This window comes from Candidatus Roizmanbacteria bacterium (assembly GCA_016700135.1).
Lineage (GTDB): Bacteria > Patescibacteriota > Microgenomatia > UBA1406 > GWC2-37-13 > UBA1450.
Genome location: CP065004.1, coordinates 57672 through 514256, shown reverse-complemented (window position 1 = coordinate 514256; position 456585 = coordinate 57672). Strand labels below are relative to the sequence as shown.

Genomic DNA, 456585 nt, shown 5'->3' with positions numbered 1-456585 from the left:
ACGGATTAAGTTTGTATTCGGAGCTAGCCGAGAAATCAACAAACTCACCTCCTAAGTTCTTACACAGTGTCCGGTATTCATTCTCGGGGTCAAGGATGATCACGTCAACCTCCATCATAAGAGATCTCAGTGCCTCAAGCTTGACCATAAAACTCTTTCCTCCTCCTGATTTTCCCAAAATGACGGCATTGGCATTTTCCAGAGTGAACCGATCAAAAATGATCAGACTTCCGTCATGCTGATTCAAACCGTACAAAATCCCTTCATTACGAGTCAAAGAGGCCGTTGAGAAGGGAAACGTCATCGCTAAGGAAGTCGTATCCATATTTCGCCAGACACTGAGTTTATCACGGAAAAGAGGAAGGGTTGATTTGAATCCCTCTTCCTGTTCAAGTGTTGCCTGCTTGGAGACGATAAGGAGAGAAGAGAGTGTCGAATCAATCTCTTTTGTGACCGTATCCAGTTCTTCTTCCGAATCTGCAGGGATTGTGACATACAATCCGAACTGGAAAAACCGTTCGGCACCTTTGGCAAGTTCTGCCTGCAGAGCCAGTGCATCATCGAGAGCTACCTGCACTGTCGGATCAACGACTTTTCCGGCTTTCATGTCGGCCTCAATAGTAGCCTGCATTTCAGCGATCTTCCGTTTTAATTCATTCAAAATTTCTTTTGATTCCGAAGGGTAAATAAACATGGAAACATTGAGAGGATGATCATAGGTGATAAGAGAGTGGAGCCAGTTTGCGGATACATACCGGGGATAACCGACAACAAATAAGGTTCGGTAATACTTTGCATCGACTTTTATGTGGTTGAAATCGACTTCTACATATGAGGGTGCAATCAGATCTTTTACTCCCACATCTCCTTTTGCCAGTACATCGGCAACTTTTTTTGCACCGCTCGGTAAAACGGCCTTTCCTTTCGGCTGTTTTGCCTCATCTTTTGTTTTTTTCTTTCCGAATAAACCCATAAATACTATAAAATTAGCCGTTTGTGACAACCACGTCGACATAACTGTCAATCGGAGCCAGCTGCTTACCGGTTGCTGACGGGTTGTAAAGATTGTAGAACAACTCCGTTAACTCCTGCTTTTGCAGTACGGTCGGCTTAAGTCCTACTTTTGCAAGGAGTCTCAATAAATGATCACGCTTCGGATACAGCGAGGTTTTTGCCCTGTTGAGAATATATTCTCTACCGTACTTCTGAGCTTTCATCCCCGTCACTCCCATCTCAAGGGGATTGAACGGAACGGAAAAGAAAAATCTTTTTTCCATGACCGTATTCTTCTTGACAACCATTTTGATAAATTCACGGTAATCCTCAAGACGTGTTCGGATAACCTCATTTTTCTGATTTTCAATCTTTGCCTGCAGATACTCAATATATGAAGCAATATTCATCATTTTTGAGATAATAACGATCTCGACCGGAAAGGATAGAGAGTTCAGCAGACTTCCGTATGTATAGATCATAGACATCTGATCTTCAGCGGATAATAGCCAGAAATTGACCGCACCCACTTCAATGATGGTTGCTGCTGAAAAGTCCTTCATCAGAACAATATCGTCTTTGATATCTTCGATTTCGATAAAGTCCTGTGTCGTTGATTTTTTCGGTGATGTCGGTTTCGTTTTTGTCATAAGACTTCCTTTGAGTAAAACATGATGGGATTCTGCTTTCCGGGCTGAATATGTACATTCATTGTATCAAAAAAGTAGTTGCCGTTTGGATCAGAGATCTCGAATGAATAGTCGCTCTCAGGAAGCGGATTATACGTGGCAAATATGCCGTGCGGATTGGTCTTCAACAGTCTCAGTTGCTGTCCGTTTTGATCTTTTATTGACACCAGAATTCCGGGTAGCGGAATATTTCTGCGGTTTTTGATGATGCCAGTCACAAAAGGCTGTTTCACTGACGGCTGTGCCTGCGGGTTTGAGGTTTGTCCTTTCAATGTTCCCTGACCTTTTTTTATTTGCGTCGGATCAATGTGTTTCGTTTGATGAAGTAAGTCATCAATATGGACTTGTTGTTTTACCCGTTTCTGATCAGTGGGAGCACCCGGTTCCGCTATCTGCTTTGCCGCCAGATACTTATTGAGTTTTTCTTTTGTATCTACATGCGAAACTGCCAAATGAGGATCCGAGGCATAATATAAATCTTCCAAAAATGACACTGAATTATTATGTTTTTTGTATACATACTGTGTGGGAGAATTGAGCCGCTTGATAAAATTGCGAATCCATTGTTCCATCGGTCTGTCCTGGATCGGAATAAATGCGAACGCTATCCCCACAGCACCGACAAGCACTCCCAGAAGGACGTTCAAAAAAGCAACGGGAACTACTTTATAGATGATAAATCCTATCGGAAAGAAAATGGCAAGATACAAAAACTGCTTCAGGGTCATAAACCCGATCAGTTTAAATTCAAATGTCGTAATCTGACGTGGTATAGGATGCTGGTCCATATATATCAGTATAGCGGAGAGAGAAGTTTGTAGCTAGTAGTATGTAGCTTGTAGGAACTAACTTTCCTCGGTACCAGCCGCCTTCTACAGCCTGCAAGTTCCAAGGTTATCTGCCGAGAGCTTTTTTCACCAGGGCGTCTGCTTCTGAGTTTTCTGCGCGAAGAACATGCTTGTAAGAAATCGGGACTCCAAGTTCCATTTCGAGGACTTTTACCTGATTAAAAAGCGTGCGGATATCCGGATTTTTGACTTTGTAGAGTCCCGTGACCTGTTTGATCATAAGTTCAGAGTCCGCGATGACAAGAATTCGTTCTACGTTCAGTTCTTTGACAGCTATTTTATCTCTCAGATAGGTCAAAGCACGAATAAGCGCAGTATATTCCGCAACGTTGTTTGAGGCAATACCGATTGCTTCACTGTGGTCATGAATTCTGCGGGATCCTTCATCTATATGAAAACCTATTGCGGCCTGTCCGGGGTTATTGAGTGAGCCGCCGTCTGTGTGGACTGTAATATTCATGAAGAAAGTATACCAAGATTACAGCTCGCCGAGTTTCTCTTTTCGGTCTGCTTCCTGTTTGACAAGGTTGAGAAACCTTTCGGTAGAAGAGATTCGTCGGTGTCCGACGATATTTGAGATGTATTCAAGAGTTGCACCGTTTCTCAGCTGATGAGCGATGAATGTGTTGCGAAGGTCATTTACTGTGGCATTTTCAATACCGACTTCCTGGAAACAACGGTCAATAATCTGTCGGATGTTTCTGATAAGAAGCGGATTCCCAGTTCTGGTGATAAAAACATGATCCGATTTAGCATTTTCACCGCGGTCTTTGATATAAACTTCCAGAGCCTTAGCGGCTGCATTATTCAACGGGACATCACGCTCAATATTTTTACCGTATTTCTGAATATGAATGACGTTACTATTGATATCTCCGACGCGAAGTGTTGCAAGTTCTCCGATCTTAATACCGGTCTGAAGCAAAACTTCAACAAGAGCATAGGTGCGGGGATCTTCTTTTGCAACGTCCCGAAGTGCACGATACTCCATCTTTGAAAGAATGCGAGGCGGAGTTTGTACATATTTCGGATGTGAGATGTCAAATGCAGGATTTGCACTGATGACGCTTTCATGCTTCAAAAATCTGAAAAAAGTTCTGATGGAATTGAGCTTACGTGAAGCGGATTTTTTAGTGTATTTCTTTTCAAGCAGATTCTGGATGAAGCCTTCAATATCCTCTTTTTTTACGTCACGAATATCGGACTTCTCATGAGAAGCCAAATAGCCGATAAATTGCTCAATATCTTTCTTGTAGGCAACTACCGTAAACTTTGATTTTCCCTGGTCATTCAGAAACGAGACAAATCGTTCCAAAAGCTTCGGAAGAAAATATTCATCCATATGAGCCTATAATATACCACATTCTTCACGAAATAACAACACGTTAACGTTCGTAAAATGTATATAGAATGTGCGTTGATATTGCAAGTATACCTGAAATTTCGAAAAATACAGAGGAAAATCAGATATTTCCCTTCATTAAAACGAATACTATAGACATAATCATAACACATAATTAAGAAACTTGATTAAATATTCATTGAAAAACTGATACCGGATCGTGTACAATGTCATACCGTTAATATTTAACAAAAGAATATGGCCGCAGTACAAGTAACATCAGAAACATTTCAAAACGACGTTGTTGATCACAAAGGCGTAGTAGTCGTAGATTTTTATGCCGAATGGTGCGGCCCATGTAAAGTTGTTGCTCCGATACTTGAAGAATTGTCTGAAGAGATGAAAGATGTAAAATTTGTTAAAGTTGACGTAGATGCAAATCAGGAACTTGCCGGCAATTATTCAGTATTTTCAATCCCGACCTTTTTAATCTTCAAGGACGGTACAGTAAAGAACCAATTCGTCGGAGCCCATAGTAAGGAAGGCTTTGAGGAAGAAATTAAGCGGGTTACAAACGAATAAATCGGCAATCCTCCAACCGGCAGCATCGCCATAAACGGTGGAACATCACCGGCCGGTTACTTTTGAATCACTCTTACTACTTTTCCGTGCACCCGTTTCAGGGCAAGATGTGCCCTTTTGAGCATGAATAGAGCAAACTCCGCCAGCCAACGGAAGGAAGATGACAACGGTTCATCCAGTCCGTTCATAATCTCTTCATCTGCAATAGGCAACCGCACCCTCTGTTTCGGATCAAGAGATGTCGTGTCCAGCGCCTGCAGTCCCGCTTTTTTAAGATCAGGGTGAATCTCCGGAACATCACGTTCAATCTCAATATATTTTTCCAGTTCTTTGTCTTCTATTGTCGGTTCGTTTTCCGGTGCAATATACTCTTCATCCCGCAGCTTCTCAACCGAACGGGGCCGCGCAGGTTCACCCTCTTTGGAATGAGAACTCTGATTTGAAGCATGGTGGTCATCAATCAGGTGCTTTATCGATGTATGATTGTCGGTTACGTTCTTTGTGTCTGACATACTTTAAGTGTAAATCAATATCGGGAAAAGGTGAAGGCTGAAACTGATCTTAGCATTTATACGGTGCCGATGCCTTGCAGTTGGGACAGGTGATTTTATTGTTTTCAATTCGGGCCGCAACTTTTTTATCACAATTCGGACAGGTGCATTCGAGTGTTTTTTTACTTTTTGATTCACCTTGCATAAAACTCTGAATTGCCGTATTGAAGGACATGCCGGATTCACTAAACCCTGATAAGCTCTCCATCGCAGATGTAGAATTCAGACTGGGACAGGAGGTGCCTCCTGTAATTGTGGCTCTTTCCGATTGCCGGATTGCTTCTGCATGTGCATAATACTGCATGGGATCAATCGTTTGCAGTTTCATGATATCACGAACGGTTTGTCCGACATCGGTATTCCAGTAATTCGTCTGCAGTTCTCTTCCGATCCTTTTTGCAAAACTGAACATGGTATGTAAATGAGCATCTAATGCATGTTTTTTTTCTTCATACGGCCATTCATGCTTTTCGCTGCTGCTTAAATAGGACAGTTCGTCTACCTGACGCAGATACTCCTGTATCATCGGCTCAAGCACTTCACGTACTTCCTGCTCAAATCGTTCGGAGTAAACGATGTCATTCTCATCGACACCGATGCTGGTGACAGCACGGGCAAGACTGTCACTGTCTTCTGTATGATGAACTATTGGATTGGTAATAAAGTCTTCCGGACCGGAAAAATGAGCGATATCATAATGCTGTCCGGCGTTTTGAGCAAGATTCTGATAAATTCCGCGACTTACCTCGAGAGAACCCATCTGTTCATCGCGCCTTGATACAATCTGACTGACCGGCCGCCCGCCGATTCTGGGGTCATAATCATCAATATACAGAGAAAATGTCAGCATATAGTCCGCAATTGCCGGTGGAGATACGATATCGACTCTGTTTGCTCCCCATTGTATAGAATCAATTGCTTTTTGCCAGCCGATGAGTTCGCTCTCTTCCCTTGATCCTTTTCCCGCAATATCTGCCGCTTTTTCAGCCATTTGCAGGACATCCATATTACAGATTTTCAGTCTCCCGGTATCGGTAACAATTCCCGGAATTTTTTTGTACGGTACTTTACCTGCAAATTCACATAAAAAACAGACTAAATTTTCCCTCTGGTAGTAGTTGAGCTGTTCGGGAGTTAGGTAATCCGGGTCTGTTTCACTTTTTGTGCGATTTATCGCCCGAAACTCTATCTCCGGATCAAGAGGGAAAGTACTCTCGAGAGGCAATTCTCCGATAATTTGCGGTTCTTGTTCTGGCAAGACGCATGTCTCGCATTCGACGACAGATGGTGACATAGATATCCCTGCTCGGGGTAGAGGACTTGGTCGGTCTTCGGACTTATCCGATCAAAATCGGAATTACCGCTGCGGCACAGTTGAGGAATTACACCTCATTCCCTGATACTTAGCATCTTTTCCCTTACTCGGCGGGATGATGCTTACCAAGCATTTATATTTTTAACGTATAGTAAAATTACACCATCATGCATTAAAAATCAACCCATACTTATGAATAATCTTACTCAAAAAAAATGTGAAGCCTGCTCAATTGATACACCTCCTATGAAAAGGGAGGCAATTATGGAAAACCTCGGAAAACTGCACAAGGATTGGAGCGTTGTAGATGAAAGACAAATCAGTCGTGATTTTACTTTCAAAAACTTCCGAGAGGCTATTGATTTCGTGAACCAAGTTGCAGAACTGGCCGAAGAAGAGGGGCATCATCCGGATATCTATGTCCATAATTTTCGGAATGTACTCATTGATCTTATGACTCAGAAAATTCAAGGCTTAAGTCTTAATGATTTTATTATGGCAGCTAAAATTGATGAGCTTAGGTAAGGTGTTCTTCCGGAGTATATTTCCTGGCTAACATAAACAAGAGATCGGAAAGGCGGTTGAGATACTGTACCGCCATCATATCATCGGCAGTTTGTTCTGTTTTACGGTCTACATACGCCGTTACCCGCCGCTCTGAGGATCGAACCATCGCACGTGCTATCTGCAACCGTGATGCCTCCTCGCTCCCTTGCGGAAGAATGAACCTGGTCAGTTTCGGCAACGTATTTTCAAGACGGACAATTTCCTTTTCTATACTTTTTAAGTGATCTTCGACTTTATTGCGATCCATCTTGTATCCGGACAAATGTGCCATAAGAATATATAAAGTAAGCTGCACATTCGTAAGGAGGCCTGTCACATCTTTATCGGAAATCGCTTCAATTGCCGATCCGATAAAAGAGGTTGCCTCATCCACAGAACCATAAGCTTCCACCTGCGGATCGTATTTTTTTACCCTTTTACCTCCGAAAAGCGCGGTTTCTCCTTTGTCTCCTGTTTTTGTCGTTATGCTCATAATAGTCTTCTAATCTACCAACTGGACTAAAAGTCTATTATAATCAATTCATACATGAAAAAAACAGATGTTCGGCTTATGATGGTTAGCATTCTTTTTATCATTGCCGTAATTATCAGTATTTCCGTTTCTCAATACACTTCCGAAAGAGGAAAGCTCTTTACGACCGCCAGCAAAGCATCTGAATCAGTTGAAGAGTGCACCTGTGATGATCAGGATATCTGCTACCCAGATGGCTGCACGCGCAAACCGAAAACACCGCAAAATACTTACGATGATGACCGATATTCATATGTCTGTGATCAGAATAAGCCCCGTTGGCCCCCCAACAACAGAGTATCAACGTTACTATTGTTCTCAACATCAGCCGGATTGCTGCGCAGACATGGTCCAATATCAGGATTCGAGATTTTGCTGTTTTATGGAACGATGGCACTGTCACCCGAATTACTGTGATTTGCTTTCAGGCGACAAACGAGATTGTGGTAAATACTGGGGACTTCCCGGTGGTTTTAACGAATACGGATGTGTAAAGAAAGATGAAAACGGGAATAAGGTCCCCAAATACGGTCTTGCTCCGAATATGCCGGGAGGAAATCCTACTCCGACAAACACACAGGCACCCCCGCCGCCTACTGCCACCAATACCCCGCGACCCACCACTCCACCGCCGACAGCAACTCCAAGACCGAATGAGCCGACTGCAACTCCAAGACCACAACCGCCAACGGCCACATTGAGGCCCAATCAGCCCACACCGACGACCAGACCGGGAACAACAAATCAGCCTACTGTCCCGCCGGGACAACCGACAAATACTATTCCTCCGGCGGATCCAAACGCAACATGGACACCTGTACCTACATGGACACCTGCCCCGACATGGACCGGTATGCCCGGAAATCCCTACGATCCTCAACCGACCGAATCAAGTCCTTTCTCACTTCCCTGGTTCGGACGGAAAGATCCGAATCCCTCTGACCCGCAACAAGTATCAGAACCTATCGAAATTAAATCGCCGAAAGAACTGGCACGTGAAGTAGTAAATCCCGAAAATGTACAAAAGCTTGATCAGGCGACTGAGAAACCGCTTACAAAAGCTAAGGAAGGATTTGATACCGTGAAAAAGTATGACCGCCAGCTTGAGAGTTATTTTGAAGGCTGGATCTTCAGGATCAGAGTATGGATGAGTCAAGTACTTCGGTAATCTATATTCCTAACAAAGTAATTAACATTAGTGAGTGAAACGGATGTTTGATCCGCCGGCTGGCGGAGAGTTTACTTCCGAACAAAGGGTTTTCTATAGATGAAATTCTCGGATAACGAAGTGATAAAAAAATCGATTACAACAAGATTTGCTCTTTCTGAAAGTCTCGCATACCCATTGTTGTACTTTTTCAAGGCGCACGATCAAGATGTCCCACCACGTAGTATATTTTCGCCAGCGTGAAAAAGCTCCAAAATGCATATGCTTCAACTTTCCTCGGCCGGGAAACAAACTACTCTTTTCAAAAAAATACCCCGCCTGTAAAAAGCGGGGTATTTTACTTTCTTAAGCAACCCCTAACAATTGCTTATGTTGGTTAACATTCTGCATAACCGCAGCCATAGCACTTTGCACAACCTTCTTCACGTGCAAGTAATGCCTGACCGCATTCTTTACAGATGTCAAAATGCTTTTCTTTCGGTACGTCTGCAGCAGCAACCAGTTGCTGACCTTGTTCGGCAAGAAGTGCCGGCTGTTCGACTTCACTCACTAGCTTCACTTCTGTTGTATGGCCGTTGCCGTTTTGAGTCTCTGTTCGTTGTTTATTCAAGTACTCAAAATGCATTTTCAAGACTTTGGCTACGGCATCAGGCATACTGCGGACACGTTCTTTTCCAAATCCCATCGTGCGCCCGCCGCCGATTCCCTGAAGCTCGTTGATGACGTTTTTGATGCGCTCCTCAGCCGGAAGATGAGCGGTAGATCTAAAGTACATAGAGATCATACGACCCAGCCCTTCTGCCATGGCAAATACATCTGTCCCTGCTTTACCGATTGTCATAAATACTTCATGTGGTTCATTATTGCCGTTGGTATTTATGGTGACATATGCCCGTCCGACCGGTGTATCGATTTTGTATGTCGATCCGTGAACAACCATCGGTCGCGGTTTTACTGTCGGTATCTGCATTTTCGGCTGTTCTGCTTTGTCCGGCGCAGCTTTGGCATCAGGTTTTCTCTCAAGAACACCGGCACGGGATCCCTCTCTCATATAGGCAATACCCTTCAATCCCTGTTCATATGCCAATGTATAGAGTCTTTTTACATCGTCAACCGTGTGTGTGGTCGGGGCATTGACAGTCTTCGAAATTGATGCATCAACATATTTCTGAATGACAGCCTGAACCATGACATGATCTTCAGGAGAAAGATCATTTGCTGATACAAAGTACTCCGGTCTTTTGATTGTTCCGGCCTTCATCTCAGCTTCATGTTTTTTGTACCATTCATCATAGAGATGATGCCGTATGGCATGTTCTCCAAGACGATCTCGCCTTATGAATTCAAATTCATATACAGGCTCTATTCCTGATGTTGTACTGGCCATAAGGGAAGTTGATCCCGTGGGAGCCTGCATGAGAAGCACTGAGTTTCTAATGCCGTCTTTTTTTATTTTCTTTCTGATTTCGGCAGGAAGAGTTTTCATGAAACCGCTCTTCACAAATTTAGCACCGTCAAATTTCTTGAAGGACCCCTTCTCTTTCGCATTATCAGAAGATGCAAGGTATGATTCATGTGCAATCATCTTGTAAACTTTCTCGATGAACTTCAAAGACTCTTCTGAACCGTAACGAATATGAAGCTTAATAAGAGTGTCCCCGAGCCCCATAGTCCCAAGACCAATTCTTCTTTCTCCTTCAAGCTGGGTCTTCTTTATCCCCGGAAACACGTACGGATCCATATCTACAACATTGTCCTGGAGTCTTACTGCAATGCGTACTGTCTTTCGAAGTTCCTCAAAATCAAATGTTCCGGCACGATCAACCTCATATCCTTTGACAAAGGCTGAGAGATTGATAGAACCAAGATTACATACTCCCCATCCCGGAAGACCTTCTTCTCCGCATGGGTTTACGCAGATGATTTTATTCCAGTAGTAGTTATTGTGCATTTTGTTGTATCTCTCCATAAACACTACTCCGGGCTCTGCAGACTTCCAGGCAGCTTCAGCAATAAGATCCCAGATCTTTCTTGCTTTGACAACTTTATACACTTTGATTTTCTTTCCTTTCGCTTTCCAGCCCTCAATATCCCCGTCCCACACTTCGTCATATTCAGGATCATTTTTATCCGGGAAAATAAGAGGCCAGTCCTCATCTTTCTTGACTGCTTCCATAAAGGAGTCTGAAACGGCAACGGAAAGGTTTGCTCCGTTGATGCGTGAAAGATCTTGTTTTACAGTAATAAATTCTTCGATATCAGGGTGCCAGTCCCAGAGCATAAGCATAAGAGCTCCGCGACGGGTACCGCCCTGCTGAATAATATCTTTAGTAGCAAGTGAGAATATCTCTGCCCAGTTGCAGGGCCCCGAAGAAAATCCGTTTACTTTCTCAACCCGTGCCCCTCGTGGTCGAAGTGTGGAAAGGTTAATTCCGACACCGCCTCCCCGAGCCATAATCTCAATCATTTCTCCCAATGTATTCAGAATTCCTCCACGGGAATCTTTCGGAGACGGAATCACAAAACAGTTATAAAAAGTTACCGAATAGCCTGTACCTGCGCCTGCAAGAATGCGGCCTCCGGGAACATACTTAAAATCCTCCATTGCATTATAGAATGCATCAGCCCATTTCTTGCGCTGTGAAGGCTTTTCCTGCTCGGCGACAGCATTGGCGATACGGCGCCACATCTCATCCGGTTGTGCTTCAACTGGATTGCCCTTTATGTCTTTGAGAGAGTATCTGTCAAGGAATACTTTCTCTGAAACACCTGTCAGTTTCATAATAGTTGTATCTAATTTATAATATTTGGACTTCTTGAGGTTGTCATGAGAGCTTTCTCAGCTCCAATTCAAACTCTTCAACATCGACAAATCTTCTAAACACTGATGCAAACCGGATGTACGCGATCTTATCTATGTTTTTCAGTTGGTAAGCAACCATACTACCTATCTCACTGCTGCTGACTTCCGTTTTGCCTGCCTGTGTAATATCCTGTTCTATCTGGTTTACGATATCTTCGACCTGATCTGCTGTCACCGTCGTCTTCCCTACTGCTTTAAATATGCCGTTCATCAGTTTCTTTCTGTCAAAACGCTCTCTTCTCAGATCTCTCTTGATAACCAGTATCGGCAGCTCCTCTATGCGTTCATATGTCGTAAATCTTTTCTTGCACTGCGGACAAGAACGGCGCCTTCTGATAGCGGTTCTGTTTTCTGAAACGCGCGTTTCAATGACTTCAGTATTCGTGTGTTGACAAAAAAGACACTTCATATGTACAATCTTACGTACCTTCCGCGTGATATCCCGCTAATTCTTAATCCCCTTTTCTTCATATCTTGGGTGCATTACAAATGTATACCACTATCTGTAGTATTGCAAGTTGATTTACCATATCAAAACATATCAGCAAAATGCGGTATATGTTGCTAAAGATCCTGTAATAATATATGAATCTTTTTATGTATTTCTTGAACAGATGTTGTACATCAGGACATTGGAGAAATATATACTTCTCTCTTATTCACGGGATCTGTGAATGGCTTGATCTAAAAATCTGTGCAATATAGTGCACGGGCACTTTTATCAATTCTTACACTTTCGATGTGTAAAGCGGGAAAAGTGAGGGATATAGAAATATCGGAATATATATTGATACAAGGCTCTTTATAAAATCAGCACCGTGAGATAAATAATTAAAAAATCCTTTCCTAAAGCCGAAAAACTCACTATTTCCGGAGTGAAGAAATAACCGAAAAGAACATCCCTGCTATAATACTTGTATGAAAAGCTATATTATTGACACAAATTTGTTCTTCAACATGGAAGCCGCACTCGGTCTAGGGGAGACTACGGCAGATATTGTAAAAAACATAGTCAGGGCAGTACAAAAAGCTCCTGATGGGGAGGTCGAAATCGTCGTGCCTCCTACAATAGTCCAAGAAATCACATCTTTTTTTGACAGTCCGGACGATCCGTTGCTAAAATCGCTCTTTGGCTCTGTTACGGTTAAATCTCCCAGAACGTCAGAACAGTCTGTTTCGGCAGTCATTATTGAGCGTCTTATCGAAGATTATAGAGATAGAGCCTACCGCGCCATGAAAGTTGCGGAAGAAGAGATTATACACACAGCAGAAATGTTTATGGGAAAAGAGGTACTGCCGCATAAAGAGTTTCAAATTGCCTGCGGTAAGATTCTTACCAAACTGCGTGAACGGTATCGGAATGCCACACGCACGGGAACCATCGACAGCAAGGCTGATTTTGACCTCATTATGCTCGCAAAAGAACTCGACGGGTATCTGGTCACCACTGATGAAGGAGTCACATACTGGGCTCGTTTGTTGGGCGTGAAGGAGATGTCTTCTTCTGTCTTTGGAAAAAAGATGCAAGAGTATCTTTAACCTCATCAATTTTGCTTTCCTCTTTAGGCTTCATGGTAATCTTTGCGGGGACGTCTTCACCCTCTTCCTCATCGGGAATAAGATAAGATAGAAGATTTATTAATCTGTCTGTAAGTCCAAGCTGTGGTTTTTCCTGATACACAATATGCTCCGCGAGAATCTTCATGACATCTTTTTTGATACGTTCTTTCGGTATGACAAGATAGGCATGCATGTAGTAGGGAGGCTGTGTCACAACGGTCAGTATGGTGAAATTGAAACGCTCCGTAAAATAAAAATGTGAAAGTACGTCCCATTTCAACGTGATTCCGGCCGTTTCAAGACCGAATTTTGTGATGCGGTTTTCTACCTGCGGAGGGGGAGTAATGGTGAGAATATAAAAAAGAAACAGTATTGACCAGATAGGAATAATAAGTATCCTGTCTCCCAGGAAAAATATGATCACAGTAAGAAGCATCGCTACGGCAACATAAAATCGCAACACATATCGGCTCCTTTTTTTGTATGCCCGCAGGGGAGCTTTCCAGCTATAAAGGACCTGGGGATTCAAAGATGGAGGTAATGGTGTCGCCTGTTGAAATATTGCTTCCTGCTGTTGTGGCATACTTCATTGTTCTATGTTTTCGTTGGATTGTCAAGCTGTACGGATAGGATAATTACGGCTTTAAAATCATCTGCTGATCTTAAACGTATTTGATAACCGTGTTAACATACCGTAAGAAATGAGCTCAAATCTTGCTCTTTTAGCTATCAATAACTATAATAGGGTCTGTCATAATTTGTTTTTAATTTATGCTAAAAAATGCATTACAGAAGTTGGTGGGCGGGAAAACAGACTTTGAGACCTACACGCTGCTCCGGATGCAGGCGAAGACATACCGTTTGGTAAAAAACTATGTCGCACCGGTCCTGGCCAAACACAAATTATCGACACTGGATTGGAGTTTATTGGGTCTTTTGCGTGAATATCCTCAGGGCTGCAGGTTTATACAAATATCACAACAGATGGGTGTAGAGCCTCCTTTTATTACGGAGCTCGTCTCCTCAATCAAAAAAAATAAGTTGATAAGAATCGATAATGATCCCGATGATAAACGTGCTAAGATTTTACTGCTTACAAAAAAAGGAGAAGAGTTAGTGGATTCATTGGAAAAACAAATTCAGGAACGGTTGGTTAATTTACTGAATGATGCATCCTCCTCCGATTTCACCGGATATATAAACATCATGAATCATTTTTCAAAGAAAATTGAAGAAAAAGAATTAATGTAAGAAGTTGTTAAGATAATTAATATCCTACTTGCACGGAAGCTGAGTCATATGTCTCAGGCTAACGGGCATTCAATCTTTCCGCCAGTCGATTTTGTTCTTCGGCAAGATTGGTATCTTCCTTTATCCAGGATTTTTCTTGTTCAGTCAGCCATTGATTTGCCTCCATACGCTGAATAATTTGTGAAAAACGGGCTATTCGGATGTCGAGTATTTCATTGATCCTATCAATATCAGCCTTATTCTGAGAGTACAAATCGTTATAAGATTTAAGCTGCTGCCACCCGGGTTGGATCTTTCGCAGTCTTGAGAGACCGTCTTTCCAATCCGATATCTGTGATTGTGAGTAGTCGGGCGGGACATATCCTGCCAGGTGCTGAACTACCACCTGTACCGGGCAGTTATTGAGTTCTCCGACAAATGTTGAAACACCGATTTCATCATAGTCTTTGTTTAAAAGAAACTCTGAAGCACCGGGCTGTTCCATAAAAGCATCATACAATTCTTCCGCGTCATAGTACCCGATCATCGGAAACTCACCGTATACGATGTTTGAGTAATTGGCGTCACTCATAGCATCTTTCATGGAATATCCGCTGTGCGGAGCATCGGAATCAAACTCATTGTATTTCAGCATGACTTCTGCCCGGTACTGTGCGGACCGTTCCAGCTTGGGCTGGTACTTCAGTTCAGAAAGATCGTTTTCCCGCCGTTTTTGATTGAGAAGGAACACAAAATCATCGACATTAAACAGTGATTCGTTCTCTGTATCAAAGTCATGTGATGAGTCGCGCCAGCGATTTGCAAACTCATTTTCCTGCTTCTCGTACGGGATATAAAACTGGACATCCTGTACTGAAACAAGCCCTATCTGCCGGGAATCCATACTCAATTTTCTATTATCTCCCAACACAAACAGCTTGCCTTCCGGGACTTTCACAACTTCGCAATCCTGGATTTCTTTCCCTCCGAACGTGGAGCGGGGCTTCAGGGTATACGGTTCTTCAAGACGCTTCCCGTTGACATAGACAAAACCGTCGCGAATCTGCACGATATCTCCGGCCACTCCTATAACGCGTTTTACAAATCCGCTTGAGTCTTTCTGCTGCTTTTCCAGTTCTTCATGCGTTTCGTCATTCTCAAAAACAACGATGTCCCCCTTTGCAATCGTTTGAGGAATAAATTTCTGAACCCGCCCGTCATAATAAAACCGCTGAAACGGGACATACCCTTCCTCAGGCAACGTGGGAAGCATGGAAGCACCGGACACCGGAACCTGTACATTCAGGACTCCGACCATTTGCAGGACGAACCAACCCGCAAAGACAAACGCCGCAAAAAAAAGGAGTTGGAGAATCATCCCCACGAATTTCAATGGCCAGATAATCAAAGCATTTACGAATGAGTTGTCGTCCTTGGACATGATAAAATGATGAATAGTTTAGTATTTACCTATTATTGTACCTCAATGATGAAAGAGAGAAACACGACGATTGACTTTTTACGCGGTCTTGCTGTTTTGCTGATGATTCTTATACATGCAACGGCATATTTTCTTGGTGATCCGACCGTATATGCCGTTTGGGATTATACTCATTTTGCCGTTCCTCTCTTTGTCTTTTGCTCAGGATATATTTTTTTCGCAAAAGACAGTATAACAACTCTTTCAGTTTCATATGTGGTAAAAGGGCTGAAACGCCTTGTAATTCCTTACTATCTCTTCCTTATTCCTTTTTTTATCCTTGTGTTTATAAAAAATCCTACATCCTTCAATATAAAGCAGATGACGGAAAAAATACTTTTGAGCGGTGGCCGTGATCTGAGCTGGCTGGTAATTCTCTTTATTTACTTTTTGTTCCTGATCCCGGTCATTCATTTTATGTATAGACAGAAAAAATGGCTGTTTTATATTCTGACAGGAACGGCTTTCGTGAGTACTGTTCTGCTTTTAATCTCCATCCCGCCCGTGCCCTTCCGATATGTCATGTGGCTGCCGTGGACATTCTTTCTTATTTTTACCCTGCTTTTTACCAATCACAAAGAAAATCGGTATTTCTTTATAGGGACGATACTGCTGTCTGTCATGACTTTTTTTATAACGAGAGATTTCCTTCAAAGCCAAGGAAAGACGTTGGTACTGACTGAAAACAAATATCCGCCGAACCTGTATTATTTGTCATACGGGATCTTTTTTACGACAGTCATGTACTGGGTTCACCGTCTTGTCTCCAAGAACAAGCTGTACATGACATACCTGCAAAAGCCGTTTGATTTTTTAAGCGCACATTCATACTCTCTCTTTTTTATTCATTTTCTATTTGTAAAAATATTCGTGGATTACGGATTTCATAAGATAATCGGTCCGTGGTGGTTTTTTGTCGTACTGCTTTTCCTTTCTGCTGCGGTACAAAAGGGTATATTGTTGATTCGTGCCGGAAAGTAGCGGCTACGATTTCTCTACCGCTTCTTCTCCCGTTCCTTTTACGGTTCCTCTCAATGTTGCCTCACCGAGAATGTGATTCTGAACATCATCTGACAGAGCTTTATAATCAGCATCCATCGGGATATCAGGAACCGAATCTATGGCAATAAGAGTGAAGTCGTAAGAATGATTTCCCGTAAAATATTTCGGACACGGCCCCTCATAACCATACGTGCCGCCGTTACACATCCCTTCTCTGGCACCCACCGGGATAGAACCCTCCTCAATCTCTTTCGTATCTGCCGGAATATTGTAAATAAGCCAGTGAATCCACGGTTTGGGTTGTGCGTTTATATCCTTCACAACAAGAATCAGACTTTTTGTGTCGGAAGGAACTCCTATAATTTCAAGAGGAGGACTAACATTCAACCCTTTGCAGGTATAAGGTTCAGGAATGGTATTGCCGTTTTCAAATGTCGGACTGGTAAGTTTCATACATGAGCAGTATATATTCTCGAACGTAAAAAACCGTCAGACTCATGTAAGAATGTTTATTTTTTTTCGATATTGAAGAATGCAAATCCTTTTTGAGGAATACGAATAAAACCAGGTGCCCTTAAGCTAAAAGCTTTTTTAAATTCCGCCCCAGTCATACTAATACCATTTATTATTACTGTGTTTGTTGTTCCATTACCTTGAGTTAAGGACACACTATTAGCTTGACTTATTCCTCCATACTTTGAAGCAATATTCTTCAATTCTTCTATACTATAGGGATTACCACTCCAACATTCTGTGGTAATTGGTGAAATACGAGATACCTCATCGCTATTTCCTTTTGTTAGAATTAGATGAGCGTTAACAATATCTGCCATTTCTTCAGGAGAAAGCCAAGGGTTGGAACGTCCACATGTGCCTCCTTTAGCCCCATATTCTCCAAATACATCTACATACCAAGCAGAGTATACCCATGGTGAACCTCCTACAGTTTCGTATGACTTTTCGATAAAATTCGAGCCACCTTGACCATCGTTGGTATCCCAACCCGTATTATTAAGCCATCCTCCTGTAGTTGAGGAATACTTGAAGCTACCAGGTCCACCTGTCATTATCATACCTTCAGTTTCCTTCACCGCAGCTTTCCACTCCTCAGTATTTTCTTCACGCTTAAACTCTTGACAACCTTGTCCTGGACAAATAGAAGATTTCCCATATGCATAACTACGTGCAGCTATGGCTTGTGCTTTTAATACTTCTTTTGGCCATGAGCCTGGCATTTCATAAATATGCTTTAAATAATCTTCTAATTGGAAAGATTCATTATTAAAAGTTTGTCCATATGTATTCGTTCCGTTTACGCTAATACTTTGATTTGTGTCAACTTTAGATATCTGCACCCCTGGGTAATAATATTGGAGTATTTGTTCTGCATTTTGACCTTGTTTAACTCTTCCCAAAGCTCCATATTGACTCATACCATCTCTGTGTGTATAGGCCCCGAACGAAAAGACGGCAAAATATCCCCCTGGTGCTGAGGCAATAAATTCTGCACGAGATGATACTCCTCCTGATGCAAAAGCTCCCGAACCGATATTTACAGTAAACCCTCCGCTACGGGCATTTATGATTTCCTGCTGTCTGGCAGAAAGTGCCGCTATCTCACTTTTCAAACCCTCCTGGAATTTCTTTGCACTGATCACTTCACCTTCCAAAAACTCCGACTGCTCATCAATGGCCTGCTTTATCGGAATAAGGCGTTCCTTTTCACTCTCAAGTGTTTCTTTCTTTTCCTCAATATCTTTAACAAGAAGAACCACGCGGACTATTGCTTTACGGTCATCATCAAGAAGATTTTGCTGGTAAGTGAACTGTTTTAAAAACTCAGTAAAACTATCCGAAATGAGAATTTCAAGAAGTGCGTCTTTTGAACGCCCCTTTTGCTTGTAAAAAGAAGCCACCCGCTGGTCCAGTAATTCTTTTTGTGCCGCCAGTTTTTCCTCGCCGACTTTGATATCTTCTTCCTTTTGCACAATATCATTTTCGATCTTCGTAACCTGTGCTTTGATATTGTTGAGTTGCTGATTCAGACTTGCAAGCTGTTGTTCGTTTGTAGCCGTTGCTTTTTGTGATGAGTCCAGAGATTTCTGCAATTCATCCAGCTTTTTATTGATGTCTTCCAGCTCGTCGGCACGCACCAAACCGTATCCCGCCGATGTCAGGACCAGAGTTGAAGCCAGCAGAATTGACAGAAAAACGCGTTTCATATCTATCATTATAACTTATTAGGATTTGGAAAATCTAAGCCACATACGGAGGAATAGGATATACTGTAAATTGTATGAAAAAGCTCCTGTTATTTTTAGCCGTATTCAGTATTTTGTTTTTCCCGGCAAACGATGTATCCGCTCAAAGGATCGCCGAATGTGATGCCTGCGGTTACTGTAACGGCAGAACTCCTCCTGAAAACTGGGCGGATTGTGCGCAGTGTTTATACCCTGCTCAATATGCAATTACCACTGATCCCACAGCCAATGAGACACTAAAAATCAATGAGGATAAAGCTGCAGCCAATTACAACAAACCGCCTGTCCCGGCTGCCGGGAAGTACTTCACTCAAATCGGCTGTCTGGGCACCGACATCAGTTCTTTTACTGATGCAAGTGCCGGCGGAGGGGTACTTAATTTTTTGCTGAATAATCTTATTTTTCCTGCAGTAGGTGTCCTTGCCTTCGGAGTAATTATTTACGGAGCCTTCCTCTTGGTAACGGCACAGGGAGACCGTTTCAAAATCGCACAAGGCAAACGGATGATCACCAGTGCCATCATCGGTCTCATTTTCACATTCGGGGTTGTATTGATTGTAAATATTATCGGAAGCGATATCCTCCGGATCCCGGGATTCAGCCGAGCCGATCAGGTCACAATATCAGCTCGTGCTTCGGCAACCACCGAACCAGGCGGTCAAGTATATCCGATTATGGAGTTCTATCACAATGGAAAACTATTAAAAACGTATACGACAAAAGATAACGGATCTTATTACGCCGTTCTTCCCAAAGACACACCTCTTACTGACGATATTCGTGTCCGTTTTACCAATGACTGGTGCCCGGGCTGCTCGGGAGGGATAAACGGCTCAACGGGTGATCGGAATATTTTTATTGATAAATGGCAAATAGGAAATAAAGAATGTAAGACATTCACTTACTATCATGAAAATGGAGGGGGAATAACCACACACACCGGAACTGTCGGCATGTACTACAAAGGATATATTACCTGCAATGCCTACTAGAATACGTAAATAAGAAGAAATATCATAAATCCCCACAGGAAGATTGTGATGAGCAGCGGTTTATCTGTCGTAATGATTTTTTCAGGTCTTTCTCCTTCTTCTTTTTCATACAGAAGCTGAGCATATCGTGAGATTCCGTATACGACAAACGGGATCGTCAACATCATCAGTTTCCTTGCTTCAAGATTCGGAAAGTATTCGGAAATATTCGTGATAAGATTTTGCTTTTCGCAGTTTTGGATATCTTTCGGTTTTTGATACAGCTGTTCACAGATTGATGATCCGCTATACGTACTTTGCTGCGACGGATCAATATACAGCGTATAGGTATATAAAGCATATGATACGATCGTCAGTGTCGCAAAAGTCGTTGAGAGAAAGTACAGCATATGATTTTTGTACCGATACAAAGATTCCCTTGTATCGCTTCCGTGAGTGACAAGCTCGGCATGCCGTTTGACAGATGCCATAAAAAGAGAGATGAAAAAGACTGTCATAAGAAGCCATATCGGGACGTGATACCCGGTTGCGACCACGCCGGCAAGGGTTCTGAGGACAAAAGACAAGGAAATCGTAAAAATATCAACTACCGGATACCGCTTCAGGTATAGAGAATAGTAAAAATGAAGAAGAAGGAAGAAGAGCGACAGAAAAAAGAAATTGAGAGAATATGCGAGAGATATTAGAAGCGAAACAAGTGTCAGAATGAATACGATAAAAGTCGCCTGAGGGATTGAGATAAGACCTGAAGCAATAGGGCGATGTTTTTTTGTCGGGTGTTTCTTGTCGTACTGGTAATCAATAATGTCGTTCAGGACATATGACGTAGACGACAACAAACAGAAAATAAAGAAAGCTCCGATTGTTTTGGAAAGAAGTTCTAAATCAAAAAGCTCTCCCGCAAATAAAATTGCCGCAAAAATTATGAAATTTTTGATCCATTGATTGACACGAAGCGCCCGAGCATACACGAGGATTGTTTGTTTCATGCTGTACTGATTATACACTATTTTCAGGCATCAAATGACCTTGAGGAGACGGAACAGCAAAAAGCTTAAGAAATAGAAGATAATAACCTGAAATACCGGGAGATATAATGTCAGAAAAATTGAGATAACAGCCAGTATAAAAAATGCTTCGTTGTGGATTGCCGGAAGCAATCCTTTGGTAATAAGCATAAGAATAACCATCGTCAAAAGAACCTGCTTGTCAAACCACCAGATTTCCCAGCCGAAAAGAAGAGCAAACCCGATTAGGAAACTGGCGACAATAAGAAATATTTCTTTTGTATCAAAGAAAAACGGTCCGAAATACATATATATTTCATTCTATATAACTTATAAATTTTTCACAACAGAAATTATTCCAACGGGACATATACTTCAACCGTCCGCCCGTCGTCGAGCGTAACAATCTTTTTTTCCAGTTTTGTACCCTCTTCAATCCTGATATATCGTTTTCCTGACTGATCCGCTTCTGACGCATATACGCCTTTGGCAACCGGCTCGTAATCGAGACCGGCGGGATGCACTACTCTTGGGATTTCTGCAGTCATCTGTTCCTCTTTTGAGGATGATTCTCCTCTGAACATAGCCACAAAATCACCGGGAAGAGCGCCTAAGTCTGTCAGGAAATTCGGGTTAAGCTCTGGAGAACCTGCTAAAAAGATTCTGGGGGTTATACCGACCACAATTGCGAAAGACAGCACTAATGCCATTCCCATTCCTAATCGCTGATATAATCGTTTCGGTTTTTTCATAGCTGCTGAATAATAATTGCGAATCTTCCGTCAGGTGTTTGAATCAACTCGCCGGCTGTATCGGCTCCTGACGTGGTCCGGAACGTCCCATAGGACTGTACCGGGGTAACTGCCGTTGTTGGAGTCGGGCAACTTGTTCTTCCTGTACATCTGTTCAGGGAGGTACACCAAACCTCCGGACTCGCACACTGGCCCGAAGACGGAGTAGGCGTCGCTGTCGGACAAGCCGTTCTCCCCGTACACCTATTCAGGGAAGTACACCAAACCTCCGGACTCGCACACTGACCCGAAGGCGGAGTGGGCGTCGGCGTCTGACATTGATCCTGAAAGTCGACGCAGATATTTGTTCCGGGACATTTTGTCTGTCCTGGTCGACATGAAACTGGTGTTGGTGTCGGAGAAGCTGTGACTGCTGTGGGTTGGACAGTAGTCGGCTGAGGAGTTGTTGTTTGAGCAGTAGTCGGCTGAACATCCTTTGAAGGAACACCTTCCCAGTAAACGGGCTTTGAGGTTGTTATAAACGGACCGTTATCGCGAACCCCGACAATAACACTTGTGCCCGTTGCCTTACCGAGTATCTGTCCCGGCCTCACCATCGGCAACTGTATAGGATTTTTATCGGCTCCGGCGCTTTGCTGTGCCGCTTTGACATTGTTATACGCCTGCTGAATCTGCTTATCAACACAAATACCCTTTACATAAATCCAATAACCGCCGCTGCAGGTCCCACCATTACAATTGTTCTGTCCGCTCCCTACAAAATATTCATGTCTTCCTATATGGATAGTTACTCTGTCAGCTGTGGCAAAAACAACCATCGCTTCATATCCGCCGCCGATGTCGTATCCCGTCGAAGGAACTTTTACCGCAGTGTTCCCTGCTTCTGTCGGAATTTCCAGAACTGGAGCATCTCCTTTTATGGCAGTATCATTCCCTTGAGGGACACTTCCTCCGTATGAAACATCATGTGCTGCCGTCAATTTTGTCGGTTTGTATCCGAACATCGAACCCATAAACCCGTTCATTTTGGAGTCAACCGCTCCTCCATCCTGCTTTGTGAGATTCAAAACATCCTGATTTGTATTGGGTTTTAGGACATAATACCCCGGTCCGAGGACATCGTACTCATGAGGATGAGCGCTGATCGGCCACCGATTCTCCATATTTGAGGCATTCGTCTCGGTACTACCCAGTGAGAGCGCCTGTCCCGAGTCAAAATTGCAGCTCTCGGAAGCTTCCGAACGGGGATCCTGCACGTTCCGGTTTAATGTAGTTGTCACAAGAGCTACCGCACCAAGAAGTACCAAAAGACCGACAACGACGATTGTAGAAATTTCTCCACGAGAACCGATTAAGCGTTTTCTCATTACATCATTAAATATACCGCATGCTAAGGGCAACTTCAATTGAATACCCGGCTAAAATCCGCTATGATGTAGGCGTAAATTGCATAACATATGACGAGACCTTACCTTATCATTCCCGACCTCATTGAACAACCCACTTGGGGCGGTCATTATATTCTTGAACTGAAAAACTGGCAAAACAGACCGGAGTTTCAAAATATCAAAATCGGACAGAGTCATGAACTCTGGGGAAAATCTTATTTGGCAGTTGATATTTTTGATTCTTCGGATCCGCAGTTCGGGCCGAATACGTATAATATAAACAAAATCCCGATTCAGGAGGTTCTTGCAGACGGTGAGACAATGCCGCTTCTTATCAAACTGAATCAGGCATTAGGCAATTCTTTTCAGCTTCATATCCGACCCGAGGAGAAAAGTGACCGATGGCTTCCGAAACCGGAGTCATGGTATTTTCTCGAGAACGGATTCATTTCCCTCGGGATAAAAAATGACATTTCCGTTGATGAATATAGAAAAACATGTATTGATATCTATCGCTATATGCAGGATCTCAGCGGAAAAATTTTAAGCCAGGAGATTACTTTGGATGAAGCCAGAAAGCAGGCAAACGAATATATTAAAGAAAAAAATCCCTGGCAGTTTGTCAATCTCTATCCTACCCGGAAAAATGATCTGATAGATCTGTCAATGGGTGCAATTCATCATTCATGGGAAGAAAATAGGGAAAAAGCACCGCTCGGCAACATTGTTTTTGAGGTGCAGCTTGATGCCAGCGATGATGCCGCAACAATCCGCAGCTTTGACCAGGGCAAAATAAAAGACGACGGCACTATCAGAACGCTGAATATTGAAGATTATTTTGAGCATTTGGATCGCGATCCCGGGCATAATAAGCTTGAGTATTTAAAACGAACGGCAGACGGGGAAAAATTGCTGAAAACCCGCTTCTACTCTGTCAATTTGCTTGAAATCTCAGAAAAAAGACAGCAATCAACAGACGGCAGATTCCATCATTTGTATGTCCGAGACGGTGATATTCACGTTTCAGCCGGAGGGACAACAATACGGATCACACGAGGACACTCCTGCTTTATTCCTTCAACATGTGAGAAATATGATATTGAGACAAACACTGAAAAATCAGTTGTAATACAGACATTCGCGTAGACAGTTAATAAATTTTTTTACGTTCCGTCACTATGTACTTTCAATACAAAAATTCAACAGGACTCTCCGATGAACAAATAAGGGAAACATCTCCAAAACTCGACGAATATAAAGATAAGCTTAAGTCGGTAATACAATCGGGAACGTATGAAGCAGCGGAAAGCTCCGTAAACCTTTCAACCGATGAAACATTATTAAATACCGTACAAAATCTTGTCGAGAAAAAGAAAACCGTCACCTTGAAATACATTGTCGTAATCGGTATCGGAGGTTCAAATCTCGGCACAAAGGCAATTTACGATGCAATCCACGGATACTATGATTTATTCGAACCGGCCCGCTTCCCAAAAATGATCTTCCTTGACACTCAGGATGAAAACGTTCTTTCAAAAGTTGTTCCACTCCTCTCTTCATGCTCCTCAACGGAGGAATTTCTCATCAACGCAATCAGTAAATCTGGCGGTACGACGGAAACAATGACCAATCTCGAAGTCCTCTCCTCTTCTCTATCTCAGAAATTTTCAGACATTACCGATCGGATTGTTTTTACAACGGATGAAGGTTCGAATATGCACAAAAAAGCCACGGAACTCGGCTTTGATGCAATCCTCATGCCCAAACAGGTGGGAGGACGCTTTTCCGTCCTCTCTGCCGTTGGACTCTTCCCTCTCGCTCTGGCGGGATTTGATATTGTGAAATTACGAAGAGGTGCGGCAAATATGCGGGATATATGCGGGAAAAGAGCTTTTACAGAAGATAATCCTGCTATGATTTCGGCTTCAATCCTCTATTTATTGTCAGAGCAAGGCAAAAATATTAATGACAATTTTACGTTCCTTCCGCAGCTTGAATCATTGGGAAAATGGTACCGTCAGCTTATGGGGGAGAGTGTAGGAAAAGACGGAAAGGGGATAACTCCGACAGTCTCTGTCGGTTCAACCGATTTGCACTCGGTCGGACAGCTGTACCTTGGCGGGCCTAAAGATAAAATTACAACCTTTATATACTCAAGGGAGCAGCTCACAAACTTAGCCGTAGCGGAAAATCTACAATACAATCTTGTTCCCGTTATAAAGGGAAAAAAGATTCATTCAATCATGAATGCAATCGTACAGGGTACCAAAATTGCATATAAAAACCAGGGTTTGCCGTTCATGGAAATCGGTTTTGAGAAGACGGATGAAGAGTCATTGGGTGAATTTATGCAGTTTAAAATGATAGAAATAATGTATCTCGGACATCTGATGGATGTAAACACCTTTGATCAGCCTCATGTTGAACTCTACAAAATTGAGACAAAAAAGATTTTGGAAGAGTAATTACCGCATATTAACCGCTGTATTCACTCATCATTTACCAAAGGTTGTCAGAAAGGGGATATACGTCAGAAATCGGTTTTTGATGAGGAAATTCACGACGAAGATATTCAATGTCACGATCTGAAAGCTCCCAATCGATAGCCCCGAGGTTTTCTTCCAGGTGTTTCCAATCTCTCATAGTAGACATTGTTACCACATTGTGTTGGGAGATAAGCCAATTTATTGCTACTTGTGCCGGTGTTTTTGTATATTTTTTACCGATATCTCTCAGTATTTCCGCACCGTCTGTCAAAATAATACTTTTCTGAAGCGGTCTCCAGGCAGTAATCATGACATCGTGCAGTTGATAATATGACAGGGCCCCGTTTTTTTCGATTTCCCGTATCTCAAGGTTGTAATGAACCTGGTTCGTCACAATCTTATGACGTGCGTATTGCTGTGCCTGCTCAAACTGCTTCACGGAAAAATTACTGAGTCCGATATTCTTCACGAGTTTTTGATCCACAACGTCATCCATAGCCCGCATCGTCTCAGAAATATGGACCGATTCGTCCGGGGCGTGTATGAGGTATAAGTCAAGATATTCCGTACCTAACCGCTTCAGAGATCCGTGAACGGCATGCATAACTCCATCGTATGTCTGATTCCCGTCCAGTACTTTTGACGTCAGAAACAGACGATTTCGATCAAAACCGCTGATTGCCATACCGACCAGTTCTTCGGCATGACCGGCCGCATACATTTCAGCCGTGTCAATGTGACTAATCCCTGCCTCTATTGCACGCTTTATTGCTTCAATGTCAGCCCCATCATTATTTTCGGGATTTCGTTCTTCCCGTCCTCCCATCTGCCAAGTACCAAGTCCGAATACCGGCATTTCAAAACCGGATTTGAGCTTTTTTGTCGGAATAATCACTACCTTATTATAATTCAAATAATTCCCGCATAATTAACGAATTATTACCGCAATCAGTTACTTTTTTACATATCTCCGTAAAAGAAAAAGTCTGAAACAGTAGGATACATCATGGCTTCCGTTGCTTCATCGCGTTTTAGCCCAATGTAGCTTTCCAAAATTTCTTTTGGGAAAACGCCTGATTTTTTATACACGCTGTCTTTCTCAAAAGCATCAAGTGTTTCAAACAATGTTTTCGGCGTCTGACGGATATTTTCGGTTTCCCAGATATTTACATTGTCATACGGTCCAAATCCCATGTTTACCGGATCCATTTTCTTTTCCATACCCTCAATACCGGCGACAAGCTGAGCCGCAAAGGCAAGATACGGGTTGCAGGTCGGATCGGGACAACGGAATTCTACCCGTTTTGCTTTTTCCGAAGCATGATACATCGGGATTCTTACTGCCGCACTGCGGTTTCTGGCTGAAAAAGCAACGGCTGTCGGCGCCTCAAAATGGGGAACAAGTCTGCGATAGGAATTGACCGTAGGATTTGTCACCCCCAGTAAACCGTCAATATGCGTCAGTAATCCGGCTACATACGCATGCCCGAGATGAGAGAGTCCTCCGTATCCCTTTTTGTCGAAGAATACATTGCTTCCGTTTTTAAAGATGCTCTGGTGTGTGTGCATACCGGATCCGTTATCTCCATAAATCGGTTTGGGGAGAAAGACGGCAACGAGCCCGTGTACTTTCGCAAGATTCCGTGCTACATACTTGTAAATCATTAGTTTGTCAGCCATTGTTACCAGAGTATCGTATCTGAGATCAATTTCCACCTGTCCTGCTGCTGCAACTTCATGATGATGCACTTCAACTTCTATGCCGATTTTTTCAAGAATTTCAACCATTTCCGATCTGAATCTCTGCAGTTTGTCAAAGGGAGCAGCCGGGAAATATCCCCGCTTCATGGCCATATGATATCCGTCACCGGGAGATCGGGAATCAAAGTCATCTGCAGGAATTTCAGAGCTTTCGAGTTCAATAAGCTGTCTGTAGGGGGAGAAATGAATATTGAGGACATCAAAGAGGAAAAACTCCGCCTCAGGACCCCAATATGACGTGTCTCCGAATCCTGATTTTTTCAGATATTTCTCTGCTTTTTTTGCGATATGGCGAGGGTCTTTTTCAAACGGTTTCCCGGTCATCGGATCGACGATACCGCAGATACATGAGAGTGTTTTTTCAAAAAAAGGATCTTTAAAGATTGTTGTCGGATCGGGAAAAAGAAGCATATCGCTGTCATATATATCCTGAAAGCCGCGAATACTTGAACCGTCAAACCCGATGCCGTCTTTTATCGCTGTATTGAAGTCCCTTGCAGCAATGGTCATATGCTGCCATACTCCGCGAATATCGGTAAACTTCAGGTCTATAAACGCAACTTCTTTTGACCTAATCAAAGATGTTGCTTCTGCTAACGTAATCATAGTAATAGTGGTTGTGTTCGCGGTCGTACAAGTGAACGTGTTTATGAAATGTATTAATAAAAACCCGCAAACACAAAAACGCGTTCACTGATTTGAAGGAGCATCATTGTCCTGTCATGGATTTCACAAACACTGTGAAGTAAAGAAGAGTTCTCGCCAATGAGAAGAATACTTAGATTATAACCATGAGGAAGAAAATTTCAAGCAGACATTTCCCGCAAATTAAACGCATTATTCACGCATTCTGATCAATCTTACCGTATCCTGCCAGTTTTCTGTGCTTGTGACGGGGATTCCATACTGTCCGATACTGAAGAAGAGGTATGTTTCGGGGTGAGCGGAATCATACCAGAAATACCTGATCCCGTTTGTTTTTGCGTAGTCCTCCGAACAGTATTTCGTTTTTTCAAACATTCCTTCCAGCCCGTTGGACTGATCATAAGAGAAATCAATAATTGCCGTTGTTATTGACCCTTCTGTTTTGGTTACCGTCACATAACATCCATCTTCTTTTCCGGCCAAAAAATGCTGTGTTATTGCCTCCTCAAGCGTGGCGTCCGGATTTTTGCTGAAAACTTCCACCCATTGACCGTCCTCAGGCTCAGTATTCGTCATAAAAACATATATTTTATTTCCTGTCTCTTTTACATCAACCGATTGGATATTTTGTACTTTTTGCGGATAGAAAAAACCGATGCCGAGATCCGGAGATGAAAATGCAAGCGCTCCCGGCGGAGGAGAGGGCATAACCGTCATTTGTGCCTCTTCAAATGTGATTGTTTCCAGCATTTTATCTATTGTTTGCCTGTATTCTTTTTCGGAAGGACCGTCTGCGCTGGTTACTATTTGGTAGACGTAATCTCCTTTTTCCGTAATGTAATAGGTAAAACACCCCAATCCGCAGGTATATACTTTCAGATACTCGATGCCGTTTATCGTTTCGTTTGAAAACTCAAGAGGCTGAGACTCATCCACATGATGAGTGGTGTAATAGTCTTTTGCCCATGTCTCGTAGTCTTTTTCAACGGTAATAGGATTTGCAATTGTAAGGGTTGCTCCGTCATAAAGTTCAGTGGCTTCTCTCTGAGTTTCTCCCATGATCATGACCCCGAAGAGGTCCCCGTTTTCAAATGACTGTCCGTCTGTCTTTTTCCAATTTGGAGGATACTGGATTGAAATGCCGAAATCAGTACTTGTAAATGTTTGCCAGCCGTTTGTATCTGTATCCTGAGGAGTTGGACTTACCGCGTCAACCGCCGTGGGAGTAGGTGTCGGTTCTCCGGGTCCTTTTGCAGACTGAATATAAGCCAGTACACCCAGAACGGTAATAACGATAAAGAAGAGGACACTAAAAACTATAAGAACGGTACGTACAATCCGTTTCTGTTCGGGAGTGGGGCCGGTTTCCTGCGGCTTTGCGGATTGTTCTGGTGGTGGCGTTTGTGATTGGTCGCCAATATCGTCCATATAATAATATTACTGTAGTTATCACCCCCATACAAGAAGAATTGCATCTGCAATCTCCCTCATTGTTTTCCGTTTTTTCATTGCTTCTCGCCTTATGACCGCATATGCTTCTTTTTCTGATAATGTATTTTTATTCATAAGAATGCCCTTTGCTTTGTCAATTATTTTTCTGTCTTCCAGTTTTGTCTGAAGTGTAGACACCTGTCTTTCCAGAGCGACTTTCTGAAATGCCGATGAAACTATTTTTACCATAGCCTCTAATATCACGATTTGTTCTTTCTCGAACTCATAAGGTGAAATGTTTTGAATATTAATTACGCCGACAACACCTGACTTATCGATAATTGGAACAGAAAGAAATGCTTCATATTTGTCTTCAGGCAACTCTTTAAATTGTTTAAAACGACTATCTTTATAGGCCTCTTTCTTCAATACAACCGTTTTCTTGTGTTCGGCGACCCAGCCCGTTATGCCTTCACCCGGTCTCATCTTGATTTTGCCCAAAAGCTTGCCGTGCGGTTTTTTTGATGCCGTGAGAATAAGTTCCTGATGCGCCGTGTCATAAAAATAAATAAGACACGAATCTGCCGGAATACATTTCAGGATCAGTTTCATCAGCTTCTTCAAAAATTCACTGAAATCATATGTCTCAAATACGACCAGTTCCGAAAGAAGATTGACGGTCTCAAGTAATGAATTATTCTTAGGCATGGTTTATTATAGTAACCTTTTTTACAATATTTCCCGCAATATTAACGCAGTTTTCACGCAGGTTGTTGGTCCCGCTGCTTTGCAATATGGGGATGAAGATATTCCTGAACAATGGTTTCCGTAAAAAGGAGAATCGGGATAGCCAGAAGAACACCCAAAACGCCTCCCATACGGCCTCCGAGAAGAAGGGCAAGAAGAGTAAGAATTGGGTTTATGCCGACCGCTTTTTTCATAATCATCGGGACAATAAGGTTGTTTTCAAGCTGCTGTACTACAATGTACAGGGCAAGGGCGGAAAACCCGGCAAAATACGAACTGCTGAATCCGATAATGATAGCCGGAATAGAAGAAATCACGGGACCGATATTCGGGACAACCTCCAAAAGCCCCGCAAGCACCGCCAGGGGAAGGGCATACTTAACTCCGATCAGAACAAGTCCCAGGTATGTCAACACTCCGACAACTGTCATGAGGGTTATTTCTCCCCAAAACCATGATGACATTCTCATCTCTGCTTTCGAAAAAGTTGCGGAAATTTTATCGGCACGGTCTTTTGAGATATACCGATGAAGGAACTTATTCACCAGATTTTCCTCAATCAAAAAATAAAGACTAAAAAAGAGTGTTGCAATAACAAAAAGAGTGTTAGAAAAGAGTCCTGATATAAAACCGAACAGGTTGTTCGTAAGATTCGGGATATATGAAGTAGCGTTAGATAAATCAACATACTCTTCCAGCGACGGTGCCACTTCTTCCAGGATAAACGGAAGGCTTCTTATCAAATTGGTTGTTTCATATACAATCGGAGGGATAATAATTGAGATCAGAGACAGAAAAAACAAAATAAATGCCGAAAAAACCAATCCGATAGAAAGACCTCTCGGTACTTTTTTCGAGACGAAATAGTTAACACCCGGCCGCAGCGAACTCATGATAATAAATGCGATAAGAAGGGAAAACAGAATATCACGAACAGACCAAAGTAAATACAGAGCCAGGGGAATCAGGGTGAAAAGCGCAATGGAACGGGGAGAAATTACGATAAATGTTTTATCTTTTGCGTCCATAATATATGTATTAGTTATTATACAGTATTATCCTTCCTGTATGCGCACCGGCATAATAATATGAATAAAAGAATTGTTCTTCGGAATTTTAAAGACAACCGGAGCATCTGATCTCAACAGTTCAACTTCGATTTCTTCTGCATCGATATGATTGAGGAAATCTACAACATACTTATAATTAAATGCAACCCGGATTTGATCACCGTCAAACGATATATCCTGCGTAGTTGTGTTGTCCGCATTTGCTTCTTTTTTCGGAGACAGAACAAGTCCGTCTTTTGAGAAATCGTAGATAATAACGTTCGAGTATTCGCGTGCAAAAATTGAAATAAGCTTCGTATTTCTCAGTAAATCCTCTTTTTTTAGAACTGCTGTTGCTTTCTTTTCTTCCGGGATGACACGTTCGTAGGGAGGAAACTCTCCGTCAATAAGACGTGAGTAAAACTCCGTTTCTCCGACTTTAAACAATACTAAGTGTTCTTTTTCGGAATAGGTGAAAGATACTGTTTTTGCATCTCTGACATATCTGATAACCTCTTTCAAAAAATCGGCCGGAATAATCATGGATGAAAACGTTCCTTTTCTTTTTTCTTTTACCAAAGAAAGTCTGAAGCCGTCTGTCGCAACAAGAGTAAGATCTTCCTCAGAAGCAACAAAGTTTATCCCAGTCAAAACCGGTCTGGCGTCATCGCTCGAGGCGGTAAAAAGGAGGAACGGAAGATTATTAAGTAAGAATTCAGGCTTCACATCCTGTGCTTCTTCCTTAAGTACGGGCGGCAACGGAAAATCTTCAGCGACAATGACTGGAAAAGCTCCTTTAGTTTTTTCCTGCTGGATGACGATTGAGTTGCTTTCTATAGTGATGTTTATATCTCCCTGCTGTAAAAACTGAACAAACTCCAGTATCTTTTTCGGTTCGATTATAAGATCTATTGATTCGTCTGCTGATAGATCCGAAGATGTGTGGCAGTAAGTATTGAGGTCTGTTGCATAAAAATGAATCTTTTTCTTTTCTATATGTATATATACTCCCTGCAGAGCTGCAGATGTGTTCAGTCTATCGGAGGTAAATTTCTGGACAGTATTGATTTGATTGAAGAAGATGTCCTTATCAATTGTGAATTTCATAGTTAGTTATATATAAAATAGTAGTAATAGGAGCTGTGCATAAGTGTATAAAATAGAAAAGGGATTTTCAAGACAAAACAAACCGGCAAAAAACGTGTGTTTATAACGTGTGGAAATCATGTTGACGACTGCAATGACTTCGTTATCATTTCAATTTCATGCCTGAAAGAATCATCTTTCATACTTCTTTCACGAACCTTATTGATGGCGTGAATAACTGTAGTATGATCCTTTCTCTTTACAAGATATGCGACCTCTTCAAGGTTCAGATCAAGTTCTGTTCTGAGAAGATACATCACAATCTGACGGGCGAGCGCTATTGTACTTTTCCTCGTTGCGCCCTTAATATGTGACTGTTTTATATTGTAAAAAGAACAAACGGTTTTAATGACATCCTGCGGAGACATTCTTTTTTTGACGTGTTCTGTTTTCGCATGGAAAAAATCTTCAACAACACTCAAATCTATGCGATTCAAGTTGGAAGTAAGGGTTCGGGCGTACAATGAAAGAAGTGTCCCCTCAAGAGAACGTGTATCAAGGACGGTTTCGGCAATGATTTTTGCCGCTTCCATATCAATCGCGATGTTCTTTTCTCTTGCTTTAATGAGGAGAATGGCGGTGCGTAGCTCAAAATCGGGCTGTTGGATATCTACAATAAGACCGCCGGAGAAACGGGAACGAAGACGGTCTTCTAAATTCCTGATCTCAAAGGGTGGTCGGTCAGATGTCAAAACCACCTGTCCGCCGGCAGAGACAATACTGTTGAACGTGTGAAAAAACTCTTCCTGAACGGTTTGTTTCCCGGCCAGAAACTGAATATCATCAACAATAATAAGATTGAGGGAACGGTATTTCTTTCGGAATCGGGCAGTAGTCTTGGCACGGATTGATTCAATGAGTTCATTCATGAATTTCTCACTGGAACAGAAATACACATTGTTTTCCGAGTCCTGGTCAAGAATGACTTTGGCAATAGACTGTGCCAGATGGGTCTTACCGACCCCAACCCCCCCGTAAAAAAACAAAGGATTGTAGGATACACCCGGAGACTTGGCAACTGATTGTGCGGCAGCAAAAGCAATTTGATTCGTCGGTGAAACGGCAAAATTTTCAAAATTGTAGTTGATATTTAAACCCGACTTCCTATATATATCTTCTTTTGAGGGCTGAAAGTCCAAAAGAGGGGCTGTCCCGTCAAGTTTTTTTTCCTGTATGACGATTTCAACGGAAGTTTTTTTACCGGCCTTGAAGGAAACAAGATCTTCAATTTCCTCTTTCTTTTTATCAAGATAACTCTTAGCTCCGTTGCTACTGCAGGATAAAACCAAGATATCTCCTTTAATCTCAACTGGCTGTGCATCTTTCAGAATGGAGAAGAATATCGGATTTTTTTCTTTTTTTTCGGATATTGATTCCAAAAAAGAATCCCAAAAAGACGACAACATAGCCATAAGTGAACAATACGAATAAAATGTGGATAACTTATCCACAAATAATAAACATATTAACATCAATTTACAAGCAATCAAAATGTATCAAAAAGAAGTTAAGTGAAAACTGTTATACTCTTATGTATATCCGGTATGTTACTCGACTTATTATTCCCAAAATACTGTATAGGCTGTGCAAAACTCGGTCGGATATTGTGTGATACTTGCCGAAAAGAAATCAAACCTTCCGTCCTGGATGTTTGTCCATACTGTTACCGTAACTCACCGGGAGGAAAGACACATGAAAGGTGTCAAAAACGAAACGGACTCGACGGCGCAATCTCGATTGTCAGGTACAATGCAATCGCAAAAAAAATCGTAAAAAACATAAAATATAGACTTGCATATGATACTTTTAATCAGATTGTTGAACTTTTCCCGGATCACTGGTGGAGAACGGAGATCTTTCAGAGACTTCCCCGGGAGGAAGTACTTATTCAACCTATTCCTCTCCATTCTGCGAGGCTGAAACTGAGGGGATTCAATCAGGCAGAAATTGTTGCCCGCCATCTTTCAAAAGAAACAGGGATTTCAATAACTGACTGTCTTAAGAGAATTAAAAACACACTTCCTCAGGCAAAAATCGCAACCAGAAAAGAACGGGAGGGAAATATCAAAGGAGCATTTGCTGTGACAAATGAAGATCTCATCCGCGGGAAAACAATTATTTTAGTGGATGATATTTTCACCTCTGCAAGTACGGCTAAAGAGGCGACAACCGCATTGAAAAAAAGGGGAGCCGCAAAGGTTTTTTTGTACGCATTTGCACACGGTTCCTAATACCGCATTAGGATCATCAAAACTTCGTAAGAAACCGTTGTAAACAGTATCCTATAATGATATAATACACTCTATGGAATTCAACAAACTCGTTTCACTCGTACTCGGATTTATCGTATTGATCCTCATTTTTGTGTGGATCAGCAACCGTGTCAGACAACAGTCCACCGTTGCCGACGGGAATAATGTAACCGTGACGGTTACTCCTACCTCTACTCCCTCAGAAGCAGAGGAGAGAAGTGGTTGGAATCCTTTTGCATTCCTTTTTAACAACGAAGAAGAAACCCCGACTCCTACTCCGACAAAAGCGGGAAGTATGGTCGAAATTCTTTCGGGAACACCGACTACAACACCGGTTCAGATAAAAGTAGTTGAAAGCGGTTCCCAAACTGGAACACCGAACAACGGAACAAAGACGATCACCTATGTAAATACAAACAATACTAAAGGTGGCGTTAATCAAATTCCGGAAACAGGTGCCGCAACACTCATGTTGCCCCTCTCTCTTGCCGCAATGACTGCAGGCATTTACCTGAGAAGAAAATAATAGACAGGTAAGACTTCGATAAGAAACACTTCTTTTGTTATATCATTACGCAATCATTGGATTGATTTTTGTTTTTTTGTCTGCAATAATGTGTGCAATTACTATTTGAATATATGTATGGCAGTAAAAAAAACAACTGATACTCCTGAAAGAAGCGCAAAAAACAAAGCTATTGACCTTGCAATTGAACAAATTCAGAAACAATTCGGGAAGGGTTCGATTATGAAAATGGGAGAAGGACCCTCCACCGTTGTAGAAACCATATCAACACGAATTCTTCCACTTGATATTGCCCTCGGCGTAGGAGGAATTCCTAAAGGAAGAATTATTGAAATATACGGTCCCGAAGCTTCAGGTAAAACAACCATTACGCTCTCGATTGTCTCTCAAGTACAGCAATCAGGCGGGACAGCCGCATTTGTAGACGCTGAACATGCTCTTGATCCTGCCTGGGCAGAGGTTTTGGGAGTGAACCTTGATGAATTGTTGATATCTCAGCCGGATACCGGAGAGCAAGCCTTGGAAATAACGGAAACATTGGTCCGCTCGGGAGCAGTTGATCTTATTGTAGTTGACTCTGTTGCCGCACTTGTGCCGCGCGCTGAGATTGAAGGTGAAATGGGAGATGCTCAAATGGGACTTCAGGCAAGACTTATGTCCCAGGCGTTGAGAAAACTTACAGCAGTCGTATCAAAATCAAAAACTACCATTATCTTCACCAACCAGCTTCGTATGAAGATCGGAGTAATGTTCGGAAACCCGGAAACAACAACGGGAGGGATGGCTCTTAAATTTTACGCATCCGTGCGCATGGATGTCCGCAAAATCCAAACACTCAAAAAAGGCGACGAAGTACTCGGTGCCCGTGTGCGCGTGAAAGTCGTCAAAAATAAGATTGCACCTCCTTTTAAAAAAGCAGAATTTTCAATATTACCCGACGGAGTTGATAATCTCGGATCTCTGGTGGATATTGCTGCTGAGAAGAACATTTTGGATAAAAGCGGTGCCTTTTACAAATACGGAGGAACCGTTGTCGGCCAGGGAATGGAGCAGACGAAGGAAACTCTCAAGCAGGATGACAAACTGAGACAGGAGCTGACAAAGAAAGTCTATGAAGTTCTGGATGTCAAAAAAGCAAAAACAGAGAAGATTGATATAAAAGCGGAATAAGTCATCAGAATATGTCAAAAGAACATAAAGATAAGCTTCTTAATAAAGCATATTTTTATCTTTATCTTCGCCAAAGAAGCGAAAAAGAAATGCTTGATTACCTGAAAAAAAAGGCCGATCAATATCACGCAACTGATGATGATATTAAAGAGGTCATGCATGAACTGAAACTTCAGAAGTATCTTAATGATGATTTATTTATTGAATCTTATGTCAGATATCGGACTACCGCAAAACCTAAAGGTATGTACGCTCTGAGGTTGGAACTTCTTAAAAAAGGCCTGCCGGAGGAAAAAATAAGTGCTTACTTTGAGAAAAGCGAAATACATGAAGATTTTTTAGCAAAAGAAGCACTCAAGAAAGCATGGGCACGGTATAAAAATCTTGATCCTCTCAAGCGAAAAAAGCGCGCAATTGATTTTCTTTCCCGCCGCGGATTCTCATTCGATACCGCAAAAGAAGCACTGGATGAACTCGAAAAAAATATGGAATAGAACGATTGTATTGAAGAAACAGGTAAGAGGAGGTACAATAGAAGGGTTAATAATTGATGAAGTTGGGTGTTAACAACATAAATTAACTTATATTAGTATGCGACTACAAATCTTTTTATCTTATTACAACAATACAAAAACATCATAATTCCTGGCAATACAGGAACTTGGTTCTGATGCAGAACTCTTCTGCATATTGTATATAGAAAGAGATCTCGGTACGCATACATACTTCCACCCCTTCACCACACAAATTGTATGTTTAAGTCACTCATAAATTCCATCTTCAAACAAGAAAGACAGGAAGAGATAATAAAAGCAAAGCAGCAGGCAAAGGAAGTCATTTTGCATGCTACTGAGGAAGCGTTAAAAATCAAGCAGGATGCTGAAAAAGAAGCCCGCAAAATCATGAGCGATAGTCTTGAAATTGAAAAAAGACTGTCCCGTAAAGAGCAAACGATTGCGGAACGTGAAAAAGCCGCTCAAAGTAAAGAGCAAAGTCTTCGTGATAAAGAACAGCTTGCCGAAAAAAGAAGAAAAGAATATGAAGAATCCAAAGATAAAATCATTATAAAGCTTGAAAAAATTGCTCAGATGACGAAAGATGAAGCACGAAAGCTGCTTCTTACAGCTTGGGAAGACAAGCTGAAAGGAGAAATCGCTAAAAAAATTCGTGAGTCAGAAGAAGAAATCCAGAAAACAGCATCCGAAAAAGCAAAGGAAATTCTTGTTGATTCCATGCGCTACGGAGCAACTGATTATGTTTCTGAATACACATTAGCAGTCATTCAACTCCCAAGCGACGACTACAAAGGAAGAATAATCGGCAAAGACGGTCGAAATATTCGGGCTTTTGAGCTTGCAACGGGTGTTGATGTTGATCTGGAAGAAGAAGGTGTTATTCGCATATCTTCATTTGATGCAGTCCGCCGTGAGATTGCCCGAGTCTCAATGGAGAAGCTTATCAAAGACGGACGTATTCAGCCGCAGCGAATTGAAGAAATTGTTAAGAAAGTACGAAAAGAAGTTGATGAAACAATCTATAAAGCAGGTGAAGATTTAGTTCATCGCGTAGGTGTGTTCAATTTACCGCATGAGCTGGTGAAACTTCTCGGACACTTTAAGTTCAGGTACTCATACGGTCAGAATATGATCCTTCATACCCTTGAAGAAACCCGTATCGGTATAGCAATAGCACAGGAACTCAAAGCAGATGTGAATACCGTAAAAATCGGTTGTCTCCTGCATGATATCGGGAAAGTTGTGACGGATAAAGAAGGTTCTCATGTCGATCTCGGTGTGGAGCTATTGAAAAAACACGGTTTTGCAAAGAAAGTAGTGGACTGTGTAGCTGCTCATCATGAAGACATTCCGTTTCCATCTATAGAAGCAATCATTGTGTATATTGCTGATGCAGTCTCAGGAGGACGGCCCGGTGCAAGGCATGAAGACTTTCAAGAATATCTGAAAAGAATCAAAACAATCGAGGAAACGGCAACAAAACAAAAAGGAGTGCGTGAAGCATATGCTTTGCAGGCCGGTCGTGAGCTTCGGGTTATCGTCAGACCTGATGAAATCTCAGATGATGATGCGACCATTTTGGCATCAAAACTAAAAGAGGAATTAGAGAAAAAATTCGATGTATTCCCCGGGCAGATAAAGATCACAGTGCTCCGGGAATACCGTGCTGAAGCGACGGCAAAGTACAATTGATATAGATTGTAGCAATACGATCAACTAAGTACGGATTGACAAGAGGCCCAGTAGGAGATAAGCTGTAAAGGAGATTATGTTATATCTTACTCCTACGCTCTATCTTCGTCCATCAGACGATCGGCCTATGGCTGAAGAGAGTAGAAGCATACACAGTCAAAGAAGGGAGGTGAAATAATACATGACAAAAGCTGACCTTATTGCTCAAGTAGCAAAAAGAGCCGGACTCACCTCCAAAGCAGCAAAAGATGCAGTCAATGCAGTCTTTGACACAGTCGCTGAAGCAATGGAGCGAGGTGAAAAAGTAGTGGTTACTGGTTTCGGAACATTCCTCGTAAGAGGACGAGCAGCCAGAAAAGGACGCAATCCTCAAACTGGTGCAGAAATCAAAATCCCTGCAACAAAAACACCGGGCTTTACCGCTGGTAAAAGTCTTAAAAGAAGAGTTAAATAACTCGTAAATATAGCCCCGCTCACATCGAAGATTTTTTCAAGAAAGAGCGGGGTTATTATTTACATAATTTTGGTTTATGAAACAGTTCGTTATTATTGTTCTTGCGTTTCTGTCTGCACTTTTTTTCGTTCCTTCGATTTACAACATTACGCAATCTCAATCCATCAATATAGAAGAAAAAGAAGTTCTTTACCAGCTTCCGTATCCCGGTTTGCTGCCGGACCATCCGCTGTATCTTGTCAAAGTAATGCGTGACAATATCCTTCTTTTCACAACCCGTGACAACTACAAAAAGGCTAATTTGTATCTGCATCTTTCTGATAAACATATGTCCGCCGCCATGGAGCTTGCTAATAAAGGGACAGAGCAGCTTGCTATAAAAGAACTGATGAAAGCCGAGGACAAATTCCTGCACATCCCAGAGCTTCTTAAAGAAGTAAAAGAACAGGGCGGTTCATACCCGAGTGATTTCATGCCGGAGCTGTATCAAAGCAATGCAAAACACAAACAAGTTATAACCGATGTTATGGAAAAAACGACACAGGCAGAAATAGATACCCTCCAATCACTTCTTAAAAAAAATGAAGAGGCAAAATCTTCCCTCGACAAACTCCGATAAAAAGGCGTTCTTTACGGAAAAAACGTTGTATTTTACCCAAAATGTGGTATAGTAATAACCTATCCCCAAACGGGGGAAGGAGAATAATTTATGGCAAAAAATCAACCAAAAAAACAAACAACAACAGGAAAGGAGGCCCATCCCATGGAAGCGCTGCTTCAGAATCAGGCAGTGTCAAACATACAAAAAGGAAAAGAAATGGATGCCCGCATTCTTACTCTTTCCAAGAAAAATGTGTTGTTTGATGTCGGTGCTAAAGCACACGCAGTCCTCGGTGAAAAAGAACTGAAGGAAATTACTACATACCTTCCATACTTGAAAGAAGGAGACAAAGTACATGTCCGTATCATCTCAGAAGAATCACGGGAGGGCTTTCCGGTTGTTTCCATGAGAACTTTCTTTGAAAAGGGTAAATGGGACATCCTGCAGCAGAAAAAGAAAAATGAAGAAGATATTGATGTCATCTGCGGTGAATATGGGAAAGGCGGCGTATTTGTCGATTTTATGGGTATCCGCGGAGTAATCCCGAAGATCCAACTCACAACAGACTTCCTGGAGGATCCGTCAAAACTTGAAGGACAGAGAATTAAAGTAAAAGTGCTTGAAGTTGATGAAGAAAAAAACCGACTTGTCGTTTCTCAGAAAGCGGCAGTACTGAATATTTCACAGAAAGACCTTAAAGAAAGATTTGATAAAATCAAACTTAACGAAGAGTATGAAGCAACCGTACTTGGTGTTTCGGAATTCGGCATTTTCTGTGAAGTAAACGGTGTCGAAGGACTGGTTCACATCTCAGAAATTTCCTGGGAAAAGGTAACCAATGCATCCGTGTACGTCAAACAGGGTGAAAAGATCAAGGTTCTTGTCGTTGAAAAGAACGAAGACGATCTGAAACTCAATCTTTCCATAAAAAGACTCGAAAATGATCCGTGGAAAGAAATAGAGGAAAAATATCCGAAAGAGAAAGAGCATGCCGGAGAGATCGTCAGAAAAGAACGATATGGATATTTTGTCAGATTGGAACCCGGTGTTGAAGGACTTATTCATGTAAGTAAGCTTTCAGGTCAAGAGGAATTCAAGATGGGAGACAAAGTCAAAGTCTTTATTGAAAGAATCAATAAAAAAGACAGAAGAATGAGTCTTATCTTGCCTCAAAGTGAAAAGCCGGTCTTCTACCGCTAAATATGAATTTCGGAAAGGCAGCTTGACTAAAAATCAGGCTGCCTTTTTTAGTGTGTAAAATGCTTAAGAGAGGGGAAGGGAATCAATCCACACCGTAAGTTTTTTTGTTTCTTCTTGAGGATTAAAGTAAAAATTATCCAGCTTCAGTGTTTCTCCGATATTTTTTGCTCCGCGTTTTGTAAAAAAGTCCTCAAGGGTATCAATGGCAAGGCAGAAATGGGCATAACTTGAGTCTCCCAATCCCACAAAAGCGCATGAAAGGGCAGAAAAATCATCGTTTGTGTGCTCGTCCATATATTGTAAAAATGCCATATGAGGCTGACCTTCCTGTCCTCGGTCAAACCAGCTCGGTGTGGCGAAGATTACCAGATCATGTTTCTCATTCATAAACCCCATATTATCTTTCATTCTCGTTATGTTGACGGTATGACCTTTCTCAGTCAGCTGTTTGGCAATAATACCGGAAACGGTTTCCGTCGAACTTGAGTAAGTTTCATAAATAGTGAGAATATTCATGTGCTATTTTTTCTCTGCCCAAAAGAAGGTGCAACCTTCTTTTCCGACAACGGCAGAATGTGTAATATTGCCGGGAATTACTATTTTATCGTATTTTTTACATAGATATTTCTGGTTCTGAACTACAACCTGCAACTCTCCCTGAAGTACTGCAATAAGCTTTGTTTCGGGATGTTCATGAGGAGAGTACACATACCCGGGAGCATTACTTATACGAAGCGGTACGAAACCCTCCTTCTTTATGTGATGTTCGATTTCTTCGTCGGAAAGATTCTTATAGAAAAGAGGAGAATGCATAAAGAAATTAATCTGTATCTTCATCAACGCCCCAGTGGCCCGGTTCTCCGACCTCAACACCGCCTTCATTATCTTCATCAACAACATTCTCATCTTCTTCGTTATCAACAATATCTGCCATATCATCATCACTTTCATCAAGGGGGTTTTCACCTGCAATATCCGTCGTTTCTTCCTCGTCTGTTTCCAGACCGTCGAAATCACGCTGAAGATCAACGGTATAGTATTCACCGTTTTCGGGAATAATATCCTGTACTCCGTGGTCTTTCAAATCCTTATCCTGATTTTGTGTGTCATCTTTTTGCTTTTGCATATGTTCTATAGTATTGCAGAGATGAATTAAAATGACAAGGAAATAGTGTAAAATGTTGGTAAGAAGGAGTATACAATTTATCTTCGTCGTATGAATGAATCCTGTGCAGTCCCGTCTGAGGAACGCACTTCCCGTACTCAGCGTATCATTACAGCAATCCTTATATCTATCATTGTGATGGCGGGATATCTGATGCTCACTGAGGTGAACGTCATTCCTCCAATTGATAATGTTAAACTTACATTACCAGTTGTTTTCGTCTTGGGGCTTGTTGCTTCAATATCTTCTTGTATGGCAACATCAGGGACTGTATTTTTGTCGACGATCGGAAGATTAAATACGAATAAAATTTGGCCGGCACTGGCGTTTAATATCGGGAGAGTGGGTGCATATGCATTGTTTGGTTTCCTGTTGGGATGGGTCGGGCAAAAAGTAAGCGTGAATTACCAGAATGCGGTTTTACTAAATATGACAGTCAGTGCCGTTATGGTTTTTATTGCTCTTGATATGTTGGGGATTGTATCACTTTCATCAATACTTCCGAATAAACGGTTTACCAAAGTTTTTTGGAAAATTGAACAGCTATTTGCTAAGCAGCCAAAAAAAACGGCTCTTCTTTTGGGAGCACTCACCTATTATTTGCCCTGCGGATTTTCCCAGACCGTTCAGGTCTTTGCGTTGGGCACAGCCGACCCATGGTATAGCATGATGCTGATGGGAGTCTTTGCTTTGGGAACCGTCCCTGCCTTAATGGCACTTAGTTTTACGTCATTCTTTACCAAAACATCCTGGTATCCCTGGTTTATGAAAACGGTGGCGGTTACGATCATTCTTGCCAGTGTGGGGTATATTATCAACACAGTCAGATTGTATACAGATATCGGTAATTTCGGGGGAGAAAGCTATACGAAAAAAGAAGGTAGTGTAAGCTTTGAAAACGGATTTCAGGTAGTGAAAATGGATGTCTTATCAGACGGTTATCATCCGAACACGTTTCGGCTTCAGAGAAACATTCCCGTCAAGTGGATCGTAAACGGGATTAATGTATACGGATGTCAGGGCTTCCTCAATGTTCCGAAACTCGGGATAGCTCAGGCGCTCGAACCAGGTGACAATATTTTTGAGTTTGTGCCGAAAGAGACAGGAACGATCAGTTTTTCATGCAGCACCAATGCAAGGCAGGGGGTTCTTTACGTTTTGTAAAGTCCGTTTTTTTCATAATGATCTTTTAGTATTGTGTAGTTTTTCGCATGCGCTCTGAATGTAAAATCAAAGATATCTCCGATAAGAGGAATACTTCCGAGAGCAAAATCAAGTCCCAAGTTCCAAAGCATTTCAAAGAGTTTGTTGATGGGAATATTTATCCGCAGGCCAATCCAGACAAAATATAGGCCGAGAATGACGGTAATAATATCCCCGGCACCCGCAACAAGACCGACTATGGGATCAATTCCGAATTCAAATCCGAATAGTTTAAAACGGCGTTCAAGAATATCCGTCATGACTTTTGCGGTCCAAAGGTGTTTTTCCATAGGGTATAGCTTAGCAGAGAAGTGTAAACGGAACGTAAATATTAGTTTTTTTCTTTTTTAATTTCATCAATATCCTGATGAAATTCTTTTTTCAATTGTTCGACCGCCTGTTTTATTTTTTCTTCTGACTTCTCAATTTTTTCTTTAAGAAGGTTCCATACGGAGTCATGATTTTCATTATGAACATGTGAAAGGAACATTTTTTTATCCTCTTCAGGAAGTTCTGACAGGACTGTATCGATTACGACGTGATGAATTGTAGAGTGAACAATTTCAACCAGTTCATCTTTCTCATGTTTGTGCATGGGAAGAGTATCAAGTTCCGTATAAATGGTTTCGATTTCGACTAAATGTGTGTAAAAGTGTTTTTTCATAAATATGAATAGGTCGCGCCTCAGTATCACGTTTTTTTACTCTGTGGGCGTGCTCATCCGATAATGATCGGATTGCGCACCTCCCAAGTCGTTCAAAACGGATACTTTCGCCGCTTCTTTGTTATAACTCAACCGGCCCTAACCGAATTTTATCTTCAGGATCGTCGATAAAAAAGTATAACACGGGGCCTTTTGCTCCGCCGTCTTTCCGTTCAAGATGTGCCATCACTTCAGGCGATCCTCCCAGGTGTTTGCCGGTAAACGGCGCCGGGCCGGCATCGCCGATCACAACCACTATGGCTTTCCCGTTTTCCGGATTGACAACCAGCATTTTCCTGTATTTAAAAAACTTGTATAGTTCATTCGGATTTTCCTGCCAACCCGGTGCAAGAAAAGTCTGTACGGCAATATAATATTTTTCGCGATCAACATCCCGTTGGGTCATAGTATCCCGTGAATCGGTAAAATATCCCCATGCTCCGCGTCCCGGAGCCATCCCTGAAGACCAGTATTTCGTATCTTCGCTTGACTGAAAGTGCGTGTCCATGGTATCCCCCGGGTATCTCATCAGATGCTGCTCAGCACCGATTATGCCGTAGCTCCTGTTGAGGCTTTTGCCTTCAAGTGTGGAGGAAACAGTCATATTAAAAAAGGTTGATAATGTATGGCCTACTGCGATTTGTTGTTCTGCCGACAATTCCTGCACGGTCTCGGGAAGCTGGGCTTTGAGCTGACTGATAAGGTCCTCTTTCGTGTATGCTTTCCGTTCTTCTGCAGGAGGGGGAGGCAGGAGGTTCTGAGTGAGGACGGTTGCATTCGCAGGGTGTGCCAGCATCAAAAGTCCTGTCATGGAGCCCACGGCAATATGTTTTGAGTTATCACCGATCCACTTCATGGATTCAGTGTGCTTTTCTTTAATCTTTTTTTGGATCTCCTGATGTTTTTTGATCCATCGTTTTTTAAGTGCGTTGAAATGGTGAGTCTGTGGATGCTTTGACATAGTCATTATGAGGATTGTTCTTCACTTTGTGACATCATCGAGGCAAGCTTATTATTTATTACTTCTACTTTGACGGGGCGTACCATCTGGATCCCGAGCGAGGCAATTTTGTAGCCCACATTCAATAAAAACATCATCAGAAAATAATATACGGTAATGTTCAGCATTTTGTATATGGCTTCCGGGCTGATTACTTCAAGGCCGGGAATACTACCTGAACCGGAATCGAGTAGTGCCGAAATGTCCCCTTGCTGCAATTTTTCCAGAAGATCTGTCGTAGATGGTTGTGTTTTCGCTGAGGTTTTTTCAACTTTAAAAACCTGAATCGGTGTTGCTTTCCCAGTAAAGACGGAAAAAATCTGGAAGGTGGTAATAATGATCATAATAATTCCGATTCCAAGAAGGGTATATCCGATTATTCGTTCAGACATAGATGTCGTAAATTATAAGTATAGTTCCATGATACACGAAAATATGGTACAGTAATACACTACTATGCACGACTTCTCAACACCCATGATGCAGCAGTACATGGAAGTGAAAAAGCAGTATCCGGATTGTCTGTTGTTTTTTCGCATGGGGGACTTCTATGAGCTGTTTTTAGAAGATGCCGAGATCGGTGCAAAGGCTCTTGAGATCACGCTCACCAGTCGTGCGCGCGGGCAGGACGGCCGGATACCAATGGCCGGAGTTCCGTATCATGCGGTGGATTCATACCTTGCGAAACTTATTAAATCAGGATTTAAAGTCGCAATCTGTGAACAGGTAAGTCTTCCTGATGGAAAAGGATTGGTTGACCGGAAGGTAATTCGCATTGTCACGCCTGGTACTGTCCTTGATGATCAATCACTTAACCAAAAGGAAAATAATTATATTATGTCTTTGTTCTTTCACAACAACACGATAGGCTTTGCCCTTGCTGATCTGACGACAGGACATTTTCATATGACGCAGTTTGACGGTGCGGACGGCACTGTCCTTGATGATGAGATCGTGCGGTTGAGACCGTCTGAATGTGTCCTTTTTGACGAACAATACAATGATCCAGATATTCTAGGTCGTCTTTCCCGACATGACGGACTCAACATCAATACCTTCGGGTCTTCGAAACAGTTCAAAATGAAAGCCCGGGAGATATTGTCAGCACAGTTCGGCCGTCAGATCGAACTTTTTGATGTCTCAAAAGACAAACGGGCTGTTTACGCAGCTGGCCTTCTGCTGCATTATTTGCAGTACACCCAAAAAAGCAGTATTCCTCATTTTAAAACTATAACTCATGTACCGAAAGCGCATCATATGTATCTTGATCGGGCAACGATCATCAATCTTGAATTGTTTTCGACGATCAGAAACAGAGAGACTCGCGGAAGTCTGATTCAGTACCTTGACAGGACTGCGACTGCCATGGGCGGCCGGAAACTGCGGACCTGGCTTAAAAATCCTCTCATTGAAAAAAATGAAATACTTAAAAGGCACGAAGCAGTAGAGGAATTGTTAAAAAATCACGACATCAGGAAATCTCTGCGCGAGCATTTGCGGCAGACTCACGATGTTGAGCGTACCATTGCCCGAATATCTCTTGAAGCTGGGAATGCCCGTGATTTGGTCAGTCTTCAGGATTCCTTGTCTCATATTTTTCAAATAAAAAAAGCGATTGCAAAAGCGAAAAGTCCTTTGCTGCAGGAGCTGTATAAGTCAGTCGATGAAAAAGTACAGGAAATAATTACGTTTATTGAAAAACATATTGTTCGTGATCCTCCGTTTGACCTGAAACAAGGCGGCCTTATCAAAGAGGGAGTGGATTCAACTTTGGACAAACTGCGCAGCATAATCGCAAAAGACAAAGAATGGCTTCAAATTCTGGAAAAGCAGGAACAGGAGAAAACCGGAATATCATCTCTTAAAGTAAAGTTCAATTCGGTATTCGGCTACTACATTGAGATAAGTAAATCGAATTTGCATTTGGTTCCGGAAGAATATATCAGAAAGCAGACTTTAGTAAACGGGGAACGGTATATTACCCAGGAATTAAAAGAAAAAGAAGAGTCTATTCTGACGGGAGAAGAGAAATCACACGACATGGAATATGCAATTTTTTGTGAAGTCCGTGAGTGGGTGGTTGATCGTATTACGTTGATACAGCAGGCAGCGGATGCCATTGCGGTACTTGATTGTTTGTTGACATTTGCGGATATTGCCGAGCAGGAGCAATTTGTCAGACCGATACTTACCGACGAGAATGCCATTACCATTATGGCCGGCCGACATCCGGTTGTTGAGTCAATCTTTGAGGATCGGCAGTTTGTGCCGAATGATGCGCTTCTTGATGACGGAAAGCATCAGGTGACAATTATAACCGGCCCCAATATGGCCGGAAAATCCGTTTTCTTGCGGCAGGTTGCAACAATAGTTTTGTTAAGCCAAATCGGTTCGTTCGTGCCGGCAAAAGAAGCAAAGCTCTGCGTCGTTGACAGAATCTTTGTCAGAAGCGGGGCATCCGATATGATCGCAGACGGGCTATCCACGTTCATGGTGGAGATGGTAGAAAGTGCACAAATTCTGCACAAAGCAACATCAAAAAGTCTCGTGATTATGGATGAAATCGGAAGAGGAACAAGTACCTACGACGGTATCAGTATTGCCTGGGCAGTTGCCGAGTATTTAGTTACGGGTACGGAAAAACCCAAAACTCTTTTTGCAACTCATTATCATGAACTCCAGGAGTTGGAGGACAACTATCCTGACCGCATTTCCAATGCTCATATGGCAGTTACGGACCAGGACGGGGAACCGGTATTTCTGTAACGATACAGGAAGGGGCGGCATCTCATAGTTACGGTGTGGCGGTTGCCAAACAGGCCGGCCTTCCCGAAACAGTCATTGATACTGCCTGGAATAAGCTTCATGAGCTTGAAACCGGTGAAAAAAGGACAAAAAAGCAAACTAAAGTTTCACAAAAGAATAAAACGACAGTTGAAAAGAAATTACAATCTTTGGATATTAACGGACTTACACCTCTTGATGCCATCAACATTCTCGATGAGTTGAAAAAGTCAGTGTAAGATATAAGCTATGGGAATTATTCATCACCTTCCTGATCATCTGATCAACCAAATAGCCGCCGGTGAGGTGATTGAACGGCCGGTTTACATCCTGAAAGAGCTTCTTGACAATGCAATAGATGCTTCTGCAAAATCGATTATTATCAGGCTGTCAGGTTTCGGGATGGAGGCAATTGAAGTTATTGATGACGGAATCGGTATGACCCGGGAAGATATAGAACTCTCATATCTCCGGCACACTACCAGTAAGATCTATGATGAAGATGATCTTCAAAACATTCAATCGTTCGGTTTCCGCGGTGAAGCTTTGGCGAGTATCGCATCAGTATGCCGTCTTTCTATAGCAAGCCGCACTCCCGATGATATCGCCGGGTACCGAGTCATTATTGAAAACGGAAAAAAAACGGATGCCAGAATTGTCCCTATGCCTCAAGGTACCGATATCTCGGTCAGTCATATTTTTACCAAAACTCCCGCCCGAAAAAAATTTTTACGATCGGAGCAGACTGAATATCGACACATTATATCCATGATCAGCTCGTACGCACTGAGTTTTCCCGCAATCAGATTTCAGATTTTTCATAACAATAAACTGACTGCAACATATCCCGCTGTCTCGGATTTTGAAGCACGGTTGGAGCTTCTTCTTCCCGGATCCGTTTTGAAAGAACTTATTCCCGTGAGTGAAGTGCAGGAATATCTTTCTCTGTCAGGATATATATCAAAACCACAACTTACCTACAAAACGACGAAACAGTATTTTTTGTATTTAAACGGACGGCCTATCACAGATACGACAATAGCAGGTGCCATTAAAGATGCCTACGGGACGCTCCTTTCACCGACTGATTATCCGCAAGTGATCATACATCTTGAAATTCCACATCATCTGGTCGATGTAAATGTCCATCCGAGAAAAGAGGAGGTGAAGTTCATGCAACCGAAAGCAGTCTATCAGGCGGTGTATGACGGTATTGTCAAAAGCTTGAAGAGTCAAAACCTAAGATTTTATGATAAAAGGTGGCAGAATACGGAGAATGCTCCCGAACTTCAGATCCGGGACGGAGGAACACAGACATATGCTGCGCACAGACTCAAAGAGCAAGTCCTAGGATCACCGAAAGATTTTGATACGAAAGATCTTATGCAGATCCATGACACATATATCCTGTTACAGGCGAAAGGCGGCTTGCTTCTTATTGATCAGCATGCAGCACATGAGCGAGTGTTATATGAACGGTTCCTCAAGGCATATGAAGAAGGACTCTCCCAAAAAGATATTTATACGTACAAACAACCAATATCACTGGATTTGTCGCTATCGGAACAGGAAACGGTAAAAGAATATCAGGAACGTATTATAAAATTCGGAATTATGCTGCAAGCTAATAATAATAAATGGGAGCTTTGTTCCGTTCCTGATCTGATGAAAGACCGTGATCCCTTGTCTCTTCTGAGGGAGATGCTCGAGATCCTGCAGGAAAGCGAGAGCATGCAAACCGTAGATTCCTATGCTCATAAGATGATTACTTACCTGGCATGTCGAAGCGCTATTAAGGCAGGAGATCCGCTCACAAAAGTACGGATGAAAGAACTTATTGATTCTCTGAAGAATGTAGAGAACCCCTATACCTGTCCCCACGGAAGACCGCTTCAAGTATCAGTTGATCTAAAAACTATCGACAAGATGTTTAAGCGGTAACATTGTCTTGTAGTAAATTTATCCACAGGATGTGGATAAATTGATTTTCAATATATAATTATTGTTATGACAATCTATAATAATATCAAACAAGTTAAAAACCTAATTAACGAACATGTTAAAAATGGAAAATCTATAGGATTTATTCCTACGATGGGTGCGCTTCATATAGGGCATCTTTCTTTGGTACAACAAGCCAGAAGGGAGAATGATATTGTCGCGGTTTCGGTTTTTGTAAATCCAAAGCAATTCAATAATCCTGATGATTTGAAAAGATATCCACGAACAATAGAGCATGACAAAAAGCTCATTGAAGATTATGCTGATGTTTTATTTATACCTGAAGCAGATGAAATATACCCTGAGGGCTTCGGCACCACAGTTCATGTCTTCCCGCTAGCCGATATCGCAGAAGGAGCTTTCAGACCCGGACATTTTGACGGAATGTCAACAGTTGTCCTCAAACTTTTTAATCTGGTACAGCCGACACGTGCATATTTCGGAAAAAAAGATTATCAGCAGTATCTTATTGTCAGGCAAATGGTCCGGGACTTGAACGTCCCTGTTCAGATTGTGGGTTGTGATACAGTGAGAGAGTCTACAGGTCTGGCGCTTTCTTCACGAAATATGCGTCTGACGCCTAAAGAGCGTTTGAAAGCGGCAGTTATATATCAAGCCTTATCAGAAGCGAAAAAATGCATTATAAATGGAGAGAGAGATACTCATGTTATTCGGGTAAGAATCGAGAAGATGCTGTCTGTGGAACCGTTATGGAGAACGGAATATATTGAAATACGTTCAATACAGGACTTTTCTGAACCCCTTCATATCATGTCGGATTCGGTGATTCTCATAGCCGGCTATATGGGTGAAGTTCGTTTGATAGATAATATTGAAATACCTATCTCATGAAATACGACGTTGTTGATCTCCATCTTCACTCCCACTATGCATATGCCACAAGCAAGGATCTCACACTTGAGGGATTGTATTACTGGGGGAAAATGAAAGGGGTGACAATTATCGGCACCGGCGATTTTACACATCCTGCATGGTTCTCGGAACTCTCTGAAAAGCTTGTGCAGTCACAAGGCGGCTTTTATACCTTGAAAGATGATATTTCCCGGGGAATTGATGCAAGTTTACCGCAGTCTGTAAGAGAGAATCCCTGTCTGTTTGTGCCCACAGTTGAGATTTCGTCTATCTACTCACGACATGATAAAACACGCAAAGTCCATAGTTGTATTGTGGTCCCTTCTTTGGAAAAAGCCGGTGAGTTGAATGCTAAATTTTCCAAGATCGGGAATCTGGCTGCGGACGGCCGTCCGACGTTAGGTCTCGATACACGGGATCTGTTTGAAATTGTACTCAATCTGCATGAGGATACTCTCTTTTTTCCGGCACATATCTGGACGCCGTGGTTCGGAATATTCGGTTCTAAATCAGGATTTGATTCTCTTGAGGAGGCATTCGGAGATCTGAGAAGTGAAGTGTATGCGATCGAAACAGGTCTTTCATCAGACCCGTATATGAATTGGCGGGTTGAAGATCTGGAGCCTGTAACAATACTTTCAAACTCAGATGCTCACTCTCCGCAAAAAATCGGCAGGGAAGCTACCGTTATTGCAACTGATTTGAATTATAAAACTATGGTTCATGCAATTAAAACAAATAATGGCAGATTGCGGGGGACGATTGAATTTTTTCCGGAAGAGGGAAAGTACCACTTTGACGGCCATCGTAAATGTGCCGTACGACTTTCTCCGAAACAAACGGAAGAACATGGCGGAATTTGTCCGGTTTGTCATACGAGAGTGACTGTCGGGGTTGAGAATAGAGTGGATTCGCTCGCCGCCCGTCCTGATTCATATAAGCCGTCTCACAAACAAATCGAATACATCGTCCCGCTTTCAGAAATACTAGCGGAAATTGAGGGCGTGGGAGTCAATACCAAAACAGTTAAGAGGATGTATCAGGAAATCATTATGGCACTTGGATCGGAGTTTGAACTTCTGCGGAGCGTCCCCGTATCTGAGATTGAAAGTGCGGGATTTTATAAACTGTCAGTTCTTGTGGAGCGCATGCGTAAAAAAGATCTGATTATCGAACCTGGTTATGACGGTGAATACGGGACAGTCAGGTTTTTCCAAAGCACTAAAGAAAGAGAATCACTTGGTGAGCAGGCAAATCTGCTGTAGCCATTTCCCTCGTATTGAAAAAAGTAGGCTTTCTCTCTATGCTTATAATAGATTGATATATCGATATTATATGAAAAAGCAATCAGGTTTTACTCTTATTGAACTCATCATTGTAATCAGTATCATCAGCGTACTGATGACTCTCGGTATCGGTTCATATGCACATGCTCAAAAAAGCGCCAGGGACGCGAAACGAGAAGCAGAAATGAAAGAAATCATGTTCGCATTGACCAAATATTATGTCGATCACGGGCAGTATCCCCCGACGCCGCCCTCATATGGAGAGAACAACTGTTCAGGATGGGATACATCAAATACAGATGGGGACAATGACGGAATTTTCTTTTTAGATCCCCTTGTGGAAGGCGGGTATCTGGACAGATCATATCGGGATCCGTTGGACACCCGCAGCACTTCCTGCGGCGGTCATGGTACAGCACAAGGGCACAACTACTTCTATTACCGCTATACGGCGGGACAGTACGGTTGCCCGGCAGCACGCGGCCAATATGTAGTTCTTGGTTTCGGAACGGCAGAAACTTCAAACGGGCCTCATCCACACAGTGAAGGGCTTATCTGTTCAGGCCATGACTGGCACGATACTCTCGATTTTGTGATGCATCGCTTCGAGAGATAATTATTACATAAACTTTACCTCTCTTTTTCATCATTACCAAACTTGGCGGGTATAGTTGTGGTATTAATAATTAATTTATTTCTATGTCACAAACAGTAATCGGAGTTTTTAAAACCCAGAACGAAGCTGAACATGCCATTAATTCTCTCAAAGATCTGGGGTATGAACCTCAGAATATGTCTATTATTATGAAAGATATTAAAAAAGCGGAAGAGGTCGGTGAGAACACAGGAGTACACGTTGCAGAAGGAGCGGCCTCTGGTGCCGCAACGGGAGGAATAATCGGCGGTCTGATCGGTCTGTTGGCAGGGATCGGAGCGATAACAATCCCCGGATTGGGAGCCGTGCTCATCGGAGGTCCCATTGCAGCCGCGCTCGGACTCACCGGTGCTGCCGCAACAACTGCGTCCGGAGCAGTTACGGGTGCACTTGCCGGAGGTTTGGTGGGAGCGCTTGTCGGACTTGGTGTTCCTGAAAATGAAGCTAAAGAATATGAAGAGCACATCCGTGCAGGAGGAATCCTTCTTGCTGTAGCGACTCATGATACCCGTGTTGATGAAGTACGGGATATTATGGCAGACAACAATGCCTACGGAGTCCGTCAAATCAATTTGCCATCAGGTAGAGATGCAGCAGCGCATATGTCATCAGCCTAAAGAAACGTGAAGGAAATTTTCTGTATACTGTAAAGCGTTAGTATTTATACGGTACTATGCTTACAAAAATTATCAGTGTTTCCTTATTGGTTATAGCGTTTGTCGTTGTATCGTTCGTTTTTCTTAGACCCACCAATCAGCCGCAGCCCAAGCGTGAAGTGGCAATTTCAGAAGAGGCGGCGAGCACAGTCGATAATGTCAGTGCCAGACAGCTTACTCCATATTCACAGGAAAATCTGGCAACAGCGACGGCTAACGGCGGGAAAGCACTCATCTTTTTCCATGCAGGGTGGTGCCCATTTTGTATTGCGGCTGAAAAAGATATTCTTTCCAAGTTTGAACAGATACCTGATGATGTGACGATTATGAAAGCTGATTATGATATGGAAAAAGATCTCAAACAAAAATACGGAGTTACCACACAGCATACGTTTGTACAGGTAGATCAGGACGGGAATGAGATCACTCAATGGGTGGGAGGGGAGAATCTTGAAGATATTCTCTCAAGACTGCAATAAATTCCGTTAAGGATTTGTGATTCAAAGAAGGATACAGTAGTATAGAAGTACTGTTACTAGTCACGAATTACTTATGCTGTTTCCTTTCGGTTTTATCATACAGACGCTAGGAGAAATGATGGTCGGATTTACTGCAATTATGGTGCATCACCGTGTTTGGAAAGAACACAAAATTGACGAGAAAGTATTCCTTGAAATGAAAAGGGAACGTCAGATCGGAATTATCGGACTTGCTCTCATCGTCATCGGTTTCACTATTGAACTGTTGGCGCGTATGGCAGCATAGCCCTTTCAATTAAATGAGCAGGTCGAGGAACAGAAACGAAAGAATTGATCCGAACACGGCCATGGATAATCCCCAGATCATGAGCCTTTGAAAAAGCTTCTGCCGATCTTCTTTTGCATTGGCAATACAAAGAGCTCCGAGTGTCGAGAGCGGGCTGACATCAACCATATGTGATCCGACAGCTATTGCAATGAGCATTGTCACAGGATTCCCGGCTCCCATTTTTTCAATAATACCAGGGATAAGAGGTATAAAAGCCGGCATGACGACTCCTGAAGAACTGCTGTAGGCAGAGACGAGTCCGGTGATGAATGCAAGAGCTGCATGGATGAGTCCTTGCGGGGTATACGCCGCAAGAATATCGGTTGCCATTTCCAGACCTCCGGCTTTTTCCATCACTCCGATAAGGATGCTGACACCGGTGACAAGCAAAATGGTTTCCCAAGGAATTCTTGCAACAACTTTTTCGGCAATGTTCGTGTCAAAAAGCATAAGGAGAAGAGCTCCGGTAAAGGTGGCAAGACCCAGCGAAACATCAAATAGAATTGTTGCAGCAAGCACAGTCAGAATGGCACCCACGGAAAGCCACTGATATGAGGTGAGAGGAATACATTCTTCACAGGGAATTTCTTTCGCGGGCTCCTGTTTCTTTTGTATCCTGTTGAACAAAACATACGCCAAAAGAGCAGATACGGATTGGATCAGTGCAGACATTGCAAAAACCTGCAGAATCGTTTTTGTTTCTCCGGCTTGTATGTCTGATGCAAGTCCGCTCAAAATCACCCCGGTTGGCGCAACCGGAGAAAAGGCCCCGGCATTCGCTCCTGTTACAATAAGTATTGCCATGAGAAGCTGGTTAGCTTTTAGTTTATAAGCAAGCCCCATCCCGATAGGTGCAAGAACTGCAGTTGCGGCGATGTTTCCGGGTCCGATTGCAGAAAGGACAAACGAAAAAATAAAGAAAACAATCGGAAGAAGTTCTCTCCTGCCGCGAATCAGCCGGATACTCCGGGCAGCAATTCCGTCCAATAATCCGTTCTGCTCGGCAACGCCGAAGAATGAAGTAACGCCGACAAGCATCAGAAACAGATTGGAAGGAAAGAGTACGGCAATTTCTTTGTCGGTCAAACCGGCAAAAAATGACCCGACGAGAAAACTCAGGGCAATTGCAATCAGTCCGACGTTGAGCTTGGGTTTCAGAATTCCAAGAACAATCGCTAAAACTAATGCGATTATTGACACAACCGCAACACTGTTCATAGGTCCAAGTATAGGAGGACACTGAGAAAAGAGTGATATGTAAGGAAACTGTATATGCATTCGAATCTTGAGATATATAATCTGCTGCTGATTCAATTTGCTTATGGAGAATCTTTGGGGATTGAGTTTTTAATTAATCTTCGATATAGTTGTCACAAATACTATTGATATGCAAATACTATATCTTTCGATTGCAGGATTTATCATTAAACTGGTATTTCACCGGTCATCCGATAAACAGAATAAAGTGACTCCGGAACGGTTCTGTAAAGAGATTTTTCTCCATAATGAAGGTTTTATCATTGATTTCGAACCGTCTTCAACGGATTTTATTATTGAATTTTTAGAAGCTAAAGGTTTTGATATCTATGAAAGTCCTAAAAAGAAAGGATTTATTCATTTTTATTCCCCTGTTGCATACAATCATATTTCCACGTTCTATCATATAAGCAGAGTACAGTTTATTTATTTACTGAAATCTGCGGTCGGGCAATTGTTGTCAAAAACAGGTTTTGTGATGCACTGTTCTGCAAATCTGGTCAATGGGGAAGCCGCGATTTATATCGGAGAGTCAGGAATAGGGAAAACCACCCTCGTATCAATGTTGAAGAAGGAATATCCCATACTTGCAGATGATGAAGGGTACATCAAACAGGAAGGTGAGGCATTTTACTTCTATCAGGGGCCGTTCCTCGAAAGAGATTACAACTTTAGCAAAACATACAAACGGTATGCAATCTCTACAATCTTTATTCTAGAACAGGGAAATGCCTGTCAGATATCCCAACCAACAACTGATGAAATAAGACGTGTCTCATTGCAGTTGATATCTGCCCAGAGTCAATTATCCGAAACGCGGAATTTACTGTCAGCACTTGAAAGTACTGTTCCTCTTCAGAAGATTATTTTTACAAAAAGAAAGAAGGAATTAATGGATTGCGTTCTCAATCATCCCCCATTTAATAATACGCCGTGCCTCAATACGAAGTAATTCAGGAATGAGAGCTTTATAGACCGCACAGTAGTCAGGCTGAGCATGACTTGCCTCTTTATGGAGATAGGCGAGAGGGCAACCGCCGCAGCAGACCTGTCTCCATGGACAGGTTTGACAACCGGCAGCAATCTCCGTAATGAGTTTTTTCCCGTAAATAAAACTTTTTTTGATCATGGTATGCACAATGTCTTCATCGTTTATGGATCCGACGGGATCAGAAATCGTCATCGGGCAAATAGCCACATCTCCTTTATGTGAGATGGTGATGTAGTTATTCCCGATACCGCAGGCACGATTGTGAGCACGGGAAACCTGTACTCGGTCAAACATACTGTCAACCAGCACGGCAAAATACTCCGGATCATTGATCTCTGGTACATATTTGTATGCCAGTTTAAATGACTTTTTCAGATACTTCGCAGCGTCATTCATATCCATCCCCAAGTCAGAATATGCACAGGGATTATCACGGAACAAATTAGTAGCAAAGATGATTCTGTTTTCAAGACAAAATTTAAAAAGATCGGGGATGTTTTTAATATTGTGTCTTGTGATTGTCATCAATAGAAAGACTTGGTTGCCGTGTTTCTGGAGTGTTTTAATGCCTCGCATGATATATTTGAATGTTCCTGATCCGTCGGCAAATACGCGCTGCATATCATTTGATTTTCCGAAGCCATCAAGAGATACTGCGACCTGAATATTATATTTTTTAAGTGTTTTTGCCACTTTATCGGTAATAAGCACCCCGTTTGTCACGACTCCAAACTCAATCTTAACACCGAGCTCTTTTGCCTTTTCTGTACCGTATTCCACAAAGTGAATGAGTCGTTTAAACTCAAGGAGACATTCTCCGCCTGCGAACGAAAGTTTCACGGTATTAAATCCGTTCTTCTTTCCGTCAGTGAGCAGTTTATCAATGGTCTTTTCACCAATAGCATCGGTCATTTTATGTGCCGTTTTGGAGATATAACAGTAAGTACATCGCAGGTTGCACTGATTGGTAATATGAAACCAGGCAGTCAATCTGCGCTGAGCAGGGAATGCCGCTTTATATTTCGGTCGCAGTTCATCACCGTATACGATCTCAGTATTTACCAGATCTTCAATAATTTTTTCAATATCTTTCAATGTGACGGCGGGATCCTTTTTTTTGGCTGCTTTGAAAATATCCCCGACTGTCCGTTTATCATTTATGAGATTGAAGACAAATGCAGAGGGCTTATTCAAAACAGTTACACCACGCTCAGATACCGGTTTAAATACAAACTGGTAATCGTCAACCTTGTCGGTGTAGAGATTTCTGTGGCGATGTAATACTGTAGTTTCTGACATACTTTATGTTAGATACAGACGCCGGTACAATTGCATTGCGTGCATTGACAAATGGTGTATCCGCATCCGGACTGGGCAAGAAGTGCATGTGACAGCAGCATTTCGCCGTCGATGACACGAGATGACTGGAAAAAGTTCACCTGTACTTTTTTTGAACGGATGGCCGGCTTCTTAAATACTTTTTTCATACGGGATTGACTACAATCTCGGTAAAATATTGATCTAATTTGTAATTGTAACTAGCAGAGTAGTGCTAAACTAGAGGTATGGTTTGTAACAATAGGCCGATATCAAAATACAAGAGAAAAAGATACTATGGTGTTTTGCACACGATCTGAGTGCTACACAGACCTCTGGTATTTTGGGTCTCAACCGCAATACAGTCAACAAATATTACAATAATATTCGTCAACTCATATATCATCACCAAGTGCACCAGATGCAACGATATGTTGGTGGTGAGATAGAAATTGATGAATCATACTTTGGACCTCGAAGGATGAGAGGCAAGTCAAATAAAAGAGGTCGTGGGACGTCATTTAAGCAGGTAGTATTTGGGATATATGAGCGTCAAGGACGTGTATTTACTCGTATCATTCCAAACTGTAAAAGAAGAACGCTACATGCTGTTATGAAGGAAAGATTGACTTGAACAGTACTGTATATTCAGATTCGTGGAGCGGATACAACGGACTTGTTGATGTCGGGTATGACAAACATTTGAGAATCAATCACAAGAAAAATGAGTTCTCAAATACAAAGGGGTCCATATCAATGGCATAGAGTCATTCTGGTCCTTTTGTAAAGACGTCTCGTTAAGTTCAATGGTGTAAAGAAAAACTTTCCATTACACTTGAAAGAGTGTGAATGGAGATGGAGCAAATCCCCATCGATCCTTTACAATGAACTATTACAAATTGTTAATGTGCTAGTCTAGAGCCTTTGTAATTGTAAATGTAAACGACAGACATTTGATCGCCTTGCTTAATAGTATGATAATCAATCGGTTTCCCGTTTTCATCTACAAACTTTGTATTTTCGAAATAAGCTTTGATTGTACTATTCTCATTACCGGTGCTCATTGTATTCATCTCAAAAGTTATGGATTCCTGTTCAAGTTGCGGTTGTTTAACAAGGTATCCCTGCAGTGTAGTCCTGATTTCCCCTGCTGCAAACATCGGGCTTGCTGATGACAAGTAAATTCCGAGTATCTTATTCACTTTCAGTGTATCCTGCTCCGTTTCACGGGAAGAAGAAGGGGTAGATGCGGTAGATACGTCCGAAGCCGTTTTTGCAACCGTTGCAGTCTCTGTCGTTGCTTTCGTTTTAAAAACAAACAGATATACAGCTTCCGCGACTATGGTAAAAAGGAGTAATACAGTGGTACCTATCAGAACCTTTTTAAACATACTTTCATTATAGCACTGATTTTTACCCGTACTAAATACTGTTTACGATCCTTGAAGATTCCCTATATAAAATTCTTTTAGCATGCTTTCGGGTTCTGATTGTCCGCCATGTTGGCCGTTGAATCCTTGAGATCCGTCTATCCCGCAGATCTGAGTAATTTTTTCCGGTCCGCCTGGATGCTGATTAATCCAGTTTGTAAGATCATATACTTTGCCGTTAACGGCACTCCAGCAACTTGATTCAGTACCATGTGCCCGGACATCGGCGATCGAGTACTCATTCTGAATCTGGTCCGAAGAGGTTGCCTGATTTGTAGTTTCAGTCTGTTGTGTTTGAGTCTTTATATTTGACTGTTGGTTCTTCGGAGTAAGAAATACGACTCCTCCAAGAATAACGAGAACCACGATTGTTAGGATAATGATTGTATTTTTGTTCATAGGGTTAATTATAAGAAGGAACCTGAAAATGAGCTGAAACGAAGTTTCTAGTAGTGCTGGGCGTGTCGGACTAGAACCAGATCGTCCTTATAGCGTTCGAATCTCAACTTCAGGCGGAACTCGGATTCGAACCAGTTTAGCCTTATAGTTCAAGTATACAATGTCTCATATTTAAGCTCAAATGAGACATTTGAGACAGTTTAAAAAAGATTTTGAATAAAATTGCGCTTGCAATATTGTTTAAGTAAATATAAGATAATATAGATATGGAGCAATTACTAACTATTACAGAAGCAGCAGACCTAATTAATGTGCATCCGGAAACACTTCGTAGATGGGATCGTGAAAAAGTATTGATTGCTGTAAAGATAAACGATAGAGGTGATAGACGCTATCGTAAAACTGATATTTTGAATTTTATGTCCACTCACAAGACTACAGTCTCTCATGCTAAATCTATTAATATTAATGGATATAACGTTAGATGGTGGGGTGAAGAAGGGTTTAAAACCGTTGAAAGGAATTTTCACCTAATTGGTAAACCATATGCCGTTAAGGATAAAGAATTCATAGGTTTTGCTTTTTTTGTAGATTATTTGAAAAAAACGACATCCAGCGTTAATGAAGAAGAATTGGACAAATTAGCGATAGGAAAAATTAAGGAATATATAGAATCAAAAAAAGTTTTTGATGGTGATATTGTTACTTTTGAATTTTTTAATCGCTCCTTTTTAGAAGTACAGAACCCAGAATGGTGGGAAGAAAAATACAGTAAGACATTAGTACCTGGTTTAAGAGTTGAAGCACATGCTGCACATTCAGTTACTAAAGAAAATAAAGCATGGAGGGTTATCTTATACTTTAAATCCAAACAAGGCGATTCATGGCTCCCTACGAACTTCGGTCCTAATCATAGTTCTATTGAATATTTCGTTTGGATTGATGCAAATGAACTTGCTAGTTTTGATCTCCCTAACAGTAAAAAGGGTGCTGAAGTTTTAGCAGTTCAATTCGGTATTGATAGATTTGAAGAAACGAAAGATGCTAATGGTAATAGATCCATTGATAGAATAACTGAAAAAAATTCAGCACGTTTTGAAGGAAAATGGGTAAAAGATAGTTTACTGCCCGACGAATTTATGAAGTAATAGTATATGAATATACCTTGTAAACAAATCTCTTTGCTCCCTTGGATAGAGCTGACTGATATTCAGATTGGCAATGCTATTTTCTGGAAATACGATACTTCTGTTATAAGCGACACTGATACCAAAGCATATTTGGAAAAGTACGTAAAGTGTTACGTCGATAAACATCAACAACCAGTTAAAACAATCAGTATCGCTTCATATAGGGATAAGAACTACTTTGAGCCATTAACCGCCGAAGAGTATGAAGAATTAAATTTTGCTCGCAATATCCTGTGCTTCTTATGTATCGGTGAGCAATCAAGGATTGCTCTTGCGAATAAAAACAGCAGTATTGGCCCTCCAAGTAGTGATATTTTCGACATGGTCTCTCAAAACTTCATACCGGGAACGGAAGATATCGCAGTTAAGTCTGGGAGTACGATGAGTGGTGGATGGACGTTGGATGAAATTCATTTCCAGGAGCCTTGGTCTACGGGTGGATTCTTCAAGAATATGAATGTCCATGTACTTAAGGCAATTAACAAACTCCTTACTCTTTCAAGATCTGAAGATTTTAAAAATAGACTGTTGCGATCTAGTGAGTGGTTCCGTTTGGCACATCTGGAAAACGGGTCAATCTCTCCGCTGTTTAGGGCAGTCATGATGGCAACGGCCTTTGAAATCATTTTCGACATTCCTAATGTTCGAGATAAAGCTGGATTTCTCTCTGACAAAATTGATGAAACGATAGCCCGAACTGGTTTCATTCAAGCTACTAGGCAGTATGGAAAGAATAATGAAAAAAGTAAGACAAGAAGTGTTGCAGCTTGGTGGGGTTGGGATTTCTATAAATTAAGAAATTCTGTAGTTCATGGAGATAATATACCCATGAGTGATTTAATTTATTCAGATTGGATTACACATACCATTGTCGCGGACATGATGTTTTATGCTTATGTTGTCTATTCGTTACAAGAGGCTGGTTGTATGGAAAATGAATATAGTAATCCTGAATTTACTGAGGTATTTTCCCTATTTAAGTGGATCTAACTTTCTATCACTTATTAACTCTATTCTGCCATATAGTCTTTGTACTCTTCGACATAGTTCGGAATATTTTTATTTAAAGTAAACAGTCTACTCTTTAATAATTTAAAATTTCTAAGTAGTTCCTGATCTTTAATACCCTGTATACTTTTTTCTAATTTTTTCAGTGTGATAAAAGCTTCTATATATCGGTAGGAAAGTAAATAGTGATTTACTAGATTATTCAAACAATACGAGACAGAATCATTATCTCCTACCTCTTTGAAAATGTTTATTGCAATTTTGAGGTCAGAAACTGCCTCCCGATCATAATGATAAATTTTTCTTAAGTCTTCTTTGCTGTATTCCATCATGTCTCGTAATCGACCATGAGGTAGAAAACCAATAGTTCTGGTCATTTGCTCAACTCTTAGATCAGAATATCTATTCTTCCAAATGGGAGAACGGTAAAGGTAGATCATACCGAGAAGTTTTTTATTATTAGCCAATTTAGCGTTTTTTAAAGATTCTGAACAAAGAGTATCAACTTGTTGTTCGATATCTTTTATTTTCTTATCCAATTCTTTATATCTTTTTTCTTCCTCTTCTGTTGAAAAACCGAACCAATCTGGCGAGAGCTTAAACATCTTGCGAGTATATTTCCAGCCACCTATTTTTATAGACATTGCACTAGCTTTTCTTATCTGGAAGTAAGCTAGGTTGTCCATTCTTTTCTGAGTTTGAGAAATCTTTATTCCGTTATCACATAAAATCATGATTACTTTATAGTCTTTTATTTGATCTAGGATAGACAGTAAAGCATCATAAGCTTGAATTTTCATCTCATCGTCCTTTGAATTAGCCAAGACAGAAAATACCTTAGCGGCTTCGTCTTTATTACCAGCATTCATTAAATGAACGCCATATTTTAGTATTTTCTCATCTTCCATAGGTATTTGATTCTAAAAATCATTTCACCCAATTTATGCTTTAGTACTCTAAACATAAACATTAAACTTAGTGGATATTTACTAAACCAAATGAATTTTGTCTTAGGCTCATTTAAAAGAAAATATTTGTAGGCATGATGTCGAACCATTCTATTGTGCTCTTGAACTCGCGCGTCTGTTGTTTTTATGTATCCTCGAAGGTTTTGCCAACTAAATATTGCCATCGTGGTGGGAGAAATAGTGATGCTTAATTCAATAGATTTTTGTGCAAGACCATATCCATAAAATTTTTGCCATTGTAGCTCAGGATTGAACATGATACATGGATCATCACAAGTTATATATCCTGGGGACTTATTGTCCGTACACATAAATGCTAAATTCATTTTTGTAAGAACTTCAGCTATATCAGGAAGGATATTGAAGATTCCTAATTTGTGACTATTCTGCTTGAGCTTTTATAGTCCTCCAAAATCTTGCTCTTTGCGTTATGAGCCTCATCCATTTTCTCCATTTTTTCAATCACCTCGCTCAGGAATTTTTCGACAGAGTCTTTATGTCTTAGTGTCCGTTGCATAAGAGCTCCTATAAATATGCATAGGACAGCATGATCCTTGTTACTTAATGGAAGTCTTTTGGCAATCTTCTCTCTATACACTGTGGTATATTCTGCCTCTATATTTCCCAAACTTTTTTCAATTGAATAATCTTTATTTCCACCGACATCGAGGGTATATAAATCCTTCGCAAACAAGACATTTTTAACTTTGTCTAACCTTCCTTTACGTTCATTCTTAGGGAAAATCCATATGAGTGGTTCTTTATCGTTAATCGATTCGGCTGTTGCAAATGTCTTCAAGTAACATTGAGGTACATAATGTTGCTTTGTCGGTTTATTTTTCATAAATTTATAATTAAATAAGATCACTGTCTTTGCCACTAATTGTTTTTTTAGTCTTCTTATCTTTTTTAGGATATTTCTTCAAGAATCTTTTATTTTCACTGTTAAGATAAATAGTGTAATAAATTGATCTATTTTCTCTTTTCAGATCACGCCCATAAAGTACTCCTTCGCGACGTAGCTTTCTGATTGTCGATGGATGGACACCTAGTTTATCAGTGATTTCATTTTTTGTAAAAAATTCCTTTTCCCATCTTCTTTTGTCAAGGTTTAATATCGGAATTACACCTTCTTGAATATTTCTCCAACAATCCCTACATCGTAATCCATCTAGTCGCCACCAAATATCTTCACCATCATGTGCATCAAAGCAAATACCACATGTATATCCTTGACCACCATCATTAAGAAAAAAACCATCTGGTTCTTTTTCTAATCTTCGTTTCCTTGTCTCTCGTATCCCATCCATTTCTCCTGATAGTTTGGCAAGCTGTACTAAATTATGACTCATGTATTTTGCACGTTGTTCAGGATCAATTTTTGATTCAGGAGGATTCTTTTCTTGTTTTCCTAAAAGTTCCATTAAATCTTCCGCCTGTTCATATGCTTTAAGCGTGCCAGAAAGATATCCTAAACGATAATGTACCCCATCACTCATTAGCCTCCAATTTGTATCTTCCAAAGTATCTTTTATGAGTTTTTTTAGCTTAGCTTCACTTATATTGGGATTCCTAGTTGAGTTAGCATCTAAAATACTAAAAGGAATCGTTACAAATCTTCCCATATCTGGTTTATCAAGAGTGAATTTAACATATTTTTCCTTTTCTAACGATTCAGATAATAATTCTTCAAGTTCCAATATTGTGAGTTTCTTTAAGCTCATGGCTATCTGATAAGATTGATTATCATACTTCCGTTTTTCTTCTTCATACACCTCATGACCTACTTCCATCGCTTCAAGAGTTTCTACATACTCTTTTCCTTCTTTATCTGTCAAACAAAATTCTTCTCGATATTTTTTTAACAACTTATTATCTTCAACTTCCTTTTTCTTTTGCTTTTCCAGCCATTTCTTATGTTCTTCATCATGCTTTTCAAAATCGTCAATTTCAGTTTTTGTATAACTACAGCTTTTACATTTGTGTTTCCAAGTAATAATTTTGCCTTTACGTGTAGCTTTGATATTTAATTCTGATTTACATTTGGGGCAAAGATCAGGGTTAGAAACGCGTATTCCTCCGTCATCATATACCCATTGCTGATTTTTACAATCATTGCACTTAAAAAGAAACATCATTCGAATTAACGCGCTGTCGTAAGTATGGTCAAGATGCTTTGTAGAATTAAAATGCATTTGACCATTGCAAAGTGGACACATTATTCCTTCAGGTACGGGAGTGTGATCTTGTTTATCCTGTTTGAGTCTGTCTTCTTCCATCCATTCGTGAACAGTTTCTTGTTTTTTCTCATATCTCTTGCCCTTAATAACGAAAAGGGTTCTATGGAGCATTAGATTTACATTTCTTAATTTTTCTTCTTCTGGTAAATCTTTTAACTCTTTACTCGTTAAACTCTTTTTATATACTTCTTGATACATTTTTACAGTATTGAGGCATTCTTCAATGGTATTGAGGTCGTAGCGGTCGATGTAGTGTTGTTCATTTTGTAAGTATTCCATTTGCTCAAAATAATTATGTATCTAACCACGTTTCTAATTGTTTAGATGTTTTAAAACGCTCATAATATTTCGTTTGGTAAAACTTATACAGACAACCAACAACCAAGGATTTGATTAATTGGATATCATCTTCTGATACTTCAGTGCCACCTCGATGTACAATTGCTGAACGGAGTTTGTAAAGATGATCAAATTCATTAAGTGCTTCAATTGTATTACCCAAATAACTCCCATGAGTAAAAAGAAGCTTATAAGCTCTTTTTTTTAAATTTTTCATTAATTCTTCTTTAAAATTATTTTCATAAAGAATAGCCTCGAAAGCTAAACAATAATATAAAAATATTTCTTCTTCTGTATTTTGACTAATGGCTCGACCAGTCCATTTAAGTGCCGGAAATATACGATCAGTATAAAGTTTATCTTGCATTATTTTTAATTTAGTACTGATTTTTATAGGCTTAAACAATTTGATAAAAGAATTGCTCTTTAATACATGAGGACTAAATCCAGCAAGATTATAGCTCATAGATCTACTCCAACCTAATAAATTTCTACTCTTTCCAACAAATGTAAAAGAGTGAATCTTTTCACCAATTCCACCATATGAAGATAAAGAGGTATTATGTTTTGATATCCCACTGATTACTCCTAATGCATTTATAGTAGATATATGAAGATCAGCAATAGGCTTAGCAATATTTATAGCTGAGCTATGATCTATTGCTTTTACTTGTATATATATAAAACAAGTTACCGAACCTAACTCTGGCATAAAGCTTCTATTTTTGAATGAATTCAGTAGTTTCCTATTTCTTATGGTTATAAATTTTGCTTTACCAAAGTTCCATTCTGTCCTTTTATGCAATAATAATCCTGTTACTGGGAAATATATATCCCAATTAGATAAACCGATTGTATATTTATGCTTAATATGTTGTGACCCTTCTAATGCCGCGCCATTTATATCTTTATCTGATTCCACCACTTTCCAAATAGCATCTATTAATATAGTTTCAGCATATTTCTTACTATAGTTTTTACTTTTAGTAAAGACTTCTGATAATTGCTTTATAATCTTTCGGTATTGATCATATTCCTTATCAATCAAGGTAATTCCTATCCCTTCTTTGCCGAGCAATAGTCTATTATGATTTTGTAAAGCTTTTAATTCATCTTTCGCTCTATTTTTACTTTTTAGATTAATCAACAATGTTTTAAAAAACCTCTTAAGATCTTTCTGTAATGTTATGTTTATTTCTATTTGCGAATTATCGTTCATATATAAATCAATTGCTTTCAATAAAGACTCTTAAAGATAATTAAGCAGTATCATTATAGAACAAAATCTTAATATTGTCTGTCACATCAATCTATAAAATCAATATTTGACAAATTGAATTAAAAAGTATATCCTTTTTGCAATTCTCTCAACCTCATCAAAACGGGGGGAGAAGTAGAGGTGTACTCTATAAAGGACTCATGCAAACAAAAGACAGTTTTGTTTGTGGGGGAGTCCTTTTTTATTAATAATTTTCATTTTGTATGAACAATCACATTAAAGTCGTGCAGGTCAAGATATCAGATCTTAACCCAGCACTATATAACCCGCGGTCCTGGAGTGAAAAAGCGATTCAAGATCTCACTCAAAGTATTAAAAATATGGATTTGTAGATCCTCTCATTGTAAACAGTTCACCCAATCGAAAAGATATTGTTATAGGTGGTCATTTCCGTTTAGAGATAGCAAAACAGCTCAGATATACAGAAGTACCTGTTGTATATGTCAATATTCCCGATGAAGATAAAGAGAAGGAGTTGAACCTTAGACTTAATAAAAATACTGGGAATGGGACTTTGAAAAGCTGAAGTCATTCGATATTGACCTTTTACTTGATATTGGTTTTGATAATAGCGACCTTTCACAAATATGGGACGAACATTTATCTGTAGAAGATGACAACTTCGATACTGAAAAAGAATTAGAAAAAATTGACGAGCCTAAAACAAAGCCCGGTGATGTTTATGAGCTAGGAGATCATCTTCTAATTTGTGCAGATTCAACAAAAATATGCATAAATGTACCAGGTATAAAAATGGTCTATTCGGACAGTCCTTACAATATTGATCTTGATTACAATAAAGGTCTAGGAGGTGCCAAACAGTACGGTGGAAAGACACAGGATAATAAATCAGATTCAGAGTTTAAACAGTTTCTAACAGAAATTATCCAAAATGCTCTGGCTTCCGTTGAAAAAGATAGTCATTTCTTTTACTACTGTGATCAAAAGTATATTGGGCTTTTACAACAAATTTATCAAGAACAAAGTATAGATCATAAGAGAGTATGCTTATGGATTAAAAATGGGCATAATCCAACTCCACAAGTTGCTTTTAACAAAGCATATGAACCATGTGTGTATGGAACACGAGGTAAACCATTCCTCTCTTCTAAGCTACATAATCTTAATGAGGTCTTCAATAAAGAAGTAGGATCCGGAAATCGTCTTACTGATGATATTCTCGATCTATTTGATATCTGGCTTGCTAAACGGAAAGCAATGAATGAATACACACATCCTACTGAAAAACCTCCTACTCTTCATGAGAAGGCAATAAGAAGATGTACTCAACCGGGAGATATTATATTGGATCAATTTGGAGGAAGTGGATCTACCTTAATTGCATGCGAACAATTAAAAAGACGGGCAATATTAGTTGAGATCGAACCTGTCTTTTGTGATCTCATCATAAAACGATATGAACAATTTACTGGTAAAAAAGCCAGAAAACTTAATTAAATATGGAGATATGTTTGAAATGAATGGACACTATCTTATAAATGGTGATGCAACCGACCTTTCTATCATCAATAAGATATTAAATAATGTGAAGATTAGTGCGATAATATCCGATCCGCCTTACGCTATCGACTATGTTGCGTCAAAAGCAAATTTTCAGAATGTTTCCAAACCGAAAGATATACTGACAGATCATTTTCAAACAGATACAGAGTATTCTGAATTTACTTATAAATGGCTAAGTCTCGCTCTTCCTTTCATGAATATACCAAATAGCATTTATATTTTTAATTCAGACAAAATGATATTTGCCCTTCGAGACGGGATGATTCAGGCAGGAGTAAAACTTTCACAACTTCTTATTTGGGTAAAAAATAATTCTGTTGTGGGCCGACTTGATTACTGTCCTAAACATGAGCTTATTGCCTATGGATGGTATGGGAGTCATAGGTTTAGAAAAAGTAAAGATCAAAGCGTACTATTCTTTCCCAAACCAAATAGAAGTACGTTGCATCCAACAATGAAGCCAATATCTCTTATGAGGCATCTCATACTTAATAGCAGCAATATCAATGACATTATTTACGATCCATTCGGTGGGTCAGGTTCTACCCTACTTGCCGCAGAACAGACGAAAAGAAAATGTGTAATGATCGAACTTGATCCTGAGTATTGTCAGGTAATTATTGATCGTTGGGAGAAGTTGACTGGATTACGAGTTAAAAAAATCTATGGGTGATACCATTACAGAACGCCAAGGCAATAATAAACAACTTGTTATAGAACAAAAAAAAATTCCGATAATCCAGATAGTTTGCGAAAAGGTTGGAATCGGGAGAGCTACATATTATCGATGGCGGAAAGAGGACAAAATTTTCAAGAAAGAAACTGATCAAGCTATTCAGGAAGGAAAATTTTTCATAAATGATTTGGCAGAAAGCCAACTATTGTCTGCCATCAAAAACGGGAATATGACAGGAATTATTTATTGGCTCAAACATCATCACCCTGACTATACCAACAAACTGGAAATTACTACTAAACAATTAGAGGATGAAAAATTGTCTCCAGAACAAGAGGAACTCATTAAAAACGCATTACAAATATTACATAATGATAATGAAAAGCTTGAAGGATAAAATCATTAACGATCCGAAAGTAAGAAAGAAGCTAGCATGGGAAAGCCATTATTACTTCTTTCATATCTATTTTAGTGAACACATTACCTACCCAACTGCACCATTTCATGAAGAATTATTTCGCATTTCTGAGAATATTAAAAGTCAGTTCGATGAAGTAGTAACCTTTCGAGGTTCAGCCAAAACGACCATATTTTCTATGTCACTCCCAATATGGAGTATTTTAGGTAAACATCAACTGAAACATATTGTTCTTATTAGTAGAACTCAAGGACAATCGCGCCAACTACTCATGAATATCAGATCGGAATTAGAAAATAATGAACTTCTAAAACGAGACTTCAATCTAAAAATTGATTACCAAGAAGAATGGAGTGTTTCATCTTTAGTTCTTTCTCAGTTTGGAGCTCGTATTTCAACATATTCAGTAGGAGAAAGTATCAGAGGAGTAAAACACCGTCAGTATAGGCCACAACTCATCATTTGTGATGATATTGAAGATTTAAGTTCTATTAAAACAAAAGAAAGTCGAGATAAAACGTTCAACTTTATATCGGGTGAAGTAATACCTGCAGGAGATATGGAAACGAAAATAATAATGGTAGGCAATTTGCTACATTCCGATTCTGTCATGATGAGATATAAAGAACTAATTGAAAACAAAGAATTAGATGGTTCTTATCACTTTTATCCTCTCCTTAATGATGATGGCATAACTGTATGGCCGGGAAAATTTACAAATCAAAAAAGCATAGCGACATTACAAAGTAAAGTTGGCAATATTAAAACATTTCAACGGGAATATTTACTCAAAATTGTTTCAGAAGAAGACCAAATAGTCTTGCCTGAATGGATTAAATATTATGAAGAACTGCCACTACATCGTGCAGATATGCAATATGTAGCCCTTGGTGTAGATCTTGCGATTTCACAAAAAGATACCGCAGATAAAACAGCTTTTGTATGTGCATATATATACGGTGCAGAAGAAAATTTAACCGTTTATATTAGTCCATATATTATGAATAGACGGCTAACCTTCCTTGAAACACAACAAGAACTAGAAAAAGTTGTGGAGAGTATTGGAAATAAAAAAAGTATGCAAATAGATATTGAAGACGTAGGATATAAAAGAGCTGCGATAGAAGAATTGAAAAAAAGAACTATCAGGTAGAAGGAGTATCTGTGTTTCAATCTTCTAAAGCAGATAGACTCTCTATTGCTGCTTCTCTACTTCAAAATGGTAAAGTCTACTTTCCCCAAGGTTCAGATGCACAAACTCTAATCCAGCAACTAACTTATTTTGGGACTGAAAAGTATGATGACTTAGCAGATGCATTTTCCTTGCTAATGCAAAAAATTATTGAGAAAGATAAAAAATATACTGGACCATTCAAAATGAAAGGCTTTCGCCGACCTTCTGTAAACTATAGAACCAGTACTAGTAATTTCCGAAGAATTTATGGAGACTAATTATTCAAAATCAAATAATTCAGACAACTTTACCTCTAATGCCCTTGCAATTTTATATGCTGTTTTAATAGATATATTCCGACCAGTTTCAATATCCCAAAAATACTCCCTATGCAGACCTGCATCTTCAGCAAGTTTTTCTTGAGTCAACTTCTTTTCCTTTCTTATTTTTTCAATGTTTTCACCCAGTTTTTTGTATAGATGATTGTAGTTCATACGACTTAGCAAAAAGCTTACTAAGTCGACACATATTTATTTACTAGATATATCTAGCTTTTTTTCGATTTGTCCTGTATTATAGGGATAGATAATGCAAGATATATCTAGCATTATCTATTGATAAATTAAATTAGAGAGGGGGTGTATATATGAAAAAAATACTTAAGTGGGGAGGAATAGCGCTGGTAGTAATTATTATTATTGCTGCACTCAGTGGATCTGGTGACAAAAATAATAGCTCTGGATCGAATGGCTCCGGAACTAATAATGAAGCAGAACCGACCCCTACTCCAATGGTAATAGAAGCAAGAACTTTGGCTGACGCATTTGATGCTAATCAAGTTGCTGCTGAAAATGAATGGCAAGATAAATTTGTACAATTTACTGCTGAGATCAGTAATATTACAGATTCAGGACTATCATTTACAAACATCGCTACTAAAGAGTTCTCTTTAACTCAAATTAGCTGTAAAGTAAAAGATAAAGATCAACTACTACCATTAACGAATGGTCAAACTGTGACCGTTCAAGGTGTTGTTGGAAACCAAACAATTGGAGTAATTGAAGTTAAAGAGTGTGAAGTGATTCAATAAATAACGGATCCGTTATTTACTAAAACCCCTCGAAAGAGGGGTTTTTATTGCTATAATAGTCTGATTTATTTTATATCTATATATTTATGATTAATAACGATATTAAAAACATATTTACTAAAGAGCTAATGCCAGATTTAGAGCCTATTCTTCAGTATATTTTTATTGCATTAATATTTATATTTCTTACATCTTCTTATTTTGCTTACCACGGTTCTCAACTTGCTCAAGGTATTGCAATTGAATCCTTAAGTTTAACTTTTACTATTTTTATAATTGATTATATAAATGAACAAAGAGCTCGGAAAGAATTAAAGTCTAGACTAATCCGTCAAATTGGTAGTAGTGATAATGGACTGGCATTAAATGCTCTTGCGGAATTAAAAGCAAATAATTGGCTCGAACAAGATTGCATTTTTAAAGATGCATGGCTTCGTAAAGCAAATCTACAAGATGCAGTAGCATGGGGTGTAGACTTTAGCGGAGGACAATTAGAAGAAGCCAATTTTATAAAAGCTAATTTAACGAATTCAAAATTTATAGTTGTTGACTTAAGGTTGGCTATTTTCGATGAAGCCAAATTAATCGGCACACAATTTAAAGCGGACTTAATAAAAGCTTCGTTTAAAAATGCACACTTACAGCATTCCATATTTGATAGTTGTACTTTATATAAAACAAATTTTTCAGGAGCTAATTTACAAGGAGCAGTTTTTAAAAATTGTAAAACTGAAAATTTAAAACTAATAGGAGCAATTTATAACAGCAAAACTCAATTTCCTAAAAATGTAAATCCTGAAAAATTAGGTGCTAAATTTATTGAAAAATCAATTCCATTCATTGATAAAAGATATATGTAATATTTAAACTTGACTTCCTCAATCTTCTCTGGCCTCATTGTGTTGTATGAAACAACAAACAAAAGCTTTCATAGTATCTATAGAAATAACAATAAGTGGCTATGTGTATTATCACAGTTGGATCATTAATACCTTTAATCATTGTTACGCTGAAATTCTACTTGAGCAACACGTAGAAAATTTATATAAGGATCAAGAGTACGAATATAGTATTTCTGGTGTTTATGCAGTTGATAAGAAGGATATTGCCACCATTAAACAATTCATTCCAGCAATATGAGTGATACTATTGGATACTGTCTTTATGCCAGAAAATCATCAGAATCTGACGAGCGTCAGGCAATGAGTATTGATTCGCAAATAAAAGAGATGACCCTTATTGCCGAAAAAGAAGGAGCTACAGTCAAGGAAATAAGACAAGAAAGCCATTCTGCGAAGCAATCAGGACAAAGACCAGTGTTTAAAGAACTTATTGCAGATATCATGCTTGAGAGTTTAATGCTATCCTAACATGGCACCCGGATAGATTATCAAGAAATGCAGGTGATCTTGGAGTCATAGTAGATTTAATGGATCAAGGGAAATTAAAAGAAATTCGGACTTATTCCCAAACCTTCCGCAATACTCCAAACGATAAATTCTTACTCATGATCTTGTGTTCACAAGCAAAATTAGAGAATGACAATAAAGGAATTAATGTAAAAGAGGATTAAAAGTAAATGTGAGATGGGATGGAGACCTGGTCCTGCACCTCTTGGTTATTTAAATCGATCTTTAGGAGGCATGAAAGACATAATTATTGATCCAGAGAGCAGAGATCGTAAAAGGTGCATTTGACCGTGTTGCATATATGTACCATAGCTGTCGTATGGTAAAAGAATGGATGGATAAGCAAAAATTTACTACTAGGACGGGTAAAAGATTACCAACAGCATGGTTTATCTTATGTTAAAAAACCCATTTTATTACGGTTACTTTGAGTTTCCTTAAAAAGTGGTAAAATGGTATAAAGGATCTCATGAACCTCTCATTACAAAAGAAATATTTGATGAAACCCAAAAGAACTAAGCTTGCCAATGAAGAGAAAATGGGGATATAAATTCTTTATTTTTAAAGATATTTTTATCTGTGGAAATTGTGGTTCTAAGGTAGTAGGAGAGGAAAGGTACAGAAAACTGAAGTCAGGTGGTACTCATCACCATATTTATTATCATTGCTCACGATTTAAGAATAAAAATGTAAAGAACCTTATGTTAAGGAACGAGTATTATTGCACTACATAAATAAAATTATTGAAAAAATGGATGAAAAAGATATACGGATACCTGAAAAGCTTCAAATCACTATGAATGATTATAAAAAACATGTCACGGATGCTATTTACTTAAATACTGACAAATTCATAGAAGACATTAATATTGGAGTGAAAGATTTTGCAAAATATATATTACGAGAAGGAACACCAAAAGCAAAACATGACTTTATCAAATATCTGCCGATTTCAAGACGATTACGTAATAAAACTTTAATATAGAAGTGCGTCATTTATACAGTAAAGTCAGTCGTCCATCCCTATGGATATGTATCAAGAATGAAAAATTAATCTGAACAATTAATGCTAATGTTATTAGTATAGCGGGATATGTCATAGTTAAAATCTCCTTTCCATTTTGTAAAAGGTTTATAATAATTTTTGATTGGACTAATATCTGAATCTCTGTTCTCTTATCCTGAATTCGACACACAGATGGATTCGAACCATCAAACGACGACGATGACTTTACTGTATAAATGTGAAAGTGCTTAAGAATATTAATTCTACCATTAAGTTGAAGAGCTTACTATGAGGACAATAAATCTACCTCTAAGTATTTATATGATTGAGGCGGAATAAAATTATCGAAATATTCATTTGGCTCAACGGGATTTTTAAATATATCTATTTTATCAATCTTTATCGCATATCCTTTTTCTCTATCTTCAAAATAGGTAAAGAAGTCTTCTTTAGAGATACCAGAATGATCTTTACAAGTCTCCCATAAATTATAAGGATGATCTTCAATAATCGTTTCAATTGTAAAATATCCGACAATCTTTTTTACTGGACTAGAACAATATATATACACCCTCCAAGGAGATTTATTCTTAAAAATGATTTTTCTAAATTCATACTTCTTAATACTTTGCACTATCTTATCGACATACTTAGGTTTTATCGACAGTAAAACGTTCATAAATTTGAGCTTTATTCTTAATCTCTAAATATTTTTGATGATCTATTTTCATTATAGACTGAGGTGCAGCTTTTAGTAAAGAAGAATCACGTAAGAGCTTGAGATCCATTGGCTTATTGAAATAAAAATGATGTCTAAATAAAAGCACAAGTGCTTTTTTTCTCGCAAGTTCTTCTAATTCAGATAAGCTGTAGACAGTTCTTTTACCGACTTTATTTGCAATTTCTGTAGCTTCATCTTGATTCGTATATACTTCTTGAATTACACCAATGGATGTAAGTGCTTTTAAAGTATCTGAACAATAAAAAAGTATAATATCCCCTTCCTGTAGACCAGTAATTCTTGAATTACAAATATAGGCTTTCTTAACTGTATTCTGTTCTACAATGGAGTTGCTATATTCTGCCAAAGCAAGCTGACGATCATGTTTCCCGACGAATAATCTATCATGGTACTCTGGTTTGATTGGAACAATATATTTATTTACTTCTGGCCCATCGTAATATGTAGGGAACAAATACCTACTGATATCTTTTCTAGTCGAAAACTCTTTAGTTAATTCTAGATATTTGATAAATATTGGTTCCCCAGTACTGGCTTTTTTTGATTTTTCTATAAATCCGATAGATTTAATTAGTGATACAAGCCTATCATTATCCTCTATAAAATGAGTTAAATATATTTCAGGAATATTTTTTTCTACAGCGTAATCAATTGCAATTCTTAAAAACAACTCGCCGATTTTTTTACCTGTATCATTCACTTTTAATGTACATATCTTCAATCGTTTAGCTTTTTTAATTGCTGGAGTACTATCATCGATGGGTTCATTTTCTTCTTTTATTACTAAAAGAGAAGCTATGGTTCCATCAGATAATTGATGTACAAAGCCTTTTCTGCCTTCTTTAGAAATCTTTTCCCACCAATCTTTAAACTCAGGATATGATGATTTTAGTGAATCGAAAAATGTATCATCAAAATTTAAGGTTGATAATGGAACTTCCTGCAAATGTATTGGTGTAGCGACATAGGAATAGAATAGATTATTAAAATATCTATTTGCTTCAATAATATTCATTACCTTATCATCTATTCCGATACGACTTGCTTTACTCAATAATCCCTTATCCTCTGTGATTAATAGATTTACTGCATTTCGCTTTATACAATAAAGTAAATTATCATCAATCTTGTCTTTCCCTTTTAAACTCCCTAGTTCAGGGAATTGACTAATGTCAGATAAAATTTTTGGAGATTCAAGTTGTGAATATGAAGATATTTTTGATAGTGAAATTTTTCTCCTTTCTTGATTAGTATCCTTTTCAATCTCTTTTATTGTTAACGGATGAATAAGGAGATTTATTTTATTATCTTGAGCTATACGGAACAAATCTTGGCATTTTTTATCCAGAATTGTATTATTTTCCCGATCTATAACAATATTTGTATCTAATAAAGCTCTCATTAAGTACTATATATATTTTTTCTGAATTTGAATTATATTGTCCTGTTAATATATATTCAAAATAGTATAACAAAACGTATCAATTTCGACTATAGGAATAATTGGTTCGAATCCTAACTAGGGTCAATCATGTTCGATTTAGACTTTGCTGTCAATATAAAATGAGCTTTATTGGTATCTCGATGAGTTTAGAACCGATGAAGAAAATTATGGAAGTGTTTTGACTATAGCTTACTGTAATAGTCTGATCTTTACTGTCACTCCCGTCCGAATCCAGTTTTGCTGCCCAGCTTGGATTCGAACCAAGATAAACAGATCCAGAGTCTGTTGTCCTACCGTTAGACGACCGGGCAAGGTAAGCACTATTTTACCACATGTTCATGCTTTCGGAGAAGTCCAAATACGACAGGGAGCAGTAGAAAATTCTGCTGCAGTGTCAGCCAGTAGTGATCAAACATACCGGTAAGCAGAAGCACAAAGAGTACAGCGTGTACTTGCGGATTACTGAAATACACTTTTATATACCGCAAAAACACATAAGAAATGAAAAAAAATACGGGTATGCCTGCCTCTGCTATAAGGAGTAAAAAAACATTATGAACAGGCTGCAAAAAAACATATGTATAAGGTATCGGGAATACAGACTGTGCATACAGGTAGTTCCCGAGACCGGCTCCCGTCCACGGGTATGACGTGATAATTTTTACGGCTGAATCGGTAAGCCACACGCGTTTTTGCAACGATTCCGTATCCCCTTGTGTGCCGAAAATAATGATTGCCAGTACGAGCGGTACCGTCACTCTTGAGAGTGTACACACCGTGCAATTTTGGAGATTCCGGATGGCATAATATGCAGACAGGAGAAGTACCCCCAGGATGGCTACTTTTGAAAAAGACAGGACAATGAGCATCATACATATTCCCAGAAAAAGGTACTTCCAGATGCCTGCCGATTTCGGAGCGTAAAGGACAAAAGCATACAGCAGCAGGTAGAAGCCGGCAAGAGAATTCGGGTGAGAGAATGTCCCGTACCCGCGAAGTACTTCTACACCTGAAATGGCTACTTTTGCTATCCCCGGTGTGGAAAGTGAAAAAGAACGTTCTCCCAAAAAATATGCTCCTCCCTGCACAGAATGGCCCGTCAGGACATGATATAGCGCTATACTCAGTTGAGTGAGCGCAGCTGAAAAAAGTATTTTTAACAGCAAGGGGGCCGGTATTTCGGATTTGCGAAAAATGAAGAACAAGAAAAGTCCTTCAATTACCTTTGCCGTCCGATATAGTGCGATGACAGGCTGTATTGCCGTATCTATCTGAATAAGCACAATTAACAGAGAAGCAAAGACCAACCATTTGATTTGTGTATATTTTATTATCTCATCACGTATGGTTTTCCAGTGTACGGCAATGAGCATGCAGACTAAGAGATCGGTCATATATAAAGCCGGAGCCAGATAGTCAATACGGAGACCGTCAATGTATGATATCGGGAGAAAGAAAAAAGTACCGAGCTGGACAGGAAGAAAAAACAAGAAAACGTACAAAGCGTACTTTCTAATACGATCTGACTTTATCTGAGTGAATAATGTATTCATCTCAACTTACTCCAGCTGGCGTCCTTCCTGTGTGATAGTAGAGAGGTAAGGCACAAGGTCATAATAGTACTCAGGATAGAACACGACATACAGCGATGCTCTTTGGTAATCCGCAACAGGACGATATCTTTTAATATTGGTGAGCGGTGTATTTGAGATCAGATTTCCGACCACTTTCAGAGGTGTTGTGCTGGTTGCTGCGCCGTATGCGAGATCGAAGTTGTTGGCGATAAACACCCCGTTCATTTCATTTATTGAAGGATTTACATTGATTTGACCTGTGACAATGAACCCCCAGGATCTTCGCGCCTGATTGAAGTTGTTCCCGGGGGCACTCTGAATTGTCAGATTGCCCTGGACGATTAACACCATGTTGTCTCGGGAAGGATTGATGGTGTTGTTTTGAAGGGTCAGGTTTCCCTGAAAAATATTGATTTTATTTGATTCCAGATCATTGATATTGGTTATCGTTTTTATTTCCTTTTTAGCTCTGGCATAAGATAGGAAAGATCCGAGATTGGAAAGATATCCTTTGTTTGCAGAGTATGTGAGCTTTGCCCAGTTTTTCTGGGATACAGCCGGGACGGTAGCTCCGTTACCAGGACCAAGATCAATCCCGCCCCCTGATGTTACCAGCCCCACCCCATCCGGTTCAGCTGCCTGGCGAATATTCAGGAGTGGTTGGTTTGTATCATAAGCGTCATAAGGGAGGGTATTCACCGGAATAAAGTTGACGATCGCCCCTTGTTTAGTAAAGGATGCCTGTTTTAGTCGATACCAACCGATATACTCCCAATAATGCCACCAAAGGTCGCTGTATCCGCCGGCAGGAGAATTGAAAGTAGCGGCATTTCCCATAGTTATACCGCTTGTATGGCAATTTGTAGCATTGAAACAAAGAGTATATCCGACGGCGTAGTTTACGGCAGGTTGTGTCACTGATACCGTATAGGTGGGCTGCGGATCAAGATCAAGAAAGTAATAGGGGTTAGCAGTCGTCGTGGCTATTGTTGTTGCGCCATTTGCAAGAGTGACCGTCTGATTATCGGTTGACGGACTGGTATAGTTTCCTGGCATTTTGACTTTAAAACCCTGAATGTCGGTGGTAGCCAGAACCATCTGTACATTCAGATGGTATCTCCCGCTAGAGTCATCCTGTAAATCAGAATTCGGAATTGTCACCCGAGGCCCGACTCCGGAAAATGTCTCGCCGTCTCCCGTATCGATATATGTCCATTCCGTCAGATTCGGGTCATATGGAGGATATGTCCATACATCAATATAGACAAACTCGTTCGGAGGTAATGTGTCACAGCGATATGTTCTAATTTGAGCAGTCGCTAGGTTGTCCCGACAAATCCATCTCCTCCAGTTGCCGCTACCATCAACCCAGTTGTCCATAGGTGTATCCGGGAGATCAGGTCGGCCTACTTGTACAGGTGCTCTCTCGGGAGGCGGACGGCATCCTGAAAGCTGTACTGTCTGTCCTCCGTCAGGGGCGTTCGTAGCCCATATATTGCCGTTTTCATCATAAAAACGCACATTCAGATAGTGCCGATCATCTTGTGTCCCACACTGTCCTGCAGCAGAGACGCCTTTAGCATAGGAAAGGGCAAGCGACGATACAAGAAGGAAAAAAAGCACCCGCACTACTCGATTAGCTTGCTTATGCATACTTATTATAATAGCAACTAAAATGTGAAAAAACCACATTCACTGTATACTTTAAGTCAATGATTACAAAACTTCGCGTCATTTTGTTTTATCTTTTTTTGTTTCTCCTGTATCTTCTCAATTTGTGGGGATTATTCCTGGTGAGAACAACACAATGATACTTCTTTATATTACTCCTTTTTGCTTTTTTAGTACGTATATCCGATCCAAAGTACAGATACGAATTCTTTATAACTTGGGATTATTAATGATCCTTTTTATCATTACAACACTGTTGTCAGCAATTTATGCCGTACATATCCAGACAGCATTTGAATATTTCCTCTATATAGTTTCTTTTTTTTTTGATATTTATCTATGTTTACAACAATGCAAATCAAATACAGAAATACGTAGTCCCGTTTATTGTGGTATCTTCACTCCTCAGCTTGTTGTATAGCGGATTATTATTAACGGAGCATCCTATCTTTTCTAATATAGTACCAACTCATGATGATCAGCTTATCTATCGCGTAGTAGATTTAACACATTATCCCCAAGGAGTATTTGTATTCTTATTGCTGATAATTTCCTTCGTATATATGCGCCATAGGCGAACGACAGCATCTATCGTATCAGTATTTTTATTATCGATACTGTTGTGGCTGAGCTATCTGCGGTCAGCGTATCTTGGGATGTTGGTAGTTATTATGGTCGATTATCTCACGAACAATGCTGTCTTCAAGAGCATCAGAAACTATAAAATTTCACTGCTAGTAGCGCTAGTAACAGTCCTATTTCTTCTCATTCCGTTTGCAGACCAAACAGAAATCCCGGTTATTTCTCAACTTCGTACAGTTGTCATCCGTGACGAAACAGCTTTTCACTATAAAGATTTTGATAACGGAAGAATAGGGTTTATTACGACAGCACTGCAAGCCATTCGAGAACGCCCTTTAACAGGCTATGGTGGAGGGAATTTTTACTACGCCAGTCTTTATTATTCTAAAAACATTGATTATGTCGTCAGCACAAGCCATAACTTATTTATCGATATCGCTGCTGAACATGGGATCGTTTCGTTTCTGACGTTTGCACTCATCATATTTGTGGTGACTCGTAAGGTAATCCGTCAAATGCGCAGGAAACGAGTTATTAATAATGTAATCGGCTCAGTTTTTATTGGATTGTTTGTCCTCTTTGAATTCAATTATTATCACCTTATGGCATTTTTGTTTGTATTCTTTTTTATTTGCGGAGCTCTTTTATACGAAGAAAAAGCATCTATTCATGGTTCGATACTATTGAAATCAGTATCCTTCCTTGTTGCTCTATTTGGTGTAGGAATATTCGTATCTTCGTACGTAAATGCGCGGGGGAATTCTTCTTTGGCGTTACGGCTCTATCCAATAAATGATAAGGGGTATCGTTATCAGATTGCGGATTTATATAGAAATCAGAAATTTAATCAAATGGAGATATTAATTAACAAGTATGCGTATCTCTATAGAGATGTCCCTTTTGATATGTCATTTCTTGGAAGATTCAATTCGTCAATAGGAAATAATTCAAAAGCATTGCAGTACTATCTATCAGCACTAAATCGCGCCCCCCGGGATACCGGCTACGTAGTAAAGGTGTTTGAATTAATGTCGCTTGTCCGCTCAGAAGAAGATGCACGGTCATATGTTGAGAAGCATCTGCGGGAATATACGATTCTTTATCCCGAAATGCAGTTTGAAGATAGAGATTGGTTTTCAGCTTGGTGTCATGCGAACAATCTTGACTGCTATTATGAAAAATCGGTAAGAAATCAGTAGTAACTAATATATATAACTATTCTAATTTTCGGGAAGCATTATTTTAATGTATCATGATAAAGATAGATAAACAGATTTTCTTTATTGCTTTATGAAAAAAATATATTTTTTACCTGCTGTGATCGTTCTGTTATTGATTGTGATTGTAGTGGAAGCAGGAATTATTCTATATAGAAAAGGAAATGCTTCAGGGACTGTAGGCAGCAAACTCAGTACCGCATCGCCTATACCGAAGCCTGAACAAAAAGGAAGGCAGGCTGTCTATATCGCAGAAACTGCCGGTCTGGAATCCGCATCAGCTTCCCTTGTGTACAGGGGGACTGTACTGGGTTTGAGTAAGAATGATTCATCTCAGATAGCAGAACTGACCGTGAAAGTTGTTGGTGTGAAGGAAGAGGTTTCGTTTTACTTCGATCAGGCAACCATCGATAAAACTGTTATTCTAACTTCCGAGGACGAAAAGCAGCCTGCGACATATGAGAAGATGCAGGAGTTGATCACGGCGGGTACCGTAATCCGAATAATATTTGATTATAATATTCTAAGTAATTCGGCGAGCTCTATCAGTTTGGAACTGCTTTAAAGCTATGCAAAAAAAGAAATTTATTCCACCGTCGGTATCTGTCGAGGAAATACAATTAAATCTGTTCTCAAGGTATCACGACGATACGTTACTTGAGGGTTTACTTATGAATGAGGTATATGCCGCAAGCAACAGCCTGTATCTGCCGATTATTTATTCGGATAAGTCGTTAAAGGTTTCTGTGAAGCCTCTCAAGAACTCAATTTCACGAGTGATGAAGTTGGAGCCGGTTACGTACACATGGAAAGGGACTTCAAAGGAGTCGGCAGGGCTGATCGCCCAAAATGTTCGGGATGTTCTCCCGGAGTCTGTTGTTGAAACATCCGGCCTGTTGAGGGTAGATTATGCCGGCGTAATATCACTTCTTGTGCAGGCGGTCCAAGATCAGCAGAAAGAGATTGATTCTTTAAAAAAACGTCTTACTGATAAGAGCTGACTAATCCTTCAATAGTTTTTATAGCAGTCTTCTTCGGAGTTTCAAGAATGTAGTGATCTACAAAAGCTAAAAATTCAAAAAGATATGTTATATTTTTTTTTGTGAGACCGTTTCTTATGAGTTGGTCAAGAAGCTTTTTACTAGCCTCTGTAGAAGAGATTTTCTGTAATTTGGTTTTTTTGCTTTGAGACAGATAGAATAATGCCCGAATCGGCATTTTTGAATCTGGGATCTTTTTATAACGTTTTTTTTCCAAAGGAAGCTGAAAAGCGTACCACTCCCGTTCAATTTTCCTGACAATCACCATATCGTCTGCATAGGGACGATATTTTTGTGAAAGGTTATCTACGATGGTAGATTTTCCGATCCCGTTCGGACCTAAAAACAGAAATGCATGCTGATCGTCTGTGATTCCGGAGGAGTGAAGTATGAAACCCTTTCGGGACCCGAGAATCGATTGTAAGATTAATTTTAAGAAGAATTGGAATTGAGCAATACTTACATGATAGTGGATTTTTGCCGAGTCCTCTCCAATGCTAAAGGTTTCCAAGAAGTAGTTAATACTGGTTCCTTTCCTTATTTGCTGTTTTACAAATCGGTATTCTTCATCAGCAACGTAGTAAATGGTGAAATCCGGTTTCTTCTTAAAATTCCTAACAATCTCCATCTTATAGAACGTAGAGATTTGATCCGAGAGCGCTTTTAAGATATCAGGATCAGCTATTCGTGATAAATCGATAGCAATATATATAGCGGCAGTATTCAGGATAATTACGGAGTTCTTCATAGAAATGTACGGAGTAATTTTTTACATCTTGTTGTAACGTAATAGTATACAAGCCATACCATCATGAAAATGACTGCAGGTTGTAAAAAAACGAGTATTTTTTTGTACCATGGATTATATGAAAGAATATATAGATGTGTAAATAATAAGATCCCGGCGCGGGTAGCGTTGTATTCTTCATAAATATGCTCTGTGAGAAAGTAGTTTTTTAAATAATTACATTGAGCTTTGCCCGGTCGTATTTTATTCAAGAACCATTGTGGAATACTTGTTGCCGGAAGGTATTTTTCTAAACTTATAAATGTTCCGTAAATATATCCTTGCAGACGATACTTGTGAATGATAGAAAAAACAGATTTCCAGAATCCGTGACGCTTTGCTCGTGGAATTGATTGAATTAGCGCTGCGATTAGGTTTAGTCGATGAAGACTTTTAAAATTATGATGAAAAAAATGTAGAGAGAGATATACGAAGAGATACTCATCAGTAAGCAACTGACATTTAAGATCGTGTTCCTGAAAAGTGACGGTATTGTTAAAAAGTTCCTTTGTGAATCCGTCAATGTAGCTCTGATGATATAGAGGGTTGAGTGTTCCGATCTGAGTCATCATAAATACAGCTTCATAATGGATATCAACTGCGATATTAAATCCTTCAAATTTCTTCATACATGTTTCTTCGATAGATTTGTTCATAAGTCTTTCGTGGGTTGGTGAAAGGAAATCATATCGTCTTTTAAAACCGAGATCATTCAGTATTTTCATAAGTACGTCTCTATCTGTGGGAGAAATAAGAATATCAAAATCAAAAAAACCTTTTCGCGGGTGTTCCTGGTGATATTTTAGATGCAGAGGGAGTCCTTTTAGCAATACATAGGAGATCGTATGGCGCTCCATTTCCTTAATCACGGAATGTATATGTTGGTAATATATTGAAGACTGGAGGAGGTAATAGGTTTCAGGGATAAACGTTACTTTGCCTCGTTGTACTTTATTTACAACACCGATGATTGATTCAGGCAAGAGCGGCTCGTCAATTTCTAAATTATTATCTCCCTTTGTAATAATATAATCCGAAGTTTTATATATAACTCTATGGGTGACATAAAGGTTGTTCTTTTGGGAGATGATTATGTCATTCAGTTTGATTTTTTGATAAGGAGTTTTTTTGTAATAAATAATATCTCCGTTGTGAAGAATCGGGTACATGCTGTGGCCGAATGACTTAATGTGATCGGTAGTTCTTAGATCAATTGTTACATTATTTTTTGCAGACATGTGAAAAATAGTATACTATACCCGATATGGCTGAAAAGAAATATGAAATCAGAAAGGGAGCTATTGTTCAGAAGGTTCCGGAAGGAATAATTATTTTTGATGCTGGAGAGTCAAAACTCTATACGTTTAACGAAACGGGTTCTATCATTTTTCAGTCCCTGAAAGAAAAAAAAACATTGGTGCAAATAATAGCTTCATTAACGAAGGAGTACGAGATATCAAATAACAACGCCAAAAAGGAGGTTAAGACATTTATCCAGTCACTGGTCAAGTTACATATAGTTGAGAGCGTATGAAGAAATCAAAATATAAACTCAAAAAAGACCTCGTTGTCCAGCAGGTGAATGAGGAGGTATTTATCTTCGACGGTGAAACCTCAATTTTGCATACCCTCAACGAAACGGCTGCTGATCTTTTCAAGCAGCTAAAAAAAGGTGCGACTTTTAGTGATCTTGTAAAATATCTGGTCGATGAGTATGAAATTAATCAGGAGAAAGCCCTGAAAGATACGAAAGAGTTTGTAGACAAACTTATGAAGAAAAAATTACTAATCGAAAAGAAACCCACAAAATCTTCTCATGCATAAGCTGCCGATTATTCCCGGCGATCCGACGATTATTCAGTCAGTACATTCAGTAAGCGTTATAAAGGAATGTTCTTTTTCAAGTGTACTGAATACTGTCCTCCATCAGGGTGAAGCCGTAGTCGTGTCTATTCCTGAAATGTTTCATACAAAAGTTCTTGATTTGATTACGCTCGCACATCGAAAAGCCAGTCTTCCTGCACAAAAGAACTGGGATTCTGAACCTGCGTATTCACGTGTTCTTGTATTTGATAAAAAAACAGATTCTTGGACGTTCTGGGGAACCAAGCAGTTTGCAGCTGTACCGTTCGGAGATAAACTTGCCGAATATCGAGAAGAGGATAACCCGGAGGTAGAAGCGCTTCATGACTGGCCATATTACTCGGGGAAGCTGCTTCCGCAAGCCATATGCATTATAAATAGCGGAAAAGGAGTGGGAGCAACTTCTGTTATACACTCTCTTGATATGGATTTTTTTCCGGAGGATACGACTCCTAAACAAACCTTAATTTTTTCTCCCGGTACTGCTTTTGCAGATCTGAAGCATAAATCTCGGGAGCAGTTTGGAGGAGGTATTTCATTTAAAGGTCAGTATCCGCACGCTGTTCTCCTTAACTCTAGCGAAAAACCGTCATTCCTGTTGTCAGAAAAAGGAGATAATTATTACGTGAAGGATAAAAGCCTTCATATCGTAGTGCATCATGAGTACACCTTTTCTCGTGTTGAAGTGGCAGTGGGGGATACCAAAGATACAGGAATATTCAATAAAGATGGGCATTTCGGAACATTGGGAAGTGCTAAGTTAAAGATTGATTTACTCAGTAGAAACCATGTTCAGAATCTGGCACAGAATCTGAATATTCCTCCGCAGGGTGTCTTGAAGGCCTCTGCAAACAAAAAGTTATCTGTTTCACCGGGAGATGAGTTTATTATTTCCGCAAAGATAGATCCCGCCTATGTGATGGGTGTCAGGATACAATAAATCATATGTTTTTTCGGCATAATCCCTTTTATTCCGTTATTGTTTTGTCAGATACACAACTCTATGCGTCGAAATATCCTGAAATTTTTTCAGCACAACTGGATTGGATATTGAAGGAAAAGGAGAAACTAAACATCCGATTCGTTTCGCATTTGGGGGATATCGTTGATGATAATTCAGCGGATCAGACACAATGGCACAAAATGGCGGCAGAACTGTCCAAGCTTGATGGAGTTATTCCTTATGCTTTGGCGCCCGGGAATCATGATGCTGATTTTTATGACGATGAACAAGTTTCTTTCCAGACTTATAATCATTTTTTCCCGATAAAGAAATTCCGAAAACAATCATGGTACGGAGGAGGATACCTCGGGAATCAGAATAGTTATCAGCATATTGTTGTTGACACATTCTCTCTCCTTTTTATTCATCTGCAGATTGATCCGTCAGATAAGATTCTGCAATGGGCTGACAACATCTTGAAACGGCACCGTGATACAATGGCCGTAATTGCGACACATGCATTTGTCTACGACGATCTGCCGTACCGGAGCGATATATCTCATTATGGCGGTCTCGGTAATGCCGGTGAGGATATCTGGCATAAACTTATCAAGACAAACTGCAATATCCGTTTAGTTCTCTCCGGTCATTTTCATACACAAACGGGAGAGAATTATATAATGAGTGCTAATACGTGCGGAGAAGCAGTTCATCAAGCCGTACAGAATTTTCAGGATCTCGAAAAAGGCGGAAACGGGTTTTTACGGATTTTTCAGTTCTTTCCGAACAAGAAAGAAATCAAAGTCTCAACATATTCTCCCTATATAAAAAAATTTAAACGGGGAAGGAAAAGCAATTTTATGATTCGTTACTGATGAAATTACCGAAACTCACAAGTAAACAACTACAGAGAATGTTAATAGAGCGAAAGCTTGAAGACCTTTCAGCCTTGAAATGCATTGAGTCTTTTTTGAAGGAGAAGCGGGGATATGTTTTCCGCATGCCTCAAAAAGGAGAATCGGTAATCCTCACCGTATCCGGTGGTTTGGACTCTACTATACTTTGGGGAATGCTTCTTGAAGAGTATCAGATGCAGGTCTACCCTGTTTTTTTCCGGAGAGGACATAAGCGCATCCAACGGGAAGAAAATGCAGTACGGTTCTTCTCTCAGTTTTTCCAGAAAAAATATGCTAAGCTTTTTCAGACAGTCCAGTACTTGGATGTTCCTATGCCTCCGAAAGAGATCAGATGGAAGATCACCGAGCATTCTCAGGAGGTTGTAAGTAGTGACACAAATCAGAGGAAAGGCTTACCTCTTTACAGCGGTCTTTTAGCCCTGAATGCTGCCGAGTATGCGCTTTTTCTTCAGGAAGAAAAGAATGTATCAATCCGCACGATCTTCTCTGCATTCGTCACGTCAGACGGAGAAAGTTTGAAGTATGAGACGCTGACGGCGATGCGAAGCGTGATGCAAAATCTTTGCATTTTGACCGGTGACATGAACTGGCAGTATACATCCCTTGCTTTAGAGAAAGAACTCGGATTTTTTTGGGACAAAGATATTTTGATACGTTGGGCTACTGAGAAAGGATATCCGCTCGAAAAAATGTTTAGCTGTATCAGTCCGATAAACTACAAAATTCACTGCGGCAGATGTTATTTCTGTCAGTATAGAAAACAAAGTTTTCTCCGGGCGGGTATCTCTGACCCGACTGAATACAAATTTCATTCCCGCGGACCGCTTGCATATTCCTGATCCCATCGGGGCATGAAAAACAAGGGATACAACAAGTATTCTTTGTTGTTTATCGTATATTTTCGGAGATGCAGCCCATATCGTGTACAGAATGATTGAGGAAGCGCTTCATGTACTAATATGGCGGCATGGAGTGAATCGCTGTCAGTTATTACTCTTGCATCCGGAAATTTTCTTCGCACTTCGCTTATTATCCTATTCTTGCGATGTATTTCTTTCTTAAGGATACGGGAAAGTTTGGTAAATCCATACTGATGGATACTCATCCAGGCTGCTATTGGAGCAATTCCGTTTCGTGAACCGAGGAGAGTGCTGTCACCGGTTGACAGGTAAGGGATAGTCGTTTTTATCGGTCCCGCCAATTCTTTTCGGTAGAGAACAAATCCTGCCGGCATCGGGACGCCGAGAGCCTTATGAAAGTCAACGACAACCGTATGGATTTCCTGAGAGAAATAGGATCTATAGTCATTCTTAAGAAACGGTATGGTAAGGCCGGAAAGTGCGGCATCGATCCAAAGGAAATACTCAATACCCATTTTCTCTTTCAACCGGCGTAGTTCCTGAACAATTGTTTGAACGTCATCATTTGTCCCTCCGACTGTGTATCCGAGAGTGAGAGGTATAAGAAATTTTGAAATACCTTTTTTCTTTAATTTGACGACTGTTTTTATGAGTTTGTCGGTATCCGTGTTCCAATCTTTGGTATTGACCGGGATGGATTGAACGGTTAGACCGGTTACGTCTGCTGCCTTGAAGATAGAGTAATGGGCGAGGTCATTGGCAAGAAGTATGATAGGAGATTTCACGGGTTTCTTTTCAAGATATTTACGTCCCAGCCATGCAGAAAAAATATTTCCTTCCGTCGCACCGGATGTCATATATCCTCCATATGCGGCAGGGTTTTCGAAATATAAATCAACCATTTTTTCGATAAGATCAAGTTCGATTGCGGCTGCTGTATGCCGAAGGCTTTCAGGTTCTTCAGTCCAGTTTCCGATGTTATTGGAGGAGTATTCCGCCAGCCTTTTCCATACTGTGACCGCGTGAGGATTCGGATACAGATACATCTGTCCGATATTTTTTATCTGATGCTCTGTCTTAAGTTTTTCCGCGATCTCATGGAGTATCCCGTTAAGAACATTTGTGGGTAGCGGTTTTTCAGGGAACGTACTCTTTTTGTACTCCGTCAGAAGTTCTTGAACCATCTCGTGCTCACCAAGTTGTGACTGTATATATATTAAAAAGAGTACAATTTCCTTATTACTCGTTATTGATCGTGCTTTTTCCATCAAGACCTTCGCTTTTGTCAAATTGCCTGAAAGTAGCTCCACGAGGCCCAGGCCAAAGATTGCATAAATATTTTGAGGATCAATTTGCTGCAGTCGGGAAAATTCTGTTCTTGCACTTCTCAAGTCACCTTTCAATATGAACAGAGGACCGTCAGTCATGAAAAAACTTGCGTATGTCGGATTCAGTGCTAAAGCAGACTGATAATATTTTTTCGCCTGCTGCAATGTATTATCTTTGAAATATTTCCAGAACGAAGTAAAAAAATTTCCAGCGATAATTCTTTGATGAATACTGTCCTTTTGAGTTCCCAAAATATGTAAAATCTGATCTCCGAAATGGCGATATCTCATAGGAGTCCAGCCTCCGGTTGTCGAGTAGCAAAGAGTAGTCAATGCGGCACTTTTTACCAACGGTTTTATTGTCTTTGCAAAATACTCAGTAGAGATCCACGGCGATCTTTTGCCAATATTACGTACCCGATCGGCCGTAAGACAGGAAGAAAAAAACATAAAATCGAGATCAATATCGATGACATATGGTTCTTCGATAGTCTTCGGTAGTAGTCCTAAGGGGCATACGATCAAGCGAGTTTGGTCAATAAGTGTCGTTAGTCCTGATTTTGCTTGTACTATTTCTTCGTGAATCCCTGCAGAACGCAGTTTTTGTTTGATCGCTTGCCGCTTGCTTGTAAACTGTTTGCCGCTTCCCGGCACTATCCAGTAGATCGTTTTTGCAAGATGTTCTTTAACTGCATGCTTTAGATAATTCCCGATATGAAGTCCGGCACGATCGTTTCTGTAATCTAAATGTGCGTCTATATGCAAAACAATTGCATTTTTGATGTTGTGATCTTTCCACAGTATATAAGCCTCATCGTTGTTCTCAATGGTTTGAATGATGGGATGAATCTCTGACATACGGATTATGATTAGGCTATAATGGGTCTGATTATTATACAAGGATCTATGAGTACTTTTTATCTGAATATTATCGGCTTTTCAATTAAAGTCGTTATGATCAAGCCCCGTTTTACGGTGTTTCTTCGCGACAAATTGCAGCGAGAGATAATGATGCTTTTTCGCGACTTTGTCTCTATGGAAAAGCCCAAAAAGGTTGATTATACGATTGAGTTTCGGGAAAGCAATATCATGAGTGTCATTCCCGGTATTCAAAGCAAATTTCACTTTATCAATCTCTATGAGCAAAAATCTCCGAATCGTATCCGAACTTATTATTCCATAAGCACGTCTCAATTTCATTATATTATTACGGAAATTCTGAGTATTCTCATAAAAGATACCGGATTTTTTCAGCATGCATCAAGCATTATTCACGAAGGAAGAGCATATCTTTTTTTAGGAAAATCCGGGGCGGGGAAGACTACAATCAGTACACTCCTACGGAAAAAGTTCCACCGTTTTGCTGATGATTTGTCCTGATTAAAGATTGGGAATACCTTCCATTGCTTCCAAAATCCGTTATGGGAAAGGAATTGGTGGCTAACTAAGCATTCGGAAAGCTATCCTCTCAGGAAAATCTTCTTTTTGAGAAAATCGAGCGAATGTCAAAGTCACAAAACTGGAAGACAATAAGCAGATACTGAATTTATTTTTAGGTGATTTTACTTATGACGGTGTGCAGGTAAAAGACAAAATGGAAATATTTCTGAAGTTTGTAGCGGAGTTTAATCACTTTTATTACCTTGATTTCCCCAAGGACGAGGAAAAGGTTATATCATTTTTCAAAAACGGAGACATCTTACATTAGCGTTGGTTATGTACCAGTACATTTTCTGCAAAATAGTTGTGTTCTTCTCCTTCCAGCTCAAGATTGTATACTGTCTCTACTGCGGAATAAGACTCGATATCGGAAATTTCCACTTTTTCACCTGTCGGTGTAAGCAGCCAATCTCCTACCTTTATCTCGTGGGCTCTTGTCCATCTTTCTCCGTTTACCCAGAACGGATGTTCTGCGGTTGTCTTGATATTCCCGTTGATGATAAAGTACTGTACTTTTGCATCAAGATGAATAATTTGCTCCATGACTTTGCTCTCAGTCAATCTATTCTCATCAAGATTGTATGAAGTCACCGTGTCTCCTTCTCGAATATCTCTTATCGATTTCGTATTGTTGCCGGGAAGGAGTACTTTCGTATAATCAGGGAAACAGCTACAAGAGCCGGACCGTGCAAGAATCCTAACATCCATCATACCGGCAAGAAGATCCTCACCGTCATACATTCTTTTACTGTAAAAAAAATTACTCTTGATTTTTTTTGAAGTGATTTTCGGCTTCGAATAATTATGAATTTTTGTTCGCATATAAATCGTTATGAATGATATTAGTTTATTTTGGTTATGACTGTCTTAATTCTATTAAATCCCCAAGATTTGGTCAAGAAACCATCCTGTCCTGCAGCCTCATTCGGAATAGAGACGGTAGCATCAATAGTATCCTCAACAACAATCGTGTCTCCTACCTTAAGGATGTCCGTACTTGCAGTTTGAATTTCCTCATCAAGGTCGATGAAAACATTTAGCCTTTTCAGATCCTCTTCACTGAAGTTGAGGGTGATTCCAATATTCGGATTATCCGAATTGACCAGTCTGATTGTAAGGACAGAATCATAATACCCGTAAAAAGCTTTGCGTGGGGTACGATCGATTTGAGAGATCCTTCCCTGATGAGTATTTTGTATGACCGATTTCTGGGTAACACCTTTTTTTATAAAAGATGTGACTGTAAATCACTTTAGGATCAAGGGCCATATTGGGGTTAATGTCGTAATAAAATTGGTCAATACTTTCCAGCCGATTTTCATCAATCTCAATCTCTGACGGTTCGGACGGAGTTGCTGTAGGAGACCTTGTGATTGCTGTTTGTGCAGTGTTCTGTTTCTTAGGACCAAACTGAAAGCCTTTGATCACGAACAAATAAAATGCTTCGGCCAGTACCACGACAAAAAGAAGAATGATGATGTACTTGAGAAGTTTCATAGATATAGTTATACATTATCAGTTTAGGCTTTACTTATCAACCGATACTGCCAAAAATCACCGTGTAGATTATGGGCTCCTTTTCCAGGTTGATATCCAGCACTTTTTCAAAGTATGTATCAACGATGCCGGCTGCGCCGCAGCAATTCAGACTGATTTGATTGGAGATCAGATACATATTCTGCCCCATATGGCCGGCTTCGATATGCGCAAATCGATAGCTTCTCTCACCGTATTTGATGAATATTCTATCGATAACGGCTGTCATCACAATCATGAAGCCCATATTCTTAGCCCATGTTTGATTGTAAGGGGTAAATGCTTTGTGAAAATCTACGGTATCTATCGAAAGGAGTTTTTCGAGAGAATGTCCGGGAACATAGTAATGATACACACCGTTTTCAAGAGAAGTATTTGTTGAAATGAGATACGTCTCTAAGCCATATCTTGCCCCGCCGGAAGGGTAAAATCGTTTATTTTTATTATGTTCTCCGGCAGAGAAATGGAGAAGTGTGCTCAACTGCTTCATTGAAACCGGTTTGTTGGAAAAGGTTCGGGAAGAAGTTCTTTGCTCAAAAGATTCGCTCAGTTTTCCCAGCTTCATGTCCGGCGTCGGAAGTTTGATCTCCGGGAATCGCGGATACGACTTATAGTAGGTTTTCGTAGCTGCTTCAGGCAGTTCATCAGGCATAAACTCAAATTGAGGAATGGACGAAAGAATCGTTTTCTTATGAAATCTTTGGTACGCATGACTTCTTGTCTGAGTGAGCTCTTTTATATCAATTTTTTTCATGGTATCGGATGGGGAATGGGATTTAAGGTATAGGTGTGTTTATTAAATTTTTTTGATACCGTCTCTATCCTCTTTTTATAAATAAATGGTTTAGTCCGATCATCATAAAATGGCTGAAGCGTAGGCATAACAGCTCTTCGCACCACTATTCCTGCATCTTGCAAAGGCTTTGGAGTGATATTTACATTATACAGAGGAATCTTTCTTTTCTTACACAAAGAGACAAAATCGGAGAGCTTTTGTATCGGATTATCGGGATGTTGATAGGGAAGAGGATCTTGATCAATCCAGAACGATAATTCATTAATCTTATCCAAAGCGCTCCAGTACATTTGCATATATGTATTGTCGATAATTTCGCTTTGCTTTATATTGAATTCGGTCGTACGTAGCTCATTCATTTTCCGTTTTATGAGAAATCGGAATGCCAGCGACTCTTCAATACTGTGAATAATAGCACTTTCAATCTCGGGTGAGCATCCCCCACCCACTGAAACAGCGGCTCCGTACCCCGTCTTGTCTACCAGTATTGTCATAGCGACAGGAATCTGTAAATCGGTCTGTATGATGAAAATATACGGCGTCAGGAGATATCTTCTGCAGAGATTTATTATCCTTTTTATCTTTTGAAACGGTAAACTTCGCGTATCTATCGGATGCAAAGGTACCGAGTTGAGGTAAAGTGACATGAGAGCATCCCGTTCTACAATCTCACAAATACCGGTCATGAGGACCTTTTCTTCATCAAAACCGGCCGCAGTACCGGTGGAAATATCCGGGGTAAAAAGTGTTTCAGTATGATTTGTCAGTTTATGGTACGACTCCAGGTATACGTATTGTGCAGGGACCTCCGCAGGTTGTCCTGTAATCATATCCATTCCTTCCACAAAGCCGAATTGTAACGGCTTGAGTTTAAAGTTTAAGTCTTCAGATTGGAAAAAAATTGAAGCCTTTTGTTCGGAGACAGATAGAGTTCGGTACCGTATCCGATCAGTAGGGACGGATCTTTGAGAAAAACGCTCAACCGCTTCCATTATTGATTTTAAAAGTGCATGATAGGGTGATTCAAAAGATATTCCCACTCCGATTGACTGTTCGGAATGATAAAAGTAATCCTTCCTCAGAATTTTTTCATAATCAGAAGATAACACAGTCCCAAAGTAAAAGTGCCTTGGCTCATCATAGAAACGCTCGGAATAATTATCTATTCTCTCAATGATGTCTATGTCTTGCAGCCTAGTAAGTGTTTCGATTGTAGTCGTTTTAAGATCCCGCATAGGTATGAAAAATGTGACACATGCTTTGGAGCTAGTATATTATATATAACGATCACTTATGAGACCTATATTTCAAGCTCTTCTACTCAGTACCGTCATTATAGCGGGCGTATGGTTTCTTTCGTACAAAACCAGAGATCTGCGACATCCCGATTTAAATATTGTGCTGATTTCCGTGGATACTGTCCGACCTGATCATCTCTCAACCTACGGATATGACAGAGAGACAGATCCGCACCTGAAAAAATTGTCAAAACAGGCGACGGTATTTCAAAACGCGTATACACTGATACCTCAGACATATCCGTCATTTGCTATGCTGTTTACCGGAAAATCTCCATCACAGACAGGTATTTTTTCTAATGCCAGTCCGCAGCACGCCGATGAGGGCGGATTATTTACGAACACGGAACGTCTAAATGACACGGAGACACTTGCTGCCATTCTACAAAAGAACGGGTATAAAACCGTTAGTTTTGTAACATCGGGGATACTTCATGACGATTTCACGGGTTTGAGCCGAGGGTTCGATTCGTTTAATATTTTTGAGCAGTATGATATCAATGCATGGAAGCAGAATAGAGAACAGTATGAAGAGTTCGTTGACAAAAGTGTCTCTTGGTTTGCTGACAACAAAGAAGATACATTTTTTTACTGGATCCACCTCATGGACCCGCACAGTCCGTACTATCCTCCGAAGGAAAACAGATGCATGTTTCAAAGCGATTTGGATTGCGGGTTATTGCAATCTCAGCAATTTAAAGAGGTAAACAGTTTTGAAAATCCATACTATGCTTGTTCACAAGAAGAGGCTCCCGCTGAACTAATCAAGCGATATGAAGCTTTGTATGATGCTGAAATCTCATCTTCAGATCGTCAGGTAGGTAAAATTATTGATGCACTCGAGAAAAACAATCTCATGGAGAATACACTTGTTATCTACTATGGCGACCACGGTGAGAGCTTTGATCATCAGTATTATTTTGCCCATGGTGAAAGCCTGTATGACTCAACGGTCCGCATCCCTTTTGTTATCTATAATCCCGTGCAAAAAGCGCAGCAGTTTCTTACGAAGCGGATAACAAACGTTGACATCCTCCCAACGATTCTTGATCTTGTTCAGATTCCTTATACAAAAGAACAGTTTACGGGAAAAAGTTTATGGCCGGAAATGACCCAGGTTCAACCGCAACCAGCATCCGACGAATACATTTTCTTTTCCAACTACAATCTCACCAAGTTTGCCGTAATGAAAGGCTCGTACAAATATATACTTTCATTACCCAATGCATGTCTGTACGGAGGACAACGGGAAGAACTGTATGATATCGTTTCTGATCCGGAAGAACAGCGCAATCTTGTTACAATAGAAAATGAAATAGTGTCAGATTTACAGACAGCTATGCAAAAATACATTTCAGAACTCAATATTGAAACATATCAGGAAGAGACGAAAAATAACAGCACTCTGATTGATGAATTGAAAAGTTTAGGATATTAATATGAAATACTGGCATTCCGTAATCATTCCCATAATCCTATTCGGAGCCGGGTTTTATTGGTGGAATATCACAAATCCGATTCCTGAAACGGAGGTCAGGGAATCAACCTATGTCGTAACGGGCTCCGCCAATCCGGGAGAGATCGTTCTATATAAAGCTGAGAATGACACCCTAATCGAGCAGAAAAGAGTAGACACAGGATATAAATTTGTATTTACGGTCCGTATCGGAGACATTTACCATACTGGGGAAAATACCATTATCGCCGGTGTGGGAGACAGTTTTTACAAAGATCCGTACGGTTGTCATGTCGTATCATATGATCTTGAGCTTAAAATAACGGAGACGATTGATACCTTATCCGATCTTCGTTGTAAAGATTTGACGATCGCAGATATGGATCGGGATGGAGAAAATGAAGTGATCCTTGCGACTCACGGACAAGGGAATATCCTGATGTATAAACATGTTGCAGGTGAGTGGCAAAAAGAACAAATTGAACACAACTATATCGCAATGTTTGATGAGCAAAACGGTCAGAATCATCGAGTCCCGAATGAAGATCTACCGTGTGAATCCTGCATAGTGCAGTCAGCAGTGCATATTGTAAAGGCAGCAGATATTGACGGAAGGGGAGATTTAGAGCTTCTGGCAACAATTTCTTCGCCGCTTGAACTTCAAGAGGTGGATGAAGTTAGTTTTATTATGATGTACCGCAGAAAGGAAGGCGTTTGGGAAAAAGAGGTCATTGATCAGGCGAACAATCTTGAATTCCGGAGTATCGAACTGGGAGATATTGATCAAAATGGAGTACAGGATATTATTGTCGGGACAGGAAGCCCTCGGGAGGTTCCGTCATCAATTATCGCTTATGAGTATACCGATGGAGTATGGCAGAAAAAGGAGGTCTATACCGATCCTAAAGTCAAAAATATGAAAGGTCTGGCCATATCCGACTACGAACAGGACGGGCGTGATAGTATCATTCTGGCTACAGGATTTCCTGAGTCAATACTGTATCAGCTTGCCTGGGACGGTGCGGGCTTTTCTGTAAAAGAGCTTGCTAAGATCTCATCGGTAGTCCAAAACGGAGGACAACACAACGCAATGGCAGCAGTGGTGCTTCCTCAAAGTAAAAACATTATCACTGCAGGGATGAGTACATTTCCGGAAAAAAAGATCGGTTGGGAAGCGTCGGATACGGGCTTTCTCGTTTATCACACAAATAATAATGGTACACTTTCCTCACAGATTATTGATACGCCCAATATCCTAGGAATGGATCTTTTTACGAAATAATATGTCTTTCACTCCCGACTTATCCAAAGGAAATACGATTAAAACCTTCGGCAATAGCATGGCTCCGATTTTTGTTAACAATGACATTCTTTATTACAAGAAAGTCGCATTTAGACGTATCAAAACAAATGACATTATTATCGTAAAAAAAGACCGGAAATATGTCACTCATAGGGTTATTTATATCGGAGACTCATATCTCGTCACAAAAGGAGATAATAATCTACATACGGATGGGAAAATATACCCTGATGACATTATCGGCAGAGTGTATCGAATTAAGCGTAAAAATAATTACTTTGCCCCTCAGGATCTCTACAGTACTCAGTCATTGTTCTATTTCAATGAGGTAAATGCAATCACCCGGGTATTGCGGCGTCAGAACGTACCCTTTCTATTTCTGAAAGGGCTTCCGTTGTATCTTTATTACACGAACAATAACCCTCAAAGGTTGTATTCTGATTGCGACATATTAGTGAAACCGAGTGATTTTCCGAAAACGAAAGAAATTCTGGAGAAAGCCGGATATTTCCACATAGAAACGACCCCGATCAGGTTTTCCCGCGGAGGGATCCGGCCGGAGTATGCATTTTACAAAAAGATACACGGTTTCCCGGTCCTCTTTGATGTACACACCGAACCGGTCTTTCTTATGGCGAAAGTACCGACCGAAAATCTGTATCCGGAAAGGTATATCGATGCGATGACAACGGAGTATCTCAACGGATGCCGAATGATCACTCTGGACGGTCAGAAATACCCGCTTCTTTCACCGGTGCACCTGATTGTATATTTGGCTCTCCACTTCTTCCATCATAATTATCGCGGAGCCTATCGGATGGCTCTTTTGAATCTTGTCATCCATGAAGAGCTTAAAGGCAAGAACCAGAAGGAAATAGCTGCATTATGGGATGATATTATCGATCACATCACAGATTATCGAATACAGAATATTGTCTATCCGTGTTTCATCTTCCTCAGAGAGTATTATCAGACGGCTATTCCTGAGAACATCTTTCAGAAGATCAAACCGAAAGGTTATGCTGCATGGTACATTCAAAACAAGATTTTGACTATTGATCCTTTTACCGATCAGACGGCTATAGAGTCAGGTATTGAACGATATAAAAGTGTATTATTCTTGACTCCGGAGTCGCTTATGAGAAAATTGCTCACAATCTTTGATATCCGAGTACTATCTCTTGCCCTTGATGTAATATCGGGAAAACTTGCGAATACACTTCGGCGAATGAAAGTAAAATCTTAATTTCCGCTCAACTTATCGTAGGGTATAATGATACGTAATGAAATCCTTCAAATTCCTGAAAGCACTGCAAAAAGTTATCCGTCAGAACATTCCCATTGTTATCTTTATCGGAATTATTTTTTTTGTAGGACTTGTCGTTTTTATTAAATTATTTGCTGCCAAGGATGAGACGGTATATGCAAAAGTAAAAGTCTCTCAAGGCCTTTGGTGGGCCAGCACGGCAAAACCATCGGCTTGGCTTGCTCAATCAGTAAAAAAAGGAATGGTTGAAACGAGTATATCCGGAGAACCGATCTTGGAGATTGAATCTGTGCGGTACTATCCTTGGTGGAACACTGAACAGTATGACGTGTATCTGAATGTAAAAATTAAGGCAGGGAAGAATGAGAGGACGAAAAAATATACCTATAAACGTGCTCCCTTAGCTGTCGGTACGCCTATAGATTTTGAATTTGCTAATGTACAGTTAAGCGGTACCATAATGTCTCTTTCAGATAGTCCTTTAGAAGAAAAAAGAGTTGAGAAATTGGTGACATTGGAAAAAAAATATGCGGATAAATGGGAAGTAGATGCCATTCAAGTAGGCGATATGTATTTTGACGGTGAAGAAAAAGTTGTCGAGGTGATAGATAAGCAAATTATTCCTTCATCAGAAGTTTTTATTCGAGTCGGTAATAATTTCCCTTATGATTCTGAATCGACAAATACAGTGATTGTTACAGTAAAATTACATGTCATTGAACAGCCGAATAAAGAACTGATTTTTCGTGAAGAGCAGCCGGTACAACTAGGGCGAAACCTTAATCTACAAACTTCCCGGCTTGTTTTCCAAGACTATATAATCTCCGCAATTCAATAAAAGAACCACGCAATCGATATACGCATGCAGTGTGTATTATTATGGGATAAACCCTTGCGTTATGATTCGAAGCCTAATATACTATAGGGTATATAAAGTTTATTATATACTTATGTCACATAATCTCGAAGCAAATAACGGAAATAATGAAAAATCAATTTTTAACAGATCCTTTTCCCGAAGAAGATTTTTACAGGGAATGGGAACAACAGCAGCGGCTCTTGCTGCTATGAAGTTTGCACCTGCTATCGCGGCACCAGAAGCTCAAGATATAGGAGCTGAACAGGATGGAAACGGTTGGGGAGAACTTCCTATCGTATCAGGCGAGCCTGCTCGAGAAGGACAGGTTGTAATGCCTGAGGCAGGTGTCATGAGATTTGATAACGGGATGAACTCACGTGACAAAAATACAACGGTGGGTACAACGAAAACAGCCCGACAAGCCGGTACCTTTTTTGAAGTAAAACCAGGAGAAGAGAATATGCTTGATGCTGAAAATGACCCGAGATATACATGGACGGGAGGAGATATAGTCCTGGATCCGACAGTTGGTGTCATAGAAGATCCCGCGGCCCGCGAACATATCTATGTCGCAAATAATCAGGGAAATACAACACTTCTTACAGAAGCCAATCAGCTTCCAGGTGTTCTGCAGGATCTATATAGAGTACCAGCGGAGGCAGTTCCGGCAACATCAGAGTTTGCCGTATCGGGAATAACTGCGGTTTTTGATAAGTTCGGTGGTACTGAAGAGTTTTCTGAACAGACAGCAAAAGCCTGGGGAGTAGAAATTCCGGATGGAACGACCTTTTCGGAGATGACCGTTGATTCACCTTTACATGCATGGCAGTATGCCACGGCAATCGCTGCTTCTGGAACGTCTCCTGAAGCACAAAATGAAGTTGTGGATGTAGGCTTTCTTGCAGGCGAAACATCTCCGCTCGCTTTTTATAGACATATAAACAAAGATAACACCGTTGACGTCATAGGACGTGCAATAAATGCTGATGCAGATGACAATAATGATATTTTCATTATTACTCGATATGAGAATAGTCCGGTAGTAGGCACACGTGTACAAGGAGTAGGATTCACAACTCCTGAAGGTTTAGCAGCTGCCTACGGAGATGAAGCTGGGACTATTGCAGACAGTGTGACAGCCCTTTCCGGAACCGGAACGGAAGAACTTATGACTGAACTGAATGATCCAAAAAAGACCAAGAAAACACGTGTATTTTTAGCAGGAAAAGATATTGACAGTCAGTTTGCTCCGAAAGTAACCGGGAATGGGGACTTCCGATACGAAAGGAGAGGTGACTATTATTTCGCAGTAGATCATACGACCGGTAAAGAAAAGATATACGTCCCGAACCAAAAGGAATGGGTAGTCCTCGGAGAACCGGAAAAAATGAGAGAGCTTGTTGATATGCTTGACATTTCTGTCGGAAATCAAACGTTGTGGGAAGGTCTTGTGGACGGAAGAATTTCCAAAGAGTATATGAGTTCATTACGTCACATGAATCAGGTAGTGATAGATGGAGATATTGAATGGAATAAAGTATATCCAAACGGTCAAGAGCTTGTACGCTCTGATCGTGCAGACAAAGTGATTGAGTTTGCCGATATGAATAAAATGGCGATTCAAGGACATCATCTTGTATGGGGGCTACACTCACCCGGCTTCCTTTCTAAAGTTCCGGATTGGCTTGCCAATGGGTCATTTACTCGGGAGCAGATCAATGCGATTATATCTGGTCACATTGAACAGACAATAGCTTTTTATCCAGAAGTATCTTCCTGGTCAGTAGTGAACGAACCGCGGCTTGACAATATTGATATATTTACAAAACACGGCGGCACCGAAAATGTCACTGTTAACGGAGAAACATTTACGATTCCGGCTTACATCAGGCCGGCCTTAGAAGCAGCAAGAATTGCTAATCCTACCGCTACCTTGTTCATAAACAAGGGAGGAACTATCGGTCCGGATGCCGGAGATCTGACGTTCAATATAGCCCGTGCACTGAGGGGACAAACGGTTGAGATTAACGGACAATCATATCCCCTTATTGATGCGGTTGGAGAGCAGGGTCACATAGATGGCGCCAATGCACCTTCTTATCAAGCTATGAAAGACCGCTTCAGCAAATTCTTAGGATTGGGTCTGGACGTGAAAATTACCGAACTTGATGTAGACATGTCAGCATACTACGGAGCAGATAAGCTTCAGCAGCAGGCACGCGTCTATGCAGACGTTCTGAATGCATACTTTGATGCACTATGGGAGAACAGAGGAAGTATTGAGAGTGCAGATATATCTTTTTTCGGAGTATCGGACAAAGTCTCCTGGTTCGAGTTTACCGGGAAGCCTGATGCTAATGCGACATTGCTGGATGATGAATTTAAACAGAAACCGGCATATACAGCTGTCATGGATGTCTTTAGAGCACAGTATGCAAAAGCTATCACATCATCAAACCAAAGCGCGTAACAGAAAAAAGAGCGTGTAATAGGAGAGGTTTGTGCCGGGAAAGAACTGGAGCATAACGACAAGTGTCCAGAAGGAAATGATGATAGCCTTTTTGTCAGACCGCTGAGAATGCAGAGTCTGTATGTCTTTGCGTAGAAAGACAAGTAACATCGCAACTAGTGCCATAAGACCAGGGAATCCCGTCTCTCCCAGTGTCTGGAAAAAGATATTGTGAGGACCTGCTGTGATAGCTCCTTCGGCTATGACTTCTCTTGATGAAAATAATGTGTAATTGGTGTTCCTGAAAGGAAGATAGTCCTGAAAATTTCCAAGACCCACTCCGGTGGGAAAAGTCTTTGCCATCTCAATTGATTCCTTTGCCATCTCTAATCTCCAGACAAGGCTTGACGAATCCGTAACAGAACTTCTGAGCAGAAAGCGATCGATGATTGTGAATGCAGAGGTTTGTAAAAAAATAAAATCCAGTAGAATAAGTAACGAAATAAAGGTAGAGATCATTAGAATTGGTAGAAAAATCTTTAATCGATGCTGAGTAAGTGTGATAAAAGATGCTGCCAGTGAGAATAATGCTGATACCAGGCGATACCGGAAGTTAGAAATAAACGAAACGATAAATGTCACATAAAGCAGGGTTGTAGAAAGGCCTCGAAGAAGAACTGTTTGTCCGGCCTGCATCTGATAAAAGGCAATCGGAAGGACTGATTCTATATAAGTATCATCAAACAGTTTATGATACGTGATATTTGCTTCCGTCACAGAAGTCAAATTGACCTGCTGAAAGAAATTCATCACTGTGAGGTATTGGTCAGGAGCAATGTACAGTATGATTTGAAAAACAACAGTTATTGCCGAACTGATAAGGAGTGTATTCAGGATATAAGGATAAAGAGAATATTTATGAAGAAATCGTTTGGTAACCATAAAGAGAAGAAGCGCGATGCTCAGTTTGACAAAACGATTAAGAAAGCTGCTGATACTTACGGTGTATAGAGCGGAGAGACCTTGTGTAAGAAAGAACGTAAGAATTACAACCGTTTCTGTACTGAGAGAAACCAACGGTTTCTTCTCTCGAAATGTATTGAAAATAGCCTTAGAAAACAGGAAAAGAATTACGGCTACAGCCAGGACATGGGTAGAGAATAGCGGTATTCCCTGTATGCTTATAATAGGTACGCGAAGAAGGAATATACTGAGTAGGTAAAACAGTAACTCGAGCTTTTGTTTTTTAAGGATATTCACGCATAAATTATATATGAACAATCTGCAAAAGAAACAATTGGTAATTGTCATAAATAACATTGATGGCGGGACGGGCACTTATCTGAAACAGCTCTATAGATTACAGGAGTTAATGCCGGGATATAAAATAAGGACGCTCTGTATACACGCACCACAGTATAGAAGTAATGATTTACCCAATATTTCTTTTTTTCAAAATGACAGCATGCAGCAGGAAAAATTTTCCCTACGCATTGTAACTATACAGAAATATTTTCGGGTGGCAATGTGGCTACAACGTCAGCTGAAATCGCATTCTCCAGAATATATCATCAGTGTCGATATTTATTGCAATATTTTGGTAGCATTATTATACCTTTTTCCTTTCAATAACAGGCCGAAACTCATTCTGACAACTCATATAAACCTGAAAGAAAATATTAGGCACCGATCCAGCAGACTTCTTCAGAGTATATTAAAAACTTTGGTTTCGAATTTATACAATGTAGCCGACAAAGTTGTAGCTGTTTCTTCTGATATTACAAAGCAGCATATAACATACTTTGGTATAGATAAAACAAAATGTATTACTATCCCGAACGGAGTACGGACCGTTGGGGTTAGTCGGGTTAGGAATCATACATATCGCTTGGTTACTGCCGCTCGTCTCGTGTCACAGAAGGATTTCTCCACACTCATTTCCGCTGTCAAGCTAGCTGCGATGACAATACCGGAGATACAGCTTTTCATCTATGGAGACGGACCAGAGCGAACCAAGACGGAAAGAATGATAGAAGAAAATACTGCAAATGACAGTGTTGTTATGAAAGGATGGACGCAAAATGTTCTGAGGGAGTTTGATAACGCTGACGTATTTATCTTTTCTTCACATCGTGAAGGCTTTGGATATGTAATAGTAGAGGCGATGTCGCAAGGTCTACCTGTCATATCAACGGATACGCCTCATGGACCTGCAGAAATTCTGAATAAGGGTGAATTCGGGATATTGGTCCCCATGAAGAATCCGAAAGCTATGAGCGATGCAATTATTGCATTATGTACTGACGCTGAAAAGTATTCATACTATAGTAATAAATCTCTGCAGAGAGCTTCATTCTACTCAGAGGATGCAATGGTACAAGCATATTGTCATTTACTGCAGGAAACCTCTAAATGAAACCGAACATTACAATTATTACTCCGACATATAATCAGGGTCCATTTATTGCTGACTGCATCGAAAGTGTTCTTGCACAGACATATCCCAACTGGGAGATGATTATTATTGATGATCACTCTACCGATGACACGAGTAAGATTGTCCCTCAATATATGAAAGACGAAAAGAGAGTAAGGTATATTCGGCATACTCGTAACTGGGGTGTTTCTAAACTGAGAGACACATATAATGAGGCTTTGCAGAAAGCACAAGGGGAATATGTCGCAATATTAGAAGGTGATGATATGTGGCCGAAAGACAAGCTGGAAACTCAATTAAAAGCTTTTGATTCTCAAAAGGTTGTTCTTGCATACGGTGATTGGGTAATTATTGACAAAACAAACAGAGGATTTTATATCGGTAGCTACAATAAACCGATACATCAATTAAATAATATCCCCCGAGAGTCAATTTTCAAATTATTCGCCCAATTGGATTTTTCTATTATTCCCGTCACCGTTATGATAAGAAAATCAGCCCTTGATGAAATAGGAGGATTTCAAAGCATGTCTGAATATCCTTTTATAGATATACCCACTATATTTACATTGGCTCGAATTGGAGAATTTAAGTACCAGCAGTATATACTAGGGTACTATCGAAAACATGCAGGTTCAACATGGTATGACTATGCAAAAAAAACGAAAACAAATTTCCGCAATGAAATACAATATGTACTGCATCGGCACATGGGAGGGGTGAGTAGAGAAGTACAAAAAAACATAATGCCAGGAAACTCAGATAGAAGACTGGAGAGTGATTTTTTACACTCTATTATTTTTGCAAAGAAATCGGATATAAGAGTGCTGGCAAAAAAAATTCTGGATCAAAAACAGGGTAATATAAAGATACAATTACTTGCTTTTATTTCGATTATTTTTCCGCAGCTTGCCGATAGCAGTCTGCGAATGAAGTTTATGGTGGATCATTTTATATATAGTTTTTTTAAACAGAGACATCATGAGTAAAACAACACTATTTATAGCTATAGTAGGTGTACAGGGGGTCATTGCTCTGTTTCTTTTATATCGAATTTTTTCCAAACCGGATGTTTTCGGGACAGCTATCTCAGTTGCTCCGATGTCTAAGGAGTTGTTGAAAGAAAATGTCCAAAGTCGTCTTAAACACTATTATGAGCCGGCCCCAAACTCGACTATACGTGATCCTGACTGGTCAAAACTATATCATGGTGAGTACAGAATAAACGGTGATTCACTGCGTGAAGATCAGGAATATTCAGTAGACAAAGATGCAGATGTTTTCAGAATCATTGCATTAGGAGATTCTTGGACATACGGTCTGTTTGTAGACGGCGATAATATCTGGCCAGAATTTCTAGAGCGAAAACTAAATGATTCCGAGCGGTGTAATGTTTATGAAAAATATGAAGTCATCAATCTTGGTTTCCCCGGGTACGATATCCAATACGGAGTAGAGCGATTCAGACTCCGGGGACAGAAATATGATCCGGATTTAGTAATATGGCTGTTGAAAGACGATGATTTTTTGGAGATGAGAGATAGGACCAGCGAGAAAGAAGCAGAACTTATCCAGGAAATGAAGGCTTCAGGAGAGTATGACGCTCTCGTAAAAGAAGGCGTACCCTATCCGCAAGCCGAAAAGATGTATAAGTTTTCATTGGAGCTTAGAGATGAAGTCGGGACTGATACCTTTCTTCAGCAGCAAGAAGAATATTTTAACGAGATCTTTAACTATTACGATAATAAATTGGTGGTGATGAATCTTTATATCAAGGATCCGAAGATGTTGTCTATACTTTCCCGAAAGGTAAAAGAAAGAGAGATGGCCGTTTTATCCGAGTTCTCCAATGTAACTAAAATTCCTGACGCTTCATTTATCCCTGATGATTATCATCCTACGGCCAAGGGGCACGAGTTACTTGCGGAGGAATTATTCAACCAGCTCTATGAAAACAACATTATTCCCTGTGAAGAATAAACGGCTGTTTATTGGATTGGTTTATTTCCAACTAATCATCATAGCATTGATAAGCAGCTATCTCATCTATAAGAACAATGTCCTTGGAGTGACGGTAGTCAACAGAATTCCGAAGGAATCTATTGCTTCCAACATCGTTAGCGATCTTGTGTACTACTATGAACCCAAACCGGATCGGAAAGAAACCGTAAATGAATGGGGCCCTTCTCAGGCTACTTATCTTATTAATCATGATACATTCAATGAACGATTTAACTACGAAATTCAGAAAGACCCTTCCACTTTTCGTATCATAACATTGGGAGATTCATATACTTACGGTCTTTATGTGAATACATCCGATAACTGGCCGGAACAGCTGGAAGACTTATTAAATAACAATTGTAGTAAGTACAAGAAGTATGAAGTGATCAATTTGGGAGTCCACGGATATGACATTGAGTATGCTGCGGAGCGGTATAGATTGCGGGGGCAGAAATATCAGCCTGATTATGTGCTGTGGTTACTCAAAGATGATGACCTTTTTCAAGTTAACGAGATAATGCTTTCAAATCTTGATGAAGATAACCAAAGAAAAAATGAACAGGAAGCATGGATTCGAGCATATAAACAAATGATTAGCGATTACGGTCCGGACTACACAACTCACTATCAAAAAAAGGTTATTGAGGAGTTTGTTGCGGGTTATGGAGGAAACCTTGCAATTATGACATTTCCTCGCATAAATAAATTTTCAGTGGATCTAATCTCCGAGGACTTTTCTCATTCTCGTCAGATCAGTCTGATTGAACTGGAAGATATTTATGCAGATAAAAGCCATTATTATCCGAATGATTATCATCCTACTATTCAAGGTCATACGGTTATTGCAGAGGATGTATTGATCTTTTTTAAGGAGAATAACTACTGTCACTAGCCTTTCTCTACAAAATAATTACCGATCACAAGATAATCTAATTTCGTATGTAGTAAGTCATATACTGCCTGTTCGGGGTTTTCCACAATCGGTTCAATTTTCGTGTTAAAACTCGTATTTAAAACACAGGGGATACCCGTTTTTTTGTAAAAGGCCTCGATAAGGTCGTAATAAAGCGGATTTGACTTCTTCGTCACTGTTTGTATCCGGCAGGTATTATCAGCGTGGACGATGGACGAGATGTCGTTGCGTCTTTCTTTTCTTACTTGAAACACGAAGTTCATAAACGGAGATGCATGATTTTCCGGTACTTCAAAAAGCTCATGTACATGATCCTGCAAAACAGATGCGGCAAAAGGTCTGAATTGCTCTCTCATCTTCACTTCATTCACACGGTTCTTCATATTTTTGTTTTTCGGATTTGCAAGAATAGATCGTGATCCGAGGGAACGTGGTCCGAACTCCATTTTTCCCTGATACCATCCGATGATCTTATCTTTCGTAAGGAGATTCACAGTCTTTGTTATCAATCCATTCTTTTCCAGTTTCGTATACTTGAGTTTATTCTTCTTTAACACGTCTTCAATCTGCTTGTCAGTATATTCCGAACCGAAGTATAGTGTGTCTGCGATCCGGCGTTTACCTTTTTTCAAAACGGAATGATAGGTGTAAAGTGCGGCTCCGAGTGCCGCACCGTTATCTCCGGGTACGCCGATTGCATAGATGTTCTTGAAAGGAGTACTGTCATAAGCTTTGCCGTTGGCGAGTGAATTCAGGCCGACTCCGCCGCTTATGCATACATCTGTCTGTTTTGTCAGATCAGCCAAATGCTGCAGTATCCGGAAATACATTATTTCAGTCACTTTTTGGATACTGGCTGCAATATCTTTATGTCTTTTGGTAAATGGGTCATCTTTCATTTTCGGTTTCCCAAATAACTCTTCAAATTTCCGGCTCCACATCTGAAAAGATTCTCTGTATGAAAAATACTCCATATTCAGTCTAAAGCTCCCGTCATCTCCTACATCAAGCAGTTTCCATACACCTGTTTCATATGTCGGTTTGCCGTAGGCAGAGAGCCCCATCATTTTCCACTCGTCATTATTTACCTGAAAGCCAAGAAAAGCAGTAAATGTCGAGTAAAGAAGACCTAATGAATGCGGGAAATTGATTTCTTTGAGGGGCCTTATCATTGTTCCGTCACCAAGCCAAAGAGCCGTAGTCTGATACTCTCCTACTCCGTCGATGGTCAGAATTGCAGCTTTTTTATAAGGGGAAGGATAAAATGCGCAGGCAGCATGAGACAGATGATGAGGTATAAAATAGATAGGTCCGTTGTATTTCAGTTTTTTTCTGATAATATCTTCTATTCTGATTTTTTCACCAAGCCATTCGGGTATTGATCGTACAAAGGGTTTGATCGAAAAAGGGTACGTCTCAATAAAAGTTTCCAGTATGCGCTCAAATTTTAAAAGAGGCTTTTCATAGTAGGCGACTGCATCGATAGTATTAATTGTCAAATTGTTATTTCTGAGGCACCTTTCAATTGCCCGGAACGGGAATGAATTGTCATGTTTTTTCCGGGTGAATCGTTCTTCTTCGGCGGCAGCAATGATTTGGCCGTCTTTCAAAAGGACTGCTGCACTATCATGGTAGAAAGCTGAAATCCCAAAAATATACATAGATTAGTACGGAGAGGTAAAATCACTCGTAATCTGAAACGGCTCCCAGAATGATTGATCTGATATCCTCTTCTTTCTCGTGGCAATATGGATGAGGAAGGCAGCGCCGATTATGAGGAAGTAGAACGGCACAAGTATGATTGTCACAATACTCATATTTATTGCGATGATTAGTTTTTTCAGCATTAGATGAGCGGATATAAAAATATCGGGACAGGTGATGTCTGAGCGGCAATCACAATCAATGCAATGATCACAAGGGAAAGGATGACAGGGATAATCCAGATTTTGTTTGATTTTGTCAGCAGAATCAGCAGCTGTCGGATAGATGCTATCATGTTTTTCTCATTATATATGCTTTCAGATTCCGAATCAAAAGCTTCAATAGAAGTAATACGGTCAGAAATGCGATCTTCAAGTCGACAAGCCACGATTTATGATTGGCGTACCAGAGATCAAGCTCCATCCATTCTTCAAATGAAAGCGTATGTGTGCCTTTAACAACCCACAGAGATGTAATTCCGGGAAGGACTTCGAAACGTTTATGATATTTTTTTGGAATCACTCTTGCCTCACTCACCGGGAGTGGTCGCGGTCCGACAAATGCCATTTCTCCCTTGATGATGTTGAGAAGTTGAGGAAGTTCATCAATTCCTGTGTGTGAAAGGAACTTTCCGATTGCCGTATAACGTGGATCATTCCGGATTTTAAAAACCGGTCCTGTGGATTCGTTCAGTTTCGCATAGTTCTCTTTTATTTGTTCAGCGTTTTCCCGCATTGTTCGCATTTTGTAGATCACAAATTCCTTGCGATTTTTCCCCATTCGTTTCTGCGTAAAAAGAAACGGGCCTGAAGAATTAACTTTGATCACCAGCGCACAGGCAAGAAAAAAAGGAGAAAAAAGAAGAAATAAAACAAAGGCAACGATACGTTGAATCATAGTGAGTAGTATACATGATATTCTGTTCTGACGCGATATCGGATAATAATTATGTAAACAGGTGTATAATAGGATTATGCCTTTTTCTATGGATCCGTTTACAGTCCTCATCATTCTCGGGATAGCTGCAATTATTATAGAGATCATAATCGGTGCCGCAACAGGTTTCGAACTTCTGGTACTCGGAGTTGTTTTTATACTGGGAGGGATTGTCGGAATGCTTACTGATTCAATGCCTTTTGCACTCACAACCGTTGTCCTCCTGACACTTGCATACATCTTTTTTGCCCGACGATTGATCCAGCAATCTCTTCATATCACCACAAAAAAAACGAATGTCGAATCAATCATCGGAAAGACTGCACGGGTCGTCGGAGATATCACTCCTGATGAACCGGGACAAGTCAAAATTGACGGAGAAGTCTGGAGAGCTGAGGCTGACTCGGAATTTTCAAAAGGAGATACGGTCACCATCAGATCTGTAAGCGGTGTTACTGTCAAGGTTGAGAAGCTCACATAATTATTAATTACTTATAATCATATGCCGTTTTTAGTCATATTGTTTATTTTTGCCGTTATTACCCTCTTTGCCTCGGTCAAAATCGTCCAGCAGCAGGAACGCGGGATTATTCTTCGCCTTGGGAAATATAAATCACTGGCGGACCCGGGTTTGAATTTGGTTTTGCCGTTTATTGAATCGATGATCAAAGTAGATGTGCGTGAAAAGGTTATCAACGTTGAACCGCAAAAAGTCATTACGGAAGATAACGTTTCGGTAATTGTAGATGCTGTCATTTACTACAAAATCGTCGACCCAGTGAAGGCTGAGTTTGAAGTCGAGGACTTCGGGACAGCCGCGACAACACTTGCTCAGACCAATCTCCGAAACATCGTCGGTGACAAGACTCTTGATGAGTCTCTCACTGCGCGCGATCATATCAATACAACACTTCGTGTTGTCCTTGATGAAGCGACAAACGGCTGGGGAGTGAAGGTGACGAGAGTCGAAGTACAGAAAATTGATCCGCCTCCTGAGATCACAGAGGCGATGAGTCTGCAGATGAAAGCCGAGCGTGAAAAACGGGCTGCTATTTTACAGGCAGAAGGTGTGAGACAAAGTGATATCCTTCAGGCGGAAGGCCAAAAATCTGCTGACATTCTGGAAGCGGAGGGAGCTGCACAATCGAAACTTCTCAGGGCAAAAGCCGAAGCCGAAGCGATAAAACTTGTGGCTGATGCCGCAAACACGCACTTTGATGAGAAAGCACAAATCTGGCAAAGACTGCAGGTCTCAGGTGAAGTTTTGAAAAACAATACAAAATACGTCCTTCCGACAGGAAGTGAGATTGTCAACGTCCTCAATCTGGAAGGAAAAGATGACAATTTCACACCGATCAGGCATCCGAGAGCAAAATAAGGCTGTCTCTATCCCTCAAACGTGGTACAATCGAGGGATATGAAAGTCACCAACAGGAATTTCCATCGTGAGTATGAAGCAGTCGATACCTATGAAGCGGGAATCTCTCTTGTGGGTGCGGAAGTGAAATCCATAAAGCAGGGAAATATTAAGCTGGAAAACGCTTTTGCAAAGATTTCAGAAAACGGAGAAGTATATCTTACAAATGCCGAAATACCGATTTACCGGTTTGCAGTGCCTCAGGGTTATGAGCCTACCAGACGCCGTAAACTCCTCCTTCACAAGAAGGAAATTATTAAACTTCAGACGAAACTACAGTCCGGTGGCAGGTTGACTATTATACCTATAGCATGTTATACTAAAGGACGTCACATCAAGATTTCTATTGCTTTAGCACGAGCGAAAGGTGAAATAGCAAAGAAGAAACTTGAAAGAAGTGAAGATATAAAAAGAGAACAGGAACGGGAAATGAAAGAGTATATAAAAAAGTAGGGGATGACAAGGCCTCGACGTGAAGAATACGCACTTTTATAAATGGCAGGGGCGCACCTATGCGTCAAATGGAAAACAATAACTGCAAACGTCAAAGACGCAACTGCAGAACTTCGAGCACTTGCAATGGACATGCTTGGACTTAATGCTCCTCAAAGAGCATTTGCCACTGTCTAACGACAAAGACTCTTAGTTTTCTCTTTGAGTGACCTCCGATAGCTCATTGAGGTACAACCTTCGGGGTACAGCCGCAGAAAGTTACCAATCTTGATGCGGCTCGAAAAGTTAAAAATTGGCAGCCTGACGGTGGTTTGCATATCTCCCGCACCGGGCTTGAGGAAAAAATATGCTATCTCCTGCAAAACATTTTTAAAAATGCCTTTACGGACCCGGGTTCGACTCCCGGCATCTCCACAAGCTGGTAATGCTCCTCAGGTTTAACACATAATAGCCTGGGGAGACAAGCCAAAATAACGGTTCCAAATCCTTCTTCCAGATCATACGCAATTCTATCTTTGAAAAACATCTCCAGGAGTAGTCGTTTGTCTTTATAATTCTCACTTCGCCACATCAGTAGCGGATTTTCTATTCGAGAAAGAACAATATTACATGCGGTTCCAAAGTTTTCACTTGAGTATGTTTTGATAGCTTGCTGTTTAAGATTTTCGATCTCAGTAAGAATATTCTCTATTTGAAACTCATATTCTTTCTTTAATATATTGCTGGTAGTCTTTGTCATTTGCTTGATTAAATTATCTTTCTGTTCAGTGAGCTCTATGAGTTTAATGCTATTCTTCCGCTGCTGATTTGCCTCCAATGTGCTTCTGTTATTCCAGATGTCTTCTAGTACTGCTTTTGCCAGTCTCATCACTTCTGGACTAGGTTTTATGAATTGTAGAAGCATCTCAAACTGTTTATGCATCTTTCTATTGTCTACATTCTTAGTAAGGTTTCGTGGAAGTTGATTTCTATTCACCCAACACTTTGGGTTCTTGCAAAAGTAATGTGCATATTTCTTTACTCTCCCTTTATGCCAACTAGCAGTCATAGGCTGTTTACAGTGACTGCACAAGACAAATCCTCTTAAGGGGAAGTCATAGTTGTAGTCTTTACGAATTGGAGCTTTTATACCTCTACTAAGTTTTTCTTGGACTTTATTATACGTTTCAAGGCTAATTATTCCTTTATGATGAGCTTTAATGAGTGTGATGTCCCATTTTGGATACTCGATATAGCCAGTGTAGAAAATTGTGGTTAGTATACGTTTGACTTTATTTAGAGTGACGGTATCTTTGTGATTTTTCCTTTTATATTCTTGTTCTATAAAGTTTTTGACTTCAAGTTGAGTATTTAGCAATCCATTTGCAAATCCCTCAATAGCATCTTTATAGATTGAGGATAGTGGCCGTGTAGGGTGAATAATCTTTCCATGAATCACGTCTCGCTTATAAATGTATCCTGAAGGAGGAGATTTAAAACAGTAGTAACCGCTTCCGAGCCGTGCTCGCATCTTTTGATTTACTTGTCGAGTATTCTGGTTCCTTTCCAGTTCAGCAGTAGCAGCTAAAATCGTCTCGACGTATCTTCCTTCCGGTGTTTCTTCAAATCGGAAATTCGGGCTTTCTAGCCTGCTTCCTCTACCATAGATCTCTTGTTTAATTAGAAAGTGTACAGAAGTTTCTCTAGCTATTCGTTTAATATCATCAACAACAATCACGAATTCTTTATTAGGAAACCGATCAAGATACCGAAGGAGTTCCTTCATCTGAGGTCTATCAAATAATCCTCCAGAGATGCCTTCTTCTCTAAATATTCTTTCCTTTTTATATTCTTTGCTTTTTATATACTGCAGACATCTCTCTACTTGTGAATCTAAACCATGTCCTTCGTTAACTTGTCTTGCTGTCGAAACGCGTGCATAAATGATTGCTAGAGTCTCTGCCATGGGTTATTTGAAAATGATTATCAACTAATTGATTGGTAAGCGAATATAGTTGATTACGCAAAGTTTCAATCTCATCATCATTTAATTGATCTGAAAGCTTTCCTAATATTTTTCTACATTCACTTATTGAAATCATTGTATCTTATAATATGACTAATGTTGGATATTTTTTTTAAAAAATATTTGTTGCGTCAAATTTATATTATTTATGCATATATGAATTAAAAAGGGATATCTTCTAGTTCATCTTCTTTATTCGTAGAGACTTGCTGATATATAGAAGATTCTTCATTAGAAGAATTATTAGATTTAGAATCAGTATGGCTTTTTCCAGCGTTTTGTTTTGTAAACTCTTCATACGAAACTGCATTAGTTCTTAGTATTATTGCAAGATAGTTTTTCAGCTTTGAAGAATCAAATTTTGCAATTTTGCCTATGTTACTGCTGGTATATAGATCAAGGAATTTAACATAGGTGTATCGTTCTATTTGAAACAGTAGGCCCTTTCGAATGAGACTTGTTCTATGTCTGTAAATTGTTGATTGGTTTGATCCAATGCCCACAGCAATTTCCTTATCTGTTCTCAGTATTTGCCCATATGTTGAATGCCTATTATCAAAATCAGCATTCATTACAAGAATAAGGTAAGCTGCAAATTCAGTCATTGTCAGCGTTTGATCTTTCAGATACATCTGAGTAATTCTCAAGAGACTTATATACCCCTTGTAGTTGATCGAGTATTTTTTATACATGTTGTTATGTGAATTTTTAACAATCACTATGATTTGATTTTGATTCAATGGAGCAGGGATAACAATAAAATGTAGAGAAGAGGAAAGCCTATCAGAGTATGCAATTATGCAAGTATTCGGGGATAATGTAGGGATAACTAGGGAAAAGAGTTAGTCTTGAACCTTTATTGGGAGAGAAATCAAATATCCACCAGAGCAGGTTTCGACTAGTCCCTTACCAAATTTATTGCGGATGGACTTAATGATATCTCTCAAACGATCTTTTTCTGAAGCTCCTTCTGCGTCTGCCCGAGGCTCATTCAGAAGTTGGCATAGTTCTTTTGAAGGAACGCAAAGAGATGGAGCTTTTAATAAATGGAATAAAATCTTTACTTCATTTGACTCCCTGGAATACGTATGAGTTTGATTGCTGTATTCAATTTTTCTTTTCTCAAAATCAACGTAAATGATGTTATCCGATCCAGATGTAGTATCCCTTATAACAGATCTATAAAGTGTTTCAAAGGACTCAAGAACGGTTATTTGATAATATAAAAAACCTATTGCTGAATCTTCTTTTAAGTGTATCTCTACAGGCCAAGGGGTCTCACTGAGTGATATATATCTTTCTTTAATAAGTTCGTCTAGGGCTCTATTTTGCCAAAAAGGGTCAATGGGATCAGATGATCCAATTGTGCGGTTGAATGCTACATTAGGGTTCTTGGTTTTTTGCTTGATTTGTTCTTCCTTTATTCGAAAAACAATATATTTTTTTGCTTCAATGAGTTTCTCTTCAGGTAGTAATTGTTCAAAATCAGAAGCCATTCTTGATGCTTTAGAAGCCTTTTAATAACTCAGAAACAGTCATTTTCATAGTATGTGCAAGTCGCCATACGGTATGAAGAGAAGGAGAGTATTTCCCTGCTTCAATTTTATTTACGTAAGTATGATAGTATCCAGCTTCTATTGAAAGTTTTTCTTGACTGATCCCTTTACTTTCTCTAACTTTGCGTAGATGATGTCCAAAAGCTATGGCAAATTCTTGCTTCTCTTGTCGTCTTTCTTCTGTAGAGATGGAGCGGTTAAACTTCATGCTACTATTACACTCCTACCACAATAGAAATATCATGCACTAGTATTGTGGATTTTGATATAATGCTTTCTATGAGGATGAAGAGAAAAATACTTCTAGGTATAGCTATTGTTATATGTGGATCTACGGGATATATCCTTTTTAATATGCTCTGGAGATCGATAGAGGAAGAAGGCTTTTTTGGATTAGGAATACTCTTTCTATTTTTTTTCTCACTCTTTTTCCTGTTAGATTCGTTTATCTACATAAAGGAGGCTTTGAAGATAGCAGAAAAGACTGCTGATGAATTTGCAAAGGAAAACAATCTTTCTCCTGATCAATACAGGGAATTAAAACAGCGATTAACAAAGAAGGCTTTAGAAATGTAATTTCTTTATGAATGAAGAAATTTTCGTATTCGGTCATAAAATAGATAAAAAGAATTTCCCCATCCTGTATAAATGGGCAACTACGGATATTAAAACGCTTGAAGATCAACTAGAGAGCCTTGCAAATAAAGCTTATGAGAGTGATATTGTAACTGCAATGCAGATGCTTGAAAGTGATCTGGAACATCACTCATGATAGAATAACTAAACTATGATTCTAAACAAGAATATACTTATTCTAGAAGATAATCTGAAAGTGCTCTCTCGGCTTCTGGATAAGCTTTTCGTCTTGGAACATGACCAGCCCTACTCTTTCTCTCTTATGATACTTACCAATCATGAACAGGTCTCAAATTTTGTGAACAATAATCCAAATGCAGAATTTGACATTATTATTCTGGATAGAGACTGCAAATTGGAAGGCTCTTTTCACATATTAGATATTGAAAGATTTGGATCAGAGAAAGTAATTGCTATCTCTACGGTAGAGGAGTATAACGAAGCAGCAAAAGAGAGAGGTGTCACGAGAGTCGTTCAGAAGGATCTATCTGATTTAGATAGGTTTTCTGAGAAGGTAGTAACACATGTAAATCAGATGATTAGTGGAATACGCTCAATATTATAGTATCTGTTTTAATTATTGATATAATAGTGCATTATGTCAGATGAAAGTTCAAATCAAACCAGTATAGATAAACAAGGTAATGATTACATTGAAAATGGATATAACGTAGAAGCTCCTTCAGACGAAGTTGATTCAAGTAGAGAAGATGAATAAAGATGATGAAATAATCAGACAAAGGAATAAAGATGTGCATCATAATGCTGCCTTACATTGGAATACTCTCGCGAATGAACAAGAGCTTGAACTAACAAGACAGTTACTATATTTTGCGACCATAATTTTTCCGATTACCGCCTCATTTGCTATCCTACGAAAAGATTTAATCACAACAGAGATCAGAATAATTCTACTCTTTACATGGTTTTTTTTACTTCTTTCAATAATTTTTGGCGTTATTCAGATTGTGATCAATATAAAATATTACGTATATCTTCTCAAAGACGAGAGCAAAAGAACGGGAATATGGTCAAAAAGTGTTGACGATATTAAAGAGCTTCAAGATGAAGAGAAAAAGTTAGGAAAGACAAAGGATAGCTCTGGAAATCTTTTTTTAATCCTACAGGGTTTATTTATAGCTTTGTCTTTTATTACGGTCTTAATAATCGCCATCATTATTTTGTTCCGGTAAATTAGTTTATTTTCCTACTCTTTACGGAAGCTCTGTATTGAAGATACCTTGTTTCAATTTTATTTATTTCTTCTGTCATAGCTCTTAGTTCTTCTAGAGATGTATCGGCTAGTGGTGATGTTTTTTCTATCTTTTGCTGAAAGTAATTCCCTTTAAGCTTGTGATAGGTGTGAATTGCCCAAATAGCTGTCTTTGTATCTCTTTCTAAGTAGTATGCCCTTTTTATATTCTGGCTCTTAATTTGGACGATTTCACATAGCTCATAGCTGTTACATTTTTTAAGTATAGACTTAATTCTAGAATCATTCAGAGAATCAGGGAAATCGATATGTTGAATAGTTTTCTTTTCTAGGAGCTCCTTATGAAGACGTAGTATTATATTTACCGGAAAAGCTTTTTCTACCAATGCTTGGAAAGATCGTGTCTTCATTACTTTTTGTGGATTCTTTGCATACGCTTTGCTATACCCTACGTCTCGCATAGCTTGTGATACTGAAATTCCACCATTTTCCATCATTTTCTGCAGGATCTTTTTGTGCTTTAAGTTGGTCATAATTTATAATATCTTTATGTAATGAGTTAATTCCTACATATATATTTATAACAAAACCTTCATAATTAATAGTGTACAATAGTTTTACGGATAGTTTGTGAATATAAAAAATCGCAATATATCCTTAATACAACCTATTGTAGAAGCATTTTGTAAAATTACGAAAATATGGCAAATATTAAAATCGTAGAAGCAGCAATAAGATCATATATAGAAGGGAACAATATACCATTAATTGATGTTCTGGATAAAGAGATTGTAGAAAGTAAAAAACGAGGTAACCATCATAAGGTAAAAAGATTAAAGGAATTACTTAAACTGCTCCCAAATAAACAGAAGTATATTGCTCAAACTAATAGTTTTGCTAATAGTTTTCAGACAGAATTATCTCCTTTATATCAAAGAGTCATTTCAAATATTCCTTTAGAATCAGTAGTACTGAACAAGTTCGCACAAGAAACAATTAGTAGGTTGTTATCTGAATGGGAAAAATACGAAATGCTAGCTAGGCACAACATATATCCCACTAACAAGCTACTTTTATACGGGCCTCCAGGTACTGGCAAGACTATGCTGGCCTATGCACTTGCTTATAAGCTTAATATGCCCTTAATTTTAGTAAGGCTAGATGAAGTTATTTCATCATATCTAGGTAAAACTGGGAAGAACATAAGAGAAATATTTCATATAGCAGAGAAAGAAAATGTGGTTATCTTACTTGATGAAATCGATACAATAGCAAAAAACAGAGACGATGAAAGAGAACTCGGAGAACTAAAAAGAGTTGTTACTGTTTTACTACAAAATATTGATAATTTTCCTAATAATTCGATATTAATTGGAGCAACAAACCATGAATCTATTCTAGATAAAGCAATATGGAGGCGTTTTACCATAAAGGTTCAATTTGACAATCCATCAGAAGAACTTAGAAAACTGCTTTTTAAACACTACCTTGAAGGTTTTAAAAGCGATATCGATTTATCACTTATTAGTAAGCTTTCAGAGGGTTTAAATGGATCCGCAATAAAAGATATTTGCGTCGACATTAAAAAGAGAGTTGTTCTTTCTGGCAAGTCAACAATTAGATCTGTTGATGCTATTCAAGTCATATTATTAATGTCGAACTATGCGAACAGCCAAAATAAAATACCTAAAAAAAAGTACTATTCACTATGCAAAATACTTAGGCAACATGGTATGACTTTATCTGAGATATCATCAATATCGGATATTCCTTATACTACATTAAGAGATAATTTGTAATAACTATGAATATTAATATACTAGTGCCGGCGAAAAGGGCAGAAAGGGTAAACTACAAACCAAAAGGTGCTGATTTCTGGAAGGGTATGTGGGAAAAATTTTCAGATGAAGAATTGTTTTTTAAGAGAGTTTCACACGTAAAGGAGACAGTGAATAAAATACTAGAAAAAAAAATCCCATTTGAAGAGAATTATTATATCGAAGTAAATCTAGACGAAAGATCTCGTTCAAAAACAGCTACTCCAAGTAGAGTTTGGTTAGAGGCAGATATTGATTTAGTTGGAGCTCCCAAGATAAATAAATTAATGGCTAGTGGGAAAAAACAAGATCTTGAAATCTTGGAATACTATGCTTCTACAGCTACATTTACGAAAGCAAAGTTTGGAGAAAATATTAAGCGAAAAGAAAAAAATATATATAGAGAAGTTTTTGCGATAACAGATATTGCTGATTGCAGTCTAACTCTTGATAGAGTAGATAAAGATATTGAAGAGCTAAAGCATAAGAATTACCATGGAGAAATTAAATGCATTGTTGAATTATATTCAAATATTCCTCGATCTAAATACGAGCATTATTTCGGATTAATTTCCCAGTTCGTTCCTAACAAACTTGTTAAGAGGGATATTGAGATGCTTTTTCATAATCTTTCTTATATTGCTTACTTAACGATAAGTGAAATTGAAGAAATACTCTCAAATTGTTCTTTCATAAAAAAGATTTTGATTTATCCTTCTTTTAAAGCATCTAGATGTATTCCTTCGGGTGACCTAAATGATGTTCGCTTGTTACCTCCAGAAACAAATGAAATTATTGGAATCCTCGATAGTGGTGTAAATCATGATCTGCTAAATTTCTATAAAAAAAGTAATACGGAAAAATATATTGGCAAAAAGAAGGCGAATTATGATCATGGTACTTTTGTCACAAGTAGAGCTTTATTTGGTGACGATATATTTGAAAAATTCGAAAAGACCAACCAACTGCAGCCTTGTGCTTATTTTATGGATTTTCAATTTCTTTTTGATGAGAATGGAGAGCCGGAACTAGACTATGAATCATTTAAAAAAGAAATTGAATCAATATTTAGAAAGTATAAGAAAGTTATTTCAGTGTTTAATTTCTCTGTTAATAGTAGGCAGAAAGATGAAGATATATCTGAATTGACAGAATTTTTAGATATTTTATGTCGGAAGTACGATATTATATTTATAAATAGTACTGGTAATCATGACTTTTTTGGAGGTATAAACAAGGATTATGAAGATATTTTTAGTAATAAGGGCTTCGATACTAAAGTAAAAGCTCCGGCGGATGGTTTAAATATAATAACTGTTGGATCAATTGCTCTTAAAGTAAGTAAAGATTGCATATGTACAGAACAGGGTTATCCTTCCCCTTTTACACGAAAGGGGCCTGTGCACTTTGAATGGAGGAAACCAGAGCTAGTAGCGCATGGAGGAAATGTTCTCAATATTCCTGGTAAAGATATTAATGACCGTGATGCTATTCTTGCCTCAAACAACAAAGTTGGTGTTGGTGGCATCAATATGCAAGGTCTAGCTACAGATAGAGGAACTAGTGCAAGTGCTCCATTAATCACAAGAGAGAGCGTCTACCTTGTAGATATGATTAAAAACGCCAATATAGGAGATGATATCGTTTTAAAAGGCAATAGAGCTAATTTAGTTAAAGCTATGCTAATTCACTCCACAGGTCTTAAGGAACAAGTGGAGATAAAAGAAAAAGAGGTGTCTCAAGCCTATGGTTTTGGACAACCAGACTATAAGAGAATATTTTAGGCTCTAGACTAGCAGAGTAGTGCTAAACTAGAGGTATGGTTTGTAACAATAGGCCGATATCAAAATACAAGAGAAAAAAGATACTATGGTGTTTTGCACACGATCTGAGTGCTACACAGACCTCTGGTATTTTGGGTCTCAACCGCAATACAGTCAACAAATATTACAATAATATTCGTCAACTCATATATCATCACCAAGTGCACCAGATGCAACGATATGTTGGTGGTGAGATAGAAATTGATGAATCATACTTTGGACCTCGAAGGATGAGAGGCAAGTCAAGTAAAAGAGGTCGTGGGACGTCATTTAAGCAGGTAGTATTTGGGATATATGAGCGTCAAGGACGTGTATTTACTCGTATCATTCCAAACTGTAAAAGAAGAACGCTACATGCTGTTATGAAGGGAAAGATTGACTTGAACAGTACTGTATATTCAGATTCGTGGAGCGGATACAACGGACTTGTTGATGTCGGGTATGACAAACATTTGAGAATCAATCACAAGAAAAATGAGTTCTCAAATACAAAAGGGGTCCATATCAATGGCATAGAGTCATTCTGGTCCTTTTGTAAAAGACGTCTCGTTAAGTTCAATGGTGTAAAGAAAAACTTTCCATTACACTTGAAAGAGTGTGAATGGAGATGGAGCAAATCCCCATCGATCCTTTACAATGAACTATTACAAATTGTTAATGTGCTAGTCTAGAGCCTATTTTATTCATCACCTGATGAAGTCCGTATTATGTATTCAGATCTGTTGACAAACACTAATAAAGCTCACAGATTTTCTTTTACTTTACCTACTTCTTTAATAGGTAAACCGCTTAAATTTGTCTTTACCAGTGTATATAATCCTATTGTTAATAAAAACTACCCCAGTGTATATAATCTTACACAAGTAACTTCAAATGTAAGATCAATAATCCCAGAATTCAATAAAGACAATGAAGTTGTGAAAAAAAATTAGATTATATCTCGCCAAATAAAGGGGATTGGCATAGCTATAAACATAGAAATTTCAATGTAGTGCATTTTATAAAAACAAAACAGCTTCATAGTCCAATTATTGAGATACTTAACAGATTATACTTTTCAAGCTTTCATCCAGATTCGCAAAATGAGGTGCAACCATATTCTTTTTTACTGTCAATAATAGATGAAAGCGGACAAGGCACTTTACGTAATGAGATATTATCAACAAATCAGTTCAAAGTAGTCATCGATAACAGAGTTAGTGTTTCTGAGCAAGATATTGAAGTTTAATTATGATACCGTATGAGGTTTCAAATATTGCAATCTTTATCAAGATGTAAGTATTTCTTCCAGCTGTTGTGTTTTATTTATAAAATCTCTAAAGGATGATTTAATTGGTCTGATGATACTTGGGAATATTTCATCGAGATTTGTATTTGCGTTAGGACTTACTACGTAGATGTCAGTCAAGTGAGAGTTCTTTTTAAGAATTGAGGTATAATTCTCATCACTTCCTTTCCATCCAATTGTGATCAGTTTATTTGCTTTTAATGTTGCCTCTATCATTTCTTCTTTCATTTCATTAGGGCATTCATCAAAATGCTGTTTATTTTTGTAAGGAATTGCAATTGCCGGAATATAACTTTTTTGGATACGTCTTGAAATGTTAGCCGGGTCAATAACACAAATTGAAGAGAGTGGTTTAATATCAATGAAGCTTTGAAACACCTCTTCTTGATTCCAATAAATATAGGGCTTTTCAGATTTATGGATTTCGTTTCCCCAATTAATAGAACCATGCGGTTTATATATCCTAAGGTTATTTCCTCTGTAATATGCAGTTAGTGGCTGATCACTTGTTTTATGGAACCAATCATACCCATAAACATTAGTCATAGCATGTTCAATAAGTGAGTCATAGTTAAAAACCACAATATCGACGAAACGATCGGAAGGATATTCATTTATCCAGTCTTTCAACTTATATAAAAGAGTGACATAGTTTGTGTGTCCATTTGTGCGTTTTAATGTTTCTTGTGTAAGAGCGAGAATTAATGAATGTATATAGAATCGAGCTTTAAATAGATTTTGAAGGTCGTTTGGATCATTTCTTTCTTTTGCAGTATCGAAAATTTCAGCTAATTCTTTTTCAATATCAAAATCGTGTTTTTTGGAATCTGCTAATAATCTTAATTTTGCTGCCAATCCCATTAAATTATACTGCTGTAAATAATGATTCTGAATTGCAAGTGGAGCAAACAACTCGTTTGCTAAAGGTAAACGCTGACCATTATAATTGTATACATGTTTTGGCCATGCATCATATGATGCTCCTGCTCCTATGACAACTAATACTCTCATATGGCACTATTATATACCCTAAAGATAAATAGATTTATATATCTTAATGTGAGTATAGAAGGCTCTTCTTTCTTGTGGTGATAGTCTCCTATGTAAATGCTTGTATCCTATTTCCCCACTCATTCACATAATCATACACATCGTTCCAACTCTCGGAGACGGTGTCCACCAACAAAAACCCTCATGAGAGGGTTTTTTTATGGGTATAGCTAATTTGAGCGTAAAACTGCTATAATACCTTCATGTCAGAGATACCTATAACATTTGCAACAAGTGATCAGACATATCAATTTACCGATCTTCATCGGCTATTTGCAGAAACTTCCTACGGAAAGACATTGGCACCCCGTGTCAGATACGGACGGTATCGACCGACAAGTATTTCTGAAGAAGAATGGCGGAATGCACTCGGTGCAGATGTAAATAACCTAGAGCATATGCGGCTAACGTACGGTCTGGCCCGACAGTTTATTCGGTATCAGAATATGTACGGTGAAGACGTCCTTTCACGCCCTGATCAGGAAGATCTTCTTCTTGCAGCAGTCTCTCATGATTGGGGAGAGGCAGTTGTGGGGGATGTGATGTTCGATCTCAAGACGGTTGAAGTCGAGAACGATGAATCATCAGCAATACGGGGTATCATTCATGAAATGTTCGGAAACGGAGGGGATGAGCTGCCGGAACGTGTTGAACGGGTTATTTGTGAGGTCGTAGAAAACCGTGATACGAGATTGGGGCAGATGTTCCGGGTGATTGAACAGATTGGGTATCTTCGCACCGGTCTGAATGCATTCGATCTCAGTCAGCAAATTGATAATCCTGATTTTAGAGACGGTCTTCAGTGGGCAGCCAGCAATGTTTTACAGAATCAAATTCCGTCACTTCTGCAGGCGGCAGAGCGGTATCCTGCCGTGTTTTTTTTCCTGAGTGAAAATGCAGATCTTATAACGGAGGCCTTTATTAAAATCCGGCAATCTGTTTTTGACAACTATGATGTAGGAGAGGATCAGAAAAATCTCCAAAAGTGGTGTGCTGCCCAATACATTTGGCAACAGGACGGATTTGCCTAAAACATATCCTATAGTATGGTATAATAATAGGATGTCAGGTGAAATTTTTACATCAGAAGAAACATCTCAGATTATTGCTGAACTTGAGGCAGAGCGGGATTACTGGCGGAAAGAGCCCGGGATATGTGTTGATCCGGTAACGGTTGCCACCCCCGGAAGTTTTTGGGGCCGCAGATGGTTTGAGTATGAGCGGATTCTTCATCATAACGGAGCTCCGAATACGTTATTGCAGGTCCTTGATCAAAGGAATGTTTCTCCCCGAATCGTAGATGCCGGTTGTGCGGCAGGATTGGCTCTTGCCGATCTCCGGCGTTACCTTCCTGATGCGGAATTGCATGGCATTGATGTACGAAACGCTTCTCTTTGGACTATTACAGATCAGAGTACGGGATGGAATACAACCGGCCGTAGATTATTTTCTGATCATCACATCGACTTTTACCAGGATAGTTATCATGTTGTTCCTGATTTAGTTCCCTCTTATGATCTCCTGTATTGTGTCGGGGCTATGCCTGATCGGAGTTCTTCACCTGCCAAGCAGTTATACGTATTGCAGCAATTCTATAAAGGGCTGTCAGAGGGCGGATATGTCCAGGTGCTCATGCAGTCTTCCGATAATCATTTAACCGGAATTATGCAAAAACTGATTTCTTCCGGAGTCGAGGTTCAGTTTACGCAAGGAGATAATCAGGTTCTTCAGGATAATTTTTTCGATTCTCAAAACGGCTTGTGGGGAACTCTCACCCTCGGCCCGAAATCAGGGAAATAACCCCGCAAACTCCCGGCTGAGTTGTTCGAAATTCCCTTCAAACTGATCCATAACTCCGCTTACATGATAGTTGAAGGTAGGACCTCTTTGAATACCAAGTCCTTTTCCTTCCTGCATTCCCAATGCAGCGAGCATCCCGAAAACATGACCGGCATTTAGTTCTTTGATGCCGCGATTCAGTGTCGGTGTATAAAAAGGTCCGACACCTGCTTTCATTCTTCCCTGAGAATCTACAGCATGTGTATATTCGTTGACTAACGCAGGATCAAGTTGACTTATACCCTGCGCTATCTTTAATAATTCATCATATCCCACTCTGCAAAAATCTATCCCCAGTTTGCCGTCCCGTTCCTGATCGACCCGATAACTAATTTTTCTGAACGTGTCACCGTTTCCCGCGATATTAATACGTGCCTGACCTTTCGTGTCGGGAGTATGGCGAATAAAAATATGTGCGTTTCTGGAAACAGATATCACGGTAGTATTATCTTCTTTATGTACTCTCAGCTTCGCTGGATCTGCTGATCCGATATCGCTCCAAAAACCTTTTAGTGTCCTCAGATACTCTCTATAATCAAATACATTTACTACAGCCGGCATATAAATACTCTCTGTAAAATTGGTAGCCTGCTGTTTTTCCAACATTTTTCTAAGATATGATTGGTATCTCTCAAGAACATTGGGTTGGCCTTGATAGGATGCCTGCCAAAGTGGGAGTAATTCATTGAATACTTGAGACCGTGGTCTATCCTTAGGAAACCGCAACTCAAGGGCATCGAAGAATACGGCACAAGGGGAACTTTTCAGATGAATAGCTAAAGCATTATATATCGCCAGTGCTTCAGTCACGGAAAGTGTGAGCTGATCTTCCCATGTCTGCAAAAAAGCAGCAAGCTCCGGTGACGGATTTTTATTTTGAATCTGATGAAAAAAAGCGTACATCCCAGTGAGAGCCTGATGAGCGTCTTCAACACCATCCGCGTACCAACGATCAGGTGAATCAGGTAGATCTTCATGTCGCACTGCATGATCGTATAACGACTGAGTGGCGGCAGCCACGATCGGACTGGTAGCTTCAAGATGCTGAGAAAGCTGGAGCATTTTCCTTCGGTTTGCTGAATCAGGCGGAGTATGAATATCCTGACCTACTAAATAGTACCAATAAAGGCCGCGGGCAGTGTTCGGCTTAACTTCCTCCGGATTGTTATAAAGATCTTCCTGTGCTTGAGCCAGCAGCTGCTGAAAGTAGGGATTATTCTGTTCTGATGGTTTTGGTTGTACTGTTTCCATGAGAGCTGTTTTGAAGCCCTAGTATACATTGTGAGATAGATATTTTCTATAGGAGGGATTATTTCTTTTTCAAAAACCGGTCTTTTGCCAGAAAGATCAAATAGGAAAGAGATAAATAACAAAACGGGAGAATAAGGATGAAATACCGTGAGAACGGAGCCTGTACTCCGAGATACACGAGATACACCAACGGAATGGACGAGAAGAAGAGTTTCGGTGTGATGTCCCATTTCAGAAGCGGTTTGATGCTCAACGAAGTTGATGCAACAAGGGATATCGGCCATAGCACTGACCAGATGTGAGTTCTTATGATTTCGTGTTCTCCCCACCAACTTTTGAAGAAACCGGTTGTGAATAAAATGAAAGAGGCAAATGGTATGTTGCTCACAGAATGATCAAGCCAGAATTTCAAAACTTTCAGCTGAAAAAAAACGATATTGAACTGGATTCCCTGTTTTACAAAAGACGTAATATACGTCAAGGAAAATGCCACAAAGGCGACTGCAAGATGGATGATATATTCCTTTATATTAAATTGCCTCTTTACAATCCGATATGCCACCGTTGCGGCGATGAAAAATAATGCTGCCCCCCAGAACTTTGTGGAAGCCAAAAGTCCGAGTACAATTCCCTGAAGAATCACTTTTTTCCGATAAAAGATCATAAGGATCAAATACGAAAGCAAAAAGACCGCCTGCCCGAGTTCATACGAAGCTTGAGAAGAAAGTTCCATAAACAGCGGATCAATAAGAAAAACAGAACTGCCGAGTGCGGCAACCAATTGAGATTTGAACAGTTTCAGACCGAGTATGTACACCAGGACAAGATAGCTCATTCCGAAAAGGATCTCCACATAAAACGGATTGTTGAAAAGAACGATGGAAAATCCGTAGAGTGTGGCAACAAACGGCATATGCTGAAAATCAATAACAGCGGGATCATGCCCTTTGGCGTATAGATACCCCGCTGCAATGTGAAGCTCTTCATCGGATAGCCATACTCGGGGACAGGGCGGTTCATACGGAATATCCTGTGAACAGAAATATCTGTCGATTAGTTCGTGATCAAACCGATAGGAGAACACTCGCGGGTGAAACAGTGCCAGAATAATAACATACATAAAAAGGAGCGGAAGTATGAAAAGTAGGTGCTTTTTCATTTGTTTCAGTATATCAAAAATGTGAGCGTATATTCTCAATCAGTATGGCTTTTCAGAGTGGTAAAAACCTGTTATAGTGAATACATGACGGCAAAAACTGTCGCTTTACCAAAACCTGCATTGCTTCAGCTTGATCTGGTTCTGACTGTCGGATCATTTCTAATTCCGCTGTTGGTCTCCGGCCCTCAGTGGCTTACCGGCACGCTGGTCAATTTCCTATTATTTGCTTTTGTATCGGAACTACCAAAAAAAAACATACTTCCGATTGTCGTACTTCCCAGTTTGGGTGCGGTAGCACACGGTGTATTGTTCGGGAGTTATACTCCGTTTTTATTATATTTCCTTCCCTTTATCTGGCTCGGAAATTTTGTGCTGGTCAGTACCTATAAAGCAATCAGCCGTTCCGTTTCACCGTTTGTCGGGGTTCTTTTGGGTTCGACTGCAAAAGTTGTCATCATGTATGCAGCCGCCCTGATCTATTTTCAGCTGAGCATTGTGCCTTCATTATTTTTGACCGCAATGGGAATGATGCAATTTTATACTGCATTGGCAGGCGGAACCTTGCTCATTATCGTACGGAATTTCATAAAATCAACATGACACAGGATGCCCAAACCCTTGTTGCGCTCTTGAAAGAAAAACAGCCGCTTGCCGCAATGGTCGCACCTTCATTTCCGATTATGTATAAAGAAAATGAGCTCATTGCAAAGCTTCGGGGAATCGGTTTTACGTATATCCTCGAAGTAGCAGCCGGGGCAAAACGCACCAATGAAGCGGTAGTAAAAGCCCTTCGGGATGATCCGAACGCCCGTTTTATCACCAGTCCGTGCCCAAGTTTTGTGCGGTTTGTCCGTACAAAATACCCTCAGTATGAGAAGTATCTTGCCGAACAGGTCGATTCTCCGATGATTGCAACAGCAAGAATTGCTCAGGAAACGTATCCCGGGTATCGTCCGGTATTCATTGGCCCCTGCAACGTGAAAAAACTTGAATCTTCACAGGATTATCCTGAATTGAATATTCTGGTTGTCACATACAAAGAACTGGAGGAAGTGTTTGCAGAATTACAAGCATTGTCCGGAGAACCTGGAAATAATGCGTTTGATGTTTCAGAGATATCAACCCGTATTTATCCGTATGACGGCGGTCTCACGGACAGCAGCGGAGTCCGCGACATCCTATCTGACGAAGAAATACGAATTGTTTCGGGATGGAAAGCCTGTGAGGAAGCTCTCAAAGAATTTGAAACTAATCCGAAAATCCGCCTTGTTGATATTCTGTTTTGTGAAGGCGGGTGTATCAACGGACCGGGTGTGGTCAGTACTCTTTCTTTAGAAGATAGAAAGAAGAAGATTCAGGAGTATTATACGATGAGCAAGCTCCGTCAGTATGCATCACCCCAGAGCGTTTTGGAATAACTCTTCAGTCACATTCAGTTTGTGTCTCACTTCATCAAGGTATGGATAAGGAAAACCGAGCTCCAGATCTTGCTTTAAGCCGCGGCGGGCAGCTTGTATCCCGGTTGTCAGGGTATGTCTTAGATAACGAACGGTATCCTCGTCCCAGCGATATTGCTCAATTTTCAGTTGTCCGTGCAATAGCACCGAATTCCGTGCCGTACGGTCAAGAAAGGGAATAAAACCCCAGTGGCCGGCGATAGGAAGCTTTTGAAGTCCTAATGTAATAACAGGCATAGCCGGATACGGTTGAAGCGGGACGCGTTTTCTTTTCTCCTGAAGGGTTGACCTGCCTCCGATTGTGGCGTCAAATCCGACTATGGCGTGCTGTTTATCATCAAGAAGGACAAGATCTGCCCCCTTTTGATTGTAGGGAGGATGGCCATTAGCAAAAGATTCAAGCGCCTCATCCGGAAGAAGAAGTCGATGTTGGTCATTCTCGGGAGGATGATCACGGCGTGAACCATCAAGTGAAGTAGTAGCCGGTACGATATGTAGTCCCTGGGCAGCAAGAATTTCTCCCATTTCCCGCCTCAACATATCCTCAAATGCAAGTTCAGACATAATCGTCCTTCCCCAGTTGTGATCGGTGACGCTTTGAGGATCAATGAGGTATTCATCAAGAGCGACACTCCTGTCATCAATTTGTTGGGAATCAGTCCCGTACGGAAGAGTGTAGTGGTGGTTTTGAATCTGTATCGTTTGTCTTGATCGCGTATCGAACCATTCGATAAATTGAGCCCGGTTTCTTCTCAGTTCATCCTGTGAAAGTTCTCTGACTTGCTTATTAAGGTTCTCTCCCATTCCCATACGTTATTATACTTATAGTTTCAAAGGTTTTTGAGTAAAAATACACACGGAGTATATCAGCTTTTATATATCCTATAGTAGTAGATAAATATGGCATTTTGTGGTATAATATACACATTGAGTGTGTAATGTAACACAAGCTGTTACTTTTCACCTCAACACAATTCGAATTCTACGTACTGATTATCTTCACTTAGATCCTTACCCCTGAAACAGCTTTTAGCGGGAATAGTGTCTAAACGAGATAACAAAGTCGCAGACTTGCTATTGTCCAACGAAGTTGAGCTCAAATTCAACGAAGTTGGGGCACATTAACAACTTGTGGAAAATGAAATAAGCTCATATTGAGCTTATACGAAATATGTCAATTTTTATGACAATATCATTTTTCTTAGTCTTTTGAGGTTATGATTGCGAAGTTTTGAGGCTAATCCCTTAGCTTTAGAATTCGCAATCATCTACCTTTGACACTCACTGTGTCAGGACGAAAGGAAGATGAAAATCATAAGAAAGGAAAAAAAGAATAGAGGATAAAGGGCAGAAATGCCCTGATCCCCGTACGTCCCGGAATGTGTTTCATTGCTATCATCCGGCCTTCAATTAACACAATCAAGTACAAGAGAGGATATCATGTATACCAAGAAGTATCAGGTCAAAGTAGCGGCGATGCCGCAGCGGAGTGTGAATTGGACCGTACTCGCGGCAGTCGCGGTGCTTATGGCACTTTTGGCTATGTTCGCGACCCACGTCTCGGCCTATGCTCAAGAAGTCGATTCGCAGCCCGTTCAGATCACCGATGAGGTGGTTTTGAAGGGTCTTCTCGAAGGCGACTTGAGCGTTTTGGAGAACGGCGAAGAAGTTCGGGCGGCGGCTGAACCCGTGATGGGCAGTAGTGTCCGACACCACTGGGGTTACCCTGGTAACCTCCAGGTGTATGTCAACAACACAAGCTCTACGGTGTTCAGTGACTTTGTCATCCAGGCCCGCCTCAAGAATGGCCAGATCGACATGCGTCAGCTTTCTGCTAACATGACACCCAAAAGCACCTACTTCGTTCGCAACGGACAGGAAACTGATCCTGTTGCGGTCCACGTGAGTATGTCTCATGGTGGTCAGACCAACAGCATGCATGACGCAACAACGTGCCTGAACGGCCCGATGGTCGTAATCAACCGTTGGAATGACGGCTCTACCTATCCGACTATCCAGAACATCTTTGTCGGGCGGGAGATCTACTATCGACTGGTGGGGGCAACTGATTGGCGCCAACTGGCTAACAATGCCTATGAAGGCTGGCGCCTGAATCAGAATCAAGGCAGCGTTGAGATCAAGCTACAGCCCACCGACCAGGCACCTTTGTGTCTTCTGGTCAGTTGGGACTGGACCTTGCCTGTGACTTTGACCATCCCCGATACGACAACCGTCGTGGGGAATGAGATCATGGTTCCGCTGGAATTCCGCAACAACACCGGTCAGATCTACAGCATCGATGCGCGGCTGCAGTATTCGCCGACGCATCTTTCGTTTGTGGGTATTGATCAGGCAGGAACGGCGACGCAGAACTTCCAGTACATCCTGAACACGGGTACTCCCGGCTCGATTATCATCACCGGACAGGGACAACAGCCGATCACGACCAATTCCGGCCTCATGCTTCGCCTGAAGTTTCGGGCGCTGCGGGCAGGGACCGTTCCTGTGATGCTTTCGGGCGTACAGGTGCCGGAGGTCTTGATCAACGGCGGTTCGATGCCCGTGGCGGGTGAATACGGTCAGGTGACCGTAAACGCCAGCCTCTGGACGGGCGCTGTCTACTTCTGGAACGGCAATAAGCCCATGAAGGATGTGACGGTCACTCTGTCTAACGGGATCGACGTTGTCACGGCCACGACCGGTTGGGACGGCGGCTACACTGCCGCACTCCCGACTATGGGAACGTGGACCGCGACTTTCTCCAAGCAGAAGTCCGAGTACGATCGGCATGCCGTAAGCTCTATGGATGCCGCACTTACTCATCAGCGGGCGGCTCTCCGCACCACCTTCGGTATTCCGTATATGGAGTGGAGCGCGGACGCCGACGATAAGCAACCCATCACGAGCTACGATGCCAACCGCATCCTGCGGTTCGCTGCGCGTTACAATGATTCGGATGCTGCTTGCGGCGATTGGCGCGGCGAAGCAATCACTGTTGAAGTGAACGGTCCGACAAGCAGTGGGCATATCACCAAGCTTTGGTTGATGTGTGACGTCACCGGCAACTGGTTGCCCGGTGATTCCGTTGCTGCGGCTGAAGTGGCAGAGACGCCCAACATCACGACGACCGTGATCAGCACACAGCCTCTGGTGGTCCGCATCAGCTCGGAACAGCCGTTTAGCGGCCTGGCACTCCAGTTTGATCAGAGTGTTCAGTCTGTGATGGCGGCAGGTTTCGACACTGTTCAACCGAACGCCGGCTTCGTACCCTTGGCTTCCATGACTGATCCTGTCAGTTCGGTTGATCTTACGATTATTCCGACGGAAGGCACGCAAGTGCTCACGTTGGAGTCAATCACGGTCGATGAGCTTTCGGCAGTCAACGGTCCGACAATGTCGTTGGATCCCCAGGACGAGATGCCGATCCTGCAGCTTGAGTTGTACCTTCCGCTGGTCTCCGCTTATGTCGAGGGAGCCTTAGGGGAAGGCCCCGATCCGCTGCAGTAGTTGTCTGAAAACTGAATAATCTCATCAAAGAAGATGGGAGCGGGCTGAGTGACCGCATAAAAGCACTCAATCACTAGTTCCGTTCAACACGGAACTCCACAAGTTGTAACAGCAAGAAAACAGGGCTCGCCTTAAACAGCGGGCCCTTTTTCGTGGGTGAAATCGTATGCCATAAAGTCCTATAGTCTTGATTTCCGGTCTTATCGGGTGTATTATTGAACTCACAATTCCTACTTACGATGTATTCTTCATCTTGTTATTACCATACATATAAGCATTGTATCGTGTAGTGGCAAAAAGAACGAATCCCATCCTGTAGACTTGCTTGTCCAGCTATGCCTATATATGCAAAGTTGGAGCACTTTAATAACATGCGATTAAAGCTGATTGCGGTATTTTGAGGAGAAGTTGAGACTCATGTCATTCCCGACTATGATCGGGAATCCAGTACAAATCCATGGATCCTGAATCAAGTTCAGGATGACAAATAGTGTTATCTTCAGAGTTCCGCAATCGGCGGGTCATAACGTTCACTAGCTAAGGAGGCTATCGTGAAAACAAGAAAGTGGTTCGGAGCTCTTCTTATCGCTATCGCTGCCCTCGGTCTTTTCGGGGTGGTAAACGCACAGGGAGAGGAGGAATCGGATTGCCCGGCAATCATGGGTGGTTCGATTCGGGGGTACGTCTACGGGCGTGCCTACGACAACGGAGTACCGGTCCCGGAAGGCTTGGAAGTCATCGCAGTCGACGATTCAGGATACGTCGTGGGCTGCGGGGAGACGCTGCAGTACGGCGTCATCCCTCTCATGACTGTGTACCAATCAGGACGGTTCGACCCCGGCGTCGAGTTTTTCGTAGGCGGCAAATTCTTTTTCAGCGACCCCATCATCGGAGAATGGTGGGGCAATATGAAGGAACTTCGGCTCACCTTGACGACGGAGCGGCCGCAAGGTCTTCCGGGCGTCACTGTGTCGCTGCCCACTGCAACCGTCACTACGACGTATGAGATCACGATCCCGCTCACCGTCTCGTCGACTGTCTCAGCCAAGCTCTTCGCAGGCGAAGTCCACTTTGATTCGGAGTCTCTCGAATTCCTGGATCTTGAAGGCGGATCGATTCTGCCTCGTAGTTCCGACATTGCGCTCAACGACATCCTCGTCAAGGAGGGTCGACTCGTATTCTACGGCGGCGGGTCGGATAAGTTCCTGCTTGATGGGGAGCTTTTGCTCCTCAGATTCCGAGGTATGGAGGTCGGAGCCTCCCACCTTCGCATTGAGAGTTTCGTAACCGACGCTCCGACGCAAACGGAGCTTGTAGACGGCGGCGTCACCATCACAGCAGAATCGGCCCAGAGTGAGGACACTTTTCTCTATCTGCCGTCCGTCACGACGGATTGACCCAGTCGCATGTTGAAGCAAGAAACGGGGCCTGCCCATACCGGCGGGCCCTTTTTCGTGGGTTAAAAAATCACGCTTTCGACAGGCGCATAGGAATCGGTAAAGATTGGAGTCTGTCCTTTCGGTCGGTAGTGCAGGATATTGTTCAGCAAACCTTGATTTGTCACTAAGCAGGTATTTTGCAATCTCACATCACCCTTTTCTGCAACGAGAATAAAACCTTGTGTCTCCTCAAAATCTTTATCTTTCATCACCTGATAGACGGTTATATTCCCAAACACTTCTTGTACTGTTTTCATCTCTACATCAACAAGTGTGGGTTTCTTATCATCTATGACCGACAGAACATTCATGATGAGAAGACCGTTTTTTTCCAGCGAATCGTACATTTTTTCAATTGCTTCTTTTGTCGTGAGTTGAAAAGGAGGTATGGAGTTGGCATATGCATCGACCAAGATGGTATCATATTTTTTGGTATTCCTATTCAGATAGACCCGCCCGTCTTCGTTAATAATCCGCACCTGTTCAGTATCGGCTGCAAGTTCGAAGTATTCCCGGGCAATACTCGTTAGCGCAGGATCGATTTCCACAGCATCCATTTCTCCGTCCGGAAATTGACTTGAGTAATAATTGGGGTACGTAAAGGCGCCTCCTCCTATGAGAAGAACGCGACTATTCAGGTTGTAGCACGCAGGCAGTGTGAAAAATCTGGAGTATGCAGCTGCAAGTTCGTCCCTGTGTCCCATTTTATGTTTAGACTGTACCCCGGCAAAATCAGTCATAAGCATACGAAAAATATCTCCATTATCTTCATACTGCAGAATAAAGTAATCACTATACGGTGTATGCTCGACTGCCATAACGTGGGTATCATACGGTATCTGGTAATACTTGGTCGGTGACAGAAAACCGAAATAAAAGGTGGAGATAATACTCATCCCAATCAAAGCTCTATAGTTTTTTTTCAGAAGTACTGCTGCATTTATCATCAATGCCACACTGATCAAAAAAATAAGCTGGAAACTTCCCATAACACTAAGCAGATAGTAACCTGCCAGAAACGTCCCGGTAATGCTTCCGATCGTGCCGAGAGCATACAAATTCCCAACGGTTCTTCCCGAACTTTTAAGTGAGTTTAATTGCAATTTAGCGGCATAAGGAGAGACAACGCCGAACAGTATACTGGGAATACTGAAAAGGAGAAATGTGGCAATAAGAGCCCCTAGGGATGTAAATGCGATAGTATTTGCGAGAAAAATCAGAATATATCTTGCTGTAAAAACAAGAAAAAGACAGGCAAACGCATTCAGCAGAAGTACGAAGCCGAGTTGTTCATATGAAGCCTTTTTGTCTGCGATGCGTCCCCCGATAAAATATCCGATACTTAAACAACCGAGAATGGTACCGATCATGGCAGTCCAGACATGCAACGATGAACCGAAATAAGGTGCAATCATTCTTGTCCCGATAAGTTCCAGAATCATGACAAGCATTCCTGAAATAAAGACGGTTGCCGGAAGAACCCACTTTTGCATACTCACATTGTAACTTATTTTTAACTGAAAAAACCCGGCTTCATGCTACAATAAGAAGATGAACAACATTATCAAGGTAATCAAATACGCAAAGCCGTATCATATCTACTTCTTAGTTATTGCCCTGATCATTATTCTGACAACGGCACTTGAGCTTGTGTCCCCGTATATCCTCAAACTGATTGTGGATCAGATTGAAATGCAGGTAACAAGCGGGACGGGAGATATTTCCCGCCTTTACTTTCTGATCGGCATTCTTGTTGCATCGGGTACTCTTGCTGCACTTTTTGAAGCGGTCAATCAAAGGATCGGAGACTATACAACCGCCCGGATGGGGAAGTTTCTGACGGAGAAATTCTATCGAAAAATTTTTACGCTTCCTCAACGATATTTCGATACTCAGATTTCAGGAAAAATTCTGAGTCTCCTTTCCCGAGGGATTGTTTCTCTTCAGGACTTCTTGGGAGCAGCTACTAATTTCATTATTCCTGCATTCTTAAGAAGCATTTTTATTATCGTAGTTTTGGCTTTTTACAGCTGGCCGATCGCGCTTTTTACAATGCTGGTCTTTCCGTTCTATGTCCTGGTAAGTCATTTTTCAACGAAAAAATGGGGAGAGTTCCAGATCAAGAAGAATCAGATTGAAGATGTGACACGGGGCCGCATCCAGGAGGTCATCACAAATATCCGACTTGTCAAAAGCTACAATACACAGAAAAAAGAATGGACTTTTGTATCGGATAACATGGAGAAGAGTGTGAAGATTTATGATAAACAATCATTGACGTATCACATTTTGAACTTCTTCCGCAACTTCGGGCTGGAAGTCGGACTGTTTATTGTTTCGATCATCGTATTCCGGAATACATTTATCGGAGTATTGAGTTTAGGAGAAATGGTACTGATCCTTCAATACCTTAATCAAATCAGACGGCCTCTTTTTGCCATGAGCTTTATTCTTGAACGGATGAAACAGGCCGAGACCGGTTCAAAAGAATATTTTGAGGTTCTTGAACTTGAGTCGACGGAAACATTGTCGGATAAGATAAAAAAACCGGTATTTGACCACCCCTCAATCACATTTGACCATGTTTCTTTTGAATATCCGGAAAGTGGTCTTGTCCTAAAAGATGTCAGCTTTACCCTTCCCGGGAAAGAAACGGTTGCATTGGTCGGTCACAGTGGAGCCGGGAAAACGACCCTTATCAATCTAATTCTAAAGTTTTATGAGCCGACGGAAGGGCAGATATTGATGGAAAAATCAAGTTACAAGGATATGTCTCATCAGGAGGTGAGATCCCATATCTCATTGGTATTTCAGGAAAACGAATTGTTCTCAACTACGATTTTTGATAACGTGGCATACGGCAGGACTGACGCGAAGGAAAAGGACGTCATCTCTGCTTTGAAAAAAGCAAATGCATATGATTTCGTGATGAAGTTCCCGAAAGGGATCCATGCCGAGATCGGAGAACGGGGAGTACGGCTTTCCGGAGGACAGAAACAACGTATCCAGATAGCCCGTGCCATCCTTGCCGATGCTCCGATTCTCATTTTAGATGAGGCGACCAGTTCTCTTGACGCCAAGAGTGAAAGACTGGTACAGGAAGCACTCGAGAAACTTATGAAAAACCGATTGGTTATTATCATCGCACATCGTTTTTCAACAATACAAAATGCAGACCGCATTATGGTCCTTGATCAGGGCAGAATTGTTGACTCAGGAGCACCGGGTGATCTTGCCAAGCGAAAGGGCGTTTATTCTGAGCTTCTCAGATATCAGATTGAAGGAAACAAAAAGCTGCTTGAGAAATACGAGCTTAGCTAGCATTATTTCTTTTCTTTCTTTTTGTCGAGCTTATCCAGGCCGAGTCCTTTGAATACGTAGTACACAACGGCTGCGATGATAACAAAATTGATAAGGACGCCGATAAACTGACCGTAATGAACTTCCGCTTTGCCGATAGTCAGTATAGCTGTTGCCAGACTTTCGGTTCTTCCTCCGGCAATAATACTGATTACCGGGTTAATAATATCCTCAACCAGCGATGTCACAACTTTCGTAACCGCGCCTCCCAGGATAAATCCGATAGCAAGACCGATGACTCCCTGTTCCCGAATAAATTCGATAAATTTACTCATAAGAAAAATTTTAAAATTATAATGGCATGGTGATTTTTTCCAGCCGATACAGCATATAGCGATCGTTAACTTCCCAGCTTTTAGTGACTCTTGACGGGCCGAAAGCAGTGTATTCCCACATTACCTGTTTTTGAATAGGATCGTCTTTACGGCTGATAAAATACAAAAGATCAATATTTGAATAATTCTCATACGGTTCAGGATGGATATCTTTAAGTAGAAGTGCATATCGAAGCGGCATCGCCCTGTTGTCCCCCTGTGCATGCATGGCAACATTGAATGAATCGATCGGGTTATCTTTCGAGATAATCTCTGCCGCCGTCCTGAAGTCGGCAATGTTAAGACCGTCCTGATCATAATGTTTGTCAAGATGCAGGTTCCAGGCCTGCATATTCAAAAGGATCAAAAGAGCTCCGACTGCAGTTATAAAAAAAAGCTTTTTTTTAAGAACATAATACAGAGCAAGTGCTGAGAGCAGGAAAAAAGCAGTGTGAAATGAAATCACGTAATGCAACTGCATATATCTGCCGTAACCAATCCCGACCAGAAAAACAAAAAAGAACAAAAGAAGTATCGGAATAAGGTTTTCAATCAGTCGCGGCTTTTTTTTGAGGATTGTATACAGGTATATCGGTAAGCTGATCATTCCCAATCCTCCCATCACAATATTATTCCCGAATATCAGATATCCGATCATCTTGGGCCAAATGATCAGTCCGTGCAAGAGACTTCTTTCCTGGAGGGGGGAGGCACTGAAATACCGAATCATCAGTTTGATATTCAGAAATTCATGACGTACTTCAAAAAGTAAAAACGGCGAAATCCCGATGATAAAACCGGCCAAAAGAAGAAGATAATAATGGACTTTTTTAATTTTTACTGAGGTAAGCCATGGGAAAGCAAGAGCTACGGCGACAAAAACGGAGGTAAAATAGTGCATTTGGATGATCCATCCGATACAAAGTCCAAGCACAGCATATCTTACCATCCGAAACCGTTCATCTATGGTAACAAAAAGATAGAGAATGAGTGTTGAGAAGAAAACTGCCGGATAGGAATTGAAAGCGGCTCGGGAATACTCTACCATCAGCGGAGAAATTGCAAACAAGAAAGCGGCAATAAGTCCCACCTCGGTATTTTTTATCTTTTTCCCGATCAAAAATATCAGCGGGATTGTCAGAAGTGATAAAGTCGTCTGGAATACCGTTCCCGAAAGAGGATGATTGTTCATCAAAAAAAAGAACGGAGCCATAAGATAGTAGACGATCGGTCCGTTGTAAAATCCTCCGACTGAAGTAATCGGACCGAGAAGCGTCAAATCTCCATGGGTAATATTAAATACTTTTGTAGAATCTGAAGCCTGATCTGCCAGAAAAACCGCTAATTCATCCATTCTGTATATCCGTAAGAAAGCTCCGATTAAGAAGATTGCCAGCAGTATAACGATTTCTTTTTTTATCTTCATGTCTGAAAAAGATTGGTAGATTCTTACATTATACCTGAAAAGTACGGTCTGGACAGTATATAATAGAGTAGTATGTCGCTGAAAAAAATGATGTCTCCTTTTTTTGTTATTATCCTTCTTGGTATCTTCATCCGGCTCAGTATTATGTTTGTCGATTTCAGCTTTGATGTGCTTAATCATATCTCCTGGGCAAAAGACGTATGGAACCGTGGGCTTTATGCGTTTTATGAAACGCGGTCAATCGACGTTTATGGTACGGAATACCCGAATTATCCGCCGCTTGCGATCGGATTGTTTGCACCGTTTTATCCGTTGTATCAATGGTTGTTCGGGACGTTCTGGCAACTCAATCTTACCGTTCCGGCATTTCCTTCTGTCGTTGTGATTTTTATGGAGCGTCTGCATTTTCAGGCAGGTCTGATGAAAATCCCGGCGATCCTTTCCGATTTCGGTCTTGCGTGGATCTTAGCACAGATCACCGAAAAACTTTATCCGAAAAGAAAACACCTGAAAGTCCTGGTCATGTCCCTAATTCTTCTTCATCCGACCTTCTTTTACAACAGCGCATTCTTCGGACAGATTGACAGTATCCCGCTGTTTCTTATGGCACTGGCGGTATATTTTAGTTTTTTTGTAAAGAAACCTTACTGGAGTTTCGTTATTCTGACAGCTGCCGTTCTTGTTAAACCTACTGTATTTGTTTTTTTGCCGGTTTTTATGATCTCATTTTTTTCAAGATACGGTTTGAAAACAACTTTGAAGGGTGCTGTGATAAGTATTTTGTTGTTCTGGCTTGCATTTCAGCCGATGGCACAGAAACCGGGAGACCCGCTGTATCCGTTTATTCTCTACAAAGAAGGAATACTTGATACGCAGAGTATCGGAGCGGTAACGAATGCCGCATACAATGCCTGGGCCCTGTATCCGCCATTGTTTTTCGTTCCGGCAGAGACTTCATTGATCGGCAGTATTACGTACGGGACTGTCGGGACAATTATCGCCGGAGGGTTTATCTTAGCCTTATCCGTTTTATATTGGAAAAACCGCTCGGGCAAGTTGTCATTGTTTATTGCACTTTCACTCTGTGCTTTTGCGTCATTCCTGTTTTTAACCAAAATGCATGAACGGTATCTTATACTTATTCTGCCGTTTCTTCTTGTCCCGGCAGTGAAATATCGTTCCATTATGTATGCATGGGGTATACTTTCACTTATTAGTTTTCTGAATTTATATAAAAGCTGGTCGGTTCCGAAAGTTGAGCCGATCGTGCAGGCTCTATCATCAGATCCGATAGTCATAATCCTTTCGGCAATCAATGTTTTGTTATTTTTGTATGTATTTAGATTCTTTGTATCACACAACCAGAAAGCGTCCTCTGCGGCGGACTGATGCAACAGTTTCCCTATTTTCACAATACAAATGGGCACTAGTCGCGCTGCTTTTCATATCTTTGTTTGTGACGTATCGGGTCAGGGCGACCGGTCAGGTACTCGGGGTAGTGATAATACCGACACTGACACCTACCCCTACGCAAACCCCTACCCCGACATTTACTCCTTCACCGACACTCACTCCCACCAACACTCCCACCCCGACCAATACTCCGAGTCCTACTCCTACTTCCACCCCGACTCCGATGCCGACCAGTGATTTTGAAAACTATTTCGACCAATACAGCAGACAGTATGGAGTGGACAAGGAAGTAATGAAAAAAATCGCATACTGTGAATCAGGCGGTCACCCTGGAGCAAACAACGGGGAGTATGGCGGCATGTTCCAGTACTCAGTGGAGACCTGGCAGGCAACCCGGGTTCAAATGGGAGCGGATACAAATCCGGATCTCAGATTCGGTGCAAAAGAAGCGATAGAAACAACAGCCTTCAAACTGTCCCGGGGAGGTGACAAAGCCTGGGTGAACTGTAGGTAGTATAATGCAACTCATATGAAACAGATTTTTTCCGTTAACGGACAGATCAAGCCTCTGTCAGAAGCTCAAATTCCTGCAGAACGTATTGAGACAATGTATGGTTTCGGTGTTTACGAAACCATGAAAGTACGAAACAGAACACTCTATTTTGCAGAAAATCATATCGATCGGTTGTTTCATTCTGCGTCGTGTATAGAGCTTCAACATCCGTTTACTGCAAAAGAAGTTGAGGCTTCGATCCATGCACTGCTGACTGAACTTTCCGAAGACGCACTCAACCTTAAAATGCTTCTCATGGGAAGTCAGAATCCGGAAGAGGCGACATTGTATTTGTTCCCGCTTGCTCCCTTTTTCCCGAAAAGGATATGGTACCGGGACGGAGTAAGTGTCTGCAGTTTCGTTTATGAACGGTGGATGCCGCAGGCAAAATCACTGAATATGCTTCCGAGTTATTATTACTTTACCCAGGCAAAAAAAGAAGGACATTACGATGCTCTTTTTGTTGACAACGCTCTTAATATCAGGGAAGGAACACGAACGAATTTTTATGTAATGAAAGGAAAAAAAATATTTTCCCCTCCGAAAGAAGACGTGTTGGAAGGTGTGACTATGATGACACTGGAAAAGGCCATCCGGGAATCACCTTTTACCCTACAATACAAACGCATTCCGTATACCTCACTTCTTTCATACGATGGGGCGTTTTTGAGCAGTACCAGTACCAAAATTATCCCTATTTCTCAGATAGACGGGAAGCCCTTGGAGATTTCGCCGCAGTTTCGTGAACTCATGGACCTTTACAATAATGCACTGGAACGTTCCGAGGGATTGATGTCAGGTATCTGAATAAGAATTTCAAATCAGTTCTTTCGCAATCATCTCTTTGACCCAGGGAGCCAGAATGGAGTAGAGAGGGCTTTTTTTATTTTTAATTTCTTCAACTTTCTGCAAAGAGTAGCCGTATGCAAACTCAAGATTGATTTTAGGAACGATTTTCGTACGGCAAGTATAAATATGACAGACTTCATGCTCAATGTAGTCGGAATGGGGATCTTTTGCTTTGTAATAAATAGAACCGTCGTGTACCGGTTTCTGAATCAAATGCTCCTCTGTCAAACCGAGTTCACGCTGTATCGTACGGTATAAAGTAATTTCATCAGCTTCAATTTCTCCGTTTATCATCAGCTGGTGAGAGGAAACTGAAAGATCAAATACATTGTCAAATACGGGATGCTTCCGATGCTGCAGAATGGCATAGTCGTTGTAGAAAACTGCCACAGTTATCGCACGGTGAAGAAGTCCCTTCTTGTGTGCTGTCCATTTTTCAACGGAGTCAAGAATAGTATCATGCTCATCAACGTGAGCAATTTCCTGTTGTTCATCATAATAACTCATGTAGGTATTGTATCAACTTCAGCCTCACTTGTCAGCCTTTTCTTGTAGTTTTGATTTAATGGCATTGATGGAATCGGCGGTCTGATCACCGGTCGGTTCGGGGGTGTCTACAGATTCGAGCTTTTCTTGGACGGCTTTGACTCGGTCTTCGATGCTTTTCGGAGCCTGTTCTTCGTCATCCAGATCCATGTGCATTTCTTTATTTTCTTCTTCTTTCTTTGCCACATCGACCAGGACTTCTTCTTCCTCGCCCTGATCTTTCTTCATCTGGTCTTTTACGGCTTCTTCGCGCTCGAGTATCTTTTGTGTCAATTTGGCGGCTTCGAGCTTCGCTTTCAGATACACGATCAGTTCCTCTCCCTTCAGGTTGTTGATCAGGAAAATCGGGAGGAGATAGCCGAGCTCGTCCAGTCCTTCCTGCTGCATACGCTCATCAGGTGAGAGGATTTTATTGAGGGTATTTGTGATATATACAATCTCCTGATCGACCCAGTCTTTTCGGGTTTGGATCGTATCCGTGACGGGAACTTCACCTTCCTCATAGTGCTTAGTCCACATGTCTTTCACTTCCTCATAGTCTTCGAGTGAGATACTCTGAGGAATCGAGATTGTTTTTTCGATATGTTTTTCCGGTTCGCTTGCTACTTCCATCTGCTTCTGCATGACATCGCTGACCTGCTGAGGTTCCATTCCTTCCTGTTCGGCTACCTGTGCCACGATCTGATCGGATGAGATGACGGAGTCAGCAAGGGTTATGAGAACTGTCTGGACACTTGCTTTTGGTATTCCTGATGATTCGTTGATTGTCTGGACAATTTTTTCTGACGGCTGATTGATGTTATTGGCATAGGTTGACATAATGTTTTTCACCTGCTGTGTTTTCAGCTGTGTCTGATTGGCCAGGTTTTCGACAAAGGTTTCGTTTTGGATGGCGGTCATCATAAGATTGTGGATAATCTTCTGTGATTCGGTCTCTGAGATATTTGATTGCTGTGAAACCTGTTTGATGATAGATGTCTCCGGTCCGGCAGTAGTTGTTACTGATTGAGGCATTGCATTGGCAATCTTCTGTACATTGCTTTCGGACATGTTCGTGGTTTGTGCGATCTGGGTGACAGTTTGCGGAGCATTTGTCAATATTTCAGAAGAAGACTGCATGATATTCTGGACCTGTTCCTGGGTCAGGTTAGTTTCAGTAGCCACGGATTTCACCAGTTCTGTCGGAGCCTCGGTCAGGTGCTGCGTATAACTGGCATATGCATTTTTGACTGTTGCTGCATCGATCTGAGTATGCTGTGCCACCTGATTTATAAGTTCTTCATTGGATGCAAATGTCTGGATGACATTGGTGACATCTCCTTCTGTCAAGGCTGTACTAGTCGCGGTATCCGTAATGATGGTATCTGCAACCGGGGTCGTATCAGTTTTTTGAGTGATAGTCGTGACTGATTGAGCAATCTGTTTGATTGTTTCAACAGGAGCATTCGTAATCTGGGTGATTTGTTCCTGATAGGTATTTGAATTTGAGACAGCGGTTGCAGCTGACTGAATAATTGAATTCACATGTTCTTCGCTCACCTTTGTGTCTGATGCCACTGATTTGATAATGGTGTTTGAGGATTCATTCAGATGGGTGCTGAATGACTGGAGGACCTGTGAGACAGTCTGCTGTTCCATATTGGTTTCTTCAGCAACCTGAGTAGTGAGGTTTGTGTTCTGACTGAAGGTCTCAAGAATCTGCTGAATAGTCGTACTTTCGCTGGATGAGGCGGTTGCAATGTTTTGGACAGCCGGTGCCGTTTTGTCTTTTGAAACCTCAACGGTTCTGCCTATGGACTGTGAAATCTTCTGCACGGTTTCATTCTGGACATTTGATGATTTTGCGATCGTTGCTTGTTCGGTCTTCGAGTTTGTTACTGCCTGTGAAACATTCTGCAGAATGTTCTGGACCTGTCCTTCATTTATTTGTGTTTCCTGTGCAATCTTGTGAGTGATATTCTCGGACGTTTGGTTCAGGTTATTGGCATAACTTTTGATGACACTGGAAACTTCATGTTCCTGCATGTTCGTTTGATTTGCGACGCTTTTGATTGTTGTTGGGTTGTTTGCAATTTCGTTGATGACATTTTGGATTGTTTTTGAAGTTACAGTGGTTTGACTTGATGCTGCTTTGACGACACCGGCAATGGCCGGCTGATTTGTCTGTACTGTTGAGACTTCTACGGCTTTTTCAATGACGGTCTGGACGTCATGAGTGGTGACATTATTTTTCTCGGCCACTTCTTTCACCAGAGTGCTGTTTTCCATTACTTTTGATGTCTGATTCAGGATACGGGAAACGGTACTTCTTTCGACTTTTGTCTCATCGGAAATTTTTTCTACCAATCTCGTTGCAGGCATACTCATGTTTTTGACGAAAGACTGGACGACCGCTTTGACAATTACTGTCGGCTGACCGGTCGGCGGTGCGATTTGCTCAATCACCTGTTCATTTGATACTGCGGAAGTAAAAGCCTGCTGGACAAGCTGTTCGACCTGAGGCGGCGGAAGTTGGGTAGTTGAGGCCACTGCCTGGACGGTAGATTCTTCACGGGTGACTGAGGATCTGATACTGGTCAGAACCTTCGTAATCTGTTTACTGTCCAGTTTTTCCACCGTGGCAATCTGTCGGAGCATATGTGCCTGTGAGCTGATTGTACCTGCCTGCTGGAGGACCTGTTTTACGGTACTCACTGAAGTGTTATTCTCTTTGGCAATATTGTTGACGACTTTGGATACTGGACTGTTCGTTGTCTTGTTATATGAGTTCAAAATGTTGTTTACAATCTGCGGAGGAGTGTTCGTGGATCTTGCAATCGATTCTATAGCTTTTGTATTGTTGGTAATATTCTTGGTATAGGTATTTGTTATATTCGTGACTTTTTCTTTCGGCACGTGGGTCTCTTCGGTCACAACCTGAGAAATCGTAATTGTCTGAGGCATTGATTTGATGATCGATTCGCGGATCTTTGTTTTCTCGGACACGGATGTCGAAGTAGAGGCAAGGATCGTGCGGGCCATTGAGTCATTCTTAATAGCTCGTGCAAAAAGCTCAGACCGCAGATTCATATACTGCTGTCTTTCGGCAGGTCTTTGCGCTTTTACTGGATTTGCGAGGAAGGTGAGATTTTGGTTCACGACACTTTGCATCTGCTTGTTTGTTTCGACTCTTGCGATATCCGTGATACGGGAAGCGGAAAGATTGAGGTTCTTCGCCAGATCGATTGTCATGGATTTCTTCATCTGGGCAAGTGATCCGAGAGAGACTTTAATATCGGTTTCGATCGGGATATTTCGATCCAACTTCATAGTAGGACCTGTGGGGCCGGATGGAGTAGGTCCTTTTGAAGGTCCGCCGCGCATGTTGTCATACATTGCCAGAAGAATATTCTTCATAGCATATATCCCATCACAGCAATAATCACGGAAAATTCGAAGGAGCCACCAGGGGAAGAATGTGACAGCCCACAGCATGAGAAGTGTGATGACATATTCGGCAAAGGTGTCGACATAGCTGCCGTTGTTCATGGCGCTAATAGGACGGGAAGGTATTTCTGAAGCGGCTCCATAGATTCTTTGAGCAGGTCCTCCGTATACGATATTTATACCTGTCGGATAAATATACCCGCCGATTTTTTCAACACGTGAAAAGTCAAAACTAAAGGGAATACCGTACTCCCAAATTTTTGCCATTGCACCTAAAAAGAGAGTGAGAAGAGGTCCGTAAAAAAGCCACTGAAAAAATACTCCGATCCAAATCCATCCCGTGTTCCTGATAAAAATAAACGGCATAAGAAGCGCCAAAAACGGCGATACAAAAAGCAAAAACCAGAGAAGAATTTTTCTCAAGAGGAGCATGCTTCCCATCACGTAGTAACTGACATTGGTCAGTTTCAGCATAAAGATTTCAGCATCGACTCCTTCCTGCACACGGATATTCAGGTCACGACAGCCGACGAATGTTGTGTAGCTGGCTTCAGTCCGGCCAAGAAGATTGTCGTCTGCCGCAAAGTATATATTAAAGAGCTTCTGACCTCCCAGATTTTCGTATGAAAATTTCATCAGGACCTCCGAGAACTGGATCAGGAAAAACACGATAGAAGCTGAGAAGGCCACATACAACAACATGGTTCCTATTTTGATAATCGTCGGCCAGATCCGGATTTTAAAGTCATAGTTTGTACGCTGACTGATGATATAGCCGATTCCGAAGACAGCTGCTACGAGTACTACACCGAAGAGAGCAAGCATCGCAGTATACTGCCAAATATCAGTAAGAACTCGTGCATTGTCAATTGCGCTGGTATTCAGGACCCAGTACAAAAACTGTCTGGCACGTTCATCGGCTTTTCCCTGAGCCGTAATGGCAGGGTCTTCTATCCAGTAATGTTTTGTTTTCGGATCTGTTAGGAAATCCGCGTAGCTCGTCGCACATATGTCTTTTTCCCCAGCATCACGCAGGGCCTGATATATCGGCTCGACTTCATTCGGACATGTCAGAGATTCGCGGTTTCCGCAGAAAATCGGAGGCTTATCAACAGGCGGAAAACCGTAAAAATCCATCTGTGCACTCACCGGTTTAGCCGGGACAAAAAAGAAGAAAAAAGCTGCGATGATGATGAGCTTACGTATGTTCATAAACAAAGGGTTAAGAGATATGCCTCTTATTTCATATTAGTATAGATAAAGAAGATTGACAATATTGTATTTCTCTGCAATTATGTAATTATGAGACATATACGCATTTTCCTTCTTTTACTAACCCTTTTAATTATTCCTCAAACCGTTTCGGCAGAAACTCCTCCTGCAGTGTGGCAGCCGCTTTGTGTGCCCTTCAAGCACTGTGGCGGCGGAGCAGGAAATGAGAACTGTGCCCCTCTTTCAAAAAATAATCCTCAGGCAGATCTGATTCATACAAGTTCGCACTGGGGACATCGCGCACAGCTTGATTTCCGGGGACTGTCAATTCCTGCGGGCCAAAAAGTCATTCTTATGGAATGTATAAAGCCTGATGAACCGGCACGTGATGATAACAATGACGGTGAAGCTGACTGGTACTGTACGACCGGTTTTTCGGAAAACGATAAACAATTTTATTGTGCTGGAGGAAGCGACAGTGCATCCTGTGACGTGAAATCATACCTCAATCAGCTTGATCGTGTCACATACGGAATAAACGGCGACACCGTCAAAAATCGTGACGGGGCTTCATTTGTCTTAAACGATACTCACGGATTTTTCTATAAATCCAATTCAGATCTGAATGATGTTAATGATCCGTTCAGACAAGCAGATGCGTCAACAGAACTGAAAACAGACGCAACCGGGAAGTTGAATGTCACGTTCGGAGAAGTACAGGGATATACGATGTATGCGGCAAGACGTAAATACGTCGTCTACTATGTTCCGGAGGTACTCCCGACACCGGCAAGCCGTGATGCATCGGGGACGGGCGGACAACAACAGGACCAATTGACATGGAGGGATGTCACGGAGTTCCAGCAGGATGAGTGTGATTTCGGACCGGGTTGGGATCCGTACGGTCGTGTCTTTGACTCTGTGTCACTTGAACCGATCCCGGGTGTTTCCGTTTCACTCCTTCAGAAAAACCCTCAAGGGGCATTTGATGCAGGATATGCAAAGCAGCGAAACAATCTGATTATGAATCCGTTTATGACAGGATCAGCCGGAGACTTCTCATTCTTTGTCGAGGACGGTGACTATCGACTGACACCGGTCTTGGCAAGTTATGTCCATCCTTTGACCAAAGACTGGACTCAAAAAGGAAATGCTGCCCAGATTTATTCTGACTTTTATCTCAATGATTCCCCGGCAATTCTTCAAAGAGGTGCTATCCAACACAGAGATATTCCGTTTATACCGACGGACGGCATTGGAAAAACTTATGATTTGGTTGTCCTGTCTTCCGAAAGTAAAACGGCAGCAAACGGAGATCTCATATTTCAGGGGCGCGTCTCACATCCGTTTGCCGAAGTTATTGTTGACACCTGTAGGCTGAACAACGGTGTTGAGGTCTGCGGTGACAGAAAAATCTTCGGAAAACTTAACGGTGGGGCTGACAAAGAAGGAAGATTTAATGTAACTTTGAAGCAGTCAGAGCTTCAACCCGGTGAATATTACAAGAGGTCATTCAGAAAGATAAATCTTCAGACAATGACGTCATCTGAGACAGAATCGTTGAAAGGCGGCTTTGCCCTCAATTCAATCCCTTCCTATCTGGAAGGTTATGCATACGATCAAGACGGAAAGCTTATCCGCGGAGGATATGTAGGCCTGTACCTCATCAGTATGCCGGTGCCTCAATATGTTGCGCCGATTGATAATAACGGTTTCTACAGAATTACATCAGAAAATATCCCGAAAGAACCGTATATCATCAAGTACCTGACAGCAGACGGAGAAGAGTACAAGCCGACTGCAGAACTCAGGATTGCAGATTATCTCAATCAGAATAAAGAGTTCCTGACGGCGGAGCAGATTGCTTTATACACTCCGGTTACCGCAACGACTAATCCGCGCCGCACAGTCACTCCGGAATTTGTACCCGAACAGCAGGTCAGTCCGATCATGACTGAAGACCAGACAAAAGACAAACAGGCTACTCAGCAAGCAGAAACGACTGAAGAAGGTGAGCGGAACCCGATGATCCTTGTTGCCGCAATCTTGCTTCTTCTTGTAGGAGGAGCCGGTGCGCTGCTAGCAGTATATGTCTACAAGAAAAAGGCTGCTGAAACAGAAGGAATGTAAAAAAACTCATACCCCGGAAACGGGGTATAGTTTTATTCTGTCATATATGTTATATAATTACATATATGCTTTCAAAAGTTACAGCCGGATCAACTCTCGGTCTTCACGGAGTGCTTGTAGAAGTTGAAGTAGACGTTGCCGGCCGCGGCTTTCCCACTTTTACTATTGTCGGCCTGCCTGGAAAATCAATTGATGAAGCAAAAGAGCGGGTCAGGACTGCAGTTTCCAATGCCGGATATGAAATGCCTGATTCTCGCATCACCGTCAATCTCGCTCCCGCCGATGTTCCCAAATCAGGAACTGCTTTTGATCTTGCGATTGCAATAGGTATTCTGACGTCTTCCCGGGTTTTGGAACAGTCCGCACTTAGAGAAAGCATGTTTATCGGAGAGCTTTCACTTCAAGGGCATGTACGGCGTGTGAACGGGATTATCCCGCTCATTATTCTGGCTAAAGAAAAACAAATTACCACAGTTTATATTCCGAAAGAAAATGTTGAAGAAGCATCAATTTTTGATGATATTGATATCTATCCGGTAGGTTCCCTTGAAGAATTGATATCTCATCTTACAGGAAAAGAACGTATAGACCGATATTTACACGTTGTTGACCGGAGAGAAAACGGAAACCCGCCCGGTTTGTATGATTTTTCTCAGATCAAGGGTCAGGAACAGGCAAAGCGAGCTCTTGAGATTGCGGCTGCGGGATTTCATAATGTGCATCTGAAAGGCTCACCGGGGGCAGGTAAAACTTTACTATCAAGATCAATGCCGACTATTCTTCCTTTACTTGATAAACGCGAGATGCTGGAAGTAGCCAAAATTTATTCCGTCACAGGTGAAATCTCAAGAGAGATTTTTGACGGAGTTCGTCCTTTCCGTGCTCCACATCACACGATATCCCGCGTCGGATTGATCGGCGGCGGGAGCAATCCAACTCCAGGCGAGATATCGATGTCCCACCGGGGCGTATTGTTTCTTGATGAGTTTCCCGAATTTCCACGAAGTGTCCTTGAGGCTTTGAGACAACCGATAGAGGACGGTATTGTGACGGTCTCCAGGGCTGCAGGCACTTTGACATTTCCGGCCAGATTTCTTCTTCTGGCGGCATCGAACCCCTGTCCATGCGGATATCTCGGACATCCGAAAAGAGCATGCAAGTGTTCACCAAGCCTTGTATACCGTTATCAGAAAAGATTGTCCGGGCCTCTTCTTGACAGGATTGATCTGCATATTGACGTGCAGCCTGTGGAGGTGGGAAAACTGTCCGAGACGTATACATCAGAATCGAGTCAAGAAATTCGTGTTCGGGTTGAAAAAGCTCGTTTCATGCAAAAACGGAGGTTCGATAAAACTAATATTTCGTTTAATAGTGAGATGAGTTCATCGGATACCAAAAGATGCTGCACACTTGAAGAACAGGCATTTCAGATACTGAATCAAGCTGTTGAGCGTCTCAGTCTTTCCGCACGATCATATTTTAAGATGATCAAAATTTCCCGTACAATTGCTGATTTAGATGGTTCTGAAAAGATTAGTACTCCGCATATCACCGAAGCTCTCCAGTATCGAGCAAAAGAGTCTTAAATCACGTGTTGACAAGAAGAGAAAAATATATATAGAATGAAGGAAATACCATTTTATTTATCTATGTCAAAACATTCGCTACTTTCCAAAATCTCACTTTTGTTTGTCATTGGAATTTTTGTATACGGATTTTTCCTTCCGATGGTAAGCTCAGGTGCGTCTGTTTTTGCTGTAGACGCAAATGCTGCAGCTCTTGATTGCCCGAAACAATACAATTCAAAAACAAACGCAGAACTTACTTGGAGCTCAAACGATGCAAAAAGCCGGTTTCCTTCCTGTACCAATATTGAGACAGGTGAGCTTGGGTTTCAGATACCGTCTTTGGGGGATATATTGACATTTGCGATCCGTGCATTTTTCGTGATTGCGGGCCTTGCAGCTCTTTTCTATATGTTGATCGGAGCATTTGCCTGGGTGACATCAGGAGGAGATAAAGATGCGGTGTCGGCAGCACGCGAAAAGATACAGGCAGCTGTAGTCGGAATGATTTTGATTGTTGCTGTACTAGCGATCATCTGGACATTGGAGCAGGTAATCTTCAAGAGAAGAGTTTGTCTCGGACTTTCCTGTCCTTTGACACTTCCCGGACTTATTGAGAGAACTACAGATGGTGATTATTGCTGTGTCTGTGTGAACAGAAATACGAATGCTCTTGGCCAGATTGTCAATACGGCAAAGTATAAATGTGATGATGCAGGGCAGGCCACGGCATTGTAATTATTTCTTTTATTATTAATTTTTTACATTTATTATCAGGTTATGAAAAATATTTATAGAAAACTGATGATGCACGGACTGGTACTGTCACTGGTCTTTACCGCATTCATCTTTTTAACAGGAGGAGACGTCTCAGCTGCATGTTCGGCCGCTAAATATCAAGAATACCCGGCATGTACCTCCATTCAGACGGGTGAACTTGGATTTCAGATTCCGTCACTTGGGGATATTTTGACATTTGCAATCCGCGCTTTCTTTGTGATTGCGGGACTTGCGGCACTGTTTTACATGCTGATCGGCGCCTTTGCATGGGTGACCTCAGGAGGAGATAAGGATGCAGTATCGGCAGCACGTGAAAAGATACAGGCAGCGGTAATCGGGATGATTTTGATCGTTGCGGTACTTGCCATCATCTGGACACTCGAGCAGGTTATTTTCAAGAGAAGAATCTGTCTCGGACTTTCCTGTCCTTTGACTCTTCCCGGACTTGTTGAGACAACAACAGGAGAAAATTGTTGTACCTGTGTCTCCAATACAGGGGGACTGTGTAGCGCTGTTAATGCAACTAACGGTTGTACCAATGTTGTCATCGACGCATTTGATCCGACCAAGACCTGTAAATAAGCAACTTGAAATTCATAAACTGCTGCAGGATATTTCTGCAGCAGTTTTTTTTGGCCTGCAACCGTTGCTATTCCGCCTTACATAATCTACACTAATGATATGAAATTCAAAACTGCGTATTGGTTAACCTCATCATTCATAATTTCTCTTTTTATTCTGATGCCGTATCAGGTATCCGCTCAGATCAAAGAATGGAATGATCTGGACGGGAAAGATACGGGATTACCGCCTGATGCTCCGGGAAATACCTGTCTTGTAAACGGGGTACCGACATTGAAATGTTTGGAAGTCGTGACGGGAAACCTGCTGTTGATGACTAACGCATTGATTCTGCTGGTAATCTTTGTAATGTTTGTCATCGGAAGCTACAAATATCTCTTATCTCTCGGTGACCCTGGGAAAGTGGAGGATGCGAAAAAGACCTTTACCTGGGCGGTGATAGGACTTGTCGTGTATGTGAGTGCGTATCTGATTCTCTTTACCATTGATCAGCTTTTCCTCGGAGGGAAAGGGGATATCTTCCAGCTCAAGATCGGAGAGTAATTATTTATCAGTCGGGGCGATCTGTATGACTTTGATTCCATCTTCAGGGATCGGTGAAATGGACGTTTGCTGTCCTGTGATCCAGGAGTAAATGCCGTAAACGACCAAAGCAAGGACTACAGAGATGAGTATGATTTTCCAGTTTTTCATAAGTTGACTTTTTCCTTGACCGTGAAGTGCGGACGATTGAGAACTTCCAGATATATTTTGCTTATATACTCACCGATGATCCCGATGGTGATCAGCTGGATTCCTCCTATGAACATGACACCGACAAAAAGTCCGGTCCAACCCGTGACCCACGGAATCGGTAACAAAAATTTTCCGATAATGGCATAAATCATGCCGATAAAACCGGCAGTAGCCGCTGCAAATCCCATATAACTTGCCATTCGGAGCGGTTTGACGGAAAAAGAAGTGATCCCGTCCATAGCAAAGCTCAGCATCTTTGAAAAGGAGTAATGAGTTTCTCCAGAAAAACGCTTTTCACGGACAAAGTACACATATTCTTCGGGATATCCGCTCCAGGCCACCAGGCCTCTTAGGAACGGTGAGTGTTCCGGAAGTGATGCAATAAAATCCACAACTTCGCGATCCATGAGTCTGAAATCACCGACATCTTCCGGGATTTTCCGATCGGACAGGGCATTCATAAACCGGTAAAAAAGCTTTGCGGTCATTTTCTTAAAAAGACTGTCTACATCACGCTTTTCCCGCTTTGCATAAACGATTTTTGCACCGCTTTTCCACTTCTCGACCATCTCAGGAATGATATCAGGAGGATCCTGCATGTCTGCATCCATACTGACTACCGTATCACCTTTGGCGAATCGATAACCGGCAATAAGTGCGGCCTGATGGCCGAAATTGCGGTTAAAGGAGAGAAGCTTGATTCGTTTATCTTTTTTTGCATGTTCTTTGATAATCTCCGGAGTACCGTCACGTGATCCGTCATTAACGAATAAAATTTCAAAATCAAACTTTTCAATTATCGGAACAAGTCTTTCAAGGAGAGGAGCAATATTGTCTTTTTCGTTGTAAACGGGAATAACGATTGAGAGAAGCATAAAGTTTGTCGGTAATCAATAAACAATTATTGAGTATATTATAAAACAAATTTGATCACCGCGAAGCAATATTTTCTTGTTCCGGGGCCAGGAGTTGAACCTGGCCTAGGAGATTATGAGCCTCCTGTGCAGCCGTACACTACCCCGGAAAGGGTCTACACTCAAGCGAGTATGAGTAATTATATCTATTTTAGCTTGATCTGTCAATTTGGATCACTTGAAGACGTCTATCCATTGCTGATAGTTCGGGACCGGTGTGGGAGTGGGCGTGAGGACGGTGGGGGTCGGGTTCGGGATTACGAGAATATACTCGTTGGATTTATGAAGATTCAGTTTGTCGCGAACGATTTTTTCAAATTCATTTATGTCCTGTGATTTTACCAGTTGTGTTTTCAGCTCGACATTCCGTTTTTTTTCGTTTTCGTATTCATTCTTGTAGTCCTGATAAAACTGCTGATTTTTCCCGTAATCGATGAGACTTCTTGTGAGAGAAGTGATAAAGAATAAAATAAGCAAATAAAGGAGCAGGCGTTTGATACGTTGCATACCTAAAGTTTAACACGAATCTGTCATTCCCGTGAAAACAGCAATCCACAAAAAGATTGGAACACAGGATGAGATTTATTGAAGAGATTTTACGACCGCTGCGATTCGTGAAGATTCAGCTTCTGATTTCAGCCGTCCGATGCACATGCCGATCATGGCATTCGGATTCTTTTTAAACATTTCTTCATTTTGCGCGATAATTTCCTGTACCTTTGCTTTCAGTTCGTCATCAGATAATTCTTTGGGAAGGTAGGCTGCTATGATTTCTGCCTGTTTGGCGTTTTCTGCTGCCAAGTCTTCGCGTCCGCCTTGTTTGAAAGCCTCAGCGGCTTCCTGCAGTTTCTTGTTTTCTTTTCTCAAGACATCGACTGCTTCTTCATTTGTAAGATCTTCTCTCTTTTCGATTTCTTTGTTTTTTATCTGTGCTAAAATATAACGTAAGGTCTGCAGTTTGTCGGTATCGTGAGCCTTCATTGCAGCGATCTGATCTGCCTGTATTGTTTGTTTTATCATTTCACTATTATACCGTATGAGAACACCGAAAAAAACAGATTTGTTCGAGAAAATACGGGATTTTCAACTGACTATTCTGTCGAAAAAACCCGCTTCACAGGAAATGATGCATGAAGTACGAATGATGAATTTTAAGCTTCGTCCTCTTTCCGGGAATGTCTCTGAACTTGACTTTTCCAATTTTGATTTTATCGATGCTTTGTGGAGTCTTGGAAAGCTGGACGAGTTTTTCCGCGAAGAATACAACAACGTTTCTGATGATGAGAAAGATGCATTTTATCGCCTGGTTGATGATATTCGTTTCAACTTTCAGCAGCAGCTGAATAAGGCAAATATTGCATCGATTGACTTTGAAGAAAGTCCGAAACACATGTTCGAAGTTGAGATTATCAAAGACAATAATCTGAAAATAAACTGATATGTCTAAGTTTCCGCTGATTCTTGATCTTGAGACAAAACACACGTTCCGCGAAGTTGATGATCCTCAGAAACTGGGGATATCGGTAGTTGCGGTTTATGATTATGCAACGGAAAAAGGACAGGTATTTACTGAGCAGGAACTGAATAGTCTCTTTCCGCTTCTGGAAAATGCATCATACATCATCGGCTACAATAGCCGGACTTTTGATCTTCCGGTCCTTCAGGCATACTATCCTGGGAAAGTGGATTCTCTTTCTCAATTTGATATTCTTGATTCGATCCGCGAGAAAATTGGACGTCGTATCGGTCTGAATGATGTAGCTTTTGCCACACTGAATGAGAAGAAAACCGGTCACGGTCTGATGGCAATTGACTACTACAAAGAAGGGAAGTGGGACGAGTTGAAAAAATACTGTCTTGACGATGTCATGGTGACAAAAAAGCTCTTTGATTACGGCATTGAGAACAAGGAAATCTTTTATATGAATGAAATGGGAAAAGTATCCATTCCGGTCGACTGGCAAAAGTATATGGAGGATTCAGGGAATGATCAGACCGAGCTCACGTTGCCTTTCTAGGTTGTTGTCATACTGAACTCGATTCAGGATCTCTTTTGTTTTGAAATCAGGCGAAAAATGGTATAATAGCCCTTATCATCCCCGATAGCAGAATATGCTGTCTGGGAAGCACTTTACAATCAATATCCCCGATAGCTCTCCGCCGGCCGGCGGAGGTAGAGCAGGAATGTTATTATGTTTTTTGTCTATGCTTTATACAATAAAAAGCATGATAAGATTTACATCGGACAGACGGAAAAGCTTGAAGAGCGAATAGATTTGCACAATAGAGGCATATTCAAAGGCTCATATACAAGTAGGTATGATGGAGAATGGATATTGATCTATCAAGAAGCATGTAAAACAAGGCAAGATGCTTTGAGAAGAGAAAAACAATTAAAAAGTTATAGAGGTAGGCAGCACATTAAAACATACATTCCACGATAGCTCTCCGCCATTCGCCAGCTGGCGAAGGCGGAGGTAGAGCAGGAATGAAACACGATCCCCGATAGCTCAACGGTAGAGCAGGAAGCTGTGAAAGATCGCAGCCTTCAGTAGAAATACTGAATGGAAAAGTGGGTGAATTCAGTGAAGCCTGAAATGGTAATACTGAGCCAAGGTTCGATAATTATCGGACAAGGTGCAGAGACTAGGTGAGTACACCTCCGCCAGTTGGCGGAAAGCGCCCACTACCTTCATCTCTTAGGAGAAAAGGTAAAGATATAGTCCATGCTTTGTGGAAACACAGAGATTACATGTAACTTCAAGGTTCGTGGTTCGAATCCACGTCGGGGAGCCAGATGGGACGAGCGGGCAACAAATTGCCCTTTTGCCCCGCAACATCGGTCTTTTTGTGATGTTCGAATTTCCCATTTTCAAAATCGTCGATTTTATCCACTTTCGAACAATTAGTCTCGTTGACCGCTTCGGAGAGTATCTTGAAGGCTTTGGAGTATTCCCAGGAGAGTTTTCCGTTATTAAGTATCAACTTGCCAAATACCAGTCTGATTAAGGCTCGTTGCTCGTCTAACATGTCTTTTGCTTTGGCTTGGAGATAGATTTCCCTGGCTCTTTGAGAGAGTTCATAGAGGTTTATGCCCAGGTTCAGGTAGCCTGTGCTGGCGGTTGAGTGCCTTTTCATTGATTCGGCGACTTCGTCTTTTTCCTCTGAGTATTGCTTGAATTTCCTAGCATAAAAGTCTGGGGTAATCTTTTCATCCAGCTTATCGTCGTATAACTTATCCATCCGCTTCTGAATTGCCTCGTAGCGGGCTTGTAGCTCGCCGACAGTGCTGTTATGGTATTCGATCTCGTCCTGATGGCTTTCTTTGAGCGCTTTCTTGAGCCAATCGACTATGCGGCTATTCTTAAGTTTCAATCCGTCAAAGCCTGAAAGTAGTTGTTCTTCAACCTCTGGTTCTTTAACCCAGCCTTCCTGGGTGCAGGCGTGATAATGATTGCAGTGTCCGTAATGATGCCCTCGGTGCATTTCCCAGGTGATTAAGCCGTCGCACTCAGCACAGCGGATCATTCCCTTGAAAAGGTAGTCGTGTTTGTTGTATTTGGGTGTTGTTTTGCTCACAAGTAGTGCCTGAACTTTATCAAACAGCTCTTTGCTAATCAAAGGCTGGTGTTTACCTTCATGAATTTCGTCGTTCCATCTTATTTTACCGATGTAAAAGGGATCTCGTAAGAGGGAGTGGAGACGGCTATTAACCAGCCTATTGCCTTGTGGAGAGCGCATGCCCTCGTCATACATGGTTTGCGCCAGCCTCTTTATCGAGTAGTCACCAGAGGCGTATAGTTCAAACATTTTCCTCACTAGGGGTGCTGAGCCTTCGTCTATGATGTGGATTTTGTGTCCAGTCTCACCAACAGTCTTATATCCTAGTGGGGGCTTGGTTGGTATCCAACCCTGGGCGAGCTTTTCTTTCTGTCCTTTCTTTACATTCTCGGAGAGCAAGCGGACATAATACTCGGCTGTCGCTACCTTTACCCGCCACATGAACCACTCGTGAGAGCGGGAGGCGTTGTGTAACACACAGCCTTCTTTCGCCAAATGGACTTGGTGTTGATCGTCTTCCATGATCCACTTGTCGATGGTTGGCACATCGGAGAAGTTTCTGGTAAGCCTGTCTGTGGTTTCAACGACGATGGAGCAGATATTTTTCTTTCTGACAAACTCAAGCATCTCATTGAAGGTTTTTCGCTGAATTTTGCCTGCAGCCGACTCGGAAATAGCAAATACCCTGCCGACCTCTAAGCCTTGTTTTTCGGCATACTCTCTGAGGAACTTCTCCTGGGCTGGTAAGGAGTAGCCTGTCTCCTCTTGTTCTTTTGAGCTGACACGGCAGAATATGGCAGTTTTCATAGTAATTTTGCAACACACAACATAAAGAAACTTTTAGGGAATATCAAACAGAGATGCCCTTCTTCTCGTATGTAGTGTGTTATATACGAGAATCTTTGTTTCAGTGATATTTTTTGCAAGATTAGATTTTTCATAGTTTTAGCTTTGAATTGTTGTTAATTTCATCCCTATTCTGCCCACTATTTGTCCTATTTCTGCCGTCATTCTGCCGAACTACTGCCGACCCATTGCCGTCGTTTCTGGAGAAGTTTTGGGGTAGTATTGGAGAATTCTCACCGCCGTTTTTTGGTGTAGCCTTGGTGTATCTTTGGCGTAACTTTACCGCCATTAAAAACGATGGGTTGTTGCGCCTTTGATCTGTAAACCAGAAGTATGTTTCCTTACATTGTTCCCTCGTCCATTTTTCCTTCCTTTTAACCCAGCGAAACCTACAACACCAGCGGTCAAGTGTTCTGCGGTATGGTAGTCCTCCTCTCCTGGTAAAAAAAGGCGCTTGTTTGTTATTGGCTAGTGCGGCAAGTTTGGCGCGTAGTTTTACAAGACTGCCAGCCTCACAATAAAGCTGAAGGTTTTTATATTGAGCCTCGGATTCACCTATTAACTGAGGAATTACTTCCTCAAAAGATTTTGGGACATGGCTCGGCTTGGGCTTACGAGATGACTTAAGAGTAACCTCCTCCGTTTTTTTCTTATAAGAGGGTCTGGTTTTTGTTATAAAAATCTTGTTAGAAAGCTGGTTCTGGTTATGTTGTTTGTTATTCATTTTGTGTTAAAGCTAAACGAGTTAACGAGCTTTTGCCTTATTTGAAGGAATTTCTCCATTTGTTCTTCACGACAACTGAGAGTCTTGGGATGGGGATTAAAAATAGAGACGATGTCTGGGTTAAGGTAGTATTTGTTGTTAGTGAAGACCCAGACTCCCTTCTCATTTGTCTTTCTCCCTCTTTCAACCAGTAAAACCACCTCATTCTGATATTCTTTTGTTTCAAGTCTGGCAATCCTTCTGCTGACACTGGCAGTATTCTTTATGCCTAGTATTTGTCCTAGTTTCTTCTCGGAGGGATAACAAACGCCGTTCTGATCCATAAACATTGCCAGGGCTGTTAATGTCTGCCAGTCTTCAGGAGAAAGGACGGTAAACAATCCTCCATAAAATATCGGATTTCTCCATACCTGGATATAAAGCTCTTCAGCTTGTTTTGATTGCTGGTTTTTTGTCATAGTCATTGATCGTCATTTTTATTGTTTCCTCTTTTTTGCCTGGGCAATTCCTCTCTTTATTGCCTGACTGAGAGCTGCCTTATAAGCCTTTTCAAGCATTTCTTTGGTTTGTTTGATGATAGATACTTGTTCGTTAGACATGGTTTTCACCTCATTTGCATAATTTTGTTGCCTCAATTTTTATAAGAGTCTCGGTAAACCCTAGTAATGTCATGGCAATCTCTGTAACTTCCTGGAGTGTCAATTTGAGCTGGTAGTCTTCTTCCAGGATCTGTTTTAGTTCTAGTAATAGGTTCCTACTTATCATGGTTATCCGTTTGCATATAAGCGCGCCTTAACAACGCGCAACTGATTAAAATAGACTTGTGGTGACACCTTGATTTCGTCGCGGTAATACTCGGCGACGAGATCCTGAAGTTTTTCCGTGTTTTGGAAAATAAACAAAGCCTTACGAGGATTAGATCGGTCAATGTCTTCGATGGGACACCAAAGAGAGAGGGTGGTAGCCAGTGAGAGGTCGCTGGTTGAGTAGTAATCGTTATTAAGTGTATTCATAGTTATTAGGCAACAAAAAAGGGGCTGCAACTTCTAAATACACGCGAGTGCGTATACTCAGAAGTCACAGCCCCGATCGTTTCGTTAGGCTTTACTTCCTATCTATCCTCATTGAAACAAATCCCAGGTGCCAATTCAAGATACCTTTTGTTCATATTTGTTTACATTATCTCCACTTTTGACCGTTTCTGGTTGTTATTTTTAATTCCCCTTGGAATTGATAGAATATGAGTAATTGCCTAAACCTCTTTATGGGGCATGGCAGATAAAAAATCCCGCTACAGGGTAGCAAGCTCCTCGTTCAGGAGACCTGTAGCGGGTCGTAGCTCGAAAGGGTTACGGGTAGCGAAAGCTACCGCCTGGCGGGGAGCTTTTTGCATTGATTTGACAATCTCCCCCAAGCGAAGTTAATATGCAACACCTCTAGGGTAAAGTTATTAATTTAGCCTGTAAGGAGGTAAAAATGATAATGAAACATAAAACAAAATCTCGAATTATTCCTGCAGTTTTATTCCTGGTTATTCTTATTATCTTGGGAGTTGTGTTAGCTCCTCGTTTTTTAAGCCAATCTAAGATAGGGCAATCTTTGCAGGAGAGTGTAAAAGACAAAGAAGTAGCCGCGCTCCTGGTAACCCTGAGCGCGAACCCTAATAAAGACTCTCAGGAGTATAAAGAAGCGCGTGAGAAGTTCTGTTTGTTAACCGCTCGTCCTGCTGCTGAGAGGGAGAAAGCTATTGCTAATATCCGTGAGTTTTTGGGGATGTCTGATATCCCTGTAGAATTCCTCTGTAGTAGGTTTAACAACAAGCCTGGTGATAATGGAACGGACTATAACAGCCCAGCTTCAGAACACTATGAAGCAGCTCGATTTGCCTTTACCATTGACCCTAAGACCAATTACATCGTAGAGGTAGGAGAGGCAGAGCGCCGTTGGGGAACAAAAGAAGACGGCACGCGCTGGTTTGAAAACATGCCTGAGTATGACAATACTCCCCGATATACGACCAAGGAGCAGGTTCGTAAGGTAGCTGAAGAGTTTATGACCAAGCATAAGGATATTTTTGGCGTTGATATCTCCAATATGACTTATGAATTTGAAGGCACAAAACCTGGCAACTTCTTCGTAAAGTGGTATGACTACTCAAAACCCTTCACTAAAGAATACGAGGAGTGTGGTGATGTTGATACTACTCGTGAGGGGGCGTATAAAAATGACCAAGGAGTCTGGTGTCTCAAAACCAAATCCACTCGTTACCCCATGGTCAGCCTAACAGTTACCCAAGGCGGTCAGGTGGCGGTCTATGACAACGAGGGTTGGGATATTGAAAAGCTATAATCAGAACAGTATGAAAAAGTGGTGGTCGGTTTTTGTAATCTTGGCGATCCTTCTTGTATGGTTTCTGCTTACTGCTGATTGTGTGATTAGCCGATTCACTAACTCTGGCATTCCTGTTGATTGGGCGAATATCAAGGATTGCAGTTATTGACTCCCAAATTTCCTCAACACAGCTCCAACGAGGCTTCTGAAGCTAAATTAAGGTAGTCTGATGCCACCCCAGGCACGAAAGTCCCACACAAGCCGCTACGCGCGGTCACGGGCGTGTTCGCTCCATCTGTTCTCTTACAGTTTCCTCATATTTCTTGTATAATTAAGTTGAGCTTTACATAAGAGCAACGCTCACCTGCCCTTTGTAGAGGGCAGTTTTTGTAAGCGAAAGATTAAAATGAGAATTAAAAAGGTTCGGATCAATAACTATCGTTCAGTCCAGAATTCTGGAGATATCTATCTTGAGGAAAAGGTTACTATACTTGCTGGGAAAAATGAGTCGGGGAAAACTGCGATATTAGAGGCGGTTGAAGATTTTGATAAAGACAAGGAAATTAGAAAAGAGGCTAAACCTATTTTTAATGAGGAGGCCGTATCACAGGTCGCAATTACCTTTACATTATCAGCAGATGAGATAAACCCTTTACTGCAGGCAATCGGACTAGAAGGTAAAGAGCAAAAATCTTGTGACCTTACGATTACTAAGACATTTCCTAAAACCTATGACCTCGATGGTGACACATCTAAGTGGCTAAATGGAAAATTAGATGGGCAAGCTAATGAAATAAGGAAAGCCATAAAAGGAAAGGCGTCTTCTGTTTCTTTAGTTCTGAAAAAAAATGAGGCAGTTGGTTTGACTTTACCAGAGCTGGATTTTAGTGATGCAGCGCCACTAGTAAAGCAATTAACTGATTTTCAACAACAACTAACCCCGCTTTTGCCAAAGATCGAGGATGAGGCACAGAGGAATACTGCCACTCAGTATATGGCCGAAGCCGTGAAGTTAGCTCAACAACTTCAGACAACTCTTGATCTAGAGAGAAAGTTTACAGACGCGCTGGTCAAATCGACCCCAAACTTTATCTACTTTGATTCTTTTGAAAATCTTTTGCCGTTTCAAATTCCCTTAGCTGAAGCCAAGAAAAACAAGGCGGTGCTGAATTTTGCTAAAATTTCTGAGATAGACCTAGACCTCCTTCTTAACGCAGAACGAACACGACAGCAAAACATCAACTACCTGAGTCGTAAATCGACCACGATTACGGGAGATTTCTTGGATTTTTGGAATCAAGATAAGGTTGAACTTGAAGCAATGCTTGACGGAGATAATTTGGTATTTGGCTTTGTTGAAGAAGGTAAAAGTGAAAAGTTCAGCATGCAGCAACGAAGTAAGGGCTTCCAATGGTTTCTCTCTTTTTATATCCAGCTCAAGCTTCATTATGAGTCTGGCACACAAAACTACCTTTTGGTTGACGAACCTGGGCTTTATTTGCATGCTAAGGCACAAAGAGATGTTCTGAGCGTTTTAGAGGATCGTTCAGCCAAGATGCCAGTCATTTTCTCCACACATTCTCCTTACTTGCTCGATCCAGACAAATTGGATCGGGTGCGTTTAGTTTTTAGAGGACGAGAGGATGGGACGACTGTTGAATCAAAGATTCACAAAGTGTCGGACAAGGAAACCTTAACCCCTATCTTGACTGCAATAGGACTTGAAATAACGAGTGGAATTACCAATCCTGACAAGCTCAATAATGTGGTGGTTGAGGGGCCTTCCGATTGGTATTACCTGACAGCTTTTAAGACGATCTTAGACGATGGGCAGTTAAACTTTATTTACGGTGGCGGTTCAGGAAATATGCCAAAAGTGGGAACAATCCTACATGGTTGGGGTTGTAAGGTGCTATACCTTTACGATAGTGACCAGGGCAAGAAGGATGGAGAGAAAAACCTAACAAAAAGGTGGCTAGTTGAAAAAGCACAAATCAAAGCGGTTTCGGATAGCGATGGCGTGCGGATAGAAGATTTGTTTACCCAAGAGGACTTTATAAATCATGTTATAGAAGACAGCTCAAAAACTTATAAATCCAGCAACTCAGAGTATGTCACCAAAGCCAAAGCTGACAAAGTTTTATTAGCTAAAAAGTTTTTATCTAGAGCTACTGAAGTAAAAGATAAACTTTCAAAGGATACCAAAGAAAACTTCAAGAAAGTATTCGATGTTCTAATTAAAGAGTTTTCTGGTGAGGAAAAAGCGAAGGCTTAGTTTAGTTACACTTCTTTGGTAACCAAGACTTCTTCTCCTAACATGTCAATGATTTTGACTGCCACTTTGGATGGTTTTTCTGTTATCTCAAGCTCGTATTCTCCCTTGACCAGGTCGCTCTGTTTCTCTGGGACATCAGAGAAGCCAATCTTGAACACTTCGTTGTCATAGTTTGTATCTACCAAAACGACATCGATCATTGATCTGAAGTCTGGAATCTTTTTTTGCAGTAGTCCTGGTTCAAGTTCCAAGCGTTTGATTATGGAAGGGGAGATAAAAGAGACAACCTTGATTTTAACTTTATCTTTATCTTTACCCGCTCTAGTAATCTCGACTTCAGCTTTTGAGGGTTCGTAGCTGACAAAGTTCTTGTCCTTAAGATCAAAGACAACGAACTGCCTCATGCGCTTACTGGTGCGTGCGTCTTTATGAGGTTGTTTTTTATTCCATTCCTCAACCCAGGAATCGACTTTTGTCTCTCTTCCTAGACAAATTACAACGATATCTCTGTCTTCTTCTGGTCGTTTATCGAGTTCGTCCTTGATAAGCTGCAGGTCAAGAAGTGTGAGCGGGTGATTGAAGTCTATGATTTTTACCAGTTCGCCACTATCTCTTAAACCATCAAAGAATGTCTCTGTTTTTGTTCTGGTGATTCCATATTGTTGGATTGCTAGCTCTTTGGCTTCAGTCTTGAGGATTCTCAGGTCATAGTTGTTAACTTTATAGATCCCCAATGCTTTACTAATTTGTCCGTCAATAAGTTTTTTCTGTTGTTCCTTGATAATCTTCTGCAATCTTTTGCTAGTTACTTGGATAGCGCCTTTGTTGACATCGACGCCAATCCATCGTCTAGCGAGCTTTTGAGCTACTGCACAAGTTGTGCCAGAGCCAATAAAACAGTCCATTACCAGATCTCCTTGATCAGAAGAAGCTTTAATAATTTTTTCTAGAAGCGCCTCTGGTTTTTGTGTGGCATAGTCCATCCTTTCCAAGGCCATTGCATTTATTGCAGGGATTCTCCACACATCAGTTGGCAACCTTAATTCGTTCTTAGCCCTAGTTGCTGATTCGACACCTGTAGCAAGTCGTCTTAATACTTCTTCTCCTCTTTTTTCAAGAATATCTTGCGCATTGAATGTGAACTTGTCGCTCTTTGTGTAAAAGAGTATGCTGTCATGTTTTTTCCCATATTCATTTTTGTTTACACCGCCTGTTTCATAGTTCCAGATAATTTCAGCCTTTAAGCCATCCTCTCCAAAGATTTCGTCAAGTAATACTTTGATGTAGTGAACCATGCGATAATCAAGGTGGACATAAATACTGCCTGTTTCGGCGAGCAGTTCTTTGAGGAGAATTAGCCTCTCATAAATAAATTGGAAGTATTCATCTCTCTTCCAAATATCTTCATACATTGTTTGTTGGATAATCGATTCACTATCCTCTTCTAGTCTCCCTAGGCTTTTCAAACCCCTTAGCTCAACCTTGCGCATGTAATCTTTATTGCTCGCAAAGGGAGGATCGATATAAATCAGATCAACCTTGCCTCTGAAACCTAACTCCAAGAGAGAGGCGAGCACTTCTTTGTTATCGCCATGAAAGAGAAGGTTGTGCCAGTTCTTTTCTAGCTTGCCGTATTCAGGCACTTTGAGCGCTTCTTTGTCTCCAAAGCTCTCGGTGAGTTGTGTCGGATAACCTGTAACCGATTCTAACGGCCTTTTATTCACCCATGTTAGCATAGGTCTGCCGTTAGGTGTGCCGATTTTTATTTTTTTGTTTGTGTCATTTGTCATAGTTATTTTTGGGCTTGGTAAATCCAATTAAAGACTGGCGTTACTTTACCAAACACCGATTCACCTTCCTCTAAGAGCAGGAGTTCATATTTAATTTTATCAGGATTTATCGCCTCTAGTTGTTTCATTTCCTTTTCTGCTGCCTCGTTTCTGTATGGCTTACCCTTGACTTCGACTATAAGCGACTTGCCGTCTTTCTTTCTGATCAAGAAATCAGGTGTGTATGAATGCCAGTCGCCTTTATTGTCTTTATATTCAAACGCAAAGTCTGTTTTCTCCCTATCCGTGAGTGCCCCTGTAAAGTAAATATCCTCAACATTATCTGGATCTTCGCCGAGTTTGTCCAATATTTGTTCAAAGAAAGCTCGTTCGTCTTCTGAATCGAAGTTGTAAGGGTCATAGTGGAAACCAAACAAAGGCATTTGACCCGCCTTCTTTTTATAAGTGTCGGTATCCAAGACATACTTTTCTAGATTGTCCTTATTGACCCTAATGTGGGTAACATAGGAGGTCTTGCCGTCTTCGACTTCTTCCTCAAAGCCTTTGGTCTTGATAAGTGCCAGGGCTTCTTCGATTGTCTCCGTAGTGACTTTGTATTTGATAACTTGCTTTTCTAGTTGTAAACGGACAAGCTCTAGGTCAACAGCAGACATCTCTCCATCTGGGTAAAGAGGTGCAAGGAGCTTATAAATCTCTAGAGAGTCAAGGCGATAAGTATGGGCAAGCAGGACTGCTGCCTGGTATAAATCAACCTTTACATCTCTGGGCTTTGATTTTTCGCTATCAACCTCAACCAGGACGCCTTTCCTCTGGGTTTTGGACATGGTGTAAACAGTCTTCTCAAGCCCCTCTACGGCGTCAGATTTGGGCTTCTCCACCTTCAAGGTGGTAGATGCATCGTTTTCTGGGACGATCTTTTGGATAAGCTTCTTGATGATAACTGGTTCGATTTCTAGTTTTTTGAGAGTAATCTTAACTGGGTAAGTATCGGTCTTGGCTCGATTGAGGTCATCCAAGCCCTCACCAAAGGTTTCCTGAAGCTGGCGGTCGAGCACTGAGACATTGGCTTTGGAGAGATAAATCTTGGCTTTCTTGGTATTGCCATTGACCTGCCTCAAGCACCTGCTGGCTGCCTGAAGCACAAAGTTATTGCTGGAAGAGAGTTTCCTTGCAAGTGCGGTGGCAAATAAGGACAAACAGTTCCACCCTTCAGTGCCTTTGTTGACTAGCAAGAACACCCTGTAAGGCAGGTGCGGGTCGTTGATGCGGTTGTCAAAGAGGTCTTTGATGTCTTCTGGTGATTTATTGTGGACTGGTAAGACAACTGATGGATCTAGTTTCAGAGAGATGAGCGTTTGCTCAACGATTGGTTTAGCCTGGTCTAGGTCATCAACCTGAGGGAAGTAGATTGCCAGTTTTGCGTATTCGCCGTTATTGACTCGAACATCTTTGTATTCCTGAAAGAAGTCTTTGACGATATCGATAACAAAGTCTTCCTCTGAAACCTCTTTGTAAGCAACAATGTTGCCTCGGACTTCCTTGAGAATGCCATCCTCAATGCCCTGGGAGAGTCCATACCAGTAAATAACATCTCGCAGGAGCTGTCTTTGGAAGTAAGGCGTGCCTGTGGTGTTAACAACTGCCAGAAGATTGGTTTTTTCACTGATGTAGTTAATGGTCTGGCGCACCCGCTTGAGATCCTCTGCTAATGCTTGTCCGTAGGTGTGATGCGCTTCGTCTGAAAAGACGGCTAAGTGAGGCAAGGAGGTGATTGATTGTAAGCGCAGATTGGCAACCAGCTCTTTGGCTTCTTCTAATCCTAGGCTCAGTTGTGTGCCGAGAAATGACTTGGGAATACTGTTTTTTTGTAGTCTGATTTTCTCGGTGTTGGTGACGATAACATTAAAGGAACTGCCTCGAATGACGGGAATGTCCTTTTCGCCATCCCTGGTATAGGTAAACTTCACATTGGTTACAAATGATTTGTAGAAGCGTGCAGGCAGGATCTTGTCGTATGGAGTATCGGCAATTTCCTTCAATGCTCCAAGGATGGTCTTGCCTGGCGCAAATACCAGAGCGTTTCTGACAAAAATACCGTCTTTCTCTTGATACTCTAGAGCCATTGCAAACTCAGTGGCAATGATGGAGGCAATAAGGATTGTTTTTCCTGCTCCCATTGCCAAAGCCAAGATGTAGCTTGGGTATGGAAGGGTGAGGGTTTCTCTTAAAGCTTCAAGCTTATACTTCTTAACGAAGACATTATCAGTTTTTACCTTTTCGAAGATTGCATCTATTCCGCCTCCAGCTAGCAACAAATCGGTCAGATCCTCCTCTGACAGAGAAATTCCAAGAGCTTTCAGGAGATCCTTGCCTTGGAAGTATTCTTTATAAAGCTCGAAGATATTGGGGGTGTTTTTAACCAGTCGCAAATACCAGTAAGTTTCGAGTGCCTCAAATTGTGCTTGTCTTAGAAAATTATTTTTATTGAAGTTTAGGATGGTTGCAATAACAGGGTAGGAGGAGGGATAACCCTGCTGTCTCCAGTTAATTACATCTGATTTTAATTGTTGATATAAGTTGCTCATATTATATTTTCATTAATTTTTCTATGTCTTCTGGTCGATAGCGCCTGTCTCCTCGCTCGTTTACCCTTATGGCTTTGAGTTTCCCGCGCTTGTCCCAACGCCTTAAAGTCTCCACATGCACATTCAGGATCTCTGAAGCCTGTTTTATTGTTAGCAACTTTGGCAATGTCGTGTTTTTCTTCGGCATACCTCAACAAAAGTATACTAAAACTAAGGAGAAAAAGTAATAGGGTTTCTTGATTCTTTCCCGTTGACTTTTCATCAACTGCTTTCATATAATATGAACATGGGTTCATACAGTTGTTGCTCACCATCAAGTAAGGAATCAAAACAAGTCGAGTCGTTATCCTCACTTCTTAAGTTGGTGTCCGAGGAAAGCCGTTTAAAGCTCTTGTGCATTCTTCGCCGAGGGGAGCATTGTGTGTGTGAGCTGATGGAGCATGTAGATATGTCCCAGAGCCTGATTTCCCATCACCTCAAGGATTTAAAGGATGCTGGTGTTGTTACGGACAACAAGCAGGGTTTGCGGGTGTATTACTCGCTTACCGATAAAGGCAAGCAGATTACCAATTTGTTATTTAAGATTTCTGAAAAGGGGGTGGCTTTATGAAAATCCAAGTCTTAGGTTCAGGCTGTCCTACTTGCAAGAAGCTGTATGAACTAACTCAGCAAGCGGTCAAAGAGCTCAATCTTAACGAGGAGGTTGAGTATATTACCGATGTCTCAAAGATCATTGAAATGGGAGTAATGTCCAGCCCTGTTCTTGCCGTTGACGGAAAGCCTGTCATGGTTGGTTTCTTACCCGATGTAGAGAAAGTTAAGAGTCTTCTTAAGGAGGCGCAGAAGTAATTTATGGATATTTTTAGACCCTTACAACTTTTTGCTGATCTTGCCACCTACGGGTGGCTCAATTTAGGCAGGCAGTCTTATTTGGGCAGTGCTGTCAATTTCTTCATTTATGATGTTCTAAAAATCGGATTGCTTTTGGTGGTTATCAACTACTTCATGGCGATTACCCGCTACTATTTCCCGATGGAGAAAGTGCGGGATATGCTTACCAAAAGACGCTGGTTTGGGTTGGATTATCTATTTGCTGCCGCACTGGGTGTTATCACTCCGTTTTGCTCCTGCTCTTCTATACCGCTTTTTATTGGCTTTGTGGGTGCAGGAATCCCTTTGGGGGTGACTTTTGCCTTCCTGATCAGCTCTCCACTGGTTAATGAGTCCTCTTTATATCTGTTTCCTGCAATGTTTGGTATGAAGGTAACTGTTTTATATAACCTGGTTGGTATTGCTGTGGCAGTTCTGGGAGGAATGTTAGTTCATCGGTTGCGAGTTGAAAAATATGTCAAACAAGAACTATTGAAGTTTAAATCCAGAAAACAAGTCGAGGAAGAACATGGAGGATTGGCATTACCCCCCAAAGAACTCCTGGGTTATTTTTGGAAAGACGGCATGGCAATTACCAAAGAAGTGTTTCCTTATGTGGTCTTGGGGGTTGGTATCGGAGCTTTGATTCATGGTTTCGTCCCTGCCCATCTGGTGGAACAATACTTGGCAGTCGAAACTTGGTGGACAGTTCCTTTAGCAACACTTTTTGGGTCTCCTTTGTATGCTAATTCGGTTAGTGTTATTCCTGTAATGGAGGCTTTAGTCCTTAAGGGTGTGCCTCTGGGAACAGCGCTGGCTTTTATGACGGCGATTGTGACTGTTTCTATCCCTCAAGCGATGATTTTAAAAAAAGTCATGAAATGGGAACTATTGACTTTATTTTTCGGAATTACAATCATCGGCATTATGGTCATGGGTTATTTATTTAACTGGATTTTATAAGTATGAAACAAGCTATTTTTACTATCGCTATCATCCTGGTTATCGTTGGTCTGCTTACTGCAGTGGTTTTAGGTAGTAAGGGCAGAAAAGCTGACACACAAGCCACACAGCAGCCTTCAGGGGCTGCTTCTTCAGCGACTCCCGCTCTCAGCATCCAAATGCCTATTTTCTTCTATGGTAATACCTGCCCGCACTGCGCCGATGTTGAGAAATGGATGCAGGAGAATAAGATTGAAGAGAAAATTGAAGTTGTTAAAAAAGAAGTGTATGACAACCGAGCCAATTCTCTGGAGTTGTCCCAAGCGGCAGAAAGCTGCGGTCTGGACACCTCTTCAATCGGTGTGCCGTTTCTTTTTACTCCTGAAGGCAAGTGTCTTATTGGCACGCCTGATATTGTTGGCTATTTAAGCGATAAAGCTGGTTTGTCTGGCAGTAATGAGGCAACCGAGTCTGGAAAGGAGGCTGAATGATGAAACTGCTTTTAAGTGTGTTTGCCATGCTCATAGCTTTCCTGATGACAGTTACGCAGGCTCATGCGGTCTGTCCTGTCTGCACGGTAGCGGTAGGAGCGGGACTTGGTATTTCTCGCTGGATTGGTATTGATGATAGTGTGACGGGTATTTGGGTTGGCGGGCTGATTCTATCCAGCGGTTTATGGCTTGCTGATTGGATTGGTAAGAAAGGGTGGAAAGTGCCATATAAAGAGGCAGTTTCTGTTGGGCTATTCTTTTTGTTTGTCATACCGCCCTTGTATTGGAGCAAGATGATTGGTCTTCCTGGCAACACCTTATGGGGAGTTGATAAGGTGTTACTGGGAACAGTGATTGGCTCAGTTATTTTTCTTGGCGGTGTCTGGCTGGATAAGTGGCTGAGAACAACTAATGGTGGCAAGGTGTATGTTTACTATCAAAAAGTGATTATCCCAGTGTTTCTCTTGTCGCTTGCCAGTTTTGTCTTTTATCTTATTACCAGTTAAAGGAGGTGAAACTATGAAAAACAAACAAATTCAGCCTGACATTAACGAGTTTATGGACAAGGTTAAAAAGATGGAGAGGGGAGAAAAACTCGATCTTTCATCAGACGAAGATCTTTCTATTGGTATTATGAACCTAATTTCAATGGAGGAGCATTTCTTCTTTTCCTACAACAAAACCAAAGATCCTAAATATCTTGATCTTTTAAACGAGATTCGAGAGATGCGAAAAAGCACCTTGAAGCGGATTATCAAAGACTATGAGGGAGAGGTCTGGTGTATCAGTAAACACTTACTGGCTGCCTCGATGCGTTTTATGGAGGTTGGCACAAAGGCGCTTACCAAGGGTGACAAAGGTGATGCTGAGGATATGTTCCAGAAGTCCTACCAGCTTTATAGCTTGTTCTGGGGATTAAATCTGGGCTTAGTGCAGACCAAGGACATAAAGCATACCGATTCAAAAGAGGTTGCTTTTGTCAGCGAAGATCCAAAGCCTTCAGTTAAAGGTTCGACAGGCATCTTTGAGAAGCTGGGTCAGTTGGTGCAAAAAGCGATTGATTGCTGTAAGGAGTAAGGCTTAGAAGTTAAGAAAACGGTTGACTTCCTTGTTGGTAAATTCAGGGTATTCCAGCTCAGTTGCCCAGTCTGTTCTTCTGAAAACATACCATCGTTCGAGCCAACTCTTTTTTATTTCAAAACCTAAATAACAAGAAATCACCCGCTATAATGTAAAGAATGGGAAAATTAATTTACATGGCTCTAGACTAGCACATTAACAATTTGTAATAGTTCATTGTAAAGGATCGATGGGGATTTGCTCCATCTCCATTCACACTCTTTCAAGTGTAATGGAAAGTTTTTCTTTACACCATTGAACTTAACGAGACGTCTTTTACAAAAGGACCAGAATGACTCTATGCCATTGATATGGACCCCTTTTGTATTTGAGAACTCATTTTTCTTGTGATTGATTCTCAAATGTTTGTCATACCCGACATCAACAAGTCCGTTGTATCCGCTCCACGAATCTGAATATACAGTACTGTTCAAGTCAATCTTTCCCTTCATAACAGCATGTAGCGTTCTTCTTTTACAGTTTGGAATGATACGAGTAAATACACGTCCTTGACGCTCATATATCCCAAATACTACCTGCTTAAATGACGTCCCACGACCTCTTTTACTTGACTTGCCTCTCATCCTTCGAGGTCCAAAGTATGATTCATCAATTTCTATCTCACCACCAACATATCGTTGCATCTGGTGCACTTGGTGATGATATATGAGTTGACGAATATTATTGTAATATTTGTTGACTGTATTGCGGTTGAGACCCAAAATACCAGAGGTCTGTGTAGCACTCAGATCGTGTGCAAAACACCATAGTATCTTTTTTCTCTTGTATTTTGATATCGGCCTATTGTTACAAACCATACCTCTAGTTTAGCACTACTCTGCTAGTCTAGAGCCTTAAAAATTCTTCTCTTTATTTCTCTCTTCATCGCGATTATCATCGCAGGGTATTTTATTTTCTTTTATTCAAACAAGACAGAACAGCAGATTTTAGAATCGACGTATGATCTATCAAAAGAGTACCTGTGGTTGCGCAATCGTACAGACAATCTCCTCATAAATGCCGAAAACTATCCCGACTATCAGACCTGGGACGACGAGATGACTGCTTTGATACACGATTGGAGTGATTTGGAAAAGCAAGTACATGAAATGGAAACAACAGCCGGCAAAAAGGCAGACGAACTGGCGGTAAATCGGCGACTGATCGGTACTGTTTATGCGTATACTTCAAAAGAAGTTACGGATATCTATGACAAAGCGCCGAAATTTAAAGGTATTGCAACGCTCGCCAAGCACTTGGGAGTAGATGCCAAACGGGCTCAGCTCATTTTAAATCAAGCTCAAGATGAAACAACTGCGGAAGTTTTTATTGAAGAGGGAGACGCATTTGAAAATCTGGAACATAAAGCGATCGTGGTCAAAGACGGCTGCAAGGTTGTCGGTTTTGTGGGGGGTGTAGTCTTGACCGGTGGCACGGCAGGGCTTGCTGCTGCCGGTACGATAGCTCAAGCAGGAACAGTTGTTGTGGGTGTGGATCTTGCTTTGGAAGTTACAGAGGACGGAGCACAAATAGCATTCGGTGATAGAAACAAAATCTCTTCTATCGTGAAAGATGTCAGAACCGTGACGGAACCTATCGCCAGTGTCATAACGATAACCAATGTTCCAGGTAATCTCGGTAATGCATACGGAAAGTTCGATAGCGTCATGGTCGGACTGGAACAGTTTAGGGAAACCGCACAGGAAGGAAAAGTCGTCGGTGTTGATTTGACTACTTTTGAGTACCACCCCCCGTTTCAACGTATCCGCCAGGCCAAATACCCGGGAACAGTGACGGTTGCCGAAATAGAAAAAGCTGAGGTTGAGGCGTGGTTGCAAAGCCTTAACAAAAAATATGAGCCGATGACGGAAGAAGAGGTGAAAGAGTTTTTGGTAAGTTCGTCTAATGAAAATAAAGGAAAGAAAGAAAGTGAAGTCAACACTAAATCCGTTGAAGAATCCGAAAAAAAGTCAGAGAAAAAAAGTCTAGCGAATACAGCATGGGAAGGGACGGTGGAGAGTATATCAGGAGGAAATGAAGAAAAACAAAGAATTGAGTTTGATTTTGTTTTGAATGAGGACGGTACGGTAAACGGCGGTAACTTTAAAAAATGGACACAGGAAGGTGATCGAATCAAAATATTCGGGGAGGATGAATCGAAGGGTTATTTCGAATTTAAGGTTGGAGAGAATGACCTCTTATTAACCGAAATGCGTATAGGCGACGAAGTAATACAACCCGGAGAAAAATATATGGGGGGAATTGCTCCCTGGGGTTTTTTGTACAAAAAGTCCGGTTCAAAAGAAGGAGATTCACAATCAGGTGGTGATGCAATGCCCATAAGTGAGTACAACGAAATGGACGAAGACGGTGATTTCAAAAATATTGCCCTAGTGACTGAAAAATTAGGAGAACCTGATGTCAAAACAACAGATGAAAACGGCAGAATTGTCTATGTGTATTATGATTTAGTCAAATATGATAGCGGAAATATGGGGAGTGTCAAAATGGCATTTTATAACGAAGCAGATTATAGATCCTATGTTACGGACACGGGTGGCAGTTGGGAATCAAATAAAGAAACCTGGGATGAATCCGGCGGCGGTATTAGAGCAAACAGTGAGGTAAAGCCGGGTGATACGCTCAAAAAAAGGTACGGACAATAATCTTCATTGTTGGACATAACACATTTGGTCTTCCTCGTGAAATAAATTGATGAAGTTCAGCAGCTTTTTGGTATACTTTTTTCATGGCAATTCAGACCTGCAAAAACGGGCATACATTCGAAAAAACGAGTTCATGTCCTGTCTGTCCGATCTGTTCTCAAAACGAAATGTCTGAAAAATACGGTGAAGAATTTCCTAAAATCGGAGCACCCGCATTCCGAGCGTTAGACAGTATCGGGATTACTCAGCTTTCACAACTTACAAACTATACAGAGGAACAACTCCTGGAACTTCACGGATTCGGACCGAGGGCACTCCGGTTATTAAAAGAGCGATTAAGAGAGAGAGGATTATTCCTTCGTAAATGATGTATCTGTCACGTTTAAGATTTATTCAGACAGAAAAATTGATAAGCATTTCCGTCAAATTACCTTCCTGAGTAGAAAAACCTTTTGTCTTTTGCTAGGCTTATACTATGCTGTCTCATATCATCATTTACGCATTATCCTTTGTCGGCATATGGATCGGTTCAGGCCTTGCAATCGGTTCTGTGGAAAGGCTTTCTAAAATTCTTCGTGTCTCATCCTTTGTCGTATCATTTGTAGTATTGGGGTGCTTCACATCAATCGGAGAATTATCAGTCGGGATAAACTCAATTTTCGAAAATGATCCGGAAATTTATGTCGGAAATCTGATCGGAGCGACGATTGTCATATTCATGCTTATTATTCCGCTCCTTGCCATAACGGGCAACAAAATAAGGATTCAACCAGAATTCCGCGGTTTCAATCTGCCGGCATCCCTTGTTGTGATAGCATTACCTGTCATAGTCGCAATGGACGGAAGAGTGGGACAAACGGACGCATATATCGCACTTGTCCTCTTTGCAATCCTGATCGTTGTCATCCAGACGAAACGAAGTCTTTTAGAAAAAATTAAATCAATTAATGCAAAGTCTTCCATTCGTGTCGGAAAAGAGATTCTGCGAATATTGTTTGGGCTTGCGATCATCTTTGTAGCAAGCCGGTTCATTGTTAATCAAACGGTATATTTCTCACAACTTATGAATGTGTCACCTTTCTTTATCAGTCTCCTTCTTATTGCGGTAGGAACGAATATTCCGGAACTATCGTTTGTCGTACGGTCAGTTTTCATTCCGAACAATCAGGTAGCATTCGGTGATTATGTCGGATCAGCCGCCTTTAATACGTTTCTTTTCGGTATTTTGACGCTCCTATATGGCAAACCAGTACAGCTTACAAACAGTTACCTTGTGAGTCTGTTATTCCTCATCGTAGGTCTGTTTGCCTTTTTCTACTTCGCGAGAACAAAAAACACCATCACCCGTCTTGAGGGATTGGCACTGCTTGGTATGTATATCCTTTTTCTTGCAACGGAAATTTATCTGCATAAAGGAGCACTCCTTCCGGGTGTTTAAGTAACCTCATATGATCAAAAAATCTCTATTGTAGGCGCTGAATCCACAGGCAAAACGACGCTTGCTGTCGCTCTTGCCAAACATTACCAAACATGCTGGGTGCCGGAGTATGGAAGGACATATACCGAAGGTCGTATCTATGCAAAACAGGAAGAATGGGAAACATGGGAGTTTGTGCATATTGCAAAACAACAAAATGCATTTGAAGATGCTCTGGAAAAAGATGCAAATGATGTTCTGATTTGTGACACCGATGCGTTTGCGACGGGGATATGGCATGAAAAATATCTGGGAACCGTATCTGAAGACGTTCAAAAACAGTACAAAGACAGAAATTATCACCTCTACATTCTCACTGATCCGGATACTCCGTTTTCACAGGATGAGATCCGTGTAGGGGAAGACAGCCGTCACTGGATGCATGAACGCTTTATCGATGAACTAACAAAGGAAAAGAAAAAGTATATAGTAGTTAAAGGAAATGAGCAGGAAAGACTCCAGCTGGCAGTAAAAGAAATTGATGGATTGAGTGTTTGAAATTGGATACAACTCCTTACGTAACCTTTACAAACCCTTTGTTACAATCGAATTACTATGGATACTCAACCAATCACCGTACAAACAATCATCAACGCTCCTATGGATAAAGTCTGGAACTACTGGACAGAGCCTGATCATATTACACGTTGGGCATTTGCTTCCGATGACTGGGAGGCTCCTTCTGCCGAAAATGATGTTCGGGTTGGCGGGAAATTCAAAACGGTGATGGCAGCAAAAGATAAAAGTACCAGTTTTGACTTTACGGGAGAATATACCGAGGTAGAAGAACATGGACGGATAGAATATGACATGGATGACGGTCGACATGTCTCTGTCATTTTTGAGACAGTTCCTGATGGCGTAAAAGTCACAGAGACCTTTGATCCTGAATCTGAGAACTCACGTGAGCTTCAACAGCAGGGTTGGCAGGCGATTATGGACAACTTTAAAAAACATGTAGAAAACAGTTGAACTGTTAGCTACCACTGTTTTGTATCTCAACAATCTCCTGGATTCCCGCTTCGAGTAAAGAGTTAAGAGCATTGAGACTTGATTTGTTCAGTTCTCTCAATTCACATTCAGATTTCAGATAGAAATACCGTTTTTTACAGAAGTTCTGCTTCATGAGGACATACTTATTCATTGTTACATCAGCAGATTGTCGCATTTCCGGTTGATCGGAAGATTGGATTGATTCAACAATCTGAAGTTTAAGCGAGATGGTGTTGATAATGTCTTTTTTTTCGTTCAGGAAATCATCCAAATGAGGAGATCCGAAGAGAAAGATTCCGATTCCGATAATGAAAACAATTACCAAAAGAAGCGTTTTTTTGAGGGTTCCTTTGAACATACGGCTATCTATAAGGATACCATTGATTGTACGGAGAATGCTATATCTATTTGAGCGGCTCACCGAAGTTTATTTACAAGGGTTGTCACCAGGACTATACTGTATGCATGTGCAAATCTTCAAGCGGAGCGGTGTACGGATTCGGCTTCATCGGATCTCTTATTTACAACATCCAGTATGCCGACGGATTCTCACAGATTCTGTGGGGGATCGTAAAATCCATCGTATGGCCGGCATACCTCGTGTATGAGGCCTGGTCCCGTCTTCAGATATGACATTATTTCAGCTTTCCGATTTCATAGTCGGGAAGAAGTGAACGCGCATATTCAGAGTGCGGCGGCTTATTGGCGAAATTTTCAGATGCATCGGTCCCGCAATCTTTAATCATAGCCCCTCCGCCCGGGTGTTCATCAGATGCGATATATGAAGTAAAGTCATAGACCGTACCGTCAATTGCCTGCCAACAGTCCGCTTTTGTATTGTGCTTTGCAATTTCTTCCAATGTGTACTCCGTCACAGGAGTCGGTGACGGCTCCGTCATTTTTTCTGCCGATTTTGTCTGAGTTTGCATTACTTTTGCACCAAGTCCGAAACCGATGACGAAAGATACAAAAACGACCACAACTGTATTCAGTGAGATCATAGGGTTTGAGGTTTTTTTCTGTTTTGGCATAGTTTGATAGTATCAGGAAACGGAGGAAAGGACAATATTTAAAACATAGCGCCTTGACGGGAAAAACGTTATACTAACGAATATGAATATTAATAAGGAATGGCATCTGGCACATAAGATGCCGAAAAACCCCACACTTGATGAACGTATTCAATGGCATAGCGAACACGTAAAAAACTGTCAGTGTCGCCCTTTGCACGGGAAAATATTGGAGGAAATGAAGAGAAGAGGATTGCTTTTGCCGTGAAAAATAGCTTTTTTTGCGTTATAATAGGATATATTGAAAACTAAATATCCCCAACTAACAAACCGGAAGTGCTATAAATGCGGCAAAAACATGCTCCTGATGAGCGTTACTGTGGAAAAAGTTCCCATGCAGCACAGTCCGGTCACAACATCGATCTACAAATGTTCTGATCCCGTTTGTCGCGAGGAATCAGAGAAAGATATGGAACGGACCGTGAAAAGAAGGAAAGACCAGGAAGCCATTCGAGAAGAGCGCATAAGCAATGCAAAAAAAAATAAAGCAGAAGCTAAGGCCGCCAAAAAGAAATAACCTATAGTTGTGTATTAGATTGCGATGTGGTATACTATCTTCATTATCAGATACCTTTTTCTCCTTAGACGCGAGATCTTCCATATATCAAATTGGGTTTAGGTCTTCCTCACTGAGTAATTTAGGTAACCCATTTATTTTTATGTCGTTTCAAAGACGTTCATTTCGTGGTCCCCGTGGATCACACAAACAATTTATTAACCGCGGAAAGTCATCTTTCCCAAGACAGACTGGCAATCGTATCCGCTACATGAGTGTGGATCCGCAAATGCTTATTAAAAAAGCGGAGCCTCAAATCAAGCGCGATTATGTTGCCACTCATTCATTTGCAGATTTCAAACTGCATCCGATTATTGAAAAAAATATTTCAAACAAGGGATATACGGCACCTTCTCCTATTCAGGATCAGGTTATTTCGACAATTCTTGAAGGTCGTGATGTGATCGGTCTTGCCTCAACGGGCACCGGGAAAACAGCAGCATTTTTGCTGCCGATCATTCAAAAGATAGTCAATGACCCGCAGCAGAAAGCGATCGTTATTACCCCGACCCGTGAACTGGCACTCCAGATCATGGACGAAGCAAGAGCATTCGCACAAGGCACCAGATGCTTCAGCACTCTTGTCATCGGAGGAGTATCAATCAGCCGGCAGATCCGTGATCTCCGACGGAATCCGAACATTGTGGTAGGGACACCGGGTCGTATCAAAGATTTGACGGAACGTCGCGCCCTTTATCTTGATCAGTACAAAACAATCGTGCTTGATGAAGTAGACAGAATGCTTGATATGGGATTTATTCATGATATTTCCCATATTATCTCGTTACTGCCTCAAAAAAGGCATTCACTTTTCTTTTCGGCGACGATGACTCAAAAGGCAAAGATGGTTGCAGCACGGTTTCTCACCAATCCGATAACGGTTGAAGTAGCCAGCCAAAAAGCCTCAACCAATGTCGATCAGGACATCGTCAGAATTTCAGGACAGAATAAAGTAGATGTTCTGCATGATTTGCTGATCAAACCGGGATTTGACAAAGTGCTGGTATTCGGCCGTACCAAACACGGTATGGAACGCCTGTATAAGCAGCTGCGAGACCGCGGTTTCGAAACGGCGACAATTCACGGCAATAAGTCACAAAGTCAAAGACAGCGTGCTCTTGATGCTTTTAAACAGAATCGTATACGCATACTGCTTGCAACTGACGTCGCTTCACGCGGAATAGATATTGATAATGTGTCTCATGTCATCAACTATGAACTTCCGGAGACCTACGATGATTATATTCATCGTATCGGCCGTACCGGTCGTGCGGATAAAACTGGAGTGGCGCTGACATTCATTGACTGAGTGTTGTTTTAATGAGCAATTTAAAAGGAGTATTGACCTAATCGTCAATACTCCTTAATCGTTTAGATAAGAAAATATTTAGGGACAGCGATGGTAAGTTTTTTTTCTTATCTTTCTCTTACATTTCATTTGCCATAATAAAAGTTCTTTATTAGTTCAGGATATGTATGGTGACGAATATTTTTGTAAATCTTCCGGTAAAAAATCTGACTGTTTCAATGGATTTTTTTAAAAAAATCGGTTTTACGTTTAACGAACAGTTTACTGATGAAACGGCCGCAGGATTGGTGCTTAGTGAAGGACATTATGTCATGCTCCTGACCCATGAGAAATTCAACAGTTTCGTAAAAAAGGAAATTGCTGATACATCAAAGGTTATAGAGTCAATAACTGCATTTCAGGTTGAAAGCCATGAAGAAGTAGATACTCTTATGGAAAAGGTACTTGAAGCCGGCGGTAAAGAGCAGCGCGACCCTTATGATTACGGATTTATGTATGGGCGGGCTTTTTACGATCCGGACGGTCATACATGGGAAGTATTCTTTATGGATATCAGTAAAATGCCGGAAAAGGAGGAATTACAATGAAAAAAATAAGAACACATCTTTGGTTTGATACTCAGGCGAAAGAAGCAGCAGAGTTCTACACTTCTTTATTTTCCGGATCAAGCATTGATCACGTATCCCGAATCACCGATACACCGTCAGGAGACTGCGATATTGTTTCTTTCACTCTTTCGGGAGAGCCGTTTATGTCAATTAGCGCCGGCCCGATTTTTAAATTTAATCCGTCAATCTCAATTTCTGTACAGTGTGAGACGGAAGAAGAGATCAAAAAACTACACAAAGCTCTTATGGAAGGCGGCACGGAGCTTATGCCGCTTGATACGTACGAATTCAGCAAAAAATTCGCTTGGGTACAGGACAAATATGGTTTATCTTGGCAGCTTAATGTGCCCAATGATTACAGCTCAGTTAAGCAGAAAATTTCTCCGTTTTTGATGTTTGTGGGAAAAGTCTGCGGGAAAGCCGAAGAAGCAATGGAGTTTTATACGAAGATTTTTGACAATTCCTCGATTGATCATGTATATCGAAATGAAAAAGATGAGGGTCAAAAGATGGTTGACCACGCAGAATTTACGCTGGACGGACAGGTATTTATGATCTCAGACAGTGCCTATGATCACAAATTTTCCTTTAATGAAGCGATTTCATTTATCGTAAACTGCCGTGATCAGCAGGAAATTGATTATTACTGGGAAAAGCTTTCAGCAGTCCCGGAAGCAGAGCAGTGCGGATGGCTCAAAGACAAATTCGGTGTATCCTGGCAAATTGTCCCGACCGCCATGGATGAGATGATGGGGAAGGGAAGTAAAGAACAGATGGAACGGGTAACAAAAGCATTTATGAAGATGAAAAAGTTTGATATCTCTGAACTGGAAAAAGCGTATAAAGGAAATGAATAACGTGATATTTGTAAAGAATTACCAATTATTAGAGACTTATGAAAAAAAATCCCGTAGTACATTTTGAAATGCCCGCCAAAGACCGTGCCCGAGTGAGCAAATTTTATTCTGAGGCATTCGGATGGGGGATGCAACAACTCGGACCCGAAATGGGAGATTATGTTATGGCCGCAACCAGCGAGGTTGGTGAGAACGGCATGCCCAGTGCTCCCGGGACAATCAACGGCGGTTTTTTCGATTATAAAGATGATGAACTGAACCGTGCTCCCCATGTAGTTATTTCCGTTGAAAATATTGAGGAAAGTATCGAAGCGGTAAAAGCAGCAGGAGGAGAGATCAAGACGGAGATAATGGATATTCCGGGAGTAGGGAAATATGTCTCTTTTCTTGATACGGAAGGGAATGTCGTCGGGATACTTCAACCCAGTCAGGGAATGTAATCATTATTGAGTACAATGCTCAAAGAAGGGAAAATCATATTTGTGGTTTAGCCCTTTATTTCAGACGCTTGAATACTCTCAGTCATACAATATTTTTTTGTTATACTTCTTAAGTGAAAACTTTTTATTGGCTTCTTGCCAACTCACTCATTGCCGGTGTTACGAATAATTTTGTCTGGTTTGCACTGACCTTTTGGATTTACTTGGAAACAAAATCAGTCCTTGCAACATCATACCTTGCCGGTATCTATCTGGTAGCAACAGCTGCCACCGGTTTCTGGTTTGGCTCGATCGTGGACCATCATAAAAAGAAAAGTGCCATGCTGATCTCAAGCGTTGCCACAGGAATATTTTTCCTGCTGGGATTAGCTTACTTCAGTATGACACCGCAGGAGTTATTTCACTCAGTACGGAATATCGAATTGTGGATACTCATGTTTCTCCTGATGAGCGGGGTTATTGCCGGTAATATCCGGAATATTACCGTTCCGACAACCGTTACGATTCTTGTCGAAAAGGATAAACATGACAAGGCAAACGGTCTTGTCGGTTCCATGATGGGAGTGGCATTTTCGGTAACTTCTTTTGCAAGCGGATTGGTGCTGGGCATTGGGGTATGCATGCGGTTTTATATCTTGCTGTCGGGTTTACGGTTTTAGCATTGGTACATCTCATGTTGATCCCGATGACAGAGAAAAAAATCGTTCATCTGGAAGATCAGCCGAAAAAAATTGATATTAAAGGAACCTTCAAAGTAATACGAAATATTCCCGGTCTTATTGCCCTTATCCTCTTTGCAACGATTAACAACTTTCTGGGCGGAGTTTTCATGTCACTTATGGATGCCTATGGACTTACTTTGGTCTCAGTACAGACATGGGGAATTTTGTGGGGATTTTTAAGTCTCGGATTTATACTCGGAGGACTGATTATTGCAAAAGTAGGTCTCGGCAAAAATCCGTTACGGACATTGTTTATCACTAATATTGCGATGTGGACCGTGGCGATGTTTTTTACCATACAACCTTGGGTATTTCTGCTTGCGGGCGGAATGGCACTCTGGATTACGCTTTCTCCGTTTGCTGAAGCATCAGAGCAGACAATCATACAAAAGGTCGTTCCTCCCGAGAGGCAGGGACGGGTATTCGGCTTTTCCCAGAGTGTAGAACAGACAGCTTCACCTCTCACTGCATTTCTGATCGGGCCGCTTGCAGAGTTTGTTTTCATTCCGTTTATGACGACAGGACGAGGCGTAGACCTGATCGGAGGTTGGTTCGGGGTAGGGCCGGGGCGAGGGATCGCCCTTGTTTTTACCGTGACAGGAGCAATAGGGCTTGTGGTAACCCTGCTTGCGATGCGTTCCAAACCGTACAAACTTCTTTCGGAAAAGTACCTTAAAGGCTAATCTGCTGATTCCATACAAAATCTTTACACTTATACCTTTACAATAAATCAACTTTATTATTTCTATTTCATGTATGTTAAATCTTAATTCTATGATGGTCGGAACAATGCAGCCTGATATAATGTCGGCTTTTTATGAGAAAGTATTTGATAAAAAACCGGATATGAAAGATGGTGGATGGTCAGGGTGGTCGGTCGGTGCAAGTTTTTTTAGTGTCGGACACCATTCCAAAATGGAAGGACAGGCTAAAGATCCCGGTCGGGTCATGTTCAACCTGGAGACAAAGGATGTTAAGGGAGAGTTTGACCGCATCAAGGGGATAGAGGGTGCAACAGTTATCAAAGAGTCCTATGGACTGACAGAAGACGGTGAATCCTCCTCTGACCCCGAAGCAATGTGGATTGCTACATTTGCCGACCCTGACGGTAATTATTTCCAGCTCATGAGTCCCTGGAAGGAATGAGATGTTAGAATAAAGGATGCAAATAAAATTCTTGGGTGCCGCAGGTACGGTTACAGGTTCTTCGTATGTCTTGACGTCCGGATCAGGGAATTCAATTCTTATTGATCTGGGGATGTTTCAGGGAACCCCTGATATCGAAAAACTCAATAATAATCCTTTTGAATATAACTGTTCAAAACTAGACGGTGTAGTCCTCACACATGCGCATCTTGATCATTGCGGCAGACTTCCCATCTTGATCCCGCGCGGATTTAAAGGAAAAATCTGGATGACCCCTCCAACCCGTGACCTTACGGAACTTTCTTTGCTGGACAGCGCAAAAATAGCAATACAGGACCACAAAAAAGCACTTTACGACAAAAATTTGGCATATAGAACTATTGATCGCTTCAAGACAATGGAGTACAGAGCTCCTGAGAGAATAGGAGATTTTGTTGTCACAATGCGGGATGCCGGGCATATATTGGGATCTGCCACACTTGAGATAGAAGATCTGAGACCGAATTCAGAAATCCAAAAAATTGTCTTTAGCGGTGATCTCGGGAATTATCCTGAAGATATTGTGAAAACTACCGAATTTATCGATGATGCTGATGCTGTAGTCATGGAATCAACCTACGGAGACAGATTGCATGCTGATGAAGATGCAACTGCAATGCTTCAAGCAGAGATCAATGCTGTAGAACAGTCAGGCGGCACTCTCCTTATTCCGGCCTTTGCACTCGAAAGGACACAGGAGATTCTTCACATGATCATGCATCTGAAAAAAGAAGGTAAAGTAAAAGCGCGTACTCCGGTGTTTTTGGACAGTCCGATGGCCGATCAGGCGACCCAGATCTATATGGATTATCCCGAAATGTTCAATATTCATATCACTGAAGACCTCGAGAACGGCGGCATTTTTGCATTCGACGGTCTTGAAATCATCGCCAAAAGAAGCGAGAGTAGAGGGCTTTATTTTAAAAACGATGCAAAAGTCATTATTGCCGGAAGCGGCATGATGTCAGGAGGTCGTATAGTCGGACATGCTGCTCACTATCTTTCGCATTCGAAAAACCGAATATTTATCGTCGGCTATCAGGGGGAAGGAACACTCGGCCGGGAGCTTATGGAAGGCCAGCGCGAAGTTCTCATTGACGGAAAAATGATTTCAGTCAGTGCTTCCGTAAATACGACACATGCGATGAGTTCGCATGCGGATCAGCAACAGCTTATGGATTGGCTCAAGCACATCAAACAAGTAAAGCACGTGATATTGACCCACGGAGAAGATCCTTCAAGAAACGCACTTTCAGAGCGGGTACAAAAGGAGCTGGGAATTGACCAAATTCACTTACCTCACTTACACGAAGAAATTTTTCTATAGCTCCCTCTTACCGTTTTACCGCGTTTCTTTCATATTTCCTTGAGGGAGAAATACTATACTGCTTTGCGGAGGCTTGATTATGATACAAAAATGGAAAATTGATCTGACATTTATTGAACAGGGAGATATTTATTTTTTCTATAAACCGAAAAAAGGGATAGAAACGGTTTCCGGTATGGATGATGTTTCACGATTTTTTATTGTGCTTGATCCGCTTGACGGTCCTGCACGGTATGTCGTGATGGGAAATAAAAAACTGCCAATCGTAAATGACGGGCGCGAAACGACCTGGGGATTCGTACAAATGGTAGGAGGACGCGGATTTCAAACATATAAAGAGCAAAAGGGGACTCCGCAAAAAGGAGCATCCCGTCCTGCCGGAGAAGGAATTTATGCGATTCTCAAACACAGAGATCACTCTCATTTACTGTATAAACTTGAACTTCCCAAACGCATCGGAGAAGTGCAGAAATCGTTTTCTATTGAAAAGGAAGGAAACTACATTCTGCTTCATCGACCGGCCCACCGCCGCCCTTCGTCTCCTGATGCACCTTTTTCCAATTATTCTCCCGTTTCAGTAACCCAAAGCCTAAACCAGAAAAGTACACAGATATTACTTGTGGGAGTAGGAGGAGATATCGGAAGACTGGGTATTCGGGCTGAACATGAAGAGGAATCAATGAAATCTGCTGATATTTTTTCCAAACTGAAAGTTGATACATCAAGACATCCGAGTACAGCACTGCTTTCCGGCAAGTGGGAATAGGATCTCTTTCTTTGATATTGACAAGAATGTGCGGAGATATATAATGGTTGTGTAAATTTCGTTTAAATCGAGAGAGATGGGGAGAGATTTGGCTCGCTGATCCATCCAGCAACCGAGTCCGATAATTGTCGGACAACGGTGCTCCACCCAACCCTGGACCAGGGAAGGATACGACTTGCTTAGAGCAGGTAAATAATCATGAACCTCTCTGTCCAGGAGAGGTTTTTTTTATGCCGTTATTATTTTAAATTTCTTTATGACAGAAGTCTATCACGGCAGTGTTCCTGCCAACTGGTATGTAAATACAGGTTTGAGGCGAGACGGAGTCAGGGTATCTGAATCGGTTACTGAGGGGCATCCTGATAAAGTAATGGACTGTGTTGCTGATGCCATTCTGGACGACATTTTGACACAAGCTCATACCACGAGACTTGCGTTGCAGGAGCAGGGAAATCCTGATTGGATGCTTGTCCGTCCCGATCAGGCACGGGTGGCGATTGAGGGCCTGGCAAAAGGTAGTCTCGATGGAAAATACCCCGGAGGTATGCTTGTTCTGGCAGGTGAGGTAACTGCACCTCATAAAGTACAACCGCGATATGAGGAGGTAGCACGGCGGGTGATTCAGGAGATCGGATACGATGATCCAGATGCCGGATTTAGTCATGCTCTTGATCACTTTTTTATGAATGTAACGACGCAATCAGCTGATATTGCAGCCGGTGTGGGAGAAGCAAAAGGTGCCGGAGATCAGGGAATATTTTTCGGTTATGCGACTGTGGAGGATCCAAGCCTGATGCCGCTTCCGATCCAGATTGCTCATAATCTGACTCATGCTTTGACTGAGGCGAGAAAAAACGGAGCGTTACCTTGGCTCAAACCTGACGGGAAAAGTCAGGTGGGACTCAGGTATGAAAACGGACAACCTGTTGAAGTAACAAACGTGACCTTAGCAGCTTCGCATGAAAAAGAAATCTCACTTTCCGATGTTCGTTTACAGCTTTACAACAATATTATCGTACCCGTTCTTGATCAATACAATTTCGGACTGAATATTAATGAGAAAGCACTCCTCGACGGATCAGGTCCGGTCATCATAAACGGTGCCGGCAGATGGGATTCCGCCTGGGGGCCGCTAGCAGATGCCGGTGTTGTCGGAAGAAAACTGGATGTAGATACTTACGGAGGGGCAGTCCCGCACGGAGGAGGAGCCTTATCGGGCAAAGATCCGACCAAAGTAGACCGTTCCGCAAAATACGGGGCGCGGTTTGTAGCCAGTAATCTTGTAAGAGAAGGACTTGCTGACAGAGCACAGGTATTTATGTCATATACCATCGGACAGGAACGGCCGGACAATGTCACTATTGATACGTTCGGAACGGAGAAACGCTCTCCGCACCAAATTCGTGAACGTGCAGTTCAGATTCTTGATCTGACCGTTCCTGGGATTATTGAGCAGCTGCAGCTGTTCGATCCGATTTATTCAAGGACAGCACAGAACGGCCATTTCGGTCATGACTTTCGCTGGGAACAGCCGGTAAAGTAAAGGGAAGAAATGACATGATATAATTTCGGCAATGCGTGAACTGGAAGAGGTGCCTTTACATTTAAAAGGGCTCGGCGAATTTGTGGATCACAGTATCAGACTTGAACGGTACGGAGACGACTGTCAGACCGTTTTTCTGGATCAGCTCCGATCAGGCTCTGTGATTGTGCCATTCAATCATCGGTCAATCATTGATCCATTGGTTGTTATGCGTGAGATGAGGAGGATGGGAGGATCATCCATTACGAAGTTAGTATTACCTGCTACGATGAAGTTCTTTGACGGACGAATGGGAGGTACGGCTGCGAAACTCATGCATTACGTCGCAAAAAAATACAATGCTGAGCTATTACCGATTATTCAGCACTACGATACCGAGTATTCTGATGAGGAAAAGTTCGCTAATCATCGCGGAGTTATTGAAACAATTCTGGGTGCTTTGGGAGAACAAGGAAGTGTCGTTGCTCTTTCTCCGGAAGGAACACGCAGTCCCACTGCACAGCTTTTACCGGCACAGAAAGGTATAGATTTGTTTATGAAGAAGTCCCCGGACAGTCTGGTCATTCCCATTTCACTTGAAGGAACTGAGAAAATTGTCGGACACGAGTACAAAACGGTTAATCCATTTCATAAGGCAGCGATTACTTTCGGATTTCCGATGAGTGCAGGGGAAATCAACGACTTCAGCCGGAATGCACAAATCCCTTCTCGGGATTTCGTAATGCTGCAGATTGCGGCACAGCTACCGCAACGTGACAGGGGATATTACGGTCCGTCACACTTTCCGTGGTTCTATGACTTCCTTGAGATGCCGTAACCGGGATTATTTGTATTTATTTTTGATCTGAAAGAGAATGTAAAAGCTGATAAGTGCTCCGATGACTGCGCCGACCAGATTGAACTGAAGCACGTTAGCAACGATTGAAACGAGCGATGCCCAATACATATACGTCCATCCCTGCTTTGTTTGTGCAAACAGCCCCGGAAGTGCCATTGCTTCAAGGATCACAACCGGAATCATCAGGATGATCCCAAGCCACATACCGGTAACTGCACGCATTGCATTTATGCCGCCAAACGGCGCCATCATTGATGCAAATCCTCCGATTCCCACAACTGCAAGGAGTCCGGGAATGGTAAACAACAATCCCAGGATGACGAGATACGGTGCGAATTTCACGATAAGGTCCTTGATATTGTCGGGCATTTGAGGTGCCTTCTTACCGAAATATTCATCTAATGTGTCCTCAAGTTGGGACAGGGTTTGAGAAAAGGATGATTTTGCCATACATATAGAATAGAGCGTAACAATGAGCTTGTCAAGAAGAAGATGAAACTTTTTGAACATGAAACAAATTCAAGCCGGTTTTTTGTTTATAAGCGGTTTTAAGGATTTACATAAAATAACCGCTAGGCCTATTTTTAAATCCAGTCAATCGGCTCTTTTCCGTGTTCTGCCAAATATGTGTTGCAGCGGGAAAAATGATGATTCCCGTGAAATAACTGTGCCGAGTACGGAGAGGGGTGACCTGATGAAAGAACAAGATTCCGATCACGATCTATAGAAGCTCCTTTTTCTTGAGCGTATTTCCCCCACAGCATATAGACGATGTTTTCTTTTTCATCATTCAGTTTTGCGATCACGGCGTCGGTAAATTCTTCCCAGCCGTGTCCTTTATGTGACGCCGGCGATCCCGCTCTTACGGTCAAAACGGCATTGAGCATAAGCACCCCCTGTTTTGCCCAGCGGCTTAAGTCACCTGAGTTTTTCGGAGTGATCCCGAGATCGGATCGGATTTCTTTGAATATGTTTTTCAGAGAAGGCGGAATCGGGACAGATGTATCAACAGCAAAACTGAGACCGTTTGCCTGACCTTTTCCGTGATACGGATCCTGTCCGACAATTACGACTTTCACTTTATCAAAAGGACAAAGATCAAATGCCCGAAAGACATTTTTCGGATGCGGATATACATTTGTTGAAAGATACTCTTCGCGGACAAATGAAGACAAATCCCGGAAGTATTCCTGAATGAATTCTTCACGGAGCGCTTCCTTCCATGAGGATTCTATCCGTACGTCTGTCATGACAGTATTGTATCAATTTTTTGGCGGATATCCCTTACCACATCTTCACTTTTCTCTTACCAAATTACGTATTTGGTACATATATAGTGAGTCTTCGCATGATTATATGCGTCTTTTTTTTATATGAACAAACAAGAGCAAAAAGTTGTTGTGGTAGTCCCAACCTTCAATGAACGGGATAACATTGAAAAACTGATCGGTAATATTTTTGAGCAGAAGAAATGTTTTGATTCTCACGGACTTGATGTCCTTGTTGTAGATGATAATTCCCCGGACGGAACGAGTGCGGTTGTCAGAAGACTTGCCCAGCACAATGAACATATTCATCTGATTCTCGGCCGAAAGGAAGGGCTCGGTATTGCATACATGAAGGGATATAAACATGCATTGGAAAAGCTGAATGCGGATATTGTAGTCGGAATGGATGCGGATTTTTCCCATGACCCGAACATTCTTCCGTTTCTCGTGCAGCAGGTGATTGACGGCCAGGATATAGCAATCGGATCAAGATATACTAAAGGAGGATCCCTGCCTACCGAGTGGTCGTGGCTCAGAAGGCTGAACAGCGCAGTCGGGAATCGGGTAGCACGTTATATCGGAGGATTACGAAAAGTAAATGACTGTACGAGTGCCTACCGGGCGATCAATGCAAATCTGCTTAAAAAGATTCAGCTGCGGTATATCGGAGCGAAGGGATATGTCTTTTTAGTAGGACTGTTGCACCATGCTTTTAAACATAAGGCAAAAGTAGCTGAGGTCCCGATACACTTCAAAGAACGTGAATACGGATCGTCAAAACTTCGGATTTCGGATATTGTTGAATTCATTCTGTATTGCCTGAACCTGAGATTGACACTCATTAAGCCGAGCTATCTGATACTATCATTTATCGGATTATTTCTCACGGGGATAGTATTTTTATATTTTCTGTTCCCGTTTACTCAGTTTCTCTCACTTGTTCTCTTTGGCTTCTCATCTATTGTTCTCGTGATGGGAATATTCAATATTTATCTCATGCTGTACTACTGGGAAGATGTGGATCGGATTCACACTAGTAAAGTTCCCGCCCGTTTTGCTCCTTCCGATTTGTCTTTCACTGCCATTTTACCGGCTCGGAATGAGAAAGAAGTTATTGGCGATACTATCCGCGCAATTAATGCGATTGATTATGACGATACAAAAAAACAACTTATTATTGTCTGCCGGTATGATGACATCGGTACTATCGAAAAAGTACATCATGTCATAAACAAGCTGCAGAACGATAAGATTCGGCTTGTGACATTTATGGACGGACCTATAAACAAGCCACACGCACTCAACATCGCACTACCGTATGTGAAAAATGATGTTGTTGTCATTTTCGATGCAGAAGATCAGCCCAATAAGGATATCTATAAAGTGGTCAATACCGTCGTACAGAAAGATCCGAAAATTGATGTTGTTCAATCGGGAGTACAGTTGATGAATTTTGACACTCACTGGTTTGCGACGTTCAATGTGCTTGAATATTTTTTCTGGTTTAAATCTACTCTTCACTTTTTTGCAAATAACGGTCTTGTCCCTTTGGGTGGCAATACGGTATTTTTCCGTAAAAAAATACTTGATGAAGTAGGCGGATGGGATGAACAGTGCCTCACGGAAGACGCTGATATCGGTATTCGGCTGAGTGCCGCAGGAGCCAAATTCCAGGTAGTCTATGATGAAAAACTGGCGACTCGGGAGGAAACTCCTCATACTGTCCGGGATTTTATCAGACAGCGGACGAGATGGATTCAGGGCTTTCTGCAGATCTTTCTGAAAGGTGAATGGCTGTATCTCGGAGGGGGAAGAAAAAAACTGCTGGCATCCTATGTCCTTCTCATTCCGTTTATTCAGAGCGTGACGATACTGATTATTCCCTTCATGGTCTATACGGCAATTGCCTATAAACTGGATGTGTATGTTGCGGTTTATACATTCATACCGCTCCTAACACTTATCTCACAGCTTGTTGTACTCAATATCGGATTGTTTGAATTTACCAGGAAATACAGCCTTCGGTATCCGATTTTTTCGTCGTTCAAATTGTTACTCTTTTTCTTACCGTATCAAATACTTCTCAGTATTAGTGCTATACGGGCACTTTACAGGCACAGAAGGGGATCCTCTTCCTGGGAAAAAACACAGCATCTCAACGTTCACCGTAAACCTGAACCCGTACGAAAATATCTTTTTCAGTAACCTATGCGTCGTATCATATCATTTTTCAACCGGAGGGAGAGTAGACTGGTACTTCTTGTTGTCCTCATAGGGGCGATAGCTCATGCCGTCAATATGTTTCATTTTCCATACTACGAAAATGATGAAGCAATCTATTTAGGAAGGGCCTGGTCGCTGATAAACCTGGGACAAATGGATGCTTACACTTACTGGTATGATCATGCGCCTCTCGGTTGGATGATGCTTGCAGGTTGGTATGCCATTATCCCTGACTTTTTCAGTTTCGGATTTTCCGTAAATTTCGGCCGGGTTTTTATGCTGCTTATGCATATGGCATCGAGCATCCTGGTGTACTTCATAATGAAAAAGTTGTCAGGAAGTCGTTTAGCAAGCGCTTTGAGTGTCATCATATTCTCATTTTCTCCACTTGCAATATATTTCCAGCGGAGAATTCTCCTCGATAATATCATGGTATTCTGGGTACTTGTTTCTCTTGCTTTTTTACTTTACTACAACAATAAGCTTCGTAATATTATGTTCAGTGCCATAGCATTCGGGTTTTCATTTCTTTCAAAAGAAACATCCGTATTTATGCTTCCCGTGTTTGTGTACATTGTGTATCTTCAGGTGCATAAGCATCATCGCTTATTTGCCGTCATCAAATGGATCAGCTATGTCGGACTGGTTGTTTCTCTCTATTTTTTGTATGCACTGCTGAAAGGGGAATTGTTCCCGGAAGGAATGTTCGGATCAGCAAATCATGTCAGTCTTATTGAAACTCTCATTTTTCAGGCGGAACGGGATGGGGGAAGTATATTCGATATTTCAGGAAGTACCTTCTGGCACAACTTCGGAATCTGGATGAGAGAAGATCCGGTTATCATACTGCTCGGATTTGGGACTACGCTCGTGAATCTGATCATCGGGATCAGACAAAAAGCTGCACGAATTCTCTCATTACTCACGTTATCGCTTATCGGTTATCTGGTCCGCGGCGGTATCGTCATTGAGTTTTATATTATTCCGCTTTTCCCATTCTTTGCAATGAATATTGCCTATGCCGGATACTATCTCGGAGAAGAGCTCTACCGCAATGTGAAAGCCAAAGAGTCTATAAAATGGATTCCGAATGCGGCATTCATGATTGTTTTGCCCATTGTGTTTGTAATATTGAGCTTCAGCATGAGGGACGGTCACAAGCTATATCTTTCCGATCAGACGGAACCGCAGATGGAAGCAATTGAGTATATGCTCTCGAAACAGTACCGGGATGCTTTTTACACGATGGATAATTACGGATTTGTAGATTTGATGGAAAAAAATAACGGAAATTTTGCGGAAGCTCACCATTACTGGAAGGTTGAGTATGACCCTGAAATCCAGCAGGATATTCTGAAAGGAAATCCCGGAAATATTGATTATTTTCTCATATCTCCGCAGCTTTTGAATGATGTCAATACCGGAGTGTTCCCGTTTGTCGGAGAAGCTCTTGCCAATTCCCGGCCGATTGCGACTTTCTCGCGTGACGGATGGGGTGTCGAGATCTGGGGTACGGAATATCCCCAACGGATACTGCAGGCGACATGGGCATCATACAAGGATGAGTTTATCCATGGAGGTCGTGTGATTGATCCCGCGACAAAGGACACAACGTCGGAAGGACAATCCTATGCTCTTCTTCGGGCCGTTCTTATGGATGATAAGAAAACGTTTGATCAGGTCTACTCATGGACAAAAGGACAGCTTCAAACCGATGAAAATCTGTTTCTCTGGAGTTTTAAAAGGAAAGGAGATGACAAAGGAACAGCTTCTGATGCAGATGCTGATATTGCACTGGCATTAGCATTTGCGTATAAACAGTGGGACGATCCGGCATATCTGAGCGAGTCTGAGAAAGTACTAAACGGTATTTGGGACCATGAGGTAGTAGTTATCGGGGATGATCCCTACATGACTGCCGGGAATTGGGCGTCAGGATCACAGTTTGCCACTATTAATCCTTCATATCTTTCTCCGTCTCATTACGAAATATTTGCCCAAATTGATAAAAGCCATGACTGGGGATCCTTAGTTGATACATCTTATGACCTTTTGCAGCGGTGCAGTTTCGGACTATCAGGAGGCAGAGAAGTGTTGCCGCCTGAATGGTGCGTTCTTGACCGGTCATCGCGTGAAGTGCGTCCGTCCGAGAAACCGGGTCCTGAGGGAATAGAATACGGGTACAATGCCATCCGGGTACCGATGAGAGTGGCACTCGACTATCAATGGTTCGGCAGACCTGAGGCAAAAGAGTACCTTTCATCACTTGCCTTTTTGGGAGAAGAATGGAACAGAAACGGTAAACTGTATGTCTCATACACCCATGATGGACAACCATGGGATCAGTATGAATCTGCAGTCGCATACGCAGGCAATCTCGGATACTTTCTTGCCGAAGATCCGAAGACAGCGGAAAAAATATATTCGGAAAAGATACTCAGCAAGTTGTACGAAAATAAGAAACATTCGTATTGGGAAGATCCGGAAAACTATTACACTCAAAACATTGTCTGGTTTGCTACAGCCCTTTATGGAGAACAATTCCCCAACCTCTGGAGTAGGTAACTATCGAAGATGTTCGGAAAAAAAGGTTACCGTTTCCTGCATGGCTTCACTAAAACCGGGATCGGAAATATTATGACCGCCTGACGGATGCTCAATTACTTCTACGGAAAAACCGGTACCTTCCGCCACTTTGAGCAGATTTCTGCTGTATTCGATACTGACGACATCATCGTTTACGGCATGATGTATTTGCAATGATCCCTTAATATCATCAAGATAATTTGTTGCTGCGACCTGTTTCCAGAATTCATTGTCAGGTGAAAATTCACCGACCTTTTCAAAAATACGCCTTCTTGTCTGTCGTGTAGGAGATCCCGATGGCGGCGGGACATAACTGCTGTCGCTTATTCCGTATCTTCTCATGTCTTCATAGGTATATACTGCGCCTGCCCAGATTACTGCGGCGGGAATATCAGGCCGTGCAGCCATACTTCTCAGAATTACATTTCCGGCCATACTGTGCCCCCAAAGGCCAATTGACTCAGGATCTACAAAATCCGTGTTCCGGAGTGCTGCATACGCATTGAGGGTGTCGATGACATAATCGGATGAATAATATGCTCCGCCGGGTGTACCTTCTGAGTCTCCGTGTCCGCGTAAATCAATTTTGAAAACAACAAAGCCGTTTCTGGCGAGATAATTGACGTAATCAGTATATTTTTCAGTAGTCTGATACTGAGCGGGAGGAATATATCCGTGAATAAAGACGATGGCTGGCCACCCGTTCTCCGGTTCTTCACCTGTCGGTATTGTGAGGAGTCCGTTGATTTTCAACCCGTCAGAGTCATACGACGTGAGGTACGAATCATATGATCCGTTGTTTTCAAATAAGGTTCTTTCTCCGAGAGTACTTGTGTAGGAACGTTCTCGGAGGTAGGGGATGGTAAGTTCGACAAACGATACAGGAGTAGGTGTCGCGATTACTTCCTTTATCGATGTGAAAGGATTCGATTCAGCTTTCCGGTTTAGAAAAAAGTATCCGGCAATCAAAGCGATAATCAGGATAGTGATTGGTAAAAAGCGTTTCATAGTTGCGAAAGATGATTAAACTTCCCGTCCCCATTCATCCATCGCATTAAATATTTTATTGAGTTTTTCTCCTTTTTCTGTAAGATAATACTCAACATGAAGAGGAACTTCAGGATAGACCTTTTTGGAAATCAGCTTCTTCCCTTCAAGCATTCGCAGCCGGTCAGTGAGAGTTTTAGAACTGATTCCGTCCATGGTCTTTTGAAGTTCACCGAAACGTTTCTTACCCAACATTAACTGATAGAGAATTGAAGTTGTCCATTTACCGGAGATTATCCTGATAGTCTTTTCTACATTGCATTCTGCCATAGGTATCCATTGTATCATACTTTACTTTTTGAAACTACTTTACAAAATAAAGCATCTATGACACAATTATTGCTGTCATTGAGACAAAATTAAAATTTTATTTTTTATTATGGAACAGGCAGCACAATCACCGAAAGGGAATAGCAATATGCTTATTATCGGAGCCGTTATTATCGTGGCAGTCGTTGCGGCCGGGATTTTTATGACACAGAACAATCAGAATTCACAGGCAGTCAACACAGATACGACAACGGAAACAGAAAGTCAGACGGATGACTCTATGGCCCCGGATACAACTACTTCCGGATCGGGAGAGCAATCGGCTGCCGGTACTTCAGAAGAAGCGGTACAGATTGTTGAAGTGGAAGCGGGAAGTTTTTACTACAAACCGAATGAAATCCGGGTAAAGCAAGGGGATAAAGTACGCATTGTAATGAACAGTGTCAGTATGATGCATGATTTTGTCATTGATGAGCTCGGAGTCAAAATGCCTGTCGTTCAGAACGGCGACACGGGAACGGTAGAGTTTACAGTCACGGAGAAAGGCACTTTCGAATACTACTGTTCAGTGGGTGAACATCGTGCGCAGGGACAGGTCGGTACGCTTATTGTTGAGTAACAGAAAGAGATTGGAGGCGGTCTTCGGCAATCTGTAAATTCTGATTGTAGTAGGCCGCTTTTTCATATTCCTGCTTTGCTAATTTGGGTTGATTTTGTTTCATGTAACTATCTCCCCGGATGATATACAGTTCTGAATATGCCCGGTTCTGGTTTTTCAGTATATTGTCAGTAATTGAGAATACCTTATCATAAGCCTGAAGTTCAAAGTAGGCGCGAATAGGCTCCGATTGATACCAGAGTGTCCGAAAAGGTAGTCTGTCACGTACTTTTTCGTATTCTTCGACTGATTGTTTATAATTCCCCAGATAATATTCCGCAACGGACAGATTAAAGCGGGCAGTTGTATCATCTGGGTTTTCTGCAAGTATCTTCTGTGCTTTTTGTTTTGCGTGTTCCCATGCTACGGTTTTATCTACTTCATCACCGAGGGCTTTCTCAACTTCGTTTTTCTTTTCCGGTGGGACAAGGACTAGATATTCATAACCGAATTTGCTCCACAATTCATCAAACTCTTCATAGGAATATCTTCTGTTTGGTCCCTGATAAGAGTCATCCTGAATAATTTCTCCCGATGTTTTGTCATATCCCGTGACTACCCGATAATGGCCGATATCTTCATCTTTCGTAAGCCATGTTCTCGTTATGACGGGCAGATCCAGTGCAATCAGACGGGTCAAAAGCTCGATATCACCGTCCGGCCGGTGAAAGGGAATAAGGTTGTAGTCAACTACTTTATTCCCTAATTCTTCCAATGTGACTGATTTATCATCATTGTCTCCTGCGGGGTTTTGATACGGTCGAAGAGCTTTCCCGAGCTCTTCCTGAGAGGCATTGATAGAATAATGTGAAAGAGCCATGGAAAGTGATGCGGGACCGCAGTTGTTGAATGATTGATAGATATGGTAATTGCTTTTCAATACTTTCTGATCCGGTATCCCGGTAGGTTCCTGTGACGGTGATATTTCCTGGTTGCTCTCTGATTTGACGGTGAGTTTCTGAATACCTGCATTACTTTTGAATACGACAAATGAAATGCTCCCCGCAAGCAATACCAGAATTGTGAGAAATGTATTTCGCATGCCGTATTTTAGCAAAAAGACCGTAACGTTTGATACAATGGCATGTATGAAAAAGGTAATACCTATACTGGGCGTCCTCACACTTATTCTCACCGGTATTGTCGTAACTCAATTTCAAAGCATTTCACGGTTTCAGGCAAAAAAAGACGTGATGAAGCCTGCTTATTGGTTTTTGCTTCATCGGAAATCAAATGTTGAGTATCTGTATCTCGGGAAACCGGGCGATATTCATGAAAGTGAGCTCATAAGGAAATTCACCGTGAAAACGGGTATCCCCGGTGAACGACCGACACCGCTTCCCGACCTTGTCGGGAGAGAGTACTGGGTACTGACTGACAAAATGGAGTCGACTAATAATCCTGAAACTGCTCCTTATTTTTTGATACTTGATGTCCCGACGCCGTCTGAAGCACCGTTCGGACCGTCACCGTATCTGGAGTGCGGAGGAGAACAGTGCAATTGGGAGTTACCGGGATATTTCGGACTTCACGGAGTAGCCGGAAACCCTGAGAAATTATCATCAGAAGATCCGGGCAGTTCGGGATGTGTCAGGCACAGGGATGAAGATATTACGTACTTATATGATCTTCTTGATCCGAAATCGGGAGAGATCCGATATTATGTGAAGGATATTTAAATTCAGGTATGAGTGATCTCGGGTCAATGTAAAGCATTGCCTGTCCGAATAGCGCCATCATTTTGATGATATACCACAGGAGAATGACGGTGTCGTCATATTTGCCGAATGTATCATTCTTCAATTCTTCGTCGGCCACTTCAGGGTTACTGTCAAAAAGAATATAGAACATCCCGTCCAGTTGTTCTTCAACGGCAAAATCTTCAATAACTTCGTTAATTTCAGCAATATGCATAGTCAGATTTTCAAAAAGTGCTTCATTCCAGACAAATACGATCACTTCGGGGAGGACATTATCTTCAACGAAGCTGCTTTCATCGGACACAGACTCTTCCATAGGGAGTACAAAAACGCCGATTGGCTCTTCCTGGTAGTTTTGATCTTCAATCCCTCTGAAAATCTGATCAACTACTTCCTGCTCAGTATTCAAAATAAGCGGAAACGGTTCAGGAAATGGTATTCCCGGAATTATTTCCTGATTATCGGGCTGCTCAGATATGATCTCGTCTTCTGAATCTTCATATACCTTAAAGTGAGCTTGAGGATCTTTTTCTGAGGTATCAGAAGTATTTTGGACAAGACCAGCAGCATCATACTCAATCAGTTGGGTAAGGTTAATGGATTCAAGAGGGACGTAAGGCAGATCAACAACTGGTGAGAGTCCATGTTCGGGATAAACTCCCGGGGTTAAATCTTCAGTTTTATTATCTTCTCTATGGGCATCTTTGTATGAGAAAAGGGTTATTGTCTGCTCGGTGAGAGAAACAGCCTGGGGCCCCGTTTCAAGTATGACTTCAGTATTGGGCGGTAAGTCCGCAATGTCTGTTCGTATAAGTTCTGAATCAGCAGTAATTGTTCGTTCATCCGATTCCGTTTGTGTTAGGGATACTGTTGACGTTTCAGTATCCGGGATATGAGTATCAGCGTTAAGGGCTTGTTCTGACAATAAATTTTCCTCATTTTCGGTAAAATCGGTAATTACAGATTCCTGAAAACCGCTCGGTGTATCTGTCTGATTCGGTGTTGTTTCCGTGGAAGCAGCCTCTTCGGCAGGTACTGTCATGAAAGAGAACTGTTCTTCAGCTGCAAACGGAGAAGTTTCCGATACGGGAGTTGAGATGTTGCTTTCTGGAAGCCTTTCTTTCGGCGTGTCCGTTATGACAGATACATCAGTCGGTTGCACTTCAGAAGGTGATGAAAATTGCTCCGCAGTGTCTTCTGATTGTCCGGTATGTCGTTTGATGGCAGACTCCTCAGGCGTGACGGGATGATCCCCAATGTGCATTTCAATCGACGGTTGGGGAATGACAAATCCCGATTCCATGACGTCGGGAAGAGATTCCTTCGGAACGTATGAGGCTGGTTCGGAGATCTGTGGAAGAACATCCGTTTGTTCTGCAACAAGCCTGGTTGAGGTAGTTACTCCAAAAACCCGTGACTCCTCAGGTTGAGCAAAACCTCTTGGGATCTCCATTCGTGTTTCTTCAGTAGAAGTTTCCGTCACGGGCGGTTTTTGATGTTCCCTAGCTGTGTATGTCGGAAGTTCAGCAATGTCGGTTTTATCGATCTTGGTAATTTCATAGGCTCTAGACTAGCAGAGTAGTGCTAAACTAGAGGTATGGTTTGTAACAATAGGCCGATATCAAAATACAAGAGAAAAAAGATACTATGGTGTTTTGCACACGATCTGAGTGCTACACAGACCTCTGGTATTTTGGGTCTCAACCGCAATACAGTCAACAAATATTACAATAATATTCGTCAACTCATATATCATCACCAAGTGCACCAGATGCAACGATATGTTGGTGGTGAGATAGAAATTGATGAATCATACTTTGGACCTCGAAGGATGAGAGGCAAGTCAAGTAAAAGAGGTCGTGGGACGTCATTTAAGCAGGTAGTATTTGGGATATATGAGCGTCAAGGACGTGTATTTACTCGTATCATTCCAAACTGTAAAAGAAGAACGCTACATGCTGTTATGAAGGGAAAGATTGACTTGAACAGTACTGTATATTCAGATTCGTGGAGCGGATACAACGGACTTGTTGATGTCGGGTATGACAAACATTTGAGAATCAATCACAAGAAAAATGAGTTCTCAAATACAAAAGGGGTCCATATCAATGGCATAGAGTCATTCTGGTCCTTTTGTAAAAGACGTCTCGTTAAGTTCAATGGTGTAAAGAAAAACTTTCCATTACACTTGAAAGAGTGTGAATGGAGATGGAGCAAATCCCCATCGATCCTTTACAATGAACTATTACAAATTGTTAATGTGCTAGTCTAGAGCCTTTCATATACGTTTGAGGCTTTTGCTTTTTCCTTTACAGTTTGTCCCGCCTGGTGGGGAGTTTCGGGCGGATACTCGGAAGGATTTGCCGTATGCTTAGTTTGCTGTACTTCCGATGTAGATTGTTGGAAATCCTCAAATTGTTGTTCTGTTTTGTCGATAGTTGCTGCTGTAGTTGAGGTTTCAGAAACTGCTACCTCTTTCACTCCAGTTTGTTGGTGGGTCTCTTTCTTTGGTTCATCTGATTCTTTGAGTAATGTGTTCTCTGTCAATTTTTCATTTGGTTTGTTCTGATGTTCAGATGCTCCTACAACAGGAGCATCTCCTGCAGAAGGTACGGATTGTTCAGCGGGAGGTGCTGATTGGTGCGCAGTTTCAGTGGGAGGAACGGTTCCGGTTTCCGCAGGGGTAGGGTCGTGTGGCAAAGATGCTATTGTATTTGGCTTTTCAACTGACAATGTAGGTTGGACTTTTGCTTCAAAATGAGCGACAGTTGTTTTCAGATCAGGTTTTGCAATTGGAGGAGGGGCGGCTTCGACAGGTTTCACGTTGGGGATTTCATTTTGTGCTTTGGAGGCCTCTTTCACGATCGATACGGGTTCCGGTATCACGGACGCAGCCGGTTTTACTGCCTCCTGTTTCGTCGGAGTAACTTCTGAAGAAGGAGTTATAACCGTTTCCGGTTGGATTTTTAATGCGTCCATACGCTCCCTGATAAGACTCTCTGCGTCGGGGCCTTTCAAAATATCCGGATTAGATTTTGTCAGTTCCTGAACTGCCTGTAATCGTCTCATCAACGGATTATTCCCTCCGTTTTTTTGTGCTTCACTGAAAAATCCGCAGGCTGCCGTGACGGCACATATAGTACAATCATGATCGGCAGGTATCCCTTCCTGTTGTTTCGGCAAACCGGGAATTTCCTGAGGCTTCATAAAGCTCGGAATCCCGTCAAGAGAGACACCCATGGTCTTGCCGAGGATATGGGCGGCATTTGTGACATCCGCGCTTTCACGTTCTTGAAGCTGTTCTTCACGCATTGTTTCAAATGATGAAGAATCCATGATGGCACAAAAAAACGACCGGAAAGTCAGGTCGCGGTTAAACTGATAGCTGTTATGACGAGGCCGGGAGCGGAACCTCAGATGAAAGACTCCCTTTATTCGAAAAACATTATTTTGACAATCTGAATTGACAAGTACTCTATTATAAAAAAGAAGAGAGAAGTGTGCAAGGGAAGATCTTAGATGACTCCGATGGAGTGTGAGAATGCTGTGACGTTTGCTATAAACCGTTCCCGGTCAACAGGAATATTTTTTTGAGAAATCAAATCAAATAGGTGTACAAGATACCAATCAGAATTATCCGGATTATAGTATGTATTTTTTATCTCATCAAAGCCCATTCGGGGAAGAGGAGATACCATCAAAGGTCTCATCAGAACTCCTCCGAAAAACATGAAGTGATTGTTAGCAAGCTTGTAATAAGACCGTAACCGCTCGGCATGAGACAGTGTATTTGCGGCTACAAATCCTGCAATTTCTCCCGTCAGACACAAGTGTGTCTTTGATCCCAGAAGTTTATCTCCCTGTTTTTCTTTCATGACGGCCGTAGTTGTCCAAAATTGATGAGGATCATGAGCGCTAACTACCTGAATCATTTTTGTCTGGAGCGGCTCTCCGTTTGCATAATGAAAATATTCCAACCAGCGCCATTCGGTATCCTGACAGGTCGGTGCGACATCGATATATCCGGGGAAATGAGGGCGTAATTCTGTAAGTGACATATCTGTTAAAAGGAAAGAATGAGGGAAGGCGCAAAGCGTCGGAGGGGGCACGGAGTGCCCCCTCCAACAAACTACGGTCAGAAAGGGCTTTGTTCAAAGCGGAAGCTCAGACAGTCTAGTCGGCAGCCTGCTCGGCTGCCTCTTCAGCGAGCATGTCTTCTTCGTCGCCTTCATCCTCTTCGGCCCAGCGCCGGTACTCCTCGTCCTCCACGTAGAGGTTCAGAGTCCGCATGGCGTGACCGATCATGCAGTCGTCTTCGCCGTACGCGCAGTCGCGCTCACCGTTCTCCTCGGACTGCAGGGCCATCATGGCCATGGCCATGATTGCGGCGAGTGCGTCTGTGCCGTCTTCGTCGTTTTCGTCGCCAAAGGGCGAGCTAAACGGTGAGCGGCGGCTGCGGAACGGGGACTCAAAGGGAGAGCGATCATACGGCGAGCGGCGCTGCGATGCCAGGAGGGCAGGCAGAACCTGCTCCAAGGTTTCGCGGACGGCGGTCTGCACGATCTCGCGGTCTGCCGCGACCGGGATGCTGTAGGTCTCCTCGATCGTCACCTGGATAGCATTGGGATCGACACTCTTGGACTTGTCGCCATTGCGGCGGTTGAACAGATCAGGAATGCTGCTAAACATGAGATTGCCTCCATTGAAAGTACTACGTCTTGGATAGTGATTGCGGTTTGAACATTGAGCTCTCACCGGCAGTTCCTCAGGATTACTCCTTTAGATTCGATTCGATCCGAAGATCTCTTCCAGGTTTCTGCTTCACCTGTACAACGTAGTTGAATGTCAGGCATTCTCCTTTCTTTTTTTGTAGTTGTTGGATTGCAAATAAAAAGAGCACTCATACATCTAGTGCTCGAATAACATCTTATAATATAAAATGTTACTAGGGCACTAGACAAGTGCTTTTATTATTATTAACCTTCCCTCATTATTAAAGTGCTATAGATTTCACAAACCACAGGAAGCAAATTCCCGGGTTAATAAAAACCTATAATATTACATCATATTCGATATGTAAATCAATATGATACTGCTTATGATAAGGGAGAGCAGGCAAAAAGAGAATTATGTTTAAGAAAGCAGAGATATTATGACTCGTTTCTTTTTGCCACGCGACGGTCAGCGATGGTGAGGTATTTTTTTCTCAGCCTCAGATTCTTCGGCGTGACTTCGAGAAGTTCGTCATCACCGATGATATCAAGATACTGTTCCAGTGAAAGTGTTGTAGGAGGCTCAAGGATTACTTTAACTCCTTCACCGGATGATCGATTGTTTGTAAGCTGTTTTGCTTTGCAGACATTGACCTCAATATCCCGTTCTTGAGAAGCCAGTCCGACCACCATTCCTTCGTAGACATTTACTCCGGGTCCATAAAACATGACACCTCTAATCTGAGCATTGGCAAGTCCGTAGGTGAGCGTCTCCCCGCCTTGTGTCGATATCAGTGCGCCTCGTCTGATGTTTTCCATATCTGTTCCCAGGGGTTCATAACCGAGAAGGTATGTATGCATGACTGCAGTTCCGCGGGTGTTGGTCAGTAGATTACTACGAATACCGATAAGGTTTCTACTTGAGATTTTATAAATCAGGCGAATTGCAGTATCCCCTTGGGGAGTCATGTTCATCATTTTTGCTTTTCTTTTTCCCAGTTCATCGGTGACCGCACCCATATAATCTTTATTGACATCAATAGTCAGTTCTTCATACGGCTCACATTGCACGCCGTCAATTTTTTTATAAATGACCTGCGGTTTTGAAACTTCCATCTCGTAACCTTCACGGCGCATGGTTTCAATAAGCACGGCAAGGTGAAGTTCACCCCGTCCTGAGACGATAAATGAGGTAGTCTCCTGATCGTCTTCAACACGTAGTCCGAGATCTGTTTCCAGTTCTTTATACAGCCTTGCTCTTATCTGACGGGAAGTTACAAAATCGCCTTCACGGCCTGCAAAAGGACTGGTGTTCGGACCGATTTTGATTTTAATAGTCGGTTCTTCTACTTTGATTTTCGGCAAATGTTCAGGATGCTCCGGATTCGTCACTGTCTGTCCGATGGTAAGCTCAGGAATACCGGCTAAAGCGGCAATATCACCTGAGATAATTTTATCGGTTTCAATTCTGCCTAATCCTTTACTGGTAAAAAGTTTGGTGGCGGTATATGTCCCTATAATCTCTCCGTCATCAACAAGTGAAATTCTTTGTCCTTTTGAGAGTGTCCCTCTTGTTACTTTTCCGATACAGATACGTCCGACATACGGATCATGATCAACGGTCGATATCAGCATCTGGAAAGGCTGATCTTCATTAATATTTGTGTTCGGAATTTCTTCTGCGATGGTATCAAGAAGGGGAGAAAGGTCTCCGGGAAGATCAGATGTATAGTTTGACGGAAGTTCTTTGAATGCTTTTCCGTCACGGCCTACACCGTAAAGAGTTGTGAAATTAAGCGCCGATTCATCATCAGCTAAATCCAAAAAGAGATTTTCTACTTCACGCTGAATTTCAATAGCGCGGGCATCCTTTTTATCGATTTTATTGATGAAAAGAATGACTCTGAGTTTGGCTTCCAGTGCTTTTTTCAGAACAAATCTGGTTTGCGGAAGCGGACCTTCCGCTGCATCGACGAGAAGCAGTGCTCCGCTTGCCATATTAAGAACCCGCTCAACTTCACTTCCGAAATCAGCGTGGCCCGGTGTATCGATGATATTGATACGTTCTCCCTTGTAATCAATTGCAGTATTTTTAGCCAAAATAGTGATACCTTTTTCACGCTCAAGGTCGTTTGAATCCATCAAAAGTTCCTCCTGCATTTCTTTCTGATTGTCACGAAAGATATGAGCTTGTTTGAGCATAGCGTCAACCAGGGTTGTTTTACCGTGGTCCACGTGAGCGATAATGGCAATATTTCGGATGTTCATAGGGAAAGGACAAGTATATCAGAATATATCGGAAAAGTCTTGCATATTAATTACGCAAGAACCTGAAATAAATTCGGGATGACAGTGCTACCGAATATTTGCTCCGTCAATCCCGAAAAACATTGTTGAGAGGTCAATATTCGCAAAATGCAGGTACCATTCATTCCAGACTTTGTACGCGATAATAATTGCCCAAATCAGGAAGAAATATTTCTTGTAGACCCGGTAAGCCTTTGATTCATCTTTTTGGAAAAGCAAAATCAACGCATAAATCATCATTAAAGGTTCCAGAAAATTCTGGAAATAGAAGAAAAAGAGTTCATTTCGTGTTAGAAAAAATAAAATCTGACCGATAGTTCTATATATAAAAAGTGCAATGACAGTTTTTTTGATCCGCCAGCGCATACCCAGAAGCAGCATGAAAATATAAGATACATAATCAGCCGTTTTGTCGACCGTCTGATAATTCATATCACTCATCCCGAGATACTGCAGAATGTCACCGTCAACTACATCCAATATATAGTTAGCCCAAAGTGAGGCAAAGGGGAAGTACAACATCAGTGCAGGGACAACAAATTTAAGAGCAATGACCAATGTAATAAAGAAAAAAGACATACCTTTATTATGCATGATTCTTGAGCGGTGTTACAATGAGAGTATGCAACCGTTATCAAAACAGGTAAAACAGTACATTTTGCTGTCATTCGGATTGAGTTGGGGATTGGCAGGGATGTATTATCTGACCGGTGGGAGGCTTACCCATCGGGGCGCTCTTCTCATGCTTATTTCCTATATGTTTATGCCGATGGTCTCCGCTGTGATTCTTCAGAAATTTGTTTATAAGAAGCCGCTCAAAAAACCGCTTCACATTTTTTTCAAACCGAACAAATATTTTGCTGCAGCACTTCTTCTTCCGTTTATTGTTTCAATAGCCGGGATGGGGGTAAGTTTGCTTTTGCCCGCAGTCTCTTTTTCACCCGGCATGGAAGGTATGATTGAGAAATACGCTTCGATATTATCTCCTTCTGATTTAGCAAAAATGAAGGAGCAGATTGCCTCTTCTCCTATTCATCCGTTCTGGCTGGCAATTATTCAAGGGTTAGTGGCTGCCGTGACGGTAAATGCAATCGCAGCCTTCGGTGAAGAGCTTGGTTGGAGAAGCTATCTTTACAACGAGCTGAAAAAATACGGTTTCTGGTACACGTCAATTTTTACGGGAGTTGTCTGGGGATTGTGGCATGCGCCGATCATTCTTCAGGGGTACAATTATCCTGATTCTCCGGTATTCGGAGTTTTGTTGATGACCGTTTTTACGTTGCTTTATTCACCTATTTTTACGTATATCCGTCAGAAATCGGGATCGGTAATTGCAGCTTCAATCCTTCACGGAGGGATCAATGCCAGTGCCGGACTTGCCATACTTGTGACACGAGGAGGGAACACTTTGTTGGTGGGATCATTAGGATTGTCAGGTTTTATAGTTCTTGCTGTAATGAACCTGGTGCTTTTTATGATAATCAAAAAAGATAAGAATACGCTTCTTTTGAAAGAGGAAGGGGAGAGGGGATAGAGAACGGAAATCTTCGTCTATATCGTTTGAACGCACTTTTCTAATCCGATAGAGGAGAGGTTGACTTTTTTATTTGACTATATTAGACTTGCATATAGTCTATGAGAAAAAACTTTCCGAGAATAGTGATCGAAAATTACTATGAACCCTGTATTTTATACCTCCTTTCACAAGGTCCGAATTACGGTTATAAAATACAGCAGCATATCGAAATGCAACTGAGTTGCAATGCAAATATCAGCAATATCTATAGATGCCTATCAAAATTGCACAAAGAAAAATGTGTAACAAAAACAAAAGAACCCGGCGAGAGCGGACCGGAACGGGTCGTTTATCGGATCACTCCTGACGGAGAGAAGTTGCTTAAGGAATGGGTAAAGGATTTACAGCGACAGAAGAAAATCGTAAATACACTTATTACCAGTTGTATTGAAACATGAAAAACATATCCCAATCTGATTTTAAAAAAGAAGTCGTCGAAAAAAAAGGCACGGTCGGTGTCATTATTCAGACAGAATGGTGCGAACCCTGCAAGCATCTCAGTCCGGTCATTGAAAAGCTTGAAGAGGAATATAAAGGAAAAGATCTCACTTTCGTAAGCGTTGATCTGGATTCCAATCCGAGCTTTACATCGTATTATCGGATCGCGGGATTACCGACGGTCATTTTCTTCAAAGACGGCGCCATGAAGGGACTCTATATGGGTGTAAAAACAGTAGAGGAGTTTCGGGAAATTATTACGGGAATTATTGAGGGAAAAAAGAAGGAAGGTCCTCAATCGGTAAAAGTCTTCTCTACCCCGACTTGTCCGTATTGCCACATGGTCAAAGCATATCTTGATCAGAAAGATATTGCGTATGAAGATGTTGATGTCTCAAAAGATCGGGAGGCGGCGATGCAGATGGTTCAAAAATCAGGACAAATGGGTGTCCCTCAGCTCTGGATTGATAATGAAGTGGTGGTAGGATACGACACAGCCCGTATTGATCAGCTTCTCGGCCAATAATTACTGGCATTTCGGGCATTTGCCGTAGAATGCAAGCGAGTGTCTGTTTATTTGGTAGGAAGAAACGGTATGTGCTTCCTCCAAAAGAACATGTTCTGATTCCAACGAGATATCCTCAATATTTCCGCACGCTGTACAAAGAAGATGATGGTGATGCGGTCGTCCTTTCATTTCATAATGCAGTTCCGTATCTTTCAAAGGTACTTTTTCGATAATATTTTCTGCAAGAAGGAAGTCAAGTTCACGGTATACAGTCGTCACATTCACATGGATTCCTATTCGTTCAAGCATTGTGTGAAGAGCTTTTGCTGAAGTCGGACGATCCGTATTCTCCAAAAGTTCTATAACAGCACTTCTTGCCTGTGTGATACGATGACCTTTGTCCTTTAATTGTTCAATATTGTCGTTTTTCATAAGTTATTGCAATATAGTTGCATTGTACGATAACGGGAAAAGAAATGCAAGAATCTTACCGTTTGAGGAAATCTTCGAGAAGTTTCTGCCGGATATTACTATCGAGCGGTTGGAGTCTTTTGTCACTGATTCGTTGTCTTGTCAATTCAAACAGAAAGATGCTGACGGTTACCGATACATTGAAACTTTGTACAAAGCCGCGCATCGGAATATACATCGTATAGTCAGAAAGCTCCGAAGCTTTTTCAGAAATCCCGCTGTGTTCATTGCCGAAAAGAAGCGCTATCTTTTCTTCCCGAAGATCTGCCTCATACAGGGATTTTGCCTTATCATCAAGAGTTGTTGCATATACTGTATACCCCTTTTTGTGAAGCTCAGTAATACATTCCTCAGTTGAATGATACATACGGAAATCCAGCCATTTGTTCGCAGATCCTGAGGATAATTTCCCGATTTTCCGGGGATTAAACTCTTCCTGATTTTCAAAAATGAAGTACACCTCCTGTACCCCGAATCCTTCACAGGACCTGAGAACGGCCGCCGCATTGTGAGGATCATGCAGGTCTTCTAACACAACGGTAATTCCCTTCTGTCGTTTTGAAACGACATTTTTCATAATTTGAGCACGTTTTTCAGAGATCATGAGAAAATTATAACATTCAACGGAAAAGTGATATACTATGATACATTATCCGAATGCTCTTCAAAGCTTGAGAGCCTGGAGGATAATATCGTATTCATCCGCATGAAATTGAGAAAGGATCAGGAAAGATGAAGAACTCCTTACAGGTTTTGCTGTACGTGATCGTTGCAGCGCTGCTACTGTACGGACTCTGGTTCGCGTATCAGGCCGGCGGAGCGGGTCTGAACTGGCCGCTTTGATTCCGGCAATTCATGTTGACCATGAAGGAATCTTCTTCGGAGATTCCTTCATTCCCTTTAAGGGTTATCACTATGACCTTTGGTGTGAATGAAGGAAAAAAAAGATCACAGCATACCACCGCGGTCATTGACTGTGATCTTTTCAAAAAGAGATTATTTTTTTGCTGTTTTTTTCTTGGTTGTTTTCTTTTTAGCTGCTTTCTTGACGGTTTTCTTCACTGTTTTCTTTTTAGCTGCTACCTTTTTCTTAGCGGTTTTCTTGACAGCTTTTTTTGCTTTCTTTACTGGCATGTTGGCCTCACCACCTTTCAAGTCATGAATTGGTAACAAGACACATTACCTATACATTCACTATACTCTGAAAAGATAGTCATTACAATACTAATTTCGGATTGCAGTATCAATATAATGTAAGATTATTCCAGATGTTCTGCCTTATCGATGGTGTAGTCACCGACAGCTGTGCGGACAAGCGATTTTAGGTAGGCTCCTGTTCCCAGTTTCTCTCCCAGATCCCGTGCAAACGATCTGACATAAAAACCTGAAGTGACCGTCATCCGCACCGTAAAAATCGGAAATCGATAGGTGAGAAGCGTAAGATCGGTTACGGTGACTTTTTTACTGGGCAAAATGAACTCCTCGCCTTTTCTGGCCCGCTTGTATGCCGGAACTCCGTCAATTTTAATAGCTGAGTACCGCGGCGGTGTCTGATCGGTTTCTCCTCTAAACGATTCCAGCGCACTGAGAAGTTTTTCTTTAGTCGGTTTTTCCTGTGGGCCGGTAGTGACAACCGGTCCTTCTTCATCGTCAGTTTCCGATACTTTTCCCAGCTCTATTGTGGCTTCATATACTTTATCCGTCCCTTTCAGGACGTTGTGCAAGTTTCGGGTTCCTTCCCGCCCGATACCGATCACAAGTACTCCTTCCGCAAGCGGATCGAGCGTTCCTCCGTGACCGATTTTCTGACCGGAATATTTTGATTTCAGCTTCCGTATCAAGTCATATGAGGATATTCCTTTCGGTTTATAAAATGCTTTTATCATAGGTGTATCGAATTTCTAGTCGGGGTCCGGGTGGTGTGAATATTGTATTATATGGTATGGAAAACAAACAGTCGATCTTAACCCGATTTTTCCGCCAGGGAATTCATCACAAACAGGACATTCTCCGCGGATTTTACATGCTGTATGCATTCCTTATGGGCTTGTGGATACTTTTTGCCTACTGGACATCACAGAATGTCAATCGTGCCGCCGTGTATGAAGTGGGAATAATGAGCGGTCAGATTGCTCTTATCACTTTTTGTGCCGTCATTACTCCGGGTATCTTACGTCGTTTTGGCATTAGAAACATGATGACAAGTTTTCTGATGGTCATCAGACGTCATTTGGGAATTACGATGTTTTCTCTGGCATTCCTCCACTACTCTTCCATACGACTGTTGCCGATTCTTTTCGGCGGAGCTCCCCTTATCGTTCCGCCTCCTCTTTTTGAGTTTATGGGTGTAGCTGCACTGTATACTCTGGCACCGGTTTTTATCACGTCAAATGATCTCAGCGTCAGCAAGCTCGGCCCCTGGTGGAGACGGATTCACTCAATGGTCTACTTCATTGTCTGGCTGCTGTTTCTCCATGTGGCATTTCAGGACATAGGGATATGGACATTCCTCATCGGATTTTTTGCCGTGGCAGAGACCGCATCACTGATATATGTCGCAGTTGCCGGTAACACACAGAAAGCCGTTTAGGTTTCCTCAGCAGTGCTTTTCCTGAAAAATACAAACCACGTCATAGCGGCGGTATACATCAAATAGAGGCTGACCTGCACATAATCCATTGACTGAGTGATCCCGAAAACTGCTTTTATCATGTCTCCCACAAATGTTCCCTTTGCAGGAACTATATGAAATATCACATTTCCTATCTCGGGGAGCAGTCCTGCTTCGGCAAACTCATGGATCCCGCGTGATAAGAGTCCTGCAGCAAACAAGATCAGGAGAGCGCTTGTCACCCGAAACGCATAATAAATCGGCATCTTCACCGTCGCATTGAAAAACAGATATGAAACAATAAGTCCGGCAATAATACCCGACGCAAACCCTGTAAAAATATGTGCCGGATCGGAAGAAAAGTAGATTGTCGAAAGAAATAGTACAATTTCAAATCCTTCACGGAATACGGCCGTAAAAACGAGTACAAATATTCCCTTCTGTTCCTGCGTTTCCAGAGTTTTCTTCACTTTCTGTAATAGTTGTACTTTGTATTTTCCGAAATATGAATGGAGGAAAAAGACAGCCCATGTGATAAAAATTGCTGAAGTCACCATGAAGATACCTTCGATAAGTTCCTCTACTCTCCCTGTATAAAGCTCCTGCATTTTTACGCCGAGAATGCTGCCGCCGAGAAGCAGTAAAGCGCTTGTTAAAGCGGCAATACCTGTTGCATACCAGACGGTTTTAATACTTTTTGTATGGTTGAGTTTGTATAAAATGCCGAGAATCGTGGCAACGATCAACGTCGCTTCAATGACTTCGCGAAAAGTGATAAGGAATGCAGGTAACATATTGTCAGGGTAACTTATAAAAAAACGACCACTTCAAAGGGTCGTTGTGATAAGACAGTTCCGATTGATCTTGTGAGGCCGGGAGCACTCCTCTTTGTATATCTCCCTTTATTGAAAAAACATTGGCAGTATGATGTAAATTTTATACCGTTTTAGAGTATAAAAAAGCCGGAGTCGTATGTCAATCATTTCTTGCATTCAGAATATCCGTACTTCTGCTAAAATGTGTACAGTTATGGATCAAGAACATTCCCCAACCACGATATATATCAATGCGTACAGATCATTCTTACGTGCAGAAGGAGAAATGAATATAGAACAGGTAGTACGGCTGTATCAGAACATGAGGCCTTCTATCCATAAATTCGCCGATCAGGAGAAAATCGATGTTGAGGCTTTTATGTATGCGTATCTTCGTTTGCCGCCTCATATATCCGAGATTTCCAAAATCGTTATGGCACAGATAGGTGATATCTTTGTGCGGGAAGGATACAAAATAGAGTTCTGGCAGGAAGTTCATGCACCGGCACGCCGCCGCAAGATGTACTATGACGGAGAGTCCCAGCTTGCCGTGTTCATCAACTCCGTGACTGATCTGGATGACATGGTAGGTCTTCTCACGGCATATGAAATCGAGTGGAACAAACTCCATAGCAGGTTGAAAAATGCTAAAGAAATTTCCGCAAAGAACAAAAAAGAGATTCAGGATGTTCTTGAAATTGATGATGAAAACTGGGAACGTCTGGCTCGAATCTGGGATAAAGAAATGTTTGAAAAGCTCCAAAACATCAAAGAAAAGGAAGTTCATTTTAACGTAAGACTGCTTCGGGGTAATTATGTCGACTATAAAAAAGCAGCACAGAGATGGTTCGAAAATATTATTGAACATACGCGGTATAAGGAACTGAGGAATAAGCCTTTGTATTTTGTCTCATCAAACACTCACAGCATCGTAAACAATCTCACCGGTTGGGTCATAGGCATTGAAAAGGAGCTGATCGGATATCTTGAGGAACATAAATCCGAGCGGTTTCTCTCATACTGGAAACAGATCGAGAAAGGAGAGCATCCCGGTTCGAAAGAAAATTTTCTCTGGTACATACTGAAAAAGTATGAAAGGGAGCATCCGGAAATTCGAGAAAAACGGGAAGCTTACGAACGCGAATTGGGTATTGATTTTATTGATGCGAAACATTATCTCGATATCAATGCGCAGGTATTTTCACTGAAAGATGTCGGGAAAACAGGCTTGGCTAAAAAACTGGGGATTGCTCAAGGGAAATTTGACGATTCCGAAGCACTGGTCCTCAACATAGATTATCCTCTCGGCTCAGGAGCCTATATGGTACTCTCAACGATTCTCCACAACGTCAATGATCTTCGCGGTGTATATATTTTGGGGAAAGCCTCATTTTTGCATGCAAACTTGGGTGATATCGGACTACCGACAAAAGTATATGATACGTACAGTGACAATACGTTCATTTTTAATAATGCCTTTACAAAAGACTACTTCACGGAATTTCGTGCGGGAAGTGTCCTGACCAATCAGAAAGTCGTATCTACGAAAGGCACATTCCTCCATCCCGAAGAGGCGATTCAACAGTACTTCATTGAAGATTACACGATAGTCGAGATGGAGGACGGTCCTTATCTGAGCGCTTTATACGAGACGACTCATTTCGACCGATATCCCAAAAATACAACGGTGACTATGCTCAACGCCCCGATAGATATCGGGATCATCCACTATGCATCGGATACGCCGTTCACGAAAGCGATCACACTCGGAACCAGAAACCTCGGTTATGAAGGAGTTGAGGCTACCTATGCGTCCTCCCTTGCGATCCTGAAACGGGTCATTGAGGTTGAGATGGAACGCTGATAGTTACTTATATTGCTATAATCCTATGGAGCATACACCTGTTCTTCCGTCAAAATTTGCCCTGCCTACAATCTTTGTCATCTTCGGTATAACCGGTGATTTAGTCCGAAAAAAAATACTCAAAGCGCTGTATCATTTGTACAGGAAAAAGAAACTCCCGGAACGGTTCCGCGTTTACGGCTTTTCAAGACGGGACTATGATGATGTACGTTTGAGAGAGTATCTCAAAGGAATAATGGAAAAGGGTGAATATGCGCAGCCGGATTTATACGACACATTTTTAGAGTCTTTTTATTATGTAGGAGGTGATTTTTTCAGTCCCGATGCTTACAATCATTTGGCGGAGATGCTCGGGCTTGTAGACGGAGAATGGCAAATATGTTCCAATAAATTATTTTATTTGGCTGTTCCTCCCAATGCCTACTCTGACATTGTGACTCATCTGCACACATCGGGACTTACCAAACCCTGCAGCCCTGAGGAAGGATGGACCCGGGTGATTCTGGAAAAGCCGTTCGGAACGGATCGCAAAACGGCGATACGGCTTGATCGCCAGCTGGGGGAGCTTTTTAAAGAGGAACAGATATACCGGGTGGACCACTATCTCGCAAAAGAAACCGTCAAGAATATCCTGGTATTCCGCTTCAGCAATTCTTTCCTTACTCCTGCCTGGAACAAAGACTATATTGAAAAAATCGAAGTGCGGCTTCTGGAAAAGGTATCTGTCAGGAGCAGAGGTGATTTCTATGACAAGGTCGGGACACTTCGCGATGTCGGTCAAAATCATATGCTTCAGTTACTGGGTCTCTTTTTGATGGATCCGCCTTCATCTCTTGACCCCAATGAAGTAAAAAAGAAACGAAGTGAGGCTTTAGCGTCCCTGCAGATTATGCAAGAAGAAGACGTAAAAAACCAGACAATTCGGGGACAGTTTGAAGGATATCATGAAGTAAAAGGAGTATCTCCTCAGTCAAATACCGAAACGTATTTTAAAATCAAGGCGTTTTCAAACAAGAAAAATTTTGAAGGAGTTCCGATTTATCTGGAATCAGGGAAAGCGCAGGGAAGCGATTTGACTGAAGTGGTTGTGACCTTTAAAGAATCGCCGTTCTGTCTGTATTCCGTTCCGGGAACGCAAAAAAATACGCTCCATTATCATCTTCGTCCGGAAGAAAAAATTACCATGAATTTCATCGCAAAGAAACCGGGATTTACCTACGATGTCAAAGAACATTCTCTCGGATTTAACTATCACGATGCGTATATGGACGAAGAATTTGTAGACGACTATGAAGCGTTGCTTTACGATATCGTGCGCGGAGATCAAACGCTTTTTGTATCAACGGAGGAAATCATGAGTGAGTGGGAATTTATTGAGCCGATTGTCACGGCGTGGCAGTCGACAGGAGAACCAGGGCTTATTACATATAAAAAAGGAACCGTTATTGAGAATCGCTTGTAGTGAGTAGGCAGTAGGCTGTAAACGCCATCTATTTACGGAATATAAGATTGCTGCAAGCTGTCACCTACCGCCTACATCGTGTTTCATTATGAAAAAAGAAATCGGAATAGTCGGACTGGGGAAAATGGGAATGGGTATTGCAAAACAATTGCATGAAAAAGGGTGGAGGGTGATTGTGACAAACCGCACTCCGGCAAAGGTAGACGAGGCCGCACAACTCGGCATGATAGCATCATATAGTTATCAGGAAATGATTTCAAAATTCGAGTCAACTCCCCGTGTTGTCTGGCTCATGCTTCCTGCAGGCGCCCCGATTGAAGAAGCACTCTTCGGTAATCAGGGTCTTTCGGAGTTTTTGGACAAAGGAGATACGGTTGTTGAGGCAGGAAATTCATTTTATAAAGAAGACGCTCCCCGCGCTGAAAAATTGTCAGAAAAAGGTATTCAATATATTGATGTCGGAGTTTCGGGCGGCCCGTCAGGCGCACGAAACGGTGCCTGTCTCATGGTCGGAGGTTCAGCAGAACAATTTCGGAAAATGGAAGAGTTGTATAAAGATGTCTCAATCAAAGACGGGTATGCTCATTTTGCGGGTGTCGGTGCCGGTCATTTTGTCAAAATGGTCCATAACGGGATTGAATACGGGATGATGCAGGCAATAGGAGAAGGTTTTAACGTGATGAAAAAGTCACAGTTCAATCTGGATCTGACGGAAGTCGCGCGGATTTACAATACGGGAAGCGTGATCGAATCACGGCTTGTCGGATGGCTCCATAAAGCGTATACGGAGTGGGGTGAAGATCTGAAAACGATTTCGGGATCAATCAGTCACAGCGGTGAGGGAAAGTGGACCGTTGAGACTGCAAAGGATTTGGGTGAAGAAGTTCCGGTGATAGCTGAATCATACCAGTTCAGACTGGATTCCGAAAAGAAACCAAGCTATACGGGACAGGTCGTTTCGGCATTGAGAGGTCAGTTCGGCGGTCATGCAGTGAAGAAATAGAACTGCGACACTCTAAATTCTTATCAGTTATAAACTACTATGCAATATACAGAAATTATTGATATTTCAGTCCCGCTTACAACAAAAACAACCGTGTATCCGGGGAATCCTTCTGTCATCATTGAGGAACTGAAAAGTGAAACCAGTGCTTCCACGATAAGCAAACTCACAATGGGATCCCACACAGGCACTCATGTCGATGCTCCGAAACATGTGTTTGCCGAGGGGGAAGGTGTCGGTGTGTATGACCTTTTTTGTTTTGTAGGGGATGCCCGCGTGATTGATTGTACACAGGATGATGTTGAAATCAGCAGAAAGACTTTGGAACAATCAGGTATTCAAAAAGGTGAGCGCATTCTTCTTAAGACTGCAAATTCAGGCCGGCTCAGGGAACCGTTTTTTTCCGATTTTATTTTTCTTTCTCCGGAAGGAGCGGCATATCTTGCTGAGGTTGGTGTTCGGATGGTTGCCATTGATTATTTTTCGATCAAGCAAAAAGGATCAACGGATAACAGACCACATACGGAACTTCTCTCAAAAAATATACCGATTATTGAAGGCGTGGATTTACAGGGTATAGAGCCGGGAGAATATTTTCTTTCTGCACTTCCGTTGAAGTTTGATGAACTCGACGGGGCTCCGATGCGGGCGGTTTTGATGAGATAAGGTGAGTTTTCATAGGCGGCTTGATACTGTTTTTTGTGCTCTAATGGGCCTGCTCGTCCGAAACCTAGCGGACTGCGCACCTCCCAGTCGCACAAGAAAACAATATCTTTGCCACCTAAATCGATAGAAATTTTCTTTTATTCCAAAACCTTCAAGACATTCCACCAAGCTTTGATATAGTCGGGTCTCAGATTCTGATATTTGAGATAGTATGCGTGTTCCCATACGTCAAGACCGATAATCGGTGTATCTCCCTGCATGTATGGGGAGTCCTGATTGGGTGTTGAGTAGATTTTCAGTTCTCCGTTTGAATCGACAAGCCAGGCCCATCCGCTGCCGAATCTGTTTGCTGCGGCATTTGAGAATTCTTCCTTAAAGGAATCAACTGAGCCGAATGTTGACTTGATCCGTTCTGTCAGTCCCTCATCAATTTCTTTTTCCGGTCCCATGATTTCCCAGAAGAGAGAATGATTGAGATGTCCTCCTCCGTTGTTGCGGAAGGCTGTTTTATCGGCTTCCGAAATAGAAAGAGATTCGAAATCTTTCATAAGATCGATAAGTTCTTTTCCCTGCAATTCCGGATATTTCTCAACCACGGCATTGAGCTTTGCTACATATGCGGCATGGTGTTTCCCGTGATGAATTTCCATGGTACGGGAATCGATATGCGGTTCGAGAGCACTAAAATCGTATGGTAGGTCAGGCAGTTGATAAGACATAGATAATGAAACTAAATGATAACGGACTTAACTACTCTACATTATAACTGAGGGTAGTGAAGTAAGAGTTTGGAAAGAAATGGGTAAAATATGAGATTTGGCCTTTTCAGGGGCTATAATATAAATAGATGAAAAAACTACTCATGTACCTATTTGTATTTCTGACTATTGTGAGTCTCCTTCTCCTTCCTCTTGATTCAGACAATGCAGAGAGCGTCAGGACTTCATTCATGATTGCAACGGTCATCAGCATCCTGGTGACAATGTACAAGGATTATTTTGCAGGAATCTCGACTTTGATTGTTGCGATTTTTGTTGTGGGACAGATTCTGCATCCGACTGAAAAGCCGTTCTCTTTTGAGGCCGAAACCCTGATGACAATGACGGAATATTTCGTTCAGGGCGTGATATTAAATTTCTTTGTGTATATCCTGCAGCGGGCGCATAGTTATGAGCGGCATCACAGAAAAAAGTTTCAGACAATTCTTTCGAGTATCGGTGAGGCGGTAATCGCCACTGATCGGAAATGCAGAATCACATATATGAATGCAACGGCACAGAAGTTTACCGGCTGGCATTATCGAGATGCCCGCAAAAAACCTATTGAGGAAGTTATGAATTTTCAGGAAAAGACGCTCTCCGACGGTTTCAAAAAAGCAGTTCGCCGCACAATACAGGAAGGGAAGCGGTCGCTTTTTGCACAGGCCGCAGATCTCATTTCAAAAGACACACAAGTTGTAACGATAGATGATTCTATCGCTCCTCTCCGTAATTCCCGCGGTGAGGTTGTCGGAGCGGTGATTATTTTTGATGATATCTCCGAACACAAGCACCAGGAAGAACGACTGGAGTTATTGTTGAGCTCAGTCAGTCATGAGCTGAAAAATTATATAACAAGTATCCAAGGATACAGTTCAATCCTCGAAAAAAAACTGAAACAGACTTCGCAGAGCGAACTGCATGAATACAGTCAGAAACTCAGCAATAAAATAGGGACCATGACCTCAATGATCACCAGCATGTTTGACCTTTCGAAACTGAAAATGGGAAAGCTTGATATGAAGCGGGATGAGTTTGATTTATTGGAGCTTATTGAAACCATTGTGCAGGATACAGAACTGAATCTGAAAAACAGAATTAAAATTCTAAGCAGTAAGCACGTCACGGTCTTTGCGGATAAGGTGAGAATCGGACAGGTACTGACTAATTTACTGACGAATGCCATCAAATATTCTGATACGGGGACTGACATTTCCGTGCAGATGAGAACGATCGCAAATATGGTGCTTGTGACGGTGGAAGATAAAGGAAAGGGGATACCTCAGGAAAAACTGGAAAAAGTGTTTAGACCGTTTTACCGGGCACTTGAAGAAAAGGATAGGAACTCAATATCAGGCTCAGGATTGGGCCTCTACATATCACGTGAGATTGTGAGACAGCATGGAGGCCGTATGTGGGTTGAAAGCATAGAAGGGAAAGGATCACGCTTCTACTTTACCTTACCGTTTGAATCTGCGGAAACAATATCAGAAACGGAAGACGAAGCCGGGCTGCTTGTGAGGATCCGTGAAGTATTATCGGTACATGAGTAGGTTTCTTTACGGAATTATCACTGAATGCTTACCTGCATATAACTTCCGTGAGGTCTAATATGAATATGAAAAAAATTACATACAGGGTAGTAGGGTTTTACCAGATGCTGCCCGAAAGACATCAACGAAAAAGAGCTCAGGAAGACTGAGATGTTTTTTTTGATTTATTGCCGAAAAAAGCCCGCCTGAAAACTGAAATAATCCATGAAAAGGTCGATACCTTCTTCTCTTTTTTTTCAAGATCTACAGACCCCGGTAACGGAGGATCTATCCAACACGAAACAATGATCCATTCCCGGCGGTCATTTTTTTTTGCTATAACTGTCACGGTATAAATATCAAGAAGCTTCACAAACTCAAGACTTCCGGGAGCCTTTCCCTTTCTGGTCTCTTCCGGAAACCGAAACGCTTTCCAGGCAATTTCCTGCGGGATTTTCCGTCCTTTCAGTCTTTCCAGTGCATGATTGGTCCAGATCACTCCTCCGTATGTGCGACTATAGTTCATAGCTATAGTATAAATTATTGCCATAAAAAAACCCCGCCGAAACGGAGGGGTTTTTTATGTCGTTCAGGTTATGCGGTGTTTGTTCTGAATACACGGCCGAGCCAGATAAGAGCAATGGCTCCGAGTGTTGCGACAAACAGACTGTAAAGATTGAATCCGTCAACACCGGTTGCGCCGAAAAGATTCATCAGGAATCCTCCGACAAACGCACCCACAATGCCAAGGACGATATCCATAAGCATTCCCTGCTGAGAATTACTTCCCATAATGACAGATGCGAGCCATCCGGCGACGAGTCCGAGTAGTAGCCAGAGTAATATATTCATATGTGCATTTCACCTTCTTTCATCTCATGAAACTACTAATATATCTATCTTCAAAAAAATGATATGAGCTAAGTGTATGATTCGTTCCACAAGGCGACGTCAAAGTGTAGTGAGAAGCCTGTAAGAAGGAATGGGTTGTTCTTACAGTCTTTATACAGAATTCTCATATCCTACATAAAAACCGCGGATATACTGCAGATAGTCCTTGATCTATCCTCTATATTGGATGACAAAGGATGAAAAGAGCCCCGTGTATATCAATAGATGCAAGCAGATATTGCGGGGCTTTCTTTATTTAAAAACAATATAGCCGCGCCAGCCTTGATATATTTGTATGCGAAAAAGAGCGAGAAAGATATAAATATATATAGAATGGTATAATCAAGCATGCACATTTGTCACTCATTTCAAAACTGTATGCAATCCATTTGCATAAAACTTCTTCTTCTGGGATTTTTAATTTCGGTTTCATTATCAATACCCATGTCGACCTACGGTGCAGGAGATGTTGTGGCTCAAACTTCGCAACCATCTCAGGAAGTGATACAAATTGAAGTCAACGGGACAATTTCGAAGCAGCTTACTTATGATAAAGTCATGTATCTTGTCGGTAATTTCACTCAGGTAAAATTATCAGGCAGTTCTGCTATCTCACGGAACAATATTGCGTTGATAGATCTTGAAACCCAATCACTGCTTCCCTGGAATCCTTTATTTAACGGGAAAATACATGATATCGAGGTATATAATCAATACCTATTTCTGGCAGGAGAGTTTGCGGAAATAAACGGAGAAGCTCATCCGTATTTCGTTGTGGTAGACCGCAATACAAATGCCGTTCTTGAACCTTCGATAGAAGTAAATGCGCCGGTATATGCTGTTGAAAGATACAATAATGCTCTGTTTGTAGGGGGAGCCTTTACATCTTTTGCCGGTGCAGAGCGGTCATATATTGCATCATTCAATCTTGATACCTCTGCCTTAAATGCCTGGTCACCGTCTCTGAACGGACCGGTAAGATCAATTGTTATACAGGATAATCTACTGTATGTAGGCGGTGAATTTACTGAGATAGACGGAAGAAGGCAAAGCTACCTCGCTGCATTTTTCCTTCCGTCGGGCGAGCCAAGCGCATGGGCTCCGACAGTATCCAATCCGGTCAGCGGGATGATATACCGTGATGACAGTCTGGTGGTTACTATGCAGGATTCTGAAGCACAGGAATATTCTGAGGCAGTTATTCCGATTGCAGATATCACCCAAACTCCCGTGCAGACTTCACCCGTCATCACACTTGCGGTTTCTCCCACGGCTGTACCGGAAGTACAGGGCTTAATGGTAGACACAAGTGAACTCGGCTTTGCCATCCCGACTCTTTCGGATTTGCTGACTTTTGCTATCCGAATATTTTTTGTCATAGCAGGACTTGCGGCACTCTTCTACATGCTTATCGGTGCTTTTGCGTGGGTGACATCAGGCGGGGACAAAGATGCCGTAACGGCAGCCCGTGAAAAAATCCAGTCAGCCATAATAGGACTTATCATGATGGTCGTAGTTTTGGCTATTGTCTGGACACTGGAACAGGTTGTTTTCAAACGCAGAATCTGCCTCGGTGTATCCTGTCCTCTCACTCTTCCCAGTCTTATTGAACCCATATAAGAACGGGAATATAGTATCCTTTCTATAGTTTGTATTAGAAATTCATTATTACCTGTATGATACTCGGAGGAGTTTTACTGGCAGTACTTGCCAATCTTATATTGGGGACAATCTATTATTCACCGGCTGTCCTGGGAAAGCCATGGATGAAGCTGACAGGGGCGGGACCGGACAAGATGAAAAAAGATCAGATGATATTTCTAATGGCAGGCGGAGCTCTTCTTGCTCTTATAAATGCCGGAATACTCGCTTTGCTTATGCCGCAGTATGAAGTCAGTTCCTATTCTCAGGCTCTTCTTTTCGGCGGTATTCTCTGGTTCGGATTCATGATGCCGACCGTTTTTCTGAACAATATGTATCAGATGAAACCTTTTAGGCTGTCTGTCATTGACAGCGGTTTCCAACTGGTGTCTATACTTGCTATGAGTGTGATCCTGTACCTTTTCATGTGAGTTTCAAGGCATCACCCAACTCAAAATTTCCTATACGGGTCCGCTTGATTGAGAGTGCCAAAGCACCCGTGCCGAGATTTTTCCCTATGAGATGCGCAAGTGACCTGACATAGGTGCCGCTTGAACAAACGATACGGCATGCAGCAATCATACATTGTTTCTCAGCATACTCTGCATATGCTTTGTTCCATGTTTTTGTGATTTCTTCCTGTCTGAAGTCTCCGTGAACAAGATCAATTCGTTCCATAATGCGGTTGTATATGTCTTTCAATTGAAGGTATTTTATATTCTTAATCTGAAAATCCGAAATCTCAATTATTTTTTCAGGGATACGAATGTCTTGCAGTTTATTCAGTCGTGCCCAGTAAAAAAGAGGTTTACCGTTGACCCGGGCTGACGAATAAGGGGGATAGGGCTGCACGTGTTTGCCGATTATAGCCGGTGCATATTTCCTGAAAGCTTCTTCAATATTGGAGGGTATTTCCTCAAATGATTGGACAATGCCCAAAGGATCATACGTATCCGTCGTTATTCCGAACAGTACTTCAAATTCGTATTCTTTTTCGAGCCGCTCATATGTTTTTCTTTTATTATTTTCGTCATCTGCAAGAATGAGAAGCAACCCTTCCGCCATCGGATCAAGTCTTCCTGCATATCCCAGAGCAGTGTCTCTCCATTGAGGATAATGACGTCTCAAAAGCCTTATCATGTCCAGTGGAGTCTTTCCGACGGGCTTGTAAAGCTGTATTACTTTTTTATACATATGTAAGAAGTATTTATGCTACCGGCAATTTTCGAATATTTTTTGATTAAGACTATTATAACAGCATATTTAAAGCATGTAAGAATTTTTTGAACAATAAAAAAAGATGAAAGCAAACATGAAGTCCATAGCGGCCTGTCAATCCGCTTACAGTATTTTTACATGATCTTCATAGAACATTGACATCTTTTGAAAGGGTTGGTATATTTTTGACTCACACTTTTAAAAACAATCTGCTTGCATCTTTCATTTACTTTTTGCCAAATCTTTGGAACTAAAAAACCCACTCAAGTTTTCTTATCGTTATGAAGTGGGAGAAGTTTTGAAATTTGTAAATGAATGAGTGATTGTTAATTTTTTTTCTTTATGAAAAACAAAATATCTGAAAGCATGAACTATATCGGACTCGGAGTAGCATGGGCGATATTTATGTTTGCCATTTTCTTCCAGCCGATACAGAAGAATGTTATTTCTCCCATTGCTTCGTCTATTTTTCCCCTTCATTCATTATCGGATGATGAGCTGAAAAATACTCATTATGAAGTGTTCGGATTCCTACCGTTTTGGAATTTCCACAATGCGGACAACATTGACTTCGACACACTCACAACTCTTGCATACTTTGATGTGAAGCTGTCTCCGGAAGGAAACCTTATCAAAGACGATGCCGGTTATCAGTCGTTTATCAGCGAAGAAGCCACCCGGATTTTCAAAAAGGCACATGACAACGGTACCCGTGTTGTGCTGACCCTGACTCTTATGAACAATACCGGGATTGAAGCATTTCTGGACGATGATGAAGCCCAGGAGAGAGCGATTTCTCAATCAGTGCGCCTGGTGGAACAGCGCGGTATTGACGGGATAAATATTGACATTGAGTATGACGGAGATGCCGGGGATCATTATCGGGATCGGTTTACCATTTTTGCTGACAGAATGACCCGTGCTATGCATAAGGAAGTTGCTTCTTCGCAGGTGACGGTTTCCGTATATGCATCAGGTGCGAAGTACCCGAAAGTACAGGATATCGGCGATGTGGCCCGAGTCACTGATGGATTGTTCATGATGGGCTATGATTTCGCAATCACATCCTCTGATGTCGCTATGCCGACCGCTCCTTTGGGAGGTCACAAAGAAGGAGAATACTGGTATGACATTTCTACGGCAGTTGATGACTTCCTTGCAGTCATGCCAGCAGATAAACTCATTCTGGGGACACCGTGGTACGGTCTGAACTTCGAAGTCTATGAACCGAACTTTAAAGCGGAGACGGTGTATTCATACTGGTACGGGAGACGCGGGAAAATCGCAACATATGATGATGTCAAGAACACGGCTGCGGATATGAGCGGCTGGGACTCTCTGGGAAAAGTCTCCTGGAAAGCCTATTACAACGAAGCAAGCGGCACATGGCGCATGATGTTTATCGATGACGTGCGGTCTATGGGTGCCAAGTACGATCTTGCAAAAGATAAGCAGCTTTTGGGAGTCGGCATCTGGGCACTGGGATATGAAGGAAACAACCGCGAAACTTGGGACCTCATTGAGGCCAAATTCGGCAATAAAATTGCCGACATTAGAATTTTAGAAAAACCAATCTATGAACTTCTCTAATATCAAACTTTCTTTCAACGTTGATCAGGAAAGTTTTCTTAAACTAAATTATCGTCCCTTTATTTTCGGTATGATCGCCGTCGTCGTTATGAAACTGATATCTCTTGCTGGATTTCAACCGACTGTTTTTCAAAATGAAACGCATGAAACAGTTTCAGTATTCGATACCTTGAGACCGAAACTTGAACAGAAAGTCAATTCCTTCAAACTGAAAAAGAATACCTCTCTGATTCCTCAGGCTGTCGCAGCTGCTGATTATGACAATGCAAATGCCTACACAGTTGTCGATCTTGATACCGGAGAAATTATCGCCGAAAAAGACGGGGATATCCCTCACTCGATTGCATCCATCACGAAGGTAATGACGGCCGTTATTGCTTTGGATCTTGCTTCACCTGACGAATCATTTATCGTTTCTCAAAATGCAGCTGATATTGAACCTACCAAAATAGGGGTTGTTGCCGGAGAGACCATGACATTGGATGAACTTCTTCATGCTTCGCTTCTCACCTCCGCAAACGACGCAACTGAGGTTATCAAAGAAGGAATTGATGCAAAATACGGAGAAGATGTTTTTATCGATGCTATGAACAGTAAAGCGGCATTTATCGGAATGGAAAATACCCGCTTTGCAAACACGCAGGGATTTGATGACCCGAATCATTATAGTACCGCACATGATCTTGCACTTCTGGCACACTATGCAATGAATAATTACCCTCTTATTCGGGAAATCGTAGCTAAGGACTATGAATTTTTAGCTGAAAATGAACAGCATAAACAGTTTGATCTCTATAACTGGAACGGACTTCTGGATGTGTACCCGAAAACATATGGGATTAAAATCGGCAATACCGGAGATGCGGGAGTGACGACGATGGTTGCATCGGAACGGGGCGGTAAAAATATCGCCGTGATCTTACTCGGTGCTTCTGATGTATTGGAACGTGATCTGTGGGCATCACAGCTTTTGGATGTCGGATATGAACAAACAATCGGACTTGATCCGATCGTCGTGACGGAAGAAGAGCTGCAGGCAAAGTATGCCACATGGAAATATTTTAATTGATATCTGCTTGTTTCTGCCTCACACGTGTGGTTTATCCCGCGCGTGTGGGGCTTTTTCAGTTTATTACGTAAAATGTGCTAGAATAGAGGTATGGAATACACGAACAGAGATCTGCAAAAACATCTTCAGGAAGAACATAAAATGTCCCCTTTTTCTCAATATCTCAAAGAAATTGTCTATGGAGGTGTCGACGGCATTGTCACGACTTTTGCTGTTGTGGCCGGATTTGCCGGAGCAAATGCGGGTATGCATGTCGGCGGATTGGGCGCTATGACGGTGCTTCTTTTCGGGCTGGCGAATCTGTTTGCAGATGCTTCATCTATGGCCTTGGGGAACTTCCTTTCGATACGGTCTGAGCAGGATAGGTATTCACAGGAAGAAGCGAAAGAACGATACGAAGTTGAGAACAATCCCCGTATGGAAATGGCTGAGTCTGTTGAGATACTGAAACAGCAGGGCTTCAGTGAACCTGATGCGGTACAGCTTGTGGAGATCTATGCCACCAATCCTCAGTATTGGGTGAATTTTATGATGAAATATGAGCTTGAGATGGAGGACTTACGTCAGGAAAATCCCTTTTTTACCGGGCTGGCTACATTTATGTCGTTTACGTTTTTCGGAGCTATTCCGCTTTTGCCGTACATCATTAATCCCAACTATCCCTATGCATTTTTACTTGCAATCATAGCAACGGGCATTGCACTTCTTCTTCTCGGCATTCTCAAACTGCAGGTTACCAAGCTGAATCCCATCCGCTCTATTGGAGAGATTGTGCTCATAGGGAGTGTTTCGGCTGTGATCGCATATTTGGTAGGTACGTTCTTCAGAGTATAAATCAAGGTGTACGGGAGATTTCATATGGCAGATCGCTTGCCAGATCCCCATCGGGTACTATCACTGTTAGGAATGTGAGTGCTCCCATCACCGTAAGCAGCATTACAAAAAGCAGATGTACGTCGTGCTTGCCGCGATATTGCGTGTTATGAATTTGTAATCGTCTTTCCATAATAATTATTTTGCCGGTGAATTTATCATTCTTCCAAACCAGATCAGTACGATAGCTCCGAGCGTTGCCACGGAAATACTGTAAATATTAAAACCGATAATTCCCGGTTGACCGATCAGATTGAGCAGTAAACCTCCGACGACGGCACCCACTGTCCCTAAAATAATATCGGTTACCAGACCTTGTGTGGCGTGCGTGCCCAGAATGATTGATGCAAGCCATCCAGCGGTTATTCCTAAGAGTATCCATAACATGAGTTCCATAGATATAAAAGTTAAACTGATATGAGTTTATGATCTCATAATATATTTGAAGCATTGGAACGGTATAAGAGAGCAATAAGGGATTTGTAAGAAGGGATTTACACCATTTTGATCAACCACAGATATTCCGTTCATAATCGGCATCTAGTATATGAGAGTTGTCAATTTATTTATACTTCTATGTTGAATATCATCGAAAACTCATCCGTGAAAACGGTTTTGTTTGCAGAGCAAAAAAGTGAGCAAATTACCCGAGATGCCCACCCGTTCCGTCCTGAAATCCGGGAACGGAAGAAACCGAGGGAGAAACGGAGATTTGTTTCTCCGCCGGTGGGTGATATCATACAGTCACGCTTCTTATTCTGATTCCTCAACACTCGGTTCCTTTATCATGTATCCGAAACCGCGGACTGAGTGAATAAGTTTCTGGTCGAATCCTTTATCTATTTTTTTCCTGAGATATCCGATATAGACATCTACGATACGGGTTTCGATATCTACCGCAGAAAGCCAGAGACGGTTCAGAATCATATCTCTTGTGAGAATTCTGCCTTTGTTCTGCATCATGTACTGCAGCAGTTTGAGTTCCTGAGGGGTAAGAGGAATCTTTTTCTCTCCCCGTCGTACTTCAAGAGTTTTGGTGTCCAGTTCAAGATCCCCTATTTTCAATTTCGAGTCATCTCCGCTTTTTCTTCGGAGCCGTGCATGAATTCGGGCAAGAAGGATATCCGCAACAAACGGTTTGGTGAGGTAATCATCAGCACCTAAATTCAAGCCCTGAATGATGTCGTGCGGTGTGTCTTTTGCAGTCAAAATGATGACACGAAGATCGTCAAACTCTTTTCTAATTTGCTGACAGATGCTTTCTCCGCTCATATCAGGCAGTCCGAGGTCCAAAAGTACCAGGTCCGGCACTGATTTTTTAATAATTTTCAGTCCGGTAATTCCGTCTTCAGCAGTTAGTACATTGAATCCGTTATCAAGAAGGAGCTCTTTGAGATATGTGCGAATCCCTTCATCATCTTCGATAATCAGTATTGAGTAGATCATTGACATAAGTATTTATTCTCTTACAAATTGTTAATAAGATATTTCCACAATCCTTAAAGGTGTAATCTATTATGGTTATAACTTATAAATTTTCCTTAATAAAAATGGTTGCATTTAAACATTCTTTATCGCACCTTACATACCGCTTATATTCTAACAAAGGAATTGTAAGAAACGGGAAAGAGTGTAAGAAATTGCCGCCGGAGACACTCAGGATACTTCCGTATCTCATAGAAAAATATGACTAACGTCAAGGGGACGACGTGTAGTAAAAAGCCCAAGGAGAAGACCTTGGGTTTTTTTATGCATTCACGATCTCACCGCCGTTGGGGTGTATGACCTGTCCGGTGATATAGGTGGCATCGTCTGAAGCAAGGAACGCAAATGCGGGAGCTACTTCTTCAGGTTGTCCGGCACGTCCGAGCGGGACGTCAGTCCCAAACGTTTTTACCTGCTCTGCGGGGAACGTGGAAGGGATAAACGGGGTCCAAATCTGCCCGGGGGCTACGGCATTTACGCGTATTTTTTTCGGAGCAAGATTGAGAGCAAGAGATCGGGTAAAGGAAACGATTGCCCCTTTTGTTGAGGAATAATCTACCAAATGTGAACTGCCGCGATAGGCTGTGACCGAAGTAGTATTGATGATGGCATCACCGGCTTTCATGTGAGGCAGTGCGGCATGTGTGAGATAGTAATAGGCATATATATTTGTTTCAAACGTTTTCTTCCACTGTTCCGGAGTGATATTCAAAAAATCGGTTTGCTCTTCCTGATATGCGGCGTTATTTACCAAAATATCAATACTTCCGAATTCCTCCAAAACTTTTTTCACAATCGTTTCGCTAAGCGAGTGTTCTGTCAAGTCTCCTTTTATCAGAAGACATTGTTTTCCTTCCTGCTGTACTTGTTTCCGGGTTTCTTCGGCATCGGTATCCTCTTCAAGATATGCGATTACGACATTGGCACCCTCCTGAGCAAACCGAACTGCCACGGCACGTCCGATTCCGCTGTCACCGCCGGTAATAATTGCCGTTTTGCCTTCGAGACGGCGGCAGTGTACGTCTTCTTTTTCAAAATCCGGAGCGGGTGACATTTTGTATTCTCTTCCGGGTTTTTGCTCCTGATGCTGGGCCGGAAATTGGTTCTTTTTGGCCATAGGAAATTAGAATTTTCAATAGATAGAGGATATCTCAAAGAAATGAAGACGCCGTAACAGACGCTTTAGAATAAGGTAAGATCAGGACAACTGAGATCTCAGAATCCCTGTGATTTTGCGATTGAAGTCAAAGCCCACAGGATTACAATAACGGCAGCAATAAATGCCATTTCTCCCGTATGTCTCAGAATGCGCGCTTTTTGTTGTTTTGTTAATGCCATACTTCATAATACCTAGAAAGAAAAACAGTTGTCAAGGAGTGCTTATCAGGGATTTGATTTTACGGAAATCATCGGTAAAAAAATCCCGGTACTTATTTGGGAAACGGAGCACTGCAGCAGGATGAAGAGTGATTAAAATCCGGCGGTTATTTTCTTCGATGACAGTTCCGCGCTGTTTCAAGATAGGAATATCTTTTCCGAGCACGGCTGAAACGGCAGTTTTCCCCAGAAGTACCATGATTTGAGGATCAATGATAGCAACTTGCTGCATGAACTTTTCTCGGGAATGATCTATCTGCTTTTTACTCGGCGTACCCCTCTTAGGGAGATACTTTACGGGACTGGTGATATATACGTTTTGTTCTTTAAGTCCGATACTGCGGATCATGGAGCGCAAAAGTTTACCCGAGCGTCCGATAAAGGGCCTTCCGCTTACCGCTTCCTGCTTCCCCGGAGCCTCTCCCACAAACATGACATCTGCATCGGGATTGCCTTCTCCGAAAACAAGCTTTCCGACGGTATCCTTTTTACATTCACTGCATTTTCCGATCAGCTTTGCCAGTTCATCAAGCCGTTGCTGTTTTGATTTTGCAGTAGTCATGGTATTGATATTGTAGCATCCGCTTTTTTGATGCAGTTTGATAATAATCTGGTAATATTATGAAATGCATATCGCAATCATCGGAGCAGGCTTTACCGGCCTTTCAGCAGCCTACGAACTGCAAAAAGAGAATATTGATATTACGGTTTATGAAAAAGAGTCCGAACCGGGAGGGCTTGCTATCGGATACAAAAAAGAGGAATGGGACTGGGCACTTGAAAAGCACTACCATCATATATTTACTTCTGACAAAGCAATCAGAGATCTTGCAAAACAGATCGGAGTCGATTTCCGATTCTTTCGCCCGAATACATCATCTCTGGTTGACGGAAATATTTATCAACTGGATTCTCCTCTCAAAGTGATGGAGTTCCCGAAATTGAGTATTGCTGAGAGGCTTCGCATGGGAGCAGTCCTGGGGTATCTGCGGTACTTGGCCGACTGGAGGGAAATTGAAAAGTATAAAGCGCACGATTGGTTATTGGCAAACATGGGAGAGAAGTCATACCGTATGTTGTGGGAACCTCTGATGGTCTCCAAATTTGGCCCGTTTTATAAAGATATTTCACTCGCATGGTTTTGGGCACGGGTGAAGGCACGGTCTCCGCAACTCGGATATCCTGAAGGCGGATTCCAGAACATGGTGGAGGTTCTGGCTGAAAAGATAGAAGAACGCGGCGGGGTGATAAGATACAATACTCCGACACACAAACTGGCTCAGAAAGACGGCAAAGCAGTTGTGAAAATTAACGGCGCAACTTATGAATATGATGCCGTGATTGTCACGGTCCCGAATATTCTGTTTTCGAAGATGACTCCTGACCTTCCTGATGAATATCATGAAAAGCTGCTGTCATTCGAAGGGATCGGTGCCGTCAATATGGTTTTGGAGATGGACAAACCGTTTTTTGATACGGATGTCTACTGGCTCAGTATCTGCGAAAAAGAGTATCCATTTCTGGCGGTTGTGGAGCATACTAATCTTATTGAAAAAGAACACTACAATAACAGGCATATCGTGTACGTGGGGAATTACCTGCCGCATGATCATGAATATTTCTCGAAATCACCCAAAGAACTGCTTGAGATCTATGATCCGTACCTCAAAAAACTAAATTTTCAGTATCGTTCCGCCCTCAAAGATATAACCGTATTTAAAGTCCCGTTTGCGCAGCCGATAGTAACCCCGAATTTCTCCGAAAAAGTCCTGCCTTTTGATACTCCTATAGAAAATATGTATCTGGCAAACATCCAACAGGTGTATCCCTGGGATCGCGGAACGAACTTCGCAGTCGACATGGGGCGCCAGGTAGCAGGTCATATAGTAAACAAATACAAGTCAAAATAGTGTGTAGTAAATGTGTACTTTCCTTGACAGAACCGACATGATTGTTTTCTATCTTCATTAGAAAGGGGGTGCGTACATAAAATGAAAAAAATTCTTGCAAGTATCATGACAATTGCTCTTGTGGCAACTTCAGCTGTTGGAGCGACTCGTGCGTATTTCATTGATACAGAAACTAGTGCCGGTAATACTTTTGCATCCGGGACACTTGACCTTGCTGTAGACTCAGAGAATCCTTTGACTTCAGCAAAATTCAATGTCACAAATATGAAACCGGGAAGTCAACCGAAAGGTACTTTCAATTTGCAAAATGTCGGAACAGTCAATGGATATATTGACCTTGAAAACATTGTTGTAACCAACAATGAAAATTCATGTCTTGAACCTGAACAAGAGGCGGGAGATACCAGTTGTGGTAATCCTGGTCTTGACGAAGGAGAACTTCAAGATGTTGTCAATGTAAGACTATTTAACGACTTGGATTGTAATGGATGGGTTGGAACTGGAGATACCACATTTTACAATGGACTCGTAAATGGTCTTGCCAGTAGTTATGAGCTAAATACAGCCCTTAATGCTGGTCAGAATGCCTGTGTCACTGCAATCTTTGATTGGTGGTCAACTTCAGATGACAGTAAAGCGATGGGTGATGATATGTCAATTGATATGACATTCGAACTCGGACAAACAACTGGTCAATGATGTTGAATTTTGTCAATGGAGAGGAGATGCATCTCCTCTCCAAGAGAGAATTTAACTATTAAATGAATAATTTAAAAAAAATATCAAAAATTATATACAACTTTGTAGTTGTACTGCTTATCGTGATAGCTGTCTTCTCTGCTGCGTCAGTACTTGATATTCCTGGTGGCGTGAAGATGTATGTTGTTGAGTCAGGTTCAATGGAACCAGTAATTATGACAAAAAGTGTGGTCTTTGTTCGACAGTTCGAAAAATATCAAAAGGAAGACATAATTACATTTGCTGATGCGAACAACGAGACAGTAACTCATAGAATTATCGGTGTTAATACTGATCAAGAAACGACTTTTACAACAAAAGGAGATGCGAATGACGTACCAGATGGAGTTGAAGTGCCTTCAGGGTCAGTAAAAGGGAAAGTTATACTCTCAGTTCCATATCTAGGTTATCCGATAGCTTTTGCCAAAACTCAAACAGGTCTTATCGCTCTTGTAGTCATTCCTGCCACGATCATCATTTATAGCGAACTGATGACTATCAAAAATGAAGCAATCAGACTTCTCAGGGAAAGAAAAAAGAGAAAACTGTCGCTCATAGAAAATGCAGAAGTGGCCGTAGGCATGGAGGTTATGGAGGTGCAGGATGAGATAAAATCTACGGAAGAAAAAATTGAGCGCAAACTGTTTAAGAAAAAAAATAACAAGAAAAAATGAAAACCCATGTACTCAAGCTGCTCATACTGATAATACTGCTAGCACTTCCCCGAATACCCGGGACGAGTTCTTCATATATCGATACCGAATCCGCAAGCGTTTCTATGGCCGCCGGTGTTTGGGAGGTCGAGGAAGAAGAGCCGGATGTTACGGGAACAGTCGTCATCAATGAAATCATGTGGATGGGATCCAGCGCTCATGATAATGATGAATGGATCGAACTCAGAAATATGACAAATGAGACCGTAAATCTGTCAGGATGGTATTTTACAGGAGCGGGCGCAGGGTCAAGTATTATCACACTGACAGGAAGCATCGCACCAAACGGGTATTACCTCGTCAGTAATTACAATCCCAATAGTCCTCAATCGGCTCTTCATAATAGCATTGTCCTTGATCAGCCGACGGCAAATCTTTCATTTCTACAGACAGGGGAAGTGATTTCCCTGTATGACAGCACACATGTTTTAGTCGATCAGACGCCTACAGGGAACTGGGCTGCGGGAGTTGACGGACCGCCACTTTTCCAATCGATGGAAAGAAACAGTGACCCGACAACAGGCTGGCACACCCGTATATCTGACGGTTGCAATAATGTCGGGTTTTGGGATGTTGAAGGAAGCAATTACGGCACGCCGCGTGCAGAGAATCTTTCTGAAAACGATCCGTCACTTCGTATTGCATCGGCATTTTCTGAAGCAGTTATTTTGCCCCCGGAAATAAATTACTTTGCGAAAAGGGAAGACGGTAAAACGGTCTCATTCAGTCTTTCAAATATAGGTGCATTCACACAGATGGAATATACCCTTACCTACATTGCTTATGATAAGGAGCAAGGCATCGGTCCGAGTTTAGTAGATGTATCGGGACAAAACCATTACCAAAGTCCTGACATTGACCTCGCGACCTGTTCAGATGGAATATGCACCTATGATGAAAATACTAATCAATTTTTACTTGAAGTCACATTCACTAATGCTCAGGGAGACGTAAGAACATTAACAAGTTCATTCTAAACATGCGGAATTTTGTTAGGGGAATTCTCTTATTCTTTTTTTTGTTCGTTGTGGCATCGAAAGTCGATGCAGTAACAAAGACTTCTGCAAATATTACTGTCACACTTGACGAACCACTCTTTTCTTCATCCATAATCTGGTATCCAACCCGTTCAGAAATTAAACCAGTGACAGTTACCAATACAAGCGGAGAGCTTAAATATCTCGGACAGGCAGCCCGGAATATTTCTACTTCACCCGGTGAGAATATTGCAGCTGTTCTGGATCTTGAAGTCAGCCGGCAATCTGACGGAAGCGTATTATGGACAGGCACTCTTCAGGACTTGTATGACGGCGGCGAGATCGGGTTGGGGACGATTCTTCCCGGTGATACGATAACATATCACTACACGGTTACGATGAGAGATGTCGGGAACGACTATCAGGGAAAAAGCACGGGTTTTGATCTTGATATCGGATACATCGCCCAGTCACCTACCAATACGCCCACCCCGACAAACACACCCACTCCACAGCAGGGATCTTCCAACTCCGGAGGTGGGGGAAGCACCTCGCAAAGTACATCCAATCCGGGCGGCGGGACAGGAGAAGTATTAGGAGCGGTGCAGTCAAATGCCTTTCGGTCACTCGTAAGGAGCGTGAGATCGGCGTTCGGAATCTCGGAAGATGAAGAAAATACTGAAGCAGGCAGGCCTACACCGACTCCCGAAGAGCCTTCTGAAAATATACTCGGCGAACAGGATGATATCTGTCAGAATGCTTCGTGGTGGTGGCTCGTCATATTGATATACGGAGCAATCGGAGTCTTGTTCTATGGCTTTGGGAAAAGAATAAAACGACTTGTAAGAATACTTCTTCACGGATTCCTTACTGTTGCTGCAATTGTGTTGCTTGTATACGCGTTGTGCAACTGGATATTCGCCTTCATTCTGACTGCGGTCATCGGTCTTATCACCCAGCTGCTTGTCGAATCGCACGCTCAAGAATGATCAAATCCGCCGCGAATTGGTGGTACAATAAGACATGTCAAAACTCCACAAAAACCTTCAACTTGCAATATTTATTGCAGTGCTGATCGGATTGATCGATGCAAGCTATCTCACTTACAAACATTTTTATGAACCGCTGGCGACCTGTCATATCGGGTTTTTGGGAGACTGCGGAACCGTACTCCGGAGCGAATACTCAATCATGTTCGGGGTTCCGCTTGCGATCTGGGGTATCATTCAGTATGCTGCGATCGGCTATTTTGCGTGGCTGTCATTTACTTCTGAAAGTGCTTTTTACAAGCGTCTACTTTTTTTTCAAACCGCACTCGGTTTCATTTTTTCACTGTATTTCGTATATATTCAGATAGGCATCATCGGAGCATTGTGTCAGTACTGCTTACTTTCGGCCTTGACCAGTACCTTTCTGTATATCGTGGTCCGAATGCGGTTTCAGAAAGAATACCGTTCCTTCGTGCTTGCCAAAATAGAATTTTTGTATAAATTGGCCGTAAAGCCCTTTTTCTTCCTGCTTCCCGCTGAATTTGTCCATGAACAGGCGATGTTCTGGGGACCGATATTCGGAAATATCCCCGTGATAAGACGCATCTTTACACATTTTTTCAAGTACCAAAATCCAAAACTTCAGGTAAAAATCGGGAAAATCCGGTTCGATAATCCCATCGGTCTTGCCGCCGGATATGATTACAACGCCGTATTTACCGGAATTCTCCCGGCTGTCGGATTCGGTTTTCAGACGGTGGGAACTATCAGCAACAAACCCTGTGAAGGAAATGCATCGCCTCGCCTCGGCAGACTTCCGAAATCGCAGTCACTTCTCGTCAACAAAGGATTCCGTAATCCGGGTGCTGACCATATCATTGAAAAATTTGAAGGAAAAAAATTTGAGTTTCCCGTGGGGATAAGTGTCGGAAGAACAAATACGGAAGAGACAAACACTCTTGAAAAAGCCGTTGATGACATCGTTCAGGCTTTTAAAAAATTCGAAAAATCAAAACTGAAAAACAGTTATTATGAACTCAACATTAGTTGTCCCAATCTGAAAGGGAATCTGAGTCTTTATCCGCCTGAAAATTTGAAGAAACTTCTAAAGGCAGTCGAAAAGGTCAAGCTAAGCAAGCCGGTATTTGTCAAAATGCCGATTGAAAAGACCGATGAAGAGGTACGGGGGATGCTGAAAGCAATTTCATCGTTCAAGTATATAACCGGCGTCATTTTCGGAAATCTTCAAAAGGACCGGAAAGACGGATCCTTTCACAAAGATGAGATTGCACAAGCCGGAAAAGGAAATTTCAGCGGAAAGCCGACCTTCAGACGCTCGAACGAACTGATAAAACTGGCGTACCGTGAATTCGGAGAAAGGTTTGTCATCATAGGCTGCGGCGGAGTATTCACACCGGAAGATGCCTACCGCAAGATCAGATACGGTGCGACTCTCGTTCAGATGATCACCGGCATGATTTATGAAGGGCCGCAGCGGATATCACAAATCAATCACGGTCTTGTCGACATGATGAAAGAAGACGGTTTTGAGAACATATCCGAAGCAGTCGGAGTTGATGCCTAACATTATGAAACGAATTCTAAGTTGCCTTACCGTTTTTTTCTTCCTTTGGAATATTTTTTTACCGGGCTCCGTGCATGCGCAAAATCAGGATCCGATTCGGGCGACGATTACCGAATTGTCAAACGGGAATATTGTGGTGGAGATCAGTGAAGGTGATCGTGCCGGACAGGAGCTGCAGGTCTTGCAGTTTGATGAAAAGCAGATTGAAAATCAGGGTCTGCATAAAGGTGATCAGGTGCTTGTAAATTTCATAGAGGGTCCCGGAGGTCGGGAACAGGTGATAATTGTCGATCAGTTCAGGCTGTGGCCGCTTGCCGCACTATTCTTCCTTTTCTTAGGAGTTGTTGTTGTGATAGGACGTAGGAAAGGGTTCTTTTCGTTTCTCGGGATGGCATTCTCGTTTCTCATCATCGCACAGATGATTGTACCGCAGATTCTTCTCGGCAATAATCCGATACTGATTTCATTAGTTGCTTCCCTTCTTGTCATCCCTATCACCTTTTATATTTCACACGGCATTAAACGGAAAACGACGATCGCTGTTATCAGTACCTTTTTGGCACTGGTTTTCACTGCCATTTTAGCCGTTGTCTTTGTAAATCTGGCAAAACTGACGGGATATTCGGCAGAAGAGGCGACCTTCATAACAGCACAGCAGGGAGATACTATCAACATCCAGGCACTTCTTCTTGCCGGTATTATCATTGGTGCGATGGGGGTTTTGGACGATATTACAATATCTCAGACTTCAATCGTATCAAAGCTCAAGAAAGCGAATCCGAAGTTCTCGAGGTGGGAGCTGTTTCGGGAATCCATGGACGTCGGACATGATCACATTGCATCGCTGGTAAATACATTAGTTCTTGTGTATGTCGGTGCATCACTTCCGCTTTTTGTACTGTTTTCAAGTTCCCAGTTCGGAACGCTTTCTGATGTGATGAATATGGAGATCGTTGCTACGGAAATTGTTCGTACATTGGTCAGTAGTATCGGGATAGTATCGGCGGTCCCTTTGACAACTCTTCTTGCTGTCTGGTATATCAAAGATTAGTTGCAGGAGCCCCATAAGCCCTTTTCTTCAGATTGTGCCTGCTGCTGAGCTTGAAGAAGGAGCGGATGGTACTTCACATCCGGAGGATAGGTGATCACCTGAGCAAAGCCCTGCTCAATCAGAAGTTCGTTTACGAAAATGGCCTCATCGGTCGCTTCAGGATTGGGGAGATAAATGTATCGCAACAGTCTGCCGTACCGGTCAGTTTCCGAGACATCTTTTTCAAGAAGGATTTCCTTCCCTTCGACAAGTTCCTTGTTTTTTTGTGCGGCTTCCCTGCCGAAACACTGTACTGGTTTGTTGGGATGCTTTGTTTCCGGTGTATCCACTCCGATGTATCTGACTTTTTCTCCCGTCTCAAGCTCTACTGTGTCACCGTCAATGACACGTGAAACGGTGGCCCGCTGCATACTTCTGTAATCGATTTCGGCCAGAGCATTGGTCTCTTTGGCGATTTGGTCAAACGGCAGGTGCTTTGCGTATTCGGTCTTCGCCAGTTCGGCAACCATCATCGCCAGGATGACCAAAAAAGGAACGATGTACAGCTGCCATAGTTTGACATTTTTTGTCATAAGTATTCATTGTACATCAAGAGCGGTGGAATCTATACAAACGGAGGTAAAGCTGATACAATAAGGGTCATTATTCGGGACGTAGTTCAGATGGCTAGAACGTACGCTTTGGGAGCGTAAGGTCGCGAGTTCGAGTCTCGCCGTCCCGACAGATCTTCTTTTACCATCCGCACAATACAAGTACCGTATTGTCTGCATCAGTGCGGGGACAGGTGCGTTCTTCAATATTGTTGCAGGTATATGTCTGATTACTGTCATCCCGGCAGGTATTACTGTTCAAAGGCTGACAGCTCCGGTTGTTGTCGCGACAGATATACTGAGTCGTGATATTACAATAATTCGATTCTTTGTCTTTTCCGAATGATACAATGGCGCGCACAAACTTGCTTCTCCCTCCGGTGATTCTATCGTATTTATTATATTCAAAATTCACCGTTTCACAGCCTTTTACATCAGGACGACATCTGTAATCCGAGTCGAGATAGTATGCCTTACCGTATTGATCCGTCACATCTGCATCCGTAAGGTATGGCCCTTTCCAATTGGGAAAAGTCCCGTCAGTTGCAATAAGGCCGGCCCGCTCATTGTCGATGAAGACTTCAGGATTGTGGACACAGATATTCGGATCCAGATGATTGGGAAGCTGTCCTGTGGCATCGCTGAGCTTTTCGATTGCCAGTTTGATTTTTGCGAAATCCTGGGATGCCTCATCTTCCTGAAGACCGGGAATTTTCAGAATATTTGCGCCGATGAGATTGATGATCAGAACGACTGAGAAGGTAAAAATGAGGCCGATGACGGCACTCGTAACCAGTCGTTTACCCTGTGCGATTTTAAATTGGTCACCCTGAGCAGTCACCAAAAGAAATGCCCCGTAAATAATGGTCATAAATGCCAGTACTCCGGCAGCAGGAAAAATCAGATAATTAAGAAGAAAGTTTAAGACACCCCCTGCGGAGCTGATGTTCGTAAAAGATCCCAGACCCGTATTCAGGCATCCGAGTTGAGTGTAATATTTCCCGGAAGCGGGAACGGGCGGCTTATTAAAATTCTCAGCTGCACGATCTTCATTGATTTTAAGAGTCAAATTGGCCTTTGGGTCATGATTCGTACCATACTCCACAGGATACAAGCACTCAGCACATGATGCCCAGTTCTCGGGAGGTGTTCTGCCGTTGCAGTAACCGCAGGCATCACATTCAGCGATCCGCTGTGCCTGAACAGGCGAAAAAAGTGGGGAAATAACTACAAAGAATAACAATAAGAGTGAAAGAATACGGTTTTTCACACTCTTAGTATACACGCAAGGGAAAAAAGAAAACATATATGATAATATGTGTGTAATTACATATGAATAACAAGCTTGTACCGACACATATCCTTCCCAGGGAAAAACTGAAAAGGTTCGGAGCAGCTCAGCTCAAAGATTATGAGTTAATCGCACTGCTTCTTCGGACTGGTATCTCCAAGAAAAACGTTTTGGATTTATCACGGGAAATACTGGACGGAAAACAAATCGAGGGCCTCACTTCAATGACTTTGAGTGAGTTAGGGCGTATTAACGGATTGGGACAAAGCAAAGCCGCCTCACTTATTGCCGCTTTTGAAATCGGCAAACGGTTGTATTCTGCAGTATCGCATGAAGAAGTGACAATCAACTCGCCTTCTGATGTATCTGATCAGCTGAGAGAGATACGGTCAAAAGCAAAAGAGCATTTTGTAGCCTTTCTGCTAAACGCCCGGAATCAGCTTATGAGAAAGGAAATCATTTCAATCGGTACTCTGAGTGCAAGCCTTGTCCACCCGAGGGAAGTATTTGAGCCGGCAATTTCGTATAAATCGGCAGCAATTATTGTCGCACACAATCATCCGTCAGGAGATCCCACACCATCTGATGCCGATATCAAAATTACAGCTCAACTTGCAGAAGCAGGAAATATTTTGGGCATTGAAATACTAGATCACGTGATTGTCACCGGTGAAAAATATCTCAGTATGAAAGCAGAAGGGTATATAAAATGAACTGAAATTTGATACACTGTAAAGAATATATTATTGATATTGTCATCTCCTATGCGCGGATTAACAACTGAACGGGCTGAAGAACTGCTGAAAATACACGGTCAAAATGTAATCGAAGAACAAAAGAAGGAAAATTTCTTTGTCATTCTGTATCAGCAGCTCAACAATTTTTTAACCGTACTTCTTTTTGTAGCCGCACTCCTTTCCTTTTTTATCGGCGAACCGATTGACGGGGCACTTATTTTAGCAATTGTCATCCTCAACGCACTCTTCGGAGTGTATCAGGAATATAAGGCAAATGAAGCTCTGGCGGCATTGAAGGAAATGACTGTCACGAAAATCCGCGTGATACGGGACGGTAGGGAGATCGAAATTGACAGTCATTTGCTTGTGCCCGGAGACTTTATTTTTATCGAAGAAGGGGTAAAAGTCCCGGCCGACGGCATCATCCGCGAGAGCGTCAATCTGGAGGTCAATGAAGCTGCTTTGACAGGAGAATCGATGGGAGTTTCGAAGAAAGTAAAAGACGAAGCGTTTATGGGCACTATTGTGACAAGGGGAAGAGGATATTCGGAGGTCACAGCCACCGGCATGCAGACGCATTTCGGTAAAATTGCCAGTAAGCTTGCAAATATCGAAGAAGCAAAAAGTCCCCTTCAGACCAAACTGGAATCGGTAACAAAAGTCATCGGTATCATCGGGATTGTCGCTTCTCTTGTCGTATTTTTCCTTGCAACATTCCAGGGATCGGCATACTTTGCCGCATTCCTTTTGGCAATCTCACTTGCGGTCGCGGTAGTTCCGGAAGGGCTTCCGGCCGTCATGACTATCACCCTTTCAATCGGTGTGAAAGAAATGGCAAAACGCAAAGCAATTGTCCGTAAATTGACTGCGGTTGAGGCATTGGGCAGTATCACTCTGATTGCGACCGATAAAACAGGGACACTCACTACAAACAAAATGCGTGTCAAGGAGCTCTATTTTGACGGAAAAATCCAGAAAGACACCCATCAGAACAAAAAATCAGAGGCCTTTAGAAAACTTATTCTCAATTCCGTGCTTTGCTCAACTGCAAAGCTGACGCCGAAGGAAAACGGTGAGGGATTCCATATGGTCGGTGATCCGACTGAAGGTGCACTCCTGTATCTTGCGCAGGAATCGGAAAGTATTCCTGAAGCAATCAGGGATACCTGGAAGCTGGTTGAAGAGATCCCGTTTGACAGTGTCAGTAAAAGAATGACGGTGAAAGTCTCGCAAAAAGATGAATCTTATACTCTCAGCAAAGGGGCCCCGGAATCTATACTGGAGCTTTGTGAACATATCCTTGTAAATAATACAATCGTATCTCTCACAAAACAGATGAAGGAAGAGATTTCGGAGGTACTCGAAACCTGGGCAGAACAGGGGTTACGGGTGCTGGCATTTTCATACAAGGAAGGCAACGGGGAAAAAATCGAAAAGCAGATTTTTATCGGCATGACTGCAATCTATGATGCTCCGCGTCCGGAAATTGTTGATGCGATCAAGCGCGCTCACAGTGCGGGCATCCAGGTCGTTATGGTCACCGGTGACAATGAAAAAACGGCAGCAGCAATCGCGCTGGAATCAGGCCTCATGGAAAAAGATCACAGAGTTCTGACGGGTAAGCAGCTTGATCATATGATAGATGAAGATCTGCTCAAAATTCTTCCGGAAGTGCGGGTATTTGCACGTGTTACACCGTTTCATAAACATCAGATCGTTTCGCTTTATCAGAAGTGCGGTGAGATTGTCGCCGTCACGGGAGACGGTGTAAACGATGCTATTGCGCTCAAACAAGCCGATGTCGGGGTCGCAATGGGGAAAGTCGGGACCGATGTCGCACGTGAAACGGCAGATATGGTCATCACCGATGACAACTTCGCAACTATTGTTGATGCGATCGAGTCAGGAAGAAATATCATTAAAAATCTGCGTAATGCGATCACGTATCTGCTTTCCTGCAATGTGACTGAGGCACTGTCTCTTATAGTCGGGCTGTTGCTTGGATTTCCTCATATTTTTTATCCGATCCAGTTTTTGTACATCAATCTGGTGACCGACGGAATACCGGCTTTGGCGCTTGCTTTCTCGCCGCGTGATCCGCATGTGATGAAACGGAAACCTGAGAAAAAACTGAAGCTTCTTGACGGAATCGACCTGTGGTACATTTTTGCCGTAGGCGCTGTAGCTTCGACCATTGTTCTCGTGACATTCTTCTGGTTCTATGACGTCAACAGAATGCTTGCGAATACGGCAGCATTCAGTGTACTTGCACTGATCCAGTCATTTATTCTGGCCGATGTATGGCTTTCCAAAAGAAACCTCTTCACTCATTTCGGCAAACTTCTTTCTCCGATCTTTTTCCTGGCCTTTGCACTTCCTTTTGTTACACAATTCAGCATTGTCTCAATTCCTGCTTTGCAAAAGGTCTTTTATGTGAGTTCCGTTTCGCCGGCACAGTTCGGGATGTTTGCGGTCATCGCATTCGTAGTTCTTCTTCTTATGACTGTCATCAAGCCTGTGATCGGAGCCGGAAAAGAATGATCGTTACTCCTTTTTATTGATTGTCGCGGCAAAAAGCACGATCCTCATCAATACAACAATGCACCCGAAGACAAATACGAGAAGCCCAAATGAGGGGAATAGTGATGTGCTTTTCCCTGAAAGCCATAACATCCAGTACGGCCATCCGCGCAAGGCAAAGTGAATAAGTGCCATGACATATGCGATATATCCTACCCTCATGATAAGTCTCCACCGATGCGGCCCGATTTTCTGAATCGAAAAACGATTGGAAATAACCGCCATTAAAGTAAAAATACCGGTTGCAGTAAGTGCTGCACTAAACGAAACAATCTGACTGTCTTTCAGGTAATACAACAAAAACGGCTGATATGCTGAGTAGAAGAGTGAAATAACGATATGCAGGATCATATATCCGAAACCGATGAGTCCCAAATGTTTACGATAAATAATGAAATGATCAGCAAAGTTCCAGAAATAACAGACACTGCTCAAAATCAGTGAAATACCCATCAGTAAAAATGACAAGTCGGCAATACCGCGATTAAAAGTCCGCATATCATACTCCGGTCGTGTCACAAAATAATATGCCGTAATGACTGCTAAGACAATCAAACTGTAAATGAAAGTTTCTGCATAAAGGCGCTTGTCTGACGGGGGTAATTTCCGGGCAGCAAGTTTTTGGGTAAGTTTTTTATGAATTTTTTTTTCTGATGGCATTTCAACAGTATAAATATAAAAGATAGCGTTGTCTATAAACTGTTATTATATGATATGCAAATTGTTATTAAGATTGCCCTTGCGGCTGCAATCGTTTTACTGATGGTTGCCGTATACCGGTTCTATGCACAGAATTTCAAGGCTCAAAAAGACGGCAGGGCATTGTGGGACGACTATGAGGTAATTACGAAAGAAGTGGACGGAAGAGAACTACGCCTTGTTGTTGCGGATACACCGGAACGCTGGCAGCAGGGTTTGATGTATGTCCGTAAACCGGCTGATTTTGACGGTATGATTTTTTATTTCAAAACTCCTCAGCCGCAAGTTTTCTGGAACAGAAATACCTTTGAAGATTTAGATGTATATTGGATGAGAAAAGACAAGATAATCGGTAAAAGCATGCTTCCGTCGGTTGAAAAGAACGGACTTAAAACCGTCACCTCTCCCGGTTTTATTGATACGGTAATTGAAGTTATCCGTTAGTATGCTGCGGTTTAGTTTTTCTTACGAGCTTCGGAGCTTTTTTATATTTAAAAACACTGAGTTTTCCCGAAGGTTCAAGGTAGGCCTCTTTCACATATCCGAGATCGGTGATGCCCTGTTGACGAAGCTGCATCATAAGATTCTCTTTTGAAAAAGATACTTCTTCAAGAGTTCCCTTCAGAATTTGTCCTTTTTTAATGATAAGCGTCGGACTGCTCTCTACGTACTCCTCAATCTTTTCACTTTTTTGTGAAATATATGCATACCCTTGTTCCAGAACAACTATTGTCGTAACAATAGCCATGCCGTGAATGAGCGGAACATTCGGGTACAGCATGGGATCACCGGTAGCAGAGCCGAGTACAATCACGACAATAAATTCAAAAGGAGTAATCTGAGCCATTCCCCGCTTGCCGATAAGCCTGGCCATGAGTACCGTAAACAGATACATAAATGCTGTACGGAACACTATTTCAAGTGTGAAAAGAAGAGATAAGTCTCCGATAAATATACGATACCAGTCAAAAGGTTGCATGGAGTCCTGCATAGGGTATTCTCTCAGAACGATGTAAAGAGTTCGTAAGGGAAGCAACACAACCGAGACGTATTGCCTCGGTTATGTGCTATGAATTTAAAGTGTTATGCCGCAAATGAACGGCTTTTTGTTTTCATCTCATCTGCCTCTTTTTCTCCTTTTGCTTTCATGTGACTGAAGGCCTCCTGAGCTTTATGTTTCAAGTCTGCAATTTTCTGCTGAGCTTTATCTCTGTTTTCTTTTTTGGAAAGATAGAGAGTTGCGGCCGTCCCGATCGCAAGACCTGCTAACGTAAATGCACCCGCTATCATAGGATCCATTCCGTTTCTTTTTGTGTATTCTTGATAATCTTTCATAGTTTTCACCTCCTTTCGTTAGTATTGAATTACAATGATGTATCCGTTATCTTTGCGGTGAATGAATCTGGGATAAAAATTTCAAAAAATCCCGGTAAGAATTAATACTAAATCGTTATCAGTTACAAAATATCGATTATGGCACTTGCAACTAACACAAAGGCTCCGGCGTTTTCTTTGCCTGATGAGAAAGGCACCATTCATACAAATGAGGAATTCAGCGGCCGCTGGTATGTCCTGTATTTTTATCCGAAAGACGATACTCCGGGCTGTACGAAAGAAGCCTGCGGATTCCGGGACGCATACAATGTTTTCGAAAAGGAACATATATCTGTGGTCGGGATCTCAAAAGATTCACCCAGGTCTCACGCTGCATTTATCGGAAAGTATGATCTTCCTTTTCTGCTGCTTTCAGATGAATCAAAGAAAACGATACAGGAGTATGAAGCGTGGGGAGAAAAGAAATTTATGGGGAAATCATTTGAAGGAGTTCTTCGTATCAGTTATCTGATCGATCCTGAGGGGATGATCAGGAAAGTATACGAAAAAGTCAAACCGGCAGAGCACGCTTCTGAAATTCTTCGTGACGTTGCCGAGTTGAAAAGTTGACTTAGTCCTCGTGGTGATACGTTGTCAGATATCTGACTGTCTTTGAGACACTTCTCATCACGACTGAATGTGTGATGATAGAGTGAGGATTAAAGACAATTCCGGGTAGAAGCGGGCCTTCAATGACACCGGTTGCTGTAAAAGTCAGGTTGTCTCCTTTTGCCAGATCTTCCGTTGTGTAAATCGTTTTGTCATCAAGACCCATCTTAGTCATTTCTTCACGGTCTGCATCATTCCGGGGCATTAGTCTCACCTGGATTTCCCCTCCGAGAATTTTCAGAGCTGAAGCGGCAAGAACGGACTCGGCGCTTCCTCCTGACCCGAGGAGCATATCGATCGGACTTTCATCCATGCAGGTTGCTATCGCAACAGCAAGATCTCCGTCGGTGATCAGGCGTAATCGTGCTCCTGCTGCCCGCACTTTGTTCATGATTTCTTCATTCCGCGGACGGTCAAGCATTGAGACGGTTACTTCTCCGACTTCCTTTTCAAGTGCTTCGGCAACGTTACGGATATTTTCTTCGACTGAGGCATCCAAGCGTATCGTTCCTTTTGCTGCCGGTCCGACAGCAATTTTATCCATGTATGTATCCGGAGCGCTCAGAAGGCTTCCTTTCGGTCCCGTTGCGATGACAGTCAATGCATTGTACCGGCCGTAGGCCACACTGTCGGTACATTCAAGAGGATCAACGGCGATATCCATCTCGGGACCTTTGCCGGTTCCGACTTTCTCTCCGACGTACAGCTCCGGGGCTTCATCTTTTTTTCCTTCTCCGATCACAATGGTTCCGGAAAAATCCACATTCTGAAACCGTGATCTCATAGCTTCAACTGCCGCACCATCAGCACTTTTTTTATCTCCTTTTCCGATCCATCGTGCGGCTTCAATTGCTGCCGCTTCCGTAACTCGTACAAATTCCAGTGCAAGATTTCTGTCCATAATTGTGTTAGGTTGTAGGCGGTAGGTAGTAGCTTGTAGAGATCTTGTATTCCGTAGCAATGAGTACATTTTTACGGCCTACTGCCTACTTCCTACAAGCTATTTTTTCAGGGCTTCAATCCCGGGCAGTGTTCCTTTTTCGATAAACTCAAGCATCGCGCCGCCGCCGGTTGAAATATGAGTGATTTTGTCGAGATATTCTTTTTTTGAAATGGCAGTCAGGGTATCCCCGCCGCCTACTATTGATACCGCATCAGGATTGTTGGTGATTGCATAGTACATGAAATCAGTACCCTGTCTGAAATGAATATTCTCAAAATATCCCACCGGTCCGTTCCAGACGATTGTTTTTGCTTTCGCAATGATGGTACCGATTCTGGCTTTGGTCTCGGGACCGATATCCAGAATTTGCTTGTCTTTCGGCACTTCAGTCACTTTGCATACCATCCCTCCAATCTCCAGTTCGTCCGGTAATCCGACTACACAATCCGAAGGTAGTATAACAGATGTATCGTTTTGAGCCGCTTTAAACAGAAGTTTTTGTGCAAGATCTTTTTTGTCTTTTTCAACAAGGCTTGTCCCGACATCGATGCCCTGCGCAAAAAGAAATGTATTTGCGAGCGCACCGCCAATGATAAGATGATCCGCAAGCTCCATCATGCGGTCAAGAACATTGATTTTTGTCTCGATTTTTGCTCCCCCGATCGCGGCTACAAACGGTTTTTCCGGTTTGTGCAAGGCTTTGGAAAGCATCTCAATCTCGCGCTTAAGAAGGAGTCCGCCGTATGAAGGGAGGAATTTGGTAACTCCCACAACGGAGGCATCTTCCCGATGACTGACACCGAATGCATCATTCACAAACACTTCAGCAAGAGATGCCATTTTCTTTGCAAATTCAGGATCATTCTCTTTTTCTCCGGGATAAAACCGGCTGTTTTCCAGTACAAAAAGTTCATCTTTCTGCTGATGTTTAAAGGTGGAAGAAGGCTCGGTAATAAAATCATTGATGAGTGTAATGTGATTGTCCGGGAGATACTCATGGAGCTGATTGCAGACAATCTTCATCGAGTATTTCGGATCGGGTTTGCCTTTGGGACGCCCGAGATGGGATACGAGAATCAATTTGTTCCCGTTTTTCAGAAGATACTGAATTGTGGGGATAGCCTGTCTGATACGTGCATCATCGGCAATGGTCAGATAATTCGGGTTGAGACTGACATTGAAATCGACTCGAAGCAGAACTCGTTTGTCTTTGATTTCAACGCCGTCAATGTATTGGATGTCTGACATAAGTATATGTCCCTACAAACGTACCGGGAATTATGATTGCATGGAACTGCTAACGGCTTCGACCAGATCGACCAGTCTGGTTGAGTAACCCCACTCATTGTCGTACCAGCCGTAAATTTTGACGAATGTCCCGTCAATGACTTTTGTATAGTGAGGATCAAAAATACATGAGAATGTGGATCCGATGATGTCTGACGAAACAATCACATCTTCAGTGTATCCCAAAATTCCTTTAAGCTCCTGTTCTGACGCTTTTCTGAAAACCTCATTGATTTCATCCGCTGTAGTTTCTTTCTCAAGAACCGCTGAGATATCGGTAAAAGATCCTGTCGGAACAGGTACACGAAGGGCTATGCCGTCCATTTTTCCTTTCAATTCCGGAATGACTCTTCCGACTGCTTTTGCGGCTCCCGTTGAAGACGGGATGATATTGAGAGCTGCAGCCCGTGACCGTTCTTCATTTTTTCCTGCATCATCCATGAGGCTTTGTGACTGTGTATAGGCATGGGCGGTGGTCAGATGTGCTCTCAAAACTCCGAATGAATCATGGAGAACCTTAAAGAGAGGCGCTGCACAATTGGTAGTACAGGAAGCATTGGAAATAATTTCTTTTGAGTGGTCAACTTCGTTGACCCCGAGCACTACATGAAACGTCTCATCATCTTTTGCCGGTGCGGACAACACGACTTTTTTGACGGTTCCTCTCAGATGAGGTTTCAGTTTTTCGGTTGTTGTGAAAGCGCCTGTTGCATCAACTACTACTTCGACACCTGCCGCTTCCCACGGAATCTCTGAAGGATCAGGAGACTGTGAGGTTGTGATTTTTCTTCCGTCAATTTCAATACCGTCATCTGTTGCTTTTACCGTTTTGTCAAATGTCCGATATACCGAGTCATATTTCAGCAGATACGCAAGCATTTCATTAGGGGTTTTTCTTGTGTTGATATGCACAACTTCAAATGTATCGCGCATTGCGGCAATACGTGCGAAGGCCCGACCGATTCGTCCGAACCCGTTTATTCCGACTTTTATCTTTGACATAATTACGGTAAAAAATAATAATGCGATTAGCCTTTATAAATTTTCATGGCTTCTTCTACGCTTTTATCTTCGACGGTAATCGCGTAGATGGCATTGGTAAATCTGACGGCTTCATCAAGAGGCTTCTGGTGAATATTACGTCCCGTTGCATTTCCTGATGTACCGCCGATATGAATCTGATCATGCAGCTGCTTGAGGAAATCTTCTGCGCCCTTTGATGATCCTCCTGCGCAGACAACCTGTGTGCGTCCGGCTGCAACAGTTGCTTCTTTCAACAATGCCGGATCAGATTTGCCGTCTTTTTTCGGAGCATTGACTTTGACAAAGTCAGCGCCGAGACATCCGACTGTTCCTGCAGCACCGGCAATAAGATGCGGATCGGTTTCATCGGGGACCGCTTTCCCTCGCGGATAGCACCAGATGACAGAAAGAAGTCCGTGCTGATGTGCTTCATAAATTGCCTGAGCTGCTTCGGTCAGCATTTGGCCTTCATAATCGCTTCCGAGGTAAATAGTGTATCCGATTCCGAGAATATTCAGTCCGCTGTTTTTCTTGAATTCGACAATTTGCTCAATATCATATAAAGCAGAGCTGATCGGATCTGATTGATTTGTCTTAACGAGATGCGTTTTTGAGTTTACTTTGATGAGATATGGAAGATCGGGATAATCATGACCGTAACGGGCGGCAAGACCGAGTTGTACGGCAAATACTCCGATTTTTGCCTGGCTGGCGATTTTGAAAAGATGTTCAGGATTGTTGTCCTCAGGAGGAATACCTTCTCCGTAAAAATCATCATTGAGATGTTCGATTTTCTGATCACCAGCAAAAAGCATGAGACGCCCCGTCTCATGAGTCATGGTTTTATAATTGTTGGCGAATGCTTCTTTTGCTGATTCCGGTACATCGGCCGGGATTCTGATATTCATAGAAGTAATTGAATAAATTAATAATGAGGATGCTCATACACTATCATACAGATCTCATAGAGATTGTCAATATATGTCCAGTATAGTATGATGGGGACTTATATGGAAGACTGTATTTTTTGCAAAATCGTACAGGGGGAGATACCGTCTTACAAGGTGTATGAAGATGAATCCTATCTGGCTTTTATGGACGTTTTCCCCCGAGTAAAAGGGCATGTTCTGGTCATCCCGAAAGAACATTACCGATGGGTGTATGATGTTCCTGATTTCGCCGGCTATTGGCAAACGGCCAAAAAGATCGGAATGAAGATACAGCAGGCAGTCGGATCCGACTATATTAGCTTTATCACGATGGGTGAGGCGGTACCACACGCTCATATTCATATTCTTCCTCAACATCACGGAGAAATACACGGCATCAAATTTACGCCGGTTGTAGAAATGACAAAAGAAGAGATCGGAACGTTGGCAAAAGAGATTGCCGATAATTACTAAAACAATTAAATAAAAGTCTCGCATATAAATTGTTGAACTTTTTCAAGCCGCACGTGTAATGTAGTCATCACGTACTCTCTTTCGGCAGCGTGAAAAAACTTCACAATTCATATGCTTCGACTTTTTGCAGACCATATGACCCTAACAGAAAAAGTCTATCAATTCGTTTCGCAAGTTCCGGCAGGATACGTCACCACATACGGTGACATCGGCCATGCGGTAGGCTCCAAATCCTATCGTGCGATCGGTCAGATCCTGCACCGTAATCCTGACTGGCCGAAAGTACCCTGTCACCGCGTGGTAATGAAAGACGGATCTTTGGCCCCGAACTACGGAGCGGGCGGACCTTCAGTACATCGGACACGGCTTGAAAAAGAAGGTATTACTTTTATCGGAGAAAGAGTAGACTTAAGTAAACACAAATTTGAGTTTATACCGAAACTATGATTAGTATTTACTACCGGAATCTGCGTGACAAGCAAATCCAGGAATTGGATAAATACCGGATCGGTTCATGGATCCATGTCGAGGCTCCGACCGATGAAGATTTGAAGTATCTTGTTGAAAAACACAAACTCGACGAGAGTCTTCTGAAAGATGCAACCGATGAATACGAGGTCCCCCGTACGGAAATTGAGGACGGAGTGATCTACATCTTCAGCCGGTACCCATTTAGACGGAATGATCAGATCTCCACGTCGCCGATTTTATTTGTCATTCAGGAATCTCATGTCGTGACGGTCACCAAGGAAAAATTCCCCTTGATGGAGATGTTTTTGACGAGAAATATATTTTTTACTACACAAAAAACGAAACTGTTTCTGCAACTTTTTTCACTGATCAACACTTCATACAATTCATACCTTCACAGTATCAGCCGCGAGACGAGGACCAGTTCATATGAACTTGAAAGGATCAGCAATAAAGACATTGCACTCTTTGTGAGGTACGAACGGGTATTGAATGATTTCCATCTGGCACTTGTCCGTACGAATGCCGTTCTGAACAGTTTGATGTCTCACAACATGCTGAAGCTATATGAAGAAGACCGGGATCTTTTGGAGGATTTATTCCTGAATAATGAACAACTTATTCAGCTCTCAAAAGAGAACCTGAGAAGTATCGTCAACATACGGGATGCTTCTTCCACAATCATGACTCACAATACAAACCGTGTGATCCGTTTCTTTACCTCGATCACCGTCATTTTGACAATTCCGACAATCATTGCAAGTGTGTACGGGATGAATGTCCAGCTGCCGTATCAGCAGTCACCCTCGGCTTTCTTGGGCATAATGATCATCACGGCTCTCATCTCACTCGGCCTGGTGATAATGTTTTTGATGAATGACTGGCTATGATCAGTTCGGTTTAGCGACTGAAATGTCTACTTTGTTTGCTTTATAGTCTGCAAGAATTTTGTCACCCGGTTTGATTTTTCCCTCTATAATCTGCAAAGCAATTTCATCAACCAGAACTTCGTTGATAACCCGTTTCAGAGGACGGGCACCGTAGACCGGGTCAAAACCGATCATCTGCAAATGGTTTTTCAGTTTCTCCGTGACTTCAAGTTGGAGGTTCTGGTCGGCAAGCCGTTTTTCAACGTCACGGAACTGGATGTCTACGATTTTTTCCATCATCTTTTCATCGAGTGCGTTGAAAATGACGATGGAATCAAGACGGTTAATAAATTCCGGTTTGAAATGTGCTTTCACCCGGTCAAGGATCTGGGCATCTCTTTTTTCCTTTTTCTGACCGTCTGTATAGAGGTCACTTCCGATATTTGATGTCAGAATAATGATCGTATTTTTAAAACTGACGACACGGCCCTTACCGTCAGTGAGACGCCCGTCATCCAGTATCTGCAGAAATGCATTGAAGATCTGCGGATGAGCTTTTTCCACCTCGTCAAACAGGACGACAGAGTACGGCTTCCGTCTGATAGCCTCGGTCAGTTGTCCGCCCTCTTCATATCCTACATATCCGGGAGGGGCACCGATGAGCCTTGCTACCGTGTGTGCTTCCTGATATTCACTCATGTCGATACGGATCATGGCATTTTTATCATTAAAAAGGGCTTCCGCTATGGCTCGTGCAGTCTCAGTCTTTCCGACACCGGTGGGTCCTAAGAATAAGAACGACCCGATCGGTTTATTTTCTTCCTTTAGTCCTGCTCTCGAACGCCTGATGGCATTGGCAACTTTGTGCAGTGCCTCATCCTGTCCTACAACTTGTTTTTTCAGTTCATCTTCCAGATGTGCCAGTTTTTGCGACTCACTGGCAAGAAGGCGGGTGACAGGGATCTTGGTCCATCGTGAAACAATCTGAGCAATGTCTTCTTCGGTGACCTGTTCCTGCAAAAGTCTTTCTTCAGCCGGTATTTGTTTCCACTGCTCTTCCAGTTCTTTGATTTTCTTTTCAGCTTCCGGAATTTTCCCGTATTGAAGTTCTGCCGCTTTTTCCAGATTGACTTCACGTTGTGCCCGTTCAAGTTCGGCACGGGCGTGATCGAGAGCTACCCGGCTTTTCTGAAGGTTTGAGATGAGCTCCTTCTGTTTTTCCCATTTACTCTTCAGACCTTCAAATTTTTTCTGCAGTTCTTCCCGTTCTTTTTGCAGTTTTTCCTTCCGTGTCTCAATCCCTTTTTCCCGTTTCAGAGCGGCAAGTTCTATATCAAGCTGCATGATACGCCGTCTGATTTCATCAAGCTCAGTCGGCATTGACTCAACTTCAATTTTTGCGGCAGCTGAAGCTTCATCAATAAGATCGATTGCTTTATCAGGGAGAAAACGATCAGAGATATATCGGGTTGAGAGGTCAACGGCTGCAATCAGAGCATCATCACTGATTTTTATGCCGTGATGCACTTCATATTTTTCTTTAATACCGCGAAGAATCGCCAGTGAATCTTCTTTGGTGGGCTCTTCGATAAAGACAGGCTGAAACCGTCTTTCGAGAGCCTGATCTTTTTCAATATACTGCCGGTATTCTTTTAATGTTGTGGCACCGATTGCCCGGAGCTCTCCGCGTGCAAGTGCAGGCTTTAGCATATTTGAAGCATCGACAGCGCCTTGAGCGCCTCCTGCTCCGACTAAGGTATGCAGTTCGTCGATAAATAAAATATATTTTCCCTCCGATTCTGTTATTTTTTTTATCAGATCTTTGAGGCGTTGTTCAAATTCACCGCGATACGCAGCTCCTGCCAAAAGTCCGGCAAGATCAAGGGAAAGAACTTCTTTATTCTTAAGAGTATCGGGAACGTCGCCGTCAACGATCCGTTGAGCAAGACCTTCAATAATCGCCGTTTTTCCCACACCGGGATCTCCCAAAAGCACGGGATTATTTTTAGTTCTTCGTGACAGTATTTGGATGACCCGTCTGATTTCTGTATCACGTCCGATGACGGGATCAAGTTTTCCCTGTTTGGCGCGGTCGGTAAAGTTTATGGTATATGTTTTCAACGGGTCCTTTTCCTCCTGAGGAGGCTGATAGTTCATTTGCATACTGATAATTAGCAATTAATATCGTTGTCTGCTAATTTATTATAAAAAGAGAGTTCTAAAATTGCAAGTACCTGGGTAAATGATGCCTCCCAGATTCCGTCTTCGCTAAGCCACCTATTCGGCTTTTTTTATCTAGTTGATTGTATCTTCTTCAGCTTTTCTATCTTCGGATCAATGACGTATCTGCAATACGGATACTCACGATTGTCTTTGTAGTAATTTTGGTGATATTGTTCTGCGGGATAAAATGTTTCAAGGGGTTTGATTTCCGTAACAATTTGATCAGGATAGAGAGATTGGGCTTCTTTCATTGACTTTTCCGCAATCTGTTTTTGTTCATCAGATGAGTAGAGGATAATTGATCGGTATTGACTGCCGACATCAGCTCCCTGACGGTTTCTCGTTGTCGGATCGTGCATTCTCCAAAATACATACAGTATGTTTTCAAGAGAAATTTCTTCGGGATTAAATTCGATCTGACTGACTTCGGCATGTCCCGTCTCTCCGGTGCAGACCTGCTCATAGGTTGGGTTTACTTTTTGGCCGCCGGCGTAGCCAGAAGTGACTTTTGTTATACCTTTGAGCTGTTGATAGATTGCTTCGGTGCACCAGAAGCATCCCATTCCGAGTATGATTTTTGGGGTCATAGTTATTCGTCAAAAGTCAGTAACCACAATTCAGGCACTGCGCCGCCCTTTATTTCTGCCACCTGCAACACTATTTGCGTCCCGTCTTTATTCCAGTCAAAATCAGAAATGACGACTTCTTTATCGAGTTTTTCATTGAGATTCGTGATTTGTTCTGCTTTGTTTGTAATGACGTTTTTGATAAACAGTTCAGTCCGTAGTGTTTGGGCTTTATCACCCTTTCTCCCGTTCCAATTTTCAAAAGGCGCACTGGACATGTATGCCATAAGCGTTTCATCAGCAGGTGAAAAATGTCCGTGCTCATCCCAGGTGTCAGGATTGTCGGTGAGCTTTATTATATTTTTTCCGTTTATATCGGACATATAGATATCATCCATATATGCGCGTCCGAGCGGTGTATGAGTAAAAATAATCTGATCATTGTGAAATCCGTGGGTTTCATATACACCTGTTGAATTTTGGAATAAACTGGTATGCTGTGACAGAGTCTCTGAAGAATTAAGATCTACATCTGCAATATGGATTTGCCAACCGTCCCATTGATTTTCACCTCCAGGCGTACCGGCAAGTTTTCCTCCCGTAATTTGCTTTCCTGTCGGAACACGTTCGGCAAAAATAAGTTTGGTTCCCGTATCGTTGAAATGAGGATGGAGGACTGCATTTCCGGGGGGAGTATCATAGATTTTTTTGGCCTCGGTTCCGTCTTTCTTTATGATCCAGAGATCATTATTCACTCCCCAAGCGGAATGATTAAATACACCATGATCGGAATTCTCATTCTCTGCCTGAAGGATAATATATTCTCCGTCAGGGTGCCATTCAGCCTGTCCCGTAAAACCTTTAGGGATATCACTCGTGCACGTAACACACAGTGTTTTTTGAGCGGCAGGATCAAAAGTGTACACCTCCGTATTCCTGTTGAGTTTACTTACGATTGCATCATAGGCAATAAGGTTGTGACTGTCGCCTTTGTACCATGATACGCGGCCGCCGTTATCTTTGAGCTTAAGTATTGTTGCTTTATCGGTTTGAATAGTTGTGACATTGGATTCTGCCTGAGTATCTGTCCTTGTACGCCGATGATTGTAGATTGTCGATAGAAGAACAAAAATTAAAAGAAGTACTAGTATAAATAAACTGTATTTCATAATTGTATGATATCTCTTATTTTTCGTCATTTCTACGTTTGAAATTCAGCGAGGCTGAGTTGATACAGTATCTCTCTCCCGTCTTGTCCTTGGGGCCGTCCGGGAATACATGCCCAAGATGTGCGCCACAGTTGCCGCAGGTGACTTCCGTCCGTTTCATGCCGAAACTGGTATCTTCATGATATTCAAGTGAATCCGTTGAGACCGGTTCATAGAATGCCGGCCATCCGCATCCTGAGTCATATTTGGTGTCTGAGGTAAAAAGATCCGTACCGCAAACTGTACAATAATAAGTCCCTTTCTCAAAGTGGTGATCATATTTCCCTGTGAAAGGCGGTTCGGTTCCTTTTTCCTGTGTGATATGATAGACGTCAGGGTCAAGCTCCTTCTTGAGTTCTTCTTTTGATTTGTTGAACGTTCTCATACTGTTACTATATTGGAGATATATGAAAGCTGCGTAAGCTTACGGTACCGGGTCATAGCCACCTTTTGACCAGGGATTACAGCGGATAATTCTTTTGATAGCAAGCCATGATCCTTTTAACGCACCGTATTTATCAATTGCATGATAGGAATATACCGAGCAGGTAGGGGTATACCGGCAGACGTTTTTGCTCATAGTGAGTGTCTGAAAGATATGATTATGTACGAAGGAGGTTTTCTTGTAGAGCCTCAGAATAAATAAAAGGAGTTGTTTCATTTTTAGGTTGTTAAACTGTCCTATTGTACTATAATAGCTGTATGAAAATCTCCATCATCACATTATTTCCCAATATGATTCAGGGCTTCTTCAATGAAAGTATTATAAAAAAAGCACAGGATAAAGGGATCGTCGAAATTGAAATAGTTGATTTGCGGACATTCGCAATTGATTCATACGGGACGGTTGATGACCGACCGTATGGAGGAGGTGCCGGGATGGTCATTCGTCCTGATGTACTCGTAGAGGCCTTGAAAAAAGTGACAAAAGGGAAAACTAAAAAGAAAGTATTTTTGACTTCCGCGAAAGGAAAACCGTTTACGGAGAGAAAAGCGGAAGAGCTGACAAAAGAAAAACACATAGTTATTATCGCTGGTCATTATGAAGGATTCGATGAACGTGTGATGAAACATATTGATGAGGAAGTGTCACTCGGCGATTTCGTCCTGACCGGGGGTGAAATTCCGGCCGCTGCTATCGTCGATGCCGTTGTCCGGCTCCTTCCCGGTGTACTGAAAAAATCCGATGCTACCAAAGAAGAAAGTTTTTTCCAGATGCCGGTCGATGACCTTATTGAAGTATGCGGAGAAGATGAAGTGCTTGGGCTTTTGAAAAAAAATAATATTCACAAAGTGCAGCTTGTGGAGTATCCGCACTACACCAGACCGGAGATGTTTGAAGGTGAAGGCGTGCCGGAAGTGCTCACAAGCGGCAACCATCAGGAGGTCAGGAAATGGCGGATTCGTCAGGCATATCAGCAAACTAAAGAAAAAAGACCGGATTTACTTGACATCAAGCGGATATAAGAGTTAAATTGTTAAGCGCACAAGTTCAAAAAAACGATGATTACACTTACTGAAGTTTCAAAAAAATACGGACACACCCAGGCAGTTGAAGATGTGACGTTCACCGCACAGAAAGGTGAAATTATCGGATTTTTAGGCCCAAACGGTGCCGGAAAAACTACAACGATGAAACTGATTCTCGGTCTCATCCGTCCGAATACGGGAACAGTCAGAGTGAATAAGCTTGATCCTCTCACTAACCGCATGGATATTTTGCCGGATATCGGATATCTCCCCGAAAATAATCCTTTGTACGGTGATATGAAAGTGAGAGAATACCTTACCTTTGTTGCTGAAGTGAAAGGGATAATTGATCCAAAAAAAGTTGAAGAAGTCATCACGAATGTTGCTATTACGGAGAAAGCAATGGCGAAAATTGATGAGCTGTCAAGAGGATACAGGCAGCGTGTCGGGCTGGCAGCAGCTTTGATTGGCGACCCTCATATTCTCATTCTTGACGAACCGACCTCTGGCCTTGATCCGATCGAGCAGGAAAAAATTAAAAACCTGATCAAAAAGACAGCAAAAAATAAAATCATCATATTCTCGACACATATTCTTTCGGAAGTTGAGGATATTGCCACAAGGCTTGTCATTATTTCGAAAGGAGAAGTTGTGTATGACGGTGATAAACCGAAACGTGCAGGCGGAGTAGAAAAATTATTTAAAAAGTTGGTTTCAAAAGAATGAAAGCATTACTAAAAAAAGAACTGGCATTTTATCTGAATAATCCGTTGGGATATATCGTGATAATCCTGTTTGCAGTGTTTGCCAACTTCATGTTTGTCAAAGACATTTTTGTAACGGGATCTGCATCAATGAGACCCTTTTTTGATGTTTTGCCGTGGCTTCTGATGGTATTTGTTCCCGCACTGGTCATGAGAATGATTGCAGAAGAGAAGCGGACAAGCACGATGGAAGTGCTTATGAGTCTACCCGTGTCAGAAACGCAGATTGTTCTTTCAAAATTTTTTGCAGCATGGATGCTGACAGCAATTGGTCTGTTGCTTACATTGGCTCTTCCGATATCAATGTATGTGTTGACAGGTCAGGTAGGAGGGAGGATACATCTTCCTGAGGTTTTTGTGGGATATATCGGAGAACTGTTTGTGGCAGCGGCATTTATTGCTATCTCCCTCTTTTTCTCCGCTTTCACTAAAAATCAGATTGTTGCATTTTTGGCTTCAATTGTGACTATCTTTTTCCTGATCATTTTTTCAACTGATTTTGCAACCAGTATTATTCCTCCTGTACTTGAATCGGGATTGAATTATCTCAGTCCGGTGGTTCAGCTTTCCGGTTTTTCCAAAGGAGTTATCGATATCAGAGCGTTGTTTTACTTTATCAGCTTTACATCACTCTTTTTATTTTTGACAGTTGTCGATCTTGAACGAAGACCATGAAAAAATTTGCATCACCATTCAAAAAGCTGCCTTTTCGCATTCCGATGAAACAGCTGAACTTCGTTCAGCGATTCGGGTTGTATCGGTTCAAAAAAAGTTTTGTGGTTGCAGCTTCCATACTCGTTTTCCTCATTCTGAACTTTCTGTTTTCATATATCTCATTTAGAGCGGATTTCTCAAAAGGAAATGCCTACACTCTTTCCGATTCCACCCGTGAAATCGTGAGAAAACTTGATAATCAGGTCACGGTGACACTCTATGCTTCGGACAATATTCCGGCGCGTCTTCAGCCTCTCACGCGTGAAGTTATCGATTTACTACGCGAGTATGAACGGGCAGGAAATGTCGTTGTGCAAATATCGGAGTTCAATCCGGCTGAAGATCAGGATACCGTCACGACACTACAGCAGTCAGGTATTGCCGGTATTCCGATCAGAGAACAGCAGCAGAGTGAAGTCTCAGTGACCGAGATTTATTTCGGGATCATTGTCAAATACCAGGATAATCAGGAAGTGGTCAGTCAGGCTCTGGATGTTGAAAATCTCGAGTACAATCTCACATCAGCAATATATCGCCTCACCAACGAACAACTGCCGCAGATCGCGACGATCGGTTCAGACAACAGCATGATTCCTCAGCAGGATGAGCTCGGTGTATTTAAGCAGATAGCCGGACGATTCTTCTCAATCCTCCCTGTTGCACCGCCGCAAGAGACGGAAGAAGCAACTGAAGAAGAAGCGGCCACACTTCAGGTTGACCCATCAACAAAAACTCTTATGGTATTTGATTCACCCGCTAGGGAATTTTCCGACGAGGAAGTGGCAGCGATAAATGAATATTCCAAAAAAGGGAACACCGTCGTTTTCACCAACGGAGTCGTTGTTGATGACAGCACATTGGAGGTCGCGACCGGAGAAGCGAAACTACAATCATTGCTTGCTGCGAAGGGAATAGCTGTACAACAGAATCTTGTCCTGTCAGGGCGTGCGGAGATGGTAAACCTGGGAGGCGGAGGATATTCGCTTCTCATTCCTTATCCGATGTGGCTCCAGACTGATGCATTTAATACTGATGTCAGTTATTTTTCCGGAGTGGCCGGACTCACATTTCCCTGGGTATCGTCACTTGAGACTGTTGATATAAAAGGATATTCCGTACGAAAGATTGTTGAGACATCAGCACAATCCTGGATACAGCAGGGCACTTTTTCCACGAATCCTCAGGAAATTCCTGAACCGACTGAGGAGGAACTTGGAACATTCACACTTGCCGCCGAGACGACAGCTGAGAGTAAAGCAAAAACGATGGTGATCGGTTCTTCCCGGTTTATTTACAACCAGTATCTTTCCCGTGAAACACAAAATCTTGAATTCGTACTCAATATTCTTTCCGATTATGCATCAGGTGGTGCATTGAGCGGTATAAGCAGACGGTCACTGAGCATTTATTCTCTGCCGGTATTACCAAAAAGCGTGCAGGAAGTTTATAAATATACAAATATCCTTCTGTTTCCAATAATTTTCGGAGGATACGGACTTTACAGACTGGTCAAACGGAGCAGGGAGACTTCTTAAGAGTACAGCTTTTTCAGCAGTGACCTGATTCCTTCAAATGCAATACTTTCATACGGTATCGAATCTGTACGGAACCATTGGTAGCTTTCGACATCATCTGCAGGATGAAGTTCAGTGCCTTCGGGAATGGTGGCTTTAAATAATATCCCGAGAGATCTGCTGCTTACGCCCCCGTGTTCGTATTCATCAGGGCAGGAAGCCACATACGTAAAATCATGCAGTTCTACACCAAGCTCTTCTTGCAGTTCACGGGTCAAGGATTCTTCAAGAGATTCTCCGACTTCGACAAAACCGCCCGGGACATCAAGCATTCCTTTTTTCGGATCATAGGCGCGTACTACAAGAAGAATTTCCCCTTTCTCATTTTCAAGAAGGAGTGCATTAGCCGGTTTGGGATTGATGTAATAATGGAGATCACAGTTGGGACAAATCAAAGCATTTCCCTTGATGGGGTTAAACTTTGTTGCACACTTCGGACAGTAGGTAAAGTCGGTTTCTTTGATCATAGTAAGTATTATAAAGCATTGTATAATATACCAAATGATAAGAACCCGCATCGCACCATCACCAACAGGAGAAGATATTCATATAGGAAATCTTTACACGGCATATATAAACTACATCTTTGCCAAACAAAACAACGGTAAATTTATTGTCCGAATCGAAGATACGGACCGTACTCGATATGTGGAAGGAGCCGAAGAAAAAATTCACAGTTCCCTGAAAGCATTCGGAATCGTGAATGATGAAGGAGTTGAAGCGGGCGGTGATTTCGGTCCGTATCGTCAATCGGAACGTCTGGAGATATATAAAAAATATTCAGAAGAACTCATTGCAAAAGAGAAAGCATATTACTGCACCTGTTCAAAAGAACGTCTCGAAGAAGTAAGAAAAGGCATGCAGGAGAAAAAACAGATCCCCAAGTATGATAAATATTGCCTCTCAAGACAGGATGAAGTCAAAAAAGAAATTGAAGGCGGCAGCGATTATGTCGTACGGTTAAATGTGCCGGAGAATACAGAAGTCGTCTTTCAGGATGCTATACGGGGTGAAGTGAAGATCAATACAAACAATATTGATGATCAGGTTCTGATGAAATCAGACGGATTCCCGACATATCACATGGCCGTTGTAATCGATGATCATCTCATGGAAATCAGTCATGTGATCCGTGCGGAGGAATGGATTTCATCGACTCCGAAACATGTACTGCTTTATCAGTCGTTCGGATGGGAACTTCCTGTTTTTGCTCATCTGCCGATTTTGAGAAATCCGGATAAATCAAAGCTTTCAAAACGCAAGAATCCGGTTTGGGCTTCTTGGTATCTGGCGGAAGGTTTTTTGCCCGAGGCCGTTCTTAATTATCTTTCACTGATGGGTTGGTCGCATCCAGAAGAAAAAGAAATATTCTCAGCGGATGAATTTATGAAGGTGTTTACTCTTGAACGTGTTCAGCCTGTGGGGCCTGTCTTTGATATCAAAAAACTTACCTGGATGAACGGTCAATATATTATGAAGCTCAGTGACAATGAACTAAAAGAAAAAATCCTGTCGTTTTATGCTGATAAACAATTTCCTGAGGAAATTGTTGCGGCGTCCGTTCCGCTTGTGAAAGAACGTATGAAAACTCTCAAAGATTACTGGTCACTGGCGGCATTTTTATTTGAGAAACCGACTGAGTATGAGGTCGATTTGACGGATAAAAAAGAAATTCTTTCAAAAGTACTTAAAACATTGTCGCCAATTTCTGACTGGAAAGCAGACGTCATCGGTCAGGAGATGCAGGACTTGGCTACAAAGGAAGAAATTCCGTTCGGGAAATTCTTTATGATGCTTCGTGTTGCCATGTCAGGGAAAAAAGTATCACCTCCTTTAAATGAATCCATGGAACTTCTCGGTCGGGATGAGACAATCAGGCGGATAACGAGTTTGTTATGATCATCTCATTGAGTTTGGCAAGCTGAGCCATTTGCAAGGCTGTCGGTCTGATAAACGGACGGACATTCTGTACAAGCCGGAAAGCATCCTCAGGAGTCAGTCCCGTACTCATCAGATAGGCAATCATCATGGTCGGACCGCGTCCTTCACCTAACCGACAGTGGATATACACTTTTCCTCCTTGATCAAGTTCCTGCCGGATAAACTGAATACCGTTTATGAGATCTGTGATAGTCGGTTCATTCATATCCTTCGTGGGCAAATGCAGTATCCGAAGCTTAGGAAGATCCTGATATATCAAAGCCGGTGTTTCCCTCATATTCACTATTGCCGTAATGCCGATCTGCTGCAGTTTCCGGTATCCGTGTTTTGAGTATTGACCTCCCAAGTACAGTTGAGGAGTAATCTCACTTCTTGCCATCTGAGGAAGTCCGAAAAGCACCCTGTGCAGGTGATCCGTGTAGCGGGCGAAAGTAGTCAGGAAAAAGAGGATGATACTCCGAACATGTCTCATAAATGATCCGATAATTATAACGGTGTGGCGATACTTATCGCTGAAGGAACAGTTTCAATTTCGAGTGTCGTTTCCTTCAGCATAACATCATCCCGAAGAACCGATTGCCCGGGGTGCATGGATATCGTTGCTTTTTTGACCCTCCAATGAGCAAGTTGTTCATGAATTGTCCTGTTGATGACCGCTCCCGTGATGACTCCGGCGAGTGATCCGATGGTATTCTCTCGGAGAACGAGTATATCGAGCAAACCGTCATCCACTTTGATATCCGGCGTGAAAGATACTCCGCTAAAGCCGATATTGCCGCTGTTGGCTATGGTAAGCGTGATTCCCTGTAATCTTTCGGTTTCCCCGTCAATTGTGATAGAGTACTGTATCGATTGAGTATTTGCAAATTGCTGCACGGCGCTGAAACTATAAGCAAGCTGTCCGAAGCTCACTTTTGCATTTGGATCTGCCTCAATGATCATATCGGCAAGCACGCCGGAATTTACCCGGAGGATAAACGGCTTTTTGTTTACCGTTCCCATATCAATTCGTTTTATGTTTGTTTCAGGATTTGTCAGGAGCTTGAGCGCCTGTTCTGTCATCAGCGGAATCTGCAGTTCTTTTGCCAGGATGTTGGCCGTTCCGCCAGGGATTATATACAAAGGAGTCTCTGTGTTCATCAATGATTCGGCAACTTCCATCACGGTTCCGTCACCTCCGTACACAAGTACGACATCAGCCCTTTTTTCCAAAGCCTGCTTTGCAAATAGGGACGCGTCACCCTGCTTACGCGTGGTGAGTATTTCCCAGGAAAAACGGTTTTGCTCTGCAAAATCAGAGATTTGCGGAATGACGGGAAGCGGCTGGCCGGACGACGGATTGATGATAATAGTCAGCTTCTTCATATGAATAATCGTATTGTAAAAGCAGTTTATAAAAGGAAGATCAGAAATAACTCCGGTTAAAATCATGCTTGTATGTTTTTACATAATCTTTACGTTTATGCGATATTATTGGATTAAATGTAGGGAATAGGTTGTTTCAATTGAAGTCTTACACTTATATGTCTCAGTCTTCATCCGACAAACGCGGAATCGAATGTGATTCGTACAAAAAAATTGCAAAATTAACTTCGGATCTACTGTGGGAATGGGATCTCAAAACCCATACCATGAAAAAATCCGTTGGTTCCTCTGAGGTATTTTCCTCTTTCCGCAAGAAGGATATACCTCAAGTGGATTGGTGGGAAAACCGTATTCATCCCGATGACCGGAAGCGGATCGTAAAGGATATCCGCCGGGCAATACAGTCAAAACACAAAATGAAATGGCATGGGGTGTATCGTTTTCTGTTGGATGACAATTCCGAAGTCTGGGTATCTGATACTGCCTGCATTATCAGAAATTCTCAAGGTAAAGCCCAAAAGCTGATCGGTGCCATGAGAGATATTACCCAACGAATAAAAACGGAGGAGATGCTCAGATCCCGATTGTCCCGGCAACTGTCTATCTCCGAACTCAGTCGTAAAGCGCTGTCAGAAAATGACATCTACCAACTCTTTCAGCTGTCCGTTGATCAGTTACGGGAAGTGCTTCAAATCGATGCTGCCAAAGTGCTCGAACTGATGCCTGATAACAAGTGCATGATGCTTCGTGCCGGCTTCGGTTGGAATAAAAAGACGATTACTCACAACACTATTATAGAAAAAGATTCTCACTCGCAGGCAGCATATGCACTGAAATCAAAAAAACCGGTAATTGTGGATGACCTGCGCACCGAAAAAAGAGTAACCGGTCCGAATATGTTGACCCAACATAAGATCATAAGCGGAATGAGTGTGATTTTGTGCAGAAATGAAGGTACTTACGGTGTTTTAAGCGTTCATACGAAAACAAAAAGGATCTTTACGCGGGAGGATATTGATTATCTCCAATCGATTGCCAATATTATTTCTCTTGCGATACAACGAAATGAGACAGAGGGTGAGCTTCGCAAGGCACAATCACAGTTTAAAGCACTGCATGATGCCAATATCATCGGCGTGATGTATGAGCGGATGAACGGCAGTATCGTAAATGCCAATGATGCATTCCTCAATATGCTCGGATATACCCGTAAGGAGTTCGAAAAGAGGACGATTCGCTGGGAAGATATCACCCCTGCTGAGTATGAGAGAGCTGACCTTCGTGCTTTCGAAGAAGTATCGCAAACGGGAATTGCTTACCCTTATGAAAAAGAATATTTTAAGAAAGACGGCGGTCGGGTTTCTGCGATTGTAGGGGCTGTTATGCTGAATCGCGAAACGGAAGAAGTGCTTGCCTTCGCGCTTGACATCACGGCACGCAAAGAACTCGAGAGGAAAAAAGATGAGTTTATGAGTATCGCATCGCATGAACTCCGTACTCCTCTTACCAGTATTAAAGGGTATACACAGATTCTTGAACGTATTATCCAGCAAATGGGAGACCAGCGTCTGCATACCTATCTCAAAAAAACGAACACATACGTAGAACGCCTTAACAGCCTGATTGTTGAGCTTCTGGATGTGTCAAAAATTCAGGCTGGGAAACTGGTCATGAACTATGAAGCAGTTGATTTTGACGCATTTATTGAAGAAAGTATCGAAAGCATCAGGCATTTCAGTTCAAGACATTCGATTGTATATCACGGACGCATCAATGAAGTCCTTCGTATTGACCGTAACCGTCTGGAACAGGTACTTACCAATCTTATTACCAATGCGATTAAATACTCTCCAAACGGAAATAAAGTAGAGGTGCAGGTGAAAAAAGAAGGTAACTCTGTGGTGGTCAGCATTACCGATGAAGGCATCGGGATTTCTAAGAAAGATCAAAAAAATCTTTTTAATCGCTTTTATCGGGTGGAATCATCTTCAAACAGCTTCTCGGGATTGGGAATCGGCTTGTATATTTCCCGTGAGATAATCAACCGACACGGCGGAAAAATATGGGCAACCAGCAAGAAAGGTGAAGGATCAACATTCTCCTTTTCCCTTCCGCTGCAGGAAGCCTTTTTACAACCGCACATCTCATAATCGCTTAGCGATTTATACATGTAAAGTTGTCACACAGTTTTGATTTCTCAGCATGTGAGAGGTTTCTGATATAGTATTCCCGTTTTAGTGCTTTGCTTCTGTCTGTAGAGACTTCATAATAACGAAGTATGACCGGTTTCTTCATCCGGGTATATTTTGCACCTCCGCTGATAATTCCGTTGTGCTGTCTGATCCGGCGGTTTAAATCAGTCGTAATACCGACATAAAAAGAGTTGTCTTTGCATTGAATGATGTATACAAAATACTGTTTCATGTCCTTTCAATCTAAACGTAAAACGTATGAAATGTCAAATGATTTAACTATAAAAATTACTATATCATTTTCAAAAGTGCAAGAATAGATGTATTTCGTATGTATTTTAAGTGTGTAATTCTTATATTATGAGGTACAATATGCCATCGTTATAGTACGTATTTTCTATGTCACAAAATAATCCGGAAAACAGACAAGGCCTTAGTCGAAGACAATTTTTAACAGCAGCCGGCTTAGGTGCAGGAGGTCTCTATCTTTGGGCAAATGGAGTACCGGGAGATCAGGTATTTGCCAGTGGTTTAGCTCAAGGCGCAAACGGTACCATTCCGCCTGTTCCCCCTTTAGAAAATCCGGTTTATTTACCATGGGTTACAAAAAACGGTAGACCCGGAGATCTGGAAATAATCCCACCAGTTGAGGCTGTTCATGACTTCTCAATGGCTGCGGAAAGTTTATACCCTTTTTTGTGTCCGACACCGCGTCGAAGACTTTTTTCCAGTCAGAGAGCTCAAGTTGTCGGAGTGCGCAACTGGGATAATACCGGTGGTATTCCGAAAGTTGCAGTTGCAAGTGCTATGCAGGGAGAAGTTCAGTCTGCTCAAGCGGTAGAGGTACTCAATGCAGCAACCGCAGTGGGGGCGAATAAACCGCATTATTATCTGGATTCGGAAGGCAAGGTACAGGAAGTTTTGCCTGAGGAGATAGTAGTAAACGGTAAAAAAAAGGTGATGCGAAAAGTCGCAGGGATGCCGGGAGGATGTGAAATTACCTCGATGCAGTTTACCATGTATCCGCAGGAAACCGAATTTCCTGCCGGTTTTTCATTCTTCATCAGAACTGCTGACGGAGAAATGACTGAAATTCCGCTTCGTGAATTTTTCAAAAATCAGACCGCAATATCAGCTCCAAGGCCGTATATTGATCCGCCTGAAAATGCTCAGGATGCACAATCCTTTATTGCGAATATACCTTTTATTTCATCTCAAGGGATGGAAATATTTTTATCCGACAATTTTTTTACGGATAACAGACATTTTTGGTACAACTTTCAAATGTCTGAGCGGAGTGTTTCTGAAATCGAAGCAGTCACGACATCCAGTGAACTATTCAGCACGTTGAGTAACCTTGCAGAACAAGCGCGTCACAATCAGGACTATTCTCAGCTGTTTGCAGATATGTTGGAAGCGCACAAAGGTGTTGAAGAAGTCGGGAAACATACTGAAAAGAAAGACCGGAATGGCAAATTTGTTCAGACGGTTGAAGCTGGCAGAACTGCTTCCTCATTTGGTTGTATCGTTGAGGGAGGAGAAGAATATCAGCTTGGAGCAAGTACGGTAGTTCTGGAATTTGATGACGGTGAAGTACAGGAATTTCCGGCCGCAGATTTTTTCATGATGGAATCAGGCCGGATCAATCATGCCAATGTCTATTTTCAGACTGCAGCGTACGGTAATTCCTCAAAGAGATTTTTTAGCTTAAATGTCCCAATGGCCGGTGTGAGAAAAGTGGAGCTTCGCGCCCCTGACAATTTCAAGTACTCCTCCCAGATGACCACAGTAAACACTGATGCACTTCCGGAATACCTCAAAGACAAGCGGATTCATTTCGATGTGGATACCTACAAAACATCAGGTGGTGGGGATGATATGAAACTCAGTTCACCCATGATGGATACGGTTTGCTCTACAGTTCATCTGGATGGGATTCGAAAACGTCAGGAATGGCCATATTACTACATGGAGCAGGGACAATCCTATTACAGAAAAGTCCGCCAGTCTGACGGCACTATCCGCTACATGCAGGACGGCAGCTGGTCAGGGGGAGAAGATCCTTGGGGAGCTTTTTATAGTGGCTATCATCCCATAAACGGTGGGCTGATCAAGCTTGAAGAACAGTATCTGGGCATGGACATGTTCAGAAATAGCGGGACATACTGGCTCGGTCTTCCATTTGAGCAACATATGCTCGGTGTGATCCCCGATACAGGACAGGACAATCATTTCCTTGAACTTAATTTATTCTCAGGAAGAAAACGGTACGAAGGTCTTGAAGGAAAAATTGTCAAAATGGGATATAGAGGCAACCGCCCGCTTGCGGAGCATGCTCCTTCTGAATTTGCCGGAGATCATTATTTGGCATATGAAATTGATGAAAATATGAAAGCCGGTGTCGGCGGGCCGGTATATGCTGATATCGCGCACAAAGCACTGATTATTGAACGTTCTTTGGTCACTCGTGAATATCCCGGGAATGAGCATAAACCTGTTTCTGTACCCTCATTCTGGCGTTCTGTTCAAGCAGTTGTTGAGTACTATCGCTATATCAAAGATACACCTCATGCTCAAAACGGAGAAGTTGCAGATCTTATCTATCGTGACTTTATGGCAAACAGTCGCCCTGTTCTTCGAATCACGAATTACGGTGAGTCAGGATATGATCATACCGAGATTATGAATTTTTTCCAGCAGGAAAATGAACAGGCTGCCCTACAGGTTTTTCTTGATGCCTTTTTGCAAAAATTAGGAATTCATTCGTGAAGATACGGCAAGTAAGTTGTTCCTACCGTCAGTCCTTTTGAACCATTGATAACCAAATTCGGTTCTCTTCCGTTTCCGATTATTGTACGGATATTCTGTTGGGCAAGGTTCAATGCTACATTATGTTTTGAAGCCATACCTCCTGTACCGGTCTTGGATGTTCCGTTAAACTCAATTCTTGGTAGCGGATACTGCAAATCAATTGCAGATATAAGTTGCCCCTGATTGTCGAGGACTCCTGAAACGTCCGTAAGAAGATACACGGTATCACAGCCGGTTTCAAGAGCTACCTGTCCCGCCAGAACATCATTATCTCCTGAGATCTGCATCCACTGGCGCATTTCAAAGTCTGATACCGCATCATTTGCGTTGATAATCGGTACCTGATGAGGCTGCATCTGCCTGAGAAGTTGGTGTGCCTGTCTGAGAGTCTGATCGGTGACGAGAATTTGTGCAGGCACGAGATTCCGTGAAGAAAGTCCCTGAGCCCAGTAGCTCATGAGTAAAGGCTGCCCAATTGCCGCTGCAATCTGTCGGTGTGCAAGATTGCCGGCATCATAATCCTGGACAAAAGATCTTCCGCATGCGACGGCTCCGGAGCTTACAACATAAATATCAAGACCTTCGTTTTTGAGTACAGAAATCTGTGAGGCGATATTCTCAATAAATTCTTTGTCCGGGCTCTCCAGTCCTCCCGTAATGGTGCTGCTTCCGATTTTCACAACAACACGTTTTGAGATAAATCGTTCCCGTTCGGCGGATCGTAATTGTTCCATAAAAAAACCTCGTCACTACCCACCATGCAGGTGAGCAAGGACGAGGTTTCTAATTATCGTGTTACCACCTTGCTTTCCCCAGAATATTGCTATTCTGAGCTCCCTTCCCGGCTCCATCGAATGACACCGGGTGCTTTGTTTTCAGCCTGTGGCTGTTCGTCTTATAGTCGATACGGTAAAGCTTCCGTCATGCTTGTAGTCGCATGCAGCTTGTCCGGCGGGAGACCGGACTCAAACGCTTTGTATGACTATTATATGTATGGCGGATTGTCTTGTCAATGATTTCGATATCATTTTTTAGGATATTTACGGGTAAGCTGTGCCAGTTCTTTATCCGCATTCTTCGGGTCAATTTTCTTTAGAATAAGATCCAGCTTCTCCTCTTTTCGATCGTCTCCTTCTTTTGATTGAGGGGAACCGACAAAATACAAAAATGAAAGACCGGCCACTTGCCAGATCAACTGCAGAAATTCTGATTGCCAGTTCTCAAGAGTATCACGTGAGACTTCGATTAGATAATCGCTTACCTCCACCGGTTTTCTTTCACTACTCTGTTCGTTTACATATGCATTCCATGCAAATAACCAATGACCGGTTATACTGATAAGGAAAAGAAATAGGGTAACCCACAGATAACTATATTTGGTTATTGGTGATTGCATAATGTAAAAATAATGTGACTATGATCCAGAAGAATAATAAGCCGCGATTTTTATAAAGAAGTAAATCTTAAGTAAGAGAAGTGAGAGAAGAAGTTTTATTGATACATGTTACTTTTTTCTTTCCGCCATTTCTTTGATGCGTTCCATTGCTTTTGGATAATTGACTTTGAAATACGTTTCCAGATCAGGAGGAACATCAAATGAAACGGTTAGATTCGTAATGCCGTCTTTTTCGTCAAGTGTATAGCACTCTTTACCTCCGGTCCATTCTTTTTCACGCTCCCGTTTCCCTTTTTCCTGTGTATCCGCACTGTGTCTGAGCAATAAATACTCTCCGATGACAACCTTTTCAACCAAACTTGTGACGCCATATCCGTTTTCGGATGATATAAACTGAATTTCGTTACCTTCTTTCATGTCTCCCTTCATGTATGTCCCGGGATCAATGAGGTCTGCCCATAAGCGAAACGTTTTATCCTGCCACAGGGTCTCCCAAACCTTTTCTTTCGGAGCGTGTATCTGTATTGAAAACTGCAGTTCATTCATAGTGTAATTGTAACCCAGGATGGAAGTCCGGTAGTCCCGAAGTGAAAACATGGGGAACAGTCGGAAACGTGGGGTGACTGACGGGGATCGAACCCGCGACAACCTGCTCCACAGGCAGGTGCTCTACCAACTGAGCTACAGCCACCAGTAAACGTAGTCGTAATTATATCAAAAATACCCTGAGGAAGATACTACAAAGCTCTATCTCTTAGGAAGAATACAATACTTCCTGCCAATGGGGATCGGTTTCGACAGTCAGATCAAGATAGACTTTTTTGGATGTAGCCAGTGCGATTTCCTTCCGGGCATAGCTTCCGAGGTCCTTGATTTTCCGTGCTCCCTTTCCTATGATCATTTTTTTATGCCGTTCATTTGTGGTCAAGATACGGGCTTTGATGTAAAGCATTCCGTTATCACGTTCTTTGATGTCATCGACAATTGCCGTAGTAGAATAGGGTATTTCTTCACCCATCATCAAAAATACTTTTTCCCGGATAAGCTCTCCTATGAAAGCTTTACTGTCCATATTGAGAAGCGGATACACCCGTTCCTCGGAAAGGAGCGGTTGATCTCCCGCTTCCGGCAGATGATTGTAAATCAATTCAAGAAGCTGGTCAAAGTTATGGCTTTTCAGAGCGGAAATATGCACTACTTCAGCAAATTCTTCTTCAAGAAATTTGTACTGAGGAAGATATTTTTGTCTTTCATCTGACTTATTGATGACCAGTATGACCGGGGCTTTCATTTTGCGGGCAATTCCCAGCACTTTTGCCTCTTCAAAGTCGCGGCGTCTTGTGGGATCAACAAAATAAAGGACGACATCAGCCTCTTTGTTGATTGCGCCATATGTCTGTTCGTTTATTTTTTTGGCCATGGTATCTTTTGCTTTGTCAAAAATACCCGGCGTATCGGTAAATATGATTTTACCCCGTTCATCCTCAAACAATCCCTGGATAGGGAATCGTGTGGTTTGCGGCTTCGGTGATGTAATTGCCACCTTTTGTCCGATGATGTTATTTACAAATGTTGATTTTCCTACATTTGGTCTCCCCAAAAGGAGTACGATGCCTTCTTTCATAGCCCAATTCTATCATAAATTTTCAAATTACGGCATTTTAACGCTCAATATCGGGGAAAGGAGGAATAGGCATCAATGAAGAAAAATAGTCGATATTGCTGATCATTGTATTTTCGTCAAACGGGACACCAAGTCGTGTCAGATTATCAAGAATACCGTCAAGTACCATGAGCTGGCCTTCGTAAGTGTATTCCCGACAAGCAGCGCGGCGGATCGGATCAAATGTTCCGGTTACTGCAAGAAGCGGTCTTCTGATTATTGCTGTCGGACCGTATATGTTTTCGATATCAATTCGGTGAGGTTTAGCAAGAAAGCCCGCAAATTCACCGCTCAGGACGAGGATCGTAGTTTCTCCGTATGCAATAGATTTTCGAATTCCTGTTGCTTTGTATCCGCTTGAAAAATGGGAAGACGTGACAGCAAGCAAATCCGGTTTGTAGCGATTTTCAACTGTTTGAAGTTCTTTCAAATAGGCAACCCAAAGAGATTCAGCTAGCGTACATACCGGATCTTTGAAAACACCGGTTCTTTCAGTTCGTGCAATAGTATCAACAAAATCAAGGCCAAGATCCTCGCGTGTACCGTATAAAATTTCATTGCTGTTCATGCCTAATCGCATATTATAGCCGTTTTGCTCGTCAATTGAGGGAGTTTTTGGTAAAATAGAGCATCTCCATGGGGGATCGTCCGCCTGCATCGCTAGGCGAAGCATTGCGGGCAGGTCTAATGGTAGAATATGTTTTATTACACATACGTACTAGAGAGTACCATTAACGGTACATTGTACATCGGTTGGACAACGGACCTTGTACATAGAATAGAAGAACATAATAATAAAAATGTTACTTCTACGAAGAGGTATGTTCCGTGGGTAGTGGTGTACTATGAAGCATGTAGGTCGAAAAAAGGAGCGATTGAACGAGAGAAGCAGTTAAAGACAGGATTTGGAAGAGCTTATCTTAAAAGAAGACTAAGTAAATAACTACGCAATGGGGGATCGTCTAATGGTAGGACAACAGACTTTGGATCTGTTTATCATGGTTCGAATCCATGTCCCCCAGCTAAATCAGCTTATAATATTTTCTTTTCAGCTTCTTTGCTCTGGCTGTAACTGATGGCGAGCTATGCTTGATTGCATCTATCAAAATCTTTTCAACATTCTCCTTCAAAGCTTCATCAGATTGAGCAATATGACACATAGCTTCAAGTGACATTACCTTAACAATATTACTTTTGGTGGTTTGATAATAATCGTTTAATATCTCATACACTACGACAGCTTCGTTATCTTCTAATTTTAATAATCCAAGCATTTGTGCGATATGCCACTGAACTTCTTGTTGTGTTGCTTCCTTGGATATTTCAACCAGCTTACTTTTGTATGGTTTAAGTAATTCAGGTTTTTGAGCAGTCACTTTTTCTAAAGCATCTGCAGCCCTCATTCTTACCGCTGGATTTGAATCAGATAGTCCTTCAAAAAGTTCATGAAATAATGAATTATCATTGAGTACTTCTTCGACAACTTCTTGCGATCTACCAATCGTTCTCATGTCGCCTTGTGCTAGTTTTTGTATTATTTTATTCATTTTTTTTCAATAAAATAGTAAAATTCATCTAAATGATATCATTTCAGATTTCTATTTTATACTCTGGTGAATTGGTTGAAAAAGTACATTTGAATTGATGAAATATGTTCTAATAGCGTCCACCAGTGACAACTTAACTAGTTACTATAAATATATGAAAACTACAATCTGTTTTTCCTGTACTGCAAGAGTTCCGGACATAAAAGGGCCGACTCACCCCTACATACTCTCCCTTTCGGGTTGCTGGAAATTATATGGTGAAATACTTGCAAAAGACTACTTGGCAGAATACTTCGATCCGCTTATTCATCGAATTGTTGTTGATTCTTATGCTGTCACGCATCCAGGGGATGAGAATAATAGAAAAGCAGTTCGATCAGTTAATATTCATCTTATCAGTCTTTACTATATTTTTGAAAAAGGATTTAAAGACAAAATTCTTCGAGATATTATCAAGAGAGCCGCAGAAAATAAAGAAATTGATAAACACTATCACTGGATTACTCCCCCTAGCTTCAAAGAAACCCTCAATGTGACAGATGTTTTAAAAGCAAATAATCCGTCTGAACATAAAAAATTAGTCCAGGATTGGGGCTCCTCTGTTTGGAAAAAATGGAAAACTGATCATATTCATACCATAGAATATGTAGCAGGTTTAGTTGAAGAAGTGATAAAATAGGTTCTAATAGCGTCTATTAGTGACAGCCAGTGAATTTCTTCGGTTAGTTCTTCATGAATCCCATAATATTGAATTTACAGCTTGTTACTGTTACAATGTCGTACTGTGATTCATGCCTTAGAGAAAAGCTCTTTATGGCTCGATGAATTACGGCAAACTGTTGTTTTGATGTAGATATAAAAACTTATAGAGTTTTTGCTACGAAAAACAGCGATGCACATTTTAAACTTGCTGGATTCTACACTTTCGTTCAAGTGAAGATAAAGTCAGGTCAGTAGATAATTTATATCTATTGATCCGGCTTTATCTTTGCTTTGAGAGCACGGAATGCTCTCATCTCCACGTTGAGAGGGCGAAAGCAAAGTCGTGCAGTATCTATCGTATGAAAGGAATACAAGATGGCACGCGGACCGAAGGTTAGGACAAGCGAACTTCAGAAGGGTAAAACCTACCTGTTGTCGCACGGATTTGGGCACACAGTCGAAATCACGTATACCGGTACGGCCATGGGCAGCTTTTGGGGTATCCCCATCCCGTGGGTGACGGTGTACACCTTCTCTGAGAACGGAGGTACGGTTCGTAAGATTGAATCCCAGCAGCTCGAGCAGAACGTCTACCACAAAGTAGACGATGCCTAGATACGTCGGAGATCGCCCTCTCCGCATTGTGCGTCACAAGCTGGAGCGGTAATCCTTACCGCTCCAGCGACACTCAAAAGAAAGTTAACTTCCAAGTGTCGTAAATATCCCTACCGCAAGCTCCGCCCACATATAGAAAACAGCTAGTACAAACACAATTCCTGCTATGATCCGGTTCTTAGTACTTCTGATTTTTCTTGCAGTCATCACAAACAGACTTCCCATTCCCATGAGAAGGGCTCCGATGACAATGAAGTCGAATAATCCCCAGTCGACTTCAGAACTGTACTGCATCCCGATCAATGGAATAAGCAATATTCCTAATGTGCCGAGTGCAATCCAGCCGAAAATTTTGTTTTGCATAAGAATGCTTGTTGATTTTGTTTTCATAGATTTTTTTCCTTTCTGTTTTTGTAAATGCTGAGTAATCAAACTGATAACTGCATCACTCATCGTCCGTGTCCAAAAACTGATAATTCCCTGTGTGCCGTTTTGTTCGTAAGAATCTTTCAGAGTTTCAGAAAATACAAACTGCATCTCCTTTCCGAATTCTTCGCGGTATTGGCGGGGATAAAGTTTGAGAATGAACTTATAAATACGTTCCGATCTCAGTATTGTGTTAGAATCCATACATTAAATGGCCAACTGAACAAGCCCGAGATTTTTGAATATGTCTTTCCTTTTTGCAAGCTCCACGGCATCGTTGTATCGTTGTAGTTCAAAAGACAATGACTGTCTGCCTTTTTCGGTTAGTGCATAATATTTGCGTCTGGCATTGTCACCGGGGACTTCGTGAATAAGTTCGGATTCAAGCATACGCTTGATTGATCCGTATAGCGTTCCGGGACCGAGAAGAACTTTTTTTCCTGAATCTTTTTCTACCTGCTTCATAATTTCGTATCCGTGCCGGTTTTTTATGGCAAGAGAAAGCAGTATATAAAACTCAGATTGTGATAATGACTGATGCATAAAAGTATTATATATCGACAGTCGATATATTGTCAAGCGATATATTGATTTTTGCTTTTACAGCAATATTTGTTATTATCAGAGTATGGAACTCAAAAGAATCGCGGCAGGCGAGCATGAAATTGTCCAAGTCATATCGGATGATATACTCATCAGAAATGAACAGGATGCGCTGGATCTTATGGCAAATGCCGGGGCTCAATATATTGTTTTGTCTGACTCCAATTTTGAAAGGGATTTCTTCGATCTCAGTACAAGGAAACTGGGATCAATTCTTCAAAAATTCACGACATACTTCGTAAAGCTTGCCGTAATCGGAGATTTTGAAGCTTATCCCAGCAAAATACTGAAAGAGTTCATTTATGAAAGTAACAAACGGGGGGAGTATCTTTTTGTAAAGTCATTGGAGGACGCTGTAAAAAGATGGTGTGAGTCATAATACCAGCAACATCTGGCATACTACTTGTAACTATCTTGAGACAGTATAAATACTGTCATTATGTTGAAGAAAGATACAATGTAATAACTCCTGCTATAATTATCGTATGTCTCTTCAGAACAATATAAAACTATTGAAGTGGTTTAATTTCTTTACCGATCTCAGGCTGTATGCACCGATCGCTATCATCTATTTTGCCCAGGTCACCGGCTCGTATGCTCTCGGGATGAGTATTTTCTCCATCACAATGGTATCATCGGCGCTTTTTGAAGTCCCGACCGGTGTGCTCTCCGATTTTGTCGGAAGAAGGAAAACAATCATTTTCGGAGCGGCAGCAGCGGTCCTGTATTCAGTGTTTTATGCTGTCGGTCAATCATTCTGGATACTTGTGATCGGCGCGGTTCTTGAAGGATTGTCACGGTCATTTTACAGCGGGAACAACGATGCACTTTTGCATGATACATTGTCGCAGGAGGGCAGAGAGGATGAATATGATCAGTATGTAGGGCAGCTGGATTCAATGTTTCAGATAGCACTGGGAATATCAGCCGTGGTCGGTGGAATTATTGCTGTTTGGTCATTTCCGCTGGTAATGTGGCTTTCTGTCCTTTCACAGTTAGCATGTCTTTTGATAGCCTTTCGTATTATCGATCCTGAGGTGCAAACGGAAGAAACCGGGAATATCTATGAGCATATCGGAGAAGCGGCCCGTATATTTGTAAAAAATTATAAACTCAGGTTGCTGAGCATTACTTCAGTTCTTTCATTCGGATTCGGAGAAGCTTCGTACTTATTTCAGGCCGCGTTTTACAATACGCTTTGGCCGGTATGGGCGATCGGAATAGCAAAAACTTTTTCAAATATCGGAGCTACGGCCAGTTTCTGGTATAGCGGGAAGATTATTAAAAAATTCGGAGCACCGAAACTCCTGTTTGTGACAGATCTTTATTCACGCCTTGTCAATATTATTGCTGTGGCTTTTCCTTCCGTTCTTTCTCCCGTACTCATGTCTTCGACATCACTTACGTACGGTGTGGCATCGGTATCTGAAAACTCACTCATGCAAAAAGAATTTACCCAAAAGCAGCGGGCAACGATGGGCTCTTTGAACTCATTTGTCGGCAGTATTTTTTTCGGAATAATTGCATATCTTCTCGGTGCTTTTGCCGATGTCTTTTCACCGGCACATGCACTTTTGGTTTTGCATCTTGTCCGCATCCCGACGATAGGATTGTACTTGCTTCTTTTCAAAAATCGAGAGAATAGATAAACTGAAGGTGAGTTATAAAAGACCAGGTGTTACTGCACTCTATCAAGAGAAATATCTTCGTGTGATTTCGGATCTTCAATCGGCTCCAGATGAGTAAATACTGTAATTCCAGGAAGAGAGTTCCGCAGATCTTTTTCTATCTCTTCAAGAAGATCATGGCCTTTCTGGACTGACCAGGTTCCGGGGACGAGGATATGGACGGACATGAATTTCCGTGTCGCCGATTGGCGGCTTCGGAGTCCGTGAAATGATATCCCGTTAGTTTCGTGATATTTTTTTAAAATTTGTTTAATTTTCCGCATTTCATCTTCAGGCAGTGATACATCAAGAAGACCCATCATTGACTGTCTCAGGATATAGTATCCCGTCCTGATAATATTTGCCGCGACTACAAGTGCGACAATCGGATCAATAATTTGGATATCAGTCACCCAGACCAGAGCGACTCCGGCCACGACTCCGATTGACGTCCAGACATCGGTCATGAGATGATGTCCGTCAGCAACGAGTGTAATGGATTTGTATTTGTTTCCTACCCGTAACAGTGTGAGAGCCACGACAAGATTGATTAATGTAGAGATTGCCGAAATCCCGATTCCGATTGTTGCCTGCTGGATAGGTTGAGGGTTATAAAGGCGTTCTACTGCGCTGTACCCGATTGTAACGGCCGCTATCACAATGAGGGTTCCTTCAAATATGCTGGAAAAATACTCGGCTTTTGTGTGTCCGTAAAGATGATCTTTATCCGCAGGCTTTTCCGCCAGTTTGAGCATAAAAAGCGCAAACACGGCAGCGACCAGATTGATAATTGATTCGAGCGCATCAGAAAGCAGTCCGACGGAACCCGTGACAAAGTACGCAAGTGATTTCAAACTGATAGTAACTACGGCGGCTGCAATCGACAACCAGATAAAACGGGAAAGTGACTGACTGTTCATGGTATTTCAATAGTGTACCTTATTTTTTGGCAGGATAAAGACAATACACATCGGTTAATGATATAAAATTGTTTTCTCTGAAAGGCTCCTATATAATTGATACGCTCTAATATTATGATGGCTTCACATTACCTCACAACCTTACGAAACTACTTCTCGACGGCAGACGGGAAGTATGTAAAAGAGAAAATCTTGCAGTTCGGAGGGACCGTATCCGGCAGTCTTTTCATAGTTGCAGTAACTCTTTTCGTCAGACGATATATGGATATTGATCCGTTTCTGCTCCTGAGTATTCCCGTCATATTGAGCGGCTGGTTCGGGACTACAAGAATCGGTTTGGTAGCTCTTGCCGTATGTACCACAGGATATGTCTATTTCTTTCTTCCGTCATTTCAGCTTCCGTTTCAGCAGTATATAGGGACGGCAGTCAATGTCGCCTTATTCATGTGGGTTAATTATTTAGTTATCTTTCTCCTGAACAAGGCAAAGCGTACAGATGAAGTATCAGAATACAAGAAAAGACATAATATATTTCTTGATCTTATCCGCGATGAGAAAGAGAGAAATCAACTTGCTAAGGCCGAGATAAAGGCACGTGATGAGTTTTTATCCATTGCCAGTCACGAATTGAAAACTCCTTTGACTCTATCACTTCTGCAGATTCAGAGAGCGCTTCATAATATCAGAAACGTGTCACTAGCCAATTTTTCCGTTCAAAAGCTCATGGACATGCTTGAAAGTGTCGAACAGCAGACCGACCGGCTTTCAAAAATGATTTCTGATTTATCAAATGTTTCTTTGATTACGACAGGAAGAATGAAATTGGAACCGACAGAGATTGATCTTGCCGTGATTGTCAAAGAAGCGGTCGAGCATGTCAAAATTTCGATGCGCAAACCCGACCATCCGATCACCACCGACATAAAAGGATCATGCGTCGGCATTTATGATAAAGTCCGCATAGAGCAGGTGATTACCAATCTGCTCACGAATGCGATCAAATACGGAGACAACAAACCGATTGATGTAAAGATCGAGAAAAAGTCAGATCGGTACAATATTATTGTGCAGGACCGGGGTTTGGGTATTCCCAAGAATATGCAAAGTAAGATCTTCGGGCGATTTGAACGCGGAAACGGTCACGGGAACATCAAAGGGTTGGGTGTCGGACTGTATATTACACACCAGATCATTGCCGCGCATGAAGGGAAGATACACCTGAAAAGCAAACCGGGTAAAGGCTCCACTTTCATCGTTGAACTTCCGGTCAAACCGGTAAAATGATTTCTTCATCACAGGGCTTTTGTACTGCAAGTTTCATAATCATTACACAATTTTGATAATTGCTTTTTATACTTCATTTTATGAATAAAAGCTGGATCATTCTTGTGGCTGTCACGCTGATCTTTTCAGGAATATATCTTTATCTGGACAGAAAACCCAGGTCACCCGCCACATCCCCTGCAAGCCGGATTGCTGAAAGCTCACCGCGCAAACAATCAGTCGTAGCAGAAAATCTCGATACTCCATGGGAGATTGTATTTCTTCCCGACAAGAGCATGCTTGTCACAGAAAGAAAAGGAACAGTACGATATATTGATCCTTCAGGACAATTATCATCGCAGCCGATCTTGGAAATTACCGATGCCCGGGAGATTGGTGAAGGCGGTCTTATGGGAATGGCTCTTCATCCGGATTTTGAGAAAAATGGTTACGTTTATTTGTACTATACCTATTCAGGTGATGAGAACGGTACAAAAAACAGAGTCGTCAGAATGACATATGACAATACCGCACTTTCAGATGAGGAAACCATTATTGATAATATTCCCGGAGCGCAAAATCATAACGGAGGTCGGATTGCATTCGGACCTGACGGGTATCTGTATATCACGACCGGTGATGCTCAGAACCCTTCACTTGCCCAGAATACTGATTCTTTAGCAGGCAAAATCCTTCGGGTTACCGAAACTGGGGCACCGGCTCCCGGGAATCCATTTGAAAATTTGGTATATTCGTACGGTCACCGCAACCCTCAGGGTTTGGCATGGGACGCACGAGGTCAGCTTTGGTCGACAGAGCACGGGAGATCTGGTATTCAGTCCGGGTTTGATGAAGTCAACCTGATCCGGGCAGGAGGAAATTACGGTTGGCCCGATATACAAGGGACGGAAACGAGAGGTGAGATGATTGCACCGGTTATTAATTCAGGTTCCTCAGACACCTGGGCACCCGCCGGTGCCGCAATCGTTCAGGATACACTTTACTTTGTCGGTCTCCGCGGGAGATCTCTCTACGAAGTATCCATTCAGGGCGAGTCACTTGGTGAGTTAAGTCAGCTTCTGAATGATGAGTACGGAAGGCTTCGTGTTGCCGCACTCGGCCCGGATAATTATTTGTATATTGCGACAAGTAATAAGGACGGTCGGGGGAATCCTGGAGAGACAGATGACCGGATCATAAAAATTCCTTTGAAATAGTCTTTTTTTAGGGTTTTAGTACTTTCCAAATTTTCATATTGTAAAAGAATTTTTATCATTGTATGATGAAGGTATACCTTGTATTTTCACACGGCCATGACTTCTCTTGATGCAATAAAACTTAAATTACGAAAATTTTTTGTTACATCTCTTGTTTCTCCCGACGACATTCCGCTTCGTATATTTCAAAAAGATAAAAAACTGATTTATCAATACAAGAAGAAGAAAACCGGGGAAATCTGGGCTTCCTCAAGTGAAGACGGTTTCAACTTCAACTTGACCGGACATGCTGAAAAAGAAGAACGTGATGAGAATTTACCTCTTGCTGTCGCCATACCCGGAAGGAAAAAAAACAAAAAAGAAAGCAGTATATTTCGGTGACAGAAGTATTGGAATAGCCTATTTTGATGACAAAACAGGGTGGCAGCCTCAGGAAAAGCCTCTTATTATTTCGGCAAAACCGCTCGAACTTTCCAATGTATTTGAGAGGCCTGACGGCAACCTTGTTTTGTTTTTCAGTAAGCAGATACAGGACGGACAGCAGCATTATGAAGCATATCTTGCCCTTTTTGATAAAGACAATCCGGAAGAGCTGATCTGGGAACTTGAAGAACCGATCTGGGAACAAAAAAAATCTGGAAAGGAAGGCTCGTTATTCCCCTTAGGATCGGTTATTCTTGATGACAAAATCGTCAGCTACTGGTTTGTGAACAATGAAGTCATTTATGCCGTATCTCACACTGGATTTCTCTACGATCCTCAGAAAATCCGGAAATATAAACTGAACAAGCATATTGCTAATCCCATTATTGCTCCGAATGAAGACAATTCGTGGGAATCCTTTACGACATTCAATCCCGCAGCCTTGTATGCGGGCGGAAAAGTTCACATTCTGTACAGAGCTCAGGGATATGACTATGTTTCTGCCGTCGGATATGCATCTTCTGCAGACGGGGTAGCGATTGACCGGAGATCTCCTGTCCCCGTCTTTGCACCTCAGGAAGATTTTGAAAAAATGACAGCGGGGATGCAAATTATGACTTCATGTCTGGAGGAAGTTACGGCGGTTGTGAAGATCCGCGGGTCACCCAGATTGGGGATCGTGTGTATATGACGTATGTGGCTTTTGACGGCTGGTCTCCGCCGCGTCTTGCACTGACATCCATACATATCAACGATTTCTTGAATGAAAGATGGAACTGGGAGAAACCGGTTCTTATCTCAAAACCGGGAGTCGTAGATAAAAGCGGATGTCTTCTGCCTGAAAAAATAAACGGGAAATATGTGATCTTCCATCGTGTTTTTCCGAACATACAGATTGATTTTGTCGATGATTTGAACTTTGACGGACAAACAAATTTCCTGAAAGGGGAACATGAGATAAAGGTCCGGCCCGACAAGTGGGATAGCCGGAAGATCGGTGCCGGGGCGCCGCCTTTGAAGACAAAAGACGGCTGGCTGCTGATTTACTATGGTGTTGATGACCGCGATGACAGTAAATACCTCATCGGAGCAATGCTTCTGGATCTTGATGATCCGACAAAAGTACTGTACAGGACAGATCATCCGATTGTCGAGCCGATGGAGCACTATGAAAATGTCGGTTTCAAACCGGGCATTGTGTATCCATGCGGTGCAGTCATCATCAAAGATACTCTTTTCGTGTACTACGGCGGCGCGGATTCACATGTGTGTGTCGCAACTGCCGTTGTAGATGAGTTCCTGAATCAACTGAAATCAAATGAAACCCCTCAGCTTCACTCCTTTGAAATTCATGAGGTACTCTATCAATAATGCTAACAAGACATAAAGATAATCCTATTCTTAAACCAAATCCAGACAATCCCTGGGAGTCATATGCCGCTTTTAACGGGAGTGTGATCCGTCACGGAGATGAGTATGTGATGTTTTATCGTGCAATGGGGGAGGAGCAAATTCATAAAGGGAAGAAATTGAGACTCTCCGTAATCGGAAAAGCAGTAAGCCGTGACGGCATTCATTTTGACAAGCGGGAACTGTTTATCCAGCCGTATCATCAGTGGGAGATGTTCGGTTGTGAGGATCCCCGGGTAGTGAAGATAGACGGGAAATATCTGATTTTTTATACGGCTTTAGGGAATTGGCCACCCAATGCACAGGGGATTCACGTTGCGGTTGCAATCTCTGATGATCTTGAGACGATTACCGAGAAACATCTGGTAACACCGTTTAATGCGAAAGCTATGGTGATGTTCCCGGAAAAGATTAACGGCAAATACACAGTGCTTGTCACGGCAAACAGCGACCTGCCGCCTTCACAGATCGGAATAGCTCAGTTCGAAGAACTCTCAACACTTTGGGATCAAGCCTTCTGGAAGAAGTGGTGCGACAATCTTCATGATCATGTTGTCAATCTAAGAAGGATAAATAGTGATCAGGTTGAGATCGGAGCAACGCCTTTGAAAACAGATAAAGGATGGGTTCTTGTTTACTCGTATATCAAACATTATCTGAGCCAGAATGTTGAAAAAGAATTCCGCATTGAAGCCGCACTTCTTGATCTGGAAAACCCGAAGCATTTGGTAGGTCGAATCGAGAAATCACTGCTTACTCCGCAGGAAGGTTATGAAAAGACAGGGCAGATACAGGATGTCGTTTTTCCGGAGGGTGCTCTTATTGTTGATGATGAAATACGGGTTTATTATGGTGCAGCTGACAGCTACTGCGCAGTTGCAACAGGTAATCTGCAGGAGTTCATGTCCCGGTTTGAGATCAATGCTCCGGCCACACTTAAATGCGATAAATTTATCTACAATCCAATCTTGAAGGCAATCCCCGAGCATCCGTGGGAGAGCAAAGCCGTATACAATCCGGCGGCAATTGAAATAGATGATATTGTTTATATAGTCTACAGAACAATGTCTGAGGACAACCAGTCATATATCGGTCTGGCTGTCAGTGCGGACGGATATCATATCGATGAGCGTTTGACCGGACAGATTTATCCGTTGAGATCGGAATATGAGCTTCCGAGAGAAAAGGGTATGATGGCAGGAGCTGAGGATCCCAGAATCACACAAATCGATGATACGCTCTATATGTTGTACACGGCGTTTGACGGTTTGTTGCCGCGCTTGCAATGACCTCAATTCCTGTCACGGAATTCCTTGCCCGCAACTGGGATGCATGGGCATATCCCAAAATAATATCTCCACCTGAGGTGCGTGATAAAGACGGTATTTTATTTCCCGAAAAGTAGACGGCAGATACATCTTTATTCACCGTATTGAACCAGATATCATTATCGCTGAAATGGAAAACCTTGATTTTGAGAACGGAGCATTTCTTGGCTCAATAGGGAAGATAACTCCCCAGCAGGGGACATGGGATGCCGTAAAAATCGGGGTAAACGGCCCTCCAGTCAAGACAGAAGAAGGCTGGATTATTTTCTATCACGGCATAAGTGCAATCGACCGGCATTATCGCTGGGTGTGATACTGCTTGATCTGCATGATGTCACAAAGTGCTCGGCAGAGCACCATATCCGATTCTTGAACCAGAGTATGTCTATGAACGTGAAGGGATTGTCAACAATGTTGTATTCCCTTGCGGTCAGATCGTAAAGGAGATATGATACATTTGTATTACGGAGGGGCTGACAAAGTGGTTTGCGGAGCGTCAGTCAGGATATCTGAGCTTTTGGACTACTTGAAACGAAGCAGGGAAAGAAGTATTTACAATAAAATAACTCCTTAAGCGTCCTTAAGGAGTTATTCAAGTTTCGGGAATTCCTTTATTTATTCCATCCGCCGTGCATTCCCATTCCCTTTCCTTGACCGCCCTGAGGGCCCATCAAATATTGTAGGTCGATACCGTTTGATTCTCCCCATGCCTGCATTTCTTCACGTCTTGTCTCCATGAATTCTCTTCGTTCTTCGCGGGACATATTTTGTACCTGCTCCGTTCTGTTTCACGCTGAGCCTGCATTTCTTCATGTTTTTGAGTATCAGATTTTCTGATCTTCAGTCAGCTTTCCTTCAGCCACAGCCTGGTTGAGACGCTCAGTAAATTGAGCCTGCATTTCCTGCCGATGTTCATTTCTGATTTCGTCGAATGCTGTTTGGACTTTGCCTCATCGATTCCCAGCTTTTGAGCAAGTTCCTGAGCCATATTTCCCTGATTATTTTGGTTGACTTGAGCATAAGCTGCAGTTCCGAAGAAAGCGGCTCCTGTGATCAGCAATACTGCTACCGGAAGTATAATTTTTTTTTCCATGTATGTTTCACCTCCTTTCATATCATTACTATACGAAGTCAATCTGAAAAAGAGCTTAAAGAAGATTAGACAGTTGTGATAGGGAACCGGATGGAAATGACTGTTCCTTTTTCGGCTCAGAAGAAGCGGAAATTTGACCTTTGTGAATCTCGACAATTTTTGGCAATAGATAATCCAAGACCGTAACCGTTTCCGTTTAATTTTGTCCGTGCCCGGTCAGACCGGTAAAATCGTTCAAAAATATGCGGAAGATCTTTTATCAATACCCATCCCATAGTCCTGAATCTCAATCGTTCCGGCCGAAAATACATTTGTTGTTTTGATATCAATCACAGACTTTTCAGAACTGTATTTAATAGCATTATCCAGAATGATAACCACCAGATCAACGATCGAATCCCGGTTTCCCTTCATAGTAAATGAATCTCCTGCGTGTTTAATTGCAATATGTTTCGATTTAGCAAGGTAGGATACCTTTTTCGTAGCTTCATTTACAACGGTTTCTATTGAAATTATGTCGTCAATACAGACGGATTCGGTTTTCAAAGTTCGAGAGTCTGAGGAGTGCATCAGAAAGAGATTGAAGCTTATCAATTTCGGCAATACTGTCCTGTATGATTTTTTGAGCTTCTGTAATAGTTTTCTTTTTGCTGCGTAAAAAACCTCAAAGGCTGTTTTAAGCGAAGTAAGCGGAGTTTTGATTTCATGCGAGGCATCACTTATGAAACGCTTCTGCTCATCGGTCATTTCCTTGATCGGAAGAAGTGTCTGACCGGCGAGCAAGTACCCGAGCACACCGGAAATGACAAAAATTGAGCTATTCAGGACAATTAAAGCATAGAGAACGCGATCTTTGGACTCTTCAACCAATTCAGGATCTTCCATCATTGCACGTAATCGCTGTTGTCCGGGCGGCAAGGGAATAAACCTTCCTTCTTCAAGCTGTTCCTGGATCCGCGTGCGGTGCATACGGTCAAATCGGGTAATTTCAAGTGTCAGGACACGGTATATGATGCCGCTAAAAAGGATGCTTACGGACATAATAATGAGGAGATACCATGCCGTTAGTTTGAATCGTGCTGAACGGAACATTTAAGTATGATCTGTAATTTTGTATCCGAATCCCCGTATCGTTTCGATAATCTCCCGTTTCTTCGGAAACGGTTTTCAATTTTATTCCGCAGATTTCTGACGGTGACTTCGACGGTGTTGGGGAGGACGTCGGACTCAAAACTCCACACATTTGCAATAATTTGATCTTTTGAAAGTACTCTGTTTTTGTTTCTCAAAAATACTCAAGTAATGTATATTCACGGTGTGAGAGTTGAATTTCCGTTTTTCCCCGTTTTGTTTGCTGAGAAACGGTATCAAGAGTCACATCCTCAACCTGCAAAACCGTTCCTACGGCATTTTTGGGCGTCTTGTCAAAGCACGGACCCGTGCAACCAGTTCTTCGAATGAGAAGGGCTTTGAAAGATAGTCATCAGCCCCGCAGTTCAACCCCTCCACTTTGTCATTAATCTGACTTTTCGCAGTCAGCATGAGAATCGGAGTATGATTTTCGTGCTGTCTTAACTCAGTGCAGATTTCCATACCGTCTTTTCTGGGAGCATGCGATCGAGGATAATGGAGTCATACTCTTCCGTTGAAGCAAGATCGTATCCTGTTGCCCTTCATATGCTACATCGACTGCAAAATGTTCCTGTTCAAGACCTTTTTATAGAATCTGCAATGCGGCGTTCATCTTCGATGACGAGTAGTTTCATACGTATATACCTCTTATTATAAGTGAGAAGCTGAAAATCAGCTTAAAAGAATGCTGTGTTTTTGTATAATGGTTTCATGACAAACGATCCGTATTCTGCAGTATGGGTATCTCATACCTCAATCAATGACTTTCTTCAGTGCTCACGTGCCTATTATCTCAAACACGTGTATCAGGATCCTAAAACGGGACATAAAATAAAGATTATGTCTGCTCCTTTGGCATTGGGACAGGCTGTACATGAAGTTATCGAATCACTGTCTGTGCTTCCCGTAGAGCAGAGGTTCAGTACCCTTCTCATGGACCGGTTTGAGGAGGCTTGGAACAATGTGACCGGTAAGCGCGGCGGTTTTTTAGTGCCGATACGGAAGATATTTATAAAAGAAAAGGTCGGGAAATGATTGCCCGCGTGACGAAAAATCCGGGCCGATTGCCAGAAAAGCAGTCAAAATTAAAGAAGATTTACCACATTATTGGCTTTCCGAAGAGGACAATATCATTCTTTGCGGAAAAATCGACTGGCTGGAGTACCTGCCGGAAACGGACAGTGTCCACATCATTGATTTCAAAACCAGTAAATATGATGAAGACGGTGATTCATTGCAGCTTCCCATTTACTATCTTCTTGTCACCAACACCCAGAAGCGTGAGGTTTCAAAAGCAAGCTACTGGTACCTGGAACGGAATGATGATCTTACCGAAAAGGAATTACCCGATGAAAAACATCATTTGAACGGGTGATTGATGTGGCCCGTCAAATCAAAGTAACTAGACAGCTCAATGTATATACCTGCAAGGAAGGCCAGTGCAAATATTGTGCTCCGTATGAAGATGTCATCAACGGGAAAGGAGAATTCGTTTTTGTAGATTCGTATAATACCGATGTTTATGTTCTGCCACCGAAAAAAATCGGTGAGCAAAAAGAAGATGACAGTGTGATTTTATAACGCATATGGAAACTAGATGCCAATGGTGCGGAGATGATCCGCTCTATATCAGCTATCACGATGAAGAGTGGGGAGTACCGCTTCATGATGACCTGCGGCTGTTTGAGATGCTGATTCTTGAGGGTGCACAGGCCGGCCTTTCCTGGATCACCGTACTTCGTAAGCGAGAGAATTACCGCCTTGCGTTTGACAATTTTGATCCCGAAAAATTGCACGGTATGATGAACGCAAGATTCAGGAACTGCTTCAAAACCTGGTATTATTCGAAATAAACTGAAAGTCCGTGCTGCTGTGACGAATGCTCAGGCTTATCTTCAAATCCAAGAGGAGTTCGGGAGTTTTGACAGATATATATGGCAATTTGTGAACGGGAAGCCGATACGAAATGAATGGAAAGAGCTTCATGAAATTCCAGCCAAAACGAAAGAGTCAGATGCCATGAGCCGCGATTTATTGAAACGCGGTTTCAAGTTTGTTGGTTCGACGATCTGCTATACTCATATGCAGGCGACCGGAATGGTAAATGATCATATCGTCATGCTTCCGGTATGATCAGGTGTAGTTTTTGATGTAATGATCCCCGGGCTTTCTGGATCAATTCTTCCAGTACTGCAAGATCAATATCTTCAATTTTCCTGAATCTGATACAGCTTTTACCGATATTTGCTTTCGGTAGTTTCGCTTTATATTCTTCTGCAAGATACTTATTATCAATCACGGCGCATACATACACGGAGATATAGTTTTTGGCTTGCAAGTCCGATCATGAACCAGTCACCTTCGCGATGGACCCATATTTGTAGTGATATTTTCCGAATCCGATCATTCCGCTTTGAATGTAAGGCTTGAGGTCGGGCAGATTTACGGATAAGCTCATAAAGTTCAGTAATCTGAGACTTTCGCGGCTCATCAATCTGGGTGATATACTCTTCAGGGTTTCGGCTTTGGTCGGTTTGATCATTTTTTATATTCCAACAACTCTGAAACGGTTACAAACATATACCCTTTATCACGCAGTTTTTGTATGACTACAGGAAGGGCTTTTCTTGTTTCTTCATTTTTGAAAAACGGATGAAGGATGATTATTGATCCGGGTTTCGTATTTTTCATCACATAGTCAACAATTTTATCTGAATCACCTGAGATATCATCGTACGATTCGGTTCCACATCCCACATAATTGTTTTCTGTCATGTGCATTCAGATGCAGGAAGGGTGACAAATTTTTTCCCGTAGGGAGGTCTGAAATGAATTTCTTTTGTGTAGCCTGTTTCACGAATAAGAGCATCTGTTTTTCGATTTCCTGAGACACAAATGAAAGAGAATGAAATACCATTCTTTATGTGAGTATGAATGATTCCCCACCTCATGTCCTGCGTCAACAATCTTTTTGCGGTCGCAGGATCATTCTCAATATTTTCTCCTATTAGAAAAATGTCGCTTTCACGTTTTGCTGATCAAGTATCTGCAGGACTTCTTCAGTACCTTCTGCAGGTGCATCGTCGAAAGTCAATGCAACGACATTACGATCCGTGATCACCCAAAGGATGATCTCGCCGAAGATCTGATACGTTCTCAGATTGATAAACTGAAGAAATACATAAAAAGAGAATAATAGAAGGATACTAATCCCGACAATCCGTAATGCCATTTTTTCATACATATATTATAATGGTTTTTCAACTGATGAAAACCGATTACACCACTTTTTACATCGTACGACACGGGGAGTCTGAGGGCAATGTCAGTAAAATCCTGCAGGGACAGATGGATTTTCCCTTGACGAAAACGGGAGAACAACAGGCACAAAAAAGAGCACATGATCTAAAACGTGTCACTTTTGATGCAGTTTTTCATCAGATTTGATGCGGGCGCATCGTACTGCTGAAATTATTGCCCTTGAACATAAGCTGACGGTTCAGGCAACAAAAGCGCTTAGAGAACGGTCATTCGGTAAATATGAAGGCATGAATCCGACTCAATTCACACAGGAAATTCAGGAACTTTTCAGCCGATGGTATATGCTGTCTGATGCTGAATGGATGAAGCAGCGGCTGGACGATACGTTTGAGACGGGTGAAGAGATGGTTTCAAGAATGCTTACCTTTTACGGAAATTGCAGTTGGAAATCCCGGAAAAACGATTCTTTCCGTCTGTCACGGCGATCTGATGAGAAATCTTCTGATTCATCTGGGATGGGGGACGAAAAACGAACTGAGATCGCATGCAATCGGCAATACTGCTTATTTTATCCTGAAAACAAATGGATCGGATTTCAGAATTGAAAAAACGGCGGGAATCACCAGATTAGGCAGCGCGTAGTTTTGAGATGATTTCTCCCATTGCTTCTTGATAAACCTTCTTGCGATTTTTGCGTTTTCCTTTCCTGATTTATATTCCCATTGATAGGTAAAACGCATAAGAAAGAAAAGAAAATAAAGAGAGACATACGGGTAAAGCATATCAAACTCTTCAGCTTCTTCTTGGGTTAGTGAATTTTTTGAATTCTTTTAAAAATTCCTGACGAAACGCGGCATTGTTCCATCCGAATACATCTGCAAAGCAATAATCAAATGCAATATTATTCCAGCAAATATGCTCAAAGTCGATAAGATACAATTTTTTTCCTTGAGACTATAATGTTGGCCGGATGAAGATCTGCGTGAGTCAGGTATTTTTCGCCCGATCAAAAACGGAAAGATTGGCGATAAGGACATTGTACGCTTCCTGGACGACGGTATTCTTCTCAAGCGAGATCGAAGTACTGATTCGTTTGAAATGGTTTTGGAGCTCTGATTTGTAACTTTTACTGTTCCAGGTAGGAATATCAAGTCCTTTCTTTTTGATACTGCGAAGTTTTTCAGATGAGCAACGAGCGCCGGTACGGGGTTTTTCTGGTAGAAATGGTCTCCGTAAGAAATTATAGGAAAACTGGCCGGCAATTTTCCGCCGACAACACGGTATAAATACCACGGCGGTGCTTTTTTTATGTCTTTGGCAATTATGGTCGGGATAAAATCAATTCCTTTTTCCTGTAAAAACTCGGTAACGGCAATTTCGCTTGCGAACGTCTTTTTATCTTTTACATACAGGACAAATTTCAGAGAATACAGTGTTTTATCATTGTCTTTTCCGAAAAATTCAAAAATCTTCGGACCAGAAATCAGCCATCATAATCTTTTTGTAGGATTCATCAATCGCGTATTTCTCAAAAATTTCCGCACGTTTCTTGTAAATATTTTTCAGTGAAAAATGAGCACGTGCATTTCTTCTTTGCCGATCGATTCCTGGTGTACCAATGTCCTGATATATCCGATGCGTTTTTCTTTATAAAATTTAGCATTAAAAAATTTATGTTCCAGAAACTCATGCTGCCCGATCTTCATCTTTCTCAAAAATGCTTTGGTGTTTGCGAGTGCCTGTCTTTCGTAATTAAAACAATTCCAGAGTACTTCTGATCTGATTTGTGAGTGGACAAAATCAAAAACAGCACTGTATTGTTTCCCCAGAACCTTTCTGAAAACGAATTTGAGACGTTCCTCTTCGAAGTCTGATCCGATTACTCTGACATGCCGTATGCGTTTGGGAACTAGAATGTTCTTTTTGATATAGTATGCACCGCTCAGCATGTCTTTTGACTGTGTTTCTTTGAAAATATCTTCTTCTGGTACGCCGAGTGAAAGGAGATACTGAGCCATTTTGTCAGCATCCTTTATTTCCTGAGTGCCGTCAATGTAGAGGCTTGAGCCTCCAGCAACTATAATCCGATCTGTTTGTTTCTGATGGTAGATTTTATAGGCGTGATCGAGTCTGTTTTTGACAAAAAAGGAGACGGTATTTTTGTAAGTCCTCCTGAAAGAACAATAACAGTAGGTTTCCTGGCGGATGACATATTAGTGTTTTATATTATCATAAATTTCAGCTTTAGCCACGGGATATTATTTTTGGAAGCGCCGGTAGAAATACCCTGTCCGTGAGTGTTCGCATAGATCTGAGTAAACTCCGCACCCAAAAAGAAAATGAGTGAAGTGTAATATATCCAGATGAGTAAAAGAAGTATTGATCCGGCTGCTCCGTATACGGAATCAACCGTGCTGAAATCCAGATAAATACCGATAAGATATTTCCCGAGAGAGAAAAGCCCGGCAGTCACTAACGCTCCGACGAGGATATCTTTCAAGCCATTTTTCCGTTCGGAACATACCGGTAAATAAGGGAAATAATCATTGTCATCAAAATAAACGAGAATATGTGATTGCCGGTACTGAGTACGGGTTCAGAAATATCGATTGACGAAGAAAGATATACATGAAGGAATGAAAATACGGCATCAGAAATGAATAACACGAGAAGCAGGATCCTGCAAGAATGATAAAAAGCAGTGAAAAAAAACCGCTGCATAAGATGAAGGCGAAAGGTGTTGTGATGGGAAGGAACCGTATCCCAAAGTCTGTTCAGAGATCTTTGTAAGTGTCCTACAATACCCGTAGCCGTGATAAGAAGAATGATGATCCCCACCCACTGTGCGAAATCGGATTGGTTGGCATTCTCATCGAGATGCTGTATGATCTGCGAAATGACTCCTGCACTTCTTGATCCGATAATTTCCTGTGCCACGTTGATAATGGTCATTTTTGCCTGTTCATCGGCAATAAAGAGATTCAGCAGACTCAACGTAATAAGAAGAAGGGACGGAATGGCAAACAGGGCATAATAGGAAAGGGCAGCTGCCATCTGTGTGGCATTGTCTTCAATGAATTCAAAAACGTTTTTTTAGTGAGCCGGTAGACAGAGCGTGCAATGTTCATGCAGTATATTTTCTCACAATCTCCTCTAGTTCTTCAATATCAAACGGTTTGCAAATAAAATCATCAGCACCTGCACGGCGGGCTGTTTGCTCGGTTTTGCGGCTTGCGGACATGATAATGACAGGAATGTCTTTTGTCTTTTTCTGTTGTTTCAGCTGTTCGGCAATCTTTTCTCCGGATAGATTGGGCATCCACAGGTCTAAAAGGATAATGTCAGGTTTGACATTGTTTATTACGGAAAATATCTGCTCGCTGACAGTAACTGTTGTTACATCATATCCTGCATCACGAAGGACGATACCGGCAACATCTACAATGCCTTCGTCATCGTCGCAGATAAGTACTTTTTTACCATAAGATTAAATTATATTTTTAACGGAAGGGTGAAATAAAATGTTGATCCCTCCCCTTCATCACTTTCTACCCAAATTTTTCCCCGATGTCTTTTGATGATCTCACTTGAAATATATAGCCCGATACCCAAACCTGAAAATCTATGTGCTACTTTGTCAGCACGGTAGAACCGTTGAAACAGTCTTTTTGTGCTGACTTTGACATGCCGATCCCGTGATCCTGCATGGCAATTTTTGCGTATTTTCCTCTTTGGTGAGGCGGATTGAAATCTCACTTTTGTTCGGGAATACTTTATTGCATTTGATATCAAATTGGTCAGCACCTGCTCAATGCGCTGTTTATCTGCAAACAATACTGGGCGAAACTCGCAACTGACTTGCAGTTTGTGTTTTGAAGATAAATACTGAAGTGCGGTAATGGTTTTTTTATGAGACTGCACAGCTTTGTTTCTTCCAGATTCAGCTGCATTCTTCCTGATTGAATACGTGAGATATCAAGAAGATCTGAGATCATTTGGTTCATTTTATCGACATATGTGTCGGATTGTCTGATATATCTGAGAGCCTTTTCATCAGCTGTTTTCTGAAAATATTTTTCCAGAAGCTGGATGTACCCTTTAACCGTTGTGAGAGGAGTCTTTAGTTCGTGACTTGCGATACTTAAAAACTCATCCTTCAGTTGTTCAAGCCTGATTCGTGATGTAACATCCCGGAAATTCAGGACATATGACTCAATATTGGGATCAAGAAGCATGTTTGATGCGGTAATTTCGATCCATCTCCATGTTCCGTTTTTGTGTTTAGAACGGATCAGAAATGTAGTATGCTCTCCAGGATTGATTGCAATTTCCTGTAATTTGTTGCGTGTTTTATGAAGATCTTCAGGATAGATGATTGTACGTGGAATTTATAGTTAGAATTTGTTCGGGAGTATAACCCAGTATCGTTTCAATCGAGGGCGTGACATACGTTAACTTAAATTTCGTATTCATGAGTGCTATTCCGTCTGCGCTGTTTTCAATAAGTGACCGGTAGTGCCGTTCACTCCGTTCCAAAGTTCGTTGCTGGATAATCTCCTGTTCTTTTGTTTTACTTTGAAATCGTTCAATGGCATAAAGGATGGAGCGTTCAAGAAGTTCCGGCGTTATTTCGCTTTTCACGAGATAATCCTCGGCACCTAGACGGATGGCTTCTATTCCCAGTTTCTCATCCTGGATTCCGGTAAGTAGAATAAAAGGAGATGTACATAAATGTCTGGCTTTTTTAATGAATTCGATGCCGTCATGTTGTCCCATTTTATAATCCAGCAGAATGACATCATACTTACCGCTTTTACACAGCTTGAGGGCTTCGTCAAAAGTGAGATATCCAATCCACTGAAGCTTGAATTGTGCTTGTATGCTTTAGGGTTTTTTTCGTCAGCAGGAAATCGTCCTCATCATCATCGACAAGCAATGCCCGAATTTTATGAAATCTGTTTGTTACAACCGTCATAAAGTGTACTAATTACTATTCTTCGGAAGTTTTACGATTTTAAACCAGTAATTTCCGAGAGATGCGATCACGCTAATGAGCTCTTCGAATTTGACAGGTTTAGTTATAAATGAATTAACTCGAGTTTATAAGAGCGGTAAATATCTTCTTCCGCTTTTGGATGTCGTAAAAACGACAATAGGAATCTCTTTCAGATTGTCATCGGATTTTATTTCTTTCAGGGCTTCTCTTCCGTCTTTCTTCGGCATGTTCAGATCAAGGAGGATAAGTCCGGGTCGGGGAGAGCTTTCAGGACTTGTATACGCTCCTTTCTTTTCAGATAATCCATCAGTTCTTCCCCGTCTTTGACGGAGATCAGTCTGTTGAGCAATTTACTCTGCTTCAGGGCTTTAACTGTCAACAGTACATCATCCTCATCATCATCGGCCATCAGGATGGTGATTTCATTATTATTTATCATGTTTTTGATTGGGAAATTGGTAAAGATATAATAAACGTTGTTCCGACATCAGGCTTACTTTGTACGTCAATGGAGCCTTTGTGCCGCAAAATAATTTTTTAACAATTGCAAGGCCGATACCGGCTCCTCATATTTGTGGCGTCCGTGCAGCCGTTCAAAATATTAAAAATTCGATTTTTGTATTTTTCATCAAAGCCGATGCCGTTGTCTTTAATATAAATCCTGGCCATGTCATCCTTTTTCTCGCTCCAAATCCGAATGTGCGGTGTACGTTTATCATGTCGGTAGCGCAATGCATTGCTTACCAAATTCTGAAACAACTGGTACATCTGATTCTCGTCCCCGAATGTCCGGAAGATCTTTGACGGATATTTTGGCGTTTGTTTCCTGTATGTGAATGTCTAGTGTGTTCAGTAATTCAGTCATCACACGGTCAAGAGATACCGTACTGAACTCGGCTTGTTGTGTCGTGACCCGGGAATACGACAACAGATCATCGATCAGATTCCTCATTCGGGATGAGGCACTCAGCATCCTGTCAATATACAATTGGCCGTCATTATCTATTTTGTCATGATATTCCTCATGCAGGAGGTTTCGAATGACTGAATTTTCCTCAGCGGTTCCTGCAGATCATGTGATGCGATATAGGCAAATTCTTCGAGTTCTTTGTTGCTTCGTGTCAAATCTTCATTAACCTTAAGTGATCTCTTGCATTGTGGTTCTCAGTTCTTTCGTCCTGTTGGTTACTTTTTCTTCAAGACTTCTGTTACTTTCTGCTAGTTCAATTCTCAAATTTCTCAATGCTGCCAGAATCGCAACAGAAATGAATCCTCAAAGATATAAACAATCATTCTGAGAGAATCACTACCGGATGACAGCTCTGTGCGGCTCGTCGGTAAAAGGAAAAATATGCAATGGATGCACTGGTGGCAAAAAGCGTAAACAGTCCCGGACCGAAACCGCCGAGATAGGCTGTCAGGATAACCACGAAAATAAACAGAAGAAACGGTGTTTCTAATCCGATTACCGGAAGCTGCAGCTTTGTCAGTGTGACAATTAAGGTCAACAAGAAACCCAGCAGAAAATACTGCAGGTTAAGTTTCTGAATTTGCTTCCACATAGTGTCTAGACAAAAGCTTATTGTAATTGTCGAACGTAAAGATTCTGTATGAACTTACGTAATTTTTCTATTTTAGCGCATATGTTATGATAAAAATAGTTACTGAAATGCATATATGTCTTTAAAAGATCTGACTATTGTCGATGATATTCACAATGTTGACAGAAGTGATACCTTATTGCATCTCCATGACAATGCAATGCTTTCAGTAAGCTATGTTATTCTTCTTTCTATCTCAACGGTCATCTGTACGTTGGGTTTATTGCTTGACTCTCCTGCAACAGTGATCGGAGGAATGATTATTTCTCCGCTGATGTGGCCTCTGATGAAGATTTCAGCTGGGATATCTCTTGCCCGACAAAGATACATTACTCAGTCGCTTATTCTTCTTTTGGTTTCTGTTGTCATCAGTCTGGCGAGTTCGTTTCTGATTACTCTTGTTTCTCCGCTGAAAGTGGTAAGTCCGAAATACTGACCCGCACGCAACCGACATTACTTGATATTGTCATTGCTCTTTCGGCAGGAACAGTCGCGGCATTTGCGATTGTTCAAAAGAGGATTTCTTCAAGTCTGGCGGGAGTTGCGATTGCGACATCTCTTATGCCTCCCTTGTGTGTCGGGGGAATCGGCCTGGCACTTCTCAATCCGAAAATCGCTTCAGGTGGACTCCTGTTATTTATTGCCAATGTGGTTTCCATTATTTTTGTTTCAATTTTCGTTTTCCGGATTGTTGGTATCGAAACGCATGGTTCTCAAAAACTTCAGAAAACGGGATTATCTTTGTTGCTCTTATGCTGGTTATTACGGCGCTACCGCTGTTTTTCTTTCTCAAAACTACTCATTTGAAGCAATGGCTTATCAAAAACTCAGCGTGTGTTGAGTACGTCATTAGAAGGTTTATCACCGTCAATTTATTTAGAGAACGTCAAAACCCGCTTGGAAACTTCGAAAGAAAACGGCTCTGAGCTAATCAGAGTGGATGCAGACGTGTTGATCCCTGAGGATATGGTCATAGATTTTAGGCAAAAGAAGCAATTATTACCGCCCTGGAAAACGCGTTAAATAAAAATGTTATTTTAAATTTACGGGTCCAAAAATCAATTGCGCTGCAGACGGAAACCGATATCCAAACAAGACGTACTAAGGATCAGCTCGCTCACATCTTACTGCGGGAAATTTCTGAAATTGACCGATCTTTTAGTATTGATTCGGTCTCAGTGTATCCTGTCGATAACAACTTATGGTCTGTGAATGCCGTATTGCGGAGTGATCCTTCGATACAGTTTACTGAGGAAAAGAGGAGTGATATTGAATCAATGATGAGTAATCAAATCCAGACACCTGTTTCGCTTGACCTGGAAATTATTTCACGCATAAGTCTGCAGGGAAAGCCGGAAGTACTTATAAATGAAATTCAGAATTACGTAACATTGTACCTTGAGGATATGTATCCGGATGTAACCGTTACGGATGTCTCGATAACCAAGCGCGAAAATACATCCCGTTATGATATTGTGCTGACAGTCACTGCTTTGCCGAACCAAAATATCAGCAAACGGGATATCGACAATCTGAAACTGCTGCTCAATGTCAAGTATGACGGTGTCTTTAGTATGAGAATTGACCAGATTGAGAAGAAAGTTTACGTATTTTGATCTTTTACAAATCTCTCACCTATGCCTGATCTTCTATTCATAAATTCAGGGTAAAGTCTTCTCATGCCATATCAACAACGTTCTGACCTGCCGGAACGGGTCGCTGACACTCTTCCGAAACACGGTCAGGAAATATACAAAGAAGCATTCAACTCAGCCTGGGATCAATATGATAAACCTTCCGAACGCAAAGAAAACCGTGATCGGGAGGAAACTGCCCATGCCGTCGCCTGGTCCGCAGTTAAAAAGGTTTATCAGAAGAATAGCCGGGGAAATGGGTGAAGAAGAATGATTAGTTGACAACAACTCAATAACCCGGCTGTCATCTACCTGACTGAAATGACGGTAGTAATTGCCTACAGCTCTCAGATCATGCGGTGTGAGAATGGTAACTATCTCATCTGCGTTTTTCCTGAGACGGGGAGACTGTCGGCTGCACAAACCGGGGCTGCAAATATAATTTCTTTTGGTTTTAACATACGGGCTGCCTGGAGAGAAACGTGTGCGGTCAAGCCTGTCGCAACTCCGTCGTCTATCAGAAATAGACTCTTTCCCCGAACATATGAGAGACTTCTGTTATGACGGTAGAGCAGAATCCGCCTTTTCAGCTCCCGTTTTTCTGTCTCAACAAGATCTTCAAGCTGTTTTTGAGATATTCTCAAGTGGTTGACAAGTGGCCTATTTATATAGCGAGTATCAAATTCAGATATCGCTCCGATTGCAAACTCCGGCTGCGAGGCTCGGCAATTTTTCTTGCAATAAGTACATCAAGGGGAAGGTGAAGCCTTTCGGAAACGGGTGCAGCAACCTCAACACCTCCGCGGGCAGAGCCAGAATGACAGTTTCTTTTGTAACAAACCGCTGCAGAAGGACAGAAAGTTTTCACCTGCCGTATATCGATCCTCAAAAAATCGGATAATCACTATTACCTTTTTTATGCATACATACGAATATTGCTGCTATCAGTAAATACTATGTCATTTGCTTGAAAATAGTGTAATAACAAGGTAAGGTATCTGTAATAATGACCTTACACTCGTATTACGCATTACTAACAGGAAATAAATATCAGATTGATAGGATATGACGTATAAAAATTTCTCATTTTTGGCATATGGAAAATTCGGATAGAGAAGAATGGCAAGAGGAGCTGAAATATCTTGAAGAAAGGTTGACGGAAGCATCTTCGGAAGCTAAACAGGAAATTCAAAAGCGGATTAATGAGCTTAAGTCACGTCTTGAAGAGACAGCTGATTAGTGAGGCGTCACAACATTAGCAGGATTTCCGTTCATGAAATCTTTGATATTATCGATGGTGGTGTGTTCAATCCGCGTCAGGGCCTCAACACTGTTGAATGCATTGTGAGGGGTAATCAGTACTTTAGGTGATTTATAAGGAAGTGGTCCATTATGAGCGTTTTCATATCGGCATCCTGCTGGAATTGGGGAGATAATATCTCTGCCTCTTCTGAAAGCTCTTTTTCCTCTTCGAGGACATCGAGAGCAACTCCTCGAGAATTCCTTCATTGAGCCCCTGCACTAAAGCTTCCGTCTGAATGAGACCGCCGCGGGCTGTATTTATGATATAGCTTCCTTTCTTCATGGTCTTAATATTGTCCAGGTTTATGAGATGTTTTGTTTCCGGAACGAGCGGAAGATGAAGCGTGACGATATCAGACTGCGAAAGAAGTGTTGCGATATCGACATATTCAAATCCATATCTCTGCTGAAGCTCCGGATCCTGTGATCTGTTATAAACAAGTGTTTTCATTTTCAAACCGTGAGCAATACGTAGGACGTTAATGCCTATTTTCCCCAGCCCGATAATCCCAATAGTTTTCCCGAATACATCTATGCCTCTTATTTGTGTGTGGTCAAAGTTCAGCTGCTTTGCCTGATTGACTGAAGCATAAATTTTTCTGGTCAAATTCAGAATAAGTGCAAAGGTATGCTCTGCAACGGTGTTGCTTCCGTATTCAGGGACATTGCAAACGGTGATATTATGCTCTTTGCAGTAAGCAAGATCAATATGATCATACCCCGTCGAACGGGTGGCGATACATTCAAGTTGCGGCAGTTGTTCCAATACTCTTTTGGAGAGATCGGAGTAGATGAATGAAGAAACGATCTGCGCATCCTGATACTGTTTGGCATTTTCATGTGTCAGTTGTTCCGATACCAGTTCAGCCTGCGGGAACGTACCGTCGATGATTTCCCGTTCCCATCCTTCGGTTTCAAAATACACAATTCTTTTATCCATATATATTCATATGATACAATAGAAAGCTCAGGATGCTAGCTCAATACGCAAAGCAGGCTGTCATGTTTGCCGTAGTCAGCATGCTTTGTATTACACAAAAAGCTTTTGGATCCGAACTCGTAACTATACCAAGAACACAACAGGAGCGATATTGTCCCGTCTATTACGATAAGAAATTCTGCAGTTTTACTCAAAACAACGCGGAATGCGTAAAAGGCGTCTCCGTTCGTGTCCCGACACCCACTCCCACTCCAACTTTCACCCCTTCACCGACTGCTACTCATACCCCCGCTCCCGATCAACAGGAATCATCTGAAGAACCGGCTGAAACGGAACAACCGGAAAACCAAGTTCTCTCAGTGCCGATGCAATTTTTGAAATGATTAACAATCACCGTACATCACTCAGTTTACCGCCGTTTCAAAAGGATGATCAATTGTGCACCTTAGCCCGAGAACGCGGTCCTGAACTGTATGATGAGATTTTTGTGACGCACAATATTCACGGCGGATTTTATGCCAGGAACTTACCGTATTGGATCACTGAAAATATGAAATACGGTGATAGCGAAACGGATGTTTTCAACTGGTGGCTGAATTCAGGTATTCACCGCAGGGCCATTGAAGGCAACTTTACCTACAGTTGCGGAGAATGTTACGGTAATAGTTGCGTGCAGCTTTTTACCAGCTATCAACCAAAGTAACGGTTTTTTCTGTTCAAATTATCTTTCTTGACTTATTGAGCCCATATTCTTTATAGTTAGTATTCAATACCCGGTTATTGCAATTTATTAATTTCATAATTTTATGGACGACAATCAGACAAATGAACAGGAACAGTTAGAAAGTACTGAGACAATTGAAGAAGCTGTGGAAGCTTCTACCAATGTCAATTCAGACAATAAAGTCGAACGCATTATGAGTCTTGAGAACATGATAAACGGGTATCTTATGGATCTGGAAAAGCTTCAAAAAGATCTGAAGGAACAATCGACTATGCTTAAAGATACGTTTGAAAATGATGCTGAGTATGCAGCCGCAAGCGAGAAAGCCAGAGAAGTACAGAAAATGAAAAGGAGATTAAAGACAAACTTATCAGTGATCCGTCTGTCGCATTGCTTGATGCAAAAGTAAATGATCTGAAAACGGAAGTAAAAGACGCCAGACAGGCGCTTTCTGACTATCTGCATCAATACTATTTGGAAAGCGGTTTGACTCAGATAACAGACTCATCAGGAGAAGTTCGTGAAATTGTGACTTCAGTCAAACTGGTCAAAAAGAAAGACTAATTTATTTGCGGGAAAAACCCTGAAATACGTAGGCAATCACGCCGACAATGAGTGCCAGTACGAGAATATTGGAAAACCGACGACGGTAATGATGCCGAAAAATGACAAAAGCCAGAGGACAAGGATAATGCTTGCCAGTCCTCTAAACGGCCACGGCAACAAGCCGATCACCCAGAGTATGATCGCAAACACCAGTAGATCATACAAAGATATCGTTTTTCCGAAAGCCACAAGCAAGCTGATATCGTGCAAAGCCAGATACGGAATCTGGATATATCCCAGAATGAAAAGTAATACCAGAAAAATAAGTACGATTGATATCATGTTTTTATTATAACAAGAGAAACGGCCGCAATTTCTTTCTTACGGTACTCTTACGAATACCCCTCTTGACGGCCTCTTTGTGATTTGATACCATGAAGACATGGGACTTATTGTGAAGATACTGATAAATTCTCTGGCAGTCGCACTTACTGCTTATCTGCTTCCGAATGTTGAAATTGACAGCTTCCTGACTGCCATCATCGTGGCTTTTGTTCTTGCCGTTATCAATACCTTTATAAAACCGATTGTAACGATACTGACATTGCCTATCAATATTCTCACGCTTGGGATACTTTCATTTATCATCAACGGTTTATTTATCCTGCTTGCCAGTAACCTTGTAGACGGATTCACAGTCACCGGGTTTCTTTGGGCAGTCATCTTCAGCATTGTTCTCTCAATCGTCTCGGCAGTTCTCGGGATGTTTACCAAATAAGTCCGCTTGAACTCTCATAAAATAATCATTATGATGTACGACGCACTCGCCGCCCGTTTTATGTATTACCAATCAGAATATGCAAGACTCAATCACCTGTCCTAACTGTAAAAGACCAATTCCGCTGACCGAGGCAATCACCCATCAAATTGATGAAAAATACGAAAAGGAACTGGAATCGGTAAAGCAAAAAGCTGAAGAAGAACGTCAACGCCTCATTGAACTTTCCAAAAAGAGGATCGAGGAAGAAAAGCAGAAATCACGAGAAGAGGCAACAAAAGAACTCAAGAAAAAAAATTCAGGATGAAATGGAACTGCAGATCAAGAACACTCAGGAGGAATCGAAAGAATTGAAAGAACAGAAAAAACAGCTGCAGGAACAATTGCTTGAAATGAATAAACTGATGCGCAAACTGCAGGATGAGAACCGTGAGAAAGAACTCGAAATGCAAAAAAATTTAATGAAGAGCAGGATAAGCTGCGGAAAGAAGAGCAAAGGCGCATAGAGGAACAGTACAAACTGAAAATGCTTGAACAGGACAAGAAACTCTCTGATGTTCTCAAAGCAAATGAGGAGCTGCGGAGAAAATTGGAACAAGGGTCACAGCAAATGCAGGGCGAAATCCTTGAACTTGCATTAGAGGAATTACTTCAAAAGGAATTTCCGTTCGATGAGATAAAAGAGGTCCCGAAAGGGGTAAACGGTGCCGATATCATTCAGATTGTCCGAAACAGGGCGGGAAAGTCTGCGGGACGATCATCTGGGAGACAAAACGTACGAAAAGCTGGAGTCATCAATGGATTCCGAAACTAAAGACAGATCAGCGGACCGTGAAAGCGGAAATCGCCGTTCTTGTCTCAGAAATTATTCCTGACGGGATCGATCATTTCGGATTGAGTGACGGTGTCTGGGTCTGCGGATATGAGTATATACTGGGTGTAGCCGGTGCCCTTCGGTCACAGCTTCTTGAGATTGCGTCTGTGCGTGCCGCACAAAAAGGCCAGGAAGGGAAAATGGAAGTACTGTATGAGTATGTGACAAGCACGGAGTTTAAACATCGGGTAGAGGCAATTCTTGAGTCATTCAGTGCGATGCAGGAGGAAATTGAAAAAGAACGCCGCTGGTTTGCACTCAAATGGGCACGCGAAGAAAAAATTTACGGAAAGTTTTTGATTCAACACTGGGAATGCAGGGTGATTTGCAGAGTATTGTAGGCAAATCTCTTCCGGAGCTTGAAAGTGTAAAAATGTTGCCGGGAGAAGAAAAACCGATCCATGCATTGAAGAACGAGAAAGAAAATACACTATTCGATACAGAAGAAGTATAATGATCTTATGCATGACCTTGGCGTTTTCTCGTTCTGATTCCGGTTACGGTTATTTCTATTGCACTTTTCGTAAACTCATCAGAAGTTCTTCCCAAATCTTCCGAAACAAAGAATTCTGATTCATATATTGAGGAAAGCTATACATCTCAGACTGCGGTGACGCCGACTGTATCTCAAAATCCTCTCAGCAGACTCTTTTCAGGAAAGTCAGGTTCTGATTTTGATCTTGACGGTCCGCTGATTTGTGATTATGAAGATGAAGCCGCTGATTTCACGATACGAATTTTAAACAAAAATATATACGTTCAGATAAAAGAAGAAGAGCAAACGACAAAAGTTCTTTTAAAGGACGGAAACCTTTACAAATGGATACAGGGTGAATATACCGGTGAGAAGATAATGAATTTGGGGCAATATCTCAACTTGTTTGATACATTCTCCGCTTTTCTCACACCGGACATGATTCTATCGATGATCAATAAAGTGGAAGGAGCGCCCGCTCTTACTCAAACCCAGATTGAAGATTTAAAAAATCATGTCGGGAAGGAGAAATCGATACAAGTGTTTTTACCGTTCCGGCTGCCGTGAAGTTTGAAGAAATCCAGATGCAGGATATTAATAACCCCGAACGCTTCGAGGTAGATTAAGCCAAAAAAACTGGCTACGACCTACTTTCCCCGTCCTACGATTTGTAGCGAGTATCATCGGCGCTAACCCGTTTCAAGACTCTGTTCGGGATGGGAAGAGTTGGTTCCAGGTCGCTCAAGTAACCAGAGCCATTATTATATCTCAAGGTAATTTCAGATGCAAGTGTTATTTAAGAGCCTCTCAAAGATATATGTATTTTTGCTATAATGGAGCTTGATGCCATCCTTACCATCCCCTCAAACAATATGACACGGACATTCCTGGTCCGTCCTGAGGTCCAGTTCACCACACAGCATGAGGATGAAGAAGTGGTTTTGGTTGTCAGAAGGCATATATTGACGCAGATACCCTGGATTTTTAATACCGCTGTTTTCATTGTTCTCGTGGTAGTTGCCAATTTTCTTTACCGCAGGCGATTAGTGAACGACATATATTGGTGGTAAATCTTTTGCCGCGTTTTTCATCTTCAGTTATGTCTGGGTGAATTTTTTGCTTTGGTACTTTACAGTAGGGATGGTCACAACAGAACGAGTTATTGATCTGGATTTCCTGAATATTTTATATAAGGAATTTTCCGCAACTACGATCATACAGGTAAGTGATATTACGACCAAGGTCGGCGGATTTTTCGGTTCGATGTTTCATTTCGGAGACGTCCTCGTAAAAACCGAAGGATTTCAGCAGAATATCGAATTTGATGACATTCCCAACCCGTCAGATGTTGTGAAAATTATCAATTCCCTGATGCCGAAAGACGTCGGAGGTCCCCAATAATAATATGGACGCAATTGTCGATCTTCTGACTCATCCGACCGGCGAAGGGTTTTTCTATTTATTTTTCAAAGCTTTTGCAGTACTTTTTCCGTTTCATATTTGGTGTATGCTATAGTCATAGCAAGACAAACACATACCATGAATGAGACGTTTCATACGAGGTCATCATGGCTGCTTATGTTGATTTCTGTGTTGCAGATCGTATTTGGGCTCATTTTGATTGCGGCATCACTTTTTATTATCTAAACTTATGTTACAGGCAAGACCGGAAGGATATGTCGGAAAACAATTCGCGGAAGGTTTTACCAGCTATTTCGTTGCCGGGCATTATTTCGGGATCCTTTCCATTGAAGACGGTTTGACACAGGATGAAGGCAAGCAGATTCTGGAACGGTTTAAAGAAGGGCTTCTTTCTTCTGATGTCAGCGATCTTTCAAGCTTTGAGTCTACGGTGAGCAGCCTCATTTTGTCGCTGAATTTTCCAGCCCATGTTGCTCTTGCAATAGGTACAGAGATAGATGGAATTTTGTATGTAAAAACAATCGGTGAAGGCCAAATTTTCTTCCGTCGCGGACAGCGATTTGATCAGCTTATCTCAGGAGACACTTCAGGTTCAGGGTATCTCAAAGAATTTGATCTGGCGGTCTTTACTACAACAAGAATTCAGGAAGTAATCGGTAGCTCAGAGGACATTCAGGCATTTGTGGATATGTCCCCACCGCAAAACATAATTGAAAAGATTAACAGTGAGGAATACGGAGAAGAGGAAACCGGTTTTGTTGCCCTTTTGTAGAGTTTACCAAAAGAGAAGCAGTCGCCGCCCCTTCCATTCTTGATGAGGTCGGTCCGAAAATAAATGATCCGCTTTCAGTACCTGAGCCTGAGATTGAGGAACCTTCTTACCAACCTCCTCAGCAATCTTTGTCAGGAATGCCTATGGTGGATATGGCTGACTACAAGAAAGAACCAGCACAGAATAAAATCATGGATATCATCCGCAGCAAGGGATTTATTGTTGTAACTGTTATCGTTTTGTTTATGCTGTTAGCCTGGAGTGTTATGTGGGGCAATCAGCGGAGACAGGCAGCAGCTTTAGATAAAAAGTTGAAACGACTAAAACTGAGATTCAGCAGACGTTGGATAAAGCAAAAGATGAAGCATTTTGAACCTGGATCAGTCTCTGATACTTTTATCGGATGCAAAAACCAAGTATGAGCAACTGAAGCAGGAAGCAGGGAAAGCAGAGCACAACAATTAGCTGAGATTCAGACCATGATTGCCGATGCTGAATCGGCGATTCTCAAGCGTGAAGAAAAACCGTATGATGAATTTTATGATCTGGCACTTGATGAAAAAGATGCCAAGGGCGATGCAATAGGAAAAGAAGAAGATATATTGGCGATTCTCGATACTGCAGCCAAGAAAGTGCACGTGCTCGATCTTCAGAAAAATCCCTGGAACAATATGTGAACGGTGATTTGGCTGATGCGACAGCAGTTACTTTGTACAATGACGAAGTATTCTTCTTCAATCCTGAAAAAGGAGTTATGAAATTCACCTCTCAGAGCAAAGTCAACTCTCTTATTCCCGCGGATGACGAGTGGGGCAAAATCTCTGATATTGAGATCTACAACGGAAATATTTATCTTTTGGATAGTGAAAAAGTGCTATCTATAAATATCTTGTGACTGAAGGCGGGTATTCGGATAAAAAATTCATACCTTACTTCGGACTCTTCGGATCTGGAAAATGCGACCGGAATGTCTATAGATTCAGCCGTGTATGTCTCCACAAAAACGGATGTCCATAAATTTTTGTCGGGTGCACCGGAGTCATTTTCACCGACATTCCCCAATGAAAATCCTCAGTTTGACGGTATTTATACCTCAGCGGATGATGAGCAGGTTTATGTCCTCGATACGGCACAGGCATCGGTATACGCTCTTACCAAAGAAGGGAATATCAAAGGACACTTCAGTCAAGCGTATTTGCGAAAGCGATCGGGATCTATATTTTTGAAGGAGCCGTACACGTCATTTCCGGCGGTAAGATCTTCAGTGTATCACTTAATTAGCCTGTATAATGGTTACCTATGGAAAAAGATGAACGGCTTTTGATCGAAAAACTGCTCCGTAAAGATTCTCAGGCGCTTCATACTTTGTACAAAACATATCATGCTGAATTGTGCAATTTCGTCACCAATCGGCTTTCTGACCATCATCTAGCCGAAGAGCTTACTCAGGATATACTCATACAATTTCTTGAAAGCATTCGCGATTTCAGATATCAGTGTTCCGTGAAGACATTTCTGTTTACCATAGCCAGAAACAAAGTCATCGATCACATAAGGAAAAAAAAAGATAAAACGGGTCTTTTTCTCACATCTGCCGTCATTTGTCGTCGACGGTCTGGCAACCGTTGTCATGGATGAAGACCTGGAAAGACACGAACTGACACAGAAACTGGAACAGACTTTCAATGAGCTGCCGCATGATTATCAGTTGGTTTTACGACTAAAGTATATAGAGAACAGATCAGTCAAGGAGATCTCGGAAGTACTGGTGAGATCCTTTAAATCGACGGAAAGCCTGCTTTTCAGAGCACGAAAGGCTTTCATCGATATCTATAGCAGTTTGGCGTAATGCATGAATCAACAATCGGAAATTCCCGACAAATTATTTCAGAAATTTCAGCAAATATACTCATTGCCTCCGAACGATCTTCATAATGAGTTCCTGACCTCTTGGTATAAATTCCTGACCGCCCCGCTGAAACGAATTCCGTTTCTTTATATTATTCCTCTTTCCATCCTTATTGCCGTATTGCTGTATTTGACAGTCGGTCAATTACTTATTCGTCTTGTGTCTCTTCTTCAACATGGATTTTAAACACATGTCGGCAGGAATGATTTCCTCATTCCTTTTTTTTTGTGCGTCGTGTGCTGTATCTCATTGTTTCTCCATACAAAGCCATGCGTGAGATTTCCGAAGATGATGACATGCTGCAGGTTCTGTATATTTTTATCTGTATCGGAGTCTATTTTTACTTTGCAAATAATCTCAGAACCTATCCTCATGCTCCCTGGGTATTGTTTTTCATGACGGTGTTTCATTATCTTATTACAGCTACATATTTTGCGCTTTTTACCATTCTTTCGACAAAAGAACATCGGATTAAAATTGCCCCATTTCTGCTGCTTTTCAGTTACGCACTCATCCCGACTCTCATCTGGTTTATTACTAATTCCGTATTGTATGCTTTGATACCTCCTCCCGCACACCGTCCTTTCTCGGCAAAGGCTTCAGTCTTCTGTATGTCAGTTTTTCGATCGGCATGTTGCTTTGGAAGATTATTGTGACTTATCTTGCGATCAGGTTCGCGACAGGCCTGAGATTTTTCCGGATTGTATACAGCATGCTCTTATATCTGATAGCCGTTGTACCGTATTCAATCCTTTTGTATTCTTTGAAGTTTTTCAGAATTCCTTTTTGTAAGAATTTTGTAAGTGAATGATTTTCTCCAGGAGTACGACTACAAGTACATGAACTTGAGAAGTGCAAAAACAACGAAAGAGCGACGGACATTGATTGAAACGGAAAAACAAGTTTCATTAAAGTCATTGACCGGGGTTTTGGTAGATGAGGAAACAAGTATTCACTGTGAAAATCTGGTCGGAGCCATCTCTCTTCCGCTCGGTGTAGCCGGTCCTCTTAAAGTACTCGGCTCTGAAAAAACATATGAAACACTCATTCCTTTAGCTACGACTGAAGGCGCACTTGTCGCATCGGTCAGCCGTGGATGTAAAATCATCTCCCAAGCCGGCGGAGCGATGACAACTGTTGACCCTGTCGGGACAACGAGAGGTCCGGTTTTCGAGACAAAAAGTATCCGACACAGTCGGGAATTGATTAAGACAGTCCAATCACATTTTGAAGTTCTTTCAGCAGAAGCCGAAAAACATCATCTCACCTTGAACTTATTGATATAGAAACGGCAGTAAACGGAAAGTATGTATACATGCGTTTTGTATATGATACCGATCAGGCCATGGGTATGAATATGGTGACGATTGCGACTGATCAGATTGTTTCCTATATTGAAGGGCATTTTGACACGAGATGTATTGCAGTAGCAGGAAATTATGATGTTGACAAAAAACCGGCATGGCTGAATGTCATCCGCGGAAGAGGCAGGGTTTGTCAAGCGGAGATTGTCATTCCGGAAAAACTTGTCATTGATCTTTTGAAAGTCACGCCGAAAGCACTTGCAAAGACGGTCATTATGAAATGCTGGGCAGGATCAATGATGTCCGGCTCGATGGGTTTTAATGCTCATTTTGCCAATATCGTTGCCGCCTTTTTTTACCGCGACAGGACAGGATATCGCTCATGTCGTGGAGGGATCACTCGGCATCACGACAGCAGAAGTCTGTGAAAACGGAGATCTTTATTTTTCTGTTTACATGCCTGATGTCATGCTCGGCATGGTCGGCGGAGGAACAAAGCTGAAAACACAGACAGAAGCGCGCAGTATGACAGGCGCTTCAAACACAAAATGAACTAGCAGAAGTTTTGGTTTCCGCCGTGCTGGCGGGAGAATTATCACTTTTGGCCTCTATTACGGAGAAGACCCTTGGAAAGGCCCATAAAAAATTAGGAAGATAATATGATAGGAATTGTTGACTACGGATTTTATATCCCAAAATATCGGATCAAAGTAGATGATGTCGCAAGACAGTGGGGAAAATGTACCGACAAGGTCGAACGGTCCTTGCGTGTCACAGAAAAAGCCGTAGCCGGACGTGATGAGGATATGGTGACTATGGCCTTTGAAGCCTCGACAATGGCACTTGCAGGACACGAAGGGCTCAAAAAGATATCGGAGCGGTATTTATCGGATCAGAAACGTTTCCGTATGCAGTCAAGCGGTTTCTACATCGCTTGCCGATTGGCTCGGCCTGTCGAATGATTATCTTGCGTATGATACTCAGTTTGCCTGCAAAGCGGCAACAGGAGCCCTTATTTCAGCTCAGGCTTTGGTGAAGTCGGGAGATATCGAGTATGCCCTAGTCTGTGCGTCTGATAAAGCAAATGCCCGACCGAAGGATACTCTTGAGTACTCAGCAGGATCAGGTGCAAATGCCTGGCTTCTCGGGACAAAAGATGTAATACTTGAAATTATTGACTGGCATTCATATTCTTCCGATACTCCGGATTTCTGGAGGCGTGCAAAGGCCGATTATCCTTCACATGCGGGACGTTTTACGGGATCACCGGCATACTTCAGGCACATTCTTTCATCCTCAAAAGCCCTTCTTGAAAAACAGAATATTACCGCGCAGGATATCACATACGGTGTGTTCCATATGCCAAATGGCAGTTTTCCCCTGAAGGCAGCACAGAAGCTCGGTTTTACCAGGGAGCAAGTCGAAAAGTCATATGTTGTGCCGGTACTCGGCAACTCATACTCTGCATCTGCTTTGATGGGACTTGTTGCAACGTTGCAATATGCGAAGGCAGGAGATACAATATTTTTCGCTTCATACGGCTCAGGCGCAGGTTCAGATGCAATCCTTTTTAAGGTGACGGCGGCTATTGAAGAACGAAGAAAACAGTTTAGGGAAGCAATCGAGAAAAAAACATATATTGATTACGGCACATACATGCAGTACATGCATATTATCTAAAACCATGAAAAATCAAAACGCAATAATCGGATACTATTCGACGAAATTCGGAGAGCTTTGGGACAAAACTCTTGACGATCTCATTCTAAATGCTTTTCAGGGAATCTTACAGGAAACCAAACTGGAGCCATCTGATATCGATGCGGTTTTTTTGGGAAACATGCTTGGGGGAGTTGTTGAAGAGAACCTTCTGCTTTCAGCACATATTTCTGAGCTTACGGGAATACATGTCCCGGTATATCGTGTTGAGGCTGCGTGTGCATCAGGAGGTTTGGCGTTCCAAACGGCTGATGAGTATCTGAAAAGTCATCCTGATTCCTCGGTGATGGTTCTCGGCGCGGAAAAAATGACGGATATCGGAGCTTCTGAGATTACAAGAAGTCTTGCTGCTGCAGCATCCGTGGAGGAACAGTCAGCCGGGCTGACGTTCCCCGGAGTCTATGGATTATTAGCCCAGATGTATCTTGATACTTACGGCTACAGTGAGGAGCATTTGGCCAGTATTTCCGTAAAAAACCATGCCCATGGAGTCCTGAATGAAAAGGCACACTTCAGAAGATACGTGACAATCGATAATGTGCTGGAAAGTCCGTATGTTGCCTATCCTTTAAAGGTTCTTGACAGTTCCCCGATCTCAGACGGTGCCGCTGCGGTGATACTTTCAAATAAAAAGGAATTGATCTCCAAATCAAAGGCAGTAAGCATTCTGGCAAGTGAGGTCGCGACTGATTCAATTTCGATTGCAAAACGGAAAAAACTGGACACACTGGAAGCAACGGTCATTGCTGCGGAAAAAGCATTTCATCATGCGGGTATAGACAGACAGGATGTGCATGTTATGGAAGTACATGACTGTTTTTCAATAGCGGAAATTTTGGCCTTGGAAGATCTCGGTTTTTGGGAAAAAGGACAGGGAGGTAAGCTGGCGAAAGAGATGGTCACCTCCCGTGATTCAGGCAGTAATCTCATCGTAAACACATCTGGAGGATTGAAAGCTGCCGGTCATCCGGTCGGAGGTACGGGTATCAAACAAATAGGAGAGATATATCTCCAGTTGACCGGACAGGCAGGAGAACGGCAGGTAAAAAATCCGCAGTTCGGCCTGACTCACAACGTCGGCGGAAGCGGAGGAGTTGCAGTAGTTAGTATTTTAGGAGCGTAATTATGTCGCAAAGTGCAGTACGCGTCTGGCGTAAACAACAACAGGATAAAAAGAAATTAGGGCATACCGGGACTATCAGGTCATGGACGGAAGTGTTTGTTTCACCGCCGAAATTTGATTCGATCACACCTTACACAGTTGTTCTGGTGGAACTTGATACAAAGGAACTTGTCTACGGGCAACTGGTTGATTTTTCCGCAGATGAACGGAAAATCGGTGCAAAAGTGACATCGGTCTTTCGGAAAGTCGGTGATGTGGGGCCGGAAGATGTTGTTGAGTACGGAGTCAAGTTCAAACCTGCAGCATGATGATAACATATTCTGCCCCGGGGAAGATTATTCTTTCAGGAGAACATTCCGTTGTCTATACTAAGCCGGCACTTGTGACAGCAGTCGATCTACTTCTCACTGCTACGATTCAAACGGGAACTCCCTCGAAGTTTGATCCAAAAGTGAAGGAAGCCTTTGCATACTGTGACGGCATTGTAAAAGCGTATCTGGAAAAACAGTCTGTACATATACATGATCAGGAATTCTCTTTTTCCGTACGTTCCGAGATTCCTGAAGGACGTGGAATGGGTTCATCTGCAGCATTTTGTGTCGCGACCGTGGCTGCACTTCTTCATTTCTATACCGGAAAACCATACGACAAAGAAACGATCAATTCGCTTGCCTATAAATGTGAACATCATTTTCACGGCATGCCGTCAGGAGTTGACGTCAGTGCTTCCTGCTTCGGCGGGCTTATTTACTATCGGAAAGAGTTTGAGTTTTTGAAGTATATTTCGGCGCTCAACTTCAAAATCCCCAAAAACATACAGGACAAACTCGTATTAATTGATTCCGGAAAACCTGTGGAATCTACCTCGGATATGGTGAAGCTAGTCGGAAAAAAATACAATACGGAGACTTCAGCCATGGAACAAACGCTTGTCGGTATCGAAAAAGTGACTAAACGGATGGTTGTATCAATCGTGAAAGAAGATCTTACCTTTTTTTCCGAGTGTATTGGAGAAAATCAGAAATTGCTTGTCGACTTTGGGATCGTATCAACAAGCACACAAGCATTGCTCGATGAACTTACACCGTACGGTGTAGGGAAGGTGACAGGAGCCGGCGGACAGCAGGAAGGTTCAGGGCTGATTTTGTTCGTTATAAGAGATACGGAAGGATTCGAAACTTATTGCAGAGAGAAAAAACTCCGTACAATTCCTTTTCAGCAAAACTTTGAAGGAGTACTAGAAGTCAGGGAATAGTACTACTGCTCCTGAATAGTCGGCAGTGAAAATCTCCAGTTCCCCTGTGCATCACGTTTGATAAGCCCGAGAACATCTCCTGCTACTGCTGCAAATAATCCCAGTGCGGCAACCATGATCACAATACCGAGCACGGCATTCGTCATTTTCTGTCTTGCCTTATCCAGTTTGTCCTGATCTCCTCCGCCGGTGATCCAGTCAAATGCACCCCACAGAAGATAAAAAAGCACCAGAATCACACCGATGATAAGAGCCATGCGGATGCTGAAAACCATGATGCGGGAGATTCCTTCAACCGGGTTCGTCCAAGTCGGACCGGGGGGCTTCACGGGTGTACCGAATACGTTGCTGACCGGTGAAGTAAGTAATATCTGGTTCGTTTTCTCAAAAAGTATTGAAAGGTTCATATTGGAATTTCAAGTTTGAAAATAAATGCAAGCAGCCGGACGATCAGGAATGCAGCCACAATAATAAGCATTCCGACGGCAGCATACACAGCGGTTTGCCGTGCCTGCTGGAGTTTGTCAGGTTCATCACCGGCAGTCAGGATTTGATACCCTGCCCACATAAACATCGCACCGAAAATGACAACGCCGATAATGGTCAGAGTAGGTACAACGATACTGAGTAAGGTGTTTATGTCTCCGAATCTTGAGGCGGGAAAAATGTCTTTATCACGTATATCTATCTGAAGAAGAGATTGAAAGGCTAGCTTATACATATACCAATGAGTGTATACCAATCCTGAGGCAAAAGCAAGATATATGCTTACGTGATCTTGTTATAATATGGAGTTATGCATCAATCAGAACTCAAACATGTCGCAATTATCCCTGACGGAAACCGCAGGTGGGCCCGTTCTAAAGGGAAGCCGTCGATAGAGGGTCATCGGTATGCCGTAGAACACACCCTTCCTGATCTGTTTGATGCAGTCCAGGAATTGGGGATTGAGTATTGCACCGTGTGGCTGCTTTCTCCGGAGAACTTCACTAAACGGACGCAGGAAGAAGTCAGTAATCTCCTGTGGCTTCTCAAACTATTCCTTAAAAAACGGATTGAGGAGCTTGATAGGAAAAATGTGAGGATGCGCATTATCGGTGATATAGCGAATCTACCGGCAGACACACAAAAAGAACTTGAGGCGGCGATCGAAAGAACAAAGACAAATACCGGCACTGTAGTTACGTTTGCCATAAATTACGGCGGCAGAGATGAGTTGGTTCGCGCGATAAGAAACATTGTACGGGAACATGTTGATCAGGAATCAATAACCAAAGAATATATCTCAAACCGTATTGATACAAAAGATCTGCCTGATCCCGATCTTGTGATTCGAACAGGCGGAGACAAACGCACTTCAGGTTTTATGCTCTGGCAGGCCGAATATGCAGAATATGCATTTGTTGACAAGCTTTTCCCTGACTTCACTCCCGCTGATCTTAAACAATGCGTCGAAGATTTCCTCCATCGTCAGAGACGGTTCGGTAAGTAATTATTACCGCATATTTCTCTCATTTTGTATATAATGAGGGTGCAAGATATGTTCTCTCCCAAGTACAACATAACCAATAAAATTCTGACGAATATTTCAAAGATTGAAGCAACTGAAGAGGTTATTAAGCATGCTCCGATACTCCCTTTATGGGAAAAAGAATTTCGTGAAGATGCCATAGTCAGATCAGTCCATCACGGTACACACATTGAAGGAAATATGCTCCAAAAGGATGAGGCAAAAGACGTCCTTCGGGGAAAAGATGTGATGGCACGGGCACGTGATGTCCAGGAAGTGATGAATTATCGGAAAGTAATTGATTTTATTGATGAAGAAGCAAAAAAACAGGTCCCTGAAGTCACGGAAAATACAATACAGAAAATACATTCGATCGTTGTAGATAAAATATTACCGCCCGATCAGGCCGGTGTCTACCGTACCAAACAGGTCGTAATCCGGAATTCACAAACAGGGGAAGTGACGTTCAAACCGCCTGCTCCTGTTGAGGTTCCGTACCTAATGAAGGAATTTGTCACATGGATTAACCTGACAACCAAAGATGACCTTCATCCTGTTCTGAAAGCTGGCATTGCGCATCACGAGTTTGTCCGTATTCACCCGTTTCTTGACGGGAACGGAAGAGTTTCCCGAAGCCTTGCGACACTTCTTTTGCAACAGGGTGGATATGACATCCGCCGGTTTTTCTCCCTTGAAGAATATTATGACAAAGACGCCATCATGTATTATGAAAACCTGCAAAAAGCCACAAACGGAGATATGACTTCATGGCTTGAATACTTTACTTACGGCGCCGCAGTTGAATTTGAAAAAATTAAGGATAAAATCCTCAGACTCTCAAAAGATGCCAAACTGAAAGAAAAATTCGGAGGGAAACAAATTTTTTTGACGGAAAGACAAGTGAGATTAATAGAATATATGCAGGATATCGGTTATATCCAGAACAAAGGTTTCGCTTCAATATTTCCGGATATTTCCGAGGATTCGGTGCTCCGTGATCTGAAAGATTTGATCGACAAAGGACTTGTTAAAAAAATCGGAAAGACGAAAGCTGCCCGTTACGTGCTTACAGGTTAACCTATGACATTTCAAGAACTATCTCAATACATCAAAAAAATTGAGGATACCTCCTCAAGACTGGAGATTACAAAAATTCTGGCTGATTTATTCGGGAAGCTCACGCCTGATGAGTATGAAAAAGCCGTATATCTGCTGCAGGGTCAGGTATCTCCGAAGTATGATGACGTAAATTTCGGCATGGCGGAAAAAATGGTGATAAAAGCAGTTGTCTCTGCAATGCAGGTGGATCATAAGGATTTTACGAATGAATACAAGAAAATAGGAGATCTCGGAGAAGTTGCACAAACATTAAAGGAAAATAATCCGTCATTTGAGCAAAGAGACCTCAGTATTATTGAAGTCTTTGATACGCTTCTGAAAATGGCTCAGGCAGAAGGGGTCGGCTCTCAGGATGAAAAAATAAGATTGCTGGGTTCTCTCATTAGACAGCTAGATGCCCTTTCAACGCGTTTTGTCGTACGCATTCCGGTCGGTGCCTTGAGGCTCGGATTTTCTGACATGACCATACTTGATGCATTGTCATGGATGATCCAAGGCGATAAAGGGCTTCGTGAAGTGCTTCAGGGAGCATATCATGTGTATCCTGATCTGGGGCATATCGGCAAACTGATTAAAGAAAAAGGAATAGAAAAAGTGCGGGATATTCAACCCGAAGTTTTTACACCGATCATTATGATGCGGGCTGAGCGTTTGTCATCAGGTGAGGAAATCATTGAAAAGATCGGAAGATGTGCAATTGAACCGAAATTTGACGGCTTCAGAATTCAGGTTCATAAAAAAGGCAAAGAAGTAAAACTTTACACTCGGGGACTTGAGGATGCTACTTTTATGTATCCCGATGTCGTTTCAGGTGTGCAAAAAGAGCTGAAAGCGGATGAGGCAATCATTGAAGGAGAAGCGATAGGATACGATCCTATGGCGCAAAGTTTTCTTCCGTTTCAGGAGACCGTACAGCGGAAAAGGAAATACGGTATTGAAGAAAAAGCGAAAGAAATCCCGCTCAAATTATTTGCATTTGAACTTCTTTATGCTGACGGTACAAACTATGTATCCGAACCGTTTACCAAACGCCGCGAAGAGCTTGTAAAAAGAATAAAAAACACGGGTGACCGTGCTTTGGATACGGTGATTGTAGCCGATGACACCGTGATTGAAGATCCGCAAAAACTGGAACTGATGTTTGATGATGCGATTACAAAAGGACTGGAGGGTATTGTCGCGAAAAAACTTGACGGTACCTATCAGCCGGGAGCACGGGGATGGAACTGGATTAAATTTAAGAGAAGCTACTCCTCAAAAATTGATGACACTATCGATTGTCTTGTCATGGGTTACGATTACGGAAAAGGGAAACGTGCTTCCTTCGGGATCGGGGCATTTTTGGTCGGAATTTATGATGAAAAAAATGATCAGTTCCTGACTGTTGCCAAAATCGGGACCGGACTCACGGATGAGGAATGGCGCGAATTAAAGGTAAAAAGTGAAAAATTGACAAAGGACAAAAAACCGGCTGCATATGAAGTTGATAAGCTTATGGATTGTGATGAATGGATTTCTCCTGAAATTATTGTCGAGATTAAAGCTGATGAGATCACAAGATCACCGGTCCATACCGCAGGAAGAAAAATGAAACCGACAAAGTCGGGAGCGGGAGAAGAAGTAGAAACACCCGGATATGCCCTTCGTTTTCCCAGACTCGTGAGATTCCGTGATGACAAATCTCCGACTGAAGTGACAACACTGCATGAAATAGCCGATATGTTTTCGTTACAATACTCAAATAAATAACCATGAAAGCACCTCCTCTTATGGGATTCGGGGTGAATGTGGATCTCAATCATTTTACGACAAAAGACATAGATGTCCTTATCAGGGCACTGATTAAGCTCAAAGCACGATGGGTAAGACTGGAAATCGATTACCTTAAATATGTTCATCGGGAAAAGCTTGATGCAATAGATTATTTTTGTTCTCAATGTCTGAATCATGACATCGTTGTCGTAGGATTGTTTTCTCAATTTGTACCTGCCTCACTGCAGAATATTTTTTTCCCCCATCATATCCATACACCCGTTATGTCCAATATGGAACCGTTTTTGAAATTCGTATCCTCTGCAGTACACAGATGGAGAGACCTTATTTTTTATTGGGAAATCTGGAATGAGCAGAATTCAAAGCGGTTTTGGATTAACAAACCCTCACCTGGGGAGTATGTAACATTCTTAAAACATATACGGGAAATCATTCATAAAGAGAATCCGCAGATTACGATTATTTTCGGAGGAGTAAACGGAAATGATATTACACCTATGATGTATATGCCTAGGCATTACTTCCATTACAAAGGGTTTATTGAAGAATGCATACGTCTTGGAGCCGAAAAATACGTTGATATGATAGCATTTCATCCGTACACATTGTCCTGCTATGTTTCCTTTAAAAAGCCTGAGCAAATTACCGAAGAAATCATATCCCGAATCAGAGAAACACGCGAAAAATACAAAAAACACCGGCTTATCATTTCGGAAATCGGAGTCAGCCCGCTGCTGAATCCCAAAGTTGATGCTTCAGGAATTGCGTATATCTACAAACGGATTATTTCTTACTGTGAGTCGATACAGATACCCGTAAGCATTTATGCACTTGCGGATCAGCACGGCAGTCACTACGGTTCGTTCAATCCGGACCGGGATTTCGGCTTTCTAGATTATGATCTTCAGGAGAAAGATCTACTCAAGGAATTTACTGCGTGATACAATATCTCTATGAAACAGTTTCATGACAACAGAATTATAGATACATGGATGAAGGGATCTTTGGTATTTGTTTCGGTACATCTTATTATATTGGCCGTTATGGCGATCCAGCAGAAATCTTTTACACCTTTCAATGTTTTTTTTATTTTAGATCTTCATCTGTACTTCCCCCAGTTGTTGGATTCAGCTCTCAGTATTGTCTTTTCTGCGCTTATTGTGGTAGGCGTTTTTGGCTTTTTCTATTATCGCCGGGTGTGGTAATTTATTCTTCAAGTCAGGCCATCTTTGGTGAAGACAGGTTTTGAACCACCGTACTGAATAATCCGTTGCTATTGAAGAAAAATTGTAGTTGATGCGGCGTGCCGATACTTTGTTGAGCATAGCGGGCTCATATTTGATGGTACCGATACGGCTGAGATGTATAGCTAAATCAATATCTTCATGTACGGCGCGGTCATCCAGACAGACGTCATTTCGGACCTTCTCCCATGCAGATTTCCTCAGAGCAGTATTCGGCCCGTGTGTTGTCTCATGACCAAGCATAAGTCTTGTCCCCTTAAAAAAAATGATGGATTGAAGCTTGGTTGTCGTACCGGGCAGAGGGGCGTCATAAAAAAATGTAGGGCCGGCAAGAGCAACAATGTTTTCATCCGCAAAGCCTTTCTTTATTGTTGCAATCCAATTCGTCGGAAGGATGGCATCTGCATCGGTTCGGGCGATAATTTCATATTTAGCCTCATCATACCCTCGATTTCTGGCTGGTGTCATACCCTGTGTCTTTTCGTGAACTATTCTCACAGGATATTGCTTAGCAATTTCTACGGTTTTGTCTGTACAGTTGTTGTCGACAATAATGATTTCATCTGCTTTTTCTTCCTGTTGCATGAGTGATTCCAAACAAGTACCGATATATTTTTCCTCGTTATATGTGGGAATTACGACTGAGACTTTCATACTTCTATTGTAGCAAACTCCAGAACTGTTAGGAATCTGTAATAAATAGCCGTAAATACAGTTATCCACAAGGTGTGTATAACTGAAAAAATATTGATACAGCAGTCTATATATGTTATTAAAAACTATAGGATGCTGTAAAAAGTAACCAATAATTACTATAAGACTTGACTGGTGTTGAAAAGTGGATTACGATAAAGATATGAAATTGACACCGGTCAGATTTGCGAACAGAGGAAAAAGAAACAGCTCTAAGTTTTTAAACAACGATATGAAGAATTTCGGACGGAAGCAGTTGTTTGCACTGATGAATAAAAATCTGTCGTTGCCGTTTCAAATAATACAGCTATAAAAATCTACCGCTAAAGGGGGACAAAAAAAGAAAGAGCATCACTACCGCTCGTATAAAGGGGACGACGTATAGTAATGCTCTTTTTTTATTCTTGATACTATTCAAGAACAACCTAATTAACGATATCATAACCCTGATATCTTGTCAAGCATATTGTCTAATATACCTTATACAGAGCCCCAAAACCATTATCGGACTGGAATACTTTGATCCCTATTTGACCGAATTTTTCCTCATTGATATTGGGATATTTTTCTCTTTCAATATTGGAGATGACTACATACTCAATATCATATTTGTTGATGAGGTGCTTGGTTTGTTGGATATCTTCGGACTGATACAGAGCCTCAATGTCAGGAATCCGATCTCCGACTATACCCGGTGACCCTCTCCACAGCCATTGATGTACCCACCAGCCGGCAACGGTCGGTACTCCGGTGTATGCTGACACCCGGTCATAATCGGTATATGAGTCTCCCTGAGCCTCAAGAATCACCGGCTGTCCGGCAATATTATCGTTGATATAGTCAATGATCTCTTTATCCTGCGGGTACATACTTGCCATCCAGGAACTGCCGTCCAGGTTAGGAGATTTACGGTACGTTTCGATGTCGTACAGTCCCGGGTAATAGGAAGGGAATGCAAGGAAAGGATAGATGAAAACAAATATAAAAAAGAATGCAAATATACCTCTCAGAACAAAACGTAGTTTTGATTTCCACATACCGATACGGTAGAACACATAGGCCGAGCTGATACTCATCATCATAAATGCCTGATATCCCATCTTAAACATCGTATTTGCCCGGAAATGGCCGGGATAGATGTCTTTGATATAAAAGAACTCGGGTACCAGTATCAGAAACGTTCCGTATGCAAACAACATCAGAACAAAGGAGTCAATCCATATAATCGGTGATTTATTAAAATGACCGTTCTTCCAAAGAAAAACGAGAAGGAGAATAGCGGATATCCAAAAGAATCCCCACAATACAAACAGCATATAAATCGGAGATACCTGACAGTTTCCCTGCTCGAACAAAAACGGGCCGAGTTTTTCCAGTTTGACCAGAAAATCCGGGCTGCAGTTGACTCCAATCGAGCTGGCAAAAGGTTCAAAAAACCACGAAAACGGAAGGGTCGTCACAACAAATGATGCAATCGTTATCACGGACAGTGCTATGAATTTGAGCGTCGTACGATAGAGATAGAAAAACATGACAAATGCGATAAGAAGATAGATCGGACCGTCGAAAGCATTGGTCATATAATTGATGCCGATCATAAAACCGATTAAAACGGAAAAAATCGCTTCTGTTTTTTGAATTTTTAGTGAATGTACCTTCTCTTTGATATTGCTGAATGATGTTTTTTTCTTAAATAAATTGAAAATATTGAAACCCTTGAAAAACTCAGGTTTCTTTTTGTCTGTACTATGCCAAAACTCAAAAAATCTCCAGATGATTGCAATGGTGACTAATACGAGCGGAATATCAAATACATGTCCGTGCAAATCCGCAACGACATAAGAATATGACGGGAATTCATGGATCGTGAAAGGGATGAATCTGGTAGCATTTGGGTACCAGTAACTTGAGTTTTGGACAATACTCTCAAACAACCCTTTACCGGTACTCATGGTCGTGGATATGTCCTTCGGAGACTGGAAAATCTCCCAGAAGGGTATAGGTTTATCATTCGGATATCCTTTTGTCAAAGTATAAATCGTATGGAGATTCCCGCCGAGGTTAACCATAAAGCTTCCCAAAAGTCCCGTTATAACTGACGGAATCCTGCTTAAACCTTTTCCTTTATTCAGCAGTACTTGTAATCGTTGCACGATTGAGGCAGTAAGTGTAAAAGCGAGTGTTATTCCCTGTGCAAAAATCGTTGCCAGTGTGAGATTGTATCCGACAAAAGGGTTAATTCCGGTAAGTTTTATCAGGAATGATCCGGTCAAATGCCCGAAATAGTAGTAATTGATCGGATACCCATCAGGGTGAGTAGGATCGGCCGAGAGCCACATGTCTTTCGGGGGGAAATATTCGGAGCGGTTAATTGACTGCATAAATCCGAAATCCATAAATTTTTCGAGTCCGTGTATGGACGGTTCCTGTCCCCGTACAAATGAAAGCGCGACAAGGCCGATGAAGAACATAATTTCAATCCCGCCGATCAATAACCATGTTTTCGGATCGAGTTTCTTGATCTCAATAATTTCCTTTTTGAAATATCTGAAGATCATAAATCCGGAAATGATCAGCAGAATAATCAGGCTTTCCTTTGAAAAAGGCAGGATATGCAGAATACCGAGAAGGAAAATTGCATAGCTGAGAATGATAATACTTATTGTTTTTGAAAAGGCGTATCCTTTATCAATAAATGTTCCGAATAATCGCTTGGAAAGGGGCCAAAAAAGTAATCCGAGAACCGCAAGATACAGGTACCAGTTAAGTATTGATATAAACCATTCCATATAAGTGCTAAGATACTACGTTTGTATTGCAATTTCAAGCTATTTTTGATACATTACAGCTACATAGAAGGAAAAATATGGACAATACTTACAACTATAAACAATACGAAGAGAAGCTCTATCATTTCTGGGAAGACAAAGGATATTTCAAAGCTCAAGTTGATAAAAAAAAGAAACCGTTCTGTATCATTCTTCCGCCTCCGAATGCTAATGCCGACCTTCATCTCGGGCATGCAATGTATGTATACGAAGACGTGATGATCCGTTACAACAAACTGATGGGAAAAGAAGTTTTGTGGCTCGCCGGAGCGGATCATGCCGGAATTGAGACGCAGTTTGTGTATGAAAAACATCTGAAAAAAGAAGGGAAAAGCCGCTTCGATTTCGATCGGAAAACACTGTTTGATAATATCTGGAACTTCGTGATGCAAAACCGGGGTACGATGGAGAACCAATTAAGAAGACTGGGATTTGCTTTGGACTGGTCCAATAAAAAGTTTACGATGGATGAGGATATTGTAAAAATCGTATATCAGACATTTGCAGATCTTCATAAAGAGGGATTGGTTTATCGTGCAAACAGACTGGTGAACTACTGTACTTCATGCGGAACATCATTTTCTGATCTTGAAGTCGCTGACAAAGACGTGCAGGGAACATTGTATTACGTGCAGTATCCTCTGGTGGATGGTTCGGGACATATTACCGTTGCGACAACCCGTCCTGAAACAATGTTCGGAGATGCGGCGGTGATGGTGCATCCTTCTGACAAACGATATAAAACATACATCGGAAAATCAGTAAAACTTCCGTTGACTGATAGAGAAATCCCAATAATCGCGGATGACTATGTTGATCCGAAGTTCGGTACGGGTGCGGTGAAAGTGACTCCTGCACATGATTTCAATGATTTCGAAGTAGGGAACAGACATACCCTTTCTTATGACACGGTGATTGATTTCGGCGGCAAGATGCAGAATACCGGTGTTGTCGACGGTGTGTACTTCACGAAAGCACGGAAAATCGTATTGGAAAAACTTGAAGAAGGCGGGTATTTGGAAAAAACGAAGGATCACGCGATGGTGGTCGGTACTTGTTATCGCTGCGGTTCAGTGCTGCAGCCCCTTCCGAAAGAGCAGTGGTTTATCAATGTCCAACCTCTCAAAGATAAAGCTATCGAACTTGTGAAGCAGGATAAGATTCAGGTGCATCCCAAACGGTTTAAACGACAACTTATCGCGATCCTTGAAAACTTTATTGACTGGAATGTATCTCGACAAATTGTATGGGGAATCCGTATTCCTGCATATAGGTGTATGAGTAAAAATCAATCTGGGTCCTTCGGTAAAACTCAGGACAGTTCTTCTGCGAAGAACTGGTTTGTGAGCGTTGAAGAACCTAAAAAGTGTCAGGTCTGCGGAAACTGCCAGTTTGTCCAGGATGAAGACACATTTGACACCTGGTTTTCCAGTGCCCAGTGGCCATTTGCGACACTACAGTCAATTTCAAAAGACTATTTTGATTATTTTTATCCGACATCGGTCATGGAGACCGGATATGACATTTTGCGCGCCTGGGTATCCAGGATGATTATGGTAGGATACTATGAAACAAAACGGGTACCGTTTGAACATGTATTCCTGCACGGAATGGTCCGTGATTCGAAAGGACAGAAGATGAGCAAAAGCAAAGGAAACGTGATCAATCCGCTCGATATGATTGAGAAATACGGAGCGGATGCATTGCGATCAGCGCTCATATTCGGTACCAAAGAAGGCGGAGATGTCGTACTTTCCGAAGACAAAATCAGATCTATGCGCAATTTCGGGAATAAAATCTGGAACATAGGCAGATTTATATCGATGAATAAAGACAATAACAGTAAAAATGCCGAAAAACTGACCGAAGAGCAAATGACAAGTATGAAGCAGCTGGAGAAGGAATTTGCCGCTTTTGAGAAAAAGTATCACCAGCACTTTAAAAAATTTGAGTTTGCAAAAGCTTATGATCTTTCATACGATTTTCTCTGGCACCGATTTGCAGATTTATACATAGAACAGTTGAAAGGAGCGATGCAGAGTGGTAATATGGGTGCTTACGAACTGCTCGAAGAAGTCTACACCAAGACGTTGAAGATGCTTCATCCGTATGTGCCTTTTGTAACTGAGGCAGTATGGCAGCAGTATTTCGGAGATGAAGTCTCAATACTTGATACTCCGTTCGCAATCACAAGGTAATTTGTTTACAATATTTAGAAGTTATACAGAACACTATGGCAAAGCAAACATATCAGCCCAAGGCAAAAAAGAAAAAGACAACACACGGATTTCTTTCCCGAATGGCTACCAAAAAAGGCCAGGATGTCATCAAACGCAGAAGACAAAAAGGACGTAAGTCACTTTCTATCTGATTGATGTCGTGAAGCCTACTTATAAATTATCACTTTAATTGTGCCGCAATTTCTTATTGATTTTTTTAACCTGATTTTCATTCAGCCGGTAACGAATGCACTGGTCGTTTTCTATGACATATTTGTCAGGATAGGATTGCCGGGCGCCTTCGGATTTGCCATTATTGCAATTACGGTGCTGATAAGGCTTCTCATGCATCCCTTCTTCCGTCAGCAGCTGGATACCGCAAAAAAGATGAAGGAAATCAAACCTCATCTTGATGCTTTGCAGAAAAAACACAAAAAAGATCCTCAAACCCTGCAAAAAGAACAAATGCGTATCTACCAGGAGGCCGGAATTAACCCGGCTGCCGGCTGTCTTTTTGCCATTCTTCAAATCCCGCTTATTTACGGTCTGTATCACACACTACAACTCTTTTTGACGAATGATAAAGACGGAAAAATCGTCCGGGAGATCAACGACAAACTGTATCATCCGGCTCTCACCATTTCTCAGATAGATCCGAATTTTTTTGTTTATAACCTTGCGTTATCACCGGCACAGTCAGGTCTGTGGTATTACTACCTGGTACCGGTAATAACTGCGGTTTTGCAGTATTTCCAGTCGAAAGTCACGATGCCGCAAATGGATGAACCGAAAAAAACTGACTCTAATGAACTGAAAAAGAAAGATGCAAAAGAAGAACCAAGTACGGCAGATGAATTCCAGAGAGCGATGGGTACACAAATGAAATATATATTCCCGGTTATGATCGGGTATTTTTCATATACTCTCCCTCTCGGCTTGTCGCTGTATTGGAATACGTTTTCGCTATTTAGTATAATCCAGCATTATATTGATGAGAGAAAAGCAAAGTCAGTAACTAAGTAATTAGTAAGGCTCTAGACTAGCAGAGTAGTGCTAAACTAGAGGTATGGTTTGTAACAATAGGCCGATATCAAAATACAAGAGAAAAAAGATACTATGGTGTTTTGCACACGATCTGAGTGCTACACAGACCTCTGGTATTTTGGGTCTCAACCGCAATACAGTCAACAAATATTACAATAATATTCGTCAACTCATATATCATCACCAAGTGCACCAGATGCAACGATATGTTGGTGGTGAGATAGAAATTGATGAATCATACTTTGGACCTCGAAGGATGAGAGGCAAGTCAAGTAAAAGAGGTCGTGGGACGTCATTTAAGCAGGTAGTATTTGGGATATATGAGCGTCAAGGACGTGTATTTACTCGTATCATTCCAAACTGTAAAAGAAGAACGCTACATGCTGTTATGAAGGGAAAGATTGACTTGAACAGTACTGTATATTCAGATTCGTGGAGCGGATACAACGGACTTGTTGATGTCGGGTATGACAAACATTTGAGAATCAATCACAAGAAAAATGAGTTCTCAAATACAAAAGGGGTCCATATCAATGGCATAGAGTCATTCTGGTCCTTTTGTAAAAGACGTCTCGTTAAGTTCAATGGTGTAAAGAAAAACTTTCCATTACACTTGAAAGAGTGTGAATGGAGATGGAGCAAATCCCCATCGATCCTTTACAATGAACTATTACAAATTGTTAATGTGCTAGTCTAGAGCCTTAGTAATTAATAATTGTTCAATTTATGGAAAAAGCAGAAATCATAAAAAAACACACTCAGGACCTTCTCAATAAAATGGTTGAGAATGCCGAAGTAGAAGTCACGGAAGAAGAAGGCATGTATCATGTCAATATTAAAACCGATGATGAAGCCCCTACAGTGATCGGACGTCATGGTGAAACGATTCGTGCATTACAGAAGATTCTTGAGGTAATAATCTTCAAAGAAACAGGTGAAAAAGCGGACCTGCTCATCAACGTCAATGATTATCGTGAGAAGCAGATCGAAAGACTTGAATATATTGCCGATCAGGCAGCGACAAAAGTACAGGACAGACAGTCTGCGACGTATCTTCGGGGTTTTTCGTCATATGAAAGACGCATCATGCATGAATACATCGCAAAGACCTACCCTGATCTGACCAGTTATTCAATAGGGGAAGGCCGGGACAGACGATTGGTGGTAGATGTCGCGCGTGAGAATGATGAACATCGTGAAGAAGTCGAAGAACGGGAAGAAGATATCAAAATTGATATTGAATAACCGCAACTCTGGAAATCAGAAGGCTTAAGATGCTATACTTTTTCTATGAAAAGAGTATTAGTCATCTTAAGCCTTTTTCTGTTACCGGCAATCTTCTTGTTTGATCTCATTATCTTTTTCGGAATGAGTTCTGCCGTCACCTGTCTTCATTGTGATGTTTCACAGTATATGCGGACTTCCTCAATGTCATTTCATGTTATCTCCAGTTCATGGACGATCTTAAAGGATTTAGTATATAGAAAAGTATAAATATATATAAAAATAATATTTTATATATCAAAATATATCATAATTCTTCTATTCTTCCTCTTTTCTTGCTATACTTTCTCTTATGACTGTCAATCAAGAATCACAACCCGGTGGTCAGAACCCAAACCGATCAAATGAGAGATCAAACGGCGGGAACGGATCGTCTGAAAGACGGCGTGAGAGTATGGAGTTCAGACAGGCCAGAAGACAGATTGAGGACTATAAGGCGAACAAAGACCAGGTGGATGAGCAGCAGAAAGATAGAATTCGTATTGCTGTCACTCAAAGTATTAAATCCGATATCCAGTCAAAATCACGGGAAGCCGAAATGACTTCTAAAACGATCGAATTAAGTGGAGGACAGGTGTCACGTGATATTGCACCTGTTGTAAACAGTGTACATGATTCGATTGACTTATTTAAAGTTGCAGCACAGGAAGGGCTTATTACCAAACCGGCTGATCCCACTTCGGCAGCATTTTTTGACAAACTTGTGCTAAAACTTTCCAGGGGCTTTAGTCCCTCTGATGCTCCATATATCCAAGCGATTATTAATGGCTTAATAAATAATCCTGATTATATACGATTTTCCAGTGCAGGTGCTCCTCCTACCCCATTAGAAACAGATCTCAAAGATATTCTGGGAACCGGTCGAAGTGGGTCTTTAGCAAAATCTTTCCTTACGGACATAGTGAATGAAATGATTGATGAAGGTACAATAACCAACATCACTCAAGAAGATTTAACAAACAAAAAATCCGAAGCCAGACAGGCCCGTGCGACGGAACTTGAGGCACAGCGGGAAGAAATCCGACAGGCGATGGATGAGATGCAGGGCGCTTCGGAATTTACGAGAAATGAAGATAAATACCTTGCGAATCTTATTGAACAGGGAGGGGCAGATGATCCGGATGTCAAGTTGGCCAGTCAGCTGCTTCGTCATATGGAATCTCCTGAACGGTTCAGGGACTTTTACAAAGAAATATATGAACGGAAACTGCGTGAGGATCCGAAAGTACTTGCAATAGCTGATCCCGAGAAGCGCAAGGAACGTGCTTCTAAAGAAGCTACACATGAAATCAACAAAACATTGATTTACATGGTACACAAAATCTTTGCACCGGTCATCGATGGAGGGTCAAAGAAACCGTTTGCACAACTTGTCTCAGATGCAAGTACCGGGTACATGCTCAATCCGCAAACTGTTTTTTACAATCTGAAAAAGAAAATCATGTATTTGGCTCATCCGATCAGTGAGCGGGATACAAAATGGGAAGAAGACGGTATCAAATACTATCAGTACCGAAATACAAAAAAGAAGACGTGGGTACCCCGTGAAGGAGATAAAGGGGAATCTGTAGTCCTGGGTAAGTTCGTTGAGGAAACGGAAAGTATGGAACTTCGGGAGAGCAGCTACAAAGAGTTTCTTGAAAATATGTACCTTTCGATTGATGCTGAAAAAGATCTTCTTGAGACCGGTATAAACTTCAATTATCTGATGTCCACAGGACAGACGCAGGAACAGCAATCTTTCTTTCAGCAGGCTGCCCAATATGCCAAGCAAACCCTTCCTGCCAACCGCCTTGATGAACTGTATAAGCTACCGTTTGCCGATCTTGTAGAAGCAGCAAAGATTCAGCTCAGCAGCTACTACAAGAAAAAGATGGCGATGAATCACTGGCGCAAAGACCCCGAGGTCCTTCTTGGACTTTTTGAGAATATGAATGAAGTGGAAAGCGAGGCTCTGAAAGACATGATCCACAACTTCGGCGATATGCCTGAGTGGGTTATCAAACGCGCAATCATCCATGCGCGTATGCATTTGTCCTTGGTAAATCTGGAGATTCATGCACTTTCAAGTTATTCTCATGCTCCAGTTACCGATCTGGCAAAACCTACGTACCGTGACCCTGCTCTGAAGAACTTGGATGTGTTTAGAACTTGGTATGGAGCCGAAATGTGGCAGGTTACGGATGCTTACGTGAAAGGCATGGCGTTCATGCCGCAGCCTAATCGTGACTGGTATATCGAGGACTGGGTGCATGAAGATATTACGGCAGAAGGAAGAGATATTTATGACCAATCATTCCTGCTTGGGAATATGGCTGTAGTCGATAGAAAAAATTATAACGAGAAAATGCTCCCCAATATCATGGAACTGAATCCGATGGGTAATGGAGGAGTTGAAATACAACTGGGATGGCGCATGAAATATGCGATGTATCCGTGGCTGCAGGACATGCTTGATCCATTGAACAATGAAAATCAGCTTGATCTCAGTGCTGCGAAAGATCCTGAACATCATGCTCTTGAGTATGGATGGAAACGTATCGAAAACATAAGTGCCAATATGCTTAAAATCTATAGAGATGAGTTTTTGTGGGGGCATGAAAATGCGTACATGAAAGAAACGGAAGGCGGCGGTGTCAAGCAGGAAAAGCATTACGAAAACTTTTTCAAATTTTTATACCGACGGTACTTCAAAGACGGACTTGGGAAAGACGGTTTTTATCCTGATGTCAATTCAGAGCAGGAGTTTTGGGAAAAGAAAATAAGGCCAATTCTGCACCAAAAGACACAACCGGGGAAAGGTGAATCTATAAAGTCAGCAAAAAACAGGAATTTAGAAAATAAAATCGGAAGCTTGAAGGAGATAGTCAATAATGCCCTAACCATCGTCGCTTTCGAACGTGTCCCGATGGATTTCGTCTTCATGGAAAGTTCAACAAGATCACAAAATGGTGTGACACTTCTTCAGGAATTGCAGGATCATTTTCACACAACTGAAGGTACTTCTGTTCAAGAACTTGACAATTCGTTTGATGATATTCTATTTGTTCAACAAAAAGCAAGAACCGCTTCGATTGAGCAGATGAATGATCATATCAGAAAGCAAACAGACAATGGTGATAAGGTTAAAACACTTTATGGAGAAAATATTGAGAGTCTTAAAGCAGACAGAAGTGATATTGAAATTGTGGAAGGACAGGAAAAGAAAGGATACGCTCTCGATTCTGATGTTATCAAAAAAGTACTTGAGCAAAAATATCAGGGAATTTCTCATTTAAGTCAGGAGGAAAAGGATAAACGAATCAACAGAGCACTTGCCGTTTATGAACAGATAAAGGCCCGTATGATCCAAAAACCGCAGGAAAATCCACACGCTGAAAAGCCTGTTGTCACAGACACACGGAAAAAAATGGCAATGAAAATGCACAAAATTAATCCGAATGACAAAGCTGCCGTTGAGCGTTTTGAAGATGAGTATCCTGAAGAACTCAAACGAAAGTATCGGGAGTACTATAATAATACAGTAACAAACCGCCTGACATGGTCAAAAGGCGAGATCATTGGTGCGACTTCCGGTATGCCGATAAATGATACAGCGTATCAGTACCTGGAGTTGGTTCGCGGAGGGCGTGATATGGTACAGCGGTCCATAAGTGCAATCGCGAGCATGCAGGAGCGATATAAGAACGATGTCACCGGAGGCGGACTGCTCTCTGCTTTGAAAAAATATTATCGAAAGGAAGATCTTGAAGCATTGCATGAACTTATTACCGAAATGCGTACCTCGATCAAAGACGAAGATGAAGACCAGGCAAATCAAATGGCGATGCGTGTTCTTGAGAATGCTATGAATGTCATGAGAATCAATTCAGAAGCGGAGAATTTTCTTGTTGAAGCACAATACATGACACAGCACCGCTTAAGATCGGCATTCTCTACTGTAGTTAAAGAAGGTCCGGAATATCCTTTGCATAGGGAAGATCGATATAGAATCGTGACGGATTTTCTGCATTACGCACAGTTTCCTAAGAGAACTCCGGAAAGTGCAAAAGTTTACGAAACGGTACCGTCATATCAGGAAAGATGGGCAGATAAAGGATGGATTGGAGAACAGGTAGGCAAAGTTGCAGATATGTTATTTGGAACTCAAGATGGTAATGTCGTACGTAATAAATGGGCTGAGATGTCTGGTGATGGACTCAGAGATCGTGAAATAGCAAATATTGCTCATCTTATTATGCGTGAAGGGCCAAAATATATGATATTGGTAGCACTTGCCGTACTTATTCTGGCAGCGAAAAGAGGCTTTGAAGAAAATGAGAGTTAATCTTCGATTATTGTATTTTCACTCAAGTATAAAGTATGATTAAGTAATGAGATGGAAACTTTTACTTCTTGTTGGGGCTTTATTGGTTGTTCCTCGAGTTTTTGCGCAGGAAAAAACAATAAACCCACAGCTTCAAGAGCTTCTTATACAGCAGGGACGTATGAGCTGTGATGCAGGACTTCGAGGATCTATGGTAGACAGACAGGGCGTTTCACAAAAACTTGAGCAAGCAGATCCATCAGTGTTGCAATACTGTACGAATAATTCTTCTTATAAATGTTCCTCTACTGAGTTTAAAAGTATGGTTTGTAGCAATTTAGCAATAGGGAATTTGTGGTGGCAGTCAGGTGATTATCATGATTGTAAGGATTACTGTGAAAAATGGGGTACAAATGGCGATTATTTGATACGTCTGTATGAACAAAAAGTTACCCCAAATGAACCCACTTCAACACCGGTTCCATTACCATCTCCAACAACTGAGCCAAAGCAAATATCATACTGCACTAAGTCAGATGGTGCAACAGTTCCAAGCTGTGAAGATACTGCCGTATTCACTACCGTTCAAGGCTGTGATTCAGTAGCTTTGAATGAAGCAATTGACGCACTACCGCCGACTCACAATTTTTGGAATTGCGGTATTCCAGTTGATCCTAATGCTGATAATCGAACACGCTCTGACGCTCTTACGGATTGTGCATTGCTTCAATATGAACAGATATTTAACTCTTGGGGTGGAGGCTCTGCATTTGTTTGTCACCAAAATTGGCTTTTGACGAAAGATGCAGATGGCGAGTATGATCCGAGCAGACAGGTTCCTAATCACGAAGCACGAGACCGGTTTGTTATCCGTTTTCTGAATAAAAATATTGAGGCAGGTTCTATAACAGAAATACCTCCTGAATATGATTTTGTTCCGGAGGCGACCATAGACAATTTTGAGAAGCAGTTGGAGATGACGGTGTGCGGGTTGGAGGAGGGGGGAGCGTGTTGTTTAGGTGGGGTAGCGATCGATATGCAGGCACCGCCGGATTTTTCAGATCCGACACTGGCAAAGAAGAACAACTGGTTTACGAATTTGTTTTCGGAGGAGACAAAGCAAAAGATCATAGGACTTTTCACGGGGGGTATCAATCCGGCAGAGGAGTTGACAAGCAGTATGGATATGTGTACGGGGACGATAAACGGGGAGGATGGACAGGAGGTTCCATTGGTACCGAATCCGTATCGGGTAACAGTGGATGATGAAGGAAATGTGGTAGGAACGAGAGAAGCAATCACAAAGAAGGAGGAACTAGATGAGATATGGGATTGGATAAAGCCGGCACAGAATGCGGTACCTTCGGCAAAGACCGAGGCATGGGAAGAGGCCCGGGAGAAATTTCGGCAAGGGTTTGGAGATGGGAAGTCAGTAGCCTGTTACTGTGAGGTACCGGAGACGAGCGTAGAGGGGGTAACAAGCGGAGGAGAAGTGAGAGGAGTAACGGTTAATCCGGATGATTATCCGTATGGGACGCGGTGGAATCCTGCGAGAGGCATGAATGTGAGAAGTGCGTTTGAGAGTAATTACTGTGCGAAGTTGACGGATGAGGAGATAGAGAAGAGATTTGGATATGACAGTACGGGGATGGATGCTCTTAATCGGGGAGATGAATGTTCGAAAGTCATGGCAGATACATATTTTAAGGCACATGAGATTTGTAAATCGATCAAGGATGTGAAGGATTCGGATGGGAACTATGACAAGGAGGAATTTGCGAAGTGTTTTGATTGTATGATGGACAAGGATGGGGTATGGACAGCATTTGGATGTATGTATTCGGATTTCAGTAAGACATTAAATGAGAGAGTATTTGGACTGGCGATCAGCTTTGCAGGGATGATAGCATTAGGATGTATTATTTATGCTTCATTTTTGATGCAGACATCGGCAGGGAATCCGGAGCGTACGGGGAAGGCTCAGGAGCTGATGACAGCATGTATTACGGGATTGATAGTGATCATATTTTCGATATTCATTTTGCGAGTGATTGGAGTAGATATTCTCAGGTTACCGGGATTTGGAGGTCCTTCTCCAACTCCCATACCATCTTCAGAGTGAGTATCTACCTGTAATGGTGCCTCTGTCTGTTCTCTTCACTGTAGCGATCTCACAGTGTTTTAGCTCCACAAACGATTGTCATTATGGTTATAATCATAGTATGTCATTCATCCCTAATAAGCTTCTATTCTCTCTTTTTGTTTTAATGGTTTTCCTTTTCATAATTCCTAAAGCTGTTTCTGCACAAGATGCCTGCACACAAAAACTCACCAGTATTATTGATGAATATACAGCAAAGCCTTTTAATGATAGTGCTTTTAAATGTACCAATTCCGGTTCTATAAATGATGAATATTGGAATACTTGTTTTGAAAATTATTACAATGTTGTTATTGCTCTTCAATTAACCGGATTATCTTGTACGACTACTCAATTAACTTTATTCGAAAATCAACTAAAACCCATTTATATTCAGAAAGCTAAAGAATGGTTTGATAGTATTCCTTTAACACCTGTCACAAATGTACTTACGCCACGCCCTGAAATAACACCATCTGCTGATACCATAGGCAATTTTGAGAAGCAGTTGGAGATGACGGTGTGCGGGTTGGAGGAGGGGGGAGCGTGTTGTTTAGGTGGGGTAGCGATCGATATGCAGGCACCGCCGGATTTTTCAGATCCGACACTGGCAAAGAAGAACAACTGGTTTACGAATTTGTTTTCGGAGGAGACAAAGCAAAAGATCATAGGACTTTTCACGGGGGGTATCAATCCGGCAGAGGAGTTGACAAGCAGTATGGATATGTGTACGGGGACGATAAACGGGGAGGATGGACAGGAGGTTCCATTGGTACCGAATCCGTATCGGGTAACAGTGGATGATGAAGGAAATGTGGTAGGAACGAGAGAAGCAATCACAAAGAAGGAGGAACTAGATGAGATATGGGATTGGATAAAGCCGGCACAGAATGCGGTACCTTCGGCAAAGACCGAGGCATGGGAAGAGGCCCGGGAGAAATTTCGGCAAGGGTTTGGAGATGGGAAGTCAGTAGCCTGTTACTGTGAGGTACCGGAGACGAGCGTAGAGGGGGTAACAAGCGGAGGAGAAGTGAGAGGAGTAACGGTTAATCCGGATGATTATCCGTATGGGACGCGGTGGAATCCTGCGAGAGGCATGAATGTGAGAAGTGCGTTTGAGAGTAATTACTGTGCGAAGTTGACGGATGAGGAGATAGAGAAGAGATTTGGATATGACAGTACGGGGATGGATGCTCTTAATCGGGGAGATGAATGTTCGAAAGTCATGGCAGATACATATTTTAAGGCACATGAGATTTGTAAATCGATCAAGGATGTGAAGGATTCGGATGGGAACTATGACAAGGAGGAATTTGCGAAGTGTTTTGATTGTATGATGGACAAGGATGGGGTATGGACAGCATTTGGATGTATGTATTCGGATTTCAGTAAGACATTAAATGAGAGAGTATTTGGACTGGCGATCAGCTTTGCAGGGATGATAGCATTAGGATGTATTATTTATGCTTCATTTTTGATGCAGACATCGGCAGGGAATCCGGAGCGTACGGGGAAGGCTCAGGAGCTGATGACGGCATGTATTACGGGGCTTATTGTGATTATCTTCTCGATCTTTATATTGAGAGTGATTGGAGTAGATATTCTTAGGTTACCGGGTTTCGTAGGACCTACTCCGACTCCCACCCCCCGACCTTCACTCCCCGCTGATAGAATCTGAAGAAGTTAGTACTATGTAAGGTTTTTCTAGTAATTAGGTGTTTTATACTTTGACATTGATAATCTAAGAAAACACTGTTGTAGGTATGTTTCTGCTAGTTCAGACAATGAAAGAGGATGGTTTAAGTTTTCCCCCAACTTCGAATCTTTTCAGCATATTTACTCATAAATGGCATGGTATCCATCCAGCCCTTATTGGGATCATATCCGACAGCTGATTGTTTCCAGCTTTGGAGATTAGCCCCAAGACCAAGACCACCTGTAAAGATAGTTGCTCCTGCAAAGAAAGTCCCGAGTCCAAATTTCAATCCCGTATCCTGTACTCCTATCCATCCTTTTACCATTTTTACAAAATCGGGAATCATCAGCACAAGTCCAAGTGCAATAATGGTATTGAAATCGTCTGTTTGGAACCCATATAAAAATGGCAATTTGAATGTATTCTCAATTCCGAAGCCACCAATTAAATGACCAAAGGGATGATCCATATCCCGAACATTCACTGCGAGAACGGCGTTGCCTACTAGTGTAAGGACAATTACTGTTGGAAATGTTATAAGCTCTCCTATAAGGTTTCGTAACCACCAGCCGATATTTCCGTTTCCTGGTATAGCGCTAAAGAGCAAAATAATTGGCGCAAAAATAATGTAAAGTAAAATTTTAATATAAGACTCGAGCAGCATAAAAAATATCCGGAATACAAAGAGTAGCACTGTGAGCATAATAATTCCCCCAAAAATTAATCCGGGTCCCCATATAACTAATGCTCCGAAGAGTACTGATAATAAGACCACATGCGGAATACCTGCCAAGTTTCCAGAACTAAATCCGGCAAGGGAGAGTCCCTTAAATAAGTCTGCAATTTTACCTGTCATCCATCCGAACTTATCAGCAGCAGTAACTGCAAGCGGTACAACCATTGCAATATGAAACATGTTTTGTACTGATGCTGGCATGAGTCTCCATAAACTGTTACCTACGGAAAAATATGTACCACCGCCGTCTGGCCAGATTTGCCAAATACCGGCTGTCATATACTGATTGAGATATTCCTTTGCAGAGGAATATTCGCCTGTAAGAGCATCTTGTTGAATCGCAACATCAAAGAATAAACCAACGCTAATGGCGATTAATGTATACATAAGGTCAATCAAGAAACCTGCTATTGGGAATGAAAATGTAATCATAATCATTGCGATTACAATTCGTGGGAGGGCAGCCTCAATGCTTACTGCGGCTCCTCCGAGATTAACTCTAAACATTATCATGAATCCTATCGTTATCATGACCAACACTAAGATAAGATAAGCAATATCCCTAAACAGCTTCCAAATTTCCATATAACTTGCAATAGATGCGAAGCCCACTCCCGTTGCAGCATAAGTCTCCGGTACAAAACCAGCATCACGGAAACCGTCTTTCAGCCAGGCTATCCCGGATGCTGGAGGATTTGCATACGGTGCTGTGATCCATCCGGTTATGATTCCTGAAAGGCTATTTCTGACGTTCATATTTGCATCTTCGGGATTGTCGGTACAAGCTTCTCCTATGATGTTACACATCCATCCTTGATATACAAACAGTTTTGCTTTACCTTCCGATGAAGTATCTTTTTTCATAGCTTCGATATTCATATATATTCTTTCTCGTTGAACAGACATATATGAAGCGTTATCCTGAATTTTTTTATCTTGCCTAAAGAAGAAAAATAAAGAAATAACTGAGGTAAAAACCAGTAAAACAATCATTATTCGTTTCACGACATGGAAAGCATACTTGGAGAATCCAAAACCCATTAAAAGCAGATACTTAAACATACAATTCATTCTACTGCAAAACGGAAAAGAAAGTCAACGACGGATTTATTCCGAAAGCCATTTGGCAGACCGGTCACCTATGATTGCTCTGTCGCCCCATTGGATGATTATTTCTGAAGGATTGATTTCCTGTTCTTCGAGAAAAAGCATAACTTCACTTACTCCGGCCAGAAATGCTTGTTTTTGAGTCTCATAATCGGACGAATCTTCGGGAATCTGATAGTCCGGGCCGAAAATATGGACGAGTAAAGTCCACTCATTTGAAATTGTTGATGTAGGAGGAATGGAAACTTCGACTTCTGTTCCGTCTTCAGTTGTGAAAATTTTATAAAAGGGAAGCGCTGATTGAAGCTTTTGTAATGACTGAACGGAGGTCTTTACTTCAGGAGAATCAGTATCAATCCCTCCTCCCTTTTCATCAGGAACCCGGGGAACTTCCGTAATTTCAATTACCTTTTGTACTTCCTTCTTTATAACTTCGGGATTTGTCTCAGGAGTAGCGGTTTCTTTCCGTTGTGTTATCACATTCAGTATTAAGATTATCAGAACAAGTACTCCGACCAGAGCAGAGATCAATATAATAATTTTTTTGTTAGTTAGTTTCATAAGTTTGTCAGGATCCTTGCAACACTCAAAGCTCCGATTCTTTGAAAGATTCGCGGCGGATTACATGTCGTATAGTCGGCACAGTACACAAGATACATTGTCTCATGCTTCTTATCAAATTGGCTCATCGGGTAAATATGATCATCATTGTCAAACGAAGGCGGGCAGTGTGCATAGGGGGTTTTTCCGCAGTTTCTGTTTCCGAGTCCGTTGTATCTTCCCAGCGCATAGGCGAGTTCCTGCAGAGTTTGAGGAACTCTTCCCTGAATTTTTCCTTTGAGGTGATTTCCTCCATAGATGCAGCTGTCAACCAGATTCCTAAAACCGCATCCTCCCCCTCCGAGAGGAACCGGCCGGCCTTCCCCGCCTCCTCCAGAACAATTACCGTACAGATCGGGTTCATTGACACCGAGCTGTCTGCCGCTGACGCAGGATTTATTGCTCCCGCAGTTCCCTTCCATATAGTGAATTCCTGCGATGATTTTCCATGATACTCCTGTCCGCTGCTCTGCAATTTTATATACATTCGCATTCGTCATACAGTTCCTTACGCTTGCAATAATTGCGGGTGAATAGGTAACTTCACTTCCCTGAAGGATATTATCGATCGGGCTTGAAGCGTCGATTGGTGTGGTACTTACCCCGGGCGTTAGACCCGGTGTGATGCCCGCTTCGGAAGTTGGTATAGGAGTGGGTTGGTTATTCCCAGAGGTCCCCGAACCATCAAACAAATCAAAAAGAGATTTCGGAACTTCTTTTATTTTTTCTATTGTAGTTTTCTTTCGTGTGGGATAAACGGCATATCCGTCTCCCCGATCGATCATAGGCATCTCGGCAAATATTACAGAGGTTACGACCAGAAATACAAAAGTAATTACTATTCCGGTAACAAATTTACTCATCATGTTCATGATAGCAGAAACTTAAGGGTAATATTTCACCGCTGTGTTCATTGTTGACGGTGTTGGGCACATATTCATTCACGAAAAGTCTGCAGGCATTCGCACGATCTATCTCCAGGTTTACGAGGAAAGCATTTTCGGCTGCGATTCTGGATTTTTCAAAATCTGTGCCTATCAGGCTGATGGTAAACTCCTGTGTCTTTTCATAAAATACAATCTGGTAATTACTTGTTTCTGCTAGGACGGTATCGCCGTCAACAGTAGTTCGTTCTGCATTTTCCTTAAAATCGTTTACTGCGATGCCGTCTAGTATGATATCTCCTTCTTGAGGAACAGGTGTTGGTGGTGCCGTCGGCACATTTTCATCTGATAGAGGAGTAGGTAATACATAATAGTTAGCAGGAATTTCAGTCGGTGAAATCTGTGCAGTCTGTACGCCCGTTGGATTAATTGGCGTACCCGACACAGTTTCCGTGGGGTTACTGCGATTTCGGACCAGTATTCCCGATATCACCAGAATAAGGATCAGTACTACTGAAGATACTGCAATGATGATTGTATATTTTTTTTCCTGCAGATCAATGAAATTTAACATCGCTCGTTTACTTTTTGCTTAAAAAATTGTAAATAGGATACTCCCGGGTCAGATTTTCCTGATTGAAGTTGATAATGTCCGTAAATTGCCGTTTTCGGTATACTGTACATTTGTATCATTCTGCAGGCGATATCTACGGTCTTGTCCGTCATGATCATAAGCTGTCTGTTTTTTTCCGAACCTGATTGCAGCAGTACTTCATCAAACCATGCACCGGTGATCTCAAAGTTGATAGATCCCGTATTGGCATCTCCACCAGCGCACCATCCCCGCTCGACGGCGTTAGGATAAAGGTTCAGCATTTGTATCACTTCATGGTCATCAACTGCAAACTGACATGAACGGTCGCGATTATTAAGCACGTCAAATGTTGCCTGTGCCGATGACCAACCGGCAGACCAATGGATCACTAGCATGCGCGGCCGGTCGCAGGGAAGATATCTATTGAGATGTCGATAACGCGTACCTGAAATATGAATTCTGGTATTTGCATCCGGACAGCCGGCTGTAGTTTGAGCAGGAGGAAGAGTGGGGTTTGTCTGCGCTGCTGTCGGTACTGGAGACGGTACAGGTGTCCCAGATATGAAGGATGGCTGCTGAGTCGGGATGGGTTGAATTTCATCCGGATTATTATCCTCGTTAAAATCCCAAAAATTAAATAAATTACGAGGTACTTCTTTAATTTTTTCAACACTTTTTTTGCTTGAAGAAGTTGGATAAACTGCATACCCGTCGCCCCGGTCAATCATCGGTATTTCGGCACGAACGGATTGAACGACAGCAAGCAGGGATAGGAAGAAGATAATAATTTTTTTCATATGTTACTGATAACGGACATCCAGGCCGTTAATTTGTTGTTCGGTAAGGCCCTGAAGCTGCAGCCAAGCATTAACAGCCTGCTCGACAGTACTTCGGTCATTGATTTTTGATGTAACGATAAAATAATAGTGAGCAGGGGTTTTGGGTTCAAAATCAGATCTGATTGAAAATGTACTGTCTTCGAAAGGTGTTCTATTAGTAATATATATGTCAGGATGATTAACCCGTTCTTTTTCTTCAACTTCTTCTATGAGGTCATTTGATCGCGTATCAGGAAGAATTTCGCTCAGTGTCCCTTCAGTTACAAATCGATACAGACGGACTTTTTGGTTATCCTGTGGGAAATTGATACTATATGTGTACAATGTACCTTCGGCGAGCGGTTTCCAGGGTGTGATAATCAATACATTATCTTTGATTTCCTGAGAGTAGATTGCGTCTGGACCCATGAAAAAATCAATTTCTTCTTCTTTGGGTTTTCGGGAAAATGTAATGCGGATTGAGGTATTTACACTGACAGTTTGTGCTCTGTCTGATGGTGAAACGGATACGATATCCAGTTCATTATTTTCTATAGTGTTGGTAGGAACAATAATTCCCGTAGGAAGGGTATCAATTTCCTCTTTGACGTCTGTTCCCGCATTTCTTCTCATGTTAAGAAAAAATAAAGTTATTAGAAGTATTATTACGGCAACTGCAAGAATAATAATTAATTTTTTTTGTTTCATGTTAGTTTGGTACCTGAAAACCGGCTATCTGATCAAATGCCCAGGTTTTTTCGTGGCTGACATACCCATTCGCCTGGTAATTACATTCAAAGCCTCGGAATGAATGAGGTCTATTATTCTCGTCATAAATAATTTCAGACACCATTCCGATATGTCCGTATGTCCCGCCTGTCAGAATAAACAAAGAGCCCGGTTTGACTGAATATGCCGAAGAAGCTGAAGTGTAAGGCACATATGTGTATCCCAAGACAGATTGATCCGCATGCTGTTTTGCATTACCCCATCCGAGGTACGGTTTCCCGTTTGCTTTTGCCATGGCGACGGCGCAACCTACACATTGCAGATAGTAGTAATTATCGGCAGAGTATTTCATATCGTTGACAACAGATTGACCGTTTTGGATCCCTGAGACATTTGCGATAGGCTGGACGCAGTAACTGTTTTGTGTCGCTACTATTCCGGTCCCGAACATAGTACAGTTACTGTGAGCCTTCTGTTTGATTGCTTCCATAAGGTTAGCAAGTTGTGTATCATAAATCGGGGCGGGAGGAGGGCCATAAGTAGGCGCAGGTGAAGCGTCTGGTGGTAAGGTTGGATCAGGGGCACCCGTATCTGGAGAAGAATTATTACCGATGTCTTTAAAAAAGTAAAAAAGATTCCTTGCAGGCTTTTTTACCTTTTCTGCAGAGCTTTCCTCATTTGAGGCTCTCGAATAAGTCGCCGAGCTCATAAAAAGCAAAAAAAGTAAGAGTAATAGTATTGATATTTTCTTCATATATCTGATGTTGACATTTGGAAAATGCTTGCTCATAATGAATATATGGCCGGTATATTTGATTTTATAAAGAAACAAACCCCAAATGCAAATACAAGTGACACAACGTCAGTTACTGACGCGAATCCTACTATGAATACATCAAATCAACCGAAGGTTGTTGCACAACAAACTGATGCGCCGATGCCAAGCGGCCAGCAATCATACAATGGTATCGGTAATCCCTCAAACGGACAGTCTTATAACGGTATCGGAAACCCTGCACACGGCGATTCCTACAATGGAATAGGTAACCCTTCCCACGGTCAATCATATAACGGAATCGGTAATCCTCCTAACGGTCAGTCTTATAACGGTATCGGAACCCCTCCACCGAAAGCGGTGAATCAGGCAGAACCGGCCACAGTACCAGCCGCAGCTGAAATGAAAAAAGCGGAGATGGCAGATGTAAAAGCCGCTGATATGCCGCCGGCGCCGCCGAAAATGAATGATACAACGGGAACACCTGTTCCTGCAGAAGAGACAAAGATGGATGCTGAAATGAAAAAAGAACAGAATACATTACAGAAACCTGATGATATGGCAAAGGAAAAGACTGAAACGTCTACTGAAAGTACACTCTCAGCAGATACTCAGAAACCTGAAACTACATCAAATCCCGCAGCAAATCAGGACGGTCAGAAGGCTATTGACGGCTCCGTTCAGCCGTCTGCCGCGAAAAATGTTTTGGACTCCACGTTGAGCGGCAAGAAAAGAAATGATTTAGATATCATGACCCATTTGACTCAGCGTTCAAACGCTGTGTTTGTCGAAGCAAACAAAAAAGCAAAAGAACTAAAAAATATCTACATGGATAGTGAACATCTCCTCCATGGACTTTTGACAGACGGTGAGATCTATAAAATCCTTATTGATTTGAAAATTCAGCCGCAGATTGTAGAACAGGAGCTCGTGAAAATATATAAAAAAGAAGAAAGTCAGAACCCTCCGCAACTGTCTCCTCGCGTGAAGCAAATAGTTGAAAAATCCCTTGTTGTCGCGCGAAAACTCGGTTATGAATTTATTTCCCCCGAACATCTTCTTCTTGCTTTGTATGAAGAAGGTGAAGGCGTAGGCGCCCGTATACTGGTCAAACTCGGAGTCACGAAAGAAGATATCAACAAAAGAATAACCGGAAAGAAAGGCGGAGTATTCTCAGCAGAGGCAACAAAAGACGATAAAAAGCAAAAGCAGAAATCTGCGTTGCAGATGTATTGTATTGATTTGACACAAAAAGCTGCTGACGGTGAGCTGGATCCTGTTGTCGAGAGAGCACCTGTTATTGAGAGAGTGGTACACATTCTTTCACGCAGAATCAAAAACAATCCGGCACTTATCGGTGAACCGGGAGTAGGAAAAACTGCAGTCGTGGAAGGACTTGCACAACGGATAGTTGAAAAGCAGGTTCCTGAAAGCCTTCTCAATAAAAAGATCCTCCAGCTTGACTTAGCGAGTGTGGTCGCCGGAGCATCTCATCGGGGAGAATTTGAAGAACGTATGAAAAGCGTTGTTGATGAACTGAAAGCGAGTAAAGGTGAAGCTATCATGTTCATAGATGAAATGCATACAATGATGGGAGCTGGAAGCGGTGAGGGTGCCTTGGATGCATCCAATTTCATAAAACCGGCTCTGGCCAGAGGTGAGGTGCAGTTTATCGGAGCAACAACAATTACCGAATACAGAAAATATATTGAAAAGGATCCGGCACTTGAAAGAAGGTTCCAGACAGTTCTTGTTCCTGAACCGACAGAAGAGGCTGCCATCAAGATGCTGAAGGCTACAAAAAGTAAATATGAAGCATTCCACAAAGTAAAAATTTCAGATGAAGTTATCGAGCTGGCGGTAAAACTTTCAAAAAGGTACATCGGAGACAGGTTCCTTCCAGACAAGGCATTTGATTTGATGGATGAAGCATCTGCAGCAGTCCGTCTGCCGCTCATTTCTCTTCCTGAAGAAATCCATTCAATAGAAACCCGCGTAGCTCAACTCAATCAGGAGCTTGCGGAAGATGAAAGAAGAGGCGAAAAGGTCAAGGCCCGCATTCTCCGCTCAAAAATTGATGATGTACAGGCCAAGCTGAAAGTCAAACAGGATGAATACAATATGAAGAAAGCACAGACCACCACGGCTGTTTCTCCTGAAATAATTAAAGACATTGTTGCCACAAGAACCGGTATCCCGATATCCAAGATCGGTACTTCTGAGAAGGACAAATTATCAAACCTCGAAGACATCATTCACAAAAGAATGATTGATCAGGAACGTGCGGTGGCATCCGTCGCCCAAGCCGTGAGACGCGGACGGGCAGGTTTGAAATCGAACAATCGTCCGATCGGTAGTTTCGTATTCTTGGGACCGACCGGTGTGGGAAAAACGGAACTTGCCAAGACACTTGCGGAAGTACTTTTTGATGAAGAAGAAGCCGTAACCCGATTTGATATGACCGAATATATGGAGCGTCATGAAGTGGCAAAGCTTCTCGGGCCGCCTCCCGGTTATGTCGGATTTGAAGACGGAGGAAAACTGACAGAGGCCGTTCGCCGAAAGCCGTATTCACTCGTTCTTTTTGACGAAATTGAAAAAGCACATCCTGACATTTTCAACATTCTGCTGCAGATTCTTGATGATGCCCGTTTGACAGACAACAAAGGACGAACTATTTCGTTCAAGAATACCGTCGTGATCTGTACGTCAAACATCGGAACTCCTCTCATTCAAAAGGAACTGTTGAAGAGCGGAAAGTCGGAAGTTGCAGAACCGACCCTCATTTCGACGTATGCTTTTACGCCGAGAGGTCGTGAACTTATGACGATCGGGAATAAGTATTTTGAAAGAGACAACGGCACAACCGCAAACAGTCTGGATATGACAAACGGTCAGCAACAGAAGCCTGAAGAAAAAAAAGAAGATCAGAAAGCCGAAATGTCCTGGGCAGATCATAAATTGACTGAGTATTTTGCAGGACAGAAAATTGACGGCAAAATGCCGACGCAAAAACCTGAAGCATTGCAACAACCGGAGCCTGAAAAGCCTGAAGAAGAGAATACTGTTGAAGGCAAAGAGCAGCCCGTAAAGGAGCAGGCAAAACCGGCAGAAGAAAAACCGAAAATCACGTCTTTCCCGACATTCGGATATGACACTCATGCCATCTCACCAAAAGGAGTGGAAATGATCTCAACGGGCGATATCATATATTCCCGTACCGCAACCACTTCGAAAGTATGGAATGTCACAAATCTGATTGATTATTTCAATGACAATGTAGTCATTAATGCCTTGCCTGATGCTCCGGATGAACAGTTGCCGACGGTGCGTCTGAAGACTCATGCCTTCAGTCCTGATGAGATGGAAATTGTGTCATACAAAGATCGTTTTTGGAGAAGAAAAGCAGGGAGTACTGACTGGCAGACGGGTCTTTTGAAAGAGTATTTCGAGGGACAGACGGTAAAAGATGACAATTTTCCCGCAACCCATTGGGATATCCATACGTTTACACCGACAGGAAAAGAGATTGTTATCGTGGGTAATGATATATGGCATCGTGACCAGAAAGCAACGGAATGGAAAATGCAACCATTGGATGAGTATTTCGGCAAGAACTTCCCGCTTGAGAAGGAAGCACAGGAAAAAGAAAAGGTAGAAGAACAGACCGATGTGAAGAAGTATCAGGTGATTAAGGACAAGGTTATGAACGAACTCCTGAAGTTCTTCCGCCCTGAGCTTGTCAACCGTTTTGACGAAGTCATCGTATTTGAGCCGCTGAAATACAAGCATATGCTTCAGATCGTTGATCTTCAGCTGAAAGCTTTGGCAAAGCTCCTCGAAGAGCAGGAGATTGGTTTCTCAGTCACGGATGCAGCAAAGAAAGCAATCGTACGCGAAGGATTTGATCCTGTATTCGGTGCACGACCATTAAGACGCGCCATTCAGAAACTGGTTGAAAATCCGATTTCTGAGCTTATTATTGCTCAAAAAGTGAAAGCCGGTGATACTCTTATTGTAGACTTTGACGGTGATGAATTTATTTTCAATGTTGAAAAAATTGAGCTGAAAGAAGTCAAAGATGAAGATGTCCAGGACGGTCAGAAGATGAGACATGCCAAGTTTTTCTGTGAAAAATGTGCCAATAAGTTTGAAACAGACGTCATTCCGACTGCCACAACAATATGTTCCAAGTGTGCCTCAATAGAAGTCCAGGAAGTGAAGGATGAAGTACCTCAGGAAAAATCTGAAGCTGTTGCCGAAAAGAAACCAGAGAACAAGGCGATGGATGTACCTCCCGCACCGCCCAAAAAAGAGCAGACAAACGGGAAAATGAACGGGCTCGAACCGATCAAACCACAAATTGTTGACAGTGCGCCAGGAGCTGAGGTACCGCCGCAGCAGAGTTCCGCTTCCGATCAGACAGCTGATGGTACTGCAAAACAGCAGACGGCATAACCGATTACCGTATGACTGCTAACTATACACCTCTCAATGTCGATGAATTTGAACGTCGATTTGAAACGAAAGGACTGAGTAATACACTCTTTATAGTTATCGGTATTTTAACCGTTATTGTTTTAGGTCTCATTGCGTATTTGCTTGCACGGCAAATTCTTTAAGTCATGGAACTTATTTTAGTCGGGTTATTTATTCTTCAACTCATAGTCCTTTTTTTTGTTTCCCGACTCAGTATCACCCGATTGTTTCAGGTATTACGGCTCATTTTTGATCATGAAAAGATTGTCTACAGTCTGATCGCTTTCATATTCTTTCCCGGAACAGTCATACACGAACTTTCACATTTCGTGATGGCCGTAATTCTTTTGTTGAAAGTGCGTGATATACATGTATTCCCGCAGTGGGAAGGAAGGTATCTCAAACTCGGAAGTGTTTATTATGAAAAAAAAGATGTTGTCAGAAGCGTCCTTGTAGGAATTGCTCCTGTTATTGTCGGGTTACTACTTTTTTGGTGGCTTTTTAGTCTGCAAATATTTGAATCTTCCAATATCTTTTTGAAAATAACCGTCGGATGGCTCGTATTTATTCTTTCTACCACAATGTTTTCCTCGAAACAGGATTTAATTGATATTGTATATCTCATTCCTGTAGCTATTGTTGCAGCCGGAATTATATACATTTTTCAGATTGACTTTTCACGAGTTGTCCAGTGGGACATGCTTCTTGAAGCTACCTCCGCTTTTGTGTATGCTATTAATATCTATCTGCTGATATCATTGGGGATACATGCCCTTATACTATTTTTGTTGCAGACAGTGTTAATGATTTCCAAGAAAATATGACAAACACTCTCGCCCAAGGATTGGTTATACAACCTGAAAACGGTAAAGCCGTAACCATTAAAGGTCCGCTGGAAGGAATTACGTCTCTCACGGATCTGGTAACTGTTATGACTAACTTTCTCTATCCTTTTGCGGCCGTTATTCTTCTTCTTGTACTGATCTGGGGCGGGTATGACTTTTTGATGTCAAGAGGCGATGCAGACAAAGTAAATAGCGGGAAAGCCAAGATGACCGCAGGGATAATAGGTTTTGTCCTTTTGATGTTGTCATATCTTATCGCCCGGATTCTCGGATTTATTTTCGGTGTCGGAGACGGAATACTGTAAAGAAGGATTACTTTCTTTTATACTCTTTTATTGCCTTTTCGTAGTTTTCGGGATTACCTACATCGTACCAGCTGCCCTCAAATACGAATCCGCTGACTTCCTGCTGATTGATAAGACCCGTAATTACGTCTTCAAGAGCGAATTTTTCTTTCTTCGGAAACTCATTGAAGATTGACGGTTCAAACGCATATATTCCCGTATTGATAAGGTGGCTTTGCATTCCGGGCTGCTCAGTATGTGAATAAAAATTGGTGAGATGAGTTCCGTGAAGTTTAATTTGACCGAAGTCTGTCGGTTCAGAACTGGTAGTAAGGGCAACAGTTGCAACGGTATTTTGTCTTTTGTGGAACTGGATAAAGTCAGAAAACGAAAAATCCGTCAGGATATCGCCGTGTATTACCAGAAAGGTATCCTGTCCCACCAGGTCTTTAAGTTTGTTCAAAGCGCCTCCAGTCAATAAATTTTCTTCTTCTTCCGAATAGGAAATAGAAACACCGAATTTTTCTCCTGTTCCGAAGTATTTCTTTATTTGTTCACCGAGATACGAGATGGCAATGATAATGTCAGTAATACCGTTCTCCCGTAACTGATTGATGAGATGCTCCAAAATTGGTTTTCCGGAAACGGGAAGCATTGGTTTCGGAATTTCGTAAGTATACGGACGGAGTTGTGTACCGCGACCTCCGGCCAATATGATTGCTTTATGAACCGTGGATTGAGTATACTGTGTAATAATATATTCAATAGCGTGTGAACGATTCCGAATTTGTTTCTTGTCTATCAGTCGATCGATTTTCTTAAGAAGGTTTGTTTCAAGGGTTATGGTTATTCGGGAGCGTCTCATCTGCTCTCATTGTAGCCAAAAGGTTGATTTTTGTCAAAGCTAATTTATAATAGGTAATACACTTTCTATGAATAATAAACGAATTCAAATTTCCATTTACTAAGTAGTTATTTATATCCGCTTATTTATAAGCGGTTTTTTTTAGCGAAAAATATGCTTTTTGACACCCAGGAACCGCCAATTGTTATCTCCATAGGGGGGTCCCTTCTCGTTACTGGGGACGGTATTGATACCAAATTCCTTTCACAACTCAATGCCTTTATTCGAAAATATATTAAGCGCGGTAAGCGCTTTTTTTTGGTCGCAGGAGGAGGCCGTACTGCCCGTCATTATCGTGATGCCGGAAAAACCGTTATCGGAACAATGTCAGATGAAGATTTGGACTGGATCGGTATTCATGCAACAAGACTGAATGCGCATTTACTTCGTACCATTTTTGAAGATATTGCTCATCCCCGTATTATCGAAAACTATGATAAAAAACTGAACAACTGGAAGGAACCGGTTGTAGTCGGTGCCGGATGGAAACCGGGCTGGTCTACAGATTATGACGCAGTGGTTTTGGCACGTGACTATGGTGCCAATCTTATTATCAACCTCTCAAACATTGATTGGGTATACGACAAGGACCCGCGTACCCACAAAGACGCAAAGGCAATCGAAAAACTGACCTGGGGTGAACTGGAAAAGATCGTAGGGACAGAGTGGTCCCCGGGCATTAATGCACCTTTCGATCCGATTGCAGCTCAGCTTGCCCGAAAACTGCGCCTCACGGTCATTGTAGCTAACGGTGAAAACTTCAGAAATCTTGAACGGATTATTGAAGGCGATTCCTTTAAGGGCACGGTCATCATGCCCTATAAAATTAATGCCAGCTTTTATGACCGTGAATACTACATGGGAGACAAGGCAAAGTATAAATTTGCGCAAAAATCATCTGCTGTCGGAAAATTTATGATATGGGCAGCTAATTATTATCGGGCCCTCCTCATCCGAATGTTCCTTAAACCGAAAAATTGCCTGGATGTAGGGTGCGGAACGGGCAATCTTGTAAAAACCCTTCGCACCTTCGGCATCGATGCATACGGTGTCGAAATTTCCGAGCATGCGCTCGCTCTGGCGGACAAATCAGTCCGCCCTTTTTTAAAGGAAGCGGATATTGTGAAGTTGCCGTTTGATAAGGAAGAGTTTGACCTAGTCCTGACCTTTGACGTGCTTGAACATGTAGAGAGGGGTAAAATCAAAAAAGCTATAGATGAGACGATACGTGTTTCCAGAAAATACATCATGCACAAAATCTATACAAAAGAAAACCTTTGGATACGCTGGCTGTACAGCAAGGATTATTCACACTTATCCATATTTACCGCAAAATTTTGGCGAAGAAAATTTTTAGAGCATCCTGACGCTATGCTCCAGCGAAACTCTATATTCCGACTGCCTTCATTTATGGAGTCGATCTTCCTCTTAAAGAAAAAATAATATATTTGTTACAATGTCTGCTGGACAATGAGCCAAAGGCTCATCGTCCTCTGGCCGAGATTCAGCATCCGGTTTGCTTCCTGGATTCCGGATCATCCGCCAGCCGGCGGAAGGAAAGACAGAACTTAATAAGAATTATTGTTTGGATCATGATTTTGAAACAAATACATTTGACCAACTTCCGCAATTTCGGAAAGGCTGATTTTCAATTCAGCCCGTATCTGACCCTTATTATCGGAGAAAACGCAAGAGGGAAAACCAGTCTATTGGAAGCAGTGTTTTCTTCAGTTTACGGTACAGGCTTTCGCGAAACGAGAGAAATTGAACTGGTACGATGGGAATACGACGATAATTTGATTGAGTCCGTTTATTCGGAGCAGGATCAGAAAACTTTTTTTCAGGTACGGATGCAGAAATCTTCTGAAACGACTGTGCGGAAAACCTATTATGTCAACAAAACAGGAAAGTCCTCCAATCAATACCGCAGCATGCAAACTCAGGCAGTCCTGTTTGCTCCGGAACAAATACAGATTATCACGGGTTCTCCGAGCCGCCGGAGAAGATATTTTGATGATGTAATATCAGCAGTCGATCGGGAATACAGAAAGAAATTGAGATATTTCGAAAACGCTTTGCGAAAAAGGAATAAAATCCTTGAGCGTTATGAAGACGAGTTACGGCTTTTTGATGAGCTTCGATTCTGGGATAATTATCTTCTGGAACACGGGGAGTATATCTCAAAAAAGAGGGCCTCTTATATTGAGTACTTGAATAATCATCCTTCTGTAAACGGGAAAAAATTTTCAATCACGTATTCACAAGATCTTTTTTCTCAGAAGCGCCTTAATGAAGTAAAGAATCGGGAATATCGTCTCAGAAGGACATTAATCGGTCCGCAAAAGGATGATTTTATATTTAATTTGTACTCACCTTCTGAGAAGAACGTCAGTCTGTACGGTTCGCGGAGTGAGCAGAGGATGGCTGTCTTTTGGCTCAAGCTCAACGAACTATCATATTTTGAAGAGCACACTTCTACCAAGCCGCTTCTTTTGCTGGACGACATCTTTTCAGAACTTGATGAACACAACCGGGAGCTGGTAATGGCTATGATCAAGGAACATCAGACTATTGCAACAACAACGGAAGAAGAAGTAAAGGATCTGGCGGAGATGCCCGAAGAAATTATCAGGTTATGATCCGATTTCGTTTTGAAGAATGTAAGGGAATATTGAGGCTAAATCCTGCAAAACATCGACCTTGCCTTTCATTTTTGCCCATTCAGCACGAAGCATCCACATGTGAATTGTAGATCCGGGAGTGATCCAAGGGAGCCTTGCTGCAGTAAAAGCCCGGAGTTGCTCTTCATACGGAGGAAGCACCTCATCGTTGTTGTGATATACATAACGATCCATAAGTCTTGCAGCGACTGCCAGTTCGACATTCTGGTAATCGTGGACACCGTTCAGTTTCATTGATCCTCCGTCAAGTCCCCCGCCGCCGACAATCCAAACATTGTCAACAGTTCTTGTTGTTGTGACTTTTGTCCGGGGAAGTTTTGCCCGTGCAGTTTCTATCTTTCCGACCTTGCTGAGAGGAGCGTGAAGTTCAAAATGGGTTTCAGGATAGGCTTTTTCAATAATCTCGCCGGTTCCGCCATCATCAATGATATCTTCAATTACAAATGCCAGTTCACCAGGATCTTCTTCAGTAAGAATGACACATTCGGCGGCTTCACCTACTTTGCGGGTGTTTACCAGGTGTACCTGATGGGCAATATCCTCAACACATCCTCCTGCCCGCTGCCATTCGCGACAGACGGCATAAAGAGGCATAACAGATCCGTTGAGAGGAGCGATGATCGTGGGCATAGTCCCTGTTCTTTGTGCGACGTCATGAAGCCGTTGTGAGACCTGTTGCCCGAACTCTTCTAAAACTACAGGTACCGGCTCAACTTGAGGGACTTCGTATATTCCTGGCGGATAACGCCGTTCTTCGGCTCTTATATGTTCTGACATACAATATTATAAGTTACTGGCCGCATATGTCCACTACAAATGAAGGTTTGAGGTAATATTGATATAATACATATCACAAGGAGAGGTGACAGAGCGGCCGAATGTACCGGTTTCGAAAACCGGCGTGGGGTAACCCACCGGGGGTTCGAATCCCCCCCTCTCCGCCAGTTAGGAAATGTCTTTGTTGGCTCGTCGCCTCTCTCGAGGGCTCGCCAGCCGATTTTAAGCGCAAATTGGAATTTTTTATCTTTCAAAATGAAGTTCGAGCCGATATTTTTTAGGAATGCTCGGATTTCTTGATTGTCGCTTTGCGACAAAAGAATTTTGGCTTTGCTACTGGCTAAAATCATTTCTTTCATCGGTTCGAGCCAATTATTTCCTTTTTGTTCAAAATCTTTAATTTTCTGTTGAATATCCAGCTTCTCGTTGAGAAGTTTTTGTTTTTTAAGCTGATATTCTTCTGGTTCAATACCTTTTCCGCCAATAAACAGATCAAGCAGATTTTCGGCTTTGGATTCAATCTCTGTTTTCTTAGCTTGCAGATTTTGAACAAAAACTTTCGTTTCTTCTTTCGCCCGTTCTCGTTCCTTGTCTATCTCGGCAATCATATTTTCCGCCCAATCGTCAGGCAAAGAAACTTTTTGAATAACTGCTTTTATCTGTTCAACAAGATTTTCTTCTCGCAAATATTTCTCATTACATGGTTGCTTTTTCTTGGTGCAACGATAATAGTTATGACCTTTTTGTTTTTCAGCAGTAATGAAGCAACCGCAATTTCCGCATTTCATCAGCCCAGAAAAAGCAAATTCGTGTTTTCTCTTTCTTTTCTTTTTTCCTCGGTTGCTCATTACTTGTTGAACAGAATCAAAAAGTTTCTTGGAAATAATTGGCTCGTGCGTTCCGTCATAAATTTCACCATTAAAAGAAAATACTCCGTAATAAATCGGATTTTGCAAAAGTCGCTGGACACAGGAAACGGAAAGAACATTGCCTTTATAGCTTCTTAGCCCCGCTTGATCCAAAACTTTAGCAAGGGCTTTTAGTGTGTATTCTCCAGTTGCGTAAAGTTCAAATGCTTTTCTGACAAATGGTGCTTTCTCGCTATCAATATCAATCGCCCTTGTTTTTGGATTATTGGAATAACCAAGCGGGGCAAAGTTTGGCCAAATGCCTTTTCTTAACTTTGCTCGCTGTCCTCGTTTGATGTTTTCGCTTAAGTTGTCAATGTAGTATTTGCTTTGGCCAAAGGCAATGTTTAGCATAAATTTTCCCTGCGGTGTGCTATCAAACCAAAATGTTGGGAATTTCAAATCCTTGATCTTTCCTGTGTCCAGCAGATAAATGATTTTGCCTCCGTCAATGGAATTTCTAGCCAGTCTATCCGGATGCCAAGCCAAAATTCCTTGGGCTTCGCCCTTTTCAATCCGAGCAAGCATTTCGCCGAACACAGTTCGGCCAGGTTCTTTGGCAGTTTTTGCCTCGCTAAGCGAGGCGACGATTTCAAGTTTTTCTTTGGCGGCAAATTCTTTTAGCTCAGCAAGCTGAGCTTCAATACTTAAAACCTGTCTTTCTTCACTATCCGTTGATTTTCGAGTGTAAATAAAATATTTCATAGTTCCTTCTTAAAAATTAAAAATGAAAATTAGGGAAGCCCGCTTTTGGCCAGCCCATTCGGGGCAAAGAAAAAATTCCAATTTGCGCTTAAAATCGGCTGGCGAGCCCTCGAGAGAGGCGACGAGCCAACAAAGACATTTCCTAACTGGCGGTGTGCTTTCGAAAAAATTCGAACTGATTTCGCCCAAAATTTGTAGGGCGGGCGGAATTCTCCCCCAGACCCCCCTTCCGCCCGCCCGCAGAAGCGCCCTTTCGGATTGAAAAACTGCCAAAGAACCTGAAAAAATATCGGCTCGAACTTCATTTTGGGCCAAAAGCGGGCTTCCCTCATTTTTAATTTGATTGATTCCAGTATATTTGTTATCATATTTATGAAGGGTTAAATAAGCACCCATACTAATACTATCATACTTAGGAAACTATGAAAAGTCAAAACAATAATGAAACCATTGGGGATAAAATAAAACAGCTTAGAAATAAGCAAGGTTTGACACAGGATGAATTGGCGAGAAAATCCGATCTTCCTTATACAACACTAACCAAAATTGAAAGCAATGTAATAACCAAACCGACTATTCAAACAGTTATGAAGATAGCTAACGGATTAGGGATTACTATTGATAATTTAATGAAATAAAATTATGAATAGATCAGTTTTAAGCAAACAAATAAACAAAGAACAGATTGATAGTTTAAAAAATGATACAAAAGCTCTTTTATCGTTTCTACAAGATCAAAATGACGGTACTATTGTTTATGTGTTAGAGAAATTAGGAAGATTGAAAAATGGATACAGCAAACAACCACTATTGAATTTATTAGAGAATAACAATGAGACAATAAGATCACTTGCCTTGAAGAATCTTGCAAAAATTGGTGATATTTCCTTACTAGATACTTTCGTTAAATTCGCAAAACAAGATGAAAGTACTGAAGTTAGAAGAGAATCAGTTTCTGCTATTGGGCGATTAAGAAACGAGAAAACTATTCCAGTCTTGATAAAATTATTATCAGATAAAGATCCGAAAGTTGTAATGCAGGCCATTCGTGGATTACTTGTTTTTTCAAATAATGACCAAGTTAAAAAAGAGTTATCTAAATTACTTAATCATCCGAATGAGTTAATAAAGGAGGTTATAGGTAAGGAAATTAATGGTGTAAGCTATAGTTCAAAAAATAGCGGCAAGCACGATGAATTTCCTAAATATTTAAAAAATACTATTGTTCAAGGAGATGTTTTAGAGGTATTAAAGTATGTTCCTGAAGAATCTGTTCACTTAACTTTTACTTCACCGCCCTATTACAATGCTAGAGATTATTCAATTTATCAGAGTTATGATGAGTATTTAAATTTTTTAGAGGAAGTTTTTAAAGAGGTTCATCGGGTTACAAAAGAAGGTAGATTTTTTGTACTTAATACTTCACCAATTATAATTCCTAGAATAAGTCGTGCTCACGCAAGTAAAAGATACCCTATTCCATATGACATTCATCCTTTATTGGTTAAAATGGGTTGGGAGTTTATCGACGATATAGTTTGGGTGAAACCCGAAGCAAGTGTAAAAAATAGAAATGCGGGTTTTTTACAACATCGAAAACCATTAGGTTATAAACCTAACGCAATTACTGAAATGCTAATGGTTTATAGAAAAAAGACAGATAAACTAATTGACTGGAATATACATCAATATAGTTGGGATAAAGTAAAGAAAAGCAAAGTTCAAGACAAATACGAAACCACGAATGTTTGGCACATAGACCCTACTTTTGATAGGGTTCACAGTGCTGTTTTTCCAATGGAATTATGCAATAGAGTTATAAAATATTATTCTTTTGTTGATGATTTAATTTTTGATCCATTCGCTGGAAGCGGAACATTGGGAAGAGCTGCTGTCAATCTTAACAGGAATTTCTTCCTGACAGAAAAAGAAGCAAAATATGTAAATAGGATGAAAGAAGATTTAATTAAAAAAGATGATTTGTTTAATCAAAAGAATAATCAACCAAACTTCATCGACATAAAAAATTTTATAAATATAATTAAGGAAAATATATGACAATAACAGAACAAGTTGCTAAAAATATAATCAAGAAATTGCTGAAAGGCGAAGATTATAGAATTGAAGTTGTAACGTTGATTAACGCTGAATTTTTACAATTCGCAATAGATTTTTTTAAACATATCGTAGATGCAAAACTAAAAAGTAAAGACATTACTGTTGATTGGTATAAAAAAGCTTTTTTAAATCCAAATTTGCCAGCTAAGGAAATTGCTATAAACTCCGGATTGAATAAAAAGACAATCCACAATATGTTTAATTCCTCAACAAAGGAAATAGTAATTGATGCATCAAATGAACATTATGATTTACTATATGAATCTATAAAGAATTTGGTTGATACAGAACACGATCTTGAACTCACCTTAACTATCAAATTCAAAGGCGTAAGTGTTGATCTAAATGTTAGTGAGAGTTTGATCGTAATAAATACTTTGGCAGTTAAAAGAGCAGAATTAAGAGGTGGGTTATGGAGTACTGCGGGAAAGAGAGTAGAAAAACCACTAATGCAAACTCTTTGTAAATTATACGGTGTTCCCGAAGCAAACTATGCTTTAAAGATAAAAGGTAAAGATATTGAAAAAGATGATTTTGAAAGAGAAATTGATTTTTATTTGGTTGAAGGAACAAATCAGTATAAATGCGAAGTAAAATTAATGGGAAGAGGGAATCCAGAAAGTGCAGATGCGGTTATAGCACGAGACAGTAAAGTTTTTGTAGCTGACAAACTTTCTGACATTAACAAAAAACAATTGAATAGTTTAAAAATTGAATGGGTTGAATTAAGAAGTCTTGGTGGATTTGAAAGATTTGATACAGTGTTAAAAAACTTAAAAATTCCACATACAAAATTACCCAGCAATATAGATAAAGAATTAGAAGTAGTTTTTAAAGAAATTTTTAAATAAAAAGAATTTGCCGCCAAACTGGGCGAAACCCAGAGTTCCGCTAAAAGCGGAACGAAAAACTTGAAATCGTCCAATCCGAAAGGGTCGCTTCTGCGGGCGGGCGGAAGGGGGGTCTGGGGGGAATTCCGCCCGCCCTACAAATTTTGGGCGAAATCAGTTCGAATTTTTTCGAAAGCACACCGCATCCTAGGATTCGAACTACAGGGATATCTAAGTACAAGTATTTGTAAAACAAACTTACTTTTTCTTTTTTCTTGAAAAGATTACTCTTTCTGAACTGAGTGACTCTTTTGACTTAGTTTGCCTAATTACTTCAGCAAATAAATCAGGATCTTGAATATTCTCTAGAGTAATATACTTCTGTAAGACCGGCTGATAGATAGACAGAGTTCCATAATCAAAAATTTTCCCAAAAAATGACTTGTAGATTTTAACTTCTTCATGACCTTCAAGGGGATAAATTTTTTGTTTAATGTTAAATATTCCTTGTTGAACAATAATTTCACTATCTTTAATAACGTAAGAGGTTCCAGCCCACTTCATCAGTAGTGAAACAATACCAAGACTAACTAAAACAAGAATAGCTATCTGTATTAGTATTGAAATAAATATAATCGGAGCTTCAAAAGAAAAAATTGCTTTTAACAACACTAGTGGTATATAGCTAACAAAACTTAACAAAATGCCAATTAGCACCACAGAAACTATTCTTAGTGCTGTAACAATAGTGCTACTTCTTATTGGATAGTTGTATAAAGCAATTTTTCTATTCATATCACAAAAATACTTGATATAAATTCATAATTGAGTAGAGAAATTACTGGTTAGCCTCTTATTTGGGCAGAAACATTTCGTTTCTGCCCAACAAACAGAAGCTACAGGATTATTTTCCACTACCAAGCTGTTTTTTCTGCTTAATAGTGATTCTCTTTGGCTTACTTGCCTCAGATTTCATGAAGGATACTTTCATCACTCCATGCTCATAAAATGCTTCTGGTTCTTTGTTTAAATCAACTTCACCAGGAACGGCAACTCTGTAGGAGAAAGCATTAGAGGCCTTACGATAGTATTTCTTTTGCTTATCATTTTCCTCCTCTTGCTGTTGTCCTTTTATCCAAACATAACCATCTTGATAAGTAACTTCAATGTTATCTGGATTAATTCCTGGGAGAGCAGCTTCTACATATACTTTTTGCTCATCCTCAGAAATTGATAAACCTGTTTGGGTAGATGGAGCAGTAAACCAATCGTCATCATTATCCCAAATTGAAGGCATTATAGATGGGAATGAAAGTAATCTTCTTGGAACTAAATCTAGTGACATAGTATTCTCCTTTCTTTTAATTAATACTTATTAATTATCAAAAGGTGAAACTGATGTACCACAACACAAGATGTCTTATTTGGGACCACTTCGCTGGTCAAAGCGTATGTGTACATCCTTTGCACCTTATTAGCAATCATATTATCAGACTGCTAATTTATTGTCAATAGTTTTGTTTCATCAAAACAAGACACTCCTTTTTTATAGTGTCCGATTTGTCCCATTTCTTGTACAATTACCTCTGAAAGGTGTAAGTGGCTATGGGACACACTGGTTCCAGACCCGTATGCTCCGCAGTTTCACTTAGGTGATATCTCAAATTGGGGTTACTTGGCTTATTATTTCGTCTGCCCAGGTTTTTGTCTTTCGAATAGCTTCATCAAACGGGCTTGCTTCAATTGTCAGGATAGGGGTAATGACCTGAGCATTCATAGATTCGAGAATTTCTTGTGTCAATTCACCGCTTTTAGCAAATTGAGGATATGCTTTATCGCCTAGTGCAAAAATTGCAAATTTCGTATGATTGCAGGTATGAGCAATCTCCTTGGTCTTTGCAAAAAAGTCTTCTGCTACCGGATTTAACTCCCCGTCACCGTATGTTGATACTCCGAAGAAAATTAAATCATATGATGTGAGGTTATCAGGATTTGTCTCCATGACATCCAATAGATCAACTGCAATGTTTTTTTGTTTAAGATATTGTTTCAGTTCCTGTGCGACGGATGTGGTAGTTCCGTACATACTGGCATAGGCGATCGCAATGTTCATAATAATTTAATATTGTAAACAGGGAAAAAATGGAGGCAAATAAGATAATTCGCCTGCGTAATATCTTACCACGTGAAAAAGCTGATTACTGCTTGTATGACTTTCCAAAGAATCGGCATTTGTTCATTTAAACAATCTCAACGCCTTCAGAAACAAAACACTGGTTTCTGAGCCGATTCGGGATATAATTTTATTTACAGCTCCACCGCTTTCGGGTGATTGAAGATAGTCTCGAGTAAAAACTTTTGGATCAACATATTTCACGTTCTGATTATCGTCTATCATAATATTTCTCGAAAAAAAGAGCGGCAACAAACGGGCGATAGCTTTTGAAGTATTTGAACCTTGTTTATCAGTCCCTCCCACAATATCCAGTGCTTGGCCCTTTTGAAGAAGATTGTTATTAAGTTCAAATATATGTATAAGCTCGTCCAGTGATTCTCCGGGTAAATTCCAGACAGCTCCGCTGTTTTCTTGAAGTGTCTTGCCTGTCACCTTTCCCTGTGCTTCAGAAAAAGTTAATCCGCCATGAGATGATTGATGAATAGCAAATCCGCTTTCCGGCACCGTTTCCGCATGTCCTCCCCGTTGTACCAATTCATTCCGGACAAACTCAATTTGTGCCTTATCGGCTCCGACTTGCTGAATAAGATCATCCAGTTCTACTTCCGTATAGTTTTGTGGCGTCGCATCTTTTTCTTTATATATTTTTGTTACAACAGAACCCTCAGGGTGATCGTAGATATCTCTCGTTTCTCCGCTTCCGACTTTCCTACCTCTTGTAAAGGGTAAGTGGGGATTATCTGCTTCGCTCATAGTTTTTATTCTATCAGGTCAAGACGAATTATCATGAGCTGCTCATTTACTTCCCGTCCTAACAGGTATACAATGAATTATTACCATTTCTTACAGTTTATGAGTATCGAAGGGAAAGTCGTCGTCATTACCGGTGCAAGTGACGGACTTGGGAAATCAATTGCTCTTAAATGTGCAGAAGAGCATGCAAAAATAGCGATTCTTGCGAGATCAGAAGATAAGTTAAAAGAAGTTAAAACGGAATGTGAAAGTCTGGGTGCAGAAGCAGAGTATTATCTCTGCGATGTCAGTGATGCCGCACAGGTTGCGACAACAGTCAGTGCTTTGAAACAGCAATTCGGGAGGATTGATATTCTCATCAACAATGCCGGTATCTGGGCAGCGGGCCCGATTGAAAGCTATTCAGTTGAGAAAATCGGTGCCCTTTTTGCAACAAATACTCTCGGAACCATTTATATGACACGCGCGATTGTCCCTGTCATGAAACAACAATCTGCAGGACAAATACTGAATGTTATGTCAATTGCGGGTGTTGAGACAAAAGACGCTTACGGAATTATTTATACGGCAACAAAACATGCTCTTCATGGATTTACCGAAACGCTGAAAGAAGAATTAACGGGTAATGGTATCAAAATCATGGGATTCTATCCGGGAGGAATGGCTACCAATATTTTGAAAGCTGCCGGAATCGATATGCCGTCTTCGGCAGAACTGTCAATGAACACCAAAGATATCGCTAACATTGTAGTATTCGTTCTTGAACAGCCGGAAGATGTAGTAATAGATCACTTTGAAGTAAGAAAATTTATAGGCAAAAAGGAAGGTGAACAGAAATGACACAAATATTTACGGCAATACAGGCTAAAGACATCGGAGACAGACTCGGCATGGATTGGAATACCTATGATTTGGAACAGTTCCGAATGGGACTTGAAGTAGAGATGGAGCATGGATTGCATGACAAAGAAACGAATGTCACAAACGATGATCTCCAGATGACAGGAAAAATTGCCTGGGCTCATTTGAAAGAAATTCCTGACTACTACACGAGGCTTAAGAACATGGAGCAGGAAGCAGGATCATAAGGAATTTGATTGTATAATGCATGCATGGATTTTTTTCTTCCTTTTTCTCTATCTCTTATTGCCGGTCTGTCTACGACAGCAGGCGCCGGATTCCTATTCCTGTATCGGAATATATCAAACAACACCCTTCATTTCTTTCTTGGGCTCTCGGCAGGTGTGATGCTGTATTTGTCATTCATTGAACTTCTTCCGGAAAGTATTCAACATATCGGTTTTGCTTTTGGAAACCTACTATTCTTTTCGGGAATATTATTTATGGCTATAGTAGATCGTTTTTTTCCTCATTCCTTGCTCTTTAATACAAATTGTCAAAAAGAACGGTGTGATAATAGACTTTACTCAACAGGTGTTATGGTTGCAATCGGTCTTGCTCTGCATAATTTTCCTGAAGGCGTGACTGTTTTTATGGGGTCATATGTTAATATCGAATTCGGCGCTGTTTTAGCCCTTGCGATAACGCTGCACAACATTCCTGAAGGAATTGCAATTGCCGTTCCGATCCTGGCTGCTACAAAAAGCAAAATGACGGCTTTGAAATACGGTTTTCTGGCAGGAATTATTGAACCAATCGGTGGCCTTTTTGCCTATTTCATCCTAAGACCGTATCTTGAAACAGATCTGGTATATGCGTTATTTGCAGTAGTAGCTGGAGTAATGGTATATATTAGTTTTGATGAGTTGCTACCGGTTTGTTTTAAGTGTGATTTGAAGCATGTGCCAATTGCAGGAATATCACTCGGTATGATATTAGCTGCATTAAGCATACTGTTCCTGAATGGATAACCAAAGGAAAGAAGAGTACAATAATCACCTATGATTACTCTTTCCTCTGATCAAAAGCAGGCACTTGATCTAATCCTTTCATGGTATAAAGATCCGAATAAAAAAAGTTTTATCACACTTGGAGGATATGCCGGAACCGGTAAATCGACTCTCCTTGCACATCTCCGTCGTCAGCTTGATAGTCTGGATCCGAAATTAAAAGTAGGTTTTGTGTCTTATACTGGGAAAGCGGCACGAGTACTACACGGCAAACTTCTAGATGAAGATGTGAAATATAAACAGGATACAGTCGGTACAATCCATTCACTGATTTATTCACCAGTTGTTAATGAGAAAGAAGAGATCATCGGATGGCAACAGAAAGAGGAAATTGATCGAAAGCTCATCATAGTCGATGAAGCTTCAATGGTAGATGGTGTTATCTGGAAACATTTATTGTCCTATAAAGTACCCATTCTGGCGGTTGGGGATCATGGCCAGTTACCGCCTATCCGTGGATCATTTAACCTTATGGACAAACCAGATATTCTTCTTGAACACATTCACAGGCAGGCGGAGAAAAATCCGATTATCGGAATTTCTATTCAAGCACGGGAACACGGGTATATTCGTCCGGGACAATACGGAGGAGGTGTTGTGAAGTACGGGGAAGAAGATCCTGATGCATATCTGGAAATGAACGAGTTACTGCAAAACTACAGTGAAGATACACTTATTCTTTGCGGTTACAATCATACGAGAAAACGGCTAAATTCTCATATAAGACAGGCACTGGGATTTGAGACAGTCAAACCGACTGTCGGAGATAGGGTTATTTGCCTTCGAAATAATCATAAAAAAGGAATATTTAACGGAATGATCGGTACCATTCGGGACATTCAGGAAGAAAATAGTGACTGGTATAGAGCAGAAATTTCAATGGACGGTGAAGATGAGCCGTATTTAGGTCTCATTTCATCCAAACAATTCGGGCACGATTCGGCACTGAACTTTACGAAAGAACGATCACAAATAATGATCGGAGATTTATTTGATTTCGGTTATGCTCTGACAGTCCACAAAGCACAGGGAAGCCAGGCACGAAAAGTTGTTCTCTTTGAAGAGCGTTTCGGAAAAATGAACGATGATGAATGGCGACGATGGTTGTATACAGGAGTGACGCGTGCTGAAGAGGAATTAGTCATTTTTGAACGGTAAATTCTAGTACAATAGAAGAAGTATGAAGCGCTTCATTTCCGTTTTGACCATCATCACTCTTCTAAGTCTGTTTATTGTCAGGCAGAATTCCGCGGTTGAACATGAATTGGATGTGACCGCAGCGATAGATCCGACCGTCAACGATTTTAGTGTTGTTGTTACGGCCTCGAAACCTGAAGGGGGAGAGATTTACCCGACAGAAGTTGTTACCTTTACAATCCAGTACTCAGTAGCTCCAACTACGGGGTTTCCTATGACACTTGTTGCCTCGTGGGAAGAGGGTCTTATTGAAGGAAGCGGATCAAACTACGTGGAGGTTTATGATTATGTCATCGGTTCAGCTACTTTTAGTGATTCCGGAACAGAGCCGGTTGTTGATCTGCTAAACAGAACTATAACCTGGGAAATTGACAGAGTAGACAACAACGGTACTTACCATGAAGTGAGTTTTGACCTGCAGGTAAAGTCATCTTTTCTTACTACAAACAGAATTCTTGTATACACCAATGCGGATGCAACCTATCAAAATGCAGTGCATCCGCAGGTTGAGTATTTGTTGTACGTTGATCCGAATCTGACTCCGACACCTTCTGATTCTCCGACGCCCACACCGACCGATTCGACAGAAAGTCCGACACCGACTGAACCGACAATTACCCATTCCCCGACACCTACCGGTCCGACTGAGACTCCGACACCGACTGAACCGACAATTACCCATTCCCCGACACCTACCGGTCCGACTGAAACTCCGACACCGACTGAACCCACAATTACTCCTTCACCCACAGGTCCGACCCTCACAAATACACCGACAATTACGAATACTCCAACCGTTACGAGAACCCCAACGCCGTCTGCCACCCCTACCGGTCCGACTCCGACTCCTGGGCCTTCGGCAACACCGACACCAAAAGGTTCCATAACTCCGGTTCTTTCTGTGCTTCCTACTCCAAAACCGACATTTAAAGAGTTTAAATTTGAAAAAGTATCTGTAGAGCACGTAGGAGAGGATAATGCGATCTTCACATCAACCACCTCACTCGATGCTACTGTCCTTGTGAGATATGATCTTTGCTCAGCTGATGAGTTTACACAGGAATTAGTACTCGATGAAAATGCAAGATATCATGAAATTGTATTTGAAAACTTGACACCTGATACAGCGTATTGTTTCAAAATTTTTGCAACAAATAAGTTACTGAATAAAACCATAGAATCAGATATTTTTATTTTCAAGACAGCCAAGGAAGGGACGAGCTATCGGGTTTTGTCTACCCGTACTCTTTGGAATAGTTTGCAGCTCAATGCAAAAACTTCCAGACGGCTGGTGGTTCCGAATGATTTGCCGGTAGTTATTGCAGTCGAAATGGATAATCCGGAAAATATCAAAACATTAAAAGGAACATTTGTCAGCAGATCGGTCTTAGGTGTCTCGACAATTGCTCAGAACAATGTGCAGCAGGTACAGTTCACTGAAGTAGCACCGGATACTTTTTCAGCCGAAATCGCAACGCCGGATATTCTGGACAATTATTTCTTTACGCTTGAAATTACCGATAATTTCGGTAAATATTCAAAAACAGTGACTCCTTATTCATTCCTGGTATCAAAACCGCTTAAAGTTGTAGACGGAAAAGAAAAACCGATTGAAGCGACATTTGTTCAGGTCGAACGCTATGAAGAATCCCGTAAACAGTATTATCCTTTCAACTCAGCTTTTTCCTTTCTCAACACCGGAAGAGGACTTTTCCAACCCTTCTATACCGATCACGAAGGGTTATTGAATATTGCCTTACCTCTCGGAAAATATCGGATTACAACTCGTGCAATCGGCTATGCGAATACGACACAGGAATTTCATCTCGGGGAAGAAACACAGAATTATCCGAAAATCACGATGGAGTCACAATTTTCATTTGCAAACACAATTGAATATCTGAAATTCGCGGTTGCAATTGTGTACCAAACGCTTTTTTCAGATATCGGCAGCTACTTTTCAACTCAACTTCTCTTTGCTTTCGGATTGCTGATACAACTTCTAATGCTGGCAATACTGATGCTTTTTGGGTTGGGCCGGATCGGAGTGGTAAACAAAATACACTCGCGTCTCGGTCAATTACTGAAAGACTTTGAAAGAGAATTATTTGAATTATTTATGGGAATATGGTCTCTCATGAACGTCACAGTATCAATACTTTTCGTATTATTCCGCGGTTTTGAAAGTGCATTGCCGTTTATTGTGATGACGGTTATTGTCGGACTTGCAGATATTGCTATATTTCTTTTTAAGGAAAAACGATTATTGAAAGTGCAACAGCAAGAAGATGTCCAACAGTCTCCGAAGTAATAAATCTTTCCAAGCAAAGGTCAGGGATTTTTATCGGGAAAATAAACGTGATCTCATATGGCGTGAGTATATAAATCCATACTGGGTTGTTGTTTCAGAAATAATGCTGCAGCAAACTCAGGTTTCGAGAGTTGCAGAAAAGTTCCCTCATTTTTTAGAAGTGTTTCCCGATTTTAAATCACTAGCCTCGGCTCCTCTTGAAAAAGTGCTTCGTGAATGGCAGGGGATGGGGTACAACAGAAGGGGAAAGTATCTCAGAGAAATTGCAAAAATAATTGTCGAAAAATATGACTCTATCGTACCGAGAGATCCTGGAGTTTTGGAAGAGTTTCCCGGTATCGGACCTGCGACTGCACGGTCTATTGTCGTTTATTCGTATAATATTGCTGAACCGTTTATAGAAACCAATGTCAGACGTGTTTATATTCATCATTTCTTCAGTGACAAAAAAGAAGTATCAGATAGAGACATTATGCCGCTTGTTCGGGAAACGCTTGACAAAAAAAATCCGAGGGACTGGTTTTATGCACTTATGGATTACGGGACCTATTTAGGAAGAACCGTTCCCAATCCGAACTGGAAAAGTAAGCATTATTCAAAGCAAAGTAAGTTTGAAGGTTCGAACAGGCAAGTGCGCGGCGCCGTATTGCGTTATTTATTGAATGAAGGGTCGGCAGAAAGAGAACTTCTTGAAAAAAGATTGGGATTTGAAAAAGCACGATTGTATAATGTGCTCAAGCAGTTGACCTCTGAAGGAATTATTGCAGAGAAAAACGGTGAATACAAAGTTACTACATAGCATATGAATGATCTTGAACTGAAAGGGAAACGGGCAACAGTAATAGTTAAAACATTAAAATCACTGTTTCCTCAGACAAAGTCTGCTCTTAACTATTCAACCCCTTGGGAATTTTTGGTAGCCGTGATCCTTTCAGCTCAGTGCACGGATGCTCGGGTGAATATTGTGACTGAAAAGTTATTTAAGAAATATCCGACAATCGAAAGCTATGCAAAAGCAAACATTACCGAATTCGAGCAGGATATAAAATCGACCGGTTTCTACAAAAATAAAGCTAAAAACGTCCTGGCTACGGCAAAAATTGTGCATGAAAAATACCATGACTCCATCCCGCAAACGATGGAGGAGATGATGACGCTTCCCGGAGTAGCGCGGAAGACAGCCAATGTCGTTCTTGGAAATGCTTTTGGAATAGTGGAGGGTGTAGCTGTTGACACGCATGTGCGAAGACTGTCGAACGTATACGGACTGACAAACGAGTCAGACCCGGAGAAAATTGAAAAGGATCTGACGGCGATTCTGCCAAAAGCAGAATGGACGGAGTTTACTTTAAGAATGATTGATTATGGCCGTAAATATTGTCCAGCCAAGAAACATGATCATGAGCAATGTCCTCTGGTTATCGCACTTCGTGAAGAGCGTATTTATCCGCAAGAATAGTTTTTAATATCTTTCTTTTCTGGGAATAATTTCTCCGTTTTCAATGTAGATGTACTGTGCTAAACCGTGCTTTATTATTCCCGTGTTGTAGAAACGTTTTTTATGATTTATCTCATGAATATGAGTGTGGCCGCAAAAAAAGAGTTCATTATCCTTTAATTCATGTTGTATGCGTTTTTTTACAACTGTATTAAATCCTGAAACAAGTGCCTGATAAAAAGATCCGAAATAACGAATGAACAATCTTTCTAGAGCATCAACCTTACGGACAATTTTGTGAAACTTCGGATCCGTCACATCAGGCTTGGTCTTCTCAAGAGGAAGTATTCTGTGGCCGTGTTCAAAGATAAAGACAAATTCATTTTCCCGAAAAGAATATCTGTCTGTTTGGATGATGGAAAACTCTTTAATTTTTTCCGGATCATTATATTCTTGAGCATCATGATTTCCGAAAATATAAACAGCTTGTTTTTCTTTAAGAAGCGGAAACAAGTTTCTCCATTCAGAAGCATAGAATTCATCAAACGTCAGGAGAAAGCCTTCCCAAAAATCACCGTTTATAATGACACGGTCAGCATCATTGATGATACGGCTAAGCAATGCAAATTTCTTTTCATCAAAGGGAAGATCGAGATGTGTATCAGAGATGACAAGTGTTTTCATAAACCCTCCGTAAAAACGGCAATACATTTATTCTACAGCTTTCCGCATGAAACAGGGCTTATTTATTCTGCATTGAGGCGATGATATTCTTCGGGACTTCCTCATAGTGAGAAGGTTCCATATAGAATACTCCCCGACCTTCAGTAAGCGATCGAAGGACGGTCGCATATCCTGAAAGTTCAGCAAGAGGGGCATAGGCCTTGATGACAGTAACACGATTTCGTTTTTCCGTTCCGAGGACTTTTCCTCTTCTGCTTGAGACGTCGCCGATTGCAGTGCCCATAAACTCATCAGGGACTGTGATTTCAAGTCTCATAATAGGCTCAAGAAGGGTTGCGCCTCCTTTTTCAACACCGTCCTGCAATGCCATAGTTCCTGCGATCTGGAAGGCGATATCCGATGAGTCAACATCATGATAGCTTCCGTCATAGAGTGAAACTTTCAAGTCAGTAATCGGGAATCCGAGAAGGACACCTTTATCAAGAGCCGATCTGACACCTTTTTCAACTGAAGGAATAAACTCAGACGGAATTGCTCCTCCTTTAACATTATTTTCAAAGATAAAACCCTCACCGCGACCGAGAGGTTCAAGCTTCAGCAAACAGTGTCCGTATTGACCGTGTCCTCCGGTCTGTTTTATATATTTCCCTTCCGCATCTGCAGGTTGTGTGATCGTTTCTTTATATGCGACTTGAGGACTTCCGATATTTGCCTGAAGGCCCATTTCCCGCTTCATACGATCCACAAGGATCTCCAAATGGAGTTCTCCCATTCCTGACATAATAGTCTGATTTGTTTCGTGGTTTACTTTTACCTGGAATGTCGGATCCTCATCTGAGAGTCTCTGCAATGCATAGGAAAGTTTTTCCTGATCGGATTTTGTTTTCGGTTCGATAGCAAGGGAAATAACCGGTTCAGGGAATGTAATAGATTCAAGAATGACGGGATTATCTTCGTCAGCCAATGTGTCGCCGGTCTTTGTTTCTTTCGGACCGACAAGTGCGACGATTTCTCCTGCATATGCTTCTTCGATTTCTTCGCGCTGATTTGCGTGCATAAGAAGAAGACGGCTTACTCGTTCTTTTCTACCTGTAGTGACATTGTATACATATGAACCCGATTTCAGAACACCTGAGTAGATGCGGGTATATGTAATTTTACCGACATGAGGATCAAGTTGGATTTTGAATGCAAGAGATGAAAAATGCTCTTTCGGATCAAGCTGTCTTGTTAGTACCTCTTCTGTTCCCGGTTTTGTGCCGTGAACTTCCTTCAGATCTTTCGGCGAAGGAAGGTAATCAACGATAGCGTCAAGTACGGGCTGGACTCCTTTATTTCTAAGTGATGTTCCGGCATAGATCGGTACTATCTTGTATCCGATAACTGCTTTTCTTAGTGCCGCTTTCATTTCTTCAACAGTAGGTTCTTCTCCTGCAAGATATTTTTCAAGCAGAGCATCGTCCTGTTCTGCGATTTGCTCGATCATTTTTGCACGATATTCAGTTACTTTTCCTTTGACTTCTTCAGGGATTTCATCAACAATATCGTATTCGATACCTTTTTCATCTTTTCCCCAAATCAGTGCCTTCATCGTCATGAGGTCGACCACACCGCGGAATGTATCTTCGGATCCGATTGGATACACCATGACAATAGGATGAGCTCCGAGTCTTTCTTCAATTTCTTTAACCGTACCTTCGAAGTTCGCACCAAGTTTATCCATCTTGTTGATAAAAGTGATACGCGGAACTTTATATTTATCAGCCTGGCGCCATACTGTTTCCGACTGACTCTGCACTCCTTCTTCTGCATCAAACACGACGACTCCACCGTCAAGAACACGGAGTGATCGTTCGACTTCAGCAGTAAAATCTACGTGGCCCGGAGTATCAATAATGTTGAATCGGACATCTTTCCAGAACGTCGTCGTTGCAGCAGAAACGATGGTGATACCGCGCTCACGTTCCTGTTCCATCCAGTCCATCTGTGTATTTCCTTCGTCAATGTCTCCGATCTTGTAGCTTCTTCCCGTGTAAAAAAGAATTCGTTCAGTTGTTGTTGTCTTTCCCGAATCGATATGTGCAATAACACCGACGTTGCGGATTTTGTCTTGTGGGACATTGCGGTTTTTTGTTGTAACGACGTTTTGGGCCATATGTTTTTTTAAATTCTAAAATAGGAAAATCGAAATTCTAAATACCCAATTCAGTTTCATTATGGGATTTTAGAATTTCGAAATTCAGGATTATATTATCTTACCACTTTAAGTGAGAGAATGCCTTATTCTGATCTGCAAGCTTCTCGGTCTGTTGTTTTTTTGCAACAGCCTGTCCTTGATTTTTTGCGGCTTCGACAATTTCGGATGTCAGTTTGTCTTCAAAAGAGTGAAACTCTTTGTTTGATCTTGAACGTGCTGCCTCTAAAATCCAGTTCAGAGCAAGGTGAAGTTTCCGCTCTGAACGGACTTCGGTCGGGACAAGGTATGAAGCTCCTCCCAATCTTCTCGGTCGGACTTCACGATCCGGAGTCACGTTAGCAATTGCTTTATTTAAGGTAATCAGTGCATCATTATCTTCTTTCTGAAGATTTTCGAGTGTCTTGTACACAATTTTCTGTGCGACTGATTTCTTTCCATCAAGCATGAGATAGTTGATGAGTTTTGCAACTTCATAACTATTGTAGACTGGATCTGCATCCGGTTGTCGTCTTTTGTATTGATGTCTGGGCATTGTTGTTACTAATAAACTTGTTAGTTCGTAGGCGGTAGGTAGTAGCTTGTTGGTATTTTGTATATCTGTAAATGCAATATGCTTTCTACAGCCTACAGCCTACTACCTACAAGCCATTTACTTCTGTTTCGGTTTTTTTGTACCGTATTTTGATCTTGATGTTGTTCGTTTATCAACTCCGGTTGTGTCGAATTTGTTGCGTACAACATGGTATTTCACACCCGGAAGATCTTTCACACGGCCTCCTCGAACGAGTACGATCGAGTGCTCAGCAAGGTTGTGACCGATACCCGGAATGTAGGCAGTTACCTCCATTCGGTTGGAAAGTCGGACTCTTGCTACTTTTCGAAGGGCGGAGTTCGGCTTTTTTGGTGTCATGGTACGTACGATAGTACACACACCGCGCTTCATCGGACTGTCGTTATCTACATATCGTCGTTTGACTGCATTGTAGTTAGACTTCAGTGCCGTTGCTCTCGATTTCCGTATTTTCTTCAATCGGCTTTTCCTCACCAGTTGGTTGATCGTTGGCATATTGTGTTTTAGCTTGTGAATAATATTTTGTAATTAAGTCTTGTGTGACAGGTATTAGACGTCCAATTATAACATTCTCTTTCAGTCCTAGCAAGCCGTCTACCTGACCTCTGATGGCCGCTTTTGAAAGAACATTAGTTGTCTGCTCAAACGATGCGGCTGACAACCAGGAGTCTGTATAAATGGCAGCTCGTGTTATTCCGAAAATAGTGACTTTTCCGACCGCCGGTTTTCCTCCGACAGCGATTGTCTTCTTGTTCTCTTCATCAAATTTGACGCGTGATACCACTTCATTTTTTGTAAATGAAGTATCTCCTTCGTCTTCGATGACGACCTTGTCACTCATCTTGCGGATGATCACTTCGAAATGTTTATCATGGATCCCGATACCCTGTGATTCATATACTTTCTGGACTTCATTCAAAAGATATTGCTGAGCATAGTGCAAACCTTTGATACTCAAAATATCCTTGATATTCAGGTACCCTTCAGAAAGTTGTGTTCCTTCCGGTACCATATCGCCGTCTGAAACTTTCAGTTTCTGAGTTGTCGGAATACTGAATTCCTGAGCTTCGTCTTCTTCACCGTTAGTCGGTGTGACTTTGACGATAAACATATCACGGTCTGTATCTTCAGTGACGGAAACTTTTCCGGCAATTTCTGTGATAGGTGAGACGACTTTCGGATTTCTTGTTTCGAAGAGTTCTTCAACTCTCGGTAAACCCTGGGTCACGTCTGAGATGACGATACCTCCGAAGTGGCGGACACGCATCGTAAGCTGTGTACCAGGCTCCCCGATGGACTGTGCCGCAAGTACTCCTGCCGGTACTCCGATCTCTACTACATCCTGAGTTGAAAGATCGAGTCCGTAACACTTCTGACAAATCCCTGTTTTTGATTTACAGAAAAGAGGGGTTCGGACAGTAACACGTTCAATTTCATTATCTTTCACTAGTTTGAGTTCTGCTTCACCTATAAGAGTTCCTGTTTCGATTAGTGTCTTTTTCCCTTTCATTACAGGCTCTGCCGTATATCGTCCTTCAATTCTGAGCATCATTTTGTCACCGCGTTCTCCTTTTGATTCAACCAGAAGGCCTGTGGCAGTGCCGCAGTCTTCTTCGCGAATAATCATGTCATGAGCGACGTCATGAAGTCTTCGGGTCAGATAACCGGCGTCGGCTGTCTTCAACGCTGAGTCAGTCAATCCTTTCCGGGCTCCTCGTGCGGAAACTACGTATTCAAATACGTTCAACCCTTCACGATAGTTAGATTTTGTCGGGACCTCAATAATTTTTCCCATCGGGTCGACGACAAGTCCTTTCATAGCTGAAAGCTGTTTCAGCTGTTCACGGGAAGCACGGGCTCCTCCTGAACGGATGATAATCTTGACGGGATTTTCCTCATCAATAGCATCCCAGGTTTTGTCGGCAAGCTTTTCCGTGATATCAATCCACAGTTTGTTGCTGATGCGTTTCTTTTCATCAAGTGTCAACAGTCCCTGATTGAAGTTGTCCTGGATATTCGTAACTTCTTTTTCAGCTTCTGCAATGATTTTGTCTTTGTCTTCGATGATCTTGCAATCAAAGATTGAAACTGAGAGACCGCATGAAACGGTTGCACCCCAGAATCCGAGATCTTTGATGCGATCGATGATAGCACCGACTTCTTCCTGTGATAGGAATTTCATCGCTTTCACGACGATAGCTTTAATATCGCCGGCTGTGACATCTTCATTTACATATTGAAGTTCCTGCGGAAGTGTCTCGTTGAATAAGATTCTTCCGATTGAAGTTACCATAGTTTCACCGTTGATTCTTACTCGAATCGGCTGGCGAAGAGTGATTCTGTCAAGGTGATAATTGCTCAATGCTTCTTCAGAAGTTGCAAAGATTCTCATTTTTTCTTCAGAAGACTCAGCATGTTTATCAAGCGTTGTCAGATAATACACACCGAGAGCCATTTCCTTGTTCGGGATGACGATCGGTGATCCGTCTGCCGGCTTCAAAAGGTTGCGGTAAGGCAACATGCGGGCTTTTACTTCATCAATTGCCTGTTGTGAAAGAGGCACAAAAACTCCCATTGCGTCTCCGTCGAAGTCTGCATTGTATCCTGAACAGACTGTCGGATGAAGCTTGATAGCATTGTCATCAGTCAAAACCGGGAAGAATCCCAAAATTGACAGTTTGTGGAGTGTCGGAGCACGGTTCAGAAGAACAGGATGATTTTTGGTAATTTCTTCCAAAATATCATAAATCTCCGGCGGTCTTTCTTCGAGGAAGTTCTTAGCACTTTTGATATTCGGTGCCAGTCCTCGGATGATGATTTCGTGTAAAAGATACGGCTTAAAAAGTTCAAGAGCCATTTCCTTCGGAATACCGCATTGATCGATACGAAGTTCCGGACCGACGATAATGGTGGAACGGCCTGAGTAATCAACACGTTTTCCGAGAAGGTTCTGTCGGAAACGTCCCTGTTTTCCCCGCAAGACATCAGAAAGAGATTTCAGTTTCTTTGCTGATCTTCTTGTTTGAGCACGTCCCCGTGATTTCTGAAGGTCGAGAAGTGAGTCAACGGATTCCTGAAGCATTCGTTTTTCATTTCTCAAAATGATTTCCGGTGCTCCAAGCTCAATAAGTTGTTTTAATCTTATATTTCTGTTGATGACGCGTCTGTAAAGATCATTCAAATCAGATGTCGCAAATTTTCCTCCCGGAAGCTGGACCACAGGTCGCAAATCCGGCGGAATGACGGGCAGAACAGAGATCATCATCCATTCAGGTGATGTCCCGCTTTTGATGAATGATTCAAGTATTCTGACCTTCTTCAGAAGTTTGCTTCTTTTTTCACCGCGTGTCTTTGAAATTTTACTCATTGTTTCTGAAATGAGTTCTTTAAGATCCTGTTTTTTGAGGAGATCCTGGATGACTTCCGCACCCATGCCGACTTCTACAAAGTCAGCAAGATCATAATCCTTAAGGAAAAGATAATCTTCTTCTTCAAGAGTATCAAGCGGTCTCAGGGTTTTGACAACTTTGGTCAGACGATCATACATTGCGACATATTTTGATTTCCGGTCGATAAAACGATCAGAAAGACGTCGGAATGCATCCCGTTCTTTGATATCAACTTCCTGCATAGCAAGATCTCGCTGTTCAGGATTTGAGATTTTCTTTTCAACACTTTTCTTTTCTTTATCGTAGGTTTCTTTCAGTTTTTTCTTTTCTCCTTCGTACCATTCTTCCTGTTTTTTGACTTCTTCATCCTTCAGTTTTTCAAGTGCCTGTGCGACTTCTTCCTGTCGTTCTTTGTTGACACCGGTGACGAGGAACAGAGCATAATAGACAATTCTCTCCATGGTCTGAGTCGGGATGTCGAGAATGACACTCAAAGGATTTGAAGCACCTTTGAAGTACCAGATATGTGCGACAGGTGTTGCAAGTTTGAGATGTCCCATGCGTTCACGTCGAACGACAGAGGAGGTGACTTCAACTCCGCAACGATCACAGACGATTCCTTTATATCTTATTCTTTTGTATTTTCCGCAGTAACATTCGTAATCTTTTGTCGGTCCAAAGATTCGTTCATCAAAAAGACCGTCTTTTTCGGGTCGGAATGTTCGGTAGTTGATTGTTTCAGGTTTGGTGACTTCACCGTGTGACCAGCCCAAGATATCCTCAGGTGAGGCGAGTCTGATTTTCAAACCGGAAAAATCCAGCATTTGCATGTCATCCATAATCGTTTAGGAAATATAGTCAATTGATAATCCGAGAGCATTCAGTTCTTTCACAAGAACGTTGAAGGACTCCGGTACATTGGATTGAGGAATATTGAGACCCTTGATGATAGCCTCAAATGATTTCTGTCTTCCCCGTACATCATCAGATTTGATGGTAAGCATTTCCTGGAGTGTATGAGGTACACGATGTGCCTCAAGTGCCCAGACCTCCATCTCTCCGAATCGCTGACCTCCCATCTGGGATTTACCTCCCAGAGGCTGTTGAGTCACGAGTGAGTACGGTCCGACAGATCGAGCATGGAATTTATCCTCGACCATGTGAATGAGTTTCATAATATATCCGATTCCGACAAGTACCGGTCGCTCAAACGGTTTTCCGGTTGCTCCGTCATAGAGTGTCATCTTGGCATCTGCCGGAAGACCGAGTTTTTCCAGTTCTCCGAAGATAAAGTCTTCTTTGATCTGTTCGAAAACGGGTACTGAAATATAGTTATTGTTTTTCAAAGCGATCCATCCGAGAATAGTCTCAAAAAGCTGTCCCAGATTCATACGGGCAAGAATGGAAAGCGGTGAGATGATGACATCCACCGGTGTTCCGTCTTCAAGATACGGCATGTCGTACTCAGGAAGGATTTTTGCGATAACACCCTTGTTTCCGTGTCTTCCCGCAAGTTTGTCTCCGACAGTTACTTTTCTAAGCTGTGCGGTGTGGACAAGAATTCTCTTCAAAATACTCGGTTCAAGTTCATTCGGATCTTTTTTGGCATCGATGACATCAATGTCAATCACGGTTCCGCGATCGCCGTACGGCATGCGGAGTGAGGTATCTTTGACATCTTTTGCTTTTTCTCCGAAGATTGCACGAAGAAGACGTTCTTCAGCAGTCAGTTCGCGCTCACCTTTTGGAGCAACTTTTCCGACAAGAATATCTCCTCCCTTTACATCAGTTCCGGGCAAGACAAATCCGTCTTTATCAAGATTCTGGAGAATTTCTTCACGGACATTGGGAAGATCCCGTGTGAGTTCTTCAGGTCCGAGTTTGGTATCAACAACATCAGCGACATATTCCTCACTGGTTATGGATGTAAACATGTCTTCTTTCAAAAGTCTTTCTGAGATGACGAAACCGTCTTCGTAACCCAAACCGTGTAGTGATGTATATGCGATTACAAGGTTTTGACCGAGAGCAAGCTGTCCGTTTTCACTGGCAGGTCCGTCTACGATCAGTTCGCCTTTTTTCATTTTCTGATTCGGTTCTACACGCGGCTTCTGATCGAAAGCGACGTCTTTATTTGTCCGTACATATCTTTCAAGTTCATAATTGTATTTTTTACCGGATGAGCCTTTGAAAACGACTTTGTTTCCGTCGACATACTCAATGGTTCCGTCTTCAGGAGCAAGAATGGTGCGTCCGAGTTCGGCTGAAACGATCTGTTCCATACCGGTTCCGACACGCGGTGCCTGCGGCTTAACCAAAGGTACAGCCTGACATTGCATGTGACTTCCCATGAGGGCTCGTGAAGCATCATCATTCTGCAAGAAAGGAATCATGGCTGCTGAAAGTCCGATTGCAGCACGCGGCGATACGTCAATGTAATCAACCTTGTCAGGTGTTACTTCAGCGATTTCTCCTTTGTGTCGTGCAACAACGAGTTCATCAGTTATATATCCTTTTTCGTCAACGTTGATGTTGGAGGCTGTAACATAATATTTTTCTTCGTCATCTGCCTGCAGATAATCGACTTCATCTGAAATGCGGGCTTTGATTTTACTTCCTTTCTTTTCTTTCACTATTTTCTTGTACGGGGCCTCAAGGAAACCGAATTCATTGACGCGTGCATACATAGCCATGTAAGTCACGACACCGATGTTCGGTCCTTCAGGAGATCTGATTGGATCAATTCTTCCGTACTGGGAAGAAGAAATATCTCGGATTGAGAAGGAAGCACGCTGTTTTTCGATACCTCCCGGTCCGCCTACCGTCACACGTCGAAGATTATCAAGCTCTGAAAGCGGATTTGTCTGATCGACGATTGTTGACAGCTGATTGGTTTTGTAAAAGATATTTATGGTTGCAATAAGCGGTTTGTTGTTCAAAACCTGTGACGGGGTAGGATTGACGTCACTGGTGATCAGACTCATTCGCTCTTTGACCTCTTTTTCGACACGGATCATTCCGGCGCGGATTCCGTACATGCCGATGAGTTCACCGACCGTTCGGAGTCTGCGGTTTCCCAAATGATCAATATCATCGAATTCTCCCTGATTTTTGGTCAGTTGGACAAGGTATTTCAAACCTTCAATCATATCTTCTTTCTGGAGAAGATAATTATCAGGAACATTTTCAATATCAAGATTCAGTTTCTTGTTCATTTTATATCTTCCGACACGACCCATAGAGTATCGTTTCGGATCAAAGAACAGAGTGTTCAGTGTTTTGTATGCATTTTCAAGAATGAGAGGCTCTCCCGGTTTTACTTTCCGGTAAAACTCCAGAACGGCTTCGTCTTTGTTGGATGTTTTATCTTTCTTCAGTGTAGGAGTAATATATTTTTCTACCAAATCCGGATCAAGATCACGGAAGTGATTCATCAGTTCATTATTGCTTTCTCCGTCAAAGAGTTTCAAAAAGACTGATGCGATCATCTTTCTTCGCTTATTGATTTTGATCTCGATGATACCGTACTTATTGATACTTACATCAATCCATGAACCGATATACGGTCGGACTTCCGCATTGTAAAGGGTAAGACCGCTTGTTTTGTCAATTTCGGCAGTGAAATACATTCCCGGGGATCGTGTGATCTGGCTGATGATTGCACGTTCAATACCGTTTATGATGAATGTCCCTTTTTCGGTCATGATAGGCAGATTGAAAAAGTAAACATCCTGTGATTTAGTTTGTCCCGTTTTTTTATTTTCGATACTTAAGCGTAGATATATCGGCTGATCATATGTAAGTTTTTTCTTTATGCAGGTTTCAAGATCGTAACGGGGTTCTCCGAAAAGAAGATCTTCAAAGTGAAGAGTGAGCTTCTTGCCGGTGTAGTCATCTATCGGGAAAAATTCCTGAATGATTTCTTTAAGTTCAATATCGAGAAATCTTCTCCACGAGTCTTTCTGGACCGCGATAAGATCGAAATCTTTCATGAAATTTTCTTCTGTGCCTAACAGAATGTGACTTGAGGCGTTTTGAGGGTTTGATTTGGTTGCCATTGGTACTGTGGTAAGAAGTTTAAACAAATAAAAAAATCCCTAACATAAATAGGGCGAATTGCATAAATATACTATACACTCACTTAAAAGTCAACACATTGTATGAGTTCCATACATATGGCACTCTTTAGGTAAAATAGATAATAGGTAATCCATAGGTGAAATATTGTTCAGGCTTTTGTGAACTCGCTTTGTATTGTACCAGACGAGGTATTCAATAAGGTGACGATTGAATGATCCGATACCGGTCCACTTGGTATAGATGTAGGGGTTCATAAATTCTTCCTGGAGTGTTCTGTTTGCTCGCTCAATAAAGGCATTGATCTTGGGACATCTGGGGTAGATAAAGAGGTGTGGGATATTGTTTTCTTCCAGATAGTCATGGAAGTTTCCCAGATACTCGAGGCCGTTATCTGTTTGTATGGTTTTTATACCATCTTGTATTGGGTATACTAGTTCCAGTCTTCTCATAAAATCAGCACCGTTTCGGCTGTTGAGTTTTGAGTATCCGTAGGAGAACTGGAATTTGAGTTTGATGTCCACTGCATTGAAGACATACAGCTTGATTCCGTGTACAAACTTCGTGATGGTATCAATCTCAATGTATCCGGTATCTTCCACCTTGGGAGACCGCTTGACCTTCTGTCGGTACTTTACTTTCCGTTTTGCAAAGCCACTTGCTGGATTGTGATAGATCCGGTAGGTCTTGCGCTGCAGGTTGTGTCTTTTGATCACTTTTCCAATGGTTGACTCAGATATAGTTGAAATTCCTTCCTGTAGGCAATACTCATCAAGTAAGGGCTTGATCTTCTCCTTTCCCAAACAAAAGTATTGTTCTCGAATCTCTTTGATAAAGGATATGACCTTCGGGTGAGTCTCCATACGTCGGGGTGTCTTTGGCTTGGTTGTCTCTGGTATCAGGCTATCCAACTGCCCTTCTGAATCTCGCCGTCTCTTCCTCCATCGAAACAATGTCCTTCGTGATATCCCATATGCATCAACTGCAGCTTGTATCCCGTACTTCTCTGCAAATGTCAGAACATCGTTTCTGATTTGTGCTACATCTGACTGATTGTAGTCTGATAGAGATCGTATCTTTTTCATAAGATCTCTATTGTACTGCCAGTCATAACTCCTAATTACTCGAAGCTGATCTCCTCCCCATTTACTCATAGATGTTAGTTCCCTATGAGTGCCATATCTTTCGTAACTTATTCACACATTTCATACTTATTTTTCAGTTTTCTTTTCTTCCTCTGATGCGGAGAGCATGTTGGATTGGATGAGGTGGAGAATATCTTCGATACTGTGTTCAAGTGTATCCGTGTGTTCCAAAACTTTTTTTACCGTGTCCCGTCCGCTCTTCGTACCGAAAGCGTACATGAGAACGGAGCCTGAGAGCATTCCGAGCGCGTATCCGGACCAGAAATTCTGAGAATCATTTTTTTGGTTTGTCATTTTTTGCGCTTTTGTATAAATCAATAACCTTCAATACGGTTTTAAATCCGTTGATAAATCCTGTGGCTTCGCCGATACCGTGCTGGAGTCCGACCCCGATACTGTCAAACCCTTTGATGATTCTGTTGACATTACTGAGTGTTTTTCGGAGTTCGAAAAGGACAAGTGTAAGCTGAATGCCGACGACTGTCAGGAAAATGGTGGAAATGACAAGAACAATAAGGAGTAATATTTGAATGGTATCCATATTTTTTATTCTACTTATATTTGAGGAAGAAGTAAAGGTTGAAAAATGATGTTGTCATGCTCGTACCACAAAATTTGTTCAGAAGTGAACTCGCCAATTCTTGACAGCTCGAACATCCACTTCATTCACAAATTTTGATTACTTCGCTAAAGATATGAGGTTCCCCAAACTCGGCCACCTGTTCCGATTCTGAACGTGTCCTCTGCCATCTGGTGGATCGGACATCCACTTCATTCACAAATTTTGATTACTGCGCTCACCATTTGCTTATTGAGTTGGATTTTGTTTGGCCTTATCTGCCCAGTAGTTGTTGACGCGGAGAAGACTATCGAATGTGCCGGCATCTTCCCAGATTCCTTTGAGCGTGGATACTTTCAGTTCACCTTTTTTCAGATACTGGTTGATGACATCGGGAATTTCGATTTCACCGCGTGATGACGGCTGTACATTTTTAGCGAACTGTGCGGCTCTGTTGTCAAGGACATACAATCCCACCATGGCGTAATTACTTTTCGGAGACTCAGGTTTTTCAACGATAGATAATACGTTATTATTTTCGTCAAATTCGATGACTCCGTAACGTTGCGGATCGTGTACTTCCTTTGCAAAAACATGTCCGCCGCTTTTAAAGTTTTGCACAATCTCAGAGAAGTCTTCATCAAAGATATTGTCACCAAGGATCATGGTGACGTTGTCATCTCCGATAAAGTGCTCTCCTACAATGAAAGCATCTGCCAGACCGCGCGGCTCTTCCTGGATCTCATAGGTGAATCGTGCCCCGAACTCTTTTCCGCTTCCTAACAAATTGAGGAAATGTCCAGCATATTCAGGTGAAATAATGATCAGAATGTCTTTTATTCCTGATTTAATCAGCGTTTCGATGGGGTAGTAGATCATCGGTTTGTCATAGACCGGGAGCAGCTGTTTGGATGTAATTTTGGTAAGCGGTCGAAGTCTGGTAGCACGTCCGCCTGCGAGAATAATACCTTTCATAGATAGTTAGAGTAACTTGTGTCAATACCGATAACCGTTACGGCATGATCAGTATTTTAATAAGGAACAATACGGTAAATCCTATGAGGACATATTCTAGCACAACTTTGAGATGAAGTGTATTTTCGATAATGTGATGATAAATTCCCCAAATGATATAAAAGGAAACAAATGCGAGAAGTATGATAAATTCGAGCAGGCGTTCGCCTTTGAAAATATTCAGCGCCAGGATAAAAAAGACACAGACCGTCATGAAAAGCAGATAATCAAACGGGTGTTTCTTGAATTCTTTCTTAATTTGTTTGATCAGGTGCATAAATTAGAGAATTGAACCTTTAATAATAACAATTGTCCCGATAGTAACGGTACTTAAAAAGAGAATGTGTATCAGATTTTTGCCTTTAATGTGAATGAGATTGAGCTTCGATGCAAAATAGAAATCAAGAATAAGTGCCAGAATGAGTACTGAAAAGAAGACCATATTAATATCCAGGAATATGGAATAAAACGGAGTCTGATTATTACCTTCGGAAAGTACGGAAGTTTGCGGAGCGGCAACAGGTGCAGGAGCTTCTGCTTCAGTCTCAAGCTGTGCAGCCTGAGGCTGGGCTTGCTGCTCTTCCTTTTGAGGCTGCTCTGCGACTCCGTAAAGAGGTTTCCCGAACATCTGTACAACGAGAGTGGTTTCTTCACCGTTAAGTACTCCATTCACCACTGCAAAACCCACATCCGTATACTCTTTCCGCATGATATTTTCGCGGTGTGTCGGAGATTCCATCCATGCCTTTACCACACCGTCACTGAACAGAAAGTTTTTCGCTAAATTCTCGCCGGCAAATTCATATTGGTAACCTGATCCGAGTATAAACTCCCAGGGAGTTTCCCCGGCGGGACCATAATGTGCCCAGTAATTTTTCTCAAACATGTTTTCTGCTTTTCTTCTTGCCGCGTCGGCAAGTTTATCATTGTACTGCAAAGGGTCCAGACCGGAATTCTGACGTTCCTGATTCGTCAGTTCAAGCAGTTTCTGAGGCGATATATCCGTGGCGTAACCGAGTATTGATCCTGATGTGTTCTGAATATGGGTAATACCTGCGGTAAGAATAAGTGCAAATGCCAAGTATATTGTCAGAAAGTCATGATGCAGAATCTTCGACTTAAAGTTGTTGGTATGACGGGGGATAAATAAATGATGTATTGAATCAACAATGTTCTTCATAAAAATAGTTTCAATTTGGCCAGATTAATTTTAGTATACTGAAAACACAGTAGAATTCCAATACTATCAATGAACAAATCTCTTATTGATCCGTTTCGGGTCGGGACAAATGTCTGATGGAGCTCATCTGAAAGTGCGTAAAGGAATGTTGTTACAATGGCATAGAGAAAAACCTTCTTCATGTTCTTGTGTGAAAGTGTCCGATAAAATCCGCGAAACACCAAAAAAAACAGAGCAGCATATTCGATCACGTGCAGCGATTTAAAGACAATAAAATTTATGGTATAGACTTCCGAAACGGCAATGCGCTGACGGGATGACAGGAAAAAAATCGTGATCATCAAAGCAAGCGCAGGTCCCCATGCCAACAGAAATTTTTTGATATTCATAAAAAAAAGAACTACTTCAATTTCATTTTAACAGTTAGTGAAATAATTGAAAGGAGAGAATATAAAGGTGAGAGTGATGAGAGTGAAATGAGTTTTTGACCATCTTCAGAATGGTTGACATAGTCATCTGTTCCGAGTATGTCAGGGTTCTTTGGTCGGGTTTCCGGCATCGTAACAACGATCATATAGTCCGAAACAGTTGATTCAGACGTATTACTCTCTGGTATTGTGATGAATTGAGAAAGTATCGGCGTTACTTCGGGAGCAGGTGGTTCTGGGGTCGCATGTGTTGTTTCCGAACAGCTTTCATTCTCATATCCGTTTGTCGGTTCCATACGGCAGACGGCTTCTGTCATTATCTCCGGCCTGCCCACACTCAAACCCTTTTGTGCATTCAGATATGAAAAACTATCGATAACTATGTTTGAAGAATTCAACAGTCTTACTGAATCTCCGCTGTTATTAAATATCCCTGAAGAAAGTTCATACACGCCATAATCTTTTGCAGGAAGCAGTAACGTAAATCTTTTCGGAGAGGCACCTGCATCAGACGTATCGTCAATATACCAGTTGAGGAGTGTTACATCGTGATTGTTCGGGTTGTAAAGCTCAATCCATTCATTTGCTCCTGAATCCGGATACACCATAGTTTCGGATATGCGGATGTTCGTGACAGGTGGTATATCTGTCGGAGACGGTGTCGGTGTCTGTTCGGGAATAGGTGTTGAGATCAGTGTCGGTGTCGGAGAGGGCAGTATTTGACAGGAGGTTTTTGTTCCGTTCCAATTTCCCAAAGTTGAAGGTTCCGGCAACCAGCCTTCCGAGCCGTCGGGTATTCTCTGAAATGAAATAAATTCTCCCCGACTGGTATCGTAGGTATAGGAATCGATAAGTCCTGAAAGTGTAGCAGTCGGAGGAGCGGTAGAATCAAACAATCGTATTGTGTCACCGGAGGCTTTATTCAGATTGAATTTTCCTTCAATTACTACGCAGGAATTCGGCTCAATAATTGTTCTTTGGGATACTGTGTAGTAGCTTGTCCCGCCGTCATCGTCAATATACCAGCCGGATATATCAAAAGGACTGATTCCCCGATTCACGATTTCAACCTGCTGTAATGGTTCAATTTGGAATTCATTGATGTAAATATCAGCATTTGTTTCGGCGGCAAATACGGAGAAGGGATAGATCAATAAGAGAAGAATTAATACCATTATAAATATGATACATAATGGTATAACAAAAAATCAACTATTCAAAGACTCCGTATGGCCCTGAAAGGGAGTAATAGTCGGAAACTTTTTTATCAGGTCCGTAAATCGGATCATTCATAATATAATCTGATCCGTCTACTTTTTTCAGTACGACGTAGTGACTTGATCCCCGTACGCCTGCAATAACAGGGATTCCCCGGTTGAGATAATCCGACAGTTGGCTTGAACTTATATTTCGATAGTTTTTTCCGTTTGGCCAGGATCCGTTAAAATTTGACGGAATATACATATATGCCGTACCGGGAACAAAATATTTGGGATTTGATGCCAGTTCAAGCGGTGTAAATCCGCTGACACCGTCATGACGCATCACCATTGAAATACTCGTGATAAAGCAACCGACGTCAAGAACTGATTCGCTTGACGAACCCATTGCTGCACCGGCCCATCGTTCATCCCGCTGTGACAGGTACCATCCTCCTTCGCCTGTACCGAGTCCGTCAGCACTTATGATTCCTGCTCCCGTGATCCGAACGAAGCTTTTAAAAGCAGCAATCTGACGACGTGCTTCTTCCAGAAGGGCACTGTATTTTGCTTCATCATTCTGGGTTGCAGTTAATAAGACTCGTTTTTCGTCCTGTTGTCTTGAGACTTCAAGCTTTTGTGAGTCAAGCGTGGTCTTCAGCGAAGCCAGCTGTTCCGCTTTCTTCTCCCGTAAATCCTTTTGTTCCTCAAAATTGCTTTTTGCTTCCTGTACTTGCAGTAGTGCTTTTTGGTTCCTGTCCCGTGCGAGCTGATAATATTTCAGCCTGTTTACCAGTTTTGACACATTCGTGCTGTCAAGAAGAATATCAAGCGTGTTTGCACTTCTGTTTTTGTATCCTGCAACAATCCGCTGGAGCAGGGTTTCGGAGAGCTGATCTAACGATGAATCAAGATTAGTGATACGGGCGCCGAGGACATCAATTTCCTTTTCGGTTTCGGTAATTTTTGCTTCCGTCTGATTGATACGAAGTTCCGCAATATAAAGTTGTGTGTCCATGTATTCGATCTGTGCAGAAAGTGTATTTTTTTGTGATCTGACTTCACCGAGTTTTTGTTCGTATTCGGCAATTTTCTTTTCCAGTTCCGAGCGTGACTGTGCCTGACTTTGGCCTTCTGTCGGAGTCGGAGTACCTGTCGGTTCCTCAGCAAATACAGATATTGATGCAGTAAGAACTGCGGTAAGAAGAGTCAGAAATAGAGTCGTGAGTAATTTTTTTTTCATGAACAAGCACATTGTAACCGATGCCAAACTCAACCTGCAAGCATACTTCAGTCAGGAAAATATTACAGGTACCTGTTTGTTGCAGCGAAACTTGAGATGAGAGTAATAAAGAGACTAAAGACAGCCGTGACAGATAAAGTCAGAATCGCAAAAGGAAGGCTGAACGGCCACACCTGAAGCGGAAGTCCGAACAAAGACATATTCAGGTTCCCTAAGTCCGCAAAGTATTCCGTAAGGAAAGCATTCATGAGAATCAACACGCCGATCAGCACAATATTGGAAAGAGCTGTCGCAAGCACTCCCAAAAATACGCTTTCACCGATAAACGGTTTGCGGATATACATGTTCGTTGCCCCGAGAAGTTTCAGAATACTGATTTCCTCACGTTTCAATGCAATTTTAAATGACAATGTAGTCGTCAACACAATGATAGACATAAACATGAGATAGCTGAAAAAGATAAATGTGACCCGTCTCACATTTGATGTAAGGTTAAGCAAATTGTTTATGATATCTCTTTGGAACTGCACTTCATCAACCCCGGGTTGATTTTTCAGCATGTCAGCAAGCTCCGGCAAATACTCAGGTTTTTTTGCATCAATTTCAAGAGAAGCAGGCAAAATTTCAGCTGAAGTCATCTCAACAAGAAGGGGATCATTTTCCGTAAATTCTTTATAAATTTCAAAAGCTTTTTCCTTTGAAACATACGTTATGTCAGCTGTTTTGCCGGATGCTTCCAGTTTGTCACGTGCAGCAAAAATCTGGTCCTCTTCGGCTTTCACCTGGAAATAAACAATAATACGGGGACGAGTTTCAACATAGTTAAGAAGCCCTTGTAAAAAGGTTAGCGAAATAAACAATAAGCCCGACAAAAGCAGCGTAAAAAAGAGTACCGACAGTGCAGCAAATGTTTGATATGGTGTTCTCCGAAGTGAAGTCAGAATATCGCTCATAGTTCGTATCCCCCTTTCTTTTTATCTTTTATAATTTTGCCGTTCTTAAGAACGATAACGCGCCGCTTCATACTATTCACGATATCGGTATTGTGTGTTGCAAAAAGAATGGTTTTTGTTTTTTCGAGTTCCTTAAAAATCTTCATTACTTCCCAGGTCGTTTTCGGATCCAGATTTCCCGTGGGTTCGTCTGCCAGAATAATGCGCCGGTCTCCGACTACGGCACGGGCAATAGCCACACGCTGAAGTTCTCCCGCCGAAAGTTGTGCGGGAAACTGATACATTTTATCTTCAATTCCGGTCAGCTGAAGAGATTCGGTAACCTGCTTTTTAATCTCGGACGGATGATATCCCTTGATACGCATGCTGAGTGCGACATTCTCATAAACGTTATCATCAGGAAGTATTTTAAAGTCCTGAAACACGACACCCATTTTTTGGCGGAGTTGGGCGGCCTGTTTAAATTTTGCCGGTGTAATTTCCATATCGTCAATAAGAATGCTGCCTTCAGTGAGTTTTGTATCATTCAAAAGGAGCCGAAGAATAGTGGTTTTGCCTGCTCCTGATGGTCCGACCAGATAAATAAATTCCCGGTCTTCAACATCGAACGAAACACTGTCAAGCGCGATATTACCGAGAGGATATTTTACCGATACGTTCTGAAAAGAAATCATAGATATCAGTATAAAGGATGGAACAAAAAGTATAAAGTAAAAAATTGGTATTGTACTTAAGATGTTCAATATTTATTCTCGTAGTGCTACAATGAATGTATGTTTAAACGTATAAAATCGATACGAAACAAGAGGTATATATTTTTGTTTGTGCTCTTGTGCCTTCTCCTCTCCGCAGGACATTACTTACGCTGGCAATATGATCCGATTGTTCTTTTGAATGCAGGATACGTGGAGGGAGTAGTACTTGATAATGCGACACGTCCTGGCTGCGATTGGGACACACAGGTATACGGAGAAGGGAATAGTTGTGATAGGCATGGATCTTTTGACATTCTGAAAGATGATGGGACGTACGCTACGGTACACATCTGGCAGATGGACTATACCAGGTCATATATCAATTTCTATACAATCTATCAGCAACCTTGTTACGGAAGGATCATTGGGTTTCCTGAGAAAGAACGGGATCCATCACTTCCTCCTGTTGACCCATCGAACCAATTCTCTCGACTGCAAGAACAGCTGAGGGTGAAGTATGAAGTCCACCCGGGAGATCGTATACGGGTATTTGGAGAAAAATCAACTTACTGGGTAATACCAGATAAAAATGGTGAATTAGGAGTTGTTGATAAAAATACCAAAGATGCCTATCAATACACTCACTACCGTACCTGTAACTCTAGTTTCTTTTTTGCTGAGAAAATGCAATAAAAAAAGCCTTGGAGCAAATGATCTGCTCCAAGGCTTTCTAAGTAGGACTGTACATCCTATCTCTCGATCAGCGGTAGGTATAAATACCTGGTCGTATCCTCATGCTCGACGAGGATCTCGGTATCTACACTCCCATCACCGTCAGTATCGATCCCTACTGAAAGTGACTGATCAGGTTGAACTGCTAGCGTGACTGTAGAGCCGGATGGCAGAGACGGCAAGGTGTATGCCAACTCTACATCTTGATCTACAACGAGGTGACAATGCTCCAATGCTTCTGATACTGCGATGACAGATTTCTGCATATCCGATGCCAGTGACGTCATGCTCGAATCGGGATATGAGCAAGTCAACCGTGTTGCTTTCTCGGCATCACCCTCAGACACGATCGTACTGATTGTTCTGGTCAAGGTTGATCCTGCCGTCAGCTCAAAAGACGCCTCAGATGGATCAAATGCCACAACGTCTGTCATGCCGTATGTCGGACCGATCGCCTCGACTGACATCACTGAGTCCGGGGAAGCGATACCGATATTGGAGCTGATCCCATCCGTGTAGAAGACGGTCGCGGAAATTCTGCCGGTATCTGTGACAACAAGAGTTCTGTGAACGCTGTCTGATATCCCATTGAGAGGCAGTGTCAAGAACATTCCTTCCTGAGGGTATATCCATGCGTTCGTCAAACTCATGATCGATGCGACCTCACTACCATGTTCCGGAAAGAGTGTCGGTGTTCCGGCGACAGTACTGGAAGATATCGGGACGAGGATCGGCTTTGTATGATATTCCGGACTGGCTGGATTGAATGTCTTGAGGCGGCACTCCTGTGTGCTTGCCCAGCCTTCATACCCCCATGTACCATCTTTACTCAGCCGCAGCTTCTTCTCTTGGTCGGGATAGTTTGCGTCGTAGACAAAGACATTCATGCCGGTCACGTCTTCCGTGTACTTGAACGGTGTCACCACATGTGCGATACAGAAGTTGAGTGGCCAGGGAAAAGCCGGGACATAGTAGATATTCAAAAGAAGCGGATCATTCATATCGCCTTCGATCGAACTTTTGATGCGAGACTCGATCTGAGCATACGAAAGATTCTGATTTTGAACATACTGTGTCAGAAACTCTGTCCCTTGTGAGTACAGGAAGTATGTGGCAAGATAATCTCCGAGTACACCTTTCTGTAGACTTCCGAAGGAATATCCAGGACTCGGGACGTCATGCACCGTCTCGTATTCTGTGAATCCGGATGGGAGTGAGAATCCATGAGGGAGATCGGCATACAATTTCGATGTAGTCAGATTGTATCCGAAGCAAAGTCCTCCGTCAGCCATAGACTCAAATCCTCTACCCTTGAATTCATTATCCGCTCTATCGCTAGGTTCTCCATTCGCTTTCATCGTCTGACCATCCCCAAACGCCGCACGGAAATGCTCCCAGGTGATGTCGTATCCCGCGTTCTCAAAACTCCACGCATCTTCCTTCACATCAAACCCTTCCGGTGTCGGTGTGGGGGTTGGAGTGGGAGAAGCATCCGGGGTGCTTGTCGGTGTAGGTGTTACCGTAGGAGTTGAAGTCTCGGTAGGATCGGAGCTATCGTCGAATTCATAGAGATAGAGATCATACGAAGCGTCGAGATCATCTGGGTCAATCTGATCAGTCGTGATCAGAAGTATCGTATTTGCTTCCGAAGCAAAATAGTATTGATCCCATATGATGTGCGCTCGAATTACTGTTTCCTCACCCGTCTCAAAGTCATAGATTTGGTCCTTTTGTTCCCAAGTGCCTATCAGATACCTTCCATCTCCTGATAGGGCAAGATATTCACCTTGTTGCAAATTTACGCACTGGTACGCCTTCTCCGGGACATTCCACAAGTAGTAACCCTCACAAACAGCCGAACTCTGGCCGAGGAAAAGGATTGTTTTCCCATTTTGTGATACTACCTGTAGTTTACTGCCAACCCACTCACCTGTGTCATTATCGTAGAGAAAATGTTGCGTTTCTCCTGTCTCAAGATCATAAATGGCATATTTGGACGAGTAGGTTTCTCTATCTTTGATGTAGCTATAGTAGAGATAGTCTCCATTGAAGTCTACAGATAGCAGATCCCACGGTTCTCCCGGCGCCCCACCAATCGGTTCTTCCACAGGGACATACGTTCTTGTCACTCTATTGTAAAGTACATGTTCGCCAGAGGACAAAAAACCAACAAAGTAATCACCATGGGCTGATACTGAAGATGCAGAAACGCCAATATAAGGATCGGTTTCCTTCCCAAGAGAGATGTCGTAGAACCTTGATACATAGTCTGCCTCGTACCCTACGTAGATAGCATACTTACCATCCTGCGTAACAAGGACGTTCTCCACGCGAGTAGAAAAATATTGAGAAATTCTTTCCGAATTTCCCGTGCGCTTGTCCCACAAGTAAGCCTGCTCATAAAGATCTCCCTCAATATCCTTAGTGATATACGCAACCAGGTTTCCATCGGCACTGATTCCTTGATGAGTATTCAAAGGCATACTGTCTCCAGATCCAGAAATCCACGTATACCTTCCATTCTCAATTGACCAAACACTTTGCGAGGTCAGCAAAATCATAACGACAAGCCCAAGGAGCATGATGGATATAGAGAAAAGCCGTTTCATTGTATGATCTCCTTTCAGATCACTTCATTGTTTGAGAAGTTACAAAACATACAGGTGTTCTCGTTGTATAGTGAAGATTTTCACGCTATTCAGTTTTCAAAGTACATACTTTTCACATGCAAATCATGAAAAGTGATGTAGTTATACCATTTATAAGAAGTCTAAAGAGAGGGCGAAGATATTAGAAAATATTATTGGCTTACCTCAATATATCCGACGTCCATGAGCCAACCGGCTTTTTTTGCATCAAAGGTCTGTCCCCAAACCCGGACTTCTTTACCAACAAATTCGGAAAGATCAACTGTTGTAGATGTAAGATATACGTTCTGAGATTCTCCTCCGGGTCTTTCCAGGTGGAAGCTGCCTTCACCTTCAAATCCGCCTTCACGAAGCGTTCCTTCAGCCGTATCTTTAAAGGTTTCTTTATCGAGGATACCGGCACTCGTTTTTGACCCTCCTTCTGAGGTTTCGGAATTATTGGTATCTGAGTTTCCGGAAGACATGGATTTTGAAGTTACCATATTGGCAAGAAATCCCGTCGCACCGCCGAGCACAAGAGCTCCGGCAAGAACGAGAACAATAAACGGAACTGAAACGGTTTTGACAATGTTTTTGCCTTCAAAATTGTGAAGTATATGTGGTTGTTCTTTATTTCTCATACATCTTAGAATAGCATAGGATTGGATTTTTAGAAAGTAGGTTGTTATTCTTTATTCGGCTGCTTGAGATATGCCTGAATGAATTCTTCAATATCCCCGTCAAGGACTTGCTCCACCTGACTGTCTTCATGCTCGGTACGGAGATCTTTGATGAGTTTGTACGGGTGGAGGACATACGATCTGATTTGCCTTCCCCAAGAAGCCTGTGTGTCTTTCTTGTATGTTTCCAAATTCTGTTCACGCTTTTGTTCTTCAACTTCCCAGAGTTGTGCCCGCAGAAGTTTCAAAGCCGTCTCACGGTTTTGGAGCTGGGATCGTTCCTGCTGACAGGAAACTGTTATGCCTGTCGGGATATGGATCAGACGTACAGCCGTTGAAACCTTATTTACATTCTGACCTCCGGCACCGCCTGAGCGGAAGAACTGCCATTCCAAATCTTCATCTTTTATTTCAATCTCTTTGTCTTCAATGATGGGGAGTACTTCCACAAGAGCAAATGAAGTTTGTCTTAACCCGTCAGCATTGAAAGGTGATTGTCTGACCAGACGGTGAACACCGGCTTCTGCTTTCAAAAGCCCGTAGGCGAATGTTCCGTAGACGTTCATCACGGTACTTTTGATTCCTGCTTCTTCTCCCGGTACCCGATCAATTTCTTCAAATTTCCATCCCTTATTTTCAAAGTATCGTGTGTACATGCGGTGTAGCATCGAAGTCCAGTCCATGGCTTCTGTACCACCCTGACCGGCATGAATGGCAAAAATTGCATTTCCTTTATCATATTTTCCGGAAAGGAACAGTTGGATTTCATAAGCATTAATCAATTTTTCCGCTGCCTGTAATTCACCCTCAGAAAGCAGCAGTTCCATCATTTCGACATCTTCCATTTCTTTTTTCATGTCATTTATGCGTTTCATCACATCAGCGGCAGTCTCATGATCTTCCCAGAAATTCTGCTCATAGGTGCGTGCCTCCAAGGATTGGAGTTCGGATTTCAGTTCAGAAGGGTTGACTTTTGCTTGGATTTGCTCAAATTTTGTTTGCAGTTCTTCACGTTTTGTCTCGTCCATAGATTAGTTTGTAGTCTGTAGTACGTAGCTAGTAATACCGTATATCATACCATACGAAGAACTTAGTATAATGACGTGAGAATTTAACGGAAGTCAGTCCCGACAATAATTACGATATCGGCAGCAGAATCTTCTTCAAGTACTTCGAATTCAGGTTCCGCTTCAAGTTCAGAGGTGATATCCTCGGCAACCAGGTCACGGAGAGCTTCATCGCCTTCTTTTGTTTGAATGACGGTCGTTCCGTAGTCAAATGCCGATGCATTTCCTGTGAGAATCTCCTCATATCCCTGTTCACGGAGGAATTCTTTGACATCACTTGCTTTTCCTGCGATACCGGAACCGTTCAGTACCTGTACTCGGACCTCCGAACGGTCAATAGCGGGTGTAGGTGTGGCTGTCGGAGGCACGGGTGTAGGTGTGGCCGGAACAGGAGTCGCTGTAGGCGGAGTCATTCCCGGAATTGAGAAATTCAAACTCGGCATTTTAAACGAAAGCTGCTTTACATTCATCTTTACGGCATAAAGTATGGCAAATGTGAGGGCAAAAGAGATCAGAAAAAACAGTATTCCTTTCACCGGAAGATTGGGTTTCGGCATTCCGAGCGACGGTTTCGCGTATTTGCTGCCTCCAGATCCTTTGGTTTTTCCGTTTATGAGAGTGAAAGCTTTATTCTCCGTATTGAAAATAAAAGCTCCGAGAAGCATATCATATTCAAGAACAGGTATTTCTCTATTGTCCTGACCTGCCAGCATTTTGAGATAGTCTCCGTAGAAATGAGGGATAATCCGCTTGAGAGGATTGGTCCAGACACCGACATCTTTGGTGAAAGTGTCCTGCCGGACGGATTCAGATTGAGCGCCGGACAAAATCAGCCGGTTCAGTTTCGTATATTGGGTTTGATATTCTGCAGCCTTCTTTTGCAATACTTTTTCAATTTTTTTGTCGGCGGTCATCTTTGCAGTCCAGTGTTTATCTTCAAGAAGCCCGTAAGAGTCGTAGATGTATCCAGACAGCTGATCCTGGTCGTATGATACGTACCAGATATTTTCCTTTTTATTGGTTCGCAGTGTTTTCTCAAAGAGTTTGAAGTAGGTAAGAGACTCAGGAACAATACATTGAAGTGAAAGCTCAATCAATTTCAATGGCTCCGCGAAAGCCTCAACGGTTTCATTGGAAGCCGCATAAACGACAATTTTTTTCTTTCCTTCGTTTTCACGAATAATGTAGTCGTAGTGTCCTGTTTCAACATCAAAATTCAGTTCGGTTCGTGCTTTTTCTTTGAGATAACTCCCGAGTGCATTCTCAGCGACATCAGCCGGCATATCAGTTCTCATATACATGAAAGCCTCCTGGGGAAGTATCAGAGTGACTTCTTTGTCTTTCGATGCTCCGTCAGGGAGCATGGCAAGGGTTTCTTTTATTCCTGATGCGATGACGTCCGGATTGGCGGGTTTGCCGTTCTCAAGCAAAGGAACCTGGAGCGTTTTCTTATAAAAAGATGCTTCATATTGCCCAAGAATACTCTTCTTGAGAAACATTAATTTGATAGTATTAGTATCCAGGTATATATATAGCATTAAAATCATTATAATAGGATTGCGAAAAAGAAAGCAAGTGAAAAAAGAAGGCGTTGAATAAAAGCTGTACAATCCGTATATTTCAACTTTGCCTAATTATACTTACGAGATGAACAATCAAATAGAAGAAATAAAAGAGAAGATCGACATTGTTGAGTTTATCGGGCAGTTTGTAGACCTGAAAAAGGCAGGCAGGAATTTTAAAGGTTTATGTCCCTTTCATCAGGAAAAATCTCCCTCATTTGTCGTTTCTCCCGACCGACAGATATGGCACTGCTTCGGGACATGCGGAATAGGCGGCGATGTTATCACCTTCAAAATGAAATGGGAGAATTTGACCTTCTACGAAGCACTAAGAGAACTGGCAGATCAGGTTGGGGTAAAACTGGAGGATACTTCCTATGACGATAAACAATGGAAGCGGAAAGAGCATTTGTACGCCATAAACAGTATGGCTTTGAAATACTATGCGTATCTTCTGACAAAAACTCAGTATGGGAAGAAAGCGATGGAATATCTGGTAGGGCGGGGTACCAATGAAAAGATTATTCATACGTTTGAACTCGGATACGCACCCGCATCCTGGGATTCACTTCTGAAATTTCTGACCAAAAAAGGATTTAATCCGCAGGATATTGCTGCGACCGGATTGGTGATACAGTCAGGGAGCCGAATGTATGACCGGTTCCGCAACCGGCTGATGTTCCCTCTGAAAGATGCAAAGGGAAATGTTGTCGGCTTTTCGGGACGGTTGTTGGATAACACAAAAAAAGAAGCAAAATATGTGAACACGCCGGAAACGGAGATATATCACAAAAGGGAAAATCTATTCGGGATTCATTTAGCAAAAGATGAGATCAGAAAAGCTGAAAATGTATATGTCGTGGAAGGGGAATTTGATATGATCACTCCGTATCAGCACGGAATCAGCAACATTGTGGCCATAAAAGGGGCAGCGTTTACGGAAGAACAGCTAGGGGTGCTCAAACGCTATACCAAGCGTATTACTCTTGCACTTGATATGGATGAGGCCGGTGTTGAAGCCATGAAACGCGGTATTCGCTCGGCAGAAAGACTGGATTTTGAAGTATATGTTGCGACGTTTACATCAGGAAAAGATCCTGATGAAGCAATTAAAGCCGATCAGGTACAATTTAAGAAAGATCTGAAGCAGGCGATGCCGGTGTATGATTTTCTTCTTGAAGATATTCAGAAAAAGTATCCTGAGAAAAACTCATTCCAAAAGAAAAAAATCGGTGAAGAAATCATGCCTTTTATTCGGGATATAAGCAATCCGATCGTACAGTCTCATTACATGAAAATCATATCTGAAATGCTTGATGTAAGTGAGGGTAGTCTGTATCGTTTGATGAGGGATACCGGCCGGAGCCGCTTTAAAAAACAGTCTCAGGCGACCAAACCGGAACAGATCCTACCGAGAAAGGATCTCATACAGAGATATCTGCTGAGTACTCTTCTGCAAAATACTACGAAAGAACATGCAGCTTCGATATTTTCCATCATTTCATCTGAAGATTTTTCTGTCCCATCATTCAGGGTGATTGCAGATGCCTTAAAAATCCAATTTGAACGGAATAATCAGTATGAGTATTCCAGTTTCGTGAAAACACTCAAACCGGAAATACAATCAGTTGCAGATGAGCTGTTTATGTTTACTGCTGCCACGGAAGAAGAGCAGCCTGATCTGACAAAACTAGCCTACGAGATCCGTATGAACACCATTAAAGATCAGATGGACGCGTTGATGGAAAGTGAAAGCGATACTGATGAACAGAAACTCAGTCTTTTATCGAAAGAGTACAACGATCTACGGATGAAGCTGAAATAATCGGCTGTTTGGATTGGAAAAAATCGCAAAGACACTGTAAAATATAAAGCTACTCAGATCAGAGGCAGAACTCTGATCTTTGTGTAGTGTATCAAGCCCCTGATTTTGTTAGGCCAATCGGCTCAGCATATCATCGGTTGATTATTTCATTTTCTTATACTCACATGATGAACCGCATGCCCAAAAACATGAAAGATCTACTTAAACAAGGAACGGAAGACGGATTCCTCGTACAGGATGATATCATGTTTGTCTTTCCGGAACCGGAAGACCACATTGAACAAATTGATGAATTCTTCGATACTGCTTTCAAGAAAGGTATAGATATCTTCGAAACAACATCTTCCCGTGAAGAACAGGATGCAACAAAATCTGCCGAAGAAATCGAAAAAGAACTGGAAAAATTGATAGGCGGCAAACACGGAGAATCTCTCGACCCGATCAAAAAATACCTCAAAGAAATCGGACGGACACCGCTTTTGACATTTGAAGAAGAAATTGATTTGGCAAAGCGTGCGGAAAAAGCAGACGAAACCGCTAAAGAAAGGCTCATTAAAGCAAATCTCCGACTTGTTGTTTCCATTGCAAAAAAATACTTGGGAAGACGGTTGTCATTCCTTGACCTTATTCAGGAAGGGAATAAGGGGCTCATCAGAGGTGTAGAAAAATATGACTGGAGACGCGGATTCAAATTTTCAACATACGCCACATGGTGGATCAGACAGGCCATCACCCGTGCCATTGCAGATCAGTCCCGTACAATCCGAATTCCGGTGCACATGGTGGATCAGATCAACCGTTTTTATAAAACTCAGCGAAAATTGATGCAGAAACACGGAAAGGATCCGGACATTAAAGAGATAGCAAAGGAAATGGAAATATCAGTTGACGAAGCGGAGAATCTGATGCGTATATCGCAGCAGCCGAAATCGCTTTCGACTCCGGTCGGCGATGATAAAGAGGCTACACTTGAGCAATTTATTGCCGATAAATCTAAACCGTCTCTCTATGATGCCGTTTCTCAGGAACTTCTGAAGGACGCATTGGGGGAAGTACTCGAAACATTGTCACCGCGCGAGAAAAAAGTACTCATTATGAGATTCGGACTTGAAGACGGAAAACCGAAAACGCTTGAAGAAGTCGGCAAAGAATTCAAAGTGACCCGTGAACGAATCCGCCAAATTGAGGCGAAAGCTATTCGGAAACTTAAACATCCGACACGTGCCCGAAAACTGAGAGACTTTTTGGACTAACTGCCTGATAAAGGCCTCTACTACTTGCATCTTTCTCTAAATGCATGTACATTGTATGCAATGAAGCAACAAATTTCTTCAATCCAAAAGGTGCTGAATACTTGGGCAATTGTTCTTATTCTTTGGAGTGTGTACCGCGTGTACTTCCGCACTGATATGCCGATTTGGTTTGATGAATTCATCTCCAAGCCGCTGATTTTTTTGCTGCCTGTCATGTACTATGTCTCCACTCAGGAAAAACAAAAGTTCTGGAAAGCAGTTGATCTCCGTACTAAAAACTGGAAGGCAGGAATCATTTTCGGGCTGGCATCAGGATTGTTATTTTTTGTCACAGGCTTTGTCGTCCAGCTTATCAGAAACGATGATATTCAGGAGTTTATGGCACGGGGTTCGGTGGGGATGGTGTTTTATTATATTCTTATCGCTTTTGCAACCAGTTTTTCGGAGGAAATATTGTCCCGCGGTTTCGTCCTGAAAAGGCTTTATGAAGATTCTAAAAATGCAATCAACTCAGTCTTTTTTGCCAGTTTTCTCTTTTTCTTTCTGCATATTCCGATTTTATTTACAGATCCCGATATGCGCGGTATGATACTCCTTCAGGTGATGGCAACGGATGTACTTTTGAGTTTCGCAGTATCCTTTTTGTATTTGCAGAAGAAAAGTGTATGGGTCCCGATTCTTATTCATACGTTTTATAACCTCAGCCTCTACTTGTTTCTTTGACCTTCATACAACCAGAAGATATCATTCCCTTCAACTGAAATCACTTTGACAGCATCCCGTGACAGATTCGTAAACTCTTCAGGATATCCGATAAATACGGCGGATTCATTCCTGTCCGGCTCGGGCATATCAAAAATGAATTTGTCATATTTCTCTACCTGCCCGAAACCGTATTCGTCAAGCTCAGTCAGTTCAGCCTGCTTGTGGTAATCAGAAGGCAGATACTGCAGATAAAACAGAGTAAAGATATACGGCTGTCCCAGTTTTTTGGTGATATAAAACCTCTCAAAATTATTGTAATTTTCCTTGATGTATTGGCCCATATTTTTATATCCGCACTGCCATCCGTAAATTGCCTCAACACGCTTCGGATAGTGATTGAAGTAAAAATCCCAGCTGAAGAAATTGAAATAGAGAATACTTCCAAGAACAACTGTCAGAAAAAGGATTCTAAAAGAAGTTTTCTTAAACGTGAGAGTACCGTGATATATCCCGTAAGATGCAAAAATCAGGAAAGGAATAATAAGCAAAAATGATCTGGTCAGAGAATATTCCTGCCATGACAGTGCTGCAGAAAGCGGTGCCGTAAGCATCAGTGACACTAGCAAAAATCGCGACTCTTCTCTGTTTTTGAACATAAAATACAGTCCGATAAGAATAAATATGTAGGTTACCGGAGTTATAGGAGATATTCCTTCAAATCCGAATCTTGCGTTGTTATCACCTTTTCTTACTAAAAACTCAGGGGAGAAATAAGAAAGGTACTGATTCGAAAGGACGGAAACGGATTTTGAGATTTTGTTGTGAACTATGCGCGAATCATGCTCTTTGCGAAGTTCTTCAATAGAGAGGGTAAATCCTTTGTTGCTTGTAAAAAGTAAATTGCTTATGCGGCTTGTCGGGTTCATCAACTCCGTTGCCCCGAAGATGACAAATGGGATTGCAAAAATAACCGCAGCTTCTTTCATATGGGAACGGTTTTGTTTTTTCAACAGTATCAAATACGCTACCCACATCAGTACAAACACTGCTATTACTTTCCCGATGTGATAGGTGAAAAGGCCGATTCCGACCAGGAGAGAAAGGAAAAGAAGTCTCCTCATTGTCACCTTTTTTTGCAGTTCGTACAAAATCCACAGCATACCTATCACTAATACAAGCATGATGATATTCTCATGAATGTGTCGCGACATGATCTGAATCCACGGGGAGATGCTTGCTAGAAATGCCGTTATAAGTCCGATTGATTCTTTTCCGGTTAGTTTCTTTGTTAAAACAAAAAAGAGAATCGGAGAAATAATTCCGATGAGAATAAACGGCAGTCGTGCCGTTGTCTCGCTCAGTCCCAATGGACCGACGAACGCGGCAATCGTATAGATTGTGACGGGAAGTTTATTTTCTCCGAATGCTTTAAAACGCGTCGGGAGTAGCGTCCCGTATTCATCACGTGCCGTTTTTGCGATTGAATAAGCGTTGTATGCAAAAGATGCTTCATCGGAGTTGAAGCAGGGGAATTCAATCTGTCTCATATGAAGCATCACCGTTACAAAAGTAAACAGTGCCAGCAGCAGATAAGCTTTTTTATTGAGTAAATGTTTTAAGTAGTTCATGATCAGAACGTAATTTCGGATTCCTGAAATGTTTAATAAAGGCTTGAGGAAATCGCTTCAGAGCCTGGATAAAACCCTCAAGAAAATTGACATCATTTTTCATTATAGCGCTTACAAGTCTCTTGATAAGATGCAGTTTGTGAGCGATCAGGAGATCCCATGAAGAGATATTTTTCCAAGTGAATAACAACTGATTTCTGTATGCAATTGCCTCGATACGGTCCTTTTGGAAATGACTGCTTATGGTTGTTTCATGATGGTGTTCCACTAAAATCTGCGGATTGAACTCGATCCGATATCCTTTTTTCCACGCCCGATATGAAAGATCAATATCTTCCCAATAAAAAGGGTTAAACATCTCATCAAAGCCGTGCAGTTCATCAAATTTTTTCTTATCAACAAGACAGGAGCCCCCTTCCGCCCAGGCATTCGGACCGGCAGTATCCGGTTTGACCGCCTGATGCTGTAGAAAACCGTTTTTCCAATAGATCATGTTCTTCCCGACGATTGATCCGTTTGTTTCTTTCTGGGCGAATGATACTGCAAACAGCGTTTTATCTTCCTGAAGCTGATCAAATGCTTTTTTATATGAGCTATTCAGCAGTTTTACGTCATCATTAAGAAGAAGAATATAATCTCTTGTTGCTTCTCTGACTCCCGTATTTACCGTTCCGGCAAATCCTTTGTTTGTCATGTTCTCAATCACTCTGATCTGCGCGAATTGATTAAGGTCTTTTTTTATTGTTTGCTTCGGATAATCATTTACTACAATAATTTCGCATCCGTCAAGGTAGGGCAGGTTATGCTTCAGATTTTTGAGAAGCACTTCAGTGTTGCGATATGTGGGTATGATTACTGAGATATTCATTGATTGAGAATAATGTGTTCAACTTGTTTACGGAATGTCTGGTAAGAAAAATTCCTGCTTACGTATGCTTTTGCAGATGACAGTACTTCTGTCCTGATATCTTCAGCACTTTTCATTTTTTCAAAAAGTTCTTCCTGCGTTCTGAAGAGAAACCCTGTTTCATTGTCCTGAATAATTTCTGAAGGACCTCCTGCCCGATAGGCAAATGTGAGACATCCCGATGCCATAGCTTCAAGAGGCGTGATGCCGAGATGTTCAGTCCGCTCAGGATGTTCTTCCTGATCGATATCATATCCGGCGAAGTGCCAATAATATTCTGCTCTTTTGTACAATGTTAAAACATCCGCATAAGAAATATTAGTGTGAAAATGAATATTCTGATTGCCTTTTGCTGACTCCTGCAACTCTTGCAGATATTCCGTGTCAGAAGGGAGGACGCTTCCAGCCAAGTGGAGCTCGTAATCTTTGTATCTGTCACCGGCTTTTTGCAGATCAATGAACCATTGTATTGCAATATCCTGTCTTTTAGAGTGAAGCTGGCGGAAAAACCTCCCAACACTCAGAATTATTTTTTCCTTCTTTTGAGTATCCCGGTTGATGTATTCATCCGGTAAATAGGGATACACTACCTCTGCTTGCATACCCCATTTGCTCAGCCAGTTACGTGTAAATTCAGAGTTTGCAATAAAACGAAAATTTCTTGTTTTAAGTTTATTAGCAACGCCCATGTTGTATAACGATTTCTGAGGGACCATGCAGAACACGAAATTTTGTTTGGCAGTAGAGAAAAAATAGCTGCCGTCAGTGACATAGAAAAACCTATCGTATTGCGATAGTTCCTTTGTTTTTGTAAGAAGATCTCCGTATTTGAAAATATTTTTTTTAAAGCGGATACGCTTAAATTTCAAACCCAGTTTTTGTACAATCTCATCCGTTAAATCAGTATCCCAGTATATCGTGATCTCATAATCATGATCGTCCAATACCTTGAGAATTGAAAGGATATGTTTTTCTCCTCCTCCCATCGTATCAAAATACGGATCATACAGAGCCGCTTTTTTTTCTTTCGTTGTAGTATTTTTCATACAAAAACAAATAGGTGATTGTTTTCGAATATGCCTGATAGAAACTCTCAATTATACCAATTGTCCCGTCCATAAAACCTTTTTTAAGTATGAGACGGCGGAATAATTCTCCGAAAAACTTCCGGAAAAAAGTCAGTGTCCCGACCGGTCTTTTCGCTTGAAAAAGAAGATCTGATTCGATATCTTCAAATATCATTGTTTTGTTGACCATCTGCTCAATGTCACCGTGAAAATAATGTAAAATCGGGTTTTCCAAATAGCCCAAATCCCCTTCAAAAACGGGAGTTGAATGTATACGTTCAGGCCACTCCTTAAATGATTTTTTATTCAACAATCTCATCTGATGATCCGGCCACCAGCCACCATATTTGAGCCATTTTTGTTTTCCGAAAATATTTTTCCGGGGGACTTTGTAGTGAGTAGATAGTAGGCTGTAGGTTGTAGATGATAGGGGGGATGGTCCGGTTAGTCCATTTATCTCATCAGTCAATTCCTGTGTCATGCGTTCATCAGCATCAAGAATGAAAACCCAGTCGGTTGATGCCTGTCTGATGCCGAACTCACGCGCGGGCTCTACATAGTGTGAGAAAGGAAAAGTTTTTATCGTTACGTTTTCACTTGTTGCAATCTCAGTCGTCCTGTCAGTGCTTTCCATGTCAATCACAATGATTTCGTTACTTAGTATCCGGGCTGATGTGATACATTCCTTAATATTCTTTTCTTCATTGTGAGTATGAATGAGAACTGTTATTTTGTCGTTTTTCATAAGAAATGTGTAAGATCTTGTATTGTATGGCTATTACCATAATTGTATAATAGTTTTTAGCTATAAATTACCAAAATTCATTACATTCATGCAGAAACTGTATCGTGCGCTTTTTTTTATTCTTTTAACCGTTATTATTATTTTTTCTGCATGGCCGATACTTCACGGCAACATAGACTTTCATACTGATATAGCAAGGGATTTTCTACTTCTTGATGACGTCTATTACAACAAGAACATCACTCTTATCGGTCCGAGATCAGGCGGTATTCCCGGAGTGTTTCACGGGCCTTTGTGGCTGTATGTCAACCTGCCGGCATATGTCCTGGGGGGCGGAAACCCGGTGGCGGTCGGATGGTTCTGGATACTGTTGTTTGTCGTAAGTGTCGGAGTAGTTTATGAAGTAGCACGACGCATGTTTGATGAAAAAGCAGCCATGATTGCCAGTTTGGTTTATTCTTCGGCATACGGGAGTTCGGTGTATGCGTTTTTCAATCCGTCAGGAGCAGTTCTCCTGTTTCCGGTTTTTTTCTATTTATTATGGTTGTTTATTAAGAAGGATAACCCTTTGGTATTGGCGGCTGCAATGTTTATCCTGGGGTGTATTATTCAGTTTCAAATGGCATTCGGTGTACCGATGCTGATACTGATAACTCCGTATATTCTTTTTAGAACAATCATCAAAAAAAAGTGGATAAACCTTCTGATGATGCTTGTCATAGTTGTACCAACTTCAAGTTATATTTTATTTGAACTCAGGCATGACTTTCTTCAGATTCGCTCTGTTTTCGGGTATCTGAACGGAGCTGAGAACGCAGGTAAGGTCTATATGCCTTTCCGTGAGCTTCTGTATCAGAGAATCAATTTCCTAATGAATGATTCGCTCGGCATGATCACCTATGATATTCTCTGGATTACGTTCTTTGTCGGCTTTTCCTTGGTTTTTACCCTCATTAAGGAAGTCAAAAAAATTAATTTATCCGATAAATATCTTTTGTTTGTATACCTTCTGGGAGGTTTCTGGGCACTGACGCTTGCGTATAAAGGCGTCATTTGGGGCTATTATTACATTCCTTTTGTCGGTATCGTTGCGATCTTTTTTGCTTCCACATACAAATACTTCAATAAAAAAGTATTTGCGGTATTGCTTGCCGTCCTTTTGTTGAATAACATGCAGGTCCTGTATTGGAAAACAGTAGATCAGGATTTTACCCAAGGGAACTGGCTCTTTTTCAAAGATGCAGCGCTGCGCGTCTTTAATGATGCACCTTCTGAATTCGGGTATTACATCTATACGACAGATCAGTACGGATACTCATCCAGGTATGCCATGAATTATCTTGACAGACTGAATCCTGATAAATCTGCCTATCCCTATCAAAAGAAACCGGTGACTTATCTCATGATTGACGATCCGGGAGATCATGAATTCACAAATCACATGACGTGGAAAACCTATGATGTCAGGATTGCCACAGAGCCGGCACGAATTGAGACGGTCTCAAAAACTTACAAAATCGAAAGGTACAATTTAACTGATGAGCAATTGGCTGTAGAATCGAATCCCTTTATGTTAAATTCGATCATTTTCCGCTGACGTATGAAGTCAAACCCGAATCGATTTCGTTTTGACTGGTATCTGATTGTGTTGCTCGTGATATTTGTACCGCTTTTTTTCTTCAGAATGCACTGGCCCAATCTCGGAAGCTGGGATGAAGCCTGGTACGGCTCGATAGCACGTGAAATGGCAAAAAGCGGTGATTTCATGTACTCCAACTGGAACGGGTATCCGTTCTATGATCATCCGCCGATGGGGTTCTGGATTATGGCGGTGACATATATGTTTTTCGGCGTTTCGGAGTTTACAACGAGATTACCTTCCGTTCTTCTCGGAATTTTTTCGATTGTTCTGGTGTATCTTACCGGATCTGAATTATTCAAAAAAAAAGCAGTAGGTTTTGCCGCAGCACTTATTCTCGGTACATCTGTATGGTATGTCATAAGGGTGCGTTCGGGGAATTTGGATTCTCCTTTCGTTTTTTTCTATATCCTGACAATATATCTTGCTCTCAAATCAGTTAAAAACATCAAATTGTTTCCTCTTGTTGGGCTGGCTTTCGGAGCCCTTATGATGACCAAAACACTGGTCGGGATTTCTGCATTGCCGGTGATCGGTGTGATTATGTTTCCCCGCATCATGGAAATTAAAAAAAATATTCTATGGCTTTTGGGAGGAATTGCAGCATTTCTTTTCGTTGTCGGGCCCTGGTATATCATGCATATTTTGACATACCCTGATTTTATTGCCCATCATTTTCTTGAAATCGGGACAAGGAGCAAAACTGCCGCTTCGTACTTCAGTCTCAACTATGAGCTTCCGCTCTTTTATCTTCATATGGGAATAAGGAAGTGGTATTATTTGTGGAATCTCGGGCTGGGCGCGTTGATTATCACGCTCCGCTTTATCAAACGAAATGCTTTTATTATTCTCTTTTGGAATGGGGTAGTATTGTATCCCTTTCTGACGACGGATAAAACCCACATATGGCATCTCATTCCCGTGTATCTGCCGTTATCGCTGATTGTAGCTTACGGTTTGTGGGAACTTGGGAATTTTGCCGTAACAATTATAAAAAAATTTCCGGTTTTACCCGTTCAAAAGTTTATAAATACCTATGTATCCGAAAGGGTAATTGCCGGAGTTTTTATACTTGCAATTGTGTTTATTGCAGGAATCCAGGTGAAAGTTTTTTATAATGAAGTCATTCCAAATTCAAGATACGTGACGGATGATGTTGCGATCGCAAAGGAAGCAGCTAAATATGATCAGAAGATATATCTTGATGATGATTTTCTTCCGATGGCAGTCTTTTATTCGGGTAAATTCATGAAACAGGTCTCTTATGAACCTGAGGAGAGATCAACACTTGTTAAGGTGTTCCGATCGGAGAGATCCGACTTTGTTGCAATAACACGTATATGGGCTATCCAGAATCTTGAGGCGGAGGGGATCGAATATCGCATCCTTGATAAAAATAATTCGTTTGTAATTGTCAGCCCGCCATAATGAAAATACAAAAAAAACATATTACCATAATTCTCGTTGCGGCGGCATTAGTGACGTTCATATGGCATATCATACCGGTCATTTCTGAATTCGAACGATATACCGAGAAGTATGATGCGAAACAATATGAAGACAGCTACAACAAGTCGCAGTATGTAATCCCTCAGTCTAAGCATTATATATCAGATGAAATGCTCTTGAGTCATGCCGGGTATGCCTATGTCCACGGTCTTAATCCGATTCTCATTAATTCTGACCACCCACCCCTAGGTAAATATATTATCGGATGGATTACGGTGTTAAGCGGAAATAACCGGGTTTCATCGCTTGTTTTCGGTTTTCTTGTCTATCTTATTGTTTCCGTGATTATCTACCGTTTAACGGCATCCCGGAACGGGGTACTGTTGGGAATTTTTTTTCTCTCAACCGACACAGTTTTTCGTGATCAGCTGTATTATGCACCGATACTTGATATTATTCAGGTGTCATTTCTTCTTGCGTATATACTGTTTTTTCTTTTATATTTACAAACATCAAAGAAGCTCTATCTATTATTGATGGGATTATCGGCCGGTGCGATGGCCGGTATAAAATTATTCTTTCCGGTGATTGTTCTGCTTACCGTTTCTGCAATCTATCTCGGGATACTTAATCTGTTCGGCAAAAGGAAAAAACTAACCGCAGACGCTATTTCTATTTCAGGAGTTTCAGTGCTTGCCGGTCTGACATACATGATGTCGTATCTTATGCTTTTTATTCAGGGAGGAACCGTCAGGACATTCCTTGGTGTCCAAAAATGGATTTTTCTTTTCTGGAAAAATAACTCCATTGATACGGCTTCCGTATGGGGGAACATTGTCCCGTTTGTCCTTTTCAACAAATGGAAAGTATGGTGGGGTACTGAACCTTATATTTCATACGAGCACTGGTCGATATTCTGGCCGGTGTATTTTCTCGCAGGGATGGGAATTGCTGTCACCATGCTTGTCGTTACGGCAAAAAAAATCGTGTTTGAGAAAAAACATGCAATTTCTTCAAAACTGCCTGATTCATTTGGGATATTTCTTTCGATGTGGGTGGTTATTGCCCTTATGTATCTTCTTTTTATTCCGATTTCACCACGATACCTTATGATTCTGTACTTTCCGATCTACATACTGATTGTTTTTACGTTGCACAAACGTTTTCCGAACTATGTCTAATCTGCTGAAAATCATCGTAGTGGTATTTTTTCTCACAATTGCCGGATTGGCAGTATATTCTTTTGCTCTTATTGATCCGAATCTGACTCTGATTAGTCACCCGCTCTGGGTTTCTTTCAGAGACCCCCTTGTGCATCTCGGCTACAACATGAGATCAACATCTGCAAATATATATATTCTGCTTCTTATTATTTTATTTCTTTCCCATTTATATTTTGTAAAGCATTACAAAAAACTGCATCCGTTCCGATTATCCGTAGGTATCGGTCTCATTTTACTTTTGTCATATCCGCTTTTTTCTCATGACCTTTTCAATTATATTTTTGATGCGAAAATCCTGACTTTTTACGGTAAAAACCCATATCAGTATATGCCGGGAGATTTTTATCAGGATGAGTGGCTTCGTTTCATGCACTGGACACACAGAACATATCCATACGGTCCGAGTTTCCTTGTGATTAGTCTTGTTCCGTCATTTCTTGCAATGGGAAAATTTATTCTGAATTTTATTTTCTTCAAAGCGCTGTTTGTCATAGGATATATCCTTACCGTTTTTTATCTGGAAAAACTTAATAATCGTTGGGCAGTGATCTTTGCAACCCATCCATTAGTTCTTATCGAAGGCGTCGTGAACGCACACAACGATCTAATTTCCGTGACTCTTGCGGTTATCGGGATCTTTTACTTGTGGGAAAACCGACAGTTATCTTCAAGATTCTGGCTGCTCATGTCCGCAGGGATTAAGTATCTGACACTGCCTGTAGTGTTTTTGAGTAAACAGAATAAAGCCGTCAATATCGCGGCTTTATGTCTTCAAATTATTCTTCTTCTGTACCTGAATTTTTTCAGTCAGATACAGCCATGGTATTTCCTCCCGCTGTTTATCTTCATACCGTTTTTTTCCAAGATTATTGACAGACTACAGATCTTTTTATTCGGACTTTTGGTTTCATACTATCCCTATATCAGGTATGGCGGTTGGGATACCGTGGAAAAAGTACAAATGAAAGATACTATTATTTATATTTCGGCCGGATTGACTGCGCTCTATTTACTCATCACCTATCTGCCGAAATTAATATCCCGAAGTAAGGGAAATTAAGGTTTTACAATGAAATAAGCTGACTGATTGGAGATATCGCTAAACGGAATTTTACCTACGGATGGGTTTGGTATCAAAACTTTTTTCTGCTTATCATCGGCGCATCCTTCAAATATAACTCTGGCTTTCTCTTTATCCGCATAAAGATCTTTATGTTTTGTACAGTTCAGAAATTTGACTGAACCTGCTTCTAAATCTTTTTTGTTGGAGTAATCGGCTCGAACGGTGTTGAAGGTTATATCGTTGTTAAGGAAAACGTACGACAGATAAGCCTCACTTGGAGAGGTGTGATAGACATACCGGATATCCGGATTGGCGATCAAATATTCAGCCAGTTTTCTTTCATGTTCAAAATAAAACTCCGAAACGGTAATCGATCGACGGAAGAAGTAGTTATACGCAAAATATTGAACTGTGAGAATAACAATTCCGAGAGTGACAATCATTACAGATCTTCTCAGAAGGAGCGGAAGTTGAATCAAATTTTTCCATGCAAACAATGTGCCGAATGCGATAATATAAGCAAATCCGAGAGCCATAAAGGATGACCGGAATGCAAATGTTGCGCTGTGTGAATTGATAAGAGACGGGACAATTCCGATAACGACAAAGCCTGCTGCATATAGTAAAGATACATTTTTAGTAATCGCAAGACGGATTAATCCCAGGAGATAGATTGGTAAAAAGAAAATGAAGAACTGCCCTCCTGATGTCGTGCCGTTTGTCGGGCTGGCATCTCCTTTTTTAAAAAGATGATCCAGACTAATTCCTTTCAGTGCCGTATCGATAATGTAATCGATTGAGGAAGTTAGTTTATTGTGAAAAATACGTTGAAGCCATGACGGTGCAGTCGAAGTCATCCGCTTAAAGTAAACTTCTTTTGTTAGAGTATCAGTGTCGAAAAAAATGATTTCACTCAGACGCCCGGATGTGATTTTGCTGTCAATAAAAATACTTGAGATAAAAAAGAATATAAAAACGCCGATATTGATCGCCAGCTGCTTAACAAATTTGCCGTATAATTTCAGGTCAGACTGTAAAATAAAATACAGTTCAAGATATATCAGTAATAGGGGAATAAGAACACGGTACGCCTGATAGGAATAAAAAGCACAAAAGAATAACAAAAATGATACCCATTTTCTCTTTGATAGATATAGAATACAGCCTGCCAGAGTAAAGAGAATGGCAAGATTGACTTCAAGAGCAAGTCTTGTCATATGAAAAATCCACGGACTGAAACAGTAGATAACACACGTCAGAAGAGCGAGGTCTTTTTTCCTGGTAATGACAAGTATCAGTTGGTAAACGAGGAAAATCAACAGGGTAGTACTAATCAAAAATGGAAGTCTGGCAAAGAATACAGACCGTTCCGGCATAAGCTGCCACCAGAGAGCACTGAAATATATGGATATAAACGGCGTTTTCGGATGTATTCCTTCAAATGCCAGAGGAAGATATTCTCCGGTCAGATCATTACCGGTTTTTGCGATACTGTATCCGCTCAAAATGATATCCCGCTCATCATGCAGAAGATAGATTTGGTCAAGTGCGGGAAGTCTTATAAACAGAAACAGAAGTGCCAGTATTACAAGAAGTTTATGAGTATACACATACTGTTTCATTGAAGAAAAGATATTCATCAGTTACTATAAATAATAAGGCTCTAGACTAGCAGAGTAGTGCTAAACTAGAGGTATGGTTTGTAACAATAGGCCGATATCAAAATACAAGAGAAAAAAGATACTATGGTGTTTTGCACACGATCTGAGTGCTACACAGACCTCTGGTATTTTGGGTCTCAACCGCAATACAGTCAACAAATATTACAATAATATTCGTCAACTCATATATCATCACCAAGTGCACCAGATGCAACGATATGTTGGTGGTGAGATAGAAATTGATGAATCATACTTTGGACCTCGAAGGATGAGAGGCAAGTCAAGTAAAAGAGGTCGTGGGACGTCATTTAAGCAGGTAGTATTTGGGATATATGAGCGTCAAGGACGTGTATTTACTCGTATCATTCCAAACTGTAAAAGAAGAACGCTACATGCTGTTATGAAGGGAAAGATTGACTTGAACAGTACTGTATATTCAGATTCGTGGAGCGGATACAACGGACTTGTTGATGTCGGGTATGACAAACATTTGAGAATCAATCACAAGAAAAATGAGTTCTCAAATACAAAAGGGGTCCATATCAATGGCATAGAGTCATTCTGGTCCTTTTGTAAAAGACGTCTCGTTAAGTTCAATGGTGTAAAGAAAAACTTTCCATTACACTTGAAAGAGTGTGAATGGAGATGGAGCAAATCCCCATCGATCCTTTACAATGAACTATTACAAATTGTTAATGTGCTAGTCTAGAGCCATAATAATTCTTCAGCACATGAAGTTTTGTCCTGAAAGGTGCAAATTTATTCGAAAATCTGAGCTGTGCCTTTTTTTGCAGTTTTTGATGTAGTTCAGAACCTGAACCGTCAGTTGATTGCGCGTTTTTGTGCCAGATCATCAATCCTGGAACATAATACAAAGGGATATTGTTTCTCTTCGCCCGTTCACTGTAGTCGGCATCTTCATAATAAAGAAAATAGTTTTCATCCCAGTATCCGATTTGATCTACAACCTGTTGATCGAAACATGTCAGACATCCCGTTATGAACTCCGTTTGTTCAGGGATATCAAACTGTCCTTGATCCACCTCATCTACTCCGCGGTGTCCGGTGGTGGCATGTGCCCAGTCAACGGTTCCGCCTGCGTACCACAAAACGGTACCGGCATCATCTTTTGAATACCGATCTTTATGGAATTCGTAACCGGGGGCATAGTAAATCTTACCGCCAAAGACGGTCTTCGGATGTTCATCAAATGTGTTTTCGAGTTTATGAACAAAGTCTTCGTTGAAATACACATCGTCATTGATCACACAGTACCGTTCAAAGCCCATTGATTGTGCTTTCTTTATGCCCGTGTTTACTCCGTGTGCATACCCTTTGTTATCAATAGGGATAACAGTCATTTCAATTCCTTCCGCTTTTATTTCCTTTCTTTCAGGCGACGCATCAGCGATAAAAAGATGAAAGTTTTTGTTCGATTGTTTCGTAAGGCTGAGAAGAAAGTCGTTCAGTATACTATAATTTTTATAGACTACGGTTATAATTGCTATATGCGCCATACTTACGATTATATCAGGAAGAACCCCGTTCTTTTACTGGTAATTGTTCCTGCCTTTTTCTTTCATATGTTGATGATTATGCCAAGCGGTACGTATCGTTGTGTGGGTGAAGCCTGCGGCATTTACTTTTACGGTGTTCATGCCAATGATTCGATCTGGCATCTCGCGCTTGCTGCAGTGTCCTTCAATGAGATTCCGTTTATATCACCGGTCTATGCCGGGGCATTGCTTTCCGGATACAATATCCTTTTGGACCTTGTTATTTTCATCTTTTCCAAACTCGGATTGCCGCCGTTGTATGTGTTTTTTAAATTACTTCCTGTTCTGTGGTTCATTTTGTTTACCTATCTTCTGGTCAAATTGGGACGTATGATAAAAAATTCTGTACTTTTTGTGTCATTGCTTTTATTTTTCTTTTTTTTCAGCGGGTCATTCGGATATTTTCTGACACTCTTTCACAGTAAGACGATCGAAGGTTCGACGGGTCTTCTGGCTATGCAGTCGAGTCTGATGATGACAAATCTGCAGCTTGCGCTTTCATTTGCTCTGCTTCTTGCTGAGCTTGTTTTGGTGTATCAGAAAAAATGGAGTATGAAAAGGATGCTGATATTATCACTTATTGTCGCTTTGCAGGTAGGTCTCAAATTCTATGGAGGAGTGATAAGTATTTTTGTGGCCGGATTGTATTTGTTGGAGTATTTGGCCAGAAGCAGAAATCTGAAAAAGGTATTCATATACGGATTGGTTTTTTCAGTGCTCCAGATTATTGCCGTTATCGTATTTTACAATCCGTTTGTTTCATTGCAGTCTGGGTCAATCCTGATATTCGCTCCGTTTTCTCTCGTCCATTCGATGATTGAATCGCCGAATCTTTTTTTTATGCCGGATCTTGTGCAACAACGGTATTTTTTATATTCGGTAAATCCTATGAGTATGCGATTACTGCTCATAGAATTATTCTCAGTATTTCTTTTTGTATTTATGAACTTCGGAGTAAGGTTTATCGGAATGTTTTATACGGGGACGAAGGCACTGATTGCAAAAAACATACAACGGTTTGATGTATACCTGACTTTGATTATTTTCTTTGCAACTTTGATTTCCGTTTTATTTATCCAAAAGGGAATATGGTGGAATACGGTACAGTTCTTTTACTATGCGATATTTATTGGCAATTTCTTCAGTGCTTATGTTGTGTACGACCTGATAAAGTCTAAAAAGATTGTCGGAATAATTATTGGATTAATTCTTATGGCCGCTGTCTTCCCGAGCAACCTGGAGGTTATGAAGGGTTTTACCGAATTGAACGGTGTGTATATTCCTGATGATGAAATTTCCGCATTGCAGTACCTTAAGGAAAGACCGGACGGCATTTTATTCAGTGCGTTTCATATTATTGATCAGGAACAGAAATCCCGATTTGCTGACACTTCATATGTCAGTGCGTTTACGGGTAAACAGGAATATATCAATAACTGGGTTCAGCTTGAACTGACTGATATTGATTTCAAGGAAAGATACAATGAAGTAAAGTTTCTTGATTGTTCCTTTTTAGAGCATGTAGATTACATCTATTACGATACGATCTATTCCAATAAGATGTTTGGAAAATGTAGGGAAGAACTCACACCGTTTGGACAGACATTCTCCAACGATATGATTAGGATTTTTGAAAGATAGGTTTGCGTTGTCTTCTGTAGAGAGCCACAGCGACTGCTGCCAAAACGGTCAGTGTACCCAAAGATATCATGTTGCCTGCCTGCTGTATTTTGCTTTGTTCAAACTGTACGACAACGGTATGTTTCCCTTCAGGAACCTGAAAGGTGATCATTCCGGCATAGGCGGGATCCTGGAACTGTATAGGAGTTTCTTTTCCGTCTACAAAAACCTTCCATCCGGGGAAAAAGTAAGTGCGATCGAGAACGATTGCCGGTGTTTCTGCTTCAATTTCATACGTATGCATGGTACTTTTTCTGTCAGCGGAAAGTATTCTCGCTTCACCTCCGATGACTTCGGTCCGCTTAGCAGGATAGTCAGTCGGTTCCTCAGCCATCCAGATCGTATTTACTTCTGAGAAATAATTTGTCGTCAAAGGATATTCCCAGTAGAATGCCCGGTCAAATGACTGAAACCCCTGAAGCGGTCGCCAGTAATACACGGTGCTGCCGATGATTAAGATGCTGAGAGCAATAAAAACACTTCGATTTTTCAAAAATAGAATATCCCGAAGGACATATGCGCCAAGCAGTGCCGTTGTAAATGTGAGTATTCCGACAAACCGCCACGGATACTGAAACTGTCTGATAAATGTTATTTTTTCCCACAATGGTTCTGAGATGGGCTGCATAAATACAATCGTCCCGAATGTGGCAATAAAAAGAAATCCGATCATAAGTTTTGTTTCAAGTTTGTACTTTTTCCGAAGTAACAGAAATACAGCAAGGACCAGTGTTAACACGTGGAATAATCCGATTTGTACAGAAACTTCCGCTACTCTGAGGGATTCAGCATTGGTAAAGTTGGGGGAAAATAACGCTTTAAGAGACGGGAAATGATGGTAAAACAGATCTTTCGTGAACAGAAATCCGTTGGTGTATTTCTGTTCCAGAATTGCGGGAATGATAAAAAATGCCGAAGCTGCAATACCTTTCAGAAACGCAGAGTAGGTTAATAATATCTCTTTAATTTTTCTTGTATTGATAAGCACAAAAACACCGCTCAGCGCTAAAAACGCAAACCCCATAATGGTATGACTCAATGTAATGAGTGAAACTGAAATAGTAATCAATAGCCAAGAAAGATATGTTCTCTTTTCCAGAAAATAAATGATACTGAAAAACAGAAAAGGGATAATCGCATATGCATACAATGCTCCGAGATTTCCTCTCACGAGCATTTCAACCAATCGAAATGGCGCAAACTGATAGAGAATTGTTACAAAAAAAGCGACCCGCATATCTTTGAAAAACCGTGAAGCAAAAAGATACATTCCGACGCCTGCCAGAATATATGTCAGGGCAAAACTCAGTTTGAGTGTCAGAACGGGAGACATCCCAACGGCGATAAACGGAAACGCGACAAAGTACGGAAGGGGATAGACAAAATTAAATAACGTGGTACCGTATCCGTAATGAAACTGACCGGTCCATCTGACGGGGAACTGTCCTTCCACAATTTCTTTGTAGTACGATACGAACCGTATAGCATGCATTGCCCCGTCACTGGTGTGGGGAAGTTGGGGATTTACGAAAATGCTGATGAGTGGAAGGAAGGAAAGCACAACGATGAGAAGATACATCTGCCATGTTTTCATTGAGATATTCTTAATTTGCTAATGTCGTCTCTTTGAGAAGCTGTTCGTCAAACCGCGGATTGACTTCAATAATATCAAATACTTCAGTTTCATCCAGCCGTTTGATGGTTTTTATGTGACTGAACATCTCTGATCCGATCGGTGTCGAGACGGATTTGCAGCTTATCGGTTCAATGATCAGAGTTTTTTGCGGCACTGTCAGTTTTCCGGCTTTCAAACTATTGTTCATGATATTAACTGACGGACATTCTTCTTCAGGGAAGTTGACATTTTCGGAGTTGGCAAGACGCAGATTATATTTAAATTTGCCGGTATATTCAGAGTTGTAATCATTTGCATAGAAAAGATAAAAGATAGGAAGCCAACCTTCCTGATTCGTAATATAAATCTGTTCATATTCGTTCTTATGGTCAAATGCATACTTCACGGCTTCCGTATTCCCGTTTGTCCGGTATATGGTGTTGTAATAACTGAAGTTCTGGAAATACTGATGAGAAAAAAATACCGTTTCTCCGAAAAAAATGAGAACAAACGGCATAATAATCGGGATCTTTTTCCATTTCAGGTCGATAATGCCGTTTATTCCGTAGGCCGCAATAAAAATGACAAGAGCGGGGGTGAGCAGTGCCCGATGAATACTCGGGACGTCAAGCACGGTAAGAGCTGCCGGAATCGGTGAGATCAGGAGGATATAAATGACGTATAAAAAGAGAATGTGATCGGTTTTTTTATTTCTTTTTTGAATAAAACCGAAAGCAGCAAGGAGGATAAAAGGAATGATGCTCAGATGAAGAAGCCCCATATAGGGTACTGAGTAAATATGAGGGATGCCGTCTTCACCAAAGAGATAATTAAAAGAAAAATATCGTGAGTACTGGAATAAAAACTCTCTTCCGAAGCCGATCAGTTTATTGTTATATACTCTTGCTGTCCAGATATTGTCTTCATTGAAAATGAGCTGTTGGATTTTCAGTTCTACTCCCGATACCGGACTGACGAGTGATGTTTGTTCAAATCTTCCCTTTCCCCAAACCGTTGAACTGATGGAAATTGTGAGCGCAAATGCAACGATTGTAAACAGAGCGCAGACGGCTAAAAATTTTTTATTTCTGATCTGATGAAAATACGCGACGATGATCGAAGGAAAAAGGGTGAGAGGCACGATGATACGGAATGAAGGATACATGAGGTAGGTCGACAGCAGAAGAATTCCTGCAGCTATCAACCAGCTCATCCGTTCTTTTTGGATTGCTTTGAAAAGTACGGCCAGACCTGCAAGATAGACGGTCAATGCCAAAATTCCTTCCGCACTCAGCCGTGAAAGAACAATATGCCATGGTCCCAAGGCAAAAAGAGCAGCTGTGATGAGAGCTATTTTTTCCCGTTTAAACAGATAAAGTGCCATGTAGTAAGCGGGAAATACCACCATTGCACCGACTATCGCAAGAAGAGAACGGGCGCCGAAATCATTGTTCCCGAAAATATAAGTCCCGAATCCCGAAAAATACATCGGGACTACCGGAGGATAATCATTAAATTTATCGAAATACAGAAGCGGCCAGGTATTACCGTAGATATCGTGTCCGTTTTCGATGATATAACGGGCTGCATAGGCATTTGCGACTTCATCATTGTGAAGTTCGTGAGGTACCGTTCCAAGCTGGTACATCCTGAAAATAAGTGCGATGATGAAGATAGCAATCAGAATATAAAACGGTTTTTCCTGCAGTTTTTTAAGGTATGTATTCATAATTTCCTGTTTTTCAGTATATCAAAATTTAACGTATTATATTGTTTTTTTGCAATTTGTATCAAGTATTTTTCATTTATAATAAATCCATGACAATTCAGGAAGTGATAAAGAGCAAACTCAGCATTGTTCTCCTCGCGGCTTTTATCATTCGGATTGTTCTTGTCACTCTGACCAGTCAGTCACTGTATGAACACAATGATTCATACCTTCATCGTGACTGGGGACGTGTCGCATTCCTGTTCGGTCCTTCTGAGACATATCAGAAGGAACATATCTCCAATGTCGGAATCGTTAACAATCTTCCTCCGGGTGCCACGTATCTCTTCGGCGGAATGTATTATTTCCATGTCCAGGCCAGCAAAGTCGTGAATATTATTCTTCAAAGAGAGCCGGGGCAAGTCCTCTGGATGAATGACGGCACGTTTGCAAATATGTTTCTTCGGCTGCCTGCAGTGTTTGCGGATCTGGTTATCGGAGTTGTCATTTATCTGATGGTTGCTAAAGAGAAAAAAGAGAATTCCTTGCTGGCTGCTTCATTGTATGTGTTTAATCCGGCTTCCATTTACAACAGTGCTGTCTGGGGACAGATCGATACAGTACCTCTTATGTTTTTTATGGCCGCTCTTCTTGTTCTTACGCAAAAGAAATACTTCCTTTCGATGCTTTTTGTAGTTGCCTCATTGTTTATAAAACTCTCATTACTACCGCTCATTCCAATGTACGGATTACTTCTTCTTATCAGAGTTCCCTTTCAAAAAATTGTATTGTACTCATTGATCATACTCGGTGTTGTTCTTGTTGCTATTCTTCCGATATCGTCACAGTCACACATCTGGCTTCTTGAGTTTTTATCTAAAAACAGTACGAATGTACTGGATAATATTACGGCAAATGCCTACAACTTTTGGTGGCTTGTCATCGCTCCGAAACTTTTGGTTCCCGCGGTAACCGTTGGGGAGAAATTTTTGTTTTTAACTTTGAGCCAGTGGGGATATCTTCTTTATACAATATTCATGATTCCTCTCGCATGGCTCATCTGGATGAAAAGACACTCGAAAGAATTATCTGCAGAATTTTTGACCGGAATATTTTCAGTCGTTGCAATCATATATTTCCTCTTTCTACCGTCAATGCATGAACGATATTTAATTACATTGTTCCCATTGATGGCAGCATATGTCGGTTTTAAAAAAGAATATCTGAAATTGTTTTTGTTACTTTCGGTTGTCTACACCACAAACATTGTTTCGGTCTGGCAGTATCGGGTACCCGAAGCCGAAATTCGGTCTAATCCGATTCTCACTAATCAGATCTTCTCGTGGGTGCTCAGTGTGATTGTGACAATGTCAGGATTGTACTTTTACTCGAGATTTATTAAAGAGAGCCTCAGTAAATATAATAAACGGAAAGAGCATTCTTCAACTTGATATGTTCAATTTCCGGCATATTCTTATCTACTTTATAGCGCTCAATTCCGACGTCATCCAGGACGCATGCTGTAGCTTTTTCTTTACATATTGCGATGTTTTTCATAAATGCCCGCTCGTTCTCCACGAAAGTTACATGAGAAAAGTCAGCATGTTTCCCGTAGTAAGTCATCAATTTTCTTAAGTCATCATCATTGGGGAGAATAATTTTTTTGTCAGGATGTGAAATAATATAGTTCATAAGATTAATTTTTGCCTCTGATCGTTCGACTGAGTATTTCATCGGATACTGTCTGACATACGCCTCGATAAAATATCCTAGAAGACCGACAGCGATGAGAATAGCTCCCATTGCCATAATTTTATTTCCGGTAATTTTGTTGAAAGCATGAATAATAAACAGACTGATGAGCAATAAGAAACCCACTCCCGCAAAAATCAGATGATTTGACGGATAGAGAATAAAGAATAGTAATGAAAATAGAATCGGAAGAGTAAAGTTCTTTATTTTTTTAAGATCGTTTTTGGTAATCAGGTAAAAAGAGGAAATGAACGGAACAAGATAGATATAGGAAAAGTATCCGTTTCTCGGAATGTGGAGGTAGGAAGAAATCGGTTCCATTTGGATGAAAAGATTTGTGAGATTGAAAAACTGAGGAAGGATACGCAGCTTATCAACAATGTGCTTTACCGAAAACGGATTATATTTATATGTCAAAAATAAAAGGAACAAAATCATGATGATCAGAAGGTATTTTTTCAGCTTCGGAAATGAGAGATATAAACTGAGTAGTACGGTAAATGACAGTACTAACGGATTAAATTCGTGAGCTATGACGAATATCCACGGCATAAGTACAAAAAAGACGAGAGATTTTATTTGAGTTTTCGGAAAGTACTGTCTTGTCAACATAACCATTACAAATCCCATGACAACAACTCCGACAATACGAATAATTCCCCAGAATGAAGGAGGAATGGTTTGCAACAAAAAAAGAGGAGTTGCATTCATCTCCTGCAATGAAAACATCGGTTGCCTTATGAAGATGATTGAAACAATCATCCAGAGTATTACAATGAGCATGGTTTGATTTGAACAATTAAAAAGCTATGTCCTTTATACGGATAGGTGCTGTCGACGGGATCAAAACATACAGTTTCCGGAAGCTCTGACAATTCCTTTCGGCTGAATACGCCGATTCCTTGATACTCCGGGTTATCCGCAAGATACTCAGTGATTTCTTTCATATCCTGACCGTAAAAAAGTCCGTTAAAAGGCCGGACAAAAAACCAGTTATCACGTTCTTCAACGGTCCTCTGCTTCAAGTAATCGTCTGTCGGATACCAGGTTCCGACCAGAGGATAGATTTGCGGTTCGCCGAGGACATCGGTTGTGTACATAAGATTTTGTTCAGGCCAGTATCGTCTTGCCGTCTCTTCAACAATGCGAGTTTTTAAACTGAACGTCATAAACGCTTTGTCAGTATATGTTCTGAAGAAAAATCTATAAAAAAGAACAACCTCAATCAGGAAAATCATCATAACACTCATTGTTAACAATCGGTACTTCTGAATCTGAATTTTTTGCATAGCCAGTATGATGAGCACAGTCTCCATACCCATCGATGCCAGATACCGTTTGGCATTCACTGCCCCTTCCGTTATGACCGAAGGCAATGGCGCAAGAAGTATGAAAGCCAGAAGAGTAAAAAATATCGGGTCTTTGAATTTTCGTGCAATATAAAATAAGCCGAAAAAATAAAAGGGGACAAGAATAATATAAAGCGGTGAAGAAGGAGCCGTTTGGACTCCGGGGTCAGATCGATTGAAAGCTAAATATTGGATGTTAAAGTGTCTTACATAATTATCGAGAAGAATATACCCGATGGTTGTTCCTTTATTATAAAAAGCTTTAGCAAAGATATCATTTCCCCCTGCCTGTCTGAACTCTCCGATTTCGATAAAACCTCCACGGTCAAATGAAAATGCTGATGTATTACTTAGTCTGACCGAACTTCCTCCGACAAAAAACTGCAAAATGATCGGGAGAAAGCTGATGGCAAATATCAGAAATACAAAACCGTACTTCAGTTTTTTTACAAACAGTAGTGCAATCGTATACGTAACAATCAACAAAGGACCAATAATCCAGCTCAGAGGATACGCATACAGAGAAAGCGAAAGTAGTACTGTTGAAATAACAATATTTCTCAAGGTATGTTTTGATTGAAGTGCAAGAATAAAAAATGTCAGTGATGCAAAAATAAGATATGACGCGCTGATGCTTGCCGAGATGATATGAGAATAAAATAAGTTATAGGGAAGAATTGCAATTAGTGAAGCTCCGATGAAAGCCCATTCGTTGCATTTTGTTAGCGTTTTCAGCAGTACGTACATGGTCGGTATGTACAAAAGCGCAAAAAGCACTGCCGGAAACCGCAGCCAAAATACTGACGGCTCAAAGACTTTAAAAAAGAAAGCGGAAAGATATATATCAAGAGGAAGTTTGTAATCTCCGAATGCCCGGAAAAAAACCGGCATTTGCACTCCCCAGCTATCGTGTCCGGTTGTTGCGATACTGTATGCGTCGTAAGCAATACCGTATTCATCAATATCAAGAGGAGGAACACTGCTTAATTTATACGTGTGAAGAACAAAAGCTCCGAGGATAATCACTACCAGAGCAACGAAAGGTCCGTATTTTTTCATATATTAGTTCGGTTTAAATACTTCCTGTATCTTATCACTCATTATACGCATTTTGTCTCCTATGTATGACCGTAAATACCACATGCCGTGCACTGGATTTCGGATACAGGCACCCAGTGTGTCTTTGCAGTTTGGTGCGAAATATATACTATTTTCAAATGTGATGTTGTCCGAAATACTAAGACTAATTCTATCCTGCTGAGGTATTTCGCTTTTAAAATCAATGAAGTATAGGTTGTTGTGAGTCAATAGAGAGTATGAGACATCATTTTCATGTTTAATATGAATTTGTTTGATCGGTAATTGTGTCGGAAAACCGTTTTTATCTTTGGGATCAATTACCAGACGGACAGGGTTTCGTTTTGCAACGGCAAACTGATTGCTGAAATAAATATCAGTTTTGGCGGTACTGAGTGTCCGGTACTCAGGTTCAGGGAACAAGTGAATAAAATTCTCCTGACGGGCTGTATCAAGGAGTGATGCATCGGAAGAAAATGAGATAGTGCATCCGCCGTCAGTACAATGATTTCTCAATGACAGAAAGGGTTTGTCTGCTGTACTCCAGGAAAGGGTAAACCCTTCATTTCCGGTGGAAAGCAAAACGGGATACTCAGATGAACGGGTATTTACGGCCGTGATTTCATTTGATGAAAATGACGGAAGTTGAATTGTTCTTTCAAGAAAGAGTATAGTCCGTTGTCTGCCGGCAACATCCGTGTAAGCAAGGGTGATCCCGTTCGTATCACGGGAAAAAGTCGGTTCAGTCTGTCGATCAATAGAGGGCAATCGGAGATATGACGCTGGCTTTTCGGTATCATTCCGGCGGGCATATGCCACTTTTGTACTTTTCGAATCAGTTTCTGATCCGTCAATCAGATATGGAACTACCCAAAAACCATCTTTTTTTGCCGTAGCTGAAGTATACGGATCATTGTATTCAAGATCATAGTACCTTACATCCGTAATATACAGATCGTTATTTGAGCGCAATATTCTCATTCGATATCCCGGTGCAGTTATCCAGTAGGCTGAATCAGTATCTTTTTCGATCAGATCCTTTCCCTGATATACCGTATAGTGCTGTTGTTTCCAATACGAAGCAAGTTCCTGTGCATTGGGGAACACAATCTGTTTATTGTTCCGCAGTTCACCGACGTATTTGATCTGGTTAATAAACTCCTGTTGATGCTTTTCCTCCATGGAAGTTTCCAAGCCGAGAAGTACAAAGCCCGGCTGTTTCTGCTCGAACAATGCCTGATTGATCAGTGCTTTGAAGTACTGTAAAGATTTTCCGTCGGCTGCATAATCATTAGGTTGTGAAGTGTAGGCAGATAAGTTCCCGTAGTTGAAAAGAGGGTCAGTCACGGTCTGCCTGACAATGACAGGGGCGGATTGGTCAGTAAAATCCGGGATAAAAGCCCAATTGCGGGATGAGGGATACGGATAATGTGCAGGTCCGCCATAGAGTGTATAACTATCCGTGCCGAATTGTTCTTTTGTGATTTGATGGACAAGTACGTCATAGGTTTCATGAATGTATTGAAGAGTCTCAGTTTTGATCATCCATGATGACGTGACTTCAGGATAATACCCGAATGACTGATGAAATTTTTTGAAAAGATGGTCCATCATTTTTTTATTCTCTTCGTCTGTGTATCCGATGCTGTAAACGAACGGAGCTTCATACCAATTGTCTTTCGGCGCTGAATAGTCAACTCCTGCATCCTCTGCAAGCCCGGGAGTCACTTCAAGAAGCAATCCGAGTCTGATGAGATCAGGGTCTTTTGCAGTAGTTTTTTTCAGAAAGTCAATATATTCTTTGTTTTGAAGTGCATCATATCGAAGGACAAAATAGCCGGGGACATTATTTTGTTCAAAAGCCTTGACTTGCGCCGACAATGCATCGATTGATCCGGTTCCGCAGCATTCTTCTCCCCGGACCTGACTAATAAAAAGTACCTGCGCTACATCCTCAGAGGTGGCTTGAACAGAATAGAACGGCACGAGGAGAGTCAAGAAAGCAGCAAATGCCGTGAGTTTGGACCAGAGCATACCTTAATGCTTGAGGAGTTTGTTAATAATCCGGTACCACAATGATTCCTGTGAAGAAAACAGATTCTTCTTTATACCCCAATGATTTGTTTGGTAAAAAATATCCGTAAAAAAGGATTGGGTTGTGCGCGGAATGTCTTTTTCTTCCGAAATATATTTGTGTTGTTCCCAGAAGTAAAAATATACCAGTCCGTAATACATCAGCTGTAAAAATGAGAGAGTAAAGCCATGCATCCCGTCTTTGTATCCGTCGGCAGCAAAATACCGGCTTATAAATTCACGGGTTCCGTCAGAGAGTGCTGATTGAAGTGAATATGTTTTCCGGCTTTTCGCATCTGATTTGGCATAACGGATCATTTTTTCAAGGTACTCATCGAGTGATTCATAGTTATGATGAAGAATCGCGTTCTCTTTTTCATCAGGAAGTTTGTATCCGTTTCCTGAAGTTTCTGGTTGTTCATGAATGATCGTAGGCCATGTGACGGCATCTTTTTTGAAAACTCTTATTTGATAATCAGGCCACCATCTAGAGTTCTCCATCCACTTTCCGAGTATCATATTCATCCGTGGCATCGATATGTAATCATATTTTTCATAGTTCTCAAGAATTTGTGAGGCTAATGTTTCCGGAACGATTTCATCGGGATCGAGGAATAGAATGTAATCTGTCTTTGTAAACTGTTTTGTTTTTTCACGGATAAGTTCGACATATGATACAGGTTCTTGTTCGACTACTCTGACTTTCTCAATCTTTTTCAATTTCTCTCTGACAGAAGTACTCAAGCCGATATCCACAATTACGATTTCAGCAGTAAGGGTTTGCACCGATTTGATTGATTCAAAAAGATATTTCGGTTCTCCGAGAGCGACGATAATAGTTGTGATATTACTCATATTTCAAAAAAGTTTTTACCTCCTGTAACACATTAATTCTGAACAGAAGATACAACGATGCGACATAGGTTAGGAATCCGACTGCAACTGAGATGCAGACACTAATCCAGCTTACACCCAAAAAGGTAGTGAAGTAAACAGCAATACCCATAATCAAACTGGAAACAATCGGCGGTACGATCTGAGGAATAAACTTAAACTTAACAATCTTCCTTGCAATGGGAACAATCACAATAAAAGTAAGAGACAGAATCACCAGACTAATAGGATACCCGTACAGTCCGAAAAAGTGAGTAAAAAGAGGGATACTTATCCATGACATGACTGTCCAGTAGAGCATAAATTTGAATGTAGTCTTTACTTTTCCGACGGCATTAAAGAGATTCGTAAACGGAGTCGAGTAAGACGAGAAAAACGCCGAAAGAATAATGATATAAAAAAGAGGAATAGCCGGTTCCCATTTATTGTATTTCGGGATAAGCTGTACTGCCTCATCAAGAAGGAGTGCCATTCCGACAAAAACTGGAGCGAGAATAAGTGTTTGATATCGAAGCACTTTTTCGATAAGTCCGCCGATCCGTTCCTTTTCCGTTTGGATTTTTGCGAAAATCGGGAAGAGAATGCGTGACACATTGTCCATGATAATTCGGATCGGAGATTCTGCCCAGCGTTTTGCCCATCCGATATATGCCAGTCCTTCAAGTCCGACTACTTTTCCGAGATAAAACAAAATGAGATCATCTTTGATGAGAGCCAAAAATACATTGGTCTGAAACGGTACACCGAAAGAGAGAAGTCGTTTGAGACTTTCTTTTGATACGCCGATGCGGGGAAACCAGAATGAAAGGTAATACATGAGAAGTGTTCCGGTGAGTGATCGGACAAGTACGGCTATGGTAAATGTCTGCAATCCGAAGTTCATCAGTGCCAGTACCGACACCGTAACGTAAAAAATCGTACTTTCGACAATCTGTACGAGGACGATTTTCTGAAACTGAATACTTCTTTCGAGTTTGATAGAGGGAATTGTTTTCAATGATGAGAGGAAAAAAGCAAACAGTACAGCCCAGTATAAATGTGTCGCTTCAACAGGAAGGTTGTAGAAACTGCGGATGAACGGCGTAAGGAAGAAAGCTATCGACAGGATTGTAATGACAAGCGTTTGTTGTATAGTAAATGTCGTTTTGATATCGTCGTCAGTGACTTCCTTTTTCTGGACAAGTGCGGCGGCAAGACCGATATCAGAAAAGAAGTTCAGAAAGGGAATAACGGCAAGGGTTAATACATAGATCCCATAAATCTTCGGCGACAGTACAATTGTCAGGATCAGATTCGCAATCAAACCGAGAACCGCGGCATATCCGCTGTGAAAAAAAAGACTCAAAAGACTGATGATCGAATTTTTTTTTATATTTTCTTCCTGTGCCATCGAATTTGGATGTATGAATAGATAAGTATTATTATACCTCCTACGGCCGTAATTCCGTTTGCGACATGCTCGATCATCGTTTCCTGATATCTGATCGTGATCGTTTCGAATTCTGCACTTGAAACATCGATGATCGGGCGACCGAGTTTGTCAAATGTCGTCGGGATGATTTGCTTTCCTTCTCGGGAAATAATCCAGTAAGGGGCATAATGGATATTTAAAGCCACATCGTGCTGACTTCGGACGACTGCAATTTTTTCAAACGGTTCATTTCTCAGTACTTGCACTTCCTGTTCGGGCTGCAGAGCAATCGGTCCGGTCGTTTCGGCCTTTTTCCCTTCCAGAGTTCGCCAATATTCATAATCTGCCGTTATCGGCAGGTATTCTGCTACTTTAAAAGCGGAGGTGTTGAAAATATATGAGTCTGAAGCAAAAGTATTTATCACGGTCTGAACACTCCTCATATTCCCCGTAAAAAACTTCGGATTGAGATAAAAAATACCGATGGAAATCATAACGGCTGCAAGCAATTTCCATTTTTTCGGGATGGTATCGAGAAGATACGCAGTGAAAAAGGCAAGTCCGAAAATGACAAACAGGAGAAATCTCCAGGGAAACTGAAATACGGAAAGTATCGGCTCAAAGGCTTTCCACAGAAACAGCGAGTATGCTGTCGTCATAAAAAAACTTCCGAGTAACAGTCCCGCCATACCGACAGTCAGCCATGAAAAAGATTTCTTTGTTTTTTTCAGCTGATAGAAAAAGTATCCCAGTCCCGCAAGTCCGGCGAGAATCTGGATTTTCCCGAGCATAAAAGACATCCCGTCATTGATGCATCCGACGGATGATCCTCCGAATCCCCACTGTGAATACCAGACCTGATAGGGGCATAGGAAATGATTCTGATACTGTGTGATGGTGGCAATATCCGAGGCCTGCACCAGTTTCAGCTCAGACAATGCCGGGATCAAAAAGTAACTGCTCAAAAGAAGTCCCAAAGCGATGGAGAGAGCACCCCATATTCTATTCTTTTGAATAAGCGCAAAAAGAATCAGAAGCGGTACGGAAACAAGGGAAAAAATATTATGTGATGTAAAGACGAATGCCAGAATAACGGCTGCAATACCGATACTGCGTTTTGAAACAACAGTCAGTATCCATAATCCAAACGGGAACAGCGCAAAAAACCACATTTCAGCAAGATTTCCCCTGATAAAAATATCTACCGCAATGAAAGGAGAAGAAACATAAGCCAAGCCTCCGATAAGCGCCGGAACTTCATTGAAATATTTCTTAAGAAATAAATACATTCCGATAAAGGCCAGAAGAAATGCTGCAAGATACGAAACTTCAAGCGACGCCGTCACATCCAGGCCGGCAAGCAAAAGCGAAGAAGTAATCCAATACGCTGTCGGTGCATAATAATTAAAAATGGGATATCCCATTCCGAAAGACATATGAGGAGAGATTCGAGGAGGGATATGACCGTTTCGGATATCAAATGCAAATTCGATAATCCGGGCAGGTTGAGTTTCGTCATGACCGAGAAATGTATTGTTGTCGAAGGGATTAAGGCTCCGGCCGAAAAGAAAGACAAGTACGGCACAAATGACAATCAATCCGTATTTTTTCAAAATAGAAGACAGCATGGGATTATGGTGACGGTTCATCAGATACCTTCAACAGCTTAAAAAGATACAGTGATTTTTTGTTTCCCGGCTTGTCATATTTTGCCACAAGCTCGATCGGCCATTGATCTGGGAATTCCTGTTGATGAGAAAACACCACATACACATCTCTTTTAGAAAGTTCAGGCTGATACTCGTAGAGACTTTCTTCAGTCAGCGGCCAAAGACCTTTAATCTCAACATTATCATCAGGCTGATCATATACTCTGAGTACATCCGCTACCAGTCCGAAATCTCCTTCGGCAAGGACGAGTGTCTGTCTGTTTTGAGCGTTTTCCTGAACGGTTCCCATCAGGTTTTCGGCACCCCATACCGATGTCAGACCCTCAACATACTGTCCGCGATCAACAGGAGGGAAACTGGCTTTTGCAGGATCAAAAAGAAACGGGTAACTGAAAAGCATCATACTAAACAGAAGTACTCCCAGTGTGACGTTTCTCAGTTTGACTGATTTGATATTCAAAAAAAAGTACACTGCCGTAATAATGATCAGAGTACTGTAAAACAGTACGTATCTCGGAAAAAGTACCCGGGCAAACAGAGCAATTGCAATATACGGCACAAAGATAAAAACGGAAAGATATAAAGCAGTAAGCTTTTCTTTTCGGAAAAGAAGGAATAGTCCGGCAATGCTAAGAGGGATGATAAACCAACCTGATTCCCAGGCGATGTACAACGGAATATTGAAAACATTATGTTGAAAATATGCAAAAGGATCAGCGAAAAATTCTTCCGCAGTCAGGATAAAGGTCGTGTTTTTCTGCTCGACATAATGAAAATAAGGAGAAAGCCGTTGCACATTGTAAAAAAGCAAACTGATCGCGGCTACGATACCGAGAAGGAAAAAATAATTAATGCTTTGGGAAATAATTTTTTTCGTTTTGGTGCTGAGATATAAAACAGGTGCGGCAGCTGTCAGCCCCAAAAACATACGTGAAGATGACTTTGCAAGAAGTGCCATACCTCCGATGAACCCCATGATCAGTGCGATATCAAGTCTCCTCGTCCTGACAAGAATAAAGGAAAAAAGAAGAATCCAAATAAAACCGGCATTGACGGCGGCATCAACCAGCGCAATTCTTTCGTAAAAGACAAGATACGGAAGAAAAATATACAGCAAAGCTCCGATATAAGCTGCTTTTTTTCCCCACAGATAAAAAAGTAATGCAAACATGCCGATAAATCCGGCAAATCCGGAAGCGACTGCAAACATTCGTCCCGCAAACAGATCATTCGGAGAAAAAAGTTTCAGAAAAGGAATGGTAGCCCAGGTTTGGAGCGGCTGACGGCCGTCAGTCACGGAAATGAATCGCCATGAGGCATCTTTCCAGGCGACTTTTGCCCAGTTGATGTAAATTCCTTCATCAGAAAACTGAGGCCATTTATCCAGATTGATAAGTCGAACCGCGAGAAAGAGCACGACTAACACAACAACTGCAACAATATCTTTTTTTGTGACATTTTTTTTCAGAAATGTCCATATTTCTTCAAGTGAGAACATACTGATCTAAAGTATACAACAGAACTTAGTACGAATACAGGTAGAGCAAGAGCGGATCAAATGACTGCAGCTGATCCAGCGATCCGACTAAATCCAGACCTTCCGTGTCATTTTTATTCAGGACAAAGCAGGTATCTTTTTGCGGGGTTCTGATCTCCTGTTCAAACTCTTCGAGAGTATAGACAAAACGGATATTCCCGTCGAAGTAATACACCATCGACGGATGATTGCCCCACCATCTGCTTGTCGATATCAAAAGTCCGAGTTCTTCGAGTGTTTTTGATGCCTCTCTTCCTTCGGGTTCCACCACAACATAGAGGTCCTGACAATAATCATTGGCATACACTGACAATTCGTGATGCGGATCATTTGATGAATAAAAATCATCCAGTACATTCGTTCGGAAAAAGTAATGCTGTATGATCAGACTCATTAGTATGATAATTATTCCGAAGTAAAAAAGTTTAATCTTTTTCAATAAGGTAATCGGGTATACCATCAGAAATGCAAACTGTCCGAGATAAGGATGACCGTACCAGAATATTTTAGTTTTGGTGAGATTCAGAAATACAAACCACGGCAAGAAAAGATAACTATACAAAACTTTTTTATCGTTAAGTTGGTTTCTGATCCATTGATAGAACAGAATGATAAAACCGAGTGCAGAGAAGAAAATATATTTCCCGTACTCGATCGTCAGGAGATCGATGTAAAAGGTCCTCTGACCGAAATGGGATTCTATTGATGCCGTAACCCTTTTGACATGACTCTCATAAAAATGCTGATACAAGAATGTAGGTCCGAAACGGAGAAACATCGCAAGATGCCAAATAAGAAGTATTCCAGCCTGCAATATCATTCTTCCGAGTTCTTTTGCAAACTCCTTCCAGGAAATTTTTCCCGTCACGGCTTCAAAGAAAAAGTAAAGCCCCATGATCCCGATGGGGTAAAATCCGATGAGAGATTTGCTGTAAACTGAGAATGACAGAAAAATCAGGGAAGTCCAGAATCTTCTGTAAAACAAAACATATCCCAGCCATCCGATCAGAAGGAAAACATCGACATTCAGTACCTGTGCGCGCTGCAGAAAAATCGAGGTAAGTGAGGTCATCATCACGACCAGTGTCGTAATCCACGTTTCTTTCAGGACACGATAGTACAGAGCGTACAAAAGACCTAGTGCGAACACAGACAAAAATAATGTCGCAAGTCTTGTGGATATTTCAGGCTGTAAAAAAGGCGTAATCAGCATCACGACGCCGTAAAAAAGCGGAACAAGCGGCGGTTTGTCCAGCCAGTATTGCCCCTGCCACAGCGGCACGGCAGGTGAGATCTGATGAACCATTTCATAGCCGACTTCGGCATATATTGATTCATCCCAATCAAAAAACGGAAACGGGTTCTGAATCAGTTTTACTGAAAACAAAACGGTGAAAATGAACAGGTAGATTATTACCGGATAATGCTTTGAAAGGATTTTACTTAGGTTTTTCATAACGTCTGTCTCGGTTTATTCGGATCAAGAAAATAATTTCCTTCAAGATACGGCTTAATAAGATTGGTGTTCAGTTCAAAAGCTTCTGGAAACACGAGTTTCTGAAATACAAAATACGTTCGCAGTTCATAAATTGCTGAAAAACTCAAAAGAACAAATATCCCCAATAAAATCCACTTTTTCGGTAGAGGAAAGCGGGTTATATAAACCAGTGCCTGTCCGATAAAATACACAACAGAAGGGAGTACCGTCACCGATCGAAGAGCATTCGGGTTTTCCCACGGATACGTCATCATCGGCGGAAGCATACCGAGCACAAAATACAGGAGAAAGAATGAGTTATGGTATTTTTTCCAGTTGTACAAACTGACAATAATACCGCCGACAAGGAGGATTCCCTGAATCGGATTGAGCATGGGTTTCCCCGGATAGTTATGGCGACCGTTCATATCACCCTTCACAAAGAACATACCGGTGAGACTTGTCACATTTTGCCAGGTGTAGGTTGCCTTTTCCTGAAGAGAAAGCTGCTCGTTTTGCAAATAAAAGAGCTCATAGATTCGGTTATCGTCATGCTGAGTGAAATACAGATTGAGCGGTATGATCAGTAAGAGAAAGGGTATTATAAAAAGAAGTACGGGTTTGTCGAAGTTTCTGCGGATTTGCTTCAGACTTCCGTATTCCCAGATGAGAAAGATCAAGGGAAGGATAAAAAATATTCTGCCGGGGGTGTACGAATTGTATGCCAGTCCGGCAGCAATGCCCGTCCAGAAGACATACCATAACGATTTTGTTTTTCTGAACAGAAACAGAGAGTAAATTCCGGCGAGTTCAAAAAAAAGTACGGTACTGGCTTCAAATCCGAAACGCGCAAAGTTGAAGTACCACCGCATAGTGATGAATGTAAAAGCAAGAAAAAAGGGCATCAGCGTACGTACCGTTTCAGGCAGTTTTTTCCGTTCTTCAAATACCAGTTTGAAGATGCCGTATAAAAGTAATACATCAATCACTCCGAATAAAGCTGACGGGAATCGGACGGCAAAAACGGTTTCTCCGAACATTCTGATTGATGCCAAAAGCATATAGAAATACAAAGTAGCATGACCTGTGGCTAGCTGACTGTAAGGGGCATAGGGAGCATTTTCCAGAGATCGGGCCAGCTTGATAAACTCGACTTCATCAAGAGCGATATTCTGAGGAAGAGACGGAAATTGGTAAAAGACAATCCCTGCAGATATGATAAGCAGCGTAATCGGAAGTACGATGTTAGACAGGATACTTTTTGAGAATCTCATACCACTTGATTGAGAGTATATCTTTTAACCCTTCGAGAGAAGATTTCACAAATGTGACATTTTTTGTTTCAACATGCCGCCACATGACAGGAACTTCTTTAATCGTGTATCCGAGTCTGGCAGCAAGAAACAGAAATTCCAGATCAAATCCAGCAGATACAGATGAGCCTTCGGCTTTTTGTCTGTCCTTAAAAACCTGTAGATGAGAAATGATATGGCGTGCTGCTTTGGTATTGAAAAGCTTGAATCCGCACTGGGTATCTCGAATTCCGTGCAGGCCGACAATGTAATTTCTGATAAAAATCATTCCCAAAGCCATGATTTTTCTTGTGAGAGGGGCACCTTCGCGATGACCGCTTCGTGAACCGATGACGATATCAAAGTTTTTTTCAGCCTGTTCGATCAGTTTTTCGGATTCCTCAATCGGGGTTGCCAGATCGATATCCGAAAACATGACCGTATCTCCTTTTGCCTCTTCAATACCCCGGATTATCGCAAATGCTTTTCCCAAATGGGCATTTTTAATAACCCGAAACTTAGGAAATAATTCTTCGTATTTTTCTTTGATAATTTCGACAGATTTATCGCTTGATCCGTCATCCACAATAAGAATTTCTCCGAATCGGCTGTCATCTTTCGTGTAATTACCGATCCGGTCAAGGACGCCTTTTTGAATATTTGCCTCCTCGTTGTAACAGGGGACAATAAGGGTTATTTTCATATTATTTCGCTTTATTATGAATTATTTTATATATTGTAACATCGCCGATGCTCCAGGATCCTGCAAGTTGTTTGTCGGCAAAAGCGGCAATCTGCCACTGAGGATCTCCTGTCGGATTACATTCCGTAAAACACATGACGAATAATTCTTCAGCCTGTTCTGGGGAATCGTGAGCAAGCAGATCATATCCTGCCAGATCTAAAAAGTATCTGTAGTGTCCGTCGGATTCGGTAAAAGGAATTGTCACTACCTGAATAGGCTCAGATGTAATGTGAGGTTTGAATGAGTCAGCAATACCTTTTGCGTAATCGATTTGACTGTTCGGCTCTTTCCGCAAAAACGCGTACTGCTTTGCATTAAAGAATACAAACAACGCCATAATTAATGCCAAAGTTCCATACCGGACTAATTTTGTAGGAATAAGGGACACTGCAGCACTGACTATCAGATAAAAACTCGGGTATGCAGGGCCGAAATAATGCAGATGTCTGGCGCTTTCCAGAAAAGCAAACAATACGATAAAGGATATGAATGTCAACCCGTGAAGCAAAAGGAACTGCGATTTTGTTTTTTTAAAAAGCAGGACAAAAGCTGCAATAATTACCATAAAAGTAATCAGTGCAATCGGTTCATTCATATTGATCTGAAGACTATGAGAAAAAAACTGCTGAATTGTCTGGAGCAAACGATTTATGAAAGGTGTTGCTGACTCGACTTTCCCTTCGGTGAACAATGCAATGAAATTTCGGGCATTCAGAAAGTTATGCCTCAGGTCAAAAAGAATGAGCGGTGAAGAGAAAAAAGTAAAGGAAAGGACCGCCGGTAGTAAACCCGTAAGCAGCTTTTTATTCTTTTTCTCTTGAAAAAAATGAAAGATGTAAACAAAAAACAGAGGGAAAAAAAGGAACAGTGCTAAATAATGGAGTTGGATTGAAAATGAAAGAAATGCTCCGGAAAGCAAACTCATGATACGTTTTTTAGTCGTCAGCCACTGATAAAAGAAAAATAATGTCAGAAACGTAAAGATCGGAAGCAGATTCGGATTCCATGAAAAACGGGACAGGTAAACCGATGCATAGGAAAAAACTGAAAAGACAAGGAATGGAATTGCTGTCCGTTCATCGACCAGTTTTCTGACAATCAGATAGCTGATAATCATTCCGGCTATAGACATGAACGACACGCCGTAAGCAAGACCGACAGGATCGAAATTGGAAAGAAGTATAAACGGAGCGATCAGATAATAATAAAACGGTCCCAGGTACACCATCCCGACTGAACTCGGCGCACCGATTGACGGAAAATGTTCAAACGTGACTATCCGTTTTACGATAAGTGCATCCCTGCCCTGATCTCCCAGAAAGGTGATAAAACCTGACAGATCATACAGCCTCAAAAAGGCTCCGATACCGATAAGAGTCAGGATGGTGAAATAGATGATTCTTTTATGCATGACAAAAATGGTAGAATACGGTATGGATAAAAAAACTATCTCATACCCTCAATTAATATCCATTATAGCAGTTATCATCGTATCTACTTTACTGCTTTATCTGCCGTTTGCCACCAATGCGTTGAAATATCTCGGATTCAGTAAAGATTCATCAATGCAGTATGTATATCAGAATTATGACGGACTGTATTACATTGTTCCCGCGGTTTCCTGGTACAATCCGAAAGCTATTGAGGCGATGAGACTTGAGTTTACGTTACCGCTTGAGTACTATGCCGCCCACCTTCCGCTGTATCCGTTTTTCATCGCTTTACTGGCGCCTATTCTCGGATATCTGAATGCAATGCTCGGCGTCACCATCTTGTTTACGGTTGCACTTGCATTGATGTTTTATTATTTTATCAGGCACTTCAATCTGACAAAGCATCCGCTGGTATTGACAACAGTATTGCTTTTTTTGCCCCGTTTCTTCATCATACGTTCAGTCGGTGCACCTGAGCCACTGTTTATGTTTCTCATTATTGCATCAATATTCTTTTTCGAAAAGAAACAGTATTTTGCCGCAGGGATTTTAGGAGCTCTGGCCACTATGACGAAGACACCCGGTATTTTACTCTTCGGGGCATACGGATTGGTTTTTCTCGAAAAAATGATACGGGAAAAGACTTTTTCGTTCCGCTGGTTATGGATCGGTTTGATCCCTGTCGGTTTGCTTCTCGTATTCGGATTATATCAATTTCAGTACAACGACTTTTTCGCATATTTTCACACCGGTGGGGTAGTCCCGATGCCGTATCCTTTTTCCGTCTTTAATTTCAACGGACGATGGGTAGATACGCCATGGCTAGAAGAAATTGTGTTGTATTTCTTTATATATCTATCAGCAATCGTCATATTGAAAGATTCGAAATATCGAAGTCTTTTTTATTTTCCGCTGTTATTTTTTCTTTTTGCTGTTTTTGTCCAGCATAGAGATTTGTCCCGATATCTTCTACCGCTGTGGCCGTTTGCTTTGATCGCGTTCGAAAAATTTTTGACCTCAAGAAAATTTCTTCTCGTACTTCTTTTGCTTATCCCGGCAATCTATCTATATGCATGGAATTTTCTTCTTTATAACGTTATACCCGTTGCTGATTGGAGTCCGTTCCTTTAAGTGTTAGAATAAATAGTATGGAAAAAGATGAGACCGGTAAACGATCAATTGGTAGTCGTATTCCGGGAATATTGAAAAATAAATGGATTATAGTAATTGTTATTGTCGGTATTATCGGCGGCTATTTTTATAATAAAAGTACTTCTCAAGCATCAGCACAAGAAGCAACCTATACGGTAACACAAGGAACTCTGCAGGATATCTTGAATTTGTCGGGTTTTGTTGATGCCGAGGATAAAGTCGATTTACATTTCCAATCAGGAGGACGTCTTTCATGGGTAGGGGTAAAGGAAGGAGATACAGTCAGGAAATTTGACGGTATAGCATCTCTTGACACAAGGCAGCTTGAAAAAACGCTGCAGAAGTATCTCAATAACTATTCTAAAGAACGGCGTGATTTTGAACAATCAAATGACGACAACGAAGATGAGGTCCTCGGTTTATCCCAGGAAATCCGCACACGTGCGGAACGGACATTGGAGAATGCTCAGTTTGACCTGGATAATTCAGTACTTGATGTGGAATTGCAGGCTATTGCCAAGGAATATTCATTTTTATACACGCCGATTGACGGTATCGTGACCCGCGTGGATACTCCCAATGCTGGAATGAATGTGTCAGTAACAGATACCTTTCAGGTTATTAATCCTGACTCAATATATTTTTCAATCTCAGCAGATCAGACAGAGGTGGTCAAACTATATGAGGGGATGCAGGGAACAATTACTCTTGATGCATATCCCGATCAGGAAATAGTGGGCACCATTACAGATATTTCATTTACACCCAAAACCAATGAATCAGGAACGGTCTATGAAGCGAAAATGGCATTCACACCTGTTTCAGGATCAAAATACAGGCTCGGTATGACCGGAGATGTTGAATTTATTTTGGAAGAAGTCAACAATGCCGTATCAATTCCCTTTTCAATAATTGAAGAGACAGATGACGGGAAAACGTATGTGTATAAGAAAGTGAACGGAAAAAAAGAGCGTGTTGAAATAACAGTCGGTCCGGAATATGACGGCCAGGTCCAGGTTCTCAACGGTGTATACGAAGGGGATGTAATTTATGAGATTGAATAATAATGAACTCCAATGATCAAACTTCAGCAAGTGGGTAAACAGTATAAGATAGACCGCGATGTTATTTTTACGGCTCTTGAAGATATAAATCTTACGATAGAAAAGGGTGAATTCACGGCACTTCTCGGTCCTTCCGGCTCAGGAAAATCTACGCTCATGCATATAATAGGATTATTGGATCAGCCGACTTCAGGAACTATTGAAATCAATGGCAAAGACGTATCCCGTCTTAATGATAATCAGCTCTCTACCCTTCGAAATGAGTTCGTCGGTTTTGTTTTTCAGCAGTTCAATCTAATCAATAAGCTTACTGTTCTTGAAAATGTCTTGTTGCCTACTTACTATGCCAGGAAGAAACTACATTTCGATCCTGAAAAGAAGGCAATGGAAATACTGGAGCGATTCGGTATTGCAAGCAAAGCACAATCCCGTCCGAATAGAATATCAGGAGGCCAACAGCAACGCGTCGCGATAGCGCGATCTCTTATTATGGAGCCTGATCTGATCCTGGCGGATGAACCGACAGGAAATCTTGACACGAAGACAGGTGATGAAATAATGAAACTCCTGAAAGATCTTAATAGAGCTGACAATATTACGGTACTTATTGTCACACATGAAGCTGATGTCGCTGCAAAAACCCAACGACAGATTAGGATTGTTGACGGAAAAATTGTATGAACAAACTCATAATCACGATAAAATCAGCACTTTTTGATTTCTCAAGAAATAAAGGACGGACCTTTTTGACATCTCTTGGAATCTTAATCGGTGTGATGGCTGTTGTGCTTCTTACTGCATTGGGTCTCGGGCTTAGAGCATATATCGAGCAGCAATTTGAGTCTCTTGGAAGTAACTTAATTACAGTTGTCCCGGGTAGGGTTATCCAGGAGGGATCCTTTTCAGCAGGAAGCTCTTCTTTGGGATCAATACAATTTGATGAACAGGATTATCAAGCTCTTTCTAGAATTCGGTATTTAAAATCAGTAGTACCGATGTATACGCGCTCCTTTACGGTGACCGGGGTTGATGAGACAACGTACGCTGAATTGTATGGAACGAGTGCAGATGTATTTCAGACATGGAACTTGAAGCCCGAATTCGGTCAAATATTTAAAGCCAGTGATGTAGAAAAACGATCAAAAATTGTTGTTATCGGTAGTCAAGTAGCCGAGGATTTGTTCGGATCAGGTAGAAAGGCACTTGGACGCGATGTAAAAATTGAAAATCAGTCGTTTCAGATTATCGGAGTTTTGGAAAGCAAGGGTGGAGGACCGGCAGGAAGAGATTTTAACAACGCTTTGTATATGCCCTACAAAACTGCCTATGTCTTTAATTCCGATAAAAAATTTATTGCATTTTATCTTCAGGCAAAGTCAGAGGAAGTTGTTGAAACAGCAAAGCGGGAGATCGAAAGAACAATGCTTAAAGAATATGAAGAAGACGATTTTTCAGTTCTTGAGCCCAGTGATCTGATAGGTGCCATTACGTCAATCTTCGGTATGATCAATATGGCTCTTGTAGGTATCGCCGCGATCTCACTTCTGGTGGGAGGGATCGGGATTATGAACATAATGTATGTCACCGTCACCGAACGTATAAAAGAGATTGGAATTCGTAGGGCTCTTGGAGCAAGGAAAAATGATATTCTTATTCAATTCCTTGTCGAATCGGTAATCTTATCACTTCTTGGCGGAGTAAGCGGTCTTCTTGTTTCTTATTTCATTGTTTTGTTGATTCAACCGTACTTTCCTGCCTATATTGATACCATGTCTGTGGTCCTAGGACTTGGAGTATCATCTGCTATAGGTATTATTTTCGGTGTATTCCCTGCCAAAAAAGCTGCTGATCTTTCTCCGATTGAGGCAATACGGTACGAATAAGTACTCTTACGACAACCTAAAAGTTTTGTTACATAGTCCACATAGATCTCTTATATACTTTTGATAGTAGTAGATTGATTTAGAATTTTACGTACCTAACTATGCAAAGTAAACCGCCATCATACCATGTCAAGCACTACGATATTTGCATACAAACAGCCGACACAGCATCTTTTTCCGCAGGGCAGAAGAAGTTTCGTCAATCCCTATAATTCTCAATATCGACACATAAAAGATAGAAGATTCGATATAACCAATCGCGATCAGAGAGGGACTCCAGTAGATAATATTCGTGATAAATCGAAACGTGTGCTGCTTCACCGGAAGACGGTTTTTCCATTTAAGCTTTTTCCGGTCCATGTCATAGTCGACATTCACAGAGTTGTCGTAATAGAAAAAACATTTTTATTTGCTGATACGATCCGGACGATTCCGATAGCCAATATTCAATATGTGCGCTGTGATCGTGCATTATTATTCGGTTCAATTCGAATTCGGACATATGGTTTCAGTGATAGAGAAGTAGTGGTTAAGTTTTTGTGGAATAAGGATGCACTCAGACTGCGTAGACTTATTGAAGGACTTATTATTTGTTATGAAGACAATGTTGATCCTCTTGATTTCAAAGATGAAGATCTTTGTACTTGTCTTGAAAATCTTGGACAAGAGCATTTCGGTTGAAAATAGCGGTTAGGTCTGGCAATGGGGACAATAAAATGTCCCGCGGCCGCCGATTTTCATGGTTTCTATGAGTGTTTTACAGCGTTTACATTCCTGTCCCTGGCGATGATATACCCGGAAATGATGCTGATAGCCTCCTGCTGTCCCGTCAGGAAGGACATACAATTCATCTTTTGCAGAAGATCCTTTATATGTTATTCCCTCTCCGACAACCTTTTTGATTGCCTGATATAAAACGGTTTTTTCTTGTTTAGATAAGGTATTTGACGGTCTGGCTGGATAGATGAGAGATTCCCACAAGGCATCGTTGGCATAAATATTACCGATTCCTGCAATGATCTCCTGATCAAGAAGAACTGTTTTCACAGGCCTTTTTGTATGAGACAATGCCTTGTCCAAATAGGCAGAGGTAAATCTCTCAGAAAGTACATCTTCACCCTGCGGCTGTTTGGGTTTATCAGAAACTTTCGCCCATCCGAACTTTCTCAAATCATTGAAAAATAAAGCAGAATTATCAGTAAAAAAGAAAATAACGCGGGTGGTTTTGGCCGGCATTCTATCTGAATTTGCAAGAGGAATCTTATGAGAAAATTGAGCTTTTTCTTTATGTTGCGCATAGAGTATCTGTCCCGAAAGTTTGAGATGAAATGACAGATAGAGAATATCGTTATTTTTTTCCAGCTTAAGAGTCAGAATTTTTCCTTTCCGTTGAGTGTCAATGATCGTAGTATCGAAGATGTCGTTCGGGTCGCCATGAAACATTTTGTGTTCACGGATTTCCGTACCATTAATCGTTTTACCGATAAGGTGTTTGTGTAGGTACAAGCGAATTGTTTCAATTTCTGGAAGTTCGGGCATATAAAATCAAATTATTTTGAATAAAAAAGTGTCTTCTCTGACTCGTCTTTAGGCGATGACTTGGGCAATTGGTCCAGGATGATAGCTAAGAAGTTTTTTCTTTCACGAATGACAATATTTGTTTCTTAAAATTCTCAATAGAGTATTGTTCTGCTGATTTTCTTGCTTCTTTTTTCATTTCGATCTGCTTTTTGTCAGAGAGTTTCTCAAAATTTTGAATTTTTTTCAACAAACTCTTTGAATTCAGCTCTTCATACAGATATCCGTTTTTTCCTTCCAGAACGGTTTCTTTGAGTCCTCCGGATGCATATGCTATGACGGGAACACCGTATCCCATAGCTTCAATTGGCGCGATACCGAATTCCTCATCAACTGAAGCAAAAAGAAATGCTTTTGCATGGGTATACAGTGCTTTGAACGTATCATCCTGTACGTGTGATAAAAATTCGACATTCGGTCCGGCGATGCTTTTCAGATATTCTTCATCCCGCCCGGTCCCGATAATCTTTAATTTAAAATTTCCTTCATTTGCCGCTCTGATAAGGACATCAATATGTTTTGCCCGAGCTAGTCGTGAGGTCGTGATGTAATAATCATCATCTTCTGATGGATTGAATTCTGGCGGATTTTTTGAGATAGCTACAGGAGGATAAACGACATCTGAATCACGTCGATAATATTTCTGCACCCGTTTTTTTGTCTCTTGGGCATTGGCGATGAAGAAATCGACTCGTTGTGAAGACAAATAATCCCAGATCCGTAGACTGTGATTGATCAAATGTCCGTATACACGTATCGGCCAATACTTCTGCCATTCGCGTGCCGTCTCATAGTAATACAAATAGCGTGGCTGATGATGAATATAACAAATATGTTTTGTCTCCGGTCTGGTGATCACACCTTTGCACATATATGATCCTGAAGAGGAAATAACAAGATCATATCCGTTGAAGTTGAATGCTTCCCAGATATATGGCGTCAGGAAACGAAGCGGCGAATACAGCCGGTTAAATAACGGTACGTTCTGAGCCCATGAGGTGACAATCTTCCAGTTTTTGAAGTGTTTGGCATGAATGCCCAGTGATTCAGGATTGTAAAAAGACGTGAACACATCCGCTTCAGGGAAAATCTCTTTTAAAGCGACAAGAACCCGTTCGGCACCGCCGAACTCCTGGAGTTGATCGTGTACTAATGCAATTTTCATCTATGCAGTATATTATACTGTAGAAATCATATTAGATCATTAGTTGAGCTTATGGATCTCATTACGATCATTTTGCTAGGAATTGTTGAGGGACTGACGGAGTTTTTACCCGTATCTTCTACATTTCATTTGTTGTGGACATCCCGTATTCTTGGTATTCCCGAGACGGAGTTAGTGAAACTATTTACCGTGTTTATTCAGTCGGGGGCAATTCTTGCCGTCGTGTTGCTTTATTGGAAAGAGGTTCTTTCGAACTGGAAACTGATACTGAAATTAATAGCTTCCTTTATTCCGACTGCCGTTATGGGGTTTTTAATGTACGATGTGATCAAAAATATTTTTTTTGAGAGCAGATTGGGGACAACTATTGTATTTATAGCTGTCGGAGGAATATTTCTTTTGATAGAGTATTTGATCAACAAAAAAGTTATTGTCACAACGTCCGATATTCAAAAACTGAACTATAAGCAGGCTTTTGTGATCGGAGCGTTTCAGGCACTCGCCATTATCCCCGGAGTTTCCCGTGCCGGAGCTGTACTTATCGGTATGATGCTGCTGGGTTTCAAAAGAAGTGAGTCTGCGAAGTATTCATTCATGCTTTCCGTTCCGACCATTATGGCCGCATCACTCTTTGATTTTATTGAAATGCGAGAAGTAGTTTTTGCTCATCCCGAAAATATATGGATACTTGCCGGAGGCTCGATTGTGGCTTTTGTCAGTGCATTAGTTGGCGTGAAGTGGCTGATCAAATATCTTCAGAATCATTCCCTTGCACTTTTCGGGTGGTATCGCATTGTGCTTGGTATAATATTGGTGCTTGTTACTGTCTTTTTCTAAAGCACTCGTAGCTTAATGGATAGAGCATCAGATTCCGGATCTGAAGGTTGGTGGTTCGAGTCCACTCGAGTGCACTTAAAATATTACTTAATGTAGTTGTGCACGATGTAGTCAAATAGTGCATCAATTTCTTCCTCTGAAATCTCCTGACCTTCAACATATGATGCAGCAATAGTATGAAGAGTGGTCCCTTTGAGCAACAATCGTTGACGGATCTGAATATGGTTCCCGCCCTGATAATAGTTGCCCGCGAGATTCAGTACGTCATAACCGTCATATTTATGCTCTTCATTGGAAGTCACAACTAGACTCGGGATTGCTGATTTTGCTCCGGCAATCATCGTTGAAAAGTATTCACCTGCTGTAGTTTCCTTGACGGTATTGCGGTCGTAAGCAACCGTCGGTGTATACTCGGCTGCTTCAACCTGTTTCTTGATATATGTATTTTCGTATCCTTCCTTTGTGACTTTTTCCCAACCTTCAGGGAGAACGAGGATTTGTTCGGCAGGTACGGATTCTTCAACAGTGTCAGTATTCTTGTTTCTAAACACTGATGTGACAGCGATCGAAGTCAAAAGCAGTGCAATAGCGCTGACTGCGATAATCGTCGGATTCAGGAGTGAATATAAGGAAAATGATTCTTCCTGAGGTTTTTGAGTGGTTTTTTTTGTTTTTGCCATGTTAGTTTACTTTTTCAGCGGTAATGATAACGCGGATATCCTGATTTTGAAGTGCGCAGGAGATGAGAGTAAGTTTATTATCATTCACATACCGATCCATTTCGGCATACCCGTTGATGTATTGTTTGTAAGTTACTTTATAAACGGAAACGGATCCCTTTTCCTGCACAATGATACTGTCTCCGTATGACAGATAACTGATTGCACCGAGTGTTTCTGGGGTATTGTGACCGTAATAAACATTTTGAAAATCTTCCGCTTTTAATATTTCTTTATCACCGACTACCAGCATATCTCCCAGTTTCCCTCCCTGATAAACAGGTCTGTTTACTCCGATTGCCGGAATTGTCAGTGTGGTATTCTCAATCTCAACGTTTCCTGAAGGAAGCTTTTCTTCAACTGAATCTTCAGCTCCGGTTTTCGGGAACGTTGAAGCACCGAGTACTTGTCCTCCGAAGGATCTTTTGAGTCCGAGAACGATCGGATTGAAGTTGTCTTCAGCACTTAAAATCTGTGCAGTACTTGTTCGTGTCACACCCTGTACGACAGGATTTGATGTTTCAGGTGCCGGCGTATTTGTCGGTCCTGGGGTGTTTGTGGGACTTGGTCCCGGTGTGTTTGTCGGTCCCGGACCGGGGGTATTCGTGGGTCCTTGAGTAGGCGTATTGGTAGGTGCCGGTGTCTTGGTCGGGGTAGGAGTATTTCCTTCTTCCTCTTCAGGAGTGGGAGTATTTGTCGGTGTCGGACTTGGCCCTTCTTCTTCATCTTTTGTAGGAGTAGGTGTCGGAGTCTCTCTTATCGGAGTCGGTGTATATGTCGGACTCGGCTCAGGAGTATTAGTAGGCGTATTTGACGGAATGGGTGTGTCCGTCGGTGTATGGGTTGGAGTGGGGGTCGCGCTCGGACCGCTCAAACCGTATGTTCCTTCAAGATGAGAGATATCTTGGCACGCAGGTCCATCTCCAATTTTTATTACCGTAACAGTATTGCCGTTGATATTCACTTGATAGCAAGTAGGTGCAGTGTTTGTTGGATATACCTGAATACATCCCTGACCTGCTTTAACAACGATAGATTCAAACGTATATCCGCTTGGAAGTGTTGCAGTAGCATCGTTTTCAGTTTTCCAGCGATTCTCGGCAGTGACGCACTGATAGCCATTTATCTGACCGCCAATTTGTGCCGATGATGCTCGTATAGTGTTTACTACAAGGAGGGCGATTATTGTTAGAAGGACTGTTGTGACTTTTTTTCATGAGTATTTGTGGATTATTATATAAGCAGTTACTTAATAATGCAACTTAACATTATAAGACGTTATAACACCACACAACTTTAATAATGCGGAATCAGACTATTAAGTTATATACCGTAAAAAAGTACTATCCTGAATATCAGGAAAGGAGGTGATATATATGGTAAAAGCAGGATTTATTGCCGGTGTTGCGAATTTGCTGCTGGGGTTGGGGGTCAATGTGGTTCTTCACATGATACTTCCCGGGCTTGCAGAGGAATATCAAAACACTGCAATTTTCAGACCCTGGCAGGATCCCTTGATGATGGTGTATTTTGCATATCCGTTTATTCTAGGTATCGTTCTTGCATATCTGTGGGGACTTCTTCGAAAGCAACTCAAAGGAAGTGACCCTCAAAAAGCACTGCAGTTTGCCAAGATATACTTTATCATTGCGACAATTCCAGGTATGTTTATTTCGTACACAAGCTTTCAGATATCTTTTCTCATGATCCTGGTATGGACCCTGACTGGGTATCTTCAGGCATACATCGCAGCTTTGATTTATACAAAATATCTGAAATAAATCATAGGGTGGGAGAGTGTATAATATAAACCAGCTCATTTTGAGCTCTGTTTTTGTTGGTAAGGTTAAATATTGGGCCTATAGGTAAGTGGTATACCGGTACATTCGCATTGTACAGTCGCCAGTTCGATTCTGGCTAGGTCCACAAATGAGTGTTAACATATTGCAAAGAATTAAGCATTTTGCCATACTGTAAGTATGGAAAATGATCCGGCTCGTCAACAACCTACGACTCCGCCCAATATTCCTCCCGTACAGGAAATTGATACACTGGGACATAGTAACAAAAAATTTATTGCGTTAGTTGTTGTAATAGTATTTCTCCTAATTGTCGCAGTTGGGGAAGCCTATTATTTAGGAACCCGGAAAAACAATAATGTTGCTGACAATCAGGCAGTACCATCCATCAAAATCAATTCACCGGCGGTTACGTCGGCTCCAACTCAACTACCGGTTACCCAAACACCGCAAGCTTTAGTTCCTGCACCTGCTGAAGGGTATCAGGAGTACAGGAATGAAGAGTTGGGGTATGGATTTCATTATCTGAAGACGGATTCATTGTATGAGTGTCAGGATTCTCCCTGCTTGTCAATTGACAGAATAGATATGCGAGTTCAGGGTTTAGGGACATATGAATTGGATATCAGTGATATCAAAACCAGCCTTTTACAGGCTGACCTATATTGTTCAGCTGACGGACCGACAGGTTCAGCAAGATGTGAGAATAAAAGTGTAGATGAATTCATAAACGCGCTTGGGTTTCAAGGTTATAAAGTAACGCGTACCCGAATTAACACATTCACAAATGGGGCAAGTGATCAAGTATATGATGACTATGTGTATGTTTATATCCTTCCTGAAGTCGTGAAAGGCCAAGGTTTAACGGATTATGCTGCGATCATGTTTGCGGTTGATACTCCGCTTCAAGAAAATCTTAAAGAACTAACTGCGATGGCAGATACATACTTTACGTTCTAACTACAGATAGATTTTTGCGATGTTTTATTAGTGAAGGTAAAGGAAATAATCTAACTTTTATTAGTACTAGCGTTATAATATAATGTCTTGGTATAATAAGCGTCTGTAGCTCAGTGGTAGTAGCACTACTCTTATAAAGTAGGGGTCGATGGTTCGAATCCATCCAGACGCACTTTGTTTAGCTCTTTGCTATTGGCATTTAGCAATTAGATATTTATCTAAAAGCTAATGACGAAAAGCTAACAGCTAAGATAGCTGAGATAGCCAAGGTGGTCACGGCGGGGGTCTGAAAAACCTCAGATGTCAGTTCGACTCTGACTCTCAGCACTTTATTAGCTCTTAAATCATTAGCTTTTAGCTACTGGATTCTAATAGCTAGTTGCGAATAGCTGACAGCTAAAAATTGCGGTGGTAGTTCAGTTGGTAGAACGTCTCCTTGCCAAGGAGAAGGTCGAGGGTTCGAGTCCCTTCCACCGCTCAGATGTATACTGTCTATATTCTTCAGTCGACGATTACAGGCAAGTATTATATTGGTTCTACTAACGATTTACCACGTAGGTTAAACGAACATAATTCCAATAAGACCAACTCATTAAAAAATAAAGGTCCCTTTATTGTGATCTATACAGAAGAATATCCCGATAGAGCAACAGCTTATCGTAGAGAGTTACAAATCAAATCATATAAAGGCGGGAAGGGTTTTAAAAAGTTAATAGATAAGAAACGGTAGAACGCCCCGCCACGGCGGGGAGGTCGAGGGGGAGTTTATCCCGCTGAGGCGGGAAGTCCCTTCCACCGCTCACACAAAAGAGTTTTTTAATATCACTTATCTTCCGATACTATGAAAGACACTCTTGAGACCGGAGTAGTACACGATATTCCGAACGACTTGCGCAATGCACTTTTATCTTCATCGGAAATCACAGAAGCCTGGAATGATCTCACCCCTCTTGCCCGTAATGAATGGATTTGTTGGGTTACATCAGTAAAGAAAGCGGAAACACGGGAAGACCACATAAGACGAGTTCGTGAAGATATGCTGAAAGGTAAACGGAGACCGTGTTGTTGGCCCGGATGCATACATCGTGAGAAAAACGGGAAATAACTCAGATTGTTCCGCCTTCGCGCATATAGCATGTTCCGCACAAAGAATCATAGGTGATCGTATCATCTCCGTCAATTGCCACCTGTTCTCCCGTAAATGTATATTTGCCGTTAATTTTTCTGGTATTAAATTCTGCCTGTGATCCGCAAAAACACATGGTTGGAAGTTTTTCGATATTATCCGCAATTTCAAAAAGGCGTTTACTTCCAGGGAACATCTCAGCTCTGAAATCAGCCCGCAAACCGAAGCAGATCACCGAAATGTTATCTTGCTTTGCACACCGGTAGAGTTGACTTATCTGCTTTTCACTTAAAAACTGTGCTTCATCTACCAGCACACAGGCAATATCTTTATACGACCGTATTGCCGCAAGTAGATCGGTATCCTGATCCGCCAGAATGTCGACTTTGCAGGAGTGTCCGCCGCGTGCGACAACAGTATCTTCACTTTTAGTATCAACTTTTGGCTTTATAACAATAATTTTGAGGCCGCGTTCTTTATAATTATAAGCGGTCTTTATAAGAGTATCGCTCTTGCCGCTGTTCATTGCTCCGTATTTGAAATGAAGTTTTGCCATGTGATGACATTAAACAGGATTAATGTAAAAAATTCATACGATTATGTGTTCATATCCTTAAGGATTTTTGAAAAAGCTTCTTTGTCGGTGTTGTAAGTCAGAGTATCCCAGGCTTCATCGGTCTCAACGAATTTAGCATTGGAAACTTCATCATCATGATTACCAGGATCCCCGGAAACATATTCCATGAGAAAGTAATGAACCGTTTTTTTATGCAGATCGGATCCTTGTTTAAAAAAATATGTGGTATTTATGGGGGTTTCCTTGACAATTCTTGCTTTGATTCCGCCTTCCTCGCTGACTTCACGCAGTGCGGCTTCTTCCATCAGTTCATTTTCAACATGATCGCCGATATGACCTTTCGGAAAACCCCAGTGGAGAGCCTTTCTGTGTTGGACAATAAGCCATAAAAAATGATCACCGTTTTTTTTATATACAATACCCCCAGCTGAAGTTTCAGTTATCACCAGTAGTAATTATTGAGCATTAATAACCGGCTCCGACGGTGTAGTAGTTCGCAAAGACGTATGCTGTAATCGCTATTGCTGAGACAATTACAAATATGATTCCTGCCTGGATGACAGGACTATCTTGCGGATGTTGTGTTTTTTTCTTGGTAGCTTTCGCCATGGTAATGTTGTAAATGGTAATATATCTACAGAATACGAAAAATCGATGGCGGATGTCAAGCGGGATTTATAAAGTTAGGAAGCAGAGACGGTAGTTCCTGATCGGTGACCTTTAAGTACCTGGTATATCGAACCCTCACTCTTGCCGTCAATGATAACGCTTTCAACTCCCAGTCGTGTCAGTGCAAGCATTTCCTCGACTTTGAGTTTCATTCCGCCAGTGACATCAGTATTCGTGGGTTGATAAAGTACTTGAGACAGTTCAGGCTGCATTTCAGGGGTAATTTTGGGGATAACGTTTTTACTTTGATCAAGAACCCCGGGATAACTGCCTGCATGTATGATTCTGACACTATGACCTTTTTCTGCAAGAAACGATCCGAGATATTTGAAAATCGTATCGGTAGAGAAGATTGTTGAGCCCTGTTTCTGATCAATTATGACATCTCCGTATACAAAAGGGATATATTCTTTTTCCAGCATTGATTCGACAATATTCATATGTTCAGTGACAACCGTTTTTTCTTTTGCTACATATAAAGCGGAAGGCTGGATTGAAAAAACGGGAAGGTTTTTCTTCAAAAAAGCCTGTACCATGATTCTGTTCAGCTCCATTGCATCAGCATGTACGACACAGGCGCCGTATAAACTTTGTTCGTCAATAAAACCGTGCACCGTATCATATTTGGCAGCTGATTGATGAGCGAAAGAACCTGCCCCGTTTCCGAGAATCAGGTACTCATTTTTCATTTCCCCGCGCGCTTCAGAGATTTCCTTTGCAATGCGTTCAATACGGTCGGGAAGCGTCGTGTATGGTTTTGCTTTATCAGTAATGAGAGATCCTCCCAGTTTGAGCAGTGTGATATTCATATAATTAGAATAAATGATCTTCAATTTGATGCACTCCGGGTGCCGGTTTGTTAATAATGGTTGATTGTACAAGAGTTAGTTTCTTCAACCGCTCATTTACCTCTTCGGCATCTTTGTATTCGCAAATGACATGCACGTTTGCTCCGGCATCGATGGAAAAATAGGCCTGAAGATTGTCTTCTTCACGCCATTTCAATACATTGTTTATCACTTCTACTGTTCCGGGAGCCCAGTAATACAAAGGCGGTTTTGATGTCATCATCACCGTATGCATGGAAATTGTATCCTGTTCGATAGCTTTTCCCAGTTTTTCGAGTTTCTTTTCAACGAGAGCTTTTCTGGCATTTTTGATCCGGTCTCTCATCTCTATCAGGCGGGTTTCAAAATACGGACTGGTGTTTGCGGTACGATGACCTTCAGAGGATGGAGTTTTCTTCATGCCGGAGTCAATGATTGCGATCACATCCGCCAAATCCCAGTGTTTTTCGTCGGCGATCTGTACGGCATATGAAGCATGGTGTGCGTCTCCGCCGATGAGCTCGACAAATCCTGACATGGCCGAGCGCGCGGCTGATCCCGAACCGCTCAGGCGGACAAGTTTGGAAAGCTCTTTTTTATCATCAAACTGTGATTGTAATCCGTATACAAGGAGCAATGCAGCAGTCAATGCACAAAATCCCGACGCTGACGATGCAATTCCTGCGCTTGAAGGAAAAGAGTTTATGGATTTGACATGAACATGATCTGTTTTTCCTGCCAAATTGCGGATTCTTTCGATTTGTTCATAGGCTTTGAGACCTTTTATCGATGTCCTCTTCAGTTCCTCAAATTTCCCTTTTTCCGAGGCTATCTCTATCATGTCGTATCTTTCTTCGGTAAGCTCGACTGTCGTCGTAGTCTGACAGGCGTCAAGTGTCATGGAGATACTGGAGTTCAGGGGAAGGTTGTCTTCAGTGTTTCCCCAGTACTTGATAAAGGCAATGTTTGCGGGGGCTTTTACAGTGACTTTTGACATAGTTGTATTGTACAATACGTAAAGGTACAATATAAGTCACCATCGGCGCGGTGGTGAAGTGGAAACACTGGAGTCTGCAAAACTCCCACGCAGGGGTTCGATTCCCCTCCGCGCCTCATGTTTTAGCTATTAGCTTTTAGCAATTAGCTATAGAGATGTACAAATTTGAAAAACTGATCGTGTGGCAAAAATCTCTTGAATTGGTAAGGAATGTATACCTGTTTTCCGAGAGTATTAATGATCATAGTTTAAAAGATCAGATAAGAAGATCCGTCACTTCCGTTCCCTTAAATATTGCTGAAGGCTCCGGGTCTCAGAATGATAAAGAGTTTAAGAGATATTTGTATATTGCAAGAAAATCATTGTTCGAAACTTTAGGTTGTTTAAAGATAGCAGGCTTTCTATTTAAAAAGGAGAATAGTAAAATTGAAGATCAAATAAACGAAGTTGGTAAATTATTGAACGGTTTAATTAACAAAGTAAAATCTAATAGCTAACGTCTAATCGCTAACAGCTAGTACAGGAGAGGTCGCATAGTGGCCTAGTGCGTCGGTCTTGAAAACCGATGTCCCGCAAGGGACCGCGAGTTCGAATCTCGCCCTCTCCGCATTTCGGCAAGTTCAGTGCTGAAAGCACTGGGGTTGGCGAAGAATGGCGAGATGAGAAGTTTATCCAGAGGAGCGAAAGCGACGTGGGAAATCTCGCCCTCTCCGCATTTCCTACATCACATCTTCATATTGAATTCAGTTGTCACAAGGCGTATATTAAAGTTAGTTTCTTTACTTAATAATTCCATATCCGCCTATGTCTCAGGTAACTGTTGAACAAAAATCACCAAAACGAAAGTATCTCTGGCTTATATTATTACTTCTTCTCTTTCTTATTGGAATTGTTGTGATTTTTATATTCCCAAAATCGAAATCTGAAACTACGTCAGATAAAAAATCAGAAAAACAGCAAACAGTAATGCACGGCACGTATCAATTTAAAAGCGGGATTGGTGCAGAGAGTACGGGAGAGTTCTGGTTCGACGGTGATAAATACAGAATCACCTGGTATAACGAAGACGGAACTCCCAGGCTTCATATGATCAGTCCTGACGGAAAGCAAATGTATCATGCACAGGTTGATAATGAGTCCTCGAAAATCTCATATATGCCGCCTGCTATGCATCACGCAATATTTCTCACGCCGAAAGAATATCTCTCAAAGGAAGTCTCCAAAGAAGAAGGGTATGACGTCACAATGTATGATCTGGATAAGCTTTGGGATATTGAGAACGCGGAACAGCAGTTTTATTTGAAGGATGTAAAACACTATGTGCAAGACGGAAAGCTTGCAAAAATAGTAGCACGTACTTCCAGTCGTAAACCTGATGATGAAGCAGATTTGGTCACAAGCACCTATACCATTACTTCATTGGATACCGAGCCAACGGATCAGAGTTTATTTACATTACCGTATCCGGTAAGTACAGAAAATGAACAAGACAATTAAGATTATTCTGCTATGGGTGATTCTTGCCGTTCTTGCCATCCTGAACGGTACGGTCCGTGAGTTCGGATATAAGCCGTTGGTAGGTGATTATCTAGCACATGTTATCAGCACTGTCTCATATGTCCTTGTGATGTTCGGTGTGATGTATTTCTTCTTCAGAAAAATATTGGTCGTTGATGACGCTCGAGCGTTATTGAAGATAGGTTTGCAACTGCTTCTTGCGACAATCATATTCGAGTTTGTTTTCGGGCATTATGTGATCGGTCATCCGTGGGAAAAACTTTTCGCAGATTACAATATCCTTCAGGGAAGAGTGTGGGGGCTGGTTCTGATTGCCATTCTGTTCGGGCCGCGAATAGTCGGGCGAAACCCAGTTTCGTAACTTATTCAGCTGCAAGAAAGGGGAGTGCGAATAGTATCGGCACAACCATTCGTAGTAATCCGAGGAATAGGGAAGCTTTTATATTTTTTTGCGGTGAAGTAAAATAGATAAAATATCCTGCAACGGTATACAGTATGCCTGCTAATATACTGTCGGTAATTGTTGTGTAAACTCCAAAAATTTTATCATCCAGTCCTTCGACCAAATATATTCCGACAGAATGAAGAAAAAACTGCGTTATCGATGGTACAAAAGGTAAAACTACTATTTCGATTAGTACCGTGAGAAGAAAAATCGCTGCAGTCTTTTTCAAAGATAGCTTTTGTCTGGTGAAGTACCCGATTATGAGTGATACCGCAAGAACCGAAAAGGTCAAAAAACCCGTTACTATGGAGATAAATGCGAAAATATCGATACCTCTCAGGTCGTCACGTCTGGGGAACAGAGGTAATACTATGAACGGAATGATAATCAGTAGAAGAGAGATAATTAGAGTAATATATTTTTTCTGACCCATCATATGTTAATAATAGCATTCAGTGCGTTTTTAATCTTCGTCTGTTTTTCACATAAATATCTATATACTGAAACATACGATACTTATCGTAAGGGTGTGTTTTAGCTTTCGGGCAAAATTCTACGATACTCGTATCTAACGTAATGAAGCACATCCTTATAGCTATATATCGCTCTCTAATCCCACTTCTACGGGGTACCGGCATCGGGGGTTTGTATCCTGTTAATCTACTTCTTAATCATTTAAAATCCGATGTTGCTCTTATCCACGGGCACAAGATGTTTCTTGACAAAAACGACACTCTCGGTCTTTCCCTGAACGGCAGTTATGAGGAATTTGAAACGGAAATTGTACAAAAAGAAATTAAAAGAGGTGATGTTGTCTTGGATATCGGAGCAAATATCGGATACTATACCCTCATTTTTGCACGACTTGTAGGAGAGAAAGGTATGGTATTTGCATTTGAACCCGACCCGACAAATTTTGCATTACTTAAGAAAAATGTTGAGATGAACGGATACAAGAATGTAGTGCTTGTTTCCAAAGCCGTTTCTGATAAATCCGGGACTGTTCGGTTGTATTTATGTGAAGAAAATAAAGGTGATCACCGTATATACAATTCAGGAGATGAGAGAGATATTCTTGATGTTGAATGCATCAGGCTGGATGATTACTTCGATAAAAATCAGCACCTTGACTTCATTAAAATGGATATACAGGGAGCCGAAGGGTTAGCATTACAGGGTATGCAGGAGCTTTTGAAGAGAAATGATTCTGTGAAAATTATCACTGAATTTTGGCCGATCGGACTCAAAAGATCGGGGATTTCGACGAAAACTGTTTTAACTTTTCTCCGGGATCTGGGCTTTTCGTTGTATGAACTTGATGAAAATACCAAGCAATTAGATCCGGTCAACATAACAGCACTCCTGAAAAATTACACAGCGCAAGATGAAAGGTATACAAGCCTCTTTTGTGTCAAAGGAAGTTCTTAATCCAATAAACCTGCTCAAATTCTCAGCTGAATTACAAACATAAAACAATTTTTGTATTTACGGTGCTTTCCTCAAGATCACAGGTCCAATAAACAATAATGTGCATGACCTTCTCGATTTGTGAGATTACAGTGTTTGTTACGTAGATTTCGTAAAAGAAGTCGGACGGAAACGAAACATGATTTAAGCAGATTTATTAGCTTAAGTATATGTAATTATATCATATATTTTCAAAAAGTATACAAATCGTTCATGATCCAGTGAAAATAGTCGATTTAGACAAGTCTATGAAGTTATTCTTCTTGTATAATGGAATGCATCAAGGAGAGGTCGCATAGTGGCCGAGTGCAGCGGTTTACTAAACCGCCGTGGTGTCAAAACCACCGAGGGTTCGAATCCCTCCCTCTCCGCACTTCACCAATCCCAGTGCTTGCAGCACTAAGCTTGTCAAAGATGGGTAGGATTCGAAGTTTATGCTGGGAGCAACCTTCACGATTTTTCGAGCAGTAAATCCCTCCCTCTCCGCCAATTATCCTCTTGTAATTCATTTTTCAATATGAGATCATGTGTAGTGATGCTAAATAAGAATCTTATCTATGCACTGATTTTGGCTTTTACTTTGACTTTCACTATGAAAGTAGAAGCCGCTGCACCTTCTATCAACTCCGCTTCGCAACCTCAGGGAACACTTCAAAAATTCAGCAAACTTGAATGGGATCTTTCTGTGAATAAAGAATACCCTAATCCGTTTTATTATTATGACGCCTCTGATACTCCTCAATCAAATCCATCGAACATGACCTGGTACGGGGTAGACGGAGTATCGGTCGACATGGTCATCGCAGAGCCGGGGAGTAGTAATTCATTCAAAGTTCCGGGGTTTTATTATCAGGAGTATAAAAGAGTATTGGTTGACGGACAGGAAGTCTTAGGCAAAGTCGGGTCTCCGACCTGGAAAGTAAGGTACACACCTTCAAAAACCGGAACGTATATATACTACTTCACCGTGCAGGACAAGGAAGGGACAGCACGTTATCCTCAGACAGGAACATTGAGTTTTGCAGTCGGTGATTCAAACTCTGATGGATTTGTACGAACCAGCACGAAGGACTCTCGTTTCATGGCCTATGATTCCGGGAGACCGTATGTTCCGATTGGGGCAGGAAGTCAGTGGTATCCGGATCGTGAGAAGAAAAGTTTTTCCTATGATGATTTATTTAAGACGTACGGAGATAACGGCGTAAATTTTCTTCGTATCTGGGACGAGTTTGATTTTGCCTTAGGTGTTGAGGGGGCCCAGACTGTCTGGAAAACCCAAAATGATCCGAATCTCGCAGCTCGCGGAGTTGAGATAAAAACAACAAATGTTCGAAATGGGCTGCGTTCTGCACGGCCTGCAAATGGGGATCCGTGGTATCAACGGGTAGCCATTTCAGAACCAAACACCACACACAGATTGACTGCGTGGGTGAAGTATTCAGGTCTGTCAGGCACCGGGGCCCGTATATACGTAAAAACGGGAGCATTATTTACATCAGGACAAATCCTAGCTCAGTCACAGGTTTTTTCAGGCACACAAAGTAACTGCAACAGATTACGTTTGACTTTGTGCCGAAAACCGAAGCTGTTTCATTAGTTCTGGAAAACAATTCTTCGGCGGGTGCGATATATATTGATGACGTCTCGATGGGACCCTTGAGCGGAGGATCAATAACGTACAACATTTTGACTGACGGCGGTATTGAGAGACATTTTGCTAAAGACAATCCCGGAAATGATCCGAATGCTGACAGAAATCTCCCACGTGAATTCGGAAATTACTTTAATCAGCAAACATCATATGAGTTGGACAAAATTATTGAAAGCGCACAGGCAAACGGCATAAAAATCCAACTCTGTTCCTGTTCGGGACCGTGGTTTACCTGGCCTCAGGACCCTGATATATATAGTTGGAGCGAACCGTGGGTTTTAAAAAGCTGGCAACGCAATTTCAGATATAGAGTCGCACGATGGGGATATTCGCCGGCAGTATTGGCATGGGAGAAGCACAATGAGCACGGTCATATACCGCCGGGAGACAGCACATATACTTTTTATCAGAATTACGGTCAGTTCCAAAAATCGACAGATATCTATCATCATTTGAGAACTACCTCTCAGAATTCACAAGCTTATAGCCCTGCACTTTGGTCATCGGGTGCTATGGACCTTGCCAATTATCATGATTATCTGGACTTTAGGAGTTCGCCGTATACGACAATGTCCAACGATGAAGTAAATCTGATTCAAAGATTTGCCTGGTGTTTGACGGACACAAGAGGGCCGTCAAGCCCCTACTGTAACGGACTCGGATTGGGTGACGGTTCCGCTTGGTCGGGTGCAGCAAAACCATGGGTATGGGGTGAAATCGGAGTTCAGCAGAACGGACAGAATATTCAAGGTGGCGAAGCCGGTGCAAGGTTTCTACATAACCTTGTTTGGACGGGACTTTTCAGTCCGATGGGGACCACTCCGCTTGATTGGTTTCAAGATGCAGAAGACACTACTTCCCGTAATGCCAAATATGCGGCAAGAAAGGCTGCTTCGACGTACTTTTCAACTGTCGACTATGACGGCGGCAACATGATATTTTATACTACTACAAATGACCTTCCGCCGGGATATTCCTCAGGCGCAGATCGGATTCTCAGCACAAATACTACAGTAAGAGCTTATGCGATGAGGCGACAAGATGGCAGAGCTCTCTATGCTTGGATTCAGAACAGGAACAATATTTGGTCGAAAGCTTCTTCGGCACCACAGGCAGTATCCGCGACACTTACTTTTAGCGGACTTGTTGACGGTACGTACCGGCTTTCATACTTTGATACCAGATCGGGAAGTGTGACTTCAACAAAATCGGTAACTGTACAAAGCGGGACAGCAGCTGTTGATGTCACCGGTCTTTCAACGGATCTTGCTATTAAAATTGAGAGCTCATCCGGGGTTCCGACTGTCGCACCTCAGCCGACTGATACACCTGCAGTCACTCCGACTCCGATCATGAGAAACGGAGATGTAAACGAAGACGGATCAGTCACCGTCGAAGATGTGCTTGCCTTATTTAGTAACTGGTTCAAACCGGCAACAGGTTCGCTCGATCAGTATATTGATGCAATCGTCAATACGTTCGATTATGCTGTTGTTTCAAAAAATTTGAGTGTTGTCCCGACTGTCGCACCGCCGACCAACACTCCGGTGCCGATATCCACAAATACACCGGCTCCGCAACCATCAGCGACACCGACATCGACGCAACCACAGCCGACATTACCGCCTTCAGCCGGTTCAAATGAGTGGACGCAGTTTGCATTAAATGCGCAAAGAACTGCATATACTTCAGTTGAAGTTCCGACACCTTGGAAATGGAAGTGGTCATGGAATGGTGCCAATGCAAGCGGGGGTGTGGTCAGTGGAAAAATGAGCTTACCACGCAACGTGCAGCCGGTAACAGGAGGAGGACGCGTCTACGTGGCAGCAGGTTCAAATGGTGTCTATGCATTGAAAAGCTCTGACGGGTCGGTCGTCTGGAATCAGCGGACGGGAGCGACGATAAACTCAACAGTTGCGTATGATGCGCAAACTTCCTCAGTATTTGCTGTTGGAACAAACGGAGTCCTTTACAAACTCAACGCTGCAAACGGTCAAGTTACATCATCGTATAACCCGAATGCATCAAGCATATTTCCTCTTCCTCCATTAATTCTTGACAATATTGTAATTTATTCAATGGGGAACGGTATACACGCGGTGAATAAGGCTACTATGGAAAGACAATGGTACTATGATGCGGGTGTAGCCATAGATACCCCACCAACATATGCTGCAAACAGGAAAATGATTATTGCGGGTGCTCGTGATCTCTATTTTCACGGAGTCAATGCCGCGACAGGAGCGCGTGTTTGGAGAGTGCGTCCAACCATCCGTACAGAGTTTCCGTCAAGCGGGACATACGGACGAACCGCAATGTCCAACAATCAAGCAGAGGTTGCATATGGCTGGCCCGTTGTCTCGGAGGCAAATGATATTGTCCTGGTTACCTATCGATTGGATTGGAACACGATTTGGACATGGAGTCCGTGGCCGACAACGAATGCCGCAATGAGACAAAACTTATTGAGCAATCCCGGACAGCAAGCTGTATTTGCACTCAGTCTTTCAACAGGTCAAGAAGCTTTCAAAGTTAATATGACCGGGGGAGGATTTGGTGACGGTGACTATTTGCCGATGGGACCGATGCCAATTGTAAAGACAGAAGCCAATGGGAATGAGGTAGCCTATGCGATGATAAGAGGTGATAATCGTACGGGATTTGACGGAAGAGATGATTCTAAGTTCGGCGAGCTGGTTCTTAACGGTTCCACAGTCTCAGGTTATGAGGCAGGCGATGTGCGGTTTATAGCTTACAACAATTTTGGTTGGCCGGACGGTACAGGCCTTTCGAATATGCCGACGGATGAAGCTCCGTATCTCAGTATGGCCGGAAATTATCTCTTTGGAGCTCACTGGATGGCAGGGAAAGGTTTGATTATTGAGAATAGAGACTCATCAAAAGGAACATTTGGTTCACCGATCACCTCACGATCACTACCACATATCGTCAACTCTACGAATGCAAGTGCTACTGCAAACTGTACATTCAGTTCATCACATTATTGTACCGCGGACACGCTCTATCAAGAGGGTGATAGACGCTCATTTGATGGACCCGGATTCTATATATACCACGGATCTTACTCACCCGCAGTTTATGACCAGTACTGGGTTGATTATGCATCCTGGGTTATTAGTGACAGGATAATACTTTTTAGAAGTACTGACGGAGCAGTTGTGGCTCTTGAGAGCGGCAATCCATTAGCAAAAGACACAGAAGGGGCTGCAAACATTGCCGGAGTGCAGTCAGACGCAAAAGAGAACATCGAAGTTTCAGGTCCGGCAATCATCCCGATAGATTCGACGCTCTCATTTGTCGGTCAGAATAAAACTGTTGAAGGGACCATCGTAGATGTGTTTGATAATAAAAAAGCAGTATATATCACGTTTGCCAGACCGCACTCAGGTACATTCCTGGCAAGAATACGGGATGAAGCATACGATAAACTGAAAGGTGAAGCCATGAAAAAGTATCACGGGAATATGAAAGTACGTATCACCGGAACGATTGATATGTACAAAGGAGACCCGGTTATCTATATCACTGACTTGAATCAGATTCAGGAAGTGAAATCAACCGGCAGCACATCGTTATTTGATCGGGTATTAGGAATCTTTACGAAAAGATAATATGGATAATGTAGCCAAAATCAGAAAAACAGTAGCAATCGTTGTAGCACTTGCCGTTATTGCAGGTGGGGCAACATATGTTTTCATTCAGGCAAATGCTTCAAATGCCAAAGGAGTGTTGGCTTTTACCGTTAATCAAAATGCGGAGTATCGGGTAGGACAAACAGATCCTATTAGTGTTCCGATACGAATAGCTACGGATAATGCAGATATTTACGGAGCGGATATTTCACTCACATTTTCTCCGTCAATACTTCGATTAATTGATATTGTTCCTTTTGACGGTTCGACGACATTACAAACATTCTTACCTCAAAAGACAGATCGTAGTTTTGATAAAGATACGGTTCTGACGACGGCCAGACAATCGGGCCTGGTATCATTTTCAGTCGTAGCAACAGACGGGGGAGTTCCCAGCACGTATAACGGCAATACAATCATAGCAACATTGCTGTTTGAACCTATCACTGAAGGGCAAACCACTCTTTCGTGGAATGCCGTTGCCGGTCAGACTGATGACAGCAACATTGTTGAAACCGGAGAAATTCCTTCAGATATTTTGAGTACATCAGAAAATGCCGGTATTACGATACTTCCGGCCTCGGCAAATGTACCAACCAGTACACCGACTACGGCGCCGACATGGACACCTGTGCCTCCGACCGCCACTCTCACCCCGACTAAAACACCGACAGCAATACCGACAAGAGCACCTACGGCAACACCCACTCGTGTACCGCTCACAACTACACCGATACCGACTCAGACACCTGTTCCATCACCTACTGCGCCGCAGGGAGAACAGACCGTGACCTATCAAATTACCGATAAGAATGACGACGTCTACGAGGATATTCTTCTCTATCGGGGCGGACGTTCGGTCTGGCTCGGTCGGGGACTGGCATCACAAAGCTACTCAGCGTTTAGATTCAAGGATGTTTCTCTACCGAAAAGTGCCCAGATCATGAGCGCATATCTTGAGATGAACTCGTCCGGAAATTCGTGGATCTCAGTTGATGTGACCTTCGCATTTGAAAATACTGCAGATAGTGCAGCTTTCAGCAATAGCTCAATGCCCTCAAGTAGAACGTTAACAACTAATTCGGCAAGAATGAGTGAAAATGTTCAATGGAAGAGAAATCAAAGCTACCGTTCACCGGATATCTCAAGTTCGTTGCAGGAACTAGTCAATAGGTCAGACTGGGGAAATTCGAACACAATATCTTTGATCGGAGTTGGTAACGGAAGCAGATGGTCCAGAAAGAAAATAACAAGTTTTGAAGGAAGTGCTGCACGTGCCGTGCGTCTTGTCATTACCTATCGTTAATCAATAAATGAACGATCGGGATGACGGTTTTCGGGACTAACCCATAAACCTAAGCTTTGAGGCGAAGAGATACTCCCTTTACGCCGTCACTCCTTTGGTCTTATACGGCGACCAACCGTTTGCCCTAGCTGCCAAACTGCAGCTCATCCATCGCAGCGCCTGCTGATGCAATCGCCCGGATCCGCTCCTCGTAGGACAGAGCCTGAACTGCTTCGTTGCTCTGGACACCCATACAGGCATTGAAAAAATCAACGCCGTTGACTGTCTCCCCATCCGTTGGGATACCGAGCAACTGAGCAAGCTCCCCGTATGTGAGAAGGGATCCTTCCCAGAGAGCTGCTGCCTGCAAATCATTCAACTGCTGTGCGCTTGACTGTGCCATGATTTTTCTCCTTTGGATATATGGCATGTCCTGGCAATTCCAGGGCAGTATATTATATCAAAATAGTATTTAATATATCTGAAATAAATCATTTTCTGTTTTTTGTTACACTTGAATTATGAAAATAACGGGAGCGGCGGTAGGACATATCATACTGTTTGGTATCATTGTGTTTTTTTCCTTTCAGCTTCTGACGCAGGACCCTCCCTGGATACTTCTTGATGCTATGAATCTGGTTATTCATGAAGCAGGACATATCGTCTTTATGATATTCGGGAAATTTATTGAAATACTGGGCGGTTCTCTCCTACAGATTATTGTGCCGATATCATTTGTAGTTTATTTTCTCTTGAAAGAAGAATATCCGGGTGTTTTTTTCAGCATATTCTGGCTTGGTGACAGTGTGATAAATGTTGCGACCTATATGGCCGATGCCCGGGTTCGTCAGCTTCCGCTCATTGCAGACGGTCTTATTCACGACTGGAATTGGCTTTTTACAGAGATGAACATGCTTTCTAAAGCGGAAATAATCGGTTCGATATTTTTTTACTGCGGCGCTTTTTTCCTGATTATCAGTATTGCAGGCATAATAATAACTATCGGCGTTGAGTCCGGTTTGATAAAAAGGAGACTAAAACCCTAATCTCTTAAAAAATTCACCGAGCACATCTTCTTTTTCTTCCGCTTTTCTTCCTCCGGGAACCATCAGTAGCTGACCCGGAACGGGGATCGTTTTTTCATTGTCGGCAAAGACATTGTAGGGGAAATCCTTAATCGTTTGGGGGTCTGCGTTGTACTTAAATGCAATTTCCTCCGTGGTTTCACCGCTTTCTACCTCATGTATTACACCTGATACGGGAGGGATACTCAGGATCATATTTACCGCTATCCCGGTTTCAGGTATTGTATTTGCCCATTTTATTGTATCTACCGTTATTTCAAACGTTTCGGCAATACTTTCCAAAGTGTCATCCTGCTGTACCCGATACATCACAAGTTGATCACGAATCTGAGGCTCCTGAATATCGGTTCTTAAACCGCGTCCGATGATTTTAAGATCAGTTGTAGCCTTCCAAAGTGCCGTACCGAAAAGCAATATCGTGGTAAGCAAAAGAATGGGGAACAACGTTAAAAAGGAGACATGAAAAGGATGCTTCAGATGTCTGGCATTCGTTTTCTTCTTGTTCATACTACTATGATACAGAAAATACTTATATGATGCGAGGTTCATTTCTTTCTCACGGATTCCTTACAATTGTTTTATACTATTAGATAGATAGTTAATGAATTTATCGAAATAGTATGGCTACTACCGAACTCGCTCAACCGCTTAAAAACCTTCTTGCAGACTCCTATATCCTGATGCTGAAGACCCAAAATTATCACTGGAATGTGACGGGAATTCATTTTCATGCACTTCATGAGATGTTTCAAACTCAGTACGAAGATCTGTTTACGGCAGTTGATGAAATTGCCGAGAGACTTCGGGCTATTGGAGTCAAATCTCCGGGTACTTTTGACGAATTCCGGTCATTATCCGAGATTGACTCGGAAGATGTCAAAAAGGAAAGTAAAGAAATGCTCGTTTCACTGAAAAATGATCATATGAAACTTACGAAAACAGCCAAAAAACTTATTGAAGTTGCCCAGGAAGCAAAAGATGATCCCACCATGGATCTTGCTATCGGGAGACTCCAGACGCATGAAAAGCATATCTGGATGCTCAGCAGTTCACTTGAATGAAAAAATACATATTATGAATATTATTAAGAGATTTGTGGTATACTATATACCGTTAGATCTTCAGTTTAGAAAAGTTACAACTGCGATCAAAATCAAATACTTTTATTCAATAGAATACTTCTTTGCAAGTAGAATAGACGAAAGGTGGTGATATAGCACATGGATCAAAACAACAAAATTTTCGTAGGAAATCTTCCTTGGTCAATAAAAAACGATCAGCTTCGTGACCTTTTTGCACAATTCGGCGAAATCGTCGAAGCAATCGTTATCGAGGAAAGACGCACCGGTCGCTCAAAGGGCTTTGGTTTTGTAACATTTACAACACCGGAAGCAGCTGATGCAGCCGCACAGGAAATGCATGGTAAGGAAGTCGAAGGTAGAAATATCGTCGTCAACAAAGCACGACCTCGTGAGGAAAGACCACAGCGTGACTTCAACAACGAATAATAACAAAACTAAACCCTTCCGGATCCCGATATACATCGGGAAAAGGAGGGTTTTTTTATGGGGTAAATCTTTGTATAATGGGCTATGCACGTCATCATCCTACACGGAATAGAGTCACATGCAGGCGATCACTGGGAACGCTGGCTCGCACACGAGCTTGAAGAGAGGAAACATACGGTACATATGCCTGAACTTCCCAATCCTGCTCATCCGGACCGGTTTGAGTGGCTCGGCAATGTCAAAGATTTTCTTGAAGGAGTGCCTTCAGGCAATCTGCTTATGATTGGCCATTCACTCGGTGTAGTCACTGCGCTGGACTTTATTGAACAGTCAGATAATAAAGTGCATGGCCTGATTTCCGTATCGGGTTTTGCCGAAGATTACGGCTCAGAACTGAACGGGTATTTTATGAGGCAGAAAGAACTGGATTTTACTGCCGTTAATAATCAACTTGCAAAAGCGTTTGTTTTGTACGGTGATGATGATCCGTATGTTCCCCAGGAAACGTTGGGGAAGCTGGCAACATTTCTTGATGTTACACCAGAAATCATCGTAAAAGGAGGACATCTGAATACACAAGCAGGATATACAGAATTTCCGCTACTTTTAGATCTGGTAAAAAAATTTGAAAAGAAAAAATCATGAACATGTCAAAAAAGACCAAAATAATAATCGGAGTGCTTATTTTGCTTGTGATCATTTCATCAATAGCCTACAACATGTACAGTTCCGACCGGCCAAAAGCAAAACCGGATGTATCTGCAGGACGTTCAATTCAAGTTACTGATTCGCTCGTCACACTTGACACCGGTGTTTGTAAGCCCGATCTTCGGAAGGTTGATACCTTGAGAAGCGGCTCAACAATTATTGAAGTCGGTGGGAAAGAATTTGATGTCTGTATGGTGAATTACGGACCGGCGCTTCATGACCGGAATCTCAATCAAAAATTACTGACACGGTGTCTTGTACCGATAGAGCGGGAAAAAGTAGAACTTCCGATTTCAAATAGAGGAATATCCTTTGCGGAGCTTGAAGAATTTTGCAAATAATATCTTTGGATCCCGGGTCAGTATCCTGGATAAAATCGTTTTAAGGTGGTCAGACGATTTTACTTGAACTCCCGTATATTATTTGCGTTGATGTAGAAATTGTTTCCTTCACCTGAAACAAGTTTGTAGGCTACTTTGCGGACTATTGTTTCAATTAATCTTTCCAAACTTCGGATTCCGGGTTCAAATCCAAGCGGTCTGACAATATCGGGCCAAAGCGCATCGTCAATCGTCAGCTGATTTGGTTCTACTCCGGCCGCTTTCATATACTTTGGTAAGATATACGTTTTGCCGATTTCAATTTTTTCATCGTCGGTGTATGAAGGCATCTGGATCAGTTCAAGACGGTCGAGTACAGGAGGGGCAATATTGTTTGTGTTATTGGCAGTTGCGACAAACAGGACATTTGACAGGTCAAAAGGAAAATCCAAAAAGTAATCGACAAAATGCTGATTCTGATTCGGGTCAAGAAGTTCAAGCAGAACTCCCATCACTTCAGCCCGGGCATCCGGTGTGATACGGTCCAGCTCATCCAAAAGTATGACGGGATTTCTCACCTGTACTTCCCGGAGAGACTCAATAATTTTCCCGGGTTCCGATTCGGGAGATATTTTGGATTGTCCTCTCAGATCCCGAGCCGATGCAAGTCCGCCGAAAGGAATACGGACAAGTCGTCTGCCGAGTGCTTCGGCGATAGAGATGGCGAATGTAGTTTTTCCGGTACCGGCCAAACCCACAAAAAAAAGTGGTCGTGTATGAATAGTACTTGCGTTCAGCTTTTCCTTCTGAAGTTTATAA

At 41.7% G+C, this 456585-nt stretch carries 496 protein-coding genes, 14 tRNA genes, 1 rRNA gene, 1 other RNA gene, 9 pseudogenes and 1 riboswitch (2 of these 522 running past the window's edge); of the genes and pseudogenes, 284 read left to right on the top strand and 237 right to left on the bottom strand.

Annotated features, from left to right (window positions below):
• The 5 genes from IPM65_02885 to IPM65_02865 all read right to left on the bottom strand — a co-directional run.
• Nucleotides 1–973, bottom strand: partial view of an ATP-binding protein gene (locus tag IPM65_02885; protein QQS44519.1) — the 5' portion only. It extends 803 nt beyond the left edge of the window; 973 of the gene's 1776 nt are visible here — the first part of the coding sequence; its start codon is at nucleotides 971–973; its stop codon lies off the left edge, out of view.
• A gap of 13 nt (nucleotides 974–986) precedes the next feature.
• On the bottom strand, nucleotides 987–1643 hold the full coding sequence (locus IPM65_02880) for a hypothetical protein (GenBank protein ID QQS44518.1): 657 nt from the start codon (nucleotides 1641–1643) through the stop codon (nucleotides 987–989).
• Nucleotides 1640–2470 (bottom strand): PrgI family protein, encoded by an 831-nt coding sequence (locus tag IPM65_02875; GenBank protein QQS44517.1) that lies wholly within the window; start codon nucleotides 2468–2470, stop codon nucleotides 1640–1642. Before IPM65_02875 ends, IPM65_02880 begins: the two co-directional genes overlap by 4 nt.
• Nucleotides 2471–2576: 106 nt before the next feature.
• A complete protein-coding gene (locus tag IPM65_02870; GenBank protein ID QQS44516.1) occupies nucleotides 2577–2990 on the bottom strand; it encodes a ribonuclease HI family protein in 414 nt (137 codons plus the stop codon).
• An 18-nt stretch (nucleotides 2991–3008) separates the two neighbouring features.
• Nucleotides 3009–3872: a tyrosine-type recombinase/integrase gene (locus IPM65_02865; protein QQS44515.1), complete on the bottom strand. Its 864-nt coding sequence runs from the start codon at nucleotides 3870–3872 to the stop codon at nucleotides 3009–3011.
• A gap of 258 nt (nucleotides 3873–4130) precedes the next feature.
• On the opposite strand from IPM65_02865, the gene trxA reads away from it, so the two are divergent.
• Nucleotides 4131–4454, top strand: a complete 324-nt coding sequence (gene trxA / locus IPM65_02860; protein QQS44514.1) for a thioredoxin — start codon at nucleotides 4131–4133, stop codon at nucleotides 4452–4454.
• A 56-nt stretch (nucleotides 4455–4510) separates the two neighbouring features.
• Here trxA and IPM65_02855 read toward each other — a convergent pair whose 3' ends face one another.
• Nucleotides 4511–4966, bottom strand: a complete 456-nt coding sequence (locus tag IPM65_02855) for a hypothetical protein (protein ID QQS44513.1) — start codon at nucleotides 4964–4966, stop codon at nucleotides 4511–4513.
• Nucleotides 4967–5015: 49 nt separating this feature from the next.
• Nucleotides 5016–6299, bottom strand: a complete 1284-nt coding sequence (locus IPM65_02850; protein ID QQS44512.1) for a hypothetical protein — start codon at nucleotides 6297–6299, stop codon at nucleotides 5016–5018.
• Between the two features lie 10 nt (nucleotides 6300–6309).
• A riboswitch (cobalamin riboswitch) is annotated at nucleotides 6310–6465 on the bottom strand.
• A gap of 47 nt (nucleotides 6466–6512) precedes the next feature.
• Here IPM65_02850 and IPM65_02845 point away from each other — a divergent pair.
• Nucleotides 6513–6845: a 4a-hydroxytetrahydrobiopterin dehydratase gene (locus tag IPM65_02845; protein ID QQS44511.1), complete on the top strand. Its 333-nt coding sequence runs from the start codon at nucleotides 6513–6515 to the stop codon at nucleotides 6843–6845.
• Here the strand turns inward: IPM65_02845 and IPM65_02840 are convergent.
• Complete coding sequence (locus IPM65_02840) at nucleotides 6838–7359, bottom strand: cob(I)yrinic acid a,c-diamide adenosyltransferase (protein QQS44510.1); 522 nt, start codon at nucleotides 7357–7359, stop codon at nucleotides 6838–6840. The two genes, IPM65_02845 and IPM65_02840, sit on opposite strands and share 8 nt — an antisense overlap.
• Nucleotides 7360–7413: 54 nt before the next feature.
• Between IPM65_02840 and IPM65_02835 the strand changes: the two genes are divergently transcribed.
• Together IPM65_02835 and IPM65_02830 are read left to right on the top strand one after the other, a co-directional pair.
• Nucleotides 7414–7815, top strand: a complete 402-nt coding sequence (locus tag IPM65_02835; protein ID QQS44509.1) for a hypothetical protein — start codon at nucleotides 7414–7416, stop codon at nucleotides 7813–7815.
• Nucleotides 7781–8566, top strand: a complete 786-nt coding sequence (locus IPM65_02830; protein QQS44508.1) for a hypothetical protein — start codon at nucleotides 7781–7783, stop codon at nucleotides 8564–8566. The genes IPM65_02835 and IPM65_02830 overlap by 35 nt, the downstream gene beginning before the upstream one ends.
• A 376-nt stretch (nucleotides 8567–8942) precedes the next feature.
• Here the strand turns inward: IPM65_02830 and IPM65_02825 are convergent, their stop codons facing one another.
• Complete coding sequence (locus tag IPM65_02825; protein QQS44507.1) at nucleotides 8943–11348, bottom strand: adenosylcobalamin-dependent ribonucleoside-diphosphate reductase; 2406 nt, start codon at nucleotides 11346–11348, stop codon at nucleotides 8943–8945.
• 43 nt (nucleotides 11349–11391) lie between these two features.
• The gene (nrdR, locus tag IPM65_02820; protein ID QQS44506.1) at nucleotides 11392–11838 is read right to left on the bottom strand and encodes a transcriptional repressor NrdR; all 447 of its coding nucleotides are present in this window, start codon (nucleotides 11836–11838) and stop codon (nucleotides 11392–11394) included.
• A gap of 509 nt (nucleotides 11839–12347) precedes the next feature.
• Here nrdR and IPM65_02815 point away from each other — a divergent pair.
• Nucleotides 12348–12968, top strand: a complete 621-nt coding sequence (locus IPM65_02815) for an RNA ligase partner protein (protein QQS44505.1) — start codon at nucleotides 12348–12350, stop codon at nucleotides 12966–12968.
• Here IPM65_02815 and IPM65_02810 read toward each other — a convergent pair.
• Entirely contained in the window at nucleotides 12889–13572 is a 684-nt protein-coding gene (locus IPM65_02810; protein QQS44504.1) for a hypothetical protein, read from the bottom strand. The genes IPM65_02815 and IPM65_02810 overlap by 80 nt on opposite strands.
• Nucleotides 13573–13760: 188 nt before the next feature.
• On the opposite strand from IPM65_02810, the gene IPM65_02805 reads away from it, so the two are divergent.
• Nucleotides 13761–14240, top strand: coding sequence for a hypothetical protein (locus IPM65_02805; protein ID QQS44503.1), 480 nt, complete (start codon nucleotides 13761–13763; stop codon nucleotides 14238–14240).
• A 58-nt stretch (nucleotides 14241–14298) separates the two neighbouring features.
• Here IPM65_02805 and lepB read toward each other — a convergent pair whose 3' ends face one another.
• The gene (lepB, locus tag IPM65_02800) at nucleotides 14299–15660 is read right to left on the bottom strand and encodes a signal peptidase I (protein QQS44502.1); all 1362 of its coding nucleotides are present in this window, start codon (nucleotides 15658–15660) and stop codon (nucleotides 14299–14301) included.
• Between the two features lie 48 nt (nucleotides 15661–15708).
• Between lepB and IPM65_02795 the strand changes: the two genes are divergently transcribed.
• Nucleotides 15709–16680, top strand: coding sequence for an acyltransferase (locus IPM65_02795; GenBank protein QQS44501.1), 972 nt, complete (start codon nucleotides 15709–15711; stop codon nucleotides 16678–16680).
• A 3-nt stretch (nucleotides 16681–16683) separates the two neighbouring features.
• Here IPM65_02795 and IPM65_02790 read toward each other — a convergent pair whose 3' ends face one another.
• Nucleotides 16684–17154, bottom strand: a complete 471-nt coding sequence (locus tag IPM65_02790; protein ID QQS44500.1) for a YbhB/YbcL family Raf kinase inhibitor-like protein — start codon at nucleotides 17152–17154, stop codon at nucleotides 16684–16686.
• Nucleotides 17155–17210: 56 nt separating this feature from the next.
• The gene (locus IPM65_02785; GenBank protein ID QQS44499.1) at nucleotides 17211–18932 is read right to left on the bottom strand and encodes a hypothetical protein; all 1722 of its coding nucleotides are present in this window, start codon (nucleotides 18930–18932) and stop codon (nucleotides 17211–17213) included.
• Nucleotides 18933–18997: 65 nt separating this feature from the next.
• Between IPM65_02785 and IPM65_02780 the strand changes: the two genes are divergently transcribed.
• Nucleotides 18998–19954: a hypothetical protein gene (locus IPM65_02780; GenBank protein QQS44498.1), complete on the top strand. Its 957-nt coding sequence runs from the start codon at nucleotides 18998–19000 to the stop codon at nucleotides 19952–19954.
• On the opposite strand, the gene IPM65_02775 is transcribed toward IPM65_02780, so the two are convergent.
• From IPM65_02775 to IPM65_02760, 4 genes are read right to left on the bottom strand one after another with little or no spacing between them, the layout of a single operon-like run.
• A complete protein-coding gene (locus IPM65_02775) occupies nucleotides 19951–20943 on the bottom strand; it encodes a UbiA prenyltransferase family protein (GenBank protein ID QQS44497.1) in 993 nt (330 codons plus the stop codon). The genes IPM65_02780 and IPM65_02775 overlap by 4 nt on opposite strands.
• Nucleotides 20944–20973: 30 nt before the next feature.
• Nucleotides 20974–21270 carry a hypothetical protein gene (locus tag IPM65_02770; protein ID QQS44496.1) on the bottom strand — a complete coding sequence of 99 codons (297 nt, stop codon included), beginning with the start codon at nucleotides 21268–21270 and terminating at the stop codon, nucleotides 20974–20976.
• A gap of 44 nt (nucleotides 21271–21314) precedes the next feature.
• On the bottom strand, nucleotides 21315–21713 hold the full coding sequence (locus IPM65_02765) for a hypothetical protein (protein ID QQS44495.1): 399 nt from the start codon (nucleotides 21711–21713) through the stop codon (nucleotides 21315–21317).
• On the bottom strand, nucleotides 21710–23080 hold the full coding sequence (locus tag IPM65_02760; protein QQS44494.1) for a hypothetical protein: 1371 nt from the start codon (nucleotides 23078–23080) through the stop codon (nucleotides 21710–21712). Before IPM65_02760 ends, IPM65_02765 begins: the two co-directional genes overlap by 4 nt.
• A 90-nt stretch (nucleotides 23081–23170) precedes the next feature.
• Between IPM65_02760 and IPM65_02755 the strand changes: the two genes are divergently transcribed.
• Both IPM65_02755 and IPM65_02750 read left to right on the top strand, forming a co-directional pair.
• Nucleotides 23171–24247 (top strand): hypothetical protein, encoded by a 1077-nt coding sequence (locus IPM65_02755; protein ID QQS44493.1) that lies wholly within the window; start codon nucleotides 23171–23173, stop codon nucleotides 24245–24247.
• A gap of 32 nt (nucleotides 24248–24279) precedes the next feature.
• Nucleotides 24280–25566 (top strand): hypothetical protein, encoded by a 1287-nt coding sequence (locus IPM65_02750; protein ID QQS44492.1) that lies wholly within the window; start codon nucleotides 24280–24282, stop codon nucleotides 25564–25566.
• 34 nt (nucleotides 25567–25600) lie between these two features.
• Here the strand turns inward: IPM65_02750 and IPM65_02745 are convergent, their stop codons facing one another.
• The 7 genes from IPM65_02745 to dnaA all read right to left on the bottom strand — a co-directional run bounded on the left by IPM65_02745 (nucleotide 25601) and on the right by dnaA (nucleotide 33772).
• Nucleotides 25601–26482 carry an aldo/keto reductase gene (locus tag IPM65_02745; GenBank protein ID QQS44491.1) on the bottom strand — a complete coding sequence of 294 codons (882 nt, stop codon included), beginning with the start codon at nucleotides 26480–26482 and terminating at the stop codon, nucleotides 25601–25603.
• A 65-nt stretch (nucleotides 26483–26547) separates the two neighbouring features.
• A complete protein-coding gene (gene glnA, locus IPM65_02740) occupies nucleotides 26548–27954 on the bottom strand; it encodes a type I glutamate--ammonia ligase (protein ID QQS44490.1) in 1407 nt (468 codons plus the stop codon).
• Nucleotides 27955–28185: 231 nt separating this feature from the next.
• A complete protein-coding gene (locus tag IPM65_02735; GenBank protein QQS44489.1) occupies nucleotides 28186–29421 on the bottom strand; it encodes a hypothetical protein in 1236 nt (411 codons plus the stop codon).
• A 21-nt stretch (nucleotides 29422–29442) separates the two neighbouring features.
• The gene (locus tag IPM65_02730; GenBank protein ID QQS44488.1) at nucleotides 29443–30132 is read right to left on the bottom strand and encodes an ANTAR domain-containing protein; all 690 of its coding nucleotides are present in this window, start codon (nucleotides 30130–30132) and stop codon (nucleotides 29443–29445) included.
• A gap of 53 nt (nucleotides 30133–30185) precedes the next feature.
• Nucleotides 30186–31199 carry an AI-2E family transporter gene (locus IPM65_02725; protein QQS44487.1) on the bottom strand — a complete coding sequence of 338 codons (1014 nt, stop codon included), beginning with the start codon at nucleotides 31197–31199 and terminating at the stop codon, nucleotides 30186–30188.
• 27 nt (nucleotides 31200–31226) lie between these two features.
• Complete coding sequence (gene dnaN, locus IPM65_02720) at nucleotides 31227–32327, bottom strand: DNA polymerase III subunit beta (protein ID QQS44486.1); 1101 nt, start codon at nucleotides 32325–32327, stop codon at nucleotides 31227–31229.
• A gap of 116 nt (nucleotides 32328–32443) precedes the next feature.
• Complete coding sequence (gene dnaA, locus IPM65_02715) at nucleotides 32444–33772, bottom strand: chromosomal replication initiator protein DnaA (protein QQS44485.1); 1329 nt, start codon at nucleotides 33770–33772, stop codon at nucleotides 32444–32446.
• A 138-nt stretch (nucleotides 33773–33910) separates the two neighbouring features.
• On the opposite strand from dnaA, the gene IPM65_02710 reads away from it, so the two are divergent.
• The 8 genes from IPM65_02710 to IPM65_02675 all read left to right on the top strand — a co-directional run bounded on the left by IPM65_02710 (nucleotide 33911) and on the right by IPM65_02675 (nucleotide 40776).
• Nucleotides 33911–34597, top strand: coding sequence for a ComF family protein (locus IPM65_02710; GenBank protein ID QQS44484.1), 687 nt, complete (start codon nucleotides 33911–33913; stop codon nucleotides 34595–34597).
• 73 nt (nucleotides 34598–34670) lie between these two features.
• Complete coding sequence (locus IPM65_02705) at nucleotides 34671–35144, top strand: hypothetical protein (protein QQS44483.1); 474 nt, start codon at nucleotides 34671–34673, stop codon at nucleotides 35142–35144.
• A gap of 117 nt (nucleotides 35145–35261) precedes the next feature.
• Nucleotides 35262–36314, top strand: coding sequence for a recombinase RecA (gene recA, locus IPM65_02700; protein ID QQS44482.1), 1053 nt, complete (start codon nucleotides 35262–35264; stop codon nucleotides 36312–36314).
• 11 nt (nucleotides 36315–36325) lie between these two features.
• The gene (locus IPM65_02695) at nucleotides 36326–36808 is read left to right on the top strand and encodes a regulatory protein RecX (GenBank protein ID QQS44481.1); all 483 of its coding nucleotides are present in this window, start codon (nucleotides 36326–36328) and stop codon (nucleotides 36806–36808) included.
• Between the two features lie 258 nt (nucleotides 36809–37066).
• A complete protein-coding gene (rny, locus tag IPM65_02690; protein QQS44480.1) occupies nucleotides 37067–38521 on the top strand; it encodes a ribonuclease Y in 1455 nt (484 codons plus the stop codon).
• 181 nt (nucleotides 38522–38702) lie between these two features.
• Nucleotides 38703–38975 (top strand): HU family DNA-binding protein, encoded by a 273-nt coding sequence (locus IPM65_02685; GenBank protein QQS44479.1) that lies wholly within the window; start codon nucleotides 38703–38705, stop codon nucleotides 38973–38975.
• Between the two features lie 76 nt (nucleotides 38976–39051).
• A complete protein-coding gene (locus IPM65_02680; GenBank protein ID QQS44478.1) occupies nucleotides 39052–39594 on the top strand; it encodes a hypothetical protein in 543 nt (180 codons plus the stop codon).
• Nucleotides 39595–39684: 90 nt separating this feature from the next.
• Complete coding sequence (locus tag IPM65_02675; GenBank protein QQS44477.1) at nucleotides 39685–40776, top strand: S1 RNA-binding domain-containing protein; 1092 nt, start codon at nucleotides 39685–39687, stop codon at nucleotides 40774–40776.
• A 63-nt stretch (nucleotides 40777–40839) separates the two neighbouring features.
• Here the strand turns inward: IPM65_02675 and IPM65_02670 are convergent, their stop codons facing one another.
• From IPM65_02670 to IPM65_02660, 3 genes are read right to left on the bottom strand one after another with little or no spacing between them, the layout of a single operon-like run.
• Entirely contained in the window at nucleotides 40840–41292 is a 453-nt protein-coding gene (locus tag IPM65_02670) for a flavodoxin-like domain-containing protein (GenBank protein QQS44476.1), read from the bottom strand.
• A gap of 3 nt (nucleotides 41293–41295) precedes the next feature.
• The gene (locus IPM65_02665; GenBank protein ID QQS44475.1) at nucleotides 41296–41589 is read right to left on the bottom strand and encodes an AraC family ligand binding domain-containing protein; all 294 of its coding nucleotides are present in this window, start codon (nucleotides 41587–41589) and stop codon (nucleotides 41296–41298) included.
• A gap of 7 nt (nucleotides 41590–41596) precedes the next feature.
• Entirely contained in the window at nucleotides 41597–41902 is a 306-nt protein-coding gene (locus tag IPM65_02660) for a hypothetical protein (protein QQS44474.1), read from the bottom strand.
• A gap of 90 nt (nucleotides 41903–41992) precedes the next feature.
• Here IPM65_02660 and IPM65_02655 point away from each other — a divergent pair, with 90 nt between their 5' ends.
• Nucleotides 41993–43105 carry a sulfite exporter TauE/SafE family protein gene (locus IPM65_02655; GenBank protein ID QQS44473.1) on the top strand — a complete coding sequence of 371 codons (1113 nt, stop codon included), beginning with the start codon at nucleotides 41993–41995 and terminating at the stop codon, nucleotides 43103–43105.
• Here IPM65_02655 and IPM65_02650 read toward each other — a convergent pair.
• The 4 genes from IPM65_02650 to IPM65_02635 form a co-directional block, all read right to left on the bottom strand.
• A complete protein-coding gene (locus IPM65_02650) occupies nucleotides 43093–43434 on the bottom strand; it encodes a DUF4112 domain-containing protein (protein ID QQS44472.1) in 342 nt (113 codons plus the stop codon). The genes IPM65_02655 and IPM65_02650 overlap by 13 nt on opposite strands.
• Before the next feature lie 41 nt (nucleotides 43435–43475).
• Nucleotides 43476–43808 carry a hypothetical protein gene (locus IPM65_02645; protein QQS44471.1) on the bottom strand — a complete coding sequence of 111 codons (333 nt, stop codon included), beginning with the start codon at nucleotides 43806–43808 and terminating at the stop codon, nucleotides 43476–43478.
• 121 nt (nucleotides 43809–43929) lie between these two features.
• Complete coding sequence (locus IPM65_02640; GenBank protein ID QQS44470.1) at nucleotides 43930–44808, bottom strand: hypothetical protein; 879 nt, start codon at nucleotides 44806–44808, stop codon at nucleotides 43930–43932.
• A gap of 5 nt (nucleotides 44809–44813) precedes the next feature.
• A complete protein-coding gene (locus tag IPM65_02635) occupies nucleotides 44814–45239 on the bottom strand; it encodes a hypothetical protein (GenBank protein QQS44469.1) in 426 nt (141 codons plus the stop codon).
• Between the two features lie 64 nt (nucleotides 45240–45303).
• Here IPM65_02635 and mutS point away from each other — a divergent pair, with 64 nt between their 5' ends.
• The 9 genes from mutS (at nucleotide 45304) to IPM65_02590 (ending at nucleotide 53867) form a co-directional block, all read left to right on the top strand.
• Nucleotides 45304–47613 (top strand): DNA mismatch repair protein MutS, encoded by a 2310-nt coding sequence (gene mutS / locus IPM65_02630; GenBank protein QQS44468.1) that lies wholly within the window; start codon nucleotides 45304–45306, stop codon nucleotides 47611–47613.
• Between the two features lie 35 nt (nucleotides 47614–47648).
• Nucleotides 47649–47870, top strand: a complete 222-nt coding sequence (locus IPM65_02625) for a hypothetical protein (GenBank protein QQS44467.1) — start codon at nucleotides 47649–47651, stop codon at nucleotides 47868–47870.
• A gap of 10 nt (nucleotides 47871–47880) precedes the next feature.
• The gene (mutL, locus tag IPM65_02620) at nucleotides 47881–49572 is read left to right on the top strand and encodes a DNA mismatch repair endonuclease MutL (GenBank protein ID QQS44466.1); all 1692 of its coding nucleotides are present in this window, start codon (nucleotides 47881–47883) and stop codon (nucleotides 49570–49572) included.
• A 66-nt stretch (nucleotides 49573–49638) separates the two neighbouring features.
• A complete protein-coding gene (locus tag IPM65_02615) occupies nucleotides 49639–50484 on the top strand; it encodes a pantoate--beta-alanine ligase (protein QQS44465.1) in 846 nt (281 codons plus the stop codon).
• Complete coding sequence (locus IPM65_02610) at nucleotides 50481–51770, top strand: DNA helicase UvrD (GenBank protein ID QQS44464.1); 1290 nt, start codon at nucleotides 50481–50483, stop codon at nucleotides 51768–51770. Before IPM65_02615 ends, IPM65_02610 begins: the two co-directional genes overlap by 4 nt.
• Nucleotides 51771–51840: 70 nt before the next feature.
• On the top strand, nucleotides 51841–52407 hold the full coding sequence (locus IPM65_02605; protein ID QQS44463.1) for a prepilin-type N-terminal cleavage/methylation domain-containing protein: 567 nt from the start codon (nucleotides 51841–51843) through the stop codon (nucleotides 52405–52407).
• Between the two features lie 83 nt (nucleotides 52408–52490).
• Entirely contained in the window at nucleotides 52491–53063 is a 573-nt protein-coding gene (locus tag IPM65_02600; GenBank protein ID QQS44462.1) for a general stress protein, read from the top strand.
• A 56-nt stretch (nucleotides 53064–53119) separates the two neighbouring features.
• The gene (locus IPM65_02595) at nucleotides 53120–53581 is read left to right on the top strand and encodes a hypothetical protein (GenBank protein QQS44461.1); all 462 of its coding nucleotides are present in this window, start codon (nucleotides 53120–53122) and stop codon (nucleotides 53579–53581) included.
• A 73-nt stretch (nucleotides 53582–53654) separates the two neighbouring features.
• Nucleotides 53655–53867, top strand: a complete 213-nt coding sequence (locus IPM65_02590; GenBank protein ID QQS44460.1) for a hypothetical protein — start codon at nucleotides 53655–53657, stop codon at nucleotides 53865–53867.
• Between the two features lie 9 nt (nucleotides 53868–53876).
• Here IPM65_02590 and IPM65_02585 read toward each other — a convergent pair whose 3' ends face one another.
• Complete coding sequence (locus IPM65_02585; protein ID QQS44459.1) at nucleotides 53877–55127, bottom strand: C4-dicarboxylate ABC transporter; 1251 nt, start codon at nucleotides 55125–55127, stop codon at nucleotides 53877–53879.
• 169 nt (nucleotides 55128–55296) lie between these two features.
• On the opposite strand from IPM65_02585, the gene IPM65_02580 reads away from it, so the two are divergent.
• The gene (locus tag IPM65_02580; GenBank protein ID QQS44458.1) at nucleotides 55297–56118 is read left to right on the top strand and encodes a phosphoenolpyruvate carboxykinase (ATP); all 822 of its coding nucleotides are present in this window, start codon (nucleotides 55297–55299) and stop codon (nucleotides 56116–56118) included.
• Here the strand turns inward: IPM65_02580 and IPM65_02575 are convergent.
• Both IPM65_02575 and IPM65_02570 read right to left on the bottom strand, forming a co-directional pair.
• The gene (locus tag IPM65_02575; GenBank protein QQS44457.1) at nucleotides 56056–57456 is read right to left on the bottom strand and encodes a radical SAM protein; all 1401 of its coding nucleotides are present in this window, start codon (nucleotides 57454–57456) and stop codon (nucleotides 56056–56058) included. The two genes, IPM65_02580 and IPM65_02575, sit on opposite strands and share 63 nt — an antisense overlap.
• Before the next feature lie 8 nt (nucleotides 57457–57464).
• Nucleotides 57465–57644 (bottom strand): hypothetical protein, encoded by a 180-nt coding sequence (locus tag IPM65_02570; GenBank protein ID QQS44456.1) that lies wholly within the window; start codon nucleotides 57642–57644, stop codon nucleotides 57465–57467.
• Between the two features lie 101 nt (nucleotides 57645–57745).
• Between IPM65_02570 and IPM65_02565 the strand changes: the two are divergent.
• Nucleotides 57746–58393, top strand: a pseudogene (locus IPM65_02565) (IS1595 family transposase).
• Here IPM65_02565 and IPM65_02560 read toward each other — a convergent pair.
• Together IPM65_02560 and IPM65_02555 are read right to left on the bottom strand one after the other, a co-directional pair.
• Nucleotides 58377–58865, bottom strand: coding sequence for a hypothetical protein (locus IPM65_02560; GenBank protein ID QQS44455.1), 489 nt, complete (start codon nucleotides 58863–58865; stop codon nucleotides 58377–58379). The pseudogene IPM65_02565 and the gene IPM65_02560 overlap by 17 nt on opposite strands.
• A gap of 42 nt (nucleotides 58866–58907) precedes the next feature.
• Nucleotides 58908–59303, bottom strand: coding sequence for a cytochrome b5 domain-containing protein (locus IPM65_02555; protein ID QQS44454.1), 396 nt, complete (start codon nucleotides 59301–59303; stop codon nucleotides 58908–58910).
• A gap of 266 nt (nucleotides 59304–59569) precedes the next feature.
• Here IPM65_02555 and IPM65_02550 point away from each other — a divergent pair, with 266 nt between their 5' ends.
• Together IPM65_02550 and IPM65_02545 are read left to right on the top strand one after the other, a co-directional pair.
• A complete protein-coding gene (locus IPM65_02550; GenBank protein QQS44453.1) occupies nucleotides 59570–60451 on the top strand; it encodes a MerR family transcriptional regulator in 882 nt (293 codons plus the stop codon).
• 6 nt (nucleotides 60452–60457) lie between these two features.
• Nucleotides 60458–61483: a hypothetical protein gene (locus tag IPM65_02545; GenBank protein QQS44452.1), complete on the top strand. Its 1026-nt coding sequence runs from the start codon at nucleotides 60458–60460 to the stop codon at nucleotides 61481–61483.
• A 20-nt stretch (nucleotides 61484–61503) separates the two neighbouring features.
• Here IPM65_02545 and IPM65_02540 read toward each other — a convergent pair whose 3' ends face one another.
• From IPM65_02540 to IPM65_02520, 5 genes are read right to left on the bottom strand one after another with little or no spacing between them, the layout of a single operon-like run.
• Nucleotides 61504–62409 (bottom strand): hypothetical protein, encoded by a 906-nt coding sequence (locus tag IPM65_02540; GenBank protein QQS44451.1) that lies wholly within the window; start codon nucleotides 62407–62409, stop codon nucleotides 61504–61506.
• Nucleotides 62388–62837: a DUF4238 domain-containing protein gene (locus IPM65_02535; GenBank protein QQS44713.1), complete on the bottom strand. Its 450-nt coding sequence runs from the start codon at nucleotides 62835–62837 to the stop codon at nucleotides 62388–62390. The genes IPM65_02540 and IPM65_02535 overlap by 22 nt, the downstream gene beginning before the upstream one ends.
• Nucleotides 62838–62839: 2 nt before the next feature.
• Nucleotides 62840–63313, bottom strand: coding sequence for a DUF4238 domain-containing protein (locus IPM65_02530; GenBank protein QQS44450.1), 474 nt, complete (start codon nucleotides 63311–63313; stop codon nucleotides 62840–62842).
• 10 nt (nucleotides 63314–63323) lie between these two features.
• Complete coding sequence (locus tag IPM65_02525; protein ID QQS44449.1) at nucleotides 63324–64988, bottom strand: hypothetical protein; 1665 nt, start codon at nucleotides 64986–64988, stop codon at nucleotides 63324–63326.
• 13 nt (nucleotides 64989–65001) lie between these two features.
• The gene (locus tag IPM65_02520) at nucleotides 65002–66267 is read right to left on the bottom strand and encodes a hypothetical protein (GenBank protein ID QQS44448.1); all 1266 of its coding nucleotides are present in this window, start codon (nucleotides 66265–66267) and stop codon (nucleotides 65002–65004) included.
• Between the two features lie 400 nt (nucleotides 66268–66667).
• On the opposite strand from IPM65_02520, the gene IPM65_02515 reads away from it, so the two are divergent.
• The 5 genes from IPM65_02515 (at nucleotide 66668) to IPM65_02495 (ending at nucleotide 70098) form a co-directional block, all read left to right on the top strand.
• On the top strand, nucleotides 66668–66853 hold the full coding sequence (locus IPM65_02515; protein QQS44712.1) for a ParB N-terminal domain-containing protein: 186 nt from the start codon (nucleotides 66668–66670) through the stop codon (nucleotides 66851–66853).
• A 227-nt stretch (nucleotides 66854–67080) separates the two neighbouring features.
• Nucleotides 67081–67785, top strand: a complete 705-nt coding sequence (locus IPM65_02510) for a site-specific DNA-methyltransferase (GenBank protein QQS44447.1) — start codon at nucleotides 67081–67083, stop codon at nucleotides 67783–67785.
• Entirely contained in the window at nucleotides 67745–68524 is a 780-nt protein-coding gene (locus IPM65_02505; GenBank protein QQS44446.1) for a site-specific DNA-methyltransferase, read from the top strand. Before IPM65_02510 ends, IPM65_02505 begins: the two co-directional genes overlap by 41 nt.
• A complete protein-coding gene (locus IPM65_02500; protein ID QQS44445.1) occupies nucleotides 68517–68924 on the top strand; it encodes a hypothetical protein in 408 nt (135 codons plus the stop codon). The genes IPM65_02505 and IPM65_02500 overlap by 8 nt, the downstream gene beginning before the upstream one ends.
• A complete protein-coding gene (locus tag IPM65_02495) occupies nucleotides 68905–70098 on the top strand; it encodes a hypothetical protein (protein ID QQS44444.1) in 1194 nt (397 codons plus the stop codon). The genes IPM65_02500 and IPM65_02495 overlap by 20 nt, the downstream gene beginning before the upstream one ends.
• A 299-nt stretch (nucleotides 70099–70397) precedes the next feature.
• Here IPM65_02495 and IPM65_02490 read toward each other — a convergent pair whose 3' ends face one another.
• On the bottom strand, nucleotides 70398–70613 hold the full coding sequence (locus IPM65_02490) for a helix-turn-helix transcriptional regulator (protein ID QQS44443.1): 216 nt from the start codon (nucleotides 70611–70613) through the stop codon (nucleotides 70398–70400).
• Nucleotides 70614–70765: 152 nt separating this feature from the next.
• Here IPM65_02490 and IPM65_02485 point away from each other — a divergent pair, with 152 nt between their 5' ends.
• The 6 genes from IPM65_02485 (at nucleotide 70766) to IPM65_02460 (ending at nucleotide 73603) form a co-directional block, all read left to right on the top strand.
• Nucleotides 70766–71209, top strand: coding sequence for a hypothetical protein (locus tag IPM65_02485; GenBank protein QQS44442.1), 444 nt, complete (start codon nucleotides 70766–70768; stop codon nucleotides 71207–71209).
• An 86-nt stretch (nucleotides 71210–71295) separates the two neighbouring features.
• Nucleotides 71296–72069 (top strand): pentapeptide repeat-containing protein, encoded by a 774-nt coding sequence (locus IPM65_02480; GenBank protein ID QQS44441.1) that lies wholly within the window; start codon nucleotides 71296–71298, stop codon nucleotides 72067–72069.
• A 46-nt stretch (nucleotides 72070–72115) separates the two neighbouring features.
• The gene (locus tag IPM65_02475) at nucleotides 72116–72349 is read left to right on the top strand and encodes a hypothetical protein (GenBank protein QQS44440.1); all 234 of its coding nucleotides are present in this window, start codon (nucleotides 72116–72118) and stop codon (nucleotides 72347–72349) included.
• Nucleotides 72346–72579, top strand: coding sequence for a recombinase family protein (locus tag IPM65_02470; GenBank protein ID QQS44439.1), 234 nt, complete (start codon nucleotides 72346–72348; stop codon nucleotides 72577–72579). The genes IPM65_02475 and IPM65_02470 overlap by 4 nt, the downstream gene beginning before the upstream one ends.
• On the top strand, nucleotides 72573–72782 hold the full coding sequence (locus tag IPM65_02465) for a recombinase family protein (protein ID QQS44711.1): 210 nt from the start codon (nucleotides 72573–72575) through the stop codon (nucleotides 72780–72782). Before IPM65_02470 ends, IPM65_02465 begins: the two co-directional genes overlap by 7 nt.
• A 587-nt stretch (nucleotides 72783–73369) precedes the next feature.
• Complete coding sequence (locus tag IPM65_02460; GenBank protein QQS44438.1) at nucleotides 73370–73603, top strand: hypothetical protein; 234 nt, start codon at nucleotides 73370–73372, stop codon at nucleotides 73601–73603.
• A 307-nt stretch (nucleotides 73604–73910) separates the two neighbouring features.
• Here IPM65_02460 and IPM65_02455 read toward each other — a convergent pair whose 3' ends face one another.
• The 5 genes from IPM65_02455 to IPM65_02435 all read right to left on the bottom strand — a co-directional run bounded on the left by IPM65_02455 (nucleotide 73911) and on the right by IPM65_02435 (nucleotide 79037).
• A complete protein-coding gene (locus tag IPM65_02455) occupies nucleotides 73911–74303 on the bottom strand; it encodes a hypothetical protein (GenBank protein QQS44437.1) in 393 nt (130 codons plus the stop codon).
• Nucleotides 74275–75768 carry a hypothetical protein gene (locus IPM65_02450; GenBank protein QQS44436.1) on the bottom strand — a complete coding sequence of 498 codons (1494 nt, stop codon included), beginning with the start codon at nucleotides 75766–75768 and terminating at the stop codon, nucleotides 74275–74277. Before IPM65_02450 ends, IPM65_02455 begins: the two co-directional genes overlap by 29 nt.
• Before the next feature lie 282 nt (nucleotides 75769–76050).
• Nucleotides 76051–76121, bottom strand: a tRNA-Gln gene (locus IPM65_02445).
• 9 nt (nucleotides 76122–76130) lie between these two features.
• On the bottom strand, nucleotides 76131–77363 hold the full coding sequence (locus IPM65_02440) for an O-antigen ligase family protein (protein ID QQS44435.1): 1233 nt from the start codon (nucleotides 77361–77363) through the stop codon (nucleotides 76131–76133).
• 6 nt (nucleotides 77364–77369) lie between these two features.
• Nucleotides 77370–79037 carry a hypothetical protein gene (locus IPM65_02435; GenBank protein QQS44434.1) on the bottom strand — a complete coding sequence of 556 codons (1668 nt, stop codon included), beginning with the start codon at nucleotides 79035–79037 and terminating at the stop codon, nucleotides 77370–77372.
• A gap of 581 nt (nucleotides 79038–79618) precedes the next feature.
• On the opposite strand from IPM65_02435, the gene IPM65_02430 reads away from it, so the two are divergent.
• From IPM65_02430 to IPM65_02420, 3 genes are all read left to right on the top strand, one after another.
• Nucleotides 79619–80836: an O-antigen ligase family protein gene (locus IPM65_02430; GenBank protein QQS44433.1), complete on the top strand. Its 1218-nt coding sequence runs from the start codon at nucleotides 79619–79621 to the stop codon at nucleotides 80834–80836.
• Between the two features lie 91 nt (nucleotides 80837–80927).
• Nucleotides 80928–81419: a hypothetical protein gene (locus IPM65_02425; protein QQS44432.1), complete on the top strand. Its 492-nt coding sequence runs from the start codon at nucleotides 80928–80930 to the stop codon at nucleotides 81417–81419.
• A 4-nt stretch (nucleotides 81420–81423) separates the two neighbouring features.
• On the top strand, nucleotides 81424–81855 hold the full coding sequence (locus IPM65_02420; protein QQS44431.1) for a tail fiber domain-containing protein: 432 nt from the start codon (nucleotides 81424–81426) through the stop codon (nucleotides 81853–81855).
• Here IPM65_02420 and IPM65_02415 read toward each other — a convergent pair.
• Nucleotides 81839–82642 (bottom strand): hypothetical protein, encoded by an 804-nt coding sequence (locus IPM65_02415; protein ID QQS44430.1) that lies wholly within the window; start codon nucleotides 82640–82642, stop codon nucleotides 81839–81841. The genes IPM65_02420 and IPM65_02415 overlap by 17 nt on opposite strands.
• The gene (locus tag IPM65_02410) at nucleotides 82639–83919 is read right to left on the bottom strand and encodes a signal peptidase I (protein ID QQS44429.1); all 1281 of its coding nucleotides are present in this window, start codon (nucleotides 83917–83919) and stop codon (nucleotides 82639–82641) included. The genes IPM65_02415 and IPM65_02410 overlap by 4 nt, the downstream gene beginning before the upstream one ends.
• Nucleotides 83920–83945: 26 nt before the next feature.
• On the opposite strand from IPM65_02410, the gene IPM65_02405 reads away from it, so the two are divergent.
• The 5 genes from IPM65_02405 to IPM65_02385 are packed head-to-tail and all read left to right on the top strand — an operon-like array spanning nucleotide 83946 to nucleotide 87243.
• On the top strand, nucleotides 83946–84215 hold the full coding sequence (locus IPM65_02405) for a PqqD family protein (protein ID QQS44428.1): 270 nt from the start codon (nucleotides 83946–83948) through the stop codon (nucleotides 84213–84215).
• On the top strand, nucleotides 84212–84505 hold the full coding sequence (locus IPM65_02400) for a PqqD family protein (protein ID QQS44427.1): 294 nt from the start codon (nucleotides 84212–84214) through the stop codon (nucleotides 84503–84505). Before IPM65_02405 ends, IPM65_02400 begins: the two co-directional genes overlap by 4 nt.
• On the top strand, nucleotides 84498–85484 hold the full coding sequence (locus IPM65_02395) for a hypothetical protein (protein ID QQS44426.1): 987 nt from the start codon (nucleotides 84498–84500) through the stop codon (nucleotides 85482–85484). Before IPM65_02400 ends, IPM65_02395 begins: the two co-directional genes overlap by 8 nt.
• 5 nt (nucleotides 85485–85489) lie before the next feature.
• The gene (locus IPM65_02390; GenBank protein ID QQS44425.1) at nucleotides 85490–86362 is read left to right on the top strand and encodes a metallophosphoesterase; all 873 of its coding nucleotides are present in this window, start codon (nucleotides 85490–85492) and stop codon (nucleotides 86360–86362) included.
• Nucleotides 86362–87243: a 7-cyano-7-deazaguanine synthase gene (locus IPM65_02385; GenBank protein ID QQS44424.1), complete on the top strand. Its 882-nt coding sequence runs from the start codon at nucleotides 86362–86364 to the stop codon at nucleotides 87241–87243. The genes IPM65_02390 and IPM65_02385 overlap by 1 nt, the downstream gene beginning before the upstream one ends.
• Here the strand turns inward: IPM65_02385 and IPM65_02380 are convergent.
• Nucleotides 87213–89450, bottom strand: coding sequence for a hypothetical protein (locus IPM65_02380; GenBank protein QQS44423.1), 2238 nt, complete (start codon nucleotides 89448–89450; stop codon nucleotides 87213–87215). The two genes, IPM65_02385 and IPM65_02380, sit on opposite strands and share 31 nt — an antisense overlap.
• A 48-nt stretch (nucleotides 89451–89498) precedes the next feature.
• Here IPM65_02380 and IPM65_02375 point away from each other — a divergent pair, with 48 nt between their 5' ends.
• Nucleotides 89499–89972 (top strand): hypothetical protein, encoded by a 474-nt coding sequence (locus tag IPM65_02375; protein QQS44422.1) that lies wholly within the window; start codon nucleotides 89499–89501, stop codon nucleotides 89970–89972.
• A 324-nt stretch (nucleotides 89973–90296) separates the two neighbouring features.
• On the opposite strand, the gene IPM65_02370 is transcribed toward IPM65_02375, so the two are convergent.
• Entirely contained in the window at nucleotides 90297–90854 is a 558-nt protein-coding gene (locus IPM65_02370; GenBank protein ID QQS44421.1) for a hypothetical protein, read from the bottom strand.
• Nucleotides 90855–90890: 36 nt separating this feature from the next.
• Between IPM65_02370 and IPM65_02365 the strand changes: the two genes are divergently transcribed.
• Nucleotides 90891–91040, top strand: coding sequence for a hypothetical protein (locus tag IPM65_02365; protein ID QQS44420.1), 150 nt, complete (start codon nucleotides 90891–90893; stop codon nucleotides 91038–91040).
• A 117-nt stretch (nucleotides 91041–91157) separates the two neighbouring features.
• Here IPM65_02365 and IPM65_02360 read toward each other — a convergent pair whose 3' ends face one another.
• The 3 genes from IPM65_02360 to IPM65_02350 are packed head-to-tail and all read right to left on the bottom strand — an operon-like array spanning nucleotide 91158 to nucleotide 93599.
• A complete protein-coding gene (locus tag IPM65_02360) occupies nucleotides 91158–91529 on the bottom strand; it encodes a hypothetical protein (protein ID QQS44419.1) in 372 nt (123 codons plus the stop codon).
• Nucleotides 91530–91566: 37 nt separating this feature from the next.
• Nucleotides 91567–92322: a SagB/ThcOx family dehydrogenase gene (locus IPM65_02355; GenBank protein ID QQS44418.1), complete on the bottom strand. Its 756-nt coding sequence runs from the start codon at nucleotides 92320–92322 to the stop codon at nucleotides 91567–91569.
• A complete protein-coding gene (locus IPM65_02350; GenBank protein ID QQS44417.1) occupies nucleotides 92319–93599 on the bottom strand; it encodes a YcaO-like family protein in 1281 nt (426 codons plus the stop codon). The genes IPM65_02355 and IPM65_02350 overlap by 4 nt, the downstream gene beginning before the upstream one ends.
• A gap of 58 nt (nucleotides 93600–93657) precedes the next feature.
• Between IPM65_02350 and IPM65_02345 the strand changes: the two genes are divergently transcribed.
• From IPM65_02345 to IPM65_02325, 5 genes are all read left to right on the top strand, one after another.
• Nucleotides 93658–95100 carry a sulfatase gene (locus IPM65_02345; protein ID QQS44416.1) on the top strand — a complete coding sequence of 481 codons (1443 nt, stop codon included), beginning with the start codon at nucleotides 93658–93660 and terminating at the stop codon, nucleotides 95098–95100.
• Between the two features lies 1 nt (nucleotide 95101).
• Nucleotides 95102–96400 (top strand): hypothetical protein, encoded by a 1299-nt coding sequence (locus tag IPM65_02340; GenBank protein ID QQS44415.1) that lies wholly within the window; start codon nucleotides 95102–95104, stop codon nucleotides 96398–96400.
• Between the two features lies 1 nt (nucleotide 96401).
• A complete protein-coding gene (locus IPM65_02335; protein QQS44414.1) occupies nucleotides 96402–97667 on the top strand; it encodes a nucleotidyltransferase family protein in 1266 nt (421 codons plus the stop codon).
• A gap of 37 nt (nucleotides 97668–97704) precedes the next feature.
• On the top strand, nucleotides 97705–98526 hold the full coding sequence (locus IPM65_02330; protein QQS44413.1) for a hypothetical protein: 822 nt from the start codon (nucleotides 97705–97707) through the stop codon (nucleotides 98524–98526).
• A gap of 112 nt (nucleotides 98527–98638) precedes the next feature.
• A complete protein-coding gene (locus tag IPM65_02325; GenBank protein QQS44412.1) occupies nucleotides 98639–101017 on the top strand; it encodes an endo-1,4-beta-xylanase in 2379 nt (792 codons plus the stop codon).
• Here the strand turns inward: IPM65_02325 and IPM65_02320 are convergent.
• Nucleotides 101000–102256: an O-antigen ligase family protein gene (locus IPM65_02320; GenBank protein ID QQS44411.1), complete on the bottom strand. Its 1257-nt coding sequence runs from the start codon at nucleotides 102254–102256 to the stop codon at nucleotides 101000–101002. The two genes, IPM65_02325 and IPM65_02320, sit on opposite strands and share 18 nt — an antisense overlap.
• Nucleotides 102257–102269: 13 nt before the next feature.
• Between IPM65_02320 and IPM65_02315 the strand changes: the two genes are divergently transcribed.
• From IPM65_02315 to IPM65_02300, 4 genes are read left to right on the top strand one after another with little or no spacing between them, the layout of a single operon-like run.
• Nucleotides 102270–103412: a glycosyltransferase gene (locus IPM65_02315; protein ID QQS44410.1), complete on the top strand. Its 1143-nt coding sequence runs from the start codon at nucleotides 102270–102272 to the stop codon at nucleotides 103410–103412.
• Nucleotides 103409–104422, top strand: a complete 1014-nt coding sequence (locus IPM65_02310) for a glycosyltransferase family 2 protein (protein ID QQS44409.1) — start codon at nucleotides 103409–103411, stop codon at nucleotides 104420–104422. The genes IPM65_02315 and IPM65_02310 overlap by 4 nt, the downstream gene beginning before the upstream one ends.
• Nucleotides 104415–105413, top strand: coding sequence for an SGNH/GDSL hydrolase family protein (locus IPM65_02305; protein QQS44408.1), 999 nt, complete (start codon nucleotides 104415–104417; stop codon nucleotides 105411–105413). Before IPM65_02310 ends, IPM65_02305 begins: the two co-directional genes overlap by 8 nt.
• Nucleotides 105382–106329, top strand: coding sequence for a hypothetical protein (locus tag IPM65_02300; GenBank protein ID QQS44407.1), 948 nt, complete (start codon nucleotides 105382–105384; stop codon nucleotides 106327–106329). Before IPM65_02305 ends, IPM65_02300 begins: the two co-directional genes overlap by 32 nt.
• Here IPM65_02300 and IPM65_02295 read toward each other — a convergent pair.
• From IPM65_02295 to IPM65_02280, 4 genes are read right to left on the bottom strand one after another with little or no spacing between them, the layout of a single operon-like run.
• On the bottom strand, nucleotides 106326–108011 hold the full coding sequence (locus IPM65_02295; GenBank protein ID QQS44406.1) for a hypothetical protein: 1686 nt from the start codon (nucleotides 108009–108011) through the stop codon (nucleotides 106326–106328). The genes IPM65_02300 and IPM65_02295 overlap by 4 nt on opposite strands.
• Before the next feature lie 3 nt (nucleotides 108012–108014).
• Entirely contained in the window at nucleotides 108015–108197 is a 183-nt protein-coding gene (locus IPM65_02290) for a hypothetical protein (protein QQS44405.1), read from the bottom strand.
• Nucleotides 108197–108349 carry a hypothetical protein gene (locus tag IPM65_02285; protein QQS44404.1) on the bottom strand — a complete coding sequence of 51 codons (153 nt, stop codon included), beginning with the start codon at nucleotides 108347–108349 and terminating at the stop codon, nucleotides 108197–108199. The genes IPM65_02290 and IPM65_02285 overlap by 1 nt, the downstream gene beginning before the upstream one ends.
• Nucleotides 108346–108951: a sugar transferase gene (locus IPM65_02280; protein ID QQS44403.1), complete on the bottom strand. Its 606-nt coding sequence runs from the start codon at nucleotides 108949–108951 to the stop codon at nucleotides 108346–108348. The genes IPM65_02285 and IPM65_02280 overlap by 4 nt, the downstream gene beginning before the upstream one ends.
• 76 nt (nucleotides 108952–109027) lie before the next feature.
• Between IPM65_02280 and IPM65_02275 the strand changes: the two genes are divergently transcribed.
• The 4 genes from IPM65_02275 (at nucleotide 109028) to ssrA (ending at nucleotide 111277) form a co-directional block, all read left to right on the top strand.
• Nucleotides 109028–109471 (top strand): NfeD family protein, encoded by a 444-nt coding sequence (locus IPM65_02275; protein ID QQS44402.1) that lies wholly within the window; start codon nucleotides 109028–109030, stop codon nucleotides 109469–109471.
• Nucleotides 109472–109492: 21 nt separating this feature from the next.
• On the top strand, nucleotides 109493–110368 hold the full coding sequence (locus IPM65_02270) for an SPFH/Band 7/PHB domain protein (protein QQS44401.1): 876 nt from the start codon (nucleotides 109493–109495) through the stop codon (nucleotides 110366–110368).
• A 39-nt stretch (nucleotides 110369–110407) separates the two neighbouring features.
• Nucleotides 110408–110860, top strand: coding sequence for an SsrA-binding protein SmpB (smpB, locus tag IPM65_02265; protein QQS44400.1), 453 nt, complete (start codon nucleotides 110408–110410; stop codon nucleotides 110858–110860).
• Nucleotides 110860–111277: a transfer-messenger RNA gene (gene ssrA, locus IPM65_02260) on the top strand. The genes smpB and ssrA overlap by 1 nt, the downstream gene beginning before the upstream one ends.
• A 715-nt stretch (nucleotides 111278–111992) precedes the next feature.
• Here the strand turns inward: ssrA and IPM65_02255 are convergent.
• From IPM65_02255 to IPM65_02235, 5 genes and pseudogenes are all read right to left on the bottom strand, one after another.
• Nucleotides 111993–112370: pseudogene (locus tag IPM65_02255) on the bottom strand (recombinase family protein).
• Nucleotides 112359–112805: pseudogene (locus IPM65_02250) on the bottom strand (recombinase family protein). Before IPM65_02250 ends, IPM65_02255 begins: the two co-directional pseudogenes overlap by 12 nt.
• A 221-nt stretch (nucleotides 112806–113026) precedes the next feature.
• Complete coding sequence (locus IPM65_02245) at nucleotides 113027–113497, bottom strand: hypothetical protein (protein QQS44399.1); 471 nt, start codon at nucleotides 113495–113497, stop codon at nucleotides 113027–113029.
• A gap of 210 nt (nucleotides 113498–113707) precedes the next feature.
• Complete coding sequence (locus IPM65_02240) at nucleotides 113708–114361, bottom strand: hypothetical protein (GenBank protein ID QQS44398.1); 654 nt, start codon at nucleotides 114359–114361, stop codon at nucleotides 113708–113710.
• A 10-nt stretch (nucleotides 114362–114371) separates the two neighbouring features.
• On the bottom strand, nucleotides 114372–114629 hold the full coding sequence (locus IPM65_02235; GenBank protein QQS44397.1) for a helix-turn-helix transcriptional regulator: 258 nt from the start codon (nucleotides 114627–114629) through the stop codon (nucleotides 114372–114374).
• Between the two features lie 71 nt (nucleotides 114630–114700).
• Between IPM65_02235 and IPM65_02230 the strand changes: the two genes are divergently transcribed.
• The 4 genes from IPM65_02230 to IPM65_02215 all read left to right on the top strand — a co-directional run bounded on the left by IPM65_02230 (nucleotide 114701) and on the right by IPM65_02215 (nucleotide 116250).
• Nucleotides 114701–114997, top strand: coding sequence for a hypothetical protein (locus tag IPM65_02230; protein ID QQS44396.1), 297 nt, complete (start codon nucleotides 114701–114703; stop codon nucleotides 114995–114997).
• 7 nt (nucleotides 114998–115004) lie between these two features.
• Nucleotides 115005–115193 carry a hypothetical protein gene (locus IPM65_02225; protein QQS44395.1) on the top strand — a complete coding sequence of 63 codons (189 nt, stop codon included), beginning with the start codon at nucleotides 115005–115007 and terminating at the stop codon, nucleotides 115191–115193.
• A gap of 126 nt (nucleotides 115194–115319) precedes the next feature.
• Nucleotides 115320–115622: a hypothetical protein gene (locus IPM65_02220; protein QQS44394.1), complete on the top strand. Its 303-nt coding sequence runs from the start codon at nucleotides 115320–115322 to the stop codon at nucleotides 115620–115622.
• Between the two features lie 145 nt (nucleotides 115623–115767).
• Nucleotides 115768–116250 carry a hypothetical protein gene (locus IPM65_02215; protein ID QQS44393.1) on the top strand — a complete coding sequence of 161 codons (483 nt, stop codon included), beginning with the start codon at nucleotides 115768–115770 and terminating at the stop codon, nucleotides 116248–116250.
• A 1-nt stretch (nucleotide 116251) separates the two neighbouring features.
• On the opposite strand, the gene IPM65_02210 is transcribed toward IPM65_02215, so the two are convergent.
• Nucleotides 116252–116803, bottom strand: a complete 552-nt coding sequence (locus IPM65_02210) for a hypothetical protein (GenBank protein ID QQS44392.1) — start codon at nucleotides 116801–116803, stop codon at nucleotides 116252–116254.
• Nucleotides 116804–116971: 168 nt separating this feature from the next.
• On the opposite strand from IPM65_02210, the gene IPM65_02205 reads away from it, so the two are divergent.
• The 3 genes from IPM65_02205 to IPM65_02195 are packed head-to-tail and all read left to right on the top strand — an operon-like array spanning nucleotide 116972 to nucleotide 120581.
• Nucleotides 116972–118069: an ATP-binding protein gene (locus IPM65_02205; protein ID QQS44391.1), complete on the top strand. Its 1098-nt coding sequence runs from the start codon at nucleotides 116972–116974 to the stop codon at nucleotides 118067–118069.
• A 5-nt stretch (nucleotides 118070–118074) separates the two neighbouring features.
• Nucleotides 118075–119871, top strand: coding sequence for a S8 family peptidase (locus IPM65_02200; GenBank protein ID QQS44390.1), 1797 nt, complete (start codon nucleotides 118075–118077; stop codon nucleotides 119869–119871).
• A gap of 35 nt (nucleotides 119872–119906) precedes the next feature.
• On the top strand, nucleotides 119907–120581 hold the full coding sequence (locus IPM65_02195) for an IS1595 family transposase (protein ID QQS44389.1): 675 nt from the start codon (nucleotides 119907–119909) through the stop codon (nucleotides 120579–120581).
• A 596-nt stretch (nucleotides 120582–121177) separates the two neighbouring features.
• Here IPM65_02195 and IPM65_02190 read toward each other — a convergent pair.
• Nucleotides 121178–122209 carry an SIR2 family protein gene (locus tag IPM65_02190; GenBank protein ID QQS44388.1) on the bottom strand — a complete coding sequence of 344 codons (1032 nt, stop codon included), beginning with the start codon at nucleotides 122207–122209 and terminating at the stop codon, nucleotides 121178–121180.
• A gap of 242 nt (nucleotides 122210–122451) precedes the next feature.
• Here IPM65_02190 and IPM65_02185 point away from each other — a divergent pair, with 242 nt between their 5' ends.
• The gene (locus IPM65_02185; protein QQS44387.1) at nucleotides 122452–123279 is read left to right on the top strand and encodes a hypothetical protein; all 828 of its coding nucleotides are present in this window, start codon (nucleotides 122452–122454) and stop codon (nucleotides 123277–123279) included.
• A gap of 31 nt (nucleotides 123280–123310) precedes the next feature.
• Nucleotides 123311–124048 carry a hypothetical protein gene (locus IPM65_02180; GenBank protein ID QQS44386.1) on the top strand — a complete coding sequence of 246 codons (738 nt, stop codon included), beginning with the start codon at nucleotides 123311–123313 and terminating at the stop codon, nucleotides 124046–124048.
• On the opposite strand, the gene IPM65_02175 is transcribed toward IPM65_02180, so the two are convergent.
• Together IPM65_02175 and IPM65_02170 are read right to left on the bottom strand one after the other, a co-directional pair.
• A complete protein-coding gene (locus IPM65_02175) occupies nucleotides 124037–125338 on the bottom strand; it encodes a hypothetical protein (protein ID QQS44385.1) in 1302 nt (433 codons plus the stop codon). The two genes, IPM65_02180 and IPM65_02175, sit on opposite strands and share 12 nt — an antisense overlap.
• A 58-nt stretch (nucleotides 125339–125396) precedes the next feature.
• Nucleotides 125397–126497 carry a hypothetical protein gene (locus tag IPM65_02170; GenBank protein QQS44384.1) on the bottom strand — a complete coding sequence of 367 codons (1101 nt, stop codon included), beginning with the start codon at nucleotides 126495–126497 and terminating at the stop codon, nucleotides 125397–125399.
• A gap of 84 nt (nucleotides 126498–126581) precedes the next feature.
• Between IPM65_02170 and IPM65_02165 the strand changes: the two genes are divergently transcribed.
• Nucleotides 126582–127097: a hypothetical protein gene (locus tag IPM65_02165; protein ID QQS44383.1), complete on the top strand. Its 516-nt coding sequence runs from the start codon at nucleotides 126582–126584 to the stop codon at nucleotides 127095–127097.
• Nucleotides 127094–127915: a hypothetical protein gene (locus IPM65_02160; protein QQS44382.1), complete on the top strand. Its 822-nt coding sequence runs from the start codon at nucleotides 127094–127096 to the stop codon at nucleotides 127913–127915. The genes IPM65_02165 and IPM65_02160 overlap by 4 nt, the downstream gene beginning before the upstream one ends.
• Here IPM65_02160 and IPM65_02155 read toward each other — a convergent pair.
• Entirely contained in the window at nucleotides 127892–128764 is an 873-nt protein-coding gene (locus IPM65_02155) for a hypothetical protein (GenBank protein QQS44381.1), read from the bottom strand. The genes IPM65_02160 and IPM65_02155 overlap by 24 nt on opposite strands.
• Before the next feature lie 630 nt (nucleotides 128765–129394).
• Here IPM65_02155 and IPM65_02150 point away from each other — a divergent pair.
• Nucleotides 129395–131461 carry a hypothetical protein gene (locus tag IPM65_02150; protein ID QQS44380.1) on the top strand — a complete coding sequence of 689 codons (2067 nt, stop codon included), beginning with the start codon at nucleotides 129395–129397 and terminating at the stop codon, nucleotides 131459–131461.
• A gap of 551 nt (nucleotides 131462–132012) precedes the next feature.
• The gene (locus IPM65_02145; protein QQS44379.1) at nucleotides 132013–132858 is read left to right on the top strand and encodes a hypothetical protein; all 846 of its coding nucleotides are present in this window, start codon (nucleotides 132013–132015) and stop codon (nucleotides 132856–132858) included.
• A gap of 62 nt (nucleotides 132859–132920) precedes the next feature.
• On the opposite strand, the gene IPM65_02140 is transcribed toward IPM65_02145, so the two are convergent.
• Nucleotides 132921–134393 (bottom strand): fused MFS/spermidine synthase, encoded by a 1473-nt coding sequence (locus tag IPM65_02140; protein QQS44378.1) that lies wholly within the window; start codon nucleotides 134391–134393, stop codon nucleotides 132921–132923.
• Nucleotides 134394–134451: 58 nt separating this feature from the next.
• Here IPM65_02140 and IPM65_02135 point away from each other — a divergent pair, with 58 nt between their 5' ends.
• Nucleotides 134452–136221 (top strand): ABC transporter ATP-binding protein, encoded by a 1770-nt coding sequence (locus IPM65_02135; GenBank protein ID QQS44377.1) that lies wholly within the window; start codon nucleotides 134452–134454, stop codon nucleotides 136219–136221.
• A 2-nt stretch (nucleotides 136222–136223) separates the two neighbouring features.
• On the opposite strand, the gene IPM65_02130 is transcribed toward IPM65_02135, so the two are convergent.
• Both IPM65_02130 and IPM65_02125 read right to left on the bottom strand, forming a co-directional pair.
• A complete protein-coding gene (locus tag IPM65_02130; protein QQS44376.1) occupies nucleotides 136224–136535 on the bottom strand; it encodes an MscL family protein in 312 nt (103 codons plus the stop codon).
• Between the two features lie 16 nt (nucleotides 136536–136551).
• Nucleotides 136552–138000 (bottom strand): glycosyltransferase family 39 protein, encoded by a 1449-nt coding sequence (locus tag IPM65_02125; GenBank protein ID QQS44375.1) that lies wholly within the window; start codon nucleotides 137998–138000, stop codon nucleotides 136552–136554.
• A gap of 72 nt (nucleotides 138001–138072) precedes the next feature.
• Between IPM65_02125 and IPM65_02120 the strand changes: the two genes are divergently transcribed.
• Genes IPM65_02120 through IPM65_02110 form a run of 3 tightly spaced genes read left to right on the top strand, consistent with a single transcriptional unit; the run spans nucleotide 138073 to nucleotide 140773 of the window.
• Nucleotides 138073–139389, top strand: coding sequence for a hypothetical protein (locus IPM65_02120; GenBank protein ID QQS44374.1), 1317 nt, complete (start codon nucleotides 138073–138075; stop codon nucleotides 139387–139389).
• Nucleotides 139334–139927, top strand: a complete 594-nt coding sequence (locus tag IPM65_02115) for a transglycosylase family protein (GenBank protein QQS44373.1) — start codon at nucleotides 139334–139336, stop codon at nucleotides 139925–139927. The genes IPM65_02120 and IPM65_02115 overlap by 56 nt, the downstream gene beginning before the upstream one ends.
• Nucleotides 139928–139942: 15 nt before the next feature.
• Nucleotides 139943–140773 carry an aminotransferase class IV gene (locus IPM65_02110; protein ID QQS44372.1) on the top strand — a complete coding sequence of 277 codons (831 nt, stop codon included), beginning with the start codon at nucleotides 139943–139945 and terminating at the stop codon, nucleotides 140771–140773.
• Nucleotides 140774–140782: 9 nt separating this feature from the next.
• On the opposite strand, the gene IPM65_02105 is transcribed toward IPM65_02110, so the two are convergent.
• Both IPM65_02105 and IPM65_02100 read right to left on the bottom strand, forming a co-directional pair.
• On the bottom strand, nucleotides 140783–141322 hold the full coding sequence (locus IPM65_02105; protein QQS44371.1) for a hypothetical protein: 540 nt from the start codon (nucleotides 141320–141322) through the stop codon (nucleotides 140783–140785).
• A 24-nt stretch (nucleotides 141323–141346) separates the two neighbouring features.
• A complete protein-coding gene (locus tag IPM65_02100) occupies nucleotides 141347–145999 on the bottom strand; it encodes a hypothetical protein (GenBank protein QQS44370.1) in 4653 nt (1550 codons plus the stop codon).
• 90 nt (nucleotides 146000–146089) lie between these two features.
• On the opposite strand from IPM65_02100, the gene IPM65_02095 reads away from it, so the two are divergent.
• From IPM65_02095 to IPM65_02075, 5 genes are all read left to right on the top strand, one after another.
• Nucleotides 146090–148129 (top strand): hypothetical protein, encoded by a 2040-nt coding sequence (locus tag IPM65_02095; protein ID QQS44369.1) that lies wholly within the window; start codon nucleotides 146090–146092, stop codon nucleotides 148127–148129.
• 65 nt (nucleotides 148130–148194) lie between these two features.
• A complete protein-coding gene (locus tag IPM65_02090; protein ID QQS44368.1) occupies nucleotides 148195–149715 on the top strand; it encodes a YifB family Mg chelatase-like AAA ATPase in 1521 nt (506 codons plus the stop codon).
• Nucleotides 149716–149778: 63 nt separating this feature from the next.
• On the top strand, nucleotides 149779–150432 hold the full coding sequence (locus IPM65_02085) for a hypothetical protein (GenBank protein QQS44367.1): 654 nt from the start codon (nucleotides 149779–149781) through the stop codon (nucleotides 150430–150432).
• 42 nt (nucleotides 150433–150474) lie between these two features.
• Nucleotides 150475–151056 (top strand): hypothetical protein, encoded by a 582-nt coding sequence (locus tag IPM65_02080; GenBank protein ID QQS44366.1) that lies wholly within the window; start codon nucleotides 150475–150477, stop codon nucleotides 151054–151056.
• A gap of 99 nt (nucleotides 151057–151155) precedes the next feature.
• Nucleotides 151156–151599, top strand: coding sequence for a hypothetical protein (locus IPM65_02075; GenBank protein QQS44365.1), 444 nt, complete (start codon nucleotides 151156–151158; stop codon nucleotides 151597–151599).
• Here the strand turns inward: IPM65_02075 and IPM65_02070 are convergent, their stop codons facing one another.
• The 5 genes from IPM65_02070 to IPM65_02050 form a co-directional block, all read right to left on the bottom strand.
• Nucleotides 151600–151749 (bottom strand): hypothetical protein, encoded by a 150-nt coding sequence (locus IPM65_02070; protein ID QQS44364.1) that lies wholly within the window; start codon nucleotides 151747–151749, stop codon nucleotides 151600–151602.
• Complete coding sequence (locus tag IPM65_02065) at nucleotides 151746–152666, bottom strand: glycosyltransferase family 2 protein (protein QQS44363.1); 921 nt, start codon at nucleotides 152664–152666, stop codon at nucleotides 151746–151748. The genes IPM65_02070 and IPM65_02065 overlap by 4 nt, the downstream gene beginning before the upstream one ends.
• Before the next feature lie 79 nt (nucleotides 152667–152745).
• Nucleotides 152746–152815, bottom strand: a tRNA-Met gene (locus tag IPM65_02060).
• A 64-nt stretch (nucleotides 152816–152879) separates the two neighbouring features.
• Complete coding sequence (locus IPM65_02055) at nucleotides 152880–153212, bottom strand: septum formation initiator family protein (protein ID QQS44362.1); 333 nt, start codon at nucleotides 153210–153212, stop codon at nucleotides 152880–152882.
• A 75-nt stretch (nucleotides 153213–153287) separates the two neighbouring features.
• Entirely contained in the window at nucleotides 153288–153725 is a 438-nt protein-coding gene (locus IPM65_02050; GenBank protein ID QQS44361.1) for a GatB/YqeY domain-containing protein, read from the bottom strand.
• Between the two features lie 16 nt (nucleotides 153726–153741).
• Between IPM65_02050 and IPM65_02045 the strand changes: the two genes are divergently transcribed.
• The 3 genes from IPM65_02045 (at nucleotide 153742) to IPM65_02035 (ending at nucleotide 155149) form a co-directional block, all read left to right on the top strand.
• Complete coding sequence (locus IPM65_02045) at nucleotides 153742–154143, top strand: hypothetical protein (protein QQS44360.1); 402 nt, start codon at nucleotides 153742–153744, stop codon at nucleotides 154141–154143.
• Between the two features lies 1 nt (nucleotide 154144).
• Nucleotides 154145–154723 carry a ribonuclease H-like domain-containing protein gene (locus IPM65_02040; GenBank protein ID QQS44359.1) on the top strand — a complete coding sequence of 193 codons (579 nt, stop codon included), beginning with the start codon at nucleotides 154145–154147 and terminating at the stop codon, nucleotides 154721–154723.
• Between the two features lie 174 nt (nucleotides 154724–154897).
• Entirely contained in the window at nucleotides 154898–155149 is a 252-nt protein-coding gene (locus IPM65_02035; GenBank protein QQS44358.1) for a GIY-YIG nuclease family protein, read from the top strand.
• Between the two features lie 316 nt (nucleotides 155150–155465).
• Here the strand turns inward: IPM65_02035 and IPM65_02030 are convergent, their stop codons facing one another.
• The 4 genes from IPM65_02030 to IPM65_02015 form a co-directional block, all read right to left on the bottom strand.
• Nucleotides 155466–157073 carry a recombinase family protein gene (locus IPM65_02030; protein ID QQS44357.1) on the bottom strand — a complete coding sequence of 536 codons (1608 nt, stop codon included), beginning with the start codon at nucleotides 157071–157073 and terminating at the stop codon, nucleotides 155466–155468.
• A gap of 130 nt (nucleotides 157074–157203) precedes the next feature.
• Nucleotides 157204–157836, bottom strand: a complete 633-nt coding sequence (locus IPM65_02025; GenBank protein ID QQS44356.1) for a hypothetical protein — start codon at nucleotides 157834–157836, stop codon at nucleotides 157204–157206.
• Nucleotides 157833–158294, bottom strand: a complete 462-nt coding sequence (locus IPM65_02020) for a hypothetical protein (GenBank protein QQS44355.1) — start codon at nucleotides 158292–158294, stop codon at nucleotides 157833–157835. The genes IPM65_02025 and IPM65_02020 overlap by 4 nt, the downstream gene beginning before the upstream one ends.
• A gap of 309 nt (nucleotides 158295–158603) precedes the next feature.
• Nucleotides 158604–158849 (bottom strand): hypothetical protein, encoded by a 246-nt coding sequence (locus IPM65_02015; protein QQS44354.1) that lies wholly within the window; start codon nucleotides 158847–158849, stop codon nucleotides 158604–158606.
• 469 nt (nucleotides 158850–159318) lie between these two features.
• On the opposite strand from IPM65_02015, the gene IPM65_02010 reads away from it, so the two are divergent.
• On the top strand, nucleotides 159319–160185 hold the full coding sequence (locus IPM65_02010) for a hypothetical protein (protein QQS44353.1): 867 nt from the start codon (nucleotides 159319–159321) through the stop codon (nucleotides 160183–160185).
• Between the two features lie 388 nt (nucleotides 160186–160573).
• Nucleotides 160574–162442, top strand: coding sequence for an AAA family ATPase (locus IPM65_02005; protein ID QQS44352.1), 1869 nt, complete (start codon nucleotides 160574–160576; stop codon nucleotides 162440–162442).
• Nucleotides 162443–162447: 5 nt separating this feature from the next.
• Here IPM65_02005 and IPM65_02000 read toward each other — a convergent pair whose 3' ends face one another.
• The 3 genes from IPM65_02000 to IPM65_01990 are packed head-to-tail and all read right to left on the bottom strand — an operon-like array spanning nucleotide 162448 to nucleotide 167004.
• On the bottom strand, nucleotides 162448–164232 hold the full coding sequence (locus tag IPM65_02000) for a site-specific DNA-methyltransferase (protein ID QQS44351.1): 1785 nt from the start codon (nucleotides 164230–164232) through the stop codon (nucleotides 162448–162450).
• A gap of 2 nt (nucleotides 164233–164234) precedes the next feature.
• The gene (locus IPM65_01995) at nucleotides 164235–166817 is read right to left on the bottom strand and encodes a DEAD/DEAH box helicase family protein (GenBank protein QQS44350.1); all 2583 of its coding nucleotides are present in this window, start codon (nucleotides 166815–166817) and stop codon (nucleotides 164235–164237) included.
• A 1-nt stretch (nucleotide 166818) separates the two neighbouring features.
• On the bottom strand, nucleotides 166819–167004 hold the full coding sequence (locus tag IPM65_01990; protein ID QQS44349.1) for a helix-turn-helix domain-containing protein: 186 nt from the start codon (nucleotides 167002–167004) through the stop codon (nucleotides 166819–166821).
• Between the two features lie 99 nt (nucleotides 167005–167103).
• Here IPM65_01990 and IPM65_01985 point away from each other — a divergent pair, with 99 nt between their 5' ends.
• From IPM65_01985 to IPM65_01960, 6 genes are read left to right on the top strand one after another with little or no spacing between them, the layout of a single operon-like run.
• Entirely contained in the window at nucleotides 167104–167427 is a 324-nt protein-coding gene (locus IPM65_01985) for a helix-turn-helix transcriptional regulator (GenBank protein ID QQS44348.1), read from the top strand.
• Nucleotides 167424–167666 carry a TM0996/MTH895 family glutaredoxin-like protein gene (locus IPM65_01980; GenBank protein QQS44347.1) on the top strand — a complete coding sequence of 81 codons (243 nt, stop codon included), beginning with the start codon at nucleotides 167424–167426 and terminating at the stop codon, nucleotides 167664–167666. The genes IPM65_01985 and IPM65_01980 overlap by 4 nt, the downstream gene beginning before the upstream one ends.
• A 3-nt stretch (nucleotides 167667–167669) precedes the next feature.
• The gene (locus IPM65_01975) at nucleotides 167670–168650 is read left to right on the top strand and encodes a permease (GenBank protein QQS44346.1); all 981 of its coding nucleotides are present in this window, start codon (nucleotides 167670–167672) and stop codon (nucleotides 168648–168650) included.
• Between the two features lie 2 nt (nucleotides 168651–168652).
• Complete coding sequence (locus tag IPM65_01970) at nucleotides 168653–169120, top strand: hypothetical protein (protein ID QQS44345.1); 468 nt, start codon at nucleotides 168653–168655, stop codon at nucleotides 169118–169120.
• Complete coding sequence (locus IPM65_01965; GenBank protein ID QQS44344.1) at nucleotides 169120–169626, top strand: hypothetical protein; 507 nt, start codon at nucleotides 169120–169122, stop codon at nucleotides 169624–169626. Before IPM65_01970 ends, IPM65_01965 begins: the two co-directional genes overlap by 1 nt.
• A gap of 13 nt (nucleotides 169627–169639) precedes the next feature.
• Nucleotides 169640–170197: a hypothetical protein gene (locus tag IPM65_01960; GenBank protein ID QQS44343.1), complete on the top strand. Its 558-nt coding sequence runs from the start codon at nucleotides 169640–169642 to the stop codon at nucleotides 170195–170197.
• A 185-nt stretch (nucleotides 170198–170382) separates the two neighbouring features.
• On the opposite strand, the gene IPM65_01955 is transcribed toward IPM65_01960, so the two are convergent.
• Nucleotides 170383–171057 (bottom strand): IS1595 family transposase, encoded by a 675-nt coding sequence (locus IPM65_01955; GenBank protein ID QQS44342.1) that lies wholly within the window; start codon nucleotides 171055–171057, stop codon nucleotides 170383–170385.
• Nucleotides 171058–171225: 168 nt separating this feature from the next.
• On the opposite strand from IPM65_01955, the gene IPM65_01950 reads away from it, so the two are divergent.
• The 5 genes from IPM65_01950 (at nucleotide 171226) to IPM65_01930 (ending at nucleotide 175354) form a co-directional block, all read left to right on the top strand.
• Nucleotides 171226–172905 carry a hypothetical protein gene (locus IPM65_01950; GenBank protein ID QQS44341.1) on the top strand — a complete coding sequence of 560 codons (1680 nt, stop codon included), beginning with the start codon at nucleotides 171226–171228 and terminating at the stop codon, nucleotides 172903–172905.
• An 83-nt stretch (nucleotides 172906–172988) separates the two neighbouring features.
• Nucleotides 172989–173273 carry a hypothetical protein gene (locus tag IPM65_01945; protein QQS44340.1) on the top strand — a complete coding sequence of 95 codons (285 nt, stop codon included), beginning with the start codon at nucleotides 172989–172991 and terminating at the stop codon, nucleotides 173271–173273.
• A gap of 107 nt (nucleotides 173274–173380) precedes the next feature.
• Entirely contained in the window at nucleotides 173381–174343 is a 963-nt protein-coding gene (locus IPM65_01940; GenBank protein ID QQS44339.1) for a hypothetical protein, read from the top strand.
• A 21-nt stretch (nucleotides 174344–174364) separates the two neighbouring features.
• A complete protein-coding gene (locus IPM65_01935) occupies nucleotides 174365–174880 on the top strand; it encodes an ATP-binding protein (protein ID QQS44710.1) in 516 nt (171 codons plus the stop codon).
• Nucleotides 174881–174937: 57 nt separating this feature from the next.
• On the top strand, nucleotides 174938–175354 hold the full coding sequence (locus IPM65_01930; GenBank protein QQS44338.1) for an SRPBCC family protein: 417 nt from the start codon (nucleotides 174938–174940) through the stop codon (nucleotides 175352–175354).
• 4 nt (nucleotides 175355–175358) lie between these two features.
• Here the strand turns inward: IPM65_01930 and IPM65_01925 are convergent, their stop codons facing one another.
• Nucleotides 175359–175733: a hypothetical protein gene (locus tag IPM65_01925; protein ID QQS44337.1), complete on the bottom strand. Its 375-nt coding sequence runs from the start codon at nucleotides 175731–175733 to the stop codon at nucleotides 175359–175361.
• Nucleotides 175734–175840: 107 nt separating this feature from the next.
• Here IPM65_01925 and IPM65_01920 point away from each other — a divergent pair, with 107 nt between their 5' ends.
• The gene (locus tag IPM65_01920; GenBank protein QQS44336.1) at nucleotides 175841–176008 is read left to right on the top strand and encodes a hypothetical protein; all 168 of its coding nucleotides are present in this window, start codon (nucleotides 175841–175843) and stop codon (nucleotides 176006–176008) included.
• Between the two features lie 2 nt (nucleotides 176009–176010).
• Here the strand turns inward: IPM65_01920 and IPM65_01915 are convergent, their stop codons facing one another.
• Nucleotides 176011–176406 carry a cytochrome b5 domain-containing protein gene (locus tag IPM65_01915; GenBank protein ID QQS44335.1) on the bottom strand — a complete coding sequence of 132 codons (396 nt, stop codon included), beginning with the start codon at nucleotides 176404–176406 and terminating at the stop codon, nucleotides 176011–176013.
• 82 nt (nucleotides 176407–176488) lie between these two features.
• On the opposite strand from IPM65_01915, the gene IPM65_01910 reads away from it, so the two are divergent.
• The 12 genes and pseudogenes from IPM65_01910 (at nucleotide 176489) to IPM65_01855 (ending at nucleotide 186575) form a co-directional block, all read left to right on the top strand.
• Nucleotides 176489–176653 carry a hypothetical protein gene (locus tag IPM65_01910; protein QQS44334.1) on the top strand — a complete coding sequence of 55 codons (165 nt, stop codon included), beginning with the start codon at nucleotides 176489–176491 and terminating at the stop codon, nucleotides 176651–176653.
• Nucleotides 176654–176686: 33 nt separating this feature from the next.
• A complete protein-coding gene (locus IPM65_01905) occupies nucleotides 176687–176962 on the top strand; it encodes a hypothetical protein (GenBank protein ID QQS44333.1) in 276 nt (91 codons plus the stop codon).
• 250 nt (nucleotides 176963–177212) lie between these two features.
• Nucleotides 177213–178310, top strand: coding sequence for a DEAD/DEAH box helicase (locus tag IPM65_01900; GenBank protein ID QQS44332.1), 1098 nt, complete (start codon nucleotides 177213–177215; stop codon nucleotides 178308–178310).
• A gap of 167 nt (nucleotides 178311–178477) precedes the next feature.
• Nucleotides 178478–178897 (top strand): VOC family protein, encoded by a 420-nt coding sequence (locus tag IPM65_01895; protein ID QQS44331.1) that lies wholly within the window; start codon nucleotides 178478–178480, stop codon nucleotides 178895–178897.
• Nucleotides 178894–179775, top strand: coding sequence for a VOC family protein (locus IPM65_01890; protein QQS44330.1), 882 nt, complete (start codon nucleotides 178894–178896; stop codon nucleotides 179773–179775). The genes IPM65_01895 and IPM65_01890 overlap by 4 nt, the downstream gene beginning before the upstream one ends.
• Nucleotides 179776–179813: 38 nt before the next feature.
• Complete coding sequence (locus IPM65_01885) at nucleotides 179814–180215, top strand: VOC family protein (protein QQS44329.1); 402 nt, start codon at nucleotides 179814–179816, stop codon at nucleotides 180213–180215.
• Nucleotides 180216–180328: 113 nt separating this feature from the next.
• A pseudogene (locus IPM65_01880) lies at nucleotides 180329–181620 on the top strand (MFS transporter).
• 73 nt (nucleotides 181621–181693) lie between these two features.
• Entirely contained in the window at nucleotides 181694–182083 is a 390-nt protein-coding gene (locus tag IPM65_01875) for a hypothetical protein (GenBank protein QQS44328.1), read from the top strand.
• 16 nt (nucleotides 182084–182099) lie between these two features.
• Nucleotides 182100–183449 carry an MBL fold metallo-hydrolase gene (locus tag IPM65_01870; protein QQS44327.1) on the top strand — a complete coding sequence of 450 codons (1350 nt, stop codon included), beginning with the start codon at nucleotides 182100–182102 and terminating at the stop codon, nucleotides 183447–183449.
• Between the two features lie 79 nt (nucleotides 183450–183528).
• Entirely contained in the window at nucleotides 183529–184215 is a 687-nt protein-coding gene (locus IPM65_01865) for a hypothetical protein (protein QQS44326.1), read from the top strand.
• A gap of 256 nt (nucleotides 184216–184471) precedes the next feature.
• Complete coding sequence (locus tag IPM65_01860) at nucleotides 184472–185758, top strand: methionine adenosyltransferase (protein ID QQS44325.1); 1287 nt, start codon at nucleotides 184472–184474, stop codon at nucleotides 185756–185758.
• Nucleotides 185759–185789: 31 nt separating this feature from the next.
• On the top strand, nucleotides 185790–186575 hold the full coding sequence (locus IPM65_01855) for a 1-acyl-sn-glycerol-3-phosphate acyltransferase (protein ID QQS44324.1): 786 nt from the start codon (nucleotides 185790–185792) through the stop codon (nucleotides 186573–186575).
• A 6-nt stretch (nucleotides 186576–186581) separates the two neighbouring features.
• Here the strand turns inward: IPM65_01855 and IPM65_01850 are convergent, their stop codons facing one another.
• Both IPM65_01850 and IPM65_01845 read right to left on the bottom strand, forming a co-directional pair.
• Nucleotides 186582–187046 carry a hypothetical protein gene (locus tag IPM65_01850; GenBank protein ID QQS44323.1) on the bottom strand — a complete coding sequence of 155 codons (465 nt, stop codon included), beginning with the start codon at nucleotides 187044–187046 and terminating at the stop codon, nucleotides 186582–186584.
• 134 nt (nucleotides 187047–187180) lie between these two features.
• On the bottom strand, nucleotides 187181–187846 hold the full coding sequence (locus IPM65_01845; GenBank protein QQS44322.1) for a uracil-DNA glycosylase: 666 nt from the start codon (nucleotides 187844–187846) through the stop codon (nucleotides 187181–187183).
• Nucleotides 187847–187969: 123 nt separating this feature from the next.
• Between IPM65_01845 and IPM65_01840 the strand changes: the two genes are divergently transcribed.
• Nucleotides 187970–190069, top strand: a complete 2100-nt coding sequence (locus IPM65_01840) for a glycosyltransferase (protein QQS44321.1) — start codon at nucleotides 187970–187972, stop codon at nucleotides 190067–190069.
• A 3-nt stretch (nucleotides 190070–190072) separates the two neighbouring features.
• A complete protein-coding gene (locus tag IPM65_01835; GenBank protein QQS44320.1) occupies nucleotides 190073–192652 on the top strand; it encodes a glycosyltransferase family 39 protein in 2580 nt (859 codons plus the stop codon).
• Here IPM65_01835 and IPM65_01830 read toward each other — a convergent pair whose 3' ends face one another.
• Nucleotides 192653–193681, bottom strand: coding sequence for an alpha/beta fold hydrolase (locus tag IPM65_01830; GenBank protein ID QQS44319.1), 1029 nt, complete (start codon nucleotides 193679–193681; stop codon nucleotides 192653–192655).
• A 15-nt stretch (nucleotides 193682–193696) separates the two neighbouring features.
• Complete coding sequence (locus IPM65_01825; GenBank protein ID QQS44318.1) at nucleotides 193697–194008, bottom strand: helix-turn-helix transcriptional regulator; 312 nt, start codon at nucleotides 194006–194008, stop codon at nucleotides 193697–193699.
• 91 nt (nucleotides 194009–194099) lie between these two features.
• On the opposite strand from IPM65_01825, the gene IPM65_01820 reads away from it, so the two are divergent.
• On the top strand, nucleotides 194100–194609 hold the full coding sequence (locus tag IPM65_01820; GenBank protein QQS44317.1) for a cupredoxin domain-containing protein: 510 nt from the start codon (nucleotides 194100–194102) through the stop codon (nucleotides 194607–194609).
• Here the strand turns inward: IPM65_01820 and IPM65_01815 are convergent.
• Nucleotides 194596–195690: a C39 family peptidase gene (locus tag IPM65_01815; protein QQS44316.1), complete on the bottom strand. Its 1095-nt coding sequence runs from the start codon at nucleotides 195688–195690 to the stop codon at nucleotides 194596–194598. The two genes, IPM65_01820 and IPM65_01815, sit on opposite strands and share 14 nt — an antisense overlap.
• Nucleotides 195691–195736: 46 nt before the next feature.
• Here IPM65_01815 and IPM65_01810 point away from each other — a divergent pair, with 46 nt between their 5' ends.
• Entirely contained in the window at nucleotides 195737–196327 is a 591-nt protein-coding gene (locus tag IPM65_01810) for a L,D-transpeptidase (protein ID QQS44315.1), read from the top strand.
• On the opposite strand, the gene IPM65_01805 is transcribed toward IPM65_01810, so the two are convergent.
• Nucleotides 196260–197801 carry a hypothetical protein gene (locus tag IPM65_01805; GenBank protein ID QQS44314.1) on the bottom strand — a complete coding sequence of 514 codons (1542 nt, stop codon included), beginning with the start codon at nucleotides 197799–197801 and terminating at the stop codon, nucleotides 196260–196262. The two genes, IPM65_01810 and IPM65_01805, sit on opposite strands and share 68 nt — an antisense overlap.
• Before the next feature lie 144 nt (nucleotides 197802–197945).
• On the opposite strand from IPM65_01805, the gene IPM65_01800 reads away from it, so the two are divergent.
• Nucleotides 197946–198620, top strand: coding sequence for an IS1595 family transposase (locus tag IPM65_01800; protein QQS44313.1), 675 nt, complete (start codon nucleotides 197946–197948; stop codon nucleotides 198618–198620).
• Here the strand turns inward: IPM65_01800 and IPM65_01795 are convergent.
• The 5 genes from IPM65_01795 to IPM65_01775 all read right to left on the bottom strand — a co-directional run bounded on the left by IPM65_01795 (nucleotide 198617) and on the right by IPM65_01775 (nucleotide 203946).
• On the bottom strand, nucleotides 198617–199684 hold the full coding sequence (locus tag IPM65_01795) for a hypothetical protein (GenBank protein ID QQS44312.1): 1068 nt from the start codon (nucleotides 199682–199684) through the stop codon (nucleotides 198617–198619). The genes IPM65_01800 and IPM65_01795 overlap by 4 nt on opposite strands.
• A gap of 179 nt (nucleotides 199685–199863) precedes the next feature.
• Nucleotides 199864–200406, bottom strand: coding sequence for a hypothetical protein (locus tag IPM65_01790; protein ID QQS44311.1), 543 nt, complete (start codon nucleotides 200404–200406; stop codon nucleotides 199864–199866).
• Nucleotides 200407–200521: 115 nt separating this feature from the next.
• Nucleotides 200522–201037: a hypothetical protein gene (locus IPM65_01785; protein ID QQS44310.1), complete on the bottom strand. Its 516-nt coding sequence runs from the start codon at nucleotides 201035–201037 to the stop codon at nucleotides 200522–200524.
• A 461-nt stretch (nucleotides 201038–201498) separates the two neighbouring features.
• On the bottom strand, nucleotides 201499–203328 hold the full coding sequence (typA, locus tag IPM65_01780; GenBank protein QQS44309.1) for a translational GTPase TypA: 1830 nt from the start codon (nucleotides 203326–203328) through the stop codon (nucleotides 201499–201501).
• An 87-nt stretch (nucleotides 203329–203415) separates the two neighbouring features.
• Nucleotides 203416–203946: a hypothetical protein gene (locus IPM65_01775; GenBank protein QQS44308.1), complete on the bottom strand. Its 531-nt coding sequence runs from the start codon at nucleotides 203944–203946 to the stop codon at nucleotides 203416–203418.
• Nucleotides 203947–203989: 43 nt separating this feature from the next.
• Between IPM65_01775 and IPM65_01770 the strand changes: the two genes are divergently transcribed.
• The 3 genes from IPM65_01770 to IPM65_01760 all read left to right on the top strand — a co-directional run bounded on the left by IPM65_01770 (nucleotide 203990) and on the right by IPM65_01760 (nucleotide 205907).
• Nucleotides 203990–204901, top strand: a complete 912-nt coding sequence (locus IPM65_01770; GenBank protein QQS44307.1) for a CPBP family intramembrane metalloprotease — start codon at nucleotides 203990–203992, stop codon at nucleotides 204899–204901.
• Nucleotides 204902–205002: 101 nt separating this feature from the next.
• Complete coding sequence (locus tag IPM65_01765) at nucleotides 205003–205341, top strand: PadR family transcriptional regulator (GenBank protein ID QQS44306.1); 339 nt, start codon at nucleotides 205003–205005, stop codon at nucleotides 205339–205341.
• Entirely contained in the window at nucleotides 205338–205907 is a 570-nt protein-coding gene (locus IPM65_01760) for a glutathione S-transferase N-terminal domain-containing protein (GenBank protein ID QQS44305.1), read from the top strand. Before IPM65_01765 ends, IPM65_01760 begins: the two co-directional genes overlap by 4 nt.
• Here the strand turns inward: IPM65_01760 and IPM65_01755 are convergent, their stop codons facing one another.
• The 4 genes from IPM65_01755 to truB form a co-directional block, all read right to left on the bottom strand.
• The gene (locus IPM65_01755; GenBank protein ID QQS44304.1) at nucleotides 205908–206321 is read right to left on the bottom strand and encodes a transcriptional repressor; all 414 of its coding nucleotides are present in this window, start codon (nucleotides 206319–206321) and stop codon (nucleotides 205908–205910) included.
• A 55-nt stretch (nucleotides 206322–206376) separates the two neighbouring features.
• Nucleotides 206377–206964 carry an RNA methyltransferase gene (locus IPM65_01750; protein ID QQS44303.1) on the bottom strand — a complete coding sequence of 196 codons (588 nt, stop codon included), beginning with the start codon at nucleotides 206962–206964 and terminating at the stop codon, nucleotides 206377–206379.
• 392 nt (nucleotides 206965–207356) lie between these two features.
• Entirely contained in the window at nucleotides 207357–207494 is a 138-nt protein-coding gene (locus IPM65_01745) for a hypothetical protein (GenBank protein QQS44302.1), read from the bottom strand.
• A 125-nt stretch (nucleotides 207495–207619) separates the two neighbouring features.
• Entirely contained in the window at nucleotides 207620–208246 is a 627-nt protein-coding gene (gene truB / locus IPM65_01740; protein QQS44301.1) for a tRNA pseudouridine(55) synthase TruB, read from the bottom strand.
• 56 nt (nucleotides 208247–208302) lie between these two features.
• Here truB and IPM65_01735 point away from each other — a divergent pair, with 56 nt between their 5' ends.
• Nucleotides 208303–208950, top strand: coding sequence for a ferric reductase-like transmembrane domain-containing protein (locus IPM65_01735; protein QQS44300.1), 648 nt, complete (start codon nucleotides 208303–208305; stop codon nucleotides 208948–208950).
• On the opposite strand, the gene IPM65_01730 is transcribed toward IPM65_01735, so the two are convergent.
• Nucleotides 208947–209765, bottom strand: coding sequence for an FTR1 family protein (locus IPM65_01730; GenBank protein ID QQS44299.1), 819 nt, complete (start codon nucleotides 209763–209765; stop codon nucleotides 208947–208949). The genes IPM65_01735 and IPM65_01730 overlap by 4 nt on opposite strands.
• A gap of 235 nt (nucleotides 209766–210000) precedes the next feature.
• Here IPM65_01730 and IPM65_01725 point away from each other — a divergent pair, with 235 nt between their 5' ends.
• The 4 genes from IPM65_01725 (at nucleotide 210001) to IPM65_01710 (ending at nucleotide 214781) form a co-directional block, all read left to right on the top strand.
• Nucleotides 210001–211650 carry a hypothetical protein gene (locus IPM65_01725; GenBank protein QQS44298.1) on the top strand — a complete coding sequence of 550 codons (1650 nt, stop codon included), beginning with the start codon at nucleotides 210001–210003 and terminating at the stop codon, nucleotides 211648–211650.
• Between the two features lie 25 nt (nucleotides 211651–211675).
• Nucleotides 211676–213112 (top strand): glucose-6-phosphate dehydrogenase, encoded by a 1437-nt coding sequence (gene zwf, locus IPM65_01720; protein ID QQS44297.1) that lies wholly within the window; start codon nucleotides 211676–211678, stop codon nucleotides 213110–213112.
• Nucleotides 213113–213200: 88 nt separating this feature from the next.
• The gene (gene gnd / locus IPM65_01715; GenBank protein ID QQS44296.1) at nucleotides 213201–214115 is read left to right on the top strand and encodes a decarboxylating 6-phosphogluconate dehydrogenase; all 915 of its coding nucleotides are present in this window, start codon (nucleotides 213201–213203) and stop codon (nucleotides 214113–214115) included.
• 39 nt (nucleotides 214116–214154) lie between these two features.
• Nucleotides 214155–214781 (top strand): cyclase family protein, encoded by a 627-nt coding sequence (locus IPM65_01710; GenBank protein ID QQS44295.1) that lies wholly within the window; start codon nucleotides 214155–214157, stop codon nucleotides 214779–214781.
• A 137-nt stretch (nucleotides 214782–214918) separates the two neighbouring features.
• Here IPM65_01710 and IPM65_01705 read toward each other — a convergent pair whose 3' ends face one another.
• Nucleotides 214919–215500, bottom strand: coding sequence for a superoxide dismutase (locus IPM65_01705; GenBank protein ID QQS44294.1), 582 nt, complete (start codon nucleotides 215498–215500; stop codon nucleotides 214919–214921).
• A 128-nt stretch (nucleotides 215501–215628) separates the two neighbouring features.
• On the opposite strand from IPM65_01705, the gene IPM65_01700 reads away from it, so the two are divergent.
• Nucleotides 215629–217092 carry a PAS domain S-box protein gene (locus tag IPM65_01700; GenBank protein ID QQS44293.1) on the top strand — a complete coding sequence of 488 codons (1464 nt, stop codon included), beginning with the start codon at nucleotides 215629–215631 and terminating at the stop codon, nucleotides 217090–217092.
• A 136-nt stretch (nucleotides 217093–217228) separates the two neighbouring features.
• Here IPM65_01700 and IPM65_01695 read toward each other — a convergent pair whose 3' ends face one another.
• Both IPM65_01695 and IPM65_01690 read right to left on the bottom strand, forming a co-directional pair.
• Nucleotides 217229–217621 carry a hypothetical protein gene (locus tag IPM65_01695; GenBank protein ID QQS44292.1) on the bottom strand — a complete coding sequence of 131 codons (393 nt, stop codon included), beginning with the start codon at nucleotides 217619–217621 and terminating at the stop codon, nucleotides 217229–217231.
• 44 nt (nucleotides 217622–217665) lie between these two features.
• Nucleotides 217666–217923 carry a GlsB/YeaQ/YmgE family stress response membrane protein gene (locus tag IPM65_01690; protein ID QQS44291.1) on the bottom strand — a complete coding sequence of 86 codons (258 nt, stop codon included), beginning with the start codon at nucleotides 217921–217923 and terminating at the stop codon, nucleotides 217666–217668.
• Nucleotides 217924–218340: 417 nt separating this feature from the next.
• On the opposite strand from IPM65_01690, the gene IPM65_01685 reads away from it, so the two are divergent.
• Complete coding sequence (locus IPM65_01685) at nucleotides 218341–219582, top strand: hypothetical protein (GenBank protein QQS44290.1); 1242 nt, start codon at nucleotides 218341–218343, stop codon at nucleotides 219580–219582.
• Between the two features lie 56 nt (nucleotides 219583–219638).
• Nucleotides 219639–220034 (top strand): DUF1761 domain-containing protein, encoded by a 396-nt coding sequence (locus IPM65_01680; protein ID QQS44289.1) that lies wholly within the window; start codon nucleotides 219639–219641, stop codon nucleotides 220032–220034.
• Here the strand turns inward: IPM65_01680 and IPM65_01675 are convergent.
• A complete protein-coding gene (locus tag IPM65_01675) occupies nucleotides 220027–220797 on the bottom strand; it encodes a hypothetical protein (protein QQS44288.1) in 771 nt (256 codons plus the stop codon). The two genes, IPM65_01680 and IPM65_01675, sit on opposite strands and share 8 nt — an antisense overlap.
• Before the next feature lie 366 nt (nucleotides 220798–221163).
• On the opposite strand from IPM65_01675, the gene IPM65_01670 reads away from it, so the two are divergent.
• The 3 genes from IPM65_01670 (at nucleotide 221164) to IPM65_01660 (ending at nucleotide 224314) form a co-directional block, all read left to right on the top strand.
• Nucleotides 221164–222411 (top strand): hypothetical protein, encoded by a 1248-nt coding sequence (locus IPM65_01670; protein ID QQS44287.1) that lies wholly within the window; start codon nucleotides 221164–221166, stop codon nucleotides 222409–222411.
• On the top strand, nucleotides 222398–223480 hold the full coding sequence (locus IPM65_01665; protein ID QQS44286.1) for a D-alanyl-D-alanine carboxypeptidase: 1083 nt from the start codon (nucleotides 222398–222400) through the stop codon (nucleotides 223478–223480). Before IPM65_01670 ends, IPM65_01665 begins: the two co-directional genes overlap by 14 nt.
• A gap of 90 nt (nucleotides 223481–223570) precedes the next feature.
• Nucleotides 223571–224314, top strand: a complete 744-nt coding sequence (locus IPM65_01660; GenBank protein QQS44285.1) for a VIT1/CCC1 transporter family protein — start codon at nucleotides 223571–223573, stop codon at nucleotides 224312–224314.
• Between the two features lie 177 nt (nucleotides 224315–224491).
• On the opposite strand, the gene IPM65_01655 is transcribed toward IPM65_01660, so the two are convergent.
• The gene (locus tag IPM65_01655) at nucleotides 224492–224749 is read right to left on the bottom strand and encodes a GlsB/YeaQ/YmgE family stress response membrane protein (GenBank protein ID QQS44284.1); all 258 of its coding nucleotides are present in this window, start codon (nucleotides 224747–224749) and stop codon (nucleotides 224492–224494) included.
• A gap of 180 nt (nucleotides 224750–224929) precedes the next feature.
• Between IPM65_01655 and IPM65_01650 the strand changes: the two genes are divergently transcribed.
• Nucleotides 224930–225115: a hypothetical protein gene (locus tag IPM65_01650; protein ID QQS44283.1), complete on the top strand. Its 186-nt coding sequence runs from the start codon at nucleotides 224930–224932 to the stop codon at nucleotides 225113–225115.
• Here the strand turns inward: IPM65_01650 and IPM65_01645 are convergent.
• From IPM65_01645 to IPM65_01635, 3 genes are all read right to left on the bottom strand, one after another.
• Complete coding sequence (locus IPM65_01645) at nucleotides 225107–225805, bottom strand: response regulator transcription factor (GenBank protein ID QQS44282.1); 699 nt, start codon at nucleotides 225803–225805, stop codon at nucleotides 225107–225109. The two genes, IPM65_01650 and IPM65_01645, sit on opposite strands and share 9 nt — an antisense overlap.
• Nucleotides 225806–226100: 295 nt before the next feature.
• Nucleotides 226101–226955, bottom strand: a complete 855-nt coding sequence (locus IPM65_01640; protein QQS44281.1) for a glucose 1-dehydrogenase — start codon at nucleotides 226953–226955, stop codon at nucleotides 226101–226103.
• 252 nt (nucleotides 226956–227207) lie between these two features.
• Nucleotides 227208–227777: a uracil-DNA glycosylase gene (locus IPM65_01635; GenBank protein QQS44280.1), complete on the bottom strand. Its 570-nt coding sequence runs from the start codon at nucleotides 227775–227777 to the stop codon at nucleotides 227208–227210.
• Between the two features lie 64 nt (nucleotides 227778–227841).
• On the opposite strand from IPM65_01635, the gene IPM65_01630 reads away from it, so the two are divergent.
• From IPM65_01630 to IPM65_01600, 7 genes are all read left to right on the top strand, one after another.
• Nucleotides 227842–229125, top strand: coding sequence for an NAD(P)/FAD-dependent oxidoreductase (locus IPM65_01630; GenBank protein QQS44279.1), 1284 nt, complete (start codon nucleotides 227842–227844; stop codon nucleotides 229123–229125).
• An 81-nt stretch (nucleotides 229126–229206) separates the two neighbouring features.
• Entirely contained in the window at nucleotides 229207–229824 is a 618-nt protein-coding gene (locus IPM65_01625; protein QQS44278.1) for a hypothetical protein, read from the top strand.
• Between the two features lie 62 nt (nucleotides 229825–229886).
• On the top strand, nucleotides 229887–230537 hold the full coding sequence (locus IPM65_01620; GenBank protein ID QQS44277.1) for a signal peptidase I: 651 nt from the start codon (nucleotides 229887–229889) through the stop codon (nucleotides 230535–230537).
• Nucleotides 230534–231553 carry a lamin tail domain-containing protein gene (locus IPM65_01615; GenBank protein QQS44276.1) on the top strand — a complete coding sequence of 340 codons (1020 nt, stop codon included), beginning with the start codon at nucleotides 230534–230536 and terminating at the stop codon, nucleotides 231551–231553. The genes IPM65_01620 and IPM65_01615 overlap by 4 nt, the downstream gene beginning before the upstream one ends.
• Before the next feature lie 2 nt (nucleotides 231554–231555).
• Nucleotides 231556–232542 carry a hypothetical protein gene (locus tag IPM65_01610; protein ID QQS44275.1) on the top strand — a complete coding sequence of 329 codons (987 nt, stop codon included), beginning with the start codon at nucleotides 231556–231558 and terminating at the stop codon, nucleotides 232540–232542.
• Nucleotides 232543–232576: 34 nt separating this feature from the next.
• The gene (locus IPM65_01605) at nucleotides 232577–234127 is read left to right on the top strand and encodes a quinone-dependent dihydroorotate dehydrogenase (GenBank protein ID QQS44274.1); all 1551 of its coding nucleotides are present in this window, start codon (nucleotides 232577–232579) and stop codon (nucleotides 234125–234127) included.
• 4 nt (nucleotides 234128–234131) lie between these two features.
• On the top strand, nucleotides 234132–235178 hold the full coding sequence (locus IPM65_01600) for a YibE/F family protein (GenBank protein QQS44273.1): 1047 nt from the start codon (nucleotides 234132–234134) through the stop codon (nucleotides 235176–235178).
• On the opposite strand, the gene IPM65_01595 is transcribed toward IPM65_01600, so the two are convergent.
• A complete protein-coding gene (locus IPM65_01595; protein QQS44272.1) occupies nucleotides 235175–235750 on the bottom strand; it encodes a thermonuclease family protein in 576 nt (191 codons plus the stop codon). The two genes, IPM65_01600 and IPM65_01595, sit on opposite strands and share 4 nt — an antisense overlap.
• 75 nt (nucleotides 235751–235825) lie before the next feature.
• Between IPM65_01595 and IPM65_01590 the strand changes: the two genes are divergently transcribed.
• Nucleotides 235826–235899, top strand: a tRNA-Pro gene (locus IPM65_01590).
• Nucleotides 235900–235910: 11 nt separating this feature from the next.
• Here IPM65_01590 and IPM65_01585 read toward each other — a convergent pair.
• Nucleotides 235911–237038 carry a hypothetical protein gene (locus tag IPM65_01585; protein ID QQS44271.1) on the bottom strand — a complete coding sequence of 376 codons (1128 nt, stop codon included), beginning with the start codon at nucleotides 237036–237038 and terminating at the stop codon, nucleotides 235911–235913.
• A gap of 62 nt (nucleotides 237039–237100) precedes the next feature.
• Here IPM65_01585 and radC point away from each other — a divergent pair, with 62 nt between their 5' ends.
• The gene (gene radC / locus IPM65_01580) at nucleotides 237101–237772 is read left to right on the top strand and encodes a DNA repair protein RadC (protein QQS44270.1); all 672 of its coding nucleotides are present in this window, start codon (nucleotides 237101–237103) and stop codon (nucleotides 237770–237772) included.
• Nucleotides 237773–237823: 51 nt separating this feature from the next.
• Entirely contained in the window at nucleotides 237824–240337 is a 2514-nt protein-coding gene (locus IPM65_01575) for a cation-translocating P-type ATPase (protein ID QQS44269.1), read from the top strand.
• A 3-nt stretch (nucleotides 240338–240340) separates the two neighbouring features.
• Here IPM65_01575 and IPM65_01570 read toward each other — a convergent pair whose 3' ends face one another.
• Nucleotides 240341–241036 (bottom strand): ferric reductase-like transmembrane domain-containing protein, encoded by a 696-nt coding sequence (locus IPM65_01570; protein ID QQS44268.1) that lies wholly within the window; start codon nucleotides 241034–241036, stop codon nucleotides 240341–240343.
• Nucleotides 241037–241090: 54 nt separating this feature from the next.
• On the opposite strand from IPM65_01570, the gene IPM65_01565 reads away from it, so the two are divergent.
• Nucleotides 241091–241519, top strand: a complete 429-nt coding sequence (locus IPM65_01565; protein ID QQS44267.1) for a DUF192 domain-containing protein — start codon at nucleotides 241091–241093, stop codon at nucleotides 241517–241519.
• Here IPM65_01565 and IPM65_01560 read toward each other — a convergent pair.
• Nucleotides 241509–242054 carry a DUF421 domain-containing protein gene (locus IPM65_01560; protein ID QQS44266.1) on the bottom strand — a complete coding sequence of 182 codons (546 nt, stop codon included), beginning with the start codon at nucleotides 242052–242054 and terminating at the stop codon, nucleotides 241509–241511. The genes IPM65_01565 and IPM65_01560 overlap by 11 nt on opposite strands.
• A gap of 104 nt (nucleotides 242055–242158) precedes the next feature.
• On the bottom strand, nucleotides 242159–242410 hold the full coding sequence (locus tag IPM65_01555) for a YtxH domain-containing protein (protein ID QQS44265.1): 252 nt from the start codon (nucleotides 242408–242410) through the stop codon (nucleotides 242159–242161).
• Between the two features lie 138 nt (nucleotides 242411–242548).
• On the opposite strand from IPM65_01555, the gene bcp reads away from it, so the two are divergent.
• The gene (gene bcp, locus IPM65_01550; GenBank protein ID QQS44264.1) at nucleotides 242549–243019 is read left to right on the top strand and encodes a thioredoxin-dependent thiol peroxidase; all 471 of its coding nucleotides are present in this window, start codon (nucleotides 242549–242551) and stop codon (nucleotides 243017–243019) included.
• Between the two features lies 1 nt (nucleotide 243020).
• Here bcp and glpX read toward each other — a convergent pair whose 3' ends face one another.
• The 4 genes from glpX to IPM65_01530 all read right to left on the bottom strand — a co-directional run bounded on the left by glpX (nucleotide 243021) and on the right by IPM65_01530 (nucleotide 247219).
• Nucleotides 243021–243959, bottom strand: coding sequence for a class II fructose-bisphosphatase (glpX, locus tag IPM65_01545; GenBank protein ID QQS44263.1), 939 nt, complete (start codon nucleotides 243957–243959; stop codon nucleotides 243021–243023).
• A gap of 99 nt (nucleotides 243960–244058) precedes the next feature.
• Nucleotides 244059–245249, bottom strand: a complete 1191-nt coding sequence (locus IPM65_01540) for a phosphoglycerate kinase (GenBank protein ID QQS44262.1) — start codon at nucleotides 245247–245249, stop codon at nucleotides 244059–244061.
• A 30-nt stretch (nucleotides 245250–245279) separates the two neighbouring features.
• Nucleotides 245280–246290, bottom strand: coding sequence for a type I glyceraldehyde-3-phosphate dehydrogenase (gene gap / locus IPM65_01535; GenBank protein ID QQS44261.1), 1011 nt, complete (start codon nucleotides 246288–246290; stop codon nucleotides 245280–245282).
• Nucleotides 246291–246316: 26 nt separating this feature from the next.
• Nucleotides 246317–247219 (bottom strand): aldolase, encoded by a 903-nt coding sequence (locus IPM65_01530; protein QQS44260.1) that lies wholly within the window; start codon nucleotides 247217–247219, stop codon nucleotides 246317–246319.
• An 87-nt stretch (nucleotides 247220–247306) separates the two neighbouring features.
• Between IPM65_01530 and IPM65_01525 the strand changes: the two genes are divergently transcribed.
• From IPM65_01525 to IPM65_01515, 3 genes are all read left to right on the top strand, one after another.
• A complete protein-coding gene (locus tag IPM65_01525; GenBank protein ID QQS44259.1) occupies nucleotides 247307–247714 on the top strand; it encodes an HIT domain-containing protein in 408 nt (135 codons plus the stop codon).
• A 135-nt stretch (nucleotides 247715–247849) separates the two neighbouring features.
• Nucleotides 247850–248161 (top strand): MGMT family protein, encoded by a 312-nt coding sequence (locus IPM65_01520; GenBank protein ID QQS44709.1) that lies wholly within the window; start codon nucleotides 247850–247852, stop codon nucleotides 248159–248161.
• Nucleotides 248158–249075, top strand: a complete 918-nt coding sequence (locus tag IPM65_01515) for a magnesium transporter CorA family protein (GenBank protein ID QQS44258.1) — start codon at nucleotides 248158–248160, stop codon at nucleotides 249073–249075. The genes IPM65_01520 and IPM65_01515 overlap by 4 nt, the downstream gene beginning before the upstream one ends.
• On the opposite strand, the gene IPM65_01510 is transcribed toward IPM65_01515, so the two are convergent.
• From IPM65_01510 to yidD, 5 genes are all read right to left on the bottom strand, one after another.
• Nucleotides 249076–251217 (bottom strand): AAA family ATPase, encoded by a 2142-nt coding sequence (locus tag IPM65_01510; GenBank protein QQS44257.1) that lies wholly within the window; start codon nucleotides 251215–251217, stop codon nucleotides 249076–249078.
• A gap of 128 nt (nucleotides 251218–251345) precedes the next feature.
• The gene (gene msrA, locus IPM65_01505; protein ID QQS44256.1) at nucleotides 251346–251864 is read right to left on the bottom strand and encodes a peptide-methionine (S)-S-oxide reductase MsrA; all 519 of its coding nucleotides are present in this window, start codon (nucleotides 251862–251864) and stop codon (nucleotides 251346–251348) included.
• Between the two features lie 2 nt (nucleotides 251865–251866).
• Complete coding sequence (locus tag IPM65_01500; GenBank protein QQS44255.1) at nucleotides 251867–253012, bottom strand: hypothetical protein; 1146 nt, start codon at nucleotides 253010–253012, stop codon at nucleotides 251867–251869.
• Between the two features lie 16 nt (nucleotides 253013–253028).
• Entirely contained in the window at nucleotides 253029–253436 is a 408-nt protein-coding gene (msrB, locus tag IPM65_01495; GenBank protein QQS44254.1) for a peptide-methionine (R)-S-oxide reductase MsrB, read from the bottom strand.
• 39 nt (nucleotides 253437–253475) lie between these two features.
• Nucleotides 253476–253712, bottom strand: coding sequence for a membrane protein insertion efficiency factor YidD (gene yidD / locus IPM65_01490; GenBank protein ID QQS44253.1), 237 nt, complete (start codon nucleotides 253710–253712; stop codon nucleotides 253476–253478).
• A gap of 41 nt (nucleotides 253713–253753) precedes the next feature.
• On the opposite strand from yidD, the gene trmD reads away from it, so the two are divergent.
• From trmD to IPM65_01470, 4 genes are read left to right on the top strand one after another with little or no spacing between them, the layout of a single operon-like run.
• Complete coding sequence (gene trmD / locus IPM65_01485; protein QQS44252.1) at nucleotides 253754–254518, top strand: tRNA (guanosine(37)-N1)-methyltransferase TrmD; 765 nt, start codon at nucleotides 253754–253756, stop codon at nucleotides 254516–254518.
• A gap of 36 nt (nucleotides 254519–254554) precedes the next feature.
• Nucleotides 254555–255247, top strand: coding sequence for an ATP-binding cassette domain-containing protein (locus IPM65_01480; GenBank protein ID QQS44251.1), 693 nt, complete (start codon nucleotides 254555–254557; stop codon nucleotides 255245–255247).
• Nucleotides 255244–255960 carry an ABC transporter permease subunit gene (locus tag IPM65_01475; protein QQS44250.1) on the top strand — a complete coding sequence of 239 codons (717 nt, stop codon included), beginning with the start codon at nucleotides 255244–255246 and terminating at the stop codon, nucleotides 255958–255960. The genes IPM65_01480 and IPM65_01475 overlap by 4 nt, the downstream gene beginning before the upstream one ends.
• On the top strand, nucleotides 255957–257534 hold the full coding sequence (locus tag IPM65_01470; protein QQS44249.1) for a GldG family protein: 1578 nt from the start codon (nucleotides 255957–255959) through the stop codon (nucleotides 257532–257534). Before IPM65_01475 ends, IPM65_01470 begins: the two co-directional genes overlap by 4 nt.
• Here IPM65_01470 and IPM65_01465 read toward each other — a convergent pair.
• The gene (locus tag IPM65_01465; GenBank protein ID QQS44248.1) at nucleotides 257531–258040 is read right to left on the bottom strand and encodes an NUDIX domain-containing protein; all 510 of its coding nucleotides are present in this window, start codon (nucleotides 258038–258040) and stop codon (nucleotides 257531–257533) included. The genes IPM65_01470 and IPM65_01465 overlap by 4 nt on opposite strands.
• 34 nt (nucleotides 258041–258074) lie before the next feature.
• On the opposite strand from IPM65_01465, the gene IPM65_01460 reads away from it, so the two are divergent.
• A complete protein-coding gene (locus IPM65_01460) occupies nucleotides 258075–259472 on the top strand; it encodes a glutamate--tRNA ligase (GenBank protein ID QQS44247.1) in 1398 nt (465 codons plus the stop codon).
• Here IPM65_01460 and IPM65_01455 read toward each other — a convergent pair.
• Complete coding sequence (locus IPM65_01455) at nucleotides 259447–259986, bottom strand: dual specificity protein phosphatase family protein (GenBank protein QQS44246.1); 540 nt, start codon at nucleotides 259984–259986, stop codon at nucleotides 259447–259449. The two genes, IPM65_01460 and IPM65_01455, sit on opposite strands and share 26 nt — an antisense overlap.
• A gap of 14 nt (nucleotides 259987–260000) precedes the next feature.
• Nucleotides 260001–260879, bottom strand: coding sequence for a YegS/Rv2252/BmrU family lipid kinase (locus IPM65_01450; GenBank protein ID QQS44245.1), 879 nt, complete (start codon nucleotides 260877–260879; stop codon nucleotides 260001–260003).
• A 158-nt stretch (nucleotides 260880–261037) separates the two neighbouring features.
• On the opposite strand from IPM65_01450, the gene IPM65_01445 reads away from it, so the two are divergent.
• Entirely contained in the window at nucleotides 261038–263029 is a 1992-nt protein-coding gene (locus IPM65_01445; protein QQS44244.1) for a PAS domain-containing protein, read from the top strand.
• A 4-nt stretch (nucleotides 263030–263033) separates the two neighbouring features.
• Here IPM65_01445 and IPM65_01440 read toward each other — a convergent pair whose 3' ends face one another.
• Nucleotides 263034–263303, bottom strand: a complete 270-nt coding sequence (locus tag IPM65_01440; protein ID QQS44243.1) for a GIY-YIG nuclease family protein — start codon at nucleotides 263301–263303, stop codon at nucleotides 263034–263036.
• Between the two features lie 167 nt (nucleotides 263304–263470).
• Here IPM65_01440 and IPM65_01435 point away from each other — a divergent pair, with 167 nt between their 5' ends.
• Nucleotides 263471–265840: a hypothetical protein gene (locus IPM65_01435; protein QQS44242.1), complete on the top strand. Its 2370-nt coding sequence runs from the start codon at nucleotides 263471–263473 to the stop codon at nucleotides 265838–265840.
• Here the strand turns inward: IPM65_01435 and IPM65_01430 are convergent.
• The 6 genes from IPM65_01430 to IPM65_01405 form a co-directional block, all read right to left on the bottom strand.
• Nucleotides 265831–266616: a hypothetical protein gene (locus IPM65_01430; protein QQS44241.1), complete on the bottom strand. Its 786-nt coding sequence runs from the start codon at nucleotides 266614–266616 to the stop codon at nucleotides 265831–265833. The two genes, IPM65_01435 and IPM65_01430, sit on opposite strands and share 10 nt — an antisense overlap.
• Before the next feature lie 290 nt (nucleotides 266617–266906).
• Nucleotides 266907–267278, bottom strand: coding sequence for a hypothetical protein (locus tag IPM65_01425; protein ID QQS44240.1), 372 nt, complete (start codon nucleotides 267276–267278; stop codon nucleotides 266907–266909).
• A gap of 108 nt (nucleotides 267279–267386) precedes the next feature.
• A complete protein-coding gene (locus IPM65_01420; protein QQS44239.1) occupies nucleotides 267387–267824 on the bottom strand; it encodes a hypothetical protein in 438 nt (145 codons plus the stop codon).
• A gap of 69 nt (nucleotides 267825–267893) precedes the next feature.
• Nucleotides 267894–267969, bottom strand: a tRNA-His gene (locus IPM65_01415).
• A gap of 63 nt (nucleotides 267970–268032) precedes the next feature.
• On the bottom strand, nucleotides 268033–268902 hold the full coding sequence (gene era, locus IPM65_01410) for a GTPase Era (GenBank protein ID QQS44238.1): 870 nt from the start codon (nucleotides 268900–268902) through the stop codon (nucleotides 268033–268035).
• A 37-nt stretch (nucleotides 268903–268939) separates the two neighbouring features.
• Complete coding sequence (locus tag IPM65_01405; GenBank protein ID QQS44237.1) at nucleotides 268940–269509, bottom strand: hypothetical protein; 570 nt, start codon at nucleotides 269507–269509, stop codon at nucleotides 268940–268942.
• A gap of 129 nt (nucleotides 269510–269638) precedes the next feature.
• Between IPM65_01405 and IPM65_01400 the strand changes: the two genes are divergently transcribed.
• Complete coding sequence (locus IPM65_01400; GenBank protein QQS44236.1) at nucleotides 269639–269884, top strand: GIY-YIG nuclease family protein; 246 nt, start codon at nucleotides 269639–269641, stop codon at nucleotides 269882–269884.
• A gap of 8 nt (nucleotides 269885–269892) precedes the next feature.
• Nucleotides 269893–269963, top strand: a tRNA-Gln gene (locus IPM65_01395).
• On the opposite strand, the gene IPM65_01390 is transcribed toward IPM65_01395, so the two are convergent.
• Nucleotides 269964–270488, bottom strand: a complete 525-nt coding sequence (locus tag IPM65_01390) for a hypothetical protein (protein QQS44235.1) — start codon at nucleotides 270486–270488, stop codon at nucleotides 269964–269966.
• Between the two features lie 154 nt (nucleotides 270489–270642).
• Here IPM65_01390 and IPM65_01385 point away from each other — a divergent pair, with 154 nt between their 5' ends.
• Both IPM65_01385 and IPM65_01380 read left to right on the top strand, forming a co-directional pair.
• Nucleotides 270643–271167 (top strand): hypothetical protein, encoded by a 525-nt coding sequence (locus tag IPM65_01385; protein QQS44234.1) that lies wholly within the window; start codon nucleotides 270643–270645, stop codon nucleotides 271165–271167.
• A gap of 455 nt (nucleotides 271168–271622) precedes the next feature.
• Entirely contained in the window at nucleotides 271623–271805 is a 183-nt protein-coding gene (locus IPM65_01380) for a hypothetical protein (protein ID QQS44233.1), read from the top strand.
• Nucleotides 271806–271889: 84 nt separating this feature from the next.
• Here IPM65_01380 and IPM65_01375 read toward each other — a convergent pair whose 3' ends face one another.
• Together IPM65_01375 and IPM65_01370 are read right to left on the bottom strand one after the other, a co-directional pair.
• On the bottom strand, nucleotides 271890–272168 hold the full coding sequence (locus IPM65_01375; protein QQS44708.1) for a hypothetical protein: 279 nt from the start codon (nucleotides 272166–272168) through the stop codon (nucleotides 271890–271892).
• 270 nt (nucleotides 272169–272438) lie between these two features.
• Complete coding sequence (locus tag IPM65_01370) at nucleotides 272439–272774, bottom strand: PadR family transcriptional regulator (GenBank protein ID QQS44232.1); 336 nt, start codon at nucleotides 272772–272774, stop codon at nucleotides 272439–272441.
• Between the two features lie 85 nt (nucleotides 272775–272859).
• On the opposite strand from IPM65_01370, the gene IPM65_01365 reads away from it, so the two are divergent.
• Nucleotides 272860–273213: a DUF4180 domain-containing protein gene (locus tag IPM65_01365; GenBank protein QQS44231.1), complete on the top strand. Its 354-nt coding sequence runs from the start codon at nucleotides 272860–272862 to the stop codon at nucleotides 273211–273213.
• A 106-nt stretch (nucleotides 273214–273319) separates the two neighbouring features.
• On the top strand, nucleotides 273320–274483 hold the full coding sequence (locus tag IPM65_01360) for an MFS transporter (GenBank protein QQS44230.1): 1164 nt from the start codon (nucleotides 273320–273322) through the stop codon (nucleotides 274481–274483).
• A 29-nt stretch (nucleotides 274484–274512) separates the two neighbouring features.
• Here IPM65_01360 and IPM65_01355 read toward each other — a convergent pair whose 3' ends face one another.
• Nucleotides 274513–275421, bottom strand: a complete 909-nt coding sequence (locus IPM65_01355; protein ID QQS44229.1) for a cation transporter — start codon at nucleotides 275419–275421, stop codon at nucleotides 274513–274515.
• A 117-nt stretch (nucleotides 275422–275538) separates the two neighbouring features.
• Between IPM65_01355 and IPM65_01350 the strand changes: the two genes are divergently transcribed.
• From IPM65_01350 to IPM65_01315, 8 genes are all read left to right on the top strand, one after another.
• A complete protein-coding gene (locus IPM65_01350) occupies nucleotides 275539–276705 on the top strand; it encodes a HAMP domain-containing histidine kinase (GenBank protein QQS44228.1) in 1167 nt (388 codons plus the stop codon).
• Nucleotides 276706–276785: 80 nt separating this feature from the next.
• Nucleotides 276786–277901, top strand: coding sequence for a PQQ-dependent sugar dehydrogenase (locus IPM65_01345; GenBank protein QQS44227.1), 1116 nt, complete (start codon nucleotides 276786–276788; stop codon nucleotides 277899–277901).
• Between the two features lie 96 nt (nucleotides 277902–277997).
• Entirely contained in the window at nucleotides 277998–278282 is a 285-nt protein-coding gene (locus IPM65_01340) for a hypothetical protein (GenBank protein QQS44226.1), read from the top strand.
• Complete coding sequence (locus IPM65_01335; protein QQS44225.1) at nucleotides 278209–279015, top strand: hypothetical protein; 807 nt, start codon at nucleotides 278209–278211, stop codon at nucleotides 279013–279015. Before IPM65_01340 ends, IPM65_01335 begins: the two co-directional genes overlap by 74 nt.
• On the top strand, nucleotides 279006–279695 hold the full coding sequence (locus IPM65_01330; GenBank protein ID QQS44224.1) for a hypothetical protein: 690 nt from the start codon (nucleotides 279006–279008) through the stop codon (nucleotides 279693–279695). The genes IPM65_01335 and IPM65_01330 overlap by 10 nt, the downstream gene beginning before the upstream one ends.
• Nucleotides 279695–281023: a hypothetical protein gene (locus tag IPM65_01325; GenBank protein QQS44223.1), complete on the top strand. Its 1329-nt coding sequence runs from the start codon at nucleotides 279695–279697 to the stop codon at nucleotides 281021–281023. Before IPM65_01330 ends, IPM65_01325 begins: the two co-directional genes overlap by 1 nt.
• Nucleotides 281024–281123: 100 nt before the next feature.
• The gene (locus IPM65_01320; GenBank protein ID QQS44707.1) at nucleotides 281124–281375 is read left to right on the top strand and encodes a hypothetical protein; all 252 of its coding nucleotides are present in this window, start codon (nucleotides 281124–281126) and stop codon (nucleotides 281373–281375) included.
• 28 nt (nucleotides 281376–281403) lie between these two features.
• Entirely contained in the window at nucleotides 281404–281514 is a 111-nt protein-coding gene (locus IPM65_01315) for a hypothetical protein (protein QQS44222.1), read from the top strand.
• A 159-nt stretch (nucleotides 281515–281673) separates the two neighbouring features.
• On the opposite strand, the gene IPM65_01310 is transcribed toward IPM65_01315, so the two are convergent.
• The 4 genes and pseudogenes from IPM65_01310 to IPM65_01295 all read right to left on the bottom strand — a co-directional run bounded on the left by IPM65_01310 (nucleotide 281674) and on the right by IPM65_01295 (nucleotide 283921).
• Nucleotides 281674–281826 (bottom strand): hypothetical protein, encoded by a 153-nt coding sequence (locus IPM65_01310; protein QQS44221.1) that lies wholly within the window; start codon nucleotides 281824–281826, stop codon nucleotides 281674–281676.
• An 80-nt stretch (nucleotides 281827–281906) separates the two neighbouring features.
• On the bottom strand, nucleotides 281907–282155 hold the full coding sequence (locus tag IPM65_01305; protein QQS44220.1) for a hypothetical protein: 249 nt from the start codon (nucleotides 282153–282155) through the stop codon (nucleotides 281907–281909).
• A 234-nt stretch (nucleotides 282156–282389) separates the two neighbouring features.
• Nucleotides 282390–283196 carry a HAMP domain-containing histidine kinase gene (locus IPM65_01300; GenBank protein ID QQS44219.1) on the bottom strand — a complete coding sequence of 269 codons (807 nt, stop codon included), beginning with the start codon at nucleotides 283194–283196 and terminating at the stop codon, nucleotides 282390–282392.
• 51 nt (nucleotides 283197–283247) lie between these two features.
• Nucleotides 283248–283921 (bottom strand): annotated as a pseudogene (locus IPM65_01295) (response regulator transcription factor).
• A 76-nt stretch (nucleotides 283922–283997) separates the two neighbouring features.
• Here IPM65_01295 and IPM65_01290 point away from each other — a divergent pair.
• The 4 genes and pseudogenes from IPM65_01290 (at nucleotide 283998) to IPM65_01275 (ending at nucleotide 285419) form a co-directional block, all read left to right on the top strand.
• Nucleotides 283998–284321 carry a PD-(D/E)XK nuclease family protein gene (locus IPM65_01290; protein ID QQS44218.1) on the top strand — a complete coding sequence of 108 codons (324 nt, stop codon included), beginning with the start codon at nucleotides 283998–284000 and terminating at the stop codon, nucleotides 284319–284321.
• A gap of 28 nt (nucleotides 284322–284349) precedes the next feature.
• Nucleotides 284350–284661, top strand: a complete 312-nt coding sequence (locus IPM65_01285; protein QQS44706.1) for a PD-(D/E)XK nuclease family protein — start codon at nucleotides 284350–284352, stop codon at nucleotides 284659–284661.
• 5 nt (nucleotides 284662–284666) lie between these two features.
• Complete coding sequence (locus IPM65_01280) at nucleotides 284667–284867, top strand: hypothetical protein (GenBank protein QQS44217.1); 201 nt, start codon at nucleotides 284667–284669, stop codon at nucleotides 284865–284867.
• Nucleotides 284868–284872: 5 nt separating this feature from the next.
• Nucleotides 284873–285419: pseudogene (locus IPM65_01275) on the top strand (DNA-3-methyladenine glycosylase I).
• On the opposite strand, the gene IPM65_01270 reads toward IPM65_01275, so the two are convergent.
• From IPM65_01270 to IPM65_01260, 3 genes are all read right to left on the bottom strand, one after another.
• Nucleotides 285403–285585 (bottom strand): DUF1801 domain-containing protein, encoded by a 183-nt coding sequence (locus IPM65_01270; protein ID QQS44216.1) that lies wholly within the window; start codon nucleotides 285583–285585, stop codon nucleotides 285403–285405. The pseudogene IPM65_01275 and the gene IPM65_01270 sit on opposite strands and share 17 nt — an antisense overlap.
• A 239-nt stretch (nucleotides 285586–285824) precedes the next feature.
• Nucleotides 285825–286061 carry a hypothetical protein gene (locus tag IPM65_01265; GenBank protein ID QQS44215.1) on the bottom strand — a complete coding sequence of 79 codons (237 nt, stop codon included), beginning with the start codon at nucleotides 286059–286061 and terminating at the stop codon, nucleotides 285825–285827.
• Between the two features lie 232 nt (nucleotides 286062–286293).
• The gene (locus IPM65_01260) at nucleotides 286294–286530 is read right to left on the bottom strand and encodes a polysaccharide deacetylase family protein (protein QQS44214.1); all 237 of its coding nucleotides are present in this window, start codon (nucleotides 286528–286530) and stop codon (nucleotides 286294–286296) included.
• A gap of 23 nt (nucleotides 286531–286553) precedes the next feature.
• On the opposite strand from IPM65_01260, the gene IPM65_01255 reads away from it, so the two are divergent.
• Nucleotides 286554–286733: a histidine phosphatase family protein gene (locus tag IPM65_01255; GenBank protein QQS44213.1), complete on the top strand. Its 180-nt coding sequence runs from the start codon at nucleotides 286554–286556 to the stop codon at nucleotides 286731–286733.
• On the top strand, nucleotides 286733–287152 hold the full coding sequence (locus IPM65_01250; protein QQS44212.1) for a histidine phosphatase family protein: 420 nt from the start codon (nucleotides 286733–286735) through the stop codon (nucleotides 287150–287152). Before IPM65_01255 ends, IPM65_01250 begins: the two co-directional genes overlap by 1 nt.
• Nucleotides 287153–288109: 957 nt before the next feature.
• On the opposite strand, the gene IPM65_01245 is transcribed toward IPM65_01250, so the two are convergent.
• The 11 genes and pseudogenes from IPM65_01245 to IPM65_01195 all read right to left on the bottom strand — a co-directional run bounded on the left by IPM65_01245 (nucleotide 288110) and on the right by IPM65_01195 (nucleotide 293105).
• Nucleotides 288110–288754: a YdcF family protein gene (locus IPM65_01245; protein QQS44705.1), complete on the bottom strand. Its 645-nt coding sequence runs from the start codon at nucleotides 288752–288754 to the stop codon at nucleotides 288110–288112.
• A gap of 14 nt (nucleotides 288755–288768) precedes the next feature.
• Complete coding sequence (locus tag IPM65_01240; GenBank protein ID QQS44211.1) at nucleotides 288769–289047, bottom strand: YihY/virulence factor BrkB family protein; 279 nt, start codon at nucleotides 289045–289047, stop codon at nucleotides 288769–288771.
• Nucleotides 289044–289601, bottom strand: coding sequence for a YihY/virulence factor BrkB family protein (locus tag IPM65_01235; protein ID QQS44210.1), 558 nt, complete (start codon nucleotides 289599–289601; stop codon nucleotides 289044–289046). The genes IPM65_01240 and IPM65_01235 overlap by 4 nt, the downstream gene beginning before the upstream one ends.
• A gap of 70 nt (nucleotides 289602–289671) precedes the next feature.
• Complete coding sequence (locus tag IPM65_01230) at nucleotides 289672–290013, bottom strand: response regulator (GenBank protein QQS44704.1); 342 nt, start codon at nucleotides 290011–290013, stop codon at nucleotides 289672–289674.
• Between the two features lie 26 nt (nucleotides 290014–290039).
• The gene (locus IPM65_01225; protein ID QQS44209.1) at nucleotides 290040–290339 is read right to left on the bottom strand and encodes a hypothetical protein; all 300 of its coding nucleotides are present in this window, start codon (nucleotides 290337–290339) and stop codon (nucleotides 290040–290042) included.
• A 5-nt stretch (nucleotides 290340–290344) separates the two neighbouring features.
• Nucleotides 290345–290782, bottom strand: coding sequence for a hypothetical protein (locus IPM65_01220; GenBank protein QQS44208.1), 438 nt, complete (start codon nucleotides 290780–290782; stop codon nucleotides 290345–290347).
• Nucleotides 290783–290909: 127 nt separating this feature from the next.
• The gene (locus tag IPM65_01215; GenBank protein ID QQS44207.1) at nucleotides 290910–291323 is read right to left on the bottom strand and encodes a PAS domain S-box protein; all 414 of its coding nucleotides are present in this window, start codon (nucleotides 291321–291323) and stop codon (nucleotides 290910–290912) included.
• 207 nt (nucleotides 291324–291530) lie between these two features.
• Nucleotides 291531–291982: pseudogene (locus IPM65_01210) on the bottom strand (response regulator).
• Nucleotides 291983–292080: 98 nt separating this feature from the next.
• Nucleotides 292081–292290, bottom strand: a complete 210-nt coding sequence (locus tag IPM65_01205) for a hypothetical protein (protein QQS44206.1) — start codon at nucleotides 292288–292290, stop codon at nucleotides 292081–292083.
• Entirely contained in the window at nucleotides 292259–292516 is a 258-nt protein-coding gene (locus tag IPM65_01200) for a hypothetical protein (GenBank protein ID QQS44205.1), read from the bottom strand. Before IPM65_01200 ends, IPM65_01205 begins: the two co-directional genes overlap by 32 nt.
• Before the next feature lie 316 nt (nucleotides 292517–292832).
• The gene (locus IPM65_01195; GenBank protein QQS44204.1) at nucleotides 292833–293105 is read right to left on the bottom strand and encodes a DUF4118 domain-containing protein; all 273 of its coding nucleotides are present in this window, start codon (nucleotides 293103–293105) and stop codon (nucleotides 292833–292835) included.
• A gap of 315 nt (nucleotides 293106–293420) precedes the next feature.
• Between IPM65_01195 and IPM65_01190 the strand changes: the two genes are divergently transcribed.
• From IPM65_01190 to IPM65_01180, 3 genes are all read left to right on the top strand, one after another.
• Nucleotides 293421–293951, top strand: a complete 531-nt coding sequence (locus IPM65_01190; protein QQS44203.1) for a DUF389 domain-containing protein — start codon at nucleotides 293421–293423, stop codon at nucleotides 293949–293951.
• Between the two features lie 473 nt (nucleotides 293952–294424).
• Nucleotides 294425–294760 (top strand): hypothetical protein, encoded by a 336-nt coding sequence (locus tag IPM65_01185; protein QQS44202.1) that lies wholly within the window; start codon nucleotides 294425–294427, stop codon nucleotides 294758–294760.
• Between the two features lie 63 nt (nucleotides 294761–294823).
• Entirely contained in the window at nucleotides 294824–295042 is a 219-nt protein-coding gene (locus IPM65_01180) for a ChaB family protein (GenBank protein ID QQS44201.1), read from the top strand.
• Between the two features lie 110 nt (nucleotides 295043–295152).
• On the opposite strand, the gene IPM65_01175 is transcribed toward IPM65_01180, so the two are convergent.
• Nucleotides 295153–295422 (bottom strand): hypothetical protein, encoded by a 270-nt coding sequence (locus IPM65_01175; GenBank protein QQS44200.1) that lies wholly within the window; start codon nucleotides 295420–295422, stop codon nucleotides 295153–295155.
• 452 nt (nucleotides 295423–295874) lie between these two features.
• On the opposite strand from IPM65_01175, the gene IPM65_01170 reads away from it, so the two are divergent.
• Nucleotides 295875–296018, top strand: coding sequence for a hypothetical protein (locus IPM65_01170; protein ID QQS44199.1), 144 nt, complete (start codon nucleotides 295875–295877; stop codon nucleotides 296016–296018).
• A 162-nt stretch (nucleotides 296019–296180) separates the two neighbouring features.
• On the opposite strand, the gene IPM65_01165 is transcribed toward IPM65_01170, so the two are convergent.
• The gene (locus tag IPM65_01165) at nucleotides 296181–297020 is read right to left on the bottom strand and encodes a hydroxyacid dehydrogenase (protein QQS44198.1); all 840 of its coding nucleotides are present in this window, start codon (nucleotides 297018–297020) and stop codon (nucleotides 296181–296183) included.
• 32 nt (nucleotides 297021–297052) lie between these two features.
• Between IPM65_01165 and IPM65_01160 the strand changes: the two genes are divergently transcribed.
• The 4 genes from IPM65_01160 to IPM65_01145 all read left to right on the top strand — a co-directional run bounded on the left by IPM65_01160 (nucleotide 297053) and on the right by IPM65_01145 (nucleotide 298308).
• Nucleotides 297053–297403 (top strand): hypothetical protein, encoded by a 351-nt coding sequence (locus IPM65_01160; protein QQS44197.1) that lies wholly within the window; start codon nucleotides 297053–297055, stop codon nucleotides 297401–297403.
• Nucleotides 297400–297723 (top strand): hypothetical protein, encoded by a 324-nt coding sequence (locus IPM65_01155; protein QQS44196.1) that lies wholly within the window; start codon nucleotides 297400–297402, stop codon nucleotides 297721–297723. Before IPM65_01160 ends, IPM65_01155 begins: the two co-directional genes overlap by 4 nt.
• Nucleotides 297724–297826: 103 nt before the next feature.
• A complete protein-coding gene (locus IPM65_01150; protein ID QQS44195.1) occupies nucleotides 297827–298153 on the top strand; it encodes a hypothetical protein in 327 nt (108 codons plus the stop codon).
• Entirely contained in the window at nucleotides 298135–298308 is a 174-nt protein-coding gene (locus IPM65_01145; protein QQS44194.1) for a hypothetical protein, read from the top strand. Before IPM65_01150 ends, IPM65_01145 begins: the two co-directional genes overlap by 19 nt.
• Nucleotides 298309–298344: 36 nt before the next feature.
• Here the strand turns inward: IPM65_01145 and IPM65_01140 are convergent, their stop codons facing one another.
• Nucleotides 298345–298632, bottom strand: a complete 288-nt coding sequence (locus IPM65_01140) for a hypothetical protein (GenBank protein ID QQS44193.1) — start codon at nucleotides 298630–298632, stop codon at nucleotides 298345–298347.
• A 100-nt stretch (nucleotides 298633–298732) separates the two neighbouring features.
• Here IPM65_01140 and IPM65_01135 point away from each other — a divergent pair, with 100 nt between their 5' ends.
• The 6 genes from IPM65_01135 (at nucleotide 298733) to IPM65_01110 (ending at nucleotide 300984) form a co-directional block, all read left to right on the top strand.
• Nucleotides 298733–299068 (top strand): phage holin family protein, encoded by a 336-nt coding sequence (locus IPM65_01135; GenBank protein ID QQS44192.1) that lies wholly within the window; start codon nucleotides 298733–298735, stop codon nucleotides 299066–299068.
• 79 nt (nucleotides 299069–299147) lie between these two features.
• Nucleotides 299148–299375, top strand: coding sequence for a hypothetical protein (locus IPM65_01130; protein ID QQS44191.1), 228 nt, complete (start codon nucleotides 299148–299150; stop codon nucleotides 299373–299375).
• 1 nt (nucleotide 299376) lies between these two features.
• Nucleotides 299377–299574 carry a hypothetical protein gene (locus tag IPM65_01125; protein QQS44190.1) on the top strand — a complete coding sequence of 66 codons (198 nt, stop codon included), beginning with the start codon at nucleotides 299377–299379 and terminating at the stop codon, nucleotides 299572–299574.
• Nucleotides 299575–299594: 20 nt separating this feature from the next.
• Entirely contained in the window at nucleotides 299595–299882 is a 288-nt protein-coding gene (locus tag IPM65_01120) for a DUF2130 domain-containing protein (GenBank protein ID QQS44189.1), read from the top strand.
• Nucleotides 299825–300283, top strand: coding sequence for a DUF2130 domain-containing protein (locus IPM65_01115; protein ID QQS44703.1), 459 nt, complete (start codon nucleotides 299825–299827; stop codon nucleotides 300281–300283). The genes IPM65_01120 and IPM65_01115 overlap by 58 nt, the downstream gene beginning before the upstream one ends.
• Before the next feature lie 269 nt (nucleotides 300284–300552).
• Nucleotides 300553–300984, top strand: coding sequence for a hypothetical protein (locus IPM65_01110; GenBank protein QQS44188.1), 432 nt, complete (start codon nucleotides 300553–300555; stop codon nucleotides 300982–300984).
• Nucleotides 300985–301051: 67 nt separating this feature from the next.
• Here IPM65_01110 and rrf read toward each other — a convergent pair.
• Nucleotides 301052–301171 (bottom strand): 5S ribosomal RNA (gene rrf, locus IPM65_01105).
• A gap of 79 nt (nucleotides 301172–301250) precedes the next feature.
• Between rrf and IPM65_01100 the strand changes: the two genes are divergently transcribed.
• The 20 genes from IPM65_01100 (at nucleotide 301251) to mvk (ending at nucleotide 309921) form a co-directional block, all read left to right on the top strand.
• Nucleotides 301251–301487, top strand: a complete 237-nt coding sequence (locus tag IPM65_01100; GenBank protein QQS44187.1) for a hypothetical protein — start codon at nucleotides 301251–301253, stop codon at nucleotides 301485–301487.
• 70 nt (nucleotides 301488–301557) lie between these two features.
• Complete coding sequence (locus IPM65_01095; GenBank protein QQS44186.1) at nucleotides 301558–301818, top strand: hypothetical protein; 261 nt, start codon at nucleotides 301558–301560, stop codon at nucleotides 301816–301818.
• A gap of 250 nt (nucleotides 301819–302068) precedes the next feature.
• Complete coding sequence (locus IPM65_01090; GenBank protein ID QQS44185.1) at nucleotides 302069–302611, top strand: hypothetical protein; 543 nt, start codon at nucleotides 302069–302071, stop codon at nucleotides 302609–302611.
• 152 nt (nucleotides 302612–302763) lie between these two features.
• Nucleotides 302764–303033, top strand: coding sequence for a hypothetical protein (locus IPM65_01085; GenBank protein ID QQS44184.1), 270 nt, complete (start codon nucleotides 302764–302766; stop codon nucleotides 303031–303033).
• 57 nt (nucleotides 303034–303090) lie between these two features.
• Nucleotides 303091–303288: a hypothetical protein gene (locus tag IPM65_01080; protein QQS44183.1), complete on the top strand. Its 198-nt coding sequence runs from the start codon at nucleotides 303091–303093 to the stop codon at nucleotides 303286–303288.
• Complete coding sequence (locus tag IPM65_01075; protein QQS44182.1) at nucleotides 303285–303506, top strand: hypothetical protein; 222 nt, start codon at nucleotides 303285–303287, stop codon at nucleotides 303504–303506. The genes IPM65_01080 and IPM65_01075 overlap by 4 nt, the downstream gene beginning before the upstream one ends.
• A 72-nt stretch (nucleotides 303507–303578) precedes the next feature.
• Entirely contained in the window at nucleotides 303579–303935 is a 357-nt protein-coding gene (locus IPM65_01070) for a hypothetical protein (protein QQS44181.1), read from the top strand.
• Nucleotides 303911–304249, top strand: coding sequence for an RNA polymerase sigma factor (locus IPM65_01065; GenBank protein ID QQS44180.1), 339 nt, complete (start codon nucleotides 303911–303913; stop codon nucleotides 304247–304249). The genes IPM65_01070 and IPM65_01065 overlap by 25 nt, the downstream gene beginning before the upstream one ends.
• Nucleotides 304242–304460: a sigma-70 family RNA polymerase sigma factor gene (locus tag IPM65_01060; protein ID QQS44179.1), complete on the top strand. Its 219-nt coding sequence runs from the start codon at nucleotides 304242–304244 to the stop codon at nucleotides 304458–304460. Before IPM65_01065 ends, IPM65_01060 begins: the two co-directional genes overlap by 8 nt.
• Before the next feature lie 3 nt (nucleotides 304461–304463).
• Entirely contained in the window at nucleotides 304464–304706 is a 243-nt protein-coding gene (locus IPM65_01055) for a hypothetical protein (GenBank protein ID QQS44178.1), read from the top strand.
• A 50-nt stretch (nucleotides 304707–304756) separates the two neighbouring features.
• Nucleotides 304757–305176: a hypothetical protein gene (locus IPM65_01050; GenBank protein ID QQS44177.1), complete on the top strand. Its 420-nt coding sequence runs from the start codon at nucleotides 304757–304759 to the stop codon at nucleotides 305174–305176.
• Between the two features lie 147 nt (nucleotides 305177–305323).
• Nucleotides 305324–305806 (top strand): hypothetical protein, encoded by a 483-nt coding sequence (locus IPM65_01045; GenBank protein ID QQS44176.1) that lies wholly within the window; start codon nucleotides 305324–305326, stop codon nucleotides 305804–305806.
• A complete protein-coding gene (locus IPM65_01040; protein QQS44702.1) occupies nucleotides 305797–306252 on the top strand; it encodes a hypothetical protein in 456 nt (151 codons plus the stop codon). The genes IPM65_01045 and IPM65_01040 overlap by 10 nt, the downstream gene beginning before the upstream one ends.
• The gene (locus IPM65_01035; protein QQS44175.1) at nucleotides 306212–306376 is read left to right on the top strand and encodes a hypothetical protein; all 165 of its coding nucleotides are present in this window, start codon (nucleotides 306212–306214) and stop codon (nucleotides 306374–306376) included. Before IPM65_01040 ends, IPM65_01035 begins: the two co-directional genes overlap by 41 nt.
• 13 nt (nucleotides 306377–306389) lie before the next feature.
• A complete protein-coding gene (locus tag IPM65_01030) occupies nucleotides 306390–306482 on the top strand; it encodes a hypothetical protein (GenBank protein ID QQS44174.1) in 93 nt (30 codons plus the stop codon).
• A 1-nt stretch (nucleotide 306483) separates the two neighbouring features.
• The gene (locus tag IPM65_01025; GenBank protein ID QQS44173.1) at nucleotides 306484–306786 is read left to right on the top strand and encodes a hypothetical protein; all 303 of its coding nucleotides are present in this window, start codon (nucleotides 306484–306486) and stop codon (nucleotides 306784–306786) included.
• The gene (locus IPM65_01020; protein QQS44172.1) at nucleotides 306668–307504 is read left to right on the top strand and encodes a hydroxymethylglutaryl-CoA synthase; all 837 of its coding nucleotides are present in this window, start codon (nucleotides 306668–306670) and stop codon (nucleotides 307502–307504) included. The genes IPM65_01025 and IPM65_01020 overlap by 119 nt, the downstream gene beginning before the upstream one ends.
• 4 nt (nucleotides 307505–307508) lie before the next feature.
• Nucleotides 307509–308666 (top strand): thiolase domain-containing protein, encoded by a 1158-nt coding sequence (locus tag IPM65_01015; GenBank protein ID QQS44171.1) that lies wholly within the window; start codon nucleotides 307509–307511, stop codon nucleotides 308664–308666.
• A gap of 2 nt (nucleotides 308667–308668) precedes the next feature.
• Nucleotides 308669–308974 (top strand): OB-fold domain-containing protein, encoded by a 306-nt coding sequence (locus tag IPM65_01010; GenBank protein ID QQS44170.1) that lies wholly within the window; start codon nucleotides 308669–308671, stop codon nucleotides 308972–308974.
• A complete protein-coding gene (gene mvk / locus IPM65_01005; GenBank protein ID QQS44169.1) occupies nucleotides 308971–309921 on the top strand; it encodes a mevalonate kinase in 951 nt (316 codons plus the stop codon). Before IPM65_01010 ends, mvk begins: the two co-directional genes overlap by 4 nt.
• 2 nt (nucleotides 309922–309923) lie before the next feature.
• Here the strand turns inward: mvk and IPM65_01000 are convergent, their stop codons facing one another.
• Both IPM65_01000 and IPM65_00995 read right to left on the bottom strand, forming a co-directional pair.
• Nucleotides 309924–310328: a hypothetical protein gene (locus tag IPM65_01000; protein QQS44168.1), complete on the bottom strand. Its 405-nt coding sequence runs from the start codon at nucleotides 310326–310328 to the stop codon at nucleotides 309924–309926.
• Nucleotides 310325–310642 carry a hypothetical protein gene (locus IPM65_00995; protein QQS44167.1) on the bottom strand — a complete coding sequence of 106 codons (318 nt, stop codon included), beginning with the start codon at nucleotides 310640–310642 and terminating at the stop codon, nucleotides 310325–310327. The genes IPM65_01000 and IPM65_00995 overlap by 4 nt, the downstream gene beginning before the upstream one ends.
• Before the next feature lie 75 nt (nucleotides 310643–310717).
• Here IPM65_00995 and uppS point away from each other — a divergent pair, with 75 nt between their 5' ends.
• The 4 genes from uppS to IPM65_00975 are packed head-to-tail and all read left to right on the top strand — an operon-like array spanning nucleotide 310718 to nucleotide 315264.
• Nucleotides 310718–311413, top strand: a complete 696-nt coding sequence (gene uppS / locus IPM65_00990; protein QQS44166.1) for a di-trans,poly-cis-decaprenylcistransferase — start codon at nucleotides 310718–310720, stop codon at nucleotides 311411–311413.
• 48 nt (nucleotides 311414–311461) lie between these two features.
• Entirely contained in the window at nucleotides 311462–312508 is a 1047-nt protein-coding gene (locus IPM65_00985) for a Fic family protein (GenBank protein QQS44165.1), read from the top strand.
• Between the two features lie 3 nt (nucleotides 312509–312511).
• Nucleotides 312512–314299: an ATP-dependent DNA ligase gene (locus IPM65_00980; GenBank protein QQS44164.1), complete on the top strand. Its 1788-nt coding sequence runs from the start codon at nucleotides 312512–312514 to the stop codon at nucleotides 314297–314299.
• Nucleotides 314300–314301: 2 nt separating this feature from the next.
• Nucleotides 314302–315264, top strand: a complete 963-nt coding sequence (locus IPM65_00975; GenBank protein ID QQS44163.1) for a hypothetical protein — start codon at nucleotides 314302–314304, stop codon at nucleotides 315262–315264.
• Between the two features lie 186 nt (nucleotides 315265–315450).
• Here the strand turns inward: IPM65_00975 and IPM65_00970 are convergent, their stop codons facing one another.
• On the bottom strand, nucleotides 315451–316221 hold the full coding sequence (locus tag IPM65_00970) for a glycosyltransferase (GenBank protein QQS44162.1): 771 nt from the start codon (nucleotides 316219–316221) through the stop codon (nucleotides 315451–315453).
• A 509-nt stretch (nucleotides 316222–316730) separates the two neighbouring features.
• Nucleotides 316731–319049 (bottom strand): hypothetical protein, encoded by a 2319-nt coding sequence (locus IPM65_00965; protein QQS44161.1) that lies wholly within the window; start codon nucleotides 319047–319049, stop codon nucleotides 316731–316733.
• A gap of 77 nt (nucleotides 319050–319126) precedes the next feature.
• Here IPM65_00965 and IPM65_00960 point away from each other — a divergent pair, with 77 nt between their 5' ends.
• The 9 genes from IPM65_00960 to IPM65_00920 all read left to right on the top strand — a co-directional run bounded on the left by IPM65_00960 (nucleotide 319127) and on the right by IPM65_00920 (nucleotide 331759).
• Nucleotides 319127–321286, top strand: a complete 2160-nt coding sequence (locus IPM65_00960) for a valine--tRNA ligase (GenBank protein QQS44160.1) — start codon at nucleotides 319127–319129, stop codon at nucleotides 321284–321286.
• Between the two features lie 35 nt (nucleotides 321287–321321).
• Entirely contained in the window at nucleotides 321322–321459 is a 138-nt protein-coding gene (rpmH, locus tag IPM65_00955) for a 50S ribosomal protein L34 (GenBank protein ID QQS44159.1), read from the top strand.
• 40 nt (nucleotides 321460–321499) lie between these two features.
• Nucleotides 321500–322330, top strand: a complete 831-nt coding sequence (locus tag IPM65_00950) for a YidC/Oxa1 family membrane protein insertase (protein ID QQS44158.1) — start codon at nucleotides 321500–321502, stop codon at nucleotides 322328–322330.
• A 43-nt stretch (nucleotides 322331–322373) separates the two neighbouring features.
• A complete protein-coding gene (locus IPM65_00945; GenBank protein QQS44157.1) occupies nucleotides 322374–323048 on the top strand; it encodes an IS1595 family transposase in 675 nt (224 codons plus the stop codon).
• A gap of 29 nt (nucleotides 323049–323077) precedes the next feature.
• Nucleotides 323078–323596 (top strand): KH domain-containing protein, encoded by a 519-nt coding sequence (locus IPM65_00940; protein ID QQS44156.1) that lies wholly within the window; start codon nucleotides 323078–323080, stop codon nucleotides 323594–323596.
• A gap of 45 nt (nucleotides 323597–323641) precedes the next feature.
• On the top strand, nucleotides 323642–323845 hold the full coding sequence (locus IPM65_00935) for a hypothetical protein (GenBank protein ID QQS44155.1): 204 nt from the start codon (nucleotides 323642–323644) through the stop codon (nucleotides 323843–323845).
• A gap of 82 nt (nucleotides 323846–323927) precedes the next feature.
• On the top strand, nucleotides 323928–327962 hold the full coding sequence (locus IPM65_00930; protein ID QQS44154.1) for a hypothetical protein: 4035 nt from the start codon (nucleotides 323928–323930) through the stop codon (nucleotides 327960–327962).
• Between the two features lie 46 nt (nucleotides 327963–328008).
• Nucleotides 328009–330063 carry a hypothetical protein gene (locus IPM65_00925; protein QQS44153.1) on the top strand — a complete coding sequence of 685 codons (2055 nt, stop codon included), beginning with the start codon at nucleotides 328009–328011 and terminating at the stop codon, nucleotides 330061–330063.
• Nucleotides 330064–330163: 100 nt separating this feature from the next.
• Nucleotides 330164–331759 (top strand): hypothetical protein, encoded by a 1596-nt coding sequence (locus tag IPM65_00920; protein ID QQS44152.1) that lies wholly within the window; start codon nucleotides 330164–330166, stop codon nucleotides 331757–331759.
• Between the two features lie 121 nt (nucleotides 331760–331880).
• Here IPM65_00920 and IPM65_00915 read toward each other — a convergent pair whose 3' ends face one another.
• Genes IPM65_00915 through IPM65_00885 form a run of 7 tightly spaced genes read right to left on the bottom strand, consistent with a single transcriptional unit; the run spans nucleotide 331881 to nucleotide 338000 of the window.
• Nucleotides 331881–333575, bottom strand: a complete 1695-nt coding sequence (locus tag IPM65_00915) for a hypothetical protein (GenBank protein ID QQS44151.1) — start codon at nucleotides 333573–333575, stop codon at nucleotides 331881–331883.
• Between the two features lie 45 nt (nucleotides 333576–333620).
• Nucleotides 333621–334181 (bottom strand): hypothetical protein, encoded by a 561-nt coding sequence (locus tag IPM65_00910; protein QQS44150.1) that lies wholly within the window; start codon nucleotides 334179–334181, stop codon nucleotides 333621–333623.
• Entirely contained in the window at nucleotides 334178–335083 is a 906-nt protein-coding gene (locus IPM65_00905; GenBank protein ID QQS44149.1) for a hypothetical protein, read from the bottom strand. The genes IPM65_00910 and IPM65_00905 overlap by 4 nt, the downstream gene beginning before the upstream one ends.
• Nucleotides 335076–335678: a hypothetical protein gene (locus tag IPM65_00900; GenBank protein ID QQS44148.1), complete on the bottom strand. Its 603-nt coding sequence runs from the start codon at nucleotides 335676–335678 to the stop codon at nucleotides 335076–335078. The genes IPM65_00905 and IPM65_00900 overlap by 8 nt, the downstream gene beginning before the upstream one ends.
• Entirely contained in the window at nucleotides 335672–336496 is an 825-nt protein-coding gene (locus IPM65_00895) for an N-acetylmuramoyl-L-alanine amidase (GenBank protein QQS44147.1), read from the bottom strand. The genes IPM65_00900 and IPM65_00895 overlap by 7 nt, the downstream gene beginning before the upstream one ends.
• Before the next feature lie 3 nt (nucleotides 336497–336499).
• Nucleotides 336500–337225, bottom strand: coding sequence for an Ig-like domain-containing protein (locus IPM65_00890; GenBank protein ID QQS44146.1), 726 nt, complete (start codon nucleotides 337223–337225; stop codon nucleotides 336500–336502).
• Nucleotide 337226: 1 nt separating this feature from the next.
• Nucleotides 337227–338000 (bottom strand): CHAP domain-containing protein, encoded by a 774-nt coding sequence (locus tag IPM65_00885; GenBank protein QQS44145.1) that lies wholly within the window; start codon nucleotides 337998–338000, stop codon nucleotides 337227–337229.
• A gap of 45 nt (nucleotides 338001–338045) precedes the next feature.
• Here IPM65_00885 and IPM65_00880 point away from each other — a divergent pair, with 45 nt between their 5' ends.
• Genes IPM65_00880 through IPM65_00865 form a run of 4 tightly spaced genes read left to right on the top strand, consistent with a single transcriptional unit; the run spans nucleotide 338046 to nucleotide 343650 of the window.
• Nucleotides 338046–342479, top strand: coding sequence for an AAA family ATPase (locus IPM65_00880; protein ID QQS44144.1), 4434 nt, complete (start codon nucleotides 338046–338048; stop codon nucleotides 342477–342479).
• Nucleotides 342480–342490: 11 nt separating this feature from the next.
• Nucleotides 342491–342643: a hypothetical protein gene (locus IPM65_00875; protein QQS44143.1), complete on the top strand. Its 153-nt coding sequence runs from the start codon at nucleotides 342491–342493 to the stop codon at nucleotides 342641–342643.
• Between the two features lie 3 nt (nucleotides 342644–342646).
• Nucleotides 342647–343324, top strand: coding sequence for a hypothetical protein (locus tag IPM65_00870; protein ID QQS44142.1), 678 nt, complete (start codon nucleotides 342647–342649; stop codon nucleotides 343322–343324).
• Nucleotides 343321–343650, top strand: coding sequence for a hypothetical protein (locus tag IPM65_00865; GenBank protein ID QQS44141.1), 330 nt, complete (start codon nucleotides 343321–343323; stop codon nucleotides 343648–343650). The genes IPM65_00870 and IPM65_00865 overlap by 4 nt, the downstream gene beginning before the upstream one ends.
• Before the next feature lie 7 nt (nucleotides 343651–343657).
• Here IPM65_00865 and IPM65_00860 read toward each other — a convergent pair whose 3' ends face one another.
• Nucleotides 343658–344494, bottom strand: coding sequence for an NTP transferase domain-containing protein (locus IPM65_00860; protein ID QQS44140.1), 837 nt, complete (start codon nucleotides 344492–344494; stop codon nucleotides 343658–343660).
• A gap of 153 nt (nucleotides 344495–344647) precedes the next feature.
• On the opposite strand from IPM65_00860, the gene IPM65_00855 reads away from it, so the two are divergent.
• Together IPM65_00855 and IPM65_00850 are read left to right on the top strand one after the other, a co-directional pair.
• A complete protein-coding gene (locus tag IPM65_00855) occupies nucleotides 344648–345976 on the top strand; it encodes a UMP kinase (GenBank protein QQS44139.1) in 1329 nt (442 codons plus the stop codon).
• A gap of 149 nt (nucleotides 345977–346125) precedes the next feature.
• The gene (locus IPM65_00850) at nucleotides 346126–347172 is read left to right on the top strand and encodes a DNA replication/repair protein RecF (GenBank protein QQS44138.1); all 1047 of its coding nucleotides are present in this window, start codon (nucleotides 346126–346128) and stop codon (nucleotides 347170–347172) included.
• Here the strand turns inward: IPM65_00850 and IPM65_00845 are convergent.
• Entirely contained in the window at nucleotides 347167–347991 is an 825-nt protein-coding gene (locus IPM65_00845; GenBank protein ID QQS44137.1) for a hypothetical protein, read from the bottom strand. The two genes, IPM65_00850 and IPM65_00845, sit on opposite strands and share 6 nt — an antisense overlap.
• A 79-nt stretch (nucleotides 347992–348070) precedes the next feature.
• Between IPM65_00845 and IPM65_00840 the strand changes: the two genes are divergently transcribed.
• Nucleotides 348071–348158 (top strand) — tRNA-Ser (locus IPM65_00840).
• A gap of 474 nt (nucleotides 348159–348632) precedes the next feature.
• On the opposite strand, the pseudogene IPM65_00835 reads toward IPM65_00840, so the two are convergent.
• The 3 genes and pseudogenes from IPM65_00835 to IPM65_00825 all read right to left on the bottom strand — a co-directional run bounded on the left by IPM65_00835 (nucleotide 348633) and on the right by IPM65_00825 (nucleotide 350000).
• Nucleotides 348633–348839, bottom strand: a pseudogene (locus IPM65_00835) (zinc ribbon domain-containing protein).
• Nucleotides 348840–349160: 321 nt separating this feature from the next.
• A pseudogene (locus IPM65_00830) lies at nucleotides 349161–349604 on the bottom strand (recombinase family protein).
• Between the two features lie 9 nt (nucleotides 349605–349613).
• Nucleotides 349614–350000: a hypothetical protein gene (locus IPM65_00825; protein QQS44136.1), complete on the bottom strand. Its 387-nt coding sequence runs from the start codon at nucleotides 349998–350000 to the stop codon at nucleotides 349614–349616.
• 26 nt (nucleotides 350001–350026) lie between these two features.
• Between IPM65_00825 and IPM65_00820 the strand changes: the two genes are divergently transcribed.
• From IPM65_00820 to IPM65_00810, 3 genes are read left to right on the top strand one after another with little or no spacing between them, the layout of a single operon-like run.
• The gene (locus tag IPM65_00820; protein ID QQS44135.1) at nucleotides 350027–350242 is read left to right on the top strand and encodes a helix-turn-helix transcriptional regulator; all 216 of its coding nucleotides are present in this window, start codon (nucleotides 350027–350029) and stop codon (nucleotides 350240–350242) included.
• 4 nt (nucleotides 350243–350246) lie between these two features.
• Nucleotides 350247–351662 carry a HEAT repeat domain-containing protein gene (locus IPM65_00815; GenBank protein ID QQS44134.1) on the top strand — a complete coding sequence of 472 codons (1416 nt, stop codon included), beginning with the start codon at nucleotides 350247–350249 and terminating at the stop codon, nucleotides 351660–351662.
• A complete protein-coding gene (locus IPM65_00810; GenBank protein ID QQS44133.1) occupies nucleotides 351659–352573 on the top strand; it encodes a CfrBI family restriction endonuclease in 915 nt (304 codons plus the stop codon). The genes IPM65_00815 and IPM65_00810 overlap by 4 nt, the downstream gene beginning before the upstream one ends.
• A gap of 237 nt (nucleotides 352574–352810) precedes the next feature.
• Here IPM65_00810 and IPM65_00805 read toward each other — a convergent pair whose 3' ends face one another.
• From IPM65_00805 to IPM65_00790, 4 genes are all read right to left on the bottom strand, one after another.
• A complete protein-coding gene (locus tag IPM65_00805) occupies nucleotides 352811–353347 on the bottom strand; it encodes a PH domain-containing protein (protein ID QQS44132.1) in 537 nt (178 codons plus the stop codon).
• Nucleotides 353348–353456: 109 nt separating this feature from the next.
• Nucleotides 353457–353897: an Hsp20/alpha crystallin family protein gene (locus IPM65_00800; GenBank protein QQS44131.1), complete on the bottom strand. Its 441-nt coding sequence runs from the start codon at nucleotides 353895–353897 to the stop codon at nucleotides 353457–353459.
• 315 nt (nucleotides 353898–354212) lie between these two features.
• Complete coding sequence (locus IPM65_00795) at nucleotides 354213–354665, bottom strand: flavodoxin domain-containing protein (GenBank protein ID QQS44130.1); 453 nt, start codon at nucleotides 354663–354665, stop codon at nucleotides 354213–354215.
• A gap of 123 nt (nucleotides 354666–354788) precedes the next feature.
• Nucleotides 354789–355481 carry a hypothetical protein gene (locus IPM65_00790; protein QQS44129.1) on the bottom strand — a complete coding sequence of 231 codons (693 nt, stop codon included), beginning with the start codon at nucleotides 355479–355481 and terminating at the stop codon, nucleotides 354789–354791.
• Between the two features lie 99 nt (nucleotides 355482–355580).
• Here IPM65_00790 and IPM65_00785 point away from each other — a divergent pair, with 99 nt between their 5' ends.
• The 7 genes from IPM65_00785 to nth are packed head-to-tail and all read left to right on the top strand — an operon-like array spanning nucleotide 355581 to nucleotide 362358.
• Nucleotides 355581–356321 (top strand): SDR family oxidoreductase, encoded by a 741-nt coding sequence (locus IPM65_00785; GenBank protein QQS44128.1) that lies wholly within the window; start codon nucleotides 355581–355583, stop codon nucleotides 356319–356321.
• Nucleotides 356318–356569, top strand: a complete 252-nt coding sequence (locus IPM65_00780) for a hypothetical protein (GenBank protein ID QQS44127.1) — start codon at nucleotides 356318–356320, stop codon at nucleotides 356567–356569. Before IPM65_00785 ends, IPM65_00780 begins: the two co-directional genes overlap by 4 nt.
• A gap of 24 nt (nucleotides 356570–356593) precedes the next feature.
• Complete coding sequence (locus tag IPM65_00775) at nucleotides 356594–357352, top strand: ZIP family metal transporter (protein QQS44126.1); 759 nt, start codon at nucleotides 356594–356596, stop codon at nucleotides 357350–357352.
• A 30-nt stretch (nucleotides 357353–357382) separates the two neighbouring features.
• Nucleotides 357383–358549, top strand: coding sequence for an AAA family ATPase (locus tag IPM65_00770; GenBank protein ID QQS44125.1), 1167 nt, complete (start codon nucleotides 357383–357385; stop codon nucleotides 358547–358549).
• A gap of 22 nt (nucleotides 358550–358571) precedes the next feature.
• Nucleotides 358572–360899, top strand: coding sequence for a hypothetical protein (locus IPM65_00765; protein ID QQS44735.1), 2328 nt, complete (start codon nucleotides 358572–358574; stop codon nucleotides 360897–360899).
• Complete coding sequence (locus tag IPM65_00760) at nucleotides 360877–361698, top strand: A/G-specific adenine glycosylase (protein QQS44124.1); 822 nt, start codon at nucleotides 360877–360879, stop codon at nucleotides 361696–361698. Before IPM65_00765 ends, IPM65_00760 begins: the two co-directional genes overlap by 23 nt.
• A 3-nt stretch (nucleotides 361699–361701) precedes the next feature.
• Nucleotides 361702–362358: an endonuclease III gene (nth, locus tag IPM65_00755; protein QQS44123.1), complete on the top strand. Its 657-nt coding sequence runs from the start codon at nucleotides 361702–361704 to the stop codon at nucleotides 362356–362358.
• A gap of 3 nt (nucleotides 362359–362361) precedes the next feature.
• On the opposite strand, the gene IPM65_00750 is transcribed toward nth, so the two are convergent.
• The 17 genes from IPM65_00750 to IPM65_00670 form a co-directional block, all read right to left on the bottom strand.
• Entirely contained in the window at nucleotides 362362–363021 is a 660-nt protein-coding gene (locus IPM65_00750; GenBank protein QQS44122.1) for a metallophosphoesterase family protein, read from the bottom strand.
• A 58-nt stretch (nucleotides 363022–363079) separates the two neighbouring features.
• On the bottom strand, nucleotides 363080–365176 hold the full coding sequence (fusA, locus tag IPM65_00745) for an elongation factor G (GenBank protein ID QQS44121.1): 2097 nt from the start codon (nucleotides 365174–365176) through the stop codon (nucleotides 363080–363082).
• A 100-nt stretch (nucleotides 365177–365276) separates the two neighbouring features.
• Entirely contained in the window at nucleotides 365277–365750 is a 474-nt protein-coding gene (gene rpsG, locus IPM65_00740; GenBank protein ID QQS44120.1) for a 30S ribosomal protein S7, read from the bottom strand.
• A gap of 117 nt (nucleotides 365751–365867) precedes the next feature.
• Complete coding sequence (gene rpsL / locus IPM65_00735) at nucleotides 365868–366284, bottom strand: 30S ribosomal protein S12 (GenBank protein ID QQS44119.1); 417 nt, start codon at nucleotides 366282–366284, stop codon at nucleotides 365868–365870.
• Nucleotides 366205–370017: a DNA-directed RNA polymerase subunit beta' gene (gene rpoC, locus IPM65_00730; protein ID QQS44118.1), complete on the bottom strand. Its 3813-nt coding sequence runs from the start codon at nucleotides 370015–370017 to the stop codon at nucleotides 366205–366207. Before rpoC ends, rpsL begins: the two co-directional genes overlap by 80 nt.
• A 6-nt stretch (nucleotides 370018–370023) precedes the next feature.
• A complete protein-coding gene (locus IPM65_00725; protein ID QQS44117.1) occupies nucleotides 370024–373236 on the bottom strand; it encodes a DNA-directed RNA polymerase subunit beta in 3213 nt (1070 codons plus the stop codon).
• 90 nt (nucleotides 373237–373326) lie between these two features.
• Nucleotides 373327–374409: a transposase gene (locus tag IPM65_00720; protein QQS44116.1), complete on the bottom strand. Its 1083-nt coding sequence runs from the start codon at nucleotides 374407–374409 to the stop codon at nucleotides 373327–373329.
• 57 nt (nucleotides 374410–374466) lie between these two features.
• Nucleotides 374467–374694 (bottom strand): hypothetical protein, encoded by a 228-nt coding sequence (locus IPM65_00715; GenBank protein ID QQS44115.1) that lies wholly within the window; start codon nucleotides 374692–374694, stop codon nucleotides 374467–374469.
• Nucleotides 374675–374941 carry a hypothetical protein gene (locus IPM65_00710; protein ID QQS44114.1) on the bottom strand — a complete coding sequence of 89 codons (267 nt, stop codon included), beginning with the start codon at nucleotides 374939–374941 and terminating at the stop codon, nucleotides 374675–374677. The genes IPM65_00715 and IPM65_00710 overlap by 20 nt, the downstream gene beginning before the upstream one ends.
• 267 nt (nucleotides 374942–375208) lie before the next feature.
• Nucleotides 375209–375934: an NTP transferase domain-containing protein gene (locus tag IPM65_00705; GenBank protein QQS44113.1), complete on the bottom strand. Its 726-nt coding sequence runs from the start codon at nucleotides 375932–375934 to the stop codon at nucleotides 375209–375211.
• A 37-nt stretch (nucleotides 375935–375971) separates the two neighbouring features.
• The gene (locus IPM65_00700; GenBank protein QQS44112.1) at nucleotides 375972–376250 is read right to left on the bottom strand and encodes a hypothetical protein; all 279 of its coding nucleotides are present in this window, start codon (nucleotides 376248–376250) and stop codon (nucleotides 375972–375974) included.
• Between the two features lie 3 nt (nucleotides 376251–376253).
• Nucleotides 376254–377153 carry a hypothetical protein gene (locus IPM65_00695; protein ID QQS44111.1) on the bottom strand — a complete coding sequence of 300 codons (900 nt, stop codon included), beginning with the start codon at nucleotides 377151–377153 and terminating at the stop codon, nucleotides 376254–376256.
• On the bottom strand, nucleotides 377150–377542 hold the full coding sequence (locus tag IPM65_00690; protein QQS44110.1) for a VanZ family protein: 393 nt from the start codon (nucleotides 377540–377542) through the stop codon (nucleotides 377150–377152). Before IPM65_00690 ends, IPM65_00695 begins: the two co-directional genes overlap by 4 nt.
• Before the next feature lie 11 nt (nucleotides 377543–377553).
• Nucleotides 377554–378756 (bottom strand): lamin tail domain-containing protein, encoded by a 1203-nt coding sequence (locus tag IPM65_00685; GenBank protein QQS44109.1) that lies wholly within the window; start codon nucleotides 378754–378756, stop codon nucleotides 377554–377556.
• A 37-nt stretch (nucleotides 378757–378793) separates the two neighbouring features.
• Entirely contained in the window at nucleotides 378794–380023 is a 1230-nt protein-coding gene (locus IPM65_00680; protein ID QQS44108.1) for a C39 family peptidase, read from the bottom strand.
• 62 nt (nucleotides 380024–380085) lie between these two features.
• On the bottom strand, nucleotides 380086–380976 hold the full coding sequence (locus IPM65_00675) for an FtsX-like permease family protein (protein QQS44107.1): 891 nt from the start codon (nucleotides 380974–380976) through the stop codon (nucleotides 380086–380088).
• A complete protein-coding gene (locus IPM65_00670) occupies nucleotides 380973–381650 on the bottom strand; it encodes an ATP-binding cassette domain-containing protein (GenBank protein QQS44106.1) in 678 nt (225 codons plus the stop codon). The genes IPM65_00675 and IPM65_00670 overlap by 4 nt, the downstream gene beginning before the upstream one ends.
• Before the next feature lie 99 nt (nucleotides 381651–381749).
• On the opposite strand from IPM65_00670, the gene IPM65_00665 reads away from it, so the two are divergent.
• Nucleotides 381750–382364, top strand: a complete 615-nt coding sequence (locus tag IPM65_00665; protein ID QQS44105.1) for a hypothetical protein — start codon at nucleotides 381750–381752, stop codon at nucleotides 382362–382364.
• 56 nt (nucleotides 382365–382420) lie between these two features.
• Here IPM65_00665 and IPM65_00660 read toward each other — a convergent pair whose 3' ends face one another.
• From IPM65_00660 to IPM65_00645, 4 genes are all read right to left on the bottom strand, one after another.
• On the bottom strand, nucleotides 382421–384886 hold the full coding sequence (locus IPM65_00660; GenBank protein QQS44104.1) for a hypothetical protein: 2466 nt from the start codon (nucleotides 384884–384886) through the stop codon (nucleotides 382421–382423).
• Nucleotides 384887–385203: 317 nt separating this feature from the next.
• On the bottom strand, nucleotides 385204–385671 hold the full coding sequence (locus IPM65_00655; GenBank protein ID QQS44103.1) for a hypothetical protein: 468 nt from the start codon (nucleotides 385669–385671) through the stop codon (nucleotides 385204–385206).
• 44 nt (nucleotides 385672–385715) lie between these two features.
• Entirely contained in the window at nucleotides 385716–386738 is a 1023-nt protein-coding gene (gene prfB, locus IPM65_00650; protein QQS44102.1) for a peptide chain release factor 2, read from the bottom strand.
• An 83-nt stretch (nucleotides 386739–386821) separates the two neighbouring features.
• Entirely contained in the window at nucleotides 386822–388276 is a 1455-nt protein-coding gene (locus IPM65_00645) for a LytR C-terminal domain-containing protein (protein QQS44101.1), read from the bottom strand.
• Nucleotides 388277–388424: 148 nt separating this feature from the next.
• Between IPM65_00645 and IPM65_00640 the strand changes: the two genes are divergently transcribed.
• The 3 genes from IPM65_00640 to IPM65_00630 all read left to right on the top strand — a co-directional run bounded on the left by IPM65_00640 (nucleotide 388425) and on the right by IPM65_00630 (nucleotide 392140).
• A complete protein-coding gene (locus IPM65_00640) occupies nucleotides 388425–390164 on the top strand; it encodes a DNA primase (protein QQS44100.1) in 1740 nt (579 codons plus the stop codon).
• Nucleotides 390165–390331: 167 nt separating this feature from the next.
• A complete protein-coding gene (gene rpoD / locus IPM65_00635) occupies nucleotides 390332–391417 on the top strand; it encodes an RNA polymerase sigma factor RpoD (GenBank protein ID QQS44099.1) in 1086 nt (361 codons plus the stop codon).
• 60 nt (nucleotides 391418–391477) lie between these two features.
• Nucleotides 391478–392140, top strand: a complete 663-nt coding sequence (locus tag IPM65_00630) for a CPBP family intramembrane metalloprotease (GenBank protein ID QQS44098.1) — start codon at nucleotides 391478–391480, stop codon at nucleotides 392138–392140.
• Here IPM65_00630 and IPM65_00625 read toward each other — a convergent pair.
• The 4 genes from IPM65_00625 to IPM65_00610 are packed head-to-tail and all read right to left on the bottom strand — an operon-like array spanning nucleotide 392125 to nucleotide 396469.
• Nucleotides 392125–393750 carry a glycosyltransferase family 39 protein gene (locus IPM65_00625; protein QQS44097.1) on the bottom strand — a complete coding sequence of 542 codons (1626 nt, stop codon included), beginning with the start codon at nucleotides 393748–393750 and terminating at the stop codon, nucleotides 392125–392127. The two genes, IPM65_00630 and IPM65_00625, sit on opposite strands and share 16 nt — an antisense overlap.
• Nucleotides 393722–394618: a glycosyltransferase family 2 protein gene (locus IPM65_00620; protein ID QQS44096.1), complete on the bottom strand. Its 897-nt coding sequence runs from the start codon at nucleotides 394616–394618 to the stop codon at nucleotides 393722–393724. Before IPM65_00620 ends, IPM65_00625 begins: the two co-directional genes overlap by 29 nt.
• The gene (locus tag IPM65_00615) at nucleotides 394615–395703 is read right to left on the bottom strand and encodes a glycosyltransferase family 4 protein (protein QQS44095.1); all 1089 of its coding nucleotides are present in this window, start codon (nucleotides 395701–395703) and stop codon (nucleotides 394615–394617) included. The genes IPM65_00620 and IPM65_00615 overlap by 4 nt, the downstream gene beginning before the upstream one ends.
• Nucleotides 395660–396469, bottom strand: coding sequence for a glycosyltransferase family 2 protein (locus IPM65_00610; GenBank protein ID QQS44094.1), 810 nt, complete (start codon nucleotides 396467–396469; stop codon nucleotides 395660–395662). The genes IPM65_00615 and IPM65_00610 overlap by 44 nt, the downstream gene beginning before the upstream one ends.
• Nucleotides 396470–396557: 88 nt before the next feature.
• Here IPM65_00610 and IPM65_00605 point away from each other — a divergent pair, with 88 nt between their 5' ends.
• Genes IPM65_00605 through IPM65_00590 form a run of 4 tightly spaced genes read left to right on the top strand, consistent with a single transcriptional unit; the run spans nucleotide 396558 to nucleotide 401840 of the window.
• Nucleotides 396558–398066, top strand: coding sequence for a glycosyltransferase family 39 protein (locus IPM65_00605; protein QQS44093.1), 1509 nt, complete (start codon nucleotides 396558–396560; stop codon nucleotides 398064–398066).
• A gap of 3 nt (nucleotides 398067–398069) precedes the next feature.
• Nucleotides 398070–399536, top strand: coding sequence for a glycosyltransferase family 39 protein (locus tag IPM65_00600; GenBank protein ID QQS44092.1), 1467 nt, complete (start codon nucleotides 398070–398072; stop codon nucleotides 399534–399536).
• The gene (locus IPM65_00595) at nucleotides 399536–400738 is read left to right on the top strand and encodes a glycosyltransferase family 39 protein (GenBank protein ID QQS44091.1); all 1203 of its coding nucleotides are present in this window, start codon (nucleotides 399536–399538) and stop codon (nucleotides 400736–400738) included. Before IPM65_00600 ends, IPM65_00595 begins: the two co-directional genes overlap by 1 nt.
• Nucleotides 400731–401840, top strand: coding sequence for a hypothetical protein (locus tag IPM65_00590; protein ID QQS44090.1), 1110 nt, complete (start codon nucleotides 400731–400733; stop codon nucleotides 401838–401840). Before IPM65_00595 ends, IPM65_00590 begins: the two co-directional genes overlap by 8 nt.
• On the opposite strand, the gene IPM65_00585 is transcribed toward IPM65_00590, so the two are convergent.
• Nucleotides 401837–403465: a hypothetical protein gene (locus IPM65_00585; GenBank protein QQS44089.1), complete on the bottom strand. Its 1629-nt coding sequence runs from the start codon at nucleotides 403463–403465 to the stop codon at nucleotides 401837–401839. The genes IPM65_00590 and IPM65_00585 overlap by 4 nt on opposite strands.
• A 73-nt stretch (nucleotides 403466–403538) precedes the next feature.
• On the opposite strand from IPM65_00585, the gene IPM65_00580 reads away from it, so the two are divergent.
• Nucleotides 403539–404213 (top strand): IS1595 family transposase, encoded by a 675-nt coding sequence (locus IPM65_00580; protein ID QQS44088.1) that lies wholly within the window; start codon nucleotides 403539–403541, stop codon nucleotides 404211–404213.
• Here the strand turns inward: IPM65_00580 and IPM65_00575 are convergent.
• Entirely contained in the window at nucleotides 404197–405021 is an 825-nt protein-coding gene (locus IPM65_00575; GenBank protein ID QQS44087.1) for a glycosyltransferase family 2 protein, read from the bottom strand. The genes IPM65_00580 and IPM65_00575 overlap by 17 nt on opposite strands.
• Here IPM65_00575 and IPM65_00570 point away from each other — a divergent pair.
• The gene (locus IPM65_00570) at nucleotides 405013–406701 is read left to right on the top strand and encodes a hypothetical protein (GenBank protein QQS44086.1); all 1689 of its coding nucleotides are present in this window, start codon (nucleotides 405013–405015) and stop codon (nucleotides 406699–406701) included. The genes IPM65_00575 and IPM65_00570 overlap by 9 nt on opposite strands.
• Here the strand turns inward: IPM65_00570 and IPM65_00565 are convergent.
• Nucleotides 406682–408334 carry a hypothetical protein gene (locus tag IPM65_00565; GenBank protein ID QQS44085.1) on the bottom strand — a complete coding sequence of 551 codons (1653 nt, stop codon included), beginning with the start codon at nucleotides 408332–408334 and terminating at the stop codon, nucleotides 406682–406684. The genes IPM65_00570 and IPM65_00565 overlap by 20 nt on opposite strands.
• A 10-nt stretch (nucleotides 408335–408344) precedes the next feature.
• Nucleotides 408345–410084, bottom strand: a complete 1740-nt coding sequence (locus IPM65_00560; protein QQS44084.1) for a glycosyltransferase family 39 protein — start codon at nucleotides 410082–410084, stop codon at nucleotides 408345–408347.
• An 89-nt stretch (nucleotides 410085–410173) separates the two neighbouring features.
• Here IPM65_00560 and IPM65_00555 point away from each other — a divergent pair, with 89 nt between their 5' ends.
• Nucleotides 410174–411514 carry a hypothetical protein gene (locus IPM65_00555; GenBank protein QQS44083.1) on the top strand — a complete coding sequence of 447 codons (1341 nt, stop codon included), beginning with the start codon at nucleotides 410174–410176 and terminating at the stop codon, nucleotides 411512–411514.
• Here the strand turns inward: IPM65_00555 and IPM65_00550 are convergent.
• From IPM65_00550 to IPM65_00500, 11 genes are read right to left on the bottom strand one after another with little or no spacing between them, the layout of a single operon-like run.
• Complete coding sequence (locus IPM65_00550) at nucleotides 411474–412577, bottom strand: hypothetical protein (protein QQS44082.1); 1104 nt, start codon at nucleotides 412575–412577, stop codon at nucleotides 411474–411476. The genes IPM65_00555 and IPM65_00550 overlap by 41 nt on opposite strands.
• 8 nt (nucleotides 412578–412585) lie before the next feature.
• A complete protein-coding gene (locus tag IPM65_00545; GenBank protein ID QQS44081.1) occupies nucleotides 412586–414223 on the bottom strand; it encodes a glycosyltransferase family 39 protein in 1638 nt (545 codons plus the stop codon).
• Between the two features lie 3 nt (nucleotides 414224–414226).
• Nucleotides 414227–416275, bottom strand: a complete 2049-nt coding sequence (locus tag IPM65_00540) for a hypothetical protein (protein QQS44080.1) — start codon at nucleotides 416273–416275, stop codon at nucleotides 414227–414229.
• Nucleotides 416276–416278: 3 nt separating this feature from the next.
• The gene (locus IPM65_00535) at nucleotides 416279–417169 is read right to left on the bottom strand and encodes a glycosyltransferase family 2 protein (GenBank protein QQS44079.1); all 891 of its coding nucleotides are present in this window, start codon (nucleotides 417167–417169) and stop codon (nucleotides 416279–416281) included.
• A complete protein-coding gene (locus tag IPM65_00530; protein QQS44078.1) occupies nucleotides 417162–418598 on the bottom strand; it encodes an oligosaccharide flippase family protein in 1437 nt (478 codons plus the stop codon). Before IPM65_00530 ends, IPM65_00535 begins: the two co-directional genes overlap by 8 nt.
• Nucleotides 418577–420247, bottom strand: a complete 1671-nt coding sequence (locus IPM65_00525) for a hypothetical protein (protein QQS44077.1) — start codon at nucleotides 420245–420247, stop codon at nucleotides 418577–418579. The genes IPM65_00530 and IPM65_00525 overlap by 22 nt, the downstream gene beginning before the upstream one ends.
• A 4-nt stretch (nucleotides 420248–420251) precedes the next feature.
• Nucleotides 420252–421787, bottom strand: a complete 1536-nt coding sequence (locus IPM65_00520; protein QQS44076.1) for a glycosyltransferase family 39 protein — start codon at nucleotides 421785–421787, stop codon at nucleotides 420252–420254.
• Between the two features lie 25 nt (nucleotides 421788–421812).
• Nucleotides 421813–423282: a hypothetical protein gene (locus tag IPM65_00515; GenBank protein QQS44075.1), complete on the bottom strand. Its 1470-nt coding sequence runs from the start codon at nucleotides 423280–423282 to the stop codon at nucleotides 421813–421815.
• Entirely contained in the window at nucleotides 423279–424577 is a 1299-nt protein-coding gene (locus IPM65_00510) for a glycosyltransferase family 39 protein (protein ID QQS44074.1), read from the bottom strand. The genes IPM65_00515 and IPM65_00510 overlap by 4 nt, the downstream gene beginning before the upstream one ends.
• A complete protein-coding gene (locus IPM65_00505) occupies nucleotides 424549–425298 on the bottom strand; it encodes a glycosyltransferase (protein QQS44073.1) in 750 nt (249 codons plus the stop codon). The genes IPM65_00510 and IPM65_00505 overlap by 29 nt, the downstream gene beginning before the upstream one ends.
• A 1-nt stretch (nucleotide 425299) precedes the next feature.
• On the bottom strand, nucleotides 425300–426751 hold the full coding sequence (locus IPM65_00500) for a glycosyltransferase family 39 protein (protein ID QQS44072.1): 1452 nt from the start codon (nucleotides 426749–426751) through the stop codon (nucleotides 425300–425302).
• A 22-nt stretch (nucleotides 426752–426773) separates the two neighbouring features.
• Between IPM65_00500 and IPM65_00495 the strand changes: the two genes are divergently transcribed.
• From IPM65_00495 to IPM65_00475, 5 genes are all read left to right on the top strand, one after another.
• Nucleotides 426774–427904 (top strand): hypothetical protein, encoded by a 1131-nt coding sequence (locus IPM65_00495; GenBank protein QQS44071.1) that lies wholly within the window; start codon nucleotides 426774–426776, stop codon nucleotides 427902–427904.
• 17 nt (nucleotides 427905–427921) lie between these two features.
• A complete protein-coding gene (locus IPM65_00490; protein QQS44070.1) occupies nucleotides 427922–428989 on the top strand; it encodes an efflux RND transporter periplasmic adaptor subunit in 1068 nt (355 codons plus the stop codon).
• Between the two features lie 12 nt (nucleotides 428990–429001).
• On the top strand, nucleotides 429002–429670 hold the full coding sequence (locus IPM65_00485; protein QQS44069.1) for an ABC transporter ATP-binding protein: 669 nt from the start codon (nucleotides 429002–429004) through the stop codon (nucleotides 429668–429670).
• Nucleotides 429667–430872 (top strand): ABC transporter permease, encoded by a 1206-nt coding sequence (locus tag IPM65_00480; protein QQS44068.1) that lies wholly within the window; start codon nucleotides 429667–429669, stop codon nucleotides 430870–430872. Before IPM65_00485 ends, IPM65_00480 begins: the two co-directional genes overlap by 4 nt.
• Before the next feature lie 126 nt (nucleotides 430873–430998).
• Nucleotides 430999–431553, top strand: a complete 555-nt coding sequence (locus IPM65_00475; GenBank protein ID QQS44067.1) for a hypothetical protein — start codon at nucleotides 430999–431001, stop codon at nucleotides 431551–431553.
• Between the two features lie 9 nt (nucleotides 431554–431562).
• Here IPM65_00475 and mutM read toward each other — a convergent pair whose 3' ends face one another.
• Complete coding sequence (mutM, locus tag IPM65_00470; protein QQS44066.1) at nucleotides 431563–432411, bottom strand: bifunctional DNA-formamidopyrimidine glycosylase/DNA-(apurinic or apyrimidinic site) lyase; 849 nt, start codon at nucleotides 432409–432411, stop codon at nucleotides 431563–431565.
• Nucleotides 432412–432496: 85 nt separating this feature from the next.
• Nucleotides 432497–433615 carry a glycosyltransferase gene (locus IPM65_00465; protein ID QQS44065.1) on the bottom strand — a complete coding sequence of 373 codons (1119 nt, stop codon included), beginning with the start codon at nucleotides 433613–433615 and terminating at the stop codon, nucleotides 432497–432499.
• 51 nt (nucleotides 433616–433666) lie between these two features.
• On the opposite strand from IPM65_00465, the gene IPM65_00460 reads away from it, so the two are divergent.
• Complete coding sequence (locus IPM65_00460) at nucleotides 433667–434452, top strand: undecaprenyl-diphosphate phosphatase (GenBank protein ID QQS44064.1); 786 nt, start codon at nucleotides 433667–433669, stop codon at nucleotides 434450–434452.
• A gap of 1 nt (nucleotide 434453) precedes the next feature.
• Nucleotides 434454–434526: transfer RNA gene (locus IPM65_00455), tRNA-Arg, on the top strand.
• A gap of 9 nt (nucleotides 434527–434535) precedes the next feature.
• Here IPM65_00455 and IPM65_00450 read toward each other — a convergent pair.
• Together IPM65_00450 and IPM65_00445 are read right to left on the bottom strand one after the other, a co-directional pair.
• Entirely contained in the window at nucleotides 434536–435132 is a 597-nt protein-coding gene (locus IPM65_00450) for a hypothetical protein (GenBank protein ID QQS44063.1), read from the bottom strand.
• A gap of 1 nt (nucleotide 435133) precedes the next feature.
• Nucleotides 435134–436135 (bottom strand): sortase, encoded by a 1002-nt coding sequence (locus tag IPM65_00445; protein ID QQS44062.1) that lies wholly within the window; start codon nucleotides 436133–436135, stop codon nucleotides 435134–435136.
• A gap of 412 nt (nucleotides 436136–436547) precedes the next feature.
• On the opposite strand from IPM65_00445, the gene IPM65_00440 reads away from it, so the two are divergent.
• From IPM65_00440 to IPM65_00405, 8 genes are all read left to right on the top strand, one after another.
• Nucleotides 436548–436952 carry a hypothetical protein gene (locus tag IPM65_00440; protein ID QQS44061.1) on the top strand — a complete coding sequence of 135 codons (405 nt, stop codon included), beginning with the start codon at nucleotides 436548–436550 and terminating at the stop codon, nucleotides 436950–436952.
• 74 nt (nucleotides 436953–437026) lie between these two features.
• Nucleotides 437027–437097: transfer RNA gene (locus IPM65_00435), tRNA-Ala, on the top strand.
• A gap of 53 nt (nucleotides 437098–437150) precedes the next feature.
• Entirely contained in the window at nucleotides 437151–437930 is a 780-nt protein-coding gene (locus tag IPM65_00430) for a hypothetical protein (protein ID QQS44060.1), read from the top strand.
• 99 nt (nucleotides 437931–438029) lie between these two features.
• Nucleotides 438030–438102 (top strand) — tRNA-Ile (locus IPM65_00425).
• Between the two features lie 82 nt (nucleotides 438103–438184).
• Nucleotides 438185–438257: transfer RNA gene (locus IPM65_00420), tRNA-Phe, on the top strand.
• Between the two features lie 78 nt (nucleotides 438258–438335).
• Nucleotides 438336–438408 (top strand) — tRNA-Gly (locus IPM65_00415).
• Nucleotides 438409–438411: 3 nt separating this feature from the next.
• A complete protein-coding gene (locus IPM65_00410) occupies nucleotides 438412–438660 on the top strand; it encodes a GIY-YIG nuclease family protein (GenBank protein QQS44059.1) in 249 nt (82 codons plus the stop codon).
• A gap of 111 nt (nucleotides 438661–438771) precedes the next feature.
• Nucleotides 438772–439035: a YdeI/OmpD-associated family protein gene (locus IPM65_00405; protein QQS44058.1), complete on the top strand. Its 264-nt coding sequence runs from the start codon at nucleotides 438772–438774 to the stop codon at nucleotides 439033–439035.
• 1 nt (nucleotide 439036) lies between these two features.
• Here the strand turns inward: IPM65_00405 and IPM65_00400 are convergent, their stop codons facing one another.
• The 5 genes from IPM65_00400 to mvaD all read right to left on the bottom strand — a co-directional run bounded on the left by IPM65_00400 (nucleotide 439037) and on the right by mvaD (nucleotide 442126).
• Nucleotides 439037–439612, bottom strand: a complete 576-nt coding sequence (locus IPM65_00400) for a thymidine kinase (protein QQS44057.1) — start codon at nucleotides 439610–439612, stop codon at nucleotides 439037–439039.
• A 41-nt stretch (nucleotides 439613–439653) separates the two neighbouring features.
• Nucleotides 439654–440079 (bottom strand): NUDIX domain-containing protein, encoded by a 426-nt coding sequence (locus IPM65_00395; GenBank protein ID QQS44056.1) that lies wholly within the window; start codon nucleotides 440077–440079, stop codon nucleotides 439654–439656.
• A 19-nt stretch (nucleotides 440080–440098) separates the two neighbouring features.
• Nucleotides 440099–440242, bottom strand: coding sequence for a hypothetical protein (locus IPM65_00390; protein ID QQS44055.1), 144 nt, complete (start codon nucleotides 440240–440242; stop codon nucleotides 440099–440101).
• Nucleotides 440243–440316: 74 nt separating this feature from the next.
• Nucleotides 440317–441111 (bottom strand): isopentenyl phosphate kinase family protein, encoded by a 795-nt coding sequence (locus IPM65_00385; GenBank protein QQS44054.1) that lies wholly within the window; start codon nucleotides 441109–441111, stop codon nucleotides 440317–440319.
• 4 nt (nucleotides 441112–441115) lie between these two features.
• Entirely contained in the window at nucleotides 441116–442126 is a 1011-nt protein-coding gene (gene mvaD, locus IPM65_00380) for a diphosphomevalonate decarboxylase (GenBank protein QQS44053.1), read from the bottom strand.
• A 44-nt stretch (nucleotides 442127–442170) separates the two neighbouring features.
• On the opposite strand from mvaD, the gene IPM65_00375 reads away from it, so the two are divergent.
• The 5 genes from IPM65_00375 to IPM65_00355 all read left to right on the top strand — a co-directional run bounded on the left by IPM65_00375 (nucleotide 442171) and on the right by IPM65_00355 (nucleotide 444005).
• Nucleotides 442171–442242, top strand: a tRNA-Cys gene (locus tag IPM65_00375).
• Between the two features lie 39 nt (nucleotides 442243–442281).
• Nucleotides 442282–442623, top strand: coding sequence for a four helix bundle protein (locus IPM65_00370; protein ID QQS44052.1), 342 nt, complete (start codon nucleotides 442282–442284; stop codon nucleotides 442621–442623).
• Between the two features lie 25 nt (nucleotides 442624–442648).
• Nucleotides 442649–442733: transfer RNA gene (locus tag IPM65_00365), tRNA-Ser, on the top strand.
• A gap of 197 nt (nucleotides 442734–442930) precedes the next feature.
• Complete coding sequence (locus tag IPM65_00360; protein ID QQS44051.1) at nucleotides 442931–443623, top strand: hypothetical protein; 693 nt, start codon at nucleotides 442931–442933, stop codon at nucleotides 443621–443623.
• A complete protein-coding gene (locus IPM65_00355) occupies nucleotides 443607–444005 on the top strand; it encodes a hypothetical protein (GenBank protein ID QQS44050.1) in 399 nt (132 codons plus the stop codon). Before IPM65_00360 ends, IPM65_00355 begins: the two co-directional genes overlap by 17 nt.
• A 1-nt stretch (nucleotide 444006) precedes the next feature.
• On the opposite strand, the gene IPM65_00350 is transcribed toward IPM65_00355, so the two are convergent.
• Nucleotides 444007–444525: a hypothetical protein gene (locus IPM65_00350; protein QQS44049.1), complete on the bottom strand. Its 519-nt coding sequence runs from the start codon at nucleotides 444523–444525 to the stop codon at nucleotides 444007–444009.
• 275 nt (nucleotides 444526–444800) lie between these two features.
• Here IPM65_00350 and IPM65_00345 point away from each other — a divergent pair, with 275 nt between their 5' ends.
• The 5 genes from IPM65_00345 (at nucleotide 444801) to IPM65_00325 (ending at nucleotide 452166) form a co-directional block, all read left to right on the top strand.
• Nucleotides 444801–445517: an FkbM family methyltransferase gene (locus tag IPM65_00345; GenBank protein QQS44048.1), complete on the top strand. Its 717-nt coding sequence runs from the start codon at nucleotides 444801–444803 to the stop codon at nucleotides 445515–445517.
• A gap of 323 nt (nucleotides 445518–445840) precedes the next feature.
• Nucleotides 445841–445927 (top strand) — tRNA-Ser (locus tag IPM65_00340).
• Between the two features lie 164 nt (nucleotides 445928–446091).
• Nucleotides 446092–447153, top strand: a complete 1062-nt coding sequence (locus IPM65_00335) for a DUF5060 domain-containing protein (protein ID QQS44047.1) — start codon at nucleotides 446092–446094, stop codon at nucleotides 447151–447153.
• A complete protein-coding gene (locus tag IPM65_00330; GenBank protein QQS44046.1) occupies nucleotides 447126–450839 on the top strand; it encodes a PQQ-binding-like beta-propeller repeat protein in 3714 nt (1237 codons plus the stop codon). Before IPM65_00335 ends, IPM65_00330 begins: the two co-directional genes overlap by 28 nt.
• A 1-nt stretch (nucleotide 450840) precedes the next feature.
• Nucleotides 450841–452166, top strand: coding sequence for a hypothetical protein (locus IPM65_00325; GenBank protein ID QQS44045.1), 1326 nt, complete (start codon nucleotides 450841–450843; stop codon nucleotides 452164–452166).
• A 124-nt stretch (nucleotides 452167–452290) separates the two neighbouring features.
• Here the strand turns inward: IPM65_00325 and IPM65_00320 are convergent, their stop codons facing one another.
• Nucleotides 452291–452548, bottom strand: coding sequence for a hypothetical protein (locus IPM65_00320; GenBank protein ID QQS44044.1), 258 nt, complete (start codon nucleotides 452546–452548; stop codon nucleotides 452291–452293).
• A 118-nt stretch (nucleotides 452549–452666) separates the two neighbouring features.
• Between IPM65_00320 and IPM65_00315 the strand changes: the two genes are divergently transcribed.
• On the top strand, nucleotides 452667–453191 hold the full coding sequence (locus tag IPM65_00315; GenBank protein ID QQS44043.1) for a hypothetical protein: 525 nt from the start codon (nucleotides 452667–452669) through the stop codon (nucleotides 453189–453191).
• On the opposite strand, the gene IPM65_00310 is transcribed toward IPM65_00315, so the two are convergent.
• Nucleotides 453180–453737: a LysM peptidoglycan-binding domain-containing protein gene (locus IPM65_00310; GenBank protein ID QQS44042.1), complete on the bottom strand. Its 558-nt coding sequence runs from the start codon at nucleotides 453735–453737 to the stop codon at nucleotides 453180–453182. The genes IPM65_00315 and IPM65_00310 overlap by 12 nt on opposite strands.
• A gap of 113 nt (nucleotides 453738–453850) precedes the next feature.
• On the opposite strand from IPM65_00310, the gene IPM65_00305 reads away from it, so the two are divergent.
• The 4 genes from IPM65_00305 (at nucleotide 453851) to IPM65_00290 (ending at nucleotide 455787) form a co-directional block, all read left to right on the top strand.
• Nucleotides 453851–454291: a DNA starvation/stationary phase protection protein gene (locus IPM65_00305; protein QQS44041.1), complete on the top strand. Its 441-nt coding sequence runs from the start codon at nucleotides 453851–453853 to the stop codon at nucleotides 454289–454291.
• Between the two features lie 159 nt (nucleotides 454292–454450).
• Nucleotides 454451–454738 (top strand): RNA-binding protein, encoded by a 288-nt coding sequence (locus IPM65_00300; GenBank protein QQS44040.1) that lies wholly within the window; start codon nucleotides 454451–454453, stop codon nucleotides 454736–454738.
• A gap of 84 nt (nucleotides 454739–454822) precedes the next feature.
• Nucleotides 454823–455383, top strand: a complete 561-nt coding sequence (locus IPM65_00295) for a serine hydrolase family protein (protein QQS44039.1) — start codon at nucleotides 454823–454825, stop codon at nucleotides 455381–455383.
• A gap of 2 nt (nucleotides 455384–455385) precedes the next feature.
• Nucleotides 455386–455787 carry a hypothetical protein gene (locus IPM65_00290; protein ID QQS44038.1) on the top strand — a complete coding sequence of 134 codons (402 nt, stop codon included), beginning with the start codon at nucleotides 455386–455388 and terminating at the stop codon, nucleotides 455785–455787.
• 59 nt (nucleotides 455788–455846) lie between these two features.
• Here the strand turns inward: IPM65_00290 and IPM65_00285 are convergent, their stop codons facing one another.
• Nucleotides 455847–456585 carry the 3' portion of an AAA family ATPase gene (locus tag IPM65_00285; GenBank protein ID QQS44037.1) on the bottom strand. 305 nt of this gene lie beyond the right edge of the window, so only the last 739 of its 1044 coding nucleotides appear in the window; its start codon lies beyond the right edge, outside the window; its stop codon occupies nucleotides 455847–455849.

Bases quoted from the DNA above. Each gene is read 5' to 3' on its own strand.
- IPM65_02880 (QQS44518.1), bottom strand. From the start codon at position 1,643: ATGACAAAAACGAAACCGACATCACCGAAAAAATCAACGACACAGGAC.
- IPM65_02875 (QQS44517.1), bottom strand. From the start codon at position 2,470: ATGGACCAGCATCCTATACCACGTCAGATTACGACATTTGAATTTAAA.
- IPM65_02870 (QQS44516.1), bottom strand. From the start codon at position 2,990: ATGAATATTACAGTCCACACAGACGGCGGCTCACTCAATAACCCCGGA.
- IPM65_02865 (QQS44515.1), bottom strand. From the start codon at position 3,872: ATGGATGAATATTTTCTTCCGAAGCTTTTGGAACGATTTGTCTCGTTT.
- trxA (QQS44514.1), top strand. From the start codon at position 4,131: ATGGCCGCAGTACAAGTAACATCAGAAACATTTCAAAACGACGTTGTT.
- IPM65_02855 (QQS44513.1), bottom strand. From the start codon at position 4,966: ATGTCAGACACAAAGAACGTAACCGACAATCATACATCGATAAAGCAC.
- IPM65_02850 (QQS44512.1), bottom strand. From the start codon at position 6,299: ATGTCACCATCTGTCGTCGAATGCGAGACATGCGTCTTGCCAGAACAA.
- IPM65_02845 (QQS44511.1), top strand. From the start codon at position 6,513: ATGAATAATCTTACTCAAAAAAAATGTGAAGCCTGCTCAATTGATACA.
- IPM65_02840 (QQS44510.1), bottom strand. From the start codon at position 7,359: ATGAGCATAACGACAAAAACAGGAGACAAAGGAGAAACCGCGCTTTTC.
- IPM65_02835 (QQS44509.1), top strand. From the start codon at position 7,414: ATGAAAAAAACAGATGTTCGGCTTATGATGGTTAGCATTCTTTTTATC.
- IPM65_02830 (QQS44508.1), top strand. From the start codon at position 7,781: ATGGAACGATGGCACTGTCACCCGAATTACTGTGATTTGCTTTCAGGC.
- IPM65_02825 (QQS44507.1), bottom strand. From the start codon at position 11,348: ATGAAACTGACAGGTGTTTCAGAGAAAGTATTCCTTGACAGATACTCT.
- nrdR (QQS44506.1), bottom strand. From the start codon at position 11,838: ATGAAGTGTCTTTTTTGTCAACACACGAATACTGAAGTCATTGAAACG.
- IPM65_02815 (QQS44505.1), top strand. From the start codon at position 12,348: ATGAAAAGCTATATTATTGACACAAATTTGTTCTTCAACATGGAAGCC.
- IPM65_02810 (QQS44504.1), bottom strand. From the start codon at position 13,572: ATGCCACAACAGCAGGAAGCAATATTTCAACAGGCGACACCATTACCT.
- IPM65_02805 (QQS44503.1), top strand. From the start codon at position 13,761: ATGCTAAAAAATGCATTACAGAAGTTGGTGGGCGGGAAAACAGACTTT.
- lepB (QQS44502.1), bottom strand. From the start codon at position 15,660: ATGTCCAAGGACGACAACTCATTCGTAAATGCTTTGATTATCTGGCCA.
- IPM65_02795 (QQS44501.1), top strand. From the start codon at position 15,709: ATGAAAGAGAGAAACACGACGATTGACTTTTTACGCGGTCTTGCTGTT.
- IPM65_02790 (QQS44500.1), bottom strand. From the start codon at position 17,154: ATGAAACTTACCAGTCCGACATTTGAAAACGGCAATACCATTCCTGAA.
- IPM65_02785 (QQS44499.1), bottom strand. From the start codon at position 18,932: ATGATAGATATGAAACGCGTTTTTCTGTCAATTCTGCTGGCTTCAACT.
- IPM65_02780 (QQS44498.1), top strand. From the start codon at position 18,998: ATGAAAAAGCTCCTGTTATTTTTAGCCGTATTCAGTATTTTGTTTTTC.
- IPM65_02775 (QQS44497.1), bottom strand. From the start codon at position 20,943: ATGAAACAAACAATCCTCGTGTATGCTCGGGCGCTTCGTGTCAATCAA.
- IPM65_02770 (QQS44496.1), bottom strand. From the start codon at position 21,270: ATGTATTTCGGACCGTTTTTCTTTGATACAAAAGAAATATTTCTTATT.
- IPM65_02765 (QQS44495.1), bottom strand. From the start codon at position 21,713: ATGAAAAAACCGAAACGATTATATCAGCGATTAGGAATGGGAATGGCA.
- IPM65_02760 (QQS44494.1), bottom strand. From the start codon at position 23,080: ATGAGAAAACGCTTAATCGGTTCTCGTGGAGAAATTTCTACAATCGTC.
- IPM65_02755 (QQS44493.1), top strand. From the start codon at position 23,171: ATGACGAGACCTTACCTTATCATTCCCGACCTCATTGAACAACCCACT.
- IPM65_02750 (QQS44492.1), top strand. From the start codon at position 24,280: ATGTACTTTCAATACAAAAATTCAACAGGACTCTCCGATGAACAAATA.
- glnA (QQS44490.1), bottom strand. From the start codon at position 27,954: ATGATTACGTTAGCAGAAGCAACATCTTTGATTAGGTCAAAAGAAGTT.
- IPM65_02735 (QQS44489.1), bottom strand. From the start codon at position 29,421: ATGGACGATATTGGCGACCAATCACAAACGCCACCACCAGAACAATCC.
- IPM65_02730 (QQS44488.1), bottom strand. From the start codon at position 30,132: ATGCCTAAGAATAATTCATTACTTGAGACCGTCAATCTTCTTTCGGAA.
- IPM65_02725 (QQS44487.1), bottom strand. From the start codon at position 31,199: ATGGACGCAAAAGATAAAACATTTATCGTAATTTCTCCCCGTTCCATT.
- dnaN (QQS44486.1), bottom strand. From the start codon at position 32,327: ATGAAATTCACAATTGATAAGGACATCTTCTTCAATCAAATCAATACT.
- dnaA (QQS44485.1), bottom strand. From the start codon at position 33,772: ATGTTGTCGTCTTTTTGGGATTCTTTTTTGGAATCAATATCCGAAAAA.
- IPM65_02710 (QQS44484.1), top strand. From the start codon at position 33,911: ATGTTACTCGACTTATTATTCCCAAAATACTGTATAGGCTGTGCAAAA.
- IPM65_02705 (QQS44483.1), top strand. From the start codon at position 34,671: ATGGAATTCAACAAACTCGTTTCACTCGTACTCGGATTTATCGTATTG.
- recA (QQS44482.1), top strand. From the start codon at position 35,262: ATGGCAGTAAAAAAAACAACTGATACTCCTGAAAGAAGCGCAAAAAAC.
- IPM65_02695 (QQS44481.1), top strand. From the start codon at position 36,326: ATGTCAAAAGAACATAAAGATAAGCTTCTTAATAAAGCATATTTTTAT.
- rny (QQS44480.1), top strand. From the start codon at position 37,067: ATGTTTAAGTCACTCATAAATTCCATCTTCAAACAAGAAAGACAGGAA.
- IPM65_02685 (QQS44479.1), top strand. From the start codon at position 38,703: ATGACAAAAGCTGACCTTATTGCTCAAGTAGCAAAAAGAGCCGGACTC.
- IPM65_02680 (QQS44478.1), top strand. From the start codon at position 39,052: ATGAAACAGTTCGTTATTATTGTTCTTGCGTTTCTGTCTGCACTTTTT.
- IPM65_02675 (QQS44477.1), top strand. From the start codon at position 39,685: ATGGCAAAAAATCAACCAAAAAAACAAACAACAACAGGAAAGGAGGCC.
- IPM65_02670 (QQS44476.1), bottom strand. From the start codon at position 41,292: ATGAATATTCTCACTATTTATGAAACTTACTCAAGTTCGACGGAAACC.
- IPM65_02665 (QQS44475.1), bottom strand. From the start codon at position 41,589: ATGCATTCTCCTCTTTTCTATAAGAATCTTTCCGACGAAGAAATCGAA.
- IPM65_02660 (QQS44474.1), bottom strand. From the start codon at position 41,902: ATGCAAAAGCAAAAAGATGACACACAAAATCAGGATAAGGATTTGAAA.
- IPM65_02655 (QQS44473.1), top strand. From the start codon at position 41,993: ATGAATGAATCCTGTGCAGTCCCGTCTGAGGAACGCACTTCCCGTACT.
- IPM65_02650 (QQS44472.1), bottom strand. From the start codon at position 43,434: ATGGAAAAACACCTTTGGACCGCAAAAGTCATGACGGATATTCTTGAA.
- IPM65_02645 (QQS44471.1), bottom strand. From the start codon at position 43,808: ATGAAAAAACACTTTTACACACATTTAGTCGAAATCGAAACCATTTAT.
- IPM65_02640 (QQS44470.1), bottom strand. From the start codon at position 44,808: ATGTCAAAGCATCCACAGACTCACCATTTCAACGCACTTAAAAAACGA.
- IPM65_02635 (QQS44469.1), bottom strand. From the start codon at position 45,239: ATGTCTGAACGAATAATCGGATATACCCTTCTTGGAATCGGAATTATT.
- mutS (QQS44468.1), top strand. From the start codon at position 45,304: ATGCACGACTTCTCAACACCCATGATGCAGCAGTACATGGAAGTGAAA.
- mutL (QQS44466.1), top strand. From the start codon at position 47,881: ATGGGAATTATTCATCACCTTCCTGATCATCTGATCAACCAAATAGCC.
- IPM65_02615 (QQS44465.1), top strand. From the start codon at position 49,639: ATGACAATCTATAATAATATCAAACAAGTTAAAAACCTAATTAACGAA.
- IPM65_02610 (QQS44464.1), top strand. From the start codon at position 50,481: ATGAAATACGACGTTGTTGATCTCCATCTTCACTCCCACTATGCATAT.
- IPM65_02605 (QQS44463.1), top strand. From the start codon at position 51,841: ATGAAAAAGCAATCAGGTTTTACTCTTATTGAACTCATCATTGTAATC.
- IPM65_02600 (QQS44462.1), top strand. From the start codon at position 52,491: ATGTCACAAACAGTAATCGGAGTTTTTAAAACCCAGAACGAAGCTGAA.
- IPM65_02595 (QQS44461.1), top strand. From the start codon at position 53,120: ATGCTTACAAAAATTATCAGTGTTTCCTTATTGGTTATAGCGTTTGTC.
- IPM65_02590 (QQS44460.1), top strand. From the start codon at position 53,655: ATGCTGTTTCCTTTCGGTTTTATCATACAGACGCTAGGAGAAATGATG.
- IPM65_02585 (QQS44459.1), bottom strand. From the start codon at position 55,127: ATGAACAGTGTTGCGGTTGTGTCAATAATCGCATTAGTTTTAGCGATT.
- IPM65_02580 (QQS44458.1), top strand. From the start codon at position 55,297: ATGCAAATACTATATCTTTCGATTGCAGGATTTATCATTAAACTGGTA.
- IPM65_02575 (QQS44457.1), bottom strand. From the start codon at position 57,456: ATGTCAGAAACTACAGTATTACATCGCCACAGAAATCTCTACACCGAC.
- IPM65_02570 (QQS44456.1), bottom strand. From the start codon at position 57,644: ATGAAAAAAGTATTTAAGAAGCCGGCCATCCGTTCAAAAAAAGTACAG.
- IPM65_02560 (QQS44455.1), bottom strand. From the start codon at position 58,865: ATGTTTAAAAAGGTTCTGATAGGTACCACTGTATTACTCCTTTTTACC.
- IPM65_02555 (QQS44454.1), bottom strand. From the start codon at position 59,303: ATGAACAAAAATACAATCATTATCCTAACAATCGTGGTTCTCGTTATT.
- IPM65_02550 (QQS44453.1), top strand. From the start codon at position 59,570: ATGGAGCAATTACTAACTATTACAGAAGCAGCAGACCTAATTAATGTG.
- IPM65_02545 (QQS44452.1), top strand. From the start codon at position 60,458: ATGAATATACCTTGTAAACAAATCTCTTTGCTCCCTTGGATAGAGCTG.
- IPM65_02540 (QQS44451.1), bottom strand. From the start codon at position 62,409: ATGGAAGATGAGAAAATACTAAAATATGGCGTTCATTTAATGAATGCT.
- IPM65_02530 (QQS44450.1), bottom strand. From the start codon at position 63,313: ATGAAAAATAAACCGACAAAGCAACATTATGTACCTCAATGTTACTTG.
- IPM65_02525 (QQS44449.1), bottom strand. From the start codon at position 64,988: ATGGAATACTTACAAAATGAACAACACTACATCGACCGCTACGACCTC.
- IPM65_02520 (QQS44448.1), bottom strand. From the start codon at position 66,267: ATGAACGATAATTCGCAAATAGAAATAAACATAACATTACAGAAAGAT.
- IPM65_02510 (QQS44447.1), top strand. From the start codon at position 67,081: ATGGTCTATTCGGACAGTCCTTACAATATTGATCTTGATTACAATAAA.
- IPM65_02505 (QQS44446.1), top strand. From the start codon at position 67,745: ATGAACAATTTACTGGTAAAAAAGCCAGAAAACTTAATTAAATATGGA.
- IPM65_02500 (QQS44445.1), top strand. From the start codon at position 68,517: ATGGGTGATACCATTACAGAACGCCAAGGCAATAATAAACAACTTGTT.
- IPM65_02495 (QQS44444.1), top strand. From the start codon at position 68,905: ATGAAAAGCTTGAAGGATAAAATCATTAACGATCCGAAAGTAAGAAAG.
- IPM65_02490 (QQS44443.1), bottom strand. From the start codon at position 70,613: ATGAACTACAATCATCTATACAAAAAACTGGGTGAAAACATTGAAAAA.
- IPM65_02485 (QQS44442.1), top strand. From the start codon at position 70,766: ATGAAAAAAATACTTAAGTGGGGAGGAATAGCGCTGGTAGTAATTATT.
- IPM65_02480 (QQS44441.1), top strand. From the start codon at position 71,296: ATGATTAATAACGATATTAAAAACATATTTACTAAAGAGCTAATGCCA.
- IPM65_02475 (QQS44440.1), top strand. From the start codon at position 72,116: ATGAAACAACAAACAAAAGCTTTCATAGTATCTATAGAAATAACAATA.
- IPM65_02470 (QQS44439.1), top strand. From the start codon at position 72,346: ATGAGTGATACTATTGGATACTGTCTTTATGCCAGAAAATCATCAGAA.
- IPM65_02460 (QQS44438.1), top strand. From the start codon at position 73,370: ATGGATGAAAAAGATATACGGATACCTGAAAAGCTTCAAATCACTATG.
- IPM65_02455 (QQS44437.1), bottom strand. From the start codon at position 74,303: ATGAACGTTTTACTGTCGATAAAACCTAAGTATGTCGATAAGATAGTG.
- IPM65_02450 (QQS44436.1), bottom strand. From the start codon at position 75,768: ATGAGAGCTTTATTAGATACAAATATTGTTATAGATCGGGAAAATAAT.
- IPM65_02440 (QQS44435.1), bottom strand. From the start codon at position 77,363: ATGAATACATTATTCACTCAGATAAAGTCAGATCGTATTAGAAAGTAC.
- IPM65_02435 (QQS44434.1), bottom strand. From the start codon at position 79,037: ATGCATAAGCAAGCTAATCGAGTAGTGCGGGTGCTTTTTTTCCTTCTT.
- IPM65_02430 (QQS44433.1), top strand. From the start codon at position 79,619: ATGCGCCATAGGCGAACGACAGCATCTATCGTATCAGTATTTTTATTA.
- IPM65_02425 (QQS44432.1), top strand. From the start codon at position 80,928: ATGAAAAAAATATATTTTTTACCTGCTGTGATCGTTCTGTTATTGATT.
- IPM65_02420 (QQS44431.1), top strand. From the start codon at position 81,424: ATGCAAAAAAAGAAATTTATTCCACCGTCGGTATCTGTCGAGGAAATA.
- IPM65_02415 (QQS44430.1), bottom strand. From the start codon at position 82,642: ATGAAGAACTCCGTAATTATCCTGAATACTGCCGCTATATATATTGCT.
- IPM65_02410 (QQS44429.1), bottom strand. From the start codon at position 83,919: ATGTCTGCAAAAAATAATGTAACAATTGATCTAAGAACTACCGATCAC.
- IPM65_02405 (QQS44428.1), top strand. From the start codon at position 83,946: ATGGCTGAAAAGAAATATGAAATCAGAAAGGGAGCTATTGTTCAGAAG.
- IPM65_02400 (QQS44427.1), top strand. From the start codon at position 84,212: ATGAAGAAATCAAAATATAAACTCAAAAAAGACCTCGTTGTCCAGCAG.
- IPM65_02395 (QQS44426.1), top strand. From the start codon at position 84,498: ATGCATAAGCTGCCGATTATTCCCGGCGATCCGACGATTATTCAGTCA.
- IPM65_02390 (QQS44425.1), top strand. From the start codon at position 85,490: ATGTTTTTTCGGCATAATCCCTTTTATTCCGTTATTGTTTTGTCAGAT.
- IPM65_02385 (QQS44424.1), top strand. From the start codon at position 86,362: ATGAAATTACCGAAACTCACAAGTAAACAACTACAGAGAATGTTAATA.
- IPM65_02380 (QQS44423.1), bottom strand. From the start codon at position 89,450: ATGTCAGAGATTCATCCCATCATTCAAACCATTGAGAACAACGATGAG.
- IPM65_02375 (QQS44422.1), top strand. From the start codon at position 89,499: ATGAGTACTTTTTATCTGAATATTATCGGCTTTTCAATTAAAGTCGTT.
- IPM65_02370 (QQS44421.1), bottom strand. From the start codon at position 90,854: ATGCGAACAAAAATTCATAATTATTCGAAGCCGAAAATCACTTCAAAA.
- IPM65_02365 (QQS44420.1), top strand. From the start codon at position 90,891: ATGACTGTCTTAATTCTATTAAATCCCCAAGATTTGGTCAAGAAACCA.
- IPM65_02360 (QQS44419.1), bottom strand. From the start codon at position 91,529: ATGAAACTTCTCAAGTACATCATCATTCTTCTTTTTGTCGTGGTACTG.
- IPM65_02355 (QQS44418.1), bottom strand. From the start codon at position 92,322: ATGAAAAAAATTGATATAAAAGAGCTCACTCAGACAAGAAGTCATGCG.
- IPM65_02350 (QQS44417.1), bottom strand. From the start codon at position 93,599: ATGCGGGATCTTAAAACGACTACAATCGAAACACTTACTAGGCTGCAA.
- IPM65_02345 (QQS44416.1), top strand. From the start codon at position 93,658: ATGAGACCTATATTTCAAGCTCTTCTACTCAGTACCGTCATTATAGCG.
- IPM65_02340 (QQS44415.1), top strand. From the start codon at position 95,102: ATGAAATACTGGCATTCCGTAATCATTCCCATAATCCTATTCGGAGCC.
- IPM65_02335 (QQS44414.1), top strand. From the start codon at position 96,402: ATGTCTTTCACTCCCGACTTATCCAAAGGAAATACGATTAAAACCTTC.
- IPM65_02330 (QQS44413.1), top strand. From the start codon at position 97,705: ATGAAATCCTTCAAATTCCTGAAAGCACTGCAAAAAGTTATCCGTCAG.
- IPM65_02325 (QQS44412.1), top strand. From the start codon at position 98,639: ATGTCACATAATCTCGAAGCAAATAACGGAAATAATGAAAAATCAATT.
- IPM65_02315 (QQS44410.1), top strand. From the start codon at position 102,270: ATGAACAATCTGCAAAAGAAACAATTGGTAATTGTCATAAATAACATT.
- IPM65_02310 (QQS44409.1), top strand. From the start codon at position 103,409: ATGAAACCGAACATTACAATTATTACTCCGACATATAATCAGGGTCCA.
- IPM65_02305 (QQS44408.1), top strand. From the start codon at position 104,415: ATGAGTAAAACAACACTATTTATAGCTATAGTAGGTGTACAGGGGGTC.
- IPM65_02300 (QQS44407.1), top strand. From the start codon at position 105,382: ATGAAAACAACATTATTCCCTGTGAAGAATAAACGGCTGTTTATTGGA.
- IPM65_02295 (QQS44406.1), bottom strand. From the start codon at position 108,011: ATGTATATTTTTGGGATTTCAGCTTTCTACCATGATAGTGCAGCAGTC.
- IPM65_02290 (QQS44405.1), bottom strand. From the start codon at position 108,197: ATGCTGAAAAAACTAATCATCGCAATAAATATGAGTATTGTGACAATC.
- IPM65_02285 (QQS44404.1), bottom strand. From the start codon at position 108,349: ATGATAGCATCTATCCGACAGCTGCTGATTCTGCTGACAAAATCAAAC.
- IPM65_02280 (QQS44403.1), bottom strand. From the start codon at position 108,951: ATGATTCAACGTATCGTTGCCTTTGTTTTATTTCTTCTTTTTTCTCCT.
- IPM65_02275 (QQS44402.1), top strand. From the start codon at position 109,028: ATGCCTTTTTCTATGGATCCGTTTACAGTCCTCATCATTCTCGGGATA.
- IPM65_02270 (QQS44401.1), top strand. From the start codon at position 109,493: ATGCCGTTTTTAGTCATATTGTTTATTTTTGCCGTTATTACCCTCTTT.
- smpB (QQS44400.1), top strand. From the start codon at position 110,408: ATGAAAGTCACCAACAGGAATTTCCATCGTGAGTATGAAGCAGTCGAT.
- IPM65_02245 (QQS44399.1), bottom strand. From the start codon at position 113,497: ATGTATCTGAAAGATCAAACGCTGACAATGACTGAATTTGCAGCTTAC.
- IPM65_02240 (QQS44398.1), bottom strand. From the start codon at position 114,361: ATGGCTTCTGATTTTGAACAATTACTACCTGAAGAGAAACTCATTGAA.
- IPM65_02235 (QQS44397.1), bottom strand. From the start codon at position 114,629: ATGAAGTTTAACCGCTCCATCTCTACAGAAGAAAGACGACAAGAGAAG.
- IPM65_02230 (QQS44396.1), top strand. From the start codon at position 114,701: ATGAGGATGAAGAGAAAAATACTTCTAGGTATAGCTATTGTTATATGT.
- IPM65_02225 (QQS44395.1), top strand. From the start codon at position 115,005: ATGAATGAAGAAATTTTCGTATTCGGTCATAAAATAGATAAAAAGAAT.
- IPM65_02220 (QQS44394.1), top strand. From the start codon at position 115,320: ATGATACTTACCAATCATGAACAGGTCTCAAATTTTGTGAACAATAAT.
- IPM65_02215 (QQS44393.1), top strand. From the start codon at position 115,768: ATGAATAAAGATGATGAAATAATCAGACAAAGGAATAAAGATGTGCAT.
- IPM65_02210 (QQS44392.1), bottom strand. From the start codon at position 116,803: ATGACCAACTTAAAGCACAAAAAGATCCTGCAGAAAATGATGGAAAAT.
- IPM65_02205 (QQS44391.1), top strand. From the start codon at position 116,972: ATGGCAAATATTAAAATCGTAGAAGCAGCAATAAGATCATATATAGAA.
- IPM65_02200 (QQS44390.1), top strand. From the start codon at position 118,075: ATGAATATTAATATACTAGTGCCGGCGAAAAGGGCAGAAAGGGTAAAC.
- IPM65_02195 (QQS44389.1), top strand. From the start codon at position 119,907: ATGGTTTGTAACAATAGGCCGATATCAAAATACAAGAGAAAAAAGATA.
- IPM65_02190 (QQS44388.1), bottom strand. From the start codon at position 122,209: ATGAGAGTATTAGTTGTCATAGGAGCAGGAGCATCATATGATGCATGG.
- IPM65_02185 (QQS44387.1), top strand. From the start codon at position 122,452: ATGTCAGAGATACCTATAACATTTGCAACAAGTGATCAGACATATCAA.
- IPM65_02180 (QQS44386.1), top strand. From the start codon at position 123,311: ATGTCAGGTGAAATTTTTACATCAGAAGAAACATCTCAGATTATTGCT.
- IPM65_02175 (QQS44385.1), bottom strand. From the start codon at position 125,338: ATGGAAACAGTACAACCAAAACCATCAGAACAGAATAATCCCTACTTT.
- IPM65_02170 (QQS44384.1), bottom strand. From the start codon at position 126,497: ATGAAAAAGCACCTACTTTTCATACTTCCGCTCCTTTTTATGTATGTT.
- IPM65_02165 (QQS44383.1), top strand. From the start codon at position 126,582: ATGACGGCAAAAACTGTCGCTTTACCAAAACCTGCATTGCTTCAGCTT.
- IPM65_02160 (QQS44382.1), top strand. From the start codon at position 127,094: ATGACACAGGATGCCCAAACCCTTGTTGCGCTCTTGAAAGAAAAACAG.
- IPM65_02155 (QQS44381.1), bottom strand. From the start codon at position 128,764: ATGGGAATGGGAGAGAACCTTAATAAGCAAGTCAGAGAACTTTCACAG.
- IPM65_02150 (QQS44380.1), top strand. From the start codon at position 129,395: ATGTATACCAAGAAGTATCAGGTCAAAGTAGCGGCGATGCCGCAGCGG.
- IPM65_02140 (QQS44378.1), bottom strand. From the start codon at position 134,393: ATGCAAAAGTGGGTTCTTCCGGCAACCGTCTTTATTTCAGGAATGCTT.
- IPM65_02135 (QQS44377.1), top strand. From the start codon at position 134,452: ATGAACAACATTATCAAGGTAATCAAATACGCAAAGCCGTATCATATC.
- IPM65_02130 (QQS44376.1), bottom strand. From the start codon at position 136,535: ATGAGTAAATTTATCGAATTTATTCGGGAACAGGGAGTCATCGGTCTT.
- IPM65_02125 (QQS44375.1), bottom strand. From the start codon at position 138,000: ATGAAGATAAAAAAAGAAATCGTTATACTGCTGGCAATCTTCTTAATC.
- IPM65_02120 (QQS44374.1), top strand. From the start codon at position 138,073: ATGTCGCTGAAAAAAATGATGTCTCCTTTTTTTGTTATTATCCTTCTT.
- IPM65_02115 (QQS44373.1), top strand. From the start codon at position 139,334: ATGTATTTAGATTCTTTGTATCACACAACCAGAAAGCGTCCTCTGCGG.
- IPM65_02110 (QQS44372.1), top strand. From the start codon at position 139,943: ATGAAACAGATTTTTTCCGTTAACGGACAGATCAAGCCTCTGTCAGAA.
- IPM65_02105 (QQS44371.1), bottom strand. From the start codon at position 141,322: ATGAGTTATTATGATGAACAACAGGAAATTGCTCACGTTGATGAGCAT.
- IPM65_02100 (QQS44370.1), bottom strand. From the start codon at position 145,999: ATGAACATACGTAAGCTCATCATCATCGCAGCTTTTTTCTTCTTTTTT.
- IPM65_02095 (QQS44369.1), top strand. From the start codon at position 146,090: ATGAGACATATACGCATTTTCCTTCTTTTACTAACCCTTTTAATTATT.
- IPM65_02090 (QQS44368.1), top strand. From the start codon at position 148,195: ATGCTTTCAAAAGTTACAGCCGGATCAACTCTCGGTCTTCACGGAGTG.
- IPM65_02085 (QQS44367.1), top strand. From the start codon at position 149,779: ATGTCAAAACATTCGCTACTTTCCAAAATCTCACTTTTGTTTGTCATT.
- IPM65_02080 (QQS44366.1), top strand. From the start codon at position 150,475: ATGAAAAATATTTATAGAAAACTGATGATGCACGGACTGGTACTGTCA.
- IPM65_02075 (QQS44365.1), top strand. From the start codon at position 151,156: ATGAAATTCAAAACTGCGTATTGGTTAACCTCATCATTCATAATTTCT.
- IPM65_02070 (QQS44364.1), bottom strand. From the start codon at position 151,749: ATGAAAAACTGGAAAATCATACTCATCTCTGTAGTCCTTGCTTTGGTC.
- IPM65_02065 (QQS44363.1), bottom strand. From the start codon at position 152,666: ATGCTTCTCTCAATCGTTATTCCCGTTTACAACGAAAAAGACAATATT.
- IPM65_02055 (QQS44362.1), bottom strand. From the start codon at position 153,212: ATGCAACGTATCAAACGCCTGCTCCTTTATTTGCTTATTTTATTCTTT.
- IPM65_02050 (QQS44361.1), bottom strand. From the start codon at position 153,725: ATGATAAAACAAACAATACAGGCAGATCAGATCGCTGCAATGAAGGCT.
- IPM65_02045 (QQS44360.1), top strand. From the start codon at position 153,742: ATGAGAACACCGAAAAAAACAGATTTGTTCGAGAAAATACGGGATTTT.
- IPM65_02040 (QQS44359.1), top strand. From the start codon at position 154,145: ATGTCTAAGTTTCCGCTGATTCTTGATCTTGAGACAAAACACACGTTC.
- IPM65_02035 (QQS44358.1), top strand. From the start codon at position 154,898: ATGTTTTTTGTCTATGCTTTATACAATAAAAAGCATGATAAGATTTAC.
- IPM65_02030 (QQS44357.1), bottom strand. From the start codon at position 157,073: ATGAAAACTGCCATATTCTGCCGTGTCAGCTCAAAAGAACAAGAGGAG.
- IPM65_02025 (QQS44356.1), bottom strand. From the start codon at position 157,836: ATGAATAACAAACAACATAACCAGAACCAGCTTTCTAACAAGATTTTT.
- IPM65_02020 (QQS44355.1), bottom strand. From the start codon at position 158,294: ATGACAAAAAACCAGCAATCAAAACAAGCTGAAGAGCTTTATATCCAG.
- IPM65_02015 (QQS44354.1), bottom strand. From the start codon at position 158,849: ATGAATACACTTAATAACGATTACTACTCAACCAGCGACCTCTCACTG.
- IPM65_02010 (QQS44353.1), top strand. From the start codon at position 159,319: ATGAAACATAAAACAAAATCTCGAATTATTCCTGCAGTTTTATTCCTG.
- IPM65_02005 (QQS44352.1), top strand. From the start codon at position 160,574: ATGAGAATTAAAAAGGTTCGGATCAATAACTATCGTTCAGTCCAGAAT.
- IPM65_02000 (QQS44351.1), bottom strand. From the start codon at position 164,232: ATGACAAATGACACAAACAAAAAAATAAAAATCGGCACACCTAACGGC.
- IPM65_01995 (QQS44350.1), bottom strand. From the start codon at position 166,817: ATGAGCAACTTATATCAACAATTAAAATCAGATGTAATTAACTGGAGA.
- IPM65_01990 (QQS44349.1), bottom strand. From the start codon at position 167,004: ATGCCGAAGAAAAACACGACATTGCCAAAGTTGCTAACAATAAAACAG.
- IPM65_01985 (QQS44348.1), top strand. From the start codon at position 167,104: ATGGGTTCATACAGTTGTTGCTCACCATCAAGTAAGGAATCAAAACAA.
- IPM65_01980 (QQS44347.1), top strand. From the start codon at position 167,424: ATGAAAATCCAAGTCTTAGGTTCAGGCTGTCCTACTTGCAAGAAGCTG.
- IPM65_01975 (QQS44346.1), top strand. From the start codon at position 167,670: ATGGATATTTTTAGACCCTTACAACTTTTTGCTGATCTTGCCACCTAC.
- IPM65_01970 (QQS44345.1), top strand. From the start codon at position 168,653: ATGAAACAAGCTATTTTTACTATCGCTATCATCCTGGTTATCGTTGGT.
- IPM65_01965 (QQS44344.1), top strand. From the start codon at position 169,120: ATGAAACTGCTTTTAAGTGTGTTTGCCATGCTCATAGCTTTCCTGATG.
- IPM65_01960 (QQS44343.1), top strand. From the start codon at position 169,640: ATGAAAAACAAACAAATTCAGCCTGACATTAACGAGTTTATGGACAAG.
- IPM65_01955 (QQS44342.1), bottom strand. From the start codon at position 171,057: ATGGTTTGTAACAATAGGCCGATATCAAAATACAAGAGAAAAAAGATA.
- IPM65_01945 (QQS44340.1), top strand. From the start codon at position 172,989: ATGGCAATTCAGACCTGCAAAAACGGGCATACATTCGAAAAAACGAGT.
- IPM65_01940 (QQS44339.1), top strand. From the start codon at position 173,381: ATGCTGTCTCATATCATCATTTACGCATTATCCTTTGTCGGCATATGG.
- IPM65_01930 (QQS44338.1), top strand. From the start codon at position 174,938: ATGGATACTCAACCAATCACCGTACAAACAATCATCAACGCTCCTATG.
- IPM65_01925 (QQS44337.1), bottom strand. From the start codon at position 175,733: ATGTTCAAAGGAACCCTCAAAAAAACGCTTCTTTTGGTAATTGTTTTC.
- IPM65_01920 (QQS44336.1), top strand. From the start codon at position 175,841: ATGTGCAAATCTTCAAGCGGAGCGGTGTACGGATTCGGCTTCATCGGA.
- IPM65_01915 (QQS44335.1), bottom strand. From the start codon at position 176,406: ATGCCAAAACAGAAAAAAACCTCAAACCCTATGATCTCACTGAATACA.
- IPM65_01910 (QQS44334.1), top strand. From the start codon at position 176,489: ATGAATATTAATAAGGAATGGCATCTGGCACATAAGATGCCGAAAAAC.
- IPM65_01900 (QQS44332.1), top strand. From the start codon at position 177,213: ATGAGTGTGGATCCGCAAATGCTTATTAAAAAAGCGGAGCCTCAAATC.
- IPM65_01895 (QQS44331.1), top strand. From the start codon at position 178,478: ATGGTGACGAATATTTTTGTAAATCTTCCGGTAAAAAATCTGACTGTT.
- IPM65_01890 (QQS44330.1), top strand. From the start codon at position 178,894: ATGAAAAAAATAAGAACACATCTTTGGTTTGATACTCAGGCGAAAGAA.
- IPM65_01885 (QQS44329.1), top strand. From the start codon at position 179,814: ATGAAAAAAAATCCCGTAGTACATTTTGAAATGCCCGCCAAAGACCGT.
- IPM65_01875 (QQS44328.1), top strand. From the start codon at position 181,694: ATGTTAAATCTTAATTCTATGATGGTCGGAACAATGCAGCCTGATATA.
- IPM65_01870 (QQS44327.1), top strand. From the start codon at position 182,100: ATGCAAATAAAATTCTTGGGTGCCGCAGGTACGGTTACAGGTTCTTCG.
- IPM65_01865 (QQS44326.1), top strand. From the start codon at position 183,529: ATGATACAAAAATGGAAAATTGATCTGACATTTATTGAACAGGGAGAT.
- IPM65_01860 (QQS44325.1), top strand. From the start codon at position 184,472: ATGACAGAAGTCTATCACGGCAGTGTTCCTGCCAACTGGTATGTAAAT.
- IPM65_01855 (QQS44324.1), top strand. From the start codon at position 185,790: ATGCGTGAACTGGAAGAGGTGCCTTTACATTTAAAAGGGCTCGGCGAA.
- IPM65_01850 (QQS44323.1), bottom strand. From the start codon at position 187,046: ATGGCAAAATCATCCTTTTCTCAAACCCTGTCCCAACTTGAGGACACA.
- IPM65_01845 (QQS44322.1), bottom strand. From the start codon at position 187,846: ATGACAGACGTACGGATAGAATCCTCATGGAAGGAAGCGCTCCGTGAA.
- IPM65_01840 (QQS44321.1), top strand. From the start codon at position 187,970: ATGAACAAACAAGAGCAAAAAGTTGTTGTGGTAGTCCCAACCTTCAAT.
- IPM65_01835 (QQS44320.1), top strand. From the start codon at position 190,073: ATGCGTCGTATCATATCATTTTTCAACCGGAGGGAGAGTAGACTGGTA.
- IPM65_01830 (QQS44319.1), bottom strand. From the start codon at position 193,681: ATGAAACGCTTTTTACCAATCACTATCCTGATTATCGCTTTGATTGCC.
- IPM65_01825 (QQS44318.1), bottom strand. From the start codon at position 194,008: ATGATACAATGGATACCTATGGCAGAATGCAATGTAGAAAAGACTATC.
- IPM65_01820 (QQS44317.1), top strand. From the start codon at position 194,100: ATGGAACAGGCAGCACAATCACCGAAAGGGAATAGCAATATGCTTATT.
- IPM65_01815 (QQS44316.1), bottom strand. From the start codon at position 195,690: ATGCGAAATACATTTCTCACAATTCTGGTATTGCTTGCGGGGAGCATT.
- IPM65_01810 (QQS44315.1), top strand. From the start codon at position 195,737: ATGAAAAAGGTAATACCTATACTGGGCGTCCTCACACTTATTCTCACC.
- IPM65_01805 (QQS44314.1), bottom strand. From the start codon at position 197,801: ATGGAGATCCCAAGAGGTTTTGCTCAACCTGAGGAGTCACGGGTTTTT.
- IPM65_01800 (QQS44313.1), top strand. From the start codon at position 197,946: ATGGTTTGTAACAATAGGCCGATATCAAAATACAAGAGAAAAAAGATA.
- IPM65_01795 (QQS44312.1), bottom strand. From the start codon at position 199,684: ATGGATTCTTCATCATTTGAAACAATGCGTGAAGAACAGCTTCAAGAA.
- IPM65_01790 (QQS44311.1), bottom strand. From the start codon at position 200,406: ATGTCACTTACAGAATTACGCCCTCATTTCCCCGGATATATCGATGTC.
- IPM65_01785 (QQS44310.1), bottom strand. From the start codon at position 201,037: ATGTTTAGCAGCATTCCTGATCTGTTCAACCGCCGCAATGGCGACAAG.
- typA (QQS44309.1), bottom strand. From the start codon at position 203,328: ATGAACATCCGAAATATTGCCATTATCGCTCACGTGGACCACGGTAAA.
- IPM65_01775 (QQS44308.1), bottom strand. From the start codon at position 203,946: ATGTCTTTTTTCTTTATTACATTGGTCATTGCTCTTAAATTTGTTGTC.
- IPM65_01770 (QQS44307.1), top strand. From the start codon at position 203,990: ATGCAACCGTTATCAAAACAGGTAAAACAGTACATTTTGCTGTCATTC.
- IPM65_01765 (QQS44306.1), top strand. From the start codon at position 205,003: ATGAGAAAAAACTTTCCGAGAATAGTGATCGAAAATTACTATGAACCC.
- IPM65_01760 (QQS44305.1), top strand. From the start codon at position 205,338: ATGAAAAACATATCCCAATCTGATTTTAAAAAAGAAGTCGTCGAAAAA.
- IPM65_01755 (QQS44304.1), bottom strand. From the start codon at position 206,321: ATGAAAAACGACAATATTGAACAATTAAAGGACAAAGGTCATCGTATC.
- IPM65_01750 (QQS44303.1), bottom strand. From the start codon at position 206,964: ATGATCTCTGAAAAACGTGCTCAAATTATGAAAAATGTCGTTTCAAAA.
- IPM65_01745 (QQS44302.1), bottom strand. From the start codon at position 207,494: ATGCCAGTAAAGAAAGCAAAAAAAGCTGTCAAGAAAACCGCTAAGAAA.
- truB (QQS44301.1), bottom strand. From the start codon at position 208,246: ATGATAAAAGCATTTTATAAACCGAAAGGAATATCCTCATATGACTTG.
- IPM65_01735 (QQS44300.1), top strand. From the start codon at position 208,303: ATGGAAAACAAACAGTCGATCTTAACCCGATTTTTCCGCCAGGGAATT.
- IPM65_01730 (QQS44299.1), bottom strand. From the start codon at position 209,765: ATGTTACCTGCATTCCTTATCACTTTTCGCGAAGTCATTGAAGCGACG.
- IPM65_01725 (QQS44298.1), top strand. From the start codon at position 210,001: ATGGATCAAGAACATTCCCCAACCACGATATATATCAATGCGTACAGA.
- zwf (QQS44297.1), top strand. From the start codon at position 211,676: ATGGAGCATACACCTGTTCTTCCGTCAAAATTTGCCCTGCCTACAATC.
- gnd (QQS44296.1), top strand. From the start codon at position 213,201: ATGAAAAAAGAAATCGGAATAGTCGGACTGGGGAAAATGGGAATGGGT.
- IPM65_01710 (QQS44295.1), top strand. From the start codon at position 214,155: ATGCAATATACAGAAATTATTGATATTTCAGTCCCGCTTACAACAAAA.
- IPM65_01705 (QQS44294.1), bottom strand. From the start codon at position 215,500: ATGTCTTATCAACTGCCTGACCTACCATACGATTTTAGTGCTCTCGAA.
- IPM65_01700 (QQS44293.1), top strand. From the start codon at position 215,629: ATGAAAAAACTACTCATGTACCTATTTGTATTTCTGACTATTGTGAGT.
- IPM65_01695 (QQS44292.1), bottom strand. From the start codon at position 217,621: ATGGCAATAATTTATACTATAGCTATGAACTATAGTCGCACATACGGA.
- IPM65_01690 (QQS44291.1), bottom strand. From the start codon at position 217,923: ATGAATATATTACTCTGGCTACTACTCGGACTCGTCGCCGGATGGCTC.
- IPM65_01685 (QQS44290.1), top strand. From the start codon at position 218,341: ATGCAATCCATTTGCATAAAACTTCTTCTTCTGGGATTTTTAATTTCG.
- IPM65_01680 (QQS44289.1), top strand. From the start codon at position 219,639: ATGATACTCGGAGGAGTTTTACTGGCAGTACTTGCCAATCTTATATTG.
- IPM65_01675 (QQS44288.1), bottom strand. From the start codon at position 220,797: ATGTATAAAAAAGTAATACAGCTTTACAAGCCCGTCGGAAAGACTCCA.
- IPM65_01670 (QQS44287.1), top strand. From the start codon at position 221,164: ATGAAAAACAAAATATCTGAAAGCATGAACTATATCGGACTCGGAGTA.
- IPM65_01665 (QQS44286.1), top strand. From the start codon at position 222,398: ATGAACTTCTCTAATATCAAACTTTCTTTCAACGTTGATCAGGAAAGT.
- IPM65_01660 (QQS44285.1), top strand. From the start codon at position 223,571: ATGGAATACACGAACAGAGATCTGCAAAAACATCTTCAGGAAGAACAT.
- IPM65_01655 (QQS44284.1), bottom strand. From the start codon at position 224,749: ATGGAACTCATGTTATGGATACTCTTAGGAATAACCGCTGGATGGCTT.
- IPM65_01650 (QQS44283.1), top strand. From the start codon at position 224,930: ATGTTGAATATCATCGAAAACTCATCCGTGAAAACGGTTTTGTTTGCA.
- IPM65_01645 (QQS44282.1), bottom strand. From the start codon at position 225,805: ATGTCAATGATCTACTCAATACTGATTATCGAAGATGATGAAGGGATT.
- IPM65_01640 (QQS44281.1), bottom strand. From the start codon at position 226,955: ATGGCCAAAAAGAACCAATTTCCGGCCCAGCATCAGGAGCAAAAACCC.
- IPM65_01635 (QQS44280.1), bottom strand. From the start codon at position 227,777: ATGACTACTGCAAAATCAAAACAGCAACGGCTTGATGAACTGGCAAAG.
- IPM65_01630 (QQS44279.1), top strand. From the start codon at position 227,842: ATGCATATCGCAATCATCGGAGCAGGCTTTACCGGCCTTTCAGCAGCC.
- IPM65_01625 (QQS44278.1), top strand. From the start codon at position 229,207: ATGAAAAAAATTCTTGCAAGTATCATGACAATTGCTCTTGTGGCAACT.
- IPM65_01620 (QQS44277.1), top strand. From the start codon at position 229,887: ATGAATAATTTAAAAAAAATATCAAAAATTATATACAACTTTGTAGTT.
- IPM65_01615 (QQS44276.1), top strand. From the start codon at position 230,534: ATGAAAACCCATGTACTCAAGCTGCTCATACTGATAATACTGCTAGCA.
- IPM65_01610 (QQS44275.1), top strand. From the start codon at position 231,556: ATGCGGAATTTTGTTAGGGGAATTCTCTTATTCTTTTTTTTGTTCGTT.
- IPM65_01605 (QQS44274.1), top strand. From the start codon at position 232,577: ATGTCAAAACTCCACAAAAACCTTCAACTTGCAATATTTATTGCAGTG.
- IPM65_01600 (QQS44273.1), top strand. From the start codon at position 234,132: ATGAAACGAATTCTAAGTTGCCTTACCGTTTTTTTCTTCCTTTGGAAT.
- IPM65_01595 (QQS44272.1), bottom strand. From the start codon at position 235,750: ATGACAAAAAATGTCAAACTATGGCAGCTGTACATCGTTCCTTTTTTG.
- radC (QQS44270.1), top strand. From the start codon at position 237,101: ATGAATAACAAGCTTGTACCGACACATATCCTTCCCAGGGAAAAACTG.
- IPM65_01575 (QQS44269.1), top strand. From the start codon at position 237,824: ATGCGCGGATTAACAACTGAACGGGCTGAAGAACTGCTGAAAATACAC.
- IPM65_01570 (QQS44268.1), bottom strand. From the start codon at position 241,036: ATGCCATCAGAAAAAAAAATTCATAAAAAACTTACCCAAAAACTTGCT.
- IPM65_01565 (QQS44267.1), top strand. From the start codon at position 241,091: ATGCAAATTGTTATTAAGATTGCCCTTGCGGCTGCAATCGTTTTACTG.
- IPM65_01560 (QQS44266.1), bottom strand. From the start codon at position 242,054: ATGCAACCTTTTGACTGGTATCGTATATTTATCGGAGACTTATCTCTT.
- IPM65_01555 (QQS44265.1), bottom strand. From the start codon at position 242,410: ATGAAAGATTATCAAGAATACACAAAAAGAAACGGAATGGATCCTATG.
- bcp (QQS44264.1), top strand. From the start codon at position 242,549: ATGGCACTTGCAACTAACACAAAGGCTCCGGCGTTTTCTTTGCCTGAT.
- glpX (QQS44263.1), bottom strand. From the start codon at position 243,959: ATGGACAGAAATCTTGCACTGGAATTTGTACGAGTTACGGAAGCGGCA.
- IPM65_01540 (QQS44262.1), bottom strand. From the start codon at position 245,249: ATGTCAGACATCCAATACATTGACGGCGTTGAAATCAAAGACAAACGA.
- gap (QQS44261.1), bottom strand. From the start codon at position 246,290: ATGTCAAAGATAAAAGTCGGAATAAACGGGTTCGGACGAATCGGTCGG.
- IPM65_01530 (QQS44260.1), bottom strand. From the start codon at position 247,219: ATGAATATCAGAATCCCGGCCGATGTACCGGAATCAGCAAAAGAAGCA.
- IPM65_01525 (QQS44259.1), top strand. From the start codon at position 247,307: ATGATGGGGACTTATATGGAAGACTGTATTTTTTGCAAAATCGTACAG.
- IPM65_01520 (QQS44709.1), top strand. From the start codon at position 247,850: ATGACCCTAACAGAAAAAGTCTATCAATTCGTTTCGCAAGTTCCGGCA.
- IPM65_01515 (QQS44258.1), top strand. From the start codon at position 248,158: ATGATTAGTATTTACTACCGGAATCTGCGTGACAAGCAAATCCAGGAA.
- IPM65_01510 (QQS44257.1), bottom strand. From the start codon at position 251,217: ATGCAAATGAACTATCAGCCTCCTCAGGAGGAAAAGGACCCGTTGAAA.
- msrA (QQS44256.1), bottom strand. From the start codon at position 251,864: ATGACCCCAAAAATCATACTCGGAATGGGATGCTTCTGGTGCACCGAA.
- IPM65_01500 (QQS44255.1), bottom strand. From the start codon at position 253,012: ATGAAATACAGTTTATTTATACTAGTACTTCTTTTAATTTTTGTTCTT.
- msrB (QQS44254.1), bottom strand. From the start codon at position 253,436: ATGAGAACGTTCAACAAATCAAAAGAAGAACTCAAGAAGGAGCTTGAC.
- yidD (QQS44253.1), bottom strand. From the start codon at position 253,712: ATGAAACAACTCCTTTTATTTATTCTGAGGCTCTACAAGAAAACCTCC.
- trmD (QQS44252.1), top strand. From the start codon at position 253,754: ATGAAAATCTCCATCATCACATTATTTCCCAATATGATTCAGGGCTTC.
- IPM65_01480 (QQS44251.1), top strand. From the start codon at position 254,555: ATGATTACACTTACTGAAGTTTCAAAAAAATACGGACACACCCAGGCA.
- IPM65_01475 (QQS44250.1), top strand. From the start codon at position 255,244: ATGAAAGCATTACTAAAAAAAGAACTGGCATTTTATCTGAATAATCCG.
- IPM65_01470 (QQS44249.1), top strand. From the start codon at position 255,957: ATGAAAAAATTTGCATCACCATTCAAAAAGCTGCCTTTTCGCATTCCG.
- IPM65_01465 (QQS44248.1), bottom strand. From the start codon at position 258,040: ATGATCAAAGAAACCGACTTTACCTACTGTCCGAAGTGTGCAACAAAG.
- IPM65_01460 (QQS44247.1), top strand. From the start codon at position 258,075: ATGATAAGAACCCGCATCGCACCATCACCAACAGGAGAAGATATTCAT.
- IPM65_01455 (QQS44246.1), bottom strand. From the start codon at position 259,986: ATGAGACATGTTCGGAGTATCATCCTCTTTTTCCTGACTACTTTCGCC.
- IPM65_01450 (QQS44245.1), bottom strand. From the start codon at position 260,879: ATGAAGAAGCTGACTATTATCATCAATCCGTCGTCCGGCCAGCCGCTT.
- IPM65_01445 (QQS44244.1), top strand. From the start codon at position 261,038: ATGTCTCAGTCTTCATCCGACAAACGCGGAATCGAATGTGATTCGTAC.
- IPM65_01440 (QQS44243.1), bottom strand. From the start codon at position 263,303: ATGAAACAGTATTTTGTATACATCATTCAATGCAAAGACAACTCTTTT.
- IPM65_01435 (QQS44242.1), top strand. From the start codon at position 263,471: ATGTCACAAAATAATCCGGAAAACAGACAAGGCCTTAGTCGAAGACAA.
- IPM65_01430 (QQS44241.1), bottom strand. From the start codon at position 266,616: ATGGAACAATTACGATCCGCCGAACGGGAACGATTTATCTCAAAACGT.
- IPM65_01425 (QQS44240.1), bottom strand. From the start codon at position 267,278: ATGCAATCACCAATAACCAAATATAGTTATCTGTGGGTTACCCTATTT.
- IPM65_01420 (QQS44239.1), bottom strand. From the start codon at position 267,824: ATGAATGAACTGCAGTTTTCAATACAGATACACGCTCCGAAAGAAAAG.
- era (QQS44238.1), bottom strand. From the start codon at position 268,902: ATGAAAGAAGGCATCGTACTCCTTTTGGGGAGACCAAATGTAGGAAAA.
- IPM65_01405 (QQS44237.1), bottom strand. From the start codon at position 269,509: ATGAACAGCAATGAAATTTTATACGGTACACGCGAGGATCTTGGCCTT.
- IPM65_01400 (QQS44236.1), top strand. From the start codon at position 269,639: ATGTTTTATTACACATACGTACTAGAGAGTACCATTAACGGTACATTG.
- IPM65_01390 (QQS44235.1), bottom strand. From the start codon at position 270,488: ATGAATAAAATAATACAAAAACTAGCACAAGGCGACATGAGAACGATT.
- IPM65_01385 (QQS44234.1), top strand. From the start codon at position 270,643: ATGAAAACTACAATCTGTTTTTCCTGTACTGCAAGAGTTCCGGACATA.
- IPM65_01375 (QQS44708.1), bottom strand. From the start codon at position 272,168: ATGCAAAACAAAATTTTCGGCTGGATTGCACTCGGCACATTAGGAATA.
- IPM65_01370 (QQS44232.1), bottom strand. From the start codon at position 272,774: ATGCATCAGTCATTATCACAATCTGAGTTTTATATACTGCTTTCTCTT.
- IPM65_01365 (QQS44231.1), top strand. From the start codon at position 272,860: ATGGAACTCAAAAGAATCGCGGCAGGCGAGCATGAAATTGTCCAAGTC.
- IPM65_01360 (QQS44230.1), top strand. From the start codon at position 273,320: ATGTCTCTTCAGAACAATATAAAACTATTGAAGTGGTTTAATTTCTTT.
- IPM65_01355 (QQS44229.1), bottom strand. From the start codon at position 275,421: ATGAACAGTCAGTCACTTTCCCGTTTTATCTGGTTGTCGATTGCAGCC.
- IPM65_01350 (QQS44228.1), top strand. From the start codon at position 275,539: ATGGCTTCACATTACCTCACAACCTTACGAAACTACTTCTCGACGGCA.
- IPM65_01345 (QQS44227.1), top strand. From the start codon at position 276,786: ATGAATAAAAGCTGGATCATTCTTGTGGCTGTCACGCTGATCTTTTCA.
- IPM65_01340 (QQS44226.1), top strand. From the start codon at position 277,998: ATGACTTCTCTTGATGCAATAAAACTTAAATTACGAAAATTTTTTGTT.
- IPM65_01335 (QQS44225.1), top strand. From the start codon at position 278,209: ATGAGAATTTACCTCTTGCTGTCGCCATACCCGGAAGGAAAAAAAACA.
- IPM65_01325 (QQS44223.1), top strand. From the start codon at position 279,695: ATGCTAACAAGACATAAAGATAATCCTATTCTTAAACCAAATCCAGAC.
- IPM65_01310 (QQS44221.1), bottom strand. From the start codon at position 281,826: ATGTCCCGCGAAGAACGAAGAGAATTCATGGAGACAAGACGTGAAGAA.
- IPM65_01305 (QQS44220.1), bottom strand. From the start codon at position 282,155: ATGGAAAAAAAAATTATACTTCCGGTAGCAGTATTGCTGATCACAGGA.
- IPM65_01300 (QQS44219.1), bottom strand. From the start codon at position 283,196: ATGTCCGTAAGCATCCTTTTTAGCGGCATCATATACCGTGTCCTGACA.
- IPM65_01290 (QQS44218.1), top strand. From the start codon at position 283,998: ATGACAAACGATCCGTATTCTGCAGTATGGGTATCTCATACCTCAATC.
- IPM65_01265 (QQS44215.1), bottom strand. From the start codon at position 286,061: ATGACAGAAAACAATTATGTGGGATGTGGAACCGAATCGTACGATGAT.
- IPM65_01260 (QQS44214.1), bottom strand. From the start codon at position 286,530: ATGTATGAAAAAATGGCATTACGGATTGTCGGGATTAGTATCCTTCTA.
- IPM65_01255 (QQS44213.1), top strand. From the start codon at position 286,554: ATGAAAACCGATTACACCACTTTTTACATCGTACGACACGGGGAGTCT.
- IPM65_01250 (QQS44212.1), top strand. From the start codon at position 286,733: ATGCGGGCGCATCGTACTGCTGAAATTATTGCCCTTGAACATAAGCTG.
- IPM65_01235 (QQS44210.1), bottom strand. From the start codon at position 289,601: ATGGCAGCTGCCCTTTCCTATTATGCCCTGTTTGCCATTCCGTCCCTT.
- IPM65_01220 (QQS44208.1), bottom strand. From the start codon at position 290,782: ATGCTTCTTGATCCCAATATTGAGTCATATGTCCTGAATTTCCGGGAT.
- IPM65_01215 (QQS44207.1), bottom strand. From the start codon at position 291,323: ATGGGACAACATGACGGCATCGAATTCATTAAAAAAGCCAGACATTTA.
- IPM65_01200 (QQS44205.1), bottom strand. From the start codon at position 292,516: ATGCTGAGTGCCTCATCCCGAATGAGGAATCTGATCGATGATCTGTTG.
- IPM65_01195 (QQS44204.1), bottom strand. From the start codon at position 293,105: ATGTGGAAGCAAATTCAGAAACTTAACCTGCAGTATTTTCTGCTGGGT.
- IPM65_01185 (QQS44202.1), top strand. From the start codon at position 294,425: ATGAGTAATCAAATCCAGACACCTGTTTCGCTTGACCTGGAAATTATT.
- IPM65_01180 (QQS44201.1), top strand. From the start codon at position 294,824: ATGCCATATCAACAACGTTCTGACCTGCCGGAACGGGTCGCTGACACT.
- IPM65_01170 (QQS44199.1), top strand. From the start codon at position 295,875: ATGGAAAATTCGGATAGAGAAGAATGGCAAGAGGAGCTGAAATATCTT.
- IPM65_01165 (QQS44198.1), bottom strand. From the start codon at position 297,020: ATGGATAAAAGAATTGTGTATTTTGAAACCGAAGGATGGGAACGGGAA.
- IPM65_01160 (QQS44197.1), top strand. From the start codon at position 297,053: ATGCTAGCTCAATACGCAAAGCAGGCTGTCATGTTTGCCGTAGTCAGC.
- IPM65_01155 (QQS44196.1), top strand. From the start codon at position 297,400: ATGATTAACAATCACCGTACATCACTCAGTTTACCGCCGTTTCAAAAG.
- IPM65_01150 (QQS44195.1), top strand. From the start codon at position 297,827: ATGGACGACAATCAGACAAATGAACAGGAACAGTTAGAAAGTACTGAG.
- IPM65_01140 (QQS44193.1), bottom strand. From the start codon at position 298,632: ATGATATCAATCGTACTTATTTTTCTGGTATTACTTTTCATTCTGGGA.
- IPM65_01135 (QQS44192.1), top strand. From the start codon at position 298,733: ATGGGACTTATTGTGAAGATACTGATAAATTCTCTGGCAGTCGCACTT.
- IPM65_01130 (QQS44191.1), top strand. From the start codon at position 299,148: ATGCAAGACTCAATCACCTGTCCTAACTGTAAAAGACCAATTCCGCTG.
- IPM65_01125 (QQS44190.1), top strand. From the start codon at position 299,377: ATGGAACTGCAGATCAAGAACACTCAGGAGGAATCGAAAGAATTGAAA.
- IPM65_01120 (QQS44189.1), top strand. From the start codon at position 299,595: ATGCTTGAACAGGACAAGAAACTCTCTGATGTTCTCAAAGCAAATGAG.
- IPM65_01100 (QQS44187.1), top strand. From the start codon at position 301,251: ATGGAGCTTGATGCCATCCTTACCATCCCCTCAAACAATATGACACGG.
- IPM65_01095 (QQS44186.1), top strand. From the start codon at position 301,558: ATGGTCACAACAGAACGAGTTATTGATCTGGATTTCCTGAATATTTTA.
- IPM65_01090 (QQS44185.1), top strand. From the start codon at position 302,069: ATGTTACAGGCAAGACCGGAAGGATATGTCGGAAAACAATTCGCGGAA.
- IPM65_01085 (QQS44184.1), top strand. From the start codon at position 302,764: ATGGCTGACTACAAGAAAGAACCAGCACAGAATAAAATCATGGATATC.
- IPM65_01080 (QQS44183.1), top strand. From the start codon at position 303,091: ATGATTGCCGATGCTGAATCGGCGATTCTCAAGCGTGAAGAAAAACCG.
- IPM65_01070 (QQS44181.1), top strand. From the start codon at position 303,579: ATGTCTATAGATTCAGCCGTGTATGTCTCCACAAAAACGGATGTCCAT.
- IPM65_01065 (QQS44180.1), top strand. From the start codon at position 303,911: ATGGAAAAAGATGAACGGCTTTTGATCGAAAAACTGCTCCGTAAAGAT.
- IPM65_01060 (QQS44179.1), top strand. From the start codon at position 304,242: ATGGATGAAGACCTGGAAAGACACGAACTGACACAGAAACTGGAACAG.
- IPM65_01055 (QQS44178.1), top strand. From the start codon at position 304,464: ATGAATCAACAATCGGAAATTCCCGACAAATTATTTCAGAAATTTCAG.
- IPM65_01025 (QQS44173.1), top strand. From the start codon at position 306,484: ATGATAGGAATTGTTGACTACGGATTTTATATCCCAAAATATCGGATC.
- IPM65_01015 (QQS44171.1), top strand. From the start codon at position 307,509: ATGAAAAATCAAAACGCAATAATCGGATACTATTCGACGAAATTCGGA.
- IPM65_01010 (QQS44170.1), top strand. From the start codon at position 308,669: ATGTCGCAAAGTGCAGTACGCGTCTGGCGTAAACAACAACAGGATAAA.
- mvk (QQS44169.1), top strand. From the start codon at position 308,971: ATGATGATAACATATTCTGCCCCGGGGAAGATTATTCTTTCAGGAGAA.
- IPM65_01000 (QQS44168.1), bottom strand. From the start codon at position 310,328: ATGAACCTTTCAATACTTTTTGAGAAAACGAACCAGATATTACTTACT.
- IPM65_00995 (QQS44167.1), bottom strand. From the start codon at position 310,642: ATGTATAAGCTAGCCTTTCAATCTCTTCTTCAGATAGATATACGTGAT.
- uppS (QQS44166.1), top strand. From the start codon at position 310,718: ATGCATCAATCAGAACTCAAACATGTCGCAATTATCCCTGACGGAAAC.
- IPM65_00985 (QQS44165.1), top strand. From the start codon at position 311,462: ATGTTCTCTCCCAAGTACAACATAACCAATAAAATTCTGACGAATATT.
- IPM65_00980 (QQS44164.1), top strand. From the start codon at position 312,512: ATGACATTTCAAGAACTATCTCAATACATCAAAAAAATTGAGGATACC.
- IPM65_00975 (QQS44163.1), top strand. From the start codon at position 314,302: ATGAAAGCACCTCCTCTTATGGGATTCGGGGTGAATGTGGATCTCAAT.
- IPM65_00970 (QQS44162.1), bottom strand. From the start codon at position 316,221: ATGAAAGTCTCAGTCGTAATTCCCACATATAACGAGGAAAAATATATC.
- IPM65_00965 (QQS44161.1), bottom strand. From the start codon at position 319,049: ATGGAATGGTTTATATCAATACTTAACTGGTACCTGTATCTTGCGGTT.
- IPM65_00960 (QQS44160.1), top strand. From the start codon at position 319,127: ATGGACAATACTTACAACTATAAACAATACGAAGAGAAGCTCTATCAT.
- rpmH (QQS44159.1), top strand. From the start codon at position 321,322: ATGGCAAAGCAAACATATCAGCCCAAGGCAAAAAAGAAAAAGACAACA.
- IPM65_00945 (QQS44157.1), top strand. From the start codon at position 322,374: ATGGTTTGTAACAATAGGCCGATATCAAAATACAAGAGAAAAAAGATA.
- IPM65_00940 (QQS44156.1), top strand. From the start codon at position 323,078: ATGGAAAAAGCAGAAATCATAAAAAAACACACTCAGGACCTTCTCAAT.
- IPM65_00935 (QQS44155.1), top strand. From the start codon at position 323,642: ATGAAAAGAGTATTAGTCATCTTAAGCCTTTTTCTGTTACCGGCAATC.
- IPM65_00930 (QQS44154.1), top strand. From the start codon at position 323,928: ATGACTGTCAATCAAGAATCACAACCCGGTGGTCAGAACCCAAACCGA.
- IPM65_00925 (QQS44153.1), top strand. From the start codon at position 328,009: ATGAGATGGAAACTTTTACTTCTTGTTGGGGCTTTATTGGTTGTTCCT.
- IPM65_00920 (QQS44152.1), top strand. From the start codon at position 330,164: ATGTCATTCATCCCTAATAAGCTTCTATTCTCTCTTTTTGTTTTAATG.
- IPM65_00915 (QQS44151.1), bottom strand. From the start codon at position 333,575: ATGTTTAAGTATCTGCTTTTAATGGGTTTTGGATTCTCCAAGTATGCT.
- IPM65_00910 (QQS44150.1), bottom strand. From the start codon at position 334,181: ATGAAACTAACTAACAAAAAAATTATTATATTGATCTCTGCTCTGGTC.
- IPM65_00905 (QQS44149.1), bottom strand. From the start codon at position 335,083: ATGAGTAAATTTGTTACCGGAATAGTAATTACTTTTGTATTTCTGGTC.
- IPM65_00900 (QQS44148.1), bottom strand. From the start codon at position 335,678: ATGTTAAATTTCATTGATCTGCAGGAAAAAAAATATACAATCATCATT.
- IPM65_00895 (QQS44147.1), bottom strand. From the start codon at position 336,496: ATGAAAAAAATTATTATCTTCTTCCTATCCCTGCTTGCTGTCGTTCAA.
- IPM65_00890 (QQS44146.1), bottom strand. From the start codon at position 337,225: ATGAAACAAAAAAAATTAATTATTATTCTTGCAGTTGCCGTAATAATA.
- IPM65_00885 (QQS44145.1), bottom strand. From the start codon at position 338,000: ATGAAGAAAATATCAATACTATTACTCTTACTTTTTTTGCTTTTTATG.
- IPM65_00880 (QQS44144.1), top strand. From the start codon at position 338,046: ATGGCCGGTATATTTGATTTTATAAAGAAACAAACCCCAAATGCAAAT.
- IPM65_00875 (QQS44143.1), top strand. From the start codon at position 342,491: ATGACTGCTAACTATACACCTCTCAATGTCGATGAATTTGAACGTCGA.
- IPM65_00870 (QQS44142.1), top strand. From the start codon at position 342,647: ATGGAACTTATTTTAGTCGGGTTATTTATTCTTCAACTCATAGTCCTT.
- IPM65_00865 (QQS44141.1), top strand. From the start codon at position 343,321: ATGACAAACACTCTCGCCCAAGGATTGGTTATACAACCTGAAAACGGT.
- IPM65_00860 (QQS44140.1), bottom strand. From the start codon at position 344,494: ATGAGACGCTCCCGAATAACCATAACCCTTGAAACAAACCTTCTTAAG.
- IPM65_00855 (QQS44139.1), top strand. From the start codon at position 344,648: ATGCTTTTTGACACCCAGGAACCGCCAATTGTTATCTCCATAGGGGGG.
- IPM65_00850 (QQS44138.1), top strand. From the start codon at position 346,126: ATGATTTTGAAACAAATACATTTGACCAACTTCCGCAATTTCGGAAAG.
- IPM65_00845 (QQS44137.1), bottom strand. From the start codon at position 347,991: ATGTCAGAACATATAAGAGCCGAAGAACGGCGTTATCCGCCAGGAATA.
- IPM65_00825 (QQS44136.1), bottom strand. From the start codon at position 350,000: ATGGGTGCTTATTTAACCCTTCATAAATATGATAACAAATATACTGGA.
- IPM65_00820 (QQS44135.1), top strand. From the start codon at position 350,027: ATGAAAAGTCAAAACAATAATGAAACCATTGGGGATAAAATAAAACAG.
- IPM65_00815 (QQS44134.1), top strand. From the start codon at position 350,247: ATGAATAGATCAGTTTTAAGCAAACAAATAAACAAAGAACAGATTGAT.
- IPM65_00810 (QQS44133.1), top strand. From the start codon at position 351,659: ATGACAATAACAGAACAAGTTGCTAAAAATATAATCAAGAAATTGCTG.
- IPM65_00805 (QQS44132.1), bottom strand. From the start codon at position 353,347: ATGAATAGAAAAATTGCTTTATACAACTATCCAATAAGAAGTAGCACT.
- IPM65_00800 (QQS44131.1), bottom strand. From the start codon at position 353,897: ATGTCACTAGATTTAGTTCCAAGAAGATTACTTTCATTCCCATCTATA.
- IPM65_00795 (QQS44130.1), bottom strand. From the start codon at position 354,665: ATGAACATTGCGATCGCCTATGCCAGTATGTACGGAACTACCACATCC.
- IPM65_00790 (QQS44129.1), bottom strand. From the start codon at position 355,481: ATGAGCGAAGCAGATAATCCCCACTTACCCTTTACAAGAGGTAGGAAA.
- IPM65_00785 (QQS44128.1), top strand. From the start codon at position 355,581: ATGAGTATCGAAGGGAAAGTCGTCGTCATTACCGGTGCAAGTGACGGA.
- IPM65_00780 (QQS44127.1), top strand. From the start codon at position 356,318: ATGACACAAATATTTACGGCAATACAGGCTAAAGACATCGGAGACAGA.
- IPM65_00775 (QQS44126.1), top strand. From the start codon at position 356,594: ATGGATTTTTTTCTTCCTTTTTCTCTATCTCTTATTGCCGGTCTGTCT.
- IPM65_00770 (QQS44125.1), top strand. From the start codon at position 357,383: ATGATTACTCTTTCCTCTGATCAAAAGCAGGCACTTGATCTAATCCTT.
- IPM65_00765 (QQS44735.1), top strand. From the start codon at position 358,572: ATGAAGCGCTTCATTTCCGTTTTGACCATCATCACTCTTCTAAGTCTG.
- IPM65_00760 (QQS44124.1), top strand. From the start codon at position 360,877: ATGTCCAACAGTCTCCGAAGTAATAAATCTTTCCAAGCAAAGGTCAGG.
- nth (QQS44123.1), top strand. From the start codon at position 361,702: ATGAATGATCTTGAACTGAAAGGGAAACGGGCAACAGTAATAGTTAAA.
- IPM65_00750 (QQS44122.1), bottom strand. From the start codon at position 363,021: ATGAAAACACTTGTCATCTCTGATACACATCTCGATCTTCCCTTTGAT.
- fusA (QQS44121.1), bottom strand. From the start codon at position 365,176: ATGGCCCAAAACGTCGTTACAACAAAAAACCGCAATGTCCCACAAGAC.
- rpsG (QQS44120.1), bottom strand. From the start codon at position 365,750: ATGCCCAGACATCAATACAAAAGACGACAACCGGATGCAGATCCAGTC.
- rpsL (QQS44119.1), bottom strand. From the start codon at position 366,284: ATGCCAACGATCAACCAACTGGTGAGGAAAAGCCGATTGAAGAAAATA.
- rpoC (QQS44118.1), bottom strand. From the start codon at position 370,017: ATGGATGACATGCAAATGCTGGATTTTTCCGGTTTGAAAATCAGACTC.
- IPM65_00725 (QQS44117.1), bottom strand. From the start codon at position 373,236: ATGGCAACCAAATCAAACCCTCAAAACGCCTCAAGTCACATTCTGTTA.
- IPM65_00720 (QQS44116.1), bottom strand. From the start codon at position 374,409: ATGAGTAAATGGGGAGGAGATCAGCTTCGAGTAATTAGGAGTTATGAC.
- IPM65_00715 (QQS44115.1), bottom strand. From the start codon at position 374,694: ATGACAAACCAAAAAAATGATTCTCAGAATTTCTGGTCCGGATACGCG.
- IPM65_00710 (QQS44114.1), bottom strand. From the start codon at position 374,941: ATGGATACCATTCAAATATTACTCCTTATTGTTCTTGTCATTTCCACC.
- IPM65_00705 (QQS44113.1), bottom strand. From the start codon at position 375,934: ATGAAAGGTATTATTCTCGCAGGCGGACGTGCTACCAGACTTCGACCG.
- IPM65_00700 (QQS44112.1), bottom strand. From the start codon at position 376,250: ATGCACCTGATCAAACAAATTAAGAAAGAATTCAAGAAACACCCGTTT.
- IPM65_00695 (QQS44111.1), bottom strand. From the start codon at position 377,153: ATGAAGAACATTGTTGATTCAATACATCATTTATTTATCCCCCGTCAT.
- IPM65_00690 (QQS44110.1), bottom strand. From the start codon at position 377,542: ATGAATATCAAAAAATTTCTGTTGGCATGGGGACCTGCGCTTGCTTTG.
- IPM65_00685 (QQS44109.1), bottom strand. From the start codon at position 378,756: ATGGTATTAATTCTTCTCTTATTGATCTATCCCTTCTCCGTATTTGCC.
- IPM65_00680 (QQS44108.1), bottom strand. From the start codon at position 380,023: ATGAAAAAAAAATTACTCACGACTCTATTTCTGACTCTTCTTACCGCA.
- IPM65_00675 (QQS44107.1), bottom strand. From the start codon at position 380,976: ATGAGCGATATTCTGACTTCACTTCGGAGAACACCATATCAAACATTT.
- IPM65_00670 (QQS44106.1), bottom strand. From the start codon at position 381,650: ATGATTTCTTTTCAGAACGTATCGGTAAAATATCCTCTCGGTAATATC.
- IPM65_00665 (QQS44105.1), top strand. From the start codon at position 381,750: ATGTTTAAACGTATAAAATCGATACGAAACAAGAGGTATATATTTTTG.
- IPM65_00660 (QQS44104.1), bottom strand. From the start codon at position 384,886: ATGCCTTTGAATACTCATCAAGGAATCAGTGCCGATGGAAACCTGGTT.
- IPM65_00655 (QQS44103.1), bottom strand. From the start codon at position 385,671: ATGAGAAATAAAGAACAACCACATATACTTCACAATTTTGAAGGCAAA.
- prfB (QQS44102.1), bottom strand. From the start codon at position 386,738: ATGGACGAGACAAAACGTGAAGAACTGCAAACAAAATTTGAGCAAATC.
- IPM65_00645 (QQS44101.1), bottom strand. From the start codon at position 388,276: ATGTTTCTCAAGAAGAGTATTCTTGGGCAATATGAAGCATCTTTTTAT.
- IPM65_00640 (QQS44100.1), top strand. From the start codon at position 388,425: ATGAACAATCAAATAGAAGAAATAAAAGAGAAGATCGACATTGTTGAG.
- rpoD (QQS44099.1), top strand. From the start codon at position 390,332: ATGAACCGCATGCCCAAAAACATGAAAGATCTACTTAAACAAGGAACG.
- IPM65_00630 (QQS44098.1), top strand. From the start codon at position 391,478: ATGAAGCAACAAATTTCTTCAATCCAAAAGGTGCTGAATACTTGGGCA.
- IPM65_00625 (QQS44097.1), bottom strand. From the start codon at position 393,750: ATGAACTACTTAAAACATTTACTCAATAAAAAAGCTTATCTGCTGCTG.
- IPM65_00620 (QQS44096.1), bottom strand. From the start codon at position 394,618: ATGAATATCTCAGTAATCATACCCACATATCGCAACACTGAAGTGCTT.
- IPM65_00615 (QQS44095.1), bottom strand. From the start codon at position 395,703: ATGAAAAATACTACAACGAAAGAAAAAAAAGCGGCTCTGTATGATCCG.
- IPM65_00610 (QQS44094.1), bottom strand. From the start codon at position 396,469: ATGAAAAACGACAAAATAACAGTTCTCATTCATACTCACAATGAAGAA.
- IPM65_00605 (QQS44093.1), top strand. From the start codon at position 396,558: ATGCAGAAACTGTATCGTGCGCTTTTTTTTATTCTTTTAACCGTTATT.
- IPM65_00600 (QQS44092.1), top strand. From the start codon at position 398,070: ATGAAGTCAAACCCGAATCGATTTCGTTTTGACTGGTATCTGATTGTG.
- IPM65_00595 (QQS44091.1), top strand. From the start codon at position 399,536: ATGAAAATACAAAAAAAACATATTACCATAATTCTCGTTGCGGCGGCA.
- IPM65_00590 (QQS44090.1), top strand. From the start codon at position 400,731: ATGTCTAATCTGCTGAAAATCATCGTAGTGGTATTTTTTCTCACAATT.
- IPM65_00585 (QQS44089.1), bottom strand. From the start codon at position 403,465: ATGAAACAGTATGTGTATACTCATAAACTTCTTGTAATACTGGCACTT.
- IPM65_00580 (QQS44088.1), top strand. From the start codon at position 403,539: ATGGTTTGTAACAATAGGCCGATATCAAAATACAAGAGAAAAAAGATA.
- IPM65_00570 (QQS44086.1), top strand. From the start codon at position 405,013: ATGCGCCATACTTACGATTATATCAGGAAGAACCCCGTTCTTTTACTG.
- IPM65_00575 (QQS44087.1), bottom strand. From the start codon at position 405,021: ATGGCGCATATAGCAATTATAACCGTAGTCTATAAAAATTATAGTATA.
- IPM65_00565 (QQS44085.1), bottom strand. From the start codon at position 408,334: ATGAAAACATGGCAGATGTATCTTCTCATCGTTGTGCTTTCCTTCCTT.
- IPM65_00560 (QQS44084.1), bottom strand. From the start codon at position 410,084: ATGAATACATACCTTAAAAAACTGCAGGAAAAACCGTTTTATATTCTG.
- IPM65_00555 (QQS44083.1), top strand. From the start codon at position 410,174: ATGACAATTCAGGAAGTGATAAAGAGCAAACTCAGCATTGTTCTCCTC.
- IPM65_00550 (QQS44082.1), bottom strand. From the start codon at position 412,577: ATGATTGTTTCAATCATCTTCATAAGGCAACCGATGTTTTCATTGCAG.
- IPM65_00545 (QQS44081.1), bottom strand. From the start codon at position 414,223: ATGAAAAAATACGGACCTTTCGTTGCTCTGGTAGTGATTATCCTCGGA.
- IPM65_00540 (QQS44080.1), bottom strand. From the start codon at position 416,275: ATGCTCTGGTCCAAACTCACGGCATTTGCTGCTTTCTTGACTCTCCTC.
- IPM65_00535 (QQS44079.1), bottom strand. From the start codon at position 417,169: ATGAGTAATATCACAACTATTATCGTCGCTCTCGGAGAACCGAAATAT.
- IPM65_00530 (QQS44078.1), bottom strand. From the start codon at position 418,598: ATGGCACAGGAAGAAAATATAAAAAAAAATTCGATCATCAGTCTTTTG.
- IPM65_00525 (QQS44077.1), bottom strand. From the start codon at position 420,247: ATGCTGTCTTCTATTTTGAAAAAATACGGATTGATTGTCATTTGTGCC.
- IPM65_00520 (QQS44076.1), bottom strand. From the start codon at position 421,787: ATGTTCTCACTTGAAGAAATATGGACATTTCTGAAAAAAAATGTCACA.
- IPM65_00515 (QQS44075.1), bottom strand. From the start codon at position 423,282: ATGAAAAACCTAAGTAAAATCCTTTCAAAGCATTATCCGGTAATAATC.
- IPM65_00510 (QQS44074.1), bottom strand. From the start codon at position 424,577: ATGAGATTCTCAAAAAGTATCCTGTCTAACATCGTACTTCCGATTACG.
- IPM65_00505 (QQS44073.1), bottom strand. From the start codon at position 425,298: ATGAAAATAACCCTTATTGTCCCCTGTTACAACGAGGAGGCAAATATT.
- IPM65_00500 (QQS44072.1), bottom strand. From the start codon at position 426,751: ATGCATAAAAGAATCATCTATTTCACCATCCTGACTCTTATCGGTATC.
- IPM65_00495 (QQS44071.1), top strand. From the start codon at position 426,774: ATGGATAAAAAAACTATCTCATACCCTCAATTAATATCCATTATAGCA.
- IPM65_00490 (QQS44070.1), top strand. From the start codon at position 427,922: ATGGAAAAAGATGAGACCGGTAAACGATCAATTGGTAGTCGTATTCCG.
- IPM65_00485 (QQS44069.1), top strand. From the start codon at position 429,002: ATGATCAAACTTCAGCAAGTGGGTAAACAGTATAAGATAGACCGCGAT.
- IPM65_00480 (QQS44068.1), top strand. From the start codon at position 429,667: ATGAACAAACTCATAATCACGATAAAATCAGCACTTTTTGATTTCTCA.
- IPM65_00475 (QQS44067.1), top strand. From the start codon at position 430,999: ATGTCAAGCACTACGATATTTGCATACAAACAGCCGACACAGCATCTT.
- mutM (QQS44066.1), bottom strand. From the start codon at position 432,411: ATGCCCGAACTTCCAGAAATTGAAACAATTCGCTTGTACCTACACAAA.
- IPM65_00465 (QQS44065.1), bottom strand. From the start codon at position 433,615: ATGAAAATTGCATTAGTACACGATCAACTCCAGGAGTTCGGCGGTGCC.
- IPM65_00460 (QQS44064.1), top strand. From the start codon at position 433,667: ATGGATCTCATTACGATCATTTTGCTAGGAATTGTTGAGGGACTGACG.
- IPM65_00450 (QQS44063.1), bottom strand. From the start codon at position 435,132: ATGGCAAAAACAAAAAAAACCACTCAAAAACCTCAGGAAGAATCATTT.
- IPM65_00440 (QQS44061.1), top strand. From the start codon at position 436,548: ATGGTAAAAGCAGGATTTATTGCCGGTGTTGCGAATTTGCTGCTGGGG.
- IPM65_00430 (QQS44060.1), top strand. From the start codon at position 437,151: ATGGAAAATGATCCGGCTCGTCAACAACCTACGACTCCGCCCAATATT.
- IPM65_00410 (QQS44059.1), top strand. From the start codon at position 438,412: ATGTATACTGTCTATATTCTTCAGTCGACGATTACAGGCAAGTATTAT.
- IPM65_00405 (QQS44058.1), top strand. From the start codon at position 438,772: ATGAAAGACACTCTTGAGACCGGAGTAGTACACGATATTCCGAACGAC.
- IPM65_00400 (QQS44057.1), bottom strand. From the start codon at position 439,612: ATGGCAAAACTTCATTTCAAATACGGAGCAATGAACAGCGGCAAGAGC.
- IPM65_00390 (QQS44055.1), bottom strand. From the start codon at position 440,242: ATGGCGAAAGCTACCAAGAAAAAAACACAACATCCGCAAGATAGTCCT.
- IPM65_00385 (QQS44054.1), bottom strand. From the start codon at position 441,111: ATGAATATCACACTGCTCAAACTGGGAGGATCTCTCATTACTGATAAA.
- mvaD (QQS44053.1), bottom strand. From the start codon at position 442,126: ATGTCAAAAGTCACTGTAAAAGCCCCCGCAAACATTGCCTTTATCAAG.
- IPM65_00370 (QQS44052.1), top strand. From the start codon at position 442,282: ATGTACAAATTTGAAAAACTGATCGTGTGGCAAAAATCTCTTGAATTG.
- IPM65_00360 (QQS44051.1), top strand. From the start codon at position 442,931: ATGTCTCAGGTAACTGTTGAACAAAAATCACCAAAACGAAAGTATCTC.
- IPM65_00355 (QQS44050.1), top strand. From the start codon at position 443,607: ATGAACAAGACAATTAAGATTATTCTGCTATGGGTGATTCTTGCCGTT.
- IPM65_00350 (QQS44049.1), bottom strand. From the start codon at position 444,525: ATGATGGGTCAGAAAAAATATATTACTCTAATTATCTCTCTTCTACTG.
- IPM65_00345 (QQS44048.1), top strand. From the start codon at position 444,801: ATGTTTCTTGACAAAAACGACACTCTCGGTCTTTCCCTGAACGGCAGT.
- IPM65_00335 (QQS44047.1), top strand. From the start codon at position 446,092: ATGCTAAATAAGAATCTTATCTATGCACTGATTTTGGCTTTTACTTTG.
- IPM65_00325 (QQS44045.1), top strand. From the start codon at position 450,841: ATGGATAATGTAGCCAAAATCAGAAAAACAGTAGCAATCGTTGTAGCA.
- IPM65_00320 (QQS44044.1), bottom strand. From the start codon at position 452,548: ATGGCACAGTCAAGCGCACAGCAGTTGAATGATTTGCAGGCAGCAGCT.
- IPM65_00315 (QQS44043.1), top strand. From the start codon at position 452,667: ATGAAAATAACGGGAGCGGCGGTAGGACATATCATACTGTTTGGTATC.
- IPM65_00310 (QQS44042.1), bottom strand. From the start codon at position 453,737: ATGAACAAGAAGAAAACGAATGCCAGACATCTGAAGCATCCTTTTCAT.
- IPM65_00305 (QQS44041.1), top strand. From the start codon at position 453,851: ATGGCTACTACCGAACTCGCTCAACCGCTTAAAAACCTTCTTGCAGAC.
- IPM65_00300 (QQS44040.1), top strand. From the start codon at position 454,451: ATGGATCAAAACAACAAAATTTTCGTAGGAAATCTTCCTTGGTCAATA.
- IPM65_00295 (QQS44039.1), top strand. From the start codon at position 454,823: ATGCACGTCATCATCCTACACGGAATAGAGTCACATGCAGGCGATCAC.
- IPM65_00290 (QQS44038.1), top strand. From the start codon at position 455,386: ATGTCAAAAAAGACCAAAATAATAATCGGAGTGCTTATTTTGCTTGTG.